Below are 461,373 nucleotides of genomic sequence, written 5' to 3'. Positions count from 1 at the left end.
AGTAATGCTTACTATACACACGACAGTGGGCGGTGCCGCAAGTAGATCTTTTTTTCATAGCTACTATTTGAGCCGTAAAAACACCGTTGGCCTCGTGTGTTACCCCCAGTTCAGCCCCGATTTCGCCGGCGACCCCGGACGCGCCGACTCACCGACCTATGCTGTGTCGGTGACTGTCTCCGACCCAGACGCGTATCAGCAAACCTCTGCGCAGACAGCCGCAACCGGTACTGCACGCGCCCGTACCGCGGCCTTTTTCGACCTGGATAAGACCATCATCGCCAAGTCCAGCACCCTGGCGTTCAGCAAACCGTTCTTCAATCAGGGACTGCTCAATCGGCGCGCCGTGCTGAAGTCCAGCTACGCCCAATTCATCTTCCTGCTCTCTGGTGCTGATCATGACCAGATGGACCGAATGCGCACTCACATGACCAACATGTGTACCGGCTGGGACGTCGCCCAGGTCAAGTCGATCGTCAACGAAACGCTGCACGACATCGTGACTCCACTGGTGTTCGCCGAGGCCGCGGACCTGATCGCCGCGCACAAATTGTGCGGCCGCGACGTCGTCGTGGTGTCCGCGTCGGGCGAGGAAATCGTCGCACCGATCGCCCGCGCACTGGGTGCCACGCACGCGATGGCGACCCGGATGGTCGTCGAGGACGGCAAGTACACCGGCGACGTCGCGTTCTACTGCTACGGCGAGGGCAAGGTCCAAGCGATCCGCGAGCTGGCGGCCCGCGAGGGCTACCCGCTGGAGCACTGCTACGCCTACTCGGACTCGATCACCGACCTGCCGATGCTCGAGTCGGTCGGGCATCCCAGCGTGGTCAACCCCGACCGCGGTTTGCGCAAGGAAGCGACCGAACGTGGTTGGCCCGTATTGAGTTTCTCGCGACCGGTCTCGTTGCGAGACCGGATTCCGGCGCCCTCGGGTGCCGCGATCGCCACCACGGCCGCGGTGAGTGTCACCGCGCTGGCCGCCGGCGCGGTCACCTACACGCTGCTGCGGCGCTTCGCGTTCTAGCCGCCAGCAAACCTGCCGAGCCCTCGCCGAGTTGCGGATTGGCAACGTTCGCAGAATTGGGCCTTGCTGTGCTAAGGCTCCAGTAGTACAAAGGAACCACGGAAGCCCGGTAAGGCCTAGGTCGATCCGGAAGAGAAGGTTCGTTCTCCCGAACCGGGCGCCCAGCACGGTTCTCGGCACCCACGCGGAGTCATAGCCGCGAAAATGGCAGAAGTGTTGCGGGCCTGCGTAATTGCGAAAATGCAGAGAGCATGAACGGCCCTTTGGGTGGGGTCGTAGCTCGAAGCGTCGCAAGATCGCCGAGGCCACCCACGCAGCCCCATACATGCACGCTTGGTAACCGAGTTCCGTGCTAGCGGGCGGCGGACCGAATATTTCGGAACGCCGCCCGCTCTACATGTCTGGACCCTTTCGCGCGGCGTGGCTCAACTCTTGCCCGGCAACGACTCGGCGATCGACAACGCCTCCTGCGCGCCGGCCTGCATCGCCCGGCAACACAGCACCAACCATGCTCCGACGCCGGCCGGTGTGCCTTCGGCGAATCCGCTTGCGGCGCTGCGATAGTCACCGGGTTTGCGCATCCAGCTCACCTCCGGCACACCCAGCCCGTGCGGATCCAGCCCGCTGGCGATCGTTACCAGCCGAGACACCGCCCGCGCGACCACTCCGTCCGCGCTGCCAAAGGGCTTGAGCGTCAGCAGTTCTCCGTGCGCGACCGCGGCTAACACCGGCGCCGGCACCTGCGTGCGACCGGTCACCAATTCGCCGAGCAGCTCCAGGCGAGGCCCGATCTCGGGGTCGGCCCGCGGGCGGCCCAATTGTTCGTCATCGACCTGGTCGGCCGCCGCCAGCATGTGCAGCCGGGCCAGCGCCTGCAACGGCGATCGCTGCCACACGCCGATCAATGCACCCCCACCGCCCTCCAGCGCCTGAGCCACCCGCAGCGCTCCGCCGAACACCGGATCGCTCACCCCTGAGCTGTCCGCTAAGTCCTCGAACCGCACCGGCCCGCCATCGAGCACCGAGGAAGCGCGGGCCGCCCGCAGCGCGGCCTCGGCCGCGGTGACCGGCCAACCGCGCAGATTTGCTCGATGGCGGTGCGCGCGGCCCAACGCGTCGCGGGCCCGGTCACTGGCCTCGGCGACGCCGGGGAACTCCATCAGCGGAGCCAGCGGGTCTGCCGTCACAGGTTGCCAACCTAGCGGGGCGGCATGGACGCCCCGGGAATGGCCTCCAGCAATTGGCGGGTGTATTCGTGGCCGGGCCTGGTGAACAGCTCTTCGGTCGCCGCGCGTTCGACGATCCGCCCGGCGCGCATCACCAGAACATCGTCGGCGATCTGCCGGATCACGGCCAGGTCGTGGCTGATGAACAGGTAGGCCAGGCCCAGTTCGGCCTGCAACGAAGCCAGCAGGTCCAATATCTGCGCCTGCACCAGCACATCGAGCGCCGAGACGGCCTCGTCGCAGACCAGCACCTCGGGCCGCAGCGCCAATGCACGCGCGATCGCCACCCGCTGGCGTTGGCCGCCGGAGAGCTCGCGCGGCAACCTGCCGAGCACCGACGACGGCAACGCCACCTGGTCGACGAGGTCGCGCACCGCTTTCTCGCGCTGCCTGCGGTCGCCGACATGGTGGATCCGCAACGGCTCCTCGATCGTGCGGAACACCGAGTACATCGGGTCCAGGCTGCTGTAGGGGTTCTGGAACACCGGCTGCACGCGCCGGCGAAAGGCCATCATCGCGTCGCGGTTCAGCGCATCAGAAATTTCGGTACCGTCGAAAACGACTGCGCCCGAGGTCGGTTGGAGCAATCCCAGCGCCATCCGGGCCACCGTCGATTTGCCCGAGCCCGATTCGCCGACGATGGCCAGGGTGCTGGCCCGCTTCAACCCGAAGGACACCGCGTCGACCGCACAGAACCCAGTCCGGCGCCACGGTACGCCGTGCGACTCCCGGTAGACCTTGGTCAGCTCCGAGGCGACGAGGATGTCGCGCGCCCCGGTGTCGGCGCCCGGGCGTGCCGGCGCCGAACTCCGCACCGTCAGCGACGGAGCCGCGGCCACCAGCCGGCGCGTGTACTCGTGCTGCGGGTCCCGCAGGATCGACTGCGCGGCACCGGATTCCACCACCAGACCGCGGCGGACAACGACGACTTGCTCGGCCCGTTCGGCGGCCAGCGCCAGATCGTGCGTGATTAGCAACAGCGCGGTGTCGAGTTCGTCGGTGAGACGCTGCAAATGGTCGAGCACCTGCCGTTGCACCGTGACGTCGAGCGCGGACGTCGGTTCGTCGGCGATCAGCAACTGCGGGTGGCCCGCCAGCCCGATGGCGATCAGCGCGCGCTGACACATGCCACCCGACAACTGGTGCGGGTACATGCCCGCCTGCTTCTCCGGATCCGGCATGCCGGCCTGGGTAAGCAGCTCGACCGCCCGTCGGCGCGCCTGGCGGCCATCGGTGTTGGCCCGCAACGCTTCCCGAATCTGGAAGCCGACCTTCCAGACGGGGTTGAGGTTGGTCATCGGGTCTTGGGGTACGTAGCCGATGCGTCGACCCCTGATCGAACGGAGCACCTTGCGGTCAGCCGCGGTGATGTCCTGTCCGTCAAAAGTGATGCGGCCGGCCGTGATTCGCCCGCCCGGCGGCAGCAGGCCCAGAACCGCGGCGGCCGTGGTCGATTTGCCCGATCCTGATTCGCCGACCACGGCGACGGTCTGCCCGCGCATCACGCTCAGGTCGACTCCGCTGACCGCGGGGTCGTCATCGCCGAACCTGACTTCCAGGCCCTCGACTTTCAACAGCGGCGATTCCGGGCCGGTCATGCCCGCTCCGCTCGCGAGGCCGGATCCAGGGCGTCACGCAACGCGTCGCCCATCATCATGAATGCCAGCACCGTGAATGCCAGTGCGCCGGCCGGATAGAACAAGATCGGCGAGCCGGCCCGCAACCGCGTCTGCGCCAGGTTGATGTCGCCACCCCACGACACCACCGAGGTCGGCAGTCCGACGCCGAGATAGGACAAGGTGGCCTCGGTGACGATGAAGGCGCCCAGCGCAATCGTGGACATCGCGATCACCGGGCCCGCCGCGTTCGGCAACGCATGCCGCACCAGGGTTTGAAACCTGCTCAAGCCCAACGCTTTCGCCGCCAGCACATAGTCGCTGGCCCGTACCTCCAGCACCGCACCGCGAGCGATCCTGGCCACCTGCGGCCAGCCGAATAAGGCCAGGATGGCGACCACCGTCCACACCGTGCGGTGATGCAGGACCTGCATCAGCACGATCGCGGCCAGCAGCAGCGGCAGCCCGAAGAACACGTCGGTGACGCGCGAGACCAGCGCGTCGATCCAGCCGCCGTAGAAGCCGGCCAGCGCGCCGAGCGCCCCGCCGGCCACGAACACCAGCAGCGTGGCACCCAACCCGACCGTCACCGAGGCCCGCGCCCCATAGACCGTGCGCGCATAGATGTCGTGGCCCTGCAGATCGGTGCCGAACCAGTGCGTCGCCGACGGGCCGAGCAGGCTCTGGCTGGGATCGGCGTAGGCGGGGTCGGCGTCGGTGAACAAGGCCGGAAACAGCGCGACCAGCAGGATGAGCAGGATCATCAGACCCGCGACGATGAACTTCGGGCGCCGGTGCAGTTTGCGCCAGGTTTCGCCCCAAAAGCCGGAATGCTCAGCCATAGCGGATCCTCGGGTCCAGCGCCGCATAGAGCAGATCGACCAGCAGGTTGGTGATCAGATAGATCAGCACCAGCACCGTCACGATCGACACCACCGTCGGCGCCTCCTGCCGGGTGACGGCCTGATACAGCACACCGCCGACGCCGTGAATGTTGAAGATGCCCTCGGTGACGATGGCACCGCCCATCAGCGCACCCACATCGGCGCCGAGGAACGTCACCACCGGGATCAGCGAGTTACGCAGAATGTGCACGGTCACGACCCGCGGTCGCGACAACCCTTTGGCGGTGGCGGTGCGGACATAGTCGGCATGCGCATTGGCGGCCACCGCCGAGCGGGTCAACCGCACGATATACGCGAATGAGACCGAGCCCAGCACGATTCCGGGTAGCAGCAGGCGCGCGAAGCTCGCCCGTTCGCCGACGGTGACCGGCGCGATGCCCAGCCGGACCCCGAACACGAACTGCGCCAGAAAGCCCAGCACGAAGATCGGGATCGCGATGATGATCAGTCCGGTGATCAGCACGGTCGAATCGAAAAGCCCGCCCTGCCGCAGGCCCGATAGCACGCCAAATCCGATGCCCAGCACCCCCTCCACGACGAGCGCGATCAGCGCCAGCCGGATGGTGACCGGAAAGGCATGTGCCAGAACAGCACTGACCGGCAAGCCGGAATAGGCGCGGCCCAAGTCGCCGTGCAGCACGCCGCCGAGGTAACGCAGGTACTGCAGCAGGAACGGATCGTCGAGGTGGTAGCGCGCCCGCAGCGCCGCGGCGACCGCGGGCGTCAGCGGCCGGTCCCCGGCGATCGCGGCCAGGGGGTCACCGGGCAACAGGAAGACCATGCCGTAGATCAGCAAGGTGGCGCCCAGGAAGACGGGCACCATCACCGCGAGCCTTCGTGCGATATACCAACCCATGTCTTAGGCCTTGAGGATGTTCTCGTAGTCGGGCAGCCCGTTCCACGTGACCTTGACGTTGCTGACCTCCGGCGACCACCCGACCACGGCGATGTAGTACCACAGCGGTACAGCGGGCATGTCGTGCAACAGAATTCGTTGCGCCACATTGACCACAACATCGGCCTGCTGCAGGCTGGGGGCGGCCTCGGCGGCCGCCAGCCCGGCGTCGAACTCCCGGCTGGAATATCCGACATCGTTGGATCCCGCACCGGTGGCGTACAACGGGGCGAGGAATTCGATCATCGACGGATAATCGCCGATCCATCCGGCTCGGAAGGCGGTGTCGATGGTGCGGTTGGTGATCTGGGTACGGAACCCCGCAAAGGTCGGGTGTGGCGCGCCGACGGCGTCGATGCCCAGCACGTTCTTGATGCTGTTGGCCACCGCGTCCACCCACTCCTGATGGCCGCTGTCGGCGTTGTAGGCGATGGCGTACCGCCCGCTCCACGGCGAGATCGCGTTGGCCTGCGCCCAGAGTTGCCGTGCCCGTTCGGGATTGAAGTCCAGTGCATCGTTGCCCGGGATGTTCGGGTCGAACCCCGGCAGGGAGCGGGCGGTGAATTCGCGGGCCGGGCTGCGGGTGCCGTTGAAGATCTGCTGGCAGATCTGCGGGCGGTTAACCGCAGCGGACAAGGCCAACCGCCGCAGCCGGCCCTCCTCACCGCCGAAATGCGGCAGCCGCAATGGTGTGTCGAGTGATTGGCTGACCGCGACGGGCCCGCTGGCGGCGTTGCCGCCCAGGTCGCGCTGGTAGATCGTCAGCGCGCTGGACGGAATCGTGTCCAGGACATCGAGATTGCCGGACAGCAGGTCGGCATAGGCGGTATCCAGGTTGCCGTAGAACTCGAACCTCAGGCCCTTGTTATGGGGTTGGCGGTTGCCGTGGTAATCGGGGTTGGGCTTCAAGTCGATCTTCACGTTGTGCTCCCAGGCAGGTCCGTCGGGACTGTCGGCCAGCCGATACGGCCCGTCGCCCACCGGGTTGCGCCCGAACGCTGCCATGTCGCGAAATGCCCTGTCCGGCAACGGATAGAATGCAGTATGGCCCAGGCGCAACTTAAAGTCGACGGTCGGTGCCTTGAGCCGCACCGTGAACTCGAGATCGTTGACCACCTCAAGCCCGGACATCGTGGTCGGCTTGCCGTCGCCCGACGGGCCGGCGACGTCGTCGAATCCGGCGATCGGACTGAAAAAGTCCTGCTGCAGTTGGGCATTGGCGCTCAGAGCCCCGTAATTCCACGCGTCGACGAACGAATGTGCCGTCACCGCAGAGCCGTCGGTGAACTTCCAGCCCGGTTTGAGAATAATCCGGTAGTTGACGTTGTCGGTGGTCTCGATGGACTGCGCCACTTCCGGGGACGGCTTTCCGTTGGCGTCATAGGAGACCAAGCCGGCGAACAGCCGATCCAGGATCCGCCCGCCGAGGCTGTCGTTGGTGCCGGTCGGAACCAGCGGGTTCGGCGGTTCACCGCCGTTCACCACCACCAGTTCAGGGCTCAGCACGCCGCCCCCGCAGCCGGCCAGCGACGCTGCCGTCAGCATGAGGACGGCAGCGCCGGCCCTGGCCCGCATCCACCGCATGACAGCGACCCTAGGGCCTGCGAGCACGTCGGCCACGCAAGGACCGCCGGTGAAGTGCACCGGCCGGCGTCGACAACCTAGGATTTCGACATGGGGGTCACGCTTCTCGCCTCGGACCACGACGTAGGGGTGGCGCTGGGCGAGGCGGCGTTCGCGTTGGGCGTTCCCCTGATCGGATTGATCTGTCTGATCATCGGCCTATGGGAGCGCTCGCGCAGTCGTCGGCGACAGCGTCCCGCGTACCCCTACCCGCCGCCGACGGGATATCCGGGCGCGCCAGCTACGGCATATCCGGGCCAGCCGTATCCGGGACCGCCCCCTGCCGGCTACCCGCCCTATGGCGCGCCGCCGCGTCGCGCGAGCGGGGCATCCACCGCGCTGATCACGATCGGCGCGGTGGTGCTGGTGCTCGGAATCGTCGGAGACTTTGCCAGCGCGGCATCGCGGCTAGCCAAGCGCCAAGAACACACGTCGATGCAGGTGGGCGAGTGCATTACTCAAAAGTCTTACCGCGCAGAGGCATTCAATTCGAATCCGGGCAACGACTGCGCCAATCCGGTGAATACCTACTTGCTTGCCGCCAAAGGCGGACCGTCGGCGCAGTGCCCCGACGGAAAGCGCGAGGGCTCCATTTATGACCGCTACACGGACAGCTCGACCATCCTGTGTTTCGCCCTGAACCTCAAACAGGGCCAGTGTTATCTGGTATCCGGCGAGCGTGACAGTCCCAAACTGACCTTGGGTGACTGCAATGACCATGAGTCGGGCGTGATGCGAGTCATCCAACGCATCGACGGCACCACGAACAGTTCGGACTGCCCGTCGGGCCTCAACGGGATCAGCTATCCCACTCCCCCGGTTGTCTATTGCCTGGAGCGGGCGAGCCCCTACTAAGCCCTACTGCTGCAAGGCGGTCACGGGATGCACCTGCAATTCGCAGGCATCGATGGTGGCCGGCACCGTGACCACGCCAATCGTGTTGGGCGGGTTGACCCGCAGCGCGGTGCGATTGGGGCACGGGTTGCCGAAGCCGTCGATGGCCACGCCCTCCACGATGGCCTGGCCCTGTGCAGCCAGCGACAGGGTGACGGTGGGCGGCACATCGACATCGCTCGGCAAGCCGCCCATGTAGCCGCGCAGCGTGGGCGTGGCGTGAATGTCCGGCCCGTCGTCGCCCGTCTCGACCGCGGGATAGCCGGTCAGCGTGCACGCTTGCGCACCACCGGCGAGGCTGAACGTCAGGGTTACCGAGCGGTGGCCCACGGCGGCCTGCGTCGGGGAAGCGGCCACGTCGACCTGGTCCGAGCGACACGGCACCGCCTCGTCGCCTACCGGCAGCGCCGACGCGTGCGGGCCCAGCACGCCGGCCACCGCGTAACTCGTTGCGGCCGCAGCAATGCCGAGGAGTAGACAACGGGCACGCTGCCCGCGAGATTCCCGCATAACCGTGATTATGCGGTATGACAACGGGGTTTACCCCCGGATTGGAGTCCACAGGTTCGGCGGGCGGGTCTAGGCTCACAGACGGTTGACCAGCTCGAGACCCGGCCCTCGACATACTCGACATAGGAGTGAAGCCAGTGACCGTGACCGACACCGAAGGCCCGTCCTCGCATCCGGCCTCGTACCCGCCGCCGGCGCAATTCGCCGAGCAGGCCAACGCCCGCGAAGATCTGTACCGCGAGGCCGAAGCCGACCGGTTGGCGTTCTGGGCCAAGCAGGCTAACCGGCTAACGTGGGCCGAGCCGTTCACCGAGGTGCTGGACTGGTCGCAGGCGCCATTCGCCAAATGGTTTTCCGACGGCAAACTCAACGTCGCCTACAACTGCGTGGACCGCCACGTCGAGGCCGGCCTCGGCGACCGGGTGGCGATTCACTGGGAGGGCGAGCCGGTCGGCGAGAGCCGCAGCCTGACCTACTCCGACCTGCAGGACGAGGTGTGCAAAGCGGCCAACGCGCTGACCGATCTCGGTCTGGTCGCCGGCGACCGCGCCGCAATCTACCTGCCGTTGATCCCGGAAGCCGTGATCGCGATGCTGGCTTGCGCGCGACTGGGCGTCATGCACAGCGTCGTGTTCGCCGGTTTCACCGCCAAGGCGTTGCGCGCCCGCATCGCCGACGCCCAGGCCAAGGTGCTGATCACCGCCGACGGGCAATTCCGGCGCGGCAAGCCCGCGCCGCTCAAGGATGCGGCCGACGAGGCAGTGGCGCCCGGACCGGACGGCGAGAGCCCCGTCGAGAGGGTTCTGGTGGTGCGGCGCACCGGAATTGACGTGTCCTGGAACGACGACCGCGACGTGTGGTGGCACGACGTTGTGGATGGCGCGTCGGCCCAACACACAGCGGCGCCCTTCGACGCCGAGCACCCGTTGTTCCTGCTGTACACCTCGGGAACCACCGGAAAGCCCAAGGGCATCGTGCACACCAGCGGCGGCTACTTAACGCAGTCGTCGTACACGCACTACAACATCTTCGACATCAAGCCCGACCGCGACGTGTTTTGGTGCACCGCCGACATCGGCTGGGTCACCGGGCACACCTACGGCGTCTACGGTCCACTGTCCAACGGCGGCACCGAAGTGCTCTACGAGGGCACTCCCGATTCGCCCAGCCAGCATCGGCATTTCGAAATCATCGAAAAGTACGGCGTCACAATCTATTACACGGCGCCGACGCTGATCCGGACTTTCATGAAGTGGGGTCGCGAGATCCCCGATGCACACGACCTGTCCAGCCTTCGACTGCTGGGCACGGTGGGCGAGCCGATCAACCCCGAGGCCTGGCGCTGGTACCGCAAGGTGATCGGCGCGGACCGCCTGCCGATCGTGGACACCTGGTGGCAGACCGAAACGGGTGCGGCGATGATCGCCCCGCTGCCCGGAGTCGCTGCGGCCAAACCTGGTTCGGCGATGAGAGCGTTGCCGGGGATCTCGGCCAGCATCGTCGACGACCACGGCGATCGACTGACGCCGACCGTCCACCATGGCGAGCACGTCACCGGCTACCTGGTCCTGGACCAGCCGTGGCCGTCCATGCTGCGCGGCATCTGGGGCGACCCGGAGAGATACGTCGAGACCTATTGGTCGAGGTTCGCCGACCAGGGCTGGTATTTCGCCGGCGACAGCGCCTATTACGACCGAGACGGCGCCATCTGGGTGGTCGGCCGCATCGACGACGTGATGAACGTGTCGGGGCATCGGCTTTCGAGCGCCGAGCTGGAGTCGGCGCTCGTCGGCCACTCCGGAGTGGCCGAGGCCGCGGTGGTCGCAAAGAAAGACGAGACCACCGGCCAAGCCATCTGCGCGTTCGTGGTCATGTGCGCCGATTACGACGTGCACGAGGGCATCGTCGACGAATTGCGCGACGAGGTGGCCCGTGAGATCTCACCGATCGCCAAGCCACGCGAGATCCACGTGGTGCCCGAACTGCCCAAGACCCGCAGCGGCAAGATCATGCGCCGGCTGTTGCGCGACATCGCCGAAAATCGCGACCTCGGGGACACGTCGACACTGCTCGACCCGGGCGTCTTCGACGCGATCAGAGAGGCCAAGTAGCTCAGACCGGTATGGGGACGAAGCCCGCGCCGGGCCGGTGTTTGGCGTTGATGTCGGCCAGGATCGCGTTGAACGACATCACCACCGCCGGAGTGTGCAGCGGGATGTACTTGATGATGCAGGTCGGCAGGTTGTCGCTGAACGCGCCGTGGATCATCCCGACCAACAGGTTGTCGACGGTCACCGGCCCACCGGAGTCGCCCGGCCGGCCACACACCTGCATGACGATGGTCCCGGGATCCTGGCCCGGCCCCCAGGTGACACCGCACGAATTGCCCGTCGTCCGGCCCTGCTTGCAGGCGATCTGCCCGAACACCGGTTCCGGCCCGATTCCGTTGATGATGAAGCCGCCGTAGTTGGCCACCGGCGCCACCTTGGCCTGATCGAACTTGATCACCGCGTAGTCCAGGGCGTCATTGCCCGCAACCATGACTCCCAGGATGCCTCTGCCTTCGGCGGCCTCGGCGGCGACCTGCGCGCCCGGGCCACCGCAGTGCGCGGAGGTGAAACCGATCAGCTCACCGGCGGCATCGCCGCCGATCGTGGTCAGGGTGCACATGGTGTCTCCGTTGATGACGATGCCCGCACCACCGCCCATCGGGACCCGGTCGTCGGCTGCCGCGACGTTTGCCGGCAAAGCGGGCTGGACGAGGAGCACGGCCACCAGTACCGCCACAAAGCACCGATGTGCCGTCTGCACTGCGTGACTCCCATCAGCGGGCCGGATGTCGGAGAACAGCTGCGCCAGTCTAGTTGATCACCCCCGCGCCCCTCTTGCTGTGCGAATAGCGGCGGCCCGGCCCGTCGGTTGCGAAGTCCCGTGGACTTCGGCTGGCCTCGTCTGGCATCGCGGCACATGGCAACATAAACCGCGACGACAGCGAACGGGCTCGGTGACGATGCGAGCCAAGCAGCGGCTTGATCAGGAACCGGGCAGTTCAACGGAGAGGACCGTTTGTGAGCAAGGTCGATCGCAAAAATGGCGTGCCGAGCACGCTGACCACGATTCCGTTGGCCGACCCGCATGCCGGCCACGGCGACCCGTCGATCGGTGACCTGATCAAAGACGCGACGACTCAGGCGTCCACGCTGGTGCGGGCCGAGGTCGAGCTGGCCCGCGCCGAGATCGTCCGCGATATCAAGAAGGGCCTTACCGGCAGCGTGTTCTTCATCGCCGCGCTGGTGGTGCTGTTCTACAGCACCTTCTTTTTCTTCTTCTTCCTCGCCGAGCTGCTCGACAACTGGTTGTGGCGCTGGGTGGCCTTCCTGATCGTGTTCGCGCTCATGGTCGTGGTCGGAGCCGTGCTGGCGCTGCTGGGCTATTTGAAGGTGCGCCGGATCCGCGGACCGCAGGAGACCATCGAATCGGTCAAGGAGGCGCGCACCGCACTCACCCCCGGCCACGACAAGTCCGCCGCCGCGACCAAGCAGCTCACCGACGTACCCGGCAAGCACGCCAAGCCCGAGAACGGCAACCCCAGCGACCCCTCAGGTTGGTAAATGGCAGCACCTGATCCGTCGATGGTCCGTATCGACGGGCCGTGGCGCCATTTGGACGTGCACGCCAACGGCATTCGATTCCACGTCGTCGAGGCGCTACCGACCGGTCCGGGCGCACCGAAGGCGGCGGCCGCACGACCGCTGGTGATGCTGCTGCATGGCTTCGGTTCGTTCTGGTGGTCCTGGCGTCACCAGTTGCGGGGGCTGACCGATGCCCGTGTGGTCGCGGTCGACCTGCGTGGCTACGGCGGCAGTGACAAGCCGCCGCGCGGTTACGACGGCTGGACGCTCGCCGGCGATACGGCCGGACTTATTCGCGCGCTTGGGCATTCGTCGGCGACGCTCGTCGGCCACGCCGACGGCGGGCTGTGCTGCTGGACCACCGCGCTGCTGCACTCGCGGCTGGTGCGCGCCATCGCGCTGGTCAGCTCGCCACACCCGGCCGCGCTGCGTCGATCGGCGTTGACGCGCCGCGACCAGAGTTCCGCGCTGCTGCCGACCCTGCTGCGCTATCAGCTGCCGCTGTGGCCCGAGCGGCTGCTGACCCGCGACAACGGCGCCGAGATAGAACGTTTGGTCAAACACCGTAGCTCCGCCAAATGGGTTGCCTCCGAAGACTTCTCGCAGACGATCGGTTATCTGCGCACGGCGATCCAGATTCCCGGAGCGGCGCACTGCGCCCTGGAATACCAGCGCTGGGCGGTGCGCAGCCAGCTGCGCGGTGAAGGCCGGCGATTCATGAAGTCGATGTCGCGCCAACTCGGGGTGCCGCTGCTACACCTGCGCGGCGACGCCGACCCCTACGTGCTGGCCGATCCGGTCGACCACAGTCAGCGCTATGCGACGCAGGGCCGCTACGTATCCGTCACCGGCGCAGGGCATTACAGCCATGAAGAGATGCCCGAGGAAATCAACAGACACCTGATGAGGTTTTTCGAGCAAGTGCACTAAAGGCCGTATCAGCTGACGCAGGTCCCGGTGCCCACCTGTTGGGTGTCACCGATCTTGGCCATCTGGCCGGCCACCTCACCGGCGGTCAACACCAAACCGGTTTCGGGATCGTCGACGGCCGCGCCGAACACCACGCCCAGCACGTGACCGCTGAGGTCGATCAGCGGCCCACCCGAATTGCCTTGCTCCACATTGGCTCTGATGGTGTAGACGTCGCGCGTGACCGGCTGCGGGTCGCGGTAGATGTCGGGGCCGCTGAGTTTGATGGCCTCGCGGATCCTGGCCGGGGTCGCGGTGAAGTTGCCGCCGCCCGGGTAGCCCAGCACCACCACGTTGGTGCCGGTCTTCGCCTCGGTGTCACTGAAAGCCAGTGGCGGTGGCGGCAGGTTCGGAATGGCAAGAATGGCAATGTCGACCGAAGGGTCGTAGGAAACGACGGTGGCGTCCAACGGATTACCGCTGGCGTAGATCTGGACACTGCTGGACCCGGCCACCACGTGCGCATTGGTCATCACCCGATCGGGAGCGATGACGAATCCCGTGCCCTCCAACACTTTCTGGCAGCTGGGCGCCAGGCTGCGTACCTTCACCACGCTGGGCGCGGCGGCCGTGACCACCGGATTGGTGGCCAGCGCCGGGTCCGGTGATTCGACCGGGATCACCGGCGTGCGGCTGAACGGCTCGAGCACCGCAGGCAGCCCCGAGGTGTTCAACAGCGCCGAAAGGCGTTTGGGCACAGTCTTCAACCACGGGGGTGCGATGTTGTTGACCTCGGCGAGCACCCGCGAACCGCGGACCGCGGCCGCCAGCTCGGGCTGGTCTTTCGACTGGGTCAGCGGCGTCGCCAGCAGCCAGGCGGCGGTGAGCACGACGACGAGCTGCACGCCAACCCCGATGACCGAGTCGACGGTTCTGATTGTGCGGCTGCGGATTGCGCCGCGCACCGCCCGTCCCAGCACCACGCCGGCGACCTCACCGACGACGACCAGCGCGAGAATCAGAAACAGCGCGCCGAACAGCTTGGCGCGCGGTGCGGCGATGTGGCTGACGATGTGGGGCGCCAGCAGCACTCCGGCGATCGCACCCAGCAGCACACCGATAAACGAGAAGAGCGAACCCACCGCGCCCGAACGCCAGCCCGAGATGGCCGCGATGAAAGCGACGGCGAGCACGGCGATATCCAGCCACTGGGACGGGGTCATCGAATTCATCGTGCGCCGCCCTGCTGGCCGACCAGCACCATCGCGTCGTCGAGTTCACGGACGTCGTTGGTGTCCCACGGCTTTGCCCAGCCGGCGACGTCGAGAACGGCAGAGATCACCTGGCCAGTGAATCCCCAAACCAGCATTTGGTTCAGCAGAAACGCCGGACCGGCCCAACGATTGCCGAGGTCACCGCGGTAGACCATCAGCCGGTTGTCCGGATTGATGAACGCGCGCACCGGAACCCGCGACACGATCGCCGTCTCGCCCTCGTTGATCACCGCGACCGGTCCGGGGTCCGGCGAGTAGGCCAGCACCGGGACGACGTGGAACTGCGACGGCGCGATGAACGTCTTCTCCATCGTGATGAGGGGGTGCAGCCGGGTGACGTCGATCCCGGTCTCCTCGTGAGCTTCTCGCAGAGCGGTGGCAACCGGCCCGCGATCGCCGGGGTCGGCCGCGCCGCCGGGAAACGCCGCCTGGCCCGCATGGTGTCGCAGCGACGACGCCCGCACCGTGAGCAACAGGTCGGCGTCGTCGGGCACGCCGTTGCCCGGCCCGGACTCGGGACCCGAAAACAGAACCAGCACAGCGGCCTCGCGGTCGTCGTTCGCGGATGCCGCTCGGGCCGCGGTCACCATCGCGAGCACATCGGGTGGCAACCGGCGCCGGTAGGCCTCCGGGATCTGGCCCACGTTGTCGACCAGCGGCCGCAACCAGGGCGGGCAGACGTCGGGCGTGAGGGGAACCGTCCCCTGCGCGCGGGCGGCACCCCCACCACTCACCGGCGCCTCCTTGTCGGGTCCACGTGCCCAGCCATTTTCGGACCGCCGAACTCGGTCATCCGTCGTGTGCGACCGCGGCCTCGATCTCGTCGGCACTCGCGAAATCGCGCAGCAGCGTCTGCGCAACGCTACCGTCCGGTCTTAGCACCACGGTCGCGGGCACCACATTTGCGACCTTGAGTGCTGCGGCAATCAGCCGCCGCCCATCCTGCAAGGTCGGGAGCCGAACGCCCAGCTCGGCCAGCCGCAACAATGCGGCAGTCTCGTTCTCGTCCTGATGCACGGTCACCACGATGACGTCGGAGGCGACCCGGCGCTGATATTCGGCCATCGCGGGCAGTTCGGCCGCGCACGGCGCGCACCAGTACGCCCATAAGTTGATGACCACCCGGCGGCCGGCCAGCGCACGGGCGACATCGACGGTGGACCCGTCGGCCGCGCATTCGACCACCACGCCGTGCAGGACGGCGGGGCCGGCGCCGGTGCCCGGCGCGGGGCAGGGCGGCAGGTTTGCTCGCGCCCGGGGGCCGGCCAGCGCGGCCGGTGTATCGGCGTCGCGGTGCTCTCGATTCGACGACGGCGCGTTGGTCGCGCCGGGCGCGGAGTCGTCGCGCAGTTGCACGACAAACGCCGCCACCAGCGCCACCACCACGGCCAAGATCGCGGTGGTCCATCGAGTTCTCGGGGTCAATGTCCCGGCCGTGTCACAGCCCGACCAGCGAGAGCAGGTGTTCGGCTTCGGGGCCCTGCACCAGGGGTGCGGCCAGCGCCGGCTCGGTGGGACCAAGCCCGAACGACGGGCAGTCTTTGGCGAGTACGCAGACCCCGCAAGCCGGCTTGCGCGCGTGGCACACCCGGCGGCCGTGGAAGATCACGCGGTGGCTGAGCAGGGTCCATTCCTTGCGTTCGACCAGTTCGCCGACGGCATGCTCGATCTTGACCGGGTCCTTTTCCTCGGTCCAGCGCCATCGGGCCACCAGCCGCTGAAAGTGGGTGTCGACGGTGATCCCGGGGATGTCGAAGGCGTTCCCCAAGACGACATTGGCGGTTTTGCGCCCGACCCCGGGCAGTGTCACCAACTCTTCCATCGTCGACGGCACCTCACCGTCGAACTTCTCGACCAGGGCCTGCCCCAGCCCGATCAGCGAGCTCGCCTTGTTGCGGAAGAAGCCAGTGGGGCGGATGAGGTTTTCCAGCTCGTCGCGATCGGCTTTCGCATAATCCAGTGCCGACTTATATCGGGTGAACAATGCCGGAGTCGTCAGGTTCACTCGTTTGTCGGTGCTCTGCGCCGAAAGAATGGTTGCCACCACCAGTTCCAGCGGCGATCTGAAATCCAGCTCGCAATGCGCGTCCGGAAATGCTTGTGCCAGTGTGCGATTCATCCTGCGCGCGCGACGCACCAAACCGGCTCGAGTTTCCGAAGCCCAGCGCCGGGCAAGTGCGGAATCAGGCTTGGAATCAGGTGCAGCCGCGGTGGTTTTCGAACGCCCGGACGGCCTTGCCTCTGTCACCTACGACAGAGTACTGATTTCGTAATCTCGCTGAGACCTTGGCCATGTTTACTCTCCTTGTGTCATGGTTGCTGGTCGCGTGCGTACCGGGGCTGCTGATGCTCGCGGCGCTCGGCCTGGGGCGGCTCGAACGGGAGCTCGGCCGGGAGTCGATTACGTCGACCGACGTCGAGCAGTTTCTCGAACAGGCGCGGGCTATGGATATGCACACACTGGCCCGGGAAGGGATGCCCGAAGCGCTGGAATACCTGCATCGGCGTCAGGCCCAGCAACTTGCGCTGTCCGCGCCGCCCAGCGGTCGCCATCGTGCCGAATCACTGCTCGCAACCGCATTCACCGATCCCCCCGCACGCGCTTTACCGGTGCGAATCCACGCGCATTCAGGCGGAAATCCGCAATATGAGGCGACTAGACACGTCAATCGTGTGTAGCGTTGGCACGTTGGCCTACCTCTAGACTCGTAACCCGGGCTAGGTAGGTATCCATATCACTTCGTTGGAAAGCTGAAGAGGCAACGTGGACGAGATCCTGGCAAGGGCAGGAATCTTCCAAGGGGTTGAACCCGGCGCAGTCACCGCACTGACCAAGCAATTACAACCCGTCGACTTCCCGCGCGGACACACCGTTTTCGCGGAAGGGGAACCAGGCGATCGGCTGTACATCATCGTCTCGGGGAAGGTCAAGATCGGTCGCCGATCACCCGATGGCCGGGAGAATCTGCTGACGATCATGGGCCCGTCGGACATGTTCGGCGAACTGTCGATCTTCGACCCGGGCCCCCGGACGTCGAGCGCGACGACGATCACCGAGGTGCGCGCGGTTTCCATGGACCGCGATGCGCTGCGCGCATGGATTGCCGATCGGCCCGAAATCGCCGAGCAATTGCTACGTGTTCTCGCCCGACGGCTGCGTCGCACCAACAACAACCTGGCCGACCTCATCTTCACCGACGTGCCCGGCCGGGTGGCCAAGCAGCTGCTGCAGCTCGCCCAGCGTTTCGGCACCCAGGAGGGTGGCGCGATGCGGGTCACCCACGACCTGACCCAAGAGGAGATCGCCCAGCTGGTGGGCGCGTCCCGGGAGACGGTCAACAAGGCCCTCGCCGATTTCGCCCACCGTGGGTGGATCCGACTGGAGGGTAAGAGTGTGCTGATCTCGGACTCCGAGAGACTGGCCCGCCGAGCGAGGTAAGCGCGGGCGTAGCCCGGGCGCCACCGAGCGAGCATCCCACCCCGAGCGAGATAAGCCCTTTACTCTCGCTGCAGATAGTCCAATTGCGCCTGCACGGACCATTCGGCGGCGTCCCACAGCTTCTCGTCGACGTCGACATAGACGTGTTCGACGATCTCGCGGGCGGTCGCTTCGCCGCCGAGGTCCCTCAGCGCGGCGCGCACCTGCTCGAGGCGCTCGTGGCGGTGCGTCAGGTATCCGGTGGTGACGGATTCCAAATCGGCCAGGTCGGGACCGTGACCGGGCAACACCATGCGACGGCCCAGACCGCGCAGCCGCCGCAGTGACTCCAGGTAGTCGGCGAGGCTGCCGTCTTCGCTGTCGATGACGGTGGTGCCGCGGCCGAGCACGCTGTCGGCGGTCAGCACCGCGTCGTCGAGCAGGAACGACAGCGAGTCCGCGGTGTGCCCCGGCGTTGCCATCACCTTGATCTTCAGGTTGGCGGCATCGATGACCTCACCTTCGACCAGCTCACCGCCGAGCCCACGCAGGAATCCGCTGCCCGCCGAGCGCACGGTCGCACCGGTGAGCTCGACCAATTTGTCGATGGCGTCGGTGTGATCGCCGTGCCGGTGGCTGATCAGGACCAGCGCGACGCGCCCGAGCGACGCGATCCGGGCGATGTGCTCGTTGTCGTCAGGCCCCGGGTCCACGATGACCAGCTCGTCGCTGCGGGGTCCGCGCAACACCCAGGTGTTGGTGCCCTCCAGCGTCAGCAGGCCGGGGTTCTCGGCCAGCAGGACCGAGGCAGTGTCGGTGACCGCCCGCAAACTGCCGTATGCGGGATGAGTCAGCGGCTCAACTGTCTCGGTCACGGCCGCTAGCCGACCTCCACGATCAACTCGACTTCGACCGGCGCATCCAGCGGCAGCTCTGATACGCCCACCGCCGAACGTGCATGCGCGCCTTGATCGCCGAACACCTCGCCGAGCAGTTCCGAGGCCCCGTTGACGACCCCGGGCTGACCGTTGAAGCCGGGCGACGAGGCGACGAATCCGACGACCTTGACCACCCGGGTCACCGAGTCGATACCCACCAGAGAGTTCACCGCCGCCAGAGCGTTGAGCGCACACAGCCGCGCCATCGCCTTGGCGTCATCGGGATCCACGGCGGTGCCCACCTTGCCGGTGCCCGCCAGCTTTCCCGCCACGATCGGCAGCTGGCCCGAGGTATAGACCAGGTTGCCGGTGCGCACCGCGGGAACGTAAGAGGCCAGCGGCGCAACCAAGTCCGGAAGCGTGACACCGAGCTGCGCAAGGCGGGCCGAAGCATTCATCTACCGGTGTCCTCTTTACTTAGGGCGCTTCAGATAGGCCACGTGTTGCTCACCGGTCGGCCCGGGCAGCACGGCGACCAGCTCCCAACCGTCGGCGCCCCATTGGTCGAGGATCTGTTTGGTGGCGTGGGTCAGCAGCGGGACCGTGGCGTATTCCCATGGGGTCGGTTGGCTCATGACGCGAGCTTATCGGTCGGGCGTGAACCCCACGGGTCAGCCCGGTGGACCGCGATCCGACGTAGCTACCCGATTTGCGGGGGCCGCGAAGGGCTCGGGCTAGCATGCGATGGTGGCAACCATTTCTAGCGGCAACGCTGCCGTCGGCTGGCCGGCGAGACTGTCGAAGGCCCGCTTGCACTTCGTCACCGGCAAAGGCGGGACGGGCAAATCGACGATCGCGGCCGCGCTGGCGCTGACCCTGGCGGCGGGCGGCCGGAAAGTCCTCCTCGTGGAGGTGGAGGGTCGCCAAGGGATTGCGCAACTCTTCGACGTTCCGCCGCTGCCCTACCAGGAGGTGAAGATCGCCACCGCCGAGCGCGGCGGTCAGGTCAACGCCCTGGCGATCGACATCGAGGCCGCCTTCCTGGAATACCTCGACATGTTCTACAACCTCGGGATCGCCGGACGGGCGATGCGCCGTATCGGGGCGATCGAGTTCGCGACGACGATCGCGCCCGGCCTGCGCGACGTGCTGCTCACCGGCAAGATCAAGGAGACGGTGGTCCGCAGGGACAAGAACAAGCTGCCGGTTTATGACGCGATAGTCGTCGACGCACCACCGACGGGGCGCATCGCGCGCTTCCTGGACGTCACCAAAGCGGTGTCCGATCTGGCCAAGGGCGGACCGGTGCACTCGCAAAGCGAGGGCGTGGTCAAGCTGCTGCACTCCGATGCCACCGCTATCCACTTGGTCACGCTGCTCGAAGCGTTGCCGGTGCAGGAGACGATGGAAGCCATCGAGGAGCTTGCCGAGATGCAACTTCCGATCGGCAGCGTGATCGTGAATCGCAACATTCCGGCATACCTGGAGCCTCGCGACCTGGCCAAGGCCGCGGAGGGCGACATCGATGCCGACGCGGTGCGGGCCGGGCTGAAGACGGCTGGAATCGAGTTGGGCGACAACGACTTTGCCGGCTTACTGACCGAAACCATTCAGCACGCGACCCGGATCACGGCACGGGCCGAGACCGCACAACAGCTCGGCGCGTTGAAGGTGCCACGGTTGGAGTTGCCCGCGATCTCCGACGGCGTGGACCTCGGCAGCCTGTATGAGCTGTCGGAATCGCTTGCACAGCAGGGAGTTCGATGAGTAACACGCCGAAACCCCTTGATATGGGCGAAATTCTGGCCGACCGATCCAACCGTGTCGTGGTGTGCTGCGGCGCCGGCGGCGTGGGTAAGACGACCACCGCGGCGGCGATGGCTTTACGAGCTGCCGAATATGGCCGCACTGTATGCGTTTTGACGATCGACCCCGCCAAACGGCTAGCGCAGGCGTTGGGAGTCAACGATCTTGGCAATACGCCGCAGCGGGTGCCGCTGGCGCCCGAGGTCACCGGCGAGCTGCACGCGATGATGCTCGACATGCGCCGCACGTTCGACGAAATGGTGATCCAATACTCCGGAGACGTTCGGGCGCAAGCGATTTTGGACAACCAGTTTTACCAGACGGTCGCCACGTCTCTCGCCGGAACGCAGGAGTACATGGCAATGGAGAAGCTTGGTCAGCTGCTGGCCGAGGACCGCTGGGACCTGGTGGTGGTGGACACTCCCCCGTCCCGCAATGCACTCGACTTCCTCGACGCGCCGAAACGCCTGGGCAGCTTCATGGACAGCCGACTGTGGCGGCTGCTGCTCGCCCCGGGCCGCGGCATCGGCAAATTGGTCACCGGCGCAATGGGTTTGGCGATGAAGGCGCTCTCAACGGTCCTCGGTTCGCAGATGCTGGGCGACGCGGCGGCGTTCGTGCAGTCACTGGACGCCACTTTCGGTGGCTTCCGCGAGAAGGCGGACCGCACCTACGCGCTGCTGAAAAGGCGCGGCACCCAGTTCGTCGTGGTATCGGCGGCCGAACCCGACGCGCTTCGTGAGGCGTCCTTCTTCGTCGATCGGCTGTCGCAAGAGAGCATGCCGCTGGCGGGACTGATCTTGAACCGCACCCATCCCCTGCTGTGCGCACTGCCGGTGGAGCGGGCCATCGACGGCATCGAGTCGCTGAAGTCTGATGCAGACTCCGATGCCGCCGCGCTGGCCACGGCGGTGCTCCAGATTCACGCCGACCGGGGCCAGACCGCCAAGCGGGAGATCCGGCTGCTGTCCCGATTCACCGGCGCCAATCCAAACGTGCCGGTCGTGGGCGTACCGTCGCTGCCGTTCGACGTGTCGGATCTGGAAGCCTTGCGCGCGCTCGCCGATCAGATCACTGCGGCCGGCGACGACACGGCCCACGCAGCGGATCGCTGAGCACTCGCCATAGAAACGCTCGCTTAGGAGCGATTCGGCCTGCCCGGGGGCGCGAGACGGCCAGTTCAATAAGCCGCTGAGCGGCCGCCAAAATCGCGGCGGGTGACGATGATTGGAGTCAAACGCAGAAGAATCGGCGAATTGCCTTCTGGGACAAGCTAGTTCAGCGCTAGGGTCGCTATTGCACATGCGCTGAATCCCAGTTGCGCTGTAACAGTTCTGTAATAGTAAGTTTCGGTCTAACAGTGCGCCGCGGCGATGCGGCGCACCCGCTGTCAAAGCGTCAGCTGATACCGCGATTGCGGCGCTTGTCGAAGAAATCGGACCACGAAACGACCTCGGGGTGTTGCTTGAGCAATGCCCGGCGCTGCCGCTCGGTCATGCCGCCCCAGACGCCGAACTCCACCTTGTTGTCCAGCGCGTCGGCTCCGCATTCCTGCATTACCGGGCAGTGCCGGCAGATCACTGCGGCCTTACGCTGGGCCGCGCCCCGAACAAAGAGTTCGTCGGGGTCAGTGGTCCGGCATAACGCTTGGGACACCCAGGCAATTCGTTCTTCAGCATCAACACTGTGCAGCACCCCCTGTGCCGCCGCAATGTTGGTTCGGCGTGCCGCCGGTCGTGTTCCTGACACGAGCTGTTCCCTTCCTCCCGGTCGCTATTAACGACCGCCCTCCTCGGGTAGCAGATCAACGTTGCGATCTACACCACACTGTGCTGATCGGTGTTACCTGAATCTCACCGTCTGTATAAGTTAGGTGGTCAGCTGCCAATTGCGCAACAGTCTGATAACGCTTTTTTTGGGACGGGCGTGCCGTCTTGCCGTTGAGCGTAGGCGGGATCATGAGATCGAGTACCCCTTTTGGGTAGCTGCTATGTAACGCGATCGAAAACATCCCATCCCGATTAGCAGGAAAGTTGCAGGTCACGCGTTCTCGATCCGCTGTGCGGATCGACGGCGCGTCGCGCGACAACGGCCGGTTACTGTAGTACGCATGTCAGACCGCCCCCCGGCAGCTCTCACGATTCTTAAGCTGGCTGGCTGCTGTCTACTCGCGAGCGTGGTCGCCACGGCGCTGCTGTTCCCGATGGCCGGCGGGCTGGGACTGATGTCCAACCGGGCCTCCGAGGTGGTCGCCAACGGCTCGGCACAACTTCTCGAGGGGCAGGTGCCCGCCGTCTCGACGATGGTGGACGCGAAGGGCAACACCATCGCGTGGCTGTACGAGCAGCGCCGGTTCGAGGTGCCCACCGACAAGATCGCCAACACGATGAAGCTGGCGATCGTGTCGATCGAGGACAAGCGGTTCGCCGAACACAACGGGGTGGACTGGAAGGGCACGCTGACCGGGCTGGCGGGCTATGCGTCCGGCGACGTCGACACCCGAGGGGGTTCGACGATCGAGCAGCAGTACATCAAGAACTACCAACTATTGGTGACCGCGAAGACCGACGCCGAAAAGCGCGCGGCCGTCGAAACCACGCCGGCCCGCAAGCTGCGCGAGATCCGGATGGCGCTCACGCTCGACAAGACCTTCACCAAGCCGGAGATCCTCACCCGCTACCTGAACCTCGTCTCCTTTGGTAACGGCTCGTTCGGCGTGCAGGACGCGGCGCAGACCTACTTCGGTATCAATGCGTCGGATCTCAACTGGCAGCAGGCGGCGCTGCTGGCGGGCATGGTGCAGTCGACCAGCACACTCAATCCCTACACCAACCCCGACGGTGCCCTGGCCCGGCGGAACCTGGTGCTCGACACGATGATTCAGAACCTGCCGCAGGAGACCGATGCGCTGCGTGCCGCCAAGGCGACGCCGCTGGGAATCTTGCCGCAGCCCAACGAGCTGCCGCGCGGTTGCATCGCCGCGGGCGACCGCGCCTTCTTCTGTGACTACGTCCAGGAGTACCTGTCGCGCGCCGGCATCAGTAAGGAACAGGTGGCCAGGGGCGGCTATCTGATCCGCACGACGCTGGACCCCGACGTGCAGATCCCGGTCAAGAGCGCCATCGACAAGTTCGCCAGCCCGACTCTGCCCGGTATCTCGAGCGTGATGAGCGTGATCAAGCCGGGCAAGGATTCGCACAAGGTGATGGCCATGGCCAGCAACCGCACCTACGGACTCGACGTCGACGCCGGCCAGACCATGCGCCCGCAGCCCTTCTCGCTCGTCGGCGACGGCGCGGGGTCGGTGTTCAAGATCTTCACTACCGCCGCCGCGCTCGACATGGGGATGGGCATCAACGCCACCCTTGAGGTGCCGCCGCGGTTCCAGTCCAAGGGCCTGGGTAGTGGTGGCGCCAAGGGCTGCCCCAAAGACACCTGGTGTGTGGTCAACGCCGGCAACTACCGGGGCTCGATGAACGTCACCGAGGCGCTGGCCACCTCGCCCAACACCGCGTTCGCCAAGCTGATCTCGCAGGTCGGGGTGACGCGCACGGTCGACATGGCGGTCAAGCTCGGGCTGCGGTCCTACGCCGACCCCGGCACGGCCCGTGACTACAACCCCGACAGCAACGAAAGCCTGGCCGATTTCGTCAAGCGGCAGAACATTGGGTCGTTCACCCTCGGCCCGATCGAGGTGAACGCCCTGGAGCTGTCGAATGTCGCGGCCACGCTGGCCTCGGGCGGTGTGTGGTGCCCGCCCAACCCGATCGACAAGCTGATCGACCGCAACGGCAATGAAGTCGCGGTGACCACCCAGACCTGCGACCAGGTGGTGCCCGAAGGGCTGGCCAACACCCTGGCCAACGCGATGAGCAAGGACGCGACCGGCGGCGGTACCGCGGCCGGTTCGGCCGGCGCCGCGGGCTGGGACCTGCCGGTGTCGGGTAAGACCGGCACCACCGAGGCCCACCGTTCCTCCGGGTTCGTCGGGTTCACCAGCCGCTACGCCGCGGCCAACTACATCTACGACGACTCCACCTCGCCGACCGATCTGTGCTCGGCCCCGTTGCGCCACTGCGGCGAGGGCGACCTGTACGGCGGTAACGAGCCCGCGCGGACCTGGTTCACCGCCATGAAACCGATCGCCACCAGCTTCGGCGACATCAAGTTGCCGCCGACGGATCCGCGCTACGTCGAGGGCTCGCCCGGCTCGCGGGTGCCGAGCGTGGCCGGCATGGACGTCGACGCGGCGCGCTCACGCCTGAAGGAGGCCGGCTTCCAGGTCGCCGACCAGACCAATTCGGTCAACAGCACCGCGAAGTTGGGCGAGGTGGTCGGGACGTCGCCGTCGGGCAACACGATCCCCGGCTCGGTCGTCACCATTCAGGTCAGTAACGGCATCCCGCCGCCTCCGCCTCCGCCGCCGGACGGTGCGCCGCTGCCGGTCGGCTCGCAGGTCGTGGAAATCCCGGGTCTACCGCCGATCACCATTCCGCTGCTGGCGCCGCCCCCACCGCCCGGACAGCCGCCTCCGTAGGCGCGCAAGACGCTCCCGAGTCCGCAACCGGCAGTAGGCTGCGTGCATGGCTGATGTTTTGCCCGCCCTGATCCGCACGGGCGCTGTCACGCTCGGTTCGACGGTCGCCGGCATCGGTTACGCCGCGGTCGTTGAGCGCAACGCCTTCGTCCTGCGCGAGATAACCATGCCCGTCTTGTCGCCGGGTTCCACGCCGCTGCGCGTACTGCATATCAGCGATCTGCACATGATGCCCAACCAGCGCCGCAAGCAGGCCTGGCTGCGCGAGTTGTCCGGCTGGGAGCCCGACCTGGTGGTCAACACCGGCGATAACCTGGCCCACCCCAAAGCGGTCCCCGCGGTCATCCAGGCGCTGGGCGACCTGCTGTCGCGGCCGGGTGTCTTCGTCTTCGGCAGCAACGACTACTTCGGGCCGCGGCTGAAGAACCCGTTGAACTACCTGACCAACCCGTCCCACCGGATCAAGGGTGAACCCCTGCCCTGGCAGGATCTGCGGGCGGCGTTCACCGAGCGTGGCTGGCTTGATCTCACCCATACCCGCCGCGAGTTCGAGGTAGCCGGCCTGCACCTCGCCGCGGCCGGCGTGGACGACCCGCACATCGACCGCGATCGCTACGAGACGATCGCGGGCCCGGCCAGCCCGGCGGCGAATCTGCGACTGGGCCTGGTGCACTCCCCCGAGCCGCGCGTGCTGGATCGCTTCGCCGCCGACGGCTACCAGCTGGTGATGGCCGGACACACGCACGGCGGTCAGCTGTGCCTGCCGTTCTTCGGCGCGCTGGTGACCAATTGCGGTCTGGACCGCACCCGGGCCAAGGGGCCGTCCCGCTGGGGAGCCAACATGCAATTGCATGTCTCCGCGGGACTGGGTACCTCCCCGTTCGCGCCGGTGCGGTTCTGCTGCCGGCCCGAAGCGACCCTGCTGACGTTGATCGCCGCCCCGATGGGTGGACGGGATTCCAACAGCAACCTGGGTCGCTCGCAGCCCGCGGCATCCCTGCGTTGAACGATCGGACCCAGACCGCGGACCGCAGCCGGTCCCGCGGCTGGACCGACAATGCGATCCGGGTGATCGAGGCCGATGCCCGTCGCAGCGCCGACACCCACCTGTTGCGCTACCCGCTGCCGTCGGCCTGGGGCACGGACGCCGACATCGCGCTGTACCTCAAGGACGAGTCGACGCACATCACCGGCAGCCTCAAGCACCGGCTGGCGCGCTCGTTGTTTCTGTATGCGCTATGCAACGGCTGGATCGGCGAGGGCACCACGGTCGTCGAGGCGTCGTCGGGTTCGACGGCGATCTCCGAGGCGTACTTCGCGTCGCTGCTGGGCCTGCCGTTCGTCGCCGTGATGACAGAGAGTACCAGCTCATCCAAAGTGGCGCTGATCGAATCACAAGGCGGCCGTTGCCATTTCGTGCAGAACTCCAGCGAGGTGTACGCCGAGGCGCAGCGCGTCGCCCGCGAGACCGGCGGCCACTACATGGACCAGTTCACCAACGCCGAGCGGGCCACCGACTGGCGCGGCAACAACAACATCGCCGAGTCGATCTTCGCGCAGATGCGCGACGAAAAGTACCCGATCCCGGCGTGGATCGTCGTCGGCGCGGGCACCGGCGGAACCAGCGCGACGATCGGGCGCTACATCCGCTACCTGCGCTACGCCACCGGGTTGTGCGTCGTCGACCCGGAGAACTCCGCGTTCTTCCCCGCGTATGCCGAACGGCGCTACGACCTCGTGATGCAGACGTCGTCGCGGATCGAGGGGATCGGGCGGCCGCGCGTCGAGCCGTCGTTTCTGCCCGAGGTGGTCGACCGCATGGTCGCGGTGCCCGACGCCGCGTCGATCGCCGCCGCCCGACACGTCAGCGCCGTGCTGGGGCGGCGGGTGGGACCATCGACCGGAACCAATCTGTGGGGCGCCTTCGGGCTGCTGGCCGAGATGGTCGCCGCGGGCCGCGGCGGCTCAGTGGTCACGCTGATCGCCGACAGCGGTGACCGCTACGCCGACACCTATTTCAATGACGAATGGGTCGCCGAGCAGGGGCTCGATCTCACCCCTCCGGCCGCGGCGCTGGTCGAATTCGAGCGGAACAGCAGTTGGACCTAGCTCTCGGGGGCCCGCTGCCAGCGGTTTGGGCAGTCGGCGGGCCGGTGCGATAGGCTGTCGAGGCTTCAAGCGGGGTGTGGCGCAGCTTGGTAGCGCGCTTCGTTCGGGACGAAGAGGCCGTGGGTTCAAATCCCGCCACCCCGACCATGATTAGCTGCCGGCTGTCGTGGTTTTTCTTTGACAATTCCTAAGCGTTAACTCAGCGACTCATCTGTACCTTCGGGCGCCATGAGCCAGATGCTGCGTTCCATCGCCCTCCGCAATCCCCGCCGGATGCTCAGCAAGGTCCCTGAGGTCACCGTGTGGTTCTGGATCATCAAGATCCTGTGCACCACTGTCGGGGAAAGTTTCGCCGACTGGATCAGTACCACGGTGGGCCTTGGCCTCAGCGTGACGGCGCTGATCTTCACCGTCGGCCTGGGCATCGTTTTGGCCTTCCAGTTGATCGTCGACCGCTACGTGCCGATCGTCTACTGGTTGGCCGTTGTCGTGCTGAGCATCACCGGCACGCTCTACACCGACCTGCTGACCGACAAGCTGCATGTGCCACTGGCGGTCAGCACGGCCGTGTTCGCGGCGACGTTGGCGATCGTCTTCGGGGTCTGGTACGCCCGGGAACGCACGCTGTCGATCCACAGCATCGTCACGACGCCGCACGAATTGTTCTACTGGCTCGCGGTGCTGGTCACCTTCGCGCTGGGTACTGCCGTCGGCGACTGGACATTACAGCTCACCGGCTGGGGGCCGGGCACCTCGGTGCTGCTGCCGGCCGCCCTGATCGCCTCGATTGCGCTCGGCTGGCGGGCGGGCGCCAACCCGGTGCTGTCCTTCTGGCTGGCCTACATTCTGACCCGCCCGCTGGGCGCCAACCTCGGCGACTGGCTGGCCTCCGCACCCGCCAACCACGGTCTGGGCTGGGGAACCGCGATCACCAGCGCCATCTTCTTGGCCGCGATCCTCGCCACGGTCGGGTATCTGATGGTCAGCCGCAGCGACGTCATCACCGACGAAATCCCAACCCGTGCAACGACTGTCACCACGACTCCGAAGCGCGAGCGGCTGATGGTGGGTTACTACACGGCGGCGGCGGTTGCCACCGGCGCACTGCTGCTCTGGAGCGGCCATGGCCATGCCGACGGCCCCGAAACCGATGACGATTCGGACTCGGCCAGCACTGCCACGATCACCGCCCCCGCACAGCCCGGACTACTCACGTCGGCCTTCCCGCCGGCACAGGTTGCCACCTTCCGGTCCATCACCCAGGACACGCTTTCCAAATTGCAGGCCGGCGATCAGGCCGGCGCCAAGGCCCGGATCAAGGACCTGGAAACCGCATGGGACAACGACGAGTCGAAGCTCAAGCCGTTGAACCAGACCGCCTGGCATACCCTCGACAAGCAGATCGATGGCGTACTGGCAGCTCTGCGGGCGCCGATGCCCAACCCGGCCACCGAGAAGCAGCGCGTGACCGCATTGTTGAGCGCGCTGCAGTAGTACGGTCCGTGCTGATGGCACATTCAGGCCGGACGCCGACGCTGCTGCACCCACGAGCGTGGAGCATCTCGGCGCGCTCGGCGTTGGTGTCGGCGACGGTCATCCTGGTGGCGCTCATCATGGCCGGTGCCGTCCTGCTGTTGGTGTTGCACTTCGCGCTGATTTCGGCCGCTGACGACGCGGCGCGGAGTCGGCTGCGCGACATCGCCAGAACGCTGCAGTCGGAAACCACCCCCGACATCGATCCGCCCCTTTTGGCCACCGACCAACGCATCGTCGCCGTCCAAATTATCGACGGTGCAGGGCATTCGGTGGCCTCGTCGAGCTCCACACCCGAGCCGCCGATGGTGGCGCTCAACACGGTCGGAAGTACCCCACAAATCGGAATCACCGGCGCCGCAGTGCGAATGCACGACGTCCGGGTGGCCGCGCAGTCACTCGACACACCGACGGGACATTACGTCGTACTCGTCGGGGCCGGCACCGACGACGTGGAAGCCACCGTCTCCACGGTGGCTATCGGCCTGGCCGCGGCCGCGCCGTTGGTGGTCGCGGCGGCGGGCGTGGCCACCTACCTTCTGGTGCGGCGGTCACTGCGTTCGGTGGAAGCGATTCGCTCGCGGGTCGCCGACATCAGTGCCTCCGATCTCGCCGAGCGGGTGCCGGTGCCACCGCAACGTGACGAGATCTACACGCTGGCAACCACAATGAACCAGATGTTGTCGCGCCTCGAATCCAGCCAAACCACCCAACGCCGGTTCATCGCCGACGCCTCCCATGAACTGCGCAGCCCGCTGTCCACCGTGATCTCGGCACTCGAGGTCGGCGTCGCCCACCCCGAGCTTCTCGACGTTCGGCTCGCCGCCGACACGTTGCTACCGGAAGCGCGTCGAATGCAGGCGCTGGTGGAGGACCTGCTACTGCTGGCCCGAGCCGACGAACGCGGGCTGGCGCTGCGCCGCACCGACACCGACCTCGACGACCTGGCCGTCACCGAGGTCACCCGGCTGCGGCGCGAGACGACGCTGGACGTACACGCCGAACTCACTCCGACGCGGCTGGTCGGTGACGCGAGCGCGCTGGCGCGTGTGCTGCGTAACCTGCTCGACAACGCGGCGCGGCACGCGACGTCGCGGGTCGAGGTGACGGTGCGGCCCGAAGACGGTCAAGTTTGCCTAACCGTGGCCGACGACGGCCCCGGGATCGCGCCCGCCGACCGGCTACGGGTGTTCGAGCGGTTCGTGCGCCTGGACACCGACCGCTCTCGCAGCGGCGGCGGCACCGGACTGGGACTGGCCATCGTGTTCGAAATCGTTGCCGCACACGGCGGTAGCGTGCATATCGACGACCGCTCGGGTGGCGGCACCGCGGTGGTCGTTCAGCTCCCGCTGGACGCCGCGACGCCGGCGTCCTCCCCGGCCTCCAACCGGTAGCCGACCCCACGCACCGTCGCAATTGTGTTGGTGCCAAACGGCAAATCGATCTTGCGCCGCACATAGAAGACATAGACCTCGACGAGGTTGTCGTCGCCGGAGAAGTGCGGATCCCAGACGTTGTGCAGGATGTCGGTCTTACTGACCACCGTGCCCTTGTTGCGCATCAGGTAGTGCAGCAGCCCGTACTCGCGCGGTGTCAACGCGATCGTGTCGCCGTTGCGGCGCACGACGCGGCGCGCCGGATCCAACGACAGAGTGCCCGCGGTCAACACGACCGGTCGGTGCGGGGCGCCTCGGCGAACCAGCGCCCGCAGCCGCGCGACCAGCACGATGAATGAAAAGGGTTTGGTCAGATAGTCATCGGCGCCCAGGTCGAACGCGTCCGCCTGCTCGTAGTCGCCGTCTTTGGCCGACAGCATCAACACCGGTGTCCACACCTGAGCCGCGCGCATACGGCGCACCACCTCGTAGCCGCTGATCCCGGGCAGCATTATGTCCAAAATGATCGCGTCGAAACGGTGCTCGGTGGCCTCCCACAACCCGTCGTTACCGTTGTCGGCAGTGGTGACCACGCATCCCTCGGCACGCAAGCCCATCGTCAGCGTCGCCGCCAGCCGCGGTTCGTCCTCGACGACCAGCACCTTCACCCGCCCAGCCCCTTCTCATCGTGGCATCGCGGATCCCGCGGCAAGCCCACTTGACCACGGTGGCACGAGAACGCTGAGAAATCACTTAAGAGGTTCACATCGTCATGCACACAGCTGACCCATAAGGTATCTCAGCGTCTTCTCAACTCGGCTCGGCAACGATAGGGATAACTACGCGGCCCGCAATCGACAGGTGATCATCCATGAGTGACATGACGAAGCAGGCGTTGAGCAAGGTACCGGCGGTGACCCTCGGTTTTTGGGTCATCAAGGTGCTGGCGACGACGCTGGGCGAGACGGGCGGCGACACCGTCACGATGACGCTGGATTGGGGATATCTGGCGGGGGTGGCCCTGTTCGGCGGTGCCCTGATCGCCCTGGTCGTCGCGCAGATTTTGGCCAAGCGCTTCCATGCCGTCCTCTACTGGCTGACGATCGTCGCCTCGACGACCTTCGGCACCGTGCTGGCCGACTTCGCCGACCGCTCGCTCGGGATCGGCTACGCGGGCGGCTCGCTCCTGCTGCTGTTCTTGCTGTTGGCCACCCTCGGGCTCTGGCATTGGTCACAGGGGACGGTCTCGGTGAATACCGTCTCGACGCCGAAAGTCGAAGCCTTCTACTGGGCCACCATCACCTTTTCGCAGACCCTGGGCACCGCACTCGGCGATTGGCTCGCCGACGACGGGGGGCTCGGGTACGAGGGCGGTGCGCTGGTGTTCGGCGTCGCGTTGCTGGTGGTCGCGGGTCTCTATTTCTGGACGAGCATTTCGCGGGTCACCCTGTTCTGGCTGGCTTTCATCCTGACCCGACCCCTTGGCGCGACCATCGGCGATTTCCTCGACAAGCCCGTCGATCACGGCGGCCTGGACCTGAGCCGCCCGCTCGCCTCGGCGGTGCTCGCGGGCGTCATCATCGTTTTGCTGATCGTGTTGCCGCAACGGCCGGGCCGGCATCCCGGCTCCGATCTGGACACCGAGGCGACGAAGTCGGAACCCGACGTGGTCGACGATGCCTCGCGCGATGCCGGTCCAGGTGCCAGCTGACCGGCCTTAATAGTTCCTGCCGCCGCCGGCATCGAGAAGTTCGGGGCAGTAAGCGCTGGCGGCGGCGGTGGTCCGGGCTCGGCACGGCTTTCATCTGTCCGCTAACCAGCGGCCGGTGAGCGCCCGATGACCCGGGGCCGGAACCCGTAGCTGGGGTCGGCGAATTCGTCTTCGTGTGGACCGGGAATGCCGGCCAGGGGCACGCCCGGCATTCCCACTGCCCCAACCTCTTCCATCACCATTGGGGTCGCGGCGCCGAAGCCGTGGTAGGCGCCTGCCCCGATCCGAGTTGTCGTGGCAACAGTGCTGACCGTCGCCCCGGCGCCGGCCCAACTCGGCGGGGCCGACAGGGCTCCCACCAGGCGGGCCTCGCCTAGGGCGGCCGATGCTGCCGCGCCGGGCAGGCTCGTCGTTGATGACACAGCAGCGGCGCCACCAAGGCCGGCGGCCAAATCCCCCAGCCCCGACGTGGTTGCGCCGACCGCGCCCAGGCCGTTGATCGTCACCATCGAATCGATAAATGACGTCGGGTTCAGGATCCCGTTGGTGGTGAAGGCGTTAGACAGGCCCGAGACCGAGGCATTGTTCAGGAAAGCCCCGATCAGGTTCTGGTTGGAGTTGCTGAAGAAGTTCATGATGCCGGCAAGGCCATCAGTGGACGTATTCGAATTCGGCGAAAGGCCAAGCCAATCCCAGATACTGGACGCCTGAGTGACGGCCGGGGCCGCCAGGGCGTTGTTGACCGCCTCGGCCTGCTGAGCCGTTGCGCCCGCGGTGGCGTCGGACTGCGGCTGGCTGAACGGCGTCATCTCGCTGGCCGCGCGCGACGCGCTGGTATAGCTGCTCATCGCCGCGGCATCTTGTGCCCACATCTCGCCGTACTGAGCCTCGGTGGCCGCGATCACCCCGGTGTTTTGGCCGAAGATGTTGCTTGCCACCAGGTTTGCTTGCAACGTGCGGTTGGCCGCGACGACGGCCGGAGGCACCGTCGCGGCAAAAGCCGTCTCATATGCGGCGGCCGCCGCGTTGGCCTGCGCGCCGGCTCGCTCGGCCGCCACGGCGGCAGTCTCCAGCCATTCGATATATGGTTGAACGGCCGCCGCCATCTTCGCCGAAGCCGGGCCCAGCCACCCCTCACTCACCAGTGAGCTGATGACCGCATCGTAACTGATTGCCGCCGAATGTAATTCAGCGGCCATGGCATTCCATGCGGCCGCGGCCGCCAGCATCGATCCCGCCCCGGGACCCGCGTACATCTTCGCCGAGTTGACTTCCGGCGGCAACGCCCCAAAATTCAGCATGGCATTTCTCCTGAAGTCGCTTAACCGGCGGCCGGCGGACGCGGGATGACGACGGGGCGAATTCCGTATCGAGGGATGGAACGGCGTAACCTGCGGCCGTTACCACCCAGCTGCCCTGCGACACCGCCCGGGCCGCCCGCCGCGGATGAACCGATGCCACTGAGCCCGGTGACCGGCGCCGCCGCTTGAGCGGGAGTGATGTTGGCCGCGGAGACCCAGCCCTGTGGCACCGAAATCGACCCCACCAGATGCGCATTGGCTACCCCGGCCGATGCGCCGGACCAGCCGCCCAACGAGACGGTGCTCGATGCCAGCGCGGCAGTCCCGGCGCCCTCCGCGCCGAAGCCGAACTCATCCAGACCCGACATTATGGTGGCGCTTGATCCCATAGCACCCACACCCACCGCCGATGCCAGGATGGTCTGCGGGTTGAACGGACCGCCGCCAAGGGAACCGGTGACGACCGAGTTGCTGAAAAAGGTGCTCCCCAGAAAGCTTCCCAGCGCGCTGTTGTTCGACCCGTCCAACAGACCCGTCAGGTAATCAGGCAAAGTTCCTTGGGGTGCCGCGGCAGCAAGAGCATTCGCGTCATCCGCTGCGAGGCTATTGGCCGACACCAACGAACTCGCATTCCCGGGCGCGGTGTTCACCGCCCGGGAGACGGCCTCGTTTTGTCCGGCCACCGCGTCGGGAGCGGTATTCGTTTGCGGCGAGGTGAACGGCGTCAGCTGTATCGCGTTCGACGCCATGGCGTAGCCATTCATCGCTGCGGCATCCTGGGCCCACATTTCGGCATACTGGGCTTCGGTTGCCGCGATCGCCGCTGTGTTTTGACCGAAGACGTTAGTAGCCAACAGGTTTGTCAGCAGGGCGCGGTTGGCCGCCACGACCGGCGGAGGCACGGTCATCGCGAACGCCGCCTCGAAAGCCGCCGCAGCGGCGTTGGCGTGCATGCCGGTAAGCTCGGCCTGCACCGCAGTAGTGTTGAGCCACGCAATATAGGGCGCAGCCGCGGCCAACATCGACGTCGATGACGGACCGTGCCAGCCTGAGCTGATCAGTTCCCCGATCACTGAACCGTAAGCTTTTGCCGTAAAGCGTATTTCGGCTGCCAGCTCGTACCAGGTGGCACCAGCTGACAGCAATGGCCCCGGACCGGGGCCGGAATACATTCTGGCCGAATTGATTTCCGGCGGTAACGCCGCAAAATCCAGCATGGCTCCCCCCTTGGGTTTCATCGGCGTTCTCCGTACTACGCGTCGTGGCGTGTGGCTACCGCCGCGTCGGCGGCTGCTTCACACGGGTCTTCCGGCCGGTCGCCGAACGGATCGTCGCAAATCGATCCGGCCGCACGGCGAGCGAAAAACGTTGTCAACGAGCAGCACTACCCGGTGTTGCTCACAGCGCCCGAGGCTACAGATTCATCGCTGAGCCATCGCTGAGAAATCATTGGAATACGGCCTGTATCAGTTATTGGTTTCTTGCCGAAACGTTTCCCGCCGTCCGTGCCGAGATTTTCCGGCATTTGCTCCGCGCGTTCGGGGGCCGTCGCGGCGTCCATCGGCCCGGCTAGCACCGGTGAGCCACGATCGGCTCGCTCACATGTGGCCGCCGACCCAGGCGGCAATCGTCGCCTCGCCGAGGCGGGAACCCGGCATTAAACTGGCGCGCATGGCGGCAGTCAGGCCGATCCCCGAGCTGCGCGAGACGAGTCCGCGCCGGACCGACCTGCCCACCTCTGGGCCGAGAGGCGAATTTCCTTATCACCCAACTCTTTTAGAGATCGCCCAACGGCAGCAGGAGCTCGACGTCTGGGAGGCGCTGCAGGTTGGCGGCTACCGATTCGCCAAACCGGGCACGATCATCAGCTTTCTGGTCTCCGCCGTGATGCTGTTTCTCGCGCTCACGCCGATCCCGCCGAATTGGCCATGGAATATCCCGCTGGTTATCGTGGCGATCTTCGGTGCCGTGACCATGGTGGTGTGTGGCCTCTTGTGGTTCGACACCCCGAAAGCCGGCCCCCGCCCGCAGCGGCTGGCCATCGTGCCGTTCTCGCGGGCGGAGAACCTGCATCTGATGAACGCGCAGCCCGTCGAGCCGTACCTCGCGGCCTGCGCCTGCCCCGGCTGTGGCGACCAGTCCACCCATCTGGTTCGCCAGCCCGTCGAGGGTGAGCCGGAATGGTCGATCGTCATTCGGCAGTGCCGCGACTGCGGTCGCGAGTGGGCGCAGAGTTAGCTTACGCGCCATGTCCGATCGAAAAGATAACGCACAGAATGCATTTCACGCCGACGCCGACCCGGCGATGAATACTATTCGCAACGCTCGGGCTCGGCCTCGCACAGCGGCGTCGCACCGCGGAAACGGTAGCGGTGCGCCGAAACCCAGTGGTAGATGACGTTCTGCACGGCTGCCACGCCGGGGATCCGATAGATCCACAGCGGGATGCGGGTGCCCAGCGCCACCGACAGGGCCGCGTTCATTGCGTGCGCCCCATTCAAGATCACGCCGGACGAGTCCACCCACCAGGCGGATTCGAGCATTCGGTCGTCGGTGACGCCGAGTCGGTCGGCCATCCCGGGCGTCTGCATGGGTTCGACGCGCAACATGCCCGTCCGATCCCACCGAACCAACGCGTTGACCGCCCGGGTGCACACACCGCACCTGCCGTCAAAAACTAGAACGCCGTGCATCCTTGCATTGTAATTCCCGACCCACTAGGCACAGTCGGTGCAAACGGGATGCCCCGAGCTGGTCAGGACCATCCGGTGTCGGTGCTGGACCAGGAAGCAACTCGTGCAGGTGAATTCGTCGGACCGCTGCGGGATAACCGTGACGGCCAATTCCTCACCGGACAAATCCGCGCCGGGTAGCTCGAAGAAATGCACATCGTTGGGGTCCTCGTCGACAACTGCCGTGGACGATCCCGACAAGCTCGGATCCAGTTGGCTTAGCTCGGGCTCCTGGCTGTCGGCGTCGGTCACGCGACGTGCGTCGTAATCGCTAGCTGTCTTCATGGGCATACCTTTCCTGCAGGGTGGCGGGATGACGCACGTCCGATGTACTCCCCCATGGCACAACCGGTACCCCGTTCTGCGGCGCCCCACACTGTGGCAAACATAAGAAAAATTGCACGAACGACAATTCGGCGTGTGCGGACGGCCGAGCGAGCGATTAGCTGCTCAACGGGGGCGCGGGGGCGCCCGAGTCCACGGCCACGAGCTGCCGTTCCGCCTGGCGCCAATTCGTACAGGCCGACGCTCAGGGCCACCACCGCAACGGCGAGCGCGACCAGGCCGGGGACGTTAGCGGTGTCTTTGAGCGTTTCGCCGGCATGCTGGCGCGTGGTGCGCGCCTGGTCGTCCGGGTAGTCCATCCCCACTCCTCATGAATCGTGTTGCGGATTAACACTATTCACGTCGAGCGGATGCAATTGGTTCACACTCGTACGCAAAATGCGCCGCGCCGACAAGCTCGGTTGGCGCCTGCCCGCAGCCCAAAGCGGGTAATCGGCCGTGTCAGGCGAGCGCCACGTGGGTATGCCGCAGCGATGAATGCTCCCGCTGTCCTGTTCGATGTGGACGGAACCCTGGTCGATTCCAACTATCTGCACGTCTACGCGTGGCAACGTGCCTTCGACTCCGAAGAGCTAGCGGTCGCGGCGTGGAAGATCCACCGCGGCATCGGCATGGACGGCTCGACGTTGGTGCGCGCCCTGTCCGACGACGCCCCGGCGGACGTGCAAGAACGACTCAGCGACGCGCACAGCCGGTACTACCGGGAGATATCTGGACTGCTCACACCGCTGCCGGGTGCGCGGGAGTTGCTGCACCGCGTCGCCGATCTGGGTCTGCAGGTAGTACTGGCCAGCTCGGCGCCCGAGGACGAACTCGAGACGCTGCGCAAGGTGCTCGACTGCGACGACGTGATCTCAGCGTCGACGTCGTCCCGCGACGTCGACACCGCCAAACCCGAGCCGGGCATCGTGCAAGTGGCGCTGGACCGGGCCGGGGTGACATCCGAGCACGCGGTGTTCGTCGGCGACGCCGTCTGGGATGCCCACGCCGCCCAGGCGGCTGGAGTGCCGTGCATCGGCGTGCGAAGCGGCGGCACCTCCGATGCCGAACTGCGGGCGGCCGGCGCGTCACCGATCTTCGACGACCCGCGGGACCTTCTCGATCACGTGGACTCCACCCGCGTCGCGGCGCTCGCGCACAGCCGCTGACTACATACCCCGGGTACGCAGCGATAGCGGTAGCGCCCACCAAAAGATGGTGAACAACGCGAGTGCAGACGCTCCCGCAATCCATCCCGCGGCGGTTCCGGCCACGGCGTCAAAAATGATGACCGTTACCCCGGTCAGCGCCAATCCGAGCAGCGCCAGCCCGGCGAAGGCACACCGGTGCGCGGCCGACACCAGCACCTGCAAGCGATGCCGCCGGAACAGCAGCCGGTGTATACCGACCGGGGCGATCAGCAGCACCGTTGCCCCCACCGAACATCCCACCGTCACCAGGTAGGCGCTCCGCATCTGTTGATCGAGAACGTCGAACCGCTGCTGGAACGGGAGCGTCAGGAGGAACCCGGTGAGCAGCTGCACGCCGGTCTGCACCACGCGCAGTTCCTGTAACAGGCTGTTCCAGTTACGGTCCAGCCGCTCGGTTTCACTCTCACCGCGCTTATTGCGGTCCCACCGCTGGTCGTCTTCCGGGTGGTCGACATCCATGTCCGTGATCATCGCACCGAGAGCGACTCAAGCGCGGGACCCTGCAGCCGAGGCAACCCAAGGGGGTACCAGCAGGCGAACGTCAGTGGTTGAGTTTGTCGTCTCGCACGGCGGTCAACGCGTCGTCGAGCGTCGGATACAGAGGGAACGTCTTGTCCAGGCCGGTCAGATGGATCGGGCGCCGGGTCGCCGGACCACGCGCGACCACCCCGAACTCCGCCGACTTGCCGAGTTTCTCGTAGGTCGCCGCGAGGATCTTGAGCCCGACCGAGCCGAGGAACTCCACCGCGGACAGGTCGATGACCAGCGCGGTCGGCCCTTCCGCAACGACTGCACCGATGGCTTGCTCGAGGGCCGGAGCGGTGACCAAATCGATTTCACCGCTGACACTGACCACGGAAACCCCATCGTGGTCCGCAACCAACGTGGTGATCGAATCAGGAGCTGACAATGGCGATCCTTCGTCCGGGCCTTAAGTGTGGTGCAAGCCTAACCTGCCGTGCGAACTGCGAGAAGAAGAAGACCTCAACACCTGCCCCACGTCAAGCCAGGCTAGTCTCCCCGTAGAACCTGCGCACTGCGGAGCGCGACGCGGCACACGGGAGGCCAGATGTCAGATTCCAGCAGCACCGGCACCACCGCGAGCGTCTCGAGCGAAGGTCTGCTTCCCCAGCTAGTGCAGCACCTACGGCAAAATCGCACGGTTCTACGCGAGGAGTGGGCCCGAAGAATCGCCGAGGCCGAACTGCTGACCGCGATGACGCCGGAGGAACTTTTCTCCGAGGCGACCGCCGTCTACGACAACTACGTCGAGGTGCTCGAAACCGGTAGCGTCGAGGCGCTGCAGGCCTACGCCCGCGATCTGTCCGAGCGGATCATCCCGCGTGGGGTGGAAACCGACGAGGTCCTCGGCATCGTGCTGCTGCTGCGTGACGTGCTGGCACGCTCGCTGTTCGAGAAGTATCAAACCGAGTTCGAGATGCTGAACCGGGTGCTGGACGCCTATGAACCGGCCGCCAACCGTATCGCCAACACCGTGGGCGTGTCCTTCGTGCAAGAGCGCGAGCGCATCATCCGCCAGCAGCAGGAGGCGATCCGCGAGCTGTCCACGCCGGTGCTGCAGGTGCGCGAACAGTTGCTGATTCTGCCGATCATCGGTGTCCTGGACAGCCAGCGCGCCCGCCAGGTTACCGAGCAGCTGCTCAGAGCCATCCGCGCCAACCGCGCCAAAGTCGTCGTCATCGACATCACCGGTGTGCCGACCATCGACTCCACCGTGGCCAACCACCTGGTGCAGACGGTCGACGCGTCCGGCCTGATGGGCGCCAGCGTGATCATCACCGGTTTGTCCTCGGAGATCGCTCTGACGCTGGTGACGATCGGCCTGGATCTGTCGAAGATGAACGCCGTCGGTGACCTGCAGGGTGGTATCGAAGAAGCCGAGCGCCTGCTCGGCTATGAAGTCACGCGCACCGGCGAGCAGCCGGGGTGAGCACAACTGACACGGGCAGCGCATGCCAGTACCCATCCTGAAGCAGGGCTCGATCCTGATCGCCACGGTGCAGGCGGCCCTGTCCGACTCCGACACCGAGCGACTTCGATACGACCTGATGGAGCGGGTCAGCCGGTTCCGGGCCCAGGGCATCATCGTCGACGTCACCGCGATCGACGTGATGGATTCCTTTGCGGCCCGCTCACTGCGGACGATCGCTCACATGACCCGGCTGCGCGGCGCCGAGACCGTGATCGTGGGCCTGTCCCCGGAGGTCGCGTTCGCGATGGTCCAACTGGGGCTGACCTTCGACGATATGAACACCGCCCTGGACCTCGAAGAAGGCATCGCGCTGCTGAATCGCTCACGGGGGCTGGGTAAATCAACGATCGGGCGCGACGGTGGCGTGTGACATCATCGTCGCTATCAATAATCCCGACGACATCGTCGAAGCCCGCAAAGCCGGACACCAGCTCGCCCTAGAACTCGGGTTTTCGCTGACCGACGTCACGATGATCTCGACGGCGATCTCCGAAATCGCACGAAACATCACCAGCTACGCGGGCCGCGGCGCGGTGCGGGTCACGGTCGGGGATCGCGACGGCCGCCAGGCACTGGTCGTTCGCGCCGAGGATGACGGCCCGGGCATCGCCGACGTCGAGCGGGCGATGGAGGACGGTTACTCGACGGGTCGCGGGCTGGGCATGGGCCTGCCCGGGGCACGCCGTTTGATGGACCGGCTGATCGTGGAATCCGCACTCGGCAAGGGAACAGTCATCGAAATGTGGAAATGGGTTCCCGATCGTGCGTGAAAACGGTCGACTAGGGCCTTTCGAGTGGGCGAACGCGGGGCGCCCACTACCCGGCGAAAACACCAGCGGCGACCGAAAAATCGCGGTCGCCGTCGATAACAACGCCGCTCTGTTCGGTGTGGTCGACGGCCTCGGCCACGGCCCTGCTGCCGCCAGCGCCGCGATGCGTGCCGTCGACGCGGTCCAGCGGACCCCCGGCGAACGACTCGAGGTCCTGATCCAGCTGTGCCACCGTGTGTTGGGTGGGACCAGAGGAGTCGCCATGACGTTGGCGCGAGTGGATTTCGAGGCGAAAACGCTCACCTGGACCGGGGTGGGAAATGTCAGCGCCCACCTCGTCTCCAAAGATGTGACCGGCGTCCACATTCGGTCCAGTGCACGCCTTGCCGCCGGCATCGTCGGCTATCGGATCCCGGAAATCAGGCCTGCTCAGGTGGTTTCACTGCGAGTCGGCGACCTGATCGTGCTGGCCAGCGATGGCATCGCCGAGGATCACCTGGACCACATCGACTTCGCCGCGTCGGCCATGGTGATCGCCGACCACATTCTGGGTAAGCATGCGAAGGAGACGGACGACGCTATGGTGCTCGCCGTGCGTCACAGGGGAGCCTCCACATGACCGATGCAGACGACTTTCACGCCCAGTATCTCGCCGCGCTGCGCACCTATCTGGAGGCGCGCGACGACAGCATCCTGGCCGTCGGCCACGAACTTGGCCGGCGGGCACTGCAGGAACAAGTCAGCATGCTCGACATCATCGAGCAACATGTGCGCCTGGTCCTCGAGCTGTCCACGGACATTCAAACCGATGCACCGGTCGCGCTGGAATTCCTGCTGCAGACCCTGGCGCCGCTCGACGTCGCAACTCGGGGATTCCTGGACGGCACCAAGCGCTACGCGGAGCAGCGAGCCCGGGCCGACGGACTCGCCGACCGAGACAAATTCCGTACCGCTCTTGTGAATTCGTTGCAGGAAGGCTTCTTCGTCGCCGATCATGAGGGCTCGATCATCGAGGTGAACAACGCCTTCATCGAGATCCTCGGCTACCCCACCGAGGGCTTGCCCTACCGGTGGCCACACCCATGGCTGGTCGACAAGAAGACCGCGCGAGAACACCAATCCCGGGTCCGCAGCGAAGGCGGCACCCAGTACGAGACACCGATTCGGCATCGGGACGGGCATCTGGCCTGGGTGATGGTCAGCATCAATGCCGTCAAGGAATCCGAAACCGCCCAAGCGGTCTACGTGGGCACGGTTCGCGACGTCACCGCGGAACGGGCATTCGCGGCTCGCGAGAGTGCGGTCTTGCGGCTGGCCACCGCCGTGGCGGTAGCCAAAAGCGTTGCCGAGCTACTGGCGATCACCCTCGACGAATGCCGCACGGCGATCGGCGTCCAGCGGGTGATCGCCGTGACCTGGCCGGCCGGCGACGGCGAACCGACGGTTCAGGTGGCGGGCGAGCCCGCCGTGACAACCTGGCGCGGACTGGATCCCTGGTTGCGCGACACCTTTCAGGACGCCCGCCATCAGCTGCCGCTGACGGCCAAAACCGTTGAGCGCCCTAATAAGCCGGGCAAGGCGCAGGGATTGGTCGCGGTGCTCTCCGGGACCGGAGACCTTGCCCTGTGGCTGGAGCTCGGCGCACCACGGTGGCTCAGTGCGGAGGATCGGCTGTTGATCACGGTGCTGATCGGTCATCTGAGTCTGGCCATGCAGCATGTGCGCCAATTCGAGAGTGCCCGTGAGACATCGCTGACGTTGCAGCGCGCGATGTTGCCGCCCATCGAGTCGCCGCCGGGATTCGTGATGCGCTACGAGCCCGCCGTCCCGCCATTGGAGATCGGCGGCGACTGGTACGACGTGCTGTCGATCGGCGATCACCGCATCGGCATCGTCGTCGGCGACTGCGTGGGGCGGGGCCTGCCCGCCGCGGCGATCATGGGTCAGTTGCGCAGCTCGGCGCGCGCGCTATTGATCAACGGCGCCGGTCCCGCAGCGGTGCTCGAACAACTCGACCTGGCGGCCTCGCTCATTCCGAATGCGTACTGCACCACTGTTTTTCTCGCGATCCTGGATACCGAATCCGGCGTTTTGGAGTACAGCAATGCCGGTCATATGCCCGCGGTGCTCGCCGGGCCGTCGGGCACGACGGTGCTCACCGATGCCCGGTCGGTGCCACTCGCGGTCCTTCGAGACGACCCTCGCCCGCAGATTTCCCGGCGGCTGCCGTCCGGCTCGACGCTGATGGTGTTCACCGACGGATTGGTGGAACGCAAACACGAGTCGCTTGACGACGGAATAACCCGCGCCGCAGACGTTTTGGTGGAGACAAGGACGTTGCCGTTGGACGCCGTCGCCGATGCGGTGCTGCGCGAGCTGGCGCCGGTGGCAGGATACGACGACGATGTGGCGATGGTGATCTACCGGCACCAGCTGGCACCGCTTCGGATAGAAACACACGCTATCGCAGACGAATTGGCCAGCATCCGGCATCGGCTGGCCGACTGGCTCAGGGCCGCTGATGTCCCGGACGAACTCATCGACGACATCGTGCTGGTCGTCAACGAGGGATGCACCAACTGCGTCGAGCACGCCTACCGCGGACACGGCCTCGGGACAACCCTGCTCGAAGTCAAAACCGTGGACGGCCAAGTCCGTGCCCGCATCACGGACCGCGGTTCCTGGAAACCGCCGGCGATCAACCCGGGCAACAGCGGACGCGGCCTGATCCTGATGAGGGCGATCAGTGACATGATGGAGATCGACAGCAGCTCAACCGGAACCGTCGTGGACATCGCCTTCCGGCTACCGGCAGCACCCGCCGGCGCCGACGACTGGTCCGGTGGCCGCTAGAAAGGGCACCGTTTGCCATGACCCCGTTCGTGGTATGTCCAACGACGTGACTCGCGCGTCGATCAGCATCGAACCCGCCCTACCGGCGGCACATGGACCACTGTCGACGGCCGTACATCGGGCGCTGGCCGGGCCGCCGTCCGTAGACCACCTTGCGCGGATCGGCTCATCGGTGGGCGATTCGGATCCCTACGGCCTCGACCTGCAGCTGGCGCTGTGCATGTGCTACGAGCTGCACTACCGGGGTTTTGCGGGCGTGGATCCCACCTGGGAGTGGAATCCCGACCTGCTGCGACTGCGCGCCGAACTCGAACGTGCCTTTCTGGCGGGTGTGCGTCGCGATGTCGGCCCGATCGATCCCGACCGGACCGCGACGGCGGAGATGGACGCGATTTCCGTCGAACCCGTCGACGGCACCGGGCCGTCCTACTATCTGCGCGACAGCGGGACCTGGCAACAGATGCGCGAATACTTCGTGCATCGATCGATGTACCACCTCAAGGAGGGGGATCCGCATGCCTGGGCCATCCCCCGGCTGACGGGCGGCGCCAAGGCGGCATTCGTGGCGATCGAATACGACGAGTACGGCGCCGGGCAGGGCCACCGAGCACACCAACAGCTCTTCTCGGACCTGCTGGCGGCGGCCGATCTGGACACGACCTACCTGGGATACCTGGACGCCGTGCCCGCCGAAGCGCTTGCGGTGGTCAACCTGATGTCATTGTTCGGCCTGCACCGGCGGCTGCGCGGCGCGGCGATCGGACATTTCGCTGCCACGGAGATCACGTCGTCGCCAGGTTCCCGACGGATGGCCCAGGCGCTCGAGCGGATGGGCGCACCCCCGGCGTGCGTCGCGTTCTACCGCGAACACGTCGAGGCCGACGCCGTGCACGAACAGGTGGTGCGCTTCGATGTGGTGGGCGATCTGGTGGCCCGCGAACCGGAGCTGGACCGCGACATCGTTTTCGGGATGCGGGCACTCGCTGCGGTCGAGGATCGCCTCGCCGATACGATCATGACGTCCTGGAAGCAGGACCAGACCTCGTTGCGGCGACCGCTCAATTAGGCTTCTTGCCAACGCCTTCGACGTGCCGGCAGCGCCGGTGGCTGGTGTCGCACAACGGGTATTCGCGACTGCGCCCACAGGTGCAGATGGCCACCATGAACCGGTCGGATTCGACCACCCGGCCGTCGTCGACTTCGATACGCACCGGACCCGGTAGCAGGATGGGCCCCTTGGGGACCACACGTACCCGTATCCCGGTCATCGCTTGTCCGCCCGGATCACCACCAGGTCCTCTTCCCGGCAGCCCTGCGGCACCAGGCCGATCTGCTCCAGCCAACCCGCGCGCTGCGACAGCACGGGCCCGAATGGAATGCGTTCGGACGCAACGACATCGGCATCCAACCCGGTAGACCGCAAGTAGTCCAGCGAACGGTGGATGCCGGCCAGGGCCGACTGCACCAGCAGCAGGGACCCGCCGTCGCACAACAAGTCTGATGCCGCTGCACAAAGCGGATCCAGCACCCGCCGGCCGTCCCTGCCGGCATTCCACGCCCACGAAGGGCCGACACCCGGTGAGACCACGTCGACGTCGTCCTGCGGCGGGGTGGGCACGTAGGGCGGGTTGGCCACCACCACCTCGAACGGTGCGCATCGGAGGGCGGCGATCCATGAGCCTTCCCGGACGTCGATGTCGACACCCGCGACGATCGCATTGCCCTGGGTGGAATCCACCGCGTGCGGACAGATATCGAATGCCGTCACACTGGCACAACCCATTTCGGCTGCGGCAATCGCGGCGAACCCGCTGCCGGTACACAGATCCAGGACCCGACGACCGGGAATCAGTCCGCTGTATTGCATTGCGCGAACCAGTAATCGGGAATCGGCTTGTGGCTGGTACACAGTCGGCTCAGCTAAAACCTCGGCGGTAACGGGGTACGTGCTCGTCAACGGCGGGCCTTTCGGGAGATCACCGTGGCGGTCACGGCATTTTGTGGGTAATGCCCACAAACAATGCGTTAAAACGCCAAACCCGCCTGGCGAGGCCTAACCCGTTGTTGCGTCCGCGAATTGCTTAACCAGCGTAGAGCAGAATGCCGGCAGGTCCGACGGGGAACGACTGGTGATCAGGTTGCCGTCGACGACGACCTCCTCGTCGACCACCTCCGCGCCGGCATTGCGCAGGTCGGTGCGAATGCTCGGATAGGAGGTGAGTTTGCGCCCAGCCGTCACCCCGGCCTCGACCAGCGTCCACGGCCCGTGGCAGATAGCCCCCACCGGCTTTCCCGACCCGACGAAGTCGCGAACGAACGAGACCGCGGTCGCGTCATTGCGCAGTTTGTCGGGGTTCACCGTGCCGCCCGGCAGTACCAGTCCGTCGAACTCGTCCACCGAGGCGTCCGACACCGCACGGTCGACCGTGAATCGTCCGGCGGGTTCGAGATCATGTTCGCGCGCCTGGATTTCACCGGCCTTGAGCGAGAGGACCTCGACGCGCGCACCCGCTTGCTTGAGGACCGCGCGTGGCTGCTCGAGTTCCACCTTTTCCACGCCGTCGGCGGCCAGAATGGCGATTGTCTTGCCCTGCAGTTCGTTTGCCATCGTATTCTCCTTCACGGTTAGACGGCGTAGGTTGCGCCGTTGCGTGTGGTGCGTAAGGCCGAACTCATCAAACGCGCGCCTAAGGCGATGCCGCCCGCAGGGCGGCCAGCAAAGGTTCTGCCGCTTCTTTGAGGAACAGATCTTGGGTCTGCCCGCCGATCTGAATCAGCGCGATATCGGTGAAGCCGGCCTCCCAGTACGTCCGCACGGCGTCCACGATCGCGTCCAGGTCCGGTCCGCACGGAATGGCATCGGCGATGTCTTCGGCTCGCACAAACTGGGTCGCGCCGGCGAAACCGGCGGGTGTCGGCAAGTCGGCGTTGACCGCCCAGCCCCCGCCGAACCATCGGAACTGGTCGTGCGCGCGTGCGATCGCGGCGTCGCGGTCGGGGTCCCAGCACACCGGAATCTGCCCGACCACCCGGCCGCATTCGGCTCCGTTGGCGGCCTGCCGGGTGGCATGCCAGGAGTCCACCAGGTCCTGGTCGGGTTGCACCGCGATCAGATGGTCGGCGAGCTTGGCGAATTTCTCGACACTTTGCGGGCCACTCATCGCCACACCGATGCCGACCGGAGCGTCGGGCACATCCCACAGCCGTGCGGAGTCCACCTGAAAGTAGTCACCGCGCCAGTTCACCAGCCGGCCGCCGAACAGCTCTCGAATGATTTCGATGGCTTCGCGCAGCATGTCTTGGCGCCGTTCGACGGTGGGCCAACCTTTACCGACGACGTGCTCGTTGAGGTTCTCACCGCTTCCCAGCCCAAGGGTGAACCGCCCGTCGGCGAGAATCTGCACGGTGGCGGCCTGCTGAGCGACGACCGCGGGGTGGTACCGCATCGTCGGACATGTCACATAGGTGTACAAGTCGACCCGCTCGGTCGCATGTGCCACCGCGCCCAGCACCGCCCAGGCGTTGGGCGCATGCCCCTGTGAGGTCAGCCACGGGGAGAAATGATCGCTGCAGACCTCGAAGTCGAACCCGCGCTGCTCAGCCGAAACAGCGTACTGGACAAGGTCTTTGGGTCCGTTCTGCTCCGTCATCAAGGTGTAGCCGAACTTGGTCATAACAAAACGGGTACCCCCGGCCCGCGCACGCAAACCGCCCGCGCCGGGCGTACACGACCCAAGAACGATCGGGCGGGTGCTCGCCGAGTTAGACCGTCCAGTGCACGTCTGCGACCTCACGATGCTGTTTGCAAAACGCCGGGTCGTCGCCGCGGCGACCAGCTGTCATCGTTGATCGCTGGAAATCACCCATATCGCGGTGCAAGATGATTCCTCAGGCACGCAAGGCGGGAGTACCAGGCGTTGACGACGGAATCCAGCACTGCCGCGGCCGACATGGCACCGGCCTCGCTGCGCGCGGTGCTCGCCGACGACGAAGCTCTGCTGCGAGAAGGGGTCGCCAGCCTGCTCGAGCGGTCGGGCTTTACCGTGGTCGGCCAGGTCGGCAATGCCGTCGAGCTACTCGCGCTGGTGCGCAAGACCAGTCCCGACGTGGTGGTCGTTGACATTCGTATGCCGCCCACCCACACGACCGAGGGGCTCGAGGCCGCCCGGGTGATCCACCAGGAGCTACCCGACACGGGGATCCTGGTGCTATCGGCCCACGTCGACGTCGAGCATGCGATGGAACTGCTGGCCAGCGGTCGCGGTATCGGGTATCTGCTCAAGAGTCGGGTGACCGATGTGGCCGATTTCGTCGACACGCTGCGGCGGATCGCCAAGGGCGCATCGGTGATCGATCCGGCGGTGGTGCAGGAGCTGGTGTCGGGTCGGCGAAGAGACGATCCGCTGGCCGCCTTGTCGCCGCGTGAACTCGAAGTGCTGGGGTTGATGGCGGAGGGCCGATCCAATGCCGGCATCGCGCGCCGGCTATGGGTGACCGAGGGCACTGTGGAGAAACATGTCCGCAGCATTCTCACCAAACTGGGCTTGCCGGAGACCGACGACGACCATCGTCGTGTCCGCGCGGTCATCACGTTTCTTGACTCCCGCTGAGTCCCGGGCGGTCAAGGACCTAGAACTCCCGACCGCGGCGTCATGCCGTTTGCGCCAAACCTGGTGCAGCATAGCAGGCTTCGCGCCCGCGTCGGTCGGCCAGCAGCCCCCGTAGCTGGCGGCGCCCCCGATGCAGGCGCGACCCGACGGTTCCGACCGGCGCGTCCATCAGCAACGCGATTTCCTTGCACCCCAGCCCTTCGACATCCGCGTAGTACACCGTGATGCGGAGCAGTTCGGGCAGGGTGCGCAGCGCGGCAATGACATCCTGGTCACCGAGGCGTTGGAGGGCTTGATCTTCCGCCGAGGGCAGGTACCCGGCCGAATGCGCGGAGCTCGCCATCAGGTCCCGCTCCGTCATGCGATCCGCCGAAACCAACGCCGGGCGGCGCCGCATTTTGCGGCAATTGCTGATGTGTGTGTTGACCAGAATTCGGTACAACCACGCTGAGATGGTGCTGTCGGGACGCAAGGAACCGAAGGCGGCGAAGGCGCTCGCCATTGTGTCCTGGACAAGATCTTCGGCGTCGGCGCGGTGACGGGTCATCCGCATCGCATGCCGGTGCAGGTCGCCAAGAACGGGGGCGACTCGGCGTTCGAACTCGGCCGTGGGCTCCGCGTCGGCAGTCAATTCGGCGGGCAGGGTCATGGCGCACCTCTCGTGTCGGTGGGTGAACGGCGCCTTTCGGCTTCCCGCTTCACGATTGCGCCCGCGCCGACTCACGTCTGCCCCGCTGGCGGCCGTCGGCACTGCCCGTCAACCACAGTCAGCCTCTGCCGGGTAGCCGGTATTCGGCCATGCCCCGCCCGCACGGCCAGACCATTCCGCGGGACGCTTCCGCTAACCGGCGCACGAATTCCTGCCGACTCACCACACGTTTCCAGCTAGCCTCCATGCAACGGACTCGCGACTACCCCAGACTGGATTCGTGACAGCGAGTGATCGAACGCGGTGCATCATCGTCGATGACAATCGCGATTTCCTCGATGCGGCGAAACGGTTGCTCAGCCATGAGGGAATCAACGTGGTTGCGGTAGCAACGTCGTTCGCGGAGGGTTTGCAGTGTGTCGAAGAGCTGCGGCCCGACGTGACGCTCGTCGATGTCAATCTCGGGGATGAGAGTGGCTTCGAACTCGTCGACCAGCTGCACCGAAATGGGCTCGGCACATCGGTTCGGACCATCTTGATTTCCACGCACGCCGAAGAGGACTTCGCCGAGTTGGTTTCCGACAGCCCAGCTTTGGCATTTATCCCCAAAGCCGATTTGTCAGGTGCCGCGATCCGCGGCGCCCTGGGGACTGTCGGCTAGATGCCCGCTAGCGCCATTTACGGATTGGCGCTCCAGTAACCGCGCCCAATTCGTTTGGCGCTGAATAACTCGTCGCTCCAAGCGACTGTAGTGCGGGTAGCCAGGGTGCACGAATTACCGTTAGCGGGAAGGCAAATGGGCCGCTAGCCCTGACGACACCGCAGCCGCGAAGCCGCAAACTTTCACTGAGCCTCGTTGTCGAGCTCCAACCTAAGCACCACGCCTCGGTCGCCCGCGGACACACCCGCGAATTAGCTATTACGAGAACAGGAATGGGTTTCGTGATCAGACGGACTAAAGCGCTGGCCGTTGCGACGGCCCGCTGATTCGGGGCGAAGCCATGGACTATGGGACCTTGCCGCCAGAAATCAACAGCGGGCGAATGTATTCCGGCCCCGGGCCGGGGTCTTTAGTGGCCGCCGCGGCAGCGTGGGAGAAGCTGGCGGCCGACCTCTACTCGGCCGCGCAGTCGTACTCCGCGGTGGTCTCCGGGCTGACCGCCCAAAGCTGGCGTGGCCCGTCGTCACTGTCGATGGCTGCCGCAGCAACAACCTACGTCACCTGGTTGAGCGGCGTAGCCGACCAGGCACAGCAAGCCGCCAACCAGGCGCAGGGCGCCGTATCCGCCTTCGAGACGGCGTTTTCCGCTACGGTGCCGCCGCCGGCGATCGCGGCCAACCGGGCGCAGCTGGCCGCGCTCATTGCCACCAATTTTTTGGGGATCAACGCCGCGGTCATCATGGCGACCGAGGCTCAGTATGCCGAGATGTGGGCTCAGGACGCGGCGGCCATGTACGGTTATGCCGCGTCATCGGCCGCCGCGACTACCCTGACGCCGTTCACCGCGCCGCAACACAACACCAACCCGGCCGGTTTGGAAGCCCAAAGCGCCGCGGTCACCGATGCCGCCGGAAATTCCACCGGGCCGTCGGCCACCACGATTATCCAGCAGATCGTCGACGACATAAACAGTGCACTGGCGCCTGACCACGTCAACTCCGGGATCAGTGCGTTCTCGACGATCCCGTCGATCATCCTGTCGGCTGCCTCCTTGGCGAATTCCGGCGCCGACTCGACGGCGACGGCGTTGACCGACGTCAGCGCCGGACTCGGCAAGGTGGCGACCACGCTTGCCTCGGCGGGCTCGGTTCAGGTCGAAGGCGCCGTGTCCGCCGGGGTAGGCCGTGCGGCCACCGTGGGGGCCTTGTCGGCGCCGCCGGCCTGGGGGTCGCTCGCATCGGCAAATGGCGCTGCGCCCCATGCATTACCGGTCAATCTCGTCGGTGAAACCGCCCTCGGCGGATCGCCGCCGCTCGGCGTGGCCACCGCTCCGGCGAACCTCGCACCCGGCGCGGCCCAGCGAGGCGGGGCAGCGACGGAGGGCACGACACTGCGATCGCTGATGCGGCCGAACGTGCTTCCCGGCCAGAGGTACATCGGATAGGGCGCTTAAAGCGCGCCACGATGTGATGGGGGTGCGCTAATTCCGGGCGTGCGTCAGTTGAGCGGAAACCGCTCTGCTCTCAGCGTTTCTCGCAGCGCGCGTCGGTACCGCGACAGCACGGGCACATACAATCCCAACTCTTTGCGTACCGCCTGCACCACGTCGCGCCGATTGACCGTCACCTCTTCGTAGATCTGCAGCGCGGCCCGATGTTGCTCCGGCAGAGTGTCCAGCCACTTCTGGATCTGTGCAGTCGCGCCACCGTCACCCTCGACCTGCCTTACCCATTCGCCAAGTTGGACGGACTGCTGGTAGGCATACGCGATGGCAATATCGGCCGTTTGAAAATTACCGGTCACCGCGAGCTCGCTGATCACCCTGTCGATCGCATCGGCCTTGTCCACGAGCACTTCTCGGCGAACCTCCGGCGGGAGCGCCTTGACTATCTCCAGGTCCCGGCCGATCCTCAGGGCGTCCACGTAGAGCGTCTTCATCTCCTCGTAATGGAATCGCTTGTGTTCTGACCTGCGGTCGAGCGCGCCCGTGCTGAACGCGGTGACGCCCGCGCACAACACGAATGCGCCGCCCAGCAGCGTGCCCTGCCCGGGAGTGAGGTTGTGCCAGAAGTCAATCCACGCGCTCATGTGGCCACCTCATCTCCCAACCGCGCAGAGCTCACAGATCCGCCAACGCGAGGCCGGTGAGGCCAAAGCCAAGGTGTGACAGCTCGGTGTCGACGCCGGTGTCGAGGTTGACGTACCGGATCCCGCCCCCCAGGTCGCCGACGTAGAATTCCGAGTCGGAGATGGCGGCGACGCCGATCGCCTCGTGATATCCCCGCGACACGATCTCGGGCGTACCGAGGGCCGGCTGCACCGTCGCCCGGTTGAGCGTGTTGCCGTCCGGCTCGGCGCCGCGATCGGTCCACACCAGCGTTTGCCCATCGAACAGATGTAGGTCGATCGGCTCCGGCAGGTCCTTCCACAGCAGTTCGACGTCGGGGCGGTGTCGCGGGCTGATGCCCGCAGGTAGGTCGAGTGGAGCTCGAAAGATCCTGCCCTCACCCGCCTTTGGCGCGCCCTTCTGCGTCCAGTACAGCAGTTGGCGCTCCAGGTCCACGGCGATCCCGACGCAGTGGTTGGCAATCGTTTGCGCGTCGGCGTCGCCGACCCCGGTGACGACCAGCGGCCGCAGGTCGCTGCCGTCGAGGTTACAACGCAGCACCTGCATGCCCTCGCGGTCGCACCAATACAGCACACCCGCGTCGAAATCGGCGGCCAGCTGTTTGCCGGTGGTGAACGCCCCGCGCGGCACGATGGTGACGCGGTTGGCTCCGTCGAGATCCGCGCGTTCCAGTGATCCGTTGCGGGCGTAGGCCGTTTCCGAACGCGGGTCGCCCCCGGGGTCGGGGGCGCCCATGTTCGTCCAGTAGACGTGGCCGCGTGACTGGTCGACGACGATGCCGTCCGGTCTCTCGTCGAGTTGGGCGATCAGGGTCCGCACCCGGGTGCCGTCCAGCGACACCGCCTGCATCTCCTGCTTGCCATCGTTGAGCACCAGTAGCTCGATCATCGACGTTCACTTTCGGTGTCGGAGCCCTGCCCCACGGAGAACGCCGGCACAGCGTCGCAGAGCGCCTGAACACCCTTGCCCGCCTGCATGACTGCGCCATCGGGTCGAACAATTGCCGCGGTCGCCCGGCCCTGCTTCAGCCAGCGCCCGAGCCGGCTTTCCGGTGTCACGACGACAACGGCGGCGCCCCGGTTGCTGAGGTCCTGTTGTTGCGTCGGGCTCAGGGCCGTGGAGGTGACCACCGCGAATCGGTTCCCGACGATCTGATCGAGGTGCAGGCCGTCACGCAGAATCGGGTTGGGGCACAGCGATCCGGCCAGCTGACCCGGAATGCGTGACTTGACCACCAGTTCCGACCGGTGCAGCCCAGGGGCCACGCCGTCGGCAACGCTGGTGCGGGTGCCCGGCAGGCGGAAGCTCGCCAGCCGCGGGAACAGCACCTGACGCACCAGGTCGCCCAGCCGGCCGCCGCCGGTCATCGCCGCTCCCACCGACGCCGCCATCAAAATCATCGCGGCCGCATGGGCTTTGCGCTCCTGCTCGTAGGTGTCTAACACACTCTCGGGCAAGCTCTCACCCAGCACGCCGGCTACCTTCCAGGTCAGGTTCAGCGCGTCCCGAAGGCCCGCCGCCATGCCCTGGCCGACGAAGGGTGGCGTGAGGTGCGCGGCGTCGCCGAGGACGAACACATTACGGTCGCGCCACCGACTGGCCACCTTCGCGCGGAAGGTGTAGGCGGTGACCCGAACCAGGCGCAACTCCTCCGCAGGTATCTCACCCAGCCAGGGCGCGATCAACGGCTCGATGTGCTCGATGGTCTGGTAGTCCGCGGCCGTCTCGCCGTCGAGCAACTGGAACTCCCAGCGGTAGCGGGTCTGCCCGACTCGCATGTAGGTGCCCGCGCGCTGGGTGCTGCACAGTTGGTGGCACCCCTCCCACTGGTTGAGTTCGGCGTCGGTGTCGACGTCGATGACCACCCAGTCCTGTTGGAACGGCAGCCCGTACATTTGCGACCCGATCGACGCGCGCACAATGCTGTTGGCGCCGTCGCAGCCGAAGACATAGGCTGCCTCGACGGACTGCTCCCCACCTCGGACGCGGTCCAGGAAGCTGACCCGAACCCGGCCGGGCTTGTTCTGGGTCACGCTGGTGACCTCCACGTCGCCCCGCAACACCACGTTGTCGTAGCGCTTGAGGTTGGTACGCATCATCGCTTCCAACTCGGGCTGGTCGAACATATTCATCTGCGGGTAGCCGTTGGCGCTGGGCTCGGTGCTGCGCTTGAGCTCGGCCAGCACACGCAAGTCCTTGTCCAGCAACCGAAGTCCCAACGCCGACCGCCGGTGTGCGCCGAACTCGTCGGCGACGCCCAGCCGGGCGAGAATGCGGTAGATTTCGTCGTCTGCGTGCACCGCCCGCGGCAGGGGATAGACGGATTCATGTCGGTCGAGTACCAGACACGAGATTCCGAACTGGCCGAGCAGGGTGGCCGCGGTGACGCCGGTCGGGCCGGCGCCGATGATGACCACGGGGACGAAGTCCGGCAGGGTGACCGGGTCGGATTGTGGGTTCCTGCTTGCGTTCATCGGGTGACCACCTTGTTGCGTTGCGTGCCTAGGTTGATGGCGTCGTCATCGGTGGCCACCGTGGCCTCCACGACGTCGCCGTGATGCAGATAGTTGGGGTTGGTTGCCTGGGCGGCAAGGAATGTCATCAAGTCCGTCTGGTGCGGGTTCTCTACTCCGCGCGCGGTAAGCGCGGTTCCGACCGGGGTGCCGGTGAGCACGATGTCCCCAGCCTCCAGCTTCTGGAACTTCGCCAGCGCCTGCAGCGCCTCGACGGGCGGGTACAACATGTCGCCGTCGACCACCATGTTCTGACGCAGTTCGCCGTTTACCCGCAGCTGAAGCCGCAAGTCGCCGAAGCGCTTGAGTTCGTCGGCGTCGACCAGGACCAGCGCCGGGCCGATCGGGGTGAACGTCGGGTACGACTTCGATTCGTAGAACTGGGCTTTGGTGAGCTGCACGTCGCGGGCGGACACGTCGTTGGTCACCAGCAGGCCGTGGACGAACTCGGCCAGGTTGGCCTCGGTCACCTCGGTGCCCACCGGAATCTCGCGACCGATCAGCAGACCGATCTCCAGCTCGTAGTCGAGCAGTTTCACGTGGGCCGGCTTGACGATGTCGCCGAACGGACCCGTGATGGAACCGGAAGCCTTGCGGAAGAAGGTCAGCGGCGTCTTGGCCGGGTCACGCCCGACGTCCCGCACGTGCGAGGCGTAGTTGGTGGCCTGGGCCACCAAGCGGCACGGCGTGGTGACCGGGGAGAGCAGTTCGAGGTTGGCCACCGGCACGGTGCCGGTCGACCCGGCGGCCTCATCGATGGCCCGGCGGTCGCCGAGCAGTTCGGCGGTGGTGGTCGCGCCGGTGTGGATGCGTGCCGCGCCGTTGGGAGTCTGCACCCACCACGCGTCAGCGGTGCGTAGGATAGAGACGGTCATTTTCGAATAACCTTTCTTTCAAATGGGTTGTGTCGGTTAAGATTTGCTCACGCTGAACAGCCCACGCAGCGCGGACACGTCGAACTCGTTGTCGTGGCGCAGCGCATCGAGCATCAAGGCGACCTCGCGTGCGGTTTCACGCGGTGTGCCGACGCCGAGGAAGTCCTTGCTCGGTGGTGGGCCCCACTGGTACAGGCCCGACGCGGTCAGGGGGGCCCAGCCGGCTTCCAGGCTGTTGTCGAACATGTCACCGTCGGCGTAGTGCTCGACCAGGAAATCCCCTTCGGGGTCGCGCCAGTAATCGAAAATCTGGCTGCCCTGGATGTGACGGCCGATGCCCCAGGACCGGAAATAGCCTTGCTCGCGCAGGTATTCGCCGCCGGCGGCCAGTGCGTCGACGTCGCAAACCTGATAAGCCGAGTGCACGTAACGGTGCGTCGGGCCCAAAGCCATCGCCAGCGTGTGGTGGTCGGCCGGGGTGGAACCGCGGTCGCAGCGGATGAAGCTCATGACCGGTCCGCGCTCACGCTGGCCCGGGTAGTAGCAAAAGTCGCTGACGATCAGACCCAGGTGGTCCAGGTACCAGTTCAGCGCCTCGATGTACTTGGGCGTCTGCAGGACGATGTGTCCCAGTCGCTGCACGCGCGCGGGGATCCGTGGCGGGCGCTGGGTGGCGTTCGCCCGGACGGTGTCGTGACTGGCCCCGAAGTTGAAGACGTGCGGACGCTGCGACGCGAGCTCATCGAGCCGGTGAACACCGGACACCACCCGCAACGGAATTCCGCTCGGGTCGACCAGGTCAACGCTCACCCCGCCGAGGGTCTCGGGCAGCGGCCGGACGGTGGCCCCGGTTGCATCGGCCAGCCGCAGCAGGTCGGTGTCGTCGGCGGCGACGAACGCCGGGCCGACGAACCGCGAACGCTTGCCGCGGCGAATCAGGACACACGGTGCCGCCGGGTCGCTGCCACGCAGGTGCAGCTCGTCGTTGGTGCGCAGTGCCACGCTGAACCCGAATGCCAGCGCGAACGTCTGCGCTTTGTCCAGATCCGGCTTCTCGAACTCCAGCCAGATTACGTCGTGGACCTTGATCACCGGGTTGGCCGAGCGCCCCGGGTGCTCACCCGGCAGCGCGCCCTGCTCGCTGTGCAGCCCATTGTGGGCGCCGATGAGTTGGTCGGTCATTGCTCGCTCCTAGATTCGAATCGATTGGCACCGTGGCCCGAAAGGGTTCTGGTGTCGGGGCTTTCACCGGTGCGCCAGTTCATGTACCGCACTCGCCATTAAGGATGCCGCGTCCGCGCATGCGTGTCGTTGCCGCTGACGGCAATCGCTATACCCTGCTAGCGGGTATTCAGGATTCTGGTTTTCAATCCGCGACGTCGCATTGGCGCCGGCCAATCAAGCTGTCCCGCTTTGCGAATGATCGCAGTCACACCCCGCCGGATTTGCGGGCCGAGATTTGTCGTACCCCGATGCGATGATGACGTCATGTCTTCGACCGCATCCGCTGGCGCCGTGGTAGTCCGTCCTGGCGAGCGTCTTGAGGTGCTGTTCGAGGAGCTGGCGGAGTTAACCGGTCAACGCAATGCCATTGATGGGCGCGTCGTGGAGATCGTGGCCGAGATCGATCGCGACCAATTGTGCGGTGCCACGGGTGCGCGGTCGGTGCCGGCGTTGGTGGCGTGGAAGACCGGCTGCTCGTCGGCAAACGCTCACACGATCACCACCGTGGCGCGTCGGCTGCCGGAGTTTCCGCGCTGCGCGCAGAGCATGCGGGAGGGTCGACTGTCGCTGGATCAGGTCGGCGTCATCGCGGCGCGCGCCGGGGCGGGATCCGATGAGCACTACGCGCAGCTCGCGCGAGTCGCCACGGTCAATCAGCTGCGCACCGCGGTCAAACTCGAACCGCGACCCGAACCCGAACCTAGGACCGAGCCCGAGCGCTCGATCGCCACGACCGCCAACGAGCAGGGCAGCTGCTACCGGATCACCCTTGCCCACGACGACGCGGCGACGTTCGACGCCGCCTTGGCGTCTCACCGTGACGCCCTGATCGCCGAGTGGAAGCACGATCACGGCAACAGCGAGGGCGCTTCGGATCAGCGGCCCCCGTTGCCTACGATCGCCGATGCGTTTATGCGCTTGGTCGAGGCCGGATGGGACACGGAGGCGGCCCGCCGGCCCCACGGGCAGCACACCACCGTGGTGGTGCACGTCGACGTTGAGCAGCGCACTGGGACCCTGCATCTGGGTCCGCTGCTCACCGCCGCCGAACGCCGATACCTGACCTGTGATGCCAACCGTGAAGTCTGGTTCGAACATCACGGCGAGGTCATTGGCGCCGGCCGCGCGACGCGGCTGATCAACCGGCGGCTTCGCCGCGCGTTGGAGTATCGCGACCGCACGTGCGCGGTTCCTGGCTGCGGGGCCACACGTGGTCTGCACGCCCATCACATCCGGCACTGGGAAGACGGCGGCCCCACCGAATTGGCCAACCTGGTGTTGGTGTGCCCCCATCATCACCGGTTGCACCACCGAGGCGTCATCACCATCGCCGGCTGCGCGGACGCTCTCATCGTCACCGACCACGCCGGCCGATTATTGAGACCGGGGTCGCTGGCGCGCCCACCGACCCAACCCCCGCCCGATGTCCCGCCGTGGCCCGGCCCCACCGGCGAACGCGCCGACTGGTGGTGGTACCAACCCTTCCAGCCCCAACCACCACCGACAATCAACTAGGTCGATTAGCAGCATCTGTTCGATGATGGAATGCGTTGGCGCATAGAGGATTTAGGGCCGGGATCCGCCGCTGAGGCGAGCGGGCTGCTCGCGCTGTCCACTCATCAACCGTTGGGATGGTGTGGGATAGCGATATCAAATGCCGTCCCACCCCCTGGGGGACTGGCGACCTGCATCCGCCCGCCCAGTGCTTCGATACGATCCCTGAGCCCGATGAGCCCGGAACCCTTTTGCGGGTCGGCGCCGCCGACCCCGTCGTCTGAGATGAGCAGGACCAGATCGTGATCGGTGGCATGCGCACGCACCATGACTCGAGAGGCCTTGGCGTGCTTGGCGGCATTGGTGAGCGCCTCAGCCACCACGTAGTACGCGGCCACCTCGATGGGGTCGGGCAACCGGTGCGCGATCGCAACGTCAAGTTCGACGGGCACCGCCGAACGTCGGGCCAGTGTCTTGAATCCGGCGGACAGCCCACCGGTCGACAAGATCGCGGGGTGAATGCCGCGCGAGATCTCCTGCAGCTCCTGGAAGACGTCGGTCAACCCCGAAACGGCTTGAGAAAGCTCCTCTTTGAGCTCCGCGCAGTCGGCTGGGACCAAATCCTGTGCGAGGCGAAGCTTCAGTCCCAGGGCGACCAGCCGTTGCTGGGCTCCGTCGTGAATGTCTCGTTCCAGCTGGCGACGGGCGGTATCAGCGGCGGCCACGATCCTCGCCCGCGAGGCGACTAGTTGTTGGCGCGTGGTGGCGGCGGCAATGGCGGTTGCGACGAGCTCGGCGAATTCGGCTATGCGCGCCTCCGCATCTGGCGGCAGACCTTCCGGTTCGGTCGTGCCGACGACGGCTACCCCCCACACCCGCTCGTCGACCACAATCGGGGCGCCGACACGCGATTGCACGCCCAATTCGCGAACGCGTTTGGCGATCGAACCGCTGGCGCCGTCGAACATATCCATCCGAGCCGGACCTCGCGACTGCCACACCTGGGCCGAGACGTTGTCGCCCTCGGTGCTTAGCCGTTCGCCGACCGACAAAAGCGGTAGCCCGGGTCCCGCGAAGGAAGCGACGACGACGACCGCAGCACCGTTGTCCTCGAACTGCAGCACCTCGGCACCACCCACATCCAGGCAACCGGCCATCTCCTCGGCCACCGCCGCAAACACCTCTGCCTGGCTGACTCCCTGCGCGACCAAGGTCGCCACCCGGCGCAACGCGGCCTGCTGCCGTGCCAGCACGCTGAGGTCGTCTGCGAGCTGACGGAGGCTGTCGCGGCTGGCGTTCAACTGTTCACGCGCCGCGGCGTTGGCGAGCGCGGTTGCCACCAGATCGGCGAAGTCTGCGATTCGCGCCTCCGTGTCGGCTGGCAACGGCCCCGTTCGCGAGGCAACGGCGGCCACGCCCCAAAGATGCGAACCCACCGAGATGGGGACCGCAACCATCGATTGGACCCCGATGGCACGAATGCGCGCCGCAGCTTCACCTGGCGTGTGCTCGTGGCTGTCTACTCGGGCCGGACGGCCGGTGCGCCGAACTATCGCGGCGACATGGTCACCGTCCAGGGGGAACCGATCACCTACCACCGGCGGGTTCCGAAGCTCAATCTCGGGGCGTCCCAGCGCGACGATGACTATTTCATCACCGTCAAAGCGGGCGACCGTTGCGTTGTGGGCGTCGACACAACTGGCCATCTCCTCGGCCACCATGGTGAAGACTTCCGCGGGTTCGGCCTCGCGAGCGACCAGTTCCGCCACCCGGCGCAACGCGGTCTGTTGTCGAGCGAGCTGGTACAACGACGTCGACGCGTCGACGCGATCATTCACCGGCAACCACCGCCCTCAAAATCGCCGACTAGCGCGAATCTTAACGCCACCCATTCGTTTGCACCGCGGCGGCGCCCTGCGCGGCACGCGTTACCCACGACGCTCTGGGCGGCCACGTCAATCTCATTGCGGTGCAGCGTGATTGCGGACAATTCGTGTCGGCTTAAGACACTATGGCAAGCACCAGCAATGCGACGCTCGCCAGTCCGGTTATCACCGCGGGTGCCACGGCGAGGCCGGTGTCACGGGCCTTGAGGTGGTAACCGGTCGCTGCGATCATCAAGGCGACGAGCCCGCCAGCAGTCACAACCGTGAGCGGCTTGATCGCAACTCCCGCAAGAAGGCCGACCACGGCCGCCAGTTCGGCGGCACCGATGAGACGGCTGGCGCGCTCGCTGATGTCCAGATGTGCGGCATTGGCGCGCGCGGTTGCGGTATCCAACACCTTGATGAAACCAGTGAATGCGAATTCCGCGGCCAGCACGACGGACAAGACGACGGTGGCGACGTGCATCATGAACTCCTTCAGCAAAAGCATCTTCGGCGGCGAAAGTCGCTGCGAGGCGGGCTCGCAGCGCTCTATCGAAAAGTATCGACGCCGGCGGGGACGTATCGAGTCATGACAGCCGCACTCCCCCGTACCCGCTAGCACCCATTCCGCCGTCAGTGGCAATCGAAACGGTGGCAGCACGGGCGATTTACCGGCTGGCAGGTATAGCCATTTGGCGGTGGCGGTAGCGACATGCCGATACGAACAACGCATGCTCGAAACGACACCGCCCCCAGCGATGCGTAATCGGCTGCGCAGAGCGGTATTTCACCGAACGGAACGTAGAGCACCGGCCGAGGGCCGGTGGGCAAGAACGGAGAGGAAACCATGGCATACCGGACCGTCAACCCGTACAACAACGAGGTAGTGGCCACGTTCGATGACCTGACCGACGCGGAGACGATGAACCTGCTTGCGCAGGCGCACAAGAGCTTTGAGTCATGGAGCCAGGAGTCGTTCGTCGAGCGCGCCGCCGTGTGCAACCGCGCTGCGGCCATCCTCACCGAACGGCGCGACGATTTCGCCCGCCTGCTCACGCTGGAGATGGGCAAGCTCTACAACGAGTCCCTGGGTGAAGTCGCGCTCAGCGCGCAGATCTTCCAGTACTACGCGCAGAACGCCGAGGCATTTTTGGCGCCCGAGCGCATCGACACTCTGAGCGTCAACGACAACGCGATGCTCGTCAGCGCCCCGCTCGGCGTGATCCTGGGGATCCAGCCGTGGAACTTTCCCTTGTACCAGCTGGCGCGGGTGACGGCGCCCAACCTGATGGCCGGCAACGTGGTCATGGTCAAGCACGCCTCCAACGTGCCGCAGGCGGCGGCCGCCTTCGAGCGGCTGCTGCTGGAGGCCGGTGCCCCGGAAGGGGTCTACACCAACCTGTTTGCGACCAAGGACCAAATCAACATGTTGATCGACGACCCGCGGGTGCGTGGGGTGTCGCTGACCGGTAGCGAGGGCGCGGGTTCTGTCGTCGCGGCCCGCGCGGGCAAGAACTGCAAGAAGTCCACGATGGAGTTGGGCGGCTCGGACGCGCTGATCGTGCTCGACGACGCGGATATCGACAAGACCGTCCGGTGGGCGCTGTGGGGCCGGATGAACAACGGCGGCCAGTGCTGCGTCGCCTCCAAGCGGATCATCGTCGTCGAGGACGTCGCCGATGAATTCCTCGAGAAGTTCAAGGCCGCGCTGGCCGGGCTCAAGGCGGGTGACCCGTTCGACGCGGACACCACGCTGCCGCCGATGTCCAGCCAGGGTGCGGCCGACGAGCTGCACGACAAGATCGAGGCCGCGGTCGACGCGGGCGCGACGGCGATCACGCTCGGTGAACCGGTGCCCACTACGGGCGCGTTCGTGCAGCCGACCATCCTGACTGACCTGACGCCGGACAACCCCGCCTACTACCAGGAGTTTTTCGGACCGGTCGCGCTCTTCTTCCGGGCGACCAGCGAGGACGACGCGGTGCGGATCGCCAACGACTCGAACTTCGGTCTGGGCGGTTCGGTGTTCACTCAGGACGCCGAACGCGGCGTCGAGGTCGCCAAGCGGATCGAGACCGGCATGGTGTTCGTCAACCACCCGACCTGGACCAAGCCGGACCTGCCCTTCGGCGGGATCAAGCTGTCGGGCTACGGGCACGAGTTGTCCACCATCGGTATCGGGGAATTCGTCAACAAGAAGTTGATCAACGTCGTGCCGATCGACGCGCCCGAGTAATCAATTATCAAGCGACTCAACGCAAAGGGAACTCAATCATGACTGACTTCACCGTAGGGAAATATCTGGCCGCCCGCCTCGAGCAGATCGGGCTGAAGCACTACTTCATGGTCCCGGGCGACTACAACCTCGTGCTACTCGACGAGTTGCTGGAAAACCAGAACCTCGAGCAGATCGGGTGCTGCAACGAGCTCAACGCGGCTTACGCCGCCGAGGGCTACGCCCGGGTCAACGGTGTCGGGGCGGTGTTCACTACCTACAACGTGGGCGCGTACTCCGCGCTGAACGGTGTGGCCGGCGCCAACGCCGAACGGCTGCCGGTCATCATGGTGTCCTCCAGCCCGAATACCAATGACGCGGGGGAGAACCACATCCTGCACCACACCATGGGCACCCACGACTTCACCGCGCAGTACGAGGTGTTCCGTCAGGTGACCTGCGCGGCGGTGCGAATTCAGCATCCCGACAATGCGCCCGCCATGATTGACCGGGCGATCAGCACCGCCCTGCGCGAGCGCAAGCCGGCCTACATCGAGATCCCGTGCAACCTGTCGGCCGCCCCGTGTGCCGCGCCGGCGCCATTCTCGGAGCTGACGGTCGGGCAGCCCAGCAACGCGCGCATGCTGGCCGAAGCCGTCGGGCATGCTTGCGACCTGCTGGCGAACGCCAAAAAACCGATATTGCTGGCAGGAGTGCACCTGCGTTCCTTCGGCGCCATTGACGCTTTCCGCGAACTTGCCGAGGCGCTGGGGTGCGCGGTGGCGGTCATGCCCAACGCGAAGGGCTTCTTCCCTGAAGACCACCCGCAATACGCCGGCATCTATTGGGGCGAGGTGAGCAGCCCGCAGTGCCAGGCCATCGTCGACTGGTCGGATTTGATCGTGGCCGCCGGCCCGGTGTTCAGCGACTACACGACCGTGGGCTACAGCGCAGTGCCACCACGGCAGCGACTGATCAACGCCGAGCCGCACAGCGTTCGGTTCCCCGGCGCCGAATTCACCGGCGTCGCGCTGGCCGACTTTTTGTCCGACCTTGCCAAGAAGGTCGCGGCCAACGGCGCGACCCTGACGCAGTTCAAGCGTCTTCGGGGGACGGCGAACCCGGCTCCGCGGGCAGCGGCCGCGCCGCCGCAGGCCCCGTTGAGCCGTGTCGAAATGTGGCGCCAGATCGAGGAGGAACTTGACTCAGCGACGACCCTGTTGGTCGAGACCGGTGACTCCTGGCTCAACGGCATGTACACCCGACTGCCCGGCGGCGCCCGGTTCGAGATCGAGATGCAGTGGGGCTCGATCGGCTGGTCAGTCCCCGCGAGCTTCGGCTATGCGATGGGCCTGGAGGACGACCGCCGGCTGGTCTCCGTCATCGGCGACGGATCCTTCCAGCTGACCGCCCAGGAGGTATCGAACATGATCCGCCACGGTCAGGAGATCCTGATTTTCCTGGTCAACAACCGCGGTTACGTCATCGAATCGGCGATCCACGACGGTCCGTACAACTACTACAAGAACTGGAACTACGCCGGGCTTGTCGATGTGTTCAACGCCGAAGACGGCCGCGGGCTGGGGCTGACGGCGACCACCGCGGGCGAATTGGCCGAGGCGATCGAACAAGCACGCGCCCACCACGGCGGTCCGGTGCTGATCGAGTGCCAGATTCCCAACGACGACGCCAGCCCGGAGCTGATCTCCTGGGGATCGAAGGTCGCCCGGGTCAATTCCCGCAAGGATCTCCGGTTCTGACCGAACGGCCGGCCGGTTGGGCCAAGCCTATTCGAGGAGCGAAATCGATTGCGGCACAAGATAACAGCGAACAGGTCGTCAGAGCCGGTCTTTGACCGCCGCCGACAGGCGGGAGCCGTCGGCCTTGCCGGCCGCGATCGCGGTCGCGGCCTTCATGACCTGTCCCATCTGTTTCATGCTGGGGCGCTCGCCGATGGCCTCAGCAACCTGGGCGATGGCGGTGTCGGCCACGTCGGCTAACTCCGCCTCGGTGAGCGGCGTGGGCAGATACTCGTCGATGATCCGGGCCTCGGCGTGTTCATTGGCGGCCAGCTCGCCGCGGCCGTTCTGGGTGTAAATCTCGGCGGCCTCACCGCGCTTGCGGGATTCGCGGGCGAACACTTTGAGGATTTCGTCATCGGAGAGCTCCCGGGCTTCCTTGCCGGAAACTTCCTCGGTCTGGATAGCGGCCAGCAACATGCGCAGGGTCGCGGTCCGCAACTTATCCTGGGTCTTCATTGCCACGGTGAGGTCCGCCCGGAGCCGGGTTTTGAGTTCCGCCATGCTCAGAGACGCTACGCGCCCGGACTGTGCAGGCCAGCGGGGGCGGGACCGGACACCGGGGAAGATTGAGAAAACCCCCGACCGCCGACAGGATGGAGCCCATGACGAACGACGACGGCTGCTGGACCCGGTGAGCGCCCTACCTCCTGGCTATCCAGCTGGCCCTCCCCCGGGAGGGCCCGCGCCCGACGCCTTTCCGCCGGCGTATGGCCCGCCACCGGCCTACGGCGGTCCACCGCCCGGATTCGGGTCGCAGCCTGCCTACGGACCACCCCCTGGTTATGGACCCCCGCCCGGCTACGGGCCCCCACCTGGTTACGGCCCCCCGCCCGGCTACGGGCCCCCACCGGGCTACGGACCACCACCCGGTTACGGCCCCCCGCCGGGCTACGGACCACCACCCGGCTACGGGCCGCAGTACGGCTACGGGTCGCAGTACGGCTCGCCGCAGCTGGCCCCGGGAGCGATCAAACCCGGAATCATCCCACTGCGGCCGCTGAGCCTCAGCGACATCTTCAACGGCGCGGTCGGCTACATCCGCACCAACCCGAAGGCCACGCTGGGATTGACGGCCATCGTCGTTGTGGTGATGCAGATCATTTCGTTGGTCGCGACCGTGGGTCCCATCGCCGCGTTCGGCGGACTCACCAGCGATCGTTCGGCAGAAATGAACTGGGGAGTGGTCGGCGCGTGGTTCGGCTCGATGGGTGTCGGCTTGCTGGTCACCTGGCTGGGCAGCATGCTGCTGTCCGGAATGCTCACCGTCATCGTCGGGCGGGCGGTGTTCGGATCGTCGATCACGATCGGCGAGACGTGGGCCAAGATCCGTGGACGGCTGCTCCCGTTGCTCGGCTTGGCGCTGCTGGAAGCCGCCGTCGTGGCCGCACTGTTCGGGCTCGCCGCCGTGATCATCGCGTTGATCGCGGCCATCGGCAACGGGGCCGCGGCGGTGCTGATCGGTATCCCGATGTTCTTCGTCCTGATCGCGTTGATGGTGTACCTGTACATGGTCGTGCTGTTCGCACCGGTGCTGATCGTGCTCGAGCGGCTGCCCGTCCTCGACGCGATCACCAGATCCTTTGCGCTGCTTCGCAATGGCTTCTGGCGAGTGCTGGGTATCCGGGTGCTGACTTTCATCGTGGCGGGTGTCGTCTCCGGCGCGATCAGCGCACCGTTCAGCATCGTCGGGCAGGTGATGCTGGCCGGAATGCCGTCCACCGGAGTCCTGCTCCTGGGCACCATGATCACGTCGATCGGATCGGCGATCGGCCAGATCATCACGGCGCCGTTCAACGCCGGCGTCATCGTGCTGCTCTACACCGATCGCCGCATCCGGGCCGAGGCATTCGATCTGGTGCTGCAATCCGGTGCGGCGAGCGGGCCGTACGCGGCTGCCTCGACCGACAACCTTTGGCTGACACGGCCATTGGCCGGCTGAGCGAGGACGACAGTGCCTTCTATCGACATCGACCGCGATGCCGCACACCAGGCCGCAGCCGACGAGCTCAGCAAGCCGATCTATACCAAGGCGTCCGCGACTCAGCAGCTCATGGATTGGATCAACGAGTTGCTGTACCGGCTGTTGCAGAAGACTTCCTCGCTCCCCGGTGGCTGGTTGACCACCGCGGTGCTGCTCACCCTGCTGGCCATCGCAATCGTCGTTGCCATCCACACCGCGCGACGCACCATGCGCGGCAGGCGCCGCGGTGACTACCAGTTGTTCGAAGCCGCCCAGCTGACCGCGGCCCAGCATCGCCAGACAGCGGAGCGCTATGCAGCGGACGGAAACTGGACCGCAGCCATTCGTCACCGGTTGCGCGCCATCGCGCGCCAGCTCGAAGAGACCGGGGTGCTGAACCCGGCGCCCGGGCGCACCGCCAACGAGCTGGCCCGAGACGCCGGCGAGGTGCTGCCTCATCTGACCGGCGAATTGTCCCAAGCGGCAACGGCTTTCAACGATGTCACGTACGGCGAGGTACCCGGGACCCAGTCCGCCTACCAGATGATCGCCGACCTCGACGACCATTTGCGGATGCGCGCGCCTGCCACCGCATCCACGGCGGGGCACTACAGCCCGGTCGAATCATGGGCTCAGGTGCGTTGATGGCCACTGCATCTCAACCCGCGATCGCGACCACCGGCCGTTGGCGATCGTGGCGCGGCGTCGTCCTCACACTCGTTGTGCTGGCCGCCATCGCCTGGCTCGGTGCCTACCTGACCGCGCCGCGACCGGGTGCCCGTCTGGACGCGGAGTCCACCGGAACCGACGGCGCCCACGCGTTGGTCACCCTGCTGCGCGACGGCGGTGTCGACGTCGTCGTGGCCCACAACCTCGCCGACGTCGAACACGCGGCCCGCCCCGACACGCAAATCCTGTTGGCGCAGAGCCAGTATCTGTCCGATGACATGCTGGAGCGGCTGGCCAAGGCACCCGGCGATCTGCTCCTGGTCGAACCAACGGCGCGAACCCGCGAGGCTCTGCTGCCCGGCGTGCGTATCTCGGGCGCCAGTTCCTTCGACAGCGATCCGAACTGCACGCTGCGCGAGGCCACTCGAGCCGGATCGGTTCGCTTCGGACCCGCCGACACGTTCGACGTCAAAGACACCCGGGTGATCACCCGCTGCTACGACGGCGTGCTGATTCGCTTCCGGGACAACGGGCGAACCGTCACTGCGGTCGGAAGCAGCGACTTCATGACCAACCAAGCCCTGACGCAGGCGGGCAATGCCGCGCTGGCGATGAATCTCGCGGGCGACCGCCCCCGCTTGATTTGGTACGCGCCGCACCACATCGAAGGTGAAACAAGCTCCGCCACATCGATTTTCGAACTGATTCCGGACAACGTGAACTGGATCTTCTGGCAGCTGTGGGTCGTCGTGCTGCTGGTTGCGCTGTGGAAGGCCCGCCGGCCCGGTCCGCTGGTAGCCGAGGACCTGCCTGTCGTGGTGCGCGCCTCGGAGACCGTGGAGGGCCGCGGCCGGCTGTACCGATCCCGCCGCGCACGCGATCGGGCCGCCGCCGCGCTGCGCACCGCGGCACTGCAGCGGCTGCTGCCCCGGCTGGGCTTGGGCGCCGGCGCACCGGCGCAGGCGGTGGTGATGACCGTCGCCCAACGCACCGGGATAGACGCGGGATTTGTTTCCCACCAACTGTTCGGCCCACCGCCGGGCACCGACAACGACTTGCTCCAACTCGCCCATGCGCTCGACGAAATCGAAAGGCAGGTCACCAACTCGTGACGCAGTCCCCCTCGGCCCAACAAGCCGCTTCCGTACCATCCCCGGCCGCCGACTCGGCGCGCGACGCGCTGCTGGCGTTGCGCGGCGAACTCGCCAAGGCCGTCGTCGGACAGGAAGGGGTGATCAGCGGCCTAGTGATCGCGCTGTTGTGCCGCGGCCATGTGCTGCTGGAAGGTGTTCCGGGAGTGGCCAAGACGCTCCTGGTGCGGACGCTGGCCGCGGCACTGCAACTGGAATTCAAGCGGGTGCAGTTCACCCCCGACCTGATGCCAGGCGATGTCACCGGCTCACTGGTGTACGACGCTCGCACCGCCGAGTTCGCATTCCGCCCCGGCCCGGTATTCACCAATCTGCTGCTGGCAGACGAGATCAACCGCACCCCGCCGAAGACGCAGGCCGCTCTGCTCGAAGCAATGGAGGAACGGCAGGTCAGCGTGGACGGCGAATCCCGGCCACTGCCAGACCCCTTCATCGTCGCGGCCACCCAGAACCCCATCGAATACGAAGGCACCTATCAGTTGCCGGAAGCCCAGCTCGACCGGTTCCTGCTCAAGCTGAATGTGACGCTGCCGTCCCGTGATTCCGAAATCGCCATCCTCAGCCGGCATGCGCACGGCTTCGATCCCCGCGACCTGTCGGCGGTCAAACCGGTCGCCGGGCCTGCCGAGCTGGCCGCCGGACGCGAAGCGGTGCAACATGTTCTGATCGCTGACGAGGTTTTGGGCTACATCGTCGACATCGTCGGGGCCACCCGCTCCTCCCCCGCATTACAACTTGGCGTCTCACCGCGTGGTGCGACGGCCCTGCTGGGTACCGCACGCTCCTGGGCGTGGCTGTCCGGCCGGAACTACGTGACTCCCGACGACGTGAAGGCGATGGCCCGCGCGACGCTGCGGCACCGGGTGATGCTTCGTCCCGAAGCCGAACTCGAGGGCGCGACACCCGACGGAGTGCTCGACGGCATCTTGGCATCGGTTCCGGTGCCGCGCTAGTGATCCTGACTGGGCGCACCGGCCTGGTGGCGCTGATCTGCATCATTCCGATCGCGCTCTCTCCTTGGCCGGCAAAGGTTTTCGAGGCGCTGTTGGCGGCGCTGGCGGCCGTGGTGGCTGTCGATATCGCGCTGGCCGCGAGTACTCGCAAACTGCGTTATGTCCGTTCGCCGAACAGCTCGGTGCGGCTTGGCCAACCGGTGGACATGAAGCTGGAGATCCACAACGACGGCCCCCGCCGGTTCCGCGGCCAGGTCCGCGATGCATGGCCGCCCAGCGCGCGCGCCGAACCGCGCGTTCACGCGGTGAAGGTCGCGGCCGGCCAATCTCAGCATGTCCAGACGCAGCTGCGACCGGTCCGCCGCGGCGATCAGCGCGCGGCGGTGGTCACCGCCCGGTCGATCGGACCGCTGGGGTTGGCGGGACGGCAGGGTTCGCAGCCGGTGCCCGGTCAGGTCCGGGTACTGCCGCCGTTCTTGTCGCGCAAGCACCTGCCGTCGCGGCTGGCCAAACTGCGTGAGATCGACGGGCTGCTGCCGACGCTGATCCGCGGCCAGGGCACCGAATTCGACTCGCTGCGAGAGTATGTCGTCGGCGACGACGTGCGGTCGATCGACTGGCGTGCGTCGGCGCGGCGTGCCGACGTCATGGTCCGCACCTGGCGGCCCGAACGTGACCGGCGGGTGGTGATCGTGCTGGACACCGGGCGCATGGCGGCGGGCCGCGTCGGCGTCGATCCGACTTCTTCTGGTCCAGGAGCCGACCCCGCGGGCTGGCCCCGGCTGGACTGGTCGATGGACGCCGCACTGCTGCTGGCGGCGCTCGCATCGCGGGCCGGCGATCATGTGGACTTCCTCGCTCATGACCGGTTGAGCCGGGCCGGCGTGTTCGGTGCATCGCGTACCGAGTTGCTCGCCCAGCTGGTCGAGGCGATGGCCCCGCTGCAGCCCACTCTGGTCGAATCAGATTGGCGTGCAATGGTTGCCGCGATCGCGCGGCGTACCCGGCGGCGGTCGCTGGTGGTGCTGCTGACCGACCTCAACGCCACCGCTCTGGACGAGGGACTGCTGCCGGTGTTACCGCAGCTGTCGTCCAAACACCATCTGCTGGTCGCCGCGGTCTCCGATCCGCGGGTGGACCAAATGGCCACCGGGCGTTCGGATGCGGCGGCGGTCTACGACGCGGCGGCCGCCGAACGCTCCCGCAACGACCGCCGCGCGATCGCGACACGGTTGCGTCAAAGCGGGGTGGAAGTCGTCGACGCGCCACCCGACGAATTGGCGCCCGCGCTGGCCGACCGTTACTTGGCGATGAAAGCGACCGGGCGGCTGTAAGTTTCAGCGGGTCGGAACGACGTCGGGCGCATCGTCGATATCGCCGGTCTCCCCGGCCTTTACGGCGCGGCGCCCGAAGTAGATGACGTACGTCAGGAACGCCGCCTCGGCGAGGACCCCGATAGCGATACGAATAAACGTCGGCAAGGGTGACGGCGTCACCATCGCTTCGATCAACCCGGACACCAGCAGGACCCCGACGAGTCCAATCGCTACCGACACGACGGCCCGGCCCTGTTCGGCGAGCACCTGTCCGCGGGGCCGATCTCCGGGCGATATCACCGACCACCCCAGTCGCATCCCCGCTGCCCCGGACAGGAACACCGCGGTCAGCTCCAGCAGCCCATGCGGAAGCAGCAAACCCAACAGGATGCCGCCCTTGCCGGCCTGAAACATCAGCCCTGCAATCAAACCCAGGTTGGCGGCGTTCTGGAACAGCACGAACGGAATCGGCAGGCCCAACAACACCGAAAACGCGATGCATTGGGCAGAGACCCAGGAGTTGTTCACCCAGACCTGTAGGGCGAACGCCGCGGCGGGGTGTTCGCTGTAATACTCGGCGATGTCGTGGTTGACCAAATGGTCGATGTCGCTGGGTGTTCCGACCGCGGCCTGCACATCGGGATTGTTCGCCACCCAGACCGCGATGATCACCGCGACGCCGAGGAAGGCCACCGCGGTGGCCAACCACCACCGCCAGGCGCGGTAGGCGGTCACCGGAAAGGACACCGTCCAGAACCTGGTGAACGTGCTGGTCAGTGGCGCATGGGCACCCGTGACCGCGGAGCGGGCGCGCGCGATCAGGCTGGACAGTCGACCGATCATCAGCGAATCCGAGGACGCCGACCGCAGCATGGACAGATGCGTGGACACTCGCTGGTAAAGCTCGACGAGCTCGTCGACCTCCGCCCCCGTCAGCGACCTGCGCCGCTTGATCAACTGGTCAAGCCGGTCCCAGGTTGGGCGATGGGTCAGCACGAATGCGTCGACGTCCACCTTGGCAGCCTAATCGGTGTTTCGGGGCCACCGACCGCAGCCGGTCACACCCAGCGAACCTGTACCGTTCGGTGTTATGTCGGAGGTGGTGACCGGGGACGCCGTGGTGCTGGACGTGCAGATCGCCCAGCTGCCGGTGCGAGCCCTGAGCGCGCTGATCGACATCACGGTGATCTTCCTCTTGTACATCGTCGGGCTGATGCTCTGGGCGGCCACGCTGACACAATTCGACGGCGCGCTGAGCGGGGCCATCCTGATCATCTTCACGGTGCTGGTAATGGTCGGCTATCCGATGGCATTCGAAACGGCCACCCGGGGCCGCTCGGTGGGCAAGATCATCATGGGCTTGCGCGTGGTGGCCGACGACGGCGGCCCAGAACGCTTCCGGCAGGCCCTTTTTCGCGCGCTGGCATCGGTGGTGGAGATCTGGATGCTCGCCGGGAGCCCGGCCGTGATCTGCAGCATTTTCTCGTCGAAAGCCAAGCGCGTCGGCGACATCTTCGCCGGGACGGTCGTTGTCAGTGAACGCGGGCCACGTTTAGGGCCGCCGCCGATGATGCCTCCGTCGCTGGCGTGGTGGGCGTCGTCGCTGCAGTTGTCGAATCTCGATGCCGGCCAGGCCGAAGTCGCACGCCAATTCCTTTCCCGCGCACACCAACTCGACCCGCAGCTGCGCATGCAGATGTCATACCGAATCGCCGGTGACGTGGTCTCCCGGATCGCGCCGCCGCCCCCGCCCGGCACTCCCCCCGAGCTGGTCCTGGCTGCCGTCCTGGCCGAGCGCCACCGCCGCGAGCTGGCGCGGTTGCGCACCGCAATGCCGCCGGGCCCCCCGACGGGACCCTGGACTGCCGGGCCGCAGTTTCAGGCACCGCCCGGATGGCCCGCCGCACCGCCGACAGCCATGCCACGCCAGCCTGCGCCGGTCCCCTGGCCGCAGCCGGCAGCACCGCAGGCGACGCTGCCGCAGCCGGAACAGCAAACGGGCGGCTTCGCGCCGCCGCGCTAGTCAGCTCGCGACCGTGGCCGCCATCAGCGCCACATCGGCGACCAATAACGCCCAGCCGAACAGCGGCACCGCAATGCCGCCGCGGCGCTTGGCCGTGAAAAACGTGATCAGGATGACGACGAAGGCCACCAACGGCGCCCCGTAAAAGGCCACGCCGAAATCGATCCCGCCGCCCAGGTGGGGGCAGCGGTGGTCGGTGCATCCGCCGGTACTCATCACCGCGCCGAGCGCGAAGAGCATGACGATCGCGGCGGCCGGGACCGTCGACAACGCCAAGCCCCAGTTCACCCACGGCCACACGGGCCGGTCGTGGCCGCTGCCGCTCCGCGCCGACACCGTGCTGTGCGTGTCGCTGTCGAACGTGACGTTGGAGTTCTCTGCGTCCATCCCGAAGTCCGTACCCGTCACCCATCCTGGGCAAACGAAGCCCCGGCGAGGGTACTTTTCTGCAGTTCAGGGCCACAGAAGGCCGGTCCGAACAGCCACCGACCGAATTCCACCGTTGCATCGCGATCGTTTACGATATATCGTGATATTCCGAAGCGCACAAACGGTGCGCTACCCCGAGAACATTGAGGACTACAAACAATGAGCAATCCATTCACTCCCCCAGAGGGACCATTCAGCGGTCACCCCGGCACCGGATTCGGCTTCGGCCCCGGACACGGCCCCGGACAAAGGCGGGCCCTGCACGGCGCCCGGCGCCAGGCCCGACGCGAATTCCTCGAAAACCTCCGCGACCAGGCCGGCGATCAGGGCTTTGGCCCCGGCTTCGGGCCGGGCTTCGGCCCCGGCTTCGGGCCGGGCTTCGGCCCCGGGTTCGGTTTCGGCCCCGGCGGACGACGCGGCGGCTGGCGTCGCGGCGGCCACAACCGCGGCAAGCGCGGTGACGTGCGGGCGGCCATCCTGGCACTGCTCGCCGAGCGGCCGATGCACGGCTACGAGATGATCCAGCAGATCGCCGAACGCAGCAACGGGATCTGGAAGCCCAGCCCCGGCTCGGTGTACCCGACGCTGCAGCTGCTCGACGACGAGGGCCTGATCTCCGCAAGCCAAAGCGACGGCAGCAAAAAGCTTTTCGAGCTGACCGAAGAAGGGCGTGCGGCTGCCGAGAAGGTCGGGACGCCGCCGTGGGACGAGATCGCCGAAGGCGCCGACCCCGGTCAGATGAATCTGCGGTCGGCCATCGGCCAGCTGTTCGGAGCGGTCGCGCAATCCGCGCACACCGCCTCCGCCGAGCAGCAGCAGCGCATCAGCGAGATCCTGAACAATGCGCGCCGCGAGGTCTACGGCATCCTCGGCGAGGACTGACCGTTGCACTAGGAAATGCCCGTCGGCCATGCGCCGGCGGGCATTTCGCTACGAGACGTCGACCCAATCCAGCGTGCGCTGCACGGCCTTGCGCCACCCCGCATATCCCTCGGCGCGCTGGTCGTCGTCCCATTTCGGCGTCCACCGCTTGTCTTCCTGCCAGTTGGCACGCAGATCGGACGGATCGGCCCAGAACCCGACCGCCAACCCGGCCGCGTAGGCGGCGCCCAGCGCGGTGGTCTCGGCGACCACCGGCCGCACCACGTCCACGCCCAGCACGTCGGCCTGGATCTGCATGCACAGCTCGTTGCCGGTGATGCCGCCGTCGACTTTCAGCACCTCAAGGCGCACACCGGAATCCGCGGCCATCGCGTCCACCACGTCGCGGCTCTGGTAACAGATCGCCTCCAGCGTCGCGCGGGCCAGATGCGCGTTGGTGTTGTACCGCGACAGCCCGACGATCACACCGCGCGCATCGGAACGCCAGTACGGGGCGAACAACCCGGAGAACGCCGGGACGAAGTACACCCCGCCGTTGTCGGGAACCTCGCGGGCCAGCCATTCGCTTTGCGCGGCACCGCTGATGATGCCCAGCTGATCGCGCAGCCACTGCACCGCCGAGCCGGTGACCGCGATCGAACCCTCCAGCGCGTAGACGGGTTTGGCGTCCCCGAACTGGTAACAGACCGTGGTCAGCAGACCGTTGTCGGAGCGCACGATGGTCTCGCCGGTATTGAGCAGCAGGAAATTGCCGGTGCCGTAGGTGTTTTTCGCCTCTCCCGCGGACAGACATACCTGCCCGACCATCGCGGCATGCTGGTCACCCAGCACGCCGGTGATCGGCACCTCGGCGCCGAGCGGCCCATCTGCCGACGTGACGCCGTAGGGCTGCGTGGGCGACGACGACGCGATCGCCGGCAGCATCGCGCGCGGAATCGAGAAGAACGACAACAGCTCGTCGTCCCAGTCCAGCGTTTCCAGGTCCATCAGCATGGTCCGGCTGGCATTGGTCACGTCGGTGACGTGTACCCCGCCCCGGGCACCGCCGGTCAGATTCCACAACACCCAGGTGTCCGCGGTGCCGAACAGGGCGTCACCACTTTCGGCCGCCGCGCGCACGCCGTCGACGTTGTCCAGGATCCATTGCAGCTTCCCGCCGGAGAAATAGGTGGCCGGGGGCAGGCCGGCCTTGCGCCGAATCACGTCGCCACGCCCGTCGCGGTCCAGCGCCGACGCGATCCGGTCGGTACGGGTGTCCTGCCACACGATCGCGTTGTAATACGGGCGGCCGGTACGCCGATTCCACACCAGAGTCGTCTCGCGTTGGTTTGTAATTCCCAGCGCGGCAATGTCTTTCGTCGAGAACTTCGAGGTGTTCAGCACCGACATCAACACCGAGGAGGTACGTTCCCAGATCTCGATCGGATTGTGCTCGACCCAGCCGGCCTGCGGCAGGATCTGCTCGTGCTCGAGCTGATGACGTGCGACCTCGGCGCCGTCGTGATCGAAAATCATGCAGCGGGTGCTGGTGGTGCCTTGATCAATAGCTGCGACGAACTCGGCCACCTGTCTCCTTCGTCGTGAACTGCGACACGTTCCTGCCATCGTCCATGATGGTGGACCGGCCCACCAGACCTGCAGCTAACCGACCCGATTCGCGACGACCGGGCGCGCACGCGGCGGCGAAATCCGCCGCGCCGCTCTTGCGTTACCGCCGGTAACCCTGTTGCATCGGCGATGTGGGCGAAGAGGTCAAGCGCACCACGTATGACCGCGCACACGCGCGGGAGTACCGGCGCAAGGTGCAGCTGTGTCTGGACGTCTTCGAGACGATGCTTGCCCAGTCACGGTTCGACTCCGACCGCCCGCTGACCGGCATGGAAATCGAATGCAATCTCGTCGATGCCGACTATCAGCCCGCCATGTCGAATCGGCCCGTGCTCGATGCCATCGCAGATCCGGCCTACCAGAAGGAATTAGGCGCCTACAACATCGAATTCAACGTCCCTCCCCGGCCGCTGCCCGGCCATACCGGGCTGGACCTGGAGGCAGAAGTGCGGGCCAGCCTCAACGATGCGCAGACCAAGGCCGGCGCACAGGGCACCCGCATCGTGATGATCGGCATCCTGCCCACGCTGATGCCCGAGCATCTGTCCCGCGACGGTTGGATGAGCGATTCGGCGCGGTACGCCGCGCTGAACGACTCGATCTTCAATGCGCGCGGTGAGGACATTCCGATACATATCTCGGGCCCGGAGCCACTGAGTTGGGAATCGGTCACCATCGCTCCCGAATCCGCTTGCACCAGTATGCAATTGCACTTGCAGGTCGCTCCCGACGACTTCGCCCCGAACTGGAACGCGGCGCAGGTGATGGCCGGCCCGCAGCTGGCGCTGGGCGCCAACTCGCCCTACTTCTTCGGTCATCAGCTGTGGTCGGAGACCCGTGTCGAGGTGTTCTCGCAGTCCACCGACACCCGGCCCGAGGAACTCAAGACGCAAGGGGTACGGCCACGAGTGTGGTTCGGCGAGCGCTGGATCAGTTCGATCCTCGATCTGTTCAAAGAGAACATCCGTTACTTTCCGTCCCTGCTGCCCGAGCTGTCCGACGAGGATCCGGCCGCCGAGTTGGCCGCCGGCCGCATCCCGCAGCTTGCCGAACTTCGCTTGCACAACGGCACCGTGTACCGATGGAACCGGCCGGTGTACGACGTGAGCGACGGGCGCCCGCACCTGCGGTTGGAGAATCGGGTGTTGCCGGCCGGGCCCACCGTCATCGACATGCTGGCCAACTCCGCGTTCTACTACGGCACGCTGCGCACCTTGTCCGAGGACGAGAACCCGCTGTGGACGAAGATGAGTTTCGCTGCGGCGCATCATAATTTCCTCGAAGCGGCCCGCCACGGGATGGACACCGTGCTGCATTGGCCCGGTCTGGGTGAAGTGGCGGCGACCAAGTTGGTGCTCGACACGCTGTTGCCGATCGCCGACGAAGGACTGCGCCGGTGGGGCGTGGACGCCGAGGTGCGCGATCGTTTCCTCGGTGTCATCGAGGGCCGCGCCAAGGCCGGCCGCAACGGCGCCAGCTGGCAGGTGGCAACGGTGCGCGCACTGCAGGACTCCGGCATGACGCGGCGCGCGGCGCTGGCGCAGATGCTGCGCCGGTATTGCGACCACATGCACGCCAACGAGCCGGTCCACACCTGGCCCTGCTAGCCGCGGGTAGGTTGGATTTCATGACACCCGACGAGGTAATGGACTGGGACAGCGCCTATCGCGAGCAGGGCGGGTTCGAGGGGCCTCCGCCGTGGAATATCGGTGAGCCACAGCCCGAATTGGCCGCATTGATCGCGGCCGGGCGGTTCCACAGCGACGTGCTGGATGCCGGTTGCGGCGTCGCCGAGCTGTCGTTGACGTTGGCCGCCCAGGGCTACACGGTGGTGGGCATCGACCTCACGCCTACTGCTGTCGCGGCGGCCACCAAGACCGCCGAGGAACGGGGCTTGAGCACCGCCAGCTTCGTCCAGGCCGACATCACCTCGTTCACCGGCTACCCGCCCGGTTCTGAGGGCCGGTTCGCGACGATCGCCGACAGCACGCTGTTTCACTCGCTGCCGGTCGAGAGCCGCGACGACTACCTACGCTCGGTGCACCGCGCGGCCGCCCCGGGCGCCAACTATTACGTGCTGGTGTTCGCCAAGGGTGCCTTCCCCGCCGAGATGGACTCCAAGCCCAACGAGGTGGACGAGGACGAGTTACGCGCCGCGGTGAGCAAGTACTGGGCGATCGACGAGATTCGGCCCGCCTACATCCACGCGAATATCCCCGACCTGCCCGACGCGCCGTTTCGGTTCCCGCCGCACGACCGCGACGACAAGGGACGGATGAAGCTTCCCGCTTATCTACTGACGGCGCACAAGGCAGACTGATCCAGCTCACGGCCCCATAATGGCCAGGCCCCAGTCCAGGTGGCCCTGCCATACGCTGGCGATCCGCCCACCCTGCACCGCGGGTTTCGGATCACCGATCGGACCGCCGGCAGCACGGATAGCCGTGACGGTGGCGTCGGGGTCCGGAGACCATAGCGCGAGCCCGATCAGTGCCGGCTCGGTGCCTGCGGCGACCACCTCGATGAAGCCGTCCCCGACGCGGTAGAACGCCATCTCGGGTCCTTGGGCACCCCGCGGGTGAAACCGTCGACGCGGCGGTGCGCCCAGCACCGCAGTGAGAGCGGTGATGGCAGTGTCCAATTCGCGCACCGTGTAGACGATGTGGTCCACATGGGTGACACCGCAGGGGTGCACCGCGCCGGTCACCGGTGGGTGGACCGTCGTCGGTACCCCGAGGGCATCGGGCCGCGCGCAGATTTCGTCGAACCCCCAGCCCCGCTCGCCGGTCAGCACACAGGCCACCCGCCCGATGCGGATCGCGTCATCCTCGACAACGAATCCCAGTGCGGTCCAATCGCTTTCGTTACCGGGTACGCCGATCCAGGTCAGGGTGGACATCGCGGCGTCCGTCAGGTGGCCGTTGCGGCCGTCGCGGCGATCAGCGCTTCGGCGAAGATTTCCAGATCGTCGGCGGTGGTGTCCGCGTGCGGCGAGATCCGCAGCCGCGGCGCGGTCATCTCGAGTGGCGCCCGCTGCACGCCGGCGTAGGTGGTCAGGATTCGCCGCTCGGCGAGCAGCCATTCCCGTACCACCTGCGGGTCGACGCCGTCGACCGGCGCCAACGTGGTGATGGCACTTGGCTCTTCGACCTCTTCGATCACCACCCACCCCGGCACGTCTGCCAGCGTCGTCCGGCTGATGCTGCCGAGTTCGGCCAGGCGCGCACGCACCGCGTCGGGCCCGAACGCCAGATGCTCGCCCAGCGCCACCGAAACTCCGACGCGCGCAGCGACATTGGCTTCGCCGAACTCGAGCTGCTGGGCCACCGAGAACGACCCGGACCACTCCGGTGCGGACAGTCGGGGATGGAGCCGCTGCATCAGGTCGGGCTGCACCGCCAGGAAGCCCACCCCACGCGGACCGGCGATCCATTTGCGCGACGAGGAGTAGGTGGCGTCGGCGCCGACCGCGCAGTCGACCTGGGCCAGCGCCTGGGCGGCGTCGATCACCAGCGGCAGTCCCAACTCTCGGCACAGTTTCGCGATCATCGAAATCGGTTGCACGACACCGCTATGGCTGGCCACCGGGGTCAGGTGGACGAAATCGGGCGGGTCTTCCTCCAGGGCGTAGGCCGCGTCGTCGAGCGCCAGCCGGCCATCCTCGAGGGCCGGCAACAACTGCCGGTCGAATCCGTGGGCCGCCATCACGGCGAGGTTGGGTCCGTATTCGCCGGGCAGGCAGGCCAACCTCCGGCGGTCGGCGGGCCAGCTGCCCAGCAGCAGATCCAGCGCGTGCAGCGATCCCGTGGTGTAGACGACCTCGGCGTCGGTCATCCCGGCTAGCGCGGCGAACGCGGCTCGCCCGGCGTCGAGCGTCGGCGCCGCGGCCTGCGCGGCCACATATCCGCCGACCTCCGCCTCGTGGCGGGCATGCTGCGCGGCGGCGTCGATGGCCGCGTAACTCTGGCGCGAACAGGCGGCGCTGTCCAGGTGTAAACCGGCTACGGGTGGGCGGGCCTCCCGCCATCGGTCGGCCAGCGACCCGCCATCGCTCACTTGACTGCTAACGACAACCCGAAATCGCCTGCGGCATCGGTCCACCACCGAACACGACGCAGTCCCGCGCCAGCCAATTCGGCGCTCACTCCACCCGGGTGGAACTTGCTCGACACCTCGGTGAGCAGCTCCTCGCCGGCAGCGAACTCGACGGTCAGGTCGAGAGCACCGACCTTGACCGTCTGCGCCCGGTCGGTTCGCAACCACATCTCGATGCGTTCCTCGTCGGCGTTCCAGCGCGCCACGTGCCGGAAGGCGTCGACATCGAAATCGGCGTCGAGTTCCCGGTTGACGACCGCGAGCACATTGCGGTTGAACCGGGCCGTCACTCCGGCTGAGTCGTCGTAGGCGCGCAACAACCGACCGGTGTCCTTGACCAGGTCAGTGCCCAGCAGCAGGGTGTCGTCGGGTTGCATCACGTCGGCGAGGGACTTGAGGAATTCGGCGCGCGGGCCGGGCGTGAGGTTGCCGATCGTCGACCCGAGAAACACGAACAGGCGCCGGCCGCCGCTGGGAATCTCGCCGAGGTGCTCCTCGAAATCGCCGCAGACAGCTTTGATTTCGACGCCCGCATACTCTTGCTGGATGGCGGCCGCCGCGGTCGACAAGATCGTCGAGTCAACGTCGAACGGTACGTAACGGCGCAGCGATCCGCGGCCGTGCAGCGCGTCCAGCAGCAGACGAGTCTTCTCCGAGGTGCCACTGCCGAGTTCGACCAGGGTGTCGGCCGCGCTGGCCGAGGCGATTTCGGCGGCCCGGCCGCGCAGGATCTCCGCCTCGGCCCGCGTCGGGTAATACTCCGGCAAGCGGGTGATCTGATCGAAAAGCTCACTGCCCACCGAATCGTAAAACCACTTGGGCGGCAAGGACTTCGGCGTGCGCTGCAGACCGTCGAATGCGTCGCGGCGCAATGCGTGGTACGCCGAGTCGGCGGCGAGATGGTTGGACAACGTCAGTGTCATCAAAATCCTTTCGGCTCGTCCAGCGGGGTCATCGTTACGCCTTTAGTGCTCACTTCGACAAGGTGGTGGTCGGGTACGTCCTCCCATTCGGAGTCGTCGTTGTAGGGCTCGCTGGCCAGCACCACACCGTCGTCGCGGCGCAGGATGGCCAGGGTGTCCCCCCAGGCGGTGGCCAGCATTCGAGAACCGTTGGCGGCCAAGATGTTAAGCCGGGCGTTGGGGTCCAGGGTGCCGATCTGCGCGATGGTCGCGCCGAGCACATCGAGCCCCAGCGAGAATATGGTGGCCGCCAACATCGCACTGTCGCAAACGGATTCGGCCGTCGCGGTCATGGGCAGGACGCTGCGATCGACGACGCCGTTGTGCGACAGCAGCCACTGTCCGTCGGTGAACGGCGCCGTCGCGCTGACATCGAGCGGCATGCCGACGGTCGCCGAGCGCACCGCGGCCACCACGCAGCCGCTGCGCAGCGCGGGCGCGACCGATTCCAACGACGTGTCGCCCCACAGCGGCGCGGTGCTGCGCCAGCGCCGCGGTACCCCGCCTTCTGGAAGGCCTCCAGACGAACGATCGAAAAACCCGACGCCCCACCCGTCGGCGTTCATCAGGCCGTGCTTTTGGCGGCGCGGGGAATACGACTGCACGCGCAGGCCGAACGGCGGATCGAGGATCAGCGAGGAGACGCTGACGTCGGCGCCGAGCCAGCCGAGGTGACGGCACATCAGCCGCAGTCCCCCGCGTCGGGGACATCCCAGGCCAGCCGTACTCCGGAGAAGATCTGACGACGGATCGGGTGGTCCCAGTTGCGGAAACTGGGCCGCAGGATCGCGGATTCGACGGCCCACGATCCGCCGCGCAGAATCCGGTAGTCGCCGTCGAAGAACGGCTCCGAGTAGCGGTCGTAGATCATCGGGACGAAACCGGGCCACGGCCGCAACGGTGAACTGGTCCACTCCCAGACGTCGCCCAGCATCTGCTCGACGCCATAGGCCGACGCCCCGGATGGATAGGCACCGACCGGTGCCGGCCGCAGTGCGGTACCGCCCAGGTTGGCGAACTCCGGCGACGGGTCCTGCGCTCCCCAGGGATAGCGGCGCCGGGACTCGGTGACGGGGTCCCACGCGCAGGCCTTCTCCCATTCCATTTCGGTGGGCAGCCGCGCGCCCGCCCAGGCCGCGTACGCCTCGGCCTCGAAGTAGGTGACGTGCTGCACCGGCTCGTCGGCCGGAATCTCTTCGACGTAGCCGAAGCGGGTGCGGGTGCGCCCGTCGGACCCCCAGAATTGCGGCGCGCTAAGCCCCGCGCCGCAGCGGTGCTCCCAGCCGCGCTCGGACCACCACCGCCGTTCGCGGTAGCCGCCGTCGGCGATGAACTGTTGCCATTCGCCGTTGGTGACCGGGACCCGGCCGATGCGGAACGGCGGCAAATCGACGATGTGGGAGGGGCGCTCGTTGTCCAACGAGAACGGGTCGGTGGTGGCGTCGACGCCCAGTACGAAGGGGCCACCGGGCACCAGCACCGACGTCCCGGCCAGGCCCGCCCGGCCCGCGGGCAAGGTGGCGGGGTCGCGCAGCAGCGCGGCACCGGGGCGCAGGTTCAACGCCTGCAGCATCGTTTCGTCGTGCTGGTTTTCGTGGCTGACCACCATCGCGTAGACGAAGGCCGCACGCTCTCCGGCGGGGTCGTCGGGCAATGCGTCCAGCGCATCCAGGGCAGCGGAACGCACTGTGCGGCAATAAGATCGGGCTTGGTCCGGGGAAAGAAGCGGCAAATCGGCGCGACTGGCGCGGGAGTGTTCGAAGGCGTCGTAGAGACCTTCGACCGAAGGATCCAGCATCCCCGGGCGACTCGGGTCACCACCGCGCAGCAGCCACAGTTCCTCCTGCTGACCGATGTGCGCGAGGTCCCACACCAGCGGGCTCATCAACGGGTCGTACTGGCGACGCAGTTCGGCGTCGTCGAAATCGACGAGCCGCAGCGTGCGCGTGCGCGCCCGCTCCAGATCGTCGGCGATCCGTTCCCGGCATGACGATCGCAAGCGCGGCGTAGCCGGGCGCTGGGGGTACCTCCCGCTTGTGGAGAACGGCTCGGAATCATCGGGGAAAGTCACAAGCCCCCTTGCGCCAACTGCGACACGGTGGCCGCGATGCCTTGGTCGATCACCTGGTCGGAGAAGTCATCGCCGGGACATCGGCCCCGCTCGACGGCGCGGATCAGCCGTTCCATCGCGTCGGTGAGCTCGGGCGGCGCCTTCGCGGCCGCGATCGCCACACAGGAGATGGCGGCCTCGTGCAAACGCCGGTCACTGAGGCCGAGCCGGGCCGCGTTGTCCCACGCGGTGGCCACCGGTTCGACCGCCGCGGCGGCGGCGTCGGCCGCGACCGGGTCGTCGAGCAGCGCGGCCAGCGTGAATGCGATCGCGGGCCAGTAGGCGTCCGGTGCGCTGTCGAGGTAGCGGATTTCCAGCCATTGTCTGGGACGCACCGGCGGGAACAGCGTGGTCAGGTGATAGTCGAGATCGGCGAGGGTGGGCCGGCGGTCGCAGAGCCGCGCCGAGCCGTCCGCCCAATCGGCGAAGGACATGTAGTGGGTGAGCGCTCTAAAGTTCGGGACCTCCGGGTTGTGCACCATCATCACCGGCGCCTTCAGCGCGTAGCGCGCCCAGTCGGTGCCGGGGTCGTCACCGCTGGCGCCCAGGATGGGCCCGCAGCGCGCGGAGTCCATCTGGCCCCACACCCACTGCCGCGTGGACACCCACCCGGAGAAGTCGCCGCCCAGCATCGGGGAGTTGGCGGCGATCGCGATCATCGTGGGGCCCAGCGCGTGCGCCAGCCGGACCCGCGCCGCCCAGCCTGCCTGCGGCCCGGCGTCCAGGTTGACCTGAACCGAGGCGGTCGACGTCATCATCGCGGCACCCGCCTCGGCGGAGTTGCTGGCGGCGAAGAACTCCTCCATCGCGCGATAGCGCGCGCCCGGATTGACGCGCTTGGGCGCCCGCAGCGGGTCAGCGCCCAGAAAGACCAGGCCCAGCCCGGCATTGGCGAACGCTTTGCGCAGCACGGCCTGGTCGTTTTTCATCGCTTCGATGGCGGCGACGACGCCGTCCCCCGGCGGGCCGGACAGCTCAACCGCGCCACCCGGCTCCACGGTCACCGCACTGCCCGCGGGCAGTGGCGGTAGCTGGTCGATGACCTCGGTGATTTCGTCCCAGCCCGGCCGTCGGTAGGGATCGACCGGGTCGACGCAATGCGCCTCCATCTCCAGACCGACCCGCCCCAGCGGGCCGTCGATCAAGCAGCCATCGGCGATGTACTGGGCGGCTTCCTCGGAACTGGCCAACTCGGCGTCGGCCGGGCGGGCGGCATCTAGCTGCGAGGCCGCGGCGGTGAGAGCGGCGAGCGTCATATCACGATCCCTCCGGGCCCGACCCCACCGGAACATCACCGGGCCGAGCGCCACGTTGGGCAGCTATCCGAACGATAGCCGCCGTCTCTTCATCTTCCAGATCGCCCCGACATATTCCCGGTCCCGCAGATTCGCGCCGCACGGCTTACACACATACCCAAATTGACCGATTATTGCCCGAGTGCGTTTTGCATCGCCCCGGCCAGCACGTTGACCGCGGGTCCCGCGTTGCCAGACTGGCAAACCTTCGCCTGCAGCAACACGTTTTCGCGCAGCCGGGTTTGATTGAAGCAGCGGCGATCGGTGCCCGCTTCTTGCTTGGTCCAGTTGGCGTCGGTCGCGGTGGCCGGTACGCCGGCAAATGACCACACCTGCGTCTGCCCGTTATCCAGGTGCATCGTGGTGGTCTGGCCGGAGCAACCCCCGGTTCGGTCCACCAGTCGGTGGAATGCCCGGTCCGCGGCGTCGTTGGTGGCGAATACGCCGACGGCCTGCTTGACCAGATGCGTCTGATCGTTGGCCGAGGTCTGCGACGTGGCCCCGTTGAAGGACGCCAGGTCGGGATCGTTGTACACATCGGGCAGCCCGATGTCGGCCCAGTTGTTGCAGTCGGCCAAGTCGACGAAGAAGCCCTGCACCGGTGCGGTGAACACCGCTTCCCACCCCATCGGCCCGCCGACGATATTGCCGACCGATCCCTTGCCGAGGACCGCATACGAGACCACCCCGGGATCGGATGGACGGGCCGCCGCGATGGGCACGCCCGAAACCGCCCCCAAGCCCAGACCGACGCTTACCGCCATAGCGGAGATCCGCATCATGAATCTCGATCATGCCAGGGCGACCAGATTCACCCAACAACTCGACGTGCGACGCCAAAACTATTGAGACCGAATTCCCTCCTCGACCTTCTTACCGAGATCGGGGTCGACGTTGCGCCAGTACTCGAAGACCCGGGACAGCACCGGTTCTTTGACGCCCTTGGATACGTGCCCAATGATGTTGTGGGCCAATCGGTCTCGGGCCTCGTCATCGAGAACCTCACGCACCATCGTGCCGGCCTGCCCGAAGTCGTCGTCCTCGGCGTGCAGCGTGTAGGCCGCCCGGACCATGTCTCCGTCGGCATGCCAACGGATCTCCGCGGCGCGCTGCGGGTCCGCGTGCGGGCCGCCGTAGGAGTTGGGCGCATACACCGGATCCGACGCATTCTTCATCCGCATCGCGCCGTCTTTGGAGTAGCTGTTGACCTCCACCTTCGGTTCGTTGACCGGAATCTGCCGGTAGTTGGCCCCCAACCGGGCGCGATGCGCGTCGGAGTAGGAGAAGCCACGAGCCTGCAGCATCTTGTCCGGGCTGAGACCGGTGCCGGGCACGGTGTTATTCGGCTCGAACGCGGCCTGCTCGATCTCGGTGTGGTAGTCCGTGACGTTGCGGTTCAACGTCATCTTGCCGACGTCGATCAGCGGGTAGTCGCCGTGCGGCCACACCTTGGTGAGGTCGAACGGGTTGAACCGGTAGGTCTTGGCATCCTCGTACGGCATGATCTGCATCTTCAGCGTCCAGCTCGGGAAGTTGCCACTCTCGATCGACTCGTAGAGGTCCCGCTGGTGGTAATCGCCGTCCGCACCGGCCAATTGGTCGGCGTCCTCCTGGGTCAGGAACTCGACGCCCTGATCGGTGATGAAGTGATACTTCACCCAGAAGATTTCACCGCCGGCGTTGATCCAGCTGTAGGTGTGGCTGCTGTAGCCGTTCATATTCCGCCAGGTCTTGGGGATTCCGCGGTCGCCCATCAGCCAGGTCACCTGGTGCGCGGATTCCGGCGACAGACTCCAGAAGTCCCACTGCATGTTGTGGTCGCGAACGTTGCTGGCCTGCAAGCGTTTCTGCGACCGGATGAAGTGTTGGAACTTGAGCGGGTCGCGCATGAAGAACACGGGGGTGTTGTTGCCAACCATGTCGAAGTTGCCCTCGGACGTGTAGAACTTCAGCGCGAATCCGCGTGGGTCCCGCCAGGTGTCTGGGCTGCCGCGTTCGCCGGCCACGGTCGAAAACCTGGCCAGCATCTCGGTTTTGGTGCCGGGCTGGAACACCGCGGCCCTGGTGTACTGGCTGACGTCGTTGGTCACCTCGAAATGACCGAAGGCGCCGCCACCCTTGGCGTGCGGTTGACGCTCCGGGATGCGTTCCCGATTGAACTGCGCCATCTGCTCGATCAAGTAGTGATCCTGCAGCAGGATCGGACCGTCGGGGCCGACCGTCAACGACTGGTCGTCACTGGGCGCGGCAATGCCCGCATCGGTCGTGGTGAAGCGCTCCGTCATCTCGCCATCTCCTCGCTAACTGGACTGAATCCGAGGGCCGTGCGACGTGTACCCACCCAGTGTGAACCCGAATCGGTGGCAAGCGCTTTGAGTGCATGAAACAGCCCGGCACCCCTCGATGGGACGCCGGGCCGTTCGCCGTATCGGTGCTAGGGACGCGGTGCGGGAGCGGGGGCACTGGTCGCCGGAGCGGGTCCGGCCGGACCACTCGGGCCGGCGCCGGGACCACCGGGGCCACCGGGACCACCGGGACCGTAGCCCGGAGGCGGACCGTACTGGTAGGGCGGCATCATCGCGGGGCCACCCGGTCCGCCGTATTGCCACGGTCCCGGGCCGCCCGGGCCGCCGGGCTTCCACATCTGGCCGTGGTGATGGCCGCAGTGGTGGTTGTGATATCCGAAGATCATGGCGCCGGAGAAGAAGACGACCGACAAGATGAAGACGATCCCCGCAACGATCACGACCCACGCGGCGGCCGTATAGACCTTGGGTGGCTTGACCAGATGCGGCGGTGGGGGCGGAGCCGTGTCGACGGCCGCCGGCTGTATGCCTCGTTCAGGTGTTTCACTCATGCCTTGAATACTGCCCCTGAATGCAACTGCTGCAACAGAATCCGGCGACAAAGTTGCTGTGAATTAACCCGAATGCGATCAAGGAGCGGGTAACGCCGAAACCACTGGTAGCCCGGCGCTCGGGGGTGAGCGCCGGGCTACTGCGTGTGAAATTAGTGGCCCCCCGGAGTCCTCCTGTTACCCCGTGAGCATCCGCAGGATTGAGATGTCTCGACTACGGCGTGCGAGACGGAGCGACGGACGACGGAACCTGGCTGGGCCCCGGAGCACCCGGCGGCACGGCCGCGGGTCCACCCGGCTGCTGGTTCGCGCCGGGCCACCCCGGACCGCCCGGGCCACCCGGCCCGCCGAAGCGGTGCGGATGCACCATCGCGTGGTGCTTGTGGTGGTGGCCGTGGCCGTGGTGCCCGGTCGACTTACCGAGCATGAAGCCGGTGAAGAAGATGACGGCAAGGACGAACACGGTTCCGGCAACGATGGCGACATAGGCGGCCGCCTGGAAGACCCTGGGGGTCCGGTGGACGACGACCGGCTCTGCCGGCGCCGGGGCGGTTGCGGTCGAGGACCGCACAGTGGGGGTTTCAGATGTTTCACTCATGAGACAAATGGTGCGGGGGGTAACAGTGGTTCTGGCTATGCGCTACTTATGTAGCAGCTGTGAGCTGAAAACCCGCGATCACCAGGCCAAACGGCGCAGTCGTGGTCCTTCCCGCTGCCCCGTGCGCATCGGGGGTGCCGGCTGCCGCACCCGAGGCCGCCGCCTGGCCGGGCCGAGCGGGAAGCCGACCTCGCCGCCGGCCTGGGCAAGGTCGGTTGAGTCGCTAGTCCGGCTTGGTCTCGAAAGCCCATCGCAGCAACGTTTCCGGCGCACCACGGTTTCGGGCGAGTTTCAGCGCTCGGCCACTGAATATTTACGCGGGCGCTATTAGACACACGTTAGTGTGCCGAGCACATCGCCGCTCTTAGCTCAGAAAAGGGATAAGACATGGACTTTGCTTTGCTGCCGCCGGAGGTCAACTCGGGACTGATGTACACCGGGCCGGGCTCGGGGCCGATGTTGGCGGCGGCGGCCGGCTGGGACGCGGTGGCCGTCCAGCTGGAGTCGGCCGCCGGCGGCTACTCATCGGAGATCTCGGGCCTGGCCGGCCGATGGTTGGGCCCCTCCTCGATGCGGATGGCGGCAGCGGCGACCCGCCAGGTGACGTGGCTGCAAGCCAGCGCCGCGCAGGCCGCACGGACCGCCGCCGGGGCGTACGCCGCGGCAGCTGCCTACGAGGCCGCGTTCGGCATGACGGTGCCCCCGCCGGTCGTCGCGGAGAACCGGATGCGGCTGACGGTGCTGGTCGCGACGAACTTCTTCGGGCAGAACACCCCGGCGATCGCGGCGACCGAAGCGCAGTACACCGCGATGTGGATCCAAGACGCCAGCGCCATGTACGGCTACGCCGCCGCGGCCCAAACCGCCAGCACCCTAGAACCATTCGACGAACCAGCGCAGACCACCAACCCGAACGGCCAGGCAGACCAGGCCGACGCGGCCGCGCGGGCCGCCGCCGACGCGACCAGCGGCCGCACCCAGTCCACGATCCAACTCGCCTCGTCGCAGGCCACTCAGCTCGCCTCGGCCAACATCCCCGTCGGCGACACCGTGACCGCCCCGGCGGGCAGCGCCGTGACCCTGGAGCCCGGTTCTGTCGCCTACATCGGCAGCGGCAGTGTTACCGCCGGACCCGGCGCCGGGGTCGGCAGCGAATCTTCGATCATCCTCAACGCCGGCAGCAGCATCATCCTCAATTTCAGTTCCGGCGCCGTCGCGGCGGACGGCACCGTCTACCCCGTGGGTGCCACAGTGTCCGCGGGTGCCGGCCCCGTCACGCTCACCCCAGTCGCCGCCGGTCAGGTCGTCGAAGGCACGGTCGTCAGCGGCTCGGTAACCGTCCCCGGTAGTGCCTCAGCGCTCAGTGTTGTCGGGGCCGTCGGCAACTCCGCCGTTACCGTCACAGTCGGCGCCGGTGGCGCCACCATCACCAACCTGCAAGGCGTCGTTTCCATCACCACCACCCCGATCGCTGCGGCCTCGTCGAGCGGCGTCGGGGCGGCACCCGCGGCCGCGGCCACGCCGGGCCTGGCCGGGACGGCGGGGATCCAACCCCAGCTCAATCCGGCCGGAATCGCGCAATGGGCTCGGGGCATCGTCGGTGCCGACCTGGCCGCCGGTCTCGCCGAGGCGGCCGGCTGAGCAGCTACTCGGGTTTGAACGGGTTCACCGCGAATTGGATCACCCGGTAGGGCGCGGCGACCCGCGCACGAGTGTCCCACTGGCTGACGAAGATTCGCAGCTCGTCGAGCGTGGAACCGGGCGAAATGTAGCCGCCATACGGTTGGGCGAGCCGGTTATCGGTCGGCGGCGGCAGGCTCTCCGCCGGCTCGGGCCACTCGTCGTGCTGGACGAGCGTGGTCACCGGCGCCTCGCCCAGCGACGTCGGGTCGTTGGCCACCCGGACCTCCATGTTGCCGTTGCTGGCGTTGAAGTAGGACAGCACCGCTTTGCCGTCGATCTGCCGGATGGACATCTCCCCCACTTGGTCGGGCCACAGCGGCGTCGGCGGCTTGTTCCAGCCGCCACCGGGTCCGGCCGCCCAGCCCTGCCATCGCGACCGGTCCGTAAAGTTTTGCGGCGCAACCCGATACAGCACCGCCGACTGACTGCGGGTAAAGCTGTTGGCCACGACGTACACCCAGCCGCTCGGTGAATCGGCGGTCGGGATCGGGTCGTAATACCCGCTGATCTGGGTCTGCGAACCCCCCTGATACGTGGCGTCGCGCTTCGACCCGGCGACTGTCTGCCATCCTCCGCGCGCCGCTTCGGCCACCACCAGCCGAGAGTTCTGCGGCTTGAGATCCTTTGTCGTGGTGACCATTAGGTAGTTACGCCGGTTGATCTGCACCACCCCGGCGGGCAGTTGCGAATCCCCCGAAGGCGTGGGGTCGGCCAGCAGCGGCTTGGTGATCCCGGTGACCCCGGTGTAGCGCACCCCGGCGGGGTCGTCGACGGACGACGTGTCGACATGAAGCGCGATCGGCGCGTACCAACCGCCGAACCCCACGCCCTGCCCGGCGAAGCTATCTCCGCAGACCTGCAGCAGCTCGGTCGGAAACTCGAGGAATTCGCAGAGATCGGTGGCGCCGATGCCGTAATCGCCTGTGGGAGTGCCGGTTCCGGCCGTCGGCCCCATTCGCAACACCTGGCCTGGTGCCAGTGGCTGCACGATCGGCTGCGGGACAGGCGCCGGTGGATCGGCATGCGCGATCGAAACAACTTGCGGCGCAATCAAACACAGCGCAGTGAGCAGCGGGGCACGCGCGCCACTCACCCCCAACGACTCAGAGTTCCGCGGCCAGCAGCTCGGCGATCTGAATGGTGTTGAGCGCCGCGCCCTTGCGCAGGTTGTCCCCCGAGACGAACAGCGCCAGGCCGCGCCCGTCGGGCACCCCGGGGTCGTGGCGAATCCGGCCCACCAACGAGTCGTCGACGCCCGCGGCATCCAAAGCTGTTGGCACGTCGACAAGTTTCACGCCCGGGGCGGCGCTGAGCAATTCTCGGGCCCGCTCGGGCGAGAGGGGCCGGGCGAACTCGGCGTTGATGGACAGCGAGTGGCCGGTGAACACCGGAACCCGCACGCAGGTGCCGCTCACCAGCAGATCGGGAATGCCGAGAATCTTGCGGCTCTCGTGCCGCAGCTTCTGGTCCTCGTCGGTCTCTCCGGAGCCGTCGTCCACCAACGAACCGGCCAGTGGCAGCACATTGAAGGCGATCGGCGCGACATAGGTCTTCGGCGCCGGGAACTGCAGCGCACGACCGTCGTGCACCAGCTGCTCGGCGTCGTCGATCACCGCGCGTGCCTGCGACGCCAGCTCTTCGACACCGGCCAATCCGCTGCCGGATACCGCCTGGTAGCTCGACACCACCAGACGCCGCAACTGAGCTTCCTCGTGCAGCGGCATCAGCACCGGCATCGCGGCCATCGTGGTGCAGTTCGGGTTGGCGATGATGCCTTTCTTGAGGGACCGGGCGCCGGTTGCGACATCCCTCGCGAAGTTCACCTCGGAGACCACCAACGGCACCTCGGGGTCCTTGCGCCAGGCCGACGAGTTATCGATCACCGTCACTCCGGCGGCCGCGAACCGCGGCGCCTGCACCAGCGACATCGTCTTGCCGGCCGAGAACAGCGCGATGTCCAGGCCGCTCGGGTCCGCCGTCGCGGCGTCCTCGACCTCGATCTCCTGGCCGCGGAAGGGCAGTTTGCGACCCTGCGAGCGGGCGGACGCGAAGAACCGCACCGTGCTCGCCGGGAAGTCGCGCTCCTCGAGCAGATTGCGCATCACCTGGCCTACTTGGCCGGTGGCGCCTACTACGCCTATCGACACGCTATTCGCGCCCATATCTATCGACCCGTCCCCGCATACACCGTGGCCTCCTCCTCGCCGCCGAGGCCGAACGCCTCGTGCAACGCCACGACCGCCTTATCTAATTCGGTGTCTCGGCACAGCACCGAGATCCGGATCTCGGAGGTGGAGATCAGCTCGATGTTGACGCCCACCTCGGCCAGCGCCTCACAGAAGGTTGCCGTGACGCCGGGATGGCTGCGCATGCCCGCGCCGATCAGCGACACCTTGCCGATGTGGTCGTCGTAGAGCAACTGGGTGAAGCCGATCTCGTCCTTGAGGGCGTCCAGCTTGGCCACCGCGGTGGGCCCGCTGTCGCGCGAGCAGGTGAACGTGATGTCGGTCTTGCCGTCCTCGACCTTGGACACGTTCTGCAACACCATGTCGATGTTCACGTCGGCCTCGGCGACCGCCCGGAAGACGCGGGCCGCATACCCGGGGATGTCCGGGATACCGACGACCGTCACCTTGGCCTCGCTGCGGTCGTGGGCGACGCCGGTCAGAAGGGGGCTTTCCATGGATATGTCCTTGATCGATCCGACAACGACGGTGCCTAGCTTGTCCGAGTACGACGACCTGACGTGCACCGGAAGGTTGTAGCGACGGGCGTACTCCACGCAGCGCAGCATCAGCACCTTGGCGCCGCACGCGGCCATCTCGAGCATTTCCTCGAAGGTCACGGCGTCGAGCTTGCGGGCGTTGGGCACGATGCGCGGGTCCGCGCTGAAGATGCCGTCCACGTCGGTGTAGATCTCGCAGACGTCGGCTTTCAGCGCCGCGGCCAGCGCCACGGCCGTGGTGTCGGAGCCGCCACGGCCCAGTGTGGTGACGTCCCGGCTGTCCTGGCTCACACCCTGGAAGCCCGCGACCAACACCACATCGCCCTGCTCGAGCGCGGACTGCAAGCGCGTCGGCGTGACGTCGATGATCTTCGCGTTGCCGTGCGTGCCGGTGGTGATCACCCCGGCCTGCGAGCCGGTGAACGAGCGGGCGCGGGCCCCGAGCGATTCGACCGCCATGGCTACCAGCGCGTTGGAGATCCGCTCCCCGGCGGTCAGCAGCATGTCCAGTTCGCGGGCAGGCGGTACGGGGCACACCTGCTGCGCCAGATCCAGCAGGTCATCGGTGGTATCGCCCATCGCCGAGACCACGACGACGACGTCGTTGCCCTGTTTCTTGGTCTCGACGATGCGTTCCGCGACACGGCGGATCCGGTCGGCGTCGGCCACCGAAGATCCGCCGTACTTTTGTACGACGAGCGCCACTGTTTCCTGCCTTGCCTTCCCACCCACAGACGTGGTTCAAGTTCACAACAGGATACGTGGCGGCGCATCTTGTTTTTTGACCCGCTGGCGAGCGCTGCAGCCTGCGGTTTTGGTCTCGCTTGGGCGTAGTTTTCGCCTGGGCGCTGAGCGCGGTAGAGTTCACAGCGTGCAGCGGGTGCTCCTTCTCGGACGCCGCGACGGGGTCTGATCCAGACCGGCTTCCCGTCGCGGGTGTTTCGCGATGCGCCGGTCTGAAGTCCCTTCTGACATCCCCGGAGCAACTACCGTGACCAACTTTTCGCAGCCCGCCAACCCGGACTCCTACACTTCCGCCCGCACCGTCCAAAAGCCCGCGGGCCCACCCCGGCCCGATCAGCCCGCGTGGAATCCGCAGCGCGGCTCGTCGATGCGGATCAACCGATACCGCCCCTTCGCCGACGAAGTGGAGCCCATCGCACTCGGCGACCGCACCTGGCCGGACCGCGTCACCAGCCGGGCACCGTTGTGGTGCGCGGTGGATCTGCGCGACGGCAACCAGGCACTGATCGACCCGATGAGCCCCGCCCGCAAGCGCCGCATGTTCGACCTGCTGGTTGCCATGGGCTACAAGGAGATTGAAGTCGGGTTCCCGTCGGCCAGCCAGACCGACTTCGACTTCGTGCGCGAGATCATCACCGACGGCGCCATTCCCGACGACGTCACCATCCAGGTACTGACGCAGTGCCGCCCGGAACTGATCGAGCGCACCTTCGAGGCGTGCCGCGGCGTGCATCGCGCGATCGTGCACTTCTACAACTCGACGTCAATCCTGCAGCGCCGCGTGGTATTTCGCGCCGATCGGGCCGCGGTACAGGCGATCGCGACCGACGGCGCGCGCAAATGCGTCGAAGAGGCGGCCAAATACCCGGACACGCAATGGCGGTTCGAATATTCGCCGGAGTCCTACACCGGAACGGAATTGGAGTACGCCAAGCAGGTCTGCGACGCCGTCGGCGAAATCATCGCGCCGACGCCGGAGCGCCCGATCATCTTCAATCTGCCCGCCACCGTGGAGATGGCCACCCCCAACGTCTACGCCGACTCGATCGAGTGGATGAGCCGCAACCTGGCCAACCGGGAGTCGGTGATCCTGAGCTTGCATCCGCACAACGACCGCGGAACCGCTGTCGCCGCAGCCGAATTGGGCTACCAGGCGGGTGCCGACCGGATCGAGGGCTGCCTGTTCGGCAATGGTGAGCGCACCGGAAACGTGTGCCTGGTGACGCTGGGGCTGAACCTGTTCTCCCGAGGTGTGGACCCGCAGATCGACTTCTCCAACATCGACGAGATCCGCCGCACGGTCGAGTACTGCAACCAGCTGCCGGTGCACGAGCGGCACCCCTACGGCGGCGATCTGGTGTACACCGCGTTCTCGGGCAGCCACCAGGACGCCATCAACAAGGGCCTGGACCAGATGAAGGCGGACGCCGACGCCGCGGACAGCGATGTCGAGGACATGCTCTGGCAGGTGCCGTATCTGCCGATCGACCCGCGCGATGTCGGACGCACCTACGAGGCGGTGATCCGGGTCAACTCCCAGTCCGGCAAGGGTGGGGTGGCCTACATCATGAAGGCCGACCACGGCCTGGCCCTGCCGCGACGGCTGCAGATCGAGTTCTCGCAGGTGATCCAGAAGATCGCCGATGGGGAGGGCGGCGAGGTGTCGCCGAAGGAGATGTGGGACGCGTTCTCCGAGGAGTACCTGGCGCCGATCCTGCCGCTGGAACGGATCAAGCAGCGTGTCGACGCCTCGGAGGAAGACGGCGGCCCCACCCGGATCGCCGCGACCGTCAAGATCAACGGGGCGGAGACCGAGATCAGCGGTGCGGGCAACGGCCCGCTCGCCGCGTTCGTCCACGCATTGGGCGATGTCGGATTCGACGTCGCCGTCCTGGACTACTCCGAACACGCGATGAGCTCCGGCGACGACGCGCAGGCCGCGGCCTACGTGGAGGCGTCGGTGGGCGGCCGCACGGTGTGGGGGGTGGGCATCGCCCCGTCGATCACCACCGCCTCGCTGCGTGCGGTGGTGTCGGCGGTCAACCGCGCATCCCGCGGCTGAGGGCACTACCGGCGCGAACTCGTCAGGTTGCAGATCCGACCAGGCCCCGCCGCCATAGCGCTGGGCGGCGAGGCCTGGCATGAACCGTGTCTTATACGGCGAGCAACCGCTCGAAGAACTCGCGGTAGTGCATCAGGGCAACGCGCAGGTCCTCGGTCGACGCTTCTTCGCCGCGATCCCACTGCTCTTCCAGACGCGAACGCGCGTGGGCGAAGCCCGTCGTGAGCTGATCGACCAGATCGGACACCAAGACATCGGCCTTTTGGACGCAATCCTTGGGGTCGTCGACGAACGCGGCTTGCACAGCGGCCCACCGGCCGCGCATTTCGGTGAGATCGTCGTCGGCGAAAAGCATTTCCGTCGTTGATGATTCGCGCTCGTCGACCGAATGCTGTTGGGCAGCCGCCACCGGAGCGTCAACGCCTGTCGGCGGTTCGGCTGATGGTGATGATGGTTCGGCCACGGTCTGCGACTCCTCGTGAGAATCGCTCGGTGCTTCTTGCTGGTGCGTAGTCATGCGCTTGCCTCCTGTGATGTGTCCTTGTCTTTGGTTGCGAGCAACGTCGTGAACAGCGCCCGGTAGTGCACGAACGCCTCACGCTGCTGCTCGGTGCTGACATCACCGCGTTGTTGGGACAGATGGATACCGTGCGCGGTGCGGTAGTTCTCGACGATCTCCGGGTGATCTACCGAGATGTCGGCTGCCCGCCGATCGAAATCGTCGACGGGGTAACCCCGTTCGCGCATCACCTCGGTCACCAGACGATCTGCGACGCCGACGGCGGTCGACGGATTGTCGACGAACCCGGTCTGAACCTGATTCCAGCGGGTGGTGAAGTCCGATAGAGCCGACGGCGTCAACGGGATGACGTCGAGCTTCTCTCGATTGCGTTCTCGGGCAGTAAGTTCCGCTTCCGCCGCCGCCGGGTCCCCGGCCTCGGCTACCAGCCGTTCGTACTCACGGCCGTAGTGCTGCTTTAGCCGCTGGGTTTTGTTACGCCGTCTGACGAAGCTTGCCGCCAAGAGCACCGCGGTCAGCAAGACGAGAACGCCGGCCGCTACGAAAAACCATTGCCATATAGCCATTTCCTCCTCCTCTCATACCCGTGTCGAATAGCCGAGGGCCCGTGGCTGCAAACGTGAATTCCTGAATGCACCACGTCCGGTTGGCCCGGGCCTGGTCCACGGGGTCGGGTCAGAAGTAGTGCCGCCGACCGCCGACTGCGCGCCCAGCGTTACCGAGGACTGCCAGAATCGCGCCGATGACGACCAAGACGATCCCGATGGTCCACAGGATGGACATCTTGAGCAGAAATCCCGCGATCAGCAGGATGATGCCGAGAATGATCATGATTGAGTCTTCCCCTCGAGTTGCCTGACTGAATTGTTTGGCCGGTTGCCCGACGCTGCGTTCAGTCGACCACCCCTAAGGGGGGTACCAATACACCCCAAAGTAGGTAATCTTCCCGGCATGTCGGCATCCACCCGTGCGCCAATCACGGTCGCGCTCGTCGATGACTACGACATCGTGGTGAAGGGTGTGGCCAACATGCTTGACCCGTACCGCGACCGCGTGGTGATTGCAGAACTCGATTCCACCATGCCCGTCAGCGATGCCGTCGACATCGCGCTGTACGACTCATTCGCTCAACCCGAATCCGATCACGAAGAGATCGGAGTTCTCATCGCCAACCCTCGAGCCCGCCGAGTGGTGGTCTACACCTGGAACTTTCACCCCGACCTCGTCGAAAGCGCACGGCAACACGGAGCGCACGGCTACCTGTCGAAGACCCTCCCGGCCCGCGAGCTGGTCGCCGCCTTAGAGGCCGTGCACTCCGGGGAGGTGGTTGTCAGCGATGTTGCGGCGCGGGCGCGCAGCGCGCCCGGGCTGGACTGGCCGGGTCGCGGCGAAGGGCTCAGCGACCGCGAAGCGGAGATCCTGGCGCTGATCACCCAGGGCAAGAGCAACGCCGATGTCGCCCGATTGACCTACCTGAGCCCCAACACCGTGAAGTCCTACATTCGAACCATCTATCGAAAGCTCGGCGTCGGTAGCCGCACTCAGGCCGTGCTGTGGGGTGTGAATCACGGCTTCACGCCTGACCATCACCGCATCGAACACTGGCGCGGCGGCCCCTAATCGCAGCGGCGGCCGATCAGAACAGCGCGAGCTGGTCGTCGGCGCTGCTGGCGTCGACGAACTCCGCCATGCTGGCGCCGCCGATCACGGTGCCCACACCGTCCATGAACTGCGCGTCGGACACCACCGGAACCCCCAGCTGCCGAGCCTGGAACCCCTTGCCCTGCTCGGGAGGGGCGGCGTTGCAGACCACCAGCGAGGTCTCGAGGTCGACGACATCGGTGTAGGCCAGCCCGGCGTGCAGGATCCGCTCGACGAGCTCCTCGTGGGTGCGCCGCACCTCGGCAGCCAGCGCAACCCGCATGCCCTGGACCAGCGGCCGGCCACGGACATACGGCCCGGGGTTGAGATAGGGGCACGGCATCCGGGTGGCCAGCGCCTTGAGCGGGCGCAGCTCGTCGTGGGTCACCCGGCCGTTCGGCCAGCGGCGCCGGCTGACGGGGCGCACGGGCAGCCAGATGTCGAGTTCGCGGGCCCGCCCCAACGCGGACCCGAGCACGCCGGTCAACACCAGGGCGTCGTCGAAGGCGTCGTGCGGACGCTCCTGGGTCACACCCCAAAGCGCCGCGAGGGTCTCCAGCCGCAGGTTCTCGACGCCGAGGTCCAGGCGCCGGGCCAGTTCGACCGTGCACATGACGCTGTCGACCGGAAGTGCGATGCCGGCGAGCTCGGCCTCCGCGGCCAGGAACGAGTAGTCGAACGCGACGTTGTGGGCCACCAGCGTGCGGCCGCGCAGCACCTCGACCACGTCACCGACGATGTCGCCGAACTGCGGTTGATCCTCGAGCATGGCGGCGGTCAGCCCGTGCACGTGGGTGGGACCGGGGTCCACCCCGGGATTGAGCAGGCTGACGACGGACTGCTCGACGCGGCCGTCGGCATCGAGCCCGAGCACCGCAAGGCTGATGACCCGGGCCTGACCGGGGCGGAAACCCGAGGTCTCGACATCGATCACGGCCCAACCCGCGTCCGGATCGGTCGCCGGCCGGCCCCAGGGCGTCGGATTTGTGGGGCTCATGGACGACAGAATGGCACGTCTGACCGACATCACCGCGTCGCTGCGCAGCCGTGTCGGCGGTTAGTTGGATCCGAGCGCCCGCCCTTAAACTGCGCGGGTGGTCACCACCCGCGCACGTCTGGCCCTCGCCGCAGGAGCGAGCGCGCGCTGGGCGTCGCGGATGACCGGGCGCGGCGCCGGGGCGATGATCGGTGGCCTGGTCGCGATGACGCTGGACCGTTCGGTCCTGCGCCAGCTCGGCGCGGGCCGGCGCACGGTCATCGTCACCGGTACCAACGGCAAGTCCACGACCACCCGGATGACCGCGGCCGCCCTCGGCACGCTGGGATCGGTCGCCACCAATGCCGAGGGCGCCAACATGGACGCCGGCCTGGTCGCCGCCCTGGCCGCCGACCGCGACGCGGGTCTGGCGGCCCTGGAAGTCGACGAGATGCACGTGCCGCACGTAGCCGATGCCGTCGAGCCCAGCGTCATCGTGCTGCTCAACCTGTCGCGAGATCAGCTGGACCGGGTCGGCGAGATCAACGTCATCGAACGCACGCTGCGAGCGGGCCTGGCCCGTCACCCGAACGCCGTCGTCGTGGCCAACTGCGACGACGTGCTGATGACCTCGGCCGCCTACGACAGCCCGAACGTCGTGTGGGTGGCCGCCGGGGGCGCGTGGGCCAACGACTCGGTCAGCTGCCCGCGCAGCGGCGAGGTGATCGTCCGCGACCCCCCTGGTCAGGAAGGCCACTGGTACTCCACCGGCGCCGACTTCAAGCGGCCCAGCCCGCAGTGGTGGTTCGGTCCGGCAGATGGAGACGCGCTGTACGGGCCCGACGGGCTGGCCCTGCCGATGCACCTGGCGCTGCCCGGGACGGTGAATCGGGGCAACGCCGCCCAGGCGGTGGCGGCGGCAGTGGCGCTGGGCGCCGATCCCGCGAAGGCGGTGGCGGCGGTGTCGACGGTCGACGAGGTCGCGGGCCGCTACCGGACCGTGCGTGTCGGCCGGCATGACGTCCGGATGCTGCTGGCCAAGAACCCGGCCGGGTGGTCCGAAGCGCTGTCGATGGTCAACAAGCACGCGGCCGGGGTGGTCATCTCGGTCAACGGGCAGGTGCCCGACGGCGAGGACCTGTCCTGGCTGTGGGACGTGCGCTTCGAGCACTTCGAGGACACCCAAGTCGTGGCGGCCGGCGAACGCGGCACCGACCTGGCCGTGCGGCTGGAGTATGCGGGCGTCGAGCACACGCTTGTGCACGACACCGTCGCGGCCATCGCCTCCTGCCCGGCCGGGCCGGTGGAGGTGGTCGCCAACTACACGGCGTTCCTGCAGCTCAACCGGGCGTTGGCGCGGCATGGCTGACACCGGGTCGCTCTCCAAAGTGCGGATCGGGCTGGTGTTGCCCGACGTGATGGGCACCTACGGCGACGGCGGCAACGCGGTCGTGCTGCGCCAACGGCTGCTGCTGCGGGGTATCGCCGCCGAGATCGTCGAGATCACGCTGGACGACCCGGTGCCGGACTCCCTGGATCTGTACACGCTGGGCGGCGCCGAGGACTACGCACAGCGACTGGCCACCCGGCACCTGCTGCGGTACCCGGGCCTGCAGCGCGCCGCGCAGCGCGGCGCGCCCGTCCTGTCGATCTGCGCCGCCGTCCAGGTGCTCGGGCACTGGTACGAAACGTCGTCGGGAGAGCGAGTGGACGGGGTGGGCATGCTGGACGTCACGACCTTGCCGCAGCAGGCGCGCACGATCGGCGAGCTGGTGAGCAAGCCGCTGCTGGCCGGGCTGACCCAGCCGCTCACCGGCTTCGAAAACCACCGCGGCGGCACCGTGCTCGGCCCCGACGCCGCGCCGTTGGGCGCGGTGGTCAAGGGCGCGGGCAACCGGCTCGGCGACGGTTTCGACGGCGTGATCCAGGGCAGCGTCGTCGCCACCTACATGCATGGGCCATGTCTGGCCCGCAACCCGGAGCTGGCCGACCTGCTGCTGAGCAAGGTTGCCGGCGAGCTGGCGCCGCTGGAACTGCCCGAGGTGGACCTGCTGCGCCGCGAACGACTGGCGGCACGCTAGCCATGCGGGCCGAGATGACTGCCGGCGCCGCACTGCTGGGTGCGGCCGTGTTCATCGCGTCGCCGACACCGGCGCACGCCGACCCGGAAGTCCCGAGCGGCCGCTACAACGTGCTTTATCCGGACAACGGCAAATCGACCGCCTGGCTTTTCGCCCCGTGCGGGTCGGACTGCACCCGGGCGACCTCGCAGGACGGCGGGACCTTAGTCATCAGCTGGGAATTCCACCTTGCCAACGGTCGATGGACTCACATCGGCACGGCCCAGGCGCCCTGCCCGAACGGCGCTTCGGTCGCAGAGGCCCCGGTGACCGTCGACTACAGCTTCGATGCCGTGTCGCTTGCCGGCGAAGCCCGGACGACGGCGTCGGATGCCTGCAGCGCAGAGCCCGGCAAGACCTTCACCAGGCCGTTCCAGTTGAGCAAGGCCTGAGGACCGACAGACCCGGTCCTACCTGCACAACAAGGTTCCTTTTAGGGCCGGGCCCGACCCTTCCGGTACGCCGACGCGCCCCCCGCGGCGGCTCGAGAAAGGGGTCCCCATGGCCAGCGCCCCAGCAACTATGACCACTAAGGCACGCTTCGGCGCGCTCGCCACGTTGCTGGCCGCGGCGGCCGCCGGCTGGGCGGTCGGCATCGCCGGTGCCCACGCCGCCCCGAACGTGCCCGCCCCACACATCACCGCCGGAATGCATGGCGATCCGGCCGCCGCGGCGCCCTACTGGCGTTATCAGCAACAGCATCTCGACTGCGGCGAGATGGCGGTGGCCGATGTGATCGGCCAGATCAGCGGCCACGAGCCCAGCGAGGACGAGATCGACGCCGCGGCGGGAAACATCCCGAGCGCGGCCCACCCCGGGCCGATCTACCGCCCCGACGGCCGGACCAGCAATCGCGACCTGGTACCGCTACTGGCGCACTACGGCATCCCCGCCGACGCGGTGTACCCCAACACCGAAGCGCTGGCGGTCGACCTGGATCACGGTCGCAAGATCATCGTCGGGGTCAACGACAACGTGATCTGGAACCGGCCCGGCAATCGGACCAAGGAAAACCACTTCGTGGTCGTCATCGGGGTCGACTACGACGCCGGTGTGGTGCATCTCAACGACAGCGGCTTCCGCGCGGGCCCCGACGAGCAGGTCTCGATCGCGACGTTCGAAGAAGCGTGGGCGGCCAGCGACAACTTCGCCGTCGTGACCGCCTGACCGGCCGACGGGTCAGACCATGGACCGGCGGCCGGTGAGCGCGCGGCCCAGCGTCAACTCGTCCGCGAACTCCAAGTCGCCGCCCATCGGCAGCCCGGACGCGATCCGCGTGACCGTCAGGCCCGGAATGTCACGCAACATCCGGACCAGGTAGGTGGCCGTCGCCTCCCCCTCGGTGTTGGGGTCGGTCGCGATGATCACCTCGGTGATGTCCACACCGTCGACCCGCTCGCCGATGCGGCTGAGCAGCTCGCGGATCCGCAGCTGATCGGGGCCCACGCCGGACAGCGGATCCAGCGCACCGCCCAGGACGTGGTAGCGGCCGCGGAATTCGCGAGTGCGCTCGACGGCCTGAACGTCCTTGGGTTCCTCCACGACACACACCTGCGAACCGTCCCGGCGCGGATCGCCGCAGATCCGGCAACGCTCGTCGTCGGACACGTTGCCGCAGACCGCGCAGAAGCGGACGCCGTCGCGGACCCTCCCCAGCACGGCGGTGAGTCGGTCGATGTCCGGCGGCTCGACCGACAACAAGTGAAAAGCGATGCGCTGCGCGCTCTTTGGCCCGATACCCGGCAGCTTGCCGAGCTCGTCGATCAGATCCTGGACCGGTCCCTCGAACATCTGGGAGGTCAGAGCCCCGGCATCTGCGTCGGTGGGGCCGGTGGCGCGGGCGGCGCGCTCAAGCCGGCGGTCAGCGATCCCAGCTGCTCCTGTGCCATCTTGGTGACCTGCTTGGAGGCATCCACCATGGCGCCGACGATCAAGTCCTGCAACGTCTCGACGTCCGAGGGGTCGACGACCGATGGATCGATCTTGACCGCGACGACCTCGCCGCTGCCTTTGACGATTGCCTCGACCAGGCCGCCACCCGCCTGGCCGCGGATCTCGGCGTTCGCGAGCAGTTGCTGAGCTTCCATTAGCTTTTGCTGCATCTGCTGCGCCTGAGCGAGCAGCGCCGACATATCGCCTCCGGGTTGCATGACAATCCCTTCGCATCTTGGTCTCGAGTTGGTTTCGCCTGTGGATGTCCGGCGATTCGAAACACCCAGCGTAGACCGCGCGACGTTACCTTTGCGCCGTGGATCAACGAGTGAGCAGGCGTGTCGGAATCAAGACGGCGATCAGCATGCTGGTCGCCGCGTCGACCCTGATCGTCCCGACCGCGACCGCTACCCCATCCAACATCGCCGGCATGGTCGTTTTCATCGATCCCGGCCACAACGGCGCCAACGACGCGTCCATCGGCCGGCAGGTCACCACCGGCCGCGGCGGCACCAAGGATTGCCAGACCAGTGGCACGGCGACCAACAGCGGTTACCAGGAACACACCTTCACCTGGGACACCGCGCTGCGGGTTCGCGCCGTGCTGACCGCACTCGGTGTCAGGACCGCCCTGTCCCGTGGCAACGACAACGCCCTCGGACCGTGCATCGACGAGCGCGCCAACGTCGCCAACTCGTTGCGGCCCAACGCGATCCTGAGCATCCACGCCGACGGCGGCCCGCCGTCCGGGCGCGGATTCCATGTGAACTATTCGGCCCCGCCCCTCAACCAGGTGCAGGCCGGACCGTCGGTGCAGTACGCGCGGATCATGCGCGACCAGATGCAGGCCGCCGGTATCCCGCCGTCCACCTACATCGGCCAGGGCGGGCTGTACGGACGCTCGGACCTGACCGGCCTCAACCTGGCGCAATACCCCGCGATCCTGGTCGAGTGCGGCAACATGAAGAACCCCGTCGATTCGGCGCTGATGGAGTCCCCTGATGGCCGGCAGAAATATGCCGACGCACTCGTCCGTGGCGTCGCCGGCTTCCTGGCCACCCAGGGTCAGGCACGCTGACTGCGGCGGTTCCGCGATTTCGGGTAGCGGCGATGCCTTACAGCCGGTAGCGTGAACGCTAGTTCTGCGGGACCCCTGGCTTGGGCTGTCGGGAGGCCAGATCGTTTGCGGCCCCGGCAGATTCGTTGTGCCGACTCGCCTGCCCGAAAATTACGGCCAACACCCAGCTAACAGTAGGAACTTTGCCGAATCCCCTGTTGGAGCCAGTTTTAGTCCACTAGGGTTTGTTCCACTCATGTCGATTAGACGTGCGGGGAGAACCGGTGAGCAACAATCCGCCGACGACGACTTCGTCAGGGTCAACGACGACCAGCAGGACCGCCCGAGGTGGGCATTCGCGTACGTCACTGCCTGCGGGTAAGCGGTTCACCACAAGGCGACCCGCGCGGTTATTTTCGACTGCATCGCACGCTCTTGCACCGACATACGGCTGCGAGAGCCGGCACCGGGTAGGGCTCTTATTGCGTAAGCCTTTTGGGTAAGGGGGCCGGATGGAACTTGACGCCCGTGCCCTTCCGCTGACGCGCCGGCAATTAGATATCTGGCTCGCACAGGAAACGGGTCGTTCCGGCACCGACTGGCAACTCGGCCTCTTCATCAGAATCGAGGGCACGGTCGAGCCTGATTTGCTTAAACAAGCAATCAGCAAAACATTGCAAGAGGCCGAGCCATGCCGCGCCGCATTCTTCGAAGTGGACGGTCAGGTTTTCCAAAAGGCAATCGATTACCCGGGTTTCGAGCTGGACTTCCACGATCTGCGCGATTCAAGCGATCCCGTAGCCGAAGCCCGCGAGATTGCGTCATCGATCCAGCACACGCCGATGCCGCTGGATGGCCGGCTACTCAAATTTGCTTTGTTCCGCACGAAACCCGACGAGTATTACTGGTTTTCCTGCTGCCACCACATAATCCTCGACGGATTGGGCATGGGGCTGGTTGGCCGCCGAATTGCGGCTATCTACACCGCTATTGTTTCCGGCACCACCCCCTCTCCGGCGTTCTTCGGCTCACTGCAGGACCTGGTTCGCGCCGAGCTGGAGTACGAGGCGTCAACCGATTACCTCGACGATCAGGCTTACTGGAACGCACACCTCCCGTCGGAAAGCGGACCGGATTATCGATTGCCGCAAGCCACCTCGCGCCCGGATCCGAATCAGCCGACCAAGCCGGTGCAACTGGATCCGTCCGTCGTCGGCCAGATCAAACAGCTGTCCAAAGCGCTGGGTGTCCGTCGAACCTCGGTCATCACGGCGGCGTGCGCCCTGCTGGTGCGGGGGTGCGCCGGCGGTTCGGAGGTGGTGCTGGACTTCCCGGTCAGCAGGCGGGTGCACCCGGAATCGAAGACGCTCCCCGCGATGGTCGCCGGGGTGGTGCCCCTGGTACTGAAGGCGTCACCGGAGTCGACGGTTGCCGACTTCTGCAAGCAGGTTGACGCACGAACACGAGAAGCATTGCGGCATCAGCGATTTCCGGTGCAGGTGCTGGGGGACGACGGCGGCCTTCGCGGCGCCGCGCCGGCGGCCAATCGGATAGTCGTCAATTTCATCCCGTCCAGACTCACCCTGAACTTTGCCGGTGTTCCAGGAACTGCGACATACACCAGTTTTGGACCGATCGGCCACTTCGGGCTGTTCTTCGTCGGTGCCGGCGACGAGCAGTTTGTCACCACTGCCGGTGCCGGGCAACCGTATTCGAACTTCGACGTCGCGGAACTGACGGAGCGCTTGCAGCGGCTGCTGAAAGCGATGGCGACGGCGCCCGACCGCGAGCTCTCCTCGATGGATCTGCTGGACGACGGCGAACACACCGGCGTGGATCGGTTGGGCAACCGGGAGGCGCTGACGCGACCCGCGACCGCGGTGTCGATCCCGGCATTGTTCGCCGCACAAGTCGCGCGCACCCCCGATGCGGCGGCGGTGACCTTCGACGGCCGCTCGTTGACCTACCGTGCACTCGACGAGAACGCCAACCGGGTGGCGCACCTGCTCGCGGATCGGGGCGCGGGACCGGGACAGTCTGTGGCGCTGCTCTTTTCGCGCTCGGCCGACGCCATAGTCGCGATCCTGGCGGTGCTGAAGACCGGAGCCGCGTACCTGCCGATCGACCCGGCTCACCCGGCGGCGCGGATCGAGTTCATGCTCGCCGACGCCGCGCCGGTGGCCGCACTGACCACCAGCGGGCTCGCCGGCCGGCTGGACGGCTACGGCCTGGCGACCATCGATATCCACGACCCGGCAATCGATGCTCAACCCACCACCGCGCCGCCCGATCCGTCACCCGATGACATCGCGCACATCATCTACACCTCGGGCACCACCGGTGTCCCCAAAGGCGTGGCCATCACCCACCACAACGTCAGTGCACAGCTCGACTCGCTGAACGCCGGGTTGCCACCCGGACAGGTGTGGACCCAATGCCACTCGTACGCGTTCGACTTCTCGGTGTGGGAGATCTGGGCTGCGCTGCTGAACGGCGACCGGCTGGTGGTTGTCCCCGAGTTGGTGACCGGGTCGGCCGACGACTTCGGCGCCCTGCTGATCGCCGAGCGCGTCACCGTGCTGACGCAGACCCCGTCGTCGGTGGCGGTGCTGTCGCCGGAAGGTCTGGAATCGGCGGCGCTGCTGATCGGCGGCGAGGCGTGCCCGGCCGAGGTGGTCGACCGGTGGGCGCCCGGGCGCGTGATGATCAACGCCTACGGCCCCACCGAAACCACTATCTATGCGGCGATGAGCGCGCCCCTGACGGCGGGGAATGCGGTACCGATCGGTGCACCGGTCTCTACATCGGCACTGTTTGTGCTCGACGACTGGCTGCGCCCGGTGCCCGCCGGGGTGGTCGGCGAGCTGTACGTGGCCGGCGGCGGTGTCGGATACGGCTATGTGGCGCGAGCCCCGTTGACGGCGTCGCGGTTCGTGGCCTGTCCCTTCGGTGGAGCCGGCGCCCGCATGTATCGCACCGGGGACCTGGTGCGCTGGGGCGACGACGGGCAACTCGACTATGTCGGGCGCGCCGACGATCAGGTCAAGATTCGCGGCTACCGCATCGAGCTCGGCGAAATCCGGGCCGCCCTAGCAGGTTTCGATGGGGTCGAGCAGGCCGCGGTGATCTCCCGCGAGGATCGCCCCGGCGAGAAGCGCTTGGTGGGCTACGTCACCGGCACCGCCGACCCGGCCGAACTGCGCAGCGCACTGGCCGAGCGGTTGCCCGCGTACATGGTGCCGGTCGCGGTGCTGGCGATCGACGCCTTGCCGTTGACGGTCAACGGCAAGCTCGACACCCGCGCGCTGCCGGCACCGGAGTACCGCGACGTCGAGCACTACCTCGCACCGGCCACCGCGGTCGAGGAGATCGTGGCCGGTATCTACGCGCAGGTGCTGGGAGTGGAGCGGGTCGGAATCGAGGAGTCCTTCTTCGACCTCGGCGGAGACTCGCTTTCCGCGATGCGGGCGATCGGCGCGATCAACACCGCCCTCGACACCGGGCTTTCGGTGCGGGCGTTGTTCGAAGCCCCGACCATTGCGCAGTTGGTGCCCCGCATCGACACCGGGCAGGGACGACTGAAACCGTTGACGGCCGGCGAGCGACCGGCAGTGGTTCCGCTGTCGTTCGCCCAATCGCGGCTGTGGTTCCTGGGCCAGCTGCAAGGCCCCTCGCCGATGTACAACATCGCGGTGGCGTTGCGGCTGTCGGGCAGTCTCGACGTCGACGCGCTGGCCGCCGCGATGGCCGATGTGATCGCTCGGCACGAGAGCCTGCGTACGGTGTTCCCCGCGAACGAAGACACCCCGCGGCAACTGGTGTTAGCCGCCGACCGTGCCGAGTTCGGTTGGCAGGTCGTAAATTCCAACGACTGGCCGCCCGAGCGTCTGGACGAGGCCGTCGATGCGGCGGCGCGCTACACCTTCGATCTGACCACCGAGATCCCTTTGCGGGCAACGCTTTTTCGCCGCAGCGACGACGAGCATCTGCTGGTCGGCGTGCTGCACCACATTGCCGCCGACGGCTGGTCGATCGCGCCTCTGATGCGCGATCTGGCCGAAGCGTACGCCGCTCGGTGTCTGGGGCGCGTACCGGGCTGGGCCGAATTGCCGGTGCAGTACGCCGATTACACGCTGTGGCAGCATGCACAGTTCGGTGACCTGGACGACGCCGACAGCCCCATCGCGTCGCAACTGTCCTATTGGGAAGACGCGCTGGCGGGAATGTCGGAGGTATTGCCACTTGCCACCGACCGTCCGTACCCGCCGGTGGCCGATCAGCACGGGGCCAGCGTGGCCGTGCAGTGGCCCGCCGAGCTGCAGCAGCGGGTCCGCGAGGTGGCCCGTGAACACAATGCCACCAGCTTCATGGTGGTCCAGGCCGCCCTGGCCGTGCTGCTCTCGGTGGTCAGCTCGAGTTCGGATGTGGCCGTGGGCTTCCCGATCGCCGGACGCCGCGACCCCGCGCTCGACGAGCTGGTGGGCTTTTTCGTCAACACCCTGGTGCTGCGCGTCGACGTGGCCGGCGATCCCACCGTCACGGAGTTGCTGGCTCGGGTACGCCAGCGCAGCCTGGCCGCCTACGAACACCAAGACGTGCCGTTCGATGTTCTCGTCGATCGGCTGAACCCCACCCGCAGCCTGGCACATCACCCGCTGGTGCAGGTGATGCTGGGCTGGCAGAACGCGGAGCCGGCCGAACTGGCATTGGGCGATGTGCGAGCCACTCCCTTACCGATCGACACCCACACCGCACGAACGGATTTGGCCTTCTCCCTGACCGAGAGCTTCACCGCGTCCGGTGAGCCGGCCGGAATCTGCGGGACGGTGGAGTATCGCACCGACGTGTTCGACCCGGACAGCATCGAGGCGTTGATCGGGCGGTTGCAGCGCGTGCTGCTTGCCATGACAACCGATGCCACCCAACGGCTCTCATCGATCCAGCTGTTGAATTCCGCCGAGCAGACCCAGCTCGACGCGTTCGGCAATCGCGCCATACTGGCCCAGCCGGCGAACCCGACAACAGTTCCGGCGCTGTGGGCCGCGCAGGTCGCCCGCGCCCCGGAGGCGGTAGCCGTAACCTTCGAGGGCCGGTCGATGACCTACCTCGAGGTCGACGCGGCCGCCAACCGGTTGGCACACCTACTGTGCTCCGCAGGAGCTGCCCCGGGACAGTCTGTGGCGCTGTTGTTTTCGCGATCCGCCGAAGCGATCATCGCGATCCTGGCGGTACTCAAATCCGGGGCGGCCTACCTGCCGATCGATCCCGCCCACCCGTCGGCGCGAATCGCGTTCATGGTGGCCGACGCCGAGCCGATCGCCGCGATCACCACCGCCGAGCTGCGGCCGCGGCTGCAGAAATGCGAGCTACGGATCATCGATGTGGACGACCCACGCATCGACGCTCAGCCCGCGACCGCGCCGCCCGGGCCGGCGCCAGACGACATCGCCCACATCATCTACACCTCGGGCACGACCGGTATGCCCAAAGGCGTTGCGGTCACTCAGCACAACGTCATTCAACTCTTCGACTCACTCGACACCGGCCTGGAACTGTCACCCGAACAAGTGTGGACCCAATGCCACTCGTACGCCTTCGACTTCTCGGTGTGGGAGATCTGGGGCGCGCTGCTACACGGCGGCCGATTGGTGGTGGTGCACGAAGCGGTGGCCGGCTCACCGGAAGACTTCCACGCCCTGCTGGTCGCCGAACACGTCACCGTTCTCACTCAGACCCCGTCCGCGGTCGGGATGCTCTCCCCGCAGGGGTTGGAATCGACCGCGCTGGTGATCGGCGCCGAACCCTGCCCGGCCGACCTGGTGGATCGGTGGGCGGGTGGTCGACTGATGATCAACGTCTACGGCCCGACCGAGACGACGATGTGGGCAGCCAAGAGCGCGCCGCTCACAACGGGTTCGGGCGTTCCGCCGATCGGCTCGCCGGTATCGGGGGCAGCGTTCTTCGTGCTCGACGAGTGGTTGCGCCCGGTGCCCGTCGGCGTGGTCGGCGAGTTGTACCTGGCCGGTCGCGGCGTCGGATGCGGGTATTGGCGCCGAGGTGGGTTGACCGCGTCTCGTTTCATGGCCTGCCCGTTCGCGGGACCCGGCGCCCGGATGTACCGCACCGGTGACCTGGTGCGGTGGCGTCCCGACGGGCAACTCGACTACCTGGGCCGCGCCGACGAACAGGTCAAGATTCGCGGCTACCGCATCGAGCTCGGCGAAATACGGTCGGCCCTAGCATGTTTGGAAGGCGTGGAGCAGGCCGTCGTCGTCGCCCGCGAAGACCAGCCCGGCGTCAAACGCCTCGTCGGCTACATCACCGGAACCGCCGACCCCAACCACGCCCGCGCCGCGCTTGCCGACGGCCTCCCCCCCTATATGGTTCCGTCGGCGGTCGTAGTGCTCGACGCGGTGCCGATGACGATCAACGGCAAACTCGACACCCGCGCGTTGCCCGCGCCCGAATACCACGATGCCGGTCACTACCGCGCCCCCACCGATGCCGTCGAGGAGATCCTGGCCGGGATCTACGCCCAGGTACTGGGGTTGAAGCGGGTGGGGGTCGATGAGTCGTTCTTCGACCTGGGTGGGGACAGCATCCTGTCGATGCAGGTGGTGTCCCGGGCTCGCGCGGCCGGGGTGGTGTGCCGCCCTCGCGACATTTTCGTCGAGCAGACCGTGGCCCGGCTGGCCCGGGTAGCCAGTGTCGCAACGGATGACGCCGGCGTCGTCGATGAAGGCGTGGGCGAGGTGTCGGCCACCCCGATCATCCGCTGGCTGGAGGGCGTCGCGGGTCGCGTCGAGGAGTTCAACCAGACCGTCGCCATTCAGGCCCCCGTCACGGTGACCGAAGCCGACGTGGTGCTGGTGCTGCAGGCGTTGCTGGACCGGCACGCGATGCTGCGGCTGCGGGTCGACGACGACTTCGCCGGCGGCTGGTCGTTGTGGGTGCCCGAGCCCGGTTCGGTGGACGCGCGCGGTTGCCTGCGCGTCGTCGAAGAGCTCTCCGATGAGGTACTGGTCCAAGCGCGGGCCCGGCTGGATCCGGTCACCGGAAAGATGCTGAGCGCATTGTGGGTAGCGCCGATCGGTGAGCTCGTGCTGATCATCCACCATCTGTCCGTCGACGGGGTGTCGTGGCGAATTCTGTTGGAAGACATCAACCTTGCCTGGACACAGCATTGCGGCGAGCAAGAGGTGGCCTTGCCGGCACCGGGGACGTCGTTCGCCCGGTGGGCGTCGTGGCTCGATCAGCACGCCCGTGATCCCGACGTCGTCGCACAGACGCAGGTGTGGCGGCAGATCGCCGCGGTCCCGGCCGCACTGCCGGCACCCCGGCCCGAGCTGGACACCTACGCCAGTGCGGGACGGTTGTCGGTGGATCTCGACGTCGATACCACCCGGATGTTGTTGGGCGAAGTGCCCGCGGCGTTTCACGCCGGCGTGCAAGACATCCTGCTGATCGCTTTCGGGTTGGCCTGTACGGAGTTTCTGGGCACCGCAGACGCGCCGATCGGCATCGACGTGGAGGGCCATGGGCGCCACGACGAACTGGCCGGTGACATGGACCTGTCACGGACGGTGGGATGGTTCACCACCAAATATCCGGTGGCCCTGGATGGCGGTGGAGTGTCCTGGGCACAGGTGCTCGCCGGCGCGCCCGCGCTGGGCGCGGTTATCAAGGACGCCAAGGAACAACTGCGTGCGCTGCCCGACGGCCTGACCTACGGGCTGCTGCGCTACCTGAACCCCGAAGTGGATCTGGACTCGGCCGAACCGGTGATCGGATTCAACTACTTCGGGCGTCTGGGCGCCGGCGCCGTTGAGTTCTCCGACGACCTGTGGCTGATCGGCGAGGACGGTGTGACGGTGGCCGCCGTGGCCTCGGCAATCCCAATGCCGTTGGGGCACACCGTGGAACTCAACGCCGGCACCCTCGACACGGACATCGGCCCGCGCTTGCACGCGACCTGGACCTGGGCCACTTCAGCGCTCAGCAGTGAGCAAGTCGGCCGGCTCAACCAATTGTGGTTCGACGCCCTGACCGGGATCTGCGCTCACGTCCGCGCCGGCGGAGGCGGCCTGACACCGTCGGATATCGTCCCGGCCCGGCTCAGCCAGCAGCAGATCGACGAGCTGTGCCGGCGCGACCACATCGCCGACATCTTGCCGCTGACGCCGCTGCAGCAGGGTCTGCTGTTCCACGCTAATGCCCATGGCACAAGCGATTTGGGCGAGCTGTACGCGGTCCAGCTGGATATCACCATCACCGGCCCACTGGAGCACGACCGGTTGCGCGCGGCGGTCGACACGGTGGTCGGCCGCCATCCCAACCTGGCTGCCCGGTTCTGCCCGGAGTTCGACGACCCGATCCAGGTCATCCCGGTCGATCCCGAATTATCCTGGCAATACCTGGAACTCGATGGTGCCGTCGATGCCGAGGAACACCTCGCCCGGCTGTGCGCCGCCGAACGCACGGCTGTCGTCGACCTGACCGACCCGCCCGCGTTCCGGGTCGCGCTGATCCGCATCGGCAGCGACCTGCACCGGTTGGTGTTGACGAACCACCACATCGTGCTCGATGGCTGGTCACTGCCAATCGTGTTGCAAGAGATCTTCACTACCTACTACGGCCAGCGACTCCCGGCACCCGCGCCGTATCGCCGGTTCGTGTCCTGGCTGACCGACCAGGACCGCGGCAGCGCCGAGACGGCCTGGCGTCAAATGTTCGCCGGCTTCGAGGCTCCCACCCTGGTGGGCCCGCCGGGCCGGGCCGGGCTCGGGCGGCGAGCGGTGGTGACGTCGCGAGTACCGGCCGACACAACACTGGCCGTCAGTGAGCTGGCGCGGCTGAACCACACCACCGTCAACACCGTCCTGCAGGCCGGCTGGGCCCAGCTGCTGATGTGGCTGACCGGCCAGCGCGACGTCGCCTTCGGGACCGCCGTCTCGGGCCGCCCGCCCGAGTTGACCGGGTCCGATTCGATGGTCGGCCTGCTGATCAACACCATTCCGGTGCGCGCCACCATCACCACGGCCACCACCACCTCCGACCTACTCGACCAACTGCACCGCGCCAACAACCACACCCTCGAACACCAGCACCTGGCACTGCCCGAGATTCACCGCGCCGCCGGCCACGACCAACTCTTCGACACCCTGTTCGTCTACGAGAACTACCCCGTTGATCCCGCATTGTTCGGCGTCAACGGCTTGGCGGTCACCGGGTACACCGCGCGCGAAAACAACCACTACCCAATGACTTTGCAGGCCATGCCCGGCGAAGAACTCGGCCTGCGGATCGAGTACGACACCGACGTCTTCACCGCCGACAGCGTCCAAACGCTGCTCCGGCAGTTGCAGCGAGTCCTGGTGGCCGTCACCAGCGACCCCACCAGCCGGTTGTCGTTGATGGATCTACTCGACGCCAACGAACACAGCCGCCTCGATGAGATCGGGAACCGAGCGGTGCTGACCCGGCCAACGACCGGGATATCAGTGCCGGCATTGTTCGCCGCGCAAGCCGTACGCACCCCCGACGCGATCGCGATCACGTTCGATGGCCGCTCGATCACCTACCGCGAACTCGACGAAGAGTCCAACCGGGTGGCACACCTGCTGACCTTGCACGGGGCGGCCCCGGGCCAGTCTGTGGCACTGCTGTTTCCGCGCTCGGCCGAGGCCATCGTGGCGATCTTGGCGGTGTTGAAATCCGGGGCGGCATACCTGCCGATCGATCCGGCGCACCCCGCGGCACGGATCGAATTCATGGTGACCGACGCCGCGCCGATCGCCGCGCTCACCACCACCGAGCTGCGCGCGCGAATCGACGGGTACGACCTCACGACCATCGATATCCGCGATCCCGCGCTCGCCGCGCAACCCGCCACCGCGCTACCGATGCCCGAGCCCGACGATGTCGCCCACATCATCTACACCTCGGGCACGACCGGGGTGCCCAAAGGCGTTGCGGTCAACCACTCCAACGTCACCCAGCTCTTCGACTCCCTGGAGGCCGGGCTGGAGCTGACCGCGGAGCAGGTGTGGACGCAGTTCCATTCCTACGCGTTCGACTTCTCGGTGTGGGAGATCTGGGGCGCGCTGCTGCACGGCGGTCGGCTGGTGGTGGTGCCCGAACCGATGACCCGCTCACCCGAAGACTTCCACGAGCTACTCGTCAACGAACGCGTCACGGTTCTCACCCAAACCCCGTCCGCGGTGGCAGCCCTGTCCGTCGATGGTTTGGAATCGGCTGCGTTGGTGATCGGCGCCGAACCGTGCCCACCCGAGGTGGTCGATCGATGGGCACCCGGGCGGACGATGGTCAACGTCTACGGGCCCACCGAGACGACGATGTGGCTATCCAAGAGTGCGCCTCTTGTCGCGAAATCCGGTGTGGTGCCGATCGGTTCGCCGGTATCGGGGGCGGCGTTCTTCGTGCTCGATGGCTGGTTGCGCCCGGTGCCCGTCGGCGTGGTCGGCGAGTTGTACCTGGCCGGACGCGGCGTGGGATGCGGGTATTGGCGCCGGGCCGGGCTGACCGCGTCGCGTTTCATGGCGTGTCCGTTCGGAGGCCCCGGTGCCCGGATGTATCGGACCGGCGACCTGGTGCGGTGGGACGCCGACGGGCAGTTGCAATATGTCGGGCGCGCCGATGAGCAGGTGAAGATTCGCGGCTACCGCATCGAACTCGGCGAAATACGCGCGGCCCTGGCCAGTTTGGAAGGCGTCGAGCAGGCCGCGGTGATCGCCCGCGAGGACCGCAGCGGCACCAAGCGCCTCGTCGGGTACGTCACCGGGACCGCCGACCCGGCCCTGGTCCGTGCCCAGCTGGCCGAGCTGCTCCCGGCGTACATGGTGCCGTCGGCGGTACTGCTGGTCGACGCGTTGCCGATGACGGTGAACGGGAAGCTCGACACCCGGGCCCTGCCGGCACCGGACTACGGCAATGCCGATCGGTACCGGGCGCCGGCCAGCGCCGTCGAGGAGATCCTGGCCGGGGTCTACGCCCAAGTGCTCAACGTGGAACGGGTCGGAGTCGACGATTCCTTCTTCGATCTCGGCGGAGACTCGCTATCGGCGATGCGGGTGGTCGCCGCGATCAACACTGTTCTGGACGCAGACCTGAAGGTAGGCAGGCTTTTCGACGCACCCACGGTTGCCCAGCTGGCACCCCATCTCGGCGCGAACACGAGCCACCGTGAGCCGCTGATCGCCCTCGAGCGACCCGCGGTGGTGCCGCTGTCGTATGCCCAATCTCGGTTGTGGTTCCTGGACCAGTTGCAAGGACCGTCCGCCGTGTACAACATGGCGGTGGCGTTGCGGCTATCCGGGAGCCTCGATGTCGACGCGCTGGCTGCCGCGCTGGGCGACGTGGTGGCACGCCATGAAAGTCTGCGAACGGTGTTTTCGGCACCGGACGGCATCCCGCGACAAGTAGTGATGGAATCCGATCGGGCCGGATTCGGCTGGCGGTTCGTCGATTCCGCCCGATGGTCCGCGACTCTTTTCGACGACGCCATCGACGCCGCGGTCGGTCACCGGTTCGACCTGTCTGCCGAACTCCCTATTCGCGCCACCCTCTTCAGGCGCAGCAATCACGAGCATGTGCTGGTTGGTGTCGTGCACCATATCGCCGCCGACGGCTGGTCGATCGCTCCGCTGGTGCGCGATCTGGCCGAGGCGTACGCTGCCCGATGCCGAGGACAAGCGCCCGCGTGGGCCGAATTGCCGGTACAGTACGCCGATTACGCGATATGGCAGCACACTCAGCTCGGCGATCTGGCCGATCCCGACAGTCCGATCGCCTCCCAGCTGGCGTTCTGGCGCGACGCCTTGGCCGGGATGCCCGAGCGCATTGCACTGCCGACCGATCGGCCTTACCCGCCGGCCGCCGATCAGCGCGGGGCCACGGTCGCGTTGGAGTGGCCGGCCGAGTTGCAGCGACGGGTACACCAATTGGCCCGCGAACACAACGCGACGAGCTTTATGGTGGCGCAGGCGGCGCTGGCGGTGTTGCTGTCGGCGGTCAGCGCGAGTTCGGATGTGGCCGTGGGCTTTCCGATTGCCGGGCGCCGCGACCCGGCCCTGGACGAGCTGGTGGGCTTCTTCGTCAACACGCTGGTGCTGCGGGTCGACGTGACCGGCGACCCGACCGTCGCCGAGCTGCTGGCGCAGGTGCGCCAGCGCAGCCTGGCCGCCTACGAACACCAAGACGTCCCGTTCGAGGTTCTGGTCGAACGGTTGAACCCGACCCGAAGCCTGGCACATCACCCGCTGATCCAGGTGATGTTGGGCTGGCAAAACGCCCAGGCCGCCGAGCTGGCATTGGGCGACGTGAAGGCCACGGCGCTGCCGATCGACACCCACACCGCACGCATGGACGTGTCGTTCTCCCTGACCGAACTCTTCACCGCGGCCGGTGAGCCCGCCGGGATTTCCGGAACAGTCGAATATCGCACCGACGTATTCGACGCCGACAGCATCGAGGAATTGGCCGAGCGGCTGCAGCGGGTGTTGACGGCCATGACATCCGGCGCGGCGCAACGCCTCTCATCGATCCAGCTACTGGGCGCCGACGAGCATGCCAGGCTCGACATCTTGGGCAACCGCGCGATGTTGGCCCTGCCCGCGCCGGTGACGGTGTCGGTGCCGGAATTCTTCGGCGAGCACGCGCGGCGCACCCCGGACGCGGTGGCCATTACCGACGCGGGCAACTCACTGAGCTACCGCGAACTCGATGAATCCGCGAGCCGGCTGGCACATCTGCTGGCCGCGCGGGGTGCTGGACCGGGACAGTCTGTGGCGCTGCTGTTTTCGCGGTCGGCCGACGCCGTTGTCGCTATGCTGGCGGTACTCAAGACGGGGGCAGCGTACCTGCCGATGGATCCGGACCATCCCGATCCGCGAATCGGGTTCATGCTCACCGACGCCGCCCCGGTCGCCGCGATAACCACCGCGGAGCTGGGGCCGCGGCTGCGCGATTACGACCTTGCGGTCATCGACATCAACGACCCCGCAGTGCAGTCCCAGCCGGCGATCGCGCTGCCGGCGCCGTCGCCCGATGACATCGCGTATCTGATCTACACCTCGGGCACCACCGGCGTACCCAAAGGCGTTGCGGTCAGCCACCGCAACCTGGCACACCTGGCGGTGTCCACGCCCAGCCAGCTGCCGGTGACGCAGGTATGGACGCAGTGCCACTCGTACGGGTTCGACTTCTCGGTCTGGGAGATCTGGGCCGCCCTGCTCGGCGGCGGACGATTGGTCGTCGTCCCCGAAGAAGTGACGGCCTCGCCGCACGACTTCCACGCTTTGCTGGTGCGCGAACACGTCAACGTGCTCACGCAAACCCCTTCGGCTGCAGCGGCATTGAACCCGGACGGGCTGGAGTCCGTGTCGTTGCTCCTCGGCGGGGAGGCCTGCCCCGCCGAGGTGGTGGATCAGTGGGCCCCCGGCCGGATGCTGATCAACGCCTACGGCCCGACCGAAGCCACGGTGTACGCCTCGATGAGCAACCCCCTCGTCGCGGGATCGGGCGCCGCACCCATCGGCGTGCCGGTGGCCACTTCGGCGCTGTTCGTATTGGATCCCTGGCTACGCCCGGTACCGGCCGGGGTGGTCGGCGAGTTGTACGTCGCCGGCACGGGGGTGGCGTGTGGATACCTCGGCCGGGCCGAGTTGACGGCCTCGCGATTTATCGCCTGCCCGTACGGCGAACGCGGCACCCGGATGTACCGCACCGGTGACCTGGTGCGCTGGCGCGCCGACGGGCAACTCGACTACCTCGGTCGCGCCGACGAGCAGGTCAAAATCCGTGGCTACCGAATCGAACTCGGCGAAATTCAAACGGCCCTCGCCGCCCTCGACGGCGTGGATCAGGCCGTCGTGGTCACCCGTGACGAGCGCGCCGCCACCCGGCTCGTCGCCTACGTCACCGGCACCGCCGACCCGGCCGCGCTGCGCGCCGCGCTGGCCGAGCAGCTTCCGGCCTACATGGTCCCGTCGGCGATCGTCGTGCTGGAAGCGCTGCCGCTGACCGTCAACGGAAAACTCGACACCCGCGCGCTACCGGCACCCGATTACGACGATGCCGGCCACTACCGCGCCCCCACCGACGCCATCGAAGAAATCCTGGCCGGTATCTACGCCCAAGTGCTTGGCCTCGAACGAGTCGGCATCGACGACTCGTTCTTCGACCTGGGCGGCGACAGCATCTTGTCGATGCAAGTGGTCGCCCGATCGCGCGCGGCCGGTGTGTTGTGCCGTCCGCGTGACATTTTCGTCGAGCAGACCGTGGCTCGGCTGGCCCGAGTGGCCAGCGTGGTCGATGAGGAAGCCGTCGTGGTCGATGAGGGCATCGGACCGGTGTCGGCCACCCCGATCATGCGATGGCTGCAAGACGTCCCCGGCCCGGTCGAGCACTTCAACCAGACGGTCGTCGTGCGGGCGCCCGCCGGCGTAACCGAGGCCGACGTTGCAATGGTGTTGCAGGCCCTGTTGGATCGGCACGCGATGCTGCGGCTGCGGGTCGACGATGCGTGGTCGCTGCAGGTGCGCGAGGCCGGGTCGGTCGACGCGCGGAGCTGCCTGCAATCCGTGGAAGTGCTGTCCGATGAGGCGCTAGCGCGGGCGCGGGAGCGGTTGAATCCGGGCACCGGGACGATGGTGAGCGCGCTGTGGATTACCTCGACGTCGCAGTTGGTACTGATCGCTCATCATCTGACCGTCGACGGGGTGTCGTGGCGGATCCTGCTGGAAGACCTCAACATCGCGTGGGCTCAGCACCGAAGCGGGCAGCCGATAGCACTGCCGGCGCCGGGGACCTCGTTCGCCCGGTGGGCTGCGCTGCTCGATGAGCACGCCCGCTCCGCGGCGGTGCTTGCGCACGCGGACGCGTGGCGGCAGGTCGCGGCGGTACCGAACGCATTGCCCGCACCCCGGCCCGAACTGGACACCTACGCCAGCGCGGGACAGTTGTCGGCCGAACTCGATACCGAGACGACCCGCATGCTGCTGGGTGAGGTGCCCGCAGCATTTCACGCCGGCGTACAAGACATTCTGCTGATCGCGTTCGGCTTGGCCTGGGCGGAGTTCTTGGACACCGGCGCGGCCATCGGTATCGATGTCGAAGGCCACGGCCGCCACGACGAATTGGCCACCAATGTCGACTTGTCACGCACGGTGGGATGGTTCACCACGAAATACCCGGTGGCGCTGAGCATCGGCGAGCTAGATTGGGCGCAGCTACTCGCCGATGAGTCCACGCTGGGTGCGGCGGTCAAGCAAGTCAAGGAACAGCTGCGGGCGCTGCCCGATCCACTCAGCTATGGGCTGCTGCGTTATCTCAATCCGGACGCCGAGCTGACCGGAGCCGACCCGGCGATCGGGTTCAACTACCTTGGACGACTCGGCGGTGGTGCCGCCGAGCTGTCCGACGATCTGTGGCTGATCAGCCAGGACGGCGGGGCGGCGGCGACCACGGTCTCGGCAATCCCAATGCCGTTGGGCCACACCGTGGAACTCAACGCGGTCACCATCGACACCGACACCGGTCCACGCCTGCAGGCGACGTGGACATGGGCGCCGTCGGTGCTCGATGGCGAGCAGGTCGACCGCCTCAGCGAGTTGTGGTTCGAAGCGCTGACGGGGATCTGCGCACACGTTCGCCGAGGCGCAGGCGGGCTGACACCGTCGGACATCCTCCCGGCCCGCCTGACCCAGCAGCAGATTGACGAGCTGTGCCGGGATGACCACGTCGCCGATATCTTGCCGCTCACCCCGCTGCAGCAGGGGCTGCTCTTCCACGCCAGCGCCGCGAACGGCAACGCCGACGACCTGTACGCGATGCAGCTGGACCTCACTATCACGGGCCCGCTCGATGCCGACCGACTACACGAGGCCGTGCGTACGGTCGTCGACCGTCACCCCAACCTGGCCGCCCGATTCTGTCGGCAGTTCGACGAGCCCGTGCAGGTCATGCTCGTCAATCCCGTTGTGCCCTGGCGGTATTACGTCCTGAGCTCCGAGGAGCGAATCCAGCAGGTCTGCGCCGCCGAACGCACCGCGGTCTGCGATCTGACCGAATCGCCGGCATTCCGGGTTGCGTTGATCCGCACCGGCGACGACGTGCACCGCTGTGTGCTGACGAATCACCACATCGTGTTGGATGGCTGGTCATTGCCGATCCTGGCGCAGGAGATCTTCGCCAGCTACCACGGGCAGCGTTTACCCGCGGCCGGGTCGTATCGGCGGTTCGTCGCCTGGTTGGCCGAACGAGACGTCGACGCCGCGGAGCAGGCCTGGCGAGAAGCGTTGGCCGGCTTCGACTCCCCCACGCTGGTGGGGCCGCCGGGTCGCGTGCGGCCCGGGCGCCGCGGTGTCGCCGGGTCGGCCTTGTCGGAGCAGACCACCCACGCACTGGGCGCGCTCGCCCGCGCGCATCACACCACCGTCAACACCGTGCTGCAGGCGGGCTGGGCGCAGCTGCTGATGTGGCTGACCGGCCAGCGCGATGTCGTCTTCGGCACCGCTGTCTCGGGCCGACCGCCCGAGCTGGCCGGGTCCGATTCGATGGTCGGTCTGCTGATCAACACCGTGCCGGTGCGGGCCACCAGCACCGCGGCCACCACGACGGCCGATTTACTGGACCAGCTGCACCGCGCCAACAACCACACCTTCGACCACCAGCACCTGGCGCTGTCCGAGATCCACCGCGCCGCAGGCCAAGACCAACTCTTCGACACCCTGTTCGTCTACGAGAACTACCCCATCGACACGTCCACCGCGCTCGGCAACGGGTTGGCCATCACCGCGATGACCGCCCGCGAATTCAACCACTACCCGCTGACCCTGCAGGCGATGCCCGCCGACGAACTCGGTTTGCGCGTGGAATACGACACCGAGCTGTTCGACGCGAAAACCATTGAGGCGCTGATCGGACGGCTGCACCGGGTACTGACGGCAATGACCGCCGACGCGGAACAACGACTGTCCTCGATCCAGCTGCTCGATGACGACGAGCACGCCCGACTCGACGAGTTCGGCAACCGGGAGATGCTGACGCGACCCGTTGCCGCGGCCAAGTCGATTCCGCAGCTGTTCGCCGCGCAAGCCGCGCGCACCCCCGATGCGGTCGCGATCAGCTTCGAGGGCCGGTCGATCAGCTACCGCGAACTGGACGAGTCCGCCAACCGGATGGCACATCTGCTGGCCGACCAAGGTGCCCGCCCGGGACATTCGGTGGCACTGCTCTTTTCACGCTCTGCCGAGGCGGTCGTCGCGATGCTGGCGGTGCTCAAGACCGGAGCGGCATACCTGGCGATCGACCCCGCACATCCCGACAGCCGCATCGGGTTCATGCTCACCGATGCCGCGCCCGTCGCCGCGCTCACCACCGCGGCCCTGCGGCCGCGGCTGCGCGGGCACGACCTACCGATCATCGACGTCGACGACCCCGCCGTCGATCTCCAACCCACCAGTCCACCAGAAGCGACACCGTCGCCGGAGGATGTCGCTTATCTGATCTACACCTCCGGCACCACCGGCGTCCCGAAAGGTGTTGCGGTCACTCATCGCAACCTGGCCCACCTGGGCGAGTCGACACCCGCTGCGCTGCCCGTGCCACAGGTGTGGACGCAGTGTCACTCCTACGGCTTCGACTTCTCGGTATGGGAGATTTGGGCCGCCCTGCTCGGCGGTGCACGCCTGGTGGTGGTACCCGAGGCGGTGACCAGCTCGCCACCGGACTTCCACGCGCTACTGGTGCGCGAGCACGTCAACGTGCTCACCCAAACCCCTTCGGCCGCAGCGGCATTGACTCCGCAAGGGCTGGATTCGGTCGCGGTGCTGCTGGGTGGGGAAGCATGCCCCACCGAGGTGGTGGATCAGTGGGCGCCCGGCCGCGTGGTGATCAATGCCTACGGTCCCACCGAAGCCACCGTGTACGCCTCGATGAGCGCCCCGCTGACACCGGGCACCGCCGTCGTGCCGATCGGAGCGCCGGTATCGACCGCGGCCCTCTTCGTCCTCGACGGCTGGTTGCGCCCGGTATCGCCCGGTGTGGTCGGCGAATTGTATGTGGCCGGTGCGGGCGTGGCATGTGGATATCTCGGCCGCACCGAATTGACCGCATCCCGATTTGTCGCCTGCCCTTACGGACAACCGGGCAATCGGATGTATCGCACCGGAGACTTGGTGCGCTGGCGCGCCGATGGCCAACTCGACTACCTGGGCCGTGCTGACGATCAGGTCAAGATCCGCGGCTACCGCATCGAACTCGGCGAAATCCAAACGGCCCTGGTCAGTCTCGACGGCGTCGAACAGGCCGTAGTGATCACCCGCGAGGACCGCCTCGGCGCCAAACGGCTCGTCGGCTACGTCACCGGATCCGCGGACACGGCCGCGCTGCGCAGCGCACTGGTCGAGCGGCTGCCGTCTTACATGGTGCCGTCCGCGTTGGTCGCGCTGCAGACACTGCCGCTGACACCCAATGGCAAGCTCGACATCCGCGCCCTGCCCGCACCCGAATATCAAGGCATCGGTGGCGATTACCGCGCCCCATCCACCGCGATCGAGGAGATCCTGGCCGGCATCTATGCGCAAGTCCTCGGCGTCGAACAGGTCGGTGTCGACGATTCCTTCTTCGACCTCGGCGGCGATTCGCTGTCGGCGATGCGCCTGATCACCACGATCAACTCCGGCCTTGACGCGGGCCTACAGGTGCACACCCTGTTCGACGCCCCGACGATCTCCCGGCTGGCACCGCGCATCGGAACCGGCCGAGGATGGCTGGAGCCATTGGCGGCGGGGCGGCGACCCGCGTTGGTGCCGTTGTCCTTTGCCCAATCCCGCTTGTGGTTCCTGGATCAGCTGCAGGGGCCGTCCCCGGTCTACAACATGGCGGTCGCATTGCGGCTGTCCGGTGGCCTTGATGTCGACGCGCTGGGAGCCGCGCTCGGCGATGTGGTGACCCGGCACGAGAGCTTGCGGACGCTGTTTGTGGCGCCGGACGGCGTCCCCCAGCAGGTGGTGGTGCCCGCGGAGCGCGCCGAGTTCGCCTGGCAGGTAGTCGATGCCCGTGACTGGACCACGACGAAACGGGAGGCGGCGTTCGAGGCCGCGGCGGGCTATACATTCGACTTGACGAACGAGATCCCGTTACGGGCAACTCTTTTCCACCTCGCCACCGACGAGCACGTACTCGTCGGCGTTGTGCACCACATCGCTGCCGACGGCTCTTCAGTCGCCCCACTGGTACGTGATCTGGGCGCGGCGTACGCCGCGCGGTGTGCCGGACAAGAGCCGGCCTGGATGCAATTGCCGGTGCAATACGCCGATTACACGCTGTGGCAGCACGCGCAGTTCGGTCGTCTGGACGACCCCGCCAGCCCCATCGCGACCCAGCTGTCCTACTGGGAAGGCGCCCTCGCCGGAATACCCGAACGCTTGACGCTTCCCACCGATCGGCCCTACCCGGCGGTGGCCGACCAGCGCGGCGCGACCATGGACGTCGAGTGGCCGGCCGAATTGCAGCAGCAGGTGCGCACGCTGGCGCGCGAGCACAACGCGACCAGCTTCATGGTGGTGCAAGCCGCCCTCGCCGTACTATTGGCCTCCGTCAGCTCGAGTTCCGATGTGGCCGTGGGCTTCCCGATTGCCGGACGCCGGGAGGCGGCGCTCGACGAGCTGGTAGGGTTCTTCGTCAACACCCTAGTGCTGCGCGTCGAGGTCGACGGCGATCCCACCATCGCCGAGCTGCTGGCCCAGGTACGCCTGCGCAGCCTGACCGCCTACGAACACCAAGACGTACCCTTCGAAGTTCTCGTCGAACGCCTCAACCCCACCCGCAGCCTCACGCATCACCCGCTGGTCCAGGTGATGCTGGGCTGGCAGAACCTGTACGGTGACGATCCCGCCGCCGCGCTGGCGTTGGGTGATGTCCGGGCCACCCCGCTGCCGATCGACACCCACACCGCGCGAATGGATTTGGCGTTCTCGCTAGTTGAACGTTGGACCCGCGCCGGTGAGCCGGCCGGTATCCGCGGAACGGTGGAGTATCGCACCGACGTATTCGACGCCGACAGTATCCACACCTTGATCCGGCGATTCGAGCGGGTGCTGGAAGCCGTCACCGCCGACCCAACCCGGCGGTTCTCCTCGATCCGGTTGCTGGACGTTGGCGAGCGCGCCCGCCTCGACGAGATCGGCAACCGCGCGGCATTGACCCGGCCTACCGCGGCCGCGAAGTCCATCCCGGCACTGTTCGCCGCACACGTGGCCCGCGCACCCGAAGCGGTGGCAATCACCTTCGACGGCGACTCGTTGACGTACCGCGGTCTCGACGAGGACTCGAACCGGTTGGCGCACTTGCTGACTGCAAACGGTGTGCGGGCCGGACAGTGTGTGGCGCTCGTGCTGGAGCGGTCGGCCGAGGCGATCGTCGCGATGCTATCGGTGCTGAAGACGGGTGCTGCTTACCTGGCGATCGACCCGGCGCTGCCCGACGCTCGAATCAGCTTCATGCTCAGCGATTCCGCGCCGTCGGCCGTGATCACCACCCGGCAACTGCTGCACCGGTTGGACGGTCACGACCTCGCAGTGATCAGCATCGACGACCCCGCCGTGGGCATTCAGCCCGGCACCGCGCTACCGGCGCCGTCGGCCGACGAGATCGCGTATCTCGTCTACACCTCGGGTACCACCGGTACTCCCAAGGGGGTGGCGGTCACGCACCGCAACCTCGCGCACTTGGCGGAGTCGACGCCGCGAGAGCTGCCGCGCGACCAGGTGTGGACGCAGTGCCACTCGTATGCGTTCGACTTCTCGGTGTGGGAGATCTGGGCGGCCCTGCTCGGCGGAGCCCGGCTGGTGGTGGTGCCCGAGGCGGTGACGACCTCACCGGACGACTTCCACGCCCTGCTCGTCACCGAGCGAGTCAATGTTCTGACCCAAACTCCCTCTGCGGTAGCGGCATTGGCGTCACATCAGTTGGAGTCGACGGCGCTGTTGCTCGGCGGGGAGCCGTGCCCGGCCGAGGTGGTGCGGCAATGGGCGCCCGGCCGCGTGGTGATCAACGCGTACGGCCCCAGCGAGGCCACCGTGTACGCGTCGATGAGCGCGCCGTTGACGCCGGATACGGCGGTGGTGCCAATCGGTGCGCCGGTGTCCACGGCGGCGCTGTTTGTCCTCGACGGTTGGTTGCGCCCGGTGCCCATTGGCGTGGTCGGCGAGTTGTACATCGGCGGTGACGGCGTGGCGTGCGGATATCTCGGACGAGCCGGGCTGACGGCATCACGGTTCATTGCCTGCCCGTTCGGTGGACCGGGATCGCGGCTGTATCGCACCGGAGACCTGGTGCGCTGGCGGGCCGACGGACAGCTGGACTACCTCGGGCGGGCCGACGAGCAGGTCAAGATCCGCGGCTACCGGATCGAACTCGGCGAAATCCGTTCAGCGCTGGCCAGTTTGGAGGGCGTGGAGCAGGCGGTCGTGGTCATCCGCGAAGACCGACCCGGCACTGCCCGCCTGGTCGGCTACGTCACCGGCACCGCCGACCCGGCTCGGATACGCGCGGCGCTGGCCGATCGGCTGCCGCCGTACATGGTCCCGTCGGCACTGGTGCTGATCGACGCCCTGCCGCTGACGGTCAACGGGAAACTCGACACCCGCGCCCTGCCCGCGCCGGAGTACCGCGATGTCGATCGCTACCGCGCCCCTGGCAGCGCGACCGAGGAGATCCTGGCCGCCATCTACGCCCAAGTCCTCGGCGTCGAGCGGGTCGGCGTCGACGACTCCTTCTTCGATCTGGGCGGCGACAGCATCTTGTCGATGCAGGTGGTTGCACAGGCCCGGGCAGCCGGTGTGCTGTGCCGTCCGCGTGACATTTTCGTCGAGCAGACGGTCGCACGGCTGGCCCAGGTTGCCAGTGTGGCCGGCGAAAATGCCATCGCCGATGACGGCACCGGGCCCGCGGTGGCCACCCCGATCATGCGCTGGCTGCTGAACATCGACGGTCCGGTCGAGGATTTCAATCAGGCATTGGTGGTGCAGGCACCCGCCGCGGTGACCGAGGACGACGTGGTGGTGGTGCTACAGGCGTTGCTCGATCGGCACGCCATGTTGCGGTTGCGCGTCGATAGCAACGGGTCCCTGGAAGTACCCGAGGTCGGATCGGTGAATGCCCGCGCGTGCCTGGACACCGTCGGCGAACTGTCCGAAACGGCGCTGGCCGACGCACGAGCGCGGTTGAACCCGGCCACCGGGACCATGCTGAGCGCGGTGTGGGCGACCTCCACCGGTCAGCTGATGCTGATCATTCACCACCTTGCCGTCGACGCGGTGTCGTGGCGAATCCTGTTGGAGGACATCAATATCGCTTGGGGTCAGCGGCACAACGGGCAACCGATCACACTACCCGCGGGCGGAACGTCGTTCGCCCGGTGGTCGTCGCTGTTGGCCGAATACGCCCGTACCACGGAGGTCGTCGAGCAAGCCGACGCCTGGGCACGTGCGCTGGCAACCCCGGCCGCAATTCCCACGCCCGACCCCGGGCTCGACACGTATGCCAGTGCCGGCCAGATGGGGGTGGAGCTGGACACCGATACCACCCGGATGCTGCTGGGGGAGGCGCCCGCGGCGTTTCACGCCGGCGTGCAAGACGTTCTGTTGATCGCGTTCGCAATGGCCTGGGCGGAGTTCCTGAACACCGGCTCGCCGATCGGCATCGACGTCGAAGGCCACGGCCGCCACGAGGAACTGGCCGATGATGTGGACCTGTCGCGCATCGTGGGCTGGTTCACCACCAAATACCCGGTGGCACTGAGCGTTGGCAGCCTCAACTGGGCGCAGGTGCGCGCCGGCGACCCACCGCTGGGTGCGCTGATCAAGGACGCCAAAGAACAGCTACGCGCGCTGCCCGACGGGCTCACCTACGGGCTGCTGCGCTATCTCAATCCCGAGGTAGACCTGACCGGGGCCGACCCGGCGATCGGGTTCAACTATCTTGGGCGACTCGGCGGCGCGACCGAGCTCTCCGACGACTTGTGGCAGATCAGCCAAGACGGACTCGCAATGGCCGCGGCGTCCTCCGCGATTCCAATGCCGTTGGGGCACACCGTCGAACTCAACGCCAGCACGCTGGACACCGACGCCGGACCACAGCTGCACGCCACTTGGACCTGGGCGCCCTCGGCAATCGATGAGTCGCAGATCAGGCGGCTCAGCCAGCTGTGGTTCGACGCCCTGGCGGGAATCTGCGCTCACGTCCAACGCGGCGGAGGCGGACTGACGCCGTCCGATATCGTCCCGGCGCGATTGAATCAGCAGCAGATCGACGAGTTGTGCCAGCAGGACCGCACCGCAGATATCCTGCCGCTCACCCCGCTGCAGCAAGGACTGCTGTTCCACGCCAACACAATTCACGGCAACGCCGACGATGTCTACGCAATGCAGCTGGCCATCACCATCACCGGGCCGCTGGACCCCGACCGGCTGAGCCGCGCCGTACACACCGTGGTCGGCCGGCACCCAAACCTGGCCGCCCGCTTCTGCCGCCAGTTCGACGAACCGGTCCAGGTCATCCCGGCCGATCCGGTGCCGGCGTGGCAATACATCGAACTCGGCGACGATGCGCAGTCCGTCGAGCGAGTGTCTGCGGCCGAACGTAGCGCGGTCTGCAATCTGACTGAGCCGCCGGCATTCCGGGTGGCATTGATCCACACCGCCAAGGATCGCCATCGACTGGTGCTCACCAACCACCACATCGTGCTCGATGGCTGGTCGCTACCGATCCTCGCGCAGGAGATCTTCGCCAGCTATTTCGGGCATCGGCTCCCCGCACCCACGCCCTACCGCCGGTTCGTCACCTGGCTGACCGAGCGAGACGTCGGTGCCGCGCAGGCGGCCTGGCGAGAGGCGTTCGCGGACTTTGAGATTCCCACCCTGGTGGGACCACCGGCGCGAATCGGGCCGGGGCGCAGAGCGGTACAAACATCTCGGGTCGGCGAGCAGATGACCCAGTCGCTGAGTGACCTGGCTCGCGCACATCACACCACGCTCAATACGGTGTTGCAGGTCGGCTGGGCACAGCTGCTGATGTGGCTGACCGGCCAGCACGACGTCGCGTTCGGCACCGCGGTCTCCGGCCGTCCCACCGAGCTCCCCGGCGCGGACTCGATGGTGGGCCTGCTGATCAACACGGTCCCGGTGCGGGCCAACTGCACGCCGCTGACCACCACCGCCGATCTTCTCAACCAACTGCATCGCGCCAACAACGACACCCTCGAGCACCAGCACCTGGCGTTGTCTGAGATCCACCGCGTCACGGGTCACGACCAACTCTTCGACACCCTGTTCGTGTTCGAGAACTACCCCGTCGATGCGGCCACCCTTGCCGGTGTCGACGGGCTGGCCATCACCGAGATGACCGCGCGCGAATACAACCACTACCCCCTGACGCTGCAAGCCATGCCCGGCAAGGAACTCGGGCTGCGCGTCGAGTACAACACCGACGTCTTCCCCGCGGACAGCATCGGCACCCTCATCCTGCAACTGCACGACGTACTCCTGGCCATGACCACCGAACCCACCCGCAGGTTGTCGTCGGTTCAGCTTTTGGACTTCGACGAGCAGGCCCTGATGGACGAGGTCGGCAACCGGGCGATGTTGGCCCGACGCGCGGCCGCGCCGGCGTCGATTCCCGAGTTGTTCGCCGAGAACGTGCAACGCGACCCGGACGCGGTGGCGGTGAGCTTCCAGGGACGCTCACACAGCTATCGGGAGCTCGATGAGGCCGCTAACCGGCTAGCCCACCTGGTGGCCGGCCACGGCGCCGGCCCGGGACAGTCTGTGGCACTGCTGTTTACCCGCTCACCCGAAGCCATTGTCGCGATGCTCGCGGTGCTCAAGACCGGAGCGGCCTATCTGGCGATCGACCCGGCCCTCCCTGACGCGCGGATCGGGTTCATGCTCGCCGACGCCGCCCCGGTCGCCGCGCTCACCACCGACGATCTGCGCCCGCGACTGGACGGCTACGACGTATCGGTCGTCGACGTCAACGACCCCGTCGTGCACACCCAGCCCGCCACCGCGCCGGCGACACCCTCGCCCGACGATATCGCGTACCTGATTTACACGTCCGGCACCACCGGCGTTCCCAAAGGTGTTGCGGTCAGTCATCGCAACCTGGCCCACCTGGCCAGCTCGACGCCCGCACACCTGCCGCTGGCACAGGTGTGGACGCAATGTCACTCCTATGGTTTCGACTTCTCGGTGTGGGAGATCTGGGCCGCCCTGCTCGGCGGCGGACGACTCGTCGTGGTGCCGGAGGCGGTGGCCGCCTCACCCGAGGACTTCCACGACCTACTCGTCAACGAACATGTCACGGTGCTCACCCAAACCCCCTCAGCCGCAGCGGCATTGACGCCAGGCCGATTGGGTTCGGTGGCGGTACTGTTGGGCGGGGAAGCCTGCCCCGCCGACGTCGTGGACCAATGGGCGGACGGCCGCGTGGTGATCAACGCCTACGGCCCCACCGAAGTCACCGTCTACGCCTCGATGAGTGCGCCGCTGACGGCGGGTTCGGGGGCGGCGCCCATCGGCGGACCGGTTTCGACCGCGGCGCTGTTCGTGCTTGACGACTGGCTACGCCCGGTCCCCATCGGCGTGGTCGGCGAGTTGTATGTCGCCGGCGACGGCGTGGCATGCGGATACCTGCACCGGCCGGGATTGACGGCATCCCGATTTGTGGCCTGCCCCTTCGGCGAACGCGGGGCACGGATGTATCGCACCGGCGACCTGGTCCGTTGGCATCCCGACGGACAGCTGGACTACGTCGGGCGCGCCGACGAGCAGGTCAAGATCCGCGGCTACCGTATCGAGCTCGGTGAAATCCAAACTGCGCTGGCCAGTTTGGACGGCGTCGAACAAGCCGCCGCGATCACCCGCGAGGACGCGCCCGGTGCCACCCGCGTGGTCGGGTATGTCACCGGAACCGCCGACCCCGCCGTGCTGCGAAATGCGTTGGCCGACAAGCTGCCTGCCTACATGATCCCCACCGCCATCGTGACAGTCGAGACATTGCCGTTGACCACAAACGGCAAACTCGATATCCGCGCCCTACCGGCGCCGGACTACCACGACCCCGGCAGCTACCGCGCCCCCACCAACGCCGTCGAGGAAATCCTGACCGGCATCTACGCCCAAGTCCTGGGACTCGAGCGCGTCGGCACCGACGACTCCTTCTTCGACCTCGGTGGCGACTCCCTCTCGGCGATGCGCCTGATCACCGCCATCAACTCCGCTCTCGACGCCGGCCTCGAAGTCCACACCCTGTTCGATGCACCCACCATCGCCCGGTTGGCGCCCCGCATCGGCACCGACCAAACCGGCCGGCGTAAGCCGCTCATCGCAGGCCAGCGGCCGGCTCTGGTTCCGCTGTCATTCGCGCAATCCCGGTTGTGGTTCCTCTACCAGTTCGAGGGCGGGGTCGCGACCTACAACATGCCGACCGCGTTCCGGATCAGCGGGCCACTGGACATCGAGGCCCTGGATGCGGCCCTCGACGACGTGATCGCGCGCCATGAATCGCTGCGCACCATCTTCGTCGAAATCGACGGCGTGCCATACCAGGAGGTACTACCGGCCACCGCGGGAATGTGGCGGCGCGGCCGCGACGCGGTGGTACCGCTGGCGCGACACCACATGGTCTCCGAAATGGTGGCACTGGCGAAGTACCGGTTCGATTTGTCGGCCGAGATCCCGATTCGTGCGCAGATCTATTCGGTGACAGCCGAGGAATACTACGTCGGGATTGTGGTGCACCACATCGCCTTTGACGGATGGTCGCTGGCGCCGATGGTAAGGGACATCGGCGAAGCCTATCGGGCGCGACGCCAGCACCGGAACCCGCAGCGAGCGCCGTTGTCGGTGCAGTACGTCGACTACACACTTTGGCAGCGCGAGCAATTCGGTGATCTGGCCGACGCCGACAGCCCGATCGCCGCCCAGCTGGCCCACTGGGAACAGGCGCTGGCCGGCATGCCCGAGCGGTTGCAGCTGCCCACCGATCGGCCCTACCCGCTGGTCGCCGACTACCGCGGCTCCCACGTGGCGTTGGAGTGGCCGGCCGAGCTGCAACACCGTATCCGCCAGATCGCCCGCGAGCACAACGCGACCAGCTTCATGGTGATCCAGGCCGCCCTGGCGGTGCTGCTGTCGGCGGTCAGTGCCAGTTCCGATGTGGCGGTAGGCTTTCCGATCGCCGGGCGACGTGACCCCGCGCTCGACGAACTGGTCGGCTTCTTCGTCAACACCCTGGTGTTGCGCGTCGAGGTGACCGGGGACCCGACCTATGCCGAGCTGCTGGCACAGGTACGTCGACGCAGCCTTTCCGCCTACGAGCACCAAGACGTACCCTTCGAGGTCCTCGTCGAGCGCATCAATCCCACCCGCTCCCTGACTCATCACCCGCTGATCCAGGTGATGCTGGCCTGGCAGAGCGCCCCGGGACACCAGGTCGACTCCCCCACCGGATTGGCCCTCGACGATCTGCAGGTCGCCCAGCTGCCGATGGACACCCAAACCGCCCGAATGGATTTGGTGTTCCACCTCGCCGAACACTGGGACGACGCCGGCGACCCGGCCGGGATCGGCGGGACGGTCGAGTATCGCACCGACGTGTTCGACGCGGCCACCATCAGCTCGCTGATCGAGCGACTGCAACGGGTGTTGGTGGCCATCACCACCGACCCGACCCAGCGGTTGTCATCGGCGGATCTCCTTGAGCCCGAAGAGTATGCCCGCCTTGACCATTGGGGCAACCGGGCGGTGCTGAGCCAGCCCGCCTCGGCAGCCGCGTCGATTCCGCTGCGCTGGGCCGAGCAAGTCGCGCGCACGCCCGGCGCGCTGGCCGTCACCTTCGCCGGCCTGTCGATGACCTATCGGGAGCTCGAGGAGGACGCGAACCGGTTGGCGCATCTGCTAACCGCGCACGGGGCAGCCCCGGGACAGACTGTGGCGCTGCTGTTTACCCGGTCCGCCGAGGCGATCATCGCGATCCTGGCGGTGCTGAAAACCGGGGCGGCTTACCTGGCGATCGATCCGGCTCACCCCGACGCCCGGATCGGATTCATGGTCGCCGACGCCAAGCCGGTCGCCGCGATCACCACCGCCGCGCTCTCCGGCCGCCTGGACGGGCACGACCTGGCGGTCGTTTCGGTCGACGATCCCCGCATCTCCGGCTACCCCGCTACCCCACTGCCGACGCCGGACCCCGATGACATCGCCTACATCATCTACACGTCGGGCACCACCGGCACTCCCAAGGGTGTCGCCGTCCCGCACCGCAACGTGACCCGGCTGCTGTCCTCGCTGGAGGGGGAGCTGGAGATGAAACAGGCTTGGACACAATGTCATTCGCTGGCTTTCGACTTCTCGGTGTGGGAGATCTGGGGGGCGCTGCTCTATGGCGGCCGGCTGGTGGTGGTGCCCGAATCGGTGGCCCGCTCGCCGGAGGACTTTCACGCGCTGCTGGTCGCCGAACGTGTCGGCGTGCTGAGCCGAACCCCGACGGCGTTCTATGCGCTGCAAACCGCCGATACGCTCTCCCCCGACCTCGCCAAACAGCTGGAGCTTCAGACCGTGGTGTTCGGCGGTGAAGCCCTTGAGCCACAACGTCTTCGGACGTGGTTGCAGAAGCATCCGCGCTCGCCACGACTGATCAATATGTACGGAATCACCGAGACGACGGTGCACGCCTCGTTCCGGGAGCTCGTCGACGGCGACGTCGACAGCCCGGCCAGCCCCATCGGCGGGCCGTTGGCGCATCTGGCGTTTTTCGCGCTGGACAACTGGTTACGCCAGGTTCCGGTCGGCGTGGTCGGTGAGTTGTACGTGGCCGGTGCCGGGCTGGCCGACGGATATGTGCGCCGGCCGGACTTGACGGCGTCGCGGTTCCTGGCGTGCCCCTTCGGTGGGCCGGGAACACGGATGTATCGCACCGGCGACCTGGTGTCCTGGAGCGCCGACGGGCAGTTGCGGTATGTCGGGCGCGCCGACGAGCAGGTCAAGATCCGCGGCTATCGCATCGAACTCGGCGAGATCGAGAATGCCTTGCTGGACTGCCCGCAGGTCACCCAGGCCGTCACCACGGTGCACCACGGCAACGCCGGTGAAAACCTCGTCGCTTACCTCACTCTGCGGCGCACCAGCAGCGCCGACCACGACGCCGAAATCGTCGGCCAGTGGCAAGACGTGTACGACGACCTTTACGAAGGCCAAGACGCGGTGCCGCAATTCGGCATGGATTTCCGCGGCTGGAACAGCAGCTACACCGGTGAACCGATTCCACTCGAGGAGATGCACGAGTGGCGTGCGGCCACCGTGCACCGGATCATGGGCCTGCGGCCGCGCCGGGTACTGGAGATCGGCGCCGGTTCCGGGTTGCTGCTGTCGCAGATCGCCCCGCACTGTGAGCGCTATGTCGCGACCGATATGTCGGCGGTGGCCATCGAGAACCTCACCCGTTCGCTGGAGCGGCTGCAGATCCCGTGGCGTGATCGGGTTCAGCTGCTGGCCCGGCCCGCCCACGTCACCGAGGGATTGCCCCCCGGCTACTTCGACACGATCGTCGTCAACTCGGTCGTCCAATACTTCCCGAACGCGGCATATTTGGCCGACCTGATCGACAACGCCATGGAGCTGCTCGCGCCGGGCGGCGCACTCTTCCTCGGCGACATCCGTAACCACGCCCTGCAAGACGCCTTCCAAACCGGGGTCGCCCTCGCCCGCACCACCACCGCCGACGTCGCCGAGATCCGCCAGCGGGTCCACCGCGCCGTGGTCAGTGAACCTGAATTACTCTTGGCCCCAGACTTTTTCACCACCTGGGCCGCCGACCACCCGTGCGCTGCCGGACTCGACATCCAAGTCAAGCGCGGGATGGCCGACAACGAACTCAACCGGTACCGCTACGACGTCGTCATCCGCAAGACCCCCGGACCGGTACTTTCCATGGCCACCGTGCCCACCTGGACGTGGACCGAATGCGTGGGCCTGCTCGGCCTGCATACCCGGCTGGCCTCGCAACGGCCCGCCGCGGTGCGCGTCACCGGGATCCCGCGGGCGGGACTGGCCGGCGACGTACGCATCGAACGCGCGCTGGCCGACGGGCTCCCGTTGTCCGATGCGCTCACCCCGCCCACGCCTGCCCCCGACAGCGTCACTCCCGAACAGCTGCACCGCCTCGGCGAAAACGCCGGCTACCACGTCGCGGTCACCTGGGGCGGCGAGCCGGGCACCATTGACGCCGTCTTCCTCGTCCCCGCCGGCTCCGGGCTGACCGACCTCTACCTGCCCCGCGCCGGGGCCCACCAGCGCAGCGCGCACGCCAACAACCCGAACACCAACATGGAGATCAGCGCGGTGCGCCAGCGGTTGAGCGCGCGGTTGCCCGAGTACATGGTGCCGGCGCAGATCGTGGTGCTCGACGAGTTCCCGTTGACCTCGTCGGGCAAGATCGACAGCAAGGCGCTTCCGGCGCCGGTGTTCGCCGCCACGCCATTCCAGGCCCCGCAAACCGAGACGGAGCAGGTCATCGCGGGGATCTACGCGCAGGTCCTGGGGATCGAGCGGGTCGGAGTCGACGACTCGTTCTTCGACCTCGGGGGCGATTCGCTATCCGCGATGCGGGTGATCGCCGCGATCAACGCCGCCCTCGACGTTCACCTTCCGGTGCGCACCATGTTCTACGCCCCGTCGGTGCGAAATCTCAGTGAGCAGCTCGGCGCGCAGGACAGCGCCGCGGAGGTGGTCGGAGTCGAGGTCTTCCAGGAGGGCAGCGGCGCACCGCTGTGCTGCATTCACGACGGCCTCGGACTGAGTTGGGCGTATCGCGCGCTGGGCGAGTACGTGGATTGCCCAATCGTCGGGATCAACCAGATCTCGGACGACGGCGAAGCCGAGCCGGCTTCGATTCGCGGCATTGCGGCAAACTACGCCGACCGAATCCAAGCCCGCTACCCCGACGGGCCCTACAAGCTTCTCGGCTGGTCGTTCGGCGGCGTCGTCGCCCACGAACTCGCGATCGAACTGCAGCGACGCGGACGCGTCGTCGAGAGCCTGGTGCTGATCGACCCGGTGTTCAGCGCCAACAAGCTCGTCGCGAGACTCACCGCCAACCGGGCCATCGCAAAGAATCAGACGCTGGATGAAAGCCAAATCCTGGAACACATCTTGCGGACCAATCGGATCGACGTTCCCGTGCAGTCCGGGCCGCTGGGCTACCGGCAGGCCGAGGAATTGGTCCATCAGCACGGGGCTGAGATCCCACTGCCGCCCCAGCAGCTGCTGGAGTTCATGGTGCACAGCGTCCAGACCAACCAGCGACACCTACTGGAGCACGTGCCCGGTGTGTTCGACGGCGACATGGTCATCTTCTGCGCCGCCCGGGCCAGAACCGACGACGGGCAGGCAAGGTCACGGTGGCGCGGCCTGCGAACCGGGCGAGCCGCGCGGTCCCAGCAGCGGCTTTGGCGACCCTATGTCGCCGGAGAAATCGCCATCTACTCGGTCGACAGCACACATCTTGAGATGCTGACCGCCGATGCGCTGAGCACGTACGGCGAACAACTCGGGCTCTATCTGCACACCAGGGTGACGCAGCGCTGAGGCCTAGCCTTCGAGCTCCTTCTTCAAGTTCGCCAGTACCTCACCCTGAATTTTCTTCAGTCCCAAGGGTGCAAACGTCTTTTCGAAAAAGCCCTTGACGCCGCCCGCGCCCGTCCAGCTGGTTTTGACGGTCACGCTAGATCCGGGTCCCGCCGGAGCCACCGTCCAGTTGGTGATCATCGACGAGTTCGCGTCCTTCTCGATGACGCTGTGGCCGGCGACATCGACCGTTGCCTGCACGTCGCGACTCCGGGATTTGGTGGCCTGAAGCTTCCACTTGACGACGGTGCCCTGTCCCTGGCCGCCCTGCAGCACCTGGTATTCGCTGTAGTGCGGGGACAGGATCTTCGGGCGGACGGTCTGGTAATCCGCCACCGCGGCGAGCGTGGCCCCGGGCTCGACGTCGATCAAGATGGTGCTGGCTGCGCTGACCTGTGCCATCAGGCGCGACTCCTCTGCTGTGATGCCGCTCGCGAGCGGGTGCACGGGGTGTGGTCGAAGACTAGGGTATATGTGGTGCCAGGCTCAGGATCTGCACACTCGGCTCACACGTCGGGCGTCGATCGGTTGATGGCGAGTTATCGCTCCATCCCCGTGACGTCCGCGGTCCGGCTCGCCAAGCCCACGTCAAACCTGTTCCGCGCCCGCACTAAACGCGATGCCCGCGGCCTGGACACCTCGGGACTGACCGGCGTCCTGAGTGTCGATCCCGAAGCCCGCACCGCCGATGTCGCCGGCATGTGCACCTATCAGGATTTGGTGGCGGCGACCCTGCCCTATGGCCTGTCGCCACTGGTCGTTCCGCAGCTCAAGACCATTACGCTCGGCGGCGCGGTCAGCGGCCTGGGCATCGAATCGGCGTCGTTCCGCAACGGTTTGCCACACGAATCGGTGCTGGAAATGGATATCCTCACCGGCGCCGGCGAATTACTCACCGCATCGCGCGATCAGCACTGCGACCTATTCCGGGCTTTTCCCAATTCCTATGGAACATTGGGTTATTCGACGAGGCTGCGGATCGAGCTCGAACCGATCGCGCCGTTTGTGGCGTTGCGGCACATCCGATTCCACTCATTGCCCGAACTGGTCGCGGCCGCCGAACGCATCATCGACACCGGCGGGCATGACGGAACCCCGGTCGATTATCTGGACGGCGTGGTCTTCGGTCCCGACGAGAGCTACCTGTGCGTTGCCCGGCGCACCACCACCCCGGGACCGGTCAGCGACTACACCGGAAAAAACATCTACTACCAGTCGATGCAGCACGACGCCGCGGGCCCGGCGGACACCAAAGACGACCGGCTGACGATGCACGACTATTTCTGGCGCTGGGACACCGACTGGTTCTGGTGCTCAGGCGCATTCGGCGTCCAGAACCCTGCGCTGCGCCGCTGGTGGCCGCGCCGCTACCGGCGTAGCAGCGTTTACTCCAAGCTCGTGGCGATGGATCGCCGGTTCGGGATTTCCGACCGGATCGAGGCCCACCATGGGCGTCCGGCCCGGGAGCGGGTAGTCCAGGACGTCGAGGTGCCGATCGGGCGCTGCTGCGAATTCCTGGAGTGGTTTCTGGACAACGTCCCGATCACGCCGATCTGGTTGTGCCCGTTAAGGCTTCGTGATCACGACGGCTGGCCGCTGTATCCGATGCCGGCGGAGGTCAGCTACGTCAACATCGGATTTTGGTCCTCGGTGCCTGCCGGTGACGGTGTGGGGATTACCAACCGCGCGATCGAGGCTAAGGTCAGTGAGCTCGACGGGCACAAGTCGTTGTACTCCGACTCCTTCTACACCCGTGAGGAATTCGACCAGCTGTACGGCGGCGAGGCCTACAAGACGGTCAAAAAGTCCTACGATCCCGACTCTCGTCTGCTCGATCTCTATGCAAAGGCGGTGCAACGGCGATGACGACGACCAAGGAGCCCGACCACTCCATTACGGGCAAGCTGAACCTGGCCGAGGTGCTGGCCATCTTCACCGCGAGCGGCGGGCACCCACTCAAGTTCACCGCGTACGACGGCAGCACAGCCGGCAGCGCCGACGCCACGCTGGGACTGGACCTTTGCTCACCGCGTGGCACTACCTACCTGGCGACGGCGCCCGGCGAGCTCGGCATCGCCCGCGCGTACATCTCGGGCGACCTGCAGCCCATCGGCGTGCATCCGGGCGATCCCTACGAGCTGCTCCGAATGCTGGCCGACCGCGTGGATTTCAAGCGGCCGTCGGCGTGGACCCTGGCTCAGTTGATCCGCTCGATCGGCATCGAGCATCTGGTGCCGATTGCTCCGCCGGCGCTGGAAACGCCGCCGCGGTGGCGCCGGTTCGCAGAAGGCGTGCTGCACAGCAAGTCCCGCGACGCGGGAGCCATCCATCACCACTACGACGTATCCAACAGGTTCTACGAATGGGTGCTGGGGCCGTCGATGACCTACACCTGCGCGGTGTATGCGAACGCCGACGCGACTCTGGAAGAGGCGCAAGACAACAAGTACCGGCTGATCTTCGAGAAGCTCAACCTGCAACCGGGCGACCGGTTGCTCGACGTGGGATGCGGCTGGGGCGGAATGGTGCGGTACGCCGCTCGCCACGGCGTGCGGGCCATCGGCGCGACGCTGTCGGCCGAACAGGCGAAGTGGGCGCAAAAAGCGATCGAGGACGAAGGCCTCGCCGACTTGGCCGAGGTGCGCCACTGCGACTACCGCGACGTGCTGGAGTCGGGCTTTGACGCCGTTTCGTCGATCGGGCTAACCGAGCACATCGGGGTGAAGAATTACCCGAGCTATTTCGCTTTCCTCAAGTCGAAGCTGCGCACCGGTGGTCTGCTGCTCAACCACTGCATCACCCGTCACGACAACGAGCAGCACACGTTTGCGGGCGGTTTCACCGACCGCTACGTCTTCCCCGACGGCGAGCTGACCGGTTCGGGACGCATCATGACCGACATTCAGGACTCGGGTTTCGAGGTGCTGCACACGGAGAACTTCCGACACCACTACGCGATGACGTTGCGCGACTGGTGCCGCAACCTCGTCGAGCACTGGGACGAGGCGGTTGAGGAAGTGGGTCTTGCCGTCGCCAAGGTGTGGGGACTTTATATGGCGGCGTCACGAGTTGCGTTCGACGAGAACAACCTTCAGCTCCATCACGTCCTGGCCGCCAACGTGGAGCGCCGCGGCGCCGACAATCTGCCGCTGCGCCCGTGGTGGCGACCTTAGCGGGGCTCAGTCCCCGTCGATCCGGCGCGCGCCCAGTTCGTTCTGCAGTAGTTCGAGTGCGGCCTCTTCGGGGTCGCGGCGCGGTGCCGACGGGTCGCTGCGACCGGCTTCGGCAAGCATGTGTTCTTCTTCGTCACGTTGCACGGATTCCGCAGCGGCAGCGTCGCTTACGGGTGCCTCGTCCTCGGCGGGTGGCGGCACGACTCTCCGGCGAGGGGGTGCGGGCGCAACCGCGTTGCTGGGAGGCGGCGCCGCGGCCGGTGCCGACCCCGGGGAGCCGGCGTCGCAACGGACCCGCCAGTTCACGCCCAGCGCGTCCTTGAGTGCGTCGGCGATGACGTCGGCGTTGCGCTGTTCGGACAGTCGCTTGGCCAACGGCGCCGACTCGTGCGTGAGCACCAGGGTGTCGCCCTCCACGGCACGTACGGTGGCGCCGGCCAGCATCACCTCGGTGGTGCGGCTACGCTCGCGCACCTTGTCGCGTACCGTCGGCCACATCGTTCGCACCGCGGCGGCATTGGGTTCGCCCGGGGCAGAAGGTGATTCGGGTTCCGGTGCCGGAGCGTGTTCGGGATTCGGCACCGGATCGGGCGGCGGCGCGGGTTCGGGGGGCGGTGCCGCGTCCGGTTCGGGGGCCGGCTCGCGCTTCGGCTCGCCGGGCTTGGCTTCGACCGTTCGGCGTGCGGCCGGCCGGGCAACCGACTCGGCCCGCCTGGCGGGTGCGTCGGCGGGGGGCGCCTCGCCGGCGGGTATGGACATGGCCAGCCGGGTCTCGATCCGCTCGACACGATGCAGCAGAGCCGATTCCGCGTCGCTGGCCGAGGGCAGCAGTAAGCGGGCGCAGACGACCTCGAGCAGCAGGCGCGGCGCCGTCGCGCCGCGCATCTCGCCCAGGCCGGCCTGCACCACCTCGGCGTAGCGGGTCAGCGTCGCCGGGCCGATGCGCGCCGCCTGCTCACGCATCCGGTCCAACACATCCTCGGGCGCGTCCACCACACCGCGGCTCGCCGCATCCGGAACCGCTTGCAGCACAATCAGATCGCGGAATCGCTCCAACAGGTCGACGGCGAAACGTCGCGGGTCGTGGCCCGCGTCGATCACCGCTTCGACCGCGCCGAACATCGCCGCGGCATCCCCTGCGGCCAACGCGTCGACGGCGTCGTCGATCAGCGCCACGTCGGTGGCGCCCAGCAGCCCCAGCGCCCGCGGGTACGTCAGGTGATCGTTGTCGGAGCCGGCCACCAACTGATCGAGCACGGAGAGGGTGTCGCGCGGTGAGCCGCCGCCCGCGCGGATGACCAACGGGTACACCGCGTCGTCGACGACGACGCCCTCTTGCTCGCAGATCCGCCCGATAAGCGACCGCATGGTTTTCGGCGGCAGTAGCCGGAACGGGTAGTGATGGGTCCGCGAGCGAATCGTCGGGAGCACCTTCTCCGGTTCGGTGGTGGCGAAGATGAAGATGAGGTGCTCGGGCGGCTCCTCGACGATCTTGAGCAGCGCGTTGAACCCCGCCGTCGTCACCATGTGCGCCTCGTCGACGATGAACACGCGGTAGCGCGACTGCGCCGGCGCATAGAAGGCGCGGTCGCGCAGTTCGCGGGTGTCGTCCACGCCGCCGTGGCTGGCGGCGTCGAGTTCCACCACGTCGATGCTGCCGGGCGCGTTGGGCGCCAGCGCCTGGCACGAGTCGCACACCCCGCACGGGGTGGCCGTCGGTCCCTGCGCGCAGTTCAGCGACCGGGCCAGGATGCGGGCCGACGAGGTCTTTCCGCATCCCCGCGGCCCGGAGAACAGGTACGCGTGGTTGATCCGGCCGGCTTCCAACGCGATGGACAGCGGTTCGGTGACGTGCTCCTGCCCCACCACTTCGGCGAAGGTTGCCGGTCGGTACTTGCGGTAGAGAGCCACGGTCAGCAGGCTACCGGCGCCGTGCGACGACGATGCGGGCACCGCAGGTCCCGCTGAGGAGTCGGACCATCAGAAACCGTGTCCTGCGTCCGGCCAGTCGTCGGCAGTCAGTTCACGCTCGGCGCCGGGGCGCCCTGCCGGGCCTCGGAAGCCGCCAGCAGCGCGCAGGTCGCCAGCCCGTCGACGGCGTCGCGCAGGTCCGGCAGCGACGGGAAGGTGGGCGCGATGCGGATGTTCTTGTCCTCCGGATCCTTGCGGTACGGGAACGTCGCACCCGCCTCGGTGACGGCGATACCGGCGTCCTTGGCCAGCGCAACGGTCCGGCGCGCGGTCCCGGGCCACACGTCGAGGCTGATGAAGTAGCCGCCCTTGGGCTCGGTCCAGGACGCGATCTTGGAGTCGCCGAGCCGCTGCTCGAGGATCTCCAGCGTCAGGGCGAACTTCGGCGCCAGGATCTGCTGGTGGCGCTGCATCTGCAGGCGGACCCCGTCGGCGTCGCCGAAGAAGCGCAGGTGCCGCAGCTGGTTGATCTTGTCCGGGCCGATCGACTTCTTCCCCGCGTACTGCAGGTACCAGGCGATGTTGCCCAGCGATCCGCCCAAGAAGCTGACGCCCGCGCCGGCGAAGGTGATCTTCGAGGTCGACGCGAAGACGTAGGGACGGTTCGGGTTGCCGGCCGCGGCGGCCAGCCCGAGGATGTCGATCTGGCTCAGGAAGTCGTGCGTCAGGGTGTGCACCGCGTAGGCGTTGTCCCAGAAGATCCGGAAGTCGGGGGCCGCCGTCCGCATCTGCACCAGCCGCCGAACGGTTTCCCAGGAGTAGGTCACGCCGGTGGGGTTGCCGAACACCGGCACCGTCCACATCCCTTTGATCGCGGGGTCGACGGCGACCAGCTCCTCGATCATGTCGACGTCCGGGCCGTCGTCGCGCATGGGGATCAGGATCATCTCGATGCCCATGGTCTCGGTGATGGCGAAGTGCCGGTCGTAGCCGGGCGCCGGGCACAGGAACTTGATGCCCGGCTCGTCCTTCCAGGGCCGCTGCGAGTCCACGCCTCCGTAGAGCATCGAGAAGGCGACGAGATCGTGCATCAGCTCCAGGCTGGAGTTGTTCCCGGCGATCAGGTTGGGCACCGGGATGCCCAGCAACTCGCCGAAGATGGATCGCAGTCCGGGCAGGCCGTGCAGGCCGCCGTAGTTGCGGGTGTCGGTCCCCTCGGCGTCGCGGAAGTCGTCGCCGGGCAGGCTCAGCAGCCGGTTGGACAGATCGAGCTGCTCGGGGGCGGGTTTCCCACGCGTCAGATCCAAGTGCAGCTTCTTGGCCTGCAGTTCCGCGTAGTCCTGCTGGTTGCGGGAGTGCAGTGCGGTGAGCTCTTCGGGGCTGAGGGAGTCGAACGCCACCATTAGCTTTCTTCGGGGCCCTTTCGCTGTCGAACGCCGGAGGGTGACGGGCCGGCTTGCGGCGTAAGCGCTGGTCGCACGGCCCCACACATAGGGGACCCCGCGCACCCGACAGAGCCCATTGACCCTTGCTGCCTTCCGGCCCTGGGGGAGTTCACAGGATAGACGCCGCGCGGGGTCCATGGCGAGTGTAGTACCTGGCTCGGGGCAGCCGATGACGGCCGACCGACATTCCGCATTGACCCAGCCGCTACCATTGCCACGGAGGATTCGCCTAGTGGCCTATGGCGCTCGCCTGGAACGCGGGTTGGGTTAACAGCCCTCGCGGGTTCAAATCCCGCATCCTCCGCAAATCGGGTTCACTCGGTTTCCAGACGCGGCCCAACGGTTGTTCGGAATCTGTTTGGCTGCCTTTAGGCTGACGTGGGCTCACCAGTATGAGGGAGGCGTATGGGCCGCAAGGTCGCCATACCGTGGCACTTGGTGTTTTCGATCGGTGCCGGCGTCCTCTATTTCCTCTGCGTGTTGCCCCGCTGGTCCGAGTTGATGGGCGACACATCGCGCGGACTGGGAATGGCGGGCCGCATCGGCGCGGGCGCGCTGATCGCGCTGGCCGCGCTGCCCGTGGTGTTCACTCACCTGCGGACCCGCAAGCCGGAGCTCGGCACCCCGCAGATGGCCCTGACGCTCCGGGTCTGGTCGATCGTGGGCCACGTGCTGGCCGGGGTGCTGATCATCGGCACCGCGATCAGCGAGATCTGGCTCAGCCTGGACGCTGCCGGACAGTATCTTTTCGGGATCTACGGCGCCGCCGCCGCGATTGCCCTGCTCGGATTTTTCGCGTTCTATCTGTCGTTTGTCGCCGAGTTGCCGCCTCCTGCGCCGAAGCCGATCAAGGCGAAGGAGCCCAAGAAGCGTCGGCTGCGCCGTAAGAAGGACGCCGAGGAAGCCGCCGAAGCCGACGAGGCGGACGCCGAGGAAGCCGCCGAAGCCGACGACACGGAATCCGACGAAGCCGAGCCGGCACCGGCCGCAGGGCCCGCAGCAGAACCCGCCGACCCCACCGCGAAAGCTGTCGACGCCGTCAAAGCCGAGAAGCCGGCGACCGACGACGACGCGGAATCCGAGGAAGCCGAGGAAGCCGACGACGCCGAGCCGTCCGACGAGGCCAGCGAGGACACCGAGGAAACTCGCCCCGGGCTGCGCAACCGTCGCCCGGAGGGCAAGGGCTCGCATCGCATGCGGCGCAGGCGCACCCGCGGCGGCGTCGCGCTCGACGAGTGATCAGTCGCGGCGTTTAAGGCCTTCCACGTAGGCGGCCAGGCGCTGCTGCGTCTCGTCTGAACCCCACAGCTGGCGCACGTCGGCGTCGGTAGCGGCGCCTTGACGAATCCGCGCCACGGCCGGGGCGCGCAGCTGAGCCTTCGTATCGCGATAGGCCTCGACCGGCAGCTCGCCAAGCTCGGCGGCCTCGCCGACCGCAGCCTCGATCAGGTCGTCGGTGACGATGCGGTGGGCCAGCCCACGGGCGATCGCGTCGGGCCCCTTGTAGGTGCGGGCGCCGAGCAGCACTTCCTCGGTGCGGTCCCCGCAGGCATAACGCATCACTTCCAGCGCGGCGACCGGGAATGAGACACCGACGCGAACCTCGGCCGCACCGATACCGGCTTCGAGTCCGATCAGCCGGCGATCGCAGGCACACGCCAGCACACACCCGCCGGCGATCGCGGCGCCGTTGATGGCGGCCACGGTCGGCCACGGAAAGTTGAACAGCGCGTCGAACGCGTCAGACAGCGCCGGAACCAGCCGATCGGTGTAGTCACGGCCGCCCTCGACCACGCGGTTCAGGTCGACCCCGGCGGAAAACACCCGGCCGGCGCCGGTGACGACCAGCGGACCGTTGCCCGACTCCTGCACTTCGCGAAAGGTTCGGGTCAGCTCTTCGAGCACGTCCACATCGAGGGCGTTGACGCGCCCCGACGACAGGGTCAACACCCGCACCGAACCAACAGTCTGGATCTCTATCACAAGGACACTCAAGCACTCGCCGGAAGCGCTACTGCTGGTGGGTCAGTCGGGCCAGGATCACCGGAATATCGGTGTTCTCATCGGAGTGATAGCTCGCGCAGACGCGGTGATAGCCGTCGGCGATCTGCAGCGGAACACCCGACACGATGTCACCGCGCACCAGCAGGATCGGCGACAGCGCAATGCCTTTCTCGATCTTGCTGAGGTCGGCGGCGACATGTGGGTTATCGACGGGTAACAGGCTCAGCTGCGCGGCCCGCAGGATGTCCTTGGCCTTCTTATGCGTCACCGATCCGGTCTGCAGCCGTTTCGCCAGCTTCTTGACCGTCGGCGGGTCAGCGAGTAGGTCAAGGTAATCGCAAGCTGCCGGAAAGTCATGTGCCTCAGGCGTTTCCAACCACTTCACGCTGGCCATCGGATCTCTCCCTCCATCGGGTCCCCGCCGACGGAGCCTACCGGCTGCACCTGAAAATTGGGATCGGTAGCAACGCCGGAGTTCTGTACTTGCTGCATGACGACGCCAACGGGGCGACGCATGAAGGAAGGAACGACAGTGAAACGTCTTCTCGTGGGCGCAATCGGAACCCTCGGCGTGGCGGCGGCCGTGGTGGGCTGCTCGAGCGGCGGCCACACGGCCAGCCCGGCGTCGAGCACAGCCCCCAGCGTCGCCTCCGGGAGCGGTGCTCAGGTCAAGGTCGGCGGCGCCGACTTGGCGGGCGTCAACCCGGCGTCGGTGACCTGTGTGAAGCAGGGCGGCAAGATCGACATCGGTAGCGGCTCCACCGGCGGTGCGCAGCAGGCGCTGGCCGTCGTGATGACCGACGAAGCGACCCCCAAGGTCGAATCGTTGGCGCTGGTGGTGGACGGCAACGCCCTGTCGGTCGCCAACAACATGGGCGCGAAGGTCGGGTCGGCCAACGTGGCGGTCGACGGCAAGACCTACACCATCACCGGGCAGGCGCAGGGCGCCGACATGAAAAACCCGATGGCCGGGATGATCACCAAGGACTTCAGCATCAAGGTGACGTGCGGTTAATCGGTTCTACTCCGGGCGGCGGGCGTGCCTCACTCACACGTCCGCCGCACCGGGCTGTCCGGACTTATGATGCAGCCGTGTCGATCTCCGGCGAATTAGCGCGAGCCCGCCGCCTGACATTGGTTGCCGACGAGACCGGCGCCCGAGAACTGTTGCTGTCCCTGATGCCCGCGATCGAGCAAGAAGACCGAGACGACCTGATCCTGGAGGTCTTCGCGCAGCTGGGCGAGATCTACTTGGCGCGGGGCGCGAACGACGGAGTGCACGAGTGTATCCGGCGCATCCGCGACTGCCTGGCGATCTACTCCGCGATCATCGCCGGCACGATGCCGCAAGCCGCCGCTCAGGTGAGGATGCCGGCAGCCGACATACCGCGGATGATCCGTCGCTATTCGCGACGAGCGCAGTTCCTGCAGACCGGGGTGAGCGCCGTGCTGGGCGATCACGAAGGCGCCGCGACGGCCCTGGCCGAGTTGAGCCGCTCCGACGATACGTTTCCCGAGCTGGCCGACGAGCACGCCCGGCTGATCGTACAAGCGCAGGTGTTGTGCGCGACCGCGTTGTGTGACGACGACCTGCATGTGCGGTCGGTTCCACTGTGGGAGCACGTGGTTGATGCGATCGACCGCCTGGGCGACGACGAATTCGACGACCAGCTGCGGGTGGACGCATCCACCGCGTACGGCAGGTTCTGCGTCGAGACCGGCCGGCTGGCCGAAGCCGAACCATGGCTGCGTCGCGCCGGGGCCCGGGCAAAGTCTCGGGGATGGGAATTGGCCGAGGCCAGAACGCAATTGGAGCGCGCGGCGGCGCGTTGGCTGGTCAGTGATCACGCGGGGACCGAGCAGCTGGTCACCGAGGCGTATTCAGTCATCGCACGCTATGAGCGGGCACACGACGTTGCGCGGTGCTGGCTCTACATGGGACTCACCCGGCTGGCATCCGGCGCCCTGGAAGGCGCCGACGAATGCTGGGAGCATGCCGAGCGACACTGGCGCGAGCTGGGAAAGCCATTGCATCTGCACCGTATCCTGTTGCAGCGCAGCTGGATAGCGATCTTTTGGAGCAAATTCGCCGACGCTGTCGAGCTGATCGCCCAGGCCCGGGAACTGCTGGACTCGTCGCCGCGCAGCAGTTGGCTGCAGTACGCCCAACTCGACAGTCACCTCGGCACGGTGTGGCGCGCGGATGCGTTGGCGGACCTCGGCTTCGACAGCTCGGGCGATCCCGACGAAACACTGGAGGAAACCGAGGCGCGCCAAGCCGAGGGTCTCGGCATCCTGAAGGGCGAGGTCGGCACGCCCGAATACTGGCGTGGCATGACCAAACTCGAACAGGCCGCCGAGCTCAAGGTACCGGCCGCGCTCGCGGTCGACTCGGTGCGGTTTTCGATCGCCGACGCCGACGCGCGAGCGCGCTGGGCAACCAGCATTTCGGCCCCTATCCTGGCCGGGGCCTTCGCCGTCGCGTACGAATGGGAGAACACCCAGCTGATCAGTGAGCTCGTCGAATACCACAGCGCTCGAGGCACTTTCGATACCGACCCGCAGCGCCCGACGATCGGCGAATGGGCGTCGACGGGCACCGCTACCGTGCTGGTCGACGCCGACCTGGAACCGGCGCTGGCCGCGGCCGGACCACCGGCGGCCGGCCGTTCGCTCACCCGACTCGGCCCCCTGCCGCCGCTGCAGATGCAGCCCGACAGCCCGCCGATCATGAGCCATTACCGCGCCCTGGCGCTGCAGCGCTACGGCCGCGACGTCACCGCCACCGAACCCGCCTGGTCGACCTGGCCATGAGCGACCGGCTCACTCTCGTCCTGCGCTACGCCGACGTCGGGATCGCCACCTATGGCAGCTTGCGAATCATCGGACAGCCGTCGCGGACCGTCACCTGGGTAGTGGAGGAGCCGCTGCTACTGGCAGCCACCGAAGAGCTGACCGACGCCATCCCCGAGCCGCAGGGCAGCGAGAGCCGTCGCGACGCCATCGAGCGAGCTTTGGCCACTGGACCTTTCGCGAATCCGGGCACCGAGCTCACCGTCGCCTACATCCTGGGTGTGCTGCTGATTTCGACGCAGGGCTGGCAGCTGCTGAACGAGTGTGTGGCCTCGCCGCGCGCCGCGTTGTTCGTGGCCCCCAGCGCGCGGTTGGCCCGCGTCCCCTGGGGGCTGCTCGCGGTGCCGAAATCGGGCCCGAGCAAAGAGGAACTGGTGCGTGCCCGCCAGGACGCGATCACGTCGAGCGGTCGGGTGGCCGCCCGGATCCCTTGGCAGCTCGCGAATATCGGCGAACACACCGACGGCCATCGACTGATGGAGTTGGTCGACGTGCTGATGGCGGTGCCGGCCAACATCGTGCACGCGCCCCGCACACCGGCGCGATGGGACGCGCGACGCGACGGTCCGCCGGTACTGGTCCTCGACCCGCGGGTGCCCGGGCAACGGCCCGACTCCGCTCTCGGTTCGGTGCTCGGCAGGCCCTCAGCGGAAACGCCATTGGCGCGACACTTTGCCGAACTGATCGGCAACCGTGCGGTACTTCCCGAAGTCGACGGGGCGGTCGAACTATTCCGCCGTCAGGACGCCGACCGCGGCTGGCTGGCCGGCATGCTGGCGCGGGCCCCCAGCAGACTGCTCTACGTCGGCCACGCGAGTTCTGCTGACGCCCAGCATGATCACGCCGCCCAGGCCGACCGCGCGGCCCTGCATCTCGCTTGTACGGCGGCAGCCGAGGGTGATGCCGACACCATCGGGGACCATCGCCCGCTCACCGCGTCGGACCTGATGGCGCTGCGGCTGCCGATGCCGCCGCGGGTGGCCCTACTGGCCTGCGGGTCGGGCGGCGACTACCGATTCGATGAGGCGACCGGTCTGGTCGCGGCGATGATTCTGGGCGGCGCACAGCTGGTGACCGCCACACTGTGGTCGCTGCCCACCACCGCCGCTTACCGTCAATTCGCCGCCCACGACGGCGATGCGGCCGATCCGATGTCCGATGTGGTCGTCGCCGTGAACCACGCACACGAGGCCGATGACGCGGGATGCGCGGTCAATCGATGGCAACGCGAACAGATGCGGCGCTGGCGTGACGGAGACCGCTGCGCCAATCCGCTGTATTGGGCCGCGCTGGTCACTTTCGCGGTCGACGGCGCACGCTAGCACTCAGACTGCCGCCAGCCACGACGCATGAACAGCCAATACGTCGTCGGGCAGCGAAAGATCTTCGCGGGCAGCGGGATCGAACGCTACCAGGACGACGAGGCCGGGCCGCAGCACCGACACGTCCAGGTCATCCTCGCAGCGCGCCAATCGGCCGATGAACGTCTCGCCCGACACGGCGACCACTTCGATGAAAACCTGCCGCTCGTCGGCGACCTTGCGCACCGTGCCGACGCCGACGGTGCGGCCCTCGGCGTTGCCATGCCGCCAGAACGCCAACCGGTAAAGCAATGTCATCAGCTTCTTCATGCATCCAGGGTGTGGGTGCCGGGCGGCTACCGAACCCAACTTTTTGGCTAGGGGTATCTGTGAAATGCCCCTATCCTGTGCTGATGAGCGCGGACCCGCAGCTGGCCACGACCGTGGCCGCAGGCCATCCACGCCGGTCGGTGATCGACCAGGCGTGGCGGGCGATCGGGCTCGGCGTCGAGGTGCTCAGTAGCGACGACGGCGGACCATTGACCCGAACCGTCAAACGCATCCTCGACCCGCTGGTGCTGCGGCTGCGGTCCAACCCGCAGTATTCCGCCCCGGTGGTCGGCCCCGACACCGCCGCGGCAATGCACGAACTGATCGTGGGCAAAGCATCCGAATTGCGCGCCGCCGCAGCGTGGTTCGAGGTCCTCAAGCTCGAGCGCCGCAGGCAGCGGATCCGTTCCGGAAACGCCCAGGAGCTCTACTTTCCCGTCTGCTACGAGCTGGCGGTCACCAAAGGTGCACCGGCGCCGGAGGATCGCGCAACCGCGGCCACCGTGCTCGGCGAGATTCACCAGGGCCGCGACCGCACCGCGATCGAAGTCTTGCACCAGTACGTGGCCGGCCAGGATGTCGTTGCCTCGCTTACCGATCAACTGGAACACAGTTGGCGTGACGTGCGGGCGTCCGAAACATCACTGGCGACCGGGGCGGGTCGATTCCTGGCCGAGCTGGGTACGGTGCTCGGGCCGGCCCACGGCCACCGCGCCGCGACCGCACGCCAGCGGGTCTGGTCGGCCATGATCAGCGACACCACCCCGTACAACCTGGGCGCTCTGGTTCGTGTCGAATCGGCCGAGCTGCCCTGGTCGATCGTGAAGCTGGGCTTGAGTTCGGTTGTGCCGCAACGGCCGCCACGCATCGCGGGCGGCGGCGATGGCGATCGCCCGTTGGATCGCAGCGTGGTGGATCGGGTGCGCGCGACGCTGCGCCGCGCGCTGGACCGCGACGCCCTGCCCGACATCCCGTTGCTTTGCGAAGAAGAGGTCGACCGCGCCTGTGCTCCGTGGGGGCTGCTCGCGGAAGACAAGCAGGCCACCCTGGTGGCCGGCATCGAGGTCGCGGTCGAGCTGGCGCCGCTGGACCGCTCTGTCACGAGCCGCTACGCGCTTGCGGCGCAGATCCAGGCGCGGCTGCGTAAGGAGGCGTACGTGCTGCACGCCCGGCGCTATCTCGCCGAGGGCGGCCCGATGCATCCGCGGCAACGCCAGGTGGTCGACGACCTCGCGGCGTATGCGCCCCCCTATCTGAGCCGCCTGTGGGCCCGGCTGCACGGCCGTGACGTCTGGCAGGAGTCCTGCGAGGACGTCGACGAGATGCGGTCGCTGCTGGAGGGCGTCGCGCGATCGGTGAGCCTCGATCACCGCCAGCGGATCAAATCGATGCTGGAATTGCAGGTGGCCGGATGAAATTGGTTGCCGAGTCCGGCCTTTGGACCGTCGGGCCCGCGAGTGCGCAGACGCCGCTCGCCGCGGTGCTGGAAGTCAGCGGCGCCGTGCTGTCCTGGACGATCGACGATCCACCCGGCGACGAGCGAACCCAGATCACCTTCACCGATCTGTCGCGCGCGGACTGGCTGTGGCGCGTTTTCGGCGAGGCCGGCCACGTCGCGCTGGCCGCGGCGGCGGATGCGACGGGCGGCACCACCGAACTCGCCGGCGTCGACATCGCGCCCGGTTCGGTCGAACCGCTGCGCCGGCTGGCCATCGGGCATTGGCTGCGGCGCTGGTGGCCGGCAAGTCAGCGAGACGGCATCGCCGGCCTGGACCACGCCCTGCTCGACCTCGAGGTCGCCCTGCTGACCGCCGGCGCGCAGGACTTCTTCGCCGACGACACGCTGGATTCGGATGTGACCGGGCTGCTGATGCCGCATGCCGCGGCGTTGTTCACCCATGTCCGCAGTGACGATGCCCGGATCGCGAACCTGGTACGCGCGGGCGCCGAGCTGGCCGACGAGGTCGGGGTGGACGACGACGCTTGGGCGGAACTTATTGCCGCCCTTGATGATTCGAGTTTGGTGTTGGCTTCGGAACTGACCCAGCCCAGTGGACGCCGCGACGACTACGCGCTGGCCGCGGGTGCGGACGCGGGCCCCCGGCGCGGCTCCTCGATTGCCCGGGGCGTCGCCTCCATCAACTGGACCGCGGTACCCCCGGCCATCTTCGACGCGGGCGAGAACACCGTCGACTGGAACGTCGAGGCGTCGGGGGCTGTGGTGCGCGCGGCGATCATCGGGCCCGACCTGCCCTCCGGTATCGCGGTGCGATTGCAATCCGGCGCGATCAGCGGCGCCGGTGCCTTGGACGGCGAGGGCCGCGCGCTCCTCCCCCTGCTCGATGCCCGGGGCCGGCCGGTGACCGAGTCCGCCGCCTGGGATCACGATTGGACGGCGACCGCGGTGATCGTCGGGGCCGACACGACCGAGACCCGCGAGACCCGGGAACGGATCCGCCGTTGGGCACACGCCAGGCTGGACCAGCCGCCAGCGGACGCGTTTCTGGCCGAGATACTGGCTTCGGAGTCCGCCTATTAAGCGTGCGAACAATTCCCTATGCTGAGCGAGTGCCAAACAACTATCGAGTCGTTCAGTGGAACACCGGAAACGTGGGCAAGAGCTCGCTCAAGTCGATCGCCGACAACCCCATCCTGGAACTGGTCGGGTGCTTCGCCTGGTCTCCGGACAAGGTGGGCAAGGACGCCGGCGAACTGGTCGGCATCTCCCCGCTCGGGGTCGCGGCGACCAACGACATCGACGCGCTGCTCGCGTGCAAGCCGGACTGCGTGGTCTACAACCCCATGTGGATCAACGTCGACGAGCTGGTCGCCATCCTGTCCGCCGGTGTCAACGTGGTGACCACGGCGTCCTTCATCACGGGCCACAACCTGGGCGACGGCCGCGACCGGATCCTCGAGGCCGCCGAGAAGGGCGGCTCGACGATCTTCGGGTCCGGCGTGAGCCCGGGCTTCGCCGAGCTGCTGGCCATCGTCTCGGCGATGGTGTGCAACCGGGTTGACAAGGTCACCGTGAACGAGGCCGCCGACACGACTTTCTACGACTCCCCGGAGACCGAGAAGCCGGTGGGGTTCGGGCAGCCGATCGACCACCCGGACCTGCAGGCGATGGCTGCCAAGGGCACCGCCATCTTCGGCGAGGCCGTCCGGCTGGTCGGCGATGCGCTCGGCGTCGAGCTCGACGAGATCAAGTGCGTGGCCGAGTTCGCCCAAACCACCGCCGACCTCGAGATGGCATCGTGGACCATCCCGGCCGGACACGTCGCGGGCACCTACATCAGCTGGCAGGGCATCGTGAACGGCAAGACCCTGATCGACCTGAACGTCCGGTGGCGCAAGGGCCAGACGCTGGAACCCGACTGGAAGATCGAGCAGGACGGCTGGGTGATCCAGATCGACGGTCAGCCGACGGTGACGACCAAGGTCGGCTTCCTGCCGCCGCCGTACTTCGAGGCGACGACGCTCGAGGAATTCATGGACCTCGGCCACATCATGACCGCGGTGCCGGCGATCAACGCGATTCCCGCCGTGGTCGCCGCGGCTCCCGGGATCGCCACTTACGCCGATCTTCCGCTGACGCTGCCGCGCGGCTTCGCGAAGATCTAACCCTCGCCCGACGCGGCCCGGGCCGGCGCGGCCGTCCGCCGCCGGCCGGGCTTGGGATAGGTCGCGCCGAACTGGGGCACCTCCGTCGGTCCCTGGTGACGGGCGGCCTCCATCGCGGAGCGCAGCGGCCCGGCCAGCCCGGCGAACGAACCCATGTCGAACACCCGCGACGTCAGCAGCCGGTTGTGCACGTATCCGAACGAGCCGCCCACCTCGGGGTCGGCCCAGCCCAGCGTCCCGCCCAGACCCACATGCCCGAACCCGTGCAACAGGCCCGGCACCGGGGACTCGTGGTAGCCGAGGTGAAAAGGCATGGGCACCACCATGTTCGCGTCCGGCCATTTGATTCGCGCTTGCCCGGCGAGTCCGCGGGACAACTCCTTGGACAGGTACTTCTTGCCGTCGATGCGGCCCTCGTTGGCCAGCACCGCATACATTTTGGCCAGGCCGCGACCGGTCACCACGCCGTTGGCCGCGGGGATCTCGCCGTCCAGGAACGGGGTGTCCCCTTGCATCAGGGACATGATGCCGGGGAAGTACATCGCGCCCAGCGCTCCCGAGTAGCGCATGTTGGCCACCCGCGGGGCGATGAAGTTGAACACCGGGGTCCGCACAATTCGCTTCTGTGGCATCAGGATCTGCGCCGGCTGCGTCGGCGAACCCTGCGGTGGCCGGCCCAGATGCAGGCCGTCGGTGTTCAGCGGACGCGCGACTTCCTGGCGGATCAGCTCTCGCATGCCTTTGCCCGTGATCGCCCGCGCCAGCCCGGACAGCAACCAGCCGTAGGTCAGCGCGTGATAGGCCTGCACGCCCCGCAGGTGGTCGACCGGCGCGGCGGCCAGGCGCTGCTCCATCACCAGGTGATCCATCAAATCCGACTTGGTCACACCGCGCAGATGCGAAAGCCCGGCGCGATGCCGCAAGACGTCGCGCACCGTGATGTCACCCTTGCCGTTGGCCGAAAACTCGGGCCAGTACTCGGCGACCGGATCGTCATAGGACAACAAGCCCCGGTCGGCCAGCCGATGGATCACCGTCGAGGCGACGCCTTTGGTCGCCGAGAACACCATCGCGCCGGTGTCGGGGGTCCAGGGCTGGGTTCCGGCCCGGTCCGACCAACCCGTCCAGACGTCGACCACCGGAACGCCGTCGAGGTAGACGCTCAGGGCTCCCCCGCCGAGCCGCCGCCCCGGGAACTGCTCAGCGAATTTCTTGACGACGTTCGCGAAATGCGGATCGGCGGCCCCGGACACGCCACGGGGCAGACCGTCGTCAGTTACCAGCAGAGTCATCGTGCCCCCGAGCCTTGTGCGCATCGGGCAGCTACCGCCGCGGCGGCCCCTCCCCGATGAGGTGCGATTACGAGATCGAAGCTATCAGTCGAGCAGAGGCCTGAAAATCACCTGGGCGGCTCGCGCTCCGGGGGCTCGCCGTCTTGCGCACCGGGCAAATGCTCTGGTGGCGCATCCCCCAGGAACTTCCGCAGCCGGAGGAGCTGATTGGTCACGATGCCCAGGCCCAGCAGCATCAGCACTACGACTATCGCCACCACCGTTGCGGTGCTCATCGCACCATTGTGATCCATTCCATGGCCGCCGAATGATCTAGTCGTTTGCCAGCTAGACCGGGTAATCGCTCCCGCCGGGGCCGGGACGGACCCCGGTCCGGGTTTCGGAATCCCCCACCGGGGTAGCCGGACGAAGTACAGCATCGAGTCGATAGGAAGCGAAACGCATGAGCACCGAAGACAAGATCAAGAACAAAATCGAAGATCTCGGCGGCCAGGCCAAGGAAGCCGTCGGCAAGCTGACCGGCGACAGCGACACCAAGAACGAAGGTCGTGCGGACCAGGCCAAGTCCAGCCTGAAGGACGCCGGCGAGAAGGTGAAGGACGCCTTCAAGAAGTAGCTACAGTCTCGGCCAGCAGGTTTACTCAAGACACCGGTAAGCCTGCTGGTCGTTTTTTATGTCAGTCGACCTGTGCGTAGGCAATTAAGCCGGTGAGCCCGCCGAGTACGAGCGGCTCTACGGGCTCGCCGAGCGCTCCTACCCCGGGCTACAGCGACTATCGCGCCGCGACCGCGGCAGTCGGCCGTAACATTTCGGCATTGCGCCTGGTTGCAGGTAGCGATTGAGAAATGGCGCTTTGGGCAATCCTTACCGCTACCTGCGTCGAATACAGGTAAAGCAAAGTCAGGACAAACACGGTGGGATACGCATGAATTTCTTGAACTTGATCGATGGCCGGATTCGCAGACTCGCGGGGGGCGGCGCGGCGGCCGCGCTGATGGCGGCGGGCGTGCTGGCCAGCGGCCACGCCCCAGTGGCCAACGCCGACTGTCCTGACGTCGAATTGGTCTTTGCCCGCGGCACCAGCGAGCCGCCCGGTGTCGGCGGCATCGGCTCCGGCTTCGTCGATGCGCTGCGCGGGCAGCTCGGCGGCCGGAGCTTGACGGTGTACCCGGTGAATTATCCCGCCAGCAGCGACTTCGGCAGCCCGGACTTCCCGGCGACGTTCATCGACGGGATTCGTGACGCCAGCTCGCACATCGAATCGATGGCGGCCAGCTGCCCGAAGACCAAGGAAGTGCTCGGCGGTTTCTCGCAAGGTGCGGCCGTCGCCGGCTTTGTCACCTCGTCGGCCGTGCCGAAGGGCGTACCCGCCGCGTCGGTCCCGGCGCCGATGCCGTCCGACATCGCCAACCACGTCGCCGCCGTCACCCTCTTCGGCACGCCGTCGAATGAATTCCTCGAACACTACGGCGCGCCGGACATCGCGATCGGCCCGCTGTACCAACCCAAGACACTGCAGCTGTGCGCCCCCGGCGATCCGATCTGCGGCGGTGGCAGCGACGGCGCGGCGCACGCGTCGTATGTCGCGAACGGCATGGCGGGCCAAGCCGCGAGCTTCGTGGCCAGCCACCTGTAGTTAACCCACTGCCGGTTGCCGCGCGGCCAACCAGCCTTGCAGAATCGCTGCGTGCGAATTCTGATAACGGGCGGTACTGGATTTGTGGGTGGGTGGACTGCCAAGGCCATCGCCGACGCGGGGCACTCGGTTCGGTTCCTGGTGCGCAACCCTGATCGGCTGCACACCTCGGTCGCGAAACTCGGCGTCGATGTGTCGGACTTCGCCGTCGGGGACATCACCGATCGCGTCTCGGTGCGCGAAGCGTTGCAGGGGTGCGATGCCGTCGTGCACAGCGCCGCCCTGGTGGCCACCGATCCCCGCCAGACCAGCGAGATGCTGACCACCAACATGCAGGGCGCACAGAATGTGCTCGGCCAGGCTGTCGAGCTGGGCCTGGATCCGATCGTGCACGTGTCCAGCTTTACCGCGCTGTTTCATCCCAACCTGGAGACGCTGTCGGCGGACTTGCCGGTGGTCGGCGGGGCCGACGGCTACGGAACGTCCAAGGCCCAGGTCGAGATCTACGCCCGCGGCCTGCAGGACGCCGGCGCGCCGGTCAACATCACCTATCCCGGCATGGTCCTTGGGCCACCGGTCGGTGATCAATACGGGGAAGCCGGCCAAGGCGTGAAGTCGCTGCTGGATCTGCATGTCGTGCCCGGGCGAGGAGCGGCGTGGTTGATCGTCGATGCCCGCGACGTGGCCGCGCTGCACGTGGCGCTGCTGGAACCCGGGCGCGGGCCGCGGCGCTACATGGCCGGCGGTCACCGCGTCTCCGTCAGCGAGCTGGCGAGCATGTTCGGCGAGGTGGCCGACACCCCGATGGTCGCGGTGCCGGTTCCCGACACCATCATCCGCGCCGCGGGAGCGATTCTCGATATTGCGACGCCATATCTGCCGTTCAGCACGCCGTTCACCGCGGCGGGGATGCAGTACTACACCCAGATGCCGGCGTCGGATGATTCGCCCAGCGAAAAAGAGCTCGGCATCACCTACCGGGATCCGCGCGAAACGGTGGCCGACACCATCGATGCGCTGCGCAGCGCCGACAGCTAAGGCTGCCTGCCCCTTCCGAAGCTGCGGACGAACCCACGCACGCCGGCGCCGACGAACGGCACGGGTGCCAGCGTGGCGATCATCGCGCTCTTGGTTCCGACGACGGGCCTGCTGCGCAGCCCGAGCAGCAGGTCGGCGCTATCGCTGATCAAGCCGAAGGCCGCCCAGCGCCGGAAGTCACCGTCGCCACCGCGCAACAACGCGGCACAAGCACCCGACCCGATGACCAGGTCCCGAATCCCGATCGTTTGCATCAGCAGCGTTTCGGTCCCCGAGTCCGGCTTGAAGAATCGATGGGGCGCCAGCAACATTGCAGCTCCGACGCCGACGCGGGCCGCCGCGACCAATGCCAAAACCGGCGACGACGTCCGGGGCGATTCCTGTGCCACCGGTCAACCCTAACCGCGGCGTGGCACGCCGGGAAGCGTTGCTAAATCCCGGGTTTGATCTCGAGGCCGACGTGGACCTTGTCGATGCCGCCGCGCACGATCGAGTGCACGTAGAACCACGGGGCGTGATACCAATACCGCTTCAGCACGGCGTTGTAGACCCGCTGCGTCTCGGACTTCGGCAGAACGCGGGCGATCCCCTCGACCTCTTCGCTCTTGGGTTTGCCCAGGGCCCCACTCTTGGCGAGTGTCACACGCGGCGTGTTGTTGATCCGCTTGGTTTTCCAGGAGCCGTCGTCGGTGATGACGAGAAGCTTGTCGCCGTCGGGCACACCCCAGATCGCCGTGGGCTTCGGACGACCGTCCTTGGTGAATGTCGTCAACAGCAGGTACTTGGACTTGATGACGTCCTGAAAGCTCACGGCCACGGGTGTTCCTTAACTATCTGAATGGTTTTGCACACCATTCCCTGATCACCAATTCCCTAATCATGGCCCATCGTCACCCCGCGCCAAAGTCTTCGACCGAGCGTGGCAGCCGGCTTCACACTGGGCGTCGAGCGTTCGGCTGGCTTCACGCTCGACGCTCGTCGATCAGCCGGCCGTCGAAATCGATTGGCTTACTGTGTAACTGTCGATTCCCTCGGTGCCGAGCTCGCGGCCGTATCCGCTGTTCTTGACGCCCCCGAAGGGTGCGGCCGGGTCCATGATGTAGCCCTCGTTGACGCCGAAGGTGCCGGACCGGACCCGGGCCGCGACACCGTAGCCGCGTTCGGCGTCACCGGTGAACACCGATCCGGCCAGCCCGTATTCGGAGTCGTTGGCGATGCGAATCGCCTCATCCTCGTCGCGGTAGGAGATGACCGTCAGCACCGGGCCGAAGATCTCCTCACGCGCGATCCGCATGTCGTTGGTCGCGTCGCTGAACAGCGTCGGGCGCACATACCAACCGGCGTCGAGGCCGTCGGGCATCTCGGTACCGCCGGTAACCAGCCGCGCCCCTTCGCTTTTGCCCGCTTCGATGTAGCCGCGGACGCGCTCCTGCTGGCGCTGGGCTACCAGCGGACCGATCTGGGTATTGGGATCGGCGGGGTCGCCTACGGTCATCGACGCCATCCCGGCGGCCAGCGCGTCGACGAATTCGTCCTTGTGCGTGTCCGGCACCAGGATCCGGCTCAGCGCGTTGCAGACCTGTCCGCTGTTGGCCAGGCTGGCCCTCTGGATGCCGGTTGCGGCGGCCGCGGGGTCGGCGTCGTCGAGCACGATGGCCGCCGACTTGCCGCCCAGTTCGAGGCTGACCTGCTTGAGCCCTTCGGCACACGCAAGGGCCACTTGCCGGCCGGCCGCGGTGGAGCCGGTGAACGAGACCTTGTCGACGCCCGGATGCCGCACCAGTTGCTCGCCGACGTCGCGCCCCCCGGGCACCACGTTGAGCACACCGGGCGGAAGATCAGCTGCCGCAACAAGATCCGCGAGCAGCTGCGCATCGAGCACCGACTCGGGCGCGGGCTTGAGCACCACCGTGCAGCCGGCCAGCAACGCAGGAATCACTTTGGTGACGGTAAGGAACTGCGGCATATTCCACGGCACTACCGCGGCGACGACGCCTACCGGCTGCTTGCGGATCCGGATGTTCTTGCCGTACAGCCCGGGACGATCTTGGCACCATTCGTAGCCGGCCGCGAAATCGCAGAACGCGGACATGATGGTCAGCGGCAGCCGAACCTGCGCCGTCTTGGCGAACGTGATCGGAGCACCGATCTCGGCCGAGATCAAAGCGGCCATATCGGCTCGCCGTTCCTTATAGATGCCGGCCAGCCGGGTGATTGCCTCGATGCGCTCCGCCGGTTGCATGCGCGGCCACGGCCCGGCGTCGAAGGCCGCCCGGGCGGCGTCGACCGCGCGGTTGACGTCCGCGGGCCCCGCACTCGCCGCGTGGCCGATGACGGCCTCGCTGTGCGGGGACACCACCGAGATGCAGCCCTGGCCGTCAACCGGCGCCGCCCACTTCCCGTCGATGAAGAGCTGGTCCCTGTCGTACATCAAACTCCTTGGATCTCTTGGGATCTGGCCGTCAGGTATTACGGCCGCCGTTCACGCCGAGAATCTGCCCGGTGATATAGCCGGCTTCCTCGGAAGCGAAGAAGGCACACGCGGCGGCGATGTCTTCGGGCCTGCCCACTCGTCGAACCGGGGTGCGGGCGATGTGGTCCTCCACGGTTCCGCCGAGGAGATGGCGGCTCTCGGCACTGCGCAGCATCGGTGTGTCGATGAACCCCGGTGGCACGGCGTTGACGGTGATCCCGCTGGGGCCGTATTCGAGGGCAAGCGACTTGGTCAGCCCGTTGACCGCGGACTTCGCCGCCACGTAGTGGGCCATGAACGGTTGACCGGAATGCGTGCTGGACGACGAGATGTTGATGATGCGTCCCCAACCCGCCTCGACCATGTCGGGCAGCACGGACTGGATGGTGTTGAACACGCCGTTGAGATTGACGTCGATCACCTTCGACCATTCCTCGAACGACATGCTCAAGAACTTTTTGAAGCCCTCCATCCCGGCGGCGTTGATCAGCACCTGGATCGGGCCGAGCGCGTCGCGGATCGCCGACATCGCGGCGTCGACCTGTGCCCGATCGGTGACGTCGGCGACGTGGCCGAACCCGTCGTCGGTGGGAGACAGGTCGATGACGGCCACCTGAAATCCGTCTTTGCGCAGCCTTTCGGCGCAGGCCCGGCCGATCCCCGAGGCACCGCCGGTCACAACCGCTGTCTTCGCGCTCAAGCCGTCATCCACCTTTCCTGAGCGATCGCTCAAACGGTCGGCTTCACATGCCTATCACCCGGTATCGATTACGGTCAAGCCTATGGACCGGCCTCCGTTCCGCTTCGCGGTGCAAGCGACCAACGCCAGCGGCGGGCGCGAGTGGCGCGACACGGTGCGCAAAGTCGAAGACCTCGGCTATTCAACGCTTTTCCTCGCCGATCACTATCTCGGCCCGGGCCCCGCGCAGCGGGCCGCCCGCACTCCGCGCCAAGACCTTGCCCCGATCGCGGCCATGGCGGCGGCCGCCGCGTACACCGAGAAGTTGCGCATCGGTTGCCGGGTGTTCTGCATCGACTATCACGTGCCGGCGGTGTTGGCCAAGGAGGCCGCGACGCTCGATCTGCTGTCCGACGGCCGCCTGGAGTTGGGCATCGGGGCCGGCTGGAGCGACGTCGAATACAACGCGATGGGACTCGAATTCGATCGCCCGGGGCGTCGGATCGCCAAGCTGGCCGAGGTCGTCGCGCTCATCAAGGCCCATTGGCAGGGCGAAGAATTGGACTACTCGGGCGAGTTCGTTCAGGTGCGCGGGTACGCGGGACGGCCGCGCCCGGTGCAACGGCCGCACCCACCGGTCATGATCGGCGGCGGCGGCCGTCGGGTGCTCTCCCTGGCCGGCCGCGAGGCCGACATCGTCAGCATCTCGAGCGTGCCGTTCGTGGCGCGCGATGGCGACGGTCTCGATCCACAGGCGGTCGCCGAACGTCGAATCGGGTTCGTGCGTGCGGCGGCCGCAGATCGCTACGGCCAACTCGACGTCGAGAGTTCCCCGTACTTCACCGAAATCACCGGCGACCCCGACGCGGCGTTGGCCGACATCGCGAAAACCACCGGCATCTCGGCGGATCTGCTGCGCGATCACCCCAACGTTCTGATCGGCACACCGGAAAGCGTTGCGGAATTGCTACGTTCACGTCGCGAGAGCCTCGGCGTCAATTACGTCACCGTGCAGCAGTCTCAGATCGAATCGTTTGCACCCGTGGTGGCCCTGTTGCACGGTCACTGAGCCCTTGACCAGTGCTGGCCGAGGTGCAAGCATGGCAGCTACCTCATTTGGGCGATCGCTCAAATAGCCTCGGCGCCACCTTCACCACCGCGGAGATGAGACAACTCGATGGCAAAGCGGACGAGATTTAGCGAATACCAGAATCGCTACGCGAACTACCGATTCGAACTCGCCGACGACGGAATCTTGTTCATGCAATGCCACACCAACGGGGACAGCCTGGTGTGGGATTGGCGCGCACACGATGACATGTCGGATGCGTTCGCCGACATCGCCGGAGACCGCGAGATCAAGGTCCTGATCCACACCGGCACCGGCGAGAACTACAACGCCAACTGGGGCCGGTTGCCCAACGGCGAACTGGTCGACCAGCCCGAGTATCTGCTGATGCCAGGCACCCGCGGCCTCGTCAAGCTCGACGAAAAAGCTTGGTATGCAAGGCATCTGATCACCAACGTGCTCGACGTCGATGTTCCGATGATCAGCGCCGTCAACGGACCGTGCAACATCCACTCCGAGGTGGCGCTGATGGGCGACATCGTCCTGGCCGCCGAGGACGCCTACTTCCAGGACGCATCGCACTTCCCCCGCGGACAGGTGCCGGGCGACGGCCAGCACGTCATCTGGAGCTTCCTGGCCGGCCACACCCGCGCCCGCTACTTCCTGCTGACCGGCATGAAGCTCGGCGCGCGGGAGGCCAAGGAGTGGGGCGTCGTCAACGAGGTGTTACCCAAGGATCAACTGCTGGACCGGGCTTGGGCGCTGGCACGCGAACTGGTCAAGCGCCCGCCCCTGACGCTGCGCTACTCGCGCCAGCTGTTCACCAACCCGCTCAAACGAGCGTTCCTCGACGAACTCGGCCACGGTCTGGCGCGAGAAACCTACGCACAGCGCGCCTTCTTCCCGTTCGGCGGCGAGATGGCCCCGCTGGACCGGGCTTGGGACCAGCAGCCCTGGTCCAACGGCGCGCCCGCGCAGGAAGGAGTCCCTTCGTGACCAGCATCCAGCAGCGGCTGTCCACCGGCCGCGGCAAGTTCACCACCGATTATCCCGAATTGGGTACCGGTCCGGTCAACTACGAGGACTCGATCTCCGACGAGTTCTTCGCCGCCGAACGCACAGCCGTCTTCGAACGAAACTGGTTGTGCGTCGGGCGCATTGAGCGGCTACCCAAAAAGGGCTCGTACTTCACCCGTGACCTGCCCGGTCGACTCGCTTCGATCGTGATCGCCCGCGACCTCGACGACACCGTGCACGCGTTCCATAATGTGTGCGCACACCGCGGAAACAAGGTCGTCTGGCAAGAACACCCCGGCCAGGAGTCATCCGGCACCTGCCGCGCGTTCTCCTGCAAGTACCACGGTTGGCGCTACGGCCTGGACGGCAAGGTCAATCACATCACCAACGAGGAAGAGTTCTTCAACCTCGACAAGAGCAGCCTGGGCATGCCGCCGGTGCACTGCGAGGTGTGGGCGGGCTTCATCTTCGTCAACCTCGCCGCCAAACCAGGACGAGTTCCGTTGCCGCTGCGCAGCTTCCTGGGCGATGCCCTGTTGAGCATCGAGGCGTACCCGTTCTCCAAGATGACCCAGCACTACGGCTTTTCCACTCGGATCAAAGGCAACTGGAAACTGGCCGTCGACTCGGTCTGCGAGTGGTATCACCCGCCGTATGTGCACGGCCGCTTCATCGATCCCGATGTCTCCAAGGCCGAGAAGATGGTGCCGCCCGTCGACTCCTACCACTACGAGCTGTTCCGGCCGCACATGCTGACCTCGGTTCCTGGCCCGCCACCGTTGCCGCCGCGCGAGCCCGGCACCGCAGGACCGGCCCGCCAAGACCAGCGTTGGGTCTACAAGCTGTTCCGTGCCGGGCTTTTCGGCCCGGATGACGTGCCAGACATCGGCCTGGAAAACGACGGCCGCGGCGAGTCCGGGTTCCTCAACCGCGGCAATATCGCATCGTGGGGCAACGACCAATTCTGGGTATTTCCAAACATTTCGATCCAGATCTGGGCGCGTGGCTACTACATCACCTACACCTACTGGCCGGAGACGGTCGATTCCCACATTTATGAGATCGACATGTACTTCGTGCCGCCGGAGAACGCCCGCGATCGGCTGGCACAGGAGCTGGTGGTCGACAGCACGATCGAGTTCGCCATGCAGGACGTGAACACGATCGAGGCGACCCACTCGGCCCTGAAGACGCGAGCGCAGAACACTTTCCACCTCAGCGACCAGGAACTGCTGATCCGCCAGTTCCACACGGTCATCCGTGACACGGTCAACGCCTACCAGTGCGGGGAGTCGTGATGACCGAATTGCCCGAAGGGTTTGCCGACCTCGAACCGTTCGTCTCCGATTGGGCGTTACCGACGCGGGCGCAGCGCTACCGGGCGCGCCTACAGAAACCGTACGACGAACTCGTCAGTTTCTACGACGCCATTGCTCCGAGAGCCGAGGAAGCCATCGCCTATCTGAATGGCCTCGACATCAACGAGTTGCCCGAGGAGGCCGAACGGCTGCTGCACCTTCTGTATTCGATGATTCTGGTCTCCTACGCGGTCAACGTGTTCAAACAGAACCGCATCCCGGACTCCGGTGCCGCGTTCTTCGACATGGTCGCCGAACCTGCTGTGTGATATGACCAGACTGTGACCGCATCCGAGCGACCGAAGGCGCGCGACTGGACGACGCGCGACATGCTGGTGGCCGCGACGAGCCAGATCATGGTCGAGGAGGGTTACGCCGCGGCGACGTCGCGTCGGGTTGCCACCAAGGCCGGCGTCAAACCGGCCCTGGTGCACTACTACTTCCCCACGATGGACGAGCTGTATCTGGCCGTCTTCCGCAGCGGCGCCGCCGTCTACCTGGAACGGCAGCAGGCAGCACTGTCATCCGACCGTCCGCTGCACGCCTTCTGGGAAACGCTGATCGCACCCAAGGACACCCGGCTGCTGCTGGAGTTCATGGGACTTGCCAACCACCGCAAGGAGATTCGCGCGGAAATCGCCGCATGGTCGGACCGGTGGCGCGAGCAACAAATCACCGCGCTGAACTTCATCATCCGCCAACACGACATCGACACCGACGAGTTCCCGCCGGCGGCCATCGCGGTCTTCATCGCCTCAATCGGCCGCACCCTGATCCTGGAAGAGGGTCTGGGTTCCTCCGGGGGCCACGACGCGGCCATCGCACTGGTGAACCGACTCCTGGACCGATACGAAATGCCGGAGCCGAAGAATCGCCGTGATCGCGGCGCGCGGGGCTGAGTCGCACCCGCGACTGTGATGGCCGGGTGCCACGCCGGGCTGCAGCGCGCCCGGGGCTACGGCAGCACGATCCGCAACCGCTCCCAGCCGCGCACGGTCGAGGTCGAAGCGAGTTGTGCTGTGTCGTAATCGATATCCCATTCCGGCCAGCGGTTAAGGATCTCGTCGAGTGCGACACGGCCCTCCAGTCGGGCCAGGTTCGCCCCCAGGCAGTAGTGCACACCTTTTCCGAAGGTGATGTGCGAGATGTTGTCGCGATGGATGTTGAAGCTGTCCGGATCGGCGTAGCGGCGGGGGTCACGGTTAGCGGCGCCGAACAGCAGCAACATCGCGCTGCCTGCCGGAACGGTCCTCCCATAGCACTCGAAATCCTTTGCCATCCAACGTGCCACGTGCGGTCCCGTGGGTTCGAAGCGCAATGTCTCGTCAACGGCGCGGTTCAGCAGTGAGCGGTCCCGGTGGATTTCGGCGCGCTGATCCGGGTTTTCGGCGAGCACCTTGGCCAGCCAACCGATCAGCCGTCCCGTGGTCTCGTTTCCCGCACCGGCCACCACCTGGGTGTAGTGCAGGACCTCCTTGCGGGTCAGCTTTCGATGCACCCCGTCTTCGTCGTCGAACTCGACATTGAGCAGCGTGGTCATCAGGTCGTCGGACGGGTTCTTCGATCGCCATTCGACGTAGTCGGCGTAGATGCGGCCATCGGCGATGGAATCGGCGTTGGCGACCTTCAGCGGCGCACCCGGCTTGGTGCGCAGATTGGCGTCGTTGGCGTCGCGAACCGAAACCTGTTCGGACTCGGGAATTCCCAACAGCATGCCGATCACTCGCATGGGCATCATCGACGCAAGCTCGGCAATGATGTCGAATCCCGACGTACCGACGAGCGGATCCAGGCAGCGCACGCAGTAGCGCCGGATCTGGTCTTCGATTTCGGCCATCCGGCGCGGCGTGAACACCCGCGACATCAGCCCGCGCAGCATCGTGTGCTCGGGCGGGTCCTGGAACATCATCACGCCGCGGGGCATGTCGAACTTCGACTGCACCAGTTCGAGGATGTCGCTGCGACGGTTCGAGAACGTCTGCCAGTTGGCCAGCCCGTGCTCGACGTCGGAATGCCTTGATACCGCCCAGAAGTCGTATTGCTCGTTGTAATACAGCGGGGCCTCTTCGCGCAGTCGCGCGTACGTGGGGTACGGGTCGGTGTTGATGTCGACGTCATAGGGGTCGTAGTAGACCTCGGTGTCCTTGGTGACAGTCATCGATGCTTTCCCTTAGTTCAGGCAGCTGCGCGCCGCACCGCTGACGAATGCGACCTTGCCCATGTCAACCTCCACCGCGTCCCTTTTGGGCGATCGCCCAAATAGTGACGCAGGCCATGTTTAGCAGCCGCGGGACGACGTCGTCAAGGGTGCAGCGAAGCGTCGATCAGCGTGGCCGCCGCCTCCTGCTGGGCCCGCCGCGGTGAGCTCCGGTGCGCTCGACGACGTGACCACCTACACGCTGCCCGACGACCGCGACGCGGCGATTCTGGCGCGCGGCGGACCGCGCGGGAGTTGATTGCCGCAGCGCGAGGCAGCCCCGACGACGTGCCGTTCGTCATCGCGAAGGCCGCCGGCTAAGCCTGCCGGGCCGAGCATTCGCGCCGAAACCGTGAAGATTGAGCACCCGGGTGTGAAAAATCGGTTAAGAACGTGGCACGCCGGCGCTGCAGACCTCAATTTAGAAGCATGACGCTGTTCGAGCTGCATCCGTCGCTCCGGCACGGACTGAGCCCGCACCTGGCCGTCACCGAGATCGCCGCGGGCTACCTGCCGGCCCGCGACTGTGATTGGTCTCACCGGCCGCACCCCGCCGGTTCCGTCACAATGGTGGTCAGCGCTGCGAGGGGGGAATAGGCATGCCGGACATGGCTGTTGCCCGAAACGGTGACCATTGGCCGCCAATAGTCGCCCGGACCCCCGAAGGTGCAACCGCCGTGCTTCGTATTGAGAACCGCCCGACACAGTGGGGCTCGCGGGTGCTGTCGGTAGCGGCGTGGTTGCCGGTCACCATCGTGTACACCGCCATGCTGCTTGGGGTGTCTTTCCTGCTGACGGCGCTCGGTCCGCATGTGCACGACGTCGCGGTGCGGGAGATGAGCACCAATTTGCACAATCTGGCGCACGGCCAAATCGTCACGTTGGTCGGCAGCGCGTTCGTCAGCGACGGCGGCCACGTGCTGCTGTGGTTACCGGGCCTGGTGTGTCTGCTGGCTCTGGGCGAACTGATCTGGCGCAGCAAGGGTTTGGTCATCGCGTTCGCACTCGGCCATATCGGCGCCACGTTGGTCGTAGCCGTCTGGCTCACCACCGCGTTGACCGCAGGCTGGCTGCCGATGTCCTTGGCGCGCGCCACCGATGTGGGGATGAGCTACGGCGCCGTGTGCGTCCTGGGCGCGCTCACGGCATCGATGCCGTCGCGCTGGCGACCGGTGTGGATCGGCTGGTGGATGGGCAACGCCATCGCCGCGGCGTTGAGCGCAGACTTCACCGCGGTTGGTCACGTTGTCGCGCTGTTGCTGGGTATCGCCGTGTCCTTCCGGCTGCGCTCCACCATCCGCTGGACCTTTGTGCACTCCGCTTTGCTCGCGGTCGGCTCCGCGTTCGGATACATGGTGCTCTGTGGACCGGCCGGGCCGGCACCGACCGCCGGCGTGGCGGGTGCCCTGATCGCACTCGTCGCCGCCCGGATATTGCGGTCACGCGACGGCGCACCGCGCACATTGGCGGGCCAGCCGGGATTTGTGCCGCAGCCGGCACAGTCGTAGTCGGTTCGCCGACGAATGGCCCCGGGTCACTTCGCATTTGGTTGAACCCAAGTACGCCGCGAGTGAATTCACAGCGTCACGTTTCCCAAATCGACGGGCGAAACGCATGTGGAATTCTCACTAATTCAGCGCTGCCATTTGCACCGGCGCCGCCCCATGCATTTGAAAATTCGCGTGCGGCAATAACTTTCACCGCGGGCGTACAGTCGAACGCATGAGAGAGTCGATCCAACGCGGCCTCAACTGGCTCGCCACTCCCCATCACCTCGAGCCCCACCTGAACATGCAGACCCGGCCGATCGGTCAGACGCCGCTGGAAATGGAAATCGTCTACTGCACGATCTCCGGCGGCGGCGCAGCGCTGAAATTCCCGCTGACGATGCTGATACTGCCGACCGGTGCCTCGCCCGTCAGGAATTAGGCAGTGCAGGTGTAGGGGCTGCAGTCGATTGTGAGCGGCGCGGTGCACCCGGCGGTCGCGGCGGCGGCGGCCGCGAGAATCGCCGCGATAATGAGCTTGCTCCTCAGGCCAGGCATGGCCACTCCGTCCTTCAGGCCCCCGGCCATTGTCGGCTCGCTCGCAGTAATTCCCCTCCGCGGCGAAACGCGATGATTTAGCTGTCAGAATGCCAGAATATGCCCTGCACGGGACTGGTGAATGCGGAAAATTATGACTTTCTGGATGTGCACCCAGCGAACACTGTCATTCAATTCGACTTGTTTTTCCTGGTCAGGTCCGTATCCCGACTCGGCTGCACTCGTTTCGGTTCGCCGGGCATTTTGGGGTAATTCGGCGGATAAGGCATATCGCCCAGGCCATGCTCCTCGTCCGCCTCGACCATCTCCAGTAACGGGGTCAGCGATTGGGCGGCCCCGTCCATGCCGGCCCACGGGTCGTCGCGGCCCTGCATCAGTTCCGGCACCGTCGCCATCGTGTAATCGTCGGGCTCCGCGCCGGCTAACTCGTCCCAGCTCAACGGCATCGAGACGGTCGCGATCGGCGTCCGACGCACCGAGTAGGGCGAGGCCATCGTGCGGTCCCGGGCGTTTTGGTTGAAGTCGATGAAGATGCGCTCGCCGCGTTCCTCCTTCCACCACGACGTGGTCACCGCGTCCGGCGCGCGGCGTTCGACCTCGCGCGCCAACGCAATGCCGGCCCGTCGGACCGCGATGAAATCCCAGTCGGTGGCGATCCGGAGAAACACGTGGATCCCGCGGCCACCGGAGGTCTTGGGATAGCCGACGAGACCAAGCTCGTCGAGCAGTGGACGCAGCACGTCCACCGCCACCGAACGCGCCTGCTCGAAACCGACACCGGGCTGGGGATCAAGATCGATGCGCAGCTCGTCGGGGTGCTCGGTATCGGGACAGCGAACCTGCCAGGGATGTAGCGTGATCGTGCCCATCTGTGCCGCCCACACGATCGCGGCGGGATGCGTCACCATCAGCGCGTCGGCGGTCCGCCCTGACGGAAAAGTGATCCGGCAGGTCTCCAAATAGTCGGGATGATGCTGCGGTATCCGCTTCTGATAGATCTCCTCGCCGTCGATGCCGTCCGGAAAGCGCTGCAGATGCGTGGGCCGGTTGCGCAGGGCGTCCAGCATCGGGCCGCCTGCCACGGCGCGGTAGTACTCGACGAGCCGCCGCTTGGTGCCGTTCGACCCGAGCTTCGGGAAGTACACCTTGTCCGGGTTGGAGAGGCGCACCGAGACGCCGTCGACGTCGAGCTCTTCGGATGCCGCAGCCATCCCTCGATTCCAGCACGCCCCGCGTCAGAATGGACCAATGGACTTGCCCGTCATGCCGCCGGTGTCGCCGATGCTGGCCAAGCCGGTCAAAGCGATACCGCCGGAATCCTCGTATGAGCCCAAATGGGACGGCTTCCGGTCCATCTGCTTCCGGGACGGCGACCAGGTCGAATTGGGTAGCCGCAACGAGCGCCCGATGACCCGCTACTTCCCCGAGCTGATCGCCGCGGCCCGGGCCGAGCTGCCGCCGCGCTGCGTGATCGACGGTGAGATCGTCATCGCCACCGACCACGGCCTGGACTTCGAGGCACTGCAACAGCGCATCCACCCCGCCGATTCGCGAGTGCGGATGCTCGCGGAGCACACCCCGGCGGCGTTCATCGCATTCGATCTGCTGGCCCTCGGCGACGACGATTTCACCGCGCGCCCGTTCAGTGAGCGGCGCGCCGCCCTGGTCGACGCGGTGCCTGTTTCCGCGGCCGGATCGGCCGCCGCGTTCCATGTCACGCCGGCGACCACCGATCTCGAGACGGCGCGGCTCTGGTTCGACGAGTTCGAGGGAGCCGGTCTCGACGGCGTCATCGCCAAACCACTGACCATCACCTACCAGCCGGACAAGCGCGTCATGTTCAAGATCAAGCACGAGCGGACTGCCGACTGTGTGGTCGCCGGGTATCGGGTGCACAAGTCCGGCGGGGACGCGATCGGGTCGCTGCTGCTCGGGCTCTATCAAGATGATGGACAGCTGGTGTCGGTCGGCGTCATCGGTGCGCTTCCGATGGCCGAGCGGCGGCGGCTCTTTGCCGAATTACAGCCGCTGGTAACCACTTTCGACGACCACCCGTGGAACTGGGCCGCGCACGAGGCCGGCGAGCGCACCCCCCGCAAGAACGAAACGTCGCGGTGGAACGCCGGCAAGGATTTGTCCTTCGTGCCGCTGCGGCCCGAGCGGGTGGTCGAGGTCCGCTACGACCACATGGAAGGTCGGCGGTTTCGACACACCGCCCAGTTCAGCAGGTGGCGTACCGATCGCGAGCCCCGCTCGTGCACCTACGAACAACTCGAACAGCCGATCACTTTCAGCCTCGGCGACATCGTCCCCGGCCTGGGCTGACACGCAGCGGCTGACTGGTTCCGGCGAATCCGGCGGCGTTCCGTGCGCGTTCGTCGAAAGTTCCGTTGCAGGACTGGCGGCGGAAGCGGATCCTTAGTGTGCAAACTCCGAAGGAAGGGAAAGAATGAACGTTGCTGCGGCCGTGAAGAAGCCCACGGCCATAGGAATCCTGGCGGCTATCGCGCTATTCGGGGGCGCAGCGCCGATCGCAAATGCAACCACGGCCGACTTCCTCACCCAGGTGCGCGCGGCCGGCATCGGAACCAACGCACCGGATGGCGCGCTGATCGAGGACGCCCAGGAAGTCTGCGCCATGCTTGACTACCAAGAGGCGGCCTACCAATACCTCAATCAGCACTCCGGGCTCGACCGGAATCAGTCGGCGCTGTTCATCACCGCGTCGGTCACAAATTTCTGCCCGCAGTACGCCGCCAGAATGGGGCTGCCGAGCGGCTAAGCGCCCGGCGACCTCACACCGCGACGGTCAGCTCGGATAACCCCCGCAGCGTGACGTTCGCCTTGTACCGCGGCTCGCTGTCCAGCCGCGCGTCCGGGAAACGCGCCGCCGCCTCCGACAGGGCGATGCTGGCTTCCATCCGCGCCAGCGGCGCGCCCAGGCAGTAATGCAATCCGCGCCCGAAACCCAAGTGCCGCAGTGCTCCCCGATCGGGATCGAACGTATCGGGCCGGTCGAATTCGGCCGGATCCCGGTGCGCCGCGGCCAGCAGCAACATCATCACGTCACCCGCGGGCACCTCGATTTGCCCGATCTTCATGTCCTCGAGGGCAATTCGGCCGACCATCTGCACGGGCGGGTCGTACCGCAGGGTCTCCTCGATGACCGCCGAGACGCGGTTCGCGTCGGCACGCAGCGCCGCCCATTGCGCCGGCTCTCGCAGCATGGCCAGGACCGCGTTGCCGATCAGGTTGACCGTGGTCTCGTGACCGGCGACCAGCAGCAGCAGGCAGGTCGAGACGATTTCCTCTTCGGTCAACTGATCACCGGACTCCTCCACCGCGATCAGACCCGACATCAAATCCTCGCCGGGCCGCGAGCGACGCCGGTCGATCAGGCGGTGCAGGTACTCCCGCAACCACGTTCCGGCGTCGAGGCGCTCCTGCAAACCAGCCGAGGCCGAGCCGGTGAACGTGACGAACGGATCCAGTGATTGCGCAAGTAGTCCCGAGGCGTGGCTGAATTGCGGCTCGTCTTCCAGCGGCACACCGAGTAGTCGGCAGATGACCGCGACAGGCAGCGGGTACGCGAAATCTTCGATGACGTCAAAGCTGCCCTTCTCGGCGATCGCGTCGAGCAATCCGCCCACCAGGACGCCGATATCGGGCCGCAGCGCATTGACCACCTTCGGCGCGAACGCCTTGCTGACCAGCTTGCGCAGCCGCGTGTGGTCGGGGGGATCGAGGAACAGAAATCCGGGCGGGGGTTGCGCGGGCGGCGGCGCACCCGCCGCGGTGAGTTCCCGGATCTGCGCTTCGACCTGCTCCTGAGCGCGCGCAGACTTCATCCGGTCGCTGCTCGATGCCGGGTGCCGCAGCGCGTCGTCGCAGTCCCGGTAGGCCGAGAAGACGGCGAGGTGCGCCTCGGGCAACAGGATTGGTCCACGGTCGCGAAACTGTGCGCACAGCCGATATGGGTCCGCCCGGTTGGCCGGGTCGAGGAACTGAAATAGCAACTTTTGCGATTCGGCCGGGTCGTCGGGTTCGGCGGGCGGCTGAATCGACACAGTCGTCATGGACATATTGTGCATATCGCACCTTAAGTAGCCCTGAGAAGTGGGTGACCGCGACCCCGTCAGCAACTAGCATGTGCAGCATGAAGATGCCCCGCACTTGCGGGTTGGGTCTGGTCGCGGTCCTCCTGGCTACCCTGGCCAATGTGGCCCTGGCTGCTCCGGGCCACGCCTGTGCGTGCGGCGCGATCGTCCCTCCCGTCGGCGGCCAGGCGGCCATGAACCACGAAGTCGCGCTGCTGCATTGGAACGGATCCAGCGAAACCATCGTGATGCAGCTGGCCCTGAATGCCGACACGAACAACGTCGCGCTGGTGGTGCCCACGCCGACCCCGGCGACCGTCACCGAGGGCGACAAGGAGACATTCGCCGAGTTGGATACCCTCACCGCCCCCCGCGTGCAGGAGCGCCGGCACTGGGTCCTGGGCGGGATGGGGGCCAGCGCGCCCGCGCCACTCGACGCCGCAGCCCCCCGCGGACCGACGGTCGTCAACCAGGTCCATCTCGGGCCGCTGGAGGCCACCACGCTGGCCGGCGGTGATCTGAGCGGTTTGCAAAAGTGGTTGGACGACAACGGTTATGCCGTCCGCCCGGCGGTGTCGGACGCGCTGGGTCCGTATGTACGTGACAAATGGTCGTTCGTCGCGATTCGGCTGACCAGTTCGGAGCCCATCGTGGGCGGACTCAACCCGGTGCGGATGACCTTCCCGTCGACGAAATTGGTCTATCCCATGCGACTGTCGGTCGCGGCAGCAGGTCCCCAACAAGTCACCGTCTTTACGCTGTCCGATCATCGACAGCAGCGCACCGACGCCGATGCCGCGTCGTCGGCCGGCCAGACGGTACAAGTCCAATTCGCGGGCAATGTCGCGGCCGAGGTACGTAACCCGCTGCTGCGCGAATTGTCCGCCGACCACGGCAGCTATCTGACCAAAATGCAGGTGAATATCCCTAAGCCCGAACGGATTTCGTCGGATTTCAGCTTCGCCAACGCGGTCAACGATGATGCGTACCGGCAGGTGATTTACGTCGACCACAACGCGGTCATCCCGATCGAGTTGATCGCATTTGTGGTATTCGTGTTCGTCGTGGTTGCCATCGCGGTGCCGGTCGTCTTCTTCGCCGTGCGCCGGCGCCGGCAGCGCACTAACACCCTTCGGTGAGGCCGGTCAGCTCCGGGTGCGCCATCAACAAGTCGAGATAAGGCCGTTGTCCCTTAAGTAATTTGACGCGTGCCTGTGCCACCGGGAACCACCCGACCCGATCGACTTCGGGGAACTCGCGCATGTTGCCCGAGCCCTTGGGCCACTCCAACTCGAAGGTGTTGCTGCGCGTGTCGGCGACGTCGAGATCGGCCCGGACGGCGAAGACGGTGACCACCTTGCCGCTGGGTTGCTTCAGCGCACCGAGGTCGAGGCGCCCGCCGGCCGGGACCGGTAGTCCGAGCTCCTCGGAAAACTCGCGCTGCGCCGCGGTCCAGGGATCCTCGCCATCGCCGTACTCGCCTTTCGGAATCGACCACGCCGCGTCGTCTTTGCGGGCCCAAAACGGACCACCCGGGTGCGCGATCAGGACTTCCACAACACCGTCGCGGGTCCGGTACAGCAGTACTCCCGCACTGAGTTTCGGCAACGGGCTCAGACGCCGGTGGCGCGTTCCAGGTCTTTGAGCGACTCCTCCAGATGCGCGAGCAGCCGCTGCAGGTGCGGGACGCTACGCCGGCACCCGACCAGCCCGAAATCGAGCTTGTCGGCATTGCTGACCAGGGTGATGTTCAATGCTTGGCCGTCGAGAATCGCCGACATCGGATAGCTGCCGTCCAGGCGGGCGCCGCCGTAGTACATCTGCTCACGGGGTCCCGGAACGTTGGAGATGATGATGTTGAACGGCGGTGACGTCGAATTCACCCATCCGGGAACCGCCGACATTGCCAGCGCACTCATGTTCACCGCGGAAAGCGCGAGCGCCTGTGTCCGCGGCAACTGGGAGAACACCGTCTTGTTCTTGTACATCGACTCGCTGATGGTCTCCAGCCGCTTGGCGGGATCCTCGATGTCGGTGGCCAGGTTGCACAGGATGGCCCCGACCAGGTTACCGCCGGCGTCGGCCTCGTCCTCTCGGCGCAGGCTCACCGGGACCATCGCCAAGAGCGGCCGTTCCGGCAGTGCGTCCCGCTCGAGCAGGTAATAACGCAACGCACCCGAACACATCGCCAGGACGACGTCGTTGAGCGTCACCCCCGCCGCGTTCTTGACGTTCTTGATGCGGTCCACCGACCATGACTGCGCGGCGCACCGGCGGGCGCCGCCGATGTTGACGTTGAGCATCGTGCGCGGGGCGCCGAACGGCAACGTGAGTTGCTGTTCGAACAGCGCGGCACGGACCAATGACACCGTCGACGGGGCAAGTGCCGCAAAGGAACCCGCCGTATGCATCAACGAACTCAACCGCGACGTCGGCGCGGACTTGCGCTTGGGTTTACGTAGGCTCCAGGGTGCCCGGATCTCGGTGTCCTCGGGATCGGCGGACAGCGCACGTTGCATCAGCTTCAGCGCGGAGACGCCGTCGATCAGCGAGTGGTGCATCTTGGTGTAGATCGCGAACCGGCCGTCCTTGAGTCCTTCGATCACGTATGCCTCCCACAGCGGACGGTGGCGATCGAGCAGGGCGCTGTGCAGCAGCGAGGTCAGCTCGAGCAGATCGCGAACCCGCCCCGGCGAGGGCAGCGCAGAGCGCCGGACGTGATAGTCGATATCGAGGTCCTTGTCGTAGGACCACCCGAGGTTGCCGATGCCACCCAAGAAGGTCGCCGGACGCTTGAGAAAGGTGGGCTGGAAATCATGCTGGGCCACCAAGCTGTCGTAGAACTCCCGCACAAACTCCGGACCGGCGCCGCCCGGGGGTTCATACAGCTGCAGACCACCGACGTGCATGGGGTGTTCGCGGGACTCGCCCAGCAGAAAGACCCCGTCGGCGGGGTTCATCAATTCCATCACCCAATTAGACCGCGATCGAGGTGCGAAGCGAAGGCGCAATCCTGCGCAGCCTTGTCGGCGCGTCGGCGCGTTGCGCTCGGTTGGGGTGGACGCCGACCGAGACGTCCCGGCTCACCCCTTGGCGTACATCGCCTCGATCTCGTTGGCGAATCGCATCCTGACGATGTTTCTTTTCACCTTCAGAGTGGGCGTCAGTTCACCGGTGAGCACGGTGAAGTCGACCGGCAAGATCCGGAATTTGCGGATCGATTCGGCATGCGACACCGCGCGATTGGCTTGTTCGACCGCCCCGCCGATCTCGCCGACCAGATCGGGGTCGTCGACCAGATCTCCGACGGAGTCGGTCGCGCCCTTGCCGTGGTGCTGCTTCCACACCTCGAAACCCTCCGGGTCGATCGCGATGAGCGCGGCCACGAAGGGCCTGTTGTCGCCGACCACCATCGCCTGACTGATCAGCGGGTGCGCCCTCAGCTGATCTTCAAGGACGGCCGGGGCGACGTTCTTGCCGCCCGCGGTGACGATGATTTCCTTTTTGCGGCCGATGATCGACAGGTAACCGTCGTCGTCCATCGTGCCGAGATCGCCGGTGTGGAACCACCCGTTGGTGATCGCCTCTCGGGTCGCCTTCTCATTGTGCCAATACTCGCTGAACACGACGCCACCACGCACCAACACCTCTCCGTCGTTGGCGATCGCCATGCTGTTGCCGGGCAACAGCTTTCCCACCGTGCCGAGACGCTCTTCGCCGATGAGATTCACCGTGATGGCGGCGCTGGTCTCGGTGAGGCCATAGCCCTCGTAGATGGTCAGGCCCGCGCCCCGGTAGAAGTGGCACAAGCGCTTGCCCAGCGGGGCGCCACCGGAAACCGCGGCGTGGCAGTCGCCGCCCAGCGCAGCGCGCAATTTGCCGTAGACCAGCCGATCGAACAGCGCGCGCCTGGCCCGCAACAGCGGCCCCGGGCCGCCGGCATCCAAGGCCATGCTCCACTCGATCGCCGTCCGTGCGGCCGCATCGAATACCCCGCGCCTCCCGCTGTCGTGGGCCTTCAATTCGGCTGTGTTGTATATCTTTTCGAAGACACGGGGTACCGACACGACGACGGTCGGCTTGAACGCGGCCAAAGTCGGAATCAAGCTTTTGATGTCGCCGGTGTAGCCGATGGTGACCTTCGTGGCGAAGGCCGACATGGACAATGCGCGGGCCAGTACGTGGGCCAGCGGCAAGAACACCAGCAGCCGTTGCCCCTTGCACAGCAGCGTCGGGAAATACATTGCCGCACCGCGTGTCTCGTAAAGCAGATTGGAGTGCGTCAACTGGCAGCCCTTGGGCCTGCCCGTCGTACCCGAGGTATAGATCAATGTCGCGGGATCCGCGGCCCGCAACGCCGCCAGCCGCTTGTTCAGTTCGTCCCCGCCGACCAACTTCCCGGACGTGGCCAGCTCCTCGAGCGCGGACGGCCCGCCCGTCTCGAGGTGCAGGATCTTGCGCAGTGCGGGCAGCTCAGTGCTCAGCTCCTTGACCAGTTGGCCGTGCGCATCGCTTTGCGTAATCACCAACACCGCACCCGAATCCTCCAGCACCCAGCGGACCTGTTCGGCCGACGAGGTGTCGTAGATGGGGACGGTGACCGCTCCCACCGAGAGGATCGCGTAGTCGAGAATCACCCACTCGTAACAGGTGGCCGCCAAGATCGCCACGCGGTCCCCGGCGTTCACCCCCTCGGCGATCAGACCGAGCGCGGTTTCCCGGATCTGCTGAGCGGCTTGGGCGCAGGTCACATCCCGCCACACGTCGTTGACAAGCCGCTGAAAGATCACATGGTCGGGGTCGTCCCGCTCATGCGCATACACACTGGCGACGATGCTGTCGCGCTCGTCGACGCTGAAGTTCGCGGGAACGCTGAATTCACGCATGATCAGACGACCCTCGAAGACAGTGGGTAATCATGAGACCCACCTCCTGGCTGTAGCTATCCCTGGCCCGACGCTAACCGCACTAACAGCGCCCTTCTAGTGGCCATAGGTCCCGGCCTCGAGGGCCTATTGGACTCATAGGGTCAGCTTTCGCCAATCGACCACATCGAGGTAGCGATAAGGTCTCCGCGGTCCAGGGCGGCGGCGCGATGTTCGTGGACCTTGAGGTAGTCCTCATTCGTCACCATGTCGATGAAGGCCTGCGGCGACGGATATTCAACGACGAGAATGGTATCCCACCAAGGTTTTTCACCCTCGCCGATCACTACCGAAGGCGATCCTCCCATGTAGCGGACGGCCGCACCGACGCGTTCGAGGTGCGGTGTGACCTCGCGCCCGTATTGCGCGTAGCGCTCCAGCCCGCCCTCGGCCTTGAACTTCAGGAGGTTGATCATCACCACCGGCGCGTCAGCGGGCCGCGCGGCGAGCGCCGCGAATTGCTCGGGGGTGGGTTGCAGTCCGCTCATGAGAATCTCCCTGCCGTCGTGCGATCACATCCGAGACGAAAGTACCGCGACTCCGTCACCGCGGAGGTGTCGCAGCGCCCAGGGCCTTCCCGCGAGCACGGATGCGAGGTGAGCGGCCTGCCCGGCGACAGTGGGTCCAAACGTCCGCGACAGCCGTTGCGGGTGTGAGCCGTCGAGTGTGCCACGGGGGCGGGTTCGGTCGGCGTGTCGTCGCCCTGGACGCACTGCCGATGCTTACAGCAGATCGGTGATCGTCTTCAGGCCCGCCTCGTAGAGCACGCCCGGCATCATGCCGCCGTCGCATTCGATGGTGGTGCCGTTGACGAAGTCGGCCTGGCCGCTGGCGAGGAAAACACAAACGCGCCCGACCTCTTCGGGCTCGCCGGCGCGGCGCATCGGGACGGCGGCGAAATACTTCTCGCCGGTCGGATCGTCCTTGGGCAACACGAACGAGCGGAAGTTCTCGGTCATCGTGGGACCCAGGGCCACACAGTTGACGCGCACCTTCGGCCCCCATTCCTCGGCCAGTGATCGGGTGAGGTGGTTGAGGCCACTCTTGGCCGCGCCGTAGGAGACCAGGGTGGGCGAGCCGGCCGGGTGCCCGGCGCCGCTGGAGATATTGATGATGCAGCCGACGCCGTCCTGGGTCGCCATCTGCCGATAGGCGCGGATGGCGAACCAGAGCGGGCTGATCAGGTTCATCTGCACCGCGAACGCATGGAACAACGCGGTGCGTTGGTACTCGTCGTCGCTCGGCGGTGCGCCCTGAATCCGTTGCACGAGTTCGGGAATGCTCTCCACATGCGGCGCCGGGACGGTTCCGCCGGCGTTGTTGACGAGAATGTCGACCCGGCCGTGGGTGGCGACCACGTCGGCGACGAAGGAATCGATCGAGCCGCAGTCGCCCTGATCGCAGACGCGCTGCAAGGCGCGCGGCGCCCACTCGGAGTCGGCGCCGACACCCGGGATGGTGTCCAACGGCCCGCGCGAACAGCCGATGACGGTGGCGCCGGCGCGCAGCAGTTCATGGGCGATGCCGACACCCACGCCGCGGCTGGTTCCGGTGACGATCGCGATCTTGCCCTCGAGGACGCTCATGAACTGACCTTCCTACCTGGAGCCATTGTTGACAGTGACTGCCAGCGGGTCATACTGTGCCAGTTCGGTCGTTGGCATGTAAAGGCGTGCAATCGAAAGGACACCGATGAGTAGTTCGGCCAAGCTTCGCGTCATTCAATGGGCAACCGGCGGCGTCGGCAAGGCTGCCATCGCGTGCGTGCTCAACCACCCGCGGCTGGAACTGGCCGGCTGTTGGGTACACAGCGCGGCGAAGAACGGCGTCGACGTCGGCCGGATCATCGGAACCGAGGACCTTGGCATCACGGCCACGTCAAGCATCGACGAGATTCTCGCGGTGGACGCCGACTGCGTCATGTACAGCCCGCTAGTGCCCAACGACGACGAGGTCATCGCCATCCTGCGGTCCGGCAAGAACGTGGTCACCCCGGTTGGCTGGGTCTACCCCGATCCGGGCAACAAGCGGCACCAAGCCGTCGCCGATGCCGCGGTGGAAAGTGGTGTGACCCTGCATGGTTCGGGCATCCACCCGGGCGGCATTACCGAGCGGTTCCCGCTCATGATTTCCTCGCTCTCGTCCGCGGTCACCCACGTCCGCGCCGAGGAGTTCTCCGACATCCGCACCTACAACGCACCGGATGTGGTGCGACACATCATGGGTTTCGGCGGTACTCCCGAAGAGGCCATGGATGGACCCATGGCCAGCCTGCTCGAGGCCGGGTTCAAGCAGTCGGTGCGAATGATCGCCGACCACATGGGATTTCGCATCGACCCGAACATCAGGACCATCCAGGACGTCGCGGTGGCGACCGCCGAAATCGACTACGCCCCCTTCCCGATCACTACGGGCACGGTGGCCGCGCGCCGGTTCCGGTGGCAGGCCCTCGTCGACGGCGAGCCCGTCATCACGGCCGCGGTCAACTGGCTGATGGGTGAGGAAAACCTGGACCCGGCATGGGATTTCGGTGGCATCGGCGAACGCTTCGAGGTGGAGATCACCGGCGACCCGGACGTGAGACTCACGTTCAAGGGCCTGCAACCGGAGACGATCGAAGAGGGGTTGATCAAGAACCCGGGCGTGGTGGTCACCGCCAACCATTGCATCAACGCCATCCCGGACGTCTGCATGGCGGAGCCGGGTATCAAGACTTACCTGGATCTGCCGCTGTTCGCCGGGCGTCCGGCGCCCAATCTCGCGAAGCCATCGTGACCGGCGAAAGCGTGCTCGACGATGTGTCGTTCTGCCACCTCGTCATCGGCGTCACCGACATGGACCGCGCGCTGGCGTTCTACCGGGGCGTGCTCGGGATGGAGATCGTCTTCGAATCCCTGATATCCGGCGAGCCTTTCGACGCGGTGCTGCACGCTAACCGCAAACAGGAAGGCCGAGTGGTCGGCGGCTTGCTGGGCGGGTTGATGATCGAGCTGCTGTCTCTGGGCAACAAACCGGCTCCGGATCGCACCACTCGCCGTGGCATCACCGGCATCCACAACGTGTCCTTGTCGGTGACCGATCTCGACGACACCCACCGACGCGTCGTCGATGCCGGTTACGCCGCCGATCAAGAGCCATTCGAGATCGGCGGAGTCCGAATGTTTTTCGTGAAAGACCCGGATGGCACGCCGGTGGAGTTCATCGAACTGCCCGACGGGATGCGTAGCACCTACGAAATGCACCGCGGCGTGCGACTGCAGATGGGACCCGTTGCATGAGTTACACCCATCCCGATTCGATGCGCGGCCACGTCGCGATCATCACCGGCGCGGCGCAAGGCGTGGGCAAGGGCACCGCGACGGCACTGCTGGAACGCGGTGCGTCGGTGGTGCTGGCCGACATACAGGCCGACGTCCTGGACGCGACGACCAACGAGCTCAAGGAACTGGGTCCGGTCGTGAGCGTGGTCGCCGATCTGCGCGACCCGGACAGCGCGCAGCGGATCACCGCGGCCGCGGTCGACGCCTTCGGCACCGTGCACGGGCTGGTCAACAATGCCATTGCCACCAACGAGCCCAAGGCATTCGTCGACATAACCCTCGAGGATTTCGCGCTCGGCCATGACGTCGGTCCCCGCGCGACCTTCCTGCTCATGCAGGCCGTGTACCCGTTGATGGTCAAGGCCGGCGGCGGGTCGATCGTCAACCTCGGCTCGGGGACGGGAACCGGCGGCGAACCCAAGTGGGGCGGTTATGCCACCGCCAAGGAGGGCATCCGCGGCTTGTCCAAGGTCGCAGCTCTGGAATGGGGACGCGACAACATCCGCGTCAACGTCATCTGCCCGTTCGCCGAGTCCGACGGCGTCAAGTTCTGGAAGTCGTTTGCGCCCAAGGAATACGACAAGGCCGTGGCGCGTGTTCCGATGAAGCGCATCGGCGACGTCCGCACCGATGTGGGAGCGCTGGTGGCGTTTCTGCTCGGCAGTGACGCCACGTTCATCACCGGTCAGACCATTCACGTCGACGGTGGGATCGGCTGCTTTCGGTGACCGTCGAAGGCGAGTCGCTACGTGATCGCCAGCGGGCTCAGATCCGCGCCGATATCCGGCGCGCAGCGTTCCGGCTGTTTGTCGAACGCGGATACGACGCGGTAACCACCGAGGAGATCGCCACTGCCGCAGGCGTTTCACCGCGAACCTTCTTCCGGCATGTGCCGACCAAAGAGGAGCTGCTGCTGGCGCCGGTGCGCCACGGCGGGGCCGCGATCGTCAATCACCTGGAAAAGCGTCCGGCCACCGAGGCGCCCGACGTCGCATTGATCAACGCGATCATCACGCGGACTCAGTCGTTCGACCAAGCCGACTGCGAGGAGTGGCGCGCAGCCCTGCTTGTTGCGCCGGGTCTGCTCGACAAGGCAACGATCCACACTCCCGCCGACAAAGAGCGGGCGATGAAGCTCGTCGCCGAACGCATGGGCACCGACCCGGAAATCGATATGCGGCCCGGGCTGCTGATCCAGCTCGCCTTCGGTGCGGCCGATTTCGCGTTCCAGCAGTGGGTATTGCGGTCGGCCAACCGGCAGCCGCTGGACCGCTATGTGATCGAGGCTCTCGAGGCGGTCAAGAGCAGCTACTGGAAGCCGAAGCGCTCCACGGACTAGCAGGTCGGAGATTCGCCCAGACCTTCGTCTCCCCCTAGTCGCGCTCTGATTCGATATATGTTTATATAGAAGAATGTCGAATCAACTTAAGGCGGGGTGTTGCCCGAGCCTCGGGGTGGCCGCGCTGAACGATTCGCAGGCCGCAACCTTGGCGACCATGTTCAAAGCACTGAGCGACCCGGTACGCCTGCGGCTGCTGAGCCTGATCGCCAGCCATCCCGGCGGCGAGGCTTGTGTGTGCGAAATCTCCGCGACGTTCGATGTCTCCCAACCGACGATTTCCCACCACCTCAAACTGTTGCGCTCTGCGGGTCTGATCGACTGCGAGCGACGCGGCACCTGGGTGTACTACTGGGTGATTCCCGCTGCATTGGAGCAACTTTCGTCGGCATTGCAGGTCGACCGCGCATTCGTCGCGACAGCGGACCGCCGCTCGTGACGGGGCCCCGGTCACAGACACCGACCACGGACCCAGTCGCCCGGCTTTCGCTCCTGGACCGGATGCTTCCGGTGTGGATCGGGGTGGCCATGGCGGCCGGTCTGCTGCTCGGCCGGGCGCTGCCCGGTTTGGGATCGGCGCTGAGCGCTGTCGAAATCGACGGCATTTCGCTGCCGATCGCGGCCGGCCTGCTGGTCATGATGTACCCGGTGCTGGCCAAGGTTCGTTATGACCAGCTCGGCGAGATCACCGGCGACCGCAAACTCATGGTGTCCTCGTTGGTACTCAACTGGTTGATCGGCCCGGCAGTGATGTTCGCGTTGGCATGGCTGCTACTCGCCGACCTGCCCGCGTACCGCACCGGTCTGATTATCGTCGGGCTGGCTCGCTGCATTGCGATGGTGATCATTTGGAACGACTTGGCTTGCGGCGATCGCGAAGCCGCCGCCGTCCTGGTCGCGCTCAACTCGCTCTTCCAGGTGGCGATGTTCGCCGTCTTGGGCTGGTTCTATCTTTCGGTGCTGCCCGGCTGGCTGGGCTTGTCGCAAACCGGTATCGCCGTCTCCCCCTGGGATATCGCCAAATCCGTGCTCGTCTTTCTGGGCATTCCGCTGCTCGCCGGGTACCTGTCACGTCGGCTAGGCGAACGAAGCAAGGGCCGTCATTGGTACGAGACCAAGTTCCTTCCCCGTGTCGGACCATGGGCCTTGTACGGATTGCTGTTCACCATCGTCATCCTGTTCGCGTTGCAGGGTCACCAAATCACCTCCCGGCCATTGGATGTCGCGCGCATCGCGATCCCGCTACTGGGCTACTTCGCGATCATGTGGGCTGGCGGTTACGCCCTCGGATTGGCACTGCGGCTCGGTTATGCCCGAACCACAACGTTGGCGTTCACTGCCGCCGGCAACAATTTCGAGCTGGCGATCGCGGTGGCGATTGGCACCTACGGTGTCGCGTCCGGGCAGGCCCTCGCCGGAGTGGTCGGACCGTTGATCGAAGTCCCCGTCCTGGTTGGCCTCGTCTACGTCTCCCTGGCGCTTCGGTACCGGCTCTTCAATTTTCGGGCGGCATCAGACTCCAGTACGAGCGCCGGCCATGGCTGACAACCCGAGTGTCCTATTCGTATGTGTGCACAATGCCGGCCGCTCCCAAATGGCCGCGGCGCTCCTGATGCACCTGGCCGGCGACCGTATCGAAGTCCGTTCCGCGGGAACCGAACCCGCCGATCGCCTGAACCCCGTGGTGATCACGGCGATGTCCGAACTCGGAATCGACATCACCGCCCGCACGCCCTTGCTTCTGACCGGCGAGGCCGTGCAATCCAGCGACGTCGTGATCACCATGGGCTGTGGTGACGCCTGCCCTTATTTTCCCGGGGTCTCCTACCGGGACTGGAAGCTGGCCGATCCTGCCGGCCAACCTCTGGAAACCGTCCGCACCATCCGCGACGACATCGCGCACCGCGTCAGGGCGCTGATCACCGAACTCCTGCCCACCACCTCGACCACATAACCGCACCCGAAGAAAGGAACCACCATGTCGCGTGTGCAGCTAGCCCTCAACGTCGACGATCTCGACGAGGCGATCGCCTTCTACTCCAAGCTCTTCGACACCAAACCCGCCAAGGTCAAACCCGGCTACGCCAATTTCGCCATCACCTCGCCCCCACTCAAGCTGGTACTGATCGAAAACCCGGACCACGGCGGTACCCTGAACCACCTCGGCGTCGAAGTCGACGACAGCGCCACGGTGCACGCCGAGATCGACCGGCTTACCAATGAAGGCCTGTTCACCGAGGAAGAGCTCAACAGCACCTGCTGCTTCGCAGCCCAAGACAAGGTGTGGGTCACCGGTCCCAATGGTGAGCGGTGGGAGGTCTACACCGTCTTAGCCGACTCGGACACCTTCGGTCCCGGGGCGGACGAAGCCTGCTGCACGGCGTCATAGCGCCTACCGCGACTCACAGTTGCTCATCTTCTATGCCAAAGGCGTTGACCGCCATCGCCAGAAGGCAGTAGCCCCCGATGGTGAACACCAGGTCCATGCGTTCGGGGTCGGTGAAGTGGCGGCCCAACTGATCCCAGGTGGGTGTGGAGATGGTCCCGGTATCGACCAGATCGTCCACCGCGGTCAGTACCGACTGGTCGACGTCGTCGGCGAGTTGCCCGTCGCGGATGGCGTCGGTCTCGTCGGGGCGCAACCCCGCGCGGCGCGCGATCGGGAGGTGATGCGACCACAGGTAGTCGCAATTGCGCCGATGCACCGCCCGCAGCAGCGCAATCTCCCGTACCCGTGCCGACAGCGTGGAGCCGTTGAGCAGGTAGGTGTTGAACGGCAGATACGCGCGAGCCAGTTCGGGATGGCGCACCAGCGTCGACAAGATATTGCCGGCGCCCTGGGGGTTGGCCCGCTCGACGGGGATCAGCGAGGCGATGGCGCGCCGGCTGCGCTCGTCCCATTCGTCGGCCGGCAGCGGGCTCAGCCGCAGCGGGTGTTGGTCGGTCACGCGGGCCTACTGGATCGGCTCATCACCCAGCACGGTCGTGCGCAGCATTTCGCGCTGCGAGTCGGGGTCATACGGCGCCGCCCGGTGCAGCACTCCGCGGTTGTCCCAGATGACGGTGTCACCGACCGACCAGCTGTGGCTGTACACCTTGTCGGGGGTGGTGGCGCGATCCAGCAGCTGCGCCAACAGGGTGCGGCCTTCGTCGAGGTCCATGCCGACCACGTAGTCGGCCGACGTGCCCAGCACCAGGGACTTGCGGCCACTGCGGTGCGTCCACACCAGCGGGTGCTCGTGCGTGCGCCGAGACCTCCACTGCGCCAACTGCTCCGGGGTGGGATCGGGGGTGATGCGCCGCTGGGAGGCCTCCAGCGAGTGGACGACACGCAGCGCGCCGAACCGTTCCTTCTCCTCGTCGGTCAACGCGTCGTAGGCGGCGTAGGAGGAGGCGAATTCCGTTTCACCGCCCCGCTCGGCAACCTGCTTGGCGGACAGGATGGTGGCCTTCTGCGGGTAGTCGTCGCCGGTGGGCGTGCAGCCGTCGATGTGCCAGTCGAAGGTCCCCTTCAGGTAGGCCGCCGAGGAGTTCTTCGACTTGTCCAGCGTGACAGGGTAGATGCCGGCCACCGGGTGATGCCCGTCCGAGGAGTAGTCGACGGCACCGAGGCGGTGGCAGAACTCCACCTGGGTCTCAGGTTCGAGGTGCAGCCCGCGGAAGACCAGAACGCCGTTGTCCTCCAACGCATCCAGGATGGCCTCGCCCACCGGGTCATCGGCGGCGAGATGCGCCGGATCGAGGCCGGTGACCTCGGCGCCGACCGAGTCGCTGAGCTTGGTGACGGTGAGCAGACTCATGGTCTGTCCTTTCTGACAATGGCGGGCGAAAGTTGCTGCCGCGCGGTTAAGGAATGGGCTCGCCGGTCCGAATCATCACCGCGTCCGCGGCGTCGGTCGGCACGGGTTGATGCATGACTTCGACGGCCATCGCGACCATGATCAGGGAGTAGATCATGTGCAGCAGGTTCAGGGCATCGTCGGGCAAGTCGTCGAGCGGGAACTTGTCGCAGTAGTCGATGGCCTCTTCGAGCCGCGGGAAGAATGCGTCGTAGAACGCGTGCATGTCGGCCATGGTGCTGGCTATCCGCGCGTTCCAGCGTTCGGTTTCGCTGGCCAGGCACCAGACTTTGGCGTAGCTTTCCAGCTCGGCGAATCCGCTGGGCAGCAAGGGATCCGGCATGGTCATACTCCTGCCGGCGTCTCTTCGCGGCGGTAGGCCTCGACCCAGTCCACGACGGTCTTGTGCAGATGGCGCACCAGGATCTCCTGGTCGTTGAGCGGAAACTCGTCGACGATGCCGTACTCCAACGCGGCCTGCGTACCGCCGAGCATGCCGGCGTCCTGCAGCGCGAACTCCTTGAGAACCACGGCGGCGACTTCGTGTTCGATGCGCTCTCGCACGGTGCGCGCCGGGCTGAAGTATGTGTACGCCTCGAACCGGTGGGTGTTGTGAGAGGTCGGCCAGTACCGGTAAAGCAGATACCAGCCGCCGTAGATCAATATCTCGATGTTGGGGAAGATCTGGAAGTTGCTGATCCCCCACGGATCAATGCCGCCAGGGTTGAGCCCGGCCGGCAATTCGCCGACGTCCGGGGTGCGCCAGGGCCCGACGAGCCCACTGCGGGTGGCCCGCTCGATCGGGTACATGTACTCCTGCGGCAACAGCCAGCGGCGCCGTCCCGCCGTCGACACCAACCGGTGTGGACCGTCGAGTTGGAAATGGCCGCAAGTGAATCCGGCCGTGGGGTCGCGCACCTCGGGGGGCACCTGCTGCGGATGCAGCGACGGCACATGGTAGTACTCCTGGAACGCGTCCGCGAAGATCTTCCAGTTGCTGTTGTTGTGGGCGACCCATTCGTAGCGCTCGGTCAGTTTGTCGAAGGGGTAGCCATCCAGGCCGGTGATCATCGGGCCCAGGAACTCACGCAGACTCTGCCGGGGTTCAGCGTCAAAGTTGATGAAAATGAAGCCGTTCCAGATGTCGCAGTGCACCGGCCTCAGGCCGTAGTCGGCGGTGTCGAGGTCGAAGAACTCCGATTCCTGCTGCACGAATTTCAGCGTGCCGTCGAGGTCGTAGCGCCAGCCGTGGTATTTGCAGGTGAACTGACGACACGTCCCGCGGGTCTGCTCGTTGGGAAAGTCGTTCCACACCAACTTGTTTCCGCGGTGACGGCAGACGTTGTAGAAGGCCCGGATTTGTTCATCGCGCCCCTTGACCAGAATGACCGAGGTCCGGGCGACCTCGATTTCCTTGGTGACGTAGCTGCCGACGCGCGGCAGCTCGTCGACACGGGCGACGTTGAGCCACGCACGTTTGAAGACCGCTTCACGCTCGGCCTCGAAGAACTCTCTCGAGGTGGAGTCGGCGAAGGAGATATCGCCGGTGCCCAATTCGGGATAGTGCTCGGTCCAGGAGCCCTCCGGGGGCCTACCCTCTCTCAACATCTGAATCTCCTTGTGGCTTGGCGGCTTTAAGAACCCACGACGTCACATCACCGCTCCGCCGTTGACACCCAACACCTGGCCGGTGATGAAGCCGGCCTCTTCCGAGACCAAAAAGCCGACCGCCGCGGCGATGTCGGCTCCGGTACCCAGATGACCCAACGGGATATTGCTGGCGATCTCCTCGTTGGACTTGAGGTATCCCGCGGCCTGCGCCTGGTGCTGCATCGGGGTTTCGATCCCCGACGGCGGAATGTTGTTCACGGTGATCCCGTGCGGGGCGTACTCGCGGGCCAGCGACTTGGTGAGGGCGATGACCGCACCCTTAGACGCCGCGTAGTGCGCGGCAAACGGTGACCCCCGCTGAGCGCTGGACGACGAAATCATCACGACCCTGCCCCATTTCGCGGCGACCATGTCCGGCAGCGCGACCTGGCAGCAGTGAAACGTGCCGGTCAGGTTGACGTCGATGATCTTCGCCCAAGACTCGGGGGTGATCTCGGAGAATGGGGAAAACCCGAACATCCCCGCGCTGGTCACCAGCACGGACACCGGGCCCAACTCGCTGCGAACTTTGGCGTATGCCTGTTCGACGGCGGCGCGGTCGGTGACGTCGGCGCCGATGCCGATCGCCGTGGTTCCAGCCGCGCGAAGCTCTTCGGTAACGCGTTGTGCTGCTTGCTCATTGACGTCGAGGACGGCGACGGTGAGCCCACGTCGACCGAGCTCGTGACAGGTCGCCTCACCCATGCCCGAAGCGCCGCCGGTCACCACCGCAACCTTGCTCATTCGTAAACCACCCGCACCGTGGCGCTCGTCGGCAGGGCCTGACAGGTCAGCACCCAGCCTTCGGCCACTTCGTCGCCTTCGAGCGCGTCGTTATTGAGCATCCGGGCGCATCCCTCGGTCAGCCGGGCAATACATGTTCCGCACGAGCCGACTTCGCACGAGGACGGCGGAGAAAGGCCTGCCATCCGCGCGGTCTGCAGCAGGGTGTCGCCTGCCGAGTAGGCCACCGTGGTGGTGGATCGATCCAGCTCGATAGTCACCTTCTCGGTGGCGACACTGTGGTCGGCAGGCCCGGCATACGAGGGCGCCCGGGACTCGTGCATGACCGCAGAGTATCAAGTACTTGTTATTCATCTCAAGTACTAGATATATCGCGCTGGGTGAGCTCGTGCCCGGTGCCCTTTTCGACGACGCGGCCCAGCAATTCGCGCAGCATCTCTTGCTCGTCGGCGTTCAGCACGCCGAACACCTTTTCGTGCGCGGCGATGGCGTCGCTGAGGACCTCGGCCACGACGTCTCGCCCCCGATCGGTCAGGTAGGCCCGCAGGATGCGCTTGTGCTGCGGATCCTGTTTGCGTTCCACCAAGGCGCGCCGTTCAAGTGCGGTGAGTGCCAGTTGCACGCCCTGCGGGCTGATCAGCAGGCGCCGGGCCAGTTCGGCACCCGAGAGGCCGGGTTCGTTGGAGAGCTGGCGCAGCACACCGATTTGCGCCGTGCTCACGCCATGTGCGCTGATCGCGTCGTTAACGGTGGTCAGCGAGAAGTAGAAGGCCTGCTTGAGCAGCCACAGAATGTTCTCGGTGAGTTCCATACCCGTCTCCTCCGTCACGGCGCCGTTGTCTTGTAGATCTGGCCGTCCTTCATCACAAACGAGACGTCGAGTGTGGCGGCGATGTCGACGGAGGGGTCGCCCGCAACGGCGATGATGTCGGCCAGATAGCCGGGCGCGAGGCGGCCCAGCTCGTGGTCGGCCTCGATGAGTTCGGCGGCCACCACCGTGGCGGCCCGGATCGCTTGCATCGGCGTCATGCCCCGGTCCACCAGAGCGCGGATTTCCTTGGCGTTCTGCCCGTGTGGAATCGCCGGAGCGTCCGAGCCGCAGGCGATGCGAACACCGGCGGCAATAGCCTTGGGCAGCATTGCTTTTGCGCGCGGGAATACCTCGAGTGCTTTCTTGCGGAGTTCGGGCGCGATCCGGTCGATCGCCATCGCCTCGGTCAGATACGTGGTGGAGACCAGGAAGGTGCCGTGGTCGACCATCATCTGAATCGTGTCGTCGGTGGCCAGGAATCCGTGTTCGATGCAGTCGATGCCGGCCCGTATGCACGCGCGGATCGCGGAGTCGCCGACGGCGTGCGCCGCCACACGGACCCCGGCGCGGTGTGCCTCGTCGGCGATGGCGGCGAATTCCGCGTCGGAATACTGCTGGGCGCCCGGGGCGGTGCTGTGCGACATGACGCCGCCGGACGCCGATACCTTGATCAGCTTGGCGCCGTGGCGAATCTGGTAGCGGACACAGGCGATTACGTCGGGCACCCCGTTGGCGATGCCCTCGGCGACCGACAACGGCATGACCCCGGGGGCCAGCCGCTGGAACACCGTGGGATCCAGATGCCCCCCGTAGGGAGTCACGGCATGACCGGCGGGATAGATGCGTGGACCGGTGTGCCAACCCTGATCGATCGCCCGCTGTAGTGCGACGTCGAGCAGGTAACCGCCGGTCTTGACCATCAGGCCGAGGTTGCGCACTGTGGTGAACCCGGCCTCCAGCGTCGTACGCGCATTCACCGCACCACGCAGTGTCCGGTACGCGGGATCGTCCTGAACGCCGTGCATCGGGGCCGGCAAGCCCTCGGGACCACCGGGCCCGCCGATGAGCAGGTTGAGTTCCATATCCATCAGTCCCGGCAGCAGCGTCACATCCCCGAGGTCGACGTCCGTCGCCGAATCCGCCACTGGCCCTTCGGGATTTATCGCGGTGATGCGGTTGCCGTCGACCACCACGACCGCCGGCGAGCGGACCCGGCCGGAGTCGACGTCGGCCCAGCGGGCTGCGCGCAGGACAGTGGTCATGGAACGGGCTCGGACACGCAGTCAAGCGACGCGGCGCCGGAGTCGGGAACGCGCGGCTGCTTCCAGCACTCCACCGGAAACGACACCATGATCATCGAGTACAGCAGGTGCATCAGATTGAGGACATCTTCCGGCAGGTCGTCGAGCGGGAACTTGTCGCAGTAGGACAGGGCCTCCTCCGCGCGCGGCGTGATCGCGTCGTAGAAGGCCTTCATCTCGGTCATCGAGCTGGCCAGCCGCTTGGCGTAGCGCTCCGGTTCGGTCGGCAGACACCATTCCGTAAAGGCCTCGAGGTCAGCGAATTCCGTTGGCAGCAAGGTAGACATCGCGGTCACACCCGCGCCTTCGATGCCTCGGTGGTGCGGCGATACTCCTCGATCCATGCCGCGGTCTCCTTGTGCAGGTGCCGGATCAGGATCTCTTGGTCGCACAGCAGGAACCGGTCCAGCACCCGGGACTCGATCATCGACTGGGTCGCTTCCAAGGTATTGGCGTCCTGCAGGCCGTATTCCTTGAACGTCACCGCCGCCAGTTCCTGGGCGACGCGGTCACGCGGGGTGCGCGGCTGCGGGAAATACAGCGACCCCTCGAAGATGTGGCTGTTGTACGACGTCGGCCAGTAATGGTAGGTCAGGTACCAGCCCTGCCCCCAGAACAGCATGACGAAGTTGGGGAACAGTTGGAACGAATCCAGGCCCCAGGGGTCGCATTTCGCGGGATTGAGCCCCGGCGGCATCTCGCCCAGGTCCGGCTTCTCCCACGGTCCGAACAGTCCGCTCTGGCAGATGTCCTCCATCGGCTTGCGCATCTCGTCGGCCATCTCCCAGGCCCGAATGCCCGATGTGCTGACCAGCCGGTGTGGGCCGTCCAGACGGTAATGCGGCGCCTCGAAACCCGCCTCGGCGGCCGCCTTTGAATACGCGGTCGGCGACTGGTTCGCGTGCAGCACCGGCGCGTGATAGAACTCCTGGAACGCGTCCATGTACAGCTTCCAGTTCGCCTTCACCTCCGCGCGATAGCTGAACCGCGAGGTCAGCTTGTCGAAGGGGTAGCCCTCCAGCCCGAGCACCATCGGCCCCAAAAACTCACGCAACGACTGCTCGGGCTGCTTCGCGAAGTTGACGAAGATGAAGCCTTCCCAGACCTCGCAGTGCACCGACACCAGTCCGTAGCGGCTCTTGGCGAGGTCGAAGAACTCCTCCTCCTGTTGGACGAAGGTCAGGTTGCCGTCCAGGTCGTAACGCCAGGCGTGGTATTTGCAGGTGAATTGCCTGCACACTCCACTGGTCTCCTCGAGTGGCATGTCGTTCCACACCAACTTGTTGCCACGGTGCCGGCAGATGTTGTGATACGCCTTGACCTCGCCAGAGCCCGTGCGCACCAAGATGATTGAGGTGTTGACGACCTTGAGCTCTTTGGTGAAGTAGCTGCCTTTACGCGGAACCTGTTCAACGCGACCGACATTCAGCCAGGCGCGTTTGAAGATGGCCTCCCGCTCCAGGTCGTGGATCTGCGGGTTGATGGAATCCTCGTAAGACACCGGCGCGGTACCCAGTTCGGGGTAATGCTGGGTCCAGCTCCCCTCCGCCGGCTTGGGAAATCGAGGCATGACCGCACTCCTGTCCGGTAGGTAGGACTCCGTCGGGGCCGACGGTATCTCCTCGAACCGCTAATCACAAGTAGTTGATATTGCTGCCTCGGGCCGGCCCGGTGGACGATTTCAGCGGTTACGGCCTCTCCAGGCGTGTGACGGAGCAGCCCAAATGACGACGAGACCACAAACCCCTCGTGGACTACGGCCCGGTCAGGCAGACTGAGCCACGTGGAAATGAGCACGTCCGGGTGCACACGCGGACAGACGCGTCAGCGTACGCGCCAGGAAGACTGGCGGTAGTGCCATGAGTTGGGAGACCTTGCTGTCGACCACTCTCGTGCCGGTCGCGTCCGTTCTGTCAACTGCGACGGTGGCGATCTGGACGAAGCGCATCGACGCCAAAACCAAGCGAGAGGACCGAGACCACCAGCTGGTCCTCGACTACGAGAAGCGGGCCGGGGAGGACAAGAAGGCCGTGCTGAAGCGTCTCATCTCCGCAACCCTTCATCTCAAGCGCGGGGCAGAACCCCTCGCGGGCACCGAAGTCACTGAAGAGAGCATCAGCCGGAGGCGGGCGGCGGCCACCAGAGAGTTGTACGAATTCCGCGCACGGCTGGGCCTCGACGACGGAGTCGCCGAGTTGATGATCTACGCCGCCGAGCCGGTTCGTGACCTCACCGAATTGATCCTCGACGAATGGGACCGCCAATTCCGCGAGCATGGCTACTCGCTGACGCAACTGGATGCGTGCAAGGAGCAACTCCAATCCGCCGTCGACGTTGCTCAAAATAGCGATGAGGCGATGATCGAACGGAAGCGAAAGTGGTCTGCGCTCAAGGACGAAGAAGCTTCGTTTCTCAAACAACTCGGCGATGAGTCGGCCCTTGACGTCGACGCGCTGGTGGAGCTGTGCAACCGCTTGTTGAAAGCCGCCCACACCGACCTCCGCGGTGGCTACGGCATACCGAAGTGACCGATGGCGCACGCGGTCGTCGACGCAACGCGAGCGCCACCAAAACGCTCGGTGGTGCGGCGCCAGTTGTCCTAGCAGTTCAAGGGCGGGGGCTGGTCACGCGGGATCGTGTCACGGTTACACAGGCCTGATTCTCCGCGCGGAGCGGGCGGGTGCAGGGTGGCGGTGATCGTCGGGGCTGGGCCAGGGGTGTTGGGCGGTGCGGGGTCTGCATTGGCGATTGCCGCGGTCAGTCCTGTAGCAGCCATCCCCAACCCGCCGGCGAGAACGGCTCTGGCGGCCAATATTTTCAGTTTGGGCGCAGTGGTGCGGCCGATGTGGTGAGTGGTGGTCATGAAGTTTCCTTTGTGGTCGCCGCCCGGGGTGGGCCGCCCTCCAGGTGGGACCTCCCCCGCGAGTCGGACAGTTTTTCTACGACTGTTTCGAAGACCGCTCAGGGCGGAGCCGGAGTTCCCGGCAGTGGGGGTGCGCCCACACCTAGGTAGAGACTATTCGACAGGCAGGGGCTGTGTTCCGCTTTACGTGGAATTTGAGGTGGTGTTCACGATATCGAGCCTTGCAGTGCGGGCCCAGGCAATCGGAGATGCCTGCGCAACCATGAACGCCATTGCACGCCAACGCCGGGAAGGCGCCGCCGCCGTGGTTTTCAAACCATTGTGAGAGTGCATAATTCGGGGAACGTGCGACGAAAAATTTTGATAGGTTTTGTATTTGACTTACTCGACCGAAGTAACGCCCTGTCAACCTGCCCGACTACGCTGACGGGGCGGACAGGGACTGGATAGCCGCGCCCAGTGACTCCGGGGACGTAGCGGTGTCGCCGATGTAGGGGTGGGCAAGTTCCACGACGAGGAACAGGTCGGTGGCCAGCAGCACACCCACGGTCGCGACCAACGCGTAGTGAACGGTGGGTTTCTCGACGCCGTAAACCAAGGCACCGCCGAGGACTAGCCCGCTGGTCAGGAAGAAGACTGTCCACATCGACCAGGGCAGGCCGTTGTCAGTGCGGGCCCGGAGCGTCCGTTCGGTACGTGCCTGACTGATCTTGTGGAGGGAATCGAAAGAGGTAGCGAGGTAAGTCTTTTGGGTATCGGTGCGCGGCTGGACTTGGTCGTATGCAGACCGGAGATGCTGCAGCGCTTGACCGGCCGCAGGGTAGGTTTGGCCGTGTGCGACCAGCGGCCACTCTATTACCGCCGCGCGTTCATAGTCCAACAGCGCCCCGCGGATTCGGTCCCGGTCGCCCTTGTCGAAGACGGTGAGGTCGTCGGCCATCTGTACCGCCGTCGCGCCCTCGACCCGCATGTCGTCATCGGCGGCATTGTCCTGACCCCACATCGCGGTAACGATGAAACCGGTGAAGAACGCGTACACGAAGCCGACCAACATGAAGGCGAACTGTGTCACCTCGCTGCGCTCGTCCCCCCTGACTCCGGGGAACCGGCGCCGAACGTACATCAGGGCGAGCACTGCCCCGCCTGCGATGAGGACGTTGAGTCCGAGTAGTAGCAACCACGACGGGACGTTGCTCACGATCCAACCACTCACAAGCCACACTCCTTCCACGCATCGCGCCGCAAACCCCAGTCCTGATGTTCGCGCTGCGGGGCCGCGGCATTGTTAGAGCTGATCACGGGACAATCCTTCTGGTACTCCGCCGAAACGATGAACAGGTCGCAGTCCCCGCACCGGCGGCCTCATCGCCCCTCAGTACTTGGGTCAGCATGTCGCCGGTGGAATGCTCTGCTCGTAACGAAACATGTTGCCGGGGTCGTACTTTGACTTGACCGCCCGCAGCCGGTCGAGGTTGTCGCCCCAGTAGGCCGTGGCCCAGTCAGCCATGCCCGCGTTCGGCACGTTCACGTAGGCTCCGGCCACGTAAGGCTGCAATGATTCGCTGAACTCCGCAATCCAGGCAAGTGCTCGCGCGGTCAGCTGCTCATCGGCGGCGGGTCCACCGCGAACGCCCCAGCCGACACCGGGTTCAGCGTAGAACAACGCGTCGCGATGGGCGAACACCGAGCCGCCGGCGGGCTCGCTGGTCTTGACGGCTCCACCGAAAGCGTTGGTGAAGTAATTGCAATCCGGCGACGGGGCTTTCGCCATGAACCGACCGATCAACTCGATCGCGGCGGCCGGAAATGGTTGAATGATGAACTGCGAAGTGAACTTCCAGTTCGCGGGCTCCTCCGGAGTGGGTATCTGGAAGTCGGCGTAGGTGTCGGCCCACGGTGCGGTTGTAGTGGTTATGCGAGGCTTTCCGACCGTCAGGATGGGCGCCAGCAGCTCGGTCGCCTCGGTGCCCGACCCTGCGCAGAGAGCCGCTATCAACTGGATTTCGCCGCAATGGATCTCAAGCTGGCTAGTGAGGCGGCTGTCGGTGTTCGGTGCCGAGTGTTGCCAGGCGTCGAAGACTTCAGGTAGGTCGCTGAGCCCTGCCCAGGTCGCTACCACGTAGGTGACGTGTGATAGCGGGTGGACCTGGTACGTCAATGAGGTGACGATGCCGAAGTTGCCGTTGCCGGCGCCGCGCAGAGCCCACATGAGGTCCGCGTGGGAGGTGTCATCGACGGTGATCGCCTTGGCCCCGTTGCCCTTGTCCGTCACGACGATCTCGGCCGCCATCAGGTTGTCGCTTGCCATGCCCAGGCTGCGGGTGAGCAGGCCGAAGCCGCCACCGAGGGTCGCGCCGACCAGGCCGACCGTGCCTTCCGTGCCGGTCGGTGCCGCGAGTCCGTGAGCGCCGAGCGCGGTCACCGCCTCCAGTTGAAGAAGCCCCGCCCCAACGGTCGCACGACCTGAGACCGCGTCGATCTGGGCCGACTTAAGCCCGCTGACATCGATGACCAAGCCGCCGTCGACAGCCGACCAGCCCTCTAGGCAGTGGCCCCCGCTACGCGCTCGAACGGCGACATCGTTGTGTTGTGCCCACTCAAGGGCGTTGACGACATCTGTTGTGTTGCTGCAGAAGACGATAGCTTCGGGGTAGCGGGAGTAAAGATGGTTCCATCCGGTGCGCGCCACCTCGTACCGGGGATCACCGGCACCTACAACGTCACCGGTGAGCCGGCTGGCGGATGCGGTCATGTCTGTCACCTCGGCAATGCTCTGTCATGCAGTCCCTCGCCTCGGTGGCCGTGGCACAAACTGTACGGCTCTTACGATCTTTCCGTTGGCGTTTCGTCCATGCGCGGATGTACTTTTGTCTTGTTTGAGACGTATATGTCTCATCTGAGCTATGATCGTAGCATGACACTGGATCGTGAACATGTGTTGCGCGCCGCAGCCGACTTCCTCGGACGGCGGCCGAACGCTACCCAGGACGAGATTGCGGCGGCCGTTGGCGTCAGCCGTGCGACGCTGCATCGCTACTTCTCCGGCCGCGCTGCGCTCCTCGAGGCCCTTGACGAGTTCGCGACCGACCACTTGTGCGAAGCGCTGAAAAGCGCACGCGTGCAGGATGACTCGGCCGCAGCTGCGCTGCGTCGCTTGGTGGCTGCTTGTCAACCGGTGTCTGGGTACCTCAACCTGCTTTATACGCAGAGCCAGGATTTCGAAACCAATCAGCCCAAGCAAGCGTGGGCGGAAATCGACGCCGAGATCAGGGAACTGTTCCTGCGCGGTCAGCGGGAAGGCGAATTCCGCCCCGACCTGAACGCGTTCTGGCTGACCGAGGCGTTCTTCAACCTGATGGCCGGCGCTGCGTGGGTGGTCTCGGTCGGGGGTGCCGGCCATCGGGAATTCACCGGTATGGTCACCGAGCTGCTGCTGCGCGGGGTAAGTCGGCCGTGACGCGCGCTTGGCCGGCGCTGGCGGTCCTCACCCTGGGGGTGCTACTGATCGGCGTCGATGGCACGGTACTGGCCCTTGCCATCCCCTTCATCGGTCGGGATCTCGGGACCGCGGCAACGCAGGTGTTGTGGATCGGCGAGATCTACTCGTTCGTGCTTGCTGGTCTACTTGTCACGATGGGCAGCCTCGGTGACCGTATTGGCCACAAAAAGTTGTTGCTTTGTGGTGCAACGGCTTTCGCTGTTGCCTCGGTGGCGACGGCATACGCGCCGACCGCTGGGCTGCTGATCGGCGCGCGGGCGCTGTTAGGCGTGGCCGGGGCAACGCTGGCACCGTCCACTCTGGCGTTGATCCGCGTTCTGTTTCATCAGCCACGGGAACGCAGTGTGGCCGTGGGTATTTGGGCCTCCGCGTTTTCGGCAGGCACCGTGTTAGGTCCCGTGATTGGAGGGGCTCTGCTGGAACATTTCTGGTGGGGCTCAGTATTTTTGATCAATGTCCCGGTGAGCCTCGTGTTGTTGGTTGGCGGCCTGGTGCTGCTACCCGAGCAGCGCAACCCAACGCCTGGGCCGTGGGACATGCCCAGCGTCGGGCTGTCAATGGTCGGGATGCTCGGACTCGTTTACGCCCTCCAGGAAGGGGCCGCGCATGGGATCCGTGCCGACATCGTGGCCGCAGGGGTCGTCGGGCTTGCCTCGTCCGCGCTGTTCGTCCGCCGACAACTCAGGCTGCCTGCCCCGCTGATCGAATTACGACTGTTCAGCAATCGCACATTCTCGGCAGTAATCGTCGTCAACCTGTTGGCGGTGCTCGGCCTATCTGGCGTGGTGTACTTCCTATCCCAGTTCTTCCAGCTGGTGATGGGATACAGCCCGCTGAAAGCCGGGCTGGCTGAGCTGCCGGCGGCAGCGAGCGCGACCTTGTTCGGCCTGCTGGCCGGGGTAGCGATGTGCTATTCGTCGCAGCGCGCGATCCTCTCGATCGGTCTGACGCTGGTAGGTTTTGCGATGGCGTCGCTCGCGATGATCAAGCCTTCCATCACCTACCCGCACCTCGCCATCGCCCTTTTTGTCCTCGGCATCGGCCTGGGCCTGGCCTTCACCGCGGCCAGCGACGTCATCCTCAGCAGCGTTGCGCCAGAGCGAGCAGGTGCCGCGGCGGCGGTGTCGGAGACCGGCTACGAGCTGGGCATGGCACTCGGTATCGCGACACTGGGTTCCATCGTGACGGGCGTCTTCCACGCGCTGGCGATTCCGCCCGGCGCCCCTGACGCGGTCACCGCGCATGCCGGGGACTCGCTGCCCAGCGCCATCGAAGCGGCGAAGCAGCTTCCCGCCGACCAGGCGCTCGCCGTGGTGACGGCCGCAAAGTACGCCTTCAGCAGCGGCCTGGCCATCGCCGCGGGCGTCGGATCGGTAATCCTGCTGGTGTCGGCAGCTGCTGTATGGCTACTACTCAGGTCGTCACCCGCGGCCATTGCGAACGGAAATAATTGCGGGTCCTGAACCGAGCGATCAACGCGGCAGGACTTCGAGGACCTTTTCGGCGAGCGGTCCGGCCGAGGCGGGGTTTTGCCCGGTGTAGAGATTGCGGTCCGTCACCGTGAAAGGCTTCCACTTTTCGCCTTTGACGAAGTCGATGCCCGACTTAACCAGTTCGTCCTCGACCGTCCACGGCGCCTTCTCGAGGAGTCCGACACCGTCCTCTTCGTCGTTGGTAAAGGCAGTGACCCGGTAGCCCGCGAAGGGCGTGGTGCCGTCGCGGCGGGTGGCCAGGATTGCGGCCGGTGCGTGGCAGACGATTGCCAAGGGCTTGCCTGAGGCAAGCGCCGCGATGAGCAAACGGCCGGAATCGGCGTCGTGCCATAGGTCTTCCATCGGGCCGTGGCCGCCGGGGTAGTAGATGGCGTCGTAATCGTCCAGGCGGGCGTTGGCGAGTTGGATTGGGGCACGCAGCTGTTCGGCGGAACGCAGGATTCCTTCCAGCTTTTCGGCGATCTCCACGCTGCCGGCCATCGACGGCCGCAGGCTCATCACGTCCACATACGGCACCGTGCCGCCGGGCGTGGCCACCACGATCTCGTGGCCAGCCCGGCTGAGCGCGTCGTACGGGGCCGCAAATTCCTCGGCCCAATACCCGGTCGGATGTCGGGTGCCGTCTTTCAGCGTCCAGTAGCTCGATGCGGTGACAACGAACAGGACTTTTGCCATCAGAGGGTCACTTCCCTTGTCACAGCAGGCCCGCACGCGGGTATTCGGTGCGGGTCCTGCCGGTAATCAAGCGAAGATAACCCTAGAACCAGACTTTGCGGCCGGCAACCGGACGTCCGACCGCCCCCAGGATCCACAAGACGACACCGATCAGCACCAGGATGCCGCCGATCGTTTCGAGGATCGGAATGGCCGCGAAGTAGCCGATGACAACGAGGATGATGCCCAAGACAATCACGTCGTGCCCCTTTCTATTGGGCGTCAGTCGAATTGATCACTGAGACGACTACCCCGCCGCGTTCGCGTTCAATCAGATGTGCGCCGATTCGTTGCCTAGCTGCGCTTTTACCAGCGCGGCGCGCGCCAGCGTCTGCTGCGCCTGCTTGACGTGGGCGGCGTCGACCAACACCCCGTTGACTCCGACCGCTCCACGGCCCTTGGCCTCGGCCTCCCGGTAGGCGGCCACATTGGCTTCGGCGCGGGCGATCTCGTCGGCGGTCGGCGCGTAAACGCCATTGGCGATGGGGACCTGGTCGGGATGGATGGCCCACTTGCCGGTATAACCGAGCAGTGCCGCGCGCCGCGCATCACGCTCGTATCCGGACAGGTCTCGGTAGTCGGGATACGGCGCGTCGATCGCGTCGATGCCGGCGATGCGCGCAGCGACGATTACCTTGTTACGCGCATAAGCCCAGAATTCACCGGGGTATTCGCCGAGCGGGGCGAAGTTGGTGTCCACCCGCGCACCCTGTGACAGCGAGAAGTCGCCCACCCCGAAGATCAGGGCATCCAAACGAGGGCTGGCCGCGGCGATCTCCTCGGCGTTAGCGAGGCCCTCCACTTCCTCGATCAGAACCTCGAGCCGAATTCGCTTGCTCAGGCCAAGTTTCGACTCCAATTGAGTGAGCAGGACGTCCACCCACCAGACATCGCGGGCGGTGCGGGCTTTCGGGATGATGATCGTGTCGAGGTTCTCGCCCGCCTGGGTGACGACGTCGATCACGTCGTCGTGGCACCATTGAGTGTCCAGGCCGTTGATCCGGATGGCGCGTGCGGTGCGCCCCCAATCGATATCGTTCAGCGCCGCAATAACTTTGGCACGCGACTGGACTTTGGCGCCGACGGGGGTTGCATCCTCGAGATCAAGGAACACCAAATCCGCCCCCGAGTTGGCGCCCTTCTCGAACATGTTGTCGTTGCACGCTGGCACCGCAAGTTCGGAACGCCGGAGAAGATCAGTCATTGATTTCCTTTTGTCACAACACGCCGCGGGCGCGCAGATCGTCAATCTCGTTCGGAGTCAAGCCGAGTAGCTCGCCATAAATTTCATTGTTGTGTTCACCGAGGCTGGGTCCAAGATGGTCCACTGTTCCGGACGCCGACGAGAAGCGTGGAACCGGGGCCTGCACCGTCATCGCCCCGAGCTGCTCGTCAGGGACCGAGATGAACACCTCCCGATGAGCCAGCTGCTCGTCGGCGAGTAGATCCCGGATGTCGTAGACCGGCGCCGCGGCGACCTCGTGGGCTTCGAAACTCCGCATCGCTTCCGAAAGTGTCTTGGTGGCAACCCAATCCGCTACCACGGTATCCACCTCACGGGCCCGGGCCAGCCGGCGCTGAGGGTCGGAGAAGTCGGGGTCGGACAGCAGGTCGTCTCGGCCGATGGCGCGAAACACCCTTAACGCCAAGGCCGGTGAACTGCCGGACATGGCCAGCCACCTCCCGTCAGCGGTTCGGTAGGTGTTGCGCGGAGCCGAAATATCCCAGCGATTGCCGACACGCTCAGGCACCAAACCCAATTGGTCGTAGCCCAGCAGCGTCTGCTCCAGCAGGCGCGCCAGCGGGTCGATCAGGTTGACATCGATCAGCTGCCCCGGCGCACCATGCACGTCGCGGTGATACAACGCCATCATGACCGCGTAGGTGGCGTTCAACGAGGCGACGCCGTCCGCCAACATGAACGGGGGCAGCGTGGGCGGTCCGCCGGCTTGTCCGGTGATGTGGGCGAACCCGCTCATCGCCTCGCCGAGCGTGCCGAAGCCCGGGCGCTCACTCTTCGGTCCGGTCAACCCGTACCCGGTGATGTGCAGCATCACGATCCGGTCGTTGACCGCGCGCAGGTTCTCGTAGTCCAGGCCCCATTTGCGCAACGTCTGCGGCCGGGTGTTGAAGATGGCGACGTCGGCACGCTCGACCAGCCGGCGCACCATCGCCTGACCCTCGGCACACCGCAGATCCAGGGTGATCGCTCGCTTGTTGCGCGATAAGGACTTCCACATCAGCCCGACGTCCTCGCGCTGATTGCCCCACCCGCGGATCGGATCGCCATGCCGCGGGTCTTCGACCTTGATCACATCGGCGCCGAATTCGCCCAGGTACGTCGCAACCAGCGGGGCGGCCGCCAACGTCGCGAGGTCGAGCACTCGCACACCCTCAAGCATTTGCACCGGCACCCACCCGTGCGTTCGAGGGCCGTTGCAGCCCAAGGTGTCCCCGCAATGTCGAGGACTCGTACTCGGTGCGGAACAGGCCACGTCGCTGCAGCTGCGGAACGACCATCCGCACCACGTCTTCGAATGCCCCGGGCAGATGCGTTGCGGCCAGCACGAAGCCGTCACACGCCCTGCTTTCGAACCAGTCCGCCATCTGATCGGCGACCTGCTCGCCGGTACCGACGAAGCGCGGTCCCTGCAGCAGCGTCGCGCGATGGCCGGCCAGATCGCGGACGGTCACTGGGCGCCCGCCGCCCCCAGAAGAGATGTGGGAGCGCAGGTTCTGCACCAGTCCGCGAATTCCGGAGGACGACGCGATCAACTCGTCGGTGACGGGATCGTCCAGATCGTGTTGCGCGAAGTCGTAATTCATCAACTCCGACAACAGTGTCAGCGATGCCATGGGATGAACCAGTTCGTCGAGGAACACAGCTTCGCGCTCCGTGGCGTGGGCCTCGGACTCGCCCACCACAGCGTAGGCCATCGGGCAGATCCGAACCGCGCCAGGATCGCGCCCGGCGTCGGCGATGCGCGCTTTCTGGTCGGTATAGTGACTGCGTGCGACCTGGATGCCCGGGTCTCCGGTGAAGATCAGTTCTGCCCAGCGCGAGGCGAATTCGCGTCCGCGCCCCGACGAGCCGGCTTGGATGATGACCGGTCGCCCCTGCGGAGAACGCGGCACGGTCAGCGGCCCGCGCGACGAGAAGTACTGCCCGACATGCCCAAGCTCGTGCACCTTGCCCGGATCGCCGTAGCGCCCGGACGCCCGGTCGTGCAGGATCGCATCGTCCTCCCAGGTATCCCAGAGCCCGGCCACCACGTCCATGAACTCGTCGGCGCGGTCATAGCGTTCGTCGTGGCCGAGGTGGGCATCGACGCCGAAGTTCTGCGCCTCGCTGTCGTTGACGGAAGTGACCACGTTCCAGGCGGCCCGGCCGCCGGATAGGTGATCCAGCGTGGCGAAGGTCCGGGCGACGTGGAACGGCTGGTAGTAGGTCGTCGAATAGGTCGCGCCCAGTCCGATGCGCGACGTGGCCTGCGCCAGCACGCCGAGCACGATGCTGAGATCCAGCTTGACCGGACGGGCTCCGTAGGACACCGCCTCGGCCACCGATCCCCCGTACACGCCCGGCATCGCCAGCCGATCGTCGAAGAACATCAGATCGAAGCAGCCTTCCTCGAGCTGGCGGGCGATCTTGGCGTAGTACGAAGCGTCGAGGTAACCGTGTTCGGTCGCCGGGTGTCGCCACGACCCCGCATACACCGAGGTGCTGCCCGCCTGCATGAAAGCGACCAGGGTCATCTTGTCTTGTCGTCGATCAGCCATACCCGAAACTTAACATCTGATATTTCAGATATCAAATGTTAGATGTGTCATTTGGTAGCATTCCGGAATGACTTCGATCTCGAAGATCGACATCTCCGGCACCGTGCGCGAACGGGCCGCCCGCGAACTCAGGGACCGCATCCTCACCGGTGCGTTGTCCGCCGGCACGCGAGTCGACCTCGACGCCATCACCGAGGAGTTCGCGACCAGCCGGACCCCGGTCCGCGAGGCGTTGCTGGAACTCTCCTTCGAAGGTCTCGTTCAGATCGCGCCACGCAGCGGCATCACCGTGATCGGCATCAGCCCCACCGACGTCATGGACAGCTTCACCATCCTCGGCGTTCTCACCGGACAGGCCGCCGCCTGGGCCGCTCAGCGCATCGAACCGGGCGAGCTAGAGATGCTGCGCAAGCTCGCCACGGATGTGGTGGCGCGCTCCGGTGACGACAGCATCGGCGAGGCCAACTGGCACTTTCACCAGAAAATCCACCGCGCCGCGCACTCCCCGCGGCTGATGACGCAGATCAAACAAGCCGCGCGCGTCGTGCCGAGCAACTTCCTCACCCTGTTTCCCGACCACGAGAAACATTCGCTCGACGAGCACCGGGAGCTGCTCGACGCACTTGGCGACAAGGACGTCGAACGGTCCCGCACGATCGCCGAGCGCCATGTGCTGGACGCGGGGCGCTCGCTGGCCGACTGGCTCGAACAGCGCCGCACCGCCTGAGACGCACCCGGCCGCTACACGCGGCGAGCGCTTGCCGGCGCGGCGCCAAGATTTGAGTATTTTCGTGGGGTGTCTTCGACTTCTGGGCCTCCTGTCCCCGCACGAGTCCCAGCGCAGTACACGCGCTCGCCTGCCGCTCCGAGCCCGCGCACGCTGATCGACATCCTGTATGCAACCGCCGCGCGCTACCCGGACGCGACGGCCATCGACGACGGCGCCGTCCAGCTGACCTACAACGAACTGATCGGCGACATCGAGGCCAGCGTGCAATGGCTGGCCGCTCGCGGCATCGGGCGCGGCGACCGAATCGGGATCCGGATGCCGTCGGGCAGCTACGCCCTGTACGTGGCGATCCTCGCAACGCTGGCCACCGGCGCGGCATACGTGCCCGTCGACGCCGACGATCCCGACGAACGCGCCGAGTTGGTGTTCGGTGAGGCCGGTGTCGTGGGCGTCATCACCGAGGCGGGCCTGCTCCGGGGCGTCGGCCTGTCGCGAGGCTGGCGGGCCACGGCGCCGCTGGCCCGCGACGACGCCTGGATCATCTTCACGTCCGGATCGACCGGCACGCCGAAGGGTGTCGCGGTGACGCACCGCAGCGCCGCCGCGTTCGTCGACGCCGAGGCACAGATGTTCTTGCAGGACAACCCGATTGGGCCCGGCGATCGGGTACTGGCCGGGCTGTCGGTGGCGTTCGACGCGTCGTGCGAGGAAATGTGGCTGGCCTGGCGCCACGGTGCCTGCCTGGTTCCCGCGCCCCGCTCGCTGGTGCGCAGCGGGATGGACCTCGGTCCGTGGCTTGTCACCCGCGACGTGACCGTGGTCTCGACGGTGCCGGCGCTGGCGGCGCTGTGGCCCAGCGAGGCGCTGGAAGCGGTGCGGCTGTTGATCTTTGGTGGTGAGGCCTGCCCGCCGGAGCTGGTCGAGCGGCTCGGCCCAAGCATGCAAGACGGCCGCGAAGTCTGGAACACCTATGGGCCGACCGAGGCAACGGTGGTGGCGTGCGCGGCGAAACTCGGTGGCCCCGGCCCGATCAGCATCGGGCTGCCGCTGCCCGGCTGGGATCTGGCGGTCGTCGACGCCGACTGCCTGCCGGTCGCCTACGGCGACGTCGGCGAGCTGGTCATCGGTGGGGTCGGCCTGGCTCGCTATCTGGACAAGGACAAGGACGCGGAAAAGTACGCCGCGATGCCGTCGCTGGGCTGGGCGCGCGCCTACCGCAGCGGCGACCTGGTTCGGCTGGAACGCGACGGGCTGTATTTCTGTGGCCGCAGCGACGACCAGGTCAAGGTCGGGGGCCGGCGTATCGAGCTGGGCGAGGTCGACTCGGCGTTGGTGCACCTGCCCGGCGTCAGCGGCGCAGCAGCCGCAGTACGCCACACCGCCACCGGCACAACGGTTTTGGTCGGCTATCTTGTCAGCGCGGATCCGGAGTTCGACCTGGGCGAGGCGCGCGCCCGGCTTGCCGCACAACTGCCCGCCTCGCTGGTGCCGCGGCTGGTCCGGGTGGCGGAGCTGCCCACCCGCACGTCGGGCAAGGTCGACCGCGACGCACTGCCGTGGCCACCGCCGGGCGGCGAGTCGGACGAAGCGATCGATCTGGGCGGCACGACTGGCTGGCTGGCCGGGTTGTGGCGCGACTTGCTGGGTGCGGCGGTCGACACCGCCGAAGCGGACTTCTTCGCACTCGGCGGCGGCTCACTGGCGGCTGCGCAACTCGTTGCCGTGCTGCGCCAGCGGTACCGGCAGGTGACCGTTGCCGATCTGTACGACCACCCCCGGCTGGGCTCACTCGCCGGGTTCCTCGACGAGCTCGAGGCGCCGCCGGAGGTCGCCGTGCGAGCGGTCTCCCCGACGCCGTGGCTGGCGCGCCTCACCCAAACCGTGCTCGCCGTGCCGCTGGCGACGCTGGCGGCGCTGCCGTGGTTGGTGTGGCTTGCGCTGGGCAACAACGTCGCTCGCGCCCTGCACGTGGTGCCGTGGACGGTCGCGGTGAACTGGTGGCTGATCGCGGTGGCGTTCGTGTTGTTCGTTACCCCCTTGGGCCGCATGGGCATTGCCGTGCTTTGTGCACGGGCGTTGCTGTCGAAGGTACGGCCGGGTACCTATCGCCGCGGCGGGTCGGTGCACCTGCGGATCTGGTTCACCGAACGGCTCTCCGAGGCCAGCGGCGCGCACAACCTGTCCGGAGCGCCGTGGCTGGTGTACTACGCCCGCGCCCTCGGGGCCGACATCGGCAAGGGTGTCGACCTGCACTCACTGCCGCCGGTCACCGGGTTGCTCACCCTTGGTCATCGCTGCGCGGTCGAACCCGAAGTCGACCTGTGCGGTCACTGGATCGACGGGGACGCATTCCACGTCGGCGAGATCACGATCGGTGACGACGCGACGGTCGGTGCCCGCAGTACGTTGCTGCCCGGTGCGGTCGTCGGCAAGAACGCCGACGTGGCGCCGGGCGCGGGCGTGCTGGACAAGATCAAGAACGGCCAGTACTGGAAGGGCTCGCCGGCGGTGAAATCCGGCCGGGTCAACCACCCGTGGCCGGACGAACGGCCGGCGCCCCGCGCGCATTGGGTCGCCATGTACGGGCTGACGTCGATACTGCTGGAGGCGCTGCCGCTGGTCGCGGTGGGGAGCGGGCTCGCGGTCATCGGGCTAGGCGTGCACCACACCGATCGGCTGTCGCAGGCGGTGGTGCCGGCGCTGCTGTGGACACCGGTCGCGACGGTGACCGCGCTTGCGGTGTACGCGCTGTTGACGGTGCTCGGGGTGCGAGTGTTGTCGCTGCGGCTGCGCGAGGGTTATCACCCGGTGCGCAGCCGCGCCGGCTGGCAGCTGTGGACCACCGAACGCCTGATGGACGCCGCGCGCAACTATCTGTTCCCGCTGTATGCCAGCCTGCTGACGCCGATGTGGCTGCGACTGCTGGGTGCGAAAGTCGGCCAGGGGACCGAGATCTCGACGGTGTTGCTGACGCCGAAGTTCACCGTGATCGAGGACGGCGCGTTCCTGGCCGACGACACAATGGTCGCGTCGTACGAGCTGGGCGGCGGCTGGATCTACGCGGCGACGACGACGGTCGGCCGACGCGCGTTCCTCGGAAATTCCGGCATCACCCAGCCCGGTCGCCGTGTTCCCGACGACGGCCTGGTGGCGGTGCTGTCGGCCACGCCGCCCAAGGCCAAGCGTGGCTCGTCCTGGCTGGGCAGCCCGCCGACGCGGTTGCGCCGTCGTCCGGCCGAGGCCGACGAGACGACCACCTACGACCCGCCGCGGCGATTGAAGGCGATGCGGGCGGTGGTGGAGACGTTGCGGTTGCTGCCGGTGATCGTGTCGGTGGCGATCGGGTTGGCGGTGCTCGGCGGATTGCAGGCGCTGGCAAGGATATTCGGCATTTGGTGGGCGGCGCTGGGCTCCGGGCTGGTGCTACTGGCGGCGGGTGCGATCGCCGGTGGCATCACGATCGTCGCGAAATGGCTTCTGGTCGGCCGCATAAAGGCGAGCGAATATCCGCTGTGGTCGTCGTTCGTGTGGCGCAACGAAGTCGCCGACACGTTCGTCGAAACCGTGGCCGCGCCGTGGTTCGCCCGGGCCGCCAGTGGCACGCCGGTCCTGAATCTGTGGCTGCGTGCGTTGGGCGCCCGGATCGGGCGCGGCGTCTGGTGTGAATCCTATTGGCTCCCTGAGGCGGATCTCGTCACGCTGGGCGATGGGGCGACCGTCAACCGCGGCTGCGTGGTGCAGACACACCTGTTCCACGACCGGATCATGCGAATGGACAGCGTCGTGCTGGAACCCGGTGCGACGTTGGGTCCGCATTGTGTTGCGTTGCCCGCCGCCCGGCTCGGCGCCGGCGCGACGGTGGGGCCCGCGTCTCTGGTGGTGCGTGGTGACAAGGTACCGGGATCGACACGCTGGCAAGGTAATCCGATCAGGCCGTGGAATCCCGGTCGTAAGAAGGCGCGTAAGGCCGCCTCGGCACGCGGCGTTCAGGACACCGCGGCGTGAAAGCTTCCGCGAAGAAGGCGCTGCCGCCGGATCCGATCGACGAGTATCTGCCGCACAACGGCAATGCCGGGTATCAGGTGTCGCGGTATGAGCTGGATCTGGACTACAAGGTCGCGCTGAACCGGCTGGCCGGTTCGGCAACGATCACCGCCGTCACGCTGACCGAATTGCAGCAACTGACGCTCGACCTGGCAGCCGCGTTGACGGTGTCGAAGGTATCGGTGAACGGTAAACGCGTTGACCAATTCTCCTGCCGTGGTGGAAAATTGCGTATCCGGCTTCCCTCGAAGCTGCCAACCGGGGCCGCGTTGTCGATCGTGGTGCGATACGGCGGTTCGCCGCGGCCGCTGCGTTCGCTGTGGGGAAACGTAGGTTTCGAGGAGCTGACCGACGGCGTGCTGGTCGCCGGGCAGCCCAACGGCGCCGCGTCGTGGTTCCCCTGCAACGACCACCCCAGCGCCAAAGCCGCGTTTCATCTCCAGGTCAGCACCGAAAGCCGGTACCGGGTGATCGCCAACGGCCAGCTGCTCTCGCGCCGGGCCCGCGCCTCGCGGACCGTATGGACCTATGAGCAGCGCGAGCCGACGTCGACCTACCTGATCACGCTGCAGATCGGCGACTACGAGATCCGACGGCTGGCGCGCACACCGGTGCCGATACAGGCCGCACTGCCCCACCGGCTGCGCCCGAACTTCGATCACGACTTCGCCCGCCAGCCCGAGATGATGAAGTTGTTCATCGAGCTGTTCGGACCGTATCCGCTGGCGGCCGGGTACACGGTCGTGGTCACCGACGATCCGTTGGAGATACCCCTTGAAGCCCAAGGCGTTTCGATCTTCGGCGCAAACCATTGCGACGGCACGCGGTCCAGCGAACGGCTGGTCGCCCATGAACTGGCGCACCAGTGGTTCGGCAACTCGGTGACAGCGGGCCAATGGCGCGATATCTGGTTGCACGAAGGATTCGCGTGCTACGCGGAGTGGTTATGGTCAGAGCGCAGCGGCGGGCCCAGCGCGGACGATCTCGCGAAGCTGCACCATGCGCAGCTGCGAACCGAGCCGCAAGACCTGCTACTGGCCGATCCGGGAGCACGCGATATGTTCGACGACCGCGTATACAAACGCGGTGCGCTGACACTGCACGCGCTGCGCGGACGGCTGGGCAGCGATAAATTCTTTGCGCTGCTTAAGGATTGGACGTCGCGGCATCGTCACGGCACCGCCGTCACCGACGACTTCACCGGCCTGGCAGCCAACTACTCCGAGGAGTCGCTGCGGCCGTTGTGGGAGGCGTGGTTGTACTCGACCGCAGTGCCGTGACGATTTAGGGGCGAGGGTCAGCCCCCACCGCCTCCGGCGGCTCCACCTCCCCCGGCCCCACCGGCCGGTCCACTACCGGTTCCCCCACTACCCGGCACATTCTCGCCGCCCGAACCCGTACCCGGTTGCATCGGTGCGGGTGCCGGCTGGTTGGACGACGTCGGCGACGGTGTCGGTGCTGCGGGCGCGGCTACCGATTGACTGATGCCACTACCGCAGGCGATCCCCAGGCCGAGCACGGCCGCACCACCGAGCAGTGCGAATCCTCTTTTCAGGTAGCCATTCTCCATCGAACACCCCATTTCTCACGTCGGACCTACCTGCGGTACCCGTTCTGCAGGCGCTCAATCGCCGGAAGTGCCGTGGGAATGAGGAATGCGACGTCAGGTCCTCGAATCAGAACTCAAACTAGACCCGGTTGAGCTGTGTCGCCCCTGCCGTGGCGATGGTGTTGCCGCAGTCGGCGATGCGCTGCACGAGATCTCGGGCACGGTCAGGTGTGCATACCGGATTGACGAACGTGAGCTTGAGCGCGGTGGCACCGGCGACTCGGGTCCGCCCGATCAGGGCCTGATCGGTGTCCACCAGGTGCTGGCGGATGGCGATGTTGACGTGGTCTCGCTCGACGGCGGAGGTGTCTGGCCCCGCCCAGCGCAGGATGACGGTGTTAGTCGTGCACGGACTGATCAAGTCGAGATGAAGATGAGCGGCCACCGCATCGCCCGCGGCACGGGCGGCCTCGACAGTGCGGTCAATCATCGTGGCGACGGTGTCGAGCCCCAATGACCGCACCGTGACAAGAACTTTGAGCGCATCAAATCGGCGGGTGGTCTGCAGCGACTTGCCGACGTGGTTCAGGATGTCTCCGTCGTCGTCGTCGGCGGGGTTGAGGTAGTCGGAGTGACTGCGCATGACGTCCAGGTCGTGTCGTTGCCGCACCAGGAGAGCGGCACAACTGATCGTCTGGAACAGCAGCTTGTGGAAATCGACGCTAATCGAATTCGCCGCGCTAATGCCGTCGAGCAGGTTGCGGTGCCGTTCGCTCAACATCAGGCAGCCGGCGGCGGCAGCATCGACGTGAGCCCAAATACCCTGCACCGCAGCAATTTCAATGGCGTCGGCAAGCGGGTCGATAGCCCCCCGATTAGTCGTGCCCGCGGACAGCACCACCGCGATGACTTGCTCGTCGCGCAATCGAGAAGCGTGCAGCAGCTCCCTCAACGAGCTGGCGTCCAGGCGGCCGCAGGCGTCGGTACCGGCGGGAAGAATTGCCGCCTTGCCGAGGCCCAGCAGCCGGGCGGCGGTCAGCACCGAAAAGTGCGCGTCGTCGGTGCAGACGATGCGCCACCGACGCGCATCGGGCGGCAGACCGTCCGCGGCGATATCGACTCCCAGGGTCCGGGCCGCGAAATTATCGCGTGCCAGCATCAGGGCCTGCACGTTGGATTGCGTTCCCCCACTGGTGAAGACGCCGTCGCCGTCTGCGAGATCGAAGACCTCACACAACCAGTCGATCACGAATTGTTCGATCACCGCGGCGGCCGGACCCTGGTCGAATGAGTCCATCGATTGGTTCAGCGCGCACAGCATTGTCTCTGCGGCAAGACTCGCGATGGCCGGTGGGCAATGTAAGTGTGCGACGTAATTCGGATTGGATACCGCGGTCGAGTGCGGCGCGACGAGTGCCGCCGTCTCCTCCAGCACAGCCGACAGGCCGAGACCGGTCCGCGGCACCACTCGGAAGGCTGCCAAAGTTTCCCGCAGCGCCGCGGCTCCCTGGATGAACCCGGGCCGGGCGGGGCGCAAACAGCCGGCCGCAACATGGCCCGCCGCCTCATTGACCGCTTCCAGGTAATGCTGAGCTCCCGCGAAAGTGAGAAACTCACTCTCGAAGGCGGTGTCGCCGCTCATGCGGAATACTCCGGCACCGCACCCGGCCATTCTTGGCCGGTGCGTACCAGATGCTCCACGTGGTCCATGGCCGTGTGGAATCGTTCGAGAATGTCGTCGATCTCGCGGTCGGTGATGGTCAATGGCGGCATGAATCGGACCACGTTGTCGTATTCACCACCAACTTCGACGATGAGTCCGGCTGCCAGGCAAGCTTTTTGGATCTCGGTCGCCAGCCCCGGAGCCGGCTGGCCGACGCCCCGCTGGTCACAACCGGCCATTGGGTCAATGATCTCCACGCCGGCCATCAGACCGATGACGCGCACGTCGCCGGCGGTGGTGGCCTGCGCGGCGATAGCGCACAGCCCCTCGCTCAGGCGAACGCCCATCTCGGTGACGTGCGCGGCGATGCCGGCTTGAGCCGCATATCGCAGCACCGCGCTCGCCGCGGCGAACCCGAGCGCATTGCCGCGGAACGTCCCCGTGAACGCGCCCGCGCCCCAGACGTCAAATCGGCGCCGGATCACCAATACCGCAATGGGGATTCCCGAGCCTAATCCCTTGGAGATCGCGATCATGTCGGGCTCGACATCGCAGTGTTCGAAGGCCCACGGCCGGCCCGTCCGGTATGTGCCGGCCTGCACCTCGTCCGCGATGAGCGGGATCTGGTTGGCCGTCGCTGCACGCCGCAACGCCTGCGCCCAGGCGGGCACGGCCGGAATTACACCGCCCTCGCCGAGCACGAATTCGGTCAGCAACGATGCGGGAGCGCGCAGGCCACTATGCCGGCTGGCAAAGAGGCGCTCCACGGCACTGATCGCCAAGTCGGTCCCGGCCTGTCCGCCGAGATCGAACGGACAGCGGTACTCCTGGGGGTAGGGCAGGAAGTGGGCGGCAGTAGACAACGTGACTGGCTGGCGGCGCAGCCCGCCTCCCGAACTGAGGGCACGAGCGGCCCTGCTGCACCCGTGAAACCCGCCTTGCATGCCTATGTGTTCGTGACCACCGGTCGCGATCTCAGCCAACATCAGCGCAGCCTCCACGGCGTTAGCTCCGCTCGGCGAGCAGAGATGAACTACGCAGTCGTCGGCCAGGCCCGGCGGCAGAGTAGCCAGCAGGTCTTCGACGAACGCATCGCGCAGGGGATGATGGAAGTCCAGCGTCAACAGCGGTGTGCCGGAATCCAGTGTTCGCCGCAACGCCTGGGTCACGACGGGGTGGTTCCACCCCAGTGACATCGAGCCTGCGGCGCACAGACAGTCCAGATACCACCGGCCCGAGATATCGCGAACGCGCGCGCCCTGTGCCTCGACGGGTGTGATAGGGATACGCCGCGAGTTGGAACTGGCACCAGACTCGTGCAGACGATGCCCGGACGACAATGCGCTATCGGTCATCGACGATCCCTTTCGTGGTGCCTATGGGTCTGCTATACCGAATCCTGTTGCTGTACATGCGAACTTGCACCACAAAGGTCGCTGACTAGACCGGATGCCACGCTCAAGAAACGGTCGCGTCAGTCGACGTTCGCCAGCTCAAAATAGCCAGAAATTCGTTTTGCACGAGCGGTTTGTGACATTCGGCGGCAATTTAACAACCTGTTGCACCGGCGTTCATGCAATGGGTGCACGGGCTCGTGGGCGAATGGCCGGATGCTGCGGGATCTGAGCCTCATTGCAGCGCGGGCAACACGGTATCGGTCAGCAGCTGGACCGACTTCCATGCTTCGTCGACGGGCATGCCGCCCACCAGCGGGTGCAGCACCAGGGGTCCGAAGTCGTCGCTGCCGCGGATTTCGGCGACCAGCTCGTCTGGAGTCAGGAAGCGGTATCGCCCGGATGCTCGGACCTCGTCCAGGGTCCGGACGCCGGGCAGGTGCATCAGGGATCGTTGGTCGGTTGACCATTGCCCGTAAGTGACCGCCTCCCAAAGGATGTGCTCCCCGAGCTCGGCCCATGCCCGGTCGGGATCCTCGTGCAGGTAGATCATTCCGCGGTTGATGGGACCGGGCATCAGGATGAGCGGCTTGATGCCTGCACCGGCGCACAGTTCGCGGTAATAGGTGGCGATCTCGGGCAGATGGTCGGCCAGGCTGAGCGGCAGCCCGAATCGCGCGGCCCGCCGGGCGGTGGCGCGGGCACCGCCACCGACGTACAGCGGCGGATGCGGCCGGCTCCAGGTACCGGCGCAAATTCCCGCGTCCGCCCCGACACCCGACCAGACCGACAACATGCGTTCGACCAGGACGTCCATCAGCGCGCCCCGCTGACTGAAATCCATTCCGAGTGAGTCGTATTCGACGGTGCGGTAGCCCAGGCCCACTGTGGTGTGCAGCCGGCCACGGCTCATGTTGTCGACGAGCGCAATGTCTTCGGCGAGCCGGACCGGGTTCCACAACGGCCCCAGCGCGCAGTCCACGCTGGCAATCATCGTCGAGGTGCGCGCCAGAAACATGGCCGCAGCCATGATCGGGTTGCAGCTCCAGCCGTGGCCGGTGGCGTGGTGCTCGTCGACGCTGACCGACGTTATGCCGTGCGACTCACCCCATTGCGCCAATTCGAGCGCGGCGGACAAGAGCTTGCTCTGGGTGCGCGGTTCTCCTTGCGGCGACGCGAAATTGAAGCGCAGCACTGTCAATACCATGTCAGGCTCCGGTTGGGCCCGGCGCGGCGATGGACTCCACGAACGCGGTGAAGTCGGGAAACAGCGCGCGGTCGACGATCTCGATGCGGGTGCCGAACGCGTCGATGTAGTAGGCGAACATCCCGAACTCGACGTCCGGTAATTCTCCGGTCATTTCGAAGGTGAAGCCGTTGTCCTCCAACGCGCGCGCGGTCTCGGCGAGGTTGTCGGTGAAATAGCCGATGTGGTGCACCGAGTTGCCCGGTGCGGCGGTCCACGGAGTTCCGGGAACCTCCTGGACCAGTTCGATGTGTGGGCTCTGCACGGAGTAGACGATCGTCGAGGTCAGGTCGCGAACGCCGGCGGTGGTGCGGAAGGGCAGCGTATAGCGAAGCGGGGTGATCCACCGGTAGCCGACTAGTGCGGTGAGGCGGGCCATTGCGGCGTCGAGGTCGGGCACCACGATGCCGGTGTGATAGAAATCCTTGGGCTGCAACACAAATGTCATAGTGATGTCCCTTCCCGTGCCGTCACGAGTTGCTCGCTATTTGCCGCGAGAGCCAGGCCCGTTCCCAGAAGTTGGTGGTACTGCTCAGCAGACTTTCATGCGCATCCCGCAGCACTTCGCGTGCCCCCGGGTGATCGGGCTCCGTCGTGGTGACGAGCTCGGCAAGGTGGATGGCATGCAAGGGCCGGCTTTCGGTGAGGTGTGCTCGTGCTCGGCCGACCAGCGCATCGGCGCCGGCCAGTTCCACCACGTCGGCACCGACGGCGTCGAACCCGACGGGATACAGCTCGGTGGTGGACCGGTGATGGAACCAGCCGGAGTAGTTCTCCCACACCGCCCGCACATCCCAGGAGACTTTTCCATAGCCTTGGCCCACTTCGTATTCCGCGGGCAAGGTGATCTCGCGCATCAGGGTCTGGACATCTTTTCCGGCGTTCATACCGGCCACCGTCTGGTCGTGGATGTACTCGATGGCATTGCGCAGGCGACTGAGCTCGTGATGGATGCGGTCCGCGCCCGCGATCGGTTCGAAGTGGCCGGTCACCAGCAGTTCTGGCTGTAGGTCGCGCACCCGCTCGACCGATGCGATCGCGGTCAGGGCGTCCCGGTAGCGGTCGCCGCGGATCGTGACCAGGTTGGGAATGTGACCGAAGATCGGGCCAAAGGTATTTCCGCACAGACATATTCGCTCGTTGGGCAGCCAGATGACCAACGAGTCGGTGGTCTCGCCACCGGGGACGGAGATCAGCTCCAGTCGTCGTCCGCCGACGTCGAGGGTGAGCGCGTCTTCGAAGTCGAGGTCGACGGTGGGGATGCTCTGGGCGGGTAGCCGGGTGGTACCGAGACGGCGCTGGATGGCCTGGATTCCCGTCGCCAACGTGTCGGAGAAGGCGAACGCGCTGCGGCTCGCGCGGTACCGGATAAGGCGCTCGTTGTCGTCTCGCCACTGGGTCCAGTTCGCCTGGGCGACAACGGTTGTGTCGGGATCACGAACGCTGTCCAGGCCGCCGACGTGGTCCACGTGGCCCTGGGTGAAGATGACGTAGCGCACCGGTGAGGAATCGACAGCGTCGAAGTTGGCCCGATGCACCGGTCCCTCGAATCCCATGCCGGTGTTGACGATCACCCGACCGTCGCCGGTGGTCAGCAGGTACGCGTTCGACAGGCCGGGCGAGCACCAGAGTCCCTCGGCGATCTGTTCAGCCTGTTCGGCGGCCGCGGGCCGCAGCCCATCGGCGCCGGGTCTGCTGCGGTAGACCGGTTCAAAGTCTTGGGCGCTCATCGATGCTCCTCATTCGGGGCGGACGTCGAATCGGTCGAAGTAGAAGTCGAACCGCCCACGCAGTTCGTCGGCCGAGACGCCGAAGTGCCGTTGCAGGTCGTAGCGGATTCGCCCGTGCTTGCCGCGCGGGTTGCCGTCGAGATACTGCTGAAATCGCCTGCGCACCTTCGGTGTCAGTTCGACCCCAGCACGGCGGTAAAGCTCGTCGAGCACCGGCAATTCAGTGCCATTGAGCTGGTGGAAATTGACGTCGATGCTGCGGTCGGACGACACCAGGTCGCGGTCGCGGACACACGCGCTCAGCAGTCGGTGCACCCGATCAGTCCAGTAGTCGAGAAGCCACCCAGGATCGATACTCTTGCGGCGCAGCCGATCCGAGTAGGCCATCATCGTGATCGCCGACTGCACGACTGCGACGGGATCGCGGTGCGTGAACGCGACCGTCGCATCGGGAAAGGTCGCCATCAGCGGGCCGAGTTGCTCGCAATGCTGGGGACTCTTGAGGATCCAGGTCTGCGGGCCGCGCAGAAACGTCAGCGCCTGCAATACCTTCTTCAGATACGCGTAGTGCCGGGTCTGGTCGAGCGCGAGGTAGAAGTCGCGCCAATCCGGCACGCGGGCATGCCATTCCAGGACGTAGCTCGCCAGGTCCAGATCGAGGAGCTCGACCTCCTCCTCGATCGCCTCGGGGAACCGGTCGTGCATGGCGGCCACCACGGGCGCGCTGACCATCAGGGCGTCGTGTTCGGCCTTGGCGCGCGCATAGCGCGGGTCGACGCCGAAAATGTCGGGGCCCTCACCACGCACGGGGATCGGCTCCTGGCTCTCCCAATACGGCAAGGCACGCCGGCGCGGATCTGCGGCAATGAGATTCACCAGGTGGGTGGTGCCGGAGCGCGGCATCCCGACAACGATGAAAGGCCTGTCGATCGGCATGGATTCGATCTCGGGATAGCGCTTGATGAGCTCGGTGAGTGATAGGCGGTTGCGCAGCAGCCGGACCACGCGCTGCCGCAACGTCGACCGGGTGAGCTGCCGCAGGCCGTCGTCGGCTTCGATCGCCGCGACGTGCGCGGCCAGGCGGTCACCGAAACCGTCCGTGTCGCCCAGATCGTCGGCGTCGGCTTGCTCGACGGCCTCCGCGAACATCCGGTCGACGTCGAATTCGATCTGTTTGGCCTCGGTGAATTCCAGAATCTGACGCTGGACATCGGTCAGCTGCGGCGATGTCAGATCGTCGAAATCGAAGTCAGCGATGTCGGGGCCCGCAGAGCCCATGCGACCGCCTCCTCGCGGTGTCGAATATTCGACGTATCATTCGAAATATGACACGGACGGTAGACGCGGAACGGACGCCTCGTCAACCCGCTTCGCCACCGACCGATCGCGTGGTCGCGGTCATGCGGCTGCTCGGGACCCAACCCACGCGAGCGTTCTCCCTCGCGGAGATCACCCGCGAGCTGGGCATCAGCCGCGCTACCGGGCACGCAATCCTGACGACGCTGGCCGCCCATCGCTGGGTGGTGCGTGACATCGACACGGCTGCTTACTCCTGGGGGCCGGGCATTGCGGCGCTGGCGAAGCCGGCCGGCGACCGGGTCTTTCGTCCAGTCTTGCAGCAGCTTGCCGAATCGACAGCGGCACAAGCATTTCTGGCTCGCCGCGAGGGCAACGCCATCGTCGTGACGGATAGCGCCGGCGAATCCTCGTCCGGGATGCGCATCGACCGCGGACTGCGCATGCCGCTGGTCGCGCCGTTCGGTCGCGACTACGTCGCCTGGAGCCCGGCCCCCGCACAGCGCGCCTGGCTGCAGGGTATGGGCAGGCCATCCACCGCGCTGTCCCGGCGAATCACTCTGGTGCTCAGCGACATTCGGCGACGCGGATACACCGTCGAACGGCTCAGCCGCGAATATCTTCAGGTGTATACGGCACTGCGGGCACTGCGCGGCGACGGTGAACCCGACGCCATCACCGCACACCTCGCACGGGCGTTCGCCGACCTCACGGTGATCGACGTGCTGGACGCCGAGCTCACCGAGAACGAGGCGCACAGTATCGCCACTATTTCCGCCCCGATCTTCGACGACGACGGGGTGGTCACGATGTCGATCAGCGCCGCACCCTTCACCGACCTGACCGCGGCCGACGTCACGCGGCTCGGTGAGCAGGTGTGCGCCGCGGCCCGGCGGATCGAACCGCAGATCGCGAGCCCTATAAGTTAGCCAAGTCGTCGGGGACGTCGACTTGATGCTCCAGTAGCGCCTCGAGGGGCACGACCTCGAGCGTGCGTTCGTGGGTGCAGGCCAACACGACCGGCGCGGCGCATCCATCGCGGTGAGCCCGAAGCCAATTCAGGGCGGTCACACACCAGCGGTCACCCGGCAGCAGGCCAGGAAAGCGGTACTCGGGAACCGGCGTCAGCAAATCATTGCCGATGGAACGTTGGTGCTCAAGAAAATCGGCGGTCATCACCGCGCAGATGGTGTGGCGGCCGACATCCTCGGCTCCGCTCGAGCAGCAGCCGTCCCGGTAAAAGCCGGTGAGCGGCTCGGTGCCACATGGCTGCAGCGGGCCGCCGAGCACGTTGAGATCGGACATCTGGTTAGTATCGCGCCGTCGGGGCCGAACTTAGAAGAGACAGCACCGACTGTGTCCTGCGAATTTGCCGTAGTGCTCGTGCTACCCGGCTAGCCGGAAGCCGACCTCGGTGCGGATGTGGCTCAGCCGGCGAGCCGCGACGGCGTCGGTGTCTGCGTAGATCCGGGCAATGTCGACCAGCGCGTTGCCTGTCCGCACCAGTTCCGTGTGCGCCGCGTTGAGCAGAGCCAGCATCTGGGTGGCCTCCGCCCCGAACGCCGCGGCCGCCCGGGCCGAGACCTCTTCGGCGCCGGCGGGAGCCAGCGCGGCCACCGACGGCCCCGCCGCGGCACTGGTCGCAAGTGCCTGCGTTGCGCTGCCGACGATCTGAGTGCCCACGACGGCCACCGCCGGGTCGAAGGACATGGACCGCATCGGCGCACTCCCCGGGTCAGCAAAATGATGTTGACTGCGATAGTAGCACTAGGCAATTATTTGTAGATGCAAAAGTAGTGCTAGGTCAGATATTTGCTTGCCGAGTTTCCGGGCGCCCGCCGCGGCGAATGGACTCACCCGCCGCGGCGGGGTTAACTCAGGCGATGTCGACGCCCAACCCGCCCGGATTTCCCGCCGGCCCGTCGCCCGAGGGTTGGCAGCCGCCCGGTTACGTGCCGCCGCCGGGCCCACCGATGCCACCGCAGTCGGGCTACCCGGGTTACCCCCCACAACCCGGCTACGTACCACCGCTGCCCGGTTACCCGCCACCGCGGCCCGGCCACCCCCCACCCGGCTTCCCACCTCCGCAGCCATATCCCGGCTATGGCGGGTACCCGTCGGTCGATCCCCAAGCGCCGTTCGGGCGCGATCCGGCCACGGGCGTTCCGCTGTCCGACAAGTCAGGTACCACGGCGGGGTTGTTGCAGCTTTTCTTCGGGGTGTTCGGCGCTGGACGCTTCTATATCGACTCGACCCAGATCGCGGTAGCGCAGCTGATACTCGGCCTCGTCGGACTCGTCTTCAGCCTGTTCTGCCTGATCGCATTGCCGGTCCTGCTCGGCAGCGTCGTCTGGGCCATCGTCGACGCGATCATGATGTTCACCGGCACTGTCAAAGACAACTACGGCCGCAAGCTTCGCTAGGTCGCAGATCACGATCAGGTCACAATTCCCATCTCGATTCGTTGCGATCGGCGCGTCGAACCGCCTGTGCGACAAGGGAAATCTAGTGTCACTTCGTGAACCGCCGAACGGCCCTGAAGTTGCCTCTTATGCTGGCAGCGGGTGCGGCGCTGACCCAAGCGCCGCGTGCTTTTGCCGAGGCAGCCCGGTGGTCGCCGGACCGCGCCAACGCCTGGTATCGCGCACAAGGTTGGCTTGTCGGCGCGAACTACATCCCGTCGACCGCGATCAATCAGCTGGAGATGTTTCAGCCGGGAACGTTTGACCCACAACGCATTGACGGCGAGCTGGGCGTGGCCCGCACGCTCGGCTTCAACACCATGCGGGTCTTCCTTCACGATCAGTTGTGGGCGACGGACCGCCCGGGCTTCCAAAGCCGTCTGGGCCAGTTTGTCGGAATCGCGTCGCGCCATGGCATCAAGCCGCTGTTCGTCTTGTTCGACTCCTGTTGGGACCCGCTGCCCAAGGCCGGCCCGCAGCACGCGCCGGTACCGGGGGTGCACAACTCCGGCTGGGTGCAGAGCCCGGGCGCCGAGCGCCTCGGCGATCCCCGCTACGTACCGGTCATGCAGGACTACGTCACGGGAGTGCTGAGTCAGTTCCGCAATGACGACCGGGTTTTGGGGTGGGACCTGTGGAACGAACCCGACAATCCCGCAAAGGAGTACCGCAAGGTCGAGCGCGCAGACAAGCTGCAGCGGGTGGCCGACCTGCTTCCTCAGGTGTTCCGGTGGGCGCGGGCGGTGGATCCTGCGCAACCGTTGACCAGCGGTGTGTGGCAGGGATCGTGGGGAGACCCGGGAAGCCGCAGCGCGATCAGCGCCATCCAACTCGACAACGCCGACGTGATCACCTTCCACAACTACGGCAAGCCGGCCGAGTTCGAGTCAAAGGTCAACGAGCTGGCGCCGCTGGGGCGACCGATCCTGTGCACCGAGTACATGGCTCGGTCCCAAGGCAGCACCCTCGAAACGATCCTGCCAATTGCCAAGCGACACAACGTCGGTGCGTTCAACTGGGGCTTGGTGGCGGGGAAGACCCAGACCTATTTTCCGTGGGACTCATGGAATCACCCCTACCCGGCACCGCCGAAACTGTGGTTCCACGACCTGCTGCTACCCGACGGACGGCCATACCGGGTGAGCGAATTGCAGGCAGCTCGGGGACTGACCGGCGGGCTGGGCTAACCCGAACTCGCTCTTACCGCACGGCCGCCGCGAGGTTCTCCGCCACCTCGCGCTGCCAAAACTTGTTGGCGTGGTTGGTGTCTACCTCGATTTCGAAGCGGTCGGTCATCTCCGCGGTGACATCGGCAGCATCAACATAGAACTGCTCATACCAGCGCCGGTGCTGATACACCGCGCCGTCCTCCTCGGTAAGCAGTGGATTCTCGATGCGTGTCTTGTGCTTCCAGATCTCGACGTCTTCCAGGAAGCCCTCGCCGAACGATCGACTCATCGCGGCGGCGAGCTTGGCCGCCTTGTCCGCCGGCAGGCCGGGTAGTTCCTGAACGGCCACCCCCCACTGCAGCACGAATGAGTTGTGCGTGACCGGGTAGTGGCAGTTGATCAGCGCGACTTCGATCGTGAAGTCCGGCGCCACGTCGTTGTGGAGCCAGTTAATCATGTAGGCGGGGCCGAAATACGTTGCCTCGGAGCGAAGTTTCGTTCCCTCCCAGAGCTTCTCGTAGTTATTGGTGGTATCGGGCCGGGCCTTGGACTCCATGATCTGGGTCGCCGTGTGGCCTTCGATGATGTTCTTGAAGAACGTCGGGTACGCGTGGTGGATGTAGAAGAAGTGAGCCATGTCGACGTTGTTGTCGACGATCTCGCGGCAGTGTGAGCCCTCGATGAGGATGGAGTTCCACGACCATGGGGACCACTGCCCTTCGGTGTACCCGTCGATCGTCGGCGGGAAGATCTCGGGGGCAGGAGTCGACCCCTCGGGGTCGTGCCAGACGAGCAGTTGGCCATTGACCTCTCCGGTCGGCCAACGCCGTGTTCGCGCCAATCGAGGAGTGCGCTTGGCGTAGGGCACCAAAGAGCAGCGTCCGGTCGAGCCCTGCCAGCGCCAGTCGTGAAACGGGCAGGCCACCGAATCACCCTTGATGGTCCCTTGGGACAGGTCACCGCCCATGTGGCGGCAGTACGCGTCGAGTACGTGTACCTCGCCCGCCGAGTCGGTGAACACCACCAGACGGGTCCCGAATGCGTTGATCGCGTGGGGTTTTCCGTCGCGGAAGTTGTCGGCCAGGCCGATGCAGTGCCAGCCGCGGGCGAAGCGCATCATGGGTACGCCGGTGTCGATGTCCCGGACGTCGTCGTTGCTAACCACTGCGATTCCTCCTCAGCCGTCTTCTGCCAGTCGCCGCACCGTGGCGAGGTACTCCTCGACGATGTCGAGAACCACGTCGCGCGAGCGCCGCACCTTGTTAATCGACCCGACGATCTGCCCCACCGGGGAACCGGACAAGGCGCTCGAGCGCGCCCGCATGAACCGTGCGGATGCGTCCGCATACACGATGCCCTGCAACGGCATTGGCAGCGGCTCAGGATTGTCGGGGCCTTCCCAGGCCGCGGTCCATTCGGTGCGGATCTGGCGGGCCGGCTTACCGGTCATCGCGCGCGAGCGGACCGTGTCGGAGTACCCGGCCTTCAACAGGTTCTCGACGACCCACGGCTCCGTCGCGGCTTCGGCGACCGTCAGCCACAGCGATCCGGTCCAAGCCCCTTGTGCGCCGAGAGCCATCGCGGCCGCCATCTGCCGGCCGTTACCGATGCCGCCGGCGGCCAACACGGGGATGTCCGGCCCGACCTCATCGACGACCGCGGGCACCAGCACCATCGTGGCGATCTCGCCGGTGTGTCCCCCGGCCTCGCCGCCCTGGGCGATGATCACGTCGACTCCCGCATCGACGTTGCGCCGAGCATGACGTGGCGAACCACTCAACGCGCCTACCAGGACGCCCTTTTCGTGTGCGGCCGTGATGGCGTAGGCCGGTGGCGGCCCCAGCGCGTTGACGATCATCGACACCGGGTGTCGCAGCGCGACCTCTACCTGACCCGGCCCTTCGGCCTCGACTCCGAGGCCGGCGGCGATCACCCGCCGCTCGGCGTCCTCCGGCAGCGGCGGCACGCCGTGGTTGGCGAGCACTTTCTCCATGTGTTCGGTGTGGCTGGCCGGAATGAGCTCGCGCAGCGCATCAAGGCTGAAGGGCTCGCCCTTGCCGACGAACTTTTCCGGCATCGCGAAATCCACCCCGTACGGCCGGCCGCCGACGTGCTCGTCGATCCAGGACAGCTCGACCTCGAGGCGCTCGGCGTTGTAGGCCAGCGCGCCCAGCACCCCATATCCGCCGGCCTTGCTGACCTCGGCGACCACGTCGCGGCAGTGCGAGAACGCGAAGAGCGGGAACTCGATACCGAGGCGCTCACACAGGGAATTCGCCATACTTTCAGTCGCCTCTCTGAGTCACAGTGGATTCCAACGAGCGGTCCCGTCGTCGCGGAAGGCGGCGAACGAGTTGGCCAGATCCCCTGTGCCCGTGCACATCACCTGTGTCCGGTTTTCGAGGTCGAGCGCGTGGCGCAGACTCGGCGAGTCGATGGTCTGCCACATCGTTTCTTTGGTCATCCAGACCGCCAACGGCGAGTTCTGCGCTATCTCACGGGCTTTGGCGATTGCGGTGTCGAGCAGGCTCGCGGCGTCGACCACCTCGAGCACCAATCCGATGGTCATCGCTTCGGCCGCGCCGAAAACACGCCCGGTGAGCATCAATTCGGCGGCCCGCGACGCTCCGACTAAGCGCGGCAGGAAGTAGCTGGTGCCCATGTCGCATGCCGACACCCCGTGCCGGATGAAAACCGCACCAAAGGTCGCCGATTCGGCGGCATACCGGATATCGCAAGCCAACGCCAACGCGAAGCCGCCGCCCAACGCGAATCCGTTGACCGCGGCGATGACGGGTACCCGCAGCCGGTGGATCTTCTCGAAGGCCGAGGCCATCAGTTCTTGTGCAGCCATCGTGACGGCGACGGTCGAGGCGGCCGCCGAGCGGAGCTCGGCATACGGGACGCCGGCGCTGTCGGACAGATCGTCGGGCTGCGATTTCAGGTCGGCACCGGAGCAGAACGAGACACCCGCGCCGGTCATCACGATTGCACGCAGCCCGGGATCGCCGTTCAGTCCGTCCAGCAGCCGATGCATGTCGACGAGAGTCTGTGAGTCCAACGCATTTCGGCGTTGCGGGCGGTTGATTGTCACGATGGCGATCGCACCGTCGTCAAGGCGCTCGACGGAGATCGCGGCGCTCATGAGCCGGCCCCGGAGGAGTTGGCGGCGAACCCCGCGACCATCGCTGCCGACACCATGGGATTGTCGAACTCGCGCCATAGCGTGATCTTGCCGTCGCGAAACTCGAACACGCCGATGTAGTCGTTCTGGTAGACGACGGGCTTGTCCCGACCCAGGGCGTCACCCCGATAGCGCGCCACCAACATGTCCGGGTCGAGCAGGTCGTAGATGTCGGTCAGCGTGATCGTGAACTTCTCGAACATTCCGAACATGGACCCGAGCAGCTCACGAATGCCGTCTTGGCCGGAGTCGGGAACCGCGTCCTCGTAAGGCAATTCGAATCGGACATCGTCGTGAAGTTCGGCGAGGACCGCGTCGAGGTCGAGCGCGCTGATGCCGGCCATCGCCCGCCCAAGCGTTTGCTTGTTGGCTTCGCGCGTCGCGCTGTCGGTGTCGGTGATGGTCGCCTCCTACCTGGCCACCATGCCGCCGTCGGCGATGATGGTCTGCCCGGTGATGAAACTTCCCGCGTCGGAAAGCAAAAGCAGTGCGGGAGGAACCATTTCGGTGGCCTCGGCCATCCGCTTCAGCAGCGCGGCCGACTTCATCACCTCGATGAACTCCGGCGGGTTGGCCCGCGCCATGTCGGTATCGACCGAACCGGGCGCCAGGGCGTTGACTCGAATCCCCTGTGACGCGAACTCCGCAGCCATGGACCGCGTGAACGACACCATCGCGGCCTTCGCCGCCGAATACATCGACGTCGCAGGCGAATAGATGAAGGCGCCGGCGGAGACGACGTTCAGGATCGACGCGTGCTCGCTTTTGCGTAGGTGCGGTAACGCCGCCTGCACCAGGAAGACCGGACCTTGCAGGTTGACGGAGAACGACTTCGACCACGCTTCCGCGGTGAACTCGCCCAGCGGCAGCGAGAGGGCATTGGCGGCGTTGTTGACCACCATGTCGATGCCGCCGAACTCCGCGACGGCGGCATTGACAAGACCGTCGATGGCATCCAGGTTCCCCAGATGCGTGGGCACACCGACGGCGCGACCGCCGCCAAGGGCCTGCAGCTTGTCGGCGGCCGCCGCGCAGGCATCGGCCTTTCGGCTGGCGACAACCACATTCGCCCCGCACTCGATCAACCCCTCGGCGATCGCCAGCCCGATGCCTCGGGTGCCCCCGGTGACGATGGCGGTGCGACCGGTGAGGTCGAAGAGTGCGTGCAGCGATTTCATGACGCCATTACCTTACATGGTGTAAGAAAACTGGACGAGGGTCATTCTCCGACGCTGATCCCGTGCAGGATTAACGACCTCAGGTGCGCAATCAGCTCGGCCTCACCCAGCGCCTTGTTCACCGAAGTGTGCAGCGTGACCGCACCCCGCATGGTGTCCATCAGCGCACTGCCGTCGACCTCCGACCGGACCAGACCCTCGGCCTTTCCGCGTTCGATCAGTCGGACCCACAGTGCCCGGATCGGCGCCATGTAGCGCGCCTCGACCTGTTCGACCAAGTCGGGCCGGCTGTAGAGCACCGTCGCGACTCCCGGCATGCCCGCCAAGTAGGCAGGATCGGACTGGACGCGCACCATGCCGGTGATCAGGCTGGTCAATGCATCGGCGAACGGGAGTTCATCGATCGCGGGATATTCGCCCGGGACGGAAAAGATGGCGTCCTCGACCAGCGCGAACTTGCTGCCCCAGTGTTCGTAGACGAACGGCCGCGACACCCCGGCATGACGCGCGACGCCGGCCAAGGTGATTTCTTCGTAGCCGTTGGCGATCAACAGTTCCCGGGTGGCGGAGATGACCGCGGCGCGACGCTGCATGTCGCGCGGGCGCCCACGCGTCGCGTCGGACTCGTCGGCTCGGATGGCCGACGTGCCCCGCCGCTCTCGCGCTGCACCGCTCGGCGTCATCGTCGAACCATACCCAGCCGATCAAAAGGCAGACACGTGGAACCCGGCGCTGCTAGTTTCGCGGCGTGCACTCAGCGTCGGACGGAACCTACTGATGGCCTACAAAATCGACCCGGATTCGCTGCACACGATCGCTAAGCAAGTCGTCGGCCTGTCGCTGGACGACGGCGAGTTGGTCACGCGGGCAATCGAATTGCTTGCGGACCAATATCCTGATCTGGTCGATCCGACCCCGGGCCGATGGGTGGGCAGCAAGGCCGGCGGGATCCTCGGCAAGGTTCTTTTTCTCTACTTCAGCCCCCGTGAGTACATCGTGATTTTCGGTTCCCCCACTGGAACACAAGGCTTTTCGGGGCGCTACAAGCATGTGGACATCCACAAGTTCCTGATGGCCGGGCGAATCGATTCTTACGATCTCGAGTCGGACGACACGAAACCCATGACGCTGTTGCCCGGTGAAAGCACCTGCCTGGAGCGGGGCCGCGCGCGGGGGCTGACCATTCACCCCGGCTCGTGGCACATCGAGTACGGCCGCGGGGCGGTGGCCACCACGCTGCCGTTCGCAATGGTGGACACGCTGTTGGTGTCACTGGAACTCGAATCCGTCCGCCGCTCGGCGGTCGAATTCACCAAGCTGGTCGCCAAGCGCTTTCGCCGCTGACTCAGACCGCAACCTCGTGATGGCGGGTTTGATTTCCCCCACGTCGTTTGGCTTCATACATGGCGTTGTCGGCATGGGCGACCACTTGGCGAAACGCTTCGTCGGCATGGTCGGTGACCATGCCGCGCAGCGCCATCGCGGCGATTCCGACGCTCGCGGTCACGGAGGCGTTGACTGCGGCCACGGCGTCACAGAGGTCCAGGCCCCACCCGGGCCGCTGTTCTGGTGTCACGATTTCGGCGATCAAGAATTCCTCACCACCGACGCGACCGACGATGGCGGTGTCGCTGCAGGCGGCGCTCAATGCGCCGGCGACCGCGACGAGCGCTGCGTCGCCCGCGGCGTGTCCGTGGGTGTCGTTGAGGCTTTTGAACCGGTCCAGGTCGATCATCGCCACCATCAAAAACATGTGGTTGGCGCCGACGAGCATCCGCCCTACAATGGCCCGATCGCAGGCGCGCCGATTCAGCAGGCCGGTCAACGGATCGCGGTTAGCGCGCAGCAGATCCACCCAGAGTGCGCGTACGACGATCTGGATGGCCAGCGGGACGACCGCGTTGAGTTCGAGTACCAGGAAGCAGCCGGTGAAGGCCAGCATCGGTTGCCCCGCGGCAGCCAGGCGCGCCGCTTGCACGATCGCAATTGCGCAGGCCAGGCCAAAATTCAGGGTCATGTACTTGGCGGTGTGGAAGAACGCGAGGTAACCGCCGGTAACCGCCATGGCCGAGCATGCCATCAGCCCGACCAGCGGCTGGGGTTGCCACAAGCAGCCGAGGCCGATGATCACACTGCCGGTCAGAATGAAGAAAAGGGATTGTCGTCGGGTCGGCCACCCGCGTAACCACAGCACCGCCATCCTCAGCCCGGCCACGGCAGCCAGCACCGAATACGCCAGCGCCACCGGCCGCAGCGGCAACGTCGGATCCAACCAGACGTTGGCCGGCACGAGCACCAACGAGGCCGCCACCCCAGCCAACAGCTTGCGGGTGCTCGAGCCCAGCCCGTGCGCCTGCAAATAGCCTGTCAGCCAGTCGAAATGGTGGTCCTGCCCCCACCACGTCGCCAGCCACGCCATCGTCGCGTCCTCCCGCACTCACTTGCCCCACGAACTACGCGGCCGCTGCCGCAGAGTGAGTTGGGTCACAGTAAATAGGATCGCGGGTTACAAATGCCTCGAATCGCCGAGAAAGTCGGGACAGGCGACGCAGGTGCAACGCGGCAGCTGTTCGACACGGCTGTCGAAGGTTCCTGGCGATGGCAACACCTGCGATTTCCCGCTAGGCCCCAGCTGACCTGAGTTAGACTGCCCGCGTTGCTATGAAGCGGAAAGCTGATGTCGAAGGACGTCGCCGCATTCTGTGTGATGCAGCGATCCAAATCCTTGCCGACGAAGGTGCCAAGGGGCTCACTCACCGCAAAGTAGAGCAGCAAGCGGGGCTGCCTGACGGCACGACGTCATCGTATTTTCGCACCCGTTCGGCGTTGCTCCGCGCCACTGCCGAGCGGGTGGCTGAGCTGGATGCCGTCGATTTCGAAGCCGTGATGCGACGGTGCACTCCGTCGGAGGCCACAACGAACGCCACGACTTTGTCGGTGCTCGCCGACATGGTGATGCGGTCGTCGACCGGACCCGGCCTGGATCGCTCGCGGGCCCGCTACGAGTTGGCCTTGCATGCGCACCGAGACGAGGTTCTGCAGGGTGCCATCGAGGACGCGATTGCGGGCTTCGTAACGTTGAGCGAACAGGCGGTCACCCAACTGCAGCCCGGCCTTGTTGATCGCGCCCTCGTGGAGAAGCAGGCCCGTGCGATCACAACCTTCATCAACGGCGTGATCGTCCGGCAGGTGTTCGGACATCCCGGGGTCGATAGCGCGGCCGAACTCACCCAGCAACTGCACGCGCTGGTCGCCGGCGTCGCCGCCACCCATCACGTTCACAAACCCTAGATCGGACCGATCGGCGCCGACCTGCGCGCGCAGTTTCTACAGACGTAGGAATTTGTATCTACATTTGTAGAAATCGTGTTAGCGTCTGGACTCATGGCGATAGCCAAGCGCCGACCGCTTCGGTCTCGGCACGCCTAGGCCGGAAGGAACCGTCTATGCGCTTCGTCCTCGTGCACGGCGGCTTTCACGCCGCATGGTGCTGGGAGCGGACCATCCCCGAACTGAACCGCCTCGGGCACGACGCGGTAGCGGTCGACATTCCCGGCCACGGCACGCGCCTCCGGGAGGAATCCACGCTCGCCAACCGGCGCGCCGCCATCGTCGCCGTCCTACGGCCGGGAGATGTCCTGGTCGGCCACTCCGGAGGTGGTTTCGACATCACCTTGGCCGCGGATGCAGCCAGTGACCTTGTCGCCCACACCATTTACTTGGCAGCCGCGCTGCCGCGTGAGGGCCGCACCTATCCCGAGGCAATGGCGATGCGCAACTCCGAAGACGGTTCGTTTGATGCCGATGTCGGAGACATGTTGGGCCACTTGCATTTTGGCGACGACGGCGCCATGAGCTTCGCCACCTTCGAAGGCGCGTGGCAATACTTCTACCACGACTGCGACGAGCAAACCGCACGATGGGCCTTCGCGCGTTTGTGCCCGGAGCGGTTCGGCGACACGACGACCACGCCCGTATCAGTACCCAATTTCTGGGCAGCCGACCTGCCACGCAGCTACATCCGCTGTCTACAGGACCGTTCGAAACCACGGTGGCTCTCCGATGTCGTAGCCACCCGTCTTGGTGTTGACCCGCTCACGATCGACTCCTCGCATTCTCCCTTCTTGAGCAGGCCTGCCGAGCTCGCCGAACTGCTCGTGCACGCGACCACCACCAGACCGGTCGCTCCGCTAACCCCGCCGTAGTCGCGCTCGAAAGGAGTGTCGATGCCACTGTTGGTCTCGCCGTCGAGCGCCGAGCGTGTCGGCCGGATTGTGGTGCGACGGGTGCTCGTCGTCGGTTGTTGTGTGGCGTTGTCGGTGTCGGGATGTGCCTTCCATAGCCTGAATTCGCTGCCGTTGCCCGGTGCGGTCGGGCGTGGGCCGGGGGCCAACGTCTATCACGTCGAGTTGCCGAATGTTGGGACGATGGAGTCGAATTCGCCGGTGATGGTCGACGACGTGGTCGTGGGCAGTGTCGGTGAGATGCGGGTGCAGGGTTGGCATGCCGACGTCGAGATCTCGGTCAAGCGCGATGTGGTGGTTCCGGCCAATGTGGTGGCCACCGTCGGGCAGACCAGTCTGCTGGGTTCGATGCATGTGGCGCTCAGTATTCCGCCAGGACAGCAGGGAGGCGGACGGCTACAGCCAGGCGCCACCATCCCGCTGAGCCGGTCGACGGCGTATCCGTCGACCGAGCAGACGTTGTCGTCGCTGGGCGCGGTCGTCAACGGCGGCGGACTGGGACAGATCGGGGAGGTCATCCACAACTTCTCCACCGCCCTATCCGGACAGGAGGGCGCCGTGCGTGATCTGATAACTCGCCTAGACACGATCGTCGGGACACTGGATCAGCAGCGGGACAACATCGTTGAGTCTCTTTACGCGTTGAACCGGCTGTCGGGCACCTTCGCCGACCAACGCAACATTTTGTCCGAGGCGCTGCGCACGATTCCCTCGGCGCTGGATGTGTTGATCAAGGAACGCCCGCGGCTGACGGAGGCGCTCGATCATCTGCACGCGTTCAGCAACACCGCCACCCGGCTGGTCAACGACGCTCAGGACGATCTGGTCAAGAACCTCAAGAATTTGGAACCGACCATCAAGGCGCTCGCCGATGTCGGACCGGAGTTCGGTATGGCGATCGCGGGCATTTTCGTGTTCCCGTTCAACCAGAACTTCGTCGACCGAGCGGTTCGCGGCGACTACTTCAACATCAGTGCCGAACTGGACCTGTCCATCCCACGACTCAAGCGGGGACTGATGTTAGGGACCCACTGGGGCCAGCCAGACATGCCGATACCGCCAGAGCCCGGAGATCCCTATCGGATGAACTACACCCTCGATCCCTTGCATGACCCGGTAAGGCCACCGTGGGTCGATCCCAACGCGCTGCCGCTGCCCGGGCCGCCGCCAGGATACGACCCCCGGCCCGGGCCGCCACCAGCGACGGCACCGGCGGAGGGCGGCGGATAGACGCCGCCTTCGTTCGGATCCAACCGGCGCACCGACCGAGATGCCGGGTTACGCGAACTACGAAGTTGCGGTTGCCCGCGGAACGCTTTGGCGGCGCTGTTGCTAAACATTGCAACCCTGCCGTGTGGGACGCGGTGGCGCGGGTTCTACGAGGTTAGTCACCGGGCAGCCTCCGGAGCATCCGCGTCGCACAAACAACGGCTGCGCAATCACCACACACCTATGTCGTGTCGCCAGTGCATGCGATTACCCGTCGCGCATGAGGATTCGAGTAGTCCACTACTCAAGCCGCACGCCGAACGTAGACGGATGATAAGACCGCAACCAAGACCACGCGCTTCACAAACAAAGGAGCAACCAATGGGTGGTCCTCTTCCGCAAAAGGTCAATACGGCTGACACCCCGCCGCTACACGGCCCGTTCGATCTGGTCGTACCACTGTTGGTAGGTCCGTTGGACCCGGTCCTTGCATCGGCGACCGAGGTTGACAACAACGGTGTTCCGTTCATGGGGTTAGCCCCAATCAGGGTCGATAACGTAGTGCCCGTTCCAGACGGAGTGCGCGTCAGAGGCTTTGTCGACTTTCACTCGAACGTCGTGGTCCGTGTGACGGTCTTCCGGGCCGATCTGAATTGACTTAATCCGCGCGTCATACGCGACGACCACGAAAGAACCCCAGCGAACTTTCGTTCGCGGGGGGTCGAACAAATACAATTTGGCGGTGGCGGAGGGATTTGAACCCTCGGACGGTTTTAGCCGTCACACGCTTTCGAGGCGTGCTCCTTAGGCCGCTCGGACACGCCACCGCCGAGCAGCTTACAGAACGAGGAGCCGCTCACCCCAATCGCTGGCGGGCGAAGAACTCCTCCAGTGGCGCGGCGCACTCCGCGGCGAGCACACCGCCACGCACCTGCGGGCGGTGATTGAGCCGGCGGTCGCGGACTACGTCCCACAGCGATCCGACCGCACCGGTCTTGGGTTCCCACGCGCCGAACACCAGCCGCCCAACACGCGCCAGCACCAGCGCGCCCGCGCACATCGTGCAGGGTTCGACGGTGACCGCCAGAGTCGCTCCCTCCAGCCGCCACCCATCACCCAGCACGATGGCCGCCGCGCGGATCGCCAAGACTTCCGCGTGCGCGGTCGGATCACCAAGGGCCTCACGGGCATTCACCGCGCGGGCGAGTTCGGTCCCGTCGGCGGCGACGACCACTGCACCGATCGGCACATCACGGGGGCCCGCCGTCGCGGCGGCCGCCAGCGCGGCACGGATCAGATCTTCGTCCGCGATCACCGACCCAGTCTGATGGCGGCGACCCGCTTCGCCCGGCTCCGTCATTCGTGGCGACCCGCGTCGCCCGGCTCCGCCGCGCTTGCGATCGCCACGGCCGCGCTCGCGATCACCGACCGAGGCGGTCGATCACCGCCGACAGCTGGTCGGCAAAGCCCATCTCGCGAGCGATGCGGCCCAATTGCTCGTCGGCATACAGGTCGGACTCGTCGAGGATGACGCCCAGAACCGCCTCGGGCAGACCGATATCGGACAGCAGCCCGAGATCGCCTTCTTCGAACGGTTCCGAGTCCTCGAGGTCCTCGGGATCGATGTCGGCGTCCAGCTTGTCCAGAACTTCGGCGGCAATGTCGTAATCCAATGCGGCCGTGGCATCCGACAACAACAACCGAGTTCCAGACGGCGCGGGGCGCACGATGACGAAGAACTCGTCGTCGACGTCGAGAAGCCCAAAGACCGCTCCCGCGCTGCGCAGTTCACGCAGCTCTGTCTCGGCGGCCGCCAGACTCGTCAGCGAATTGGGAGCCATCACAGAACACCGCCATTGGCCCTCTTCGCGCACAACGGCGATGCCAAAGCCGTCCGGTGTATCCACGGACGGGCCTTGCGTCGCGGCCCGCTCTCGTCCCATGGGCGCCTACGCTAGTCGCTGACCAGGCGGCTTGACCAGACAGCCCGAACCAGCGAGGGGACCTCCAGCCGCCGCTGTCGACCCACTGTGCCAACCTAGTTCTGTGTCGTGGACGGCGACGAGGACCCCAGTGTGTGTCCTCGGGTTGGGACTTATCGGCGGTTCGGTCATGCGCGCGGGTGCGGCGGCGGGCCGCGAAGTGTTCGGCTACAACCGTTCGGTAGAGGGGGCGCGCGGCGCACTCGCCGACGGCTTCGCCGCATCGACCGAGCTCGCCGAAACGTTGACGCGCGCCGCCGATACCGGCGCCCTGATCGTGCTGGCCGTGCCGATGCCCGCCCTGCCGGCGATGCTCGCCCACGTCAGCGATTTCGCCCCGAAATGCCCTCTCACGGACGTCACCAGCGTCAAAGCGGCGGTCCTCGACGAGGTGGTCGCGGCCGGTCTGCAGGAGCGCTTCGTCGGCGGTCACCCGATGACGGGCACCGAGAGCTCGGGTTGGGCGGCCGGCCATGCCGGGTTGTTCACGGCGGCACCGTGGGTCCTCAGCGTCGACGACCACGTGGACCCGGTGGTCTGGTGGATGGTGATGACGCTGGCGCTGGATTGCGGTGCGGTGGTGGTGCCGGCCAGATCCGACGAGCATGACGCCGCGGCGGCCGCCATCTCGCATCTGCCGCACCTGCTCGCCGAGGCGCTGGCCGTGACGGCCGCCGAGGTGCCGCTGGCCTTCGCGCTGGCCGCCGGGTCCTTCCGGGACGGCACCCGGGTGGCGGGCAGCGCCCCGGACCTGGTGCGCGCGATGTGCGAAAGCAACACGGCCCATCTGCTCACGGCGGTCGACCGGGTGATGGACCTGCTCAGCCGCGCCCGGGACTCGTTGGATTGGGACAACTCGGTGGCCGAACTCGTGGAGGCGGGCCATGCCGCGCGAACGCGCTACGACCGCTTTCCGCGCTCAGACATTTTCACCGTCACGATCGGCGCCGACGGCTGGCGCGAGGAGCTCGCCGCCGCCGGCCGGGCGGGCGGAGTGATCAGATCCGCTCTGCCAATCCGGGATAGTCCACGATGAACCCGTCGGCGTCGACGCTCACCGTGGTGTCGGCGACCGGTGAACGCAGCTTGATCCCCTCGGGGCTGCCCTCGCCGGTGTAGCTCACCATGGCCGCGGTGACGGTCATGTCGGGCACGTTGACGTAGACCATCGGCAGCGTGATGGTCTCGGCCCGCTCGTGGAGCCCCAGCCGCCGGATGGGCAGCGCATTGAAGAACGGGCTGAATACGACGTCGACGTCGAGTGCGCCGTTGTATCCCGCGCGCCGGTCGCCCTGGTGGTCGGTGATCATCCACATGTTCTCTTCATCCCGCGCGATGGCGAGCTGGCGTTCCCGCTCGGCGAGGGTGATCGTCAGCCCGAACCGCTTGGTAGCTCCGCTCTCGTCGGTCTGCACTTCGTAGAAAGCGCCGAATGCCGGGTTTGTCGCGGTAGCCGCGGCCACGATGCGGCCGGCCGCTCTAATCCGTTTGCCGGACACCTGCACTCGCACCGATTCCATCCGAGAGATGTCCGGTGCGCGCCAGGTCAGCATCGCGGGCCAGACGCTGTCAGTCGGATCAGAGGGGCTGTTCACCCTCCTACCGTAAAACGTGCCCACCCGCCGCGGCAGGCCGATCGGCAACTGGGGCCACCGTCACATCGATTCGCCGACGAGGCCTGCGTAACCGCCCGGTGCCCGGCACCGAAACCCAGACCGCCATCGCCAGCAGGCCGTCGAGGATCAGCGCCAGCCCGGCAACCATCAACGCGCCGACCAAGGCGAGTTGAAATTCGCGTTCTTTGATCCCATCGATCAGGTAGCGGCCCAGCCCGCCGAGGCTGGCATAGGCGGCCACCGTGGCGGTGGCGACGACCTGCAGCGTCGCATTGCGCAGCCCGCCGAGAATCAACGGCATCGCGTTGGGCGTCTCGACGCGCAGCAGCACCTGGGCCTCCGTCATGCCCATCGCCCGGGCGGCGTCGACCACCACCGGGTCGACGTTGGCAATGCCCGCGTAGGTGCCGGCCAGCAGCGACGGCACACCGAGCAGCATCAGGGCCACCAGCGGCGGGCCGAGCCCCAGGCCGAACATCAGTACACCCAGCAGCAGCACCCCGAGTGTCGGCAATGAGCGCAGCCCGTTGACCGCGCCCACCACCAGCAGCGTGCCGCGGCCGGTGTGGCCGATGACCATCCCGATCGGGATCGCGATCAGCGCCGAGGCGCCCACCGCGACGGCGGTGTACTCCAGGTGCTCCAAAATGCGTGCCGCGAGGCCGACCGGACCGGTCCAGTTGTCGACGGTCAGCAGATAGGACACCGCCTGCTGGACGAAGTTCATCGCGCACCACCGACGACCGGCGCCGCCACGGATCGCCCGCGCGTGACCGCACCCGCGTGGGACCAGGGGGTCGCGAACCGGCCGGCCACCACGATCAACATGTCGATCACGACCGCCAATACGAACAGCGCGATGATGCCGGCCAGGATCTGGTCGCTCTTGTCGGTCTGATACCCCTCGGTGAACCAGGTGCCCAGGCCGCCGATGCCGATCACCGAACCCACCGACACCATCGCGATATTGGTCACCACGACCACCCGCAACCCCGCGATCATGACCGGGATCGACAGCGGCAGCTCAACTTTCAGGATCCGTTTGACGGACGAGTAGCCGACAGCGGTGGCGGCGTCGCGGACCTGAGCCGGCACCGCGTCGAGCGCCTCGAGCACCGCGCGCACCATCAGCGCGGTCGTGTACGCGGTGAGCGCGACGAGGACATTGGCCTCGTCCAGGATTCGGGTTCCGATAACCACCGGCAGGGCCACGAACAACGCCAGCGACGGCACCGTGAACACCACACTGGCGGTCGCCGTAATCAGCCGCCGCGGAATCGGTGCACGTTGTACCAGCACCCCCAACGGCACCGCGATCAGTAGCCCGATCAGCACCGGTACCAACGACAACCGCAGATGGATCACGGTCAGCGTCCAGGCATCGCCGAGGTGGGTGAGCAGATAGTGCATGGTCAGGTCCGCCGCTGCGATTCGACCGCGGCCAACACGTCGGCAGCCAGCACCCCGCCGATGACCTTGCCCTCCTGGTTGACGGCGATCCCCACCGTCGACGGGGACGACAGCGCCGCGTCCAGCGCGTGGCTGAGATTGCCGCCGGGCCGGAACAACGCACTGATGCCGCTCATGCTGTCGGCCAACGACGCACCACCGCCGTGCCGCCGCAGGCCCTCGCCGTCGATCCAGCCCAGCGGAAGGCCGTCGTCGTCGACCACGACCGCCCAACCGGCCAGCGGACGATCGGCAAGGCCGCTGACCGGGAGCGTGTCGATGGCGTGCAGCGGCAGGCCATTCGCATCGATCAGCTGCAACCACCGGTAGCCGCGGCCCAGGCCGATGAATCTCGATACGAAATCGTTGGCCGGCCGCGAAAGTAGTTGGGTGGGTTCGTCGTACTGCTGCAGCGCGCCGCCGCGGCCAAAGATCGCAACCTGGTCGGCGAGTTTGAGCGCCTCGTCGATGTCGTGCGTAACGAACACAATCGTCTTGTGCAATTCGCTTTGCAGACGCAGTATTTCGTTCTGCAGCTCGAGACGAACCACGGGGTCGACGGCCGAGAATGGTTCGTCCATCAACAAGATTGGCGGATCGGCGGCCAGTGCGCGTGCCACGCCGATGCGTTGTTGTTCTCCGCCGGAGAGCTGCGCCGGGTATCGGTTGGCAAGCTTGGCGTCCAGCCCGACGCGCTCTAGCACCTCGTAGGCCGCCTTGCGGGCCTCCCGGCGGGACTGCCCCCGCAGCACGGGCACGGTCGCGACGTTGTCGATCACCCGCTGATGCGGCATCAGCCCGGCATGCTGGATCACGTAACCGATTCCGAGCCGCAGCTGCACCGGGTTGACGCCTCTGACGTCCTCGCCGTCGACGGTGATGGTGCCCGACGTCGGCTCGATCATTCGGTTGATCATCCGCAGCGCGGTGGTTTTGCCGCTCCCGGAGGAACCGACGAACACCGTCAGCTTGCCGTTGGGGACCACCAGGCTCAGCCGATCGACGGCGGTGGTCCCGTCGGCGAATGTCTTGCAGACATCGTCGAAGACGATCACCGTACTACCCTCCAGCCGGTCGTCATTGCGTAATCGGATGGTTGAAGCCGTTGTCTCGCACCCAGTTTCGTGCAGCTTGGTCGGGGTCGATGCCGGAGTTGCCCGCCACTGCCGCGTTGAGACCGGCCAGACCCTCAGTGGTCAGCTTGGCCGAGACCGCATCCAGGACAATCTTGAGGCGATCGGACTTCTTCTGCGAATTCACCAGCGGCACGATGTTGCCGGCCACGAAGTTGTGCTCGGGGTCCGCCAGCACCGCCAGGTGGTTCTGCGCAATCGCCGGCGAAGTGGTGAAGACGTTGGCCGCGTTCACCTTTCCCTCCACCAGGGCTCGTACCGTCACTGCACCGCCACCGTCGTTGATCGCGATGAAGTTGCCGGGACTGATGTTGAGCGAGTATTTCTGCCGTAGCCCGGGCAGGCCGGACGGCCGGTTCTCGAAGGCCGAGGGCGCCCCGAATTTCACCTCCGGCGAGTGCGCGGCCAGATCACCGATGGTTTTGAGGTTCCACGCGGCGGCCGTTGCGCCCGTGACGGTCACGGTGTCCGTATCCGAGGCCGGCGACGGCGTCAGAACCGACAGGTCACCCGGCAGTTTCTGATCGAGCTCCAATTCCACGGCGTCGAGCATGGTCGCGGTCGAGTCGGGCGCAAAGTAGCGCAGCAGGTTGCCGACATATTCCGGTACCAAATCGATGGAATGGTCTTTGAGCGCCGGGATATAAGTCTCGCGGCTGCCGATGCCCATGCGCCGTCCCACGTCGAAACCGTTGGCCTGCAACGTTTGCGCATAAATCTCGGCAATGATCTGCGATTCCGGGAAGTCGGCGGACCCGACAACGATGGATTTCATGCTGCGCGTCTCCGGCGCCAGCGGATCGGAGTTGCTGCACGACGCGACGAGGCAGCCGACCACCAAGCACGCTGCCGCGGGGATGATCACGCGGTGCAGGCGCCGCAGCATCCTCATAACGCTGACAGTAACGGCATGACGGGCGGGGCGCTGCGGCCATGAAGCAGGCGGTTTGCCTGGTTTTGTTTCATTCTCGGCAGGATGGGACAAAGATAAATCTATGAGCACCGACCCTGGCTTGCCGGGTAACCCGCCGCCTAAGCCCACTGCGGCGCCTCCCGCCGAGCCCGCCCCTGTGCCTCCCCCGGCGCCTCCTGAGGGCGTGATACCGCCGCATGCGGCCACGCACCCCAAAGAACCGGCCATCGGGTTCACCCGCGCCGGCGCGCTGTGGTCGGCGCTGACCGCCGGCTTCCTGATCCTGATCCTGTTGCTGATCTTCATCACCCAGAACACGACGTCGACGCCGTTCCAGTTCCTGGGCTGGCATTGGAGCCTGCCGCTGGGCGTGGCCGTCCTGCTGGCGGCAGTGGCCGGCGGCCTGCTCACCGTGGCCGCCGGCACCGGGCGGATCCTGCAGCTGCGTCGCGCGGCCAAGAAGCATCACGCGGCGACCGCGCGCGACTAGCCCGGCAGTTTGGCCAGTTCCGCCAGTCCGCGAGAGATCAACGGCGCGACCACTTCGGGCATGTGCTCGGAGTCTTTTCCGCTGGCCTGATCCGCCATGCGCCGGCGGAAGTCGATGCCCGCGGCGATGATGGCGAGCTTGAAGTACGCCAACGCCATGTAGAACTCCCAATGCGCCAACGGCAATCCGGAGACAAGCGAGTACCGGTCGGCCAGCTCGTCGGCCGTCGGCAGCAGCGGCGACGTCCAGGCGGCCTGCGCATTGACGATCAGATCCAGCGCCGGGTCCCGGTACACACACATCAGGGCCGCGTCGGACAGCGGGTCCCCCAGCGTCGAGAGCTCCCAATCCACCACGGCGCGCACCCGCGTCGGGTCATCGACGTCCAGGATGGTGTTGTCGATCCGGTAGTCACCGTGCACGATCGAAGTACGGCCCTGCGGCGGAATCGCTTGCCGCAGACCGGAGTGCAGCTTTTCGACGTCGGAGTCGCGGTGGTCGTCGGGCAGTCGCACCAGTTCCCACTGCGAGCCCCAGCGACGCACTTGGCGTTCCAGATATCCGCTGGGCTTGCCGAAATCGGCCAGTCCCACTGCATTCGGGTCGACGTTATGCAAGTCGACAAGTACCCGGACCAACGAGTCGACGCATTTGTCGATCACGGTGTGATTGAAGGCTTCCAGCTGAGCGCGACGGCGGACAACTTGCCCGGCGACGAACTCGACGATCTGGAACGGCGCGCCCAGCACAGAGTCGTCCTCGCACAGCGCGATGGCGCGCGCCACCGGAACCGGCGTGTCCTGCAGTGCCGCCACCACTTTGTACTCGCGCGCCATGTCATGCGCCGACGGGGTCAGCCCGTGTAGCGGTGGACGCCGCACCAGCCAGTTCGTTTTGTCGTCGTAGACGCGGAACGTGAGATTGGAGCGGCCGCCGGAGATGAAATCTGCGCGCAATTGACCGTCGCGCTCGATACCGAGCGCGCGCAGATAACGGTCCAGCGCGGGCAGGTCCAGCCCGTCGAGTCGATCAGCCGAAGTCACCGAACTTGTTTACCATCGCTGATTACGCGGCAACAGGTCCCACACGTGTTCGACGCCATTGACTCCCGCCACGGTCGCCTGACCGGTCCGCGAATACAGCAATCGGGTCACCGATGCGTAGTCGACGGGAAACGACAACAGCCGCTTCGTGCCTAGGATTTCGTGCAGCAAGAGGTTGATCACCCCGCCGTGGCTGAACACCGCGACCGTGTCCTCGGGGTCGGCGGACGCGACGAGGTCGTCGGTCGCCGCCCGGATTCGCGCCCGGAACGCGTCTTCGTCGACGGCACTGGGCAAGTGGCCCTGGGCCAGCCGCTCCCACTCCTTCGGGTTTTCGGCGCGGATCTGCTCGACCGGGATGTACACCGGAAGGTCGCGATCGTATTCGGCGAAGCGATCGTCGATCTCGACGGACAGCTGCCGGGCCGCCGCGACCGGCTCGGCGGTCTGGATGGCACGCCGCTGCGGGCTGCTGATCACCCGCGAGATTGGGAACCTGGCGAGCGCCTCGGGCAGGCGCGCGATCTGGGCCACCCCATCTTCTGAAAGGTCCGGGTCCGAACCCTGGCCGTGTTCGCTGCGCAGCGGCAACGCATGCCGGACCAGAAGCACTTGCATGTCTCTCCCTGTCGTTGGGTGGCTTGTTCGCAGTTTCTCATCGCCCGCTGCCACCGCGCGCGCCCGCCGCCTAATCGGCAAGGGACGCCGCCTAACGGCGAGAATCACCGCCGCTGTGGAGCATCGAAAGGCGCAGCCCGAGCTGGTGGGCGGTGGAGGTCCGAGACGGCACCCCCTGTCACCGAACGTGCTCTGAGTGCGGTTTTTCGGCGAGTTTCTCGCCATGAGAGCACGTTCGACGCGGATGTCGATCCCGGGCGGCAGTAGCGACAGTCCCGGAGAATGCTATTCTCCACGCAGAGAGTGGGGTGTGCGGACAATGGCGACTGCTGGTGAAACCCAACTGGACCCGGGTGTGCTGGGCCGATGGCTCGACGCCAACGACGCTCCGGGAAGCGGCGAAGAACCGCTCCTGGAGCAGCTCAAAGGCGGTTCGCAGAACACGCTGTATCTGATTACGCGTGGCGGTGAGCGGATGGTGTTGCGGATGCCCGGACCCCGGGCGGACGCCGCGCGCATCGACGGCTTGCTGCGCGAGATCCGGCTGGTGCGGGCGCTGTCGGGCACCGACGTGCCGCACGCCGAGCTGATCGCCGCCGACGACAGCGGCACGGTGCTGGGCATGCCGTTCTACGTGATGCGGGCGATCGACGGATGGAGCCCGATGGACGGCGGCTGGCAGCCACCGTTCGACACGAACCTCGACGCGCGGCGCGGGCTCGCGTTCGAACTCGTCGAAGGCGCCGCCAAGCTGGGCCGGGTCGACTGGCGCCGGCAAGGACTCGAGGGCTTCGGGCGGCCGGACGGATTCCACGATCGGCAGGTCGATCGTTGGCTGGCCTTCCTCGACGCCTATAAGGTGCGCGAACTGCCCGGCCTGAACGAGGCCGCCGACTGGTTGCGCCGTAACCGGCCCGCGGATTACCAGCCGGGCATCATGCACGGCGACTACCAGTTCGCCAACGTGATGTTCGCGCACGGCAGCCAGCCTCAGCTCGCCGCGATCGTGGACTGGGAGATGACCACGGTCGGCGATCCGCTGCTCGATCTGGCCTGGTGCCTGCTGGGCTACGACGGCGAAAACCCCAAGGGCGATGGGTTTTATCTAGACATGAGCGGGATGCCGAAGCGCAGCGAGTTGCTGAGTCACTACGAGAAAGTCAGCGGGCTTTCCACCGAGAACATCGACTACTACCTGGTGCTGGCCAACTGGAAGCTCGGCATCGTGCTGGAAAAGACGTACGCCGCCGGCGTGCGCACCGGAAAGGTCGACCCCAAGATCACCGACGCGTTCGGCCCGATGATCCTTGCGCTCATCGCGACGGCGGCCGAGATGGCGCGCAGCCTGCCGGCGAGGAGTCGCTGAAATGGGTTACGCCGACCAGCTTTTCGACCTCACCGATCGCGTAGTGCTGATCACCGGCGGCAGCCGTGGACTGGGACGGGAGATGGCGACCGCGGTCGCGCGCTGCGGCGCCGACGTGGTGATCGCCAGCCGGAACTTCGACAGCTGTGTGGTCGCGGCCAAGGAGGTGGAGGCCGAGACCGGGCGCTCCGCCATGCCCTACGGCGTGCACGTCGGACGCTGGGACCAGCTCGACGGGCTGGTCGACGCCACCTACGAGCGGTTCGGCAAGATCGACACCCTGATCAACAACGCGGGCATGTCCCCGCTCTACGACAAGCTGAGCAACGTCACCGAGAAGCTGTTCGACGCGGTGGTGAACCTTAATCTCAAAGGGCCGTTCCGGTTGTCGGCGTTGGTCGGTGAGCGAATGGTGGCCGCCGGCGGCGGGTCGATCATCAACGTCAGCTCCACCGGGTCGCTGCGCCCCAACGGCGGCATCATTCCGTATGCGGCCGCCAAGGCCGGGCTCAACGCGATGACCGAAGGACTGGCACAGGCGTTCGGTCCCACGGTACGGGTCAACACGCTGATGGCCGGGCCCTATCTGACCGACGTCAGCAAGGCGTGGGATCTGTCCGGCAACGACAACTTCAGCCACCTCCACCTGAAGCGCGCCGGTGACCCGCGCGAGGTCGTCGGTGCGGCCTTGTTCTTGGCGTCCGACGCGTCCAGTTTCACCAGCGGTTCGATTCTGCGGACCGACGGCGGAATTCCTTAAACGGCAGGAGTATTCGAATGTCATGGGACTTCTCTACCGATCCGGAGTTCGAGAAGAAGCTGGCCTGGGTTCGCGAGTTCGTCCGCGAGGAGGTGGAGCCGCTCGAGGTCCTGTTCCCGGGCTGTGAGTTCCTGCCGCTCAATGACGAGCGTCGGCGTATCGTCGATCCACTCAAGCAGCAGGTCCGCGACAATGGCTTGTGGGCACCACATCTGGGACCGGAGCTGGGCGGGCAGGGCTTCGGCGCGGTCAAGCTGACGTTGATCAACGAGATCCTTGGCCGCAGCCCCTGGGCACCGATCGTCTTCGGAACCCAAGCGCCCGATACCGGCAACGCGGAGATCATCGCGCGCTTCGGAACGCCGGAACAAAAGGACCGCTATCTGTCCGGCCTGCTGTCCGGGGAGATCTTCTCCTGCTTCTCGATGACCGAGCCGCAAGGCGGCGCGGACCCCCGCGTGTTTACCACCCGTGCCGTGCGCGACGGCGACGACTGGGTGATCACCGGGCGAAAGTACTTCTCCTCCAACGCTGCTGTCGCATCGTTCTTCATCGTCGTCGCGATCACCGATCCCGACGTGCCGGTCCACCGCGGCGCCTCGACATTCCTGATCCCGGCCGGGACCGAAGGGCTGAATCTGGAAGCCAACCACCATCTGGTGGGCGCGGACCCGCACGAACCGGGGCATTCGCTGGTGCACTACGACGGGGTACGGGTGGGGCCGGATGCGTTGCTCGGTGAAGCCGGTCAGGGCTTCCTGATTCTGCAGACTCGGCTGGCCGGCGGGCGGCTTCATCACGCGATGCGATCGATCGGGATGGCGCAGCGCGCCGTCGACATGATGGCGCGGCGCGCGAAAAGCCGTTTCACCCAAGGTAGCCCGCTGGCCGACAAGCAGCTGGTGCAGGAGTTCGTCGCCGATTCCTACACTGAGCTGATCCCGTTTCGGCTGACCGTGCTGCACGCGGCCTGGCTGATCGACAACGGCGACGAGCATGGCGCACGCGCCGAGATCGGTGCCTGCAAGATCCTGGCCTCGCAAGTGCTGAAATCGATTGCGCTGCGGGCGATTCAGGTGCATGGTGCGCTGGGACTCACCGACCAGCTACCGCTGGTCAACGTGCTGCTGGGCGGCATCGCGCTCGGGCTTGCCGACGGGCCGACCGAGGCGCACAAGGTCAACCTGGCGCGCATGCTGCTCAAAGGGTATGAGGCCGAGGAGGGCGACTGGCCGAGTGAAATGCTCGATGTGCGCCGCGACGCTGCCCGGCAGAAGTACGGTGCCCTCGTCGGTAGCGTTCCTGCACAACCACATTCGCCATGACCGACAGGGTCGCCGCGGCCGTCGAACGCGCCCTCGACGAGCGCCAGCGGGGGGCCACCGCCGAGGTCGAGCGAATCCTGGCTGCCGCGGTGCGGGTGATGGAGCGCGTCGCGCCCGACGAGCCTCGGGTCAGCGACATCGTCACCGAGGCCGGGTCGTCGAACAAGGCTTTCTACCGGTATTTTGCCGGCAAGGACGACCTCATCCTGGCGGTCATGGAACGTGGCGTCGGGATCGTCGTGTCCTACCTTCAGCACCAGATGGCCAAGGAACGGCAACCGCGGGACAAGATCGCGCGCTGGATCGAGGGCACGCTGGCACAAGTCGCCGAACCCGACCTGATCAGGAAAAGCCGCGCCGCCGCCGGTCAGATGGCTGCCGCGACGAACTGGCGTACGGTCGATCACGCAATGATGTACCCATTGCGCGATCTGCTGGTCGAACCGATTGCCGCACTGGGAAGTACCGATGTCGAGCGCGACGTCGAGGCGGTGTTCTGCTGCACCGCGGCGACGATGCGCCGATACATGGGCTCGGCCGTTCGGCCCGAGCCCGATGACATCGCACATGTGGTGCGGTTCTGTCTCAACGGGTTAGGAGCCAATTGATGCGTGCTGTCGTCTGTCGCGGCTACGGGCCACCGGAGAGCTTGGTGCTCGACGATGTTCCAGAGCCCGTCCCGGCGCCCGGCCAGATCCTGGTGCGGGTGCACGCCGCGGCAGTCAATTTCCCCGACGTGCTGTTCATCGCGGGCAAGTATCAGGTCAAGATCCCACCGCCGTTCATCCCGGGCAATGAGGTTGCCGGGGAAGTGCTCTCCGTCGGAGCCGGCACGCCGTTCAGCCCGGGCCAACGGGTGGCCGGAACCACGTTCGGAGCATTCGCCGAGCAGGCACTGCTCGACTCGACACAGGCCTCACTGGTGCCCGACGACGCCGACTTCGCGTCGGCCGCGGCCTTCGGAGTGACCTACCGCACCGCGTACCACGCATTGCGCACGACCGCCGCTGTGCAGCAAGGTGATTGGGTCGTCGTGCTGGGTGCCGCGGGTGGAGTGGGTCTGGCCGCCGTTGATCTCGCGGTAGCGATGGGGGCGCGGGTGCTCGCCGCGGCGTCGAGCCCGGAGAAGCTGGAACTGTGTCGGCAGCGCGGCGCCGAGGCTGTCGTGGACTACGACCGCGAGGACCTCAAATTGCGGATCCGTGAACTCACCGGAGATGCCGCGCGGGTGGTCCTGGACCCGGTCGGAGGATCGTATTCGGAGCCGGCGCTGCGCGGCCTGGCCCGCGGCGGCACCTTTGTCACCCTCGGTTACGCGGCGGGCAGCATCCCGGCGATCCCACTCAATCTCGTTATGCTCAAGGACATCTGCGTGCGCGGCATGGAGATCCGCACCTTCATGGCCGACTACCCCCAGGAATTCGTCCGCGACATCGAAGAGCTGACGCACATGTTCGCCGACGGCACGGTCCGCCCCTACATCGGCGCGCGATTCCCGTTGTCCGAGGCGCCGGCGGCGTTGCGATACGTCGCCGATCGCAAGGTGCTGGGCAAGGTGGTCATCGACGTCGCGTGACCCGGCTGCCACGTTGCTCGCCGGGCAAGCGTGGCCAACACCACGCCGAGGCGAGGGTGCGCGTCTGGCGGCTACGGCGTGACGATGTTGAACGCCGGGTTCGGCTCGTCGAGTACGTCGAGAAACGCCTGCAGTGCGTTCTGGTCGCCGGTGATTTCCAGACCGGGTGAGGTGAAGTCGCCCATCGCCGTTCTCAGGAGCCGAGATTTGGTCTCCAGCTTGACCGTAACGGTCGCCGTCGCGGGATCGGCAGCGACGCTGCGGTGGACGAGCACGCCGTTGCGCAGGGCGAGCCGATAATTCGTGGCCAGGTCGGCAAAAGAGATGTCGATGGTGATATCGAGGTCCCAGCTGCGCGGGCCGTTGACGCGAATCGCAAGGCCGTCGAATATCTGCTCCGGCGTCAGTTGGGAAAGCATCGTCGACGACGTGACCTGGCCCGCCGTCCCGAAGTTGCCCTCGCGCAATTCGGTTGCCCCGCTCATGAAGAAGTTGCGCCACGTCGCGTTCTCGGCGCCGTAGCCCAGTTGCTCCAGGGTGTCGGCATACAGCGCACGAGCCGCGGCGTGCTCACTGTCGGTGAAGATCGCATGGTCAAGCAGCGTTGCGGCCCAACGGAAATCGCCAGCGTCAAACGCTTTTTGGGCCAACTCGACGACATGACCGATCCCACCCATCGCGTCGACGTAGCGAGGCGCGAGGGCCTCGGGGGGATGCGGCCAGAGTCGTCCCGGGTTGCCGTCGAACCAGCCCATGTAACGCTGGTAGACCGCCTTGACGTTGTGGCTCACCGATCCGTAGTAGCCGCGGGTATGCCACACCTGGTCCAAAGCCGTTGGCATCTGGAACATTTCGGCGATCTCGACTCCGGTGTAGCCCTGGTTGAGCAGGCGCAACGTCTGGTCGTGCAGGTAGGCGTAGAGGTCACGCTGCAGCGACAAGAACTTGACGATGTTTTCCTGTCCCCAGGTCGGCCAATGGTGCGAGGCGAATACCACATCCGTGCGGCCCGCGAAGGCATCGATGGCCTCGGTCAGATAGCCCGCCCAGGCGTGCGGGTCGCGAACGAGTGCTCCGCGCAAGGTCAGCAGATTGTGCAAGTTATGGGTGGCGTTCTCGGCCATGCACAACGCACGGAAACGTGGGAAGTAGAAGTGCATTTCGGCGGGAGCCTCGGTGCCGGGCGCCATCTGGAACTCGATCTCCACGCCGTCGATTGTGTGCGTCTCACCGGTCTCCCGGATGTCGATGGTGGGCACGATGATCGCGACCTCGCCCGCCGACGGAATCTGACCGAGCCCGCAGCCCACCTGCTCTTGCGGTCCGCGCTCTAACAGGCTGCCGTACATGTAGGTCGCGCGACGAAGCATGGCCGGACCCGCGTAGACGTTTTCCTGCACCGCGTGCGCGGTGAACCCCTCGGGCGCCAGCACCGCCACCGTACCGGCATCCACATCGGCCTGCGAAGTCACGCCCAGCACGCCGCCGAAATGGTCGACGTGACTGTGGGTGTAGATCACCGCGACGACGGGACGCTCCGCGCCGCGGTGGGTGCGGTAGAGGTCCAGCGCCGCGGCGGCCACCTCGGTGGAGACCAACGGATCGATGACGATGATCCCGGTTTCGCCCTCGATGAAAGTGATGTTGGAGATGTCGAAACCGCGGACCTGATAGATGCCCGGGACCACCTCGTAGAGGCCCTGTTTGGCGTTCAGCCCCGATTGGCGCCAGAGGCTGGGGTGCACCGAGGTTGGCGCGGGACCTTCCAGGAAGGCGTAGACGTCGTTGTCCCACACCACACGTCCGTCGGCCGCCCTGATGACGCAGGGCGACAGCGAGGCGATGAATCCGCGATCGGCGTTGTCGAAATCCGTTGTGTCATCCCAGGGCAGAGCATGTTCACGATGCGCCGACTCGATGACTGGGGTGGGGGGCTTGTGGTCCACCGGCAATACATTGCCATTAATCCGCCCTTGCCCGAAAGGATGTGCCGAAAGCCGACGGGTTAACCCGGACGAAACAATTTCGGTGAACCTCTTATATGCGGCCCGGCAAACGCGGCATACTGCGGTGACGGCCCTCAATGTTGAGGACCGCAATGATCGGGCAAAGGAGATCAAGTGAAGCGTGAACTGACGGTCGCGGTGGCCGGAGCAGCGATTCTGGTCGCCGGCATTTCCGGCTGTTCGAGCGACAAGAAGAGTTCGAGTGGTGCCTCGTCAGGTGCAAGCACTTCCGCTAGTTCGGGCGGCGGTGGTGGCACCAAGGTGATCATCGACGGCAAGGACCAGAACGTCAGCGGCTCGGTCGTGTGCACAAAGGCTGGCGGCAACGTCAACATCGCGATCGGCGGCGCCGCAACGGGCATCGCCGCGGTGCTCACCGACGCCGACCCGCCCCAGGTGACGTCCGTTGGGCTGGGCAATGTCAACGGCGTGACGCTCGCGTACGCCGCGGCCGGCGGCGGGGGCAATGCCTCGGCCACCAAGAGCGGCAACAGTTACAAGATCACCGGGACTGCCACTGGCGTCGACATGGCCAACCCGACGCAGCCGGTGAACAAGCCCTTCGAGATCGACGTAGCCTGCACTAGCTAAGCGAGGCCGCGGGCGGTTGCCACCCGTTGAGTGGCAACCGCACCGTGAACTCGGTATGGCCCGGTGAGCTGTCCACGGTGATCGTGCCCTCGTGCGCCTTGACGACGGCGGAGACGATCGCCAGCCCCAGCCCCGTGCTGCCGCCCTTGCGGGAGCGTGAGGTGTCACCGCGGGCAAAACGCTCGAACACCTCTGACTGCAATGCCGACGGAATGCCGGGCCCATTGTCGATCACCTGCAGCACGCTGTGCGTCGGCTCGGTGCTCAACCGCGTCGTGACAACGGTCCCCGCGCCGGTGTGAATACGCGCGTTGGCAAGCAGATTCGTCAACACCTGATGCAGCCGTGCCGCGTCCCCGACGACGACCACCGGCTCCTCGGGCAGGTCGAGTTCCCACTGGTGGTCCGGTCCCGCGACGTGCGCGTCGCTGACCGCGTCGACCGCCACCCGCGACAAGTCGACCGGCTCACGTTCCAGCGGCCGGCCCGAGTCCAGGCGGGCCAACAGCAGTAGGTCTTCGACGAGGCGTGTTATCCGCTCGGTCTCCGACGCGACGCGGCTCATCGCGTGTGCGACCGCCTCGCGATCGTCGCCCATCCGTTGGGTGAGTTCGGTGTAGCCGCGGATCGCGGCCAGCGGGGTGCGCAGTTCGTGACTCGCGTCGGCGACGAACTGCCGGACCCTCGTCTCGCTGGCCTGCCGGGCCGACAGCGCGGCCACGATGTGGTCCAGCATCCGGTTCAGCGCCGACCCCAGTTGGCCCACCTCGGTGGAGGGGTTGGCGTCGGATTCGGGAACCCGCACCGGCAGCTCGACCTCACCGCGGTCCAGCGGCAGATTCGAAACCCGCCGCGCGGTTTGCGCGACGCGCCGCAGCGGAGCGAGGGCTCGCCTGATGATCACCATCCCGGCGATCGTCGCTGCGGCCAAAGCGATTATGGTGACGATCCCGAAGATGGCCAGCATCTGGATCAGCGTGGCGTCGACGTCTGCCATGGACAGGCCGGTGACGATCACGTCGCCGCCGCGCCGGCTCGGGGCCGCCACGACGCGATACCGCCCGAGGCCGTCGAGGTCCAGCGTCACCGGCTTGCGGCTACCGGCGATCGCCGCCAGTTGCTGCTGGGCTTTATCGGTCAGCGCGGCCCGCGAACCAATGCTGGTCAGGTAGCCGGCATCGACCGTCTTGCCGTCGCTGACCACCGCGGCGACCATGCCGGCGGGCTGGCCGGGCGCGTCGAGGAACCGCGGCCCCGGACCCGGCCGCGGGTTGAAGCCGTGGTCGTGACGCCAGCCCGGACGATTCGGCTCCGGGTACATCAGCGCCGAGCGGTGCGAGGTTCCGCCCAACTGACCGTCGAGCTGTCGCATCAAGTGGTGGTTCAGCGACAGTTCGGTCGCCGCGGTGATCCCGACACAGACCAGGGCGAGCACGATGACCTGCCCAACCAGCAGGCGCAGCCGAAGCGACCAAACTCGCCGCGCCCTAGACGGCGGGCTTGAGGACATAACCCGCGCCGCGCAGCGTGTGGATCATCGGCTCGCGACCATTGTCGATCTTCTTGCGTAAGTAAGAGATATAGAGCTCGACGATGTTGGACCGCCCGCCGAAGTCGTAACTCCACACCCGGTCGAGGATCTGCGCCTTGCTCAGCACTCGCTTGGAATTGCGCATCATGAACCGCAGCAGCTCAAACTCGGTGGAGGTCAACGAAACCGGCTCGCCGGCACGGGTCACCTCGTGGCTGTCCTCGTCCAACACCAGGTCGCCGACCACGAGCTGCGCGCCGCTGTCGAGCGTCGTAACGCCGGTGCGCCGCAACAACGCTCGCAACCGCAGCACCACCTCTTCGATGCTGAACGGCTTGGTGACGTAGTCGTCGCCGCCCGCGGTCAACCCCGCGATGCGATCTTCCACCGCGTCCTTTGCCGTCAGCAACAGCACCGGCAGCTGTGGATTCTCTTCGCGCAGTTTGTGCAATACGTCGAGGCCGCTCATGTCGGGCAACATCACGTCGAGGACAACGACATCCGGCCGCTGGGCACGGGCCGAGGCGATCGCCGACGATCCGTCACCCGCGGTCGCGATATTCCAGCCCTCGTACCGCAGCGCCATCGACACCATTTCGGCCAGAACGGATTCGTCGTCCACGACCAGCACGTTGATCGGATTGCCGTCCGCGCGACACATGACAACGCGCTCCACGGAGTTTCGAGGCTGCGTCACAGGTTCCAGTATCCGCGTCCGACTGGGCCGACGCTATGACATTCCTTTGTGTGTTCTGTGAAACCGCAGGCAGGACCTAGTACCAATACCGCCGACCGGCCACCGGGCGACCGACCGACCCGAGGATCCACATCACCGCGCCGATGACGATCAGGACAATGCCGATCGTCCACAGCAAAGGAATAGCGAAGAAATAACCGAGAATGAGTAGGACGACACCTAAGACGATCATGACGACTTCCTTTACGTGAGCGACACTTGACTGCTTTGCATTGAACTGGGTTGCGGCACACGGCAATCCTTGACCTTGGGGTTCACACCCCCATAGTTCAACGGCCCTGCTACCACCGTCAGCGCGATGTTTCCCGCAGTGACACAATTCGTTTGGCCTGTTTCGAAGTACCCGCGTTGCCATGCTGCGAATACCCCTATGAGCAGCCACACTAGGACGATCGCGCCGATTATTCCGCGACCACGCATCGTGACCTCCGTTGTGTTCGAGAAAGAAATTCCCGTCGCCTAACGATACCCGTTGGACTCATGTCTAAACATCGCCGTGGCTAACATTTGGAGTCGCTCTGCACGGCCCTGAGCACTACGGGTGGGCGGCCAGCCAGTCCGCGGCGCGTTTATTGGAAGCCCGGGACAGCCACGCGTCCTGAATCAGCTCGGTCAGTTCCGTTCTGGTGATTTCCGCCAGCCGGCCGGCCCGCACCAGCACCGACGGATGCCCGTCGAAGTGGTCGGTGGTGAAGAAGGGCGACCCTGGATCCTGAATCAACGCCAGCTTGTCGCTCTGCGAGTCCACCCAGAGCATGATCACGTCGTCGTAGCGTTCCCCGGTGTCCGGATCGGTCGCGTCGGGCTGCGGAGTACGGAAGAACACGAACGACTTCGCGCCGACCTGGTAGATGGCGTTACCCTTCGGCCCCTCGATCCGTTTCACATGCGGCATCGATGCGGCGATCTGATGCACGTCGCCCACCCGAGCGGGTCGATCGGCCATAACGGCGACCCTAGCGTGCAAGCATTTTCGCCAAAAGCTCGGTGAGCCGCTTCTGGTCGGCGGCACTGAGTTTGCCCGTCATGGGTTCCATCAGCTCACCGATCTCGGCGATGATCCGCAGCTCGAGTCGCCGTGCTTCGGTGGTCAGGCTGACCCGCACCGAACGGCCGTCGACGGCGTCGGTGGCCTTACGGACCAGCCCACGCTGGACCGCACGGTCGATCAGGCCGCTGACCGTCGAGCGTTCCAGTCCGAGATAGCTCGCAAGTTCGGCCATCGCGGGTTCGCGATCACGCAGAATCCCAAGGACCCGCAGCTGGGTTAGGGACAGATCATGTTCGGCGGCAACGCGACTCAGCACCGCGATCACCCCGAATGACACCTGCACGAGGTTGTCCCTGAGATCGTTGTCCGTCTCCATGGCCTAGACGATACCTTGAGATAGTTCGCAATACCATCTATTCTAGTTCGTATTACCATCTATATGCTTAGCGCCGCAGCGAGGGGAACCACCATGCACGCAGCCGTCGTCACCACATTCGACAAGCCGCCCGCCTACCGCGAGTTCCCCAGTCCCACCACGCAAACCGCCGACGAGATCGTGGTCGACGTGATCGCCGCCGGCCTGCATCCGCGGGTGCGGTCCCAGGCCGACGGCTCGCACTACACCAGCACCGCGGCGTTACCCCTGGTCCCCGGCATCGACGGGGTGGGACGCGCACCCGACGGCACGATCCGCTACTTCGTCCTGCCCGACACCACGATGGGCGCGATGGCCGAACAGACCGTCATCGACCAACGCCGCAGCATCGTGTTGCCGCATGGCACCGACCCCATCCTGGTGGCCGCGGCGATGAACCCCGTCATGTCCTCGTGGCTGGCCCTGCGCCGGCGCATCGACTTCGCACCCGGCCAATCCGTGTTGGTCCTCGGCGCCACCGGAAGTTCGGGCCGCCTGGCCGTGCAGGTCGCCAAGCAGCTCGGCGCCGGTCACGTCATCGGAGCCGGTCGCGCCGCGCAGCGACTCGCGGCGCTGCAAGCGCTAGGGGCCGACACCGTCGTTCAAATCGACAATGCCTCGGCGATAAACGATCTCGCGCTCGCCGCGCGCGACGTCGATGTGGTGATCGACTATCTGTGGGGCCCTGTCACGGCCGAGGTGATGGCCAGGATCGCCACCCACCGATCCGATCGCGCAAAGCCGCTCACCTGGCTCGAAATCGGCTCGGTCGCGGGGCCGTCGGCCGAAATCTTTTCCGCCGCACTGCGTGCCGTGCGACTGCAGATTGTCGGCAGCGGGCAGGGGTCGATCCCGAACCGCGACATCCTCGCCGAACTGCCGGCGATTGCCGCCGAAATCAACAGTGGCGCTTTCGAACTCGATGCCCGCACTGTGCCGCTCGCCGACGTCGAAGCCGCGTGGGGCGTCGCCGACGCCGGTCAGCGGCTCGTCATCACGCCCTAGCGGCGTCGTTGTGCGGACACGTACAGCGTGGGCGGCATGGCATCGTCGGCGCCGTCGGCCAGGCTGCGGTGGTAGCGAGCCATCAACTCCGGGAAGGTCACCGCCGCCACCTCCCAGCCATGGTCGCGCAGCCATTCGTCGACCGGGGTGCGCTCCTCGGCGTACCAGAGGTCGTCGACATCGGTGATCTCGGCGTCGACCACCTCGGCGATCGCGGCGCGCATGCGCCGCATGTCTTCACGCTGCCGCTGTACCCGCTCGGGGTCGGTAAAGCCTTTGCTCGGAACGTTGGACGCCAGCCAACTACCCGGTGCGCTGAGCGAATGGATGCGCTCGAACAACAGGTCCTGCGCCTGTGCCGGCAGGTAGCGCACCAACCCCTCGGCGGACCAGACGCTGGGTTTCGACGCATCAAAACCCGCTTCCTGCAATGCCTTTGGCCAGTCCTGACGCAGATCGATCGGTATGGTGACCAGTTCGGCGGTGGGCTGGGCGCCGTGCTGCTTCAAGGTGGATGTCTTGAAGTCGAGCACCTTGGGCTGGTCGAGTTCGTACACCACGGTGCCGGCGGGCCACGGCAGCCGCCATGAGCGAGCGTCAAGTCCGGACGCCAGGATCACCACCTGCCGAACACCGGCGTCGGCCGCGCCGAGAAAGAACTCGTCGAAGAACGCCGTGCGGGTCGCCATGAAGTCGACCATCAGCTGTGCCCGCGAGCGCACCTCGGGTTCGATTTGGACCGCCTTGGCCAGCAACGCGGGATCGGCGTAGATGCTCCACATCCCCTCCCCCACGGCGTTGACGAAGACGCGTGCGAACGGGTCGTTGATGAGCGGATTCTCGCTCTCGGTCTCGGCGGCGCGGGCCGCCGCAACACCGAGTGCGGTTGAGCCCACGCTTTGAGTGATGTCCCAGGAATCGTTGTCGGTACGCGGCATCGCCAGTCCTTTCCCACCCCGATAGTCGGTTGCGTTCACTATTCTTCCAGCCGCCGACGCCTCCTGGCACTCGCGGAGGGTGACACGCGCCGTCTTCACAGAGGGCCCACAGGTAAGGATCGCCCTCCGGTACACACCGAAACCCAAGGGCGCAGCGCCCGCAGAGTAGGTTCTGCGACGTGGAGCACGTGGACTTGGACGCGGTCGCGGAATGGATGTCCCGGCAGGGGCTAGGCGATGGACCGCTGCAGGAAGTTTCGGCCGTCACGGGCGGAACGCAGAACGTGATGCTGCGGTTCACCAGGTCCGGGCGACCCTATGTGCTGCGGCGTGGGCCACGACACCTGCGTCCGCGCAGCAACAGCGTGATCCTGCGGGAAACCAAAGTCCTTGCGGCGCTTGCCGGTTCCGACGTGCCGCACCCGCACCTGATCGCCGCGTGCGAGGACACCGCGGTGCTGGGCGATGCCGTTTTCTACCTGATGGACCCCGTCGATGGATTCAACGCCGGCGAGGGACTGCCGCCGTTACATGCCGGCGATGCCGGCGTGCGGCACGGCATGGGCCTGTCGATGGCCGACTCGCTGGCGAAGCTGGGCGCCGTCGACCACGTCGCGGTGGGTCTCGCCGACTTCGGTAAGCCCGACGGCTTCCTGGAACGTCAGGTGCCCCGGTGGCTTTCGGAGCTGGACTCCTACAGCGAGTACGACGGCTACCCCGGCCCGGATATCCCGGGGATCGAGGAAGTGTCGGCGTGGCTGGAACATCACCGGCCGGCCGCCTGGAAGCCCGGAATCATGCACGGTGACTACCACGCGGCCAACGTGATGTTCTCCCGCACCGGGCCGGACGTCGTCGCGATCGTCGACTGGGAGATGTGCACGATCGGTGACCCGCTGCTGGATCTGGGCTGGCTACTGGCCACCTGGCGACAAGACGACGGAACCAGCGTGTTCAGCCACGCACTGGGCGGCCAGGACGGGTTGGCCAGCACCGACGAGCTGTTCGAGCGCTACGCCGCCAACACCACCCGCGACTTGTCGCACATCACCTGGTACACCGTGCTGGCCTGCTTCAAGCTGGGCATCGTCATCGAGGGCACGTTGGCCCGTGCGTGCGCCGGTAAGGCCGAAAAAGAAGTGGGCGATCAACTGCATGCGGCCACGGTGCACCTGTTCGAGCGCGCGCTGACCCAGATCGGCACCGGCTAGCATCTTTGAACGTGCCTCCTTACCCAGAGGAACCCGACTACTACTCCGAGTACGAGCCGACGCAGGCCGCGAAGTACGGCGGCGGTTATGACCAGGGCGGTTATGACCCCGAGCCGGAGCCCCCGACACCGTGGTACCGACGCGCGCCGGCGCTGGTCGCGGCGGGCGCACTGGGCGTGATCGTGCTCGGCCTAGTGGCCTACGCGATCGTGACGCTGGTGAGCGGTTCGCCGGCGCCGAGTCCGACCACCACGACGACGCCCACGCCGTCGCCCACGACGACGGTTACCACCACCGCCGCGGAGCCCACGCGGCACCACCCACCCGGAGGCGGCGGTGCGCCCCCGCCGACCCAGACCGTGACCGAAACGGCGCCACCGCCGAGCACGGACACCCCGACGACGACCGTCCCGACGACGACCGTTCCGCCGACGAGCACGGTGACACTGTCCCCGAGCACCGAGACCAGCACGGTTACCCAGACGGTCACCGTGCCGACGCGTCGTCCGTTCGATCCACGTCCATAGCGGGCCGGTAAGGTCGAGGCCATGAGTCGGCTCGAGCGCGGCCTGGCGCGGCTGCGGGACATGCGCTTTGACCTGTACTCCCAGCCTATGCGGCAGGTCAGCGTGGAGCTGAAGATCGTGTTCTTCGCCGTGCACCTGCCGATCGCGGGCGGTAAAACGCTGAGAATCCCGATGATCGCGACGGTTGGGCCGATGCCCGAACAGTCTGGCGCCGACGAGTCGGACGACGGCAAGGCCTAGTTGCACGCGGTTTCGTAACCACTCGTTAACGTCTTGCGGAACAACGGCTTACCGCATGAGCCGGTGGTCTCGGCCCTGCGCGACAAGGGTTATCGTCAAAATCCCGACGCCACGGCTCGAGGAGCTGCGAATGAGCACGGAAGACGACCCCGGATTTCCGGCGGACGCGCTGGGGTTCACGCCGATCGCGGCTGGCGAAGAGCCGGACCACGTGATGCGGACCTGCGGAGTCTGCGGGGGATATTTCCCCACCAAGCCAGGAACCCCCTTTGACCGCGCCGCGCTGTGCCAGGCGCACCTGCTGGTGACGCATGCGTTGATGCGCCGCGACGGCACCGCCTGGACCGAGTACGACCACGACCCGCACACCCGCCGCGAGCTGGACAGCGGCCCGGGATTGACTCAGGCGTGCCGGGGGTGGTTGGACAGCAACGGCATCACCTCCGGCGAATGGAAGGTAGAAGCGCGCGGTGCCGACACCGGCGACAGGCTGGCCGAGTCCGAGGTCGTCAACCTCTCCGAAAAATGACGTCCGCCGCTGTAAAGCGCGCCCGAAGGGATTCGAACCCCTAACCTTCTGATCCGTAGTCAGATGCTCTATCCGTTGAGCTACGGGCGCCGGTACTTCAGTTGTGTCCCCGAAAGGACTTCAGCGGAGGCGAGAGGATTTGAACCTCCGGTCCCCTTTAGGGGGGACAACTCATTAGCAGTGAGCCCCATTCGGCCGCTCTGGCACGCCTCCCTTGGACTTCATGAGGGTACCCGACTCGACGCGGGCGTCCCTGAACCGCCGGAGGCATAGCGTACACAGCGGGGACATATGCTGTCGAAGTGACTGCCCGCCTACGGCCTGAGCTGGCCGGGCTGCCAGTTTACGTTCCTGGTAAGACCGTGCCGGGTTCGATGAAACTGGCCAGCAACGAGACGGTGTTCGGCCCGCTGCCCAGTGTCCGCGCCGCAATCGAGCAAGCGACCGACGTCGTCAACCGCTATCCGGACAACGGCTGCGTCCAACTCAAAGCGGCGCTGGCCAAGCACGTCGGTCCGGGTTTCGACCCCGAGCACATCGCCGTCGGCGCCGGCTCGGTCAGCCTGTGCCAGCAGCTGGTGCAGATCACCGCCTCGGCCGGCGACGAGGTGATCTTCGGCTGGCGCAGCTTCGAGCTCTACCCGCCGCTGGTCCAGGTCGCCGGCGCGACCGCCGTCAAGGTGGCGCTGACCGACCATACCTTCGACCTCCACGCGATGTCCGCCGCGATCACCGAACGCACGCGGCTGATCTTCGTCTGCAATCCCAACAACCCGACCTCGACCGTCGTCGATCCCGACACGCTGATCCGCTTCGTCGAGGCGGTTCCGCCGCACATCGTGATCGCGATCGACGAGGCCTACGTCGAATACATTCGCGACGACATGCTGCCCGACAGCCTGGGCCTGGTCCGCGCCCACCGTAATGTCGTTGTGCTGCGCACTTTTTCGAAGGCCTATGGCCTGGCCGGGCTGCGCGTCGGCTATGCGGTCGGCCACCCCGATCTGATCACGGCTTTGGACCAGGTGTTCGTGCCCTTCTCGGTGACGAACGTCTCGCAGGCCGCCGCGATCGCATCGCTGGATGCCGCCGACGAATTGTTAGCCCGCACAGACTCTTTGGTCGCCGACCGGGTCCGGGTGAGCGCAGAGCTGCGGGACGCCGGATTCACCTTGCCGCCGTCGCAGGCGAACTTCGTCTGGTTGCCGTTAGGCCTGCGCACCCGGGACTTCGTCACGCGGGCAGCCGACGCGGGCATCGTGGTTCGCCAGTACGGCGACGACGGGGTCCGCGTCTCCATCGGCGCGCCCAAAGAAAACGACGCACTGCTGGCGTTTGCCCGCGACTGGATCAGACACTCGGAGGTGGACGAATGAGCTCGGCCCGCAAGCAGTTTACCGAATTCAAGGAACGCGACAGTATCACCGATGCCGAGCTCGACGAGTTCTGGGCGACGCTGGAGCCGGCGACGATTGACGAGATGATCGGCGAGTGGAAGGGCGGTGAATTTCTCACCGGACACATGATGAACGGTCAGCTGGAGAAGGTCGGTTGGTTCGGCAAGACCTTCACGTCGGTAACTGACGTGCAGCCGTTGGTCTGCCTCGATGCCGACGGAAACAAGTTCTCCAACAAGGAGATGGGCAAGGGCGAGGCGAGCCTGTGGCTGGAAGAATTCCGCGGCGAGGTCACCGCCACGATGGTTTACGACGGGCAGCCCGTGCACGACCACTTCAAGAGGATCGACGACGACGCCGTGATGGGCATTATGAACGGCAAGGGCGTGCTCGACTTCCAGGACGGGGTGGGCCGCTACTACTACTTCTATCTCGAGCGCGTATAGCGCCCTTGGCTTTTGAGTGTGCACACGGGATTTTGAGGGTGCGCCCGGGGCGGGATTTCGGCGGTCTTTCCGCCCTGAGCGCACACTCGGGGTGGTAGGCGCACACTCGACGCGGCGTGTCAGTCGTGATCTGTCGGGTATCGAGAGGCGAACACTTCTGCCTGTGCCGCGGCAGCATGCTCCGGCGTCGGCAAGGGCAAGAAATCCGTCACGAAATCGCGCAACGCCCCGCCATCGGCGATCCCGATCTCATGCATGGCCTCCGGCAGCGCGGCGTTTCCGAGCAGATTCCATTGGCCGGCCAGCCCCTTTTGACGAGCCAAGCCCGCAAGAACGACGATCTCGGCCGCCAGCTCGGACTCGGTCATGTCCGTCACTTTCGACGACAGACGGACCCGTTGGGTTCTTCCGTCCATCAGCGCCGCGACCGACACCGTCCTCGGTGGGTTGGTCACCGCGAACAGCGGGCTTCCGTCCACCTCGTTGTCATTTTCTTCCAGCTCCTCTTTGGCGGTTTGCGAACGGACGAATTCCAGTCCGGATCCCGTCTCGCTGGGCTGGGCCGGTGCATAGCCCGGTAACGCGCCGGCGACACCGCCGCCATCGTCGGCAGCGGCTTTGCCTGAGCCGGAGAAGTTCAGCGCCGCGGCAAGACCGCCCTGGTCGTCATCATTTCCAAAGTACTGAGGCATTTCTTCCTCTCCTATGTCTGAACTGGTAACGGGCAAGCACTATTTCGGCTGCGCCTGGTCGTCGAGGTTTTCGCGCAGCTCCCCGTCGACACCCTGATACGTTTCCTCGGCCGCGCGTAGTTTTGCGGACAGATCAGCGGCCGCCTTCGCCAGTGCGAGGCCCGCCGCGCGGCGCTGGTTCACCAGACCGCCCCCCGCAATGTTGGATCCCCAGCTGATGACGCCATGGGTTATCCAAAGCCACTGTGCAACGGTGTCGGTCGTCTTGGCCGCGTTGACCGCGGTGGCGGCCACCGCATCCTGGCGCTTTGCCAGGTTGGCCAGATGTGTTGGGTCGACGTTCAGGTTCATCATGATTGTCTCCTTATCTTCGAGTTCCCGCACCCACCGTGTCAGCGAATGTGGTTGTTTTGCTTGGCTTCTGGGGTTTTCGCTGCATCGACGGGTGCGCGCTCCGCTCCCTCGGAGCCCGCTTCGGCGCCGGCGGCATCCCGCGCGCGGGCGGGTTTTGCGGGTTGTCTCGCCGAGGCGAGTGGCTGTGCGGACCCCATGGTCTGGTTGACCCGGTTCAATTGCTGGGGGACCTGCCTGGAACTGTCCGCGAACTGCCCGGTCATCGCGGGCCCGTCAACGGCGGTCGGCGTTGCTTCTGCCTCACGCTGATCGAGGGTTTCAGTGTCGCTGAAGCAGGCGCCGCGCCGGCTCTGCTCGTCGAGCGAGACTACCTGGCTGGATATTTCGGCCAGCCGCGCAATGCTCGGCGGTGCGGAGAAGTCCGACAGTGCGTCTGAGATGGCCTGCAGGTCGGGAGTGTAAGTTTCATCGGCGCCCAGCACCTCAATCGTCGCGAAAGTCCCTGTGGGCGCTGCCCGGTCAGCGATGCTTTTGTACTCGTTCGCGAGTGCGTCGAACTTCTGTGCTGTCTCTCCCGACGAGTTCATCACTTGGGACTCGTAGCTGATGATGGTCAGCGATATCGCAGAAACCGTGACGGATTGGAACGCCACTGACCAAGCAGGGCCAATCACTGGCCACGCCCACATAAGTAAAGCCGCGGCCTGCGCAACTTGGAGCGCCAACAGCGACAATGCAATGACCCGGTGCGCCTGTTGAATCTTTGCGGCGTGGTCTGCGACGCATTGCTGCGTCTGCTTGTCCAGTTCTTGCAAGATATCCGCGAGATTCTTCAGGTGATCATTCACGGCCGCATACGATTTCGCCGCATCACCATCCCATTTCGCGGGGTCCGGGTTGGCCAGCTCCTGCGTGAGACGCAGGTTCTCGAACCTGTCTTTCCCCGTGCTGAATGCGCCGCCCTGGTCGGCTGCCAGAAAACCATTCACCATGTCTAAGGCGGCGACGGCGACCATCGCTATGTCGATGATGGCGGTCGGGGTCGGGGTGGGCCCCGGTTTAGCCAATCCGGTTTTGAGCATGTCGAACTTGTCCCGCAGGTACCAAGTAAACTTCCCGGCCGCCGCACCCATATTTGCCCCGGTCGTGACCCAGTCCTGCTGGAGCCCGGCGCCGAGCGCGGGCGAACCCCGTCCGACCACATATGCAAGATCGTGGGCACCTCTTAACCAACTCATGTCCCTATTCCTTTCGCTCGTGATTGAAGTGCAATGATGCTGCGCACGGCGGGCCGAGCCTAACGCGCGCAGATCGAATCGTTGGATGAATTCCAATGTCTGGCAGCGGTTTTCATTCCTGGCCGGCAAATGAAGGGCTGGACGTTACAGCCTGGCAGCGGCGCGGTGAACGGAATCGGCGCGCCTCAGTTTTGGAGTAGACCGATCACGGCCTCCGTCCACGCCCGCATCTCGGTGTAGATCGCCTGTTCACCCCCGGCGCGTTTGCCACCCTTGCCGCCGCCTTCGGCCTGCTTGCTCGGCGAGCCGCCCACAGGTGCCATGCCCACGCCCCCGCCGCCCGTTGCGCCGGCCGCCCCAGGGGCCCATCGGCTGTGGTCGGGTCGGGGCGGAGCGGGAACACCGCCTCCTGCACCCGCCCCAGCCGCAGACCCCAGCGGCGTCGAAAGGGAGATACCGGCCCCCGCCTTCGCGCCACCGAACGGCGGCTTCACTGACGCCGGTTTGACCTTCGATGAAGGCGGCTTCGCCCCCAATGCCCCGGCGAGTTTGGGGTCGTTCGGCGTGCCCGGTATCGGCGGCATCCCGACGGGCGGCATGCCGGTCAGGCCGGAAACATTGTCCCCAATGGGCAGGTCCTGCGGACCAGACGGCAAGTCGCCGATACCGTCGCCGATGCCGTTGTCGTTCTCGTTGCCGTTGCCAAGGTCGGGCGGGGCCGCGATGTAATAGGCCTGCGGAGGCCGCATCGCGTCGACCGGCGTCAGAGGCAGCTCCGCCTTCGTCTTGTATTGGGCGAGCACTTGCTCCGAAACCTGTTGTGCCAGCTTGTAATAATCTGTGACCTTCTGCTGCAACTCGGTGTATTGCTTTCTGGCCTTCTTGTCCGTCGCTGTGGCCAGGCCGTTCATGGCCTCGACCCAGGCCCGGTCGTACTCCTCGACCTCTGCCAGCGGCGGGTGGTACCCCCAGGCCCACCGCTGCGCCGCGGCGACCTTTCGAGCCTGCGTGGCCATGGTTGCGCACGCCTCGGCCATTTTGACCGTCCATTCTTTTTGCTGGTCGAAGCTGGACTCGACGGAATACAGGGCATCGCCGCGCCAGGATCGAAAGGGCCGGAACGCGTACGAGGCGTCCAGCAGGCTTTGCCCGTACGCGCTCCACGCATCGGCGAAGCTGTCGAACGCCACGCCTTGATCGGGTTCGGCGATTTCCTTGGTCGCCTGCTTCAACTCTCGATACGGAGCGCCCTCGGTCGGATCGAGGACGAGTTCCGGAATGGGGAGCACGCCCTGGGTCTCGAACCCACGCCCGGACACGGCCGCCGCCGACACCGATGTGTTGTCGTTGATGGCGCGCTCGGCCGACTCGTCGGTCTCCTCATAGGCTTTGGCCGCATTCCGCAGCGCCTCTGCCAAACGCCGCCGCTCACGATCGCCCACGGCAAGGTAGATCCGCAAGTTATCGGCGGACGCCGCCAGTTGCTTGGCCGCCGTGACGACCATCGGCAGGGCGCACGGCGCTTGGGGGTTTTCGGTGGGTAGCCCCGGAATGGCGGCCTCCAGCTCGCCGGCGCGCGCCAGCAGCTCATCCAGTTCTACGTTCAGCGTCTGTGCCATTGGGATCAGCTCCTCCGTGGTTCTTCGGGGTGTTACTAAAAGCCTCTGGTAACAGCTGCTATTTGTGAAATGAATCGTTAACATGACATCCATGCGCACTACGCATATCGACCAGGTGGATCTGAATCTGCTGCCGCCGCTGGTGGCGCTACTGGAGGAGCAACACGTCTCGCGTGCGGCCGACCGGGTCCGGCTAAGCCAGCCGGCGATGAGCCGCGCCCTGCAGCGGTTGCGCCGACACTTCGGCGACGAGTTGCTGGTGCGAGGACCGGACGGCTACTCGCTGACGCCGCGCGCCGAGCGTCTGCGTGACCAACTCACCACGGCCATAACGCATTTGGAGCAACTGTTTGCGACGGAGGCGTTCGACCCAGCCACGGCCACGCAATCGTTTCGCCTCGCCGTCAGCGACTACACCGTCGCCACGTTCGGACCCGCACTGGTGCGCACGATCCTGGCCGAATCACCCAATTCGACGGTGAGTTGCGAAGTTCTGGACCAGCACGCCTTCGACAAACTTGACGCGGGGACGATAGACCTGGCGATTTATGGCCGCATCGCACCCGAAAGGTATTGCAGTCAACACCTTTTCAGCGATCGCTTCGTCTGCGTCGTCGCCGCCGAGCACCCGCTGGCCGACCAGACATCCGTCTCGCTGTCCACGTATCTGCGCCTACCCCACCTGACGATCGACATCGGCCAGCCCTGGATAGACCGGGCACTCGAGCCGCTCGGCGTCACGCGCCGCGTGGCCGTCAGCGTGCCCTACTTCGCGCTGGCGCCCAGCATTTTGCCGGGCACCGACCTGCTGCTGACCCTTCCGGAACGGGTGGCACGCAAGAACGCCGACCCCGCGCAGACCCGCATTCTCGCGGCGCCTCGCGAGTTGATCGAACTCGAGTTCTACGCGGTGTGGCACCCGCGCTTCGATCAGGACCCGTCCCACAGCTGGCTGCGCGAGAAGGTCCGCGCCGCGGCCGAATCGACCGCGTGAATTATCTGGCCGGGTCGCGTCCGGTGAACGCCACGAGCTGATCCAAGGCGCTGGCGTCCGCGGGCACGTCGACCGGATCGTCGAACCCGGCGGCGCCACGGAATTCCGGCCTGATCGTCTTGTGCGCCAGGTCCAGCACGTACTCGGCCAGCGGCTCCGGGGCGTCGACGTCGCGGCCCACCGCGACGGCGTAATCCCAAGCGTGGACTAGGAATTCGATCGAGAAGATGCCGCACGCCGACTTGGCCGGCATCTCGGTCTTGCCGAATGGCACGGTGCCGTCCAGGCCGCGGTGGTGCCAGGCGTCCAATGCCGGGCGGGCCGCGAGGATGATCTGGCGTTCCACCGAGTCGCCCGGATCGCGCTCCGGGAACCGGGCACCGGCCATGCCGCCGATGCCGGTGATCGATTTCAGCAGGTGCTCGGTCAACTGGGTCACGTCGTATTCCGAGCAGCCGGTCTGCCGGGACATGTCGTCGCCGGCGAAGGTGTGCAGGACCTGCTGCAGCACCCCGAGGGTGTCTTCGGCGCTGCGCAGCTCGTCGGCCGGTGGAGAATCTGGCCCGGGTCGCAAATCACGAGGCATATTCGCCACGCTACGGTCTCGATATGGCCGATACATACGAATCCGTCACCGTCGAGGTCAAAGATCACGTCGCGCAGGTGACGCTGATCGGGCCCGGAAAGGGTAACGCGATGGGGCCCGCCTTCTGGGCCGAGATGCCGGATGTGTTCGGCACCCTGGACGCCGACCGGGACGTGCGGGCCATCGTCATCACCGGATCGGGCAAGAACTTCAGCTACGGCCTGGACCTGCCCGCGATGGGCGGCACGTTCGCGCCGTTGCTGGCCGACGGGGCGTTGGCCCGCCCCCGCACGGATTTCCACACCGAGCTGCGGCGCATGCAGGGTGCGATCACCGCGATCGCCGACTGCCGCACCCCGACCATCGCCTCGGTGCACGGCTGGTGCATCGGCGGCGGCGTCGACCTGATCTCGGCGGTGGACATCCGCTATGCCAGCGCCGACGCCAAATTCTCGGTGCGCGAGGTCAAACTCGCGATCGTCGCCGACGTCGGCAGCCTGGCCCGGCTGCCGCTGATCCTCAACGACGGCCATCTGCGCGAGCTGGCGCTCACCGGCAAGGACGTCGACGCGGCCCGCGCCGAGAAGATCGGCCTCGTCAACGACGTCTACGCCGACGCCGAGGCCTCGCTGGCCGCCGCCCACGCCACTGCGGCCGAAATCGCCGCCAACCCGCCGCTGGCGGTCTACGGCGTCAAGGACGTGCTCGACCAGCAGCGCATCGCGGCGGTGTCGGAAAGCCTGCGCTATGTCGCGGCCTGGAATTCGGCGTTCCTGCCGTCCAAGGACCTCACCGAGGGCATCCAGGCGACGTTCGCCAAGCGTCCGCCGCAGTTCACCGGGGAGTAGCCGGGCGCCACGTACCCTCGCGGGGGTGGCAACGATGACTGCAGACGGCAAGATCCGCGTCCCGGCCGACCTGGACGCGGTCACCGCGGTCGGCGACGAGGACTACTCCGAGGTCGACAGCGCCGCCGTCGAACGAATCTGGCAGGCCGCCCGCCACTGGTATCAGGCGGGCATGCACCCGGCGATCCAGTTGTGCATCCGGCACCGGGGTCGCGTGGTGCTCAACCGCGCCATCGGGCACGGCTGGGGCAATGCGCCTACCGACTCCCCCGATGCCGAGAAGGTCCCCGTCACTACGGACACACCGTTCTGCGTGTACTCGGCGGCCAAGGCCATCGCCGCGACGGTGGTGCACCAGCTGGTCGAGCGGGGCGTCTTCTCCCTTGACGACCGGGTCTGCGAGTACATGCCCACTTTCACCAGCCACGGCAAGGACCGCATCACGATCCGGCACGTGATGACCCACAGCGCCGGCCTCCCGTTTCCGACCGGGCCGCTGCCGGACCTCAAACGGACCGACGATCACGAGTACGTGCAGGAAATGCTGAGCAATCTGCGCCCGCTGTACCGGCCGGGGTTGATCCACATGTACCACGCGCTGACCTGGGGCCCCCTGATCCGCGAGATCGTCTACACCGCCGCCGGCAAGGACATTCGCGAAATCCTGGCCGCCGAAATCCTTGACCCGCTTGGGTTTCGGTGGACCAACTTCGGTGTCGCCAAGCAAGACCTCGATCTGGTCGCTCCGAGCCATGCCACCGGTCGGCCTTTACCTCCGGTCATCGCGCAGATATTCCGAAAGGCCATCGGCGGCACCGTGCACGAGATGATCCCGGTGACGAACGAGCCGTTCTTCTTGACCACGGTGATCCCCTCGTCCAATACCGTCTCGACCGCCAACGAGATGTCACGGTTCGCCGAGATCTGGCGTCGCTACGGCGAACTCGATGGTGTGCGGGTCCTCCAAGCGGAGACAATGCGAGGCGCGGTCACCGAATCCCGGCGGTTGCGGCCGGATTTCGCCGTGGGGCTGATGCCGGCTCGCTGGGGTACCGGCTTCATCCTCGGGACCAACCGATGGGGCCCGTTCGGCCGCAACGCACCCGAAGCGTTCGGCAGTCTGGGCTTGAGCAACATAGCGATCTGGGCCGACCCGGAGCGCAACTTGGCCGCCGGTCTGATCAGTAGCGGTAAACCCGGCCGCGACCCGGAACTACGTCGCTACGCCACGCTGATGAACACCATCGCGGCACAAATCCCGACCGATTGAGCGCGCAGACAGTGGGAACACTGCGGCGATGGCCAATTATCGAGTGATCAACCCGCACGGCGACATCGTCGCGACCAAGGACATCGCCAGCGCCGAGGACGCGCACGCCTGGTTCGTCGACAGCAAGGCCGACAACAGCGAACTCGGCTGGCGGATGGAAGTCGAGCATGACGGCGACTGGTCGTTCTTCGACGACACCGAGGGTGGCGGCAGCTAGACCGTGTCTCGCAGGTCCGCCTGCCGACAAAACGGCCTTTACGGCCAAGTCATTCGAGCAACAATGATGCATGGATTCGGACCGCTTTCGCGAGCTGCTCGGTGTGCCCGGGCCATTCGCGTCGGTCTACTTCGAAGATTCCGATGACGACGGCGACCCCAGCCCTGCGCTTGAGCTGACATGGCTCGCGCTGGGTAAAGAGCTTGAGCGGCAAGGCGCGGACGAATCGATCACCGTTGCAATCGAACACGCCGTGATGGGACTGCGTTTGCCGATCGGCCGCGGCGGGCGCGCAGTGGTGGCCACGACCAGTGGGGTGGTCCTCAACGAACACCTGCTGCGGCCAACCGTCGTGCCAATCGTCCGAGTTTCCGAATTGCCGTATATCGTCCCCATTCTCGAATTCGGGGTCGCGAATTCGGATTACTTGCTGGTGGTGGCCGACCGAACCGGGGCGTTCATCACCCGCCACGTCGATGCCGTCCGGTTATCCGAATCCGTCGAGGCCGATGCGCAGCCGGGGCAGCGACTGCGCACCGTCGCGAACCGAATCGGCGAACTCGTGCACGACACGTCGTTCGGCGAGCTGTTCCTGGTTGGCGATCCGGAATCGCGTTCGAATCTGCTGGCGGCGCTGCCGGACCCGATCCGCAAGCGGATGACGTCGCTGCCGGTCGCGGACCGGCGCGGTGGCTATGACTTCGAGGAGATTCAACGCGCCATCGACACCACGCTGCTGTGGCAACGGCAGGGCACCATGGACACCGCCGCGGCGCGCTTCACCGCCGAACTGGGCCGGCAATCCGGGCTGGCGATCGAGGGACTCGGTGCGGTCTGCACTGCCCTGGGCCAGGGCACGGTCGACACCCTGATCATCGGCAACATCTACGACGCCCTGGTGGTCGCCGACGAACGCATGACAACAGTCGCTGCCACCGCCGCCGGACTGCCGCAGCAAAGCGCCGCGACGGCCAAGACGGTGCGGGCCGACGAGGCACTGCCGCTGTTGGCGATTTCGGGGGGCGCGTCGGTGGTGCGCACCGACGAGCGAATCTCCCCGGCCGACGGCATCGGCGCGATTCTTCGCTGCGCGCCGACGCCCGATCAGCCGCGCCGCTGAACACCGCGGTGGCGGAGGGATTTGAACCCCCGGACGGTTTTAGCCGTCTCTCGCTTTCAAGGCGAGTGCATTAGGCCGCTCTGCCACGCCACCGCTGACAAGGGTAACGGGGCTAGTACCGTGGCCCGCATGCGCGCCATCGTCGCCGAATCTTCCGACCAACTCGTCTGGCAAGAGGTCCCCGATGTCTCCGCCGGACCCGGCGAGGTGCTGATCAAGGTCGCCGCGGCCGGCGTCAACCGCGCCGACGTGCTGCAGGCCGCCGGCAAGTATCCGCCGCCGCCTGGTGCCAGCGACATCATCGGCATGGAGGTATCCGGCGTTGTCGCCTCAGTGGGGTCGGGCGTCACGGAATGGTCCGTCGGACAAGAGGTTTGCGCGCTGTTGGCGGGCGGCGGCTACGCGGAATACGTCGCGGTTCCCGCGCCTCAGGTGTTGCCGATTCCGGGCGGCGTCTCGCTGGAGGATGCAGCGGGGCTGCCCGAGGTGGCCTGCACGGTGTGGTCGAATCTGGTGCTCACCGCGCACTTGCACGAGGGCCAGCTGCTGCTGATGCACGGCGGGGCCAGCGGCATCGGAACCCACGCGATTCAGATCGCGCGGGCGTTGGGCGCCCGGGTGGCGGTCACCGCTGGTTCCGAGGAGAAGCTGCAGACCTGCCGCGACCTGGGCGCCGAGATCACCATCAACTACCGCGACGAGGACTTCGTCGCGCGGCTGCAGGATTGCGGCGGCGCCGATGTGATCTTCGATATCATGGGTGCCTCCTACCTGGACCGCAATCTCGATGCGCTGGCCACCGACGGGCAGCTGGTGATCATCGGCATGCAGGGTGGTCTCAAGGCCGAGCTCAACATCGGCAAGCTGCTGCCCAAGCGGTTACGCGTGATCGGCACGACGCTGCGGGGCCGGCCGGTGACCGGCCCGAACAGCAAGGGCGAGATCGTCGCAGCCGTGACGGAGTCGGTGTGGCCGATGATCGCCGACGGCCGGGTACGGCCGATCATCGGCGCCCGCATGCCGATTCAGCAGGCCGGCGATGCCCACCAGAAGCTGGTCTCGGGCGAGGTGCACGGGAAGATCGTGCTGACCGTATAGCTTTCGCACATCGAGTGCGCGCTCAGGTTTTCGAGTGAGCGCTGAGGGCGGGATCTTTGCCGAATTCTCGCCGTGAGCGCGCACTCAAACACAGAGTAGGTGCGACCGCGGCGATCGCGACGGCGATCTAACCCAGCGACGCGAGCGCGCGGACCAGTTGATCGACCTCGGCCATCGTCGAGTAGTGCGCCAGCCCGACCGTCACCGCGCCGCCAACCTCGTTGGCGCCCAAGGCATCCAGCACGCGCGAGCTCTCGTTGGAGACGGCCAGAATTCCGTTGTCCGCCAACCGCTGTACGACCCGCTCGGCGGGCACGCCCTGCAACGCGAAGCTGACGAGCGGGATCCGCACCTCCGGGCGACCGATCAACATCATCAACGGCAACGACCGCAACGAGACCATCAGGTAGTCGAAGATCCGGTTGAGATACGAGGTGGCGGATTGCATCGACACCGACAGCCGCTCACGCCGGCTGCCGCGGGCCGACTCGTCCAATGCCGCAAGGTATTCGATGCTGGCGACCACCCCGGCTAACAGTCCGAACTGATGCGCGCCCACCTCGAGGCGCGCCGGGCCGGTGGCGTTGGGATCGGTGGAGACCGAACTGAACGAGTTGATCATCGCCGGATCCCGGAACACGATCGCGCCGACCGGCGGGCCGCCCCAGGCCGTCGCGTTGACCGCCACCACATCGACGTCGGTCTCTTTGACGTCGAGCAGTCGGTAGGGCGCGGCCGCGGAGTGGTCGACGATCACCAGCCCGCCGACGTCGTGCACCAGCTTGGTCATCGCCCGCAGATCGGTGACCGTGCCCAGCGTTCCCGATGCGGAGGTGACCGCGACCAGTCGCGTCGACTTCCCAATCAGACTCTCCCACTGCCACGTCGGCAGCTCGCCGGTCTCGATGTCGACCTCGGCCCACTTCACCTTGGCGCCGTAGCGGTGCGCAGCCCGCAGCCATGGGGCGATGTTGGCCTCGTCGTCCAGGCGGCTGACGACCACCTCGTAGCCCAGACCGGCCCGCGAGGATGACGCCTCGGCCAGCGAGGACAGCAGGATCGCCCGATCGGCGCCCAGCACGATGCCCGCCGGGTCGGCATTGAACAGATCGGCCACGGCCGCGCGCGCCGCTTCCAGGACCGCGGCGCTGCGCTGCGCCGACGGGTGCGCTCCCACCGTGGTGGCACTGGAGCGGCGGAAGGCGGTGGAGACGGTGGTCGCAACGGAATCAGGGATCAGCATCCCGGTCGGCGCGTCGAAGTGCACCCATCCGTCACCCAGTGACGGATGCAGTCCGCGCACCCGGGCGACGTCGTAAGCCATGCAGCCACCTTAGAGCTTGCGCACTAGAGCGAAATCGTGACGATAGCGGGTGCCACAGACGTCAGAGCCAGCCGGTGGCTGCCCGAGCCAGGTCACCCGGCCAGCCATACTAGTCCAGTGGGGCTCTGGATCGGAACGCTGATCGCACTGTTTTTGCTGATCGCCCCGGGGACAATCGTTGCGCGTATCGCCCAGCTAACCTGGCCAATCGCGGTCGCAGTCGGCCCGGCGCTGACCTACGGTGTCGTCGCGCTGGCGATCATTCCCTACGGTGCGCTCGGAATCCCGTGGAACGGTTGGACTGCGCTCGCGGCGCTGGCTGTCGTGTGTGTGGTGGCGACGGGTTTGCAATTGCTACTGGCCCGCTACCGCGACACCGACGCCGAGGCGCGGGGCATCGCCGGCTGGCCGGCGCTGGCGGTTGGGGCCGGGGTGGCGCTGGGCACGCTGCTGATCATGTGGGCGGCCTACCGCGGGCTGGCCGCTCACTGGCAGGCCGTCCCCAGCACCTGGGATGCGGTGTGGCATGCCAACGAAGTGCGCTACATCCTCGACACCGGCCAGGCGTCGTCCACCCACATGGGCGAGCTGCGCAACGTCGAGACCCACCAGACGCTGTACTACCCGTCGGTGTTCCACGCCCTGACCGCGGTGTTCTGCCAGCTCACCGGAGCGGCCCCGACCACCGGCTACACCCTGAACTCGGTCGCGGCCTCGATCTGGCTGTTTCCGACCAGCGCGGCGATGCTGACCTGGCATCTGCTGCGCCCGGTGATGACGCCGGGCCGCGCCGCCGCGATCTCGGCCACCGCGGCCGCGCTGTCGGCGTCGTTCACCTCGGTGCCCTACGTTGAGTTCGGCGTCGCCGCGATGCCCAACCTGGCCGCCTACGGCGTCGCGATCCCGACATTCCTGTTGATCACCTCCACGCTGCGGCATCGCGACCGCATCCCGATGGCCGTGCTGGCGTTGGTCGGCGTGCTGTCGGTGCACCTGACCGGCGGATTCATCGTCATCCTGTTCCTGTTGGGCTGGTGGCTGCTGGACGTGTTGTGGCATCCGGTGCGCGGGCGGGTCGCCGACGCCGCAATCCTGGCCGCGGTGGCGGTGCCGACGGGGGTGATCCTGGCGCCGCAGTTCATCGGGGTGCTCAAACAGGCCGACATCATCGCCGGGCATGCCTTCCCCAGCTTCAAGAGCGCCAAGCAGGGCGTCATCGATGCGCTGCTACTGCACACCCGCCACCTCAACGATTTCCCGACCCAGTACGGCCTCGTCGCGCTGATGTACCTCGGCATGGCGTATCTGCTGTACAAGCGGATCTGGTGGCCGGTGGCGGTCTGGCTGGTGCTGACGGTGGCGACCGTCTACGCGGGGGCCCCGTTTCACAACGCGGTCGGCGCCGCGATCGAGGAGTTCAGCCAGTTCTTCTACAACGATCCGCGCCGCCTCACCTCGGTGGTGACGATGCTGGTGATGCCGATGGCAGCCATCGCGCTGTTCGGCGGGGTTGCGCTCGCGGTCGCGGTCGTCAAACGAATCACCGGCCGGTTCAAGGAGTTGCCCGCACCGTTCTGGGTCTCGACCACCGCGGTCCTGCTGGTACTGACGACCCTGTTCAGCGCGCGGCATTACTTCTATCGACACCTGGTGCTGTTCGGCGACAAATACGACTCGGTGATGATCGACCAGCGCGACCTGATGGCGATGGAGTATTTGTCCAAACTGCCCGGCGCCCACGACACCCTGATCGCCAACGCGAACACCGACGGCACCGCCTGGATGTATGCGGTGGCCGATTTGCACCCGCTGTGGACCCATTACGACTTCCCGCAGCAGACCGGGCCGGGACCGCAGCGCTACGTCATCTGGGCCTACGCCAACCGTGGCAATTCCGATCCGAGGGTCGTCGAGGCGATCAAGGCGCTGAATATCCGCTACATCTACAGCAGTGAGCCGACGGTTCGCGGGTTCGCCGTCCCCGACGGACTAGTGTCGCTGGAAAAATCGAAGTCGTGGGCGCTGATCTACGACAACGGTGGGGCCAAGATCTACGAATGGCGCGGAAATGCCACACCGCCCCGCCCATAGACGTACAAGAGGATGGTGACCGGATTGATTAACGGCAACGACGGCTCGGGCGACGACGGCGTCGAGATCATCGGCGGGGTCGATCCGCGAATCATGGCGCTTCACGATGCCGGCGACGACGACGATTCCGACGAGCGTTCCCTGACCGACCTTGTCGAGCAGCCCGCCAAGGTGATGCGCATCGGCACGATGATCAAGCAACTGCTCGAAGAGGTGCGGGCGGCTCCGCTCGACGAGGCCAGCCGCAAGCGGCTGCGCGACATCCATGCCACCAGCATCCGGGAGCTCGAAGACGGTCTCGCGCCGGAACTTCGCGAGGAACTCGATCGCCTCACCCTGCCGTTCAACGAGGACGAAGATCCGTCGGACGCCGAATTGCGGATCGCGCAGGCCCAGTTGGTCGGCTGGCTGGAGGGGCTGTTCCACGGCATCCAGACCGCACTGTTCGCCCAGCAGATGGCCGCCCGCGCGCAGCTCGAGCAGATGCGCCAGGGAGCGCTGCCCCCGGGCATCGGGCGCCACGGTCCGGGCTCGGGCACCGGGCAGTACCTGTAAGAGCAGGCGTCAGTGTCAGGTCCTCGCGGTCCGCATATCGAGACCAGTAACGCGTGGGTGGAGTTCCCCATCTTCGACGCCAAGTCGCGATCGTTGAAGAAGGCCTTCCTCGGCAAGGCCGGCGGCTCGATCGGTCGCAACAACTCCAACGTCGTCGTCGTCGAAGCGTTGCGCGACATCACCATGTCGCTCGAGCTGGGCGACCGCGTCGGCCTGGTCGGCCACAACGGAGCCGGGAAATCGACTCTGCTGCGCCTACTTTCGGGCATCTACGAACCCACTCGGGGCTGGGCTAGGGTCACCGGTCGGGTCGCCCCGGTGTTCGACCTCGGCGTCGGGATGGACCCCGAGATCTCCGGCTACGAGAACATCATCATCCGCGGACTGTTTCTGGGGCAGACCCGAAAGCAGATGCTGGCCAAGGTCGATGAGATCGCCGAGTTCACCGAGCTCGGGGATTACCTGTCGATGCCGCTGCGCACGTATTCCACCGGGATGCGGGTTCGGCTGGCGATGGGCGTGGTCACCAGCATCGACCCCGAGATCCTGCTGCTCGACGAGGGTATCGGCGCCGTCGACGCCGACTTCATGAAGAAGGCGCAGTCGCGCTTGCAGGGTCTGGTGGAGCGTTCCGGAATACTGGTTTTCGCAAGCCATTCCAACGAATTCCTGGCCCGGCTGTGCAAGACCGCGATGTGGATCGACCACGGCATCATCCGCCAAACCGGCGGCATCGAAGACGTGGTGCGCGCCTACGAGGGTGAGGACGCCGCCCGGCACGTCCGCGAGGTGCTGGAAGAGACCCGGTTGCAGATCCAGGCCGAAAAGCCGCTGGCGCAAAGCGCTTCCGGGGATGAGTGAATCCATCTTCGCCGTCGTGGTCACCCACCGGCGTGCGCAGGAACTCGCCAAGTCGCTGGGCATGCTCAGCGCGCAGTCCCGGCTGCCCGATCACCTGATCGTCGTCGACAATGACGGCGGGTCGGATGCCCAGGTCCGCGATCTTGTTGCCGCCCAACCCATTTCGACGACTTACCTGGCGTCGCGCCGAAACCTGGGCGGCGCAGGCGGTTTCGCGCTGGGCATGCTGCACGCGCTGGCACAGGGCGCCGGTTGGGTATGGCTGGCCGACGACGACGGACGTCCACAGGATTCGCAGGTACTGGCCACGCTGCTGGCCTGCGCCGAAAAGCACGGCCTGGCCGAGGTTTCACCGATGGTCTGCAACTCCGACGACCCGGAGCGGCTGGCATTCCCATTGCGGCGCGGCCTGGTATGGCGCAGGCGCGCAAGCGAATTGCGCACCGAAACGGGACAGGATCTGCTGCCCGGGATCGCATCGCTGTTCAACGGCGCGTTGTTCCGGGCGTCCACCCTGGACGCCGTCGGCGTCCCGGACATGCGGCTGTTCATCCGGGGCGACGAAGTGGAGCTGCATCGCCGGCTGGTGCGTTCGGGCCTGCCGTTCGGGACCTGCCTGGACGCGATTTACCTGCACCCCTGCGGATCCGACGAGTTCCGCCCGATCCTGGGCGGCCGGATGCACACGCAGTATCCCGACAACGCGACCAAGCGGTTCTACACCTACCGCAACCGCGGCTATCTGTTGTCCCAGCCGGGTCTACGCAAGCTGCTGGTGCAGGAGTGGGTTCGGTTCGGCTGGTTCTTCCTGATATCGCGTCGCGATCCCAAGGGTCTGCTGGAATGGATTCGGTTGCGCCGCTTGGGACGTCGTGAGCAGTTCGGCAAGCCCAGTGGCGACCGGGAGCGCGGCGCAGCCGGGCGAAGCGGGTCGCCACCATCGGAACCCAGTGGCGACCGGGAGCGCGGCGCAGCCGGGCGAACCGGGTCGCCACCATCCGGATCTGGAGGAACCCCGTGACATTCATCGACGCCGCCGCCCAGTCGCGGACCTTCACCCGGGCCCGCAACGATCTGGTCGACGGATTTCGCCGTCGTGAGCTGTGGCTACACCTGGGCTGGCAGGACATCAAGCAGCGTTACCGCCGCTCGGTGCTGGGCCCGTTCTGGATCACGATCGCCACCGGGACGACGGCCGTCGCGATGGGCGGGCTGTATTCGAAGCTGTTCCACCTCGAACTGGCCAAGCATCTGCCGTATGTGACTCTGGGCCTGATCATCTGGAATCTGATCAATGCCGCCATCCTGGAAGGCGCCGACGTGTTCGTCGCCAACGAAGGTCTGATCAAGCAGTTGCCGACGCCGTTGAGCGTGCACGTCTATCGGCTGGTGTGGCGACAGATGATCCTGTTCGGCCACAACATCGTCATCTATGTCGTCGTCGCGATGATCTATCCCAAGCCGTGGTCGTGGGCCGACCTGTCGGTGATTCCGGCGTTGGCGCTGATCGTGCTCAATTGCATCTGGGTGTCGCTGTGCTTCGGCATCCTGGCGACCCGCTACCGCGACATCGGTCCCCTGCTGTTTTCGATCGTCCAGCTGCTGTTCTTCATGACGCCGATCATCTGGAACGACGACACCTTGCGCCAGCAGGGCGCGGGCAACTGGGCCAAGATCGTCGAACTCAACCCGCTGCTGCACTACCTCGACATCGTGCGGGCGCCGTTGCTGGGCGCCCACCAGGAGATGCGGCACTGGGCGGTGGTGCTGGTCCTCACCGTCGTCGGCTGGCTGCTGGCGGCATTCGCGATGCGGCAATACCGCGCCCGGGTGCCGTACTGGGTCTAGCGGGCTGCGTCGGTGACGATCATCTCGTCATCGCTGGTGGCCCACGCCCTGGTGAACAGGTCCAGGGACACCGTCTCGTTCGCGCCGTCGTCGGCGCCACTGTCGTTCATGTGCACTTGGGAGTTGACGACGTCGATCCCGGTGACCACGACCGCGTGGTCGGAGGTGGGCTGGCCGTTGCGGTCCTTGGCATCCACCGGCTGGCCCCAGATCATCTCGCCGTTCACCTCGACGATCACCTTGCGACCGCTGGACAGGTACTGCTTGAGGGCGGGCATGCCGCTGGACAGGCCCGTTGTGGGCGCGTCGCTGGTGTTGGTCAACCTGGCGGTGACGCCGTAGTGCGCCAGCAGTAACGGGAGGTCGTCCGGGCTGGTGCCCTGGCCGCTGTTCGGGTCGCTGGGGTTCTTGGGCACGGTGTAGATCGACCCCGGGTGGCTCTGGCTCGGCAGCTTCTGGGCCAGCGCGATGATCTCCTGCTCCGAGACCGGCCGGCCGGTCACCTCGCCGATCACATCGGCGGCGGCCATCAACGCGCAGTCGTCGTAAGTCTGGGGCTTCCAGAACGCGGCGGCCGCGGTCGGGTCGCCGTACATCCCACCGGTGGTGATGTCGTCGGCGTGCGCCAACCCCGTCGCGAACGCGAGGCTCAGAAAGAAGGCGATGATCGCGAGACCGGCAGTCCGAGTGGCCTTTCCGGCCAGCTTGGCGGTGGTCATGATGGGCTCCTTTGCTCATCTGCGCGTAGCGATTGAGGTGCGTGAGAAAAGGCTCGGTCATCGCCCTGAATGAATCCTTGGAGCCCTGGCAGGACCACCGCCGAGCTGGACGCGCCAAGGATCCTTCGAGAATCCGCCAAGGCCTCGGCCAGACGCTGTTCTGACAGGAAAAGCCCTGAAAAACAGCCGATTTAGTAGGGCTGCGGCATGCCACGAAAGGACTGGAATGCACCCGATTCGACAGTGCGATGCCGGCGTCTATCCTTGCGGCAAACGTGCCGAAACTCGACGCTGGAACCCGTCGATGGAGGAATATGCGATCGTGAGCGACGCCTTGGCAATCGGCTGTGTGGGCAAGCTGGTCGTGGCAACCCGCGGCGACCGCGGCCCCGGCGAGGTGTTGGTGACCGTGCGGGGGTCGAAGGAGACCTTCCTGGCCTGGTCCGACGACCCACTACCGAAGGGCAGCAAGGTCCTGGTGGTGGAGATCCGCGGCGGACGGACGGTGGTGGTCGAGCCTTGGGAACCAGCCCAGCAGGACCTCAGTTGACCCCAGCGACGAGCGAAATCCCCTGATACACAACAGCGAATACTCAAGGAGTCCATGACATGCTCGGTTACAAAGTGCCCGCGCCGGACGAGGCGATGCTGATATCCGGCGCCAAAGCCAAGGGCGATGCGCCCTTCCGGGTGGTGACCGGTCACGGCGCATTCGTCGTCCCGTTCTTTCGTAAGGCCCGATTCCTGACGCTGGCCATGTGCGAGTCCGAGGTCGGCGAAAAATGCGTCACTCAGCAGGGCATCACTCTCAACGTGCGGGCGGTGATCGCCTTCAAGGTCGGCAACGACACCGAAAGCATCATCAGTGCCGCGCAGCGATTCCTGTCCGAGCAAGACCAGATGTCGGTACTCACCGGCCGGATCTTCGCCGGTCACCTGCGCTCGATCATCGGGTCGATGACCGTCGAGCAGATCATCCGGGAACGTCAGAAGCTGGCCACCGAGGTCCTCGACGGTTCCAAGGAGGAGATGGCCCGGATCGGCCTGACCGTCGACGCGCTACAGATCCAGTCCATCGACGACGACGGCCTGGGCTACATCAACGCGATGTCGGCACCGCACAACGCCGCCATCCAGCAGATGGCGCAGATCGCCCAGGCCCAGGCGAATCAGAAGGCCGCGGAGGCCGAACAGGAATCGCAGCGCCAGCAAGCCGAATTCGCCCGTCAGACCGCCGTTGTCAAGGCGCAGTACAAGGCCGAGGTCGACAAGGCTCAGGCCGAGGCCGCCCAAGCCGGCCCGCTGGCCGAGGCCGAGGCTCAGCGCGAGGTGCTGGCGATGCGCACCGAATTGGCCCAGCGCGCCGCCGAGCTACGCCAGCAGGAATTGGTCGCCGAGGTGGTCAAGCCCGCGGAGGCCGAGGCCGAACGCGTCCGGATCCTGGCTGTCGCCGATGCCGAGAAGATGAAGATCCTGGCCGAGGCGGCGGCATCGCACAACCGGGTGGCCTTGGACAAGGCGCTGATCGACCAGTTGCCCGACATCGTGGAGCGCGCGGCCGCGGGGCTCGCCGGCGCGAATCTCACCGTGCTCAACGGTGCGGACGGGCTCAGCCAGGTGGCCAGTGGACTCGTGTCGCAGGGCAAGGCGATCTTCGACGCGCTGCGCGGCGAGACCTTTGACTACGACGAGCCAGAAACCTCGCTGGTCCCGAACACCGACTCACACCAGTAATCCGCTGCCCGGCGGTGCGAAATGTGCCGCCGCCGGGTCGTGACGCGCGTGTATAACCGATGACAACCGCTCGCCGAATAAGGGTGGCGGCCGGGTTTGTGTGGTGCAACACTGAAGCACCACAAATTCACCACCAGGCAAATTAGTGCGCCTCGTGACAGAGACGGGCGCCGCGGAAGGTCGACGGACGTGAGTAAAAAAGTCCAATCAGTGGCGGATGCGGCGCGGGAGAACCTCGCCGCGGAACTGGACCGGCTGCGGCAGCGGCGCGACGCCCTCGAGGCCGAGGTCAAGGACGACCGCGGGATGATCGGCGATCACGGCGACGCGGCCGAGGCCATCCAGCGGGCCGAGGAACTCGTTGTCCTCGGCGACCGGATCAACGAGCTGGACCGGCGGCTGCGGACCGGGCCGTCGCACTCCGACGAGGACGAGGCGCTGCCCGGCGGCACCGAGTTGACCCTGAAATTCGCCGACGGCGAGGTCGTCACGATGCACGTCATCTCGATCGTTGAGGAGACCCCCGTCGGTCGCGAGGCCGAGACGTTGACGTCGCACAGCCCGTTGGCGCTGGCCCTGCTGGGGCACAAGGCGGGCGACAAGGTCACGTACTCGACCCCGCAGGGCGAAAGCCAGGTCGAACTGATCTCGGTGAAGCTGCCCAAGTAGCTGCCGCTGGGGCGCGCACGACCCCGATAAACTCCCCCAATGCTTCCCCCGGAGCCGGATACCGCGTCGGCGCGCCTGAGTCTGACCACCCAGATCGTGCGCTTCGTGGCGACGGGCGGGCTGGCTGCCGTCGTCGACTTCAGCCTCTACATGCTGCTGTGGAAAGTCCTGGGCGTGCAGGTCGACGTGTCCAAGGCCACCAGCTTCGTGGTGGGCACCATTACCGCCTACCTGATCAACCGCCGGTGGACCTTTCAGGCGGAGCCGAGCACCGCGCGCTTCGTCGCGGTCATGATTCTCTACGGCGTCACCTTCGCGGTCCAGGTCGGGCTCAACCATCTGTGTCTGGTGTTGATGCACTACAGCGGGTGGGCGGCCGTGGTTGCATTCGTGATCGCGCAGGGCACTGCCACGGTGATCAACTTCATCGTGCAGCGAGTCGTAATCTTCCGCATACACTGAGCCGTCCCGCGCAAGCGGTACCCTCTTTGACGATGTTGAGCGCCGACTTCCCGACCACCCCGACCCGGCTGATGGGCTTTGGCCGCACCGCGCCGTCGGTGGCGCACGTGCTGTCGACGCCCGATCCCGAGGTGATCGCCAAGGCAGTGGCCCGGGTCGCCGACTCCGGCGGCCTCCAAAACGGGAGGGGCGTGATCGCGCGCGGGCTGGGGCGCTCCTACGGCGACAACGCGCAAAACGGCGGCGGCCTGGTAATCGACATGACGGTGCTCAACCGCATCCACTCGATCAGCGCCGACACCCGATTGGTCGATGCCGACGCCGGTGTCAGCCTGGACCAACTGATGAAGGCGGCGCTGCCGTTCGGGCTGTGGGTCCCGGTGTTGCCGGGAACCCGCCAAGTCACCGTCGGCGGCGCGATCGCGTCGGACATCCACGGCAAGAACCACCACAGCGCGGGCAGCTTCGGCAGCCATGTGCGGTCGATGGACCTGCTGATGGCCGACGGCTCGGTGCACACGATCACCCCCGAGGGCCCGGAGTCCGAGTTGTTCTGGGCGACCGTCGGGGGCAACGGCCTGACCGGAATCGTGTTGCGCGCCACGATCGCGATGACCCCGACCGAGACGGCGTACTTCATCGCCGACGGCGTGGCCACCAAGGACCTCGACGAGACGGTCGCCGTGCACGTCGACGGCAGCGAAAGTCGCTACACCTACTCCAGCGCCTGGTTCGATTTGATCAGCCCGCCGCCCAAGCTCGGCCGGGCCTCGGTCAGCCGGGGCAGCCTCGCCAAGCTGGATCAGCTGCCAAAGAAGCTCGCCAAGAATCCGCTGAAATTCGATGCACCACACCTGTTGACGGTGCCGAACCTGTTTCCGATCAGCGCCATGAACAAACTGTCGTTCATGGCGATCGGCGAGACGTATTACCGGCTGGGCGGAAACTACACCGGCAAGATCCAGAATCTGTCGCAGTTCTACCACATGCTCGACCTGGTCAGCGGCTGGAATAACGCTTACGGGCCAACGGGTTTCGCTCAGCATCAGTTCCTGGTGCCGCCGGATGCTCTTGCCGAATTCAAGACCATCATCCGCTGGATCCAGACCCAGGGGCATTACTCGGCGCTCAACGTGTTCAAGCTGTTCGGCCCGGGCAATCGCGCGCCGCTGAGTTTCCCGATGGCCGGCTGGAACGTCGCGATGGACTTCCCCAACAAGCCCGGGATCAACGAGTTCCTCAACGAACTCGACCGCCGGGTACTCGAATTCGGCGGACGGGTCTATACCGCCAAGGACTCGCGCACCACTGCCGAAACCTTCCACGCCATGTATCCGCGCATCGACGAGTGGATCGCCGTGCGCCGCAAGGCCGACCCGCTGCGGGTCTTCGCCTCCGACATGGCCCGACGTTTGGAGCTGCTCTAGATGGTGCGCAATGGTTCTTGATGCCGTGGGAAACCCGCAGGCAATCTTATTGCTGGGCGGCACCTCCGAGATCGGGCTCGCGATCTGCGCGCGCTACCTGAAGAACGCGCACGCGCGAATCCTGTTGGCCGCCATGCCCGGTGACCCCGGACGTGACGACGCCGTCGCGCAGATGAAGGCCGCCGGTGCGCGCTCGGTCGAGCTGATCGACTTCGAGGCCACCGACCCCGACAGCCACCCCAAGATGATCGACGCGGCCTTCGCGGCCGGCGACGTCGACGTGGCCATCGTCGCGTTCGGCATCCTGGGCGACGCCGAAGAGCTGTGGCAGAACCAGCACAAGGCCGTGCTTGCCGCCGAGATCAATTACACGGCGGCGGTTTCGGTGGGTGTGCTACTGGGCGAGAAGATGCGCGCTCAGGGATTCGGTCAGATCATCGCGATGAGTTCGGCCGCCGGGGAGCGGGTGCGGCGCTCCAACTTCGTCTACGGCTCCACCAAGGCCGGCCTGGACGGTTTCTATCTCGGCCTCGGAGAGGCGTTGCGCGAGTACGGGGTTCACGTTCTGGTGATCCGCCCCGGCCAGGTACGTACCCGGATGAGCGCGCACGTCAAGGAAGCGCCGCTGACCGTCGACAAGGAGTACGTCGCCAACCTCGCGGTGACCGCGTCCGCAAAAGGTAAGGAATTGGTTTGGGCGCCAGCAGCATTCAAGTACGTGATGATGGTGTTGCGACATATCCCGCGGCCCATCTTCCGCAAGCTGCCCATCTGATCATGCGGAACGCGCTGGCCAGCCTCGGCCAGATGGTGGCGGCAGTAATCGTGGCCGTCTTGGTGTCTTCAGGGGTCTCGGTGGTCTCGCTGATGGCCATTGCGCGAGTCCAGTGGCCGGCCTTCCCGTCGTCGAACCAGCTGCACGCGTTGACCACCGTCGGCCAGGTCGGTTGCCTGATCGGGCTGCTCGGCGTCGGCTGGCTGTGGCAGCGGGAGGGCCGGTGGCGGTTGGTCGCCCGACTGGGCGGGCTGGTGTTCGTGTCGGCATTTTCCGTCGTGACGCTCGGCATGCCGCTGGGCGCCACCAAGCTGTATCTCTTCGGTATCTCCGTCGATCAGCAGTTCCGCACCGAGTACCTGACGCGCCTGACCGACAGCCCCGCCCTGCACGACATGACCTATCTCGGGCTGCCGTCCTTCTACCCGCCGGGCTGGTTCTGGATCGGCGGGCGCGCGGCGGCGCTGACCGGGATGCCCGCGTGGGAGTTGTTCAAGCCGTGGGCGATCACCTCGATCACCATCGCCGTCGCCGGTGCGCTGGTGCTGTGGTGGCGGATGATCCGGTTCGAGTACGCGCTGATGGTCACCACCGCGACCGCCGCGGTGACGCTGGCCTACAGCTCGCCGGAGCCCTACGCGGCGATGATCACGATGCTGCTGCCGCCGGTGCTGGTGCTGACGTGGTCGGGCCTGCGCGCCGGCGAACGCCCGGCCGGCCGGGCGCTGGACACCGACGACCCGGCCAGCCGGGCGCCCGGACGCAATGGCTGGGCGGCGGTGCTCGGCGCCGGGCTGTTCCTCGGCTTCACCGCGACGTGGTACTCGCTGCTGTTCGGCTATACCGCCTTCACGATCGCGCTGATGGCGCTGGTGCTGGTCGTCGCGCGCTGGCGGGGGGCCGGCTGGAAGGCCGCGCTCGATCCGCTGCGCCGGGTCGCCGTCATCGCGGCGATCGCCGCGGCCATCGCGGCTACCACCTGGCTGCCGTTCCTGATACGGGCGGCGAGCAATCCGGTCAGCAACAGCGGCAGCGCATTCCACTACCTCCCGGCCGACGGCGCGGAGCTGACCTTCCCGATGCTGCAGTTCTCGCTGCTGGGCGCGATCTGCATGCTGGGCACGCTGTGGCTGGTCGTGCACACGCGTCCGCCGCGTGCGGGAGGTGCCCCCGCGTCAACCCGGGCCGGCGCACTGACGATCGGCGTGCTGGCCGTCTACCTGTGGTCGCTGCTGTCGATGCTGACCACGCTGGCGCGCACCACGCTGCTGTCGTTTCGGCTGCAGCCCACGCTGAGCGTGCTGCTGGTGGCCGCCGGCGTGTTCGGCTTCATCGAGGCGACAGTCACCCTCAAGGACCGCGGCCGCGCCTGGGAAAAGGCGGCCGTCCCGGTGGCCGGCGCGATCGGGATGACCGCCGCCATTGCCTTCAGCCAGGACATTCCCGATGTGCTGCGCCCGGACCTGACCATCGCCTACACCGACACCGACGGCCACGGCCAGCGCGGCGACCGGCGCCCGCCGGGTGCCGAGAAGTTCTACTCCGCCATCGACGCGGCGATCGTGGGAGTCACCGGGAAGCCTCGGGATCAGACCGTGGTGCTGACCGCCGACTACAGCTTCCTGTCCTACTACCCCTACTGGGGCTTCCAGGGTTTGACGTCGCACTACGCCAATCCCCTGGCGCAGTTCGACTTGCGGGCCGCGCAGATCAAGAAGTGGTCCAGCCTCAAGAGCCCCGAAGAGTTCCTCCACGCGCTGGACACCTCACCGTGGCCGCCGCCGACGGTGTTTCTGATGCGCCGCGGCGCGAACAACACCTACACCCTGCGGCTGGCCGAGGACGTTTACCCCAACCAGCCCAACGTGCGTCGCTACACCGTCGACCTGCGGGCCGCCCTGTTCGACGACCCGCGATTTGCCGTGCAAAGCGTTGGCCCGTTTGTGCTGGCCATCCGCCGCCCGCTGGCCCAACCGACAGCAGGCCGCTGATGGCGACCGACACGGCGCGCGACTTGGCCGAAGAACTACCATCTAGGTCCGTGAAGGGAGCGGGAGCAAGGCAGCGGACCGCTCGCATCGTGGCCGTCGTCGCCGGTCTGCTCGGAGTGCTGCTGGCGATCGCCACACCGCTGCTGCCGGTCAACCAAACCACCGCCCAGCTCAACTGGCCGCAGAACGGCACCTTTCAAAGCGTCGAAGCGCCGCTGATCGGTTATGTCGCCACCGAGCTGAACATCTCCGTCCCCTGCCAGGCCGCCGCCGGGCTGACCGGTCCGCAGAGCGCCGGCAAAACCGTGCTGTTGTCGACGGTCCCCAAACAGGCCCCGAAGGCCATCGACCGCGGGCTGCTGATCCAGCGCGCCAACGACGAACTGGTGGTGATAGTCCGCAATGTCCCGGTCGTCGTCGCGCCGCTCAACCAGGTCCTCAGCCCGGCCTGCCAGCGCCTGACCTTCACCGCGCATGCCGACCGGGTCACCGCCGAATTCGTCGGGCTGAGCTACGGACCCAACGCCGAACATCCCGGCTCACCGCTGCGCGGGGAGAAGAGCGGCTACGACTTCCGGCCGCAGATCGTCGGCGTCTTCACCGATCTGTCCGGGGCCGCACCGCCGGGCCTGAGCTTGTCGGCGACCGTCGACACCCGCTACACCAGCAGCCCCACGCCGCTGAAGATGGCCGCGATGATCCTCGGCGTGGTGCTGACCGGCGTCGCCCTGATCGCCCTACACGCGCTGGACACCGCCGACGGCACCCGGCACCGCCGCTTCCTGCCGTCGCGGTGGTGGTCGATCGGCGGGCTCGACGCGCTGGTCATCGCGGTGCTGGTGTGGTGGCACTTCGTCGGCGCCAACACCTCCGACGACGGCTACATCCTGACCATGGCCCGGGTGTCCGAGCATGCCGGCTACATGGCCAATTACTACCGCTGGCTGGGCACACCCGAGGCCCCGTTCGGGTGGTACTACGACCTGCTGGCGATATGGGCGCACGTCAACACCAGCAGCATCTGGATGCGGCTGCCCACCCTGGCGATGGCCTTGACCTGTTGGTGGGCGATCAGCCGTGAGGTCATCCCGCGGCTGGGCCACGCCGTGAAGACCAACCGCGCGGCGGCGTGGACCGCCGCGGGGCTCTTCCTGGCGACGTGGTTGCCGCTCGACAACGGGCTGCGGCCCGAACCGATCATCGCCCTGGGCATCCTGCTCACCTGGTGCTCGGTCGAGCGTGCGGTGGCCACCAACCGCCTGCTGCCGGTCGCGGTCGCCTGCATCATCGGCGCGCTGACCCTGTTCTCCGGACCGACCGGCATTGCGTCCATCGGCGCCCTGCTGGTCGCGGTCGGGCCGTTGCGGACCATCATCCATCGCAGATCCCGACAGTTCGGGGCGCTGGCGCTGCTGGCGCCCATTGCGGCCGCGGCCACCGTGACGGTGATCCTGATCTTCCGCGACCAGACCCTGGCCGGCGAGCTGCAGGCAACCGCGCTCAAGCGCGCGCTCGGGCCCAGCCTGAGCTGGTTCGACGAGCACATCCGTTACGAGCGGCTGTTCATGGCCAGTCCCGACGGATCGGTCGCCCGCCGCTTCGCGGTGCTCGCGGTGCTGCTCGCACTGGGCATCACGGTGGCAATGTCGTTGCGCAAGGGCCGAATTCCCGGCACCGCGGCCGGACCGAGCCGCCGCATCGTCGGCATCACGATCATCTCGTTCCTCGCGATGATGTTCACTCCGACCAAATGGACACACCACTTCGGCGTGTTCGCCGGGCTGGCCGGCTCGCTGGGCGCATTGGCCGCCGTCGCGGTCACCAGTGCGGCGATGCGCTCACGCCGCAACCGCACCGTGTTCTCCGCGACCGTGCTGTTCCTGGTGGCGATGTCGTTCGCCAGCGTCAACGGCTGGTGGTATGTCTCCAATTTCGGTGTGCCATGGTCGAATGCATTCCCGGCATGGCACTACGCGTTCGCGACCGTCCTGCTCGGGCTGACGCTGGTGGTGCTGTTGCTGGCGGCGTGGTTGCACTTCGTGTCGCCCGACGGGCCATCCAGTGGGCCGCCGAAGGCCGGCAACAGGGCCCGAATGTCCGCAATCATCCAGTCCCCGCTAGCAATTGCAGCGTGGGCACTGGTGACATTCGAGGTGGTCTCACTGACGCTGGCGATGATCGGGCAATACCCCGCCTGGTCGGTGGGCCGATCCAACCTGGAGGCACTGACCGGCAAGTCTTGCGGCCTGGCCGAGGACGTCATGGTGGAGCAGGATCCCAACGCCGGCATGCTGTCGCCGATGTCCGGCCCGGTGGGCGACGCGCTGGGCTCCGGCCTGTCAGAAGCCTTCACGCCCAACGGTATTCCCGCCGACGTCTCGGCCGACCCGGTGATGGAGCGTCCGGGCGACCGCAGCTTCGTGAACGAAGACGGTAAGACGACCACCAGCGAGGCCGGCACCGAGGGCGGTACCAGCGCCGCGCCCGGAGTCAACGGCTCACGCGCCCAGCTGCCCTACAACCTTGATCCGGCGCACACCCCGGTGCTGGGCAGCTGGCGGCCGGGCATCCAGGTGCCCGCCATGCTGCGCTCCGGGTGGTACCGGTTGCCGCCGCGCGACAAGGCCGGGCCGCTGTTGGTGGTCTCGGCGGCCGGCCGGTTCGATCCCCGCGAGGTGCAGGTGCAGTGGGCCACCGACGACCAGGCGGCCAGCGGACACCCGGGCGGGTCGTTCCAGTTCTTCGATGTCGGCGCCTCCCCCGCATGGCGCAATCTGCGGATGCCGATGTCATGGATTCCCGCCAACGCGACCCAGGTCCGCCTGATCGCCAACGACGAAGACCTGGCGCCGCAGCACTGGATCGCGGTCACGCCACCGCGAATTCCCCAGCTGCACACGCTGCAGCAGGTGGTGGGCTCGGCGGACCCGGTGTTCCTGGACTGGCTGGTGGGTTTGGCGTTCCCGTGCCAGCGGCCGTTCGGCCATCAAAACGGTGTCGACGAGACACCCAAGTGGCGCATCCTGCCGGATCGGTTTGGCGCCGAGGCTAATTCGCCGGTGATGGACAACAACGGCGGTGGCCCACTGGGTGTCACCGAGTTGCTGGCGAAGCCGACCACGATTTCCACCTACCTCAAAGACGACTGGTCGCGCGACTGGGGTTCGCTGCAGCGCCTGACGCCGTATTACCCCAATGCCCAGCCCGCCCGTCTGCAGTTGGGCACGGCGACGCGCAGCGGCCTGTGGGATCCGGCTCCGCTTCGCCGCGGCTAGTTACAGGCCCGGCAGGCAGTTGATGAATGGGATGCAGGGCGGCGACGGTGGCCGCGGCGGCGGAAAACCTTCGATGATGGTGGAGTCGGTCACCGGGCTGTTCTTGTCGAAATACCAAGGGTGACAGACGTTTCTGTCCCAGTTCGGCATGTTCTTCATTACCGGTGAGCCCGGGCACCATTGATAGGTGCAGCTGTTTGTCGGGGTTGGGACCGTGCCACCGTCCTGGCACACCATCGGGGCGGGCTGAGCCTGGCCGATTCCCGCGGCCAAGCCCAACCCGACGACGGCGAACCCGCCCGACAGCACCGCCCCGGCGAGCGCTCGTTTCATAGTGAAGTGCATGTTCATGCCGCCAGTGCATCCGGTCAAGGAGGCTACCGATCCCATACATTTAGCGGTTGCCGGGCGCGGGCCCTTCGGCGACTTGACCGCCGGGAAGCCGGTGGTACTGGTGGCAGACGGTCATGTCCCAGCTGAGGGCTTCAGCCGAGCCCGGCATGGCGTCGCCGGGGCACCAGTAGTGGGGTCCATCGGCCGTGGCGAACACGGCCAAGCCCAACCCGGCGGCCGCAACGCCGCCCGACACCACCGCTCCGGCGATAATCCGTGTCCAGTTCATGATCGACTCCTTTGCGCTGTTGTCGCCGTCGGCTTGTGCGACTCTTTCTGGTTGCTGTTTGCCGACGCCGGTAGTCTCACGCGCGCCGCTTGCCGGGTCTTTGCGAGATTCTTGCGAAATTCATGTGGCTGTGACCAGGACATTTGAGGCTCGGCACGGAGTGTGGAGGCATTGCCGGCCGCTACTGGTAAGCGTAGGCTTACGGTTCGTGACAACTTACCAAGCCGGTGGTGACGCTTGGGTCGCCCTGGCGGATCGCACCCGTCGGGCCATCATGGAGCGCCTCGCGCACGGCCCGGCGGCCGTCGGTGAACTCGCGCGGGATCTGCCGGTCAGCCGCCCGGCCGTTTCACAGCACCTCAAGGTGCTCAAATGCGCCGGTTTGGTGCGCGACCAGGCGGCGGGCACCCGCCGCGTCTACCAGCTCGATGCGACCGGCCTCGAGGTGTTGCGCGCCGAGCTGGACCGGTTCTGGACGCAAGCGCTGGCCAACTACGCGGCCACGTTCACCAAGATCGAAGGAGAGGCGTCGTGACCCAGCCGCGAATCTCCGAGATTCGACACCAGGTCATCGTCAATGCCCCGATCGAGCGCGCGTTCGCCGTCTTCACCGAGCAGTTCGGCGACTTCAAACCGCGTGACCATAACCTGCTGGCGGTCCCGATCGCCGAGACGGTGTTCGAAACCCATGCGGGCGGCCACATTTACGACCGTGGTGTCGACGGCAGCGAGTGCCGATGGGCGCGCGTGCTGGCCTACGAGCCCCCGCACCGGCTGCTGTTCACCTGGGACATCAGTCCGTCCTGGCAACCCGAACCCGACCAGTCGCGAACCAGCGAGGTCGAGGTGCGCTTCACCGCGGAATCCGAAACGCGCACGCGCGTCGACCTGGATCACCGCCACCTCGACCGGCACGGCCCCGGCTGGCAATCGGTCGCCGACGGAGTCGACGGCGAGGCCGGGTGGCCGTTGTACCTGCACCGCTACGTCGGCCTCAGCGCCGGAATACTGGAATGACCGCCCCCTCCATGATGAGCATGGCCCGCGACGAGCGGGCCGACCTCGCGGATTTCCTGGCCACCTTGGCGCCGCGAGACTGGGAGTCGCCCACCCTGTGCTCCAAGTGGACCGTCAAAGACGTTGTCGCACACGTGATCAGCTACGAAGAGCTCGACAAGGTCGGGCTGCTGAAGCGTTTCGCGAAGGGCTGGGTTGTCCGGGCCAATCAGGTGGGGGTCGACGAATTCGCCACGTTGAGCACCCAGCAACTGCTCGCATTTCTGCGCAGCCACCTCCAACCACGGGGATTGACTGCGGGTTTCGGCGGCATGATCGCCCTCGTCGACGGCACGATCCATCACCAGGACATCCGACGTTCGCTGGGTCGGCCCCGCACTGTGCCGGCCGACCGGCTCGAGCGGGTGCTTGGCCTCGTACCCGGTAATCCACGGCTGGGCGCGGGCCGCCGGATCAGGGGGCTGCGGCTGCGGGCCATCGATGTCGACTGGACCCACGGCAGCGGGCCCGAGGTCACCGGCCCGGGGGAAGCCCTGCTGATGGCGATGGCCGGACGCCGGGCGGCGCTGGCCGACCTCAGCGGCCCGGGCTGCGCGGCACTGGGGGCGAGGCTGCCCGAATAGCGGTCATTCCGAACGTATTTCGACGGTGAACTCGCGGCTGCCGATTTTGATGTGATCGCCATCGCCAAGGACCACGCTGCCTCTGATGCGCTTACCTTGCACCTGCACGCCGTTGGTAGAGCGCAGATCGGTGATCACGAAACCGGTCGCGCTGTCGGTGATCACCGCGTGATAGCGACTGACGTCGTTGTCGTCGAGGACGATGTCGTTGTCCATGAATCGACCGATCCGGGTGGTCGCATCGTTGAGCCGGTACTGGCTTCCGGCCTTGTCGCGCAACAACACAACGACGGACCCGTCGGTCGGAATCGCGGCCGACTCGACGACGGGCGCGTCGACGCTGACCTTCAGGGTGGTCAGGGCCGCTCGGGTACGCGCCGGCGGTTCCTGGCGCAGGATGCGCCCGTGCAGCTCGGTGACCGTCGGCCCGGGATCGATGCCGAGCCCCTCGGCCAGCGCCGTCTTCAGCCGCCGATACGCACCGAGGGCGTCGGATTGCCGCTCGGTCACGTAGTAGGCGGTCATCAACTGCGCCCAAAGTGGTTCCCGGTAGGGATGCTCGGCGGTGATCGCCTCGAGCTCTCCGATGACCGATTCGGCCCGCCCGCAGGCGATTTCTGCGTGGGCGCGCGCGGTGTGGACGGCGACCTTCTCTTCGAGCAGCGCGGTGGCGAACGCGTCGACGAATGCGAAGTCGCGCAAGTCGTCGAGGACCGGCCCGCGCCATTCGCTCAGTGCCGCGGACAGGTGGCTGCTGGCGTCCTCGAACCGGCCCGCGGCGGCGGCCTGGGTGCCCGCGGCCTTTTCGGCGCTGAAGCGGCCGAGGTCGCAGTCCGCGTCGGCGATGCTGAGCTGGTAACCGGGCGGGACGCTCGCCAGCATCTGTTCGGCCTCGGCGGTGCGCAGGAGCCGCCGCAGGTTGGACACGTGGGACTGGATGCTGATCCGGGCGGCCGGCACGGGGTCCTCGTCCCACACCGCGCCGATCAACGCGTCGACGGACACCGGCCGGTTGCGGTTGATCACCAGCATCGCCAGCACCGCGCGCTGCTTCGGTGCGCCAAGATTCAGCCGGGTGTCGTTGGCGGTCACCTGCAAGGGACCCAACACCCCGAACCCGAGACCTGAGGCCGTCATCGCATTGAATGGTTTCAGACCTGGCTGCAGAACGGGACGAATCTTCGAACGAGCCGGCAGCTCCGCGGGACTTCCTCGCGTTAACCGGCCCGTTGCGCGGCCCCGCGTCCTCAACCGACAAAGGCGCGTCGCTTACCATCGAACCCCGTGCCCCACGACGAGCGACCGCAGCCGATCCTGCGCTTAGTCGCCGTCGTCGCCGGGCTCGCGGGCCTGCTGTTGTGCCTCGTTGTGCCGTTACTCCCGGTCAAGCAGACCACGGCGACTATCGCGTGGCCGCAGGGCACGATCGACGGGCACATCACCCAGATCACCTCGCCCCTGGTATCCGGGGCGCCGCGGGCCCTCGACATCTCCATTCCCTGCCCGGCGATGGCCACCCTGCCCGACAGCGGCGGATTAGTGGTCTCGACGTTGCCGACCGGCGGCGTGGACCCGGGCAAGAACGGCCTGTTCGTCCGCGCCGATAAGGACGTGGTCGTCGTCGCGTTCCGCGATACCGTGGCCGCGGTGGCCAAGCGATCGGCCATCGCCGCAGGCGCCTGCAGCGTGCTGCACGTCTGGGCCGACGCCCGCGCGGCGGGCGCGGACTTCGTCGGCATCCCGGGCGCCGGCGGAATCCTGTCCGCCGAGAAGAAGCCGCAGGTGGGCGGCATTTTCACCGACCTGAAGGTCGCGCCGCAGCCGGGGCTGTCGGCCCGGGTCGACATCGACACCCGATTCATCACGGCGCCGACTGCCCTGAAGAAGCTGGTGATGGGTGCCGGCGTACTGGCCGTCCTGGTCGCCATTGTCGCGCTGGCCATGCTCGATCGCCACAGCCGCGGCGGCGCCCTGGTCAACTGGCGCTCCCCGGTCGCTCCCCCGCAAGCGGGAGGTGCCCCCACGCTGTCCCGGCACCGCCCGCGTGAGCGACGGGCCAACTGGTGGCGGATCGGCTGGGCCACTTGGCTGAGCGACGTGGGCGTGATCGCCACGCTGCTGGTGTGGCACGTCATCGGCGCCACCTCGTCCGACGACGGCTACAACCTGACCATCGCGCGAGTGGCCCCGAAGGCCGGTTACGTGGCCAACTACTACCGCTACTTCGGCACCACCGAGGCGCCGTTCGACTGGTATCTCGCCGTCCTGTCCAAGCTGGCGTCGGTCAGCACCGCCGGGGTGTGGATGCGGCTGCCGGCCACGCTGGCCGGGATCGCATGCTGGCTGGTGATCAGCCATTGGGGGCTGCGCCGGCTGGGGCCCGGCAAGGGCGGGCTGGGATCCAACACGGTGGCGGTGCTCACCGGCGGCGTGGTGTTTTTGGCCGCGTGGCTGCCGTTCAACAACGGCCTGCGCCCCGAGCCGCTGATCGCGCTCGGTGTGATCGTCACCTGGATGCTGGTGGAGCGTGCGATCGCGCTGCAGCGGCTGGCCCCCGCCGCGGTGGCCATCGTGGTCGCGATGCTCACCGTGACGTTGGCGCCCCAGGGCCTGATCGCCGTCGCGGCGCTGCTGACCGGAGCGCGCGCCATCGCGACGATCATCCGGCGTCGGCGGGCGACCGACGGCCTGCTAGCACCGCTGGCCGTGCTGGCGGCATCGCTATCGCTGATCCTGGTGGTGGTGTTCCGCAGCCAGACGCTGGCCACGGTCGCCGAGTCGGCCCGCATCAAATACAAGGTCGGGCCGACGATCGCGTGGTACCAGGATTGGCTGCGCTACTACTTCCTCACGGTCGAGTCCAACCCCGACGGGTCGATGGCGCGACGCTTCGCCGTCCTGGTGCTGTTCCTCTGCCTGTTCGGCATGCTGGTGGTGCTGCTGCGCCGCGGCCGGGTCCAGGGGTTGGCCAGCGGACCGGCCTGGCGGCTGATCGGCACCACCGCACTCGGCCTGCTCCTGCTGACATTCACGCCGACGAAGTGGGCGGTGCAATTCGGTGCGTTTGCCAGTCTGGCCGGCGCGCTCGGCGCGGTCACCGCGTTCGCCTTCTCCCGGATCGGCCTGCACAGCCGCCGCAACCTGGCGCTGTATGTGACGGCCCTGCTGTTCCTGCTGGCCTGGGCGACCTCGGGCATCAACGGCTGGTTCTACGTCGGCAACTACGGGGTGCCGTGGTTCGACATCCAGCCCGTCGTCGCCAGTCACCCGGTGACGTCGATGTTCCTGGCGATGTCGATCGCGACCGGACTGCTGGCCGCCTGGCTGCACTTCCGCATGGACTACACCGGGCACACCGAGATCAAGGAGAGCCGGCGCAACCGCGTGCTGGCGGCCACTCCCCTGTTGATCGTCGCGACGATCATGGTGCTCGGCGAGGTCGGCTCGCTGGCCAAGGGCGCGGTGTTCCGCTACCCGCTCTACACCACCGCCAAGGCCAACCTGGCCGCGCTCAGTTCCGGGCTCTCGAACACCAGCTGCGCGATGGCCGACGACGTGCTGACCGAACCCGACCCCAATGTCGGCCTGCTGCAGCCGGTTGGCGGCCAGACGTTCGGACCCGACGGCCCACTCGGCGGCAGCAATCCCGTCGGATTCAAACCCGACGGGGTCGGTGACGACCTGAGGTCGTACCCGGTGGTGACCAAACCGGGCGTGGTGAATTCCGACGCATCACCGAACAAGCCCAACGCCGCCATGAGTGACTCCGCGGGCACCGCCGGCGGGAAAGGCCCGATCGGAGTCAACGGGTCGAACGTGGCGCTACCGTTCGGCCTCGACCCGGCCCGCACGCCGGTGATGGGCAGCTACGGCGAGAATTCACTGTCGGCCACCGCCACCTCGTCCTGGTATCAGCTGCCGCCGCGCACACCGGAGCGGCCGCTGGTGGTGGTCTCCGCCGCGGGCGCCATCTGGTCTTACAAAGAGGACGGCACCTTCACCTACGGGCAGTCGCTGAAACTGCAGTGGGGTGTCACCCGTCCCGACGGAACCACCCAGCCGCTGACGGAGGTGCAGCCGATCGACATCGGACCCGAGCCGGCGTGGCGCAATCTGCGGTTCCCGCTGACCTGGGCGCCGCCGGAGGCGAACGTGGCGCGCATCGTCGCCTACGACCCGAACCTCAGCGAGGATCAGTGGTTCGCGTTCACGCCGCCGCGGGTCCCGGTGCTGAAGACCCTGCAGCAGCTGATGGGGTCACAGACCCCCGTGCTGATGGACATCGCCACCGGGGCGAACTTCCCATGCCAGCGGCCGTTCGCCGAACACCTTGGCGTTGCCGAACTTCCGGGGTACCGCATCCTTCCCGACCACAAACAGACGGCGGCGTCGTCGAACGGGTGGCAGGCCGGCGAGGCCGGTGGCCCGTTCCTGTTCACCCAGACGCTGTTGCGGACGTCGACGATCTCGACCTACCTGCGCGGGGACTGGTATCGCGACTGGGGGTCGGTCGAGCAGTATTACCCATTGGTGCCCAGTGATCTGGCGCCTAACGCCGTCGTCGAACAGGGTGTGATGACCGTGAACGGCTGGAGCCGGCAGGGACCGATTCGGGCACTACCGTGAGCGTCATCGAACACCAGGCACAAGCGGCCGGCCGCACCCGCGACAACGTCCGCGTCACCCGGTTGGTGGCCACGATCGCCGGGCTGATCGGCTTCGTACTGTCGGTCGCCACACCGTTGCTGCCGGTGGTGCAGACCACCGCGATGCTGAACTGGCCGCAAAACGGCCAACTGAATAGCGTTACGGCTCCACTCATTTCACTGAGCCCGGTCGACGTGACGGCGACGGTGCCGTGCAGCGCGGTGCGCGGATTGCCTCCCGAGGGCGGCGTGGTGCTGAGCACCGCACCAAAGAAGGGTAAGGACGCCGCACTCAACGCGCTGTTCGTCGTCGTCAACGCCAAGCGCGTCGACGTGACAGACCGCAACGTGGTCATCGCGAGCGCCTCGCGCGAGCAAGTGGAGGGGGGCCAGTGCCAGCGCGTCGAGATAACCTCCACCCGCGCAGGCACTTTCGCTACTTTCGTCGGGTTGACCGACCCGGCCGGTAAGCCGCTCGGCGGAGGCTTCAACGATCCCAACCTGCGCCCGCAGATCGTCGGCGTGTTTACCGACCTGACCGGTCCCGCGCCGCCGGGACTGAAGTTCTCGGCGACCATCGACACCCGGTTCTCCACCACCCCAACGACATTGAAGCTGCTGGCGATGGTGGGCGCTATCCTGTCCACTATTGTCTCGCTGGTCGCGCTGTGGCGGCTCGATCAGCTCGACGGCCGCCGGATGCAGCGGTGGATTCCGACGCGCTGGAAGAAGTTCACCCTGGCCGACGCCACGGTGATCTTCGGATTCGTGCTGTGGCATGTGATCGGGGCGAACTCGTCGGACGACGGCTACATCCTGGGCATGGCCAGGGTCGCCGACCATGCCGGCTACATGTCCAACTACTTCCGCTGGTTCGGCAGCCCGGAAGATCCGTTCGGTTGGTACTACAACTTGCTGGCGCTGATGACCCACGTCAGCGACGACAGTTTGTGGATGCGACTGCCCGACTTGATCGCCGGGCTGGTGTGCTGGCTGCTGCTGTCGCGTGAGGTGCTGCCCCGGTTGGGGCCCGCGGTCACGTCGAGCAAGGCGGCGAACTGGGCGGCGGGCCTGGTTCTGCTGACCGCGTGGATGCCGTTCGACAACGGTCTGCGGCCCGAGCCGATCATCGCGCTGGGTTCACTGCTGACCTGGGTGCTGATCGAGCGCTCCATGTGCGCCTCGCGGCTTACCCCGGCGGCACTGGCCGTGGTCACCGCGGCGTTCACCCTGGGCGTGCAGCCGACCGGGCTGATCGCGGTGGCCGCGCTGGTTGCCGGTGGTCGCCCGATCCTGCGAATTCTGGTGAAACGGCATCGCCTGGTCGGGACCTGGCCGCTGGTAGCGCCGATGCTGGCCGCTGGTTTCGTGATCCTCACGGTGGTGTTCGCCGATCAGACGCTGTCAACGGTGTTGGAAGCCACCAGGATTCGCACCGACATCGGGCCCAGCCAGGCCTGGTACACCGAGAACCTGCGCTACTACTACCTGATCCTGCCGACCGTCGACGGTTCGCTGTCGCGCCGGTTCGGCTTCCTGGTCACGGCGCTGTGCTTGTTCACCGCGGTATTCATCATGTTGCGGCGCAAGCGAGTTCCCGGAGTGGCACGCGGGCCGGCTTGGCGGCTGATGGGTGTCATCTTCGGCACCATGTTCTTCCTGATGTTCACCCCGACCAAGTGGGTTCACCACTTCGGGCTGTTCGCCGCGGTGGGCGCGGCGATGGCCGCCCTGACGACGGTGCTGGTGTCGCCGAAGGTGTTGCGCTGGTCGCGCAACCGCATGGCGTTCCTGGCGGCGCTGATGTTCGTGTTGGCCCTGTGCTTCGCCACCACCAACGGATGGTGGTACGTCTCGAGCTACGGCGTGCCGTTCAACAGTTCGATGCCGAAGGTCGGCGGAATCTCAATCAGCACAATATTTTTCGCACTCTTCGCGATTACCGCGGTGTACGCGGCGTGGTTACACTTCGCCGACCCGAGCCATGGCGAGGGCCGGCTGGCGCGGGCACTGACGGCGGCGCCGATCCCGATCGCGGCGGGCTTCATGGCGCTGGTGTTCATCGCGTCGATGACGGCCGGCATCGTGCGTCAGTACCCCACCTACTCCAATGCCTGGGACAACCTGCGCGAATTCAGCGGCGGCTGCGGGCTGGCCGACGACGTGCTCGTCGAGCCGGACAGCAACGCCGGCTTCATGGCGCCCGTCAAAACCGCCGAGCCGGGTGATTACGGTCCCTTGGGGGCGCTGGGTGGAGTGAACCCAACGGGATTCAGCCCCAACGGAATACCGGAACGCACCCTGGCCGAAGCCGTGCGGGAGACCGCGGTCCCGCAGCCCGGTACCGACTACGACTGGTACGGGCCGACGAAGCTTACGGCGCCGGGCATCAACGGCTCATTGCTCCCGTTGCCCTACGGGCTGAACCCCGCGCAGGTGCCGGTGGCCGGCAGCTACACCAGCGGCCCGCAACAGCAGAGCAGGCTCACCTCGGCGTGGTACCAGCTGCCGAAGCCGGACGCCGGGCATCCACTGGTGGTGGTAACCGCCGCGGGCGCGATCGCCGGCAACAGCATCCTGCACCACCACACCACCGGGCAGACCGTGGAACTGGAATTCGGTATGCCCGGACCCGGCGGCGCCGTGCAGCCGGGCGGCCGGCTGGTGCCGTATGACCTCTACGGAGAGCAGCCGAAGGTGTGGCGCAATCTGCGCTTCGCGCGCTCGGCGATGCCCGCCGACGCGGTCGCGGTCCGGGTGGTGGCCGAGGACCTGTCGCTGACGCCGGAAGACTGGATCGCGGTGACCCCGCCGCGGGTGCCGGAGCTGCGCTCGTTGCAGGAGTACGTCGGCTCGACGCAGCCGGTGCTGATGGACTGGGCGGTCGGGCTGGCGTTCCCGTGCCAGCAGCCGATGCTCCATGTCAACGGTGTCACCGAGATTCCGAAGTTCCGGATCACGCCGGACTACACGGCCAAGAAGCAGGACACCGACACCTGGCAGGACGGCGTCAACGGCGGCCTGCTGGGCATCACCGACTTGCTGCTGCGCGCCCATGTGATGTCGACCTACCTGTCCCACGACTGGGGCCGCGACTGGGGGTCGTTGCGCAGGTTCGACACGATCGCCGACGCCCAGCCTGCCCAGCTCGACTTGGGCACCGCGACCCGCACCGGATGGTGGTCGCCCGGGCAGATCCGGATCAAGCCGTAAATAGGCCTGACGAAACCGCCTGCGTTGCAAGGCTTCTACGAAATGCGGAATGAGTAATTAGTCACCGGTCGAATAAAGCATTAAATTGACGTCGCAGTAATTCGGTGAATTGGTTTAAATTCAGCAAATAAAGGTCAATATCTACTCCGCTGTGATTGGGGTAACACAGCAGGGAGGGATCGGGGACCTTATGTACACACGGACATGCCGCGCCGCATACGGGGCCGCGTTCACCGCGGCCATGTCGACGGTGGTGACCGCGGGGATCACCACGGCGGGGGCCGAAGCCGGGACAACGGTTGTGTTAGACAGCAAATTGCGGCGCTGCGATTTCAGCCTGATAAGTACCGTCCCCGCGGTGCCGCAATCCGCCCTGGGCACGGGGTCGGTCATTGTTCATTCGGCCGGGGGGAAAGCGTTTGCAGAGGTGCACTTGTCGGACGCGCCCGATCCGGGCACCCATTTCGACGTCGGCTTGATTCAGGAACCACGGCCGGGGTCGGGTGGCTGTGGTCCCGGGGATCCCGGCACCGCGTTTTCCGGTATGGACACCGACGCGGCCGGCGGGGCAACTATGACCGTTTCCGACACCATCCGGCCGGGCACGACGGGCGTCTGGGTCGTTATCCAGCGTCCGAATCCGCACTCCCAGAATCCGGCCGAGTTCTACACGTCGGAGTTCGTCGCGCCGGTGTAAGACCCGCCGGTCGGCGCGACGTCCGCACTCGTATGGTGATGCGTCAGTTCTGACTGTATTGCGGCTATCCGTTCGCGTACCTGCTCGTCGGACCGCCGCTGCTCAGCCGCGGTGACGACGATGGCATCCGAACCCGGAAACACCGTTGTCTCATGGCCGCTGGCGAGCCACCGCACCACAAACGGTGGTGCGCCGTCAGCCCCGCGCACCGCCGTGATCAAGCCCCGCTGATCCGCTGACCCCGTCGTGGTGCCCTTGAGCACGAGCCAGTCACCCACCTCGGCCTTCATCGCCGTCTCCCTCAGTCTGTGACCTCTCGGCGATCATGCGCCCGGCCCACACGCCGGGCGAGGGCCGTAAGTCACTAGGGACGACATCTGCCCGGTCACTTACGAATGCCCCAGCCGGACGGGACTTCCGTCCCTACCGCAGCACTGCCGTCGAATGCTGCGATGAATGTGAAGAACCAGCACCAGACGGAGGCACAACAATGGACGCTTCACCGCAAGCGCAGGCCAAGACACGCATGTTTGCCCGCGTGCTCGGCCCGTTCCTGGTCATCGTCGATATCACGGCCGTGGCGCGCGCGTCGGACATGCAGACGGTGCTTTCGGACTTCGAGGCAAGCCCGCTGTGGTCGTGGGTGGCCGGTGCCTTCATCCTGGCCTTCGGCCTTGTCATCGTGGCAGCCCACCAATATTGGAAAGGCGCCGCGGCGATCATCGTGTCGCTGACGGGCTGGCTCATCACGCTGCGCGGCCTGCTTCTTTTCGCGTTTCCCAAGGCCTTTGCGACGGTCGCCAACAGCATGATCGGTGCGCAGGGGTGGTGGATGGCGCTCTGCCTCGCAGTCACCCTGGTGGGGCTGTACCTGACCTACGTGGGCTGGGTCCCGGTACCGCGTCGGCCGGAGCCACGAGCCGTGAGCGCCGGTCCGCATCTACCGCGAGCCGCCTGATCCAGCCCTGATCGAGCCGAAAGACAACTATGACCGCGGCAGCAGAACACATCCCGCAAAGGACCACCAAGATGCCCGCCGCGTTGCGCAACGGCGGGCCCAGCGCCTTCGACGACTCGGCGGCGATCGCCGAGGCAGCCGTCGAGGACATGCGCACGTTGGGAACCGGGGTGGCCGTGCTGGTGGTGAAGCGCGGTCCCAATGCCGGAGCGCAGTTTCGGTTGGATCAGCCCGTCGTCTCGGTTGGCCGGCATCCAGCCAGCGACGTCTTCCTCGACGACATCACGGTCAGCCGCAGGCATGCCGAATTCCGCAGGGAAGGCGGCAGATTCCACATCGTCGACCTCGGCAGCCTCAACAGCACCTACCTCAACCGCGAACCTGTCGACTCGGCTGTGCTCAGCGACGGCGACGAGATACAGATCGGCAATTTCCGTCTGCTCTTTCTTGTCGGGCCGGTGAAGAGCTGAACCGTGCGGCACGTCGAATGCCGGTCGGCGCAGTGTCTTCACCCGGAGTCCCCGACTGTAATACCGTCGCGGAATGAGCGACTACGACGTTGAGGCCGTGGACCGGCTACCCTTCTCCACCCCGGAAAAGTCGCGGCGCTACCAGACGGACAATTACACCGGAGCGGTCGGCCTGAACTGGTATCGGACCGACCCCACGCTGCAGTTCACGATGGCCTACTACCTGCGGCCCGACGAATTAGCCGTCGTAGAGCCACATTTGACCAGCATCGGCGAACTGATGGGCGGCCCGGTTGCCTGCTGGGCCGACGAGACGGACCGCAACCCGCCGCGGCTGGAGCGCTACGACCGGTGGGGACACGACGTCAGCCAGGTCGTCATGCCGGCGTCGTTCACCCAGTCCAAGCGCGCGGTGCTGGATGCTCAGCAGGCGCTGCGCACCGACGCGCGCTCGGCGAAGGTGAGCTCCGGGCTGGCGCTGTTCGCGTCCAACTATCTGCTCAACCAGGCCGACATCGGGATGGGTTGCGCGCTGGGCACCGGCGGCGGCATGGTCCAGTCGCTGGTGGCCGCCTACGCACCGCCCGACGTAGCCGAGTATGTGCAGGCCAAGTTCGCCTCCGGCGAGTGGGCCGGCGAGACCGCGCAGCTGTTGACCGAACGCACCGGCGGCTCCGACCTCGGGATGCTGGAGACGACGGCTCGACGCGTAGGCGGCGAGAACGGGCAAGCGTGGCTGTTGAACGGATTCAAGTGGTTTGCGTCCAACTGTGCCGGCGAGGCGTTCGTGGTGATGGCCAAACCGGAGGGGGCGCCCGACTCCACCCGCGGCATCGCCAACTTCCTGGTGCTGCGCACCCGCCGCGACGGTTCGCGCAACGGCGTGCGGGTGCGGCGGTTGAAGGACAAGCTCGGCACCCGCTCGGTGGCCTCCGGCGAGGTCGAGTTCGTCGACGCCGAGGCGTTCCTGTTGTCGGACAAGCCAAGCGGCGATTCGGGCCCCTCCGACGGCAAGGGCCTGGGCCGGATGATGGAGCTGACCAACGCCGCGCGCCTGGGCATCGCGTTGTTCGGGCTGGGCAATGCGCGCCGCGCCCTGGTCGAGTCGCTGTGTTATGCGCGCCAGCGCCACGCGTTCGGCGGCGCGCTGATCGACAAGCCGCTGATGCGACGCAAACTGGCCGAGCTGATCGTCGACGTCGAGGCCGCGCAGGCAATGGTTTTCGACGGCACCGGCGCTGCCAACCATCGCCAGCCGCGTAGCGTGCGCCAGCGCATCGCGGTGCCCGTCACCAAACTCAAGGTGTGCCGGCTGGGGATCACCGCGGCCTCCGATGCGATCGAGATCCACGGCGGCAACGGCTACATCGAGACCTGGCCGGTGGCAAGGCTTTTGCGCGACGCGCAGGTGAACACGATTTGGGAGGGGCCCGACAACATCCTGTGTCTCGATGTGCGCCGCGGCATCGAGCAGACCCAGGCGCACGACGCATTGTTGGCGCGGTTGCACGACGCGGTGTCGGTCTCCGATGACGACGAGACCACCGCCCTGGTCGCCCGCCGGATTGAGGATCTCGACGCCGCGATCACGGCCTGGACCAAACTCGACCGCACCGTCGCCGAGGCACGGCTGTACCCGCTGGCCCAATTCATGGGCGAGGTGTACGCGGGGGCGCTGTTGATCGAACAGGCGGCCTGGGAGCGGGAGACCCGCGGCGGTGAGCGCAAGGCGCTGGTGGCCCAGCTTTACGCGCAGCGGTATCTGGCCGATCGCGGACCGCTGCGCGGTCTCGACGCCGAATCCGAGGTTGCGCTGGATCGCTTCGACGAGTTGGTGGACGGGGCGCTGGCGTTGCCGAGCGTGAACTGAGCGACGCTGAAACGGCGTGTCGCGTCGTAAGACTCACACTCGGCGTGGTGGACCGGCGTGGTGGACCGGCGGACCGGCGCGACGCCGGGTGTGGCTAGAGCGGAAGCAGGCTGTGCTTGCGACCGACGCGGAACCAGATCTGCTTGTCCCGCAACAGATGTAGCGACTTGCGGATCAACAGCCGGGTCTGGTGCGGATCGATGACCGCATCGATGAAACCGCGCTCGGCGGCCGTCCACGGAATCGCCATATTGAGGTTGTAGCCCTCGATGAAGTCCTTCTTGATCTGCTGCGCCTCGGGCGTCGTCGGGTCCGGAAACCGCTTCATCAGCAGCTGGGCGGCGCCCTCAGCGCCGATCACCGCGATGCGCGCGGTGGGCCACGCGAAGTTGAAGTCGGCGGTCAGCTGCCGAGATCCCATCACGGCATACGCACCGCCGTAGGACTTGCGGATCGTGATCGTCACCTTGGGTACGTCGGCCTCCACGACCGCCGAGAGGAACCGGCCGCCGCGCTTAATGATGCCGTTGCGCTCCTGCTCGGCCCCCGGCAGGAAGCCGGGAGTGTCGACGACGAAGATGAGCGGGAGCTCGAAGATGTCGCAGAACCGGATGAAACGTGTTGCCTTGTCGGAGGCTTCGTTGTCGATCGAGCCGGCCAGGAACATGGGCTGGTTGGCGATCACACCGACCGGGCGCCCGTCGACGCGGGCGAACCCGGTGATGATCGCCGGCCCGTGCTGCGAGGCGACTTCGAGAAAATCGCCGTCGTCGAAGATCCGCAGCAGGATCTCATGCATGTCGTAGGCCGCGTTGTCGGAGTCCGGAATGATCGCGTCGAGTTCCAGATCGGTGGGGGTGATCTCGGGCTCCAGCCCGGGATTGACGATCGGCGGTTTGTCGAACACGTTGGACGGCAGGAATGACAAGAAGTCCCGGACATACTGAAATGCCTCGGCCTCGGTGTCGACGACATGATGAATGTTGCCGTAGCGGGCCTGGACATCGGCGCCACCGAGCTCGTCGAGCGTGATCTCTTCGCCGGTGACTTCCTTGATCACGTCGGGTCCGGTGACGAAGAAGTAGCCCTGGTCGCGCACCGCAACAAGGAGATCGTCCTGGATCGGCGAATAGACCGCTCCCCCAGCGCATTTGCCGAAGATGAGGGAGATCTGCGGCACGATCCCGGACAACGCTTCGTGACGGCGGCCCAGCTCGGCGTACCACGCCAGCGAGGTGACCGCGTCCTGGATGCGGGCACCACCCGAGTCCTGAATGCCGATGATCGGGCAGCCGACCATCGCGCACCACTCCATCAGCCGGGCCACCTTGCGGCCGAACATCTCGCCGACGGTGCCCTGGAACACGGTCTGGTCATGGGAGAACACCCCGACCGGCCGCCCGTCGATCATCGCGTGGCCGGTGATGCAGCCGTCGCCGTAGAGCGCGTTGGGGTCGTTCGGGGTCTTGGCCAGCGCCCCGACCTCGAGGAAGGTGCCCGGGTCGACCAGCGCGTGGATGCGGGACCGGGCGCTGGGGATGCCCTTCGCGTCGCGCTTGGCGGCGGCCTTCGCGCCGCCGGGCTCCTTGGCCAGTTCCAGGCGAGCGTTGAGCTCGGCTAGCTTCTCGGCCGTGGTGTGGACGACAGGAGCCGGCCCAGGCGCTACATCCGTCACTACTTGCCTACCTCACTTGTCCGGCGGTGCTCTGCGTCGACCGCGTTCAGCGCCTGGGTCATATGCGCACCGACCTTGGCGATGATCGGCTCGTCGATGGCCTGAATGTGCTCGCCACCGATCGGCACGACCTCGAGGTCGGCGACATACTCGCCCCAACCACCATCCGGCTGCCGAACGGCGTATCGCGGCTCGAACATGATCGCGTCGTCATGGTAGCGATCGGCCATATAGAGGGTCACATGCCCGTCGTAAGGCTGGATCTCGGCGGTGTCGATCGCCCGGTTGTCCAGGTACGACGTGCGCTGATGCTCGATGATCCCGGCCGGGATCTGCACCCCGCTCTGGCTGACGGCCTCCAGCACGAACCGGATCTGACCCTCGTCGTCGAGCTCCTCGAGCTGCTCGTACGGGATCGCCGGGATGGTGACCTGGAAGGTCCTCTCCGCGAAGCGGGCGTAGCGGTCCCAGCGCGCGCGGACCTCCTCCTTGGTCTGCGGGACCTCTTCACCGGCGCGCACCGCGTCGATCAGGCCCACCCAGGCGACGTCCTTGCCCATCTTCTTCAGTCCGATCGCGCAGGCGTAGGCCAGCACCCCGCCCAGCGACCAGCCGGCCAGGATGTAGGGCCCGTCGCCCTGCATCTCGATCAGCTTCGGAACATATTGCGCCGCACGCTCTTCGATCGTGCCCTCGACGCGCTCCAGCCCGTACATCGGAGTGTCCGCGGGCAACCGATTGAGCAGCGGCTCGTACACCACCGTCGATCCGCCGGCCGGGTGGAAGACGAAGACCGGCGGCTTGGTCGAGCCCTCGACCGGCGCCCGCAGCGTGCGGACGAACCCGTCGATCGTGCCGGCCTCGAGGTACTGGCGCACCTTGTCGCCCAGCGCTTCGATGTTCTCCGAGCTCAGCACGTCCTCGGCGGTGATCGGTCCCTCAGCGCGCTCGGAAAGCCGCTCGGCCAGCTTGGCGGCGCTGGCGTCGTCCAGCTTGGGCAGCGGGTTGAAGATGCCGCCCGGGGACTTGCCGGTGACGATCGCCCAGGTGGCGAAGGTGACCCGCTCGGCGGCATCGCGCGGCGGCACATCGGAGTTCAGCGCCTTGGCGACCGCCTCGGAGGTGAGCGCTTCGGCCGCGCCGGCCAGGTTCGGCTTGGCGCCGTTGGCGACGCCGTTGCCCGCCGGGCCCGACGGATCGGTCGGCGGCGGCGGAATCGCCACATCCGACGGCGGCGGCGCCTGCGGATCCGGCGCGGGAGCACCCAGCGATTCCGGCGTTGCGCCGCTGAGCAATCCGGCCTGCACCCGGGCGATCTCCTCGTCCGTCTGCGTCCGCTGGTAGTCGTGCAGCTGCTCGACCTCGTCGCGGTGTTCGAGCGCGTACTCGATCAGCTTCTCGACGTTGTAGAGGTTGGCGTCGCGCACCGCCGTCAATTGGATTGGCGGCAGGTCGAAGTCGTACTCGACGCGGTTCTTGATCCGCACCGCCATCAGCGAGTCCAGGCCCAGCTCGATCAGCGGCACCTCCCACGGCAGGTCCTCGGGTTCGTAACCCATGGCCGCCGCGACGATCGCGCCGAGTCGCTCCGCGATGGTCTCACCGGATTCCGGTGACCATTTGGTGAATCCGGACGGGATGTAGCGGTTGGTCAGGCTGTCCGACAACGTTTCCGCGTTCTCGGGTTCTTCGACGGGCGCCGCGACCGGTGTTTCGGCCAATCCCGTTGCGGCCACGGGTGCGATCGCGGCACCGGCGCCGACCGCGGTGGGCAAGGCGCCCACTGCCGCACCCGCCCGCGCAACCAGCGCGTCGTAGACCAACGTGAACGATTCGTCGATACGGGCATGCACCTGCACCGACGCACCGCCGGGATGCCGGGTCATCGTCGTCACCAGCCGGGCGCCGTCGCCCGGCACCGCGCGCTGCTCGGCCGCCGTCATCTGCGCATCCGGAATCACTTGAGCCGCAGCGGCTCTCACCAACGCGGCCAGGTCTGTCGTCTCGCCCCGGGGCGCGAACTCCCAGACGTGGCGGCCATCCGGCAACGCGACGTGCGCTCCCGGCATGATGATCGATCCGTCGCTGCTGAAGTGTGCGTCCAGCCAATGCACTTTGCGCTTGAACCGGGTCGGCGGGATGTCGGCGTAGTCCTGCGGTCCCTGGGCGGGGCTGAACATGGTCCGGATGTCCAGGTCGTGTCCGTAGACGTAGAGCTGCGCCAGGGTCGACGTGATCGAGTCGACCTCGTCCTGCTTGCGGGCCAGCGTCGGGATCAGCTGGGCATCGTGCAAGCCGGCATCCGCCGTGGTCAGGCCCACCTGCATCAGCGCGACGGGGTTGGGCGCCAGCTCCAGGAACGTGGTGTGCCCGCTGTCGACGGCGTTGCGGATGCCGTGGGTGAAGTAGACGCTGTGGCGCAGCCCCTTCTTCCAGTAGTCGACGTCGTGGATCGGGTCGGCGCCGGGCTTGACGTAGCTGCCCTCGTGCACGGTCGAGTAGATCCCGGCCGTCGGGCTCATCGGCTTGATGCCCTGCAGCTCCGCGGCCAGCTCGCCGAGCAGCGGGTCCATCTGCGAGGTGTGGCTGGCGCCCTTGGTCTGGAACTTGCGGGCGAACTTGCCCTCGGATTCCGCGCGGGCGATGATCGCGTCCACCTGCTCGGGCGGGCCGCCGATGACGGTCTGGGTCGGTGCGGCGTAGACGCACACCTCCAGGTCGGGGAAGTCGGAGAACACCGTCTTGATCTCGTCGGCGGAGTACTCCACCAGCGCCATCAGCCGGATGAACTCACCGAACAGCATCGACTCGCCCTCGCCCATCAGGTGCGATCGCGAGCAGATCGCCCGGGTGGCGTCACGCAGCGACAGGCCGCCGGCGAAGTAGGCCGATGCGGCCTCACCCAGCGACTGCCCTACCACCGCAGCGGGTTTGGCACCGTGATGCTTGAGCAGCTCACCCAGCGCGATCTGGATCGCGAAGATGGTGACCTGAGTGGTCTCGATGCCGTAGTCCTGCGAGTCGTCGAGGATCAGCTCGAGCACCGAATAGCCCAGCTCGTCCTGTACCAGGGCGTCGACCTTCTCGATCCACTCGGCGAACACCGGGTTGCGCAGGTACAGGCTCTTGCCCATCTTGCGGTGCTGCGCACCGAATCCGGCGAGCACCCACACCGGGCCGTTGCTCACCGGCCCGTCCACGCTGAACACGTTGGGCCGCTGCTTGCCCTCGGCGATCGCGCGCAAGCCCTTGATGGCCTCGTCATGGTCGTGGGCCAGGACCACCGCGCGGGAGCGGCCGTGGTTGCGCCGCGACAGCGACCGGCCGATCGACTCCAGCGACGACGCCTGCCCCTCGGGGCTTTCCATCCAGTCCGCCAGCTCCGCCGCGGCGGCCTTCTTGCGCGACGTCAGGAACGCCGACACCGCAAGCGGAATCAGCGGTTTGGTCGGCTCCGACTCCTGTTGAGCGGCAAGCTCTTCCAGCGCGGCTTGCTTGAGCTCCAGCGCCTCGTCGGTCACACCCGGCAGCTCGGGCTCGAAATCCGGGATCTCGTACTCGTCGGTGATGATGTTGCCGAAGTCGTCGAACCGCAGCGAATGGCTTTCACCCGTGGACGTCTCGGCCTGATCGCCTTCGGCGGCCGCGGTCGCCTCTTGGGCGGGTGCGGGTTCGCGTTCGACGACATCACTCGGCAGCACCTCGCGGACGACCACGTGCGAGTTGGCCCCACCGAAGCCGAAGCTCGACACCCCGGCGAGCGCGTACCCGCCATAGCGCGGCCAATCGGTCGCGGTGTCAACGAATTTCAGGTGCATGCCGTCGAAGTCGATGTACGGGCTCGGCCCGGCGAAGTTGATCGACGGCGGCAGCTTGTCGTGCTGCAACGACAACACGACCTTGGCCAAACTGGCCGCGCCGGCGGCCGACTCCAGGTGTCCCACATTGGTTTTGATCGCGCCCAGCAGCGCGGGACGGTCGGCGGAACGACCTCGGCCGACCACCCGGCCCAGCGCCTCGGCCTCGATCGGGTCACCCAGGACGGTGCCGGTGCCGTGCGCCTCGATGTAGTCGACGTTGCGCGGATCGATGCCGGCATCCTTGTACGCCCGACGCAGCACCTCGGCCTGGGCGTCCTGGTTGGGGGCGATCAGGCCGTTGGACCGGCCGTCATGGTTGATCGCGCTGCCGGCGATGACGGCCAGGATCTGGTCGCCGTCGCGGCGCGCGTCGTCGACCCGCTTGAGCACGAACATGCCGCCACCCTCGGAGCGGGTGTAGCCGTCGGCGTCCGAGGAGAACGACTTGATCCGGCCGTCGGGAGACAGCACCGCGCCGATCTCGTCGAAGCCGAGCGTGGCCAGCGGGGTGAGCAGTGCGTTGACCCCGCCGGCGAGCGCGACGTCGCATTCGCCGTTGCGCAGCGCCTGCACCGCCTGATGCGTGGCCACCAGCGAACTCGAGCAGGCGGTGTCCATCGCCACCGAGGGACCGCGGAAGTCGTAGAAGTAGGACACCCGGTTGGCGATGATCGAGTTCGCGGTACCGGTGATCGCGTACGGGTGCGCGACGGTCGGGTCGGACACCGCCAGGAACTGGTAGTCGTGGTTGGAGAAGCCGACGTACACGCCGACGGCCTCGCCGCGCAGGCTCGACGCCGGAATGCGGGCGTGCTCGAGAGCCTCCCAGGTCAGCTCCAGCGCCAGCCGCTGCTGCGGGTCGATGTTGTCGGCCTCGGTCTTGGCGATCGCGAAGAATTCGGAGTCGAATCCCTTGACGTCCTTCAGGTAGCCGCCGCGGGTGCGGGCCTTGGCGACCATTGCGGCGATGCGCGGCTCTTCCAGGAACTCCGACCAGCGGCCCTCGGGCAGATCGGTGATGGCGTCGCGGCCCTCCATCAGGGCCTGCCAGGTTTCGTCCGGGGTGTTCATGTCGCCGGGCAGTCGGGTGGACAGGCCCACGATCGCGATGTCGACGCGTTCGGCCGGCCCGGTCCGGGTCCAGTCGATTTCACCGAGGTCGTCGTCGGGCCGCTCCGGTTCGCCCTCGATGATGCGGGTGGCCAGCGATTCGATGGTCGGGTGCTGGAAGGCGACTGCCACCGACAGTGTGACGCCGGTCAGGTCCTCGATGTCGGCGGCCATTGCCACCGCGTCGCGCGAGGACAGACCCAGTTCCACCATCGGGACCGACTCGTCGATCGCGTCGGGTGACTGCCCGACCGCCCGGCCCACCCAGTTGCGCAGCCATTGGCGCATCTCGGGGACCGTCATGTCGGTCTTCTTGGCGGGTGCGTCCCCGCCCGGACCATCGGCGGCCACGTTGTCAGAGGTGTCCGGCAGGTCAGGTTCTGTGTCAGCCATGGTTCCTGATTTCAGTCTGTGGCACTGGCAAAAGCGTCGGGGGACCCGATGCCGCTGCGCAGACTGCCGTCGAGGTAGGCGGCACGGCAGGCACGGTGCCCGATCTTGCCGCTGGAGGTACGCGGAATCGTTCCGGACTGCACCAGCAGCAGGTCACGGACGGTGACCCCGTGCCGGACGGCGATGGCCGCCCGGATGTCGTCGGCGATGGGCTGGTAGTCCAGTTTGTGTGAGCCCGCAGCGCGCTCGGCCACGATCACCAGCTGCTCGGAGGTGTCGTCGGGGTCGAACTTGAGCCCGGTGTGCGGGTTGTCGAAAACTTCCTGCGGCAGTTCGTTGGCCGGCACCGAGAAGGCGGCGACGTATCCGGTGCGCAGCGCCTTGCTGGCCTCCTGCGCCGAATACTCGAGGTCCTGCGGGTAGTGGTTGCGGCCGTCGATGATGACCAGGTCCTTGATGCGGCCCGCTATATAGAGGTGGCCGTTGAAGTAGGTGCCGTAGTCGCCGGTGCGCACCCACAGCCCCTCGTCGTCGGCGCCCTCGGCGTGGGACTCGCTGATCCGCGACTTGAGGATGTTGCGGAAGATCTCGGTGCTCTCGGCTTCCTTGCCCCAGTAGCCGGTGCCCAGGTTCTTGCCGTGCAACCAGATCTCGCCGATCTGGCCGTCCGGCAGCTCGCTGGCGGTGTCGGGATCGACGATGACGGCCCATTCGTCGACGCCGATGACGCCGGCCGACACCTGCGCGACGGCCTTCGGCGAGTCCGCGGCCACCTCGACGAAGCGCTGCTTGTTCAGCTCGTCGCGGTCGACGTGGATGACGGTGGGTGCCTCGTCCATCGGCGTGGTGGACACGAACAGCGTCGCCTCGGCCAAACCGTAGGACGGCTTGATCGCGGTCTTGCGCAGACCGTAAGGCTCGAACGCCTCGTAGAACTTGCGCATCGACGCCGGGGACACCGGCTCGCTGCCGTTGAGGATGCCCTTGACATTGCTCAGGTCCAGCGGCGGCTCACCCTCCTTGGGGACGCCGCGCACGGCGGCGTGCTCGAACGCGAAGTTCGGCGCCACGGTGAACACCTCGCAGTCCGGGCCGTCGTCGGGCTTGCGCGCCATCTCCCGGATCCAGCGGCCGGGCCGGCGCACGAAGGCGGCCGGGGTCATGAACGTGAAGTGGTGGCCGAGCACCGGCGACAGCAGCGCGGTGATCAGACCCATGTCGTGGAAGAACGGCAGCCAGGACAGGCCGCGGTCGCCGTCCTTGCCTTCCAGGCCGTTGAGCACCTGCAGCACGTTGGTGGGCAGGTTCAGGTGGGTGATCTGCACGCCGGTCGGGGTGCGGGTGGACCCGGAGGTGTACTGCAGGTAGGCGATCGTGTTCTCGTCCGCGTCCGGCTCGATCCAGGTAGCGGCGACCTCGTCGGGCACCGCGTCGACGGCGATCACGCGCGGCCGCTCCTTGGCCGCCCGGGCCCGGATGAACTTGCGGACGCCTTCGGCGGCCTCCGTCGTGGTCAGGATCGTCGAAGGCGAGCAGTCGTCGAGCACGGCGTGCAGACGGCCGACGTGGCCCGGCTCGGCGGGGTCGAACAACGGCACCGCGATTCGGCCCGCATACAGCGCGCCGAAGAAGGCAATGAGGTAGTTCAGGTTCTGCGGGCACAGGATCGCGATCCGGTCGCCGGGCTCGGTGACCTGCTGTAGACGTGCGCCCACGGCGCGGTTGCGGGCGCTGAAGTCGCGCCACACGATGTCGCGGTAGACACCGTCGCGTTCGGTCGAGTAGTCCACGAAGCGGTAGGCCAGCCTGTCGCCGCGCACCTTCGCCCACTTCTCGACATGCCGAACCAGGTTCGTGTTATCCGGGAACTTGATTCGTCCGTTCACGATGAACGGGTTGTGGTACGCCATGCCGCCCTCTCCTGTTACACACTCGCCGGTTAGCTATTCCGGCGGTCCTGGTGTCGGCCTTGGCCGACAATGTCCTCTGCGTCCCCTGCGCGCGGGCCGGCCTCGTGCACGGCGCAAACTTGCGCCGGTCCGGCCGAGCTTCCACCCGGTCGGGAACCGCCAAACTCTTATTGCTCTTAGTTTTCTCTTAATGTTAGGCGGCAGCGCGCGGCAGACCAAATCTCAAGGTACCGCCGATTGCCCTCGGTACCGCCCACCTGGCTGCTGTGTCCCCTTGCCCAGCTCGCCGGCATCGTCTTGGCAATGTTCAAGGCCACCCGGGCGGCTACCCGTGCTTGGGGTGTGGCGCGTTTTCGATGAGATTACGCGCCCAGTTCAATGTCCAATCCGTGGAGGTGGCGCCGTCCAGATTCCAGAACTGGGGGGTGGCGTACATCGCGTGCACCGGCTGGCCCGCCCCGCCGGCCAGCGTGTTGAGCGTATTCGGCAGGTTCGCGACGCTGAACGCCTCGTCCGGGGCCGCACAGATCAGGTCGCCGGCCGCGCAGATCTCGTTGGTCTTGCTGTTGAGGTCGCCGAAGCCGCCGGGCCGGGGGCCCGTCATCGTCAAACCCAGCCCGGACAACATCGGCACCTCGTGCAGGGTGACCTCCGCACCCTGGCCCGGCGGGTTCGGCCCGATGTCGTTACCCACGCCCTGCTGGCGACGACCGTCGGCGATCAACGTCACACCCAACACCAGGTCGTCGTCGACGGGGCCGCGGCCGTTGCCGATATCGCTGGCGATGTCACCGGCGATCACCGCGCCCTGCGAGAAGCCGACCAGCACGTAGCTGGTCAGCGGGCACTTGTTGTTCATGTCGGTCAGCGCTTGGATCATCGCGCGGGTGCCTTCGGCCCGGCTGTCGTTGTACGACATCTGCTTGACGCCGCCCAGCGGGTTGTTGAACTGAGCCGTGTAGGGGACGGTGAAGATCTGCAACCGCGACGGCGGGAACTGCTGGCCGATCGCCACAGTGTCTTGGTGCAGCAACGCATTTGGGAACTGCATCGGGTTGAGCGGATCGTCGGTCGGCGACGACTCCCAGGTGCCCGGAACGACGATCATCTGCACGTCCGGGCAGGAAGCATCCTGGGAAGCCGGCCGCGGCTTGTGCGGATGTGTCGTGGTCGAGGAAGGCGGCAGGATGCCGGGCGGAACCGCGCTGGGCGGCGCCTCGGTACTGCGCAGCATCGTCACGACGGCCACGATGACCAACAGCACGACGACGGCCATGGACAGCGCGGCTACCCAGGCGAGAATTCGGCGGCGCTTGCGCAGCCGCTGGGCATTCGAGGTCATGTTCTCCTGCTAGCAGAGTCGGTAGGTCGCAGCTTGTTTACCAGGCAAGCGGCCACCCCGCCCTCTGCTGCTCAATACACGGTACCGGCTCGGCGCGTGGCGCCGTCCGTCCTGCCAGCGGGCCCGCGTGGCTAGCGGATGGCTCCCACGATGTCGCCCGACATGGCGCCCAGCTGCCCGGACCACGAACCCCAGCCGTTGTCGCCGCCGCCCGGGAAGTCGAAGTGGCCGTTGTGGCCGCCGACGCTGCGGTACTGCTGGTAGAACATGCGGCTGTTACCCATCGCCTCGCCGGCCTGCCCGATCATCGCGGCCGCATCGCCGCCCATGTTCGTCGGGCTCCAGACCCACACCCGGGTGTTGTTCTGCGCCAGCAGCGCCGCGTGCACGTAGGGGTCGTGCCACTTCCACCGGCCCAGCTGCGGCGCGCCCCACATGCCGTTGCCGTCCACGCCGCCGAATTGCTGCAGGCCCGCCAGGATCGAACCGTTGGTGGTGGTGTTCGACGGGTACAGGAATCCGGACAGCGAGCCGGCGAAGCCGAAGCGGTCGGGGTGGAAGGCGGCCAGTGCCATCGCGGCGTAGCCACCCTGGGACGCGCCCACGGCGGCGTGCCCGCCCGGTGCCAGGCCCTTGTTGGCGGCCAGCCAGTCGGGCAGCTCGGCGGACAGGAAGGTGTCCCACTGCTTACTGCCGTCCTGCTCCCAGTTCGTGTACATGCTCCAGGCGCCGCCGGCGGGCGCGACCACGGAGACCCCCTTGCCGGCCAGGGTGCCCATCGCGTTGCCCGCGGTCACCCAGTTGCTGACGTCGGGCGCAGCGTTGAAGGCGTCCAGCAGATACACCGCGTGCGGACCACCACCGAGGAAGGCGACCGGGATATCACGGCCCATGGCGCCGGACGGCACCATCAACGTCTCGTAGGGCGCCGCTGTGGCCTTGCCGGTGATTCCTGCCGCCACACCGCCGAATCCGAGTGTCAGCGCGGCAACGCAAAGCACCCGCAGCAGCATTGCCAGACCCCGCACGCTACCCATGTCCGCCCTCCATCGTGTAGTCGCTGTGTTTGCACAGTAACCAGGGCCGAAGTGCAGCCGATCCGCAGGGTAGTGAAACAAGTCACACCGCAGAACGAATAACGGCGGAAACCCGAAGGGTTTCCGCCGCTAATCGCGTGCTCTACAGCGTTTAGGTGCCCTGGCTCGGCGCGGTTGCGGGTGCCGCCGTGGCCGGACCTGCGCCCGGGGTGGCGCCCAGGACCGACTGCAGGTCAGGCTTCATCGCCTGCAGCTGCGCGCCCCAGTAGGGCCAGTCGTGGGTGCCGTTGGCGTCGAAGTTGAACACCGCGTTGTGGCCGCCGGCCGCGTTGTAGGCGTCCTGGAACTTCAGGTTGCTGGTCCGCACGAAGCCCTCCAGGAACTTGGCGGGCAGGTTGTCGCCACCGAGGTCGGACGGCTTGCCGTTACCGCAGTAGATCCAGATCCGGGTGTTGTTCGAGACCAGCCGGGCAACCTGCAGCGACGGGTCGTTGCGCTGCCACGCCGGGTCGCTGGACGGCCCCCACATGTCCTTGGTCTTGTAACCGCCGGCGTCACCCATGGCCAGGCCGATCAGGGTCGGCCCCATGCCCTGGGACGGGTCCAGCAGCGCCGACAGCGAGCCGGCGTAGACGAACTGGTCGGGGTGGTACGCCGCCAGGATCAGCGCCGACGAGCCGGCCATCGACAGACCGACAGCCGCGCTGCCGTTCGGCTTGACCTGCTTGTTGGCCGACAGGTACTGCGGCAGCTCGCTGGTCAGGAAGGTCTCCCACTTGTAGGTGGTGCAGCCGGCCTTACCGCAGGCGGGCGCATACCAGTCGGAGTAGAAGCTGGACTGGCCACCGACCGGCATCACGGTCGCGATGCCGGACTGGTTGTACCACTCGAACGCGGGGGTGTTGATGTCCCAGCCGTTGAAGTCGTCCTGGGCGCGCATACCGTCCAGCAGGTACAGCGCGGGCGCGTTGGCGCCACCGCTCTGGAACTGAACCTTGATGTCGCGGCCCATTGCGGCCGACGGAACCTGCAGGTACTCCACCGGCAGACCGGGGCGCGAGAACGCCCCAGCGGTGGCCGGGCCCCCCACGACGCCGATCAGACCCGAGAGCAGAGCCGCCCCCGCGGCACCCACCACGAGCCGACGTGGCATCCGAGCCACGGCGCCGCGAAACCTGTCAACAAGCGTCATTCTTGCTTCCTCATCTTTTCGGCGCATCCGTCATCAGGGCGCGTCGGTGATTGGTTCGGACTGCATGCGCAACGGGCGCGGCAGTACTGGCTTAGTGAACCACACGAACCCCCACGGGCTCTCATCGAGGACGTTCCGCAAACCGTCATGCGAGGCCGATTTCTTGGCGTTTTCGCGCGGCACCGGACGGCCGAAATCGGCGTTTCCGCATGTGCCGGACGGTGGACGCCCACTGGTGACGGTGCAAATGTGAATTTGCTGTGCGTGTACGCGCACGGAAAATTGTGATGGGTTCGCGATCTGTGAGATTTATCCACGCAATATTCACTCGCGGGGGGGCGGTGGACTCGGATCCGGCACCGGCAGGCCACACCTGGCGAGTTCGTAGAGCGGGACGCGGTCGATCCGGTAAGCGGTGAATTCGAAGGAGTGCAAGAAGTTTGAGACGAACCGGTGCACCGACATCGGGGCGCGCACCGACGCCAGCACCGCCTTGGTCTCCGGGCACTGCAGCGCCACCACCGCCTGGGCGACCCAATTCGCGTCCAGATAGCCCGGAATGCCCGGATACACCTTCACCCACGGGCCGTCGGCGATCACCCAGTCCGGGAAGAGGTTCTTGTCATGCCCGATCCGGCCGTGCGCCAGGCGCTGGGTGTGCTGAGCCAGCGGGTTCGCCAACCCGATCTGGTCGATCACCCGGACATCGAGCCCGACGTTCATGCCCAGCATGCCCAGGTTGGTGAAAAACACTGCGTGTTGCGGCTTTTGCGGCGGTTTGCTGTCGGGGGGGCTTCCCGGGGCCGGCGGCGGCTGCTGTGCCTGGGGCACGATATCCCACTGTATGTAGTTGCCCGACGGCAACAACAACGCCCCGTCCGGGGTGTTGTCCAGGGCCGCCAGCACCGCCGCCATCCTCGGGTAATCGAGGTAATCGGCGGCGGTCAGCGGGTGCGCGTGTCCGGTCGCCTGGGCATAGAAGCGGCGCTCGTCGACGATGCCGGTGTAGGTGACGTGGGTGGCGTCGTAACCCATCCCCGGCGAGTTTGCTGCCCACAGCGACCAGCCCGCGATACCCAGCCACAGCAGGCTGGCGGCACCGGACAGCCAGTAGCCCGTTTCGCGTGAGTAGTCCTGCCCGTCGGGGATCAGCACGGGGATCACGGCGACCGGGGCCAGCAAACAAAATAACGGCGCCAGCAGCACTCGCGCGTGCATGAAATCGCCGCCCTGCCGAGTCCAGTAGAGGGCCTGCAGCAACCCGCTCACGAGGACGAAGGCCACCACCGCCGGCGGGCTTTGCACGGCCCGCGCCACCCGGCCGTAGTTGGGCGCGAGCATCGGGCGCAAGAACGACGGCCGCCGCCGCGCCATCATCAGCAGCAGCCCCAGCGGCACCAGCAGCAGCACCGGCAGCCAGACGGCGTAGGGCGAGCTGAAGTTCGACAGGTAGATCATGCCCTGGGACCACTTGTCACCAGCGGCGTCCTTGGCCAAAGCGGTCCCGGGCACCAGCAAGCCGTAGTAGCCCATCCGGAAGATCTGGTAGGCCACCGGAAGGAACCCGCCGGCGACGACAATCAGCACCCGCCGGCGCCAGGTCCGGGCCGCGATCAGCATCATGATCAGAGCCAGGCCGCCCATCAGCGCCAGCTCGGGACGCACCAGCACGCTGAACCCCGCGACGAAGGCCAGCACCCCGAGGAACACGTCGTTATCGGGCCGGTTCCGCAACGGCTGCGCCCAGCGGACCATCATCCACCACAGCAACCCCAGGTAGGCCAGCGTCAGCCCGCTCTCCAGCCCCGAGGTGGCGAAGTCCCGCGCCGGGGGCAACGCGATGTAGATCAGCGCCCCGGCCGGCAGCATGATCGCCCGGCGTCCGCGCAGGCTGGGGGCGTAGAGCCGACCGGCGCCCAGCATCAGCAGCACCACGCCCGAGACGGAAAGCGTCAGCGCCAGCGCCAGCGCGACGTACTCCATGCGCACCGGTCCGCCGACCCAGCTTCCGATGTACATCAGGTAGGTCCACGCCGTGGAGGTGTTCGCCTCGACCCGTTCACCCTGGTTGAAAACCGGCCCGTTGCCGGCCAACAGGTTGCGTACCGTGCGCAACACGATCAGTCCGTCGTCGGCGATCCAGCGCCGCTCCCAGGCTCCCCAGCCGAACAGCACGGCGACCACCGCCACGCTCACCCACAGGCTGACCCGGACCGAGGTGTCGTATGGGAACGGCGGCCGGCGACCGCGACCGACCCTGGGCCGGTGGCGCATCACAGTGCCGTTGAAGCGCTTCAGCGCATCCAGACCCGGGCTAGCCGAAGGCAACGGCGGCACCAACTGTTGCGATCCACGCGAGGAACAGCAGCTGCAACACCCGGTCACGCAGCGCAATGTCTTCGGGCTCGCCGGCCAGTCCGCCGTCGACGTCGACCGCGTAGCGCAGGATCGCGATCGTGAACGGGACCATCGAGACCGCGAACCAGGACCCCGAATAGCGGTCCCGCTCGAACGCCCACATCCCGTAGCACAACACCACCGAGGTCGCCGACAGCGTCCAGACGAATCGCAGGTAGGTGCTGGTGTAGCTTTCCAGCGATTTGCGGATCGCCGCCCCGGTTCGCTCAGCCAGCTGCAACTCCGCGTAGCGCTTGCCCGCCACCATGAACAGCGACGCGAACGCCGCCGTCAGCAAGAACCACTGGGACAACGGGATGTCGGTGGCCGCACCCCCGGCGATGGCCCGCAGCAGATACGCCGACGACACGATGCAAATGTCCATCACCGCCTGGTGTTTCAGGCCGAAGCAGTAGGCCAGCTGCATCGCGAGATAGATGCCCATCACGACCGCGAGGTTCGGCGTCAGCCACCACGAAATGCCCAGCGAGGCCGCACCGAGCACCACGGCCAGCGCGTAGGCCAGCCATTCGGGCACCACGCCGGCGGCGATCGGCCGGAATCGCTTGGTGGGGTGCTCCCGGTCGGCTTCGACGTCGCGGACGTCGTTGACCAGGTAGATCGCCGAAGCCGCCAGGCAAAACACCACGAATGCCACGCCGACCTTCGACGCCACCTCCGCGTAGTCGTAGCGGACGCCGCGGCCGGCCGCGGCCACCGGCGCGGCCACCACCAACACGTTCTTCACCCATTGGCGCGGGCGCACGGCCTTGATCAACCCGGTGATCAGGTTGGCCGGGGGTCGTCCGGTCACCACGTCTTCACTCATCTCGGCCACACCTATCTCGACTTTCTATCGAGCCAGAGTGCAAGGCGAGCGACCGCGGCGCCGAGCGCCACGCCGAAAGCAACGTCGCTGGGATAGTGCACGCCCAGCAGTATCCGCGACACCGCCATCGGCGGAACCAGCACCACCGGCAGCGGCAGTCCGGTGGCCCGGCCCATCAAGATGGCGGCGGCCGTCGTGGAGGTGGCATGCGCGGACGGGAAGCTGAGTTGGCTGGGAGTACCGACATTGACCCGCACTGCCGGATCGTGCGGGCGTTTGCGCCGCACCACCCGCTTGATCAGCACGGCGGCCGCGTGCGCGGCGAAGGTGCCGGCCGCGGCCACCAGCCATTCCCGGCGGCGACGCTCCCGCAACAGGGCGCCCAGCAGTTCGACGATCAGCCACCCGACGCTGTGCTCCCCGAAGTGCGACATTCCGCGCGCGGTGGCCAACACCCCGGGGCGCCCGGCCAGTGCCGACTGAACGGCGACCATCGCGGCCACTTCGCCGCGCGGCGCCGTTTCAGGCATGGCTTGTTTCCGACAACAGCACGGTTTCCCACTTCTGCGTGCTGGACAGCACGGGCAGCGCGCCGCGGTACACCCGGCGCATCTCGTCGAACCGGCTCAGCAGCTGGCGCTGGCGGCGCAGCGACTGCATCAGCAGGGTGAACATCTTGCGCCGATCACGCTGCCGGTAGACCACACCGCATCCATCGGCGGTGGTGACCGTGACGCCGTCGACGGTGCACAGCCGAAACCAGCGCGCGTCCTGGGTCGGCACGTTGAACTCCGGGCGCCGGTGGCTTTCCGGGTCGGCGGTCTTGAGGTTGTGCAGAATCCCGCGGGCCAGCCGGTAGCTGATCGACACCGGGTTCACCGGCGGCTTCATCGCCTTGGTCTTGTGCTGCGGCGCGGGCAGTTCGCTGGCGGCCGGCAGCACGACCGCGTCCGGGTACTCCTTGCGCAGCCGATGCACTTCCGGCAGCCCCGATTCCAGGATCGAGAAGATGTGCTCCGGGCCGGCCAGGAAGTCGTCGATGGCCCGGTTCTGGATCACGACGGTCGAATATTCAAGGCAGGCAAGGTGTTTCAGTGTCGCCTTGAGGTGACTGCGCACCAGGCCGCGGACCTCGCCGTCCCAGTGCAGCGCCGCGACCACCAGCCGGTTGCGCAGGTGGAAGTAGGCCTGCCAGTCGATCGCGTCGTCCTTGTCGCTCCAGGCCATGTGCCAGATCGCGGCGCCGGGCAGCGTGACGGTCGGGTAGCCGTGCTCGCCTGCGCGTAGGCCGTACTCCGCGTCGTCCCATTTGATGAACAGCGGCAGCGGCTGCCCCAGCTCCTCGGCGACCTGGCGCGGGATCATGCACGTCCACCAGCCGTTGAAGTCGACATCGATGCGCCGGTGCAGCAGCGCGCTGCGATCGTTCTGGTCGTTCAACGGGAATTCGGCGAAATTGTGGTCGTACTCGGCGTGCGGCGCGGCGGTCCACATGAAGTTGGCCGGGTTGACGACCTCACCCATGATGTGCAGGTGCGACGGCTCCTGCAGGTTGAGCATCTGACCGCCGATCAGCATCGGCGTCTTGGCGAAGCGGTTCATCGCGAGCACCCGCAGGATCGTGTCCGGCTCGATGCGGATGTCGTCGTCCATGAACAGAATCTGTTGGCAGTCAGTGTTTTTCAGTGCCTCGTACATCACCCGGCTGTAGCCACCGGACCCGCCGAGGTTGGGCTGGTTGTGGATCGAGAGCCGGTTGCCCAGACCCGCTGCGGCCGCTGCGAAGTCCGGATGATCGCGCACCTTGCGGGTGCCCTGATCCGGGACGATCACCGCGCCGATTACCTTGTCCACCAACGGGTCTGCAGTGAGATCGGCGAGCGCGTTGACGCAGTCGGCAGGGCGGTTGAACGTCGGGATGCCCACGGCGATGTTGGCCGTGCCCGGAGCCGGTTCGGTTGCGTACCAGCCGCCGTTGACCAAGTTGACCGCGGTGTCGGTGGTGATGTCGAACCAGATCCAGCCGCCGTCCTCGAAGGACTTCAGCGACACCTCGATCTCGACGACGGCCGGCTGCTCCTCGGTCCCGACGAATTGGCGGCCCTCCACCGAGATCCGCACCCCGGTGGCCTTGGTGCGATACACGTCGACGCGTCCGGTTCCGGTCAGCTCCACCCGCAGCACCACCGACGTACAGATGGACCAACGGCGCCAGTAGCTCGCCGGGAAGGCGTTGAAATACGTGGCGAAAGAGACCTCGGACTCCTTGCCGATCTCCAGCGAGGTGCGGCTGGTCGCGTGCGCGCGCCGCGCGTTGGTGGTCGACTCCTCGAGGTACAGCTTGCGGACGTCGAGCGGTTCCCCCGGACGCGGCAGGATGATTCGGGACAGCAAGCTCACGGCGGTCACGGGCGCGCGCCTTCCTCTTCGGTCAACGGGGTTCCGTCGCGCAGGTGCGGCGCGAGGATGTTGTCGTACATGTTCAGTGCGCTGGCAATCGCCATGTGCATATCCAGATACTGATAGGTGCCCAGCCGGCCGCCGAAAAGTACCTTCGACGAGGCGGTCTCGGACTTCGCCCTCCCCCGGTAGGCGGCCAACAGGGCGCGGTCGGCCTCGGTATTAATCGGATAGTAGGGCTCGTCGTCGTCGGCGGCGAACCGGGAGTACTCCCGCATGATCACCGTCTTGTCGGTCGGGTAGTCGCGCTCGACGTGGAAGTGACGGAACTCGTGGATGCGGGTGTAGGGGACGTCGGGATCGTTGTAGTTCATCACCGGGGTGCCCTGGAAGTCGCCGACGGGCAGCACCTCGAGTTCGAAGTCCAGGGTGCGCCAGCCGAGCCGGCCTTCGGCGTAGTCGAAGTAGCGATCCAGCGGGCCGGTGTAGACGACCGGGGCGTCGGGACTCTCGGCGCGCAGTTGGTCGCGGACGTCGAACCAGTCGGTGTGCGTGCGGACCTCGATTCGCTCGTCGGCGGCCATGTTCTCCAGCCAGGCGGTGTAACCGTCCAGCGGCAGGCCCTCGTAGGTGTCGTTGAAGTAGCGGTTGTCGAAGGTGTAGCGCACCGGCAACCGGGTGATGTTGGCCGCGGGCAGTTCCCTCGGGTCGGTCTGCCACTGCTTGGCGGTGTAGCCCTTGACGAAGGCCTCGTACAGCGGCCGGCCGATCAGCGAGATGGCCTTTTCCTCGAGGTTCTGCGCGTCGGCGGTGTCGATCTCGGCGGCCTGCTCGGCGATCAGCTGCCGGGCCTGCTCCGGAGTGAAGTACTTGCCGAAGAACTGCGACACCAGGCCCAGCCCCATCGGGAACTGGTAGGCCTGCCCGTTGTGCATCGCGAACACACGGTGCTGGTAGTTGGTGAATTCGGTGAACTGGCGCACGTAATCCCAGACCCTCTTGTTCGAGGTGTGGAACAGGTGGGCGCCGTACTTGTGGACCTCGATCCCAGTCTGCGGCTCCGCTTCCGAGTAGGCGTTGCCACCGATGTGCGGGCGTCTCTCGACGACGAGCACACGCTTTCCGAGTTGGGTGGCCACGCGTTCGGCGATGGTGAGGCCGAAGAATCCGGATCCGACGATGAGGAGGTCAAAACGAGCGGTCATCGGTTGCTTAGGGTATCCGACCCGGCGGGCGCTACCCCAGTTGGCGAGGCTGACACGGTGGGATTCGAGCACGTGAAGACTGGTTTGCAGTGACCCGAATCGCACGTAACGCCCAGGGTCGCAAATACCTCACGATTCAATATCGCCACTCTAGTAACAGCTTTCTCACTCGTACCATCGAATCTGTGTGGTTCCCACCGGATACGGACCGGCGGGATCTTCCGACACAACCGATGAATTGAGGAGACTTCCGTGCCGAATCGACGCCGTCGCAAGCTCTCGACAGCCATGAGCGCGGTCGCCGCCCTGGCAGTGGCGAGTCCATGCGCTTACTTCCTTGTTTACGAATCGACCGCCAGCGGTAAGCCGGTCGAGCACCACGATTTCAAGCAGGCAGCGGTCATGACCGACCTGCCCGGCGAGCTGGTGGGCGCGCTGACTCAGGGTCTGTCCCAGTTCGGGGTCAACCTGCCGCCGATTCCCGCCTTGGGCGGTGGCGGCACCGGGACGACGGGCCTCGGGACCACTGGGCTGACCAGCCCGGGCCTGGGCACTCCGGGCCTCGGGACCACCGGTCTGACCAGCCCCGGCCTCACCAGTCCTGGCCTGGGCACTCCGGGCCTGACGAGTCCGGGTCTGAGTCCTGGATTGACTAGCCCCGGCCTGACGAGCCCTGGCCTGACGCCCGGTCTCACCAGCCCGGGTCTGACACCGGGTGCCGCGCCCGGTGCGCTGACGCCCGGTGTGCCCGGCACGCCGACCACTCCCGGTATGCCCACCATGCCAGGCGCGGGGCTCAACCCGGCGCTGGCCAACCCCGGGCTGACCAGCCCGGCCGGATTGACTCCCGGTGGCCTGGGCGCTCCCAACGAGGTGCCGATCAGCGCCCCGATGGACCCGGGCGCGGACGGCACCTACCCGATCCTGGGTGACCCGTCGACGCTGGGTGGCGGTTCGCCGATCGGCGGTGCCAGCACCGGCAGCAGCGGCGGCGGTGGCCTCGTCAACGACGTGATGCAAGCCGCTAACCAGCTCGGTGCGGGTCAGGCCATCGACCTGCTCAAGGGCCTGGTGATGCCGGCCATCATGCAGGCTCAGGGCGGCGCGGCCGGTGCGCTGCCGGGTGCGGCTGGCGCCTTGCCGGGTGCGGCTGGCGCCTTGCCGGGCGTGGCCGGTGCCCTGCCGGGTGCCGCTGGCGCCCTGCCGGGTGCCGCGGGTGCGCTGCCGGGTGTGGCCGGTGCGCTGCCGGGTGCCGCTGGCGCCCTGCCGGGCGCGGCTGCGGCGCTTCCTCCGGCGCTGCCTCCCGTCTAGAGCTTCGGGGGTCCTGTCACCTGACGGCACCGCAGAGTCACCAATCCTCTGCGGTGCCGTCGAACAGTTCAGGACCGGTTTGACACGCGGAAAACGTGTCGCCTCATTAATAACATCAGAAACACACGTAACATCAGCTGGTGTTGTCTCGTCACCGTCCGCCAACGATGTTGCTTACGGCCATCGCGGCGACGGTTGTCCTGGTCTCGGCGGTCGCGGACCTGACCCGCGACCACGGCACCTCCGCCGCCGCTCGGCCGACTCACGACACCAAGCTCGCCGAGCAGCCGCTGGTCGGACTCGGCGGCGGCGTCACGGTTCGCGAAGTCACCCAGGACACGCCGTTTTCTCTGGTCGCACTCACCGGCGACCTGGCCGGCACCTCCACTCGGGTGCGGGCTAAGCACCCCGACGGTTCGTGGGGGCCCTGGTATCAGACCGAGTACGAGACCGCGGCGCCGGACAACGGCCCAGCGGCCGGCGAGTCGGCCCCGCCGCCCGGACCGACCGAGGGACCCCGCAGCACCGATCCGGTGTTCGTCGGCACCACGACGACCGTGCAGATCGCGGTCACCCGCCCGCTCGACGCCGCGGTAACCGTGGCGGCTCCAACCGCCGCACCGGTCAACGATCTCGGCTACCGGCCCGCGTCGCGGGAACAACCGTTCGGGCAGAACATCTCCGCGATCCTCATCTCCCCGCCGCAGGCACCGGCCAAGACTCAGTGGACGCCGCCGGCCGGAGTCGTGATGCCCGGCCAGGCGCCGCCCATCATCAGCCGACAGGAATGGGGCGCCGACGAGTCACTGCGATGCGGTAGTCCCCAGTACGACAACGGGATTCGCGCGGCCGTCATCCATCACACCGCGGGCAGCAATGACTACTCGCCGCTCGAATCGGCGGGCATCGTCAAGGCCATTTACACCTACCACAGCAAGACGTTGGGCTGGTGCGACATCGCCTACAACGCGCTGGTCGACAAGTACGGCCAGGTGTTCGAAGGCAGCGCCGGCGGTCTCACCAAGGCCGTCGAGGGCTTCCACACCGGCGGCTTCAACCGCAACACCTGGGGTGTCGCGATGATTGGCAACTTCGACGACGTCCCGCCGACCCCGCTGCAGCTTCGCTCGGTCGGCCGGCTGCTGGGCTGGCGCCTCGGCCTGGACGGGGTCGACCCCAAGGGCACGGTGACATTGGAGTCCGCGGGCAGCCACTACACCACGTATCCGGCCGGCGCCGTGGCGACGCTGCCGACTATCTTCACCCACCGCGACGTCGGCAACACCGACTGCCCCGGTAACGCCGCCTACGCACTGATGGACGAAATCCGGGATATCGCATCCCATTTCAACGACCCACCGGAGGAATTGATCAAGGCGCTGCAGGGCGGCGCGATCTACCAGCACTGGCTGGAGCTGGGCGGGATGAACAGTGTGCTGGGCGCGCCCACCTCGCCGGAGGACAACGCCGAAGGCGACGCCCGCTACTCCACCTTCGCCAGGGGCGCGATGTACTGGTCGCCGGCGACCGGAGCACAACCCGTCACCGGCGCGATCTATGACGCCTGGGCCTCGCAGAGCTACGAGCGCGGCCCGCTCGGCTTGCCGACCAGCGCCGAAATCCAAGAGCCGCTGCAGATCACGCAGAACTTCCAGCATGGCACGCTGAACTACAACCGTCTCACCGGCGACGTCAACCAGATCCTCGACGGGATCACCACACAGCTCTCGGGACAAGCGCCCAGCGCCCCGGCCGTCCCGCCGGAACACTTCACGCTGCCGACACATCCGGACGCCTGACTCCGGGTCCCGCACACGGCGCCGACCCGCGTACTAGTCTGCGACCTGTGCCCGAGACGCCGTATCTGAGCATCGATCTGGGTCGGGTGCGCGAGAACTTCAAGGCGATGCGCGCCGCGTTTCCCCAGGCGCAAATCCGCTATGCGGTCAAGGCGAACCCCGCCGAGCCGATCCTGCGCCTGCTGGCCGCCCAGGGCTGCGCATTCGACGTCGCATCGGTCGGCGAGATCGACACGTGCGCCTCGGCCGGGATCGACGGCAGCCTGCTGACGTTCGGGAATCCCGTCAAGAAGCCCGCCGACATCGCCCAGGCACATGCGCGCGGGGTGCGGCGGTTCGCGTTCGACACCGAACAAGGACTCGACGCCATCGCCGAACGCGCGCCCGCAGCGGCGGTGGAATGCCGTATCGCGCCGGACTTTCCGTCGTCGGTGACCCCGTTCGGTCACAAGTTCGGCTGCGCTGCCGATGCCGCCGCCGAATTGCTGCACCGGGCCGCGCGGCGGGGACTTCGCCCCGAAGGCGTGTGTTTTCACGTCGGGTCACAGCAACTCGACCCATCGGCATGGGAGCTGGGAATACGTTGTGCTGCAGCAGTTTTCGATGGACTGGGAGAAATCGGCACGATCAACATCGGGGGCGGTTATCCGCTGGCGTACGCGGTCGGCGCACCGCATCTCGACGTCATCGCCGAGGCCATCCACGCGGCACTGGCCCGCCACTTCGGCACGAACCCGCCGCAGCTGGCTATCGAGCCCGGGCGGGCGATCGCGGGTTCGGCGGGCACGATCAGCTGCGAGGTGGTGGCGGTGCGTACGGGCACCGACGCCCGGCGCTGGGTGTACCTCGACATCGGCCGCTACGGCGGTCTCGCCGAGACCGAAAACGAGTACATCCGGTACCGCCTGCGGACCGACCGTGATGGTGATCCGTTCGCCGACGCGGTAATCGCGGGTCCGACCTGCGACGGCGACGACGTGCTCTATCAGAGCTATCCGCTTCCGGTCACCCTGAGTCCCGGCGACCGGGTCGAGATCGCCGACACCGGCGCGTACACCGCGAGCTATTCGTCGGTTCAGTTCAATGGATTCCCGTCGTTGCCAACATATTTCGATGAGCCTTCCGACAACCGATGGGAGGTCGCCGAACCCCTGGCGCCGGGACTGACCCGAATCTGGGACCTCGCCGAGGTCATCTGCGACGTCGACACCGAATTCCAGAACCTGGTGATCGGCCGCACCCGGCAGGGCGTGTCGTTGTTCAGCGACGGCGAACGTCAAAGCACCGAGTTCAGTCAGCTCATCTATCACGAGGCGCTACTGGTACCGGCGCTGCTGCTGGCCGGCCAGATCGAGCGGGTGCTCGTCATCGGCTCGGGCGAGGGCGTGGTCAGCCAGCAGGCGGTATCGGCGGGGGCGGCCCACGTCGATCACGTCGACATCGATCGCGAGGCCGTGCGGCTGTGCGCGCGACACCTGCCCTACGGCTACACGGTGGACGAACTACTAAGGGCGGAAACAGGTTCCGGGCCGGTTGCCATGCACTATTGCGACGGTTGGGAATTCGTGGACCGCGCTACCACGCAGTACGACGTCGTGGTGATCGATCTTCCCGACGAGCGCACCGAGGCGGTCCAGCACAACCGGCTCTACGGCACCGACTTCCTGCGACGCTGCGCGAGTATCGGCCGGGTGGTCGTCGCTCAGGCCGGCTGTCCTACGGTGTGGCGCAACGAATCGTTGCACGCGTCGTGGCGGCGGTTCCACGAAACCTTCCCCACCGTCCTGTATTTCGGTAGCGACGAACATGAATGGGCATTTCTTTGCGGGCTGACCGAAACCTGCGACGACCCCGTCGCAACGATGTCGGCGCGCCTGCCGACGCTGCCCTACCGCCCCCAGACCATCGATGCGGACACGCTCACCGCGGCGACCGTGCCGCCAAAGAGCCTGCGGGATAGCGATTCCCGCTAGGCGGCTGCCGTCAGAGGATCGCGACCGCCACCACGATGCCCAGCGCCACCTGCGCGGCGGCCACCATCAGCGCCTCATAGTTGAACTCATCGGAGTTGAACAACGCGTCCATGTCGATGCCGATCACCATGGTCGCGATCCGCATCATCACCACCTGGGCGACGATGCCCACCAGCCCGAAGACCGCCGATCCCACCAGCCCTTCGGCCAGCTTTCCGGACGACGAGTAAATCGCCAGCACCACGATCAACGCCATGCTCACCATTCCCGCGGCGGACACGATGATCGCGTTCGGTTTTCCGACGTTGACCATCTTGCGCAGCGGACCCGGCGTGGTGAGGTCGATGGCGTAGAACCCGACCAGCATCAGGATCAGTCCAACGATCGCGTACAAGATGATGGCGCCCGCGCCACGGCCGAGCACCGCCCAATAGCCCTGATCCCAATAGCCTGAATTCAGCGCCACGATGTTTGTCATCGACGATCAACTCCGTTCACTTGCTCAGACGTTCACTTCTGGGGGATCCGGTGTGGGACAAAGGCCGCGCCGTCGTCGGTGATCAGTCCCGCAGTCTCGCGGATGCCGAGGCCGGCGGCTGTATCGCCGACGATCCAGGCGCCCAACGCGGGCCGCATATCGTCGAATTCGGGTAGCGGGTCCAACAGCTGATAGACGTATCCCTCTTCGCCGTAGACACCGCCCGTCGCGGTCTGGCGGCCGGCGCCGACGACGGTGATGTTCGCGCCTTCACGCCCCAGCTTGGGTTTGCGGACGTATTCGGTCAACTCGTGCGGATCGTCGATGTAGGCGGGCAACAGGTTCGGGTGGCCCGGATACATCTCCCACAAAATGCCGAGAATCGCCTTGTTGGACAACAGCGTCTTCCACAGCGGTTCGATCCACGCCGTCTGCGGCAGGGTGGACACCACGTGCTTGCCGAACTCGTCGTCGAGCACCCACTCCCAGGGGTAGAGCTTGAAGACCGCGTGGATCTGTGACTCTTCGAGGTCGACGAAGCGCTTCAGCGCGGAGTCCCAGCCGATGTCCTCAATCGTCAGGCCGACCGTTTGAAAACCCGCCTCCGCGGCCGTTTCCTGCATGTAGGTGGTCGTGATCTGGTCCTCGCCGGTGGCCTCCACCCCCGACCAGCTCAGGTGGAGCTCGTCGTTGGGCAGCAGATCGCGCAGCAGCTTCCACCGGTCGACCAGCTGCTCGTGCAAGGAGTTCCACTGGTCGTCGTCGGGGAAGCAGTCCTTGAGCCAATACCATTGCAGGATAGCGGCTTCCAGTAGCGTCGTCGGCGTATCGGCGTTGTACTCGAGCAGCACCGCAGGCCGTCGCCCGTCGTAGCGTAAGTCGAAGCGACCGTACACATGTGGGTCCGACCGGCGCCACGACTCGGCAATCGGTTGCCAACTCCATTCCGGCAGACCAAATTCCGCGTAACGCTCCATCAGCACGACCTGCTCGACGGCGTTCAGGCACATCGAATGCAGCAGTTCGACATCGGCTTCCAGCGCCAGGATCTCGTCCATCTCGAACTCGTAATACACCGATTCGTCCCAGTACGGGCGGTCCCGCCCCCTGGCGTCACGCGCGGGCGTCCCATACACCAGGCCTTGCGATTCGACGATCTTCTGCCAGTTCGGCCGCGGTCGCTGCGTGGCGCGTCTCACGAGCCGCTGCTCTTCCCGGGCGACGAGCCGCCCAGGCCGCCGCGCGAAATGCTGCTCCCCGACTTGGTGGTGATGTTGGCGCCCTTGGGCGCGGTCGTCGTCCCGCCGCTCGGTCGCGAACCCACCGAGCCCGAACTGCCGTAGTAGTAGTGGTATTGGTGCCCGCCGTAGTAGAAGAAGCCGTTGAGTCCCTCGGTATGACCGGTGCAGTAGCTGTCCGGCACGATCACCGGCTGACCGCTCGGATCTTCCTGGACGCACTGCGCGGTGACGGTCGGCTCCGACAGCATCCAATACCCGAGGCCGGCCACCAGGCCCACCACGCCGACGGCGGCCGCGGCGCCCATCAACACGCGCTTCTGGTGGCGCCGCTTCTCTTCGGCGGCCTGCCGAGCCTCTTCCAGCTCCTTCTGCTTTTGTTCGTACTTCTTGCGCGCCCGCAATTCGGCGGGCGAGGGCGGCCGTGGCTTCGTCGTCGCCGCGTCCTGGAACTCCATGCTGCCGCCGGACGGGAATCGTCCGGACTCGTCGTCGTCGGCGGGTTGCCCGACGTCGCTGCCGGTGGGTTTCTCCGGCTCCGGCTGATCGCCGGCCTTGTCGTCCGCGTTGTCGGCTTTGTCGTCGGTGGGCTCGCCGCCCTTCGGCGGCTCGACGTGCGACCCCACTACAACACCTGACGAGGGACAACGGGCCGGAAGGCGGGCACGCGGGCAGTCTGCCACATTTGCTACGGCTTCGGCAGCGATCAGCACCGGCGCGGCCGGGCTATCCCCACCACCGTTCCAGCACGCGTCCCACGCCGTCGTCGCTGTTGCGCGCGGTGACCTCGTTGGCGGCGGCAAGCACCTCGGGATGGGCATTGCCCATGGCCACGCCATGACCGACCCACCGCAGCATCGGCAGGTCGTTGGGCATGTCCCCGAAGGCCACCACCTCGGCGCTGACGATCTCCAGCGGCCTGGCGACCTCCTCGATGCCGGTGGCCTTGCTGATTCCGAGCGGCACCACCTCCACCAGTCCGTTATTGGTCGAGTAGGTGATGTCGCCCTCGACGCCGACGTGCTTGGCCAGCTCGGCGGCCATGTCCGCGCTGCGGGCACCGGCCTTGCGAATCAACAGTTTGATGGCCGGCGCGCTGAGCAGGTCTTCGATCGACACCTCGGTGTTGTCCGGATTCAGCCACGCGTGCTCATAGCCCGGCGAGCTGACGAACTGCGGGGTCGCCGTGTCGTGGGCGCTGCGGCCGATCCGCTCCACCGCCAGGCCGGCCCCCGGAATGACGCGGGTCGCGAGCTCGACCAGTTCGGCCAGCGTGTCGACGGGCAACGTGCGCGTCGACACCACCCGGTCGGTGGCCGGGTCGTAGATGACGGCGCCGTTGGCGCACACGGCCATCGGCGCGAAGCCCAGCTCGTCGACGATGGGACGGATCCAGCGCGGCGGGCGACCGGTTGCCACTATGAATTCGGCGCCGGCGTCGACGGCGGCGCGCACCGCCGCACGGGTACGCGGAGTGATGGTTTCGTCGTCGTCGAACAGGGTGCCGTCGACATCGCAGGCGATAAGCGCCGGCCGCGAAGTCGGCGCCGTCATTGAGCCGTCACTCAGGCGATCCGCCCGTCCAGCCCGACGGCGAACCCCGCCCTCGTCAATGCCGTCCGCTTTGCTTGTCCCCCGGCCGGGTGACTCCGTCGGTCCCGTACTTCAGGGCCCGCTGCTGCAATTCGACCAGCCGGATCTGCTGGGAGTCGTCGCGGTTCGGCGCGCTGCCGCCGAGGCGCCGCGGCACCCAGAACTCGCCCTGCGGATGCGGATACTCCTCCTGCACCCGGTAGAGCAGCTCGTTCATCGCCCGGCGCAGTGTCGCGTTGAGTTGCTCGACGGAACCGTGCGGAGCAATCGGCCGCCCGGCGGACACCGTGATCGGAATCTTGTTGCGGAACACCTTCTTTGGATGATCCTTTGGCCAAATCCGGTGTGCGCCCCAGACAATCAGCGGAACAATCGGCACCTGTGCGTCCAACGCCATCCGCGCGGCACCGGACTTGAATTCCCGGAGTTCGAAACTGCGGCTGATGGTGGCCTCGGGGTGCATCCCGATCAGTTCGCCCGCCCGCAGTCGCTGCACCGCCGTCGCGAAGGCGTCGTGACCGTTGCGGCGGTCCACCGGAATGAGCCTGGCGTGCTTGATCACGTAGTCGACGGCCTTCACGTCGGCCATCTCGGCCTTGATCATGAAATACATCCGTCGGCCCCGTTCCCGCGCGGCGAACAGCGACGGGAGCCAGTCCAGGTAGCTGGTGTGGTTCTGCGCGATCAGCGCCGGGCCGCGTTGCGGAATGTTCTCCAGCCCGTGGAACGTGAACTTGGTCCCGTTCATCGCGACCAGCGGGGGAACGACTAATTCCCCGAACCGGTAAAACCCCTCTGCCATGTCGTCTCCTCAGCCGTAAGGCTACTGGCGCGGCATGCGGTTCGCCGCGCGCGCCGCGGCCTCGTCAGCCTCGATCTGCGCCGCCGCGGCCATTGTCGGCGCCCCTCCGCCCAGCCGGTGCGGGACCCAGAATTCCCCGGCCGGGTGCGGGTACTGCTGCTGCGCCTCGTAGAGCAGCTTGGTCATGGCCTCCCGCAGCGCGTTGTCGGTCTGGGCGATGTCGCCGTCGGCGCGCAGCTGCGGTCCGATCTGCACGGTGATCGGCACGTTGTGGCGGCCGATGCTGCGGGGATGGTCCTTGGTCCAGATCCGGTGCGCACCCCAGACGACGACGGGCACGATCGGCACGTCGGCTTCGCGGGCCATCCGGGCCGCCCCCGTCTTGAACTCTTTGAGCTCGAAACTGCGGCTGATGGTGGCCTCCGGGTACACCCCGACCAGCTCCCCCTCCCGAAGCCGCTGCACGGCCACCGCGTACGCACCCGACCCGGCGTTGCGGTCCACGGGAATGGTTCCGGTGCGCTTGATCAGGAAGTTGACCACCTTCACCTGCTGCATCTCGGCCTTGATCATGAACCGCAGCCGGCGGCGGCGCCGCCGCATGGCCAGCCCGGCCGGCAGCCAATCGACGTAGCTGGTGTGGTTGATGGCCACCACCGCACCCCCGCGACCGGGGATGTTCTCGATCCCGCGGTAGCTGATCCTGGTGCCCGAGGCGAAGACTCCCAGCTGGGACAGGATCTCCAACGTGCGATAGGTCGGCTCCACCATCGGCGGCTACTCCGGCGCCCCCGCGGCTTGAGCCCGCCGTGCTGCCCGCGCGGCCGCCTCCTCGGCGTCCATCCGAGCGGCTTCCGCCAAGGATGGGGCGCCGCCGCCCAACCGGTGCGGCACCCAGAACTCACCGGCCGGGTGTGGGCCGTACTGCTCCTGCGCCCGTTCCAGCAAGTGCTGCATCCGCGAGCGCAGCAGCCCCCGCAGTTCCGGCACACCCAGTGTCGGTTCGATCGGCTCACCCACCAGCACCGTGATCGGCACCTTCGGGCGAGCGAGCTTCTTCGGGTGGCCCTTGGTCCAGATTCGCTGCGCGCCCCAGACGATGTGCGGAACGATCGGCACTCCGGCCTCCACGGCCATCCGCGCGGCACCGCTCTTGCATTCCTTGATCTCGAAACTGCGGCTGATCGTCGCTTCGGGGTAGACGCCGACCAGTTCGCCGTCCTTGAGATTGCGGACGGCCGCCTCGTAGGACGCCGCCCCGTCCTGCCGATCCACCGGGATGTGCCGCAGGCTGCGCATGATGGGGCCGGTGATCTTGTCGTCGAACACCTCTTGCTTGGCCATGAACCGCACTTTGCGGCCGAGGCCCTGCTCATACGCCGGGAGCCCAGCGAACGTGAAGTCGAGGTAACCGGTGTGGTTGATCGCGATGACCGCGCCGCCACTAGTCGGTAGGTTCTCGACGCCGGAGACAGTGATCTTCAGGCCCTGGAGACGCCAGACCAGGCGAGCAAGCTGAATAACAGTCCCGTATACCGGTTCCACAGCTCGTCAGCCTAGTGCTCCCGACTGTGAGCCGCCTGAAGTGGTGAAAAGAGGTGACGCATGAGCTTTCCTTCGGCGCCGCCGCCGGTGCCCGCGATCGTCGACCGCCTCGCCGACGGCCGGCCCGTGCGCGCGGTCTGGGTCAACGAGGAAGCCGGGGTGACCTTCCGGCTCGGCCGGGGCGGCACCGGCCCGGAGTTCGTCAAGACAGCTAACCCGCGCGACACCGACTTCGCCGCCGAAGCGCGGCGGCTGCGCTGGGCGGCCCGGTACGTGGCGGTGCCGCAGGTGCTCGGATTCGGGGTCGCCGGCGACCGCGCCTGGCTGCACACCCGCGGGCTGGCGGGCCGGTCCGCGGTGCACCCACGGTGGCTGGCGGCCCCACAGCTGGCGGTGCGCGCGATCGGTGCCGGACTGCGCGAACTACACGACGGATTGCCGACGGCCACATGTCCTTTCGAATGGTCGGTGGCCGCCCGGCTGGACGCGCTGCCCCCGACGACCCGGGACCGCGTCGGCGAGCCGCCGCCGGTCGACCGGATGGTGGTCTGCCACGGTGACGCGTGCGCACCGAACACCCTGATCGACGACGACGGCCGTTGTTGCGGACACGTCGACTTCGGCGATCTCGGGGTGGCCGATCGATGGGCCGATCTGGCGGTCGCCACACTCTCGCTGGGGTGGAACTATCCCGGCCGGAATTGGGAACCCGAGTTCTTCGCCGCCTACGGCGTGCAACCCGACCCGGCGCGCATCGACTACTACCGCCGCCTGTGGCAGGCCTAGAACCAACCGCCGACCGCACCTCACGCTAAGCTCGAAGCGATTCGACAGAACCATTCGAAAGGCATTTGTGCAGGTCACGAGCGTCGGCCACGCCGGATTTCTGATCCAGACCCGGGCAGGCAGCATTCTGTGCGATCCCTGGGTCAATCCGGCCTACTTCGCGTCGTGGTTCCCGTTCCCGGACAACACCGCACTGGACTGGGACACCCTCGGCGACTGCGACTACCTGTATGTCTCACACCTGCACAAGGACCACTTCGACGCGAACCTCCTGCGCGATCACGTCAACAAGGACGCGGTGGTGCTGCTGCCCGACTTCCCCGTCCCGGATCTGCGAAATGAACTGCAGGAAATAGGCTTTCACCGCTTCTTCGAGACCGGCGACTCCGTCAAGCACCACGTCAGCGGACCCAAGGGCGACCTGGACATCATGGTCGTCGCGCTGCGGGCACCCGCCGACGGCCCGATCGGCGACTCGGCCCTCGTCGTCTCCGACGGCGAGACAACGGTTTTCAACATGAACGACGCCCGGCCGGTCGATTTGGACATGCTGGCGACCGAGTTCGGGCATATCGACGTCCACCTGCTGCAGTACTCCGGGGCGATCTGGTATCCGATGGTCTACGACATGCCGGCCCGGGCCAAGGAGTCGTTCGGGATCCAGAAGCGGCAGCGCCAAATGGATCGCGCCCGCCAGTACATCGCGCAGGTGGATGCGACCTGGGTGGTGCCGTCCGCGGGACCGCCGTGCTTTTTGGACCCCGAGTTGCGTCACCTCAACGACGACCACGGCGATCCGGCCAACATCTTCCCGGACCAACTGGTGTTCCTGGACCAGATGCGCCGCCACGGGCACGATCGCGGCCTGCTGATGATTCCCGGGTCGGTAGCGGATTTCTCTGGTAGTTCCCTGATTTCGCTACATCACCCGCTGCCCGACGACGACGTCGAGGCCATCTTCACCACCGGCAAGGCGGCGTACATCGCCGACTACGCCGAACGGATGGCCCCGGTATTGGCCGCCGAGCGGGCCGGCTGGGCACCCGCGGCCGGCGAGTCGCTGCTGGAACCGCTGCGCGCGTTGTTCGAGCCGATCATGCTGCAAAGCGACGAAATCTGCGACGGCATCGGCTACCCGGTCGAGCTGGTGATCGGCCCCGAGACGGTGATCCTCGACTTCCCGAAACGGATTGTCCGCGAACGCATTGCGCATGAGAGGATCCGCTATGGCTTTGCGATCGCCCCCGAGTTGGTGCGGACCGTATTGCGCGATCGGGAACCGGACTGGGTCAACACCATCTTCTTGTCCACGCGTTTCCAGGCGTGGCGGGTCGGCGGCTACAACGAATACCTGTACACCTTCTTCAAGTGCCTGACCGACGAACGCATCGCCTACGCCGACGGCTGGTTCGCCGAAACGCATGACGACTCCGCGTCGATCACTATGGACGGCTGGGAGATTCAGCGCCGCTGCCCCCACCTCAAGGCCGACCTGTCGAAATTCGGTGTGGTCGAGGGCGACACGCTCACCTGTAATCTGCATGGCTGGCAGTGGCGGCTCGACAACGGCCGCTGCCTGACCACCCGCGGTCACGAGCTGCGGAGCCGCCGGGTATGACCGATACCTACGACGACGGCCTGGTGCAGCTGGACCGCGCTGCGATTACGTTGCGGCGCTACCACTTTCCTGACGGTACGTCGAAGATCATCGCACTGGGCGCGATCCGCGGATACAAATCCCAACCGCTGGGTTGGTTCACGGCGCGGTTCACCCTGTGGGGCGGTACCGACCCGCGCTATTGGCTGCCGCTGGACGTACAACGACCACTCCGGTCGACGCTGATCACCCTGGACATTCCGGGCGCCCGGCCGAATCCCGCGTTCACACCGGCGCGGCCGGACGAATTCATCGCCCTGCTCGACGAGTTGCTGGCCCGGCTCGGCTAGCGGTCTTCCAGCGCCGCATGCGCGGCGTTGTAACCAGGGGTGAAGGTGATCCCGGGTCCGCCGTGACAACCCGCACTGCCCAGGTACAGTCCCTTGATCGGGATCGGTTGGCCGAGAAAGCCTCTCGGACCCGGCCGGTTCGGACCGATCTGGTTCGCGTTCAACAGCCCGTGGCAGTAGTCGCCGCCGGGGGCGCCGAACATCACCCCCATGTGCTTGGGCGTGAAGGTGGTGTGCCGGATGATGCTGCGTTCGAAATTCGGTGCCAGCCGGGTGATCTTGTCGATCACCCGCTGACCCATCTCGACCTTCGCCTGCCCGTAATCCACGTCGCCCTCGATGGGGAAGAACAGCGCGAATGCCGACGCGGCATGCTTGCCGTCGGGCGCCAGGTCCGGATCGTTCTGCGAGGGGATCTGCAACACGACCGTCGGGTCGGCCGGAACGATCCCGCGCCGGGCGTCCTCCCACTGCTGCTGTACTTCTTCCGGCGTGCAGAACAGCCCGATGGAGGCCTGCATGGCCCGGTCGTTGAGAATCTCGTAGGGTGCCGCGAATTCGGGGGCCTCGTCCAGCGCGAAGTGCATCTGCAAGTAGCTGCCGCGGTGATCGATGCGGGCATAGCGTTCCCGGATATCAGCGGGCAGCGCAGCCGGATCGACCATCTCGTTGAGCGTGACGTCCGGCGCAACGCCCGACACCACGATCGGGGCGTTCAACGTCTCCCCCGCCTCGGTGCGGACGCCGGTGACCTGTCCGTCGGCGACCAGAATGTCGGTCACCTTGGTACGCAACCGAACTTCGCCGCCGTGGCTCTCGAACACCTCGCGCAGATGGGCGGTCAGTGCGCCGATGCCGCCGCGCAGCTTCTTCATCTGCATGGTGTCGCCGTCGGGAACGCCGAGTCCGAAGGCCAGCGCCGCAGCACTTCCCGGCGTGGCCGGCCCACGATAGAGCGTGTTGACGGCCAGCACGGTCATCGAGCCGCGGATCGCGCCGAACTTCTCGCGGTCGGGCAGGTAGCGGTCCAACACGTCGGTGACCGATCCGAACAGCATGTCGTCGATCGCCGAGCGCTCGAATTCATTTGTGGCACAGGCATACATCTCATCGATGCTCTTGGGTGGGGTCCCGGCTTCGAATCGGCCCAACGCACGGCACGGCGCCTGAGCCCATCCCATCAGCCCCGCCATCCCGTTGACAGCCTCGGCCCCGTGCACCTCGTTGAGGTGGGTGAACAGCTTGATGGGATCGCTGTACTGGATCAGCGGATCGTCGCCGACACCACGCACTGCCACCGACTGGACTTCCAAGTCGAGCGTCGGCATGTCGTCCAGGCCGAGTTCGCGGACCACCTTGGACGACGTCGGGAACAGCACCGAGCCGGCGATCTCGAACTGGTACCCGTCGAACAGTTCGACGGTGGACGCCATGCCACCCGCATAAAGCTTGGGGTCCAGGCACACGGTGCGCAGTCCCGCCTTTTGCAGCAGCACGGCCGCGGTGAGCCCGTTGTGCCCTGCACCGATAACGATCGCGTCATATTCAGTCATATGCCTGCCCTCCGGAGAGGAGGCTCGCATGGCCGCAAAGTTTTGTCAATTATGACGAAACTCGCCGGGTGGTCGCCGAGCTCCACGAGTCGGTGATGCCCGCGCGCAGCGACTCCAGCGCGGCGTGACACAGCCGCGCGAGTTCGCCCAGCGACCGGTCGTCGCTCTCCATCCAGACCTCCATGGCGCCGAACACCGCCGCCGCGATGCACCGTGCGGTAACCGCGGTGCGTACCTGTTCGTCCACCGGGGGACGCGCGGTGCCGTTGGCCCCGCTGCTACGCCGGTGCAGTTGCGCGCCAATGGCATCGGCGAAGTCGGCCTGGACCTCGCGGATGTGGCGAACGATGCGCCCGGGGTCGAGTTCGTCGTGGCGCAGGGCGGCGATTTTGGTCACCGCGTCGACGTCATAGGGGAACGCGAAGATGGCCGACTGCACCGAATCGATGATCGCTTCGTCGGCCGGCCGGGCATCCAGTGCCGCCCGAAACCAGTGCAGCCCGGTGTAATCCGCGAACAGCAAGTCGTGCTTGGAAGTGAAGTGCCGATAGAACGTGCGCAGCGATACCCCGGCGTCGGCGGCAATCTGTTCGGCCGACGTGTCTTCCACGCCCTGGGCCAGGAATCGCACCACCGCAGCCTGGCGCAACGCTTCGCGGGTGCGCTCACTGCGTGCCGTCTGGGCGGGCCGGACCATTGCAGTAAGGTATCAAGAAATGTTGTGTCAATATTGACAAAACTTTGCGGCGGGGGTGAGACTGCGCCCATGGTCTCCCTCATCACCCACGCGGTACTCGGACTTGCCGTCATCATCTGGATCGTCAGGTCGAACTCGACGGTCTTCGCCCGGCCCGCCGGCGGCGGATTCTTCTCTCCGATGGAAATCGTCTACTACGTCGTCGGGATCGCGTCGGTCGCGCTGGGCTGGTACTTCAACATCACCTACGTGGCGCAGTACTCGCACGGATCCACCAACCCGTTGTGGGGCGAACACGGGAGCTGGGCCGAATACATCAAGCTGATGTTCACCAACCCCGCGGCCAGCTCGGCCAGCCAGGACTACACGATCGCCAATGTCGTTCTGCTGCCGATCTTTACCATCGTGGACGGCTATCGGCGGGGGTATAAGCGCCCCTGGCTGTACTTTGTGTCCAGCCTGTTCACCAGCTTCGCGTTCGCGTTCGCGTTCTACTTCGCGACGCTGGAACGGCAGCGCCGCCACGATCAAGAGCGCGCGACGGCCCCCAAAGTCGCGGCCTAAGGCTCCAACACCTCGGTCCCGACGAACGGCACCAGCGCCTCGGGTACCCGCACGCTGCCGTCGGGCCGCTGGTGGTTCTCCAGGATCGACACCAGCCAGCGGGTGGTGCCCAGCGTGCCGTTGAGCGTGGCCGCGATCTGCGGCTTGCCGCCGGCGTCGCGGTAGCGGGTGGCCAGCCGGCGCGCCTGGAACGTGGTGCAGTTCGACGTCGACGTCAGCTCGCGGTAGGTCTGCTGGGTGGGGACCCACGCCTCACAGTCGAACTTGCGAGCCGCCGACGACCCGAGATCGCCTGCGGCGACGTCGATTACCCGGTACGGCACCTCGATGTGCGCCAGCATCTCGCGCTGCCAGCCCAGCAGCCGCTGGTGTTCGGCCTCGGCCTCGTCGGGCGTGCAGTAGACGAAACCTTCGACCTTGTCGAATTGATGGACCCGGATGATGCCGCGGGTGTCCTTGCCGTAGCTGCCGGCCTCGCGGCGGAAACACGACGACCAGCCGGCGTACCGCAGCGGGCCGCCGGACAGGTCCAGGATCTCGTCGGCGTGGTAGCCCGCCAACGGCACCTCCGAGGTGCCCACCAGGTAGAGGTCGTCGGCCTCGACCCGGTAGATCTCGTCGGCGTGGGCGCCCAGGAATCCGGTGCCGGCCATCACCTCCGGACGCACCAGCACCGGCGGGATCATCGGCACGAATCCGTTCTCGACGGCCAGCCGCAGCGCCAGCTGCAGCAGACCGAGTTGCAACAGCGCGCCCTTGCCGGTCAGGAAGTAGAACCGCGACCCGGACACCTTGGCGCCGCGCGCCATGTCGATCAGATGCAGCGACTCACCCAACTCCAGATGATCCTTCGGGTTCTCGATCGCCGGCGGCTCACCGACGACGTCGAGGACCGCGAAGTCGGCCTCCCCGCCCGCGGGCACCCCATCGATGACGACGTTCGAGATCGCCATGTGTGCGGCGGTGAACGCCGTCTCCGCATCGGCCTGGGCGGTCTCGGCGGCCTTCACCTCGTCGGCGAGCTGCTTGGCGCGCGCCAACAACGCCGGGCGCTCGTCGGCCGACGCCTTGCCCACGCTCTTGCTGGCGGCCTTCTGATCGGCGCGCAGCGTGTCGGCCGTCGAGATCGCGGCCCGGCGGGCGGCGTCGGCCGTCAGCAGCGCGTCGACCAGCGCCGGATCCTCACCGCGGCTGAGTTGGGAGCGGCGGACGGCGTCGGGGTCTTCCCGGAGCAGCTTGAGGTCGATCACGGCCGCAAGATTACTTTCGGCCCGGCACCCGCCGCGCGGAGCACCCGGCAGAGCTAACCCCAGGACTCACATCTGTAACTTTTGTCACGTTCGCTCGGGCGTCCTGTCAGAATGGAGGCGATGTCGGACACGCTCGAGACGGAAGTCGCCGCACCCAGCCCGCCCGCCGCCGAGGTGGAGCAGCCGCTGGCCGGCTTCCAGGTGCCGCGCACCCTGCAGGCGACCGCGACCCGACGGGCCTTGCTCCTGTTCGCGCTCGGCGGGCTGCTGATCGCCGGCCTGGTAACCGCGCTGCCGGTCGGCGGGCCGGGGCAGGGCCGGCTTGCCGGTTACCTCGACAGCAATCCGGTACCCACCACCGGAGCTAAGGCCGACGCCGCCTTCAACCGTGCCAAAAGCGGCGATTGTCTGATGTGGCCGGACGTCACGCCGGAGTCCGCGAGCATCGTCAAGTGCACCGACGACCACAAGTTCGAGGTCGCCGAATCTATCGACATGCGCACCTTCCCCGGCTCGGAATACGGTCCCAACGCCGCCCCGCCGTCGCCGGCTCGCATCCAGCAGATCAGCCAGGAGCAGTGCGAGGCCGCCGTGCGCCGCTACCTCGGGCCCAAGTACGACCCCAACAGCAAATTCAGCGTCAGCCTGCTGTGGGCGGGTGACCGGGCCTGGCGTCAGTCCGGCGAGCGCCGCATGCTGTGCGGCCTGCAGATGCCCGGATCGAACAACGAACAGGCCGCCTTCAAGGGCAAGGTCGCCGACGTCGACCAGTCCAAGGTGTGGCCCGCCGGCACCTGCCTGGGTATCGACTCGACCACCAACCAGCCCATCGACGTCCCGGTCGACTGCAAGGCGCCGCACGCGATGGAGGTCACCGGCACGGTGAACCTGGCCGAGAAGTTCACGGGGGCGCTGCCGGCCGAGCCCGAGCAGGACGGCTACATCAAGGACGCCTGCACCAAGATGACCGACGCCTACCTCGCTCCGGTCAAGTTGCGCACCACCACGCTGACGCTGATCTACCCGACCGTGGCGCTGCCGAGTTGGTCGGCGGGTAGCCGCGAGGTCGCCTGCAGCATCGGCGCCACGCTGGGCAACGGGGGCTGGGCCACCCTGGTCAACACCGCCAAGGGTCAGCTGCTGATCAACGGTATGGCCCCGGTGCCGCCGCCCGAGATTCCCGAAGAGCGGCTCACGATGCCGCAGATGCCGGTCCAGGTGCCGGCCAGTCCGGCGAGCCCGCCCCAGCAGTCCAACGCTCCCCCGGAGATGCCGCAGGGCAATCAGCACCTGCCCCAGCAGCAGCCGGTGGTGACACCGCCCCGGGCGACCACGCAGGCCCCGGCTAACCAGGCGCCGCAAGATGTTCCGGCGCCTCCGGCCGACAACGGTGCACCGCCGGCGGGCAACCAGGCGCCGCCGCCCATGCCGGACGCACCCCCACCGGGCGCACCGCCCGCGCCAGCCGAGCCGGCACCGGCAGGTTAGCCGCGTGGCCGTGCGGATGGATCCGCAGCGGTTCGACGAACTGGTCTCCGACGCACTCGATCTGATCCCCGCCCAGCTGGCGGCCGCGATGGACAATGTCGTCATCCTCGTCGAGGATCGCCATCCCGACGAGCCCGAACTGCTGGGGCTCTACGAGGGGGTGGCGTTGACCGAGCGCGACTCCGACTACGGCGGATCGCTGCCGGACGCCATCACGATCTACCGCCAGGCACTGCTGGATATCTGCGACTCCGACGACGACGTCGTCGAGGAGGTGGCGATCACCGTGATCCACGAAATCGCGCACCATTTCGGTATCGACGACGACCGGCTGGAAGAGCTGGGGTGGGGCTGAAGATTCCCGCAAATCCGCCGATCTTCTCCGCGCGCCACCGCGGATTTGTCGTCCCCTGGTGCTAGGAACGGGCTATGAGCGCAGAATGCCGCGACTGCCGGGCCGGCCTAGAACACTGCCACGGCACCATCATTCGCCACTCGCTGCGCCGTTCGGAGTGCACCGAGCCGGACTGCGTCAGCCCCGAGCTGCTGGCGCACACGTTCGTCATCGACTGCGAGGCCGTCGGCTGCACCTGCACGGAATTGGTGGCGCTGGCTGTCTGATCAGCCCATCGGATCGGTGCCCGAGTGCACCGCGTCGGCGATGGGCGTCGCCTCGTCTTCACTGGGGTCGGGGTAGAACGGCGGCGTCAGGGTGCCCCACCGCACACAGCTCCACCGCCCGTCGGTGATCGGAGCCAGCACCACCGACTCGGCATTGCCCAGATGGTTGTCCAGGGCGAAGCCGGCGTCGACTCCGGCCAGCACCGCGGATACCAGCCGGATCGCCGCGCCATGGCTGACGACGACGATGTCGCCGGTCCACGCGTGGTCGTCGAGGTAGCGGATCCGCAAGTCGGTAAGCACCGGGACGTAGCGGTCCAGCACATCGTTGGCGGTTTCGCCGCCGGGTAGCGGCACGTCGAGTTCGCCGTGCTGCCAGCGCTCGTAGATGGCGTTGAACTCCGCGACCGCCTCGTCATCGTTGCGGTTCTCCAGGGCGCCGACCTGTACCTCGTGTATCCCGGCGAATTCACGCGGAGCCACGTCGACCTGGGTGCCGATCACCGCGGCCGTCTGTGCCGCCCGGTGGGCCACCGAGTGCGCGAGCAGCGCCGGGCGCCCGGCGTCGAGCGCGAACGCCCGGGCCTGGTCGCGCCCCGTCGGCGTCAGATCCGTCCCGGGCGGCCGGGTGTCCAGCCGCCGTTCGACATTGCCGAACGATTGGCCGTGCCGAAGCAGCACCAACCGACCACTCATCGTTTACATCCCCCCGCCGGAAGCATCGGCCTGCTCAGGTCTACCCTCCCGCAGCCGCGCCGGCCAGCGCGACGCCTCGTCTGGTGGTGGTGGCCCGATGCCCGTCGCCGAGCCCGTCGGCCAGGAACCTAAATACCGCACATCCACACAACGACGGTGCAGCGCCTTGAGTGCCTCGGCGACGGCATCGTCGTCGATATGTCCCGCGCAGTCGGCGAAGAACTGATAGGTACCGAGTTCGGTTCGGGTCGGCCGGGATTCGATTCGGGTCAGGTCGATGTCGCGGATGCCGAATTCGCCCAGCGCCGCGAGCAGCGCGCCCGGCGCATTCTCGATCCGCAACACCACCGAGGTGCGATCGGCGCCGGTGCGCACCGGCGGTGGCCCGGGGCGGCCCACCAACACGAAGCGGGTCCGGGCGTTGAGTTCGTCGACCACGCCTTGGGCCAGCGACTCGAGCTTCCAGTGCGTAGCGGCCAACGGCGAGGTCACCGCGGCGTCGGCCTCACCCTTGGCCACCTGGCGCGCAGCGTCGGCGTTCGAGTACGCCGGGCGCAGCTCGACGTCGGGCAGGTTGACGGCGAGCCAGCGGCGCACCTGGGCTGCGGCCACCGGAAAGGCCGCCAACGTCTTGACGTCGTCGGCGCTGAGCTTTTTCCCAAGGCCGGGTTGAACGACGATGCTGAACGCCACGTCCAGGGTGGTCTCGGCGAAGATCTGCATCGGCGAGCCGTTCGCGAGGCTGTCCAATGTCGGCACCACCGTGCCGTCGATCGAGTTCTCGATCGGCACGCACGCGTAGTCGGTCTCGCCGCTACGGACTGCCTCGAGCGCCGCCGGCGTGCTGTCGATCGGTGTCAGCTGTACCGGGCCCAGCTGTTGGTCGGGGATCAGGCCGGCCGACATCATCTGCAAGAGCGCCGCCTCGGTGAAGGTCCCTTCGGGACCGAGGTAAGTGATGCCGACCACGGTGACAACCCTAGTGGCCTCAATCAAAAAGCGGCCTTGCTTCGACCTTCGATCTAAGTTAACTTAGGCTTACCTAACTAAGGAGAGCGATGTTACCGCTGACCAGCGCCGCGCCGACGACTGCCGAACGCATCCGCAGCGCCTGTGCCCGGGCCGGCGGCGCCCTGCTTGCGGTCGAGCGCGACGACCCGGTGCCCACGCCGGTGCACCACCTGCTGCACGACGGATCCTTCGCGATCGCACTGCCCAGCGCAGGTGCGGCGGATGGCCGGGTCTGCGGCTCCCAAGCGCTGCTCGAACTGACCGACTACGCACCGCTTCCGTTGCGGGAGCCGGTCCGGTCGCTGGTGTGGGTCCGCGGCCACCTGCGCCAGGTCCCGCGGAACGAGATCAACCCCACCCTCGATGTGATCGCCAGCGAGTGCCCGCATCCGGCGCTGCTGCAGGTCGATACGCCGAAGTGCATGCCGCCCACCCCGGGCGAGGATCGCTACACCCTGCTGCGTCTCGAGGTCGCGTCCGTCGTGGTCACCGACGCCACCGGCGCCGAGCCCGTCAACATCCGGGACCTGCTCGCAGCGAGACCCGACCCATTCTGCGAGATCGAGTCGAGCCTGCTGTGGCACCTGGATCAGGCCCACGGCGACGTCGTGGCCCGCCTGGTGTCCCGGCTGCCGGCGCCGTTGCGGCGCGGACACGTGCGCCCGCTGGGGCTGGACCGCTACGGGGTACGGTTTCGCGTCGAAGGCAGCGACGGCGACGACCACGACATCCGGTTGCCGTTTCACAAGCCGGTGGACGACATGACCGGGTTGAGCCAGGCCATTCGCGTGTTGATGGGCTGCCCGTTCATCAACGGCCTGCGCGCCCGCCGGTAACCGGGCGCGCCGCACGCCGGCCCCACCGAGTGGGGCACGTAAGTTAGCCGGGGTGAACGGCGACCGATCAGCACACCGTGGACGCGGTTGGCGACCGATCCCGCCACCGTCGGTTCCCGAGCCGCCGCCGATGCTGCATCGCCACGCTCATCCGCCACCGTCTGCGACGGACCAGACGGTGCCGATTCCCCGCATCTCGCCGCCGGTGTCCACCGGCAAGGCTGCCCCCGGCCAGGTGGCGCCACGCGATAAGGCGCGATCGCGCGCGCGGCCACGCGACCGGTCAGCGCCGCCGTCGGACCTGCCGGGCGTGCACCGCAAGCCCAAAAAACGCCGCTGGGGCCGGGTGATCGCGTCGACGCTGCTGATCGGTTTGCTGCTGACCGTCGCCGTTGTCCTGGGCGGCGGCTTGTGGTTGGACACGACGCTGCATCGCAAGGCGGTGCTGACCAATTACCCCGATCGGCCGGCCTCCAGCCGCGGCACGAACTGGCTACTCGTCGGGTCGGACAGTCGCCAAGGCCTGTCGGCCGAGCAGCAGGAGGATCTGGCCACCGGAGGCGATGTCGGTAGCAGTCGCACCGACACGATTCTGCTGATCCACATCCCCGCGCTGGGGTCGAGCAATGCGACGACGATGGTGTCGATACCGCGCGACTCGTTCGTGCCGATCCCGGGCCACGGCAAGGACAAGATCAACTCCGCCTTCGCGATCGGCGGGGCACCATTACTGGTCCAGACGGTCGAGCAGGCCACCGGACTGCGTCTCGACCACTATGCCGAGATCGGGTTCAGCGGATTCGCGGCCGTGGTGGACGCCCTCGGCGGCATCACCGTCTGCCCGACCGCGCCGATCAACGACCCGTTGGCCGGCATCGACCTGCCCGCCGGCTGCCAGCAGCTGAACGGGCGCAGCGCGCTCGGATACGTTCGGACCCGCGACACCCCCCGAGCGGATCTCGACCGGATGGTCAACCAGCGGCAGTTCATCTCGGCGCTGCTGCACCGCGCGGCCAGCCCGTCGGTGTGGCTCAACCCGTGGCGCTGGTACGCCGTGCCGCACGCCGCGGCCGAGGCGCTCACGGTCGATGACGGCGATCACGTCTGGGACCTGGCCCGGCTGGGCGGGGCGCTGCACGGATCTACCACCACGCTGACCGTCCCGATCGGCGACTTCACCACTAACAGCGCCGGCTCGGTAGTGGTATGGAATCACGACGTCGCGGCGAAGCTGTTCGACGCGCTGGTCGCCGACTCCGCGGTGCCCGCCGCCGCGCTCGAGGGACAGTCATAGTCCCCGACGAATGGCCCAACCTGGTCTCGCCGGTCTAGCCCCTGCCGTCGAGGGTCCGCGCGTTTTCCAGCCAGGTTTTCGTGCGGCCGGGGTGGTTGGTGGCGATCCAGGCCACCCCGACGTCCCGGCAGAAGTCGATGTCGTCGTACCCGTCGACGGTCCAGCAGTACACGGCCCGACCCTGAGCGGCGGCGCGATCCACCAGTTGCGGATATTCCTTCAGCGCGACGACCGAAGGCCCGACGGCGGTGGCCCCGACGGCCGTGGCCGCGCTGCTGGTCAGGTAGCGAGCATTCCGGCCGAGCAACACCGTAGGCAGCAGCGGTGCTGCTCGCCGGATTCGCCACACGGCCGCGGCCGAGAAGGACATCACCACCGCGCGCGACCGGTCGGCCGACGCCGGCGAGGCGATGCCGTAGCGGTGCAGCAGCGCCAGCAGCTTGCTTTCGACCAGCGAGCCGTATCGAACCGGGTGCTTGGTCTCGATGAAGAGCTTCACCGGCCGGTTCCAGTCGAGCACCAGCGATACCAGCGCATCCAGCGTCAGCAGGCTGGTATCACCGTGGGTGCCGTCGGGCCGCCAACTGTCGTGCCAGGCACCGAATTCCAGCTCGCGCAACTGGGCGAGCGTCATGGTGCTGACCAGACCGGCGCCGGTCGAGGTCCGGTCCAGCCGGCGGTCGTGCACGCACACCAAATGGCCGTCGCGGGTCAGCCGCACATCGCATTCCACACCGTCGGCGCCCTCTTTGAGCGCGAGGTCGTACGCGGCCAGCGTGTGTTCGGGGCGAGCCGCAGATGCGCCGCGGTGGGCAACGACAAAAGGATGCCCGGCCACCACCTCGTCGGCCCACGTCATACCCCTATGCTGCCGGTTCCTCCCCCTTCAACTCAACCGGAGCGGCGTCGGACGCGCCGGGCCGAGCCGGGAGATCTGGGGTTACCACGACCCAACGGTGCGCGGGCCGTGCTACGGGCTTGCGTTCGAATCCCTCGAATATCCGGGCCACGGCGGCCAGCGTCGCGGCCGCGAACAAGTACCCGAACACCATCAGGACGGTGTTGTTCGCGATGCCCTGGGGGTCGGTGGCGAAGCTGGTGACGATGGCCCAGATCGACACCGCGTAGCTGAAGACCCAGGCGATCCACCACGCGACGACTGGTCGGCGCACCCGAGCAAGATGATCTTCGAGAGCGGCCAGCTCGATGAGGTAGACCGGAGCCCACAACAGATTGACCAGCGGCACGGCGCAGCCGGCCCACAACGCCGTGACCGAGCGATGATCGGCAAGGCCGTAATGCGCAAACACCGCTGCCCGCCGTGCGATCAGCCACCGGATCAGAAACACGCCAGAGGTGATCAACGCGACGAGGGCCGCCACACTGGCCAGATCCCCCAGCCAATCCGCCGCGGTCGCCACGATCGAATTCAGCAAGGTCTTTCGGTTGTAGACCAACAGCACATAGCGGGCGACATACACCAGCGCGGCAGCGCCGAGCGTGAGCACGCTGATGAACAGCACGAGACGCACCACCGCGGACGGCGGCCCGGCCGGCGTCGAACCCTTGGGGCCCGCCGCGGTCTGCTCGACGCGGTCGGTCAAGCCCCAGCGCGGGATTACCGCGTAGCGGGGCGTGGGTCCGAGCACTCGATGTCCCCGCCGCGCGGGGGGTGCGGCGCCTGGACGCACCGCGATCCAGCGGAAGCCCGGCGGCAACCGCGGCGGGGTGCGTTGCGGCGCGACCGGCCCCGCCGGCGCCGGCGGGCTAGCGTGCGTACTCCAGCGGGGGTCGGCCCCCGCGGTGTCCGGCAGCGGTGCGAGCAGCGCGCCGCGGCAGCGGGGGCACCACTCGCGGCGGCGTTCGCGCACGTTCCACCGAGTGCCGCACTGGGAACACACCTGGATCACCGGACCAGCGTAGCTCTGGCGATGACGCGGGCCGCTGCGACGGGACCGTTCCCACCGCCGGGCGCGCCCCGCTGAAAAGCAACGATTGCCCGGGATTGGCGGTAAGCGCGGCCCGCCTCGCAACGCCGCGTCGTTGCGCTCAGCGGCTCGCCTTCGGCGTCGCCGATGGGCACCTGTTACGCCGGTCACAGCTACTTCAGGGCTATCCACAGTTTCCACAGGTTTATCCACATGGGCGTTAGGGGTATAGACGCAATCAATCAGCAACTAGCGGTTAACCCTGGCCCCAACTGTGGATAACGCCGGGCACTTTCGGCAGGCCATCGACAGGCCAGACGAGCAGCCGAGCGAATGGACCGCCCCATTGCACAGCTCTCAGATCCGCCTCCGCGGCGCGCACACTCAGCTGCATCCCCGACCGGTTCCGGTCGCCGACAGTCGGCACGAATCCGCAGCTCAGCGTGTTGCTGCCGACGACATTTTTCAACCCCATCACAAAGGGTTATGATCGCCATCACGAAAAATGTTGTGACTCACCTCACTCGACTGAGGTGAACCGAGCGGTGAAAGGCGACCGATGGCGATGCATTCGTTCGGCCCGCATACCCCGGCCGCGTCGAACTCGTATTCCGGATCGCCCGCCTGGAACCACAGTTACAGCGTCGCCGCCTTGCGTGCCGGCCTGATCGCGTTGGCATTGCTCGCGGTTCTCGCGCTCATTGTTTTGTCTTGATTATTTCCTCTTGAATCGACGCCGAGCGGGTACTCGCCCTACCGGCCCATTGGGGCAGTCCTTGCGGCGCGTGCAGTCATGGAGCAGGGTTGATTACGCTGAGCCTGTCGCGTGGCGGACTCCGTGCGAATGCGCGTTAAGACGATCATCGAGGAAAGGAATGCCGTGGCTGAATACACCCTGCCCGATTTGGACTGGGACTACGCAGCGCTGGAACCACACATCTCAGGTCAGATCAACGAGATCCACCACAGCAAGCACCATGCGACCTACGTCAAGGGTTTGAACGACGCCATTGCCAAACTCGAAGAGGCACGCGCCAATGACGACCACGCCGCGATCTTCCTGAACGAGAAGAACCTGGCGTTCCACCTGGGTGGCCACGTCAACCACTCGATCTGGTGGAAGAACCTGTCGCCGAACGGTGGCGACAAGCCGACCGGCGACCTCGCGGCCGCGATCGACGAGCAGTTCGGATCGTTCGACAAGTTCCGCGCTCAGTTCAGCGCGGCGGCCAACGGCCTGCAGGGCTCGGGCTGGGCGGTGCTCGGCTACGACACGCTCGGCGACCGGTTGCTGACCTTCCAGCTGTACGACCAGCAGGCCAACGTGCCGCTGGGCATCATCCCGCTGCTGCAGGTCGACATGTGGGAGCACGCCTTCTACCTGCAGTACAAGAACGTCAAGGCCGACTACGTCAAGGCGTTCTGGAACGTGGTCAATTGGGCAGATGTGCAGTCGCGTTACGCGGCCGCAACTTCGAAGACCCAGGGTCTTATTTTCGGCTGATTTTAATCTCGTAGAGCTGAGGGCGTCACGCGGATCGCGTGGCGCCCTCAGCTTTATCCCGGCTCGGTGGCTCGCCTCAGGAAAGGTAAGCGCCCGTGGCCGTGTCGAGTTGCAACACGCCTAAACCGCAGGCATTCTTAACTATTCGAGCTACCAGCGTGGTTATTTCGGATGGCGACGTCGCGCGGAGGTCGAGATGGAAACTGGTTCAGGTCAGCCGATAGGGGTAGCACCCTTCCATGCTCGTGGTGCCCTGAAAGGGTTTGTCATCTCCGGCCGTTGGCCCGACTCGACCAAGGAGTGGGCGCAGCTGTTGATGGTTGCGGTACGCGTCGCGTCGTTGCCCGGATTGCTTTCCACCACAACCGTATTCGGCGCCCGCGAGGAGTTGCCCGACGAGCCCGAGCCCGACACGGTCGGCCTGGTGCTCGCCGAGGGCACGGTATTCGGTGAATCAGCAATCCAGCCAGGGTATTTCGCGGATCATCAACCGCCGGCGCTGCTCATGCTGCACCCCCCGTCCGAAACCACACCGTCGTTGCCGGAATGCACCGGAGCGGCGTCGGGATGCGTCCTGTTGCCGGGGTTGCCCTATCTGGGATTGGAGCACCGGGCCGCGTGGGTAGAAGCGGAAGCCGACGGCACCATCACGTCGATGGTGAGCCGTGTCGGCGTCGACCCCATCAGCCATCCCGACACCGCGATTCTGGCCATGCTGCTTGCGGCATAAGGGAATTCAAACGAGTTGATTCCTAGCCCGAATCCGCAGATACGGGTATCCGAACTTTGGTGCCGTCCTGGCGCGCCCCCGATTTGCCCGCTAGCCTGAGACGGTTAGCGAAGGGGAGTAGCCCCGAATCGGCGTGTCGACATACTGGCGAATAGCCCGGCCGACGAACCGGTCCCAACGGAGCGGTGGGCGAGACCTTCGACCGGTGTTCGATGACCACAGCGGTTGTCAACGACGCGTCGAAAGGTCACCAAATGCTTGCCGCCACACTCTTGAGCCTTGGCGTGGTCTTCCTTGCCGAACTCGGCGACAGGTCTCAACTCATCACGATGACGTACGCGTTGCGCTTCAAATGGTGGGTGGTGCTGCCCGCGGTGACGCTCGCGGCGTTGCTGGTGCATGGGGTCTCGGTTGCCGTCGGCCACTTCCTCGGCACCACGCTGCCGGCACGCCCGATGGCCTTCGCGTCCGCGGTCGCGTTCCTGATCTTCGCCGGGTGGGCCTGGCGCGAGGGCGGCGCCGACGACCAAGAGGTGCCTAATGCGCGCGAACCCCGCTTCGTATTGCTGACCGTGGTGTCGTCGTTCGCACTCGCCGAAATGAGTGACAAGACGACGCTGGCGACGGTGACGCTGGCCGGCGATCACGACTGGGTCGGCGTCTGGGTCGGTAGCACCCTGGGCATGGTCTTGGCCGACGTGCTGGCGATCGGCGCCGGGGTGCTGTTGCACCGCCGCCTGCCCCAGCAGCTGCTGCACGCGGTGGCCGGCATGCTGTTCCTTGAGTTCGGCCTGTGGATGCTGTTCGACGGCGCGCTGGGCCGGCGGTCGGTGGCCATCGCTGTGACCGCGGCGGTGGCGTTGGCCGCCGTATCCGCGGCGACGGCGCAAACACTGCGACGGCGCCGCATCGAGGCCTCGTATGCGGGGAGGTCCCCGGAGACCGTCTAAGGCGCAGCGACGCCGCCCCGCGGAAGCCGGCCGAGCCCGGCAGTCGCCCCCAGAGGTATCTCTGAGGGCCGTTTGCTGCACCCTTCCCCTCTTAGGGTGACAAAAATCAGACCAGACAGCAAAGTAGGCTTTCGATAGGTTCTCGCTACCAGTCCGTTGCGAGATATCCGCCCGACACCATCTGGCCGGCCGCGGCGCTACCCATCGGCAGCGCCCGGAAGCGTCCGGCTATCAGACTTGCTTTCTGCGGATAACCTGTGAGTTTTGTTCGCTTTATGGACACTACCGTCATTTAGTTGGACGCTCGTCACGTGTGGATGCAGCGAACTCTTGGGCCGCCACCAGCGAACCCGCACCCCTTTGCACCTGGTTGCGGACTCAATCACTCGCTACCATGGTCAGCAAATACACATAGGTAATAGTTTCGCTTCTACAGCCCAGTGGAGGTCATATCGATGAGCACGACGTTTTCCGCCCGCCTGAACCGCTTGTTCGACACGGTGTATCCACCCGGGCGCGGACCGCACACCTCAGCGGAGGTGATCGCGGCACTCAAGGCGGAGGGCATCACGATGTCGGCTCCCTACCTGTCGCAGCTACGCTCCGGCAATCGCACGAACCCGTCGTCGGCGACGATGGCCGCCCTGGCCAACTTCTTCCGGATCAAGTCGGCCTACTTCACCGACGACGAGTACTACGAAAAGCTCGACAAGGAGCTGGTCTGGATGTCCGCGATGCGCGACGACGGTGTGCGTCGCATCGCGCAGCGCGCCGCCGGGTTGTCTCCTCAAGCGCAGCAGGACATCGTGGAGCGCGTCAACGAACTGCGCCGCGCCGAACACCTCGACGCGTAGCCCGTTGCCTGGGCGCAGCCCGCCCTGTTGGGCTGCCGTCGAGCTGTTCCGATTAGGGTTGCTCACGGATCGCGCGTACACGCGACAGCGATAGTCCACGAGACACCGGGAGGCGGCCGGGAATGGGCCTGTTTCGCAAGCGAAAGACTCGCGCCACGCGTCGTGCCGAAGCCCGAGCGATCAAGGCCCGCGCCAAGCTGGAAGCCAAGCTCGACGCCAAGAACCAGGTGCGCCGATTGAAGGCCGATCGACGGGCGGCCGACAAGGCGCTCAAGGCGCAGATCAAGTCGCAGCGCGACAGCGACCGCGCGGCGTTGAAAGTCGCCGAGACCGAGCTCAAGGCGGCGCGGGAAGGCAAGGTGCTGTCGCCGACGCGGATCCGCCGGGTGCTGACGGTGTCGCGGCTGCTGGCACCGATCCTGACGCCGGTGATCTACCGGGCGGCGATGGCCGCCCGCGCGATGATCGACCAGCGTCGCGCGGACCAACTCGGGATCCCGCTGGCGCAGATCGGCCAGTTCTCCGGGCACGGCGCCCAGCTGTCGGCGCGGATCGCCGGCTCGGAAAAGTCTTTACGAATGGTGCAGGACAAAAAACCCAAGGACGCCGAGACCAAGCAGTTCGTGGCCGCCATCTCCGAGCGGCTCACCGATTTGTCGGCGGCCGTCACCGCCGCGGAGAACATGCCGGCCGCGCGCCGGCGCGCCGCGCACTCGGCGATCTCCTCGCAACTCGACGGCATCGAAGCAGATCTGATGGCTCGGCTCGGACTGACCTGAAAGTAGTGTGCTGACATGCCATTCCGCGACAGGTGGATGTTGCGCTCCCTTTTTGTCGTCTCCGCTGTCGCCGCGCTCTTCGTCGGCTCCGGGAGCGCCACCGCGTGGGCGCACGTCCATGCCAGCGCCGACAACGCGGTCCGGGGCGCCATGGCGATCGTGACCTTTGAGGTACCCAACGAATCCGACAAGGGCGCCGCGACCACGGCACTGAGCGTCGCGCTTCCCGACGTCGCATCCGCGCGCACCGAAGCCATGCCCGGGTGGACGGCCAAGCTCGACCGTGACACGGCATCCGGCGTCGTGAGATCGGTGACCTGGACGGCGGCACCGGGCGGCGGGATCGGAATCGACCAGTTCGCGCTGTTCCGGATCTCGGTGAAACTGCCCGACACCGATATCGTCAACTTCCCGGCCACCCAGACCTACGCCGACGGGACGGTCGTCAAGTGGGATCAGCAGCCGCTGGCCGGCGGCAGTGAGCCCGAGCATCCGGTGCCCACGCTGACCCTCGGCGCCGGGTCGGGCGCCCCGCATGAGCACCACCATTCGGGAATGCCCACCGACCACGACGGCGCCTCGCTCTCGGGGGACAACATCGCGCGGGTGTTGGGCGGAGCCGCCCTGGTCATCGCCGCGCTGGGCATCGCCCTGGTGCTGGTCCGCCGTCCCAGGACATGAGGCGGCTGGCCGTCGTCGCCTGGGTCGGCCTGCTGCTCGCCGCCTTGCTGTCTACCGCGACGCTGACCGCACAGGTCGCGTCGGCACACGCCGCCCGGGTGTCCGCCGACCCCGCCGACGATGCGGTCCTCGCGACCGGCCCGAGCCGGGTGAGTGCCACCTTCAACGAGCGATTGCAGACCACGTTCGCGGCCATGACCGTCGTCGGACCCGACGGCAATGTCTGGTCCACCGGAAACACCACGGTGCAGGGCGCGATCGTCGGCATCGCGCTGCGCCCCCTCGGACCGACCGGCACCTACACGGTCAACTACCGGGTGACGTCCGCCGATGGCCATGTGGTGTCCGGGTCGTGGTCGTTCCGGCTGACGGTGGCCGGTACCGGCACCCCGGGACCCGCGGCCGCTGCCGGCGACGGCGGCCACAGCATCCCCGTCTGGCCGTTCGTCGCGATGGCCGGAGCGATCGTCGGCGCGGGTCTGTTGCTGACCCTGCGCCGCAAGCCCTGACCGACCTGGTCGGCGGGGTGCGATCGCCCGTGCTGGCATGATGGGGTCCGAGTAACTTTTGGTGGCGCTAACAATGGCCGAGAGAAAGCTGCGAAGGAGCGGCCGCATGGCAGACCCTCAAGATCAACCCGACAGCGAGGCCAACGGCGCAGCGACGCCGCCGGAGAAGACGACCCCCGCCAAGGCCGCCAAAAAGGCACCCGCGAAGAAAGCACCGGCCAAGAAGGCTCCTGCGAAAAAGGCCGTCGCAAAGAAGGCCCCGGCCAAGAAAGCACCCGCGAAGAAGGCGCCCGCCAAGAGCCCCGCGCCCACGCCCCCGAAACCGCCAGCGGTGCAGCAGGATCCACAGCCGCCCAATGGTGAAATTGCCGCTGCCGCCAAAGATATCGCGGCACAGGCGAAGTCCACGGTGGACGGCGCCAACAACCCGGTATCCGCGAATATTCCGCAGTCGGTACCCGGCTCGTCGACGTTGCCACTCGTGGTCGCCGTCGTGCTGAGCCTGCTCGCGATCTTGCTGATTCGGCAGCTGCGGCGCCGCTGATGAGCGTGTCATTCGAGGCGACGGCCGACCTCGTCGACCGAATCGGGCCCGACGTACGCAGCTGCGACCTTCAGTTCCGCCAGTTCGGCGGCCGCGCCGAATTCGCCGGACCGATCAGCACCGTGCGCTGTTTCGAGGACAATGCGCTGCTGAAATCCGTACTGTCACAACCGAGTGCGGGCGGAGTGCTGGTGATCGACGGTGCCGGCTCGCTGCACAGCGCGCTGGTTGGAGACCTGATCGCCGAACTCGCCCGCTCCAGCGGCTGGGCGGGGCTGATCGTCAACGGCGCGGTGCGCGACGCCGCCGCATTGCGCGGCATCGACATCGGCATCAAGGCGCTGGGCACCAATCCCCGCAAGAGCAGCAAAAGTGGCGTCGGTGAGCGCGACGTCGAGATCAGCCTCGGCGGTGTGACGTTTGTGCCCGGCGAGATCGCATACAGCGACGACGACGGCATCGTCGTCGTTTAGCGGCTAAACCGGTACCGGCGCAAGTTTATTCGTAAATCGTAAGCTGTCGTCGTCGACCTTGCCGCGCCGGATGGTCCGCATATCGAACAGGTAGTTCTGTTTGAGCCGCCACGGAGCGCGCGAACCCGATTTGGGCAGCAAGTGCATCGAACGCTGGAAATAGCCGGGGCTGAAGTCCATGAACGGCAGCTCGTCAACATCACTGCCGGGATGCTGTGGCTCCACGTTGTCAAAGCCCTTGGCGTCCATGTAGTTCAGCAGACGACAGGCGAATTCGGAAACGAGGTCGGCCTTCAGCGTCCACGACGCGTTGGTGTACCCGAAGGTGATGACGAAGTTCGGCACCCCGGAGAACATGCAGCCCTTGTAGGTCATCAGCGAGGTCAGATCGAAGGCCTCGCCGTTGCGGGTCGGCTGCAAGCCGCCCAGCAGTTGCATGTTCAAACCCGTTGCGGTGACTATGATGTCGGCCTGCAGCTCCTCACCCGAGGAGAGCTTGATTCCGGTTTTGGTGAACCGGTCGATGGTGTCGGTGACGACGTCGGCCTTGCCGTGCCGGATGGTCCGGAAGAAATCGGCGTCGGGGGCCAAACACAGCCGCTGGTCCCACACGTTGTAGCTCGGCCCGAAGTGCTTCTCGACGTCGTAGCCTTTCGGCAGCCGCCGCTGCGCCATCGTCATCAGCAAGTTGCGCATATAGGCGGGGCGCTTCCGGGCGAGCTGGTATTGGAAGGTGCTGAAGACGATCGCCTTCCAGCGGTTCGCGATGTGCGCTAGGCCGGCCGGGAGCCAGCGGTTGAACCGCACGGCGAACGGGTCGACCGAGGGCAGCGAACCTATGTAGGTCGGTGAACGCTGCAACATCGTGACATGGCCGGAGCCGGAGTTCACCAGCGCCGGAATCAGGGTTATCGCGGTCGCACCGGAGCCGATGACGACGATCTTCTTGCCCGCGTAGTCGAGGTCCTCGGGCCAGTGCTGCGGATGAACGATCGTGCCCTCGAAGTCTTCGGCGCCGGGGAACGTCGGCGAATATCCCTCGTCGTAGTTGTAGTAGCCGGTGCAGGCGAACACGAACGATGCGGTGATCTCGCGCTGTTGGCCGTCGTTCTCGACGGTCAAGGTCCAGCGATTGTCGGCGTCGGACCAATCGGCGGCCACCACGCGATGGCGGTAGCGAATATGCCGGTCGATGCTGTTCTCGACCGCGGCTTCCTTGATGTAGGCCTTGATGTCGGCGCCCTCGGCGATCGACTTCGCCGAGCGCCACGGCTTGAACCGGAACCCCAGGGTGAACATGTCCGAGTCGGACCGGATGCCCGGGTATTTGAACAGGTCCCAGGTGCCGCCGAGATCGTCGCGGCGTTCCAGGATGGCGTAGCTCTTCGTCGGGCAGCGGTCCTGCAGGTGCCAGGCCGCGCTCACGCCGGAGATGCCGGCGCCCACGATGACGACGTCCAGGTGCTCAGTCATGGGAGCCACGCTATCAACGCCGCGTCGAGCTAGTCAACACACTGTCGAAAATCTCAACCGTGTGTAAAGTAGCAGGGGTGACAACTGCCGGTCAGACTCGCGCCCTGCGCGGCCGCCGCGCTCTGCGTCCCTCGGGCGACGACCGCGAGCAGGCCATCCTCGCGACGGCCGAGCGGCTGCTCGAGGAGCGTTCCCTCGCCGACATCTCGGTCGATGACTTGGCAAAAGGCGCCGGCATCTCGCGTCCGACGTTCTACTTCTATTTCAAGTCCAAAGAAGCGGTGCTGCTGTCGCTGCTCGAGCCGGTGATCGCGCGGGCCGATTCCGAGTTCGACGGAGCGGTGCAGCGGCTCCCGGCGGACCCGCGCCGGGTGTGGCGCAACGGCATCAAAGCGTTCTTCACCGAGTTCAGCACCCATCGCGCGGTGGCTCGGACCGCCACCGAGGCACTGGCCACCAGCTCCGAGCTGCGGACGGTGTGGGCGGGGTTCATGCAGAAATGGATCGATCAGACGGCTGCCATGATCGCGGCCGAGCGGGAACGCGGCGCCGCCCCGGACACCATCCCGGCCGCGGACCTGGCGACGTCGCTCAACCAGATGAACGAACGCACAATGATGGCCGCGCTGTCCGCCGAAACACCCGCGGTGGAAGCCGAGCGAGTCGTCGACACCCTCACCCACATCTGGGTCAGCGCCATCTACGGCGAATCCGGCTAGCTGTCACAGCCGCGTGCGAACATATGTTCGTGCGGTGTGATGCATCCATCCTGCACGCGGACCTGGACTCGTTCTACGCGTCGGTCGAACAGCGTGACGACCCGACGCTGCGAGGTCGCCCGGTGATTGTGGGCGGCGGCGTCGTGCTGGCCGCCAGCTACGAGGCCAAGGCGTACGGCGTGCGCACCGCGATGGGCGGCCGGCAGGCCCGGCGCCTGTGTCCCGACGCCGTCGTGGTGCCGCCGCGCATGTCGGCCTATTCGCGGGCCAGCGACGCCGTCTTCGAGGTGTTCCGCGACGCCACACCCATCGTCGAGCCGCTGTCGGTGGACGAGGCGTTCCTCGACGTCGGCGGCCTGCGCCGGGTCTCGGGGACGCCGGTCGAGATCGCCGAACGGCTGCGGGTGGACGTGCGGGACCGGGTCGGCCTGCCCATCACCGTCGGCATCGCCCGCACCAAATTCCTGGCCAAGGTCGCCAGCCAGGAGGCCAAGCCGGATGGGCTGCTGCTGGTGCAGCCCGATCGGGAGCTGGCGTTCCTGCGGCCATTGCCGGTGCGCCGATTGTGGGGCGTGGGCGCGGTGACCGCAGACAAGTTGAACGGCTACGGCATCACGACGGTGGCCGATGTCGCCGAGCTCAGCGAGTCGACGCTGGCCTCACTGCTCGGCCGTGCGATGGGCCGCCAACTGTATGCGCTGTCGCGCAATATCGACCGGCGCCGCGTCGACACCGGCGTGCGACGCCGGTCCGTCGGTGCCCAGCGCGCGTTGGGCCGCGCCGGAAATCACATGTCGCCCAACGAGATCGACGCGGTCGTGGTCAACCTGATCGACCGCATCACGGCCCGGATGCGCGCCGCCGGGCGCACGGGTCGCACCGTGGTGCTGCGCCTGCGGTTCGACGACTTCACCCGGGCCAGCCGGTCGCACACCCTGCCGTGGGCGACGTCGTCGACGCAGCCGATCCTGGCCGCCGCCCGCCAACTGGTCGCCTCGGCCGCACCCGCGATTGCTCAACGCGGCTTGACGCTGGTCGGTTTCGCGGTGTCGGGCATCGATCGCAGTGGGGCCCAGCAGCTGATGCTGCCGTTTCAAGAAGATTCACTCGCGGTCGACGCCGCGGTCGACCAGGTCCGGGACCGCTTCGGCAAATCCGCTCTGACGCGCGGGGTGTTGATCGGGCGCGATTCGGGTATAGAGATGCCGCGACTACCCGACTGACTGCGTTCTCCGCTTCACCAATGTGCTTCCAGCCCATGCTGTTTCGTTGATATGAGCTTTGTTTGAGATGACGCGCGCGCCGGGCGGGCCCGCCGGCGCGTTTGTAAGCTGGCAACAAACCGAGGGGGGAAAGCGAGTGCCTGAACACGTGCCGCCGGAGCACGCCCGCGACAGTGGCCTGCCTCGCGAAGGCCTCCTGCTCGGTTACAGCGCGGTACTCGCGTTGTCGGCGGGCTTCGTCAACGCGGTCGCCCTGCTGATCTTGGCGTTGCCGGTCGGCAACCTCACCGCGATCACCACCCAGCTCGGCATGAACACCGCCAATCCCTGGCTCTACGAGGGCCATGTGCTCGCCGCCATCCTGTTCGGCTTCCTGGCGGGCGCGACGACGGCCGGGGCGGTTCTCGCACCCACCGAAGCTCTCGCGGGCCGGCGCCATGCCATCGTGCTGATCACCGAGGCGGCACTGCTGGTGCTGGCCGCCGCGGGCGTGGAAGACACTTTCGTCAAGGCGCAGATCGAAGCGGTCGGGGTCGAACTGACCGCGGTCCAGGCGATGTTCGCCGCCGCTGCGCTTGGGCTGCAAAACGCGATGACCTCCAGCTTCCGCGGGATGCCGATCCGCACCACTCACTTCACCGGGACCGTGACCGATCTCGGGCTGATGCTGGGCCGCGCTCGGCAAAACGGGATCCAGAAGTGGAAGGCCGCGATCCTGGTGACCACGCTGTTGCTGTTCCTCGGCGGCGGCATCGCCGGGATCGTGTTCGGCTCGCACCTGGGCGGATACTCGCTGCTGATACCGGCCGCCACGTGCGCGGTGGTGGCCGGTGCCAATGTGCTGCACGGCCGCAACACCAACGCGGAGCCGGTTCCCGACGACGCCGAACCCGCGCGGGTCTGAGGCCCTAGGATCCCGTCCACGCCAGCAGCTTGTCGGCCGGCCAGGTGTTCACGATCCGGTCGACCGGAACGCCGGCGTCCAGGGCGCGTTGGGCGCCGTACCCCAGGAAATCGAGCTGGCCGGGCGCGTGCGCGTCGGTGTCGATGCTGAACACGCAGCCGATTTCCAGCGCCAGGTCGAGCAGCCGGGTCGGCGGGTCGCGGCGTTCGGGGCGGGAGTTGATCTCCACCGCGGTGCCGTGGTCGCGACAAGCGGTGAAGACCTTCTCGGCGTCGAACTTCGATTCCGGCCGGATGCCCCGGTTGCCGGAAACCAGGCGGCCCGTGCAGTGGCCCAGCACATCGGCGTGCCCGTCGGAGACCGCGCGCACCATCCGGCGTGTCATGGCCGCCGAATCCATCGACAACTTGGAGTGCACGCTGGCCACGACGACGTCGAGGCGTTCCAGCAGTTCGGGCTCCTGATCCAGGGTGCCGTCCTCGAGGATGTCGACCTCGATACCGGTGAGGATGCGCATCGGCGCGAACGCGTCCCGCAACCCGTCGATCACGTCGAGCTGTTTACGCAACCGCTCCGGCGACAGGCCATTGGCGATCGTCAGTCGCGGCGAGTGATCGGTCAACGCGCAGTATTCATGCCCCAGCGCGGCCGCGGTGGCCATCATCTCCTCGATCGGCGCCGACCCGTCCGACCAGTTCGAGTGCAGATGCAAATCTCCGCGCAGCGCGCTGCGCACCTCGCCGCCACCGAGATCTGTTGCCTCGGATCGCAATTCGGCCAGTGCGTCCGGCTCACGGCCGGCCCAGGCCTGGGCGATGACCTTCGCGGTCTTGGGTCCGATGCCCGGCAACGTCTGCCAGCTGTTGGCCTGCCCATGTCGCTCACGCTCGGCGTCGTCGAGCGCCTCGACGATGTCGGCCGCGTTGCGATACGCCATCACGCGTTTAGGGTCCTGACGGCTGCGGTCCTTGTAGTAGGCGATCTGCCGAAGAGCGACTACCGGGTCCATGGCTCCAGTGTGCCTGCGCGATGACTGCCCGCGCCGCCGAGCCGGGTGCCGAAGATCATCGCCACACCTGCCCGCTCACCACAGCTGCCCGGCGATGAAGCCGGCGAAAACCACCGAAAATCCGCCGATCTCGCCGACGATCAGCATGGCCATCGCCACCCCGGTCCCGCGCACCGGCTTCTCGAATTGGTTGACCGTGTCGCGCCGCGCGCCGTGTTCGATGTAGGCGGCGATCGCCGCCACGAAGAAGAACACGACCACCATCGCCGCGGTCAGGTTGATCCAGGTGGGCCAGGCGCTGAGCTCGACGAAGACCGCGAGCAACAGCGTCGCGAACGAGTAGAGCAACGCAGCCCGGTGGGCGATGTCGACGTAGGGATGCGCCCGGTGATCCTCGGACGTCATGATCTGCCGGTACTTCCAGACTCCGAGCACCAGTGCGAGCAAAAAGATCAGGCCGGCGGACAGCAGGGTGATCTTGGTGTCGATCCCGAGGGCAGTACTCATCGCGCGCACGAGTTTAGTTGCGCTTCATAAATTTCGACTAGCGTCGATGGCATGCGATTCGCGTTCAAAACCTCACCGCAAAACACCACCTGGGCCGGGATGCTCGCCGTCTGGCAGGCAGCCGACGACATCGACGTCTTCGAGTCCGGATGGACGTTCGACCACTTCTACCCGATCTTTTCCGACAGCACCGGCCCGTGCCTGGAGGGCTGGACCACGCTGACCGCGCTGGCGCAGGCCACCAGACGGCTGCGGTTGGGCACCCTGGTCACCGGCATCCACTACCGCCACCCAGCGGTCCTGGCGAACATGGCCGCCGCCCTCGACATCATCTCCAACGGACGGCTCGAACTCGGGATCGGCGCCGGCTGGAACGAGGAGGAGTCCGGCGCCTACGGCATCGAACTCGGCAGCATCAGGGAACGGTTCGACCGGTTCGAGGAAGCCTGTCAGGTGCTGATCAGCCTGCTCAGTGAGCAGACCACCAACTTCGACGGCAAGTATTACCAACTCAAGGACGCGCGCAACGAACCCAAGGGCCCGCAGCGCCCGCACCCGCCCATCTGCATCGGCGGCAGCGGCGAGAAGCGCACGCTGCCGCTGACCGCGCGCTACGCCCAGCACTGGAACTTCGCCGGCGGGACGCCCGAGGAGTTCGCGCGTAAGCGTGACGTGCTGGCGGCGCGCTGCGCGGACATCGGGCGCGACCCGAAGGAGATCACCATGTCGGCGCACGTTCGCCTCGGCGACGACCTCGACTACGGACAGGTCATCGAGACCGCGGCCGGGCTCGGGGCCGAGGGACTCGACCTCGGAATCGTCTACCTACCGCCGCCGCACGACCCGGCCGTCCTGGAGCCCCTGGCTGAGGCGATCCGGGATTCGGGGTTGCTGTCGGCGAAATGAACGATTCCGTGCCGCCGAGCAAACTGGCGGTGGAATCGCCGATAGATAGGTCGGGTTGTTATGTCCCGAACAGCAACAGCTCCTGGGCGGTTACCAGGCGCTCTTGCTTAGCGGGAAACTCGCGGCTCTTCATGGGGTGACGGAACAATGACCAGGCCATTCGCCCCACCCGCGAACTAGGTACTGGGTTCACATGCACAGTGACCACTCCTGCGATCGATCTGTTTAACCGTGGCCCCGTTGTGACGAAGCGCACAGGTCGTTATTAGACACCCGCAGCCTGGCAAACTACGGGAGACGCGCCGGGCGATTCTCGGCGTGTTTCTCGTGTGACTGGTGTGACTACTGAAGCGGTGCGGCCGTCGGCTTGATGGGCGCGGGAAGCGCGGTTGACCCCATCAAATACCGGTCCACACCCGCCGCGGCGGCCCTACCCTCGGCGATCGCCCAGACGATCAGCGACTGGCCCCGGCCCATGTCTCCGGCAACGTAAACGCCGGGCACTGAGGTCTCGTAATCGGCCCCGCGCGCGACGTTGCCGCGGTCGGTGAGCTTCACGTCGAGGTCGGTGAGCAAACCCGACTTCTCCGGACCGACGAAGCCCATCGCCAGGAACACCACATCCGCCTCGAGCTCGAACTCGGAGCCCTCGACCTTGACGAACTTGCCGTCCTGCATCGTCACTTCGTGAACCTTGAGCGCGGTGACGTGGCCGTCCTTGCCGACGAACTCCTCGGTGTTGACCGAGAACACCCGCTCGCCGCCCTCTTCGTGCGCGGACGAGACCCGGTACATCAGCGGGTAGGTCGGCCACGGGGTGGACTCGGCGCGCTCCTCCGGGGGCCGCGGCATGATCTCGAACTGGTGCACGCTCGCCGCGCCCTGCCGGTGCGCGGTGCCCAGGCAGTCGGCTCCGGTGTCGCCGCCGCCGATGATGACGACCTTCTTGCCCTTGGCGGTGATCGGCGGCTGCCCGTCCGGGCCCAGCACGTCGTCGCCCTCCTGCACGCGGTTGCCCCACGGCAGGTACTCCATCGCCTGGTGGATGCCGTCTAGTTCCCGTCCCGGGATCGGCAGGTCACGCCAGGCGGTGGCACCGCCGGCCAGCACCACCGCGTCGAAGTCGGCAAGCAGCTGCTGCGCGGTGATGTCCACTCCGACATTGACGCCGGCCCGGAATTCGGTTCCCTCGGCCCGCATTTGGTCCAGCCGCCGGTCGAGGACGCGTTTCTCCATCTTGAATTCCGGGATGCCGTAGCGCAGCAATCCGCCGATGCGGTCGGCCCGCTCGAAGACGGTGACGCTGTGTCCCGCGCGGGTGAGCTGCTGGGCGGCGGCCAAACCGGCCGGACCCGAACCGATGACGGCAACCGTCTTTCCGGTCAGCTTGGTCGGCGGCTTCGGCTCGACGAAGCCCTGGTCGAAGGCGTGGTCGATGATCTCCAGCTCGATCTGTTTGATCGTGACCGGGTCCTGGTTGATGCCCAGCACACACGCCGGCTCGCACGGTGCCGGACACAGCCGGCCGGTGAAGTCGGGGAAATTGTTGGTGGCGTGCAGCCGCTCGATCGCGTCGCGCCACCGGCCCCTGCGCACCAGGTCATTCCACTCCGGAATCAGGTTGCCCAGCGGACAACCGTTGTGGCAGAAGGGAATACCGCAGTCCATGCAACGAGTCGCCTGCTCGCGCAGGGTGTCGTCGTTGAATTCCTGGTAGACCTCGTTCCAGTCCTTCAACCGCAGCGGGACAGGCCGGCGTTGCGGCAGCTCCCGATGTGTGTACTTCAGGAAGCCGGTTGGATCAGCCATGCGCCGCCGCCATAATCGCCTTGCCCACATCGACGCCGTCGCGCTCCGCTTGGGCGATCGCCTGCAACACCTTCTTGTAGTCCCGGGGCATCACCTTGGCGAAATGCCGTTGCTCGGAGTGCCAGTCGGCCAGAACCCGCTGGCCGACCGCGGAATCCGTCGCATCGACGTGCGCCTGGATGATGCCGTGCAGGAACTCGGCGTCATCGGAGTCGAGAGCCTCCAGGTCCACCATCTCGGTGTTCAGGTTCTGCGGCAGTTCCTCACCGGGGTCGTAGACGTAGGCCACACCGCCGGACATACCCGCCGCGAAGTTACGCCCGGTGTGGCCGAGAATCACCACCCGGCCGCCGGTCATGTACTCACAACCGTGATCGCCGACGCCCTCGACCACGGCATGGGCGCCGGAGTTACGGACCGCGAACCGCTCGCCGACCAGACCGCGCAGGAAGGCCTCGCCGCTGGTGGCGCCGAACAGGATCACGTTGCCGCCGATGATGTTTTCCTCGGCGACGTAGTCCACCGGGGCATTGTCCGACGGCCGCACCACGATCCGGCCGCCCGACAGGCCCTTGCCTACGTAGTCGTTGGCGTCGCCGTACACCCGCAAGGTGATGCCCTTGGGCACAAAAGCGCCGAAGCTGTTGCCCGCGGAGCCGTCGAAGGTGATGTCGATCGTTCCATCCGGCAAGCCTTGGCCGCCAAAGGCTTTCGTCAGCTCGTGGCCGAGCATGGTTCCCACCGTGCGGTTGACGTTGCTGATGGTGGTGGAGAACCGGACCGGTTTACCCGAATCCAGCGCCTCGCGGCTCATCACGATCAACTGCTGATCCAGCGCCTTGTCCAGCCCGTGGTCCTGACGCGAGCTGCAGTACAGGTCCTGGTTCATGAACGCGGACTCCGGCTCGTGCAGCACCGGGGCCAGATCCAGCTTGTGTGCCTTCCAGTGCGCTCGAGCCAGCGTGGTGTCCAGCGACCCCACTTGGCCGACTGCCTCGTTGAAGGTGCGGAAGCCCAACTGCGCCATGTACTCCCGGACTTCTTCGGCGATGAACATGAAGAAGTTCTCCACGAACTCCGGCTTGCCGGTGAAGCGGTCCCGCAGCACCGGGTTCTGGGTCGCCACACCGACTGGGCAGGTGTCGAGGTGGCAGACGCGCATCATGATGCAGCCCGCGACGACCAGCGGCGCGGTGGCGAAGCCGAACTCCTCGGCGCCCAGCAGCGCGCCGATCATCACGTCGCGGCCGGTCTTGAGTTGTCCGTCCACCTGGACGACGATCCGGTCGCGTAATCCGTTGAGCAGCAAGGTCTGCTGCGTCTCGGCCAGCCCCAGCTCCCATGGAGCACCCGCGTGCTTCTGCGAGGTGAGCGGCGTGGCACCGGTGCCGCCGTCGTGGCCGGAGATCAGCACCACGTCGGCGTGTGCCTTGGACACACCCGCCGCGACCGTGCCGACGCCGTTCTCGGAGACCAGCTTGACGTGCACCCGCGCCGACGGGTTGGAGTTCTTCAGGTCGTGGATCAACTGCGCAAGATCCTCGATCGAGTAGATGTCGTGGTGCGGCGGCGGTGAGATCAGGCCCACGCCGGGCGTGGAGTGCCGGACGTCTGCCACCCACGGGTACACCTTGTGCCCCGGAAGTTGGCCACCCTCACCGGGTTTGGCGCCCTGGGCCATCTTGATCTGGATGTCGGTACAGTTGGTCAGGTAGTGCGATGTGACGCCGAACCGTGCCGACGCGACCTGCTTGATCGCGCTACGGCGCCAGTCCCCGTTGGGATCGGGGTCGAAACGCTTGACGTCCTCGCCACCCTCACCGCTGTTGGATCGCCCACCCAGGCGGTTCATCGCGATGGCGAGCGTCTCGTGCGCCTCGGCCGAGATCGAGCCGTAGCTCATCGCTCCGGTCGAGAACCGTTTGACGATCTCGCTGGCGGGTTCGACCTCGTCCAGCGGAACCGGGGGTCGCACGTCGCCGCGGAACTTCAGCAGTCCGCGCAACGACGCCATCCGCTCGCTCTGGTCGTCGACCAGGCGGGTGTAGTCCTTGAAGATCTTGTACTGCCCGGTCCGGGTGGCGTGCTGCAGCTTGAACACGGTCTCCGGGTTGAACAGGTGGTACTCGCCCTCGCGGCGCCACTGGTAGTCCCCACCCACCTCGAGTTCGCGGTGCGCGCGCTCGTCCGGCCGGTCCAGATAGGCCAGATCGTGCCGCGCTGCGACGTCGGTGGCGATGTCGTCCAGCGTGATGCCGCCGGTCGGGCAGGCCAGCCCGGTGAAGTACTCGTCGAGCACGTCCTCAGAGATCCCGATGGCCTGGAACAGCTGTGCACCGGTGTAGGAGGCCAGCGTCGAAATGCCCATCTTGGACATGACTTTCAGTACGCCCTTGCCGGCGGCCTTCACGTAGTTGTTCAGCGCCTTGTCGCGGTCGATCCCGTCGATCACGCCGCGGTCGAGCATGTCCTCAACCGATTCGAACGCGAGGTACGGGTTGACCGCGGCCGCGCCGCAGCCGATCAGCATCGCCATGTGGTGCACCTCGCGGGCATCGCCGGATTCGACGACCAGACCCACATGGGTGCGGGTCCGATCGCGCACCAGGTGGTGGTGCACGCCGGCGACGGCGAGCAGCGACGGTATCGGCGCCATCTGCTCATTGGAATCGCGGTCGGACAGAATGATCACCCGGGCGCCATCGGCGATCGCGGCCGACGCCTGCGCACGCACCTCTTCCAGCGCGGCTGCCAGCCCGGCGCCACCCTCGGCGACCGGGTACAGACAGCGAATCACCTTGGAGCGCATGCCATGTGGGCGTCCGTTGACCGCGTCATCGGGATTCAGGTTGATCAGCTTGGCCAGCTCGTGGTTACGCAGAATCGGCTGGCGCAGCATGATCTGGTGACACGAGTACTCGTCCGGGCTGAGCAGGTCGCGCTCACCGCCGGTGGTGCCCTGCAGGCTGGTCACCACCTCTTCGCGGATGGCGTCCAGCGGTGGGTTGGTCACCTGGGCGAACAGCTGGTGGAAGTAGTCGTAGAGCATCCGGGGGCGCTGCGAGAGCACCGCGACCGGGGTATCGGTGCCCATCGACCCGATCGGCTCGGCGCCGGTGCGCACCATCGGCGCCACCAGCAGGTTGAGCTCCTCGTAGGTGTAGCCAAAGGCCAACTGCCGCATGACAAGTCGATCGTGCGCCATCCGCACGTAGGTACCCTGCGGCAACGACTCGAGCGGCACCAGGTTCTTGTCGAGCCACTCCTGATACGGGTGCTCGGCGGCCAGCTCGGCCTTGATCTCCTCGTCGGAGACGATGCGGCCCTGGGTGGTGTCCACCAGGAACATCCGGCCCGGCTGCAGGCGCATCCGCTTCACCACCGTCGACGGGTCCAGGTCCAAGACGCCCGCCTCGGACGCCATCACCACCAAACCGTCCTCGGTGACCCAAATACGGGACGGGCGAAGGCCATTGCGGTCCAGCACGGCGCCCACGATGGTGCCGTCGGTAAATGTCATCGACGCCGGGCCGTCCCACGGTTCCATCAGCGATGCGTGGTACTCGTAGAAGGCGCGCCGCGCCGGGTCCATGGTCTCGTTGCGCTCCCAGGCCTCCGGAATCATCATCAGCACCGCGTGCGGCAGGCTGCGCCCGCCCAGGTGCAACAATTCCAGCGCCTCGTCGAAGCGCGCGGTGTCAGATGCGCCCGGCGTGCAGATCGGGAACAACTTCTCCAGGTCGTCGGCCGACCCGAAGATGTCGGTTTTGATCAGCGCCTCACGGGCGCGCATCCAGTTCTCGTTTCCGGTGACGGTGTTGATCTCGCCGTTGTGGGCGATACGCCGGAACGGGTGCGCCAGCGGCCAGGACGGGAAGGTGTTGGTCGAGAAGCGGGAGTGCACGATGCCCAGCGCGCTGGTCATCCGGTCGTCTTGCAGGTCGAGGTAAAAGGCCTTGAGTTGCGGAGTGGTCAGCATGCCCTTGTAAACCATTGTCTGACCGGAAAGGCTTGGGAAATATACGGTTTCGCGGCCGGGTCCGTCTTGGCCCGGGCCCTTGGTACCGAGTTCGTGCTCGGCACGCTTGCGCACGACGTAGCAACGGCGTTCCAGCGTCATGTCGGAAGCGCCGGTCATGAACACCTGCCGGAAGGTGGGCATCGCGTCGCGGGACAGCGCACCCAGCGACGAGTCGTCGGTGGGCACATTGCGCCAGCCCAGGACCGTCAGGCCCTCGGACTCGGCGATCTTCTCCACCGCGGCGCACGCGGCCGCGGCATCCTTGGAAGATTGCGGCAGGAACGCGATACCGGTGGCGTAGCTGCCCGGCGCGGGAAGTTCGAAGTCCACGACTTCGCGCAGGAATGCGTCCGGGACCTGAATCAGGATGCCCGCGCCGTCACCGCTGCGCGGCTCGGCGCCCTGGGCGCCACGATGCTCGAGGTTGACCAGTGCAGTGATCGCCTTGTCGACGATGTCGCGGCTCCGTCGGCCGTGCATGTCGACGACCATGGCAACCCCGCACGAATCGTGCTCGAACGCGGGGTTATACAACCCAACGCGCGTGGGCGTCATATGCACCTGCCTCTTCACCAGAACCTGCTGCGCGGCCGTTTTAAGTGGCTCCGACGGGGCTGCACCCGGAGGTTGCGAGCCGACCCCTTCGGTCTTGTCGATAGGCTGTCCCCCAGGCGGAAAATGATCCGATGGGGGAATCGTCCGTGCGGCGCTGAACGGTGGCGTGTACCCGGTCTCGACAAGTCGTAAAACGATATGACAAAAACCGCCTGACATGCCAACTTGGACAAGTCTAACCCGGCAGCTAGCGGCAACGTAAATTCGCTGCGGCAACGATCGGTAACCCGGCCAAATGTGTTCTAACCGCCGACAATCCCCCCGCGACAGCGCGGACCCGAAACGGGCCGCTCATGGTCTGATCGCCGGATCGGGTTTGCTGTGACGCCGTCCTTCGGACGGCGCGGGGATGGCCGTGATCACAGTGCGACCGCGCATCCGCGCGACCGATCTCGATAAGTCGTGGCAGCCATGCCGCCCGTATCGCGCACCGGCACGCCCGGCGGGGACCCCAACCGTCACACCGGCACCGCGTTAGGGCCTACCGAGTTTGCGCGATACAAATGAGGAGCGCGTGGGGAGATACTGGGCCGATACGGGCCGGGTCCGCTGCGGCCGGCCCAGCGCGCCACGATCGATCGCCTGGCACCGAGGAGCCCATGAACGAGCGCGACGAATTCCTGCGGGACCGTCTGCAGCCCGACCGGCCCAGCACCCCCGCCGGTCCCCCTCCCAGTGGCCAGCGAAGCGCGCCGCCCTCAGCGATTCCCGCGCCGCGGCGACCCGCCCCGCCGCCGTCGTTTCCGCCACGGCCACCGCAGTCGCCCCAGCCGCGGCCACCCGCCGGGCCGCCACCTCCGCGTCAGCCACCGGTGGGACAGCCGCCGGTGGGACAGCCGCGCCAGCAGGCCGCTCCCGCGCCCCCGGTGCGACCCGCCGGGCCACCCGCACAGCCGCCGGCTCCCACTCCGGCACCCGTCATCCCGGTACCCGAGCGCGCCCTGGTGCCGACCGACGGGCCCGAAGTGCCAGACACCGGGTGGCGGCGCCTCCTGCGGCTGCTCACCTTTGGCCTCGTCAAGCTGGGTCCGTCACCCGCGCAACTCCAGGACGCCCAATTCGAAGCCACCATCCGCACCGCCTTCCGCGGCAAACACAAGGTTGGCGTCGTGGGTAAGGGCGGTGTCGGGAAGACCTCCGTCGCCGCCAGTGTCGGGTCGCTGTTCGCCGAGCTCCGTCGCGGGCAGGACCATGTGGTGGCAATCGACGCCGATACCGCCTTCGGCCGGTTGAGCAGCAGGATCGATCCGCGGTCGACGAGTTCGTTCTGGGAATTGACCGCCGACAAGAACCTCGAGACCTTCACCGATGTCGCCGAGCGAGTGGGCCGCAACGCGGTGGGCCTACATGTGCTCGCCGGCGAACCGGCGTCCGGTCCCCGCCGGGTGCTCGATCCCGCGATCTACCGGGAGGCGGCGTCGCGGCTGGATCGCTATTTCACGATCTCGGTCATCGACTGCGGCTCGACGATGGATTCACCGGTCACCCAGGAAGTGCTGCGCGACCTCGATGCGCTGATCGTGGTGTCCTCGCCGTGGGCCGATGGGGCGTCCGCGGCCGCCCGGACCATGGAGTGGCTGTCGGATCAGGGCATGACCGACTTGCTGCACAACACGATCGTGGTGCTCAACGACTCCGACGGGCACGCCGACAAGCGCACCCGGGCGCTGCTGGCCCGCGAGTTCGTCGACCACGGACAGCCGGTGGTCGAGGTCCCCTACGACCCGCACCTGCGCCCCGGCGGCGTCATCGACGTGACGCACGAGATGGGCCGCCCCACCCGGCGCAAGTTGCTGCAGGCCACCGCGCTGATCGCCGGGTTTTTCGGGACGAGCCCCGACCGTGCGAGCTGACCCGTCGCGCTTCAGCCGGCCGCGATCCGCGCCGACGGGTCGGCGATCGCCTCGATCTTGGTGACGAGGGCGCCGCGCATCGTCAACACGATGGCGGCGAAAAGCCGGCGCTCGGCGAACGCGAGCACCACCGGTTGCCCGGCGGGACCGCTGACCAGGGTGACGCCCGGCCCCAGATAGCGCATCAGGTTGGTGGCCACCGCCTGCGGACCATGGTTGATCTGCGGTGGCGGCGCCGGGTCGGCAAGGACGGTGCCCACACCCCAGACTGTCGGGTCCAGGACAGCCGTCAGCGCCGCGATGTCGCCGTTGGCGCAGGCGGTGATGAATTTCTCGGTGACCAGCTGATGCTCGGCGGGGGCCACTTCACCGGCCTTCGGCTGCGCCGCAGTGAATTTCGAGCGGGCACGCCGCGCCAGTTGACGGCAGGTGCCGACCGGGCGTCCCACTGTTTCGGCGATCGTCTCGAACGGGACGCCGAACACGTCGTGCAGCACGAACGCGACCCGTTCGCCGGGGCTGAGCCGTCGCAAGACTTCCATCAACGCGGCGCGGACCTCGTCGTCCAGGGTGACCCGATCCGCCGGGTCCAGGCTGCGCGACTCGGCGACGTCGGCGCCGGGATCGCCATGGTCGGGATCGGTCAACCGCTCGTAGCGCGTTCGCGCCGAGCGCACCTGGTCGAGGCAGAGCCGGCTCGTGACGACGGTGAGCCAGCCGCGGATGTCGTCGACCTCGTCGGTCCCGGTCCGCGACAGACGCAGAAATGCTTCTTGCGCAACATCTTCGGCGTCGCCGACGTCACCGAGGATTTGATACCCCAGGTTGACCAGGTAGGGGCGGTGACGACGCCAGGCATCGGCGAGTTGGTCGGTGGGCGGCTGCGACTGGTTCATGAGACATCGACGATCTGGTGCCGGAAAAAGTTACGTGAACCGACTGTAACTTTCCCGCCTCCGCGCCCGTCGTTGAGGAAGATCTTCGACCTTTCAGGAGGAACACCATGACCATCGTCGTAACCGGAGCGACCGGCAATGTCGGACGTCCCCTCGTTGCCGACCTCGTCGCCGCGGGCGCATCGGTGCGCGCCATCACCCGCACCCCGAACCGCGCCGGATTTCCCTCGCCCGTCGAGGTGCTCGATTCGGTGGGCGAAGCGCTGCCGGGAGCGTCGGCGGTCTTCTTGAACTCGCGTGCACTCGGCGAAACTCTCCCCGACGTCGTGGCCGAATGCCGGCGCGCGGGAGTCACCAAACTGGTTGCACTGTCGGCGATCAACGCCGATGACGACTTCTCACGACAGCCGTCGCGCTTCCGCGGTGACCGCAACCGCGAGGTCGAGCAGCTGGCCGTCGGCTCGGGCCTGGCATGGGTAAGCCTGCGGCCGACGGTCTTTGCGACGAACTTCGCCGGGATGTGGGCCGCACAGATTCGTGCCGGCGATGTGGTGGCCGGGCCGTATGCCGCGGCATCGACCGCACCGATCGTCGAGAGCGACATCGCGGCTGTCGCGGCGCGCGCACTGCTCAGCGATGAGCTTGTCGGTCAACGGGTTCCGTTGACCGGTCCCCAGGCGCTGACCAACACACAACTGGTGGGGATTATCGGCACGGTGCTGGGGCGCCGGCTGCAGTACCGCGAAATTCCGGCAGAGGCGGTGCGGCAACGCTTCATCGATTTGGGCTTCGGCGCCGAGTTCGGCGACGCGTATACGGCCATGCTCGCCGAAACGATGGACCATCCGGCACTTGTCACGCACGACGCGGAGAAGATCCTCGGCCGAGCGCCACAGTCCTTCGCGCAGTGGGTGTCCGAGCACCGAGACCTGTACACGGGCTAGATCCCAGAAAAGGAGATTCCGACATGTCCGAACCACAGCCGCCGCGCTACCTCAAGCCGATGAACAAGGTGATGATGGCGGTGCAGAAACTGGGGATACCGACCGGCCCCGCCATGGTGCTCACCGTGCCCGGCCGCAAATCCGGTCAACCGCGCAGCACCCCGATGACGCCGTTTGAATTTCAGGGCGGCCTCTACGTCGTCGCGGGCTACCCGGGCGCGGACTGGGCGGCGAACGCCCGGGCCGCGGGTACCGGCACCCTGGCCCGGGGTCGACGATCCCGGGAAGTCAGGATTGTCGAACTGACGGCCGAACAGGCGCGTCCGGTGCTGCGGGAGTTTCCGAAGAAGGTGCCGGTTGGAGTGTCGTTCGCCAAACGTTCGGGAATGGTGCGCGACGGGACGTCCGACGAATTCGAGGCGCTGGCGGGGCGTCTCTGCGTCTTTCGGTTCGACCCGGCCTGAAACGCAAGACAGCGCGAGAACCGTGGCTGGTTCTCGCGCTGTCTATTCGTCGGTCCGGGCTATCCGAGTGGGGCGCTCCAAAGATGGAGCCGCTCAGGTGTTTCCACTCCGGTCCTGGACATCGTTCAACTGCGGACGCCTCAGGAAGGGGGAATTAGGCCGATTTGGCGGTCTCGCGCACCGGGTACCCGTTGCGCTCGGCCAGCGACCGTAATTGGTTCAGAGCGAAGGCGCGCGGGCGGCCCGACTCGGGAATCACGACGCCGGCCCACAGGCCCTCGGCGCCGGCTGACTCGACGGCGTCGCGGGCACACAGCCACCGGCGGGGGCAAGCCCGGCACAGGGCCTTGGCCTCGGCGTCGGGAGCGGTCGTCCAGCGGTCCGGGTCCTGGGTGCACGCGCCCAACGGGATGTTGTACAGAGTTGTTGCGGTCATCGCTACGTTCCTCCAGAAAGCGTTGCAGTTCTGCGTCCTATGACTCGAAAGGGTATAGCACTAACCGTCGCGATGCAACAGTTTGGTGCTTTAGTTTCCGTTCGGGCCGGTACGCAGGCGCTTCGGTCCACATCTCACGCGCCGCAGGCTTCACCTGGCTGAACTGGCGGAGAACGGCGGCGAAACGGTGCCCCAATGGTGAAGCAGACCAGGTGATACGCCTAAAAGCGGGGCCCGCGTGGCCGAGCTCGGCCGGGCCAAGACTCAAACTGTAGCGGTGATGCGGTTACGCCGGGGTTACTCCCAGGCGCCGTGTACAGGCCCGTTCCGTAACAACTTGACGCTGAACTGTAGCGGTGCGATAGAATTTGACGGGTGCATCAGTTAGACTCCTGATGGCGGACCACCCGCCGCCACGCAAAGTGAGCGAGGAATCACCGACGATGTCCAGCGCCGCCTCAACTGCCCGCCCAGCTCTGCTGGTGGTGCACAGCGGCGACACATCGCACGCGATCGAGCCCGGCCGCGGCGTGGTGACCATCGGCCGCGAACCTCAGGCCGGCGTGCAGATCGATGATCCCCAGATCTCGCAGGAGCACTTGCGGGCCGAAGCCGCCAATGGACAGTGGCGCATCGTCGACAGCAGCCCGAGCGGCATGTTCGTCGACGGACTACGCACGACCTCCGTGACGATCACCGACAAGACGATCGTCCGGTTCGGGGACCCCACCGCGGGGAAAGCCCTGACGTTTGAAGTCGTCAGGCCGCCGAAATCCGTTGACCCACAGGAGGTTGACGATTCCGATGAGCAGGGGGACAACATCGCGCCAATCGATCTGGATCCGGGCGTCGTTCGCGCCGGAGCCGCTGCCGCCGCCCGCCGTCGAGAACTCGACATCAGCCAGCGCAGCCTCGCGTCGGACGGGATCATCAACGCCGGCGCGCTGATTGCCTTCGAAAAGGGCCGCAGTTGGCCGCGCGAACGGACCCGCGCGAAGCTCGAGGAAGTCCTGCAGTGGCCTGCCGGAACCATCGATCGGATCCGCCATGGGGAACCCGTCGCGGCGGATGACACCGCCGCTCAAGCCGTGCCGGTCGACGGTCCGGCGACGGCCGACAACCCCGAGACTCACGGCGCGGCGTCGCTGATCGCTCAGGCGGTCGTCGCCGCCGTGGACGGCTGCAGTCTGGCCATCTCCGCGTTGCCGCCGGCCGAGGACCCCGAGTTCACCGAGCGCTCGGCGCCCATCCTCGCCGATCTGCGGCAGCTCGAGGCGATCGCCGTCCGGGCCACCCGGATCAGCCAAATTACCCCGGAATTGATAAAGGCGCTGAGTGCGGTTCGCCGGCACCGCGACGAATTGATGACGCTCGGGGCCAACGCCCCGGATGCCCCGCTGGCGCAACGCTTGTACGCGGCCCGGCGCCGGGCAAACCTCTCGGCGCTGGAACTTGCACAAGCCGCCGGCGTCGACGAAGAAATGATTGTGCGCGCGGAGGACGAGGAGCCTTTACCCGCGCATGTAACGGCCGCGATCGAAACTCTGATAGACCACATCAACTGATTTCGGCGGGTCCCCCGGCAGCGCCAATTCTGATTGTTCGCCTTTCGGCAACCTTGCCGCAATGTTTACCGTGGCGGCCGAACGCCGGGTGGTGGAAGCTGTTGCCTAGCCGAAAAATTCGTGCACTGGACCCGCTCTGAGCGCTGTTAGGCTCGTTCTACCGTGCACAGGATCGGTGCACAGGATACGCGAGCACGAAGGGAAACACCGAGGTGTCTTGGCTTAACGGGGCAACGGATTTAGCGACGTGTGTAAAGAGTTTTGGAAGCGGCGTTACTGCTGCCTCGACCGGTGACTGGGCGAACCTCGGTGCGAGCGCTGCCACCATCCTCGGTAAGGGGATGATCTATGCGGCCAAGCAGAACAAAGCCCTAATAGATGCGATTAAGGCGAGCGGAACAAAGGCACTGCCGACGCCGACGGCCATCGTCGATTTTGCCGCGTTAGGCGTCACTATCGTGGACTTGCTCAACGGATTTGGAAGCCCCAACTCAGGGTCCGCCGTATCCACAGCCAAGGACAAATTCGACCTCTTCCTGAAAGATCTGGACCCTGGTGCCATTCCGGATCCGCGCGACTGGAGCGGTACCGCCGCGACTGCATACATCGCTCAGGTAAACCTGCTAAAGGGCTACACGACAACGATGGAGGAGTACGACAAGACCCTGAAGGGCTACTTGGGTGAGCAGGCCGCTTCGGTCAAACAGGCGCACCTGTGCTGCACCGTCAACGTGGCCGTGCTGACCGCCGCGGCGGGTATTGCCCTTGCCTTGTACCTGATCCCCGTCGTCGGCGCCGCAGTATCGCAGGCGTGGCAAATCGTCGCCGCGTTCGCGTGTTGTGCGGCGGTCTTCGTCGTCGAGATGCTCACCCTGTCGAGTTCGATGGGCATTGCCAACAAACTCACGACATTGGGCCAGAGCTACGTCCAGCTCGGCAAGGACGTTACCGACAAGCTCGCGGGCAACTTCGACCAGATCAAGGGCGAGATCGCGGCGGAGACCTCGTCGAAGCTGTCCGGCTTCCGTGCCGTTTCCGACGGCCTGACGGACTACTCGTTCGCGTCCTCCGGGAAGTCGATTAACAAGTTGGCCGCCGAGGCGGGCGACAAAGTTTCGCCGGAGCAGAAGGCGCTGCTGCAGTCCTCGAGTGACAAGGCCGCCGCCGCGAAGACGTCGGATTCCAAGACGGACACCCCGGCCAAGGGCGACAAGACGACTCCCGCCCCGGCGGCGTTCACCCCGCCCAGCCTGGCTCAGATCGGGCAGGCATCGCAGGGGCTCAACCAGTTCGGGCAGACGCTCGGCCAGGGCATGCAACAAATCCAGTCGCTGGCCCAGTCCGCCAAGGGCGCCGCGCCCGCGGCTGCCGCCGCCCCGGCCGCGGCTCAGGACGTCAGCGACGTCAAGGACGACGAGGACAAGAAGAAGGAAGAAGACGCCAAGAGGGACGCAGAAGCGGGCGCCGCCGCCGGTAAAGACGGTGGCACCGAGCGTGCACCCGTCGATGCCGCGGCACCTGCGGCACCGGCCGCCGCACCGGCAGCAGCCGGCCGCGAACGCGTCCTTTAGTAGCACTCGCGCGTCAAAAGCGCAGCGGGCCAACGCCATAGCGCAAAAATCGAACGTTAAGGAGACCGACCAATGGCGAATCTACTCGTATCACCAGCGATCCTCGAGACGCTGGCGACCAAACAGGAAGCCGCACAGAAGGACGCCCAAGCGGGGGCCGACGCCCTGAACGGCACCGGAAGCAACTGCTGGCTCACGCACGGCGTCATCAGCGGATGCTCCGATGGGGGCTTTGACACCATCGAGGGCATCCGCAAAAAGGCGGGCGAAGCCCTCGGAAACGCCAGCCTGCTGCTCGCCGCCAAGCTGCGCTCAGCCAAGAAAGCGTACGAGGGCGTTGACAGCGAGTTGGCCGGCAACCTCAACAAGCAACTGCTCGACAAATAATGTCGTCCGGTCCCCTTGCCGCCGGCCGCGCCGGCCTTGTTGACGACGTAGTCGGCGTCGAGGTGACCATCGACGGCATGCTGGTGATCGCCGACCGGCTGCAGCTGATCGAATTCCCGACGGCGCTTGGGATCCGGCACAACATCCCGCAAGACGATTTGCGCAAACTTGTCTGGGACCAGGTGGAGAAGGACCTCACCGAGCAAGGGGTGCTGAACGAACTGGGCCAGCCCCACCCGACCGTGGCGGCCATCATCGACACGCTCAGCAGGCCCGATCGGACCCTGGAAGGCCGGTGGTGGCGCCGCGACATGGGCGACGGCGTGATGGTGCGTTTCGCGGTGTGCCGCAAGGGCGATCGTCATGTCATCGCCGCTCGGCACGGCGAGCTGATCGCGCTGCAACTGGTGGCGGCGCAAGTGGGTCTGGCGGGCATGGTGACCGCCGTGCTGGGCCCGGCGACGCCGGCCAACGTCGAACCGCTGACCGGCGTGGCAAGCGAACTGGCCGAATGCACCACCGCGGCACACCTGGCCAACCTCGGCATCGCGCCGGCCACCGCCCGCGTCTACGCCGAGATCGTCGGCAACCCGGACAGCTGGGTGGAGATCATCGCCAGCGAGCGCCACTCCGGCGGCACCTGCACGCACACCGAGGTCGCTGCCGGCGTTCTCGACTCATCGCTGGGACGACTGGTGTCGCTGCCCCGCCGCGTCCACGGCGAGCTGTACGGAAGTTTTCTGCCTGGTTCCCAGGAAAATCTGCAACGGACACTAGACGGACTGCTGGAATTCCTCCCCGCGCGCGCCTGGCTCGATCACAATCCAGATGAAGAAGCCGCGCACTCCGACCACACTCACGCCTCGTACCGAGGCTGATTTCTGCCGCTACCAATGAAAGATGGATCCCATGTCCCAGCATGATGAGCACGACGATCTCTCCGCCTTGGACTTCTCCTCCTACCAGTCCGGATCCGACGACGACGGCCACGATCACGGGGATGCCCTGGACTTCTCCGCCGCCGACAACAGCGACGTGGAGTCCGCCGTCGACGCCTTGGACGCCTACGCGCCGACCGAGCCCGAAGAGGCCGACACCGAGCTGGAGGCCATCGCCGCGACAACCGAGGCCTCCGACGACGAAGAGGACGAAGAGGACGGCGCCCAGCAGTTCACCGTCACCAATCCTCCCGAGACGGTGTCGGTGTCGGCGCTCATCGACGGCCGCACTCAGCGGGTCACGCTGTCGCCGACCGCGACGAACCTGACCGAGGACGAGCTCGCCGACGAGATCGTCGTGCTGGCCGAGTTGGCCCGGCAAAAGGGGCTGGCCGGCCAGCGCACCTACGTCATGGACAGTGCCGCCGAGAACGCAGGGCTGCAACAACTCAACGACATGGGGTTGGACAGCACCCAGCTGCTGCGTGACTTCGTGGATACCGGCATGCGGTTGCCGACGGAGGAACAGGCTGAGACGGCACAGGCCGAAGTCTTCGCCGTGCGCTACACCGCCGATAAATGAGCGAGCATCTGGCCGGCCTGTTCGAAAGCGCGGTCGGCATGCTGCCGGTCTCGGAGTCGCGGGCGCTTGATCTGTTCACCGAGATCACGAACTACGACGAGACCGCGTGTGACGCATGGGTCGGCCGCATCCGGTGCGGCGACAACGATCGGGTGACCTTGTTCCGCGCCTGGTACTCGCGCAAGCACTTCGGGCAGCTGTCGGGGTCTGCCCAGGTCTCGATGAGCGCCCTGGGCGCCCGCGTTCCGATCGGCGGCCTCTACGGCGACATCACGTATCCGGTCAATTCGCCGTTGGCGATCACGATCGGTTTCGCGGTGAACGAAGCAATGGCGGGCAACTACGCGGATGCCCTGGAAGCCGTCGAAGCCAGCCCGACCTCCGGTGCCGAACACCTGTTGTCGTGGACCAAGGCGGTGGTCTACGGGGAAGGGCAGCGCTGGACCGAGGTCATCGACGAAGTCCGGGCCGCCGGCAAGTGGCCCGACACATTTCTGGCTGCTGCCGCCGGCGTCGCACATGGGGTCGCGGCCGCCAATCTCGGTTTGTTCACCGAAGCCGAGCGCCGCCTGACCGAGGCGAATTCCTCACCCGCGGGCGAGGCGTGCGCGCAGGCCATTGCCTGGTATCTGGCAATGACCCGCCGCGGCCAGGGCAACGAAGAAGCCGCGGTGGCCCTGCTGGAGTGGCTGCAGACGACCCACCCGAGCCCCAAAGTGACTGCGGCCCTCAAGGATCCGTCTTACCGCCTGGCGACCACCAGCGCCGAGCAGATCGCCGCCCGCACAGACCCGTGGGATGCGGGCAGCGTCGTGGCCGACACCTCGGGGCGGGAAAAGCTGCTCGCCGAGGCGGAGACGGAGCTACGCCGGCAGATCGGGCTGACTCGCGTCAAGGATCAGGTCGAGCGCTACCGCGCCGCGACCCAGATGGCCAAAGTTCGTGCCGCGCGCGGCATGAAGGTCGCGCAGGCGAGCAAGCACATGATCTTCACCGGGCCGCCGGGCACCGGCAAGACGACCATTGCGCGCGTGGTGGCCAACATCCTGGCGGGTTTGGGCGTCATCCAGGAACCGAAACTCATCGAGACGGCCCGTAAGGATTTCGTGGCCGAATACGAAGGACAGTCCGCGGTCAAGTCCGCGAAGACGATCGACCGCGCCCTGGGCGGTGTGCTGTTCATCGACGAGGCCTACACGCTCGTTCAGGAGCGCGAGGGTCGGTCCGACCCGTTCGGCCAAGAGGCGCTCGACACGCTGCTGGCCCGGATGGAAAACGACCGAGACCGTCTCGTGGTGATTATTGCCGGCTACAGCAATGACATCGATAGACTTCTGGAGACCAACGAAGGACTGCGGTCACGGTTCGCCACCCGTATCGAATTCGACTCCTACTCCCCCGAGGAGATTCTCGAAATCGCGAAAGTCATTGCAAAGAACAACGACTCGGAGCTCAGCGTGGAAGCGGCCGAAAACCTGTTGGAGGCTGCGAAGCTGCTGAGCCAGCGGACGGTACGCGGCAAAGCCGCGCTGGACGTCGCCGGCAACGGACGCTATGCACGGCAAATGGTGGAGGCCGCGGAGCAATATCGTGATATGCGCCTGACTCAAGCGGTCGACTTCGAGGAGCTCGACGCGGACTTCCTGCGTGAGATCAACGGTGAAGACATGGCCGAAGCGGTGGCAGCGGTCCACGCGCGGCTGGCCGTTACCGAGTAGCGCATGGCGGGAATTCGGCTCACCACCAAGGTCCAGGTCAGTGGTTGGCGCTTCTTGCTCCGGCGGTTGGAGCATGCCATCGTTCGCCGGGACACCCGGATGTTCGACGACCCGTTGTCCTTCTACGGGCGGGCGGCGGCGCTGGGCATCGTCATCTCGGTGGTGATCCTGGTGGGCGCCCTGGCGATGGCGTATTTCAAGCCACAGGGCAAGCTCGGCGGCGGCAATTTGTTCGTCGACCGCTCCACCAACCAGCTCTACCTGATGGTGTCCGGGCAGTTGCACCCCGTCTACAACCTGACATCGGCACGCCTGGTGCTGGGCAATCCCGCCGAGCCCACCGTCGTGAAATCCGCTGAGCTGAGCAAGTTCCCCAGGGGCCAGACGGTCGGCATCCCCGGCGCTCCTTATGCCACGCCGGTGGCGGCGGACTCTGCGTCGGTGTGGGCACTGTGCGACACCGTCACCAAGGCCGAGACCATCAATCCGACCGTCCAGACGTCGGTGATCTCAATGCCGCTGTCGCTGGACTCCTCGGTGGATGCGCTGCAGCCCAACGAGGCGCTGCTGGCCTATTACCAGGGCAAGGACTGGATCATCACGTCGACCGGCCGGCACGCCACCGACCTGGCCGACCGCACCCTCACCTCGGCGGTGGGCATACCCGTGAACGCCAAGCCCAGCCCACTGTCCACCGCCGTGTTCAACGCGCTGCCCGACGGTGGATCCTGGCAGCTGACCCCGATCCCGGAAGACGGTGCCCCCAATACCCTTGGGCTGCCAGACTTTCTGGTGATCGGGTCGGTGTTCCAGATCCATGCGCAATCGGGGCCGCAATATTTCGTGGTGTTGCCCGACGGCGTAGCACCCATCAACGCCAACACCGCGGTGGCGCTGCGCGCGGTCCAGTCGCACGGTCTGGTCGAGCCGCCGTCGGTGGTTTCGAGTCTGGTGGTCAGGATCCCCGAGCGCGTCTACAACTCACCGCTGCCCGACCAATCGATCAAGATCGTCAACCGGCCTAACGAACCGGTGCTGTGCTGGACGTGGGAACGCAAGCCCGGCGAGCAGAATCCCCGGACGGCGGTGGTGACCGGTCGGCATCTGCCGGTTCCGACATCGATGATGGGTCAGGGCATCAAGCAGATCCAGGGCCCGGCAACGGTTTACATCGACGGGGGCAAGTATCTGCAGCTGCAGTCCCCGGATCCCCGGTACGGCGAATCGTTGTATTACGTCGACCCGCAAGGCGTGCGGTACGGGATATCCGACCCGAAGGCGGCCGCCTCGCTGGGCCTGCAGTCGCCAAAGCCCGCGCCTTGGGAGATCATCCGTTTACTGGTCGACGGTCCGGTGCTGTCTAAAGAAGCTGCCCTGCTCGAGCACGACACGCTGCCCGCCGACCCGAGCCCTCGAAAGTTACCCGCAGCGCCCGGAGCTGGTTGATGTCGACACGAAAGTTCACCCCATCGGTCACCCGCGGCCCCCGCTTGACGCCGGGCGAGATCGCGGTCGTACCGCCTGAAGACCTCGGTGTCGACGTCCCACCCAGCTTTGTCCAGCGGGTCATGCCCTATGTGATGGGCGTGTGCATGCTCGGCATGATCGGCATCATGGTGTTCACCGGCACCAAGGCGCTGTCTCCGTACATGATGATGACGCCGCTGATGATGATCATGATGTCGTTGAGCATGGTGGGCGCCGGCGGAGGCGGCGGTGGCAAGAAGGTCCCCGAGATCAACGCCGACCGCAAGGAATACCTACGGTATCTGGCCGGACTTCGCCCCCGGGTGACGTCGTCGGCCACCGCGCAGGTCGCCTTCTTCAGCTATCACGCACCCCACCCCGACGATCTGCTGTCGATCATCGGCACACCCCGGCAGTGGTCGCGCCCCGCCAGCGCCGACTTCTACGCTGCCACCCGCATCGGGATCGGTGACCAGCCGGCGGTCGACCGGCTGATGAAGCCGTCGGTCGGCGGCGAGCTGGCGGGTCCGACCGCAGCACCTCAGCCGTATTTGGAGCCGGTCGCCAACATGTGGGCGGTCAAGTTCCTGCGCAGCCACGGTCTGATCCATGATTGCCCAAAACTGCTGCAGCTGAGGACATTTCCGACGATCGCCATCGGGGGCGACCCGGTCGGGGCCGCCGGATTGCTGACGGCGATGATTTGCCACCTCGCGGTGTTCCATCCGCCGGACCTGCTGGCCATCCGGGTGCTCACCGAAACGCCGGATGATCCGGAGTGGTCGTGGCTGAAATGGCTTCCGCACGTGCAGCATCCGACCGACACCGATGCGGCCGGGCCGGTCCGGATGATCTCCGCCCACCCGGAAAGCCTCTCCGATCTCGCCGCCCGCGGTCCGCACTCGCCGGACTCGATGCCGGGCGGACCCTACGTCGTCGTCGTGGATCTGACCGGCGGCAAGGCGGGGGTCCCGCCCGACGGCAGGGCCGGCGTCACGGTATTCACGCTGGGCAACCATCGCGGCTCGAACTATCGGATCAGGGTGGCGGCGGACGGGACGGCCGACGACCGCCTGCCCGGCCAGCAGTTCCGCCAGGTGACGGCCAGCACCGACCACATGTCGGCGCCGCAGGCGGCGCGCATCGCCAGAAAGCTGGCCGGGTGGTCGATCACCGGCACCATCATCGACAAGAAGGCCAGCACCGGTGGCACCAAGAAGAAGGTGGCGACCGAGTTCTACCAGCTGGTGGGCGCGAAGTGCGTCGAGGACATCACGCCGGCGCGTTGGAAGATGTTCGCCGACAAGGATCTCGATCGCCTCAAGATCCCGTTCGGTCACCAGCTCAAGACCGGCGAAATCATGACGCTGGACATCAAGGAGGGTGCCGAATTTGGGGGCGGGCCGCACGGCATGCTGATCGGGACCACCGGGTCGGGAAAGTCCGAGTTCCTGCGCACCCTCATCCTGTCGCTGGTATCGATAACGCACCCCGACCAGGTGAACCTGTTGCTCACCGACTTCAAGGGTGGTTCGACATTCCTGGGCATGGAGAACCTTCCGCATACGGCGGCGGTCATCACCAACATGGCCGAGGAAGCCGAGCTCGTCGGCCGGATGGGTGAGGTGTTGACCGGCGAGCTGGACCGACGGCAGAACTTGCTGCGCCAGGCCGGGATCCAGGTCGGTGCGACCGGGGCGCTGTCCGGCGTGGCCGAGTACGAGAAGTACCGGGAGCGCGGCGCCGATCTGAAGCCGCTGCCAACGCTTTTCGTCGTCGTCGACGAGTTCGCCGAGTTGCTGCAAAGTCACCCGGACTTCGTCGCGCTGTTCGACCGGATCTGCCGCGTGGGCCGTTCGCTACGGGTGCATCTGTTGCTCGCCACCCAGTCGCTACAGACCGGCGGGGCGCGCATCGACAAATTGGAGCCCAACCTCACCTACCGGATCGCGTTGCGCACCACCAGCTCTCACGAATCCAAGTCGGTGATCGGCACGCCCGAGGCGCAGTACATCACCAACAAGGAGAGCGGTGTCGGGTTCTTGCGGGTCGGCATGGAAGACCCAGTCAAGTTCAGCACGCTCTACACCGGTGCCACCTACGTTCCGCCGGTGCACGTCGAGACCAACGGCGAGGCCGAAACCGTGGACGGCGCCCGCCCGCGCCCCCGGGGTATACAGATTCGGCCGTTCACCGCGGCTCCGATCCTCGATGACCTCGAAGATGCGGGCACGCCTCCCACTCACGGGGGAGTGCCGGCATGAGCACCGAGGCGAAAGGGAAACCGCTGAGCGAGGTGATCCTGGACCAACTCAGCACCGTCGAGTCGCACGCATACAAGATGTGGTTGCCGCCGTTGACCCATCCCACCGCGGTCGACGAACTGGTCAAGCGCGCCAATCTGAAACCGTTGTACTTCCCGCTGGGAATCATGGACGAGCCGCGTCGGCACCTCCAAGAACCTTGGGGCGTAGACGTTTCCGGCGGCGGCGGCAACATCGGCATCGGCGGTGCGCCGCAGACCGGAAAGTCCACGCTGCTGCTGACCATGATTCTGTCTGCGGCCGTCACCCACACACCGCGACAGGTCCAGTTCTACTGCATCGACCTCGGTGGTGGCGGGTTGATGTATCTGGACAATCTGCCGCACGTCGGTGGGGTGGCCACCCGGTCGGAACCCGATCGGGTCATGCGCGTGATCGCGGAGGTGCAAGCCGTTCTGCGGCAACGAGAAGCCACCTTCAAGGAGCACCGGGTGGGCTCGATCGCGAGCTATCGAGAATTGCGCGCGGACCCGAGCCAACCCGTGGCCGCCGATCCGTTCGGCGATGTCTTCCTGGTCATCGACGGGTGGCCGGCCTTCGTCGCTGAATTCCCCGACCTGGAGGCGCACGTCCAGACCCTGGCCGCGCAGGGCCTGTCGTTCGGCATCCACACCATCATCACCACGCCGCGGTGGACGGAATTGAAGTCGCGGGTACGCGACTACCTCGGCACCAAGATCGAGTTCCGGCTCGGTGATGTCAACGACACCCAGCTGGACCGCGCCACCCGGGATATTCCGGCGAACCGCCCCGGCCGGGGCATGTCGGTCGAGAAGCACCACCTGATGATGGGTACGCCCAGGCTCGACGGCGTGAACAGCACCGACGGCCTGGTCGAGGCACTCACGGTCGCGGTGAACCACATTGCGTCCCACACCACCGAGGAAGCACCTCGGGTCAGGGTGCTGCCGGAGCGCATCCATCTCTACGAACTCGATCCGGAACCACCCGGGCCGGAGTCCGACTACCGCACTCGCTGGACCATTCCGGTCGGCATCCGCGAGACGGACCTGACGCCGGCCTACGCCCACCTGTACGCGGCGAACCACATCCTGATCTTCGGTGCGGCCAAGTCCGGCAAGACAACCATTGCTCACGCCATTGCCCGAGCCATCTGTGCGCGCAACAGTCCGGACCAAGTGCGCTTCATGTTGGCCGACTACCGGTCCGGACTACTCGACGCGGTGCCGGAGAGCCACCTACTCGCCGCGGGAGCGATCAACCGCAATGCTCAGTCGCTGGACGAGTCCATCAAAGCGCTCGCGGTTAACCTACAAAAGCGGTTACCGCCGTCCGACCTGACCGCAACTCAGTTGCGATCACGGTCATGGTGGACAGGATTCGATCTTGTGCTTTTGGTGGACGATTGGCACATGATCGTCGGCGCCTCCGGAGGCATGCCTCCAATGATGCCGTTGGCCCCATTGTTACCGGCTGCTTCGGATATCGGATTGCACATCATCGTCACCTGCCAAATGAGCCACGCGTATAAGTCGACCATGGACAAGTTCGTCGGCGCCGCCTATGGTGCGGGATCGCCGACGCTGCTGCTGTCCGGCGACAAGGCGGACTTCCCCTCGAGGGAGTTTCAGGTCAAGCGCCGGCCCCCTGGCCAGGGAATTTTCGTTACGCCGGACGGTAAGGACGTCATCCAGGCCGCCTACATCGACCCTCCAGAAGATGTGCACTGACCACCTGGAGCAGGCGGTTAGGATTATCCCAACGCTCGTTACAGGAGCCGGAACCGAAACGCGATAAACCGCGCCGGAGCCTGCATTGTGCGATTAGGATTTTCACTGCGACAAAACAGTTTTCGTTTACTCAGAATTTGATATTCGTTCACGTGTGATTCGAGGAGGGCCGACCAAAATGCGCCCCACCCCCGCATTGTTCGAACGAGCGAAACTTTCGCGTAACAGCAGACCCCGAGAACTAACGCACTACATACCTCGTACCAAGGGAGACCGAGCATGCTGTGGCACGCTATGCCACCGGAGCTGAACACCGCACGGCTGATGGCCGGCGCGGGTCCTTCGCCGATGCTCCAGGCCGCCGCGGGTTGGGAGGCACTGGCCACCAGTCTGGAGGCCGAGGCCGCCGAATTGGCCGCGAGCATGACCGCGCTGTCTGGAGCGTGGACCGGGACCGGCAGCGAGCGCGCGACGGCCGCTGCCACGCGGATGGTGATGTGGTTGCAGACCGCCGCGGCGGCCGCGCAGAAGCGCGGCATGCAGGCCGCGGCACAGGCCGCCGCCTACGTAAAAGCGCTGGGAATGACGCCGTCCCTGCCGGAGATCGCGACGAACCACATCACCCACACGGTCCTGACGGCCACCAACTTCTTCGGCATCAACATGATGCCGATCGGATTCAACGAAGCGGATTATTTCGTCCGGATGTGGAACCAGGCCGGCGGCGCGATGGACATCTATGCCGCCGAGACCGCCGCCAACACCGTCTTCGAGCCGCTTCCCGAGATGTCGCCGATCCTCGCACCCGGAATGGATGCCGTTGCCGAGGCTGAGGCCCAGGCCGGGACGGCCGGGCTGCTGAGCACGCTGTCCGACGATGCCTCCGCACCCGGAAGCTTGGGATCCTCAACGCTGCTCCGGGCGGCCAAGGACGCCGGTGACGACACCCCCACACCCTCTGGGATGGACCAGGTTTCGCAGTTGATGAACGGGCTGGGGCAGCTGAGCGGACCCATGCAGCAGCTGATGCAGCCGCTGCAGCAACTGACATCAATGGCCGGTCAGTCCGGCAGCATGGGCAGTTCAACCTTGGGCGACCTGACGGCGGGTGGCAGCAAAGTCGGCGGCGAGCTCGGTAAGGGTGGCGCGCAGCTGGGTCTGATCGGGGCACCGCCGTTGTCGTCGCATCCGCTGCTGGGCGGCTCGGGCCCGAGCGTCGGCATGGGGCTGATGCACGCGGAGCAGCTTCCGGGCTCCGGCCTGAGCGGACCCCGCACGTCGATGATGAGCCAGTTGCTCGACAAGCCCGGCGCAGTTGTCGCGCCTGCCGGCGCCGGCACCGGCTCGTCGGCGGGAACCGGCGCCGCGCCGCTCGGTGCAGGCGCCGGGACGCAGTCCGGCGCTGGTTCCAGGGCCGGGATGGCAGCCCCGGTTGCGCTTGCGCGCGAAGAGGAAGAAGGCACCAACCTCCACTACGACGAGCTACACGGCATCGACGATGGAGACGACTGGTGAGCATCCACCACAACAGACTTCCCGGCCGCCCGGGCCGGAAGACTTGCCATCACCTGGCGAGGACAGAGCACACAGAAAGTAGTTCAACATGGCAGAGATGAAAACTGATGCCAGTACCCTCAGCGCCGAGGCCGGGAACTTCGACCGGATCGGTGGCGAGCTTCAGGGCGTCATCAAGGGCGTAGAGCACACCGGCGGCGAACTCGCCAGCCACTGGACCGGCCAGGCCGGCTCGGCGGCCCAGTCCGCGCTGCAACGCTTCCAGGAAGCCGGCAACGCGCAGATCAAGGCGCTCACCGACATTCACGAGAAGATCAGCCAGGCCGGCGTCCACTACCAGCGCGCCAACGAAGAGCAGGCCTCCAACCTGCAGTCGACCGCCGGCAACATGGGCTTCTGAGCCCACCTAACCCCTCAGCATCAGAAAGAAACGGAGACAAATCATGTCGGAAGCTCAGTCATGGAATTTCAGCGGCATCGAGGCCGGTGCCAGCTCCATCGCGTCGTCAGTGCAGACCGTTCAGGGTCTGCTCGACGAAGGAAAGCAGTCCCTCGCCAAGCTTGCCGAGGCTTGGGGCGGTTCCGGTTCGGAGGCCTACCAGGCCGTGCAGCACGACTGGCAGACCAAGTCTGACGAACTCAACAACTCGCTGCAGTCGCTGTCGCACACCATCACCGAGGCCAGTGCGGCAATGGCCAGCACCGAGCACGGCGTCAGCGGCATGTTCGGCGGTTAGAACGGCAAACAACGTCGAAACACGGGATCGGGCGAGTTCAACCGGATGGGAGAACTCGCCTCTTCTCGTGTTTTCGGCGTCTGAATTGAATTGTTGAGAGGTTCTCATGGGGGCCGACTACGACCGGCTCTTTCAGCCGCCCGCGGGGGGCGAAATCCCGGACGACACAGCGGATTCGGGTTTCGATATCGATGCCGGCTTCGACGTCGATTCCCCCGCTGCGCCAGCACCCAAACCGGCGGGTACGGCCAAGCCCGACGCCCCGGCTCCGCCTCCGATGCCGGTCGCCTGGGACCACCCGGCACCGTCGGCCCGGCCCGAACCTCAGCGGCCGCCCATGCCGGTGGACTTGAACGAGCAGTCGGCAGCGGCCGAGCCCGAAACCCACCGCCCCCCAATGCCGGTCGACGAGGTCCACCCACCCCCGCCGGCGCGGCCCGGTCCCCAGCGACCCCCGATGCCGGTCAGCTACGACGAGCTCTTTGCGCACCCCGGGGGAACTGAATTCCCCGAGGCGGAATCCGACCTCGATCTGAATTCGGGCTTCGACTTGAGCGCTCCGCCGAAGCCGGTCGGCCCACCACAGCCCAATGGCCACGCGCCGCCGCCGATGCCTGTCGACTGGGAGGACCAGCCAGCACCCGCGCGACCCGAAACCCCCCGTCCCCCAATGCCCGTCGACTGGGAGGACCGACCAGCACCCGCGCGACCCGAAACCCCCCGTCCCCCAATGCCCGTCGACTGGGAGGACCGACCACCACCGGTGCGGCCCGAAAGCTCCCGTCCCCCAATGCCCGTCGACCGGAACGACCAGCGTCCGCCGGCCCGGCCCAAGCCGCCGCCGACCCAACCGCCGGGGGCGCCTCCCCCACCGCCACGCCGCGCGCGCCAGGCTCCTCGCGATCCCGCCGAGACCCGACGCGTCCCCACCGCAGGCCCGCCCCACGGCCAAGCACCTAACGCCGAGCAGCGCCGCGGAAAGTCTGGTCCGCCGCCCCGCCCGCGCGCCAACCCGACCGGGCCGGCGCCCCATGGTGCGCCGCCGCAGATGCCGCCTACGCAACGCGTTGCGGTGCAGCCGGATTCGGCCCCGACGTACTCGGTCGCCGATCAGCCAGGTGCGACGTCAAAGATCGGCGTCAAGCCCGCGAAGAAGTCGAAGACCCGGATGGTTTCGCGCCGAGGTTGGCGGCGGTGGGTCCACAAGCTGACGCGCATCAACGTGGGCCTGTCTCGCGACGAGAAATACGACCTGGACCTACGGAATCGCATTCGCCGCAGTCCCCGCGGTTCGTATCAGATCGCGGTATTGAGCCTGAAGGGCGGGGTCGGCAAGACGACCGTGACGGTCGCCCTCGGTTCGGTTTACGCCCAGGTGCGCCGTGACCGCATTCTGGCGTTCGATGCCGACGCGAGTTGCGGAAACCTCGCCGAGCGGGCTGGGCGTCAGTCCGACGCCACTATCGCAGACTTGTTGGCCGACAAAGACTTAACTCACTACAACGACATCCGCGCGCACACCAGTGCCAATGCGGTGAATCTGGAAGTACTTCCGGGCGAGGACTACAGCACGGCACGGCGCGCGTTCAGCGAGGCGGATTGGCATTACGCATCTGAGGCGGTGTCGAAGTTCTACAACCTGGTGCTCGCCGACTGCGGGGCCGGCCTATTCGACCCGGTCACCCGCGGTGTGCTCTCGACGGCGTCGGCAGCGGTGATCGTGACCAGCGCGTCGATCGACGCAGCCCGGCAAGCCGCGGTCGCGATCGACTGGTTGCGAAATCACGGACACCAGGATTTGTTGGCCCGCGCGTGTGTGGTGATCAACCATGTGTCGCCGGGGGATACCAATATCGCCGTCACCGAGCTGGCGCGGCAATTCGAGCAGTATGTCCAGCCGGGTCGGGTCATCGTGTTGCCGTGGGACAAGCACATCGCGGCCGGCACCGAGATCCAGTTAGGCCTTCTCGACCCCACCTACAAGCGTAGGATCCTGGAACTAGCCGCCGCACTGTCCGACGATTTCGACAGGAGTGAACGTCGTTGAGCGCGCCCACCGCTACTGATTCTGCTGCCGGTGCGGGAGCCGCAGCCGCTCCGGCCGCCGCGGGCACGGCCCCCGCCAAGCCCGCGACAACGCGGGTCACGATCCTGACGGGCCGCCGGCTGACTGATGTGGTGCTGCCCTCTGCGGCGGCGATAGAGACCTATATCGACGACACCGTCGCGGTGTTGGCGGAAATCCTCGGAGATACGCCGGCGGACGTCCTCGCCGGTTTCGACTTCGCCGCGCAGGGCGCATGGACATTTGCCCGCCCGGGCGCCCCGCCGCTGCCGGCCGATCAATCGCTGGATGACGCGGTCGTCGTCGATGGGTCGTTGCTGACGCTGGTTTCGGTGAGTCGCACCGAGCGGTACCGCCCCCTCGTCGAGGACGTCATCGATGCGATCGCGGTACTCGACGAGTCGCCGGAGTTCGACCGAAAGGCATTGAATCGCTTCGTCGGGGTGGCAATTCCGATCGTGACGATGGCGATGACCGGAATCGGCGCCGTGGCGTGGGTGGCCAACGGGCACCACCTGTGGTGGCCGGTCGGGTTGGGCAGTGCGGGGCTGATCGTGCTGATCGGCAGCTGGGCCGCCAACAAGTTCTACAAGAATCCGAACTTGTCGGAGAGCCTGCTCGCGACCGCGTTCCCGCTGATCGTGGTGGCCGTAGCGATGGCCATTCCACGGCCGCGCGGCATGACCAGTTCGTTCGGGCCGCCACAGCTCGCCGCCGGTGCCGCGGCTGTTCTGTTCTTGACGCTGATCACCCGTGGCGGCCCCCGTCACCGTACCGAGCTCGCGTCGTTCGCCGCGGTCACCTCGCTGACGCTCACCGCGGCCGCCTTCGCGTACGGATACGGCTGGAAGCAATGGGTTCCGGCACTGGCGATCGTGTTGGGATTGTTCACCGTGACGAACGCGGCCAAGTTGACGGTCGTCTTCGCACGCATCGCGCTGCCGCCCATCCCGGCACCCGGCGAAACCGTGGAACACGAGGAATTGCTCGATCCCATTGCCGGCGAAGAGGTACCCGAAGACAAAGAAACCCGGACCTGGCAGGCCATCATCGCGTCCGTGCCCGATTCGGCCGCCCGGCTGACCGAACGCAGCCAGGTGGCCAAGCAGCTGCTGATCGGTTTCATCACAGCCGGCACCCTGGTTCTCGTTGCCGGTGTCATCGAGGTCCTGGTGCGGGGACACTTCTTCGTGCACAGCTTGGTGGTGGCCGGCCTGGTCACGATGATGTGTGCGTTCAGGTCTCGGCTCTACGCCGAGCCCTGGTGCGCATGGTCGTTGCTGGCCGCCACGGTGGCCATCCCCATCGGGGTGACCATTCGGTTGAGCATCTGGTATCCGACGAGCGCGCGCTGGTTCGTGCTCATCCTGTTGGTGACGGCCCTGGTCGCGTTGGCGGTGGTCGGCGCGGCGACCGGGATTCGCCGTATTACGCCGGTGATGAAGCGGACGCTGGAATTGTTCGACGGCGCCGTGGTCGCGGCGATTCTTCCGTTGCTGCTGTGGATAACCGGCATCTACGACACTGTCCGCAATATCCAATTCTGAGCAGGACGGGGTCGCCGCGTGCCGGAAATATTGCTGCACTTGGCCTGCGGCTTCTTCGGTAAAATTTGTCTGATAGCCGGCACGTAAAGGGACCCGAACGATGACTGAACCACTGGTGGTTGATCCCGCTCGTCTCAAGGCTGCGGGCGTCGCCGTTCGCGACCAGCAGCTACCCGCGGCCCCGCCCCCGCTGACGGCGCCCGGCACGGATTCCGTGTCGGCCGCGATCAACGAGACGCTGCCGATCATCGAATCACCCGTGGTGAAGGCATTGCCGGAAGCGCAAGCGGCCCTTACCAATACGGGTTCGAAAATCGTCACGGCAGCCGACATGTACGCCCAGACCGACCAGCGGCTTGGCGAGAACGTCAGCAAGGTGCAGTTTTTGGCCGGTTCCGAACCCAGTGGGACGGACCAACCGGCAAGTGCGTCCAAACTGCTGGGCGCCCAGACAAACGACAAGAAGGCCGACGACAAAGACGGCAAGAAAGACGACAAGAAGCCGCGCCCGGCGACGCCGACCGACCTCAGCCAGTTCGCTGCCATGGGTCAGGCGATGCAGCCTCTTTCCCAGGGGCTGCAGACGGTCATGTCGACCGCGCAGCAGGCAGGCAGCGGCATGGGCAGCGCGACGCCGGCAAAGCTGGCCGACGACACCAAAAAGGACGACACCACCAAGCCCGACGACGCACCGGCCGGCGAATCGCGATTGGTCGACGCAACTACGAAGGATGCCGAAGGCGCCGCATCGGGCACGCCTGGCTCCGGTAGTGCTCCCGTCGAGGCGCCGGCCGCCGGCCGCCCGGAGACGACGCAATCCGAGATCGGGATCTAGCGACTGCCGCCCTTGAACTTTCGGGCCCGGGCTGACGCCGCGGGGCCGGTTCTTTCAGTTAACGGTCCTGCTACGCCGGCGCCAGCACGGGCGCCTCGGCCAAGGCGGCATTGATCAGCTCGCCGATGTACTTCCAGTACATCCAGTCGGCAACCGCGGTGCGCTGTTCGTCCGGGTCGATCGTGGTGTGCGCCTCCCTCAGGAGGACCTCTTCGGCGTGCGCGGCGTAGGCCTGGAAGGCCTGCAGATGCGCGGCCTGACGGCCGCTCGCATCGCTGGCCATGGGCTTCATCACCTCGAACCACAGCATGAAGCGATCGTCCGACGGTGCACCCGGGGCCGGCGCACCGGCATCGGCCGACGGGAGCGGCATCTGGGCGAGCAAGTCGCCCATTCGCACCCGCCCCGGACCCGGGGTGACGAGCACCTCCGCAACCTCGGGCTCGACCACTTCGGCGGATTCGGGCCGTGGTTCGGGCTGTGGCTCCACCGCCGGCTCGGCCCCCTCCGGTGGCGGCGGCAGCAGGTCGGCCAACCGCGTGTCGGGCGTGGCGGCCAGCCTTTCGGCCGCTTCGGAATCCACGACCGCCAGCCGGGGCCGGCCGATCATGTCGCCGGTGTCCGGGATGTCGTCGGGTTGCAGAACAATCGTCGCCACCCCGGCATCGGAGTTGGCCAACTGCTCTTCGGTACCGATGACCGCCCGCAACTCCATCTCGTGGTGGGCCGCCCAGCCCTGCACCGCCATCACCGGATAGGTTGCCCAGCGCGCCCGTTCGCCGGCGGGGATCGTCTCGTCGGCGCTGGCCAGATAGACCTTCTCCGGCAACTCCACCCCGTCGGGGATGTACGCCAGCCCGTAACTGTTGGCGACCACGATCGCGCCTTCGGCGGTCACTCCGGTCACCCAGAAGAACCCGAGGTCGTTACCGCCCATGTCCGGCGCATTGAGTGCGGCGCCGATACGGCGGGCCAACTGCAGCGGATCGGGCCCGGCACGACGGGCCGCGTCGGCCGTCGCGGCCGCGGCGAGTGCGTCGCGTTCGATGCGTGCTGCCGAAACCGGAATGGCCGCGGCCGTCGCCACGATGGCTTCCCCGACGTCGGCGCGGTCGGGATGCATCGGTTGCGCTCGAGGCTTGCTCTTGCCCGAACCCCGGGCGGTTGCTGCCGGTCGCGAACTGGCCGATTTGTCGGCGGCCTTCTCCGCGGCTGATGCGCCCGACCTGCCGCCCGGCCCGCCGCTGCCACCAGATCCGCCCGCTCCACCGGCTCCGCCGGCACCCATCGGGCCGGCCGGCACGCCACCCGCGCCGGCATGCGCGCCTGCCGCTTCCTCACCCGGCGCGACCGATGCCGGCATGACACCGGGCCCCGATGCCGAAGCCGGCGTCACGCCCTTGGGTCCGCCGGCCGGGCCCGCTCCAGGCTGTGGCAACCCGGCCGCCGGACTCAACGGCACCGCAGGAGCGGCCGGGCCCAGCGGAGCGGGCGGGCCGACGGGCCCGGCCGGGCCGACCGGCGCAGGCGTTGGCAACGGTCCAACCGGAGACGGCCCCGGAGACGGCTGCAGACCGCCGCCATCCAGCGGAGGCGTCAGCGGACCGAGCCCGCCACCACCCGGAGTCGGGGGGGTGAGCCCGCCACCACCCGGGGTGGGTGGTGTGAGCCCACCACCGCCCGGGGTGACAGGCGTGGGTCGCGGGGTGGGGAACGGGGACGGTGTCGGGGCGGGACCGTCCGGGATGTTGACCGGGGGTGGTGTTTTCTGGTCGAGCAGATCCTGTAGCGCGTTGGCCGGCGGCTTCCACGACTTGCTCACCATGATCTGCGCGGCGGTGCCGTCGACGATGCTGACATTGGCTCCGAGGGTGGTGGTGACCACCGTGTTGATCTGCTGGGTGCGCTCGGCTTCGTCCAGGCTGGAATCCTTCTCCAGGCTCGCGATCGTCCGATGCGCCTCCACCACGTTGTCGATGACGTCCGACTTGGCCTGCACGATCGTCTGGGCAACGTACTTGTGCCAGGTGATCACGGTGGCAAGACCGTTTTGCAGCGTCACCAATCCGTCGATCAGTGTGCCGAGTTGGCCGTTGGCGGCGCCGGCCGCGGTGCCCGACCAGGACTCCGCGTCGAAGAGTTCGGTCCGCTGAGACTGGCAGGCCTCCAAAACGTCGGTGACCTGCCGCAGCACCTGCAGGTACTCCTGGGCGCGATCGTAGTAAGCCTGCTCATCGACGTCGGGCCAGCCGCCCGGAACGAGCATCTGCTCGGCATATCCCCCCGTTGGCTTCGCGAGGCCCATCAGCTACTCCTCCGCAAGGCGGGACACTCTGCATCGGTGCCGCCAACCGCACGGGCGGTAGCGGCTAGCAGGTTGCCGGACATCATGAGTAATAAGCGTAATCGAGGTTGGGAGAGGCTAACTGCGGCAAAATTCCGGCTCGTCGACGACCGAAACGGGAGCGTCAACTGAGGGCGGACCGTCGTTTTGAATCATTGCTTTTCGGACGGTCCCTTGCGCGGACGATTACCGATCACGCCCTCCGTCCACGACCGCTCCTCGGTGTAGAGGGCGTCCTCGTCGGCTCCCGGTATGCGCTTGCCTTTGCCGCCACCCTTATCGCCTTGCCCACCCATCGGCATGCCGCCCATTCCGCCGCCCGCACCGCCGGCGCCCGGGAGCCCCTTGCCCAGGCCCGCGGTGGCCGGACCCGGGGCCGCCGCGGCAGCCGGGCGCGACGACGCTTCGCCTGCTCCGGTGGGGTCTTGCAGCGGCATCTTCGGCATCCCGCCCATCCCGCCGACCGACGCCGGTTTGATGCCTCCCGCGCCGCCCTTCGGGGCGCCTTGCTTCTGCATCGCCTTGTCCACCAGCGCCTGGGCGTCCGGGGTCGGCGGTGTTTGCGGCGTGCCGCCGCCCAGCCCCGACGGCAAGGTCGGCATGGCCGGCATCATCGGCATGTTGGCCGACGGGTCGGTGGGAACGTTGATATCGGGAACATCCGGAACATCCGGAACATCGGCAGGATCCGGTATGAAAAACGCGCCGAAAGGTGCGGTCGGGTTCGCCGGGGCCAGCGGAATTCCGCCGGTCGACATGTAGGTCTGCAGTGCGGTCTCCGACCTTTTCTGCAGGTTCTTGTACCAGTCAATGGCCATATACATGTACGGGCTTTTGTTCTGGACGTAGAACTTGTACCAATAGTCACATTGCGACACTTCGTAGGACGAAGGATGCTCGCCCTCCAGACCGTAGGGTTCCCGCCCACCCCATTCGCTGCCGCCGGAAGCCCTGACCTTTTTGTGGGCGTCAGCGACCATTTGAGCCTGCTTGGCCAGCGTCGTGAACTGCGTCACCATGCCGAATATCCACTGCTTCTGTTGCGTGAAATTCGACTCGACGGACGCCCTCGCGTCGCCCTCCCAGTTGACGAACGGCCGGAAGCGATAGGCAAGCTGCTGAAATTTCAGCTGGTAGCTGTTCCATTCCGCGGCGAACGCCCGGAACGCCGTCCCCTGGTCGGGCGATTCGATATCCGTCGCCGCCTGCCTCACCTCGTAATAGGGGTACTGGAACGGCGGGGGTGGTGGCGGCGGGGGTGGCGGCGCCGGGATGTAGTCCGGGTCGCACATCAGCGACGCCTTGTCGTTCGCCGACACCTTCGACGAGCCGCCGGACGACCCGTCCATGTTGATCGCGTTCAGGTCGTCGGCCGCTCCCTCGTCGGTCTCCTCGTACGCCTTGGCCGCGTTCCGTAGGGACTTCGCCAGCGAACTCCATTCCCGCTGGCACGCTTGGACGTACAACCGCAACGAGTCCGCGTTGATCGCGATTTGCACGGCAGCATCGCGGACAAATGACAGAGCGCACGGCGCCTGCGGGTTGCCCACGGGCATCTTCGGCAGCGGCGCCTCGATTTCGTCGGCCCTCGCCATGAGTTCTTGGTATTCGACGTTTACCGTCTGCGTCATATCGGCTCATTCTCCTCGTGCCCAAGCCACTGTGCTCGGTAGCTCACTTCCCTGGCGACACCGGCTCGATCGGCGAGGTGCGAGGCCAAAGGATGCCAATTCTGTTGTGCCGCTGTATTGTTCGTTCGGCGCGCGTGGCAGGGCGACGCTGTCATCCGAGGCGAGCGGCCCGCATCGCCGTCTCGCTTAGCAGCAAGATGCGGTGCAATCACCGGCCACCTCTTTCGTCTAGCGAGGACATGCGGCGGTCCAGCGGTGCTCCGACCACGACCGAATGCAATCGTAATGCACCAAACAGGGCCCACGTGCACCGATTTCGCACCCGATCATTGCGGCTCGTGCGGTTTCGCGGGACTATTCTTCGCGGCGGCAACCGGCGCTGGCGCGACGGGGTTCGGATTCAGGTCGCCGACATCACCCGTTAAGCTCCGGTCCCCTGTCATTCATCCACAGTCCATTTCTGTGGGCCGCTCGGCGGTCAATCGTCGCCGCGGAAAAATACGCCATCGGCTTGCAGCACTTGGCCGGTGCGGATATCGACGAAACCGGGCACCAATCCCGTCAGCAGGAAACCCAGCGAGTCCATCAGATCGAGTGCCTCTTGAGCCAGCATTCCGCCGTCATACAGGGGTTCGAACGACAGCTCTAATTCGATGCCGACACAACGGTCGTTGACGGTCACGACGCCGCCCTCGATCACCTGTTTCTCAAATCCCTGGACATCGATTTTAAGAAACGCCACCTCGTTTGGCGCTAGGACTTCCGATGCGACCGAGTCGAGCCGGGCCACGGTCACTTCCTCGGTGCCGACGTAGTTTGCCCGGGGGAACACGTCACGATGTCGCTGCAGCATCGCCAGGATGGAGCTACTTTCGCCCGCGTTGCCCGCGACATTCATCGAAATCGCGCCGTCGAAATCACCCAGCGCACAGCGCCGGCAATCCCACCGCGGGAGCTTCGAGGCGCTGCGCTGCAGGCGGGCAAACGGCCCGGAGAGAGGTTCGAACGAAACGATGCGGCCGTCGAAATCTGCCTCACGCAGCCGGCCGGCGTACTGGCCGGAATTGGCACCGACATCGAGAACGACGTCGACGCCTCGAGATTTGAGTTCGTCCACGAATCTGCGCCGCCACGCCAATTCGGAATGGTAGTTCTTCACCTCCTTCTCGGCCCGGTTCGTGATCCAATACAAACCCATTGCGTAACACTAACATTGGTCATTTTTTGCAACCGTATGGTTGCGACGAGCAGTACCCGCGGCCGACTTGGTCATTCCCGAAGCGCGATATGCCCCCGGCGGGGCCATTGATGGGTATATTTCGCATCGCCACGCCCATCCGCAATCAGGAGGGAACCACCGCGATGGTCAGGCCGGCAGAAATCGCGCTCACCGTGACCAAATTGGGCACCCATATCGGCGCGCGCATCGATGGGGTGCGGCTCGGCGGTGATCTCGATGCGGGCGTGGTGGACCGGCTGCACGCGGCGCTGCTGCGCCACAAGGTGATCTTCTTCCGGGATCAGCATCACCTCGACGACGAGCTGCATTTCGCCTTCGCCAAGCGGCTCGGCGCGCCGATCCGGGTGTTCGGCGCCAATGCGATTCCCGACGGCCCACCCGGGGTGTCTCTGGTCGACTCCCACCGGGGCAAGGCAACGCGCTGGCATACCGACCACACGTTCACCCTCAATATCCCGAGGGCCTCGATACTGCGTGCGGTGACCCTGCCCGGCTACGGCGGATCGACCTTGTGGGCATCGACCGCGGCGGCCTACGCGTCGTTACCCGCGCCGCTGAAACACCTCACCGAAAATCTCTGGGCACTGCACAGCAGCAACCGCTATGACCAGCTCGGCTACGTCGAGGGGGTAGGCGCCGTGTTGACTCCGGGCGGCACCCCGACCCCGTACCACGCGCTGGAAGACACCAACATGCTGAGCAACCAGTTGCAGGCCGCGCGCGAAGAGGAAGCCACCTTCCGAGTCGAACATCCGGTGGTGCGGGTGCACCCCGGGACCGGCGAGCGCGCGCTGCTGCTCGGGCAGTGGGCGCGCGGATTCATCGGCCTCGAGAATTACGAGTCGCAAACGCTGTTCGAGTTGCTGCAACGCCGTATCACGTTGCCGGAGAACACTATTCGCTGGGATTGGCAGCCCGGCGACGTGGCGATATGGGACAACTACGCCACCCAGCACCGCGCGGTCGACGACTACGACAACGAGTACCGCCTCATGCACCGTGTCGCGTTGATCGGCGAGGTCCCGGTCGATATTCACGGGCGGCGTAGCCGGCAGCTCAGCGGTGGGACACCCGAATCGATTTCGGACTAGGAAGCGGGGATCTCATGTCAGCGCAGGCGTCCGCGAGCGATCGTGAATTCATTGCCTACGAGCTGCACAGCGGGCACGGCATCGAGTTGGTCCCGGCTTCGCGCGATCGCGGCTGGATGGACTCGACGCGCGAGCGATTCGCCAATCGTTGCCTGCCCCTGCTAATGGCCAACCAGGCCGGCTGGCTTGTCATGAATACTGCGCGCGTGCGGGCGCGGTGGAATGGCGGGGCGGCGCAGGACTCCATCGAATTCGACTACGGTGATTGTGCGCCGACGTTTCGGCCGGCCAGCCACTTCGGGCACGGGATCATTACCTGGAGCCTGCCGTTCCTGTTCCGCACCCCGCCCGGCTTCAATCTGCTGGTCCGGGGTCCGGTCAACTGTCCGAAGCACGGTATCGCGGCTCTGGAAGGACTTGTCGAAACCGACTGGTCGCCTTCAACTTTCACGCTCAACTGGAAGTTCACCCGGCCCCGGGTCTGGGCGACCTTCGAAGAGGACGAGCCGGTCGGCATGCTGGTACCGCAACGGCGGGGCGAGCTCGACGAATTCGTGCCGAAGACGGTGTCGATCGCGGCGGCTCCCGATGAGTTGCGCACCGCCTATCACACCTGGTGGCAGAACCGCCGTGCGTTCAATGCGGATCTGCAGTATCCCGGGTCGTTCGCTCGCCAGGCGGGTTGGCAGAAGGACTACTTGCGGGGCAAGCTCCCCGACGGCTCGGCGGCACCGGATCATGAAACCCGCATGCGGTTACGGCCTTTCACGCGCGTCGAAGAGGAGATCTGCGGATGGCCGATTCCGACCCTGGTAACGCACCGCGACGGAACCCGCTGAGGTTCCGATACTTCTGATGGGCCGCACCGAACTCGCCGACTGGACGCCGATCCGATTGGATTTCTCCGGTCCGGCCCCGGCGGTCTGGTGGGCCGATCTTTCGGGCGAGCGGTTCACCGATCCGTTCTTCGACCAAACCGTCGCCCGCTGGGAATCCGGCCCGACGGCGCGACCGCTGGTACGCACCGGGCTCGACGAGCTCGAGGGTCTCGACGGCGCACCGTCACTCGATCCAGCGGGCATGATCTTTCATCTCTCGCGGTGCGGATCGACCCTGGTGTCGCGGCTGCTCGGAACACAGCCCGGCATCGTCGTGGTGGCCGAGCCGGCGCCGCTGAACTCGCTGCTCGGCCTCGATCCCGCACACGTCGACCCGGCCTCCCTGGTCAAGGCGGTGCGGCTGCTGGTGCGGGCGCTCGGCCGACGCCGACATGGCGACGAACGGCACCTCGTGCTGAAATGCACCAGCTGGAACATCGTCCGTCGGGAGGTGCTTGCCGCGGCGTTCCCTAAAACTCCGTGGATCTGGGTCCAGCGAGATCCGGTTCGCGTCCTGGCCTCGCTTCTCGCCGAACCGCCGGGTTGGCTGGCGCCCCGGGCCGACCTCGTTAAAGCCGCACCGCTATTCGGGATCGATCCGACTTTGGTACCGGGGATGCGGCGTGCCGAATTCGCGTCCCGCGCGCTCGCCGCAATGCTCGAGGCGGCAGCAGACCAACCCGCCGGGCGGCTTGTCGTTGACTATGCCGACCTGCCCGATGCCGTATGGGCGCGTGTGGCACCGCATTTCGGGCTCGAAATTGGTGCGGGCGCGATCGACCGCATGGCCGAACAATCCCGGTTCTACTCGAAGGACCCCACGCCTCGGCCCTTCGCCCGCGGTGCCGTCGAAGAGCGGCCGGTGTCCGAGACGACACGAGAGATTGCCGAGCAATTCGCCGGACCCGGCTATCGCGCACTGGATAGCGTGGAATTGACCCGAGCCACAGTTCCACGAGACGAGGGGTGACGAAATGGCGTTGTTGTGTGCCGACGTCGCTCTGGTGAGCCTCGGGATGTCGTGCCAGGGGGCAATCCAACTGCAGGTGCACCGCGCACTTGTGGCCGAGATGCTCGGGTCCGCGGCCGTCATCAAACGCACGCCGTTCGACTGGCTGATCTGCCCGCCGGCGACCGCTGCGACCATGATCTCAACCGATCGGTACTACCCGGAGCACGTCTCCGAATTGGAATGCCGCCCCGATGCGCCGCCGCGTTGGCCTGCCGTGGGTGACTGTTATTTCTGGCATGAGCCGAAAAACGTTGCATCGTGCCCTGGTTCATTCTCGGCCAAGTTTGCACACATATCGCAGACGCTCAGAGGCGTCTCTGTATTCAAGCGCCGGATCTTCTTCGTAGCCAACACCCAGGACAACCTCGCCGACGAAGTTCAGTCCGTCGCCGCGGTCCCGTACATATTCACCGACCAGGCGATCGACCGCCTCGCCGCGGCCGTATCACAACGCTTTGACGCGGCGCTCTATGTGGTGTCGACACCGATGCGCCACGAACTTACGGCGCCTGCCAACCTTGATCGGTTGCTGCTGATGGATATCACCCGGGGTATCCGCGGCTCCGATTCCGATTGGTCCGCGGTCTTTCGCACGATGCTGCGACGGTCCACGACATGAAACTGGACATTCACCTGCAGACCCATTCCGACATCAGCGTGCACGGTGCGCACCGCTACGTCGATGCGCCCAAAAGTGAGATCCTGTTGCGCTGTGCGCAATCGCTCGTCACGTCGATCAATCACGCCGAGGGCGACATCGTCTTGCGGGTGTTCGATGACCACTCGTCGCGCGAAGTGCTGCCGACGCTGCACCGGATACTCGAAACATGTAGCCATCCGGTCGAATTCATTGCGCTTGACGATCGCGGGTACAACGCCTCCTGTCTGTCCTCATTCTCCAGGGCGCGCGACGAAGGCCGCGAGCTCGTCTATCTCGTCGAAGACGACTACCTGCACACCCCCTCGGCGATCCAGGAGATGCTCGACGTCCACGTGTTGCTGCGGCAGCGACTCGGCGGCGGTGAGGTCGCGCTGCACCCGTATGACGATCCGAAGAATTACTGGAGCCCGATATTCAGCCGGGAGGACTGTCGCGTCGTATACGGCACCAAGAGGCACTGGCGCACCAACACGCACACCACGAATACCTGTTGGGTAGAGATCGAGACGCTGCGGCGAAACTGGGAGCTGTTCGAGCTGCTCGCCCGCCATTCGAGCACGCCCTATGGCCAACAGCACCAAATCTTCGAAGCGTCGACCATCAACAAGATCTGGCGAGAGCAAGTCACCCTGTATACCCCGATACCCTCACTGGCACTTCATCTTCAGTACGAGGAACACAAGGACCCGTACCTCGACTGGAGCCAATGGTGGGCAGCCGCGGCCTATTGATGCGTTAGGGGTCGTGGTCCTCGAACAGGTCGCAATAGCTTCGTTGAGCTGCCGACTTGAATTGCCGGTACACCTTGAAGCGCACCTCTCCGGCCTGCATGCGCGCGAGAAGCTGTTCGAGCCCACCGAACAGGTCGCCGTACTGCTCGTCGAGCACGGCCAGACGTGCGCCGGGCTGGTCGTCACGATTCGTGTGCACGATCCGCAGGGCAAGGACGGACAGCCGGTCGACGATGGTGCCGGGAGTTTCGGTGTGCAGCGGCGCATGTGGGTTCAGTTCGACGAGATCGAGCACGTTCGCGTCGATGTCTTCGATCGCCCCATTGCGCCGGGCATTGACGTCGTCGATGCAGCGTTTCCGGCGCGCGACCTCCTGGTCGTCGGTGCCGGGCCGACGAACGGCGTCTTCGTGATGCCACAGCGCGAAGTTCAGCGCGTGCAGGTGCAGGGCCTTCGCCGCGATGCCGTCGCCCACGGCAGCCTCGGGGGAGTCTTGCGTGTGCCAGCGCATCGCAATGTCGTGGAACCGACGCACGGCGGTGAGCAAGTCCGCGCTCGTTGAGTCGCGCACTGCGCCTTCGCCTAGCTCAGACATGCTCTGCCACAATCTCTTCCAGCGCCTCGAGCACTTCCTCCACGGTGATTTCCGTCATGGTGCTCCGATCGATGTGACGGTGCGGCCCGAATCGGAATCCCCATAGCGCTGGCCGGGTCGGTCCGAATAGGCCGACGCCGGGCACCCGTGCCAGATCGGCGGCGTGCAGCATCGCGGAGTCGACGCCGAGGAAAAGGTCCGCGTTCGCGACCATGCCCATGGCGAGGTCGAGTGGTAGCCCCAGATAGGGAAAGACGCGGTCACGCTCGCGCCCGACGTTCAGTTCCTCGTCGCCCATCCCGACCACCCACACTACAAAATCGCGGTGTCGTGACAAGAAACGGTCCAGCACATCGATGAACCTTGTTGCGGGCCAACGCTTGTCTGTCCAGCCGGCGTCGGCGTGCACCACCATTACCTTGGTACCGGCAGGTACGGCGGCGCGAATGGACCGGGCTTCGTCCCGCACCGATTGCGCGAGAGGCACGGGCTGGGCATAGCTTTCGATGCGCAGCGACGGATCGAACAGCCGGGCCAGCTTGAACGTCAGGTCGGCCGAGTGTGGCAGATCTCGCGGGACGATGATGTCGTAGTCGTCATCGGTGGGGAAGCCGATACTCGTGGTGGGAGCCAGGCGCCGCCACAGGGAGCGGACGAAAATGTTCGACGGGATGTCCCACGGGATGGCGTTGATAAAGACGTCGACGGCGCCGATGTCGGACACCAGTTCGTCGTAGTCGAGGGTCCGGCTTGCCTGCCGCCCTATCGGGGGTCCCCCCGGAGCCGTGCCGGTGATGTCGATGAAGCGCGGGCTGACCGCATGGAAGCAGAGGTCGAAGGCGTCCTTGGGACAGATCAATGTGAGTGGGGCGGTGAACATTTCGGCCAGCGCGCGCAGCGTGGGCAGGGTCAGGATCGAGTCCCCGATCAGGGTGGAGAAATACACCACCGGGGTGCGTGCCCGCAGCAGATTGGCGAGCACGTCAGGCTCAACGCTTGACGTGCGGCCGCCCCGCAGAACTGTAATTTCGTTCACCCGACCAACCTCCAGCGAGAGCTTAGACGGCCGGGCCGTCGCGTCGCACCACAATGTCATGGTCGACCAGCTCTTCCAGCGCGTCCAGGACCGCTTCGACCGTGATGTCGGCCATCGTGCTCGTATCGATGTGACGGTGTGGCGCAAACCTGAACCCCCATTCCTCGGCACGCGTTGCGCCGAAAAGCCCGACGCCGGGCACTCGCGCCAGATCGGCGGCATGCAGCATGCTGGAATCTATCCCGACGAAAAGGTCTGCGGCGGCGACCAAGCCCATAGTGAGGTCGAGTGGCAGTCCGAGGTGCGAAACCACGCGATCGCCGTGCCGGCCGACATTGAGGTCCTCGTTTCCCATCCCGACCACCCAGGCCACAAAGTCGGAGTGACGCGCCAAGAACTGATCCAGCAGATCGATGAATCTGGTGACGGGCCAGCGCTTCTCCATCCAATTGCTGTCCGCATGCACGGCGAGCACTTTGGTCCGGGCTGCAACCGCGGCCCGCATCGATCGGGCCTGCTGCTGCACGGACGCCGGGATGGGCACCGGCTGGGCATAGCTTTCGATGCGCAGCGACGGATCGAACAGCTGGGCCAACCTGAATGTCGAGTCCGCAGAGTGACAATCCCCTTTGGGGATCACGATGTCGTGCCCGGCGGTAAAGCCGATGCTCATCGTCGGCGCCAGGCGTTGCAGGAGGGGGTGAATGATGATGCTGGACAGCGAGCTCCACGGCAGCATGTCGATGAAGACATCGACCGGACCGATTTCCGCCGCCAGCGCATCGTAATCGGGAGGCCGCTGCGGACCTCCCGGCAATGGCGGCGGTCCTATCAGGGGCAGGCCCGTGACGTCGATGAGCCGCGGGCTTACCTCCCGGAAGCACAGGTCGAATGCGACCTTGGGACAGATCAATGTGATTGGTGCACTGAACATTTCGCCCAACGCACGCAGGGTGGGCAGCGTCAGCACGGCGTCGCCGACATTGGTGACGAAACAAAACGCGGGTCTTTGCGCCTGCAGCAGTTCACTTAACGCCATCCGCAGACCTGGTCAGTTGTAACCGAAGCGCTGCGCCAGGGCATCGACCTGGGACCAGGTCGGGTCGTCGGCATCGATGCGGGCCCGGCGCGATGGTGCCCGGCGAAGCGGCGCGAGGTTACCGGCCTTCCACGGCAGCGGGGCGCCACTACGGTAGAACTGGTTGTCGCCGACCGTCTCCGGGGCGTGATGAGCCGATGCGACCGCGTTGTCGGAAAACCTCAGACCCCACGGCTGCAAGGCGGTGTCGAGCGTCTCCCTGGGCTGAGCCGCAAAGGCTTCGTAGCGCAGCGTCACCAACGCTGCGTCGTCAGCCGCCAGCGGATCCAGGGAACCTTCCACCAGCGCGAGGGCGTCGGCAACCGTGTCCTTGATCCAGAAGTCCAAATCGGTGCGCTGGTCCGAATCCCGGTGCAGCAGATACGAGTTCACCACCTCACGCGGATCGCGCAGCACGAACAGGACGACAGCCTCGGGAAAGCATCGCCGCAGGCCCGCCAGCCGCATCGCATACCTCGGGTTCTTCTCGCCCCAGATCGGGCAGGGCCGGGCGATTTCGCTCATGATCGCCCGCAGGGCCTGGGCCGGGTCCGCCGTCTCCTGCAGGCGGCGCCGATAAGCCTGGTAGCGGTCACGCTCGAGCAGGAAGGCCGCCAAAGTTCCCACGACCGGCCCCCCGGACCGATCGACTTCGATCAGATCGATCTCGTCGAAGATCTTGATGTCTTCATGGTCGTTGAGGAACTGGGTGACGATGGTCAACCCGGACCTCGGCGGCCCCACGACAAACAGCTGCACGGCTTGACCGTATCCCCTGAACGGTCGCCCGCCGCAGCGAAAATGTCGGTTCGCCTAATCCTCTCCGGCGATCTTCTGCAGCGAATCGACGATCTTGGACAGCTTTTCGAAGGTCTCCGCCTGGCTCGCCTCGATGCTCGCCGCCGCCTCGGAGGTGGCCTTCGCGAGCGCCTCGTTGATGCGCTCCTGCACTGTTTCGGCGCCCAACCGCAGCAGGCCGTCCTCGATGTGAACCTGCGTCACACACATGTCACCGTTGATGACCACCTCGACGGTCTCCGATTCGTCCTTGGCCGTGAAGGAGCCGGTGCCCCGCTGCTTCAAGGCGCCCTCGAGGACGTCGCCGAACTTCTTGAACTCGTCCATGACCGCAGTGGCCTGCGGGTGCTCTTGTGGTTGCACGTCAGATCTTCCTTCGCGTCGGGGATAGCCGGCCTGCCTGGGCGAGTGCCTCGGCCACGCAGACTCTTAGTGTAAGGCGACCCGCAGTACCCCGAAGACAGTTAAATACCTGTTCATCTGGGCCAACCCGGTGCCCTGAGCTAGGGCGTCAGGAGCCTTCGCGCCTACCGGGCAGCGCGCTCAGATAGCGGCTTTCGTCGGGCTGGGAAACCGGTTGGATCGGCAATTGGCGGTGCCGTGGGGTGCTGATCACGTTGTTGCGCAAGATCACCCGGTCCACCCCGGAATGCCGGCCCAGATACGTTGTCGCGTGCGGCCACGACACCTTCGACTCCGGCCCGACGTTCGCGCCGATCAGATCGGCGAATTCCTGGAAATGCGCTGCGAGCGTCACGGTTCCGCCCGCGGCCGCCGCACGGACGGCGAATTGCATGAATGCCCGGGCATCACCCAGGTTGATGCTCGCGTCGACATCGTCGAACGGCATGTAGACCGGATACTGGCTCGCCGTCTCGCCGACCAGTACGCCCGCCGAGCCGATCGGCAGTTGCCAGTGGCGGCCGGAGACGACGGTCTGGCCTTGCAGCGCGGCACGCTGCCCACCCGATACGCGCGAAAAGCCGCGCGGTCTTTTCGCTTTCTTCGCCGTGGTCAGCAGCACCGTGGAGCGCGGCGCCATCCCCGCGGCGATGCGGACCCGGGTGATGGTGTGATCGGCCGGCGCCGACCACCACACATCCGGGCCGCCCGGCGCGATGTAGGCGGCGGTGAAGTTGTCCTGCCCCTTGATCTTCGACCACTTCTCCCGCACGAAGCTGATCTCGGTCGCGTGGTCGAAATCGTCGAAACTGCGTGCACATTCGGCATCGACGCCGTGGCTGGCCAACCGGTCGGCGATCCGCGTGGTCGACGCCACCAGGTAGCGGGCGATCCCCGCGGCGCCCTCGTCGCGCCGCCGCGCCGACGCCTGAGCGCGCAGCGGGTCGGCGCGCATCACGATCCAGGTCCGCCGGTACGCCGGCGCGGGGTCACGACCGATCACTTCCCGGTACAAATTCAGCACCTCCGCGGACGCCGTCTTGCCCACCCGGAAGCCGGCCGACACCACCTCGGCCTCCAAGTCGGGGCAGTGCACCGCGAGCAGTTGCTCGAGCAACCGCGTGTCGACCACATCGTCGGTGTTCGCCTTCCCGTCGACGACCACCGTCGGCGTGAACGGCCGCGGAATGAGCTCGATGACCGCGACCAGATGCTCGCCTTGCCAGCGCACGGCCACGTGGTCGCCGGGCAGGACGGTGGCACCGACCTCGGCCTCGGAGGGGAGTTCGAGTGACCGGCGATGCCGCAGCAGCCAAGCGAACATCGCCACCACCCAGCCGGTGAGCCGCCGGCCGCGGAAGGTGACCGTCGCGATCACGGCGCCGACCCCCACCAGGGTTGGGCCGGCCCACTCGTAGCGCGTCCCCATGAACAGCAGGATGCACAGCGGAGCCAGCGCGGCCGCCCACATCGCGTGACCGCTGCTGAACCGGAGTCGTAGTGATCGCATGGGCTTCGTCAGTCCCGTTTCAGTGCTCGCCCGACGAGCGCGGCCAGGCCCAGCGCGACGAGCAAACCCATGACCCCCATCGTGACAGCATCGATCGGCCCGTGATCGGGGCCCGGCACCGGCACCGGGGCTTGAATCGCTTTGACCGGATCCACCGTCGTCGGCGGCCCGGTGGGCACGTCCCAGGTGAGCGCCGCGACCGCATCGATGATGCCCGTACCGACGGCATCGTCCACGCCGCCCCCGGGGTGGCGCGCCGTCGCAACGATCCGGTGCATGACCTGCGCCGGCGTCAGGTCGGGGAATTTCTGCCGCACCAGCGCCGCCAGACCGGACACGTACGCCGCCGCGAACGAGGTCCCCGCGATCGGCACCGGGCCCTCCTTGCCCGACAACGCATCCACCGGGTCGCCGCCGGGGCCGAGCGCGATCACGTTGTCGGCGGCGGCGGCCACACTCACCCACGGTCCGTGCATCGAAAATTCGCTCGGTGCCCCGTTTTGCCCGACGCCCCCGACGGTCAGCACCAGTGGCGCGTACCAGGCCGGCGTGACAATCGTCTGAACCACTTGCCAGCCGCGGGGATCGGAGGGAATGGCCGCGTCGGGCGGCGGATTCTGCTGGCAATCCCCGCCGACGTTGCCGGCCGCGACGACGACCACGGCGCCCTTGACGTTGACCGCGTAGTTGAGCGCGCCACCCAAGGTGGTCTCGTCGACCTGCTTTTTCGCCTTGAAGCAGGCCGCCTCGCTGATGTTGATCACTCCGGCACCCAGATTGGCCGCGTGCACCACCGCGCGGGCCAAGCTGCGTACGGAGCCGGCGGCCGGCGTCGCGTTCGGGTCGCTTTGGTCGGGTTGGGAATCCTTCGGCTCGAAGGCCTCCGACGTCTGGCGCACCGAGACCAAACGCGCGTCGGGTGCGACACCGACGAATCCGTCGGTCAGCGAGGGCCGCCCGGCGATGATCGACGCGGTGAGCGTCCCGTGCGAGTCGCAATCGGAGAGCCCGTTGCCGTCCTTGACGACGAAGTCGCCACCAGGCTCGGCCGGAACCCGGGGCGAGGCGTCCACCCCGGTATCGATCACGGCCACCGTGACGCCGGCTCCCGTCGCGAACTTCTGGGCCTGGGTGATCCCGAGGTAGGTATTGGGCCACGGTGCGTCGTGGAAATTGGTGCCCGGCAGTGACAACGGCGCCTTACAGACACGCTTCTGCTCCAGGGGCTGATCGGGACCCGTCACATCGGGTGGAACCGCCGTCGAGTCGATCAACGGTGGCGATACCGCCACGGCGGGAGGTGCACTGACCATGGCTAGCAGCAACGCCACCGTGATCAGCAAGATACGGTGCACCGCCGGACGCTCCATTCGTCAGCCTTGTTTCGCCACCGCACTATCCCGGTCGCGGGCCTGCGTGCATCTTAAGCTTTCCGGCTGCGCCGACAACGGGTTTCCCGCAACGCTGGCACCTGCGCGCCCGAGCGCCTCCGCTCGCGGATCCGGGCTGATCAAAGCACTATCGGCACATGCTTTTCCGCACACGCGTCCCGCACCGCCGCAACGACGTCCTGGGTACGTAGCGTTTGCAGATCCTCGACGGTCACCGACCCTTTGTCGACACGGTGCTGCGCGGCCACCCGCGAGTCGCGCAACCGTTCCGCTCGCTCAACGACATTGCGCGCGAACCGGCCGTTGTGCATGACGTCGATACCGTGCTGGCCATCGGGTGCGCGGTACCCGCGTAATGTTGCGCAGGCGGCGCTCAGCGCCTCGGCGGTGGCGGGTTCGAGAACCGTGGCGCGCGGCTTGCCGTAGCGGACGGCGATTTCCACCAACTCATCGGGTGTGTAGGACTCGAAGCGCAGTTTGCGGTTGAACCGGCCCGCCAGACCCGGGTTCACGGTGAGGAATTCGTCGACTTCCTTTTCGTATCCCGCGCCGATGAAGCAGAAGTCGAACCGGTGCACCTCGAGCGCGACCAGCAGCTGGTTGACCGCCTCCATGCCGATCATGTCCGGCCGACCGTCCTGGTGGCGTTCCACCAGCGAATAGAACTCGTCCATGAACAGGATGCGGCCCAGCGATCGGTTGATCAGCTCGTTGGTCTTCGGCCCCGATGCGCCGATGTGCTCGCCGCAGAAATCCGCCCGCTTGACTTCGACGATCTCCGGATGACGCACGATGCCCAGCCCGGCGTAGATCTTGCCGAGCGCCTCGGCGGTAGTGGTCTTACCGGTGCCGGGCGGTCCGACCAGCAGCATGTGGTTGGTCTGATTGGCCACCGGCAGGCCCGCCGCCAGCCGTAGCGCACGAACCTCGATCTGGTCTTCGAGTTCGGCGACCGCGCGTTTGACGTCGGCCAACCCGACTTGGTTGTCGAGTAACGCGCGGCCCTCCTGCAGCAGTTCGGTGCGCCGCTCCTGGTGCTCCTCCTCCTGTCGCTGTTGCTCCGACAGCTCGGTGGTCACGTCCCATTTGTTGGTGCGCGAACTGATGGCGTCCTCGTCGGTGACGACCAACTGCAGCGCGGGGTCGGCCAGCGCTTGTTTGGCCGGCTCGATCAATGCGCCGTTGATCGTCGCCTTCGACAGCCAGATCTGCGCCTTGGGCTCCTCGCCGAGCTGGCGATGTGCCATCCCGCGCACGTAGGCGAGGTCGGCGGCGATCAACGGGAAGTCGGTGGGATCGACTGCGGTGACCGCGGTTTCGAGGTGCTGACGACGCGTCTCGGTCGGGACGCCGAACCCGGCGCGCAGCTCGACCCGGTCGGTCCATTCCAGCGCGACGCGAGCCTGCCCGAGATGGGCCGCGGCATGTGCCGCCAGCGTGCAGGTGGCCGCGGTGACCGCCGACATGATGATGGCCTGCGGTGGCAAGATGGCCGCGGCCACCGAGATGACATCCGGCCACCGTTGGGTGGCGAACATCAGGTAGGACTCGATGTACTGCTTCCACTGGTGGTTTTCCCAGGTGTCCAGCAACGTCGAATCACCAAGCAGCGCTTCGGCTTTCTCGTATTGGCGATCGTCGATGAGCGCACTCGCCAGCGCCAGGCCGGCATGCGAGGCCTCGGTCACCGAAATCGACAGATACGGCCCGGCTTTGATCGGGGCCGACAGTCGCGCACCGATCCGGTTGGTCTCGCGGTGCAGCCGGCTGCCGTAGTTGTAGAGCTGTTCGACGGTCGACAACGCCTCGTCACCCGCGGCGATCCGGCCCAGCCAGGCGTCGGCCATCGACGGGTCGACTTCGGTTGCCTCCCGAAACCGGGCCGTGGCCGCGGCGGGGTCGCTGTCGAGCAACGCCATCGCCGCGTCAAAATACTTTCGCGCGGCGGCCGGCGTCGTACTGCTGGTCATGGGGTGTCCACCGCTTCGAGATCAGGGGTTCGCAATGCCATCGGTTCCGACGATACGTACCTATTCTCGGCGCGGAATAGCTCGACTTCCACCTCATACAGGTGACCGTCGGCTGCGATCACATCGACCGTCGCCGGACCCGTCTGGGTGATCAACACGTTTGCGGTTCCCCGGTACGGCTCGCCCGGCGCGCCGATCGAGATCAGGGTGCTCGGTCGCGGCGCCGGCGACATGCTGCCGTCGACGACGCTGACCGTGGTGCCCGACACCGGCTTAGGCTGGTCGGTCACGGCGACGTCCGGCATCCGAACACTGGCCCACCGCTGCATGTTTCGAGTGTGCACCGTGATCCGCTCGCCGGCACCGGCCAGGCGGATGATGAACCGCTTGGCCAGCGCGTCCTCTGCGGCGACATGCACCCGGCTGAACTCCCCGGCGTCGTCGAGCGGCAGCAGCATCCGATTCCCGCCGGCGACCTTGCCGAGCAGCACACCCGACGGCCCGATCGGGAGGACGAGCGGACCGTGCAGCACCCCACGACGGATGCCGCGCAAAGGTGGCAGCGGTCCGCACAGACTCGCGGCGACGGCCTGTGCCTGCTCGCCCCGCAAGGTCTTCAGTCGCATGCTCAATGACGCCGACGGTGGCTGGGCGCTGCGTACGGTGACGGTGGCCGTCGCGGTGCCGTCACCGAAAAGCGTGATGTTCTGCACAATCCCGTCGACGCGTGCCGACCATGCTTCGGCCAGCGTCTCCGAGGTGATGTCGCCGGGCCGGTACCAATAGGTGGTCAACCACCCGCTGTCGCCGCGCACCGATCGCCACCGCCGATTCGAGACGTCCAGCGCGGAGCGGCCCAACCGCCGCTCCATCTCGACGATGTCGGTGGCGGTGGCGACCTTGGCGCGGATGCCGCGTTGCCGCAGCGCCGCGCCGATTCGCTGGGCGGCCGCGAGGGTGGCGGTGCCGAGCGAGGTGCGCCCGCGCAGCGCCTCGACATTGCCCAGGGCCGCGATGCGCACGATGAGCCACGTCTCGCGCTGGCCGGCATAGGGCGGTGTGCCGATCAGCGTGTCGTACACCCGCGGATAGTCGCCCGTGCTGCGACGGCGGGCGCCCACGGTGACCACGCTCAGCGAATCCAGGGTGAGGCCCAGGCTCTGGTGCAGCAGCGGCATCAGCTCGGTGACGTCGAAGGAGTTTTCGGTATAGGTCGCGGTCGAACCGGTGAACAGCGTTGGTGCGTGCGCCTTTCCGAGCAGCTGGACCGCGGCCACGGCGACGCCGTCCTGGCAGCGGATGCCGCCGCCGGCACGGTCATTGGCCACCGTGAGCGGCTCCGTCCACGCGATCGGGCGACGGCGCCGAAGCCACAGGATCAACCAGGACCACATCGGCTGGCCGCGCCATCGGATCACGCCGAGCGCGATCCCGATCACCAAACCCGCTGCCGCACCGGGGTATCCGCCGACCGCCCATCCAATCGTGGCGGCGATGAAGATGGCGAAGATGATCGTCAGCTTCGTGGCAGCGGTCATCGCTCGCGCCTCGCTCGAACGATCAGCGCGACGACCGCGATCGTCGCCGCCACCACACCGGCGAAGATCATTGCGACATTGCGGGCGCGGTGATCCGGTAGCGGTGGCGGCGGTGCCGGGTGCAGAACACGACTGGCGGCACCGGGTGAAAGCCGTTCCCCCGCAGGCACATCGAAGGTCAGCGCGGCCACCGGGTCCACCACGCCGTAGCCAACCTGGTTGTCCACACCGCGGGGTGGATTGTGCGCGGTCTGCAGAATCCTGTTGATGATCTGGTGTGCGGACAGTCCCGGATATTTGGCCCGCACCAACGCCGCCACCCCGCTGACATACGCCGCGGAAAAGCTGGTGCCCCAGAACGGCATGTTCTTCTCGCCCGGCCGGATCGGCGGGTAGGCGTTCACGGGTCCCCCGGTTTCCGGCGACAGACCCATGATCCCGACGCCCGGTGCCGCCGCGGCCACCCAGGGTCCGGCCAGGCTCTTGTTGATCGGTGCGCCGGTGTTGTCGACCGCACCCACCGACAACACGTAGTCGGAGAACCAGGACGGCGACGATACCGTCTTGACCTGGTGCCAGTCGCGCGGATCGGACGCGTTGAGCGGGTCGAAGGTCGGGTTTTGGGCGCAGCCTTCTTCGTTGTCATTGCCGGCCGCGGCGACGATGACCGCATCTTTGACCGTGGCCGCGTACCAGACCGCGGCGCCCATGGCGGTCTGATCCAGCGGGTCGGCGGCCGAAACACAGGCGGTGACACTGATATTGATCACCTTCGCGCCCATGTTGGCCGCGTGCACAATCGCGCTGGCCAGTGTCGCGATGGTGCCGGCCTTCTTGCGTCCCTCGAAGTCGCCGCCGCCGGGGTTCACCGGCTCGAAGGCACGCGAGGACTGGCGGATGGAGATGACGGTCGCGTGCGGCGCGATGCCCGCGACTCCATCGGGTGCGCCCGGGGGCGGTGGTGGCACCTCGGGATCGTCGGGCTGTCCGGGCGCGGGGTCCCCCGGCCCGTTCGATGGCGCGTCGGGTGGGGGCGGTGGCGGCGGCGGTGCCACCGTTTGGGTGATCGTCACCGGCGAGGGCGGTGGCGGAGGTGCGGGCGGCGGCGGTGGCCCGCCGGGTGGCGGTGCTGCCGCATCGGTTGCCGGCGGGCCCGCCGGTGGCGGGAAGGCGGGGGCGCTCGGCATCGGGGCCGGCATCGGAATGCCTTGCGGCGCAGCGCCAATCAAGGACGCCACGACGGTGCCGTGCGCGTCGCAGTCGCTCAGACCGTCACCGCCCATGATGTAGTCGCCACCGGCCACCACCGGCAGTCGGCGACTCGGGTTGATGCCGGTGTCGATGACCGCGACGGGCACCCCGTTGCCGGTCGAATACTGCCAGGCCTTGCTGACGTTGAGCATCGTGAAGCCGGGCGCGGGCAGGACCACGTTCGGATCGGCGACGGTAATCGTCCGTGCACAGGTGAAGGCTTGGCGCATCGGCTGATCGGACGCCGGCTTGCCGTCGGCCGGTACCCGGCCTGGATCAACTACTGGCGGTGGAATCGCTTGGGCCGCAGGTAGTCCCGCTATCAAGATAACCAGCAGGCACGTCAGCGCCGTGGCGGCGACCCGCTGGGTCAGTGCGCGAGCGGTGGGCGCCATCCGGGTCATCGCATGCGCACCCAGGTGAACAATCCGCCGATCCATGCGGCCAGCGGCAGGGCCGCGATGATCGCTGCGATCTCCACCCATTCGGCGGTCATCCGCACCAGCGGGGTGAACCGGGTGATCGGCACGAGTAGGGCGGACAGCAGGCCGGCGCCGCCGAAGACGGCCAGAACCAGGGCACCCCATAACAACCCGTAGCCCGACGAAGTCGGCTCGTGCAGAACGAATTTCGCGACGCCGACGCACAACGCCGCGGCCGCACCGCAGACCAGCGCGATCGCCTGTCGTTTGTCGGCGAAAGCCCGCCCCCGGCTGATGAAGATCACCACGAACAGGCCGGCCAAAACGGCGGCCGGCAGGCTGCGGTCATGACCCGGCATCAGGGTGGCCCACACCGCGACGGGCAGGGTCAACCCCGCTCCCACGCAGATTCCGGTCAGCACGTTGTTGGCATGGACCGCCGCGAGCGCGATCTGGGCACCGCGCGGCGTGGTGTCGGAATTGGCTTCGTCGTCGGCGCCTTCCTCGACGGGCGACACCGCGTCAGCGGGTAGGCCGGCGCTGCGCCGGAACAGATCGCGCCCGGTGATCGAGCCGAAATAGGGCGGCCGGATCCGCGCGACCCACAGCGCGATCGTCGGGGCCATGGTCAGCAGCAGGAGCAGGGCGACAAGCGCGCACATGCCCAGCCATTGCGCGGGCACGGGCCACCACATCCGGGCCGCGGCGGCCGCGCCGCCGAGCCCCAGTACGGTCACCACGGTCGCCGCCACATTCGCGTGACGCCCTGTCGCAGAAGCGATTCCACAGGTCAGCATCGCGCCCGCCAGAGCGGCGATAAATGCGTGCGCGGCCCCGACGGGCCCCGGCGCGCCGGACGCCAGGCTGGCCGTGAGCAATGGCAACGCGATCCAGCCGAGCCCGTCGACCATGTCGGTGCGGCCCGGCCACCATCGCCATACCGTGGTCGCGCCACCGGCGATCAGCAGACCGGCCGCCCCGGTCACGATGGTGGGCATCAGCGAGTCGGTGGAAACGCGTTGGCGCACAGCCAGTCCCAACAGGGTCAGGGAGACCATCGCCAGGATCACCAACGCGGTGTGCGCGGCGGTCTTGAGCGTGACCGGCTCGAACAGGGCCTTGCCGACCCGGGCCAAACCCGTCGACAACGACTCATACTGCGGCTCGAACGATTCGCCCGCTACCGCGGGGACCAAGGTGAGGGTGGCACCGTCTTCTACGCCGAGTTCGTCAAGCGTCTTGGTGACGTCCAGCCGTACCCCGTTGGCCTTGTGAAGTTCGTAGCCGATGCCGGACTCGAGGCCGATGAAACCCCGGCGTTTGAGTTCCTCGTTGACCAGCTCCACGACGTTGTCGATGAAGGCCTCGATCGGCACCGACGCCGGATAGACCTGCGAAACCAGATGTTCTCCACATACGACGGCGACCGCACAACGGGCTGGAAACGAGACCTTACCCACGTACGGGGTCATTTAACGCGGCCTGTCGGCATCTGGAATGTATTTGTCGGCCAATGCCGCGGTGATTTCGAATATGCGCAGGCGGGTTTTCTTCTTCAGTTCATGCCGGGTGTCAATGATCCCACCTTTTGCGAGGAATGGGTCGTACGGCATGAATTCGACCGTTGCGCCCGATTGAGCGAAACGCTCGGTGAGATAAGTGCGCGCCTCCGCGTCGTATTTGTCGCGACTGTCATTGAGGATGACCATGCTGCGCGACACCAGCTCGTGGTAACCCATCGAGCGCAGCAGGTCGATCGCACGGGTCACCGGCAACGAGGTGTCGGCGGTGAGACCGGACACGAACACCAGGGTGTCGCACGCGTCGAGCACCGCTTTCATCACGGGGTGCTCGAGGTCGTCGGAGGTGTCCACCACGATCACGGTGTGGGTGCGGCGCAGCCGCGACAGCACTCCGGAGAACATCGAGGCCACTAACGGCCGCGGCTGATCGGACGCGCGGTTGCCGGCCAGCACGTCGAGCCCAAGACTGTTCTGCCCCAAGTGTTCTCGGATATCGGCGTAGCCCTGCACGTCGGTGTCGTTGAGGACCGCCGCGTAGTCGCCCGGCGGAGATTCATCGATCCGCCCCGCCAGCGTGCCAAAGCCGGGGGCCGCGTCGATCGCGACGACATTTTCGGGCCGGCATTCGCGGAACACCGCACCGATGCAGGCGGTCATCGTGGTCTTACCGACGCCACCCTTTCCCGAGACGACCCCCACCACGTACTGCTTGCGGATGTGACGACGGATGCGCTCCTGCAGCTCGCGATAGTGTCTTTCGGACGGCGATTCGCCGAAGTTGATGACATGGCCCGACACCTGATACAGGAATTTACGCCAGCCTCCACCGGGCGGAATTTTGCGCGGGGCGACCATATCGGAAATGCGTAATGTTCCGGACACCGAATCTTGATTTTGGTACTGCGGGGCGGGCGCTTCTCGCCGCGTCGGTCCGCCCTGTTCCGGTGAATTGGATGAGCCCGTCCACGGATTCGTCACGATGCCGATGCTATCATTTTCGCACTGCCTTTCGACTACACGACTTTTCGGTACGAATGCCATTCTTCGTTGGCCGGAAGCCGCCGCACCATATGGTTGATCGCGGTACCGATGTTGTTCTTGGTCCCCGGCGCGATGATCATCCAGTTCTTGCCCCCGGACGAAACCTGTTCGGCGACGACACGTCCTTCCGTCGTATCGATGATCGTCACTGCGCCCGGTTCGAAGTGGGTCCGGGTCGCCAGGCCGGTTTCCACCCCGGACTGCAGGGCGACGATCGAGGCCTGGGCCGAGCGGCTGGGATCGGTGGCCAGTTTCAGCATGTGCACCTGATCGGCATCGAGGCCTTGACTGCCCAGGAACTCGTGCAGCGATCGCTCGTCGGTGGCGGTGGCGCGCATCGCATCCGCGTCCAGCGTGACCGGACGCAGCGGCGCAGGATCATTTGCGCCGCATAGTCTTTCGATTTGTGTGTTGAGCGCCGCGCTGGCGGTGCCCTCGTTGTTCGCGATGCCCGCCCCGCTGATCCGGACCAGGTCTCCGGATCGCTCGATGGCGACCCACCAGTGTGCGAACCTGGCGAGCAATGCGCGCGCCGGTTCGCCGTCGTCGGCCAGGCGGAAGTGCACCAGCAATCCGATGTCGCGGCGCGACAGCACGGTCAGCCATTCGACGATCGCACCGTCGACGGAGTCGGTTTCGTCGATCGCCCCGGCGGCGCGCAGCTCCGCGGTCACCGGGTGTGCCAGCGCCTGGTGTTTGGGCTCGACGCGGGGCAGATGCGGTCGCAGCCCCATCTCGGGAGCCAGGACCTCGATGCCGGTGAGTACTTGTAGGACCCAGAGGCCGTCTAGAGAGGTGGTCAGCACGGTCTTCCCTTAGAGCCAAGTGCGGGGCGCACGCTTACGTGCGCCCCGCCAAGCCGGGACTACGCCTGGTTGAAGAAACCGGCCGTCAAACTGTCAGCGTTTATGGCGGCCTCGTGCACATTGCCCACCGTGTGCCCGTGCAGGCTGACGGTTTGAATCATGTCCTGCAACCCGTGCAGCATCTGCTGTTGCGCGTCGAAGAACGACGTGGCGCCCTGGCCCTGGAAGAACTCGGCCAGCGACTGGGTGATGTGCAGCACGTCGTCGTGAATTTCCATCAATTGCGCGGCTTGGGTTGCGATGTCACCGGTGAGGCCGCTGACGACGGCGTGGTTGTAGGTGATCTGGTCTGACATTTTTGTTATTCCTTACGGTAGTTAGGCTTTTGGGGTTGCCGACTTAGGTGGACTGGACTCCGCCGAACACACCATTGAGGTTGTGGGCCGAATCGGCTTCGTGGTGTTCCATCAGCGTGGCCGTCTTGCCGAGGCCGTGCGCCAACCGGTTGCCGCCGGTCATGATCTGCTGCAGATCGTGCTGGATTTGGCCGGCGGTGTTCAGCGACGTCGTCCCGGCCTGGCCGGTCCACCCGGCGGCGCTGACGACGTTCTCGTGGCCGCTCAGGTATTGATTGGCAATGGCGGCTGCCTCTTGCAGTCGCGACTCGATCTTCTGCTGTGAAGCGCGCAGCAGTTCCGGTGTGACAACGGTTGAACTCGGCATTTTTTTCTCCCTCGATTTCCTCGGCCTCCCCGACCGGATATGGATAAGAGTGTAGACAGGGATCGGGGTCTGTCACTTCAGATGGTTTGCCTGCTGCACAGGCGTTGATTTACCCATTCGCGAAAGCCGTAAAACACCATGTCAAAGGCGGGCCGCGCCGTCTGCCGACCCGTCACCGTCGGTATCGGATAACCGGACATCCCACCGTCCGTCGCCGTCGGTATCCACATAACCGGTCACGCCGGTCTCGCCGGTGCACAGCACCCGGTCGGCCACCCCATTGCCGTCGACGTCCAGCAGCCGATCGTCCGGGCGCCCGAGCCCGTCGAAGTCGACCAGCGGCCCGCCGGTGTGTTCCACGCCGTCGAGCCCGTACCAGCGCAATCCCCCGGCCCGGTCCATCGCCACCGCCCAGGTTCCCGATCCGTCATCGGTGAAGTACGCCTCGGGCGTGCCGTCATTGTCGAGGTCGAGCACCGCGTGATCGACCAATCCATCGCCGTCGAGGTCCGCCAACGCGTCGTCGCGCATGCCGTCATGGTCGAAGTCCAGTGCGATTGATTCGAGGCGGCCGTCGTGATCGAGGTCGAGGTCGGGTTGGCCGTGCCACATCGCCGCGCCGTTATCGCCTGCCAGGCAGTAGTCCATGACCGTTCCGACGCGCGTCGACCGTGGGTGGTTCCGAGACTGGGTCAGCTCCCTGGGTTGCGAAACCAGACCGGTGGGTCTTTGGTCAGGTCGACGTGGCTGTCCTGCACGGTGACGGTGTCCCGGAAAATCGTCGGTTTGCCGTACTGAATCACCTGCGCCCGGTAGTTGAAGACTCCCGAGACATGAACCGTCATGGCATTGGGGTCCAAGTCGTAGGTCATGCCTTGCGTGTTCTCAAGGTCCTGGAGTGTCTCGCTGTCCGGCTCGACTCCAGGAGGCGGGGCAGGTTGGGGCTTGCAGCCATCTTTGGGACAGCACTCCGGCGGCTTGGGGCCGCTTTTGAAACAGATGCGGAGCTGGGCATCCACGGCGGCCATGGCAGCCTGGCGCCCGGCATCATTGAGTGCGACGGTCGGGTGGATGACCGGCCGGTTGGCCGCCGGTGCGGTGAGCGCCTCGAGCAGTACTCGTTCCGGCGGTGCGGTGATATCGATGTACCGATTGGTCGATCCGACCTGAACGACGCCCGGAAATACCGTGATGGGATTGGAGCCGTTCGTGCCCACGCCATACACGGCAACGGTTTTCATCGCTTCGACCGCATCGGGTGGACTCTCCACAGCTAGCGCGGCGGTGGTGGTATCGAGCTTCCACTGACCATCTTTCTTATGCGCCCAGATCACGACCTGGGTGGGCGTGACGCCGAATTTCGCGGCCAGGACCAACCGCTGGGCGTCGGATGGAGCGCCCGGGTCCGGGGCCGGATCGGTGGTGACCTTGATGTCGGCGATTGGGGTGGTGGCCAGTTGTGCGCGCAGCACCTTGTCCGTCAACAACTGCGGTGTGGCCGGCTGATCTCCTGCCAGCGACTGTGCAGTGCGGGCATCGCCGACCGCCAGCGCCTCCAGGTAGTGCTGCCCGGCCAACCGGGCGGCTTCGCGGTCCTGATCGGCGCGTTTCGTGGCGTCGCCCGCGATGATCCTGCTGGCCGCGAAGATCCCCACTCCTGCTACCACGGCCAGCACGGCCAGCACCGAAAGGACTAGCGTCACAGTGCGTTTCCGGCGCCGCGGCGGCGCGGGTCCGGCATTGAACGGCGGGCCCCACGAAGGCTGCGGTGGCATGGGTGGGGCCGGATAGCCGCCCAGGGTGGGCGGCGGGTACTGAGGGCGCGGTGGCGAGATCGGACGGGTGACCTCGGTCGCTGCCGCGTCGACGGGCGCGGTCTTTTCCGATGCCGGCACCGGGCTCGGCGGGGTGGGCGCCGCGGCGTGGCCGGGCGGCAGGTGTGCGGCCAGGGCGGCGGCGAAATCGCCGCAACGGTCGAACCGCTCGGCGGGGCTTTTCGCCAGTGCCCGTGCGAAAACCCCGTTGGCGCTGGCCAAATCGGGACGCAACCCACCGAGTAGCGGCGCGGGCAGCGTCAGGTGAGCGTTGATCACCGCCACCGGATTGACGTGCGGAAACAATTTGGCGCCGGTGAGCAGGTAGTAAGCGGTGGCGGCGAGCGCATACTGGTCGGCGCGACCATCCAGGGCCTGACCCGACAGTTGCTCGGGAGCGCAATACGGCACGGTCCCCACCGTCATATTGGTCACCGTCAGACCCGTGGTGTCGTCGACGGGACGAGCGATACCGAAGTCACACAACAGAATTCGCGGCGGGCTGCTGTCGTCCGGCCGGCTGATCATGATGTTGCCCGGCTTGATATCGCGGTGCAGCAGACCGCGGTGATGCGCATGGTCCAACGCCGCGCCGACCGCAGTCACGATCGCCAGCACTTCCTCGGCCGGCATCCGACCCGGGTATTGCTGGTCCATCAGCGCCTCGAGGTCGGCCCCGTCGACGTAGTCCATGGCGATCCACAGCCGGCCCTCGAACTCGCCGCGGTCCTGCACGCCCACGATATGGGGGTGCCACAGCCCGGCCGCGAGTTCGGCCTCACGGTTAAACCGTTGCTGGTAGCCAGGATCCGCCGACACCTCGGCGCCCAACACCTTTAACGCTTCAAAACGCGGCAATCGCGGGTGGCGCACCAGATACACCTCACCCATACCGCCGGCCCCCAGCAGCCGTACCACGGTATAGCCCGCGAATTGTGCCCCCTCACTTAACGGCATGCGCTGCATCCTAGGCGCGCCGAGCGACGGACGACCGGTGTTTATCCATGCTTTTCCGTGCGCACATATACCGGGGGTTCCTTAGTTAGGTCGACGATGCCGAGGGGTTTCTCCGTCACCGTGTAGTCGGGTACGCCGGCCGCGTGTCCCTGGTAGACGATGGTGCCGCCGATCGCGACCACCATCCTGCTGGCGTCGAAGTTGAAGGTGGCCTTGCTGAAATCGCCGGGGCCATCCGTGGCGATCGTAGGGTTGTCGGGGCTCAAGCGCGCGCAATCGGCGGTCGGTTCGACGCCGTGGTAGCAGTTGTGGGTCCACGTGTCGAACGCCGCCTTGGCGGCCTGGTTCCCCGCATCGTTGAGCGTGGCCACCGGCTTGATGGTCGGACGGTCGGTGGCGCCGCCGAGTGCGTCGAGCAGCACCGGTGGGGTCTGTGCCGCGATGTCGACGTAGCGGTTGCTCGACGACACCGACAGGCCGCCGGGGAAGACCGCGACCGGTGACGCACCGTCGGTCGGAACACCCCACAGCGCAACGGCTTTCAGCGACGCGTCAGTGCTTCCCGTCGTTCCGATATCGACGGCTACGGTCGCATTGTCGAGCTTCCATTCGTCGCCCTTGCGGTGCACGGCGATGCGGGCCTGTGACAGCGTCGGGCCGAATCGGGCGGACAGCATCAGGTGCTGCACCTGCTGCGGGTCGTCGCCGGCGGGCACCGGGGCCGCCGTGGCGGTGATGTCGGTGATGGGCGCGGCCGCGAGCTGGGCACGTAATACGTCACTTGTCGCGAATTGTGGTGTCGCCGGCGGGTTTACGCTCAATGCGAGTGCGCCGGCGGCATCGCCGCGGGCCAGCGCCTCGAGGTAGTGCTGTCCGGCCAGCCGGGCGCCTTCCGCCAGTTGCGGCGCCGACTGCGCGGGAGGCCCGTGATCGATCAGTCGTGGGATCGCAATGGCGGCGACGACGCCGATGACGGCGACCCCGGCCGTGATCAAAGCGGCGGTGCGCCATCCTCGCCGCCGTTCACGCCTTTTCGGACCCTGCGATGGAGCTGCCTGCGGCCCCGGCCAAGCGGGTGGCGCGAGTTGCATCGGCGGGGCCTGCGTCGGCTGGGCAACGGGTGCCGGCCGAGGAGGCTCGGCGGGCGGGGCGTGGTGCGACTGGCGGGCCATTGCCGCGGCGAATTCGCCGCAACGGGCGAACCGCTCGGCGGGGTTCTTGGCCAGCGCCCGCGCGAAAGCCGGATCGGCGGCGGCCAAATCGGGACGCCGCGCACCGGGCAGTGGCGGCGGCGCCGTCAGGTGCGCGCTGATGACCGCGACCGGGCTGGCACCGGTGAACAGCTTCGCGCCGGTCAACAAGAAATAGGCCGTCGCCGCCAGCGCGTACTGGTCGGCGCGGCCATCGATGGGGTGGCCCAGCAGCTGCTCGGGAGCGCTGTAATCAACGGTCCCCACCGTCGCGTTGGTCACCGTCAGGCCGGTGGTGTCCTCAACAGGTCGCGCAATACCGAAGTCACTCAACAGAATTCGCGGCGGACTGCCGTCCTCGGGCCGGCTGATCATGATGTTGCCCGGTTTGACGTCGCGGTGCAGCAGACCGCGGTGATGGGCATGGTCCAGCGCCGCGGCAACCGCGGTCACCACCGCCACCACCTCACCCACCGGCATCCCACCCGGGTGCTGATCCATCAACGCGCGAATATCAGGCCCGTTGACATAGTCCATCGCGATCCACAACTGGCCGTCGAATTCACCACGATCGTGGACGCCGACGATATTGGGATGCCACAGGCTGCCGGCCAGTTCGGCCTCACGGTTGAACCGCTGCTGAAAGTCGGGATCCGCCGACACGTCGGCCCGCAGGATCTTCAACGCTTCAAAACGGGGCAGCCGCGGGTGGCGCACCAAATACACTTCGCCCATACCGCCGACGCCCAACGGCCGTAGCACGGTATAGCCGGCGAATTGCGCCCCCTCAGCCAATGGCATGGGCAAATCCTAAAACTCATCGGCTGCGCCCACGGCCAGAGTTAAGTGTTGCCGCGCGTCTTCCACCAGGCCAGCAGCTCCGCGGTGGCTTCTTCGTCGGTCAGCGGCCCGCGGTCCAGGCGCAGCTCTTTCAAGAACCGCCATGCCTCACCGACCTGCGGCCCGGCCGGAATGTCCAGCAGCTCCATGATCCGATTGCCGTCCAGATCGGGACGCACCCGCGCCAGATCCTCCTGGGCGGCCAGCTCGGCGATGCGCGCCTCGAGCCGGTCGTAGTTGGCCTGCAGCCGCGCGGCACGGCGCTTGTTGCGGGTGGTGCAGTCGGCGCGGACCAGCTTGTGCAGCCGCGGCAGCAGCGGCCCGGCGTCGGTGACGTAGCGGCGCACCGCGGAGTCGGTCCACTTCCCGTCGCCGTAGCCGTGGAAGCGCAGATGCAGATACACCAACTGGGAGACGTCGTCGACCATCTGCTTGGAGTACTTGAGCGCCCGCATCCGCTTGCGGGTCATCTTGGCGCCGACGACCTCATGGTGGTGAAAGCTCACGCCGCCGTTTTCTTCGTGGCGTCTGGTGGCGGGCTTGCCGATGTCGTGCAGCAACGCCGCCCAGCGCAGCACCAAGTCGGGGCCGTCATCTTCGAGCTCGACGGCTTGGCGCAGCACGGTCAGCGAGTGCTGGTAGACGTCCTTGTGCTGGTGGTGTTCGTCGATGGCCATCTGCATGGCGCCGACTTCGGGCAGCACAACTTCACCCATCCCGGTCTGCACCACCAAGTCGATGCCGGCGACCGGGTCGGCGCCTAGGAGCAGCTTGTCCAGCTCGGCGGCCACCCGTTCGGCGCTGATCCGGGCCAGCTGCGGGGCCATCTCCTCGATCGCCGTGCGCACCCGGGGGGCGACGGTGAACCCAAGCTGCGAAACGAACCGCGCGGCGCGCAGCATCCGCAGCGGGTCGTCGCCGAACGACACCGACGGTGCCGCCGGGGTGTCCAGTACGCGCGCCTTGAGCGCCGCCAAACCGCCGAGGGGATCGAGGAATTCGCCCGGGCCGGTCGACGTGATGCGCACGGCCATCGCGTTTGCGGTGAAATCGCGGCGCACCAAGTCGTCTTCAAGGCGGTCACCGAACTTCACCTCGGGATTGCGTGACACCTGGTCGTAGCTGTCCGCGCGGAACGTGGTGATTTCCAGGCGGTGCTCGTCCTTGCCGACGCCCACGGTGCCGAATTGGATGCCGGTATCCCAGACCGCGTCGGCCCAGCCCCGAACCATCTGCTGCACCTGCTCGGGCCGCGCGTCGGTGGTGAAGTCCAGATCGGGGCTCAACCGGTGCAGCAGCGCGTCGCGCACCGATCCGCCGACCAGATACAGGTCGTGCCCCGCGGCCTCGAACAAGGCGCCCAATCCGCCCAGCACGGCGGCGTGCTGATTCAGGGCAATCCAAGCCGACGTCAGCAGCTCTACATCGTCGGCGGCTTCAGACACGTTCGATCAGCCTAGTCGTGTGACGATGCGGGCAGGGACGGCCCGCTAAGGAGCGCGACAATTCAACCTAGTCGTGTGACGATGCGGGCAGGGACGGCCCGCTAAGGAGCGCGACAATTCAGCCTAGTCGTCCGCGGGCCGTCGTCGCGCCCGCACCAGCGGCGAGTGTGTCCGGAAGAACAGCTCGTGCCAGCTACTATCGCTTGGGTGTCGGATGGCGAACAAGCCAAACCACGTCGACGTCGGGGGCGCCGTCGCGGTCGTGGCGGTGCAGGCGCGTCCGAAAACGACGCCGACGCCAAGGTGACCGCCGACTCGGCGACAAACAACAGGCGCCGGCCGCGCCCACCCCGCCGGGTGCCGGAGCGGCTGCGGACCGTGCATGAAACGTCCGCGGGCGGCCTGGTCATCGACGGCATCGACGGCCCGATGGACGCCCAGGTCGCGGCGCTGATCGGGCGCATCGATCGGCGTGGACGGATGCTGTGGTCGCTGCCCAAGGGGCACATCGAACTCGGCGAGACCGCCGAGCAGACCGCCATCCGCGAGGTCGCCGAGGAGACCGGGATTCGCGGCAGCGTATTGGCCGCACTCGGACGCATCGACTATTGGTTCGTCACCGACGGTCGCCGGGTGCACAAGACCGTGCACCACTATTTGATGCGCTTCTCCGGCGGAGAGTTGTGCGATGAGGACCTTGAAGTCGCCGAGGTGGCGTGGGTGCCGATGCAGGAGCTGCCGTCGCGGTTGGCCTACGCCGACGAACGTCGGCTCGCCGAGGTCGCCAACGAGCTGATCGGAAAGCTGCAGACCGACGGTCCCGCCGCGCTGCCCCCGCTGCCGCCCAGCACGCCCCGGCGCAACCCGCAGACCCATTCCCGAACCCGGCATTCCGACAAGCCCCGCGGTCGTAAGAACGGTCACGGTCCGGGGCCGTGACCGCGCCACGACTCTGCTGGGCCGCCTTGTTGCGCCTTGCCGTCGTGATCGGCATCGTGGCCGGTTTTGCGATGGTGCTCACCGGCCCCATCGGCGCGCCCCGCGCCGCGGCCGACGAACCCGGATCGACGCCCTTCGTCCGCGTCCGCATCGACCAGGTGACCCCGGACGTCGTCACCACGACGAGCCCGCCGGTCGTCACGGTCAGCGGAACGGTGATCAACATCGGTGACCGCCCGGTGCGCGACGTGATGGTCCGGCTCGAACACGCCGCCGCGGTCACCACATCCGCGGGCCTGCGCACCTCGCTGGACGGCGGCACCGATCAATACCAGCCGGCCGCCGACTTCCTCACGGTGGCGCCCGAACTCCAGCGGGGCCAAGAAGTCGGTTTCACCCTGTCCGCGCCGCTGCGCTCGCTGGCCAAGTCGTCGCTCGGGATCAACCAGCCGGGCATCTATCCCCTGCTGGTCAACGCCAACGGCACCCCCGACTACGGCGCCCCCGCCCGGCTGGACAACGCACGCTTCCTGCTGCCGGTGATCGGGGTGCCGCCCGATCACGCCGATGCCCTGGAATCCGCGGTCGCGCCGGATACCTCGAAACCCGTATGGGTCACCATGCTGTGGCCGCTGGCCGACCGCCCCCGATTGTCCCCGGGCCAACCGGGCGGCACCATCGGAATCCGGCTGGTCGACGACGACCTGGCCTCCTCATTGGCCACCGGCGGCCGGCTGGACATCCTGCTGTCCGCGGCCGAGGTCGCGACCAGCCACGACGTCGACCCCGACGGCGCCGTCGGCCGCGCGCTATGCCTGGCCATCGACCCGGACCTGCTGGTGACCGTCAACGCGATGACGGCCGGCTATGTCGTGTCCAACTCTCCCGACGGGCCGGCCCAACAGCCGGGCACCCCGACGCACCCGGGCACCGGGCAGGCGGCGGCGACCGGCTGGCTGAACCGGTTGCGCGCGCTGGCCAGGCGCACCTGCGTCGCACCGCTGCCCTACGCGCAGGCCGATCTCGACGCGTTGCAGCGCGTCAACGATCCGGGCCTCAGCGCGATTGCCACGACCAGCGTCGGCGACATTGTCGACCACATCCTGGACGTCTCCTCCACCCGCGGTGCCACGCTGCTCCCCGACGGCCCGCTGACCGGCGACACGGTCGACCTGCTCAGCGCCAACAACAGCACGGTCGCGGTGGCCGCCGGCGAGCTGGTCGCCCCGGATCCGCAGACGTCGTCCGGGCCCGACGCCGTCGACACCGCACCGCGTCGGCTGTCCCCGCAGGTAGTGGTCGCGCCGTTCGACCCAGCGGTCGGCGCGGCGCTGGCCGGGGCGGGCAACCGCCCCAGCGTGCCGACCTACCTGGACCCGTCGCTGACGGTTCGGCTCGCGCATGATTCCAACACCGCGCGCCGCCAAGACGCCCTGAGCTCGATGCTGTGGCATGCGCTGGACCCAGCCGCCCCGCCGCGCACCCAGCTCCTGGTTCCGCCGGCGACGTGGAACCTGGGCGCCGACGACGCGCAGGTGATCCTGACGGCGCTGGCAACGACGATCCGTTCCGGTCTGGGGGTGCCGCGGCCGCTGCCGGCGGTGATCGGCGAAGCCCAAGCCGTCGACGCGGCCCGCGCCGAGCCGACGCAACCGCTGGACGTCGCCGCCCCCGAGCGCGGCAGGTTCGGCGAGAACGTCATCGCCGACATCAATGGCCAGGCCGGCCGGCTGTGGAAACTGACCTCCGCGCTGAGCACCGATGAGCGCACCGGCCTGACCGGCGTCCAATACACCGCTCCGCTGCGTGAGGACATGCTGCGCGCGCTGAGCCAGTCCGAACCACCCGATACCCGCAACGGGCTGGCCCAGCAGCGGCTGGCGGTCATCGGTAACACGATCAACGACCTGTTCGGTGCGGTGACGATCGTCAACCCCGGCGGGTCCTACACCCTGGCCACCGAGCACAGTCCCCTGCCGTTGGCGCTGCACAACGGCCTCGCCGTGCCGATCAACGTCCGCCTGCAGGTCGACGCCCCGCCCGGGATGACCGTGACCGACGTGGGGCAGATCGAATTGCCGCCCGGCTACCTGCCGCTGCGCGTGCCCATCGAAGTGAACTTCACCCAGCGCGTCGCGATCGACGTCACGCTGAGAACCCCGGACGGCACGCGGCTGGGCGACCCGGTGCGCATGTCGGTGCACTCCAACGCCTACGGCAAGGTGCTGTTCGCGATCACCCTGACCGCGGCGGCGGTGCTGGTGCTGCTCGCCGGGCGCCGGCTGTGGCACCGGTTCCGCGGCCAGCCCGACCGCGCCGACCTGGACCGCCCCGACCCGCCCCACCACCATCCCGCCGACGCAGGGCGCGAGGTCGGCGGTCGCGTCGACGAAGAGCACCGCGTATGAAACCCGCCTACCGGCGGTCCCATCCTCAGCAACCGCCGCAGCGGCAGCACCCGCCAGCACGACCGTCCGGGCCGCCGGGCCGGATTCCGCCGCCGACGGGGCTAGCCCCCGCGGGCGCCCCGGGCACCCAAGACCTGCCCACGCGGCGGGTGGAACTGTCCGACGCCGCCCTGGTATCGCGGTCGTGGGCGATGGCGCTCGCGACGCTGGTCAGCCGGATCACCGGGTTCGGCCGGATCGTGCTGCTGGCCGCGATCCTGGGTGCGGCGCTGTCCAGCGCTTTCTCGGTGGCCAATCAGCTGCCGAACCTGGTCGCCGCGCTCGTGCTGGAGGCGACCTTCACCGCGATCTTCGTGCCGGTGTTGGCCCGGGCCGAGCAGAGCGACCCCGACGGCGGCGCCGCGTTCGTCCGGCGCCTGGTCACGGTGACCACCACGCTGCTGGTGTTCGCCACGCTGGTGTCGGTGGCGGCCGCGCCGCTGCTGGTGCGGCTGATGCTGGGCCGCAGCCCGCAGGTCAACGAGCCGCTGACCACCGCGTTCGCCTACCTGCTGCTGCCGCAGGTGCTCGCCTACGGCCTCACGTCGGTGTTCATGGCAATCCTGAACACCCGCAACGTTTTCGGGCCGACGGCGTGGGCGCCGGTCGTCAACAATGTCGTCGCGCTGGCGACCCTGGCGGTGTATCTGGTCGTCCCCGGTGAGCTGTCGGTCGACCCGGTCCGGATGGGCAACACCAAGCTGCTGGTGCTCGGTATCGGAACCACGCTGGGCGTGTATGCGCAGACCGCGGTACTGCTGATCGCGCTGCGCCGCGAGCGCGTCAGCCTGCGCCCGCTGTGGGGAATCGACGCGCGGCTCAAGCGGTTCGGCGCGATGGCCGCCGCGATGGTGCTCTATGTGCTGATCAGCCAGCTCGGCTTGGTGGTGGGCAACCAAATCGCCAGCACCGCGGCGGCCTCCGGCCCGGCGATCTACAACTACACCTGGCTGGTGCTGATGCTGCCGTTCGGCATGATCGGCGTCACGGTGCTGACCGTCGTGATGCCGCGCCTGAGCCGCAACGCGGCCGCCGACGACACCCAGGCGGTGCTCGCCGACTTGTCGCTGGCCACCCGGCTGACGCTGATCACGCTGATTCCGATCGTGGCGTTCATGACCGTCGGCGGGCCGGCGATCGGTAGCGCGCTGTTCGCCTACGGCCACTTCGGCGGGGTCGACGCCGGATACCTGGGCGCCGCGATCGCCCTGTCGGCGTTCACGCTGATCCCGTACGGCCTGGTGCTCCTGCAGCTGCGCGTGTTCTACGCGCGCGAGCAGCCCTGGACGCCGATCGTGATCATCCTGGTCATCACGGCCGTCAAGATCGCCGGTTCGGTGCTGGCGCCGCACCTGACCCACGACCCTCAACTGGTGGCCGGCTACCTCGGGCTGGCCAACGGGCTCGGGTTCTCCGCCGGTGCGCTCGTCGGCTACTACCTGTTGCGGCGCACGCTGCTGGCGGCCGGCGGGCAGCTGATCGGGTCTGCGGAGGTACGGACGATCCTGGTGACGATCGTCGCGTCGATGCTGGCCGGCCTGATCGCCCACATCGCCGACCGGCTGTTGGGGCTGGCCGCACTGACCGCACACGGGGGCGCTGCCGGTTCGCTGCTGCGGCTGTTGCTGCTGGGCTGCATCATGGCGCCGATCATGGTGACGGTCATGGTTCGCGCGCGGGTCCCTGAGGCGGTCGCGGCGATGGGGGCCGTCCGGCGCCGGATCGGCGGTCGCGGCGCCAGGCCGGCCACGCCCCTGGAATCCCGGCCGCCCGCTGCCCAACGGGGATCGTCTCAGCCGGGCCCGGTCACGTACCCTGAGCAGAGGAATTCGTCCCCGCCGGGGGTTAATGCGGTCCAGGAGCCGATCCGGCGCAGGCCTGCGGATCGAGCGGGCGACGCCCGGCTAGCGAAAGGACCGGAGGTGACCGACCGCCCCTTGGAGAGCGCTGCCTCGGGCCCTGGGTCCGGATTGGGTGCAGGCGGCGATCGACCCGCTCAAATAACCAGGCCGGCTGCCGACGACTTCCAGCCCGACATTCCGGCCGGGCGCAAGCCCGAACCATCCGGGCCGCCGCCGTCGGAGCCGCGCAACGGCGATTTTGTCCGCGAACGTGCGGCGGAATCGTCGGGCGATGACGTCCATTTGGTTCCCGGCGCCCGGATCGCCGGGGGCCGGTATCGGCTGCTGGTCTTCCACGGCGGTGCACCGCCGCTGCAGTTCTGGCAGGCACTGGACACCGCGCTGGACCGGCAGGTGGCGCTGACGTTCGTCGATCCGGACGGCGCCCTGCCCGAGGACGTCCTGCAGGAGATCCTGTCCCGCACGCTGCGGCTGAGCCGGATCGACAAGCCCGGCATCGCCCGCGTGCTCGACGTCGTCCGCTCCACTCATGGCGGCCTGGTCGTCGCGGAGTGGATCCGCGGCGGCTCGCTGCAAGAGGTGGCCGACACCGCGCCGTCGGCCGTCGGCGCCGTACGGGCGATGCATTCGCTGGCCGCCGCCGCCGACACCGCTCACCGCGCCGGCGTCGCCCTGTCGATCGACCACCCCAGCCGGGTTCGGGTCAGCATCGACGGCGATGTCGTGCTGGCCTACCCGGCGACCATGCCCGATGCCAATCCCGAGGACGACATCCGCGGCATCGGCGCCACGCTGTACGCGCTGCTGGTCAACCGGTGGCCGCTGCCGGAGTTCGGGGTACGAAGCGGGCTCGCGCCGGCCGAGCGGGACGCGTCGGGCCTACCCGTCGAACCCAACTCCATCGATCGCGACATTCCCTTCCAGATCTCGGCGGTCGCCGTCCGGTCGGTTCAGGAAGATGGCGGAATCCGCAGTGCGTCAACGCTTTTGAACCTTTTGCAGCAGGCCACGGCGGTCGCCGACCGCACCGAGGTGCTCGGCCCGATCGACGACTCCCCGCCACCTGAGGCCCCGCATGCGACCGGGCACGAATACGCGACGTCGGCCCGCCGGCGCCGCAACCTGATCATCGGCGGCGCGGCGGCACTCGCGATCATCGTGGTCGCGTTGTTGGTGCTGGCGTCGATCGTGAGCAAGATCTTCGGCAATGTCGGCGGCGGCCTCAACAAGGACGAGCTCGGACTCAACGGGCCGAGCTCGTCGAGCACGTCGTCGCCGAACCCCGCCCCGGCGGGCAGCATCGTCAAACCCACTCGGGCCACGGTCTTTTCGCCCGACGGCGATGCCGACAATCCGGGTACGGCCGGGCAGGCGATCGACGGCGACCCCACCACCGCCTGGGCGACCGAGGTCTATACCGATGCCGTGCCGTTCCCCAGCTTCAAGCAGGGCGAGGGGCTGATCCTGCAGCTGCCGAAACCCACGGTGATCGGCCAGGTCAGCATCGATACGCCGAGCACCGGCACCAAGGTCGAGATTCGCGCCGCGTCCACGGCTTCGCCCTCGAAGCTGGACGACACCACCGTGCTGGCCCCGGCGTTCACCCTGAAGCCCGGTCATAACGTCATCCCGGTCAAGGCCGGCGCCCCGACGTCGAACCTGCTGGTGTGGATCTCCACCTTGGGAACCACCAGCGGCAAGAGCCAGGCCGGCTTCTCGGAGATCACCGTTGCGGCCGCGTCCTGAGACTCACACCCACACCGTCGGGTGAAGTGCCGCAGGGCAACCGATTGGATACTGTCCGGCCGTGGGCGTCGGGGGGTATATCCAGCAGGAACGCAGTGATGCCGAGCTGCTGGCAGCCCATGTCGCCGGTGACCGCTATGCGTTCGGCGAACTGTTCGGGCGCCACCGGCGCCAGCTGCACCGCCTTGCGCGGCTGACCACGCGCACCCCCGAGGACGCCGAAGACGCGCTGCAGGACGCCATGCTGTCGGCACACCGCGGCGCCGGCTCGTTTCGGCATGACGCCGCGGTCGGCAGCTGGCTGCACCGGATCGTGGTCAACGCCTGCCTGGATCGGCTGCGGCGCACCAAATCTCACCGGACCGCACCGCTCGAGGACGTTTATCCGGTGCCCGATCGCACGGCTCAGGTCGAAACGGCCATGCTGGTGCAACGCGCGCTGATGCGGCTTCCGGTGGAGCAACGCGCCACCATCGTGGCGGTCGACATGCAGGGCTACTCGATCGCCGATACCGCCGCGCTGCTGGGCGTCGCCGAGGGCACGGTCAAGAGCCGATGCGCCCGCGCCCGGGTGCGGCTGGCCCATCTGCTCGGCTATCTGGACGCCGGCGCCGACAACACCCCCGACCGCCCCGCCGGCCAGCGTTAACGGGCCGGGCGCGACCGTCGGCCCGGGCATGACGGACACTGGGGCGGATGGGCGACGCGGAGAACGAACCGGTGGATCACGATCCGGATCCTCGGCATCCGGCAGCGGACCCACCGCCGACGATCGAGTCGCTCGCCGACCTGCAGGCCGGTCTGCTGGATGACGAAGCCGCCGCCCGGCTGCGCCGGCAAGTGCGGCAGGACCCGGACGCCCAACGGGTGCTGAGGGCGTTGAACCAGGTGCGCCGCGATGTCGCGGCAGTCGGCGCGGATCCGGAATCGGCACCCGAACCACCGGCCGAGACAACGGGCCGGATCGTCGAGGCGCTGGGGGCGGCGGCCCCCGGTACCACGGCGAGGGCGGCGACTCACTCCGCACGCCCGCACATCCGCCCTGCCCGGGTCGCCGCCGGGGTGGCCGGTGTCGGCGCGGTGCTCGCGGCGGCCGGTTTCGGCACGGCGGCCCTGCTCAACGAGCCCGAACCCGCGCCGAGCGCCCCTACCACCGCCATGCACATCACGGTGTCGACTCCACCGATGGCGATCCCGCTGTCGGCGTCCGAAATCGTCGCCCTGATCGGCCGCGCCCCCGATTACGGTCCGCTCGGCGACCCCGGCCGGCGCGCCTCCTGCCTGGGCGGTCTCGGCTATCCCGCTTCCACGCGGGTGCTCGCCGCGCGCCCGATCGAGATCAACGCTCGCCCCGGCGTGCTGCTGGTGCTGCCCGCCGATAGTCCGGGCGAGCTGGCGGTCTTCGCCGTGGCCCTGAACTGCAGCGCCGCCGATACGGGGCTGTTAGCCAGCACCCAGGTCCCCCGCCCTTAAAGTGGAGCCACGTGTGGTGCGACACGGCCGGGAACACCCGCGCCTAGGCTGGCGTTCGACACGATTGAGAAATCTGTATCTTCGAAAGGCTCGCATGACCGACACCGCTCATGACAAAGTCCACGACGTCATCGTCATCGGTTCCGGTCCGGCCGGGTATACGGCAGCCCTCTACGCGGCGCGTGCACAACTTGCCCCGGTGGTCTTCGAAGGCACGTCATTCGGCGGCGCGCTGATGACCACGACCGAGGTGGAGAACTACCCCGGCTTCCGCGACGGCATCACCGGCCCGGAGCTGATGGACCAGATGCGCGAGCAGGCTCTGCGCTTCGGCGCGGACCTGCGGATGGAAGACGTCGAATCCGTTTCGCTGGACGGGCCGGTCAAGTCCGTTGTCACCGCCGAGGGTGAGACGTTCAGGGCGCGCGCCGTCATCCTGGCCATGGGCGCCGCGGCGCGTTACCTGCAGGTGCCCGGCGAGCAGGAATTGCTGGGCCGCGGGGTCAGCGCATGTGCCACCTGTGACGGATTCTTCTTCCGCGACCAGGACATCGCCGTGATCGGTGGCGGCGACTCGGCGATGGAAGAGGCGACGTTCTTGACCCGGTTCGCCCGCAGCGTGACGCTGGTGCACCGTCGCGACGAATTCCGGGCTTCCAAGATCATGCTCGAGCGTGCGCGCGCCAACGACAAGATCAAGTTCCTCACCAACCAGACCGTGCTCGCAGTGGACGGCGACACAACCGTGACGGGATTGCAGTTGCGCGACAACGTAACTGGTCAAGAAACCACACTCCCGGTCACGGGTGTGTTCGTCGCGATCGGCCACGAACCGCGGTCAGCTCTGGTGCGCGACGTCATCGACGTCGACCCGGACGGCTACGTACTTGTCGAGGGGCGCACCACAAACACCACACTCGAAGGTGTCTTCGCGGCCGGCGACCTGGTGGACCGCACGTACCGGCAAGCGGTCACCGCGGCGGGCAGCGGCTGCGCGGCGGCCATCGACGCCGAGCGCTGGTTGGCCGAGCACGAAGAGACGAAAGTCGCCGGCGAAACGACGGTGGCCGGAAATGCGGACGATACCGATTTGATTGGAGCACCAAGATGAGCGACGCCGAAAAAGCCGGGGCCACAAAGGAAGTCTCCGACGCTTCCTTCTCCGCGGACGTGTTATCCAGTAATAAGCCTGTGTTGGTTGACTTTTGGGCGACGTGGTGCGGACCGTGCAAGATGGTCGCGCCCGTTCTCGAAGAGATCGCGGCCGAGCGGTCGGATCAGCTGACCGTCGCCAAGCTCGACGTCGACGCTAACCCCGAGACGGCGCGCGACTTCCAGGTGGTGTCGATCCCCACGATGATCCTGTTCAAGGACGGCCAGCCGGTGAAGCGCATCGTCGGCGCGAAGGGCAAGGCGGCGCTACTGCGCGAGCTTTCCGACGCGGTGCCCAACCTCACCTGATCGCGATCCGGTCTAGCGCGGCGCATCGCCGTTCAGCCTGGGGTTTTCCGGAAATTGAGAAGAGTCTGCGACAATACCGGTTAGCTGTAGTGCGTTTGTCAGCCTGTCAGTTTGTCCCGGAGGGCCCTTGGTATGTCGAGTCCGCGCCGCGAAAACGGCGACGCTCTGCGCTGTGGTGACCGCAGCGCAGCTGTGACCGAAATCCGGGCCTCGCTGGCTGCGTTGGGGCTGCTGGACGGCGCTGGTGAAGATATGACGACGGGCCGGCATGTCGCCCTCGAGGTCTTCGACGCCCAGCTTGATCAGGCCGTCCGCGCCTTCCAGCAGCATCGTGGCCTGCTCGTTGACGGCATCGTCGGCGAGGCGACTTACCGGGCACTGAAAGAGGCGTCCTACCGGCTCGGCGCGCGCACGCTCTACCACCAATTCGGCGCTCCCCTCTATGGCGACGACGTCGCGACGTTACAGGCCCGGCTGCAAGATCTCGGTTTCTACACCGGCTTGGTCGACGGACATTTCGGCCTGCAAACTCACAACGCGTTGATGTCGTACCAACGCGAGTACGGGATGTCGGCGGACGGCATCTGCGGACCGGAAACCTTGCGCTCCTTGTACTTTCTGAGTTCGCGGGTCAGCGGCGGTTCGCCCCACGCCATTCGCGAAGAAGAACTCGTCCGGCGCTCGGGTCCGCGACTTTCGGGCAAGCGGATCATCATCGATCCGGGTCGCGGCGGTGACGACCATGGTCTGATCGCACACGGACCGACCGGCCCGGTCAGCGAAGCAGATATCTTGTGGGACTTGGCCAGTCGGCTGGAAGGCCGGATGACCGCGATCGGCATGGAGACCTTCCTGTCCCGCCCGACCAATCGCAGCCCGTCGGACGCCGAACGGGCCGCTACCGCCAACAACGTCGGCGCCGACCTGATGATCAGCCTGCGCTGCGAAGCTCAGGCCAGCATTCCCGCCAACGGCGTGGCCTCGTTTCACTTCGGCAACTCGCACGGGTCGGTGTCGACGATCGGCCGCAATCTCGCCGACTTCATCCAGCGAGAAGTGGTGGCCCGCACCGGGTTACGCGATTGCCGGACGCATGGTCGGACCTGGGATCTGCTGCGACTGACCCGGATGCCCACCGTCCAGGTCGACGTCGGCTACATCACCAACCCCGGTGACCGGGACAGGCTGCTCTCGACGCAAACACGCGATGCGGTGGCCGAAGGCATCCTCGCCGCGGTCAAGCGGCTCTACCTGCTGGGCAAGAACGACCGGCCTACCGGCACCTTCACTTTCGCCGAGCTGCTTGCTCACGAATTGTCGGTCGAACGGACGACCCGCCTCGGCGGGACTTAACCGTTCTGCTTGTTCTGCAACGTATTTCCCGCTGTCGATCCGGCGCCGACCGGTTGCTGAAGCTCAGCGTTTTGCAGTAGACGCTCCAGGGCCGCTTCCACCTCGGCCTTCCACCCCAGCCCCTTGTCAAGCTCGAGGCGCAGCCGCGGGAAGTACGGATGTGGTGCTACCACAACGAAACCCACGTCTTTCAAGAACTCCGCATCAATGATGCAGCGGTCCACCGAGCAATCCCCGAGGGCCTCCAGCACCGGCCGGACGTCGGGGTCGGCGAGCTGGGGATCCAAGGACTCCGACGCCGCCGGAGTGCGACCGAAGGCTTCCAGCGCGCGGACCCCACGACGCATCAACTCGTCGATCACCCGGGCCAGCAGATCATGTGGCAGGTCGTCGGAGGCGTGCCCGAGTTCGACACCCATCGAAGTCAGCAGCACCGCGTCCGGAGAGACCGGCGCGGTAGGAAACCGATGCGCGCGCGGCACCGCACCCGGCGGCGCGTACAGCACATAGCCCAGACACGGCGGATCGGTGACGCTTTGCTCGTCGGGAATCGCGGTCGCGACCTGACCGCACGACCCCCACTCCAGCATCACCATCGACAGCCATGCTTCTTTCTCGAATTCCGGATCGGCGAGGTGGTCCTGATCGCCGAGGGTCGCGGGATCGACCTCCCAGAAGACACAGCGGCGCGCATGCTTGGGCAGCTGCTCGAAGCCTTCGAGCCGCAGGGGCGTGATTCGAGCAGTCACTGGCCTCCTGGCTTCCGTGCGTATCGCAGCCCATTGCCGCAAGCCCGGCTGTACCTAGGCTGGCGTGCACCACCAACCGCTCCAGGATAGGAGAGTTTGTTGTTCTCGGGCCAGTGTTGACCCGGCCACGTCGGTGTCGCGGCCCAAACCCGCCGAAATGCGCCGCCGGCGACGGCCGGGCATCGAAAAGGCCTGTTGGACAACGGATCTCCGCGCTCGAGCGGATCAGATACGCGGTCTGAATTCATCCGTTGTCACAGTGACGTAATTACACAATGTAACTGGTCATGCCTTCGGCGGGGCCATGGTGTCGATAATCCGCTGTAGGTCCTCGACCGAAGCGAACTCCACCACGATCCTGCCCTTGCGCTTGCCCAGGCTGACGGTTACCCGGGTGTCGAATGCGTTCGACAGCCGATCGGCAACATCTTGCAGACCGGGCATCTGGATCGGCTTGCGCCGCGGCGCCGCCGGGGCCGCCGCATCGCCGCGATTGGCCAATGTCACGGCCTCTTCGGTGGCGCGCACCGACAGACCCTCGGCGACGATCCGGCTCGCCAGCTCCTCCTGCGCCGCCGGCCCGGCTTCCAGCGACAGCAGTGCCCGGGCGTGACCGGCGGACAGCACTCCGGCAGCGACTCGGCGCTGCACGGCGATCGGCAGCTTGAGCAACCGGATCATGTTGGTGATCAACGGCCGCGACCGTCCGATTCGCGAGGCCAGTTCGTCGTGGGTGACCCCGAACTCGTCGAGCAGCTGCTGGTATGCCGCCGCTTCTTCCAACGGGTTCAGCTGTGCCCGGTGGATGTTCTCGAGGAGGGCGTCGCGCAGCAGGTTGTCGTCGGTCGTCTCTCGCACGATGGCGGGAATGGTGGCCAGCTGCGCCTCCTGGGCCGCCCGCCAGCGCCGCTCCCCCATCACGATCTGGTACCGCGCGCCGCCCGGTGCTGGGGTGACCGCGCGCACCACGATGGGCTGCAAAAGGCCGAACTCGCGGATCGAGTGCACCAGTTCGGCCAGCGCCTCGTCGTCGAACACCTGCCTGGGCTGCTTGGGGTTGGGCTCGATATCGCCCGGCGAGATCTCGCGATACACCGCGCCCATCTCGTTGGCGGTCGGCGCCGGCCCGCCGATCAACACATCGGCAGCGGCGTCTCCCATCCGCGGACCCAGCGTCGCGGGACCCTCGTCGCCCTCGGCGGGTCCGGTGGGGATCAGCGCAGCAAGACCTCGGCCGAGCCCGCCCTTCTTCTTGCCCGCAGTCGTCATTGTCGTCCCTTCACGAATGGTGGTTAGTCGCGCTGCGCGAGTTCGCGGCTCGCGTCGAGATAGCTCATCGCCCCGCGGGATCCGGGGTCGTAGTCGATGATCGTCATGCTGTAGCCGGGCGCCTCCGACACCTTGACGCTGCGCGGGATGACGGTGCGTAACACCTTGTCGCCGAAGTAGCGACGCACCTCCTCCGCGACCTGATCGGCGAGCTTGGTCCGGCCGTCGTACATCGTCAAAATCACCGTCGTCACGTCCAACTGCGGGTTGAGATGCGCCTTCACCATCTCGATGTTCCGCATCAGCTGTGACACCCCTTCGAGGGCGTAGTACTCGCACTGAATCGGGATCATCACCTCGGGAGCCGCCACGAGTGCGTTGATCGTCAGCAGTCCGAGCGACGGCGGGCAGTCCACGAAGACGTAATCGAAGTCGAAGTGGTCCAGCTGCGCCAAAGCGTTACGCAATCGATTCTCGCGCGCGACCATGCTCACCAATTCGATCTCGGCGCCTGCCAGATCGATGGTGGAGGGAACGCAGAAGAGTCGGTCGCTGTGCGGGCTGCGGCGCAACGCGGTCTCGATCGTCTCCTCCCCGAGAAGCACTTCGTACGACGAGGGCGTGCCCGATTGCCGGTCGGTGATGCCGAGTGCTGTGCTCGCGTTGCCCTGTGGATCGAGATCGATGACGAGGGTCTTGAGCCCCTGCACCGCGAGCGCGGCGGCGAGATTGACGGCGGTCGTCGTCTTGCCGACGCCGCCCTTCTGGTTGGCGACGGTGAACACCCGGCGATGGGCCGGCCGGCGCAGCGGTGGATACGTCGTATGCAGCACCCGCATGGCGCGCTCGGCCGCGGCGCCGATCGGGGTGTCGAATTCATCCGATGTTTCACGTGAAACATCCGCTGCGGCGTCGCTCGGCGATTCGTCCGCGAGGGGCACCGCCTCGTCCGGCGCGAGTGGCGGCGCCAGAGGTGCCGGCGCCAGCTGTGGGTGCTCCACACCTGAACCCGAGCCTTCGGAACGATCCCGGGGCGAACTCATCGCTTTCTCCTGTCCGCCCTTGGTGCCGACCCGCGTCGCGACCGTGTCGCGCGCTGCGCTACCACCACGGTTGCGGGCGGACGCAAATAGCTCGCGCCACATGTCACCACCCTGACATCAACTGCCTCCAGCGTGGCCATCCCACGCCGGTGTTCTTCGACCTCGTCGGGAGCGCGCTCCCCCTTGATCGCAATCATCCGTCCGCCCGGCCGTAGCACCGGCATGCTCCACTTCGTCAACTTGTCCAACGCCGCGACTGCTCGCGAGACCGCGGCATCGCTGTCGCCGAAGCGCTTACGTACCCCTGGCTCTTCGGCGCGACCGCGCACCACTTCGACGGTTAACCCTAGTTCGGCGACGACCTCTTTGAGAAACTCGCTGCGGCGTAGGAGCGGCTCGAGAAGCACGATGTCCAAGTCGGGCCGCGCGATCGCCAACGGTATGCCCGGCAACCCGGCCCCGCTACCGATGTCGACCACCCGCTCGCAGTCGTCGAGGAGTTCGGCGACCGCCGCACTATTCAATAAGTGGCGGTCCCACACACGGTTGACTTCGCGGGGCCCGAGCAGTCCGCGGGCCACACCGGTTGTCGCGAGGATCTCCGCGTACGCCTCCGCCATGTGCAGACGCGGCCCGAAGATCTCCGCCGCGGCGGTCGGTGCGGGGCCCGGGCCGGCGGATCGTGTCGAGCCGGGCGGCGCCTCGGCTGGCAAGCCGGGCTCCGCCGACTCCCCCGCTACTGCCGATGCCTCTGCCCGCTCGGATCCGCCGACATGTTTCACGTGAAACATTCCTCCGGTCCTCGGACCCACAGCACCGTGCGCGGGGTGAACTACACCGTTGTAATGCCGTCCCGACTAGTCGTGCAGGACGACCACGCGCCGGCTCGGCTCCACACCCTCGCTCTCGCTGTGGACTCCGGCCACCGCCGCGACGGCGTCGTGGACGATCTTTCGCTCGAACGGGGTCATCGGCTTGAGCTCTTCACGCTCGCCGCTCTCCAGCACCCGTCGCGCGACCTTGTCGCCCAGCGCGGCCAATTCCTCGCGACGGCGCCGCCGCCAACCCGCGATGTCGAGCATCAGCCGGCTGCGCACTCCGGTCTTCTGGTGGACCGCGAGTCGGGTCAGTTCCTGGAGTGCATCGAGCACCTCGCCGCCGCGGCCGACCAACTTGTTCAGGTCGTCGCTGCCGTCGATGCTGACGACCGCGCGGTTGCCCTCGACATCGAGATCGATGTCGCCGTCGAAGTCCAGCAGATCCAACAGCTCTTCCAGATAGTCGCCGGCGATCTCGCCCTCGGCGACCAACCGCTCCTCCAGGTCGTCGCCTTCGTCGGCACCCGCCTCCGCCGATTCGTCGGTCTCGTCGGCCTCATCCTCGATCGCCACTTGGGTGTCCAACTCGCGTTCGGTGGTGTCAGCGTCCGTCATTTTCTCTCCCTCATCCATGGGTCCGTCCCTGTCTCATTCGGATCACTCTCCGGAGACGGCCCGGTAAAGCTGTGGCGCTATTCGTCAGCGCTTCCGTCGTTTCGGTCGAGCCCCGGGGCGGGGCGTGCGGTTGGCCGAACCGTCTGCGCTCCCGGCCGTGTCCGGTTTGTCCGGTACAGCGCCAGTTGTCTTTCCTTCGGCCGCGCCGCCCCCGGCATCCGTCTCCGGTGCGCTGTCGTCGTCAGCCGGTGGTGCCCCGTTACCACTCGCCGGCGCTGCCTTGCGCTTCGGCTTGGCTCCCGGCGCCGGTGCGTTGGCCGCGCGTCGTTGCAGCACCTCTTGCTTCTTGGCCTCGTCCTCTTTCTCAATCATGTTGAACACGTAGTGCTGCTGGCCGAAGGTCCAGATGTTGTTGGCGAACCAGTACAGGATGATGGCCAGCGGTAGGAACGGGCCGCCGACCACGACACCGAGCGGGAACACGTACAGCGCCATTTTGTTCATCATCGCGGTCTGCGGATTGGCGGCGGCCTCGGGACTCTGTCGCGCCACCGATGCGCGGCTGTTGAAGTAGGTGGCGATGCCGGCCATGATCATCACCGGAGCGCCGACCAAGATGACCGAGGGCCGGCTGAAATCAATGAAGGCGTCCAACCCGGTGCGCTGCGTCATGGACGCCCCGATCGGCGCGCCGAACAGATTCGCATCCAGGAAGTGCCCGACGTCCATCGGGCTGAACACGTAGTTGCCCGTCGCCCGGTTCTGGACTACCGACATCTGCGGCTGTCCGAAGCCGCCGGTCGTCCGGTTGAACGAACGCAGCACGTGATAGAGCCCGAGGAACACCGGGATCTGGGCGAGCATCGGCAAGCAGCCGAGGATCGGGTTGAACCCGTGCTCCCGTTGCAGCTTCTGCATCTCGAGCGCCATGCGCTGCCGATCCTTGCCGTACTTCTTCTGCAGCGCCTTGATCTGTGGCTGCAGTTCCTGCATCTGGCGAGTGGTGCGGATCTGCCGCACGAACGGCTTGTAGAGCAGCGCCCGCAGCGTGAAGACCAGGAACATCACCGACAGGGCCCACGCGAAGAAGTTCGAGGGCCCCAGCAATGCCGCGAACAGCTTGTACCAAACCCACATGATCCACGACACCGGGTAGTAGACGAAGTCGAGGCTAAACAGATCAAACGACAAAAGATTCACTCTCCCCTCGCGGCGCCGGGATGTCCCCGGCGGCGCTGGTGTCTGCAAAGTCCATCCGGCAGCCCCGGCGTTCTGAGGCGCGTTCCGGTATCGGGTCCCATCCTCCCCGATGCCACGGTCCGCACTTGGCGAGCCTGACCGCCGCCAGCCAGCTCCCGCGAATCAACCCGTACTCGGTGAGGGCGTCCACGGCGTATTGACTGCAGGTCGGCACGAAGCGACATGTCGCCGGCCGCAGCGGCGACACCATGTGCCGGTACAGCTGGATGAGGAAAACCAGGCCGCGCACCAGGGTCCGACTGGCGCCGCCCATTCCCCCGCGCACCGGCGCCGTGACGGTCACCGGTCGGTCCCCGCACGTTCGAAGGCGCGCCGTAGACCTTTGCGCAACTCCTGCTCCAATCGCGCCGACGACACCTGCCGACTACTCGGCAGCGCCCGGATGACCACCTGGTCGTGTTGATGAAGATCGGGCAGCATGCCCCGGACGGCGTGGCGAAGCCGGCGTGAGACCCGGTGGCGATCGACGGCCGAGCCGACCGACTTGGCGACGATCAGCCCCACGTGTGGACCCGATTCGTCATCGTCTCCCCGGCGCACATGGACGACAAGATCGGGCTGCGCGGTGCGCATCCCGTTCTTCACTGTCGCGTCGAATTCCCGTGACCGCCTCATGCGGTTGCGCGCGGGAAGCACCGCCAGCACGCCTGTCGGTCAGATCAGGCAGATAACGCGCGGCGGCCCTTGCGGCGCCGGTCAGACACGATGGCGCGCCCGGCCCGAGTGCGCATCCGCAAGCGGAATCCGTGCACACGAGCACGGCGCCGGTTGTTCGGCTGGAAAGTCCGCTTGCCCTTGGCCACGGCGTTCTCCTCGTTCTGTCTCGCTAGAAGCTTGTCCCCGCCATTCGGCCGTTCACGTTAGCTCAGCTACATTGCGTCGTGAGTCGGTCGAAAAGTGGTTCTCGCTGCTGGCCGGCGCGGTCCCCGGGCGAATAACTCCTGGGTCGCAGCCGTATCGCCGACTTTCGGGCGACTGTATGAGGGTACTGACGAGCGTTCCCTGGGTCAAACTTGGTCTGCCCCAACGAACCCACTGACACCCGAGCTGAAATTCTTGACTGCCGGCGCAGGCCATCGGCAAGACGTCGGCGACACGCCGCAGCACGCCCCGATGAACACCAAAGAACGCGACTGGAATGCAACAGAACTGTTGGCAGCCGCACGGAAAACTGTTAGCTTCGGGCAATGCCGTTTCAGACCGGAACGGCGCTCGACAACGAAGCATGATGGCGGATCTACTCGCTGTGCAGACGGCCTAGCTCGGGTTGTCTCCAGCCCGTGGATCGCGAGCCGTCGCCGGTAGGTTGCGGCCCGCATACGCCTATCCTGTCCACACCTGTGTATAACTATGTGGACAGTTGCTTTGTCGCCAAGCGTGGGTATACCTCGACCCCGGATCGTTCTAGGACCAGGGAGATGCGTCGTTGACCGATGACCCCGGTTCTGGTTTCACGACAGTGTGGAATGCGGTCGTCTCTGAGCTCAACGGCGAGGCCGACGCGGATGGTGCGGCCGGTAATCGCACGACGCTTGTCACCCCGCTCACTCCTCAACAGCGGGCATGGCTGAACCTTGTTCAACCGCTGACCATCGTTGAGGGCTTCGCCCTCTTGTCAGTGCCGAGCAGTTTCGTACAAAACGAAATCGAGCGGCATCTGCGCACCCCGATCACCGACGCGCTCAGCCGCCGGCTCGGTCAGCAGATTCAACTCGGTGTCCGCATCGCGCCGCCTTCCGACGACGCCGACGACCCGCCCTTTCCGCAGGGCGATACCTTCACCGATGACATCGGTCTAGAAACGTCAAGTGACGCCGACGAGGCCGACGAAAACGGTGAAGCAATCGGCGTCGAACAGAACTGGCCCAACTACTTCGCCGAACGTCCGCACAGCAACGACGCGGCCGCGGCCGCCGGCGGGACCAGTCTCAACCGGCGCTACACCTTCGAGACTTTCGTCATCGGTGCCTCCAATCGCTTCGCTCATGCCGCGGCCCTGGCCATCGCGGAGGCGCCGGCGCGCGCCTACAACCCGTTGTTCATCTGGGGCGAGTCCGGCCTCGGCAAGACCCACTTGTTGCATGCCGCAGGGAATTACGCGCAACGACTGTTCCCCGGTATGCGCGTCAAGTACGTGTCGACCGAGGAGTTCACCAACGACTTCATCAACTCGCTTCGCGACGACCGCAAGGTCGCGTTCAAGCGCAGCTACCGCGATGTCGATGTCCTGCTGGTGGATGACATTCAGTTCATCGAGGGCAAAGAAGGTATCCAGGAAGAGTTCTTCCACACCTTCAACACCTTGCACAATGCCAACAAGCAGATCGTCATCTCGTCGGACCGGCCGCCCAAACAACTCGCCACCCTGGAAGACCGGCTGCGAACACGGTTCGAGTGGGGACTGATCACCGACGTCCAGCCGCCGGAACTGGAAACCCGCATCGCGATTCTGCGCAAGAAGGCACAGATGGAACGACTTGCGGTTCCCGACGATGTCCTCGAACTCATCGCCAGCAGCATCGAGCGCAACATTCGCGAACTCGAGGGCGCCCTGATCCGGGTCACCGCGTTCGCCTCGCTGAACAAGACGCCGATCGACAAGTCATTGGCCGAGATCGTGCTGCGCGATCTGATCGCCGATGCGAGCACGATGCAAATCAGTGCGGCGACCATCATGGCCGCCACCGCCGAATACTTCGACACCACCGTCGAGGAGTTACGCGGTCCGGGCAAGACCCGGGCCCTGGCTCAGTCACGCCAAATCGCAATGTATCTGTGCCGGGAGCTCACCGATCTGTCATTGCCCAAGATCGGCCAAGCGTTCGGCCGCGACCACACCACGGTCATGTACGCGCAGCGAAAGATCTTGTCCGAGATGGCCGAGCGGCGTGAAGTGTTCGATCACGTCAAGGAACTCACCACTCGCATCCGTCAGCGCTCCAAGCGCTGATTCCGCGGTTTCGGCCATCGCGCGCCAAATTTTTTCAAAAAACTTCCCGCACGTCTGCAACTCCAGTCACAGCTGAAGGATGTGCGCAGCATTGTGTACAAGCGTCCCAAACAACAGTGCAGCAATCCGCCGCGACGTGCACACCGCCGACCCATCCCCAGTGGCCCAACATCGACTGCACAGTTACCAACGCGGTCATCCACAAGCCGATCGACGTGCTAGCTGCGCCGAACCGGACCTGTCCCCAGATTGCACAGCCCTTAATACTGGTACTGAGATCTATCCGTTATTTCTTCTTTGAAGAACAGCTTTGGGGACGCGTCGCCTCACAGCACTCGCGGACCTCTCGTCGACTCGGCTTGTCGGCCTTAACGATTAGCTTTCAAGATGGGCGCAGAAGCTCTACGGTTGTGATTCGACTCCCGTTGTCGACGTCGTGGCATGTAACTCACCTCGGCGTTCGGTGCGGGCCCCAAGCTAGCGGGGCGGGAAGCTAGCTGCCGGATTTTGGAACTTTGGGTAGGTGAAGGGACGCTATGGACGTGGCGACGACAAGTGCTGGTCTCACCGATCTGAAGTTCCGCCTGGTCCGAGAATCTTTCGCCGACGCGGTGTCGTGGGTTGCGAAGAATCTGCCGAGCAGGCCGGCGGTCCCTGTTCTTTCCGGCGTGCTGCTGACCGGTTCGGATGAGGGCTTGACGATCTCGGGATTCGATTACGAAGTTTCCGCGGAAGCACAGATTCCTGCCGAAATAGCTTCTCCGGGAAGCGTTTTGGTGTCGGGCAGGCTGTTGTCAGATATCACTAGGGCGTTGCCGGACAAGCCGATCGACTTCTACGTCGACGGCAATCGTGTCGCGTTGACATGTGGCAGCGCCAAGTTTTCGTTGCCGACGATGGCGGTCGAGGATTACCCGACGCTGCCGACGCTGCCCGAAGAGACCGGGAGCTTGCCCTCGGATTTGTTCGCCGAGGCGATCAGCCAGGTCGCCATCGCCGCCGGCCGGGATGACACGTTGCCGATGTTGACCGGCATCCGGGTCGAGATCTCGGGTGAGACGGTGGTTTTGGCCGCGACCGACAGGTTCCGTCTGGCGGTTCGTGAGCTGACCTGGTCGGCGTTGTCGTCCGACATCGAGGCGGCCGTGTTGGTGCCGGCGAAGACGCTGGCCGAGGCCGCCAAGACAGGAACGGACGGTTCCGAGGTTCGGTTGTCCTTGGGTGCGGGCAGCGGAGTCGGCAAAGAGGGGCTCCTCGGGATCAGCGGCAACGGCAAGCGCAGCACCACGCGACTGCTGGATGCGGAGTTCCCGAAGTTTCGTCAGCTGCTGCCGGCCGAACACACCGCGGTCGCGACGATCAACGTCGCCGAGCTGACCGAGGCCATCAAGCTCGTTGCGTTGGTGGCCGACCGGGGTGCACAGGTGCGCATGGAATTCGCCGAAGGCCTGTTGCGTCTGTCGGCCGGCGCCGACGATGTCGGTCGCGCCGAGGAAGAACTCGCGGTCGATTTCTCCGGCGAACCGCTGACCATCGCATTCAACCCGACCTACCTGACCGACGGACTGGGCTCGGTGAAGGCCGACAGGGTGTCGTTCGGTTTCACCACCCCGGGCAAGCCGGCGTTGCTGCGTCCGGCATTCGACGACGACAGCCATCCGACGGGCACTGGTCCGTTCTCGGCGTTGCCGACGGAGTACGTCTACCTGCTGATGCCAGTTCGGTTGCCCGGATAGGTGTACGTCCGGCATTTGGGGCTGCGCAATTTTCGGTCCTGGGCACAAGCCGACCTCGAGCTCGAACCGGGCCGGACGGTGTTCGTCGGTCCGAACGGTTTCGGGAAGACGAATTTGGTTGAGGCACTTTGGTATTCGACCACTTTGGGATCACACCGGGTCGGAACCGATGCCCCGCTGATCCGGTCGGGCGCCGATCGGGCGGTGGTTTCGACGATTGTGGTCAACGAGGGTCGGGAATGCGCGATCGATTTGGAGATTGCCGCCGGACGCGCGAACAAGGCTCGGTTGAACCGCTCGCCGATGCGCAGTACCCGCGAGGTGGTGGGGGTATTGCGCGCGGTGCTCTTTGCTCCTGAAGACCTGTCGCTGGTCCGGGGTGATCCCGCGGACCGGCGTCGTTATCTCGATGATTTGGCGACCGTGCGCCGCCCGGCGGTCGCCGCGCTGCGCGCGGATTACGACAAGGTGCTGCGACAGCGCACCGCACTGTTGAAGTCGCTGGCCGGATCTCGCCATCGTGGCGACACCAGCGCGTTGGACACGCTCGACGTGTGGGACAGCCGACTGGCCGGGCACGGAGCCGAATTAATGGCCGCCCGTATCGATCTGGTGAACCAGCTGGCACCGGAGGTGGAGAAGGCTTACCAGCTGCTGGCGCCGGGATCGCGGCCGGCGGGGATCAATTACCGAACGAGCATCGACGGTTTGGGTACCGACGGGGCGCAAGACGGCGCGGGCATCGACCGCGAATTTCTGGAAGCCGCGTTGCTCGCCGCGCTGGCGGCCCGCCGCAATGCCGAACTGGAACGTGGCGTGTGCCTGGTGGGCCCGCACCGCGACGACTTGGAACTTCGTCTCGGGGATCAACCAGCGAAAGGCTTTGCCAGCCACGGTGAATCGTGGTCTTTTGCGATCGCGCTGCGGCTGGCGGCGTATGAGTTACTTCGCGCCGACGGCAGCGAGCCGGTGCTATTGCTCGACGATGTCTTCGCCGAACTCGACGCGGCGCGCCGCCGCGCCCTGGCCGCCGTAGCGGAATCGGCCGAACAAGTGCTGGTAACCGCGGCGGTACTGGAAGATATCCCGGCAGGCTGGGACGCTAGGCGGGTGCACATCGACTTGCAAGACGATGACACCGGCCGGGTTTCGGTGATGCAACCATGACCGACGACGAATCAGACGCGGCACCGCCGGAACCAGCAAGCGGTCCCACCAGCGGGCTCAGCGGTATCGACTTGGTGCGGCGCACTCTCGAAGAAGCCCGCGCCGCGGCGCGCGCCCAGGGCAAGGACGCCGGCCGCGGCCGCGGAAGCAATCCGGTTCCGCGCCGGGTCGCCGGGCAGCGCCGGAGGTGGTCGGGTCCGGGACCCGATGCTAGGGACCCGCAACCGATGGGCAGAGTTGCCCGCGAAATCGCGAAGAAGCGCGGCTGGTCGGGACGTGTCGCCGAAGGCACGGTGCTCGGTCACTGGACGGCGGTGGTCGGCCATCAAATCGCGGATCACGCGACGCCGACCGCGCTCAGCGATGGCGTGCTCAGCGTGACGGCCGAATCCACCGCCTGGGCCACCCAATTGCGGATGATCCAGTCGCAGTTGTTGGCCAAGATCGCCGCGGCGGTGGGCAACGGCGTCGTGACATCGCTGAAAATCACCGGGCCCGCCGCTCCGTCTTGGCGGAAGGGACCCCGACACATCTCCGGACGGGGCCCGCGCGACACCTACGGTTGACACAATTGAGGGGTTCACGTACGTCGGGGACATGTGCCGACAAGGCGTCAAGGTTAACCCTCTCAGATCCGCGAGAACGAAACGGACCCCCGCCGCGCACGTCCGGACGCGGCGTCAATAGAGAAATTGAGCGCACGGCGCGTCCAGATAGGTAGAAACGCGCCCAGAAAATCGGTCCAGACCCCCGCTCACGGTAGAGTGGATTGATGCGACTGCTGCGGTGACTGGAACCGCCCGCATGAAACCCCGAGGAGAGCATTCCGACCGTGGCTGCCCAGAAGAAGAAGGCGCAAGACGAATACGGCGCGTCAGCGATCACCGTGCTCGAAGGGCTGGAGGCGGTTCGTAAACGTCCCGGCATGTACATCGGGTCCACCGGCGAGCGCGGTCTGCACCACCTCATCTGGGAGGTGGTGGACAACTCCGTTGACGAGGCGATGGCGGGCTACGCCAACCAGGTCGACGTGCGCATCCTCGACGACGGCAGCGTCGAGGTCGCCGACAACGGCCGCGGTATTCCGGTCGCCATGCACTCCACCGGTGCGCCAACGGTCGACGTTGTGATGACGCAACTGCACGCCGGCGGCAAGTTCGGTGGCGAGAACAGCGGTTACAACGTCAGTGGTGGTTTGCACGGCGTCGGTGTGTCGGTCGTCAACGCACTATCGACGCGGCTCGAGGTCGAGATCTCCCGCGACGGCCACGAGTGGTCGCAGTCCTACGACCACGCGGTGCCCGGAACCCTCAAGCAGGGTGAGGCCACCAAGAAGACCGGAACCACGATCAGGTTCTGGGCCGACCCCGACATCTTCGAAACCACCGACTACGACTTCGAGACGGTGGCCCGCCGGCTGCAGGAAATGGCATTCCTCAACAAGGGATTGACGATCAACCTCACCGACGAGCGGGTGACCCGGGAAGAGGTCGTCGACGACGTCGTCAGCGACACCGCGGATGCACCCAAGTCCGCCGAGGAAAAAGCCGCCGAGTCGAGTGCCCCGCATAAGGTCAAGCACCGGACGTTCCACTACCCCGGCGGCCTCGTCGATTTCGTCAAGCACATCAACCGCACCAAGAGCCCGATCCAGCAGAGCGTCATCGATTTCGACGGCAAGGGGCCCGGCCACGAGGTCGAGATCGCCATGCAATGGAACGGCGGCTATTCGGAGTCGGTGCACACCTTCGCCAACACCATCAACACCCACGAGGGCGGCACCCACGAGGAGGGCTTCCGCAGTGCGCTGACGTCGGTGGTCAACAAGTACGCCAAAGACAAGAAGTTGCTGAAAGAAAAGGACGCCAACCTCACCGGCGACGACATCCGCGAGGGCCTGGCCGCGGTGATCTCGGTCAAGGTCAGCGAACCGCAGTTCGAGGGCCAGACCAAGACCAAGCTGGGCAACACAGAGGTGAAGTCGTTTGTGCAGCGGGTCTGCAACGAACAGTTGACGCATTGGTTCGAGGCGAACCCCTCCGAGGCGAAAACCGTTGTGAACAAGGCGGTGTCATCGGCACAGGCCCGCATCGCGGCGCGCAAGGCGCGGGAGTTGGTGCGCCGCAAGAGCGCCACCGATCTGGGTGGGTTGCCCGGTAAACTGGCCGATTGCCGCTCCACGGATCCGAAGAAATCGGAACTGTATGTGGTGGAGGGCGATTCGGCCGGCGGCTCGGCCAAGAGCGGCCGCGACTCGATGTTTCAGGCCATCCTCCCGTTGCGCGGCAAGATCATCAACGTCGAAAAGGCCCGCATCGACCGGGTGCTGAAGAACACCGAAGTCCAGGCGATCATCACCGCGCTGGGCACCGGTATCCACGACGAGTTCGACATCACCAAGCTGCGCTACCACAAGATCGTGCTGATGGCCGATGCCGACGTTGACGGCCAACACATTTCGACGCTGTTGCTGACGCTGTTGTTCCGCTTCATGCGACCGCTGATCGAACACGGCCACGTGTTCTTGGCGCAGCCGCCGCTGTACAAGCTGAAGTGGCAGCGCAGTGAACCGGAGTTTGCCTACTCGGACCGCGAGCGCGACGGCCTGCTGGAGGCGGGCCGGGCGGCGGGCCGAAAGATCAACGCCGAGGACGGTATTCAGCGTTACAAAGGTCTCGGCGAAATGGATGCCAAGGAGCTGTGGGAGACCACGATGGACCCCTCGGTCCGGGTTTTACGTCAGATCACGCTCGACGATGCGGCCGCGGCCGACGAGCTGTTCTCCATCTTGATGGGCGAAGACGTCGAGGCTCGGCGAAGCTTTATTACCCGCAATGCCAAGGACGTTCGCTTCCTGGATGTCTGAGTGATCAGACCCGCCTCAGACCAGCCACCGCTGACCGACCGACGAGGAACAGATGACTGACACCACTTTGCCGCCGAGCGACGCAACCGGCGACCGCATCGAACCGGTGGACATCCAGCACGAGATGCAGCGCAGCTATATCGACTACGCCATGAGCGTGATCGTGGGCCGTGCGCTTCCGGAGGTGCGCGACGGCCTCAAGCCGGTGCATCGCCGGGTGCTCTATGCGATGTTCGACTCCGGCTTCCGGCCGGATCGCGGGCACGCGAAATCCGCACGCTCGGTTGCCGAGACGATGGGCAACTACCATCCGCACGGCGACTCGTCGATCTACGACACCCTGGTGCGGATGGCCCAGCCGTGGTCGCTGCGGTATCCGTTGGTCGACGGTCAGGGCAACTTCGGTTCCCCGGGCAACGACCCGCCAGCGGCGATGCGGTACACCGAGGCCCGGCTGACTCCGCTCGCGATGGAGATGTTGCGCGAAATCGACGAGGAGACAGTCGATTTCATTCCCAACTATGACGGCCGGGTGCAAGAGCCGACGGTTCTGCCCAGCCGTTTCCCCAACCTGCTGGCCAATGGTTCGGGTGGTATCGCGGTCGGCATGGCGACCAACATCCCGCCGCACAACTTGCGTGAACTCGCCGAAGCCGTGTACTGGTGCCTGGATAATCATGAGGCCGACGAAGAAGCCACCCTCGCGGCGGTCTGCGAGCGGGTCAAGGGCCCGGACTTCCCCACCCATGGTCTGATCGTCGGATCACAGGGGATCAACGACGCCTACACGACGGGCCGTGGCTCGATCCGGATGCGTGGAGTCGTTGAGGTAGAGGAAGATTCGCGCGGACGCACCTCGATCGTCATCACGGAGTTGCCCTACCAGGTCAACCATGACAACTTCATCACCTCGATCGCCGAGCAGGTGCGCGACGGCCGACTCACCGGCATCGCCAACATCGAGGACCAGTCCAGCGACCGGGTCGGCCTGCGCATCGTCGTCGAGATCAAGCGCGACGCGGTAGCCAAGGTGGTGCTGAACAACCTCTACAAGCACACCCAACTGCAGACCAGCTTCGGCGCTAACATGTTGTCGATCGTCGACGGGGTGCCCCGCACGCTGCGCCTCGACCAGATGATCCGCTACTACGTCGAGCATCAGCTCGATGTCATCATCCGGCGCACCACCTACCGGTTGCGCAAGGCCAACGAACGCGCACACATCTTGCGCGGTCTGGTCAAAGCCCTCGACGCACTTGACGAGGTCATCGCCCTGATCCGTGCGTCGGAAACCGTCGACATCGCTCGGACCGGGTTGATCGAACTACTTGACATCGACGAAATCCAGGCGCAGGCCATCCTGGACATGCAGCTACGCCGGCTGGCCGCCCTGGAACGCCAGCGCATCGTCGACGATCTGGCCAAGATCGAAGCCGAGATCGCCGACCTGGAAGACATCCTGGCCAAGCCGGAGCGGCAGCGCGCGATCGTGCACGACGAGCTCGCCGAGATCGTCGAGAAGCACGGCGACGACCGTCGCACCCGGATCATCGCGGCCGATGGCGATGTCAACGACGAGGATCTGATCGCCCGCGAAGACGTCGTCGTCACCATCACCGAGACCGGATACGCCAAGCGCACCAAGACCGACCTGTACCGCAGCCAAAAGCGCGGCGGCAAGGGTGTGCAGGGCGCTGGGCTCAAGCAGGACGACATCGTCGCGCACTTCTTCGTGTCCTCGACCCACGACTGGATCCTGTTCTTCACCACCCAGGGCCGGGTGTATCGGGCCAAGGCCTACGAACTGCCGGAGGCATCGCGGACCGCGCGCGGTCAGCACGTCGCCAACCTGCTGGCCTTCCAGCCCGAGGAACGCATCGCCCAGGTGATTCAGATCAAGGGCTACGAGGATGCGCCGTACCTGGTGCTGGCCACCCGTAACGGCCTGGTCAAAAAGACGAAGCTGACCGACTTCGACTCCAACCGGTCGGGCGGGATCGTCGCCGTGAACCTGCGCGATGGCGACGAGCTGGTCGGTGCCGTGCTCTGCTCGGCGGACGAAGACCTGCTGCTGGTCTCGGCACTGGGTCAGTCGATCCGCTTCTCGGCCACCGACGAGGCGCTGCGGCCGATGGGGCGCGCCACCTCCGGGGTTCAGGGCATGCGCTTCAACGAGGACGACTACCTGTTGTCGCTCAACGTGATTCGTGAAGATACCTATCTGCTGGTCGCCACGTCCGGGGGTTACGCCAAGCGCACCGCGATCGAGGAGTACCCGGTGCAGGGCCGCGGCGGCAAGGGGGTCCTGACCGTCCAGTACGACGTCCGGCGCGGCAGGCTGGTGGGGGCGTTGATCGTCGATGACGACAGCGAGTTGTACGCGATCACCTCGGGCGGCGGTGTCATCCGCACCACGGCGCGCCAGGTCCGCAAGGCCGGACGGCAGACCAAGGGCGTGCGGTTGATGAACCTGGGTGAGGACAACACGCTGCTGGCCATTGCGCGCAACGCCGAGGAAAGCGCGGAGGACGACATCGAGGAAGTCGACGGCGCCGAGGAGCCGCAGAGCTAGTTCGGGTGCGGCAGTGCCTGCCAAAGGACTGCCGCCGGGCACGGGCAATTAGACTCAGCCCGACCAGAGACAATGCGCGGGCCACCGACCGGGCGGCCCAGGCAGCAGAGGTAAGGAGTCGGGGTGACCTCACCGAGCGAGCCGGGTGCCCCCAAGAAGGGCGACAGCCAGAACGGGGACGTTTCGGCCGAGCGTGCCGGTGCGCACCCGCGCGGGACGCCCGCCCAGGCGGGTCGTGCCCAGGAGGGCGGGGATTCGCCGCCGTGGCAGCGCGGGGCAGCCCGGGCCGCCAATCCGGGAAATCGTCCAAGCGAACCGTCGACGGAGTCCCGGCCGCAGGGCCCGCCGGCGGGTGTCGACGCTCGCGTGAACCGCTTCATTTCCGGCGGCAACGCTGCGGGGCAGGGTCCGTCGCGCCGGGACGACTTCGACGCGCCGAGCCGTGGTGACGGGCCCACCCACGAGGCCTATGCCAGCGAATTGCCGGACCTGTCCGGCGGGATTTCCCGCGGATCGCAGCGCAGCACCACGCCGGAGCGCAGCTCGGAGTCGTCGCAGCCGGCCGGCTCGGCGCGCTCGACGAGTACGGAATCGCGGGAGAACCGGGACAGCCTCATTCAGGTCTCGCGGCGCCGCGGGGGCCCGGTCCGGGCCAGCATGCAGATCCGCCGGATCGATCCATGGAGCACCTTGAAGGTGTCTCTGATGCTTTCGGTGGCGCTGTTCTTCGTCTGGATGATCGCCGTTGCGTTCCTCTACCTGGTGCTCGGCGGCATGGGCGTGTGGGCCAAGCTCAACAGCAACGTCGGCGACTTGCTGAACAACACCAGCGGCAGCAGCGGCGAGCTGGTCTCGAGCGGGACGATCTTCGGCGGCGCCGTGCTGATCGGCTTGGTCAACATCGTGTTGTTGACGGCAATGGCCACGATCGGTGCGTTCGTCTACAACCTGACGACCGACCTGATCGGTGGCGTCGAAGTCACGTTGGCGGACCGGGATTAGTGCGGGTTTTGGGGTGGGGCGACGATTGCGGTAATCTCGTCGCTCGGCCGTACGCGAGTACGGGCCTATAGCTCAGGCGGTTAGAGCGCTTCGCTGATAACGAAGAGGTCGGAGGTTCGAGTCCTCCTAGGCCCACAACCATGTGCCCGTCAAGACGTTGTGTGAGACTTGCATTGCCGTTGGCACTGATTGCGTTGGTGGCGGCGGTACTGCGGTCACGGCGCGGGGTCGAGGTCTGGCACGTGGCGGTAGTTGATCCCACACCTGTTGGTGAGGGGCCTTAGCTCAGTTGGTAGAGCACTGCCTTTGCAAGGCAGGTGTCAGGGGTTCGATTCCCCTAGGCTCCACAAATTCAAATTGTGTTCGCCCGGTAGTCGTATTCCGCTAGTGCCAGAAATTGAAATGGCGTTCGGTTGTTGCGGGACCATCTTGGTGCGGTACGCGGGGTGGAACTCGGAAGTTTGAGTGCGGCGCCGAATTGCCGACTCCCCCATGCATGTTCGCCGCTTGCCCGGGTGGATCGCAGAGCTCCGCGTCATTTGCTCCGACCAAGTAAAATCATTCGCCAGACGAGGCGACAGCCGCAACTATTGGCTGTATCCTGCGGCTCATGATGAAATCAGCGCGCGTCGCCGGAACCGCGGCGCTGGGAGCGGCACTAACAGTCAGCGGAATTGGAATTGGCATCGCAATGGCTCCGCCCGCGTCGGCGGGCTGTCAGGGCACCGTAATCCCGGGCGAGTCTTACTGCGATAAGCCGATAGGCCCGAACGGGATCTTCGAGCGGTGCCATCAGGCGCCCAGCTACCCGGTCTTTGGCGGTCGGGGCGTGATCGAGGACGTGACGCCGCCGCCCGAGTGCTACCCGGTTGACCCCGCACAGCCGGTGCCGCTTGGGCAGCCGCCGAACCACATCGACGACTAAAGCCGAGTACATCAAAAGGCGGTACCGCATCATCGCGGTACCGCCTTTTGATGATCCGGGCGGACTTACTGGGTCGTAATTTGCGTCGGTGCAGGCGTGTTGGCGCATCCCGTCGCAGTCACCGACATCGCGGCGCCGATCAGGATCGCACCGGCGATCGCCTTCATGGTTCGACGAGACATATTGACAGCTCCGTTCATTTCGGCCCCCTGCGCGAAACGCTAAATCTGACAACGATGATTAGCCAGATCGCCTGTCGCAACGGATGGCAAACGGAGACACTGCAATTGGTGAATATTCGCCGCTACGGCGGAGACTCCTACGGGCGCGGCTGCACATCCACGCTAGGCGGGCGCGGCGACTCGGGGCTATCACGATTGACCGAGCGCCGCACGATGCTGAATGCGGCCGCGCCGCCGGCCAGCACCACGACGGCGACGCCCGCGATCAGCAAGGGCCGCTTGCCCCGGCGGCGTTGGGATTTGCGCGCATTCTGCAGCGCCTGTGGCAGGCTGGAAACCACCTCCTGCGCGGCGGCCAGTTCCTGCGCAAGGGTTTCCTGCGCTGCGGCGATGTCGCGAGCCAGTTGGCCCTCGCGGTAGCGGCGGTGCAACTCCGATGCCGTCGACTGCACCGAGTGGGCCCCCAAACCAATGGCACCGCGCGCGACGTCCACCGGTCCTATTGCCGAGTAAGCCAGGCCCCGGGACAGTCGCTGCCTAGGGGTCAGCTGGGATTCCGCCTGCGCGTTCATCTGCCGCCTTTCCGTACCGGGTCGTGGAACCTACAGACTGCCACCATGAAAACACCGGCGCTCCTATTGCCGCGTGGCGGCGGGATTTTCGGCGTCCGGCCGCGTCGAGCGACACCCGGTGCGGGCGGGTCTGTAGGGAATGGCAGACTCTGGTGTCGTGACCAACAGCCCGCACCAGACTGCCACTGCCACACTGCACACCAACCGCGGCGACATCAAGATCGCCCTGTTTGGAAACCATGCCCCCAAGACCGTCGCCAACTTCGTTGGCCTGGCGCAGGGCACCAAGGAGTACTCGACCCAAAACGCGTCGGGCAGTCCTTCCGGTCCTTTCTACGATGGCGCGGTCTTTCACAGAGTGATCCAGGGCTTCATGATCCAGGGCGGCGACCCGACCGGTACCGGCCGTGGCGGCCCGGGCTACCAGTTCGCCGACGAGTTCCACCCCGAGCTGCAGTTCGACAAGCCCTACCTGCTGGCGATGGCCAACGCCGGCCCGGGTACCAACGGCTCGCAGTTCTTCATCACCGTCGGGCAGACGCCGCACCTGAACCGGCGCCACACCATCTTCGGCGAGGTGACCGAGCCCGAGTCGCAGAAGGTGGTCGACGCGATCGCGACGACGTCGACCGACGGCAACGACCGTCCGACCGAACCGGTCGTCATCGAGTCGATCACGATCTCCTAGCCGATCGAGGCCTTTCTAGGCCGTTTCTAGGGCCGTTTCCAGCTACTCCGACTCGGCACCGTTGCGACCGGCGTAGCCGGCGTCGGTAAGCGCGTCGAGCACGTCCAACGGCTCGGTGCCGAGGTCCCAGCGGGAAAACAGCACCAGGCTGTCGTCGGCCGTTTCCACTTCGAGGAACCGCACCTTGCGTCCCATGCGGCGGAACTCGGTGATCCGAATGATCTTGATGTCGGAGTGCTGCAATACCTGCGTCCGGAACCATCCCCGAATTACCAAACCGGCGGGGGTAATTGCCAGCTTCGGGCGCGCGCGCCATGTTGCGCCCGCAAACAAGAGCAGACCCGCCCCGGCAATCCCCACCATGAGGCGGCCCGGCAGGTCTGTGACCACGGTCACACTCGCGATAGCCATGAACAACCCGCCGAGGCCACAACCAGCGACTCCCGCCGAGCGCGGCTCCCACCGTGTTTGCTGCATGCCGTACTTAGCCCCTCCCACCACTGCCGATGCAGTTATCCACATCAGCTATCAACAGTGGGGATAAATCACACGCGTGTGATTGGGTACTCACAAGGTTGCTGGCTTAGCCTCGGATCGACCCCAAGATGAATCCATTCGGTAGTTGATCTTGGTTAGTGCCAGCGCATCGTGAGCAACAAACCGGTGATCATGAAAGCGAACGCGATCGCGTAGTTCCACGGGCCAAGATGCGCCATCCAGTTGAGGGCGGTCGGCGCCTGGCTTCCGACGGCGGCCAACTGGAACACCATCAGCCAAACCAGACCGATCAGCATCAGACTCACGAACAGCGCGACGAACCACACGCTGGACGGTCCGACCTTCACTTTCACCGGCGTCCGGCTGACCGCGCTGACGGTGAAGTCGTTCTTCTTGCGGACTTTGGACTTGGGCATGATTACCTCGGGATCACGGTGAGCGGGACGGGGTGCAACGATAGCGGTTGTAGCTACCCGCAGGACTTGGCTACGAGATTAACCCACCTGGCCCCCCGACCAGGAAATTGGAGACTCGATGATCCAGACCGGCCGGTCACCTTGGCGCTTCGGTGTCCCGTTGGTTTGCCTGCTGGCCGGACTGCTGCTGGCGGCCACCCACGGGGTATCCGGTGGCGCCGAGATCCGCCGCAGCGATGCACCCCGGCTGGTCGACCTGGTGCGCGAGACCCAGGCCTCGGTGAATCGCCTCAAGGCCGAACGCGACGAACTGGAAGGCAAGATCGACTCGACGCATCTGCGGTCTTCCGATGCCGCATTGACGGCCATGCTGCGTCGTTCGGCCGAGCTGGCGGCCGAGGCGGACATGACCCCGGTGCATGGGCCCGGCCTGGTGGTGACACTCGATGACGCCCAGCGTGACGCCAACGGACGCTTCCCGCGCGATGCCTCCCCCGACGACCTGGTGGTGCACCAGCAAGACATCCAGGCCGTCCTCAACGCCCTGTGGAGTGCTGGCGCGGAGGCGATCCAGATGCAGGATCAACGGATCATCGCGTCGTCGGTGCCGCGCTGCGTCGGCAACACGCTGCTGCTCAACGGCCGTACCTACAGCCCGCCCTACACGGTCACCGCGATCGGTAATGCCACGGCCATGCAGGCGGCCCTGGCCGCCGCTCCCCTGGTGATCCTCTACAAGCAGTACGTCGTCCGGTTCGGGCTCGGCTACCACGAGGACGCCAAGCCCGACGTGCAGATCGTCGGCCACACCGAACCCGTCCGGATGCATTTCGCGCAGCCGGCCGGCCCGGTCGGCTACTGAGGGCCCACTGAGCACTGACCAGTGGTCGGCAGGGCGGTAACCTGACACGATGCGCATCCTGGTTGTCGACAACTACGACAGCTTCGTGTTCAACCTCGTGCAGTACTTGGGGCAACTCGGAGTCGAGGCTGACGTATGGCGCAACGACGACGCCAGGCTCTCCGACCCACCAGACAGCCACGCCGCCATCGCCGCGCGGTTCGACGGTGTGTTGCTCAGTCCCGGACCGGGCACCCCGGAGCGCGCGGGTGCGTCGATCGACCTGGTCCGCGCGTGCGCCGCGGCGGCCACCCCGCTGCTGGGCGTCTGCCTCGGGCACCAGGCCATCGGCGTCGCGTTCGGCGCCACCGTCGACCGTGCGCCCGAATTGCTACACGGCAAGACCAGCAGTGTCCACCACACCAATGTCGGTGTGCTGCAAGGGCTTCCGGATCCTTTTACTGCGACTCGCTACCACTCGCTGACGATCCTGCCCGAATCGCTGCCGCCAGTGCTCGAGGTGACGGCCCACACCCGCAGCGGGGTCATCATGGCGGTGCGTCATACCGAGCTGCCGATCCACGGTGTGCAGTTCCATCCGGAGTCGATCCTCACCGAGGGCGGTCACCGGATGCTGGCCAACTGGCTGGCCTATTGCGGGTGGTCGCGCGATGACACCCTGATCCGCCGGCTGGAGAACGAGGTTCGTTCCGCGGTGCGGCCGTATTTCCCGGCCGAACCGGCGGTTACTGACCGAACTTCAGCGTGATGATGCCGTCCCGGTTGACCCCGGCGCCGGCGGGCGGGTTCTGATACACCACCTTGTGGGACTGCGAGCCGCCGGCGTCGACGTCGGCGCCCTTGTCCAGGACTCCGGTCCAGCCCAGCGCGCGTAGCCGTGGTTCGGCGTCGGTCCAGAACATGCCCGTCAGGTCGGGCATCAGGAACTGATTGCCCTTGGACACCTGCAGCTCGATGATCGAGTCCACCGGAACCGTCTGCCCCTTGGGTGGATTGGTCCCGATGACCTCGCCGGCCGGCCGCGGGCTGTCCACCGGCGTCTGGGTGAGCTTGGTGAAGCCGTAGACCGTGAGGTTCTTCTGCGCGATGTCGACGGTCTGACCCGCGACATCGGGCACCTGCTTGGTCTCGGGTCCGGAGCCCACGATCACGGTGATCAAGTTGGTGATGGCCGACGTCTGGTTGGCCGGCGGGTTGGTGCCGATCACCTTGCCCAGCAGGTCCGGGGTCGACGGCGAGTTCGCCTGTTTGAACTTGGTGAACCCGGCGGCTTTCAGCTTGCTCACCGCGTCGGAGTAACTCATCGAGGACACGTCGGGCACTTCGCGCTGTTCGGGTCCGGTCGAGACGTTGATCGTGATCTCGTCGCCAGCCGCCACCGACGCATTGGCGCCGGGGTCGGTGTTGATCACATGGTCGGGCGGGATCGACGAATCGGGCTTTTGCAGCGTGCGGGTCTTGAAGCCGCGGTTCTGCAGGGCCGCAACGGCATCGGCGGACACCTGACCTCGCATGTCGGGCACTTGCACGTCGCGGGTCGAGCCGCCGAACGTGTTGAACGCGATGACGACGACAATCGTCAGCACCGCCAGCACGGCGACCGCGACGACCCAACGACCGATGGGACCGCCCATCCGATCGGGGTCGGTCTCGGTGAGGCGTTGGCGAGCCATCGGGTCGGTGCGCGGACCCCCGTGGCCGGACCCCGTCGAGGCCATCAGCGAGGTCCGCTCGGCGTCGGTGAAAACCCGTGGTGCTTCGGGTGTTTCACCATTGTGCACCCGCACCAGGTCGGCGCGCATCTCCGCCGCGGTCTGATACCGGTTGTCCGGGTTCTTGGCCAACGCCTTGAGTACGACGGCGTCGAGGTCGGGCGAAATGCCCGCATGCCGTTTCGATGGCGGCACCGGGTCTTCCCGGACATGTTGGTAGGCAACCGAAACCGGTGAGTCGCCGGTGAAAGGTGGCTCTCCGGTCAGGATTTCGTAGAGCACACAACCCAGCGAGTAGACATCGGAGCGGGCGTCGACGGAATCGCCGCGGGCCTGCTCCGGCGAGAGGTACTGCGCGGTGCCGATCACGGCCGCGGTCTGGGTGACGCTGTTGCCGCTGTCGGCGATGGCCCGCGCGATGCCGAAGTCCATCACCTTGACCGCGTTGGTCGTGCTGATCATGATGTTCGCCGGTTTGACGTCGCGGTGGATGATGCCGTTCTGGTGGCTGAAGTTCAGGGCCTGGCAGGCGTCGGCGATGATCTCGATCGCGCGGCGCGGCGGCAGGGGCCCGTCGTTGTGCACGATATCGCGCAGCGTGACGCCGTCGACGTATTCCATGACGATGTAGGGCAGCGGACCCGCGGGCGTCTCGGCCTCGCCGGTGTCGTAGACGGCGACGATCGCCGGGTGATTGAGCGCCGCGGCGTTTTGCGCCTCGCGACGAAAGCGCAAGTAGAAGCTCGGATCGCGCGCCAGATCGGCGCGCAGCACTTTCACCGCGACGTCGCGGTGCAAGCGGACGTCGCGGGCTAAGTGAACCTCCGACATACCGCCGAAACCGAGGATGTCGCCCAGTTCGTAACGGTCGGACAGGTGCTGAGGGGTGGTCATTGCGGTGTCTCGTATCGGGCCGCCGACCGGCTGGGCGTCGAGGGGGTAGCCCAGCTCAGTTCGGGTGGCCTGCGGTGGAGTCCAGAATTACTTATCCCGGCGCGATCCGTCCAATCCAGTCGCAAACTGGGGCCGGAACCGCTGGGGGTCTTGCTCGCGGGCGGCGTCCCGGTGTCGGTGACCGTCGGAGGCGGAGGCTGCTGCTGGGTGTCGCCGCGGGAATTGATGACGATCAGCACCGCGATGATGATGGCGAGCGCGCCCAGCACTCCGGCCGCCCACAGCAGCGCGCGCTGCCCCGACGAAAAGGTGCGACGGGCCGGCGGTGGACGACGACTGCTCGTGGCCGGCCGGGACCGGCTGGGTGCACCGGCCCGCGCACTGGGCGCGGCGGTCGTGCGGGCCTGCGGGCTGGACGGAATGGCCGCCGGCGCGGCCCGTCCGGGCGGCGGTGACTGGCTGGGCCGCGGCGGACGGCGCCCGGCGCGGACCGCGGCCACGGCGTCGGCGAACGGGCCCCCGCTGCGGTAGCGCATGCCGGGGTTCTTCACCAGCGTGATCTCGATGAGTTCGCGCACGTTGGGCGGAAGTTCGGGCGGCAGCGGCGGCGGTGGCTCCTTGATGTGCTTCATCGCGACCGTCAGGGCGCCGTCACCGGTGAACGGCCGTTTGCCCGAAACCACTTCGTAGCCAACAACTCCCAGGGAGTACACGTCGCTGGAGGGGGTGGCGTCATGGCCCAGCGCCTGTTCGGGCGCGATGTATTGAGCGGTGCCCATCACCATGCCGGTCTGGGTGACCGGGGCGGCGTCGACGGCCTTGGCGATGCCGAAGTCGGTGATCTTCACCTGGCCGGTCGGGGTGATCAGGATGTTGCCGGGTTTGACGTCGCGGTGGACCAGCCCGGCGGCGTGCGCGATCTGCAGCGCGCGGCCCGTCTGCTCGAGCATGTCCAAGGCGTGCCGCAGGGATAGCCGGCCGGTGCGCTTGAGTACCGAGTTCAACGGCTCGCCGTTGACCAGCTCCATCACCAGATAGGCGGTGCGGCCCTCGCCGTCCATCTGGCTCTCGCCGTAGTCGTGCACGGCGGCGATGCCGGGGTGGTTGAGCATCGCGGTGGTGCGCGCCTCGGCGCGGAACCGCTCGATGAACTCGGGGTCCTGCGAAAACTCCGCCTTGAGAACCTTGACGGCCACGCGCCGGCCCAGCCGACTGTCCACCGCCTCCCAGACCTGGCCCATGCCGCCGGTGGCGATGAGTCGCTGCAGCCGGTACCGGCCCGACAGCGTCACTCCAACTCGGGGGCTCATGGCTTGCCTCCCGCGCGCTCCGGTCCTCGCACGTTCCGTGCTGCGATCCTCACGTGCGCTCGCCTGCGGAAGCTCATGGGCCCCCCTGCAGTGCGGCCTGGATGACGGCCCGTCCGATCGGCGCCGCGAGCGCCCCGCCGGTCGCAGCGAGGCGGTCGGCACCGTTCTCCACGAGCACGGCCACGGCAACCTTCGGTGCCTGCGCGGGCGCGAACGCGATGTACCACGCGTGCGGCGGAGTGTTGCGCGGGTCGGCGCCATGCTCTGCGGTACCGGTCTTGGATGCGATCTGCACGCCGGGAATGGCCCCTTTCTGCTGTGCAGCCTTCTCGGCACCGACCATGAGCTCTGTCAGCTTAGCGGCGATCTGCGGCGATACCGCGCGACGCTGCTGATAGGGCGCAGTCGTGCTGATGTTGGCCAAGTCCGGTCCCTTGAGGCTCTCGACCAGGTAAGGCTGCATCGTTACGCCGTCGTTCGCGATGGTCGCGGCGATCTCCGCGTTCTGCAGCGGGGTCAGCGCCACGTCCTTCTGCCCGATGCTAGACATCCCGAGAGCGGCGGCATCCGCGATTATTCCAACCGTCGATTCCGCGACCTGAAGCGGAATCACGCTCGGGCTGCTGTCCAGGCCGAACGAATGCGCCATGCTGCGCAGCGCCTCGGACCCGGTAAGGATGCCCAGCTGGACAAATGCGGTGTTGCACGACTTGGCGAAGGCTTCGCTGAGCGACACGGTGGGTTGGTCGCCACACGGCGTGCCACCGTAGTTCTCCAATGTCGCGGTGCTGTTGGGCAGCGGGATCGTCGGCGCCGCGGTCAGCTGCTCGTCGTCCTTGGCACCGGCCTGCAGCGCCGCCGCGGTGGTAATCACCTTGAACGTCGACCCGGGTGGATAGGTCTCCGAGATCGCACGGTTGGTGAGCGGGTTGTCCGGATCGTCGCGCAGCCGCTGCCATGCCTGCGCCTGCACCTCGGGGTCGTGCGAGGCCAGCAGGTTGGGGTCATATGACGGCGAGGACACCATGGCCAGAATCTTGCCGGTGGAGGGCTCCAGGGCCACCACGGCTCCCTTGCACGGCGGCCCGCCGCAACCCTGCTGCATCCCGTCCCAGGCCGCCTGCTGCATCCGGGGGTTGATCGTGGTGTCGACATTGCCGCCGCGGGGATCGCGGCCGGTGAAGAAGTCGGCCAGCCGGCGCCCGAACAGTCGCTCGTCGGAACCGTTGAGCAGCGCGTCCTCGGCGCGCTCCAGGCCGGAGCTGGAATAGCGCAGCGAATAGAAGCCGGTGATCGGCGCGTACACAGCGGGGTTGGGGTACACCCGCAGGAAACGGAACCGGCTGTCGGTGGCCACCGAGTAGGCCAGCAGCTGGCCGCCCGCGATGATCTGGCCGCGCTGACGCGAGTACTCGTCGAGCAGGACGCGCTGATTGCGCGGGTCGGCCCGCAGCCCGTCAGCGGCGAACACTTGCGTCATGGTGGCGTTGAGAAGGAGGAGCACGATCAACGCCATCACGGTCATTGAGATCCGGCGGAGAGAGGTGTTCATACCTTCTGGATCACCTCGGTGCCGGCCGCAGCGAGCGGCGACGTGTCACGAGTGCGGGAGCGCAAGGGGTGTCGGGCGCTGTGCGAGATCCGCGCCAGGATGGCCAACAGCACATAGTTGGCCAGCAATGAGGATCCGCCGTACGACATCCAGGGCGTTGTCAGTCCGGTCAGCGGAATGAGCTGCGTGACACCGCCGACGACGATGAACAGCTGGATCGCCAGCGTCGATGCTAGACCCGCGGCCAGCAGCTTGCCGAAGCTGTCGCGGGTCGCGATCGCCGTGCGCATGCCCCGGACGATCACGATGGTGTACAGCATGAGAAGGGCCGCCAGACCCACTAATCCAAGCTCTTCGCCGAAGGCGGCGATGATGAAATCGGTGGACGCGGCCGGCACCGTGTCGGGCTGGCCGTTGCCCAGACCGGTGCCGAAGATGCCCCCGGTAGCAAAGCTGAACAGTGACTGCACGATCTGGTAGCCGCTGCCGTCGGGGTCGGAGAACGGGTCCCACCACATCTGCACGCGAGTCCGTACGTGCGCGAAAATGAAATACGCGACAACGCTTCCCGCGGCGAACAACACCAGCCCGATGATCACCCAGCTGAACCGCTGGGTGGCCAGGTAGACCACCACCAGAAACGACGCATACAGCAGTAGCGATGTGCCGAGGTCTTTTTCGAAGACCATCACACCGATCGAGATCACCCACGCCGCCAACAGCGGTGCGAGGTCTCGGGCGCGGGGCAGGGTCATTCCCATCAGGTGCTTACCGACGCTGGTGAACAGGCCGCGCTTGGCGACCAGCACCGCGGAGAAAAAGATCAGCAGCAGAATTTTGGAGAACTCGGCGGGCTGAATTGAGAAGCCCGGCAAGCGAATCCAGATCTTGGCGCCGTTCTGCTCGGACAGCGAGGCCGGCAGGAGGGCGGGGACCGCCAAGAAGACCAGACCCGTGAGCCCAAAAATGTAGCCGTACCGCGCAAGCTGGCGGTGGTCCTTGAGGAACGTGACGACGAGCGCGAACGCGGCGACGCTGACCAGGGTCCACAGCATCTGCTGGGTTGCGCTTGCGTGATGACGACCGCTGAGCTCGCTGCCGACAAGGTCGAGCCGGTGGATCATCACCAAACCAAGTCCGTTGAGCAGCGCCACAATCGGGAGCAGGAGCGGATCGGTGTAGGGGGCGAAGCGCCTGATGGTCAGGTGCGCGCCGCCGAACAAGGCCAGGAAGGCCAACCCGTAGCTGGCCACACCCCAGCGCAGGCCGCGTTCCTGGTTGGCGTCGACGATCAGCAAGGCGGCGACGGTGATGACCGCGGCGAAGCACAACAACAGGAACTCGGAGTTGCGCCGAGTCCGCAGCGGCGGCGTCACCGTGACCGGCGGTTGGACCTGTGTGGTCATGCAGCCGCCCGGCAGTCGATGCCCGGCTGAGGTGGGGGTGGCGGGAGCGTAGTCACCGTCGGGGAAGGGGTCGTGGGCGACGGGGTCGCGGGCGGTGCTGGCGGGGTACTGGCGGGGGCGGTACTCGGAGCTGTGCTGCTGGGTGGGGGGCCGCTGGACGGGGTGGTGGGTGCGGGGGCACTCGGCGGTGTCGTACCGCTGGTCGCCGGGCTCGGTGACCCGGGTGGTGACGTCGCGCGAGGCGGCGGGCAGGGCGGCAGGAGGTTGTTGGCCGACAATTCCTTCAACTGCGACTCGGCCTCATCGAGCGTCCCGGCCGGAAGCCCGGCCAGCACTTGCGCGCGCGCGGCGGGGCGCAGATCCTGCAACTGCATGAGCCGGCAGTCGAGGTGGCCACCGGACTGGCTGAAGCTGATGATCGATAAGTCGTTGCGTGCGTTGAGACAGCCCACCAAATAGGGTTCGTGCAGGGACATGCCCAACAGTGACCCTTGAATCCCCTTCATGATCGAGACCATGCCGTTGTATTCGGCGACGTAGTAGTTGCTCCGGATGATGGCTCGCCCGATGGCCAGGCCGGTGAGTGCCAGCAGTACCACCAGCGTGACGACGATAAACATCCGCCGCCACGCAAAGCGTGGCCGGGGCGCTGGCTCCTCTTGTGGCACAACGCGTTTGGCGGCCTCTTTGCGGGGACCGATCGCGGAAGCCCGGCCCGCCGAGGTGTTGGGCAGCGTCAGCTGGTCTTCCTCACCGGATACCGCACCGGCAAGAATCGGCTGGGTCTGGCCGTAGTCGTAGTCGACGACATCGGCGACCACCACCGTCACGTTGTCGGGACCGCCGCCGCGCAGCGCCAATTCGATGAGGCGGTAAGCACTTTCGGCTACGTCCGGAATCTGCAGCGCCTCGTGGATGGTCTCGTCGCTGACCGGATCGGACAGCCCGTCGGAGCAGAGCAGGTAGCGGTCACCGGCGCGGGCTTCGCGCATCGTCAAAGTGGGCTCGACCTCGTGGCCGGTCAGCGCCCGCATGATCAGCGATCGCTGCGGATGGCTGTGCGCCTCTTCCTTCGTGATCCGCCCTTCGTCGACCAAGGTTTGGACGAAGGTGTCGTCCTTGGTGATCTGGGCCAGCTCGCCGTCGCGGAGCAGATAGCCGCGCGAGTCTCCGATGTGCACCAACCCAAGACGGTTGCCCGCGAACAGGATTGCGGTCAGCGTGGTGCCCATCCCTTCGAGGTCGGGCTCCATCTCTACCTGGGCGGCGATGGCCGAATTGCCGGCGCGCACCGCGGCATCGAGCTTGGCGAGCAGGTCGCCACCGGGTTCGTCATCGTCGAGGTGAGCCAATGCGGCGATCACCAACTGGGACGCGACCTCGCCGGCCGCGTGGCCGCCCATGCCGTCGGCCAGGGCCAGAAGTCGAGCGCCGGCGTAGACCGAGTCTTCGTTATTGGCGCGCACCAGGCCGCGATCGCTGCGCGCGGCATATCGCAGGACCAGGCTCACGAGCGCCACTCCTCGATCCCGGCGATGCCGGGATCATCGTCGTCGGCGCGGCTCACGGGCGCAGCTCGATTGCCGTCTTGCCGATCCGGATCGGCGTTCCGATAGGAACTCGTACCGCAGTGGTCACCTTCGCCCTGTCAAGGTAAGTGCCGTTGGTCGATCCTAGATCCTCGACGTACCATTCGGAGCCGCGCTGAGACAGCCGGGCATGCCGCGTCGAGGCGTAGTCGTCGGTCAGCACCAGCGTCGAGTCGTCCGCACGTCCGATCAACACCGGCTGCCCGCTGAGCGTGATGCGTGCACCTGCCAGCGCTCCTTCGGTCACCACCAGATAGCGGGCGGCATGGCGGCGCTGGCGAGACGGCAGCAACGTGCCGCGCAATACCAAACCGCGGCGAACCATGACCGCACCGGTTGGTGCGTAGATGTCAGTCTTCAAGATCCGGAGAACGGACCAGATGAATACCCATAACAGCATTAAAAATCCGGCGCGCGTCAGCTGCAGTACCAGTCCCTGCATCTGGCGTCCTTTCCGTCCTGGCGCCGCACCTCATGAAACCAAGCAACGTCACGATACTTGGAGGGTGGTCGACGCGGGGCGAAGCACGGCAGCTTATGCCCGGTGCGTTCAGTGGATCCGAACGATGATCTCCGAGTGGCCCAAACGGATCACGTCGCCATCGGCCAACTGCCACTCCTGTACCGGCGCGTTGTTCACAGTCGTGCCGTTGGTGGAGTTGAGGTCGGACAACAGCGCGACCTGTCCGTCCCAGCGGATTTCCAAGTGGCGCCGGGACACACCGGTGTCCGGCAACCGGAACTGGGCGTCTTGTCCGCGACCGACGATGTTGGAGCCTTCGCGAAGCTGGTAGGTGCGGCCGCTGCCGTCGTCGAGCTGCAGCGTGACCGCCGCCCCGGCGGACGCATAACCGCCCTGGCCGTAACCGCCGTAGCCGCCGCCGGCCTGCTGGGCATAGTCGGCCTGCTGACCGTAGTCGGCCGGCGGGCTGTACTCGCCCGGTTGGCCGTACTCGTAATCGCGGTGGGCGGTCTCGGGGTATCCACCGCCGGCCGGCTGGCCGTATCCACCGGGCGGGACGTTCTCCGCGTACTGCGTATAGTCGCCGCCACCGTACTCCGGCTGGGCGCCGTAACCCTGGCCACCTTGCTGGTAACCCTGGTCGTATCCGCCGCCCTGCTCGGGGTAGGACGGCCGCGGCGGTTCGGGCACGCTCGGGGCGCCTGGAGGGGCGTAGCCGCCTTCGTCGGGACGAGCCGGCCCGCGACCGTACTCGCTGTAACCGCCGCCGTAGCCCTGCTGGCCACCGGCGGGCTGCCCGCCGGGCTGACCGTAGCCGCCGCCACCTTGCCGGTAGCCCTGGTCGTAACCTTGCCCGCCTTGGTCGTAACCTTGCCCGCCTTGGTCGTAACCCGGGCCGCCATATCCGCCACCACCGGCAGGCGGACGCTGCTCATACGACGGTGGGTAGCCGCCCTGACCCTGGTCGTAGCCGCGACCCTGGTCCGGGTAGCCGCCCTGACCTGGGTAGCCACCCTGCGGCGGATAACCGCCTTGTTCGGGATAGCCCCCGCGCTGGTCGGGGTAGCCGCCCTGCTCGGGGTACCCGCCGCGCTGGTCGGGGTAGCCGCCCTGGTCGGGGTGGCGAGGCGCCTGGTATCCGCCCTGCGGCGGGTAGCCGGCCTGCTCCGGCGGATATCCCCCGCGAGGGTCGGATCCGCCCGGGGGCTCCTGGCCGCCGCGCTGGTCGTCTTGCGGACGCCCGTAACGCTCGTCGTAATACTCGTCGCCGGGACGCCCCTGCCCCTGACCGCGGTAGCTCGAGTTGTCAGTCATTGGTGGTACTCCTGGTTCTGCGCTGAACGCCTGACTTGATTGTGGCCGGGCGGGGTCATTGAACTTCGTGCGGGGCTCGACATCGGGGTTGACAGCACCGCGGGCGCGAAACTGTCCGGTATGCAGGCTCGGCAACTGCTCGAACCGAACGACGACATCACCATACGTTTCCCACCCCTGTTCATGGATATAGTCGGCCAGGTATCTGCCGAATGCGCTCGACGTCAGATCCGGATCGGCGCCCACCTTCTCGAAGTCGTGCACACCGAGGGTAATGACGTATTCGTTAGGCGCCAAAAAGTGATTCCCGCGAAGCGCTTGCAGGCCGTCCTCGGCTTCACGGCGCAATAACGCCTCAACCTCCTGGGGGACAATCGAACCCCCGAACATGCGGGCAAATGCGTCGCCGACGGTCGACTCCAGCCTGCGCTCGATCCGGGCAGCGAGCCCCCGTTGGCTACCCACGCTTCAGCGCTCGCCCGCACTTGTCGCGGTATATCGCCGGCGCAAGGCAAACCACTCGCCTGCGTGTCGCATCACCCATGCATGTTATCGGGACACGGTGAGGCTCCGTCACCGTGAGAATTCTGAGAATCGCATCCATGCAGGTCAAACCGGTTTCATGGCGCTGCCGCCGGGCACCGAACAGGCTCGTTCGGTCACCGGAGCGGTTAGGGCGAATGGCCACTACAGTGATATGGTCCATCGGTTGTTTTCCCCGGGCGAGTGGCGGAATGGCAGACGCGCTGGCTTCAGGTGCCAGTGTCCTTCGGGACGTGGGGGTTCAAGTCCCCCTTCGCCCACCACAGCGGTTCGATGAATCCGCAGGCGTAAAGGCCACGAACTCTGCGAGTGTCGTGGCCTTTTCCAATTGCCGGCCATGGCACCGCGATTAGCCAATCGGGTGACTACCCCGTCGGCATTGAGGTCGGTAGAACTTGAGCCATGACCGACACAGTCAAGGTCACGATCGATCGCAGCTCGGTGGCGATGGGAGACGATGTCGAATCCCATCGAGAATTTTGGATATTCCATGACGAAGCGACCGTCGACGATCTTCTGGTTGAGATCTCGGCCCACTACATCCCGGGGGTTGCGGGGCCCGCGGGGTGGCGCGTCGACGTCAACACGGATGAGTTGAACCGCCGCAGCGACATCGGCCTGATCTACACCCGTGACGACCTCCGCCAGGAAGACCGAATCTGCCGATTGGTGCCCGGCAAAACAACATTGGGTGACTTGGTCCGACGCGCCAATTCTGTGGAGCTCGATGTCCGTGCCAGCTATATGACCTGGGACATGGGGCGCCCACTAACTTTCAGCGAGGTGACGGCCGGAAGCACCTTCACCGGTTCTCAACCGGTGAAGCTGGAATCCGAAGCAGCAGCCGAGGCCAAGCGCGACTGGGTTCTGCTCCGTGAACTGGATCGGCGAGCCGCGGCCGTCACCGGCACGCGGCGGGACTGGATTCGCAACAACATCGTCTGGGCGGCACCGCCGCCGCCTGGCTCCGAAGCCTTCGTCGCCCGCAGTTTTCACTTCCTCACCAGGCTGCACTGCCCCGCCAGCATGAAGGTCGCAGCTGCGCTGCTGGGAACCGACGACGCCGAGTACGAGGACTTGGAGACGCTGGTCGATATCGACAGTCGGCCCGCAGCGGTGATCATGGCGGCGGTGCTTGCCGCTTTCGAGTGGCATACCGCGAACCGCGGCTGGCAAGGCGGGGAACGCGACTACTGCAAGGTGTATCTCGAATTTCTAGCAAGATGCGGCTACCAGCTGTCCCCGGTTGAAGAAGTTCTGGCGGGTCGAATCACTTTGCAGGAGCTCACATTCTCGACGGACGACACCGCCCGGCTCGAACGCATTCGGGAACTGCGCGCCCAGCAGTATCGGCTGCGCAATGATCGCTACTACGCGAAGACCCTCAGCGACGAGCAGTACAAATCCGCGATCGGCCACGTCCACGCCGAACTGTCGGCACTGGGAGAGCTTCCCGGCCCTATATAGGGACCGGGATTGGTCGCGTCCGGCGGCGGTGCTTCACTGCAAGCATGCGGAGAAAAACAGAGCTGGCGCGACGATTCTTCGATCGATTCGAGCCGGTGCACGCGGTGACGTACTTCGCGCCGGAGGCGCGGGCAGCACTCGACGAGCTGGGATACCGGGGCTTCTGGATGGGCTACTTCGCGGCCCGGTCCGCCCCGCTGGGCACGGCCCCACCGGAGCTGGTGACCGCGATCTTCTACAACTTCGCGCCCCAGCGGGTGGCCAAGGCCTTGCCGGCGGCATGGCAGATCGCCGGCCCGGATGCTGCATTGCGTGCCCGGCAGGACTCAGCGGTCGCGGCGCTGCGCCGCTATGGGTTGCAAGAAGACGAAAACGTAACTCTTGCAGCCGAATTG

General features: G+C 66.4%; 412 protein-coding genes, 9 tRNA genes, 1 other RNA gene and 3 pseudogenes (1 of these 425 running past the window's edge). 208 read left to right on the top strand and 217 right to left on the bottom strand.

Translation table 11 applies throughout. The features are described 5' to 3' along the window. Window positions 1-169 precede the first annotated feature (169 nt). Window positions 170-1,027 carry an HAD-IB family hydrolase gene (locus SKC41_RS09600; protein ID WP_330977414.1) on the top strand — a complete coding sequence of 286 codons (858 nt, stop codon included), beginning with the start codon at window positions 170-172 and terminating at the stop codon, window positions 1,025-1,027. A 425-nt stretch (window positions 1,028-1,452) separates the two neighbouring features. On the opposite strand, the gene SKC41_RS09595 is transcribed toward SKC41_RS09600, so the two are convergent. Genes SKC41_RS09595 through SKC41_RS09575 form a run of 5 tightly spaced genes read right to left on the bottom strand, consistent with a single transcriptional unit; the run spans window position 1,453 to window position 7,253 of the window. Then, window positions 1,453-2,214, bottom strand: coding sequence for an oxidoreductase (locus SKC41_RS09595; protein WP_330977413.1), 762 nt, complete (start codon window positions 2,212-2,214; stop codon window positions 1,453-1,455). Window positions 2,215-2,225: 11 nt separating this feature from the next. Beyond that, window positions 2,226-3,851, bottom strand: a complete 1,626-nt coding sequence (locus tag SKC41_RS09590; RefSeq protein ID WP_330977412.1) for an ABC transporter ATP-binding protein — start codon at window positions 3,849-3,851, stop codon at window positions 2,226-2,228. Next, entirely contained in the window at window positions 3,848-4,711 is an 864-nt protein-coding gene (locus tag SKC41_RS09585) for an ABC transporter permease (RefSeq protein WP_330977411.1), read from the bottom strand. The genes SKC41_RS09590 and SKC41_RS09585 overlap by 4 nt, the downstream gene beginning before the upstream one ends. Next, entirely contained in the window at window positions 4,704-5,630 is a 927-nt protein-coding gene (locus SKC41_RS09580; protein ID WP_330977410.1) for an ABC transporter permease, read from the bottom strand. Before SKC41_RS09580 ends, SKC41_RS09585 begins: the two co-directional genes overlap by 8 nt. A 3-nt stretch (window positions 5,631-5,633) precedes the next feature. Then, window positions 5,634-7,253, bottom strand: a complete 1,620-nt coding sequence (locus SKC41_RS09575; RefSeq protein ID WP_330977409.1) for a peptide ABC transporter substrate-binding protein — start codon at window positions 7,251-7,253, stop codon at window positions 5,634-5,636. A 90-nt stretch (window positions 7,254-7,343) separates the two neighbouring features. On the opposite strand from SKC41_RS09575, the gene SKC41_RS09570 reads away from it, so the two are divergent. Continuing rightward, the gene (locus SKC41_RS09570) at window positions 7,344-8,147 is read left to right on the top strand and encodes an LppU/SCO3897 family protein (protein ID WP_330977408.1); all 804 of its coding nucleotides are present in this window, start codon (window positions 7,344-7,346) and stop codon (window positions 8,145-8,147) included. Window positions 8,148-8,150: 3 nt separating this feature from the next. Here SKC41_RS09570 and SKC41_RS09565 read toward each other — a convergent pair whose 3' ends face one another. Then, a complete protein-coding gene (locus tag SKC41_RS09565; RefSeq protein ID WP_330977407.1) occupies window positions 8,151-8,696 on the bottom strand; it encodes a DUF4232 domain-containing protein in 546 nt (181 codons plus the stop codon). A gap of 128 nt (window positions 8,697-8,824) precedes the next feature. Between SKC41_RS09565 and acs the strand changes: the two genes are divergently transcribed. Then, on the top strand, window positions 8,825-10,807 hold the full coding sequence (gene acs, locus SKC41_RS09560) for an acetate--CoA ligase (RefSeq protein ID WP_442931581.1): 1,983 nt from the start codon (window positions 8,825-8,827) through the stop codon (window positions 10,805-10,807). Window position 10,808: 1 nt separating this feature from the next. Here acs and SKC41_RS09555 read toward each other — a convergent pair whose 3' ends face one another. After that, entirely contained in the window at window positions 10,809-11,507 is a 699-nt protein-coding gene (locus SKC41_RS09555; protein ID WP_330977405.1) for a serine protease, read from the bottom strand. A gap of 257 nt (window positions 11,508-11,764) precedes the next feature. On the opposite strand from SKC41_RS09555, the gene SKC41_RS09550 reads away from it, so the two are divergent. Continuing rightward, on the top strand, window positions 11,765-12,307 hold the full coding sequence (locus SKC41_RS09550; protein WP_330977404.1) for a phage holin family protein: 543 nt from the start codon (window positions 11,765-11,767) through the stop codon (window positions 12,305-12,307). Beyond that, window positions 12,308-13,258: an alpha/beta fold hydrolase gene (locus SKC41_RS09545; RefSeq protein WP_330977403.1), complete on the top strand. Its 951-nt coding sequence runs from the start codon at window positions 12,308-12,310 to the stop codon at window positions 13,256-13,258. Between the two features lie 8 nt (window positions 13,259-13,266). Here SKC41_RS09545 and marP read toward each other — a convergent pair whose 3' ends face one another. The 4 genes from marP to nth are packed head-to-tail and all read right to left on the bottom strand — an operon-like array spanning window position 13,267 to window position 16,630. After that, a complete protein-coding gene (gene marP / locus SKC41_RS09540; protein ID WP_330977402.1) occupies window positions 13,267-14,460 on the bottom strand; it encodes an acid resistance serine protease MarP in 1,194 nt (397 codons plus the stop codon). Window positions 14,461-14,465: 5 nt separating this feature from the next. Beyond that, on the bottom strand, window positions 14,466-15,245 hold the full coding sequence (locus SKC41_RS09535; protein WP_330977401.1) for an NUDIX hydrolase: 780 nt from the start codon (window positions 15,243-15,245) through the stop codon (window positions 14,466-14,468). A 55-nt stretch (window positions 15,246-15,300) separates the two neighbouring features. Further along, window positions 15,301-15,936, bottom strand: a complete 636-nt coding sequence (locus SKC41_RS09530; protein ID WP_330977400.1) for a TlpA family protein disulfide reductase — start codon at window positions 15,934-15,936, stop codon at window positions 15,301-15,303. 13 nt (window positions 15,937-15,949) lie between these two features. Further along, entirely contained in the window at window positions 15,950-16,630 is a 681-nt protein-coding gene (gene nth / locus SKC41_RS09525) for an endonuclease III (protein WP_330977399.1), read from the bottom strand. Window positions 16,631-16,803: 173 nt separating this feature from the next. Here nth and SKC41_RS09520 point away from each other — a divergent pair, with 173 nt between their 5' ends. Further along, window positions 16,804-17,190 (top strand): hypothetical protein, encoded by a 387-nt coding sequence (locus tag SKC41_RS09520; RefSeq protein WP_330977398.1) that lies wholly within the window; start codon window positions 16,804-16,806, stop codon window positions 17,188-17,190. A gap of 85 nt (window positions 17,191-17,275) precedes the next feature. Then, entirely contained in the window at window positions 17,276-17,950 is a 675-nt protein-coding gene (gene crp / locus SKC41_RS09515) for a cAMP-activated global transcriptional regulator CRP (RefSeq protein WP_036465140.1), read from the top strand. 59 nt (window positions 17,951-18,009) lie between these two features. Here the strand turns inward: crp and SKC41_RS09510 are convergent, their stop codons facing one another. The 3 genes from SKC41_RS09510 to SKC41_RS09500 are packed head-to-tail and all read right to left on the bottom strand — an operon-like array spanning window position 18,010 to window position 19,442. Continuing rightward, entirely contained in the window at window positions 18,010-18,804 is a 795-nt protein-coding gene (locus SKC41_RS09510; protein WP_330977397.1) for an MBL fold metallo-hydrolase, read from the bottom strand. Between the two features lie 5 nt (window positions 18,805-18,809). Beyond that, window positions 18,810-19,265: a RidA family protein gene (locus tag SKC41_RS09505; RefSeq protein WP_330977396.1), complete on the bottom strand. Its 456-nt coding sequence runs from the start codon at window positions 19,263-19,265 to the stop codon at window positions 18,810-18,812. Window positions 19,266-19,280: 15 nt separating this feature from the next. Next, window positions 19,281-19,442: a DUF4177 domain-containing protein gene (locus tag SKC41_RS09500; protein WP_090607515.1), complete on the bottom strand. Its 162-nt coding sequence runs from the start codon at window positions 19,440-19,442 to the stop codon at window positions 19,281-19,283. A gap of 109 nt (window positions 19,443-19,551) precedes the next feature. Here SKC41_RS09500 and SKC41_RS09495 point away from each other — a divergent pair, with 109 nt between their 5' ends. Continuing rightward, window positions 19,552-20,574 (top strand): ArsA family ATPase, encoded by a 1,023-nt coding sequence (locus SKC41_RS09495; protein ID WP_330977395.1) that lies wholly within the window; start codon window positions 19,552-19,554, stop codon window positions 20,572-20,574. After that, complete coding sequence (locus SKC41_RS09490; protein WP_330977394.1) at window positions 20,571-21,728, top strand: ArsA family ATPase; 1,158 nt, start codon at window positions 20,571-20,573, stop codon at window positions 21,726-21,728. Before SKC41_RS09495 ends, SKC41_RS09490 begins: the two co-directional genes overlap by 4 nt. Window positions 21,729-22,011: 283 nt before the next feature. On the opposite strand, the gene SKC41_RS09485 is transcribed toward SKC41_RS09490, so the two are convergent. Continuing rightward, on the bottom strand, window positions 22,012-22,362 hold the full coding sequence (locus tag SKC41_RS09485; protein ID WP_090607523.1) for a WhiB family transcriptional regulator: 351 nt from the start codon (window positions 22,360-22,362) through the stop codon (window positions 22,012-22,014). 361 nt (window positions 22,363-22,723) lie between these two features. Here SKC41_RS09485 and ponA2 point away from each other — a divergent pair, with 361 nt between their 5' ends. The 6 genes from ponA2 (at window position 22,724) to SKC41_RS09455 (ending at window position 30,186) form a co-directional block, all read left to right on the top strand. Next, window positions 22,724-25,150, top strand: coding sequence for a transglycosylase/D,D-transpeptidase PonA2 (gene ponA2 / locus SKC41_RS09480; protein ID WP_330977393.1), 2,427 nt, complete (start codon window positions 22,724-22,726; stop codon window positions 25,148-25,150). Window positions 25,151-25,196: 46 nt separating this feature from the next. Then, window positions 25,197-26,156 carry a metallophosphoesterase gene (locus SKC41_RS09475; protein WP_330977392.1) on the top strand — a complete coding sequence of 320 codons (960 nt, stop codon included), beginning with the start codon at window positions 25,197-25,199 and terminating at the stop codon, window positions 26,154-26,156. After that, entirely contained in the window at window positions 26,153-27,259 is a 1,107-nt protein-coding gene (locus tag SKC41_RS09470; protein ID WP_330977391.1) for a PLP-dependent cysteine synthase family protein, read from the top strand. Before SKC41_RS09475 ends, SKC41_RS09470 begins: the two co-directional genes overlap by 4 nt. A gap of 70 nt (window positions 27,260-27,329) precedes the next feature. After that, window positions 27,330-27,406, top strand: a tRNA-Pro gene (locus SKC41_RS09465). A gap of 81 nt (window positions 27,407-27,487) precedes the next feature. Further along, window positions 27,488-28,753 carry a COG4705 family protein gene (locus SKC41_RS09460; protein WP_330977390.1) on the top strand — a complete coding sequence of 422 codons (1,266 nt, stop codon included), beginning with the start codon at window positions 27,488-27,490 and terminating at the stop codon, window positions 28,751-28,753. Between the two features lie 14 nt (window positions 28,754-28,767). After that, a complete protein-coding gene (locus SKC41_RS09455) occupies window positions 28,768-30,186 on the top strand; it encodes a sensor histidine kinase (RefSeq protein ID WP_330977389.1) in 1,419 nt (472 codons plus the stop codon). Here SKC41_RS09455 and SKC41_RS09450 read toward each other — a convergent pair. Continuing rightward, window positions 30,132-30,836, bottom strand: coding sequence for a response regulator transcription factor (locus SKC41_RS09450; RefSeq protein WP_330977388.1), 705 nt, complete (start codon window positions 30,834-30,836; stop codon window positions 30,132-30,134). The two genes, SKC41_RS09455 and SKC41_RS09450, sit on opposite strands and share 55 nt — an antisense overlap. 203 nt (window positions 30,837-31,039) lie before the next feature. Here SKC41_RS09450 and SKC41_RS09445 point away from each other — a divergent pair, with 203 nt between their 5' ends. Then, entirely contained in the window at window positions 31,040-31,879 is an 840-nt protein-coding gene (locus SKC41_RS09445; protein ID WP_442931580.1) for a COG4705 family protein, read from the top strand. Between the two features lie 101 nt (window positions 31,880-31,980). On the opposite strand, the gene SKC41_RS09440 is transcribed toward SKC41_RS09445, so the two are convergent. Both SKC41_RS09440 and SKC41_RS09435 read right to left on the bottom strand, forming a co-directional pair. After that, window positions 31,981-33,180: a PPE family protein gene (locus SKC41_RS09440; RefSeq protein ID WP_330977387.1), complete on the bottom strand. Its 1,200-nt coding sequence runs from the start codon at window positions 33,178-33,180 to the stop codon at window positions 31,981-31,983. A 20-nt stretch (window positions 33,181-33,200) separates the two neighbouring features. Further along, on the bottom strand, window positions 33,201-34,397 hold the full coding sequence (locus tag SKC41_RS09435) for a PPE family protein (protein ID WP_442931674.1): 1,197 nt from the start codon (window positions 34,395-34,397) through the stop codon (window positions 33,201-33,203). A gap of 454 nt (window positions 34,398-34,851) precedes the next feature. Here SKC41_RS09435 and SKC41_RS09430 point away from each other — a divergent pair, with 454 nt between their 5' ends. After that, window positions 34,852-35,418, top strand: a complete 567-nt coding sequence (locus SKC41_RS09430; RefSeq protein WP_330977385.1) for a hypothetical protein — start codon at window positions 34,852-34,854, stop codon at window positions 35,416-35,418. 74 nt (window positions 35,419-35,492) lie between these two features. Here SKC41_RS09430 and SKC41_RS09425 read toward each other — a convergent pair whose 3' ends face one another. Then, complete coding sequence (locus SKC41_RS09425) at window positions 35,493-35,873, bottom strand: thiol-disulfide oxidoreductase DCC family protein (protein ID WP_330977384.1); 381 nt, start codon at window positions 35,871-35,873, stop codon at window positions 35,493-35,495. A gap of 24 nt (window positions 35,874-35,897) precedes the next feature. Beyond that, the gene (locus SKC41_RS09420) at window positions 35,898-36,197 is read right to left on the bottom strand and encodes a DUF4193 domain-containing protein (RefSeq protein ID WP_330977383.1); all 300 of its coding nucleotides are present in this window, start codon (window positions 36,195-36,197) and stop codon (window positions 35,898-35,900) included. A 533-nt stretch (window positions 36,198-36,730) separates the two neighbouring features. On the opposite strand from SKC41_RS09420, the gene SKC41_RS09415 reads away from it, so the two are divergent. After that, a complete protein-coding gene (locus tag SKC41_RS09415; protein ID WP_330977382.1) occupies window positions 36,731-37,405 on the top strand; it encodes an HAD family hydrolase in 675 nt (224 codons plus the stop codon). Here the strand turns inward: SKC41_RS09415 and SKC41_RS09410 are convergent, their stop codons facing one another. Both SKC41_RS09410 and SKC41_RS09405 read right to left on the bottom strand, forming a co-directional pair. After that, entirely contained in the window at window positions 37,406-37,906 is a 501-nt protein-coding gene (locus tag SKC41_RS09410) for a DUF6328 family protein (protein ID WP_330977381.1), read from the bottom strand. An 82-nt stretch (window positions 37,907-37,988) separates the two neighbouring features. Continuing rightward, window positions 37,989-38,357 (bottom strand): STAS domain-containing protein, encoded by a 369-nt coding sequence (locus tag SKC41_RS09405; RefSeq protein WP_330977380.1) that lies wholly within the window; start codon window positions 38,355-38,357, stop codon window positions 37,989-37,991. Between the two features lie 159 nt (window positions 38,358-38,516). On the opposite strand from SKC41_RS09405, the gene SKC41_RS09400 reads away from it, so the two are divergent. Genes SKC41_RS09400 through SKC41_RS09375 form a run of 6 tightly spaced genes read left to right on the top strand, consistent with a single transcriptional unit; the run spans window position 38,517 to window position 44,129 of the window. Continuing rightward, entirely contained in the window at window positions 38,517-39,398 is an 882-nt protein-coding gene (locus SKC41_RS09400; protein WP_330977379.1) for an STAS domain-containing protein, read from the top strand. Between the two features lie 22 nt (window positions 39,399-39,420). Continuing rightward, a complete protein-coding gene (locus SKC41_RS09395) occupies window positions 39,421-39,810 on the top strand; it encodes an STAS domain-containing protein (protein ID WP_330977378.1) in 390 nt (129 codons plus the stop codon). Continuing rightward, window positions 39,800-40,210, top strand: a complete 411-nt coding sequence (locus SKC41_RS09390; protein WP_330977377.1) for an anti-sigma regulatory factor — start codon at window positions 39,800-39,802, stop codon at window positions 40,208-40,210. Before SKC41_RS09395 ends, SKC41_RS09390 begins: the two co-directional genes overlap by 11 nt. Next, window positions 40,203-40,829 carry a SpoIIE family protein phosphatase gene (locus SKC41_RS09385; protein ID WP_330977376.1) on the top strand — a complete coding sequence of 209 codons (627 nt, stop codon included), beginning with the start codon at window positions 40,203-40,205 and terminating at the stop codon, window positions 40,827-40,829. The genes SKC41_RS09390 and SKC41_RS09385 overlap by 8 nt, the downstream gene beginning before the upstream one ends. Then, on the top strand, window positions 40,826-43,063 hold the full coding sequence (locus SKC41_RS09380) for a SpoIIE family protein phosphatase (RefSeq protein WP_330977375.1): 2,238 nt from the start codon (window positions 40,826-40,828) through the stop codon (window positions 43,061-43,063). The genes SKC41_RS09385 and SKC41_RS09380 overlap by 4 nt, the downstream gene beginning before the upstream one ends. A gap of 46 nt (window positions 43,064-43,109) precedes the next feature. Further along, window positions 43,110-44,129 carry an iron-containing redox enzyme family protein gene (locus SKC41_RS09375; protein WP_330978817.1) on the top strand — a complete coding sequence of 340 codons (1,020 nt, stop codon included), beginning with the start codon at window positions 43,110-43,112 and terminating at the stop codon, window positions 44,127-44,129. On the opposite strand, the gene SKC41_RS09370 is transcribed toward SKC41_RS09375, so the two are convergent. From SKC41_RS09370 to SKC41_RS09355, 4 genes are all read right to left on the bottom strand, one after another. After that, the gene (locus tag SKC41_RS09370; RefSeq protein WP_330977374.1) at window positions 44,122-44,331 is read right to left on the bottom strand and encodes a CDGSH iron-sulfur domain-containing protein; all 210 of its coding nucleotides are present in this window, start codon (window positions 44,329-44,331) and stop codon (window positions 44,122-44,124) included. The genes SKC41_RS09375 and SKC41_RS09370 overlap by 8 nt on opposite strands. Continuing rightward, window positions 44,328-45,020, bottom strand: a complete 693-nt coding sequence (locus tag SKC41_RS09365; protein ID WP_330977373.1) for a HemK2/MTQ2 family protein methyltransferase — start codon at window positions 45,018-45,020, stop codon at window positions 44,328-44,330. The genes SKC41_RS09370 and SKC41_RS09365 overlap by 4 nt, the downstream gene beginning before the upstream one ends. 96 nt (window positions 45,021-45,116) lie before the next feature. Further along, a complete protein-coding gene (locus tag SKC41_RS09360; protein WP_330977372.1) occupies window positions 45,117-45,671 on the bottom strand; it encodes a type 1 glutamine amidotransferase domain-containing protein in 555 nt (184 codons plus the stop codon). Window positions 45,672-45,750: 79 nt separating this feature from the next. Then, window positions 45,751-46,737, bottom strand: coding sequence for an LLM class F420-dependent oxidoreductase (locus SKC41_RS09355; protein WP_330977371.1), 987 nt, complete (start codon window positions 46,735-46,737; stop codon window positions 45,751-45,753). Window positions 46,738-47,013: 276 nt separating this feature from the next. Here SKC41_RS09355 and SKC41_RS09350 point away from each other — a divergent pair, with 276 nt between their 5' ends. Next, window positions 47,014-47,673, top strand: coding sequence for a response regulator transcription factor (locus SKC41_RS09350; protein ID WP_330978816.1), 660 nt, complete (start codon window positions 47,014-47,016; stop codon window positions 47,671-47,673). 40 nt (window positions 47,674-47,713) lie between these two features. On the opposite strand, the gene SKC41_RS09345 is transcribed toward SKC41_RS09350, so the two are convergent. After that, entirely contained in the window at window positions 47,714-48,322 is a 609-nt protein-coding gene (locus SKC41_RS09345) for a sigma-70 family RNA polymerase sigma factor (RefSeq protein ID WP_330977370.1), read from the bottom strand. Between the two features lie 280 nt (window positions 48,323-48,602). Between SKC41_RS09345 and SKC41_RS09340 the strand changes: the two genes are divergently transcribed. Both SKC41_RS09340 and SKC41_RS09335 read left to right on the top strand, forming a co-directional pair. Continuing rightward, window positions 48,603-48,983, top strand: coding sequence for a response regulator (locus SKC41_RS09340; protein WP_330977369.1), 381 nt, complete (start codon window positions 48,603-48,605; stop codon window positions 48,981-48,983). 340 nt (window positions 48,984-49,323) lie between these two features. After that, entirely contained in the window at window positions 49,324-50,427 is a 1,104-nt protein-coding gene (locus SKC41_RS09335) for a PPE family protein (RefSeq protein ID WP_330977368.1), read from the top strand. 53 nt (window positions 50,428-50,480) lie between these two features. Here the strand turns inward: SKC41_RS09335 and SKC41_RS09330 are convergent, their stop codons facing one another. Genes SKC41_RS09330 through SKC41_RS09310 form a run of 5 tightly spaced genes read right to left on the bottom strand, consistent with a single transcriptional unit; the run spans window position 50,481 to window position 55,681 of the window. Next, a complete protein-coding gene (locus tag SKC41_RS09330; RefSeq protein WP_330977367.1) occupies window positions 50,481-51,071 on the bottom strand; it encodes a hypothetical protein in 591 nt (196 codons plus the stop codon). 31 nt (window positions 51,072-51,102) lie between these two features. Next, window positions 51,103-51,999: a hypothetical protein gene (locus tag SKC41_RS09325; protein WP_330977366.1), complete on the bottom strand. Its 897-nt coding sequence runs from the start codon at window positions 51,997-51,999 to the stop codon at window positions 51,103-51,105. Further along, window positions 51,996-53,585, bottom strand: coding sequence for a bifunctional 3-(3-hydroxy-phenyl)propionate/3-hydroxycinnamic acid hydroxylase MhpA (gene mhpA, locus SKC41_RS09320; protein ID WP_330977365.1), 1,590 nt, complete (start codon window positions 53,583-53,585; stop codon window positions 51,996-51,998). Before mhpA ends, SKC41_RS09325 begins: the two co-directional genes overlap by 4 nt. Beyond that, window positions 53,582-54,499 carry a fumarylacetoacetate hydrolase family protein gene (locus SKC41_RS09315; protein WP_330977364.1) on the bottom strand — a complete coding sequence of 306 codons (918 nt, stop codon included), beginning with the start codon at window positions 54,497-54,499 and terminating at the stop codon, window positions 53,582-53,584. Before SKC41_RS09315 ends, mhpA begins: the two co-directional genes overlap by 4 nt. 36 nt (window positions 54,500-54,535) lie before the next feature. Next, window positions 54,536-55,681 carry a VOC family protein gene (locus SKC41_RS09310; RefSeq protein WP_330977363.1) on the bottom strand — a complete coding sequence of 382 codons (1,146 nt, stop codon included), beginning with the start codon at window positions 55,679-55,681 and terminating at the stop codon, window positions 54,536-54,538. A 306-nt stretch (window positions 55,682-55,987) separates the two neighbouring features. Here SKC41_RS09310 and SKC41_RS09305 point away from each other — a divergent pair, with 306 nt between their 5' ends. Continuing rightward, window positions 55,988-57,238, top strand: coding sequence for an HNH endonuclease signature motif containing protein (locus tag SKC41_RS09305; protein WP_330977362.1), 1,251 nt, complete (start codon window positions 55,988-55,990; stop codon window positions 57,236-57,238). A 104-nt stretch (window positions 57,239-57,342) separates the two neighbouring features. Here SKC41_RS09305 and SKC41_RS09300 read toward each other — a convergent pair whose 3' ends face one another. Together SKC41_RS09300 and SKC41_RS09295 are read right to left on the bottom strand one after the other, a co-directional pair. Further along, complete coding sequence (locus SKC41_RS09300; protein WP_330977361.1) at window positions 57,343-59,055, bottom strand: GAF domain-containing sensor histidine kinase; 1,713 nt, start codon at window positions 59,053-59,055, stop codon at window positions 57,343-57,345. Window positions 59,056-59,218: 163 nt separating this feature from the next. After that, window positions 59,219-59,569, bottom strand: a complete 351-nt coding sequence (locus SKC41_RS09295; protein WP_330977360.1) for a DoxX family protein — start codon at window positions 59,567-59,569, stop codon at window positions 59,219-59,221. 363 nt (window positions 59,570-59,932) lie between these two features. On the opposite strand from SKC41_RS09295, the gene SKC41_RS09290 reads away from it, so the two are divergent. Further along, a complete protein-coding gene (locus SKC41_RS09290; protein WP_330977359.1) occupies window positions 59,933-61,321 on the top strand; it encodes an NAD-dependent succinate-semialdehyde dehydrogenase in 1,389 nt (462 codons plus the stop codon). A gap of 38 nt (window positions 61,322-61,359) precedes the next feature. Next, entirely contained in the window at window positions 61,360-63,060 is a 1,701-nt protein-coding gene (locus tag SKC41_RS09285) for an alpha-keto acid decarboxylase family protein (RefSeq protein ID WP_330977358.1), read from the top strand. A gap of 78 nt (window positions 63,061-63,138) precedes the next feature. Here the strand turns inward: SKC41_RS09285 and SKC41_RS09280 are convergent, their stop codons facing one another. Then, a complete protein-coding gene (locus SKC41_RS09280; protein WP_330977357.1) occupies window positions 63,139-63,603 on the bottom strand; it encodes a GatB/YqeY domain-containing protein in 465 nt (154 codons plus the stop codon). On the opposite strand from SKC41_RS09280, the gene SKC41_RS09275 reads away from it, so the two are divergent. From SKC41_RS09275 to SKC41_RS09255, 5 genes are read left to right on the top strand one after another with little or no spacing between them, the layout of a single operon-like run. After that, a complete protein-coding gene (locus SKC41_RS09275) occupies window positions 63,602-65,041 on the top strand; it encodes a DUF7847 domain-containing protein (RefSeq protein WP_442931579.1) in 1,440 nt (479 codons plus the stop codon). The genes SKC41_RS09280 and SKC41_RS09275 overlap by 2 nt on opposite strands. A gap of 12 nt (window positions 65,042-65,053) precedes the next feature. Further along, a complete protein-coding gene (locus tag SKC41_RS09270; RefSeq protein ID WP_330977356.1) occupies window positions 65,054-65,707 on the top strand; it encodes a DUF4129 domain-containing protein in 654 nt (217 codons plus the stop codon). Further along, window positions 65,707-66,843, top strand: a complete 1,137-nt coding sequence (locus tag SKC41_RS09265; RefSeq protein WP_330977355.1) for a DUF4350 domain-containing protein — start codon at window positions 65,707-65,709, stop codon at window positions 66,841-66,843. The genes SKC41_RS09270 and SKC41_RS09265 overlap by 1 nt, the downstream gene beginning before the upstream one ends. Continuing rightward, window positions 66,840-67,835 (top strand): AAA family ATPase, encoded by a 996-nt coding sequence (locus SKC41_RS09260; protein WP_330977354.1) that lies wholly within the window; start codon window positions 66,840-66,842, stop codon window positions 67,833-67,835. The genes SKC41_RS09265 and SKC41_RS09260 overlap by 4 nt, the downstream gene beginning before the upstream one ends. Continuing rightward, on the top strand, window positions 67,835-69,169 hold the full coding sequence (locus SKC41_RS09255; RefSeq protein ID WP_330977353.1) for a DUF58 domain-containing protein: 1,335 nt from the start codon (window positions 67,835-67,837) through the stop codon (window positions 69,167-69,169). The genes SKC41_RS09260 and SKC41_RS09255 overlap by 1 nt, the downstream gene beginning before the upstream one ends. A gap of 3 nt (window positions 69,170-69,172) precedes the next feature. On the opposite strand, the gene SKC41_RS09250 is transcribed toward SKC41_RS09255, so the two are convergent. Continuing rightward, window positions 69,173-70,165, bottom strand: a complete 993-nt coding sequence (locus SKC41_RS09250; RefSeq protein ID WP_330977352.1) for a stage II sporulation protein M — start codon at window positions 70,163-70,165, stop codon at window positions 69,173-69,175. 76 nt (window positions 70,166-70,241) lie between these two features. Here SKC41_RS09250 and SKC41_RS09245 point away from each other — a divergent pair, with 76 nt between their 5' ends. Continuing rightward, window positions 70,242-71,174 (top strand): RDD family protein, encoded by a 933-nt coding sequence (locus SKC41_RS09245; protein WP_330977351.1) that lies wholly within the window; start codon window positions 70,242-70,244, stop codon window positions 71,172-71,174. Here SKC41_RS09245 and SKC41_RS09240 read toward each other — a convergent pair whose 3' ends face one another. Then, window positions 71,175-71,561 (bottom strand): hypothetical protein, encoded by a 387-nt coding sequence (locus tag SKC41_RS09240; RefSeq protein WP_330978814.1) that lies wholly within the window; start codon window positions 71,559-71,561, stop codon window positions 71,175-71,177. 201 nt (window positions 71,562-71,762) lie between these two features. Between SKC41_RS09240 and SKC41_RS09235 the strand changes: the two genes are divergently transcribed. After that, window positions 71,763-72,485 (top strand): PadR family transcriptional regulator, encoded by a 723-nt coding sequence (locus SKC41_RS09235; protein ID WP_330977350.1) that lies wholly within the window; start codon window positions 71,763-71,765, stop codon window positions 72,483-72,485. 48 nt (window positions 72,486-72,533) lie between these two features. Here SKC41_RS09235 and glpK read toward each other — a convergent pair whose 3' ends face one another. Further along, window positions 72,534-74,090: a glycerol kinase GlpK gene (glpK, locus tag SKC41_RS09230; RefSeq protein WP_330977349.1), complete on the bottom strand. Its 1,557-nt coding sequence runs from the start codon at window positions 74,088-74,090 to the stop codon at window positions 72,534-72,536. A gap of 134 nt (window positions 74,091-74,224) precedes the next feature. Here glpK and SKC41_RS09225 point away from each other — a divergent pair, with 134 nt between their 5' ends. Both SKC41_RS09225 and SKC41_RS09220 read left to right on the top strand, forming a co-directional pair. After that, complete coding sequence (locus tag SKC41_RS09225; RefSeq protein ID WP_330977348.1) at window positions 74,225-75,700, top strand: glutamate--cysteine ligase; 1,476 nt, start codon at window positions 74,225-74,227, stop codon at window positions 75,698-75,700. 20 nt (window positions 75,701-75,720) lie between these two features. Continuing rightward, window positions 75,721-76,413 (top strand): class I SAM-dependent methyltransferase, encoded by a 693-nt coding sequence (locus SKC41_RS09220; protein ID WP_330977347.1) that lies wholly within the window; start codon window positions 75,721-75,723, stop codon window positions 76,411-76,413. Window positions 76,414-76,419: 6 nt separating this feature from the next. Here the strand turns inward: SKC41_RS09220 and SKC41_RS09215 are convergent, their stop codons facing one another. The 10 genes from SKC41_RS09215 to SKC41_RS09170 all read right to left on the bottom strand — a co-directional run bounded on the left by SKC41_RS09215 (window position 76,420) and on the right by SKC41_RS09170 (window position 86,010). Beyond that, entirely contained in the window at window positions 76,420-76,992 is a 573-nt protein-coding gene (locus tag SKC41_RS09215) for a VOC family protein (RefSeq protein WP_330977346.1), read from the bottom strand. An 11-nt stretch (window positions 76,993-77,003) separates the two neighbouring features. Continuing rightward, entirely contained in the window at window positions 77,004-78,149 is a 1,146-nt protein-coding gene (gene egtE, locus SKC41_RS09210) for an ergothioneine biosynthesis PLP-dependent enzyme EgtE (protein ID WP_330977345.1), read from the bottom strand. Beyond that, window positions 78,146-79,111 carry an L-histidine N(alpha)-methyltransferase gene (gene egtD, locus SKC41_RS09205; RefSeq protein WP_330977344.1) on the bottom strand — a complete coding sequence of 322 codons (966 nt, stop codon included), beginning with the start codon at window positions 79,109-79,111 and terminating at the stop codon, window positions 78,146-78,148. The genes egtE and egtD overlap by 4 nt, the downstream gene beginning before the upstream one ends. After that, the gene (gene egtC, locus SKC41_RS09200) at window positions 79,111-79,833 is read right to left on the bottom strand and encodes an ergothioneine biosynthesis protein EgtC (RefSeq protein ID WP_330977343.1); all 723 of its coding nucleotides are present in this window, start codon (window positions 79,831-79,833) and stop codon (window positions 79,111-79,113) included. Before egtC ends, egtD begins: the two co-directional genes overlap by 1 nt. Continuing rightward, a complete protein-coding gene (egtB, locus tag SKC41_RS09195) occupies window positions 79,833-81,125 on the bottom strand; it encodes an ergothioneine biosynthesis protein EgtB (RefSeq protein ID WP_442931672.1) in 1,293 nt (430 codons plus the stop codon). Before egtB ends, egtC begins: the two co-directional genes overlap by 1 nt. 92 nt (window positions 81,126-81,217) lie before the next feature. Continuing rightward, window positions 81,218-82,516, bottom strand: a complete 1,299-nt coding sequence (gene egtA / locus SKC41_RS09190) for an ergothioneine biosynthesis glutamate--cysteine ligase EgtA (RefSeq protein ID WP_330977342.1) — start codon at window positions 82,514-82,516, stop codon at window positions 81,218-81,220. A gap of 170 nt (window positions 82,517-82,686) precedes the next feature. After that, window positions 82,687-83,334, bottom strand: coding sequence for a sensor domain-containing protein (locus SKC41_RS09185; protein ID WP_330978812.1), 648 nt, complete (start codon window positions 83,332-83,334; stop codon window positions 82,687-82,689). Window positions 83,335-83,397: 63 nt separating this feature from the next. Further along, a complete protein-coding gene (locus SKC41_RS09180; protein ID WP_330977341.1) occupies window positions 83,398-84,840 on the bottom strand; it encodes a catalase in 1,443 nt (480 codons plus the stop codon). A 149-nt stretch (window positions 84,841-84,989) separates the two neighbouring features. Next, window positions 84,990-85,412: a hypothetical protein gene (locus SKC41_RS09175; RefSeq protein WP_330977340.1), complete on the bottom strand. Its 423-nt coding sequence runs from the start codon at window positions 85,410-85,412 to the stop codon at window positions 84,990-84,992. A 214-nt stretch (window positions 85,413-85,626) separates the two neighbouring features. Continuing rightward, complete coding sequence (locus tag SKC41_RS09170; protein ID WP_330977339.1) at window positions 85,627-86,010, bottom strand: hypothetical protein; 384 nt, start codon at window positions 86,008-86,010, stop codon at window positions 85,627-85,629. A 387-nt stretch (window positions 86,011-86,397) separates the two neighbouring features. On the opposite strand from SKC41_RS09170, the gene SKC41_RS09165 reads away from it, so the two are divergent. Continuing rightward, window positions 86,398-87,651, top strand: coding sequence for a PPE family protein (locus SKC41_RS09165; protein WP_330977338.1), 1,254 nt, complete (start codon window positions 86,398-86,400; stop codon window positions 87,649-87,651). 4 nt (window positions 87,652-87,655) lie between these two features. Here SKC41_RS09165 and SKC41_RS09160 read toward each other — a convergent pair whose 3' ends face one another. Genes SKC41_RS09160 through SKC41_RS09150 form a run of 3 tightly spaced genes read right to left on the bottom strand, consistent with a single transcriptional unit; the run spans window position 87,656 to window position 91,123 of the window. Then, window positions 87,656-88,792, bottom strand: a complete 1,137-nt coding sequence (locus tag SKC41_RS09160; RefSeq protein ID WP_442931578.1) for a DUF4185 domain-containing protein — start codon at window positions 88,790-88,792, stop codon at window positions 87,656-87,658. Between the two features lie 4 nt (window positions 88,793-88,796). Continuing rightward, window positions 88,797-89,855 carry an aspartate-semialdehyde dehydrogenase gene (locus tag SKC41_RS09155; protein ID WP_330977337.1) on the bottom strand — a complete coding sequence of 353 codons (1,059 nt, stop codon included), beginning with the start codon at window positions 89,853-89,855 and terminating at the stop codon, window positions 88,797-88,799. Window positions 89,856-89,857: 2 nt separating this feature from the next. Further along, a complete protein-coding gene (locus SKC41_RS09150; protein ID WP_090607661.1) occupies window positions 89,858-91,123 on the bottom strand; it encodes an aspartate kinase in 1,266 nt (421 codons plus the stop codon). Window positions 91,124-91,364: 241 nt separating this feature from the next. On the opposite strand from SKC41_RS09150, the gene leuA reads away from it, so the two are divergent. Then, a complete protein-coding gene (leuA, locus tag SKC41_RS09145) occupies window positions 91,365-93,224 on the top strand; it encodes a 2-isopropylmalate synthase (protein ID WP_330977336.1) in 1,860 nt (619 codons plus the stop codon). Between the two features lie 91 nt (window positions 93,225-93,315). On the opposite strand, the gene SKC41_RS09140 is transcribed toward leuA, so the two are convergent. From SKC41_RS09140 to SKC41_RS09130, 3 genes are all read right to left on the bottom strand, one after another. Further along, on the bottom strand, window positions 93,316-93,741 hold the full coding sequence (locus SKC41_RS09140; RefSeq protein WP_330977335.1) for a hypothetical protein: 426 nt from the start codon (window positions 93,739-93,741) through the stop codon (window positions 93,316-93,318). Then, on the bottom strand, window positions 93,738-94,310 hold the full coding sequence (locus tag SKC41_RS09135) for a hypothetical protein (protein ID WP_330977334.1): 573 nt from the start codon (window positions 94,308-94,310) through the stop codon (window positions 93,738-93,740). Before SKC41_RS09135 ends, SKC41_RS09140 begins: the two co-directional genes overlap by 4 nt. Window positions 94,311-94,419: 109 nt before the next feature. Then, window positions 94,420-94,575, bottom strand: a complete 156-nt coding sequence (locus tag SKC41_RS09130; RefSeq protein ID WP_330977333.1) for a DUF6131 family protein — start codon at window positions 94,573-94,575, stop codon at window positions 94,420-94,422. Window positions 94,576-94,695: 120 nt separating this feature from the next. Here SKC41_RS09130 and SKC41_RS09125 point away from each other — a divergent pair, with 120 nt between their 5' ends. Next, complete coding sequence (locus tag SKC41_RS09125; RefSeq protein WP_330977332.1) at window positions 94,696-95,364, top strand: response regulator transcription factor; 669 nt, start codon at window positions 94,696-94,698, stop codon at window positions 95,362-95,364. A 16-nt stretch (window positions 95,365-95,380) separates the two neighbouring features. Here SKC41_RS09125 and SKC41_RS09120 read toward each other — a convergent pair whose 3' ends face one another. Further along, entirely contained in the window at window positions 95,381-96,382 is a 1,002-nt protein-coding gene (locus SKC41_RS09120; RefSeq protein ID WP_330977331.1) for a DEDDh family exonuclease, read from the bottom strand. Between the two features lie 97 nt (window positions 96,383-96,479). Here SKC41_RS09120 and SKC41_RS09115 point away from each other — a divergent pair, with 97 nt between their 5' ends. The 4 genes from SKC41_RS09115 (at window position 96,480) to SKC41_RS09100 (ending at window position 99,648) form a co-directional block, all read left to right on the top strand. Further along, a complete protein-coding gene (locus SKC41_RS09115) occupies window positions 96,480-97,730 on the top strand; it encodes a Mur ligase family protein (RefSeq protein WP_330977330.1) in 1,251 nt (416 codons plus the stop codon). Next, window positions 97,723-98,442 (top strand): type 1 glutamine amidotransferase, encoded by a 720-nt coding sequence (locus SKC41_RS09110; protein ID WP_330977329.1) that lies wholly within the window; start codon window positions 97,723-97,725, stop codon window positions 98,440-98,442. Before SKC41_RS09115 ends, SKC41_RS09110 begins: the two co-directional genes overlap by 8 nt. Before the next feature lie 14 nt (window positions 98,443-98,456). Next, window positions 98,457-98,873 (top strand): hypothetical protein, encoded by a 417-nt coding sequence (locus SKC41_RS09105; protein ID WP_330977328.1) that lies wholly within the window; start codon window positions 98,457-98,459, stop codon window positions 98,871-98,873. Window positions 98,874-98,982: 109 nt separating this feature from the next. Next, window positions 98,983-99,648, top strand: coding sequence for a hypothetical protein (locus SKC41_RS09100; RefSeq protein ID WP_330977327.1), 666 nt, complete (start codon window positions 98,983-98,985; stop codon window positions 99,646-99,648). A 12-nt stretch (window positions 99,649-99,660) separates the two neighbouring features. Here SKC41_RS09100 and recR read toward each other — a convergent pair whose 3' ends face one another. Continuing rightward, window positions 99,661-100,272 (bottom strand): recombination mediator RecR, encoded by a 612-nt coding sequence (recR, locus tag SKC41_RS09095; protein ID WP_330977326.1) that lies wholly within the window; start codon window positions 100,270-100,272, stop codon window positions 99,661-99,663. 8 nt (window positions 100,273-100,280) lie between these two features. Continuing rightward, on the bottom strand, window positions 100,281-100,631 hold the full coding sequence (locus SKC41_RS09090; protein WP_330977325.1) for a YbaB/EbfC family nucleoid-associated protein: 351 nt from the start codon (window positions 100,629-100,631) through the stop codon (window positions 100,281-100,283). A gap of 98 nt (window positions 100,632-100,729) precedes the next feature. Here SKC41_RS09090 and SKC41_RS09085 point away from each other — a divergent pair, with 98 nt between their 5' ends. Continuing rightward, on the top strand, window positions 100,730-101,491 hold the full coding sequence (locus SKC41_RS09085) for an Rv3717 family N-acetylmuramoyl-L-alanine amidase (RefSeq protein WP_330977324.1): 762 nt from the start codon (window positions 100,730-100,732) through the stop codon (window positions 101,489-101,491). A gap of 491 nt (window positions 101,492-101,982) precedes the next feature. Then, window positions 101,983-133,137 carry a non-ribosomal peptide synthase/polyketide synthase gene (locus tag SKC41_RS09080; RefSeq protein ID WP_330977323.1) on the top strand — a complete coding sequence of 10,385 codons (31,155 nt, stop codon included), beginning with the start codon at window positions 101,983-101,985 and terminating at the stop codon, window positions 133,135-133,137. Window positions 133,138-133,140: 3 nt separating this feature from the next. Here SKC41_RS09080 and SKC41_RS09075 read toward each other — a convergent pair whose 3' ends face one another. Continuing rightward, window positions 133,141-133,578, bottom strand: coding sequence for an SRPBCC family protein (locus SKC41_RS09075; RefSeq protein ID WP_330977322.1), 438 nt, complete (start codon window positions 133,576-133,578; stop codon window positions 133,141-133,143). Between the two features lie 129 nt (window positions 133,579-133,707). Between SKC41_RS09075 and SKC41_RS09070 the strand changes: the two genes are divergently transcribed. Next, complete coding sequence (locus SKC41_RS09070; RefSeq protein WP_330977321.1) at window positions 133,708-135,042, top strand: FAD-binding oxidoreductase; 1,335 nt, start codon at window positions 133,708-133,710, stop codon at window positions 135,040-135,042. Next, window positions 135,039-136,349 (top strand): class I SAM-dependent methyltransferase, encoded by a 1,311-nt coding sequence (locus SKC41_RS09065; protein ID WP_330977320.1) that lies wholly within the window; start codon window positions 135,039-135,041, stop codon window positions 136,347-136,349. Before SKC41_RS09070 ends, SKC41_RS09065 begins: the two co-directional genes overlap by 4 nt. 6 nt (window positions 136,350-136,355) lie before the next feature. On the opposite strand, the gene SKC41_RS09060 is transcribed toward SKC41_RS09065, so the two are convergent. The 3 genes from SKC41_RS09060 to ffs form a co-directional block, all read right to left on the bottom strand. Further along, entirely contained in the window at window positions 136,356-138,260 is a 1,905-nt protein-coding gene (locus tag SKC41_RS09060; RefSeq protein ID WP_330977319.1) for a DNA polymerase III subunits gamma/tau, read from the bottom strand. Between the two features lie 107 nt (window positions 138,261-138,367). Next, window positions 138,368-139,660 (bottom strand): aminotransferase class I/II-fold pyridoxal phosphate-dependent enzyme, encoded by a 1,293-nt coding sequence (locus SKC41_RS09055; RefSeq protein WP_330977318.1) that lies wholly within the window; start codon window positions 139,658-139,660, stop codon window positions 138,368-138,370. Between the two features lie 89 nt (window positions 139,661-139,749). Next, window positions 139,750-139,844: signal recognition particle sRNA small type (ffs, locus tag SKC41_RS09050), an RNA gene on the bottom strand. A gap of 79 nt (window positions 139,845-139,923) precedes the next feature. On the opposite strand from ffs, the gene SKC41_RS09045 reads away from it, so the two are divergent. Then, a tRNA-Ser gene (locus SKC41_RS09045) sits at window positions 139,924-140,009 on the top strand. A 101-nt stretch (window positions 140,010-140,110) separates the two neighbouring features. Then, the gene (locus SKC41_RS09040; protein ID WP_330977317.1) at window positions 140,111-140,944 is read left to right on the top strand and encodes a hypothetical protein; all 834 of its coding nucleotides are present in this window, start codon (window positions 140,111-140,113) and stop codon (window positions 140,942-140,944) included. Here the strand turns inward: SKC41_RS09040 and SKC41_RS09035 are convergent, their stop codons facing one another. Together SKC41_RS09035 and SKC41_RS09030 are read right to left on the bottom strand one after the other, a co-directional pair. Further along, window positions 140,945-141,661: an enoyl-CoA hydratase/isomerase family protein gene (locus SKC41_RS09035; protein ID WP_330977316.1), complete on the bottom strand. Its 717-nt coding sequence runs from the start codon at window positions 141,659-141,661 to the stop codon at window positions 140,945-140,947. Between the two features lie 55 nt (window positions 141,662-141,716). Then, entirely contained in the window at window positions 141,717-142,103 is a 387-nt protein-coding gene (locus SKC41_RS09030; protein ID WP_330977315.1) for a hypothetical protein, read from the bottom strand. A gap of 138 nt (window positions 142,104-142,241) precedes the next feature. Between SKC41_RS09030 and SKC41_RS09025 the strand changes: the two genes are divergently transcribed. From SKC41_RS09025 to SKC41_RS09015, 3 genes are all read left to right on the top strand, one after another. Beyond that, window positions 142,242-142,724, top strand: coding sequence for a lipoprotein LpqH (locus tag SKC41_RS09025; protein WP_330977314.1), 483 nt, complete (start codon window positions 142,242-142,244; stop codon window positions 142,722-142,724). Window positions 142,725-142,801: 77 nt separating this feature from the next. Continuing rightward, complete coding sequence (locus tag SKC41_RS09020; RefSeq protein WP_330977313.1) at window positions 142,802-144,523, top strand: hypothetical protein; 1,722 nt, start codon at window positions 142,802-142,804, stop codon at window positions 144,521-144,523. Beyond that, complete coding sequence (locus tag SKC41_RS09015) at window positions 144,520-145,884, top strand: CHAT domain-containing protein (RefSeq protein ID WP_442931577.1); 1,365 nt, start codon at window positions 144,520-144,522, stop codon at window positions 145,882-145,884. The genes SKC41_RS09020 and SKC41_RS09015 overlap by 4 nt, the downstream gene beginning before the upstream one ends. Window positions 145,885-145,887: 3 nt before the next feature. On the opposite strand, the gene SKC41_RS09010 is transcribed toward SKC41_RS09015, so the two are convergent. Then, the gene (locus SKC41_RS09010) at window positions 145,888-146,232 is read right to left on the bottom strand and encodes a hypothetical protein (protein WP_442931576.1); all 345 of its coding nucleotides are present in this window, start codon (window positions 146,230-146,232) and stop codon (window positions 145,888-145,890) included. 44 nt (window positions 146,233-146,276) lie between these two features. Between SKC41_RS09010 and SKC41_RS09005 the strand changes: the two genes are divergently transcribed. From SKC41_RS09005 to SKC41_RS08995, 3 genes are read left to right on the top strand one after another with little or no spacing between them, the layout of a single operon-like run. Beyond that, on the top strand, window positions 146,277-147,608 hold the full coding sequence (locus SKC41_RS09005; protein WP_330977312.1) for a hypothetical protein: 1,332 nt from the start codon (window positions 146,277-146,279) through the stop codon (window positions 147,606-147,608). Beyond that, window positions 147,605-148,732 (top strand): hypothetical protein, encoded by a 1,128-nt coding sequence (locus SKC41_RS09000; protein ID WP_330977311.1) that lies wholly within the window; start codon window positions 147,605-147,607, stop codon window positions 148,730-148,732. The genes SKC41_RS09005 and SKC41_RS09000 overlap by 4 nt, the downstream gene beginning before the upstream one ends. A 29-nt stretch (window positions 148,733-148,761) precedes the next feature. Further along, window positions 148,762-149,817, top strand: coding sequence for an NAD(P)H-dependent amine dehydrogenase family protein (locus SKC41_RS08995; protein WP_330977310.1), 1,056 nt, complete (start codon window positions 148,762-148,764; stop codon window positions 149,815-149,817). Here SKC41_RS08995 and SKC41_RS08990 read toward each other — a convergent pair. Together SKC41_RS08990 and SKC41_RS08985 are read right to left on the bottom strand one after the other, a co-directional pair. Beyond that, on the bottom strand, window positions 149,814-151,109 hold the full coding sequence (locus SKC41_RS08990; protein ID WP_330977309.1) for a serine hydrolase domain-containing protein: 1,296 nt from the start codon (window positions 151,107-151,109) through the stop codon (window positions 149,814-149,816). The two genes, SKC41_RS08995 and SKC41_RS08990, sit on opposite strands and share 4 nt — an antisense overlap. 107 nt (window positions 151,110-151,216) lie before the next feature. Further along, entirely contained in the window at window positions 151,217-151,384 is a 168-nt protein-coding gene (locus SKC41_RS08985) for a hypothetical protein (protein WP_442931575.1), read from the bottom strand. A gap of 167 nt (window positions 151,385-151,551) precedes the next feature. Between SKC41_RS08985 and SKC41_RS08980 the strand changes: the two genes are divergently transcribed. From SKC41_RS08980 to SKC41_RS08970, 3 genes are all read left to right on the top strand, one after another. Further along, the gene (locus SKC41_RS08980) at window positions 151,552-151,725 is read left to right on the top strand and encodes a CsbD family protein (protein ID WP_090607710.1); all 174 of its coding nucleotides are present in this window, start codon (window positions 151,552-151,554) and stop codon (window positions 151,723-151,725) included. Between the two features lie 310 nt (window positions 151,726-152,035). Continuing rightward, window positions 152,036-152,746 (top strand): cutinase family protein, encoded by a 711-nt coding sequence (locus SKC41_RS08975; RefSeq protein WP_442931574.1) that lies wholly within the window; start codon window positions 152,036-152,038, stop codon window positions 152,744-152,746. 51 nt (window positions 152,747-152,797) lie between these two features. Continuing rightward, window positions 152,798-153,784 carry an SDR family NAD(P)-dependent oxidoreductase gene (locus SKC41_RS08970; RefSeq protein WP_330977307.1) on the top strand — a complete coding sequence of 329 codons (987 nt, stop codon included), beginning with the start codon at window positions 152,798-152,800 and terminating at the stop codon, window positions 153,782-153,784. Here SKC41_RS08970 and SKC41_RS08965 read toward each other — a convergent pair. The 4 genes from SKC41_RS08965 to SKC41_RS08950 all read right to left on the bottom strand — a co-directional run bounded on the left by SKC41_RS08965 (window position 153,781) and on the right by SKC41_RS08950 (window position 156,957). After that, on the bottom strand, window positions 153,781-154,173 hold the full coding sequence (locus tag SKC41_RS08965; protein WP_330977306.1) for a hypothetical protein: 393 nt from the start codon (window positions 154,171-154,173) through the stop codon (window positions 153,781-153,783). The genes SKC41_RS08970 and SKC41_RS08965 overlap by 4 nt on opposite strands. Window positions 154,174-154,214: 41 nt before the next feature. Beyond that, a complete protein-coding gene (locus SKC41_RS08960; protein ID WP_330977305.1) occupies window positions 154,215-154,601 on the bottom strand; it encodes a PPOX class F420-dependent oxidoreductase in 387 nt (128 codons plus the stop codon). 165 nt (window positions 154,602-154,766) lie between these two features. Then, window positions 154,767-156,215, bottom strand: a complete 1,449-nt coding sequence (locus SKC41_RS08955) for an aldehyde dehydrogenase (protein ID WP_330977304.1) — start codon at window positions 156,213-156,215, stop codon at window positions 154,767-154,769. A 31-nt stretch (window positions 156,216-156,246) separates the two neighbouring features. After that, window positions 156,247-156,957: an SDR family NAD(P)-dependent oxidoreductase gene (locus SKC41_RS08950; protein WP_330977303.1), complete on the bottom strand. Its 711-nt coding sequence runs from the start codon at window positions 156,955-156,957 to the stop codon at window positions 156,247-156,249. Between the two features lie 82 nt (window positions 156,958-157,039). On the opposite strand from SKC41_RS08950, the gene SKC41_RS08945 reads away from it, so the two are divergent. The 5 genes from SKC41_RS08945 (at window position 157,040) to SKC41_RS08925 (ending at window position 161,279) form a co-directional block, all read left to right on the top strand. Further along, window positions 157,040-158,005 (top strand): TIGR03621 family F420-dependent LLM class oxidoreductase, encoded by a 966-nt coding sequence (locus SKC41_RS08945; protein ID WP_330977302.1) that lies wholly within the window; start codon window positions 157,040-157,042, stop codon window positions 158,003-158,005. A gap of 108 nt (window positions 158,006-158,113) precedes the next feature. After that, entirely contained in the window at window positions 158,114-159,001 is an 888-nt protein-coding gene (locus SKC41_RS08940) for an enoyl-CoA hydratase/isomerase family protein (RefSeq protein ID WP_330977301.1), read from the top strand. Further along, window positions 158,998-160,320 (top strand): aromatic ring-hydroxylating oxygenase subunit alpha, encoded by a 1,323-nt coding sequence (locus tag SKC41_RS08935; protein ID WP_330977300.1) that lies wholly within the window; start codon window positions 158,998-159,000, stop codon window positions 160,318-160,320. Before SKC41_RS08940 ends, SKC41_RS08935 begins: the two co-directional genes overlap by 4 nt. Beyond that, window positions 160,320-160,649, top strand: coding sequence for a hypothetical protein (locus SKC41_RS08930; RefSeq protein WP_330977299.1), 330 nt, complete (start codon window positions 160,320-160,322; stop codon window positions 160,647-160,649). Before SKC41_RS08935 ends, SKC41_RS08930 begins: the two co-directional genes overlap by 1 nt. A 60-nt stretch (window positions 160,650-160,709) precedes the next feature. Then, complete coding sequence (locus tag SKC41_RS08925; RefSeq protein ID WP_330978807.1) at window positions 160,710-161,279, top strand: TetR/AcrR family transcriptional regulator; 570 nt, start codon at window positions 160,710-160,712, stop codon at window positions 161,277-161,279. Between the two features lie 56 nt (window positions 161,280-161,335). On the opposite strand, the gene SKC41_RS08920 is transcribed toward SKC41_RS08925, so the two are convergent. Continuing rightward, on the bottom strand, window positions 161,336-162,538 hold the full coding sequence (locus tag SKC41_RS08920; RefSeq protein ID WP_330977298.1) for a cytochrome P450: 1,203 nt from the start codon (window positions 162,536-162,538) through the stop codon (window positions 161,336-161,338). Window positions 162,539-163,006: 468 nt separating this feature from the next. On the opposite strand from SKC41_RS08920, the gene SKC41_RS08915 reads away from it, so the two are divergent. The 3 genes from SKC41_RS08915 (at window position 163,007) to SKC41_RS08905 (ending at window position 164,506) form a co-directional block, all read left to right on the top strand. Further along, a complete protein-coding gene (locus SKC41_RS08915) occupies window positions 163,007-163,174 on the top strand; it encodes a hypothetical protein (RefSeq protein WP_330977297.1) in 168 nt (55 codons plus the stop codon). Between the two features lie 89 nt (window positions 163,175-163,263). Beyond that, on the top strand, window positions 163,264-164,085 hold the full coding sequence (locus SKC41_RS08910) for a rhomboid-like protein (RefSeq protein WP_330978806.1): 822 nt from the start codon (window positions 163,264-163,266) through the stop codon (window positions 164,083-164,085). A gap of 214 nt (window positions 164,086-164,299) precedes the next feature. Then, complete coding sequence (locus SKC41_RS08905; protein ID WP_330977296.1) at window positions 164,300-164,506, top strand: hypothetical protein; 207 nt, start codon at window positions 164,300-164,302, stop codon at window positions 164,504-164,506. Window positions 164,507-164,792: 286 nt separating this feature from the next. On the opposite strand, the gene ligD is transcribed toward SKC41_RS08905, so the two are convergent. Continuing rightward, window positions 164,793-165,833: a non-homologous end-joining DNA ligase gene (gene ligD / locus SKC41_RS08900; RefSeq protein ID WP_330977295.1), complete on the bottom strand. Its 1,041-nt coding sequence runs from the start codon at window positions 165,831-165,833 to the stop codon at window positions 164,793-164,795. Between the two features lie 37 nt (window positions 165,834-165,870). On the opposite strand from ligD, the gene SKC41_RS08895 reads away from it, so the two are divergent. Both SKC41_RS08895 and SKC41_RS08890 read left to right on the top strand, forming a co-directional pair. Further along, window positions 165,871-166,947, top strand: coding sequence for an ATP-dependent DNA ligase (locus tag SKC41_RS08895; protein ID WP_330977294.1), 1,077 nt, complete (start codon window positions 165,871-165,873; stop codon window positions 166,945-166,947). Window positions 166,948-167,071: 124 nt separating this feature from the next. Beyond that, entirely contained in the window at window positions 167,072-167,404 is a 333-nt protein-coding gene (locus SKC41_RS08890) for a DUF732 domain-containing protein (RefSeq protein WP_330977293.1), read from the top strand. A gap of 13 nt (window positions 167,405-167,417) precedes the next feature. Here SKC41_RS08890 and SKC41_RS08885 read toward each other — a convergent pair whose 3' ends face one another. Then, complete coding sequence (locus tag SKC41_RS08885) at window positions 167,418-168,698, bottom strand: cytochrome P450 (RefSeq protein ID WP_330977292.1); 1,281 nt, start codon at window positions 168,696-168,698, stop codon at window positions 167,418-167,420. An 80-nt stretch (window positions 168,699-168,778) separates the two neighbouring features. Between SKC41_RS08885 and SKC41_RS08880 the strand changes: the two genes are divergently transcribed. After that, the gene (locus tag SKC41_RS08880; protein WP_330977291.1) at window positions 168,779-169,858 is read left to right on the top strand and encodes a DUF2330 domain-containing protein; all 1,080 of its coding nucleotides are present in this window, start codon (window positions 168,779-168,781) and stop codon (window positions 169,856-169,858) included. Here SKC41_RS08880 and SKC41_RS08875 read toward each other — a convergent pair. The 5 genes from SKC41_RS08875 to SKC41_RS08855 all read right to left on the bottom strand — a co-directional run bounded on the left by SKC41_RS08875 (window position 169,842) and on the right by SKC41_RS08855 (window position 175,230). Then, window positions 169,842-170,327 (bottom strand): NUDIX domain-containing protein, encoded by a 486-nt coding sequence (locus tag SKC41_RS08875; protein WP_330977290.1) that lies wholly within the window; start codon window positions 170,325-170,327, stop codon window positions 169,842-169,844. The genes SKC41_RS08880 and SKC41_RS08875 overlap by 17 nt on opposite strands. Window positions 170,328-170,332: 5 nt before the next feature. Further along, window positions 170,333-171,688, bottom strand: coding sequence for a WS/DGAT/MGAT family O-acyltransferase (locus SKC41_RS08870; protein WP_330977289.1), 1,356 nt, complete (start codon window positions 171,686-171,688; stop codon window positions 170,333-170,335). Window positions 171,689-171,802: 114 nt separating this feature from the next. Then, window positions 171,803-173,605, bottom strand: coding sequence for an AMP-dependent synthetase/ligase (locus tag SKC41_RS08865; RefSeq protein WP_330977288.1), 1,803 nt, complete (start codon window positions 173,603-173,605; stop codon window positions 171,803-171,805). Between the two features lie 143 nt (window positions 173,606-173,748). Beyond that, window positions 173,749-174,132: a DUF1330 domain-containing protein gene (locus tag SKC41_RS08860; RefSeq protein ID WP_330977287.1), complete on the bottom strand. Its 384-nt coding sequence runs from the start codon at window positions 174,130-174,132 to the stop codon at window positions 173,749-173,751. A gap of 234 nt (window positions 174,133-174,366) precedes the next feature. After that, complete coding sequence (locus tag SKC41_RS08855) at window positions 174,367-175,230, bottom strand: SDR family NAD(P)-dependent oxidoreductase (RefSeq protein WP_330977286.1); 864 nt, start codon at window positions 175,228-175,230, stop codon at window positions 174,367-174,369. A gap of 106 nt (window positions 175,231-175,336) precedes the next feature. On the opposite strand from SKC41_RS08855, the gene SKC41_RS08850 reads away from it, so the two are divergent. From SKC41_RS08850 to SKC41_RS08820, 7 genes and pseudogenes are all read left to right on the top strand, one after another. After that, on the top strand, window positions 175,337-176,419 hold the full coding sequence (locus SKC41_RS08850) for an NAD(P)H-dependent amine dehydrogenase family protein (RefSeq protein ID WP_330977285.1): 1,083 nt from the start codon (window positions 175,337-175,339) through the stop codon (window positions 176,417-176,419). Then, complete coding sequence (locus SKC41_RS08845) at window positions 176,416-176,922, top strand: VOC family protein (protein ID WP_330977284.1); 507 nt, start codon at window positions 176,416-176,418, stop codon at window positions 176,920-176,922. The genes SKC41_RS08850 and SKC41_RS08845 overlap by 4 nt, the downstream gene beginning before the upstream one ends. Continuing rightward, window positions 176,919-177,692 (top strand): SDR family NAD(P)-dependent oxidoreductase, encoded by a 774-nt coding sequence (locus SKC41_RS08840; protein ID WP_330977283.1) that lies wholly within the window; start codon window positions 176,919-176,921, stop codon window positions 177,690-177,692. The genes SKC41_RS08845 and SKC41_RS08840 overlap by 4 nt, the downstream gene beginning before the upstream one ends. Then, window positions 177,689-178,303 (top strand): TetR/AcrR family transcriptional regulator, encoded by a 615-nt coding sequence (locus SKC41_RS08835; protein ID WP_330977282.1) that lies wholly within the window; start codon window positions 177,689-177,691, stop codon window positions 178,301-178,303. Before SKC41_RS08840 ends, SKC41_RS08835 begins: the two co-directional genes overlap by 4 nt. Window positions 178,304-178,376: 73 nt before the next feature. Next, window positions 178,377-178,742, top strand: coding sequence for an ArsR/SmtB family transcription factor (locus SKC41_RS08830; RefSeq protein WP_330977281.1), 366 nt, complete (start codon window positions 178,377-178,379; stop codon window positions 178,740-178,742). A 62-nt stretch (window positions 178,743-178,804) separates the two neighbouring features. Next, window positions 178,805-180,257: pseudogene (arsB, locus tag SKC41_RS08825) on the top strand (ACR3 family arsenite efflux transporter). Window positions 180,258-180,281: 24 nt separating this feature from the next. Next, window positions 180,282-180,692, top strand: coding sequence for an ArsI/CadI family heavy metal resistance metalloenzyme (locus SKC41_RS08820; protein ID WP_330977280.1), 411 nt, complete (start codon window positions 180,282-180,284; stop codon window positions 180,690-180,692). A 13-nt stretch (window positions 180,693-180,705) separates the two neighbouring features. Here SKC41_RS08820 and SKC41_RS08815 read toward each other — a convergent pair whose 3' ends face one another. From SKC41_RS08815 to SKC41_RS08770, 10 genes and pseudogenes are all read right to left on the bottom strand, one after another. Continuing rightward, on the bottom strand, window positions 180,706-181,251 hold the full coding sequence (locus tag SKC41_RS08815) for a carboxymuconolactone decarboxylase family protein (RefSeq protein WP_330977279.1): 546 nt from the start codon (window positions 181,249-181,251) through the stop codon (window positions 180,706-180,708). A 6-nt stretch (window positions 181,252-181,257) separates the two neighbouring features. Next, on the bottom strand, window positions 181,258-182,103 hold the full coding sequence (locus tag SKC41_RS08810; RefSeq protein ID WP_330977278.1) for a TauD/TfdA dioxygenase family protein: 846 nt from the start codon (window positions 182,101-182,103) through the stop codon (window positions 181,258-181,260). Between the two features lie 46 nt (window positions 182,104-182,149). Next, window positions 182,150-182,491, bottom strand: coding sequence for a hypothetical protein (locus SKC41_RS08805; RefSeq protein WP_330977277.1), 342 nt, complete (start codon window positions 182,489-182,491; stop codon window positions 182,150-182,152). After that, window positions 182,488-183,750 carry an aromatic ring-hydroxylating oxygenase subunit alpha gene (locus tag SKC41_RS08800; RefSeq protein WP_330977276.1) on the bottom strand — a complete coding sequence of 421 codons (1,263 nt, stop codon included), beginning with the start codon at window positions 183,748-183,750 and terminating at the stop codon, window positions 182,488-182,490. Before SKC41_RS08800 ends, SKC41_RS08805 begins: the two co-directional genes overlap by 4 nt. Before the next feature lie 42 nt (window positions 183,751-183,792). Beyond that, on the bottom strand, window positions 183,793-184,536 hold the full coding sequence (locus tag SKC41_RS08795; RefSeq protein WP_330977275.1) for an SDR family NAD(P)-dependent oxidoreductase: 744 nt from the start codon (window positions 184,534-184,536) through the stop codon (window positions 183,793-183,795). After that, window positions 184,533-184,832: pseudogene (locus tag SKC41_RS08790) on the bottom strand (2Fe-2S iron-sulfur cluster-binding protein); the annotation flags it as partial. The pseudogene SKC41_RS08790 and the gene SKC41_RS08795, both read right to left, overlap by 4 nt. Before the next feature lie 59 nt (window positions 184,833-184,891). Further along, window positions 184,892-185,347, bottom strand: coding sequence for a MarR family winged helix-turn-helix transcriptional regulator (locus SKC41_RS08785; RefSeq protein WP_330977274.1), 456 nt, complete (start codon window positions 185,345-185,347; stop codon window positions 184,892-184,894). A 14-nt stretch (window positions 185,348-185,361) separates the two neighbouring features. Then, window positions 185,362-186,609, bottom strand: a complete 1,248-nt coding sequence (locus tag SKC41_RS08780; RefSeq protein WP_330977273.1) for a metal-dependent hydrolase family protein — start codon at window positions 186,607-186,609, stop codon at window positions 185,362-185,364. Further along, a complete protein-coding gene (locus SKC41_RS08775; protein ID WP_330978805.1) occupies window positions 186,606-186,935 on the bottom strand; it encodes a hypothetical protein in 330 nt (109 codons plus the stop codon). Before SKC41_RS08775 ends, SKC41_RS08780 begins: the two co-directional genes overlap by 4 nt. A 5-nt stretch (window positions 186,936-186,940) precedes the next feature. Continuing rightward, entirely contained in the window at window positions 186,941-188,218 is a 1,278-nt protein-coding gene (locus SKC41_RS08770) for an aromatic ring-hydroxylating oxygenase subunit alpha (RefSeq protein WP_330977272.1), read from the bottom strand. A 289-nt stretch (window positions 188,219-188,507) separates the two neighbouring features. Here SKC41_RS08770 and SKC41_RS08765 point away from each other — a divergent pair, with 289 nt between their 5' ends. After that, on the top strand, window positions 188,508-189,176 hold the full coding sequence (locus SKC41_RS08765; RefSeq protein ID WP_330977271.1) for a hypothetical protein: 669 nt from the start codon (window positions 188,508-188,510) through the stop codon (window positions 189,174-189,176). Between the two features lie 71 nt (window positions 189,177-189,247). Here SKC41_RS08765 and SKC41_RS08760 read toward each other — a convergent pair whose 3' ends face one another. The 3 genes from SKC41_RS08760 to SKC41_RS08750 form a co-directional block, all read right to left on the bottom strand. Next, window positions 189,248-189,511, bottom strand: coding sequence for a hypothetical protein (locus tag SKC41_RS08760; RefSeq protein ID WP_330977270.1), 264 nt, complete (start codon window positions 189,509-189,511; stop codon window positions 189,248-189,250). A 418-nt stretch (window positions 189,512-189,929) separates the two neighbouring features. Beyond that, the gene (locus SKC41_RS08755) at window positions 189,930-190,724 is read right to left on the bottom strand and encodes a bestrophin-like domain (protein ID WP_330977269.1); all 795 of its coding nucleotides are present in this window, start codon (window positions 190,722-190,724) and stop codon (window positions 189,930-189,932) included. Window positions 190,725-190,895: 171 nt separating this feature from the next. Then, window positions 190,896-192,263, bottom strand: a complete 1,368-nt coding sequence (locus SKC41_RS08750) for an FAD-binding oxidoreductase (RefSeq protein ID WP_330977268.1) — start codon at window positions 192,261-192,263, stop codon at window positions 190,896-190,898. Between the two features lie 162 nt (window positions 192,264-192,425). On the opposite strand from SKC41_RS08750, the gene SKC41_RS08745 reads away from it, so the two are divergent. Then, window positions 192,426-192,968 (top strand): TetR/AcrR family transcriptional regulator, encoded by a 543-nt coding sequence (locus tag SKC41_RS08745; RefSeq protein ID WP_330978804.1) that lies wholly within the window; start codon window positions 192,426-192,428, stop codon window positions 192,966-192,968. Continuing rightward, window positions 192,965-194,473 (top strand): MFS transporter, encoded by a 1,509-nt coding sequence (locus SKC41_RS08740; RefSeq protein WP_330977267.1) that lies wholly within the window; start codon window positions 192,965-192,967, stop codon window positions 194,471-194,473. Before SKC41_RS08745 ends, SKC41_RS08740 begins: the two co-directional genes overlap by 4 nt. A gap of 9 nt (window positions 194,474-194,482) precedes the next feature. Here the strand turns inward: SKC41_RS08740 and SKC41_RS08735 are convergent, their stop codons facing one another. The 5 genes from SKC41_RS08735 to SKC41_RS08715 form a co-directional block, all read right to left on the bottom strand. Further along, complete coding sequence (locus SKC41_RS08735) at window positions 194,483-195,178, bottom strand: type 1 glutamine amidotransferase domain-containing protein (RefSeq protein ID WP_330977266.1); 696 nt, start codon at window positions 195,176-195,178, stop codon at window positions 194,483-194,485. Between the two features lie 82 nt (window positions 195,179-195,260). Continuing rightward, the gene (locus SKC41_RS08730; RefSeq protein WP_090607761.1) at window positions 195,261-195,416 is read right to left on the bottom strand and encodes a hypothetical protein; all 156 of its coding nucleotides are present in this window, start codon (window positions 195,414-195,416) and stop codon (window positions 195,261-195,263) included. A gap of 72 nt (window positions 195,417-195,488) precedes the next feature. Then, window positions 195,489-196,421 (bottom strand): HpcH/HpaI aldolase/citrate lyase family protein, encoded by a 933-nt coding sequence (locus SKC41_RS08725; protein WP_330977265.1) that lies wholly within the window; start codon window positions 196,419-196,421, stop codon window positions 195,489-195,491. Window positions 196,422-196,434: 13 nt separating this feature from the next. Continuing rightward, window positions 196,435-197,619, bottom strand: coding sequence for a CaiB/BaiF CoA transferase family protein (locus tag SKC41_RS08720; RefSeq protein ID WP_330978803.1), 1,185 nt, complete (start codon window positions 197,617-197,619; stop codon window positions 196,435-196,437). Then, window positions 197,612-198,997 (bottom strand): LLM class flavin-dependent oxidoreductase, encoded by a 1,386-nt coding sequence (locus SKC41_RS08715; protein WP_330977264.1) that lies wholly within the window; start codon window positions 198,995-198,997, stop codon window positions 197,612-197,614. Before SKC41_RS08715 ends, SKC41_RS08720 begins: the two co-directional genes overlap by 8 nt. A gap of 67 nt (window positions 198,998-199,064) precedes the next feature. On the opposite strand from SKC41_RS08715, the gene SKC41_RS08710 reads away from it, so the two are divergent. The 3 genes from SKC41_RS08710 to SKC41_RS08700 all read left to right on the top strand — a co-directional run bounded on the left by SKC41_RS08710 (window position 199,065) and on the right by SKC41_RS08700 (window position 205,051). Continuing rightward, window positions 199,065-199,724, top strand: a complete 660-nt coding sequence (locus tag SKC41_RS08710) for a GntR family transcriptional regulator (RefSeq protein ID WP_330977263.1) — start codon at window positions 199,065-199,067, stop codon at window positions 199,722-199,724. A gap of 69 nt (window positions 199,725-199,793) precedes the next feature. Further along, the gene (locus SKC41_RS08705) at window positions 199,794-203,732 is read left to right on the top strand and encodes a Pls/PosA family non-ribosomal peptide synthetase (protein WP_330977262.1); all 3,939 of its coding nucleotides are present in this window, start codon (window positions 199,794-199,796) and stop codon (window positions 203,730-203,732) included. Continuing rightward, entirely contained in the window at window positions 203,729-205,051 is a 1,323-nt protein-coding gene (locus SKC41_RS08700) for a M1 family metallopeptidase (protein ID WP_330977261.1), read from the top strand. The genes SKC41_RS08705 and SKC41_RS08700 overlap by 4 nt, the downstream gene beginning before the upstream one ends. 17 nt (window positions 205,052-205,068) lie before the next feature. Here the strand turns inward: SKC41_RS08700 and SKC41_RS08695 are convergent, their stop codons facing one another. From SKC41_RS08695 to SKC41_RS08665, 7 genes are all read right to left on the bottom strand, one after another. Then, window positions 205,069-205,341, bottom strand: coding sequence for a hypothetical protein (locus SKC41_RS08695; RefSeq protein WP_330977260.1), 273 nt, complete (start codon window positions 205,339-205,341; stop codon window positions 205,069-205,071). 118 nt (window positions 205,342-205,459) lie between these two features. Further along, a complete protein-coding gene (locus SKC41_RS08690) occupies window positions 205,460-206,962 on the bottom strand; it encodes a pyridoxal phosphate-dependent decarboxylase family protein (protein WP_330977259.1) in 1,503 nt (500 codons plus the stop codon). Beyond that, window positions 206,959-208,338 carry an aminotransferase class III-fold pyridoxal phosphate-dependent enzyme gene (locus tag SKC41_RS08685; RefSeq protein ID WP_330977258.1) on the bottom strand — a complete coding sequence of 460 codons (1,380 nt, stop codon included), beginning with the start codon at window positions 208,336-208,338 and terminating at the stop codon, window positions 206,959-206,961. Before SKC41_RS08685 ends, SKC41_RS08690 begins: the two co-directional genes overlap by 4 nt. Before the next feature lie 274 nt (window positions 208,339-208,612). Beyond that, entirely contained in the window at window positions 208,613-209,584 is a 972-nt protein-coding gene (locus SKC41_RS08680; RefSeq protein ID WP_330977257.1) for an LLM class flavin-dependent oxidoreductase, read from the bottom strand. Window position 209,585: 1 nt separating this feature from the next. Beyond that, window positions 209,586-210,071 carry a VOC family protein gene (locus tag SKC41_RS08675; protein WP_330977256.1) on the bottom strand — a complete coding sequence of 162 codons (486 nt, stop codon included), beginning with the start codon at window positions 210,069-210,071 and terminating at the stop codon, window positions 209,586-209,588. 22 nt (window positions 210,072-210,093) lie between these two features. Beyond that, the gene (locus SKC41_RS08670; protein ID WP_330977255.1) at window positions 210,094-211,353 is read right to left on the bottom strand and encodes an MBL fold metallo-hydrolase; all 1,260 of its coding nucleotides are present in this window, start codon (window positions 211,351-211,353) and stop codon (window positions 210,094-210,096) included. A gap of 9 nt (window positions 211,354-211,362) precedes the next feature. Further along, window positions 211,363-212,631 carry a sulfotransferase family protein gene (locus SKC41_RS08665; RefSeq protein ID WP_330977254.1) on the bottom strand — a complete coding sequence of 423 codons (1,269 nt, stop codon included), beginning with the start codon at window positions 212,629-212,631 and terminating at the stop codon, window positions 211,363-211,365. A 47-nt stretch (window positions 212,632-212,678) separates the two neighbouring features. Here SKC41_RS08665 and SKC41_RS08660 point away from each other — a divergent pair, with 47 nt between their 5' ends. After that, window positions 212,679-213,578, top strand: a complete 900-nt coding sequence (locus SKC41_RS08660) for an IclR family transcriptional regulator (RefSeq protein ID WP_330977253.1) — start codon at window positions 212,679-212,681, stop codon at window positions 213,576-213,578. On the opposite strand, the gene SKC41_RS08655 is transcribed toward SKC41_RS08660, so the two are convergent. Together SKC41_RS08655 and SKC41_RS08650 are read right to left on the bottom strand one after the other, a co-directional pair. Beyond that, on the bottom strand, window positions 213,568-213,954 hold the full coding sequence (locus tag SKC41_RS08655) for a DUF2237 family protein (protein WP_330977252.1): 387 nt from the start codon (window positions 213,952-213,954) through the stop codon (window positions 213,568-213,570). The two genes, SKC41_RS08660 and SKC41_RS08655, sit on opposite strands and share 11 nt — an antisense overlap. Before the next feature lie 81 nt (window positions 213,955-214,035). Continuing rightward, entirely contained in the window at window positions 214,036-214,368 is a 333-nt protein-coding gene (locus SKC41_RS08650) for a PE domain-containing protein (protein ID WP_330977251.1), read from the bottom strand. 164 nt (window positions 214,369-214,532) lie between these two features. Between SKC41_RS08650 and SKC41_RS08645 the strand changes: the two genes are divergently transcribed. After that, window positions 214,533-215,072 carry a TM2 domain-containing protein gene (locus SKC41_RS08645; protein WP_330977250.1) on the top strand — a complete coding sequence of 180 codons (540 nt, stop codon included), beginning with the start codon at window positions 214,533-214,535 and terminating at the stop codon, window positions 215,070-215,072. A 95-nt stretch (window positions 215,073-215,167) separates the two neighbouring features. After that, on the top strand, window positions 215,168-216,298 hold the full coding sequence (locus SKC41_RS08640) for a 1,4-beta-xylanase (protein ID WP_330977249.1): 1,131 nt from the start codon (window positions 215,168-215,170) through the stop codon (window positions 216,296-216,298). 13 nt (window positions 216,299-216,311) lie between these two features. Here SKC41_RS08640 and SKC41_RS08635 read toward each other — a convergent pair whose 3' ends face one another. The 6 genes from SKC41_RS08635 to SKC41_RS08610 form a co-directional block, all read right to left on the bottom strand. Next, on the bottom strand, window positions 216,312-217,400 hold the full coding sequence (locus SKC41_RS08635; protein WP_330978802.1) for a Rieske 2Fe-2S domain-containing protein: 1,089 nt from the start codon (window positions 217,398-217,400) through the stop codon (window positions 216,312-216,314). 57 nt (window positions 217,401-217,457) lie between these two features. Beyond that, entirely contained in the window at window positions 217,458-218,561 is a 1,104-nt protein-coding gene (locus tag SKC41_RS08630; protein ID WP_330977248.1) for a nitronate monooxygenase, read from the bottom strand. 21 nt (window positions 218,562-218,582) lie between these two features. Beyond that, window positions 218,583-219,425: an enoyl-CoA hydratase/isomerase family protein gene (locus SKC41_RS08625; protein ID WP_330977247.1), complete on the bottom strand. Its 843-nt coding sequence runs from the start codon at window positions 219,423-219,425 to the stop codon at window positions 218,583-218,585. After that, window positions 219,422-219,808, bottom strand: coding sequence for a nuclear transport factor 2 family protein (locus SKC41_RS08620; RefSeq protein WP_442931573.1), 387 nt, complete (start codon window positions 219,806-219,808; stop codon window positions 219,422-219,424). The genes SKC41_RS08625 and SKC41_RS08620 overlap by 4 nt, the downstream gene beginning before the upstream one ends. A 66-nt stretch (window positions 219,809-219,874) precedes the next feature. Then, window positions 219,875-220,642, bottom strand: coding sequence for an SDR family NAD(P)-dependent oxidoreductase (locus SKC41_RS08615; protein WP_330977246.1), 768 nt, complete (start codon window positions 220,640-220,642; stop codon window positions 219,875-219,877). Window positions 220,643-220,683: 41 nt separating this feature from the next. Further along, entirely contained in the window at window positions 220,684-221,325 is a 642-nt protein-coding gene (locus SKC41_RS08610) for a TetR/AcrR family transcriptional regulator (protein WP_330977245.1), read from the bottom strand. 94 nt (window positions 221,326-221,419) lie between these two features. Between SKC41_RS08610 and SKC41_RS08605 the strand changes: the two genes are divergently transcribed. Then, a complete protein-coding gene (locus tag SKC41_RS08605) occupies window positions 221,420-221,986 on the top strand; it encodes an isomerase (RefSeq protein WP_330977244.1) in 567 nt (188 codons plus the stop codon). Window position 221,987: 1 nt separating this feature from the next. Here SKC41_RS08605 and SKC41_RS08600 read toward each other — a convergent pair whose 3' ends face one another. Next, a complete protein-coding gene (locus tag SKC41_RS08600) occupies window positions 221,988-223,061 on the bottom strand; it encodes a GGDEF domain-containing protein (RefSeq protein ID WP_330977243.1) in 1,074 nt (357 codons plus the stop codon). Between the two features lie 242 nt (window positions 223,062-223,303). Between SKC41_RS08600 and SKC41_RS08595 the strand changes: the two genes are divergently transcribed. The 3 genes from SKC41_RS08595 (at window position 223,304) to SKC41_RS08585 (ending at window position 226,116) form a co-directional block, all read left to right on the top strand. After that, window positions 223,304-223,933, top strand: coding sequence for a TetR/AcrR family transcriptional regulator (locus SKC41_RS08595; protein WP_330977242.1), 630 nt, complete (start codon window positions 223,304-223,306; stop codon window positions 223,931-223,933). Window positions 223,934-224,088: 155 nt separating this feature from the next. Beyond that, window positions 224,089-224,847, top strand: coding sequence for an alpha/beta fold hydrolase (locus SKC41_RS08590; RefSeq protein WP_330977241.1), 759 nt, complete (start codon window positions 224,089-224,091; stop codon window positions 224,845-224,847). A gap of 21 nt (window positions 224,848-224,868) precedes the next feature. Then, window positions 224,869-226,116 (top strand): MCE family protein, encoded by a 1,248-nt coding sequence (locus tag SKC41_RS08585; RefSeq protein ID WP_330977240.1) that lies wholly within the window; start codon window positions 224,869-224,871, stop codon window positions 226,114-226,116. 716 nt (window positions 226,117-226,832) lie between these two features. Here SKC41_RS08585 and SKC41_RS08580 read toward each other — a convergent pair. The 3 genes from SKC41_RS08580 to SKC41_RS08570 form a co-directional block, all read right to left on the bottom strand. Then, window positions 226,833-226,922, bottom strand: a tRNA-Ser gene (locus SKC41_RS08580). Window positions 226,923-226,951: 29 nt separating this feature from the next. After that, a complete protein-coding gene (locus tag SKC41_RS08575; RefSeq protein WP_330977239.1) occupies window positions 226,952-227,410 on the bottom strand; it encodes a nucleoside deaminase in 459 nt (152 codons plus the stop codon). A gap of 106 nt (window positions 227,411-227,516) precedes the next feature. Beyond that, complete coding sequence (locus SKC41_RS08570) at window positions 227,517-228,038, bottom strand: tRNA adenosine deaminase-associated protein (protein WP_330977238.1); 522 nt, start codon at window positions 228,036-228,038, stop codon at window positions 227,517-227,519. Window positions 228,039-228,168: 130 nt separating this feature from the next. On the opposite strand from SKC41_RS08570, the gene SKC41_RS08565 reads away from it, so the two are divergent. Next, window positions 228,169-229,113: a prephenate dehydrogenase gene (locus tag SKC41_RS08565; RefSeq protein ID WP_330977237.1), complete on the top strand. Its 945-nt coding sequence runs from the start codon at window positions 228,169-228,171 to the stop codon at window positions 229,111-229,113. Here the strand turns inward: SKC41_RS08565 and SKC41_RS08560 are convergent. The 5 genes from SKC41_RS08560 to SKC41_RS08540 are packed head-to-tail and all read right to left on the bottom strand — an operon-like array spanning window position 229,076 to window position 233,167. Next, on the bottom strand, window positions 229,076-229,630 hold the full coding sequence (locus SKC41_RS08560; protein WP_442931671.1) for a putative glycolipid-binding domain-containing protein: 555 nt from the start codon (window positions 229,628-229,630) through the stop codon (window positions 229,076-229,078). The genes SKC41_RS08565 and SKC41_RS08560 overlap by 38 nt on opposite strands. A gap of 46 nt (window positions 229,631-229,676) precedes the next feature. After that, entirely contained in the window at window positions 229,677-230,420 is a 744-nt protein-coding gene (locus tag SKC41_RS08555; RefSeq protein ID WP_330977235.1) for an ABC transporter permease, read from the bottom strand. Next, window positions 230,417-231,103 (bottom strand): ABC transporter permease, encoded by a 687-nt coding sequence (locus SKC41_RS08550; RefSeq protein ID WP_330977234.1) that lies wholly within the window; start codon window positions 231,101-231,103, stop codon window positions 230,417-230,419. Before SKC41_RS08550 ends, SKC41_RS08555 begins: the two co-directional genes overlap by 4 nt. A gap of 2 nt (window positions 231,104-231,105) precedes the next feature. Next, the gene (locus SKC41_RS08545; RefSeq protein WP_330977233.1) at window positions 231,106-232,197 is read right to left on the bottom strand and encodes an ABC transporter ATP-binding protein; all 1,092 of its coding nucleotides are present in this window, start codon (window positions 232,195-232,197) and stop codon (window positions 231,106-231,108) included. 22 nt (window positions 232,198-232,219) lie between these two features. After that, on the bottom strand, window positions 232,220-233,167 hold the full coding sequence (locus tag SKC41_RS08540; protein WP_330978800.1) for an ABC transporter substrate-binding protein: 948 nt from the start codon (window positions 233,165-233,167) through the stop codon (window positions 232,220-232,222). 103 nt (window positions 233,168-233,270) lie between these two features. On the opposite strand from SKC41_RS08540, the gene SKC41_RS08535 reads away from it, so the two are divergent. After that, complete coding sequence (locus SKC41_RS08535; protein ID WP_330977232.1) at window positions 233,271-233,678, top strand: LapA family protein; 408 nt, start codon at window positions 233,271-233,273, stop codon at window positions 233,676-233,678. On the opposite strand, the gene SKC41_RS08530 is transcribed toward SKC41_RS08535, so the two are convergent. Together SKC41_RS08530 and SKC41_RS08525 are read right to left on the bottom strand one after the other, a co-directional pair. Beyond that, window positions 233,675-234,721, bottom strand: coding sequence for a phosphotransferase family protein (locus SKC41_RS08530; RefSeq protein WP_330977231.1), 1,047 nt, complete (start codon window positions 234,719-234,721; stop codon window positions 233,675-233,677). The two genes, SKC41_RS08535 and SKC41_RS08530, sit on opposite strands and share 4 nt — an antisense overlap. Window positions 234,722-234,730: 9 nt before the next feature. Then, window positions 234,731-235,339 (bottom strand): histidine phosphatase family protein, encoded by a 609-nt coding sequence (locus SKC41_RS08525; RefSeq protein ID WP_330977230.1) that lies wholly within the window; start codon window positions 235,337-235,339, stop codon window positions 234,731-234,733. 319 nt (window positions 235,340-235,658) lie between these two features. Here SKC41_RS08525 and SKC41_RS08520 point away from each other — a divergent pair, with 319 nt between their 5' ends. The 5 genes from SKC41_RS08520 to SKC41_RS08500 are packed head-to-tail and all read left to right on the top strand — an operon-like array spanning window position 235,659 to window position 240,366. Then, window positions 235,659-236,705 (top strand): phosphotransferase family protein, encoded by a 1,047-nt coding sequence (locus tag SKC41_RS08520; protein ID WP_330977229.1) that lies wholly within the window; start codon window positions 235,659-235,661, stop codon window positions 236,703-236,705. A gap of 1 nt (window position 236,706) precedes the next feature. Further along, complete coding sequence (locus SKC41_RS08515; protein ID WP_330977228.1) at window positions 236,707-237,465, top strand: SDR family NAD(P)-dependent oxidoreductase; 759 nt, start codon at window positions 236,707-236,709, stop codon at window positions 237,463-237,465. 17 nt (window positions 237,466-237,482) lie between these two features. Continuing rightward, window positions 237,483-238,790 carry an acyl-CoA dehydrogenase family protein gene (locus SKC41_RS08510; protein ID WP_330977227.1) on the top strand — a complete coding sequence of 436 codons (1,308 nt, stop codon included), beginning with the start codon at window positions 237,483-237,485 and terminating at the stop codon, window positions 238,788-238,790. Continuing rightward, window positions 238,787-239,398 carry a TetR/AcrR family transcriptional regulator gene (locus SKC41_RS08505; protein ID WP_330977226.1) on the top strand — a complete coding sequence of 204 codons (612 nt, stop codon included), beginning with the start codon at window positions 238,787-238,789 and terminating at the stop codon, window positions 239,396-239,398. The genes SKC41_RS08510 and SKC41_RS08505 overlap by 4 nt, the downstream gene beginning before the upstream one ends. After that, complete coding sequence (locus SKC41_RS08500) at window positions 239,398-240,366, top strand: NADPH:quinone oxidoreductase family protein (protein ID WP_330977225.1); 969 nt, start codon at window positions 239,398-239,400, stop codon at window positions 240,364-240,366. The genes SKC41_RS08505 and SKC41_RS08500 overlap by 1 nt, the downstream gene beginning before the upstream one ends. Window positions 240,367-240,437: 71 nt before the next feature. Here SKC41_RS08500 and SKC41_RS08495 read toward each other — a convergent pair whose 3' ends face one another. Further along, window positions 240,438-242,318, bottom strand: coding sequence for an alkyl/aryl-sulfatase (locus SKC41_RS08495; protein WP_330977224.1), 1,881 nt, complete (start codon window positions 242,316-242,318; stop codon window positions 240,438-240,440). Window positions 242,319-242,486: 168 nt separating this feature from the next. On the opposite strand from SKC41_RS08495, the gene SKC41_RS08490 reads away from it, so the two are divergent. Next, window positions 242,487-242,963, top strand: coding sequence for a lipoprotein LpqH (locus SKC41_RS08490; protein WP_330977223.1), 477 nt, complete (start codon window positions 242,487-242,489; stop codon window positions 242,961-242,963). Here the strand turns inward: SKC41_RS08490 and SKC41_RS08485 are convergent. From SKC41_RS08485 to SKC41_RS08460, 6 genes are all read right to left on the bottom strand, one after another. Further along, window positions 242,956-244,473 carry a sensor histidine kinase gene (locus SKC41_RS08485; RefSeq protein WP_330977222.1) on the bottom strand — a complete coding sequence of 506 codons (1,518 nt, stop codon included), beginning with the start codon at window positions 244,471-244,473 and terminating at the stop codon, window positions 242,956-242,958. The genes SKC41_RS08490 and SKC41_RS08485 overlap by 8 nt on opposite strands. Then, complete coding sequence (tcrX, locus tag SKC41_RS08480) at window positions 244,451-245,155, bottom strand: two-component system response regulator TcrX (RefSeq protein WP_330977221.1); 705 nt, start codon at window positions 245,153-245,155, stop codon at window positions 244,451-244,453. The genes SKC41_RS08485 and tcrX overlap by 23 nt, the downstream gene beginning before the upstream one ends. Window positions 245,156-245,267: 112 nt before the next feature. Next, a complete protein-coding gene (locus SKC41_RS08475) occupies window positions 245,268-245,423 on the bottom strand; it encodes a hypothetical protein (RefSeq protein WP_330977220.1) in 156 nt (51 codons plus the stop codon). An 11-nt stretch (window positions 245,424-245,434) separates the two neighbouring features. Next, on the bottom strand, window positions 245,435-245,671 hold the full coding sequence (locus tag SKC41_RS08470; protein WP_330977219.1) for a hypothetical protein: 237 nt from the start codon (window positions 245,669-245,671) through the stop codon (window positions 245,435-245,437). Window positions 245,672-245,786: 115 nt separating this feature from the next. After that, window positions 245,787-246,197 (bottom strand): MmcQ/YjbR family DNA-binding protein, encoded by a 411-nt coding sequence (locus SKC41_RS08465; RefSeq protein ID WP_330977218.1) that lies wholly within the window; start codon window positions 246,195-246,197, stop codon window positions 245,787-245,789. A 10-nt stretch (window positions 246,198-246,207) separates the two neighbouring features. Then, window positions 246,208-246,618: a MarR family winged helix-turn-helix transcriptional regulator gene (locus SKC41_RS08460; protein ID WP_330977217.1), complete on the bottom strand. Its 411-nt coding sequence runs from the start codon at window positions 246,616-246,618 to the stop codon at window positions 246,208-246,210. A 93-nt stretch (window positions 246,619-246,711) separates the two neighbouring features. Between SKC41_RS08460 and SKC41_RS08455 the strand changes: the two genes are divergently transcribed. Then, window positions 246,712-247,662, top strand: a complete 951-nt coding sequence (locus SKC41_RS08455; protein ID WP_330977216.1) for a zinc-binding alcohol dehydrogenase family protein — start codon at window positions 246,712-246,714, stop codon at window positions 247,660-247,662. Here the strand turns inward: SKC41_RS08455 and SKC41_RS08450 are convergent. Continuing rightward, on the bottom strand, window positions 247,659-248,600 hold the full coding sequence (locus tag SKC41_RS08450; RefSeq protein ID WP_330977215.1) for a class I SAM-dependent methyltransferase: 942 nt from the start codon (window positions 248,598-248,600) through the stop codon (window positions 247,659-247,661). The two genes, SKC41_RS08455 and SKC41_RS08450, sit on opposite strands and share 4 nt — an antisense overlap. A 215-nt stretch (window positions 248,601-248,815) precedes the next feature. Between SKC41_RS08450 and SKC41_RS08445 the strand changes: the two genes are divergently transcribed. From SKC41_RS08445 to SKC41_RS08430, 4 genes are all read left to right on the top strand, one after another. Beyond that, window positions 248,816-249,811, top strand: coding sequence for a phosphotransferase family protein (locus SKC41_RS08445; RefSeq protein ID WP_330978799.1), 996 nt, complete (start codon window positions 248,816-248,818; stop codon window positions 249,809-249,811). An 11-nt stretch (window positions 249,812-249,822) separates the two neighbouring features. Continuing rightward, window positions 249,823-250,338 (top strand): hypothetical protein, encoded by a 516-nt coding sequence (locus tag SKC41_RS08440; RefSeq protein WP_330977214.1) that lies wholly within the window; start codon window positions 249,823-249,825, stop codon window positions 250,336-250,338. Between the two features lie 21 nt (window positions 250,339-250,359). Next, window positions 250,360-250,578: a hypothetical protein gene (locus SKC41_RS08435; protein ID WP_330977213.1), complete on the top strand. Its 219-nt coding sequence runs from the start codon at window positions 250,360-250,362 to the stop codon at window positions 250,576-250,578. A 130-nt stretch (window positions 250,579-250,708) separates the two neighbouring features. Beyond that, window positions 250,709-251,107 carry a hypothetical protein gene (locus SKC41_RS08430; RefSeq protein ID WP_330977212.1) on the top strand — a complete coding sequence of 133 codons (399 nt, stop codon included), beginning with the start codon at window positions 250,709-250,711 and terminating at the stop codon, window positions 251,105-251,107. Window positions 251,108-251,124: 17 nt separating this feature from the next. Here SKC41_RS08430 and SKC41_RS08425 read toward each other — a convergent pair. Further along, a tRNA-Arg gene (locus tag SKC41_RS08425) sits at window positions 251,125-251,197 on the bottom strand. A gap of 34 nt (window positions 251,198-251,231) precedes the next feature. After that, a tRNA-Ser gene (locus SKC41_RS08420) sits at window positions 251,232-251,320 on the bottom strand. An 89-nt stretch (window positions 251,321-251,409) separates the two neighbouring features. On the opposite strand from SKC41_RS08420, the gene SKC41_RS08415 reads away from it, so the two are divergent. Together SKC41_RS08415 and SKC41_RS08410 are read left to right on the top strand one after the other, a co-directional pair. After that, window positions 251,410-252,483: a pyridoxal phosphate-dependent aminotransferase gene (locus SKC41_RS08415; RefSeq protein ID WP_330977211.1), complete on the top strand. Its 1,074-nt coding sequence runs from the start codon at window positions 251,410-251,412 to the stop codon at window positions 252,481-252,483. After that, complete coding sequence (locus SKC41_RS08410) at window positions 252,480-252,950, top strand: DUF4334 domain-containing protein (RefSeq protein WP_330977210.1); 471 nt, start codon at window positions 252,480-252,482, stop codon at window positions 252,948-252,950. Before SKC41_RS08415 ends, SKC41_RS08410 begins: the two co-directional genes overlap by 4 nt. Before the next feature lie 119 nt (window positions 252,951-253,069). On the opposite strand, the gene SKC41_RS08405 is transcribed toward SKC41_RS08410, so the two are convergent. The 4 genes from SKC41_RS08405 to SKC41_RS08390 form a co-directional block, all read right to left on the bottom strand. Beyond that, window positions 253,070-253,642, bottom strand: coding sequence for a DUF2694 domain-containing protein (locus SKC41_RS08405; RefSeq protein WP_330977209.1), 573 nt, complete (start codon window positions 253,640-253,642; stop codon window positions 253,070-253,072). Between the two features lie 39 nt (window positions 253,643-253,681). Continuing rightward, window positions 253,682-253,996, bottom strand: coding sequence for a type VII secretion target (locus tag SKC41_RS08400; protein ID WP_330977208.1), 315 nt, complete (start codon window positions 253,994-253,996; stop codon window positions 253,682-253,684). A gap of 38 nt (window positions 253,997-254,034) precedes the next feature. Continuing rightward, window positions 254,035-255,234 (bottom strand): EspA/EspE family type VII secretion system effector, encoded by a 1,200-nt coding sequence (locus SKC41_RS08395; protein WP_330977207.1) that lies wholly within the window; start codon window positions 255,232-255,234, stop codon window positions 254,035-254,037. A 185-nt stretch (window positions 255,235-255,419) separates the two neighbouring features. Beyond that, window positions 255,420-256,853: a PPE domain-containing protein gene (locus tag SKC41_RS08390; RefSeq protein WP_330977206.1), complete on the bottom strand. Its 1,434-nt coding sequence runs from the start codon at window positions 256,851-256,853 to the stop codon at window positions 255,420-255,422. 91 nt (window positions 256,854-256,944) lie between these two features. On the opposite strand from SKC41_RS08390, the gene SKC41_RS08385 reads away from it, so the two are divergent. Then, on the top strand, window positions 256,945-257,847 hold the full coding sequence (locus tag SKC41_RS08385) for a LysR family transcriptional regulator (RefSeq protein WP_330977205.1): 903 nt from the start codon (window positions 256,945-256,947) through the stop codon (window positions 257,845-257,847). Window position 257,848: 1 nt separating this feature from the next. Here the strand turns inward: SKC41_RS08385 and SKC41_RS08380 are convergent, their stop codons facing one another. After that, window positions 257,849-258,433: a TIGR03086 family metal-binding protein gene (locus SKC41_RS08380; protein WP_330977204.1), complete on the bottom strand. Its 585-nt coding sequence runs from the start codon at window positions 258,431-258,433 to the stop codon at window positions 257,849-257,851. A 23-nt stretch (window positions 258,434-258,456) separates the two neighbouring features. On the opposite strand from SKC41_RS08380, the gene SKC41_RS08375 reads away from it, so the two are divergent. The 4 genes from SKC41_RS08375 to SKC41_RS08360 all read left to right on the top strand — a co-directional run bounded on the left by SKC41_RS08375 (window position 258,457) and on the right by SKC41_RS08360 (window position 261,888). Beyond that, the gene (locus SKC41_RS08375; protein ID WP_330977203.1) at window positions 258,457-259,281 is read left to right on the top strand and encodes a crotonase/enoyl-CoA hydratase family protein; all 825 of its coding nucleotides are present in this window, start codon (window positions 258,457-258,459) and stop codon (window positions 259,279-259,281) included. Window positions 259,282-259,315: 34 nt separating this feature from the next. Then, a complete protein-coding gene (lipE, locus tag SKC41_RS08370) occupies window positions 259,316-260,551 on the top strand; it encodes a lipase LipE (RefSeq protein ID WP_330977202.1) in 1,236 nt (411 codons plus the stop codon). A gap of 28 nt (window positions 260,552-260,579) precedes the next feature. Beyond that, complete coding sequence (locus tag SKC41_RS08365; protein WP_330977201.1) at window positions 260,580-260,768, top strand: hypothetical protein; 189 nt, start codon at window positions 260,580-260,582, stop codon at window positions 260,766-260,768. A gap of 70 nt (window positions 260,769-260,838) precedes the next feature. Then, window positions 260,839-261,888, top strand: coding sequence for a baeRF2 domain-containing protein (locus SKC41_RS08360; protein ID WP_330977200.1), 1,050 nt, complete (start codon window positions 260,839-260,841; stop codon window positions 261,886-261,888). Between the two features lie 6 nt (window positions 261,889-261,894). Here SKC41_RS08360 and SKC41_RS08355 read toward each other — a convergent pair. Further along, window positions 261,895-261,981: transfer RNA gene (locus SKC41_RS08355), tRNA-Ser, on the bottom strand. Between the two features lie 36 nt (window positions 261,982-262,017). On the opposite strand from SKC41_RS08355, the gene SKC41_RS08350 reads away from it, so the two are divergent. Further along, complete coding sequence (locus tag SKC41_RS08350) at window positions 262,018-262,986, top strand: NAD(P)H-quinone oxidoreductase (protein ID WP_330977199.1); 969 nt, start codon at window positions 262,018-262,020, stop codon at window positions 262,984-262,986. Between the two features lie 127 nt (window positions 262,987-263,113). Here the strand turns inward: SKC41_RS08350 and SKC41_RS08345 are convergent, their stop codons facing one another. Next, complete coding sequence (locus tag SKC41_RS08345; protein WP_330977198.1) at window positions 263,114-264,310, bottom strand: cysteine desulfurase-like protein; 1,197 nt, start codon at window positions 264,308-264,310, stop codon at window positions 263,114-263,116. Window positions 264,311-264,427: 117 nt separating this feature from the next. On the opposite strand from SKC41_RS08345, the gene SKC41_RS08340 reads away from it, so the two are divergent. Genes SKC41_RS08340 through wzm form a run of 5 tightly spaced genes read left to right on the top strand, consistent with a single transcriptional unit; the run spans window position 264,428 to window position 269,665 of the window. Continuing rightward, entirely contained in the window at window positions 264,428-266,401 is a 1,974-nt protein-coding gene (locus tag SKC41_RS08340; protein WP_330977197.1) for a DUF6541 family protein, read from the top strand. A gap of 12 nt (window positions 266,402-266,413) precedes the next feature. Then, on the top strand, window positions 266,414-266,956 hold the full coding sequence (locus SKC41_RS08335) for a bacterial proteasome activator family protein (RefSeq protein WP_330977196.1): 543 nt from the start codon (window positions 266,414-266,416) through the stop codon (window positions 266,954-266,956). 12 nt (window positions 266,957-266,968) lie between these two features. Beyond that, on the top strand, window positions 266,969-267,817 hold the full coding sequence (wzt, locus tag SKC41_RS08330; RefSeq protein WP_330977195.1) for a galactan export ABC transporter ATP-binding subunit Wzt/RfbE: 849 nt from the start codon (window positions 266,969-266,971) through the stop codon (window positions 267,815-267,817). Beyond that, a complete protein-coding gene (glfT1, locus tag SKC41_RS08325) occupies window positions 267,810-268,838 on the top strand; it encodes a galactofuranosyltransferase GlfT1 (RefSeq protein ID WP_330977194.1) in 1,029 nt (342 codons plus the stop codon). The genes wzt and glfT1 overlap by 8 nt, the downstream gene beginning before the upstream one ends. Beyond that, window positions 268,835-269,665 (top strand): galactan export ABC transporter permease subunit Wzm/RfbD, encoded by an 831-nt coding sequence (wzm, locus tag SKC41_RS08320; protein WP_330977193.1) that lies wholly within the window; start codon window positions 268,835-268,837, stop codon window positions 269,663-269,665. The genes glfT1 and wzm overlap by 4 nt, the downstream gene beginning before the upstream one ends. Here wzm and SKC41_RS08315 read toward each other — a convergent pair. Further along, complete coding sequence (locus SKC41_RS08315) at window positions 269,662-270,384, bottom strand: C39 family peptidase (protein ID WP_330977192.1); 723 nt, start codon at window positions 270,382-270,384, stop codon at window positions 269,662-269,664. The genes wzm and SKC41_RS08315 overlap by 4 nt on opposite strands. A gap of 322 nt (window positions 270,385-270,706) precedes the next feature. Between SKC41_RS08315 and SKC41_RS08310 the strand changes: the two genes are divergently transcribed. The 8 genes from SKC41_RS08310 to SKC41_RS08275 all read left to right on the top strand — a co-directional run bounded on the left by SKC41_RS08310 (window position 270,707) and on the right by SKC41_RS08275 (window position 280,717). After that, window positions 270,707-270,934 (top strand): hypothetical protein, encoded by a 228-nt coding sequence (locus SKC41_RS08310; protein WP_330977191.1) that lies wholly within the window; start codon window positions 270,707-270,709, stop codon window positions 270,932-270,934. A 59-nt stretch (window positions 270,935-270,993) separates the two neighbouring features. Further along, window positions 270,994-272,118, top strand: a complete 1,125-nt coding sequence (locus SKC41_RS08305; RefSeq protein ID WP_330977190.1) for an SPFH domain-containing protein — start codon at window positions 270,994-270,996, stop codon at window positions 272,116-272,118. A 189-nt stretch (window positions 272,119-272,307) separates the two neighbouring features. Beyond that, a complete protein-coding gene (locus tag SKC41_RS08300) occupies window positions 272,308-272,787 on the top strand; it encodes a GreA/GreB family elongation factor (protein ID WP_330977189.1) in 480 nt (159 codons plus the stop codon). Window positions 272,788-272,883: 96 nt separating this feature from the next. After that, on the top strand, window positions 272,884-273,249 hold the full coding sequence (locus SKC41_RS08295; protein ID WP_330978798.1) for a GtrA family protein: 366 nt from the start codon (window positions 272,884-272,886) through the stop codon (window positions 273,247-273,249). A gap of 32 nt (window positions 273,250-273,281) precedes the next feature. Further along, window positions 273,282-274,676 carry an FAD-binding oxidoreductase gene (locus tag SKC41_RS08290; protein ID WP_330977188.1) on the top strand — a complete coding sequence of 465 codons (1,395 nt, stop codon included), beginning with the start codon at window positions 273,282-273,284 and terminating at the stop codon, window positions 274,674-274,676. Between the two features lie 10 nt (window positions 274,677-274,686). Then, the gene (locus SKC41_RS08285; RefSeq protein WP_330977187.1) at window positions 274,687-275,451 is read left to right on the top strand and encodes a decaprenylphospho-beta-D-erythro-pentofuranosid-2-ulose 2-reductase; all 765 of its coding nucleotides are present in this window, start codon (window positions 274,687-274,689) and stop codon (window positions 275,449-275,451) included. A 2-nt stretch (window positions 275,452-275,453) separates the two neighbouring features. Beyond that, window positions 275,454-277,442 carry a galactan 5-O-arabinofuranosyltransferase gene (locus SKC41_RS08280; protein WP_330977186.1) on the top strand — a complete coding sequence of 663 codons (1,989 nt, stop codon included), beginning with the start codon at window positions 275,454-275,456 and terminating at the stop codon, window positions 277,440-277,442. Further along, on the top strand, window positions 277,442-280,717 hold the full coding sequence (locus SKC41_RS08275; RefSeq protein WP_330977185.1) for an arabinosyltransferase domain-containing protein: 3,276 nt from the start codon (window positions 277,442-277,444) through the stop codon (window positions 280,715-280,717). The genes SKC41_RS08280 and SKC41_RS08275 overlap by 1 nt, the downstream gene beginning before the upstream one ends. On the opposite strand, the gene SKC41_RS08270 is transcribed toward SKC41_RS08275, so the two are convergent. Both SKC41_RS08270 and SKC41_RS08265 read right to left on the bottom strand, forming a co-directional pair. Then, window positions 280,718-281,050 carry a hypothetical protein gene (locus SKC41_RS08270; RefSeq protein WP_330977184.1) on the bottom strand — a complete coding sequence of 111 codons (333 nt, stop codon included), beginning with the start codon at window positions 281,048-281,050 and terminating at the stop codon, window positions 280,718-280,720. It abuts the gene before it with no gap. A gap of 61 nt (window positions 281,051-281,111) precedes the next feature. Further along, entirely contained in the window at window positions 281,112-281,339 is a 228-nt protein-coding gene (locus tag SKC41_RS08265) for a hypothetical protein (protein ID WP_330977183.1), read from the bottom strand. Between the two features lie 208 nt (window positions 281,340-281,547). On the opposite strand from SKC41_RS08265, the gene SKC41_RS08260 reads away from it, so the two are divergent. The 3 genes from SKC41_RS08260 to SKC41_RS08250 are packed head-to-tail and all read left to right on the top strand — an operon-like array spanning window position 281,548 to window position 282,979. Beyond that, the gene (locus tag SKC41_RS08260; protein WP_330977182.1) at window positions 281,548-281,874 is read left to right on the top strand and encodes an ArsR/SmtB family transcription factor; all 327 of its coding nucleotides are present in this window, start codon (window positions 281,548-281,550) and stop codon (window positions 281,872-281,874) included. Further along, a complete protein-coding gene (locus tag SKC41_RS08255) occupies window positions 281,871-282,356 on the top strand; it encodes an SRPBCC family protein (RefSeq protein ID WP_330977181.1) in 486 nt (161 codons plus the stop codon). The genes SKC41_RS08260 and SKC41_RS08255 overlap by 4 nt, the downstream gene beginning before the upstream one ends. Next, window positions 282,353-282,979: a maleylpyruvate isomerase family mycothiol-dependent enzyme gene (locus SKC41_RS08250; protein ID WP_330977180.1), complete on the top strand. Its 627-nt coding sequence runs from the start codon at window positions 282,353-282,355 to the stop codon at window positions 282,977-282,979. Before SKC41_RS08255 ends, SKC41_RS08250 begins: the two co-directional genes overlap by 4 nt. 3 nt (window positions 282,980-282,982) lie before the next feature. On the opposite strand, the gene SKC41_RS08245 is transcribed toward SKC41_RS08250, so the two are convergent. Beyond that, window positions 282,983-284,116 (bottom strand): BTAD domain-containing putative transcriptional regulator, encoded by a 1,134-nt coding sequence (locus SKC41_RS08245; protein WP_330977179.1) that lies wholly within the window; start codon window positions 284,114-284,116, stop codon window positions 282,983-282,985. Window positions 284,117-284,263: 147 nt separating this feature from the next. Here SKC41_RS08245 and SKC41_RS08240 point away from each other — a divergent pair, with 147 nt between their 5' ends. From SKC41_RS08240 to SKC41_RS08230, 3 genes are all read left to right on the top strand, one after another. Further along, complete coding sequence (locus SKC41_RS08240; RefSeq protein WP_330977178.1) at window positions 284,264-287,605, top strand: arabinosyltransferase domain-containing protein; 3,342 nt, start codon at window positions 284,264-284,266, stop codon at window positions 287,603-287,605. Beyond that, window positions 287,602-290,838: an arabinosyltransferase domain-containing protein gene (locus SKC41_RS08235; RefSeq protein WP_330977177.1), complete on the top strand. Its 3,237-nt coding sequence runs from the start codon at window positions 287,602-287,604 to the stop codon at window positions 290,836-290,838. Before SKC41_RS08240 ends, SKC41_RS08235 begins: the two co-directional genes overlap by 4 nt. A gap of 190 nt (window positions 290,839-291,028) precedes the next feature. Further along, complete coding sequence (locus SKC41_RS08230; protein WP_442931572.1) at window positions 291,029-291,535, top strand: hypothetical protein; 507 nt, start codon at window positions 291,029-291,031, stop codon at window positions 291,533-291,535. On the opposite strand, the gene SKC41_RS08225 is transcribed toward SKC41_RS08230, so the two are convergent. Next, window positions 291,505-291,825, bottom strand: a complete 321-nt coding sequence (locus SKC41_RS08225) for a DUF1918 domain-containing protein (RefSeq protein WP_330977176.1) — start codon at window positions 291,823-291,825, stop codon at window positions 291,505-291,507. The genes SKC41_RS08230 and SKC41_RS08225 overlap by 31 nt on opposite strands. Before the next feature lie 200 nt (window positions 291,826-292,025). On the opposite strand from SKC41_RS08225, the gene SKC41_RS08220 reads away from it, so the two are divergent. From SKC41_RS08220 to SKC41_RS08210, 3 genes are all read left to right on the top strand, one after another. Continuing rightward, on the top strand, window positions 292,026-292,493 hold the full coding sequence (locus SKC41_RS08220; RefSeq protein ID WP_330977175.1) for a hypothetical protein: 468 nt from the start codon (window positions 292,026-292,028) through the stop codon (window positions 292,491-292,493). Window positions 292,494-292,564: 71 nt separating this feature from the next. Then, complete coding sequence (locus tag SKC41_RS08215) at window positions 292,565-292,963, top strand: FHA domain-containing protein (RefSeq protein WP_330977174.1); 399 nt, start codon at window positions 292,565-292,567, stop codon at window positions 292,961-292,963. Between the two features lie 73 nt (window positions 292,964-293,036). Continuing rightward, a complete protein-coding gene (locus SKC41_RS08210; RefSeq protein WP_330977173.1) occupies window positions 293,037-294,833 on the top strand; it encodes an acyl-CoA dehydrogenase family protein in 1,797 nt (598 codons plus the stop codon). A 94-nt stretch (window positions 294,834-294,927) separates the two neighbouring features. Here the strand turns inward: SKC41_RS08210 and SKC41_RS08205 are convergent, their stop codons facing one another. From SKC41_RS08205 to glf, 11 genes are all read right to left on the bottom strand, one after another. Then, window positions 294,928-296,508 carry an acyl-CoA carboxylase subunit beta gene (locus SKC41_RS08205; protein WP_330977172.1) on the bottom strand — a complete coding sequence of 527 codons (1,581 nt, stop codon included), beginning with the start codon at window positions 296,506-296,508 and terminating at the stop codon, window positions 294,928-294,930. Further along, the gene (gene pks13 / locus SKC41_RS08200) at window positions 296,508-301,781 is read right to left on the bottom strand and encodes a polyketide synthase Pks13 (RefSeq protein WP_330978796.1); all 5,274 of its coding nucleotides are present in this window, start codon (window positions 301,779-301,781) and stop codon (window positions 296,508-296,510) included. The genes SKC41_RS08205 and pks13 overlap by 1 nt, the downstream gene beginning before the upstream one ends. Before the next feature lie 101 nt (window positions 301,782-301,882). Further along, a complete protein-coding gene (gene fadD32 / locus SKC41_RS08195) occupies window positions 301,883-303,781 on the bottom strand; it encodes a long-chain-fatty-acid--AMP ligase FadD32 (protein WP_330977171.1) in 1,899 nt (632 codons plus the stop codon). 325 nt (window positions 303,782-304,106) lie between these two features. Further along, the gene (gene culp6 / locus SKC41_RS08190; RefSeq protein ID WP_330977170.1) at window positions 304,107-305,123 is read right to left on the bottom strand and encodes a carboxylesterase Culp6; all 1,017 of its coding nucleotides are present in this window, start codon (window positions 305,121-305,123) and stop codon (window positions 304,107-304,109) included. Between the two features lie 131 nt (window positions 305,124-305,254). Continuing rightward, window positions 305,255-306,160: an esterase family protein gene (locus tag SKC41_RS08185; RefSeq protein WP_442931571.1), complete on the bottom strand. Its 906-nt coding sequence runs from the start codon at window positions 306,158-306,160 to the stop codon at window positions 305,255-305,257. A gap of 151 nt (window positions 306,161-306,311) precedes the next feature. Further along, entirely contained in the window at window positions 306,312-307,352 is a 1,041-nt protein-coding gene (gene ag85A / locus SKC41_RS08180; protein ID WP_330977169.1) for a diacylglycerol acyltransferase/mycolyltransferase Ag85A, read from the bottom strand. Between the two features lie 324 nt (window positions 307,353-307,676). Beyond that, window positions 307,677-309,680: a terminal beta-(1->2)-arabinofuranosyltransferase gene (gene aftB / locus SKC41_RS08175; protein ID WP_330977168.1), complete on the bottom strand. Its 2,004-nt coding sequence runs from the start codon at window positions 309,678-309,680 to the stop codon at window positions 307,677-307,679. Continuing rightward, window positions 309,667-310,578 (bottom strand): decaprenyl-phosphate phosphoribosyltransferase, encoded by a 912-nt coding sequence (locus tag SKC41_RS08170; RefSeq protein WP_330977167.1) that lies wholly within the window; start codon window positions 310,576-310,578, stop codon window positions 309,667-309,669. Before SKC41_RS08170 ends, aftB begins: the two co-directional genes overlap by 14 nt. Before the next feature lie 11 nt (window positions 310,579-310,589). Next, window positions 310,590-311,108, bottom strand: a complete 519-nt coding sequence (locus tag SKC41_RS08165) for a phosphatase PAP2 family protein (protein WP_330977166.1) — start codon at window positions 311,106-311,108, stop codon at window positions 310,590-310,592. Next, window positions 311,101-312,987 (bottom strand): glycosyltransferase, encoded by a 1,887-nt coding sequence (locus tag SKC41_RS08160; RefSeq protein ID WP_330977165.1) that lies wholly within the window; start codon window positions 312,985-312,987, stop codon window positions 311,101-311,103. The genes SKC41_RS08165 and SKC41_RS08160 overlap by 8 nt, the downstream gene beginning before the upstream one ends. Continuing rightward, window positions 312,984-314,183, bottom strand: a complete 1,200-nt coding sequence (glf, locus tag SKC41_RS08155) for a UDP-galactopyranose mutase (RefSeq protein ID WP_330977164.1) — start codon at window positions 314,181-314,183, stop codon at window positions 312,984-312,986. The genes SKC41_RS08160 and glf overlap by 4 nt, the downstream gene beginning before the upstream one ends. 252 nt (window positions 314,184-314,435) lie before the next feature. Here glf and SKC41_RS08150 point away from each other — a divergent pair, with 252 nt between their 5' ends. From SKC41_RS08150 to SKC41_RS08140, 3 genes are all read left to right on the top strand, one after another. Next, window positions 314,436-315,494 (top strand): PirG, encoded by a 1,059-nt coding sequence (locus SKC41_RS08150; RefSeq protein ID WP_330977163.1) that lies wholly within the window; start codon window positions 314,436-314,438, stop codon window positions 315,492-315,494. A gap of 167 nt (window positions 315,495-315,661) precedes the next feature. Beyond that, a complete protein-coding gene (locus tag SKC41_RS08145; protein WP_330977162.1) occupies window positions 315,662-317,293 on the top strand; it encodes an LGFP repeat-containing protein in 1,632 nt (543 codons plus the stop codon). Window positions 317,294-317,340: 47 nt separating this feature from the next. Next, window positions 317,341-319,266: an alanine racemase gene (locus SKC41_RS08140; protein ID WP_330977161.1), complete on the top strand. Its 1,926-nt coding sequence runs from the start codon at window positions 317,341-317,343 to the stop codon at window positions 319,264-319,266. Window positions 319,267-319,276: 10 nt separating this feature from the next. On the opposite strand, the gene SKC41_RS08135 is transcribed toward SKC41_RS08140, so the two are convergent. From SKC41_RS08135 to SKC41_RS08105, 7 genes are all read right to left on the bottom strand, one after another. After that, the gene (locus SKC41_RS08135; RefSeq protein ID WP_090597806.1) at window positions 319,277-319,744 is read right to left on the bottom strand and encodes a DUF350 domain-containing protein; all 468 of its coding nucleotides are present in this window, start codon (window positions 319,742-319,744) and stop codon (window positions 319,277-319,279) included. A gap of 32 nt (window positions 319,745-319,776) precedes the next feature. After that, complete coding sequence (locus SKC41_RS08130; RefSeq protein ID WP_330977160.1) at window positions 319,777-320,943, bottom strand: glutathionylspermidine synthase family protein; 1,167 nt, start codon at window positions 320,941-320,943, stop codon at window positions 319,777-319,779. Further along, a complete protein-coding gene (locus SKC41_RS08125; RefSeq protein ID WP_330977159.1) occupies window positions 320,940-321,608 on the bottom strand; it encodes a hypothetical protein in 669 nt (222 codons plus the stop codon). The genes SKC41_RS08130 and SKC41_RS08125 overlap by 4 nt, the downstream gene beginning before the upstream one ends. Window positions 321,609-321,708: 100 nt before the next feature. Then, complete coding sequence (locus SKC41_RS08120) at window positions 321,709-322,536, bottom strand: HAD family hydrolase (protein WP_330977158.1); 828 nt, start codon at window positions 322,534-322,536, stop codon at window positions 321,709-321,711. A 55-nt stretch (window positions 322,537-322,591) separates the two neighbouring features. Continuing rightward, the gene (locus SKC41_RS08115; protein ID WP_330977157.1) at window positions 322,592-323,377 is read right to left on the bottom strand and encodes a lysophospholipid acyltransferase family protein; all 786 of its coding nucleotides are present in this window, start codon (window positions 323,375-323,377) and stop codon (window positions 322,592-322,594) included. A gap of 21 nt (window positions 323,378-323,398) precedes the next feature. Further along, complete coding sequence (locus SKC41_RS08110; protein ID WP_330977156.1) at window positions 323,399-324,148, bottom strand: lysophospholipid acyltransferase family protein; 750 nt, start codon at window positions 324,146-324,148, stop codon at window positions 323,399-323,401. Window positions 324,149-324,154: 6 nt separating this feature from the next. Further along, the gene (locus tag SKC41_RS08105; protein ID WP_330977155.1) at window positions 324,155-324,922 is read right to left on the bottom strand and encodes a lysophospholipid acyltransferase family protein; all 768 of its coding nucleotides are present in this window, start codon (window positions 324,920-324,922) and stop codon (window positions 324,155-324,157) included. A 60-nt stretch (window positions 324,923-324,982) separates the two neighbouring features. Here SKC41_RS08105 and SKC41_RS08100 point away from each other — a divergent pair, with 60 nt between their 5' ends. The 3 genes from SKC41_RS08100 (at window position 324,983) to SKC41_RS08090 (ending at window position 327,655) form a co-directional block, all read left to right on the top strand. Beyond that, the gene (locus SKC41_RS08100) at window positions 324,983-325,708 is read left to right on the top strand and encodes a phosphotransferase (RefSeq protein WP_330977154.1); all 726 of its coding nucleotides are present in this window, start codon (window positions 324,983-324,985) and stop codon (window positions 325,706-325,708) included. Between the two features lie 67 nt (window positions 325,709-325,775). Then, on the top strand, window positions 325,776-327,326 hold the full coding sequence (locus SKC41_RS08095; protein WP_330977153.1) for an MBL fold metallo-hydrolase: 1,551 nt from the start codon (window positions 325,776-325,778) through the stop codon (window positions 327,324-327,326). Continuing rightward, complete coding sequence (locus SKC41_RS08090; protein WP_330977152.1) at window positions 327,323-327,655, top strand: hypothetical protein; 333 nt, start codon at window positions 327,323-327,325, stop codon at window positions 327,653-327,655. Before SKC41_RS08095 ends, SKC41_RS08090 begins: the two co-directional genes overlap by 4 nt. Here SKC41_RS08090 and SKC41_RS08085 read toward each other — a convergent pair. Together SKC41_RS08085 and SKC41_RS08080 are read right to left on the bottom strand one after the other, a co-directional pair. Then, on the bottom strand, window positions 327,652-329,208 hold the full coding sequence (locus SKC41_RS08085) for a phytoene desaturase family protein (protein ID WP_330977151.1): 1,557 nt from the start codon (window positions 329,206-329,208) through the stop codon (window positions 327,652-327,654). The genes SKC41_RS08090 and SKC41_RS08085 overlap by 4 nt on opposite strands. A 49-nt stretch (window positions 329,209-329,257) precedes the next feature. Next, on the bottom strand, window positions 329,258-329,905 hold the full coding sequence (locus SKC41_RS08080; RefSeq protein WP_330977150.1) for a TetR/AcrR family transcriptional regulator: 648 nt from the start codon (window positions 329,903-329,905) through the stop codon (window positions 329,258-329,260). Between the two features lie 69 nt (window positions 329,906-329,974). Here SKC41_RS08080 and SKC41_RS08075 point away from each other — a divergent pair, with 69 nt between their 5' ends. Then, window positions 329,975-330,469, top strand: coding sequence for a DUF2834 domain-containing protein (locus tag SKC41_RS08075; RefSeq protein ID WP_330977149.1), 495 nt, complete (start codon window positions 329,975-329,977; stop codon window positions 330,467-330,469). Here SKC41_RS08075 and serS read toward each other — a convergent pair. Then, entirely contained in the window at window positions 330,466-331,719 is a 1,254-nt protein-coding gene (gene serS / locus SKC41_RS08070; RefSeq protein WP_330977148.1) for a serine--tRNA ligase, read from the bottom strand. The two genes, SKC41_RS08075 and serS, sit on opposite strands and share 4 nt — an antisense overlap. A gap of 111 nt (window positions 331,720-331,830) precedes the next feature. Here serS and SKC41_RS08065 point away from each other — a divergent pair, with 111 nt between their 5' ends. The 3 genes from SKC41_RS08065 (at window position 331,831) to SKC41_RS08055 (ending at window position 333,828) form a co-directional block, all read left to right on the top strand. Next, complete coding sequence (locus SKC41_RS08065; protein ID WP_330977147.1) at window positions 331,831-333,207, top strand: septum formation family protein; 1,377 nt, start codon at window positions 331,831-331,833, stop codon at window positions 333,205-333,207. Between the two features lie 4 nt (window positions 333,208-333,211). Further along, window positions 333,212-333,562, top strand: coding sequence for a metallopeptidase family protein (locus SKC41_RS08060; RefSeq protein ID WP_330977146.1), 351 nt, complete (start codon window positions 333,212-333,214; stop codon window positions 333,560-333,562). Between the two features lie 74 nt (window positions 333,563-333,636). After that, complete coding sequence (locus SKC41_RS08055) at window positions 333,637-333,828, top strand: hypothetical protein (protein ID WP_330977145.1); 192 nt, start codon at window positions 333,637-333,639, stop codon at window positions 333,826-333,828. On the opposite strand, the gene SKC41_RS08050 is transcribed toward SKC41_RS08055, so the two are convergent. Beyond that, window positions 333,829-334,524 carry a histidine phosphatase family protein gene (locus tag SKC41_RS08050; RefSeq protein WP_330977144.1) on the bottom strand — a complete coding sequence of 232 codons (696 nt, stop codon included), beginning with the start codon at window positions 334,522-334,524 and terminating at the stop codon, window positions 333,829-333,831. Between the two features lie 3 nt (window positions 334,525-334,527). After that, complete coding sequence (pheA, locus tag SKC41_RS08045) at window positions 334,528-335,493, bottom strand: prephenate dehydratase (protein ID WP_330977143.1); 966 nt, start codon at window positions 335,491-335,493, stop codon at window positions 334,528-334,530. An 89-nt stretch (window positions 335,494-335,582) separates the two neighbouring features. Here pheA and SKC41_RS08040 point away from each other — a divergent pair, with 89 nt between their 5' ends. Then, entirely contained in the window at window positions 335,583-336,371 is a 789-nt protein-coding gene (locus SKC41_RS08040; protein WP_330977142.1) for a DUF2470 domain-containing protein, read from the top strand. A gap of 52 nt (window positions 336,372-336,423) precedes the next feature. Then, entirely contained in the window at window positions 336,424-337,665 is a 1,242-nt protein-coding gene (locus SKC41_RS08035; protein WP_330977141.1) for an LCP family protein, read from the top strand. A 34-nt stretch (window positions 337,666-337,699) separates the two neighbouring features. On the opposite strand, the gene SKC41_RS08030 is transcribed toward SKC41_RS08035, so the two are convergent. Together SKC41_RS08030 and SKC41_RS08025 are read right to left on the bottom strand one after the other, a co-directional pair. Further along, entirely contained in the window at window positions 337,700-338,524 is an 825-nt protein-coding gene (locus tag SKC41_RS08030; RefSeq protein WP_330977140.1) for a glycerophosphodiester phosphodiesterase, read from the bottom strand. A gap of 4 nt (window positions 338,525-338,528) precedes the next feature. Then, complete coding sequence (locus SKC41_RS08025) at window positions 338,529-339,575, bottom strand: DUF4328 domain-containing protein (protein WP_330977139.1); 1,047 nt, start codon at window positions 339,573-339,575, stop codon at window positions 338,529-338,531. Between the two features lie 577 nt (window positions 339,576-340,152). On the opposite strand from SKC41_RS08025, the gene SKC41_RS08020 reads away from it, so the two are divergent. The 10 genes from SKC41_RS08020 to rraA all read left to right on the top strand — a co-directional run bounded on the left by SKC41_RS08020 (window position 340,153) and on the right by rraA (window position 346,617). Next, window positions 340,153-340,308 (top strand): hypothetical protein, encoded by a 156-nt coding sequence (locus tag SKC41_RS08020; protein ID WP_330977138.1) that lies wholly within the window; start codon window positions 340,153-340,155, stop codon window positions 340,306-340,308. Window positions 340,309-340,473: 165 nt separating this feature from the next. Next, window positions 340,474-341,097: a superoxide dismutase gene (locus tag SKC41_RS08015; RefSeq protein WP_090608247.1), complete on the top strand. Its 624-nt coding sequence runs from the start codon at window positions 340,474-340,476 to the stop codon at window positions 341,095-341,097. A 196-nt stretch (window positions 341,098-341,293) separates the two neighbouring features. Then, window positions 341,294-341,827, top strand: a complete 534-nt coding sequence (locus SKC41_RS08010) for a peptidase (RefSeq protein ID WP_090597853.1) — start codon at window positions 341,294-341,296, stop codon at window positions 341,825-341,827. 254 nt (window positions 341,828-342,081) lie between these two features. Further along, window positions 342,082-342,777 (top strand): TMEM165/GDT1 family protein, encoded by a 696-nt coding sequence (locus SKC41_RS08005; RefSeq protein ID WP_330978794.1) that lies wholly within the window; start codon window positions 342,082-342,084, stop codon window positions 342,775-342,777. 455 nt (window positions 342,778-343,232) lie between these two features. Beyond that, complete coding sequence (locus SKC41_RS08000) at window positions 343,233-343,631, top strand: transcriptional regulator (RefSeq protein WP_330977137.1); 399 nt, start codon at window positions 343,233-343,235, stop codon at window positions 343,629-343,631. Between the two features lie 122 nt (window positions 343,632-343,753). Beyond that, a complete protein-coding gene (locus SKC41_RS07995) occupies window positions 343,754-344,410 on the top strand; it encodes a DUF6474 family protein (protein ID WP_239721540.1) in 657 nt (218 codons plus the stop codon). A gap of 15 nt (window positions 344,411-344,425) precedes the next feature. Then, a complete protein-coding gene (locus SKC41_RS07990; RefSeq protein ID WP_330977136.1) occupies window positions 344,426-345,091 on the top strand; it encodes a YcnI family copper-binding membrane protein in 666 nt (221 codons plus the stop codon). Next, window positions 345,088-345,600: a copper resistance CopC family protein gene (locus SKC41_RS07985; protein ID WP_330977135.1), complete on the top strand. Its 513-nt coding sequence runs from the start codon at window positions 345,088-345,090 to the stop codon at window positions 345,598-345,600. The genes SKC41_RS07990 and SKC41_RS07985 overlap by 4 nt, the downstream gene beginning before the upstream one ends. Before the next feature lie 106 nt (window positions 345,601-345,706). Continuing rightward, complete coding sequence (locus SKC41_RS07980) at window positions 345,707-346,144, top strand: Rv3852 family protein (RefSeq protein WP_330977134.1); 438 nt, start codon at window positions 345,707-345,709, stop codon at window positions 346,142-346,144. Beyond that, window positions 346,144-346,617, top strand: coding sequence for a ribonuclease E activity regulator RraA (rraA, locus tag SKC41_RS07975; RefSeq protein WP_330977133.1), 474 nt, complete (start codon window positions 346,144-346,146; stop codon window positions 346,615-346,617). The genes SKC41_RS07980 and rraA overlap by 1 nt, the downstream gene beginning before the upstream one ends. A 3-nt stretch (window positions 346,618-346,620) precedes the next feature. Here rraA and SKC41_RS07970 read toward each other — a convergent pair whose 3' ends face one another. Further along, window positions 346,621-348,090: a flavin-containing monooxygenase gene (locus SKC41_RS07970; RefSeq protein WP_330977132.1), complete on the bottom strand. Its 1,470-nt coding sequence runs from the start codon at window positions 348,088-348,090 to the stop codon at window positions 346,621-346,623. A 77-nt stretch (window positions 348,091-348,167) separates the two neighbouring features. On the opposite strand from SKC41_RS07970, the gene SKC41_RS07965 reads away from it, so the two are divergent. The 3 genes from SKC41_RS07965 (at window position 348,168) to SKC41_RS07955 (ending at window position 350,936) form a co-directional block, all read left to right on the top strand. Continuing rightward, window positions 348,168-348,809, top strand: a complete 642-nt coding sequence (locus SKC41_RS07965; RefSeq protein ID WP_330977131.1) for a TetR/AcrR family transcriptional regulator — start codon at window positions 348,168-348,170, stop codon at window positions 348,807-348,809. A gap of 23 nt (window positions 348,810-348,832) precedes the next feature. Then, on the top strand, window positions 348,833-350,032 hold the full coding sequence (gene dinB / locus SKC41_RS07960) for a DNA polymerase IV (RefSeq protein ID WP_330977130.1): 1,200 nt from the start codon (window positions 348,833-348,835) through the stop codon (window positions 350,030-350,032). 148 nt (window positions 350,033-350,180) lie between these two features. Next, the gene (locus SKC41_RS07955; RefSeq protein WP_330978793.1) at window positions 350,181-350,936 is read left to right on the top strand and encodes a YoaK family protein; all 756 of its coding nucleotides are present in this window, start codon (window positions 350,181-350,183) and stop codon (window positions 350,934-350,936) included. A gap of 4 nt (window positions 350,937-350,940) precedes the next feature. On the opposite strand, the gene SKC41_RS07950 is transcribed toward SKC41_RS07955, so the two are convergent. Both SKC41_RS07950 and SKC41_RS07945 read right to left on the bottom strand, forming a co-directional pair. Further along, window positions 350,941-351,945, bottom strand: coding sequence for a PHP domain-containing protein (locus SKC41_RS07950; RefSeq protein ID WP_330977129.1), 1,005 nt, complete (start codon window positions 351,943-351,945; stop codon window positions 350,941-350,943). 75 nt (window positions 351,946-352,020) lie between these two features. Beyond that, window positions 352,021-352,452, bottom strand: coding sequence for a hypothetical protein (locus SKC41_RS07945; protein WP_330977128.1), 432 nt, complete (start codon window positions 352,450-352,452; stop codon window positions 352,021-352,023). Window positions 352,453-352,503: 51 nt separating this feature from the next. Between SKC41_RS07945 and SKC41_RS07940 the strand changes: the two genes are divergently transcribed. Then, window positions 352,504-353,358: an LLM class F420-dependent oxidoreductase gene (locus tag SKC41_RS07940; RefSeq protein ID WP_330977127.1), complete on the top strand. Its 855-nt coding sequence runs from the start codon at window positions 352,504-352,506 to the stop codon at window positions 353,356-353,358. Between the two features lie 342 nt (window positions 353,359-353,700). Here the strand turns inward: SKC41_RS07940 and SKC41_RS07935 are convergent, their stop codons facing one another. Beyond that, a complete protein-coding gene (locus SKC41_RS07935) occupies window positions 353,701-355,167 on the bottom strand; it encodes a glutamate synthase subunit beta (RefSeq protein WP_330977126.1) in 1,467 nt (488 codons plus the stop codon). Beyond that, window positions 355,160-359,743, bottom strand: coding sequence for a glutamate synthase large subunit (gene gltB / locus SKC41_RS07930; RefSeq protein WP_330977125.1), 4,584 nt, complete (start codon window positions 359,741-359,743; stop codon window positions 355,160-355,162). Before gltB ends, SKC41_RS07935 begins: the two co-directional genes overlap by 8 nt. A 659-nt stretch (window positions 359,744-360,402) precedes the next feature. Here gltB and SKC41_RS07925 point away from each other — a divergent pair. Then, complete coding sequence (locus SKC41_RS07925) at window positions 360,403-361,656, top strand: MinD/ParA family ATP-binding protein (RefSeq protein ID WP_330977124.1); 1,254 nt, start codon at window positions 360,403-360,405, stop codon at window positions 361,654-361,656. 11 nt (window positions 361,657-361,667) lie between these two features. On the opposite strand, the gene sigI is transcribed toward SKC41_RS07925, so the two are convergent. After that, entirely contained in the window at window positions 361,668-362,552 is an 885-nt protein-coding gene (gene sigI, locus SKC41_RS07920) for an RNA polymerase sigma factor SigI (protein WP_330977123.1), read from the bottom strand. 107 nt (window positions 362,553-362,659) lie between these two features. On the opposite strand from sigI, the gene SKC41_RS07915 reads away from it, so the two are divergent. Continuing rightward, window positions 362,660-363,496 (top strand): NAD(P)H-binding protein, encoded by an 837-nt coding sequence (locus tag SKC41_RS07915; RefSeq protein ID WP_330977122.1) that lies wholly within the window; start codon window positions 362,660-362,662, stop codon window positions 363,494-363,496. A 23-nt stretch (window positions 363,497-363,519) separates the two neighbouring features. Continuing rightward, a complete protein-coding gene (locus tag SKC41_RS07910) occupies window positions 363,520-363,960 on the top strand; it encodes a nitroreductase family deazaflavin-dependent oxidoreductase (protein ID WP_330977121.1) in 441 nt (146 codons plus the stop codon). Window positions 363,961-364,114: 154 nt separating this feature from the next. On the opposite strand, the gene SKC41_RS07905 is transcribed toward SKC41_RS07910, so the two are convergent. After that, complete coding sequence (locus SKC41_RS07905) at window positions 364,115-364,396, bottom strand: WhiB family transcriptional regulator (RefSeq protein WP_096290650.1); 282 nt, start codon at window positions 364,394-364,396, stop codon at window positions 364,115-364,117. A 395-nt stretch (window positions 364,397-364,791) separates the two neighbouring features. Here SKC41_RS07905 and SKC41_RS07900 point away from each other — a divergent pair, with 395 nt between their 5' ends. The 15 genes from SKC41_RS07900 to SKC41_RS07830 all read left to right on the top strand — a co-directional run bounded on the left by SKC41_RS07900 (window position 364,792) and on the right by SKC41_RS07830 (window position 383,339). Next, window positions 364,792-365,961, top strand: a complete 1,170-nt coding sequence (locus SKC41_RS07900; RefSeq protein ID WP_330977120.1) for an FHA domain-containing protein — start codon at window positions 364,792-364,794, stop codon at window positions 365,959-365,961. A gap of 341 nt (window positions 365,962-366,302) precedes the next feature. Beyond that, window positions 366,303-367,532: an EspA/EspE family type VII secretion system effector gene (locus tag SKC41_RS07895; protein WP_330977119.1), complete on the top strand. Its 1,230-nt coding sequence runs from the start codon at window positions 366,303-366,305 to the stop codon at window positions 367,530-367,532. A gap of 72 nt (window positions 367,533-367,604) precedes the next feature. Then, entirely contained in the window at window positions 367,605-367,919 is a 315-nt protein-coding gene (locus SKC41_RS07890; protein WP_330977118.1) for an ESX-1 secretion-associated protein, read from the top strand. Further along, window positions 367,919-368,797, top strand: a complete 879-nt coding sequence (locus SKC41_RS07885) for an ESX secretion-associated protein EspG (RefSeq protein WP_330977117.1) — start codon at window positions 367,919-367,921, stop codon at window positions 368,795-368,797. The genes SKC41_RS07890 and SKC41_RS07885 overlap by 1 nt, the downstream gene beginning before the upstream one ends. Window positions 368,798-368,828: 31 nt before the next feature. Next, complete coding sequence (locus SKC41_RS07880) at window positions 368,829-369,440, top strand: hypothetical protein (RefSeq protein ID WP_330977116.1); 612 nt, start codon at window positions 368,829-368,831, stop codon at window positions 369,438-369,440. After that, a complete protein-coding gene (gene eccA, locus SKC41_RS07875) occupies window positions 369,437-371,158 on the top strand; it encodes a type VII secretion AAA-ATPase EccA (RefSeq protein WP_330977115.1) in 1,722 nt (573 codons plus the stop codon). The genes SKC41_RS07880 and eccA (SKC41_RS07875) overlap by 4 nt, the downstream gene beginning before the upstream one ends. 3 nt (window positions 371,159-371,161) lie before the next feature. Beyond that, window positions 371,162-372,604 carry a type VII secretion protein EccB gene (gene eccB, locus SKC41_RS07870; RefSeq protein ID WP_330977114.1) on the top strand — a complete coding sequence of 481 codons (1,443 nt, stop codon included), beginning with the start codon at window positions 371,162-371,164 and terminating at the stop codon, window positions 372,602-372,604. Beyond that, a complete protein-coding gene (gene eccCa / locus SKC41_RS07865) occupies window positions 372,604-374,889 on the top strand; it encodes a type VII secretion protein EccCa (protein ID WP_330977113.1) in 2,286 nt (761 codons plus the stop codon). The genes eccB and eccCa overlap by 1 nt, the downstream gene beginning before the upstream one ends. After that, entirely contained in the window at window positions 374,886-376,640 is a 1,755-nt protein-coding gene (gene eccCb / locus SKC41_RS07860; RefSeq protein WP_330977112.1) for a type VII secretion protein EccCb, read from the top strand. The genes eccCa and eccCb overlap by 4 nt, the downstream gene beginning before the upstream one ends. Before the next feature lie 279 nt (window positions 376,641-376,919). Continuing rightward, window positions 376,920-378,155, top strand: coding sequence for a PPE family protein (locus SKC41_RS07855; protein WP_330977111.1), 1,236 nt, complete (start codon window positions 376,920-376,922; stop codon window positions 378,153-378,155). Window positions 378,156-378,252: 97 nt separating this feature from the next. After that, window positions 378,253-378,555 (top strand): WXG100 family type VII secretion target, encoded by a 303-nt coding sequence (locus tag SKC41_RS07850; RefSeq protein ID WP_330977110.1) that lies wholly within the window; start codon window positions 378,253-378,255, stop codon window positions 378,553-378,555. Between the two features lie 43 nt (window positions 378,556-378,598). Further along, entirely contained in the window at window positions 378,599-378,892 is a 294-nt protein-coding gene (locus tag SKC41_RS07845; protein ID WP_330977109.1) for a WXG100 family type VII secretion target, read from the top strand. A 106-nt stretch (window positions 378,893-378,998) separates the two neighbouring features. Then, window positions 378,999-380,939 carry a MinD/ParA family ATP-binding protein gene (locus SKC41_RS07840; protein ID WP_330977108.1) on the top strand — a complete coding sequence of 647 codons (1,941 nt, stop codon included), beginning with the start codon at window positions 378,999-379,001 and terminating at the stop codon, window positions 380,937-380,939. Then, window positions 380,936-382,504 (top strand): type VII secretion integral membrane protein EccD, encoded by a 1,569-nt coding sequence (gene eccD, locus SKC41_RS07835; RefSeq protein WP_330977107.1) that lies wholly within the window; start codon window positions 380,936-380,938, stop codon window positions 382,502-382,504. Before SKC41_RS07840 ends, eccD (SKC41_RS07835) begins: the two co-directional genes overlap by 4 nt. A 214-nt stretch (window positions 382,505-382,718) precedes the next feature. Beyond that, complete coding sequence (locus tag SKC41_RS07830; protein WP_330977106.1) at window positions 382,719-383,339, top strand: hypothetical protein; 621 nt, start codon at window positions 382,719-382,721, stop codon at window positions 383,337-383,339. 70 nt (window positions 383,340-383,409) lie between these two features. Here the strand turns inward: SKC41_RS07830 and SKC41_RS07825 are convergent, their stop codons facing one another. The 3 genes from SKC41_RS07825 to SKC41_RS07815 form a co-directional block, all read right to left on the bottom strand. Continuing rightward, entirely contained in the window at window positions 383,410-385,644 is a 2,235-nt protein-coding gene (locus tag SKC41_RS07825) for a secretion protein EspK (protein WP_330977105.1), read from the bottom strand. A gap of 191 nt (window positions 385,645-385,835) precedes the next feature. Further along, complete coding sequence (locus SKC41_RS07820; protein WP_330977104.1) at window positions 385,836-387,314, bottom strand: PPE domain-containing protein; 1,479 nt, start codon at window positions 387,312-387,314, stop codon at window positions 385,836-385,838. A 478-nt stretch (window positions 387,315-387,792) separates the two neighbouring features. Next, window positions 387,793-388,512 (bottom strand): FkbM family methyltransferase, encoded by a 720-nt coding sequence (locus tag SKC41_RS07815; protein WP_330977103.1) that lies wholly within the window; start codon window positions 388,510-388,512, stop codon window positions 387,793-387,795. Between the two features lie 164 nt (window positions 388,513-388,676). Here SKC41_RS07815 and SKC41_RS07810 point away from each other — a divergent pair, with 164 nt between their 5' ends. The 5 genes from SKC41_RS07810 to SKC41_RS07790 all read left to right on the top strand — a co-directional run bounded on the left by SKC41_RS07810 (window position 388,677) and on the right by SKC41_RS07790 (window position 392,927). After that, window positions 388,677-389,645 (top strand): TauD/TfdA dioxygenase family protein, encoded by a 969-nt coding sequence (locus SKC41_RS07810; protein WP_330978792.1) that lies wholly within the window; start codon window positions 388,677-388,679, stop codon window positions 389,643-389,645. Window positions 389,646-389,659: 14 nt separating this feature from the next. Next, window positions 389,660-390,484: a DUF6065 family protein gene (locus SKC41_RS07805; protein WP_330977102.1), complete on the top strand. Its 825-nt coding sequence runs from the start codon at window positions 389,660-389,662 to the stop codon at window positions 390,482-390,484. Between the two features lie 16 nt (window positions 390,485-390,500). Continuing rightward, on the top strand, window positions 390,501-391,493 hold the full coding sequence (locus SKC41_RS07800) for a hypothetical protein (RefSeq protein WP_330977101.1): 993 nt from the start codon (window positions 390,501-390,503) through the stop codon (window positions 391,491-391,493). Window positions 391,494-391,584: 91 nt separating this feature from the next. Beyond that, on the top strand, window positions 391,585-392,154 hold the full coding sequence (locus tag SKC41_RS07795) for a hypothetical protein (RefSeq protein ID WP_330977100.1): 570 nt from the start codon (window positions 391,585-391,587) through the stop codon (window positions 392,152-392,154). Next, a complete protein-coding gene (locus SKC41_RS07790; RefSeq protein WP_330977099.1) occupies window positions 392,151-392,927 on the top strand; it encodes a hypothetical protein in 777 nt (258 codons plus the stop codon). The genes SKC41_RS07795 and SKC41_RS07790 overlap by 4 nt, the downstream gene beginning before the upstream one ends. Before the next feature lie 4 nt (window positions 392,928-392,931). Here the strand turns inward: SKC41_RS07790 and SKC41_RS07785 are convergent, their stop codons facing one another. The 19 genes and pseudogenes from SKC41_RS07785 to SKC41_RS07695 form a co-directional block, all read right to left on the bottom strand. Beyond that, window positions 392,932-393,522 carry a DUF4254 domain-containing protein gene (locus SKC41_RS07785; RefSeq protein WP_330977098.1) on the bottom strand — a complete coding sequence of 197 codons (591 nt, stop codon included), beginning with the start codon at window positions 393,520-393,522 and terminating at the stop codon, window positions 392,932-392,934. Further along, entirely contained in the window at window positions 393,515-394,558 is a 1,044-nt protein-coding gene (locus tag SKC41_RS07780) for a glycosyltransferase family 9 protein (RefSeq protein ID WP_330977097.1), read from the bottom strand. The genes SKC41_RS07785 and SKC41_RS07780 overlap by 8 nt, the downstream gene beginning before the upstream one ends. A gap of 22 nt (window positions 394,559-394,580) precedes the next feature. Then, the gene (locus tag SKC41_RS07775; protein ID WP_330977096.1) at window positions 394,581-395,597 is read right to left on the bottom strand and encodes a glycosyltransferase family 9 protein; all 1,017 of its coding nucleotides are present in this window, start codon (window positions 395,595-395,597) and stop codon (window positions 394,581-394,583) included. A 12-nt stretch (window positions 395,598-395,609) separates the two neighbouring features. Continuing rightward, the gene (locus SKC41_RS07770) at window positions 395,610-396,395 is read right to left on the bottom strand and encodes a sulfotransferase family protein (RefSeq protein ID WP_330977095.1); all 786 of its coding nucleotides are present in this window, start codon (window positions 396,393-396,395) and stop codon (window positions 395,610-395,612) included. A 54-nt stretch (window positions 396,396-396,449) separates the two neighbouring features. Beyond that, on the bottom strand, window positions 396,450-396,797 hold the full coding sequence (locus SKC41_RS07765) for a YbaB/EbfC family nucleoid-associated protein (protein ID WP_330977094.1): 348 nt from the start codon (window positions 396,795-396,797) through the stop codon (window positions 396,450-396,452). A 148-nt stretch (window positions 396,798-396,945) separates the two neighbouring features. Beyond that, on the bottom strand, window positions 396,946-398,346 hold the full coding sequence (eccE, locus tag SKC41_RS07760) for a type VII secretion protein EccE (RefSeq protein ID WP_330977093.1): 1,401 nt from the start codon (window positions 398,344-398,346) through the stop codon (window positions 396,946-396,948). An 8-nt stretch (window positions 398,347-398,354) separates the two neighbouring features. Then, a complete protein-coding gene (gene mycP, locus SKC41_RS07755) occupies window positions 398,355-399,701 on the bottom strand; it encodes a type VII secretion-associated serine protease mycosin (protein WP_330978791.1) in 1,347 nt (448 codons plus the stop codon). A 155-nt stretch (window positions 399,702-399,856) separates the two neighbouring features. Further along, window positions 399,857-401,707, bottom strand: coding sequence for a type VII secretion AAA-ATPase EccA (gene eccA / locus SKC41_RS07750; RefSeq protein WP_330977092.1), 1,851 nt, complete (start codon window positions 401,705-401,707; stop codon window positions 399,857-399,859). Next, entirely contained in the window at window positions 401,704-403,245 is a 1,542-nt protein-coding gene (eccE, locus tag SKC41_RS07745) for a type VII secretion protein EccE (RefSeq protein WP_330977091.1), read from the bottom strand. Before eccE (SKC41_RS07745) ends, eccA (SKC41_RS07750) begins: the two co-directional genes overlap by 4 nt. After that, window positions 403,242-404,891, bottom strand: a complete 1,650-nt coding sequence (gene mycP, locus SKC41_RS07740; protein ID WP_330978790.1) for a type VII secretion-associated serine protease mycosin — start codon at window positions 404,889-404,891, stop codon at window positions 403,242-403,244. Before mycP (SKC41_RS07740) ends, eccE (SKC41_RS07745) begins: the two co-directional genes overlap by 4 nt. A 5-nt stretch (window positions 404,892-404,896) precedes the next feature. After that, window positions 404,897-406,390 (bottom strand): type VII secretion integral membrane protein EccD, encoded by a 1,494-nt coding sequence (gene eccD / locus SKC41_RS07735; protein ID WP_330977090.1) that lies wholly within the window; start codon window positions 406,388-406,390, stop codon window positions 404,897-404,899. Next, complete coding sequence (locus SKC41_RS07730) at window positions 406,391-407,419, bottom strand: MinD/ParA family ATP-binding protein (RefSeq protein ID WP_330977089.1); 1,029 nt, start codon at window positions 407,417-407,419, stop codon at window positions 406,391-406,393. A gap of 35 nt (window positions 407,420-407,454) precedes the next feature. Then, entirely contained in the window at window positions 407,455-408,288 is an 834-nt protein-coding gene (locus SKC41_RS07725) for an ESX secretion-associated protein EspG (RefSeq protein WP_330977088.1), read from the bottom strand. Window positions 408,289-408,347: 59 nt separating this feature from the next. After that, window positions 408,348-408,644 carry a WXG100 family type VII secretion target gene (locus SKC41_RS07720; RefSeq protein WP_330977087.1) on the bottom strand — a complete coding sequence of 99 codons (297 nt, stop codon included), beginning with the start codon at window positions 408,642-408,644 and terminating at the stop codon, window positions 408,348-408,350. Between the two features lie 43 nt (window positions 408,645-408,687). Then, complete coding sequence (locus tag SKC41_RS07715) at window positions 408,688-409,011, bottom strand: WXG100 family type VII secretion target (RefSeq protein WP_330977086.1); 324 nt, start codon at window positions 409,009-409,011, stop codon at window positions 408,688-408,690. 141 nt (window positions 409,012-409,152) lie between these two features. Beyond that, complete coding sequence (locus SKC41_RS07710; RefSeq protein WP_330977085.1) at window positions 409,153-409,659, bottom strand: pullulanase; 507 nt, start codon at window positions 409,657-409,659, stop codon at window positions 409,153-409,155. A gap of 44 nt (window positions 409,660-409,703) precedes the next feature. Then, window positions 409,704-411,782 carry a serine/threonine-protein kinase gene (locus tag SKC41_RS07705; protein ID WP_330977084.1) on the bottom strand — a complete coding sequence of 693 codons (2,079 nt, stop codon included), beginning with the start codon at window positions 411,780-411,782 and terminating at the stop codon, window positions 409,704-409,706. Window positions 411,783-412,888: 1,106 nt separating this feature from the next. Further along, window positions 412,889-413,773, bottom strand: a pseudogene (locus tag SKC41_RS31845) (serine/threonine-protein kinase); the annotation flags it as partial. 41 nt (window positions 413,774-413,814) lie between these two features. Continuing rightward, complete coding sequence (locus tag SKC41_RS07695) at window positions 413,815-415,257, bottom strand: CCA tRNA nucleotidyltransferase (protein WP_330977082.1); 1,443 nt, start codon at window positions 415,255-415,257, stop codon at window positions 413,815-413,817. Between the two features lie 207 nt (window positions 415,258-415,464). Between SKC41_RS07695 and SKC41_RS07690 the strand changes: the two genes are divergently transcribed. The 8 genes from SKC41_RS07690 to SKC41_RS07655 all read left to right on the top strand — a co-directional run bounded on the left by SKC41_RS07690 (window position 415,465) and on the right by SKC41_RS07655 (window position 426,538). Further along, the gene (locus SKC41_RS07690) at window positions 415,465-416,196 is read left to right on the top strand and encodes an NUDIX hydrolase (protein ID WP_330977081.1); all 732 of its coding nucleotides are present in this window, start codon (window positions 415,465-415,467) and stop codon (window positions 416,194-416,196) included. Beyond that, window positions 416,193-418,604 carry a hypothetical protein gene (locus tag SKC41_RS07685; protein ID WP_330977080.1) on the top strand — a complete coding sequence of 804 codons (2,412 nt, stop codon included), beginning with the start codon at window positions 416,193-416,195 and terminating at the stop codon, window positions 418,602-418,604. Before SKC41_RS07690 ends, SKC41_RS07685 begins: the two co-directional genes overlap by 4 nt. 191 nt (window positions 418,605-418,795) lie before the next feature. After that, window positions 418,796-422,251, top strand: coding sequence for a murein biosynthesis integral membrane protein MurJ (locus tag SKC41_RS07680; RefSeq protein ID WP_330978789.1), 3,456 nt, complete (start codon window positions 418,796-418,798; stop codon window positions 422,249-422,251). Between the two features lie 61 nt (window positions 422,252-422,312). Further along, window positions 422,313-422,900: an RNA polymerase sigma factor SigM gene (sigM, locus tag SKC41_RS07675; protein ID WP_330977079.1), complete on the top strand. Its 588-nt coding sequence runs from the start codon at window positions 422,313-422,315 to the stop codon at window positions 422,898-422,900. A gap of 47 nt (window positions 422,901-422,947) precedes the next feature. Beyond that, window positions 422,948-423,724: a hypothetical protein gene (locus SKC41_RS07670; protein WP_330977078.1), complete on the top strand. Its 777-nt coding sequence runs from the start codon at window positions 422,948-422,950 to the stop codon at window positions 423,722-423,724. A 94-nt stretch (window positions 423,725-423,818) separates the two neighbouring features. Then, the gene (gene trxB, locus SKC41_RS07665; protein ID WP_330977077.1) at window positions 423,819-424,835 is read left to right on the top strand and encodes a thioredoxin-disulfide reductase; all 1,017 of its coding nucleotides are present in this window, start codon (window positions 423,819-423,821) and stop codon (window positions 424,833-424,835) included. After that, on the top strand, window positions 424,832-425,185 hold the full coding sequence (gene trxA / locus SKC41_RS07660; RefSeq protein WP_090597962.1) for a thioredoxin: 354 nt from the start codon (window positions 424,832-424,834) through the stop codon (window positions 425,183-425,185). Before trxB ends, trxA begins: the two co-directional genes overlap by 4 nt. 132 nt (window positions 425,186-425,317) lie before the next feature. Continuing rightward, on the top strand, window positions 425,318-426,538 hold the full coding sequence (locus SKC41_RS07655) for an N-acetylmuramoyl-L-alanine amidase (protein ID WP_330977076.1): 1,221 nt from the start codon (window positions 425,318-425,320) through the stop codon (window positions 426,536-426,538). Here SKC41_RS07655 and SKC41_RS07650 read toward each other — a convergent pair. The 9 genes from SKC41_RS07650 to rpmH form a co-directional block, all read right to left on the bottom strand. Then, window positions 426,535-427,287, bottom strand: a complete 753-nt coding sequence (locus SKC41_RS07650) for an acetyltransferase (RefSeq protein ID WP_330977075.1) — start codon at window positions 427,285-427,287, stop codon at window positions 426,535-426,537. The genes SKC41_RS07655 and SKC41_RS07650 overlap by 4 nt on opposite strands. A gap of 285 nt (window positions 427,288-427,572) precedes the next feature. Continuing rightward, a complete protein-coding gene (locus tag SKC41_RS07645) occupies window positions 427,573-428,556 on the bottom strand; it encodes a ParB/RepB/Spo0J family partition protein (protein WP_330977074.1) in 984 nt (327 codons plus the stop codon). Between the two features lie 23 nt (window positions 428,557-428,579). After that, complete coding sequence (locus SKC41_RS07640; protein ID WP_442931570.1) at window positions 428,580-429,599, bottom strand: ParA family protein; 1,020 nt, start codon at window positions 429,597-429,599, stop codon at window positions 428,580-428,582. Further along, complete coding sequence (rsmG, locus tag SKC41_RS07635) at window positions 429,596-430,390, bottom strand: 16S rRNA (guanine(527)-N(7))-methyltransferase RsmG (RefSeq protein WP_442931569.1); 795 nt, start codon at window positions 430,388-430,390, stop codon at window positions 429,596-429,598. Before rsmG ends, SKC41_RS07640 begins: the two co-directional genes overlap by 4 nt. Window positions 430,391-430,456: 66 nt before the next feature. After that, entirely contained in the window at window positions 430,457-431,032 is a 576-nt protein-coding gene (locus tag SKC41_RS07630) for a Jag family protein (protein ID WP_330977072.1), read from the bottom strand. Window positions 431,033-431,116: 84 nt separating this feature from the next. Then, window positions 431,117-432,169, bottom strand: coding sequence for a membrane protein insertase YidC (gene yidC, locus SKC41_RS07625; protein ID WP_442931670.1), 1,053 nt, complete (start codon window positions 432,167-432,169; stop codon window positions 431,117-431,119). A gap of 43 nt (window positions 432,170-432,212) precedes the next feature. Further along, the gene (gene yidD, locus SKC41_RS07620) at window positions 432,213-432,545 is read right to left on the bottom strand and encodes a membrane protein insertion efficiency factor YidD (RefSeq protein ID WP_330978787.1); all 333 of its coding nucleotides are present in this window, start codon (window positions 432,543-432,545) and stop codon (window positions 432,213-432,215) included. Between the two features lie 26 nt (window positions 432,546-432,571). Then, window positions 432,572-432,928 (bottom strand): ribonuclease P protein component, encoded by a 357-nt coding sequence (rnpA, locus tag SKC41_RS07615; protein WP_330977070.1) that lies wholly within the window; start codon window positions 432,926-432,928, stop codon window positions 432,572-432,574. Between the two features lie 23 nt (window positions 432,929-432,951). Then, the gene (rpmH, locus tag SKC41_RS07610) at window positions 432,952-433,095 is read right to left on the bottom strand and encodes a 50S ribosomal protein L34 (RefSeq protein WP_082971338.1); all 144 of its coding nucleotides are present in this window, start codon (window positions 433,093-433,095) and stop codon (window positions 432,952-432,954) included. Between the two features lie 623 nt (window positions 433,096-433,718). On the opposite strand from rpmH, the gene dnaA reads away from it, so the two are divergent. From dnaA to SKC41_RS07560, 10 genes are all read left to right on the top strand, one after another. Then, a complete protein-coding gene (gene dnaA, locus SKC41_RS07605; RefSeq protein ID WP_330977069.1) occupies window positions 433,719-435,242 on the top strand; it encodes a chromosomal replication initiator protein DnaA in 1,524 nt (507 codons plus the stop codon). Window positions 435,243-435,778: 536 nt separating this feature from the next. Then, window positions 435,779-436,978 carry a DNA polymerase III subunit beta gene (gene dnaN / locus SKC41_RS07600; protein WP_330977068.1) on the top strand — a complete coding sequence of 400 codons (1,200 nt, stop codon included), beginning with the start codon at window positions 435,779-435,781 and terminating at the stop codon, window positions 436,976-436,978. Further along, on the top strand, window positions 436,979-438,145 hold the full coding sequence (gene recF / locus SKC41_RS07595; protein ID WP_330977067.1) for a DNA replication/repair protein RecF: 1,167 nt from the start codon (window positions 436,979-436,981) through the stop codon (window positions 438,143-438,145). After that, complete coding sequence (locus SKC41_RS07590) at window positions 438,142-438,711, top strand: DUF721 family protein (protein ID WP_330977066.1); 570 nt, start codon at window positions 438,142-438,144, stop codon at window positions 438,709-438,711. Before recF ends, SKC41_RS07590 begins: the two co-directional genes overlap by 4 nt. A 266-nt stretch (window positions 438,712-438,977) precedes the next feature. Beyond that, entirely contained in the window at window positions 438,978-441,011 is a 2,034-nt protein-coding gene (gene gyrB / locus SKC41_RS07585; RefSeq protein WP_330977065.1) for a DNA topoisomerase (ATP-hydrolyzing) subunit B, read from the top strand. Window positions 441,012-441,063: 52 nt separating this feature from the next. Continuing rightward, on the top strand, window positions 441,064-443,583 hold the full coding sequence (gene gyrA / locus SKC41_RS07580) for a DNA gyrase subunit A (RefSeq protein ID WP_330977064.1): 2,520 nt from the start codon (window positions 441,064-441,066) through the stop codon (window positions 443,581-443,583). Between the two features lie 123 nt (window positions 443,584-443,706). Continuing rightward, window positions 443,707-444,585: a DUF3566 domain-containing protein gene (locus SKC41_RS07575; RefSeq protein ID WP_330977063.1), complete on the top strand. Its 879-nt coding sequence runs from the start codon at window positions 443,707-443,709 to the stop codon at window positions 444,583-444,585. Between the two features lie 61 nt (window positions 444,586-444,646). After that, window positions 444,647-444,720, top strand: a tRNA-Ile gene (locus SKC41_RS07570). Between the two features lie 139 nt (window positions 444,721-444,859). After that, window positions 444,860-444,932: transfer RNA gene (locus tag SKC41_RS07565), tRNA-Ala, on the top strand. 263 nt (window positions 444,933-445,195) lie between these two features. Continuing rightward, a complete protein-coding gene (locus SKC41_RS07560; protein ID WP_330977062.1) occupies window positions 445,196-445,510 on the top strand; it encodes a CDGP domain-containing protein in 315 nt (104 codons plus the stop codon). A 319-nt stretch (window positions 445,511-445,829) separates the two neighbouring features. Here SKC41_RS07560 and cwsA read toward each other — a convergent pair whose 3' ends face one another. Further along, window positions 445,830-446,264: a cell wall synthesis protein CwsA gene (gene cwsA, locus SKC41_RS07555; RefSeq protein WP_330977061.1), complete on the bottom strand. Its 435-nt coding sequence runs from the start codon at window positions 446,262-446,264 to the stop codon at window positions 445,830-445,832. A gap of 139 nt (window positions 446,265-446,403) precedes the next feature. Here cwsA and SKC41_RS07550 point away from each other — a divergent pair, with 139 nt between their 5' ends. After that, the gene (locus tag SKC41_RS07550) at window positions 446,404-446,952 is read left to right on the top strand and encodes a peptidylprolyl isomerase (RefSeq protein WP_330977060.1); all 549 of its coding nucleotides are present in this window, start codon (window positions 446,404-446,406) and stop codon (window positions 446,950-446,952) included. 42 nt (window positions 446,953-446,994) lie between these two features. Here the strand turns inward: SKC41_RS07550 and SKC41_RS07545 are convergent, their stop codons facing one another. Both SKC41_RS07545 and crgA read right to left on the bottom strand, forming a co-directional pair. Further along, window positions 446,995-447,429: a PH domain-containing protein gene (locus tag SKC41_RS07545; RefSeq protein ID WP_330977059.1), complete on the bottom strand. Its 435-nt coding sequence runs from the start codon at window positions 447,427-447,429 to the stop codon at window positions 446,995-446,997. A 155-nt stretch (window positions 447,430-447,584) separates the two neighbouring features. Continuing rightward, the gene (crgA, locus tag SKC41_RS07540) at window positions 447,585-447,866 is read right to left on the bottom strand and encodes a cell division protein CrgA (RefSeq protein WP_090598002.1); all 282 of its coding nucleotides are present in this window, start codon (window positions 447,864-447,866) and stop codon (window positions 447,585-447,587) included. Between the two features lie 118 nt (window positions 447,867-447,984). On the opposite strand from crgA, the gene SKC41_RS07535 reads away from it, so the two are divergent. Together SKC41_RS07535 and SKC41_RS07530 are read left to right on the top strand one after the other, a co-directional pair. Further along, window positions 447,985-448,728, top strand: coding sequence for a DUF881 domain-containing protein (locus SKC41_RS07535; protein WP_330977058.1), 744 nt, complete (start codon window positions 447,985-447,987; stop codon window positions 448,726-448,728). A 49-nt stretch (window positions 448,729-448,777) separates the two neighbouring features. Beyond that, complete coding sequence (locus SKC41_RS07530) at window positions 448,778-449,476, top strand: aminodeoxychorismate/anthranilate synthase component II (protein WP_330977057.1); 699 nt, start codon at window positions 448,778-448,780, stop codon at window positions 449,474-449,476. On the opposite strand, the gene pknB is transcribed toward SKC41_RS07530, so the two are convergent. The 7 genes from pknB to SKC41_RS07495 form a co-directional block, all read right to left on the bottom strand. Next, entirely contained in the window at window positions 449,454-451,334 is a 1,881-nt protein-coding gene (pknB, locus tag SKC41_RS07525) for a Stk1 family PASTA domain-containing Ser/Thr kinase (RefSeq protein ID WP_330977056.1), read from the bottom strand. The two genes, SKC41_RS07530 and pknB, sit on opposite strands and share 23 nt — an antisense overlap. Then, the gene (locus SKC41_RS07520) at window positions 451,331-452,644 is read right to left on the bottom strand and encodes a serine/threonine-protein kinase (RefSeq protein WP_330977055.1); all 1,314 of its coding nucleotides are present in this window, start codon (window positions 452,642-452,644) and stop codon (window positions 451,331-451,333) included. Before SKC41_RS07520 ends, pknB begins: the two co-directional genes overlap by 4 nt. 73 nt (window positions 452,645-452,717) lie before the next feature. Next, window positions 452,718-454,196: a D,D-transpeptidase PbpA gene (gene pbpA / locus SKC41_RS07515; RefSeq protein ID WP_330977054.1), complete on the bottom strand. Its 1,479-nt coding sequence runs from the start codon at window positions 454,194-454,196 to the stop codon at window positions 452,718-452,720. After that, window positions 454,193-455,602, bottom strand: coding sequence for an FtsW/RodA/SpoVE family cell cycle protein (locus SKC41_RS07510; RefSeq protein ID WP_330977053.1), 1,410 nt, complete (start codon window positions 455,600-455,602; stop codon window positions 454,193-454,195). Before SKC41_RS07510 ends, pbpA begins: the two co-directional genes overlap by 4 nt. Beyond that, window positions 455,599-457,113: a PP2C family protein-serine/threonine phosphatase gene (locus SKC41_RS07505; RefSeq protein ID WP_330977052.1), complete on the bottom strand. Its 1,515-nt coding sequence runs from the start codon at window positions 457,111-457,113 to the stop codon at window positions 455,599-455,601. The genes SKC41_RS07510 and SKC41_RS07505 overlap by 4 nt, the downstream gene beginning before the upstream one ends. Window positions 457,114-457,165: 52 nt before the next feature. Further along, on the bottom strand, window positions 457,166-457,633 hold the full coding sequence (locus tag SKC41_RS07500) for an FHA domain-containing protein FhaB/FipA (protein ID WP_025738168.1): 468 nt from the start codon (window positions 457,631-457,633) through the stop codon (window positions 457,166-457,168). Window positions 457,634-457,741: 108 nt separating this feature from the next. Beyond that, the gene (locus SKC41_RS07495; RefSeq protein ID WP_330977051.1) at window positions 457,742-459,433 is read right to left on the bottom strand and encodes a DUF3662 and FHA domain-containing protein; all 1,692 of its coding nucleotides are present in this window, start codon (window positions 459,431-459,433) and stop codon (window positions 457,742-457,744) included. Window positions 459,434-459,688: 255 nt separating this feature from the next. Between SKC41_RS07495 and SKC41_RS07490 the strand changes: the two genes are divergently transcribed. From SKC41_RS07490 to SKC41_RS07480, 3 genes are all read left to right on the top strand, one after another. Next, window positions 459,689-459,774, top strand: a tRNA-Leu gene (locus SKC41_RS07490). 139 nt (window positions 459,775-459,913) lie between these two features. Further along, complete coding sequence (locus SKC41_RS07485; protein ID WP_330977050.1) at window positions 459,914-460,978, top strand: hypothetical protein; 1,065 nt, start codon at window positions 459,914-459,916, stop codon at window positions 460,976-460,978. A 44-nt stretch (window positions 460,979-461,022) separates the two neighbouring features. Then, a protein-coding gene (locus tag SKC41_RS07480; protein ID WP_330977049.1) for an SCO6745 family protein crosses the window boundary here: on the top strand, window positions 461,023-461,373 show its start. It continues 543 nt past the right edge of the window; only the first 351 of its 894 coding nucleotides appear in the window; it begins with the start codon at window positions 461,023-461,025; its stop codon lies beyond the right edge, outside the window.

The organism is Mycobacterium sp. 050128, assembly GCF_036409155.1.
GTDB lineage: Bacteria > Actinomycetota > Actinomycetes > Mycobacteriales > Mycobacteriaceae > Mycobacterium.
The sequence above is the reverse complement of the archived record's forward strand: the minus strand, read 5'-3'. Positions and strand labels throughout refer to the sequence as shown.

Bases quoted from the DNA above. Each gene is read 5' to 3' on its own strand.
- SKC41_RS09590 (WP_330977412.1), bottom strand. From the start codon at position 3,851: ATGACCGGCCCGGAATCGCCGCTGTTGAAAGTCGAGGGCCTGGAAGTC.
- SKC41_RS09585 (WP_330977411.1), bottom strand. From the start codon at position 4,711: ATGGCTGAGCATTCCGGCTTTTGGGGCGAAACCTGGCGCAAACTGCAC.
- SKC41_RS09580 (WP_330977410.1), bottom strand. From the start codon at position 5,630: ATGGGTTGGTATATCGCACGAAGGCTCGCGGTGATGGTGCCCGTCTTC.
- SKC41_RS09575 (WP_330977409.1), bottom strand. From the start codon at position 7,253: ATGCGGTGGATGCGGGCCAGGGCCGGCGCTGCCGTCCTCATGCTGACG.
- SKC41_RS09570 (WP_330977408.1), top strand. From the start codon at position 7,344: ATGGGGGTCACGCTTCTCGCCTCGGACCACGACGTAGGGGTGGCGCTG.
- SKC41_RS09565 (WP_330977407.1), bottom strand. From the start codon at position 8,696: ATGCGGGAATCTCGCGGGCAGCGTGCCCGTTGTCTACTCCTCGGCATT.
- SKC41_RS09545 (WP_330977403.1), top strand. From the start codon at position 12,308: ATGGCAGCACCTGATCCGTCGATGGTCCGTATCGACGGGCCGTGGCGC.
- marP (WP_330977402.1), bottom strand. From the start codon at position 14,460: ATGACCCCGTCCCAGTGGCTGGATATCGCCGTGCTCGCCGTCGCTTTC.
- nth (WP_330977399.1), bottom strand. From the start codon at position 16,630: ATGAATCGCACACTGGCACAAGCATTTCCGGACGCGCATTGCGAGCTG.
- SKC41_RS09520 (WP_330977398.1), top strand. From the start codon at position 16,804: ATGTTTACTCTCCTTGTGTCATGGTTGCTGGTCGCGTGCGTACCGGGG.
- SKC41_RS09505 (WP_330977396.1), bottom strand. From the start codon at position 19,265: ATGAATGCTTCGGCCCGCCTTGCGCAGCTCGGTGTCACGCTTCCGGAC.
- SKC41_RS09500 (WP_090607515.1), bottom strand. From the start codon at position 19,442: ATGAGCCAACCGACCCCATGGGAATACGCCACGGTCCCGCTGCTGACC.
- SKC41_RS09495 (WP_330977395.1), top strand. From the start codon at position 19,552: ATGGTGGCAACCATTTCTAGCGGCAACGCTGCCGTCGGCTGGCCGGCG.
- SKC41_RS09490 (WP_330977394.1), top strand. From the start codon at position 20,571: ATGAGTAACACGCCGAAACCCCTTGATATGGGCGAAATTCTGGCCGAC.
- ponA2 (WP_330977393.1), top strand. From the start codon at position 22,724: ATGTCAGACCGCCCCCCGGCAGCTCTCACGATTCTTAAGCTGGCTGGC.
- SKC41_RS09475 (WP_330977392.1), top strand. From the start codon at position 25,197: ATGGCTGATGTTTTGCCCGCCCTGATCCGCACGGGCGCTGTCACGCTC.
- SKC41_RS09460 (WP_330977390.1), top strand. From the start codon at position 27,488: ATGAGCCAGATGCTGCGTTCCATCGCCCTCCGCAATCCCCGCCGGATG.
- SKC41_RS09455 (WP_330977389.1), top strand. From the start codon at position 28,768: ATGGCACATTCAGGCCGGACGCCGACGCTGCTGCACCCACGAGCGTGG.
- SKC41_RS09445 (WP_442931580.1), top strand. From the start codon at position 31,040: ATGAGTGACATGACGAAGCAGGCGTTGAGCAAGGTACCGGCGGTGACC.
- SKC41_RS09440 (WP_330977387.1), bottom strand. From the start codon at position 33,180: ATGCTGAATTTTGGGGCGTTGCCGCCGGAAGTCAACTCGGCGAAGATG.
- SKC41_RS09435 (WP_442931674.1), bottom strand. From the start codon at position 34,397: ATGCTGGATTTTGCGGCGTTACCGCCGGAAATCAATTCGGCCAGAATG.
- SKC41_RS09430 (WP_330977385.1), top strand. From the start codon at position 34,852: ATGGCGGCAGTCAGGCCGATCCCCGAGCTGCGCGAGACGAGTCCGCGC.
- SKC41_RS09425 (WP_330977384.1), bottom strand. From the start codon at position 35,873: ATGCACGGCGTTCTAGTTTTTGACGGCAGGTGCGGTGTGTGCACCCGG.
- SKC41_RS09420 (WP_330977383.1), bottom strand. From the start codon at position 36,197: ATGAAGACAGCTAGCGATTACGACGCACGTCGCGTGACCGACGCCGAC.
- SKC41_RS09415 (WP_330977382.1), top strand. From the start codon at position 36,731: ATGAATGCTCCCGCTGTCCTGTTCGATGTGGACGGAACCCTGGTCGAT.
- SKC41_RS09410 (WP_330977381.1), bottom strand. From the start codon at position 37,906: ATGGATGTCGACCACCCGGAAGACGACCAGCGGTGGGACCGCAATAAG.
- SKC41_RS09400 (WP_330977379.1), top strand. From the start codon at position 38,517: ATGTCAGATTCCAGCAGCACCGGCACCACCGCGAGCGTCTCGAGCGAA.
- SKC41_RS09395 (WP_330977378.1), top strand. From the start codon at position 39,421: ATGCCAGTACCCATCCTGAAGCAGGGCTCGATCCTGATCGCCACGGTG.
- SKC41_RS09380 (WP_330977375.1), top strand. From the start codon at position 40,826: ATGACCGATGCAGACGACTTTCACGCCCAGTATCTCGCCGCGCTGCGC.
- SKC41_RS09370 (WP_330977374.1), bottom strand. From the start codon at position 44,331: ATGACCGGGATACGGGTACGTGTGGTCCCCAAGGGGCCCATCCTGCTA.
- SKC41_RS09360 (WP_330977372.1), bottom strand. From the start codon at position 45,671: ATGGCAAACGAACTGCAGGGCAAGACAATCGCCATTCTGGCCGCCGAC.
- SKC41_RS09355 (WP_330977371.1), bottom strand. From the start codon at position 46,737: ATGACCAAGTTCGGCTACACCTTGATGACGGAGCAGAACGGACCCAAA.
- SKC41_RS09350 (WP_330978816.1), top strand. From the start codon at position 47,014: ATGGCACCGGCCTCGCTGCGCGCGGTGCTCGCCGACGACGAAGCTCTG.
- SKC41_RS09345 (WP_330977370.1), bottom strand. From the start codon at position 48,322: ATGACCCTGCCCGCCGAATTGACTGCCGACGCGGAGCCCACGGCCGAG.
- SKC41_RS09335 (WP_330977368.1), top strand. From the start codon at position 49,324: ATGGACTATGGGACCTTGCCGCCAGAAATCAACAGCGGGCGAATGTAT.
- SKC41_RS09330 (WP_330977367.1), bottom strand. From the start codon at position 51,071: ATGAGCGCGTGGATTGACTTCTGGCACAACCTCACTCCCGGGCAGGGC.
- SKC41_RS09325 (WP_330977366.1), bottom strand. From the start codon at position 51,999: ATGATCGAGCTACTGGTGCTCAACGATGGCAAGCAGGAGATGCAGGCG.
- mhpA (WP_330977365.1), bottom strand. From the start codon at position 53,585: ATGAACGCAAGCAGGAACCCACAATCCGACCCGGTCACCCTGCCGGAC.
- SKC41_RS09315 (WP_330977364.1), bottom strand. From the start codon at position 54,499: ATGACCGTCTCTATCCTACGCACCGCTGACGCGTGGTGGGTGCAGACT.
- SKC41_RS09310 (WP_330977363.1), bottom strand. From the start codon at position 55,681: ATGACCGACCAACTCATCGGCGCCCACAATGGGCTGCACAGCGAGCAG.
- SKC41_RS09305 (WP_330977362.1), top strand. From the start codon at position 55,988: ATGTCTTCGACCGCATCCGCTGGCGCCGTGGTAGTCCGTCCTGGCGAG.
- SKC41_RS09295 (WP_330977360.1), bottom strand. From the start codon at position 59,569: ATGCACGTCGCCACCGTCGTCTTGTCCGTCGTGCTGGCCGCGGAATTC.
- SKC41_RS09290 (WP_330977359.1), top strand. From the start codon at position 59,933: ATGGCATACCGGACCGTCAACCCGTACAACAACGAGGTAGTGGCCACG.
- SKC41_RS09285 (WP_330977358.1), top strand. From the start codon at position 61,360: ATGACTGACTTCACCGTAGGGAAATATCTGGCCGCCCGCCTCGAGCAG.
- SKC41_RS09275 (WP_442931579.1), top strand. From the start codon at position 63,602: ATGCTCAGAGACGCTACGCGCCCGGACTGTGCAGGCCAGCGGGGGCGG.
- SKC41_RS09280 (WP_330977357.1), bottom strand. From the start codon at position 63,603: ATGGCGGAACTCAAAACCCGGCTCCGGGCGGACCTCACCGTGGCAATG.
- SKC41_RS09265 (WP_330977355.1), top strand. From the start codon at position 65,707: ATGGCCACTGCATCTCAACCCGCGATCGCGACCACCGGCCGTTGGCGA.
- SKC41_RS09245 (WP_330977351.1), top strand. From the start codon at position 70,242: ATGTCGGAGGTGGTGACCGGGGACGCCGTGGTGCTGGACGTGCAGATC.
- SKC41_RS09240 (WP_330978814.1), bottom strand. From the start codon at position 71,561: ATGGACGCAGAGAACTCCAACGTCACGTTCGACAGCGACACGCACAGC.
- SKC41_RS09235 (WP_330977350.1), top strand. From the start codon at position 71,763: ATGAGCAATCCATTCACTCCCCCAGAGGGACCATTCAGCGGTCACCCC.
- glpK (WP_330977349.1), bottom strand. From the start codon at position 74,090: ATGGCAGGAACGTGTCGCAGTTCACGACGAAGGAGACAGGTGGCCGAG.
- SKC41_RS09220 (WP_330977347.1), top strand. From the start codon at position 75,721: ATGACACCCGACGAGGTAATGGACTGGGACAGCGCCTATCGCGAGCAG.
- SKC41_RS09215 (WP_330977346.1), bottom strand. From the start codon at position 76,992: ATGTCCACCCTGACCTGGATCGGCGTACCCGGTAACGAAAGCGATTGG.
- egtD (WP_330977344.1), bottom strand. From the start codon at position 79,111: ATGACACTGACGTTGTCCAACCATCTCGCCGCCGACTCGGCGTACCAC.
- egtC (WP_330977343.1), bottom strand. From the start codon at position 79,833: ATGTGCCGTCACCTCGGCTGGCTCGGCGCCGACGTCAGCGTCTCCTCG.
- egtA (WP_330977342.1), bottom strand. From the start codon at position 82,516: ATGACGCTCGCCGCTCTCACCGCCGCGGCCTCGCAGCTAGATGCCGCC.
- SKC41_RS09185 (WP_330978812.1), bottom strand. From the start codon at position 83,334: ATGCGGATCTCCGCTATGGCGGTAAGCGTCGGTCTGGGCTTGGGGGCG.
- SKC41_RS09180 (WP_330977341.1), bottom strand. From the start codon at position 84,840: ATGACGGAGCGCTTCACCACGACCGATGCGGGCATTGCCGCGCCCAGT.
- SKC41_RS09175 (WP_330977340.1), bottom strand. From the start codon at position 85,412: ATGAGTGAAACACCTGAACGAGGCATACAGCCGGCGGCCGTCGACACG.
- SKC41_RS09170 (WP_330977339.1), bottom strand. From the start codon at position 86,010: ATGAGTGAAACATCTGAAACCCCCACTGTGCGGTCCTCGACCGCAACC.
- SKC41_RS09165 (WP_330977338.1), top strand. From the start codon at position 86,398: ATGGACTTTGCTTTGCTGCCGCCGGAGGTCAACTCGGGACTGATGTAC.
- SKC41_RS09155 (WP_330977337.1), bottom strand. From the start codon at position 89,855: ATGGGCGCGAATAGCGTGTCGATAGGCGTAGTAGGCGCCACCGGCCAA.
- leuA (WP_330977336.1), top strand. From the start codon at position 91,365: ATGCGCCGGTCTGAAGTCCCTTCTGACATCCCCGGAGCAACTACCGTG.
- SKC41_RS09140 (WP_330977335.1), bottom strand. From the start codon at position 93,741: ATGACTACGCACCAGCAAGAAGCACCGAGCGATTCTCACGAGGAGTCG.
- SKC41_RS09135 (WP_330977334.1), bottom strand. From the start codon at position 94,310: ATGGCTATATGGCAATGGTTTTTCGTAGCGGCCGGCGTTCTCGTCTTG.
- SKC41_RS09130 (WP_330977333.1), bottom strand. From the start codon at position 94,575: ATGATCATTCTCGGCATCATCCTGCTGATCGCGGGATTTCTGCTCAAG.
- SKC41_RS09125 (WP_330977332.1), top strand. From the start codon at position 94,696: ATGTCGGCATCCACCCGTGCGCCAATCACGGTCGCGCTCGTCGATGAC.
- SKC41_RS09120 (WP_330977331.1), bottom strand. From the start codon at position 96,382: ATGAGCCCCACAAATCCGACGCCCTGGGGCCGGCCGGCGACCGATCCG.
- SKC41_RS09110 (WP_330977329.1), top strand. From the start codon at position 97,723: ATGGCTGACACCGGGTCGCTCTCCAAAGTGCGGATCGGGCTGGTGTTG.
- SKC41_RS09105 (WP_330977328.1), top strand. From the start codon at position 98,457: ATGACTGCCGGCGCCGCACTGCTGGGTGCGGCCGTGTTCATCGCGTCG.
- SKC41_RS09100 (WP_330977327.1), top strand. From the start codon at position 98,983: ATGGCCAGCGCCCCAGCAACTATGACCACTAAGGCACGCTTCGGCGCG.
- recR (WP_330977326.1), bottom strand. From the start codon at position 100,272: ATGTTCGAGGGACCGGTCCAGGATCTGATCGACGAGCTCGGCAAGCTG.
- SKC41_RS09090 (WP_330977325.1), bottom strand. From the start codon at position 100,631: ATGCAACCCGGAGGCGATATGTCGGCGCTGCTCGCTCAGGCGCAGCAG.
- SKC41_RS09080 (WP_330977323.1), top strand. From the start codon at position 101,983: ATGGAACTTGACGCCCGTGCCCTTCCGCTGACGCGCCGGCAATTAGAT.
- SKC41_RS09075 (WP_330977322.1), bottom strand. From the start codon at position 133,578: ATGGCACAGGTCAGCGCAGCCAGCACCATCTTGATCGACGTCGAGCCC.
- SKC41_RS09070 (WP_330977321.1), top strand. From the start codon at position 133,708: ATGGCGAGTTATCGCTCCATCCCCGTGACGTCCGCGGTCCGGCTCGCC.
- SKC41_RS09065 (WP_330977320.1), top strand. From the start codon at position 135,039: ATGACGACGACCAAGGAGCCCGACCACTCCATTACGGGCAAGCTGAAC.
- SKC41_RS09040 (WP_330977317.1), top strand. From the start codon at position 140,111: ATGGGCCGCAAGGTCGCCATACCGTGGCACTTGGTGTTTTCGATCGGT.
- SKC41_RS09030 (WP_330977315.1), bottom strand. From the start codon at position 142,103: ATGGCCAGCGTGAAGTGGTTGGAAACGCCTGAGGCACATGACTTTCCG.
- SKC41_RS09015 (WP_442931577.1), top strand. From the start codon at position 144,520: ATGAGCGACCGGCTCACTCTCGTCCTGCGCTACGCCGACGTCGGGATC.
- SKC41_RS09005 (WP_330977312.1), top strand. From the start codon at position 146,277: ATGAGCGCGGACCCGCAGCTGGCCACGACCGTGGCCGCAGGCCATCCA.
- SKC41_RS09000 (WP_330977311.1), top strand. From the start codon at position 147,605: ATGAAATTGGTTGCCGAGTCCGGCCTTTGGACCGTCGGGCCCGCGAGT.
- SKC41_RS08990 (WP_330977309.1), bottom strand. From the start codon at position 151,109: ATGACTCTGCTGGTAACTGACGACGGTCTGCCCCGTGGCGTGTCCGGG.
- SKC41_RS08985 (WP_442931575.1), bottom strand. From the start codon at position 151,384: ATGAGCACCGCAACGGTGGTGGCGATAGTCGTAGTGCTGATGCTGCTG.
- SKC41_RS08980 (WP_090607710.1), top strand. From the start codon at position 151,552: ATGAGCACCGAAGACAAGATCAAGAACAAAATCGAAGATCTCGGCGGC.
- SKC41_RS08975 (WP_442931574.1), top strand. From the start codon at position 152,036: ATGAATTTCTTGAACTTGATCGATGGCCGGATTCGCAGACTCGCGGGG.
- SKC41_RS08955 (WP_330977304.1), bottom strand. From the start codon at position 156,215: ATGTACGACAGGGACCAGCTCTTCATCGACGGGAAGTGGGCGGCGCCG.
- SKC41_RS08945 (WP_330977302.1), top strand. From the start codon at position 157,040: ATGGACCGGCCTCCGTTCCGCTTCGCGGTGCAAGCGACCAACGCCAGC.
- SKC41_RS08940 (WP_330977301.1), top strand. From the start codon at position 158,114: ATGGCAAAGCGGACGAGATTTAGCGAATACCAGAATCGCTACGCGAAC.
- SKC41_RS08930 (WP_330977299.1), top strand. From the start codon at position 160,320: ATGACCGAATTGCCCGAAGGGTTTGCCGACCTCGAACCGTTCGTCTCC.
- SKC41_RS08925 (WP_330978807.1), top strand. From the start codon at position 160,710: ATGCTGGTGGCCGCGACGAGCCAGATCATGGTCGAGGAGGGTTACGCC.
- SKC41_RS08920 (WP_330977298.1), bottom strand. From the start codon at position 162,538: ATGACTGTCACCAAGGACACCGAGGTCTACTACGACCCCTATGACGTC.
- SKC41_RS08915 (WP_330977297.1), top strand. From the start codon at position 163,007: ATGACGCTGTTCGAGCTGCATCCGTCGCTCCGGCACGGACTGAGCCCG.
- SKC41_RS08905 (WP_330977296.1), top strand. From the start codon at position 164,300: ATGAGAGAGTCGATCCAACGCGGCCTCAACTGGCTCGCCACTCCCCAT.
- ligD (WP_330977295.1), bottom strand. From the start codon at position 165,833: ATGGCTGCGGCATCCGAAGAGCTCGACGTCGACGGCGTCTCGGTGCGC.
- SKC41_RS08895 (WP_330977294.1), top strand. From the start codon at position 165,871: ATGGACTTGCCCGTCATGCCGCCGGTGTCGCCGATGCTGGCCAAGCCG.
- SKC41_RS08890 (WP_330977293.1), top strand. From the start codon at position 167,072: ATGAACGTTGCTGCGGCCGTGAAGAAGCCCACGGCCATAGGAATCCTG.
- SKC41_RS08885 (WP_330977292.1), bottom strand. From the start codon at position 168,698: ATGACGACTGTGTCGATTCAGCCGCCCGCCGAACCCGACGACCCGGCC.
- SKC41_RS08880 (WP_330977291.1), top strand. From the start codon at position 168,779: ATGAAGATGCCCCGCACTTGCGGGTTGGGTCTGGTCGCGGTCCTCCTG.
- SKC41_RS08870 (WP_330977289.1), bottom strand. From the start codon at position 171,688: ATGGAATTGATGAACCCCGCCGACGGGGTCTTTCTGCTGGGCGAGTCC.
- SKC41_RS08865 (WP_330977288.1), bottom strand. From the start codon at position 173,605: ATGCGTGAATTCAGCGTTCCCGCGAACTTCAGCGTCGACGAGCGCGAC.
- SKC41_RS08860 (WP_330977287.1), bottom strand. From the start codon at position 174,132: ATGAGCGGACTGCAACCCACCCCCGAGCAATTCGCGGCGCTCGCCGCG.
- SKC41_RS08855 (WP_330977286.1), bottom strand. From the start codon at position 175,230: ATGAGCGTCCTCGAGGGCAAGATCGCGATCGTCACCGGAACCAGCCGC.
- SKC41_RS08850 (WP_330977285.1), top strand. From the start codon at position 175,337: ATGAGTAGTTCGGCCAAGCTTCGCGTCATTCAATGGGCAACCGGCGGC.
- SKC41_RS08840 (WP_330977283.1), top strand. From the start codon at position 176,919: ATGAGTTACACCCATCCCGATTCGATGCGCGGCCACGTCGCGATCATC.
- SKC41_RS08830 (WP_330977281.1), top strand. From the start codon at position 178,377: ATGTCGAATCAACTTAAGGCGGGGTGTTGCCCGAGCCTCGGGGTGGCC.
- SKC41_RS08820 (WP_330977280.1), top strand. From the start codon at position 180,282: ATGTCGCGTGTGCAGCTAGCCCTCAACGTCGACGATCTCGACGAGGCG.
- SKC41_RS08810 (WP_330977278.1), bottom strand. From the start codon at position 182,103: ATGAGTCTGCTCACCGTCACCAAGCTCAGCGACTCGGTCGGCGCCGAG.
- SKC41_RS08805 (WP_330977277.1), bottom strand. From the start codon at position 182,491: ATGACCATGCCGGATCCCTTGCTGCCCAGCGGATTCGCCGAGCTGGAA.
- SKC41_RS08800 (WP_330977276.1), bottom strand. From the start codon at position 183,750: ATGTTGAGAGAGGGTAGGCCCCCGGAGGGCTCCTGGACCGAGCACTAT.
- SKC41_RS08795 (WP_330977275.1), bottom strand. From the start codon at position 184,536: ATGAGCAAGGTTGCGGTGGTGACCGGCGGCGCTTCGGGCATGGGTGAG.
- SKC41_RS08785 (WP_330977274.1), bottom strand. From the start codon at position 185,347: ATGGAACTCACCGAGAACATTCTGTGGCTGCTCAAGCAGGCCTTCTAC.
- SKC41_RS08780 (WP_330977273.1), bottom strand. From the start codon at position 186,609: ATGACCACTGTCCTGCGCGCAGCCCGCTGGGCCGACGTCGACTCCGGC.
- SKC41_RS08775 (WP_330978805.1), bottom strand. From the start codon at position 186,935: ATGTCTACCTTGCTGCCAACGGAATTCGCTGACCTCGAGGCCTTTACG.
- SKC41_RS08770 (WP_330977272.1), bottom strand. From the start codon at position 188,218: ATGCCTCGATTTCCCAAGCCGGCGGAGGGGAGCTGGACCCAGCATTAC.
- SKC41_RS08765 (WP_330977271.1), top strand. From the start codon at position 188,508: ATGAGTTGGGAGACCTTGCTGTCGACCACTCTCGTGCCGGTCGCGTCC.
- SKC41_RS08760 (WP_330977270.1), bottom strand. From the start codon at position 189,511: ATGACCACCACTCACCACATCGGCCGCACCACTGCGCCCAAACTGAAA.
- SKC41_RS08750 (WP_330977268.1), bottom strand. From the start codon at position 192,263: ATGACCGCATCCGCCAGCCGGCTCACCGGTGACGTTGTAGGTGCCGGT.
- SKC41_RS08745 (WP_330978804.1), top strand. From the start codon at position 192,426: ATGACACTGGATCGTGAACATGTGTTGCGCGCCGCAGCCGACTTCCTC.
- SKC41_RS08735 (WP_330977266.1), bottom strand. From the start codon at position 195,178: ATGGCAAAAGTCCTGTTCGTTGTCACCGCATCGAGCTACTGGACGCTG.
- SKC41_RS08725 (WP_330977265.1), bottom strand. From the start codon at position 196,421: ATGACTGATCTTCTCCGGCGTTCCGAACTTGCGGTGCCAGCGTGCAAC.
- SKC41_RS08720 (WP_330978803.1), bottom strand. From the start codon at position 197,619: ATGCTTGAGGGTGTGCGAGTGCTCGACCTCGCGACGTTGGCGGCCGCC.
- SKC41_RS08715 (WP_330977264.1), bottom strand. From the start codon at position 198,997: ATGGCTGATCGACGACAAGACAAGATGACCCTGGTCGCTTTCATGCAG.
- SKC41_RS08710 (WP_330977263.1), top strand. From the start codon at position 199,065: ATGACTTCGATCTCGAAGATCGACATCTCCGGCACCGTGCGCGAACGG.
- SKC41_RS08695 (WP_330977260.1), bottom strand. From the start codon at position 205,341: ATGGAGAATGGCTACCTGAAAAGAGGATTCGCACTGCTCGGTGGTGCG.
- SKC41_RS08690 (WP_330977259.1), bottom strand. From the start codon at position 206,962: ATGAGCGGCGACACCGCCTTCGAGAGTGAGTTTCTCACTTTCGCGGGA.
- SKC41_RS08685 (WP_330977258.1), bottom strand. From the start codon at position 208,338: ATGACCGATAGCGCATTGTCGTCCGGGCATCGTCTGCACGAGTCTGGT.
- SKC41_RS08680 (WP_330977257.1), bottom strand. From the start codon at position 209,584: ATGGTATTGACAGTGCTGCGCTTCAATTTCGCGTCGCCGCAAGGAGAA.
- SKC41_RS08675 (WP_330977256.1), bottom strand. From the start codon at position 210,071: ATGACATTTGTGTTGCAGCCCAAGGATTTCTATCACACCGGCATCGTG.
- SKC41_RS08670 (WP_330977255.1), bottom strand. From the start codon at position 211,353: ATGAGCGCCCAAGACTTTGAACCGGTCTACCGCAGCAGACCCGGCGCC.
- SKC41_RS08665 (WP_330977254.1), bottom strand. From the start codon at position 212,631: ATGGGCTCTGCGGGCCCCGACATCGCTGACTTCGATTTCGACGATCTG.
- SKC41_RS08660 (WP_330977253.1), top strand. From the start codon at position 212,679: ATGACACGGACGGTAGACGCGGAACGGACGCCTCGTCAACCCGCTTCG.
- SKC41_RS08655 (WP_330977252.1), bottom strand. From the start codon at position 213,954: ATGTCCGATCTCAACGTGCTCGGCGGCCCGCTGCAGCCATGTGGCACC.
- SKC41_RS08650 (WP_330977251.1), bottom strand. From the start codon at position 214,368: ATGCGGTCCATGTCCTTCGACCCGGCGGTGGCCGTCGTGGGCACTCAG.
- SKC41_RS08645 (WP_330977250.1), top strand. From the start codon at position 214,533: ATGTCGACGCCCAACCCGCCCGGATTTCCCGCCGGCCCGTCGCCCGAG.
- SKC41_RS08635 (WP_330978802.1), bottom strand. From the start codon at position 217,400: ATGATGCGCTTCGCCCGCGGCTGGCACTGCATCGGCCTGGCCGACAAC.
- SKC41_RS08630 (WP_330977248.1), bottom strand. From the start codon at position 218,561: ATGGCGAATTCCCTGTGTGAGCGCCTCGGTATCGAGTTCCCGCTCTTC.
- SKC41_RS08625 (WP_330977247.1), bottom strand. From the start codon at position 219,425: ATGAGCGCCGCGATCTCCGTCGAGCGCCTTGACGACGGTGCGATCGCC.
- SKC41_RS08620 (WP_442931573.1), bottom strand. From the start codon at position 219,808: ATGGCCGGCATCAGCGCGCTCGACCTCGACGCGGTCCTCGCCGAACTT.
- SKC41_RS08615 (WP_330977246.1), bottom strand. From the start codon at position 220,642: ATGAAATCGCTGCACGCACTCTTCGACCTCACCGGTCGCACCGCCATC.
- SKC41_RS08610 (WP_330977245.1), bottom strand. From the start codon at position 221,325: ATGACGCCGAGCGGTGCAGCGCGAGAGCGGCGGGGCACGTCGGCCATC.
- SKC41_RS08605 (WP_330977244.1), top strand. From the start codon at position 221,420: ATGGCCTACAAAATCGACCCGGATTCGCTGCACACGATCGCTAAGCAA.
- SKC41_RS08600 (WP_330977243.1), bottom strand. From the start codon at position 223,061: ATGGCGTGGCTGGCGACGTGGTGGGGGCAGGACCACCATTTCGACTGG.
- SKC41_RS08595 (WP_330977242.1), top strand. From the start codon at position 223,304: ATGAAGCGGAAAGCTGATGTCGAAGGACGTCGCCGCATTCTGTGTGAT.
- SKC41_RS08590 (WP_330977241.1), top strand. From the start codon at position 224,089: ATGCGCTTCGTCCTCGTGCACGGCGGCTTTCACGCCGCATGGTGCTGG.
- SKC41_RS08585 (WP_330977240.1), top strand. From the start codon at position 224,869: ATGCCACTGTTGGTCTCGCCGTCGAGCGCCGAGCGTGTCGGCCGGATT.
- SKC41_RS08570 (WP_330977238.1), bottom strand. From the start codon at position 228,038: ATGGGACGAGAGCGGGCCGCGACGCAAGGCCCGTCCGTGGATACACCG.
- SKC41_RS08560 (WP_442931671.1), bottom strand. From the start codon at position 229,630: ATGCTGACCTGGCGCGCACCGGACATCTCTCGGATGGAATCGGTGCGA.
- SKC41_RS08555 (WP_330977235.1), bottom strand. From the start codon at position 230,420: ATGAACTTCGTCCAGCAGGCGGTGTCCTATCTGCTGACCGTCGACAAC.
- SKC41_RS08550 (WP_330977234.1), bottom strand. From the start codon at position 231,103: ATGCACTATCTGCTCACCCACCTCGGCGATGCCTGGACGCTGACCGTG.
- SKC41_RS08540 (WP_330978800.1), bottom strand. From the start codon at position 233,167: ATGAGGATGCTGCGGCGCCTGCACCGCGTGATCATCCCCGCGGCAGCG.
- SKC41_RS08535 (WP_330977232.1), top strand. From the start codon at position 233,271: ATGAGCACCGACCCTGGCTTGCCGGGTAACCCGCCGCCTAAGCCCACT.
- SKC41_RS08525 (WP_330977230.1), bottom strand. From the start codon at position 235,339: ATGCAAGTGCTTCTGGTCCGGCATGCGTTGCCGCTGCGCAGCGAACAC.
- SKC41_RS08520 (WP_330977229.1), top strand. From the start codon at position 235,659: ATGGCGACTGCTGGTGAAACCCAACTGGACCCGGGTGTGCTGGGCCGA.
- SKC41_RS08515 (WP_330977228.1), top strand. From the start codon at position 236,707: ATGGGTTACGCCGACCAGCTTTTCGACCTCACCGATCGCGTAGTGCTG.
- SKC41_RS08510 (WP_330977227.1), top strand. From the start codon at position 237,483: ATGTCATGGGACTTCTCTACCGATCCGGAGTTCGAGAAGAAGCTGGCC.
- SKC41_RS08505 (WP_330977226.1), top strand. From the start codon at position 238,787: ATGACCGACAGGGTCGCCGCGGCCGTCGAACGCGCCCTCGACGAGCGC.
- SKC41_RS08500 (WP_330977225.1), top strand. From the start codon at position 239,398: ATGCGTGCTGTCGTCTGTCGCGGCTACGGGCCACCGGAGAGCTTGGTG.
- SKC41_RS08485 (WP_330977222.1), bottom strand. From the start codon at position 244,473: ATGTCCTCAAGCCCGCCGTCTAGGGCGCGGCGAGTTTGGTCGCTTCGG.
- tcrX (WP_330977221.1), bottom strand. From the start codon at position 245,155: ATGTGTCGCGCGGACGGCAATCCGATCAACGTGCTGGTCGTGGACGAC.
- SKC41_RS08475 (WP_330977220.1), bottom strand. From the start codon at position 245,423: ATGATCGTCTTAGGTGTCGTCCTACTCATTCTCGGTTATTTCTTCGCT.
- SKC41_RS08470 (WP_330977219.1), bottom strand. From the start codon at position 245,671: ATGCGTGGTCGCGGAATAATCGGCGCGATCGTCCTAGTGTGGCTGCTC.
- SKC41_RS08465 (WP_330977218.1), bottom strand. From the start codon at position 246,197: ATGGCCGATCGACCCGCTCGGGTGGGCGACGTGCATCAGATCGCCGCA.
- SKC41_RS08460 (WP_330977217.1), bottom strand. From the start codon at position 246,618: ATGGAGACGGACAACGATCTCAGGGACAACCTCGTGCAGGTGTCATTC.
- SKC41_RS08455 (WP_330977216.1), top strand. From the start codon at position 246,712: ATGCACGCAGCCGTCGTCACCACATTCGACAAGCCGCCCGCCTACCGC.
- SKC41_RS08450 (WP_330977215.1), bottom strand. From the start codon at position 248,600: ATGCCGCGTACCGACAACGATTCCTGGGACATCACTCAAAGCGTGGGC.
- SKC41_RS08445 (WP_330978799.1), top strand. From the start codon at position 248,816: ATGTCCCGGCAGGGGCTAGGCGATGGACCGCTGCAGGAAGTTTCGGCC.
- SKC41_RS08435 (WP_330977213.1), top strand. From the start codon at position 250,360: ATGAGTCGGCTCGAGCGCGGCCTGGCGCGGCTGCGGGACATGCGCTTT.
- SKC41_RS08430 (WP_330977212.1), top strand. From the start codon at position 250,709: ATGAGCACGGAAGACGACCCCGGATTTCCGGCGGACGCGCTGGGGTTC.
- SKC41_RS08410 (WP_330977210.1), top strand. From the start codon at position 252,480: ATGAGCTCGGCCCGCAAGCAGTTTACCGAATTCAAGGAACGCGACAGT.
- SKC41_RS08405 (WP_330977209.1), bottom strand. From the start codon at position 253,642: ATGCCTCAGTACTTTGGAAATGATGACGACCAGGGCGGTCTTGCCGCG.
- SKC41_RS08400 (WP_330977208.1), bottom strand. From the start codon at position 253,996: ATGATGAACCTGAACGTCGACCCAACACATCTGGCCAACCTGGCAAAG.
- SKC41_RS08395 (WP_330977207.1), bottom strand. From the start codon at position 255,234: ATGAGTTGGTTAAGAGGTGCCCACGATCTTGCATATGTGGTCGGACGG.
- SKC41_RS08390 (WP_330977206.1), bottom strand. From the start codon at position 256,853: ATGGCACAGACGCTGAACGTAGAACTGGATGAGCTGCTGGCGCGCGCC.
- SKC41_RS08385 (WP_330977205.1), top strand. From the start codon at position 256,945: ATGCGCACTACGCATATCGACCAGGTGGATCTGAATCTGCTGCCGCCG.
- SKC41_RS08380 (WP_330977204.1), bottom strand. From the start codon at position 258,433: ATGCCTCGTGATTTGCGACCCGGGCCAGATTCTCCACCGGCCGACGAG.
- SKC41_RS08375 (WP_330977203.1), top strand. From the start codon at position 258,457: ATGGCCGATACATACGAATCCGTCACCGTCGAGGTCAAAGATCACGTC.
- lipE (WP_330977202.1), top strand. From the start codon at position 259,316: ATGACTGCAGACGGCAAGATCCGCGTCCCGGCCGACCTGGACGCGGTC.
- SKC41_RS08365 (WP_330977201.1), top strand. From the start codon at position 260,580: ATGGCCAATTATCGAGTGATCAACCCGCACGGCGACATCGTCGCGACC.
- SKC41_RS08360 (WP_330977200.1), top strand. From the start codon at position 260,839: ATGGATTCGGACCGCTTTCGCGAGCTGCTCGGTGTGCCCGGGCCATTC.
- SKC41_RS08350 (WP_330977199.1), top strand. From the start codon at position 262,018: ATGCGCGCCATCGTCGCCGAATCTTCCGACCAACTCGTCTGGCAAGAG.
- SKC41_RS08345 (WP_330977198.1), bottom strand. From the start codon at position 264,310: ATGGCTTACGACGTCGCCCGGGTGCGCGGACTGCATCCGTCACTGGGT.
- SKC41_RS08335 (WP_330977196.1), top strand. From the start codon at position 266,414: ATGGTGACCGGATTGATTAACGGCAACGACGGCTCGGGCGACGACGGC.
- glfT1 (WP_330977194.1), top strand. From the start codon at position 267,810: ATGAGTGAATCCATCTTCGCCGTCGTGGTCACCCACCGGCGTGCGCAG.
- SKC41_RS08315 (WP_330977192.1), bottom strand. From the start codon at position 270,384: ATGACCACCGCCAAGCTGGCCGGAAAGGCCACTCGGACTGCCGGTCTC.
- SKC41_RS08305 (WP_330977190.1), top strand. From the start codon at position 270,994: ATGCTCGGTTACAAAGTGCCCGCGCCGGACGAGGCGATGCTGATATCC.
- SKC41_RS08290 (WP_330977188.1), top strand. From the start codon at position 273,282: ATGTTGAGCGCCGACTTCCCGACCACCCCGACCCGGCTGATGGGCTTT.
- SKC41_RS08285 (WP_330977187.1), top strand. From the start codon at position 274,687: ATGGTTCTTGATGCCGTGGGAAACCCGCAGGCAATCTTATTGCTGGGC.
- SKC41_RS08280 (WP_330977186.1), top strand. From the start codon at position 275,454: ATGCGGAACGCGCTGGCCAGCCTCGGCCAGATGGTGGCGGCAGTAATC.
- SKC41_RS08275 (WP_330977185.1), top strand. From the start codon at position 277,442: ATGGCGACCGACACGGCGCGCGACTTGGCCGAAGAACTACCATCTAGG.
- SKC41_RS08270 (WP_330977184.1), bottom strand. From the start codon at position 281,050: ATGAAACGAGCGCTCGCCGGGGCGGTGCTGTCGGGCGGGTTCGCCGTC.
- SKC41_RS08265 (WP_330977183.1), bottom strand. From the start codon at position 281,339: ATGAACTGGACACGGATTATCGCCGGAGCGGTGGTGTCGGGCGGCGTT.
- SKC41_RS08250 (WP_330977180.1), top strand. From the start codon at position 282,353: ATGACCGCCCCCTCCATGATGAGCATGGCCCGCGACGAGCGGGCCGAC.
- SKC41_RS08245 (WP_330977179.1), bottom strand. From the start codon at position 284,116: ATGACGGCCTCAGGTCTCGGGTTCGGGGTGTTGGGTCCCTTGCAGGTG.
- SKC41_RS08230 (WP_442931572.1), top strand. From the start codon at position 291,029: ATGTACACACGGACATGCCGCGCCGCATACGGGGCCGCGTTCACCGCG.
- SKC41_RS08225 (WP_330977176.1), bottom strand. From the start codon at position 291,825: ATGAAGGCCGAGGTGGGTGACTGGCTCGTGCTCAAGGGCACCACGACG.
- SKC41_RS08220 (WP_330977175.1), top strand. From the start codon at position 292,026: ATGGACGCTTCACCGCAAGCGCAGGCCAAGACACGCATGTTTGCCCGC.
- SKC41_RS08215 (WP_330977174.1), top strand. From the start codon at position 292,565: ATGCCCGCCGCGTTGCGCAACGGCGGGCCCAGCGCCTTCGACGACTCG.
- SKC41_RS08210 (WP_330977173.1), top strand. From the start codon at position 293,037: ATGAGCGACTACGACGTTGAGGCCGTGGACCGGCTACCCTTCTCCACC.
- pks13 (WP_330978796.1), bottom strand. From the start codon at position 301,781: ATGACGGTCCCCGAGATGCGCCAATGGCTGCGCAACTGGGTGGGCCGG.
- fadD32 (WP_330977171.1), bottom strand. From the start codon at position 303,781: ATGGCGTACCACAACCCGTTCATCGTGAACGGACGAATCAAGTTCCCG.
- culp6 (WP_330977170.1), bottom strand. From the start codon at position 305,123: ATGACCTCGAATGCCCAGCGGCTGCGCAAGCGCCGCCGAATTCTCGCC.
- SKC41_RS08185 (WP_442931571.1), bottom strand. From the start codon at position 306,160: ATGGGTAGCGTGCGGGGTCTGGCAATGCTGCTGCGGGTGCTTTGCGTT.
- ag85A (WP_330977169.1), bottom strand. From the start codon at position 307,352: ATGACGCTTGTTGACAGGTTTCGCGGCGCCGTGGCTCGGATGCCACGT.
- SKC41_RS08170 (WP_330977167.1), bottom strand. From the start codon at position 310,578: ATGAGTGAAGACGTGGTGACCGGACGACCCCCGGCCAACCTGATCACC.
- SKC41_RS08165 (WP_330977166.1), bottom strand. From the start codon at position 311,108: ATGCCTGAAACGGCGCCGCGCGGCGAAGTGGCCGCGATGGTCGCCGTT.
- glf (WP_330977164.1), bottom strand. From the start codon at position 314,183: ATGACCGCTCGTTTTGACCTCCTCATCGTCGGATCCGGATTCTTCGGC.
- SKC41_RS08145 (WP_330977162.1), top strand. From the start codon at position 315,662: ATGTTGCTTACGGCCATCGCGGCGACGGTTGTCCTGGTCTCGGCGGTC.
- SKC41_RS08135 (WP_090597806.1), bottom strand. From the start codon at position 319,744: ATGACAAACATCGTGGCGCTGAATTCAGGCTATTGGGATCAGGGCTAT.
- SKC41_RS08120 (WP_330977158.1), bottom strand. From the start codon at position 322,536: ATGACGGCGCCGACTTCGCGGCCGGCGCTTATCGCCTGCGATGTCGAC.
- SKC41_RS08115 (WP_330977157.1), bottom strand. From the start codon at position 323,377: ATGGCAGAGGGGTTTTACCGGTTCGGGGAATTAGTCGTTCCCCCGCTG.
- SKC41_RS08110 (WP_330977156.1), bottom strand. From the start codon at position 324,148: ATGGTGGAGCCGACCTATCGCACGTTGGAGATCCTGTCCCAGCTGGGA.
- SKC41_RS08100 (WP_330977154.1), top strand. From the start codon at position 324,983: ATGAGCTTTCCTTCGGCGCCGCCGCCGGTGCCCGCGATCGTCGACCGC.
- SKC41_RS08090 (WP_330977152.1), top strand. From the start codon at position 327,323: ATGACCGATACCTACGACGACGGCCTGGTGCAGCTGGACCGCGCTGCG.
- SKC41_RS08085 (WP_330977151.1), bottom strand. From the start codon at position 329,208: ATGACTGAATATGACGCGATCGTTATCGGTGCAGGGCACAACGGGCTC.
- SKC41_RS08080 (WP_330977150.1), bottom strand. From the start codon at position 329,905: ATGGTCCGGCCCGCCCAGACGGCACGCAGTGAGCGCACCCGCGAAGCG.
- SKC41_RS08075 (WP_330977149.1), top strand. From the start codon at position 329,975: ATGGTCTCCCTCATCACCCACGCGGTACTCGGACTTGCCGTCATCATC.
- SKC41_RS08065 (WP_330977147.1), top strand. From the start codon at position 331,831: ATGGAGGCGATGTCGGACACGCTCGAGACGGAAGTCGCCGCACCCAGC.
- SKC41_RS08055 (WP_330977145.1), top strand. From the start codon at position 333,637: ATGAGCGCAGAATGCCGCGACTGCCGGGCCGGCCTAGAACACTGCCAC.
- SKC41_RS08050 (WP_330977144.1), bottom strand. From the start codon at position 334,524: ATGAGTGGTCGGTTGGTGCTGCTTCGGCACGGCCAATCGTTCGGCAAT.
- SKC41_RS08040 (WP_330977142.1), top strand. From the start codon at position 335,583: ATGTTACCGCTGACCAGCGCCGCGCCGACGACTGCCGAACGCATCCGC.
- SKC41_RS08030 (WP_330977140.1), bottom strand. From the start codon at position 338,524: ATGACGTGGGCCGACGAGGTGGTGGCCGGGCATCCTTTTGTCGTTGCC.
- SKC41_RS08020 (WP_330977138.1), top strand. From the start codon at position 340,153: ATGGCGATGCATTCGTTCGGCCCGCATACCCCGGCCGCGTCGAACTCG.
- SKC41_RS08010 (WP_090597853.1), top strand. From the start codon at position 341,294: ATGGAAACTGGTTCAGGTCAGCCGATAGGGGTAGCACCCTTCCATGCT.
- SKC41_RS08005 (WP_330978794.1), top strand. From the start codon at position 342,082: ATGCTTGCCGCCACACTCTTGAGCCTTGGCGTGGTCTTCCTTGCCGAA.
- SKC41_RS08000 (WP_330977137.1), top strand. From the start codon at position 343,233: ATGAGCACGACGTTTTCCGCCCGCCTGAACCGCTTGTTCGACACGGTG.
- SKC41_RS07995 (WP_239721540.1), top strand. From the start codon at position 343,754: ATGGGCCTGTTTCGCAAGCGAAAGACTCGCGCCACGCGTCGTGCCGAA.
- SKC41_RS07990 (WP_330977136.1), top strand. From the start codon at position 344,426: ATGCCATTCCGCGACAGGTGGATGTTGCGCTCCCTTTTTGTCGTCTCC.
- SKC41_RS07985 (WP_330977135.1), top strand. From the start codon at position 345,088: ATGAGGCGGCTGGCCGTCGTCGCCTGGGTCGGCCTGCTGCTCGCCGCC.
- SKC41_RS07980 (WP_330977134.1), top strand. From the start codon at position 345,707: ATGGCAGACCCTCAAGATCAACCCGACAGCGAGGCCAACGGCGCAGCG.
- rraA (WP_330977133.1), top strand. From the start codon at position 346,144: ATGAGCGTGTCATTCGAGGCGACGGCCGACCTCGTCGACCGAATCGGG.
- SKC41_RS07970 (WP_330977132.1), bottom strand. From the start codon at position 348,090: ATGACTGAGCACCTGGACGTCGTCATCGTGGGCGCCGGCATCTCCGGC.
- dinB (WP_330977130.1), top strand. From the start codon at position 348,833: ATGTTCGTGCGGTGTGATGCATCCATCCTGCACGCGGACCTGGACTCG.
- SKC41_RS07950 (WP_330977129.1), bottom strand. From the start codon at position 351,945: ATGGACCCGGTAGTCGCTCTTCGGCAGATCGCCTACTACAAGGACCGC.
- SKC41_RS07945 (WP_330977128.1), bottom strand. From the start codon at position 352,452: ATGAGTACTGCCCTCGGGATCGACACCAAGATCACCCTGCTGTCCGCC.
- SKC41_RS07940 (WP_330977127.1), top strand. From the start codon at position 352,504: ATGCGATTCGCGTTCAAAACCTCACCGCAAAACACCACCTGGGCCGGG.
- SKC41_RS07935 (WP_330977126.1), bottom strand. From the start codon at position 355,167: ATGGCTGATCCAACCGGCTTCCTGAAGTACACACATCGGGAGCTGCCG.
- gltB (WP_330977125.1), bottom strand. From the start codon at position 359,743: ATGACGCCCACGCGCGTTGGGTTGTATAACCCCGCGTTCGAGCACGAT.
- SKC41_RS07925 (WP_330977124.1), top strand. From the start codon at position 360,403: ATGAACGAGCGCGACGAATTCCTGCGGGACCGTCTGCAGCCCGACCGG.
- sigI (WP_330977123.1), bottom strand. From the start codon at position 362,552: ATGAACCAGTCGCAGCCGCCCACCGACCAACTCGCCGATGCCTGGCGT.
- SKC41_RS07915 (WP_330977122.1), top strand. From the start codon at position 362,660: ATGACCATCGTCGTAACCGGAGCGACCGGCAATGTCGGACGTCCCCTC.
- SKC41_RS07910 (WP_330977121.1), top strand. From the start codon at position 363,520: ATGTCCGAACCACAGCCGCCGCGCTACCTCAAGCCGATGAACAAGGTG.
- SKC41_RS07905 (WP_096290650.1), bottom strand. From the start codon at position 364,396: ATGACCGCAACAACTCTGTACAACATCCCGTTGGGCGCGTGCACCCAG.
- SKC41_RS07900 (WP_330977120.1), top strand. From the start codon at position 364,792: ATGGCGGACCACCCGCCGCCACGCAAAGTGAGCGAGGAATCACCGACG.
- SKC41_RS07895 (WP_330977119.1), top strand. From the start codon at position 366,303: ATGATCTATGCGGCCAAGCAGAACAAAGCCCTAATAGATGCGATTAAG.
- SKC41_RS07890 (WP_330977118.1), top strand. From the start codon at position 367,605: ATGGCGAATCTACTCGTATCACCAGCGATCCTCGAGACGCTGGCGACC.
- SKC41_RS07885 (WP_330977117.1), top strand. From the start codon at position 367,919: ATGTCGTCCGGTCCCCTTGCCGCCGGCCGCGCCGGCCTTGTTGACGAC.
- SKC41_RS07880 (WP_330977116.1), top strand. From the start codon at position 368,829: ATGTCCCAGCATGATGAGCACGACGATCTCTCCGCCTTGGACTTCTCC.
- eccA (WP_330977115.1), top strand. From the start codon at position 369,437: ATGAGCGAGCATCTGGCCGGCCTGTTCGAAAGCGCGGTCGGCATGCTG.
- eccB (WP_330977114.1), top strand. From the start codon at position 371,162: ATGGCGGGAATTCGGCTCACCACCAAGGTCCAGGTCAGTGGTTGGCGC.
- eccCa (WP_330977113.1), top strand. From the start codon at position 372,604: ATGTCGACACGAAAGTTCACCCCATCGGTCACCCGCGGCCCCCGCTTG.
- eccCb (WP_330977112.1), top strand. From the start codon at position 374,886: ATGAGCACCGAGGCGAAAGGGAAACCGCTGAGCGAGGTGATCCTGGAC.
- SKC41_RS07855 (WP_330977111.1), top strand. From the start codon at position 376,920: ATGCTGTGGCACGCTATGCCACCGGAGCTGAACACCGCACGGCTGATG.
- SKC41_RS07850 (WP_330977110.1), top strand. From the start codon at position 378,253: ATGAAAACTGATGCCAGTACCCTCAGCGCCGAGGCCGGGAACTTCGAC.
- SKC41_RS07845 (WP_330977109.1), top strand. From the start codon at position 378,599: ATGTCGGAAGCTCAGTCATGGAATTTCAGCGGCATCGAGGCCGGTGCC.
- SKC41_RS07840 (WP_330977108.1), top strand. From the start codon at position 378,999: ATGGGGGCCGACTACGACCGGCTCTTTCAGCCGCCCGCGGGGGGCGAA.
- SKC41_RS07825 (WP_330977105.1), bottom strand. From the start codon at position 385,644: ATGGGCCTCGCGAAGCCAACGGGGGGATATGCCGAGCAGATGCTCGTT.
- SKC41_RS07820 (WP_330977104.1), bottom strand. From the start codon at position 387,314: ATGACGCAGACGGTAAACGTCGAATACCAAGAACTCATGGCGAGGGCC.
- SKC41_RS07815 (WP_330977103.1), bottom strand. From the start codon at position 388,512: ATGGGTTTGTATTGGATCACGAACCGGGCCGAGAAGGAGGTGAAGAAC.
- SKC41_RS07810 (WP_330978792.1), top strand. From the start codon at position 388,677: ATGGTCAGGCCGGCAGAAATCGCGCTCACCGTGACCAAATTGGGCACC.
- SKC41_RS07805 (WP_330977102.1), top strand. From the start codon at position 389,660: ATGTCAGCGCAGGCGTCCGCGAGCGATCGTGAATTCATTGCCTACGAG.
- SKC41_RS07800 (WP_330977101.1), top strand. From the start codon at position 390,501: ATGGGCCGCACCGAACTCGCCGACTGGACGCCGATCCGATTGGATTTC.
- SKC41_RS07790 (WP_330977099.1), top strand. From the start codon at position 392,151: ATGAAACTGGACATTCACCTGCAGACCCATTCCGACATCAGCGTGCAC.
- SKC41_RS07785 (WP_330977098.1), bottom strand. From the start codon at position 393,522: ATGTCTGAGCTAGGCGAAGGCGCAGTGCGCGACTCAACGAGCGCGGAC.
- SKC41_RS07775 (WP_330977096.1), bottom strand. From the start codon at position 395,597: ATGGCGTTAAGTGAACTGCTGCAGGCGCAAAGACCCGCGTTTTGTTTC.
- eccE (WP_330977093.1), bottom strand. From the start codon at position 398,346: ATGCGATCACTACGACTCCGGTTCAGCAGCGGTCACGCGATGTGGGCG.
- eccA (WP_330977092.1), bottom strand. From the start codon at position 401,707: ATGACCAGCAGTACGACGCCGGCCGCCGCGCGAAAGTATTTTGACGCG.
- eccE (WP_330977091.1), bottom strand. From the start codon at position 403,245: ATGACCGCTGCCACGAAGCTGACGATCATCTTCGCCATCTTCATCGCC.
- mycP (WP_330978790.1), bottom strand. From the start codon at position 404,891: ATGGCGCCCACCGCTCGCGCACTGACCCAGCGGGTCGCCGCCACGGCG.
- eccD (WP_330977090.1), bottom strand. From the start codon at position 406,390: ATGACCCCGTACGTGGGTAAGGTCTCGTTTCCAGCCCGTTGTGCGGTC.
- SKC41_RS07720 (WP_330977087.1), bottom strand. From the start codon at position 408,644: ATGTCAGACCAGATCACCTACAACCACGCCGTCGTCAGCGGCCTCACC.
- SKC41_RS07715 (WP_330977086.1), bottom strand. From the start codon at position 409,011: ATGCCGAGTTCAACCGTTGTCACACCGGAACTGCTGCGCGCTTCACAG.
- SKC41_RS07710 (WP_330977085.1), bottom strand. From the start codon at position 409,659: ATGGACTACTGCCTGGCAGGCGATAACGGCGCGGCGATGTGGCACGGC.
- SKC41_RS07705 (WP_330977084.1), bottom strand. From the start codon at position 411,782: ATGCCGTTAAGTGAGGGGGCACAATTCGCGGGCTATACCGTGGTACGG.
- SKC41_RS07680 (WP_330978789.1), top strand. From the start codon at position 418,796: ATGGCGCTCGCGACGCTGGTCAGCCGGATCACCGGGTTCGGCCGGATC.
- SKC41_RS07670 (WP_330977078.1), top strand. From the start codon at position 422,948: ATGGGCGACGCGGAGAACGAACCGGTGGATCACGATCCGGATCCTCGG.
- trxB (WP_330977077.1), top strand. From the start codon at position 423,819: ATGACCGACACCGCTCATGACAAAGTCCACGACGTCATCGTCATCGGT.
- trxA (WP_090597962.1), top strand. From the start codon at position 424,832: ATGAGCGACGCCGAAAAAGCCGGGGCCACAAAGGAAGTCTCCGACGCT.
- SKC41_RS07655 (WP_330977076.1), top strand. From the start codon at position 425,318: ATGTCGAGTCCGCGCCGCGAAAACGGCGACGCTCTGCGCTGTGGTGAC.
- SKC41_RS07645 (WP_330977074.1), bottom strand. From the start codon at position 428,556: ATGACGACTGCGGGCAAGAAGAAGGGCGGGCTCGGCCGAGGTCTTGCT.
- SKC41_RS07640 (WP_442931570.1), bottom strand. From the start codon at position 429,599: ATGAGTTCGCCCCGGGATCGTTCCGAAGGCTCGGGTTCAGGTGTGGAG.
- rsmG (WP_442931569.1), bottom strand. From the start codon at position 430,390: ATGTTTCACGTGAAACATGTCGGCGGATCCGAGCGGGCAGAGGCATCG.
- SKC41_RS07630 (WP_330977072.1), bottom strand. From the start codon at position 431,032: ATGACGGACGCTGACACCACCGAACGCGAGTTGGACACCCAAGTGGCG.
- yidC (WP_442931670.1), bottom strand. From the start codon at position 432,169: ATGTGGGTTTGGTACAAGCTGTTCGCGGCATTGCTGGGGCCCTCGAAC.
- yidD (WP_330978787.1), bottom strand. From the start codon at position 432,545: ATGGGCGGCGCCAGTCGGACCCTGGTGCGCGGCCTGGTTTTCCTCATC.
- dnaN (WP_330977068.1), top strand. From the start codon at position 435,779: ATGGACGTGGCGACGACAAGTGCTGGTCTCACCGATCTGAAGTTCCGC.
- SKC41_RS07590 (WP_330977066.1), top strand. From the start codon at position 438,142: ATGACCGACGACGAATCAGACGCGGCACCGCCGGAACCAGCAAGCGGT.
- gyrA (WP_330977064.1), top strand. From the start codon at position 441,064: ATGACTGACACCACTTTGCCGCCGAGCGACGCAACCGGCGACCGCATC.
- SKC41_RS07560 (WP_330977062.1), top strand. From the start codon at position 445,196: ATGATGAAATCAGCGCGCGTCGCCGGAACCGCGGCGCTGGGAGCGGCA.
- cwsA (WP_330977061.1), bottom strand. From the start codon at position 446,264: ATGAACGCGCAGGCGGAATCCCAGCTGACCCCTAGGCAGCGACTGTCC.
- SKC41_RS07550 (WP_330977060.1), top strand. From the start codon at position 446,404: ATGGCAGACTCTGGTGTCGTGACCAACAGCCCGCACCAGACTGCCACT.
- SKC41_RS07545 (WP_330977059.1), bottom strand. From the start codon at position 447,429: ATGCAGCAAACACGGTGGGAGCCGCGCTCGGCGGGAGTCGCTGGTTGT.
- crgA (WP_090598002.1), bottom strand. From the start codon at position 447,866: ATGCCCAAGTCCAAAGTCCGCAAGAAGAACGACTTCACCGTCAGCGCG.
- SKC41_RS07535 (WP_330977058.1), top strand. From the start codon at position 447,985: ATGATCCAGACCGGCCGGTCACCTTGGCGCTTCGGTGTCCCGTTGGTT.
- SKC41_RS07530 (WP_330977057.1), top strand. From the start codon at position 448,778: ATGCGCATCCTGGTTGTCGACAACTACGACAGCTTCGTGTTCAACCTC.
- pknB (WP_330977056.1), bottom strand. From the start codon at position 451,334: ATGACCACCCCTCAGCACCTGTCCGACCGTTACGAACTGGGCGACATC.
- SKC41_RS07520 (WP_330977055.1), bottom strand. From the start codon at position 452,644: ATGAGCCCCCGAGTTGGAGTGACGCTGTCGGGCCGGTACCGGCTGCAG.
- pbpA (WP_330977054.1), bottom strand. From the start codon at position 454,196: ATGAACACCTCTCTCCGCCGGATCTCAATGACCGTGATGGCGTTGATC.
- SKC41_RS07510 (WP_330977053.1), bottom strand. From the start codon at position 455,602: ATGACCACACAGGTCCAACCGCCGGTCACGGTGACGCCGCCGCTGCGG.
- SKC41_RS07500 (WP_025738168.1), bottom strand. From the start codon at position 457,633: ATGCAGGGACTGGTACTGCAGCTGACGCGCGCCGGATTTTTAATGCTG.
- SKC41_RS07485 (WP_330977050.1), top strand. From the start codon at position 459,914: ATGACCGACACAGTCAAGGTCACGATCGATCGCAGCTCGGTGGCGATG.